This window comes from Micromonospora violae (genome assembly GCF_004217135.1).
GTDB lineage: Bacteria > Actinomycetota > Actinomycetes > Mycobacteriales > Micromonosporaceae > Micromonospora > Micromonospora violae.
The window spans coordinates 3,551,359-4,012,731 of sequence record NZ_SHKK01000001.1 but is presented as its reverse complement, the minus strand read 5'-3'; the positions used below and the strand labels follow the sequence as shown (position 1 = coordinate 4,012,731).

General features: G+C 71.9%; 415 protein-coding genes, 2 tRNA genes, 1 other RNA gene and 3 pseudogenes (2 of these 421 cut by a window edge). 263 read left to right on the top strand and 158 right to left on the bottom strand.

Annotated elements, in window-relative coordinates; translation table 11 throughout:
* Positions 1-1,043, top strand: partial view of a polysaccharide pyruvyl transferase family protein gene (locus EV382_RS17650; protein WP_130403310.1) — the 3' portion only. Its footprint begins 100 nt before the window's first position; only the last 1,043 of its 1,143 coding nucleotides appear in the window; the start codon falls outside the window, past its left edge; the stop codon is at positions 1,041-1,043.
* A gap of 8 nt (positions 1,044-1,051) precedes the next feature.
* On the opposite strand, the gene EV382_RS17645 is transcribed toward EV382_RS17650, so the two are convergent.
* Positions 1,052-1,258, bottom strand: coding sequence for a hypothetical protein (locus EV382_RS17645; protein ID WP_030330229.1), 207 nt, complete (start codon positions 1,256-1,258; stop codon positions 1,052-1,054).
* 82 nt (positions 1,259-1,340) lie between these two features.
* On the opposite strand from EV382_RS17645, the gene EV382_RS17640 reads away from it, so the two are divergent.
* From EV382_RS17640 to EV382_RS17630, 3 genes are all read left to right on the top strand, one after another.
* Entirely contained in the window at positions 1,341-1,859 is a 519-nt protein-coding gene (locus EV382_RS17640) for a DinB family protein (protein ID WP_130403308.1), read from the top strand.
* 554 nt (positions 1,860-2,413) lie between these two features.
* Entirely contained in the window at positions 2,414-5,809 is a 3,396-nt protein-coding gene (locus tag EV382_RS17635; RefSeq protein ID WP_425271991.1) for an SNF2-related protein, read from the top strand.
* A complete protein-coding gene (locus EV382_RS17630) occupies positions 5,806-6,723 on the top strand; it encodes an SWIM zinc finger family protein (RefSeq protein ID WP_130403306.1) in 918 nt (305 codons plus the stop codon). Before EV382_RS17635 ends, EV382_RS17630 begins: the two co-directional genes overlap by 4 nt.
* 25 nt (positions 6,724-6,748) lie before the next feature.
* On the opposite strand, the gene EV382_RS17625 is transcribed toward EV382_RS17630, so the two are convergent.
* On the bottom strand, positions 6,749-7,006 hold the full coding sequence (locus EV382_RS17625) for a DUF3040 domain-containing protein (RefSeq protein ID WP_130403304.1): 258 nt from the start codon (positions 7,004-7,006) through the stop codon (positions 6,749-6,751).
* Between the two features lie 430 nt (positions 7,007-7,436).
* Between EV382_RS17625 and EV382_RS17620 the strand changes: the two genes are divergently transcribed.
* Genes EV382_RS17620 through EV382_RS17600 form a run of 5 tightly spaced genes read left to right on the top strand, consistent with a single transcriptional unit; the run spans position 7,437 to position 13,700 of the window.
* Entirely contained in the window at positions 7,437-9,533 is a 2,097-nt protein-coding gene (locus EV382_RS17620; RefSeq protein WP_130403302.1) for a DUF1800 family protein, read from the top strand.
* Between the two features lie 8 nt (positions 9,534-9,541).
* Positions 9,542-10,924, top strand: coding sequence for a DUF1501 domain-containing protein (locus tag EV382_RS17615; RefSeq protein ID WP_130403300.1), 1,383 nt, complete (start codon positions 9,542-9,544; stop codon positions 10,922-10,924).
* On the top strand, positions 10,921-12,336 hold the full coding sequence (locus tag EV382_RS17610; RefSeq protein WP_130403298.1) for a ferredoxin reductase family protein: 1,416 nt from the start codon (positions 10,921-10,923) through the stop codon (positions 12,334-12,336). Before EV382_RS17615 ends, EV382_RS17610 begins: the two co-directional genes overlap by 4 nt.
* Positions 12,337-12,349: 13 nt before the next feature.
* Complete coding sequence (locus tag EV382_RS17605; protein WP_130403296.1) at positions 12,350-12,928, top strand: FMN-binding protein; 579 nt, start codon at positions 12,350-12,352, stop codon at positions 12,926-12,928.
* Positions 12,929-12,977: 49 nt separating this feature from the next.
* A complete protein-coding gene (locus EV382_RS17600) occupies positions 12,978-13,700 on the top strand; it encodes an FAD:protein FMN transferase (protein ID WP_130408950.1) in 723 nt (240 codons plus the stop codon).
* A 263-nt stretch (positions 13,701-13,963) separates the two neighbouring features.
* On the opposite strand, the gene EV382_RS17590 is transcribed toward EV382_RS17600, so the two are convergent.
* Positions 13,964-14,635, bottom strand: coding sequence for a bifunctional DNA primase/polymerase (locus EV382_RS17590; protein WP_130408948.1), 672 nt, complete (start codon positions 14,633-14,635; stop codon positions 13,964-13,966).
* Positions 14,636-14,883: 248 nt separating this feature from the next.
* Between EV382_RS17590 and EV382_RS17585 the strand changes: the two genes are divergently transcribed.
* From EV382_RS17585 to mctP, 7 genes are all read left to right on the top strand, one after another.
* On the top strand, positions 14,884-16,113 hold the full coding sequence (locus tag EV382_RS17585; RefSeq protein WP_130403292.1) for a helix-turn-helix domain-containing protein: 1,230 nt from the start codon (positions 14,884-14,886) through the stop codon (positions 16,111-16,113).
* 16 nt (positions 16,114-16,129) lie between these two features.
* Positions 16,130-16,702: a flavoprotein gene (locus tag EV382_RS17580; protein ID WP_130403290.1), complete on the top strand. Its 573-nt coding sequence runs from the start codon at positions 16,130-16,132 to the stop codon at positions 16,700-16,702.
* A gap of 118 nt (positions 16,703-16,820) precedes the next feature.
* Positions 16,821-17,657 carry a Nif3-like dinuclear metal center hexameric protein gene (locus tag EV382_RS17575; protein WP_208758631.1) on the top strand — a complete coding sequence of 279 codons (837 nt, stop codon included), beginning with the start codon at positions 16,821-16,823 and terminating at the stop codon, positions 17,655-17,657.
* A complete protein-coding gene (locus EV382_RS17570; protein WP_130403286.1) occupies positions 17,647-18,384 on the top strand; it encodes a zinc ribbon domain-containing protein in 738 nt (245 codons plus the stop codon). Before EV382_RS17575 ends, EV382_RS17570 begins: the two co-directional genes overlap by 11 nt.
* Positions 18,385-18,387: 3 nt before the next feature.
* Positions 18,388-19,560 carry a bifunctional RNase H/acid phosphatase gene (locus EV382_RS17565; protein WP_130403284.1) on the top strand — a complete coding sequence of 391 codons (1,173 nt, stop codon included), beginning with the start codon at positions 18,388-18,390 and terminating at the stop codon, positions 19,558-19,560.
* Between the two features lie 161 nt (positions 19,561-19,721).
* Positions 19,722-19,964, top strand: coding sequence for a DUF3311 domain-containing protein (locus tag EV382_RS17560; protein ID WP_130403282.1), 243 nt, complete (start codon positions 19,722-19,724; stop codon positions 19,962-19,964).
* The gene (gene mctP, locus EV382_RS17555) at positions 19,964-21,613 is read left to right on the top strand and encodes a monocarboxylate uptake permease MctP (protein ID WP_130403280.1); all 1,650 of its coding nucleotides are present in this window, start codon (positions 19,964-19,966) and stop codon (positions 21,611-21,613) included. The genes EV382_RS17560 and mctP overlap by 1 nt, the downstream gene beginning before the upstream one ends.
* A 110-nt stretch (positions 21,614-21,723) precedes the next feature.
* Here mctP and EV382_RS17550 read toward each other — a convergent pair whose 3' ends face one another.
* Positions 21,724-22,260, bottom strand: coding sequence for a TetR/AcrR family transcriptional regulator (locus tag EV382_RS17550; protein ID WP_130403278.1), 537 nt, complete (start codon positions 22,258-22,260; stop codon positions 21,724-21,726).
* A gap of 87 nt (positions 22,261-22,347) precedes the next feature.
* Between EV382_RS17550 and EV382_RS17545 the strand changes: the two genes are divergently transcribed.
* The gene (locus EV382_RS17545) at positions 22,348-23,238 is read left to right on the top strand and encodes an NmrA/HSCARG family protein (protein ID WP_130403276.1); all 891 of its coding nucleotides are present in this window, start codon (positions 22,348-22,350) and stop codon (positions 23,236-23,238) included.
* 49 nt (positions 23,239-23,287) lie between these two features.
* Here the strand turns inward: EV382_RS17545 and EV382_RS17540 are convergent, their stop codons facing one another.
* A complete protein-coding gene (locus EV382_RS17540; RefSeq protein ID WP_130403274.1) occupies positions 23,288-23,752 on the bottom strand; it encodes a MarR family winged helix-turn-helix transcriptional regulator in 465 nt (154 codons plus the stop codon).
* Positions 23,753-23,806: 54 nt separating this feature from the next.
* Here EV382_RS17540 and EV382_RS17535 point away from each other — a divergent pair, with 54 nt between their 5' ends.
* Positions 23,807-25,030 carry an MFS transporter gene (locus tag EV382_RS17535; RefSeq protein WP_130403272.1) on the top strand — a complete coding sequence of 408 codons (1,224 nt, stop codon included), beginning with the start codon at positions 23,807-23,809 and terminating at the stop codon, positions 25,028-25,030.
* A 13-nt stretch (positions 25,031-25,043) separates the two neighbouring features.
* Here EV382_RS17535 and EV382_RS17530 read toward each other — a convergent pair whose 3' ends face one another.
* The gene (locus EV382_RS17530; protein WP_130403270.1) at positions 25,044-25,805 is read right to left on the bottom strand and encodes a sulfite exporter TauE/SafE family protein; all 762 of its coding nucleotides are present in this window, start codon (positions 25,803-25,805) and stop codon (positions 25,044-25,046) included.
* A 127-nt stretch (positions 25,806-25,932) separates the two neighbouring features.
* Between EV382_RS17530 and rnpB the strand changes: the two genes are divergently transcribed.
* The 4 genes and pseudogenes from rnpB (at position 25,933) to EV382_RS17505 (ending at position 28,145) form a co-directional block, all read left to right on the top strand.
* Positions 25,933-26,349, top strand: an RNA gene (rnpB, locus tag EV382_RS17525) — RNase P RNA component class A.
* Positions 26,350-26,956: 607 nt separating this feature from the next.
* Complete coding sequence (locus EV382_RS17515; RefSeq protein WP_244236739.1) at positions 26,957-27,172, top strand: hypothetical protein; 216 nt, start codon at positions 26,957-26,959, stop codon at positions 27,170-27,172.
* A gap of 120 nt (positions 27,173-27,292) precedes the next feature.
* Positions 27,293-27,462 (top strand): annotated as a pseudogene (locus tag EV382_RS34085) (site-specific integrase); the annotation flags it as partial.
* 32 nt (positions 27,463-27,494) lie between these two features.
* A complete protein-coding gene (locus EV382_RS17505) occupies positions 27,495-28,145 on the top strand; it encodes a hypothetical protein (protein ID WP_208758439.1) in 651 nt (216 codons plus the stop codon).
* Between the two features lie 111 nt (positions 28,146-28,256).
* Here EV382_RS17505 and EV382_RS17500 read toward each other — a convergent pair whose 3' ends face one another.
* Both EV382_RS17500 and EV382_RS32800 read right to left on the bottom strand, forming a co-directional pair.
* The gene (locus tag EV382_RS17500; RefSeq protein ID WP_244236738.1) at positions 28,257-28,646 is read right to left on the bottom strand and encodes a hypothetical protein; all 390 of its coding nucleotides are present in this window, start codon (positions 28,644-28,646) and stop codon (positions 28,257-28,259) included.
* Positions 28,643-28,789, bottom strand: coding sequence for a hypothetical protein (locus tag EV382_RS32800; RefSeq protein ID WP_165435814.1), 147 nt, complete (start codon positions 28,787-28,789; stop codon positions 28,643-28,645). The genes EV382_RS17500 and EV382_RS32800 overlap by 4 nt, the downstream gene beginning before the upstream one ends.
* Before the next feature lie 84 nt (positions 28,790-28,873).
* Between EV382_RS32800 and EV382_RS17495 the strand changes: the two genes are divergently transcribed.
* Positions 28,874-29,245, top strand: a complete 372-nt coding sequence (locus EV382_RS17495; protein ID WP_130403266.1) for a VOC family protein — start codon at positions 28,874-28,876, stop codon at positions 29,243-29,245.
* Between the two features lie 136 nt (positions 29,246-29,381).
* On the opposite strand, the gene EV382_RS17490 is transcribed toward EV382_RS17495, so the two are convergent.
* Positions 29,382-29,933 carry a hypothetical protein gene (locus EV382_RS17490; protein ID WP_130403264.1) on the bottom strand — a complete coding sequence of 184 codons (552 nt, stop codon included), beginning with the start codon at positions 29,931-29,933 and terminating at the stop codon, positions 29,382-29,384.
* A gap of 277 nt (positions 29,934-30,210) precedes the next feature.
* Here EV382_RS17490 and EV382_RS32795 point away from each other — a divergent pair, with 277 nt between their 5' ends.
* From EV382_RS32795 to EV382_RS32785, 4 genes are all read left to right on the top strand, one after another.
* The gene (locus tag EV382_RS32795) at positions 30,211-30,366 is read left to right on the top strand and encodes a hypothetical protein (protein WP_165435813.1); all 156 of its coding nucleotides are present in this window, start codon (positions 30,211-30,213) and stop codon (positions 30,364-30,366) included.
* A 19-nt stretch (positions 30,367-30,385) separates the two neighbouring features.
* A complete protein-coding gene (locus EV382_RS32790) occupies positions 30,386-30,562 on the top strand; it encodes a hypothetical protein (protein ID WP_165435812.1) in 177 nt (58 codons plus the stop codon).
* 222 nt (positions 30,563-30,784) lie between these two features.
* Positions 30,785-31,804 (top strand): mechanosensitive ion channel family protein, encoded by a 1,020-nt coding sequence (locus EV382_RS17485; protein WP_130403262.1) that lies wholly within the window; start codon positions 30,785-30,787, stop codon positions 31,802-31,804.
* Between the two features lie 114 nt (positions 31,805-31,918).
* The gene (locus EV382_RS32785) at positions 31,919-32,824 is read left to right on the top strand and encodes a hypothetical protein (protein WP_165435811.1); all 906 of its coding nucleotides are present in this window, start codon (positions 31,919-31,921) and stop codon (positions 32,822-32,824) included.
* Positions 32,825-33,087: 263 nt separating this feature from the next.
* On the opposite strand, the gene EV382_RS17475 is transcribed toward EV382_RS32785, so the two are convergent.
* Together EV382_RS17475 and EV382_RS17470 are read right to left on the bottom strand one after the other, a co-directional pair.
* Positions 33,088-33,279 carry a DUF397 domain-containing protein gene (locus tag EV382_RS17475; protein WP_130403258.1) on the bottom strand — a complete coding sequence of 64 codons (192 nt, stop codon included), beginning with the start codon at positions 33,277-33,279 and terminating at the stop codon, positions 33,088-33,090.
* Entirely contained in the window at positions 33,266-34,072 is an 807-nt protein-coding gene (locus EV382_RS17470) for a helix-turn-helix domain-containing protein (protein WP_130403256.1), read from the bottom strand. Before EV382_RS17470 ends, EV382_RS17475 begins: the two co-directional genes overlap by 14 nt.
* Positions 34,073-34,402: 330 nt before the next feature.
* Here EV382_RS17470 and EV382_RS17465 point away from each other — a divergent pair, with 330 nt between their 5' ends.
* A complete protein-coding gene (locus tag EV382_RS17465) occupies positions 34,403-34,663 on the top strand; it encodes a hypothetical protein (RefSeq protein ID WP_425271907.1) in 261 nt (86 codons plus the stop codon).
* A gap of 149 nt (positions 34,664-34,812) precedes the next feature.
* Here EV382_RS17465 and EV382_RS17460 read toward each other — a convergent pair whose 3' ends face one another.
* Complete coding sequence (locus EV382_RS17460) at positions 34,813-37,608, bottom strand: TIM-barrel domain-containing protein (RefSeq protein WP_130403254.1); 2,796 nt, start codon at positions 37,606-37,608, stop codon at positions 34,813-34,815.
* A gap of 374 nt (positions 37,609-37,982) precedes the next feature.
* Here EV382_RS17460 and EV382_RS17455 point away from each other — a divergent pair, with 374 nt between their 5' ends.
* Entirely contained in the window at positions 37,983-38,324 is a 342-nt protein-coding gene (locus EV382_RS17455) for a YciI family protein (RefSeq protein WP_130403252.1), read from the top strand.
* Entirely contained in the window at positions 38,321-39,517 is a 1,197-nt protein-coding gene (locus EV382_RS17450) for an RNA polymerase sigma factor (RefSeq protein WP_130403250.1), read from the top strand. Before EV382_RS17455 ends, EV382_RS17450 begins: the two co-directional genes overlap by 4 nt.
* Before the next feature lie 415 nt (positions 39,518-39,932).
* Here the strand turns inward: EV382_RS17450 and EV382_RS17445 are convergent, their stop codons facing one another.
* From EV382_RS17445 to EV382_RS17430, 4 genes are all read right to left on the bottom strand, one after another.
* Complete coding sequence (locus EV382_RS17445) at positions 39,933-40,181, bottom strand: hypothetical protein (protein WP_130403248.1); 249 nt, start codon at positions 40,179-40,181, stop codon at positions 39,933-39,935.
* A gap of 74 nt (positions 40,182-40,255) precedes the next feature.
* Positions 40,256-41,374, bottom strand: a complete 1,119-nt coding sequence (locus EV382_RS33535) for a hypothetical protein (protein WP_244236737.1) — start codon at positions 41,372-41,374, stop codon at positions 40,256-40,258.
* Between the two features lie 642 nt (positions 41,375-42,016).
* Entirely contained in the window at positions 42,017-42,943 is a 927-nt protein-coding gene (locus EV382_RS17435) for an expansin EXLX1 family cellulose-binding protein (protein ID WP_130403246.1), read from the bottom strand.
* A 55-nt stretch (positions 42,944-42,998) separates the two neighbouring features.
* Entirely contained in the window at positions 42,999-43,601 is a 603-nt protein-coding gene (locus EV382_RS17430) for a TetR/AcrR family transcriptional regulator (protein WP_130403244.1), read from the bottom strand.
* A gap of 123 nt (positions 43,602-43,724) precedes the next feature.
* Between EV382_RS17430 and EV382_RS17425 the strand changes: the two genes are divergently transcribed.
* The 3 genes from EV382_RS17425 to EV382_RS17415 all read left to right on the top strand — a co-directional run bounded on the left by EV382_RS17425 (position 43,725) and on the right by EV382_RS17415 (position 46,877).
* Positions 43,725-44,573: an SDR family oxidoreductase gene (locus tag EV382_RS17425; RefSeq protein WP_425271906.1), complete on the top strand. Its 849-nt coding sequence runs from the start codon at positions 43,725-43,727 to the stop codon at positions 44,571-44,573.
* A gap of 135 nt (positions 44,574-44,708) precedes the next feature.
* Positions 44,709-45,935, top strand: a complete 1,227-nt coding sequence (locus tag EV382_RS17420; protein ID WP_130403240.1) for an epoxide hydrolase family protein — start codon at positions 44,709-44,711, stop codon at positions 45,933-45,935.
* Positions 45,936-46,877 carry a redoxin domain-containing protein gene (locus tag EV382_RS17415; protein WP_130403238.1) on the top strand — a complete coding sequence of 314 codons (942 nt, stop codon included), beginning with the start codon at positions 45,936-45,938 and terminating at the stop codon, positions 46,875-46,877.
* Here EV382_RS17415 and EV382_RS17410 read toward each other — a convergent pair.
* Positions 46,864-47,763, bottom strand: coding sequence for a transglutaminase domain-containing protein (locus EV382_RS17410; RefSeq protein WP_130403236.1), 900 nt, complete (start codon positions 47,761-47,763; stop codon positions 46,864-46,866). The two genes, EV382_RS17415 and EV382_RS17410, sit on opposite strands and share 14 nt — an antisense overlap.
* 66 nt (positions 47,764-47,829) lie before the next feature.
* On the opposite strand from EV382_RS17410, the gene EV382_RS17405 reads away from it, so the two are divergent.
* Positions 47,830-48,417, top strand: coding sequence for a GNAT family N-acetyltransferase (locus tag EV382_RS17405; RefSeq protein WP_208758438.1), 588 nt, complete (start codon positions 47,830-47,832; stop codon positions 48,415-48,417).
* 100 nt (positions 48,418-48,517) lie between these two features.
* Here the strand turns inward: EV382_RS17405 and EV382_RS17400 are convergent, their stop codons facing one another.
* The gene (locus EV382_RS17400; protein WP_130399851.1) at positions 48,518-49,543 is read right to left on the bottom strand and encodes an IS30 family transposase; all 1,026 of its coding nucleotides are present in this window, start codon (positions 49,541-49,543) and stop codon (positions 48,518-48,520) included.
* 124 nt (positions 49,544-49,667) lie between these two features.
* Between EV382_RS17400 and EV382_RS17395 the strand changes: the two genes are divergently transcribed.
* The 3 genes from EV382_RS17395 to EV382_RS17385 are packed head-to-tail and all read left to right on the top strand — an operon-like array spanning position 49,668 to position 51,992.
* Positions 49,668-50,000 carry a PadR family transcriptional regulator gene (locus tag EV382_RS17395; protein WP_130403232.1) on the top strand — a complete coding sequence of 111 codons (333 nt, stop codon included), beginning with the start codon at positions 49,668-49,670 and terminating at the stop codon, positions 49,998-50,000.
* Complete coding sequence (locus EV382_RS33145; RefSeq protein WP_208758437.1) at positions 49,961-51,004, top strand: hypothetical protein; 1,044 nt, start codon at positions 49,961-49,963, stop codon at positions 51,002-51,004. Before EV382_RS17395 ends, EV382_RS33145 begins: the two co-directional genes overlap by 40 nt.
* Positions 51,005-51,035: 31 nt before the next feature.
* Entirely contained in the window at positions 51,036-51,992 is a 957-nt protein-coding gene (locus EV382_RS17385) for a hypothetical protein (protein WP_244236736.1), read from the top strand.
* Positions 51,993-51,996: 4 nt separating this feature from the next.
* Here EV382_RS17385 and EV382_RS17380 read toward each other — a convergent pair whose 3' ends face one another.
* Together EV382_RS17380 and EV382_RS17375 are read right to left on the bottom strand one after the other, a co-directional pair.
* Positions 51,997-52,494 (bottom strand): NUDIX hydrolase, encoded by a 498-nt coding sequence (locus tag EV382_RS17380; RefSeq protein ID WP_130403230.1) that lies wholly within the window; start codon positions 52,492-52,494, stop codon positions 51,997-51,999.
* A gap of 47 nt (positions 52,495-52,541) precedes the next feature.
* Positions 52,542-52,934 carry a hypothetical protein gene (locus EV382_RS17375; RefSeq protein WP_130403228.1) on the bottom strand — a complete coding sequence of 131 codons (393 nt, stop codon included), beginning with the start codon at positions 52,932-52,934 and terminating at the stop codon, positions 52,542-52,544.
* A 297-nt stretch (positions 52,935-53,231) separates the two neighbouring features.
* Here EV382_RS17375 and EV382_RS17370 point away from each other — a divergent pair, with 297 nt between their 5' ends.
* The 4 genes from EV382_RS17370 (at position 53,232) to npdG (ending at position 56,682) form a co-directional block, all read left to right on the top strand.
* Positions 53,232-53,435, top strand: a complete 204-nt coding sequence (locus EV382_RS17370) for a hypothetical protein (RefSeq protein ID WP_130403226.1) — start codon at positions 53,232-53,234, stop codon at positions 53,433-53,435.
* Positions 53,436-53,514: 79 nt separating this feature from the next.
* A complete protein-coding gene (locus EV382_RS17365) occupies positions 53,515-54,372 on the top strand; it encodes a histone (RefSeq protein ID WP_244236735.1) in 858 nt (285 codons plus the stop codon).
* Positions 54,373-54,452: 80 nt separating this feature from the next.
* Positions 54,453-55,883 (top strand): RNB domain-containing ribonuclease, encoded by a 1,431-nt coding sequence (locus EV382_RS17360; RefSeq protein ID WP_130403224.1) that lies wholly within the window; start codon positions 54,453-54,455, stop codon positions 55,881-55,883.
* A 100-nt stretch (positions 55,884-55,983) separates the two neighbouring features.
* Entirely contained in the window at positions 55,984-56,682 is a 699-nt protein-coding gene (gene npdG / locus EV382_RS17355) for an NADPH-dependent F420 reductase (RefSeq protein ID WP_130403222.1), read from the top strand.
* A gap of 55 nt (positions 56,683-56,737) precedes the next feature.
* Here npdG and panB read toward each other — a convergent pair whose 3' ends face one another.
* Complete coding sequence (panB, locus tag EV382_RS17350) at positions 56,738-57,583, bottom strand: 3-methyl-2-oxobutanoate hydroxymethyltransferase (RefSeq protein ID WP_130403220.1); 846 nt, start codon at positions 57,581-57,583, stop codon at positions 56,738-56,740.
* Between the two features lie 190 nt (positions 57,584-57,773).
* Positions 57,774-59,531, bottom strand: a complete 1,758-nt coding sequence (locus tag EV382_RS17345) for an NAD+ synthase (RefSeq protein ID WP_130403219.1) — start codon at positions 59,529-59,531, stop codon at positions 57,774-57,776.
* A gap of 307 nt (positions 59,532-59,838) precedes the next feature.
* Between EV382_RS17345 and glnA (EV382_RS17340) the strand changes: the two genes are divergently transcribed.
* A complete protein-coding gene (gene glnA, locus EV382_RS17340) occupies positions 59,839-61,188 on the top strand; it encodes a type I glutamate--ammonia ligase (protein ID WP_130403217.1) in 1,350 nt (449 codons plus the stop codon).
* A gap of 89 nt (positions 61,189-61,277) precedes the next feature.
* Entirely contained in the window at positions 61,278-61,703 is a 426-nt protein-coding gene (locus tag EV382_RS17335; protein WP_130403215.1) for a DUF350 domain-containing protein, read from the top strand.
* Positions 61,704-61,823: 120 nt separating this feature from the next.
* Here the strand turns inward: EV382_RS17335 and EV382_RS17330 are convergent, their stop codons facing one another.
* The 3 genes from EV382_RS17330 to EV382_RS17320 all read right to left on the bottom strand — a co-directional run bounded on the left by EV382_RS17330 (position 61,824) and on the right by EV382_RS17320 (position 63,789).
* Complete coding sequence (locus tag EV382_RS17330) at positions 61,824-62,201, bottom strand: VOC family protein (RefSeq protein ID WP_130403213.1); 378 nt, start codon at positions 62,199-62,201, stop codon at positions 61,824-61,826.
* A gap of 158 nt (positions 62,202-62,359) precedes the next feature.
* A complete protein-coding gene (locus EV382_RS17325; protein WP_130403211.1) occupies positions 62,360-63,052 on the bottom strand; it encodes a helix-turn-helix transcriptional regulator in 693 nt (230 codons plus the stop codon).
* Positions 63,053-63,318: 266 nt separating this feature from the next.
* Positions 63,319-63,789 (bottom strand): hypothetical protein, encoded by a 471-nt coding sequence (locus tag EV382_RS17320; RefSeq protein WP_130408935.1) that lies wholly within the window; start codon positions 63,787-63,789, stop codon positions 63,319-63,321.
* A gap of 182 nt (positions 63,790-63,971) precedes the next feature.
* Between EV382_RS17320 and EV382_RS17315 the strand changes: the two genes are divergently transcribed.
* Positions 63,972-64,850, top strand: coding sequence for a Vgb family protein (locus EV382_RS17315; RefSeq protein WP_130403209.1), 879 nt, complete (start codon positions 63,972-63,974; stop codon positions 64,848-64,850).
* 172 nt (positions 64,851-65,022) lie between these two features.
* Here EV382_RS17315 and EV382_RS17305 read toward each other — a convergent pair whose 3' ends face one another.
* Positions 65,023-65,958 carry a S66 peptidase family protein gene (locus tag EV382_RS17305; protein ID WP_130403207.1) on the bottom strand — a complete coding sequence of 312 codons (936 nt, stop codon included), beginning with the start codon at positions 65,956-65,958 and terminating at the stop codon, positions 65,023-65,025.
* Positions 65,959-66,148: 190 nt separating this feature from the next.
* On the opposite strand from EV382_RS17305, the gene EV382_RS17300 reads away from it, so the two are divergent.
* From EV382_RS17300 to mptB (EV382_RS17280), 5 genes are read left to right on the top strand one after another with little or no spacing between them, the layout of a single operon-like run.
* On the top strand, positions 66,149-66,916 hold the full coding sequence (locus tag EV382_RS17300; protein ID WP_130403205.1) for a type 1 glutamine amidotransferase: 768 nt from the start codon (positions 66,149-66,151) through the stop codon (positions 66,914-66,916).
* Positions 66,916-69,963, top strand: coding sequence for a bifunctional [glutamine synthetase] adenylyltransferase/[glutamine synthetase]-adenylyl-L-tyrosine phosphorylase (locus EV382_RS17295; protein ID WP_130403203.1), 3,048 nt, complete (start codon positions 66,916-66,918; stop codon positions 69,961-69,963). The genes EV382_RS17300 and EV382_RS17295 overlap by 1 nt, the downstream gene beginning before the upstream one ends.
* Positions 69,956-71,581, top strand: coding sequence for a hypothetical protein (locus EV382_RS17290; protein ID WP_244236734.1), 1,626 nt, complete (start codon positions 69,956-69,958; stop codon positions 71,579-71,581). The genes EV382_RS17295 and EV382_RS17290 overlap by 8 nt, the downstream gene beginning before the upstream one ends.
* A 47-nt stretch (positions 71,582-71,628) precedes the next feature.
* Complete coding sequence (mptB, locus tag EV382_RS17285; protein WP_208758436.1) at positions 71,629-73,029, top strand: polyprenol phosphomannose-dependent alpha 1,6 mannosyltransferase MptB; 1,401 nt, start codon at positions 71,629-71,631, stop codon at positions 73,027-73,029.
* A gap of 14 nt (positions 73,030-73,043) precedes the next feature.
* Positions 73,044-74,477: a polyprenol phosphomannose-dependent alpha 1,6 mannosyltransferase MptB gene (gene mptB / locus EV382_RS17280; RefSeq protein ID WP_244236733.1), complete on the top strand. Its 1,434-nt coding sequence runs from the start codon at positions 73,044-73,046 to the stop codon at positions 74,475-74,477.
* Between the two features lie 1,091 nt (positions 74,478-75,568).
* Here mptB (EV382_RS17280) and EV382_RS17270 read toward each other — a convergent pair.
* Complete coding sequence (locus EV382_RS17270; protein WP_130403197.1) at positions 75,569-78,163, bottom strand: DEAD/DEAH box helicase; 2,595 nt, start codon at positions 78,161-78,163, stop codon at positions 75,569-75,571.
* 7 nt (positions 78,164-78,170) lie between these two features.
* The gene (locus tag EV382_RS17265; protein ID WP_130403195.1) at positions 78,171-80,288 is read right to left on the bottom strand and encodes a site-specific DNA-methyltransferase; all 2,118 of its coding nucleotides are present in this window, start codon (positions 80,286-80,288) and stop codon (positions 78,171-78,173) included.
* A gap of 264 nt (positions 80,289-80,552) precedes the next feature.
* Between EV382_RS17265 and EV382_RS34080 the strand changes: the two genes are divergently transcribed.
* Positions 80,553-80,816, top strand: coding sequence for a helix-turn-helix transcriptional regulator (locus EV382_RS34080; protein ID WP_482805589.1), 264 nt, complete (start codon positions 80,553-80,555; stop codon positions 80,814-80,816).
* Here the strand turns inward: EV382_RS34080 and EV382_RS17260 are convergent.
* The gene (locus EV382_RS17260; RefSeq protein ID WP_244236732.1) at positions 80,813-82,066 is read right to left on the bottom strand and encodes an NsdA family TPR-like regulatory protein; all 1,254 of its coding nucleotides are present in this window, start codon (positions 82,064-82,066) and stop codon (positions 80,813-80,815) included. The two genes, EV382_RS34080 and EV382_RS17260, sit on opposite strands and share 4 nt — an antisense overlap.
* 221 nt (positions 82,067-82,287) lie before the next feature.
* Here EV382_RS17260 and EV382_RS17255 point away from each other — a divergent pair, with 221 nt between their 5' ends.
* From EV382_RS17255 to EV382_RS17210, 10 genes are all read left to right on the top strand, one after another.
* The gene (locus tag EV382_RS17255; protein ID WP_130403193.1) at positions 82,288-83,136 is read left to right on the top strand and encodes a hypothetical protein; all 849 of its coding nucleotides are present in this window, start codon (positions 82,288-82,290) and stop codon (positions 83,134-83,136) included.
* A gap of 67 nt (positions 83,137-83,203) precedes the next feature.
* On the top strand, positions 83,204-83,668 hold the full coding sequence (locus EV382_RS17250; protein WP_208758629.1) for a single-stranded DNA-binding protein: 465 nt from the start codon (positions 83,204-83,206) through the stop codon (positions 83,666-83,668).
* A gap of 13 nt (positions 83,669-83,681) precedes the next feature.
* The gene (locus tag EV382_RS17245; RefSeq protein ID WP_244236731.1) at positions 83,682-84,518 is read left to right on the top strand and encodes an FtsK/SpoIIIE domain-containing protein; all 837 of its coding nucleotides are present in this window, start codon (positions 83,682-83,684) and stop codon (positions 84,516-84,518) included.
* Positions 84,515-84,847 carry a hypothetical protein gene (locus EV382_RS17240; RefSeq protein WP_244236730.1) on the top strand — a complete coding sequence of 111 codons (333 nt, stop codon included), beginning with the start codon at positions 84,515-84,517 and terminating at the stop codon, positions 84,845-84,847. Before EV382_RS17245 ends, EV382_RS17240 begins: the two co-directional genes overlap by 4 nt.
* A 91-nt stretch (positions 84,848-84,938) precedes the next feature.
* Positions 84,939-85,355, top strand: a complete 417-nt coding sequence (locus EV382_RS17235) for a DUF6197 family protein (RefSeq protein WP_130403189.1) — start codon at positions 84,939-84,941, stop codon at positions 85,353-85,355.
* A complete protein-coding gene (locus tag EV382_RS33980) occupies positions 85,352-86,032 on the top strand; it encodes a hypothetical protein (protein ID WP_425271905.1) in 681 nt (226 codons plus the stop codon). The genes EV382_RS17235 and EV382_RS33980 overlap by 4 nt, the downstream gene beginning before the upstream one ends.
* The gene (locus EV382_RS17225) at positions 86,029-87,087 is read left to right on the top strand and encodes a hypothetical protein (protein WP_130403187.1); all 1,059 of its coding nucleotides are present in this window, start codon (positions 86,029-86,031) and stop codon (positions 87,085-87,087) included. The genes EV382_RS33980 and EV382_RS17225 overlap by 4 nt, the downstream gene beginning before the upstream one ends.
* Positions 87,084-88,652 (top strand): replication initiator, encoded by a 1,569-nt coding sequence (locus tag EV382_RS17220; protein WP_165435809.1) that lies wholly within the window; start codon positions 87,084-87,086, stop codon positions 88,650-88,652. The genes EV382_RS17225 and EV382_RS17220 overlap by 4 nt, the downstream gene beginning before the upstream one ends.
* Before the next feature lie 82 nt (positions 88,653-88,734).
* The gene (locus EV382_RS17215) at positions 88,735-88,932 is read left to right on the top strand and encodes a helix-turn-helix domain-containing protein (RefSeq protein WP_130403185.1); all 198 of its coding nucleotides are present in this window, start codon (positions 88,735-88,737) and stop codon (positions 88,930-88,932) included.
* 3 nt (positions 88,933-88,935) lie between these two features.
* Complete coding sequence (locus tag EV382_RS17210; RefSeq protein ID WP_130403183.1) at positions 88,936-90,141, top strand: tyrosine-type recombinase/integrase; 1,206 nt, start codon at positions 88,936-88,938, stop codon at positions 90,139-90,141.
* Positions 90,142-90,222: 81 nt separating this feature from the next.
* Here the strand turns inward: EV382_RS17210 and glnA (EV382_RS17205) are convergent, their stop codons facing one another.
* The gene (glnA, locus tag EV382_RS17205) at positions 90,223-91,647 is read right to left on the bottom strand and encodes a type I glutamate--ammonia ligase (protein WP_130403181.1); all 1,425 of its coding nucleotides are present in this window, start codon (positions 91,645-91,647) and stop codon (positions 90,223-90,225) included.
* 263 nt (positions 91,648-91,910) lie between these two features.
* Here glnA (EV382_RS17205) and EV382_RS17200 point away from each other — a divergent pair, with 263 nt between their 5' ends.
* Positions 91,911-92,309, top strand: coding sequence for an RDD family protein (locus tag EV382_RS17200; protein WP_279636483.1), 399 nt, complete (start codon positions 91,911-91,913; stop codon positions 92,307-92,309).
* Positions 92,310-92,736: 427 nt separating this feature from the next.
* On the opposite strand, the gene EV382_RS17195 is transcribed toward EV382_RS17200, so the two are convergent.
* Positions 92,737-93,423, bottom strand: coding sequence for a DUF4191 domain-containing protein (locus tag EV382_RS17195; protein ID WP_130403179.1), 687 nt, complete (start codon positions 93,421-93,423; stop codon positions 92,737-92,739).
* Positions 93,424-93,631: 208 nt separating this feature from the next.
* Here EV382_RS17195 and EV382_RS32775 point away from each other — a divergent pair, with 208 nt between their 5' ends.
* Together EV382_RS32775 and EV382_RS33825 are read left to right on the top strand one after the other, a co-directional pair.
* Complete coding sequence (locus EV382_RS32775) at positions 93,632-93,802, top strand: hypothetical protein (RefSeq protein ID WP_165435808.1); 171 nt, start codon at positions 93,632-93,634, stop codon at positions 93,800-93,802.
* A complete protein-coding gene (locus tag EV382_RS33825) occupies positions 93,799-96,960 on the top strand; it encodes a helix-turn-helix transcriptional regulator (RefSeq protein ID WP_279636482.1) in 3,162 nt (1,053 codons plus the stop codon). The genes EV382_RS32775 and EV382_RS33825 overlap by 4 nt, the downstream gene beginning before the upstream one ends.
* Before the next feature lie 66 nt (positions 96,961-97,026).
* Here the strand turns inward: EV382_RS33825 and EV382_RS17185 are convergent, their stop codons facing one another.
* The gene (locus EV382_RS17185) at positions 97,027-98,676 is read right to left on the bottom strand and encodes a hypothetical protein (RefSeq protein WP_130403176.1); all 1,650 of its coding nucleotides are present in this window, start codon (positions 98,674-98,676) and stop codon (positions 97,027-97,029) included.
* 53 nt (positions 98,677-98,729) lie between these two features.
* Positions 98,730-99,725 (bottom strand): lipoyl synthase, encoded by a 996-nt coding sequence (lipA, locus tag EV382_RS17180; RefSeq protein WP_130403174.1) that lies wholly within the window; start codon positions 99,723-99,725, stop codon positions 98,730-98,732.
* Between the two features lie 443 nt (positions 99,726-100,168).
* On the opposite strand from lipA, the gene aspS reads away from it, so the two are divergent.
* Positions 100,169-101,455, top strand: coding sequence for an aspartate--tRNA(Asn) ligase (gene aspS, locus EV382_RS17175; RefSeq protein WP_130403172.1), 1,287 nt, complete (start codon positions 100,169-100,171; stop codon positions 101,453-101,455).
* Positions 101,456-101,504: 49 nt separating this feature from the next.
* Here the strand turns inward: aspS and EV382_RS17170 are convergent, their stop codons facing one another.
* The 4 genes from EV382_RS17170 to EV382_RS17155 form a co-directional block, all read right to left on the bottom strand.
* Positions 101,505-101,897 carry a VOC family protein gene (locus tag EV382_RS17170; RefSeq protein WP_130403170.1) on the bottom strand — a complete coding sequence of 131 codons (393 nt, stop codon included), beginning with the start codon at positions 101,895-101,897 and terminating at the stop codon, positions 101,505-101,507.
* A gap of 48 nt (positions 101,898-101,945) precedes the next feature.
* A complete protein-coding gene (lipB, locus tag EV382_RS17165) occupies positions 101,946-102,587 on the bottom strand; it encodes a lipoyl(octanoyl) transferase LipB (protein ID WP_130403168.1) in 642 nt (213 codons plus the stop codon).
* Between the two features lie 131 nt (positions 102,588-102,718).
* Complete coding sequence (locus tag EV382_RS17160) at positions 102,719-103,996, bottom strand: TolB family protein (RefSeq protein ID WP_130403166.1); 1,278 nt, start codon at positions 103,994-103,996, stop codon at positions 102,719-102,721.
* Between the two features lie 84 nt (positions 103,997-104,080).
* A complete protein-coding gene (locus tag EV382_RS17155; protein WP_130403164.1) occupies positions 104,081-105,913 on the bottom strand; it encodes a DUF6311 domain-containing protein in 1,833 nt (610 codons plus the stop codon).
* 192 nt (positions 105,914-106,105) lie between these two features.
* On the opposite strand from EV382_RS17155, the gene EV382_RS17150 reads away from it, so the two are divergent.
* Entirely contained in the window at positions 106,106-107,341 is a 1,236-nt protein-coding gene (locus tag EV382_RS17150) for an extracellular catalytic domain type 1 short-chain-length polyhydroxyalkanoate depolymerase (protein ID WP_130403162.1), read from the top strand.
* Between the two features lie 113 nt (positions 107,342-107,454).
* Here the strand turns inward: EV382_RS17150 and EV382_RS17145 are convergent, their stop codons facing one another.
* The 3 genes from EV382_RS17145 to EV382_RS17135 form a co-directional block, all read right to left on the bottom strand.
* Positions 107,455-108,369 (bottom strand): LLM class flavin-dependent oxidoreductase, encoded by a 915-nt coding sequence (locus EV382_RS17145; RefSeq protein ID WP_130403160.1) that lies wholly within the window; start codon positions 108,367-108,369, stop codon positions 107,455-107,457.
* A 167-nt stretch (positions 108,370-108,536) separates the two neighbouring features.
* Positions 108,537-109,436: a TIGR01777 family oxidoreductase gene (locus tag EV382_RS17140; protein ID WP_130403158.1), complete on the bottom strand. Its 900-nt coding sequence runs from the start codon at positions 109,434-109,436 to the stop codon at positions 108,537-108,539.
* 46 nt (positions 109,437-109,482) lie between these two features.
* Positions 109,483-110,472, bottom strand: a complete 990-nt coding sequence (locus tag EV382_RS17135; protein ID WP_130403156.1) for an aldo/keto reductase — start codon at positions 110,470-110,472, stop codon at positions 109,483-109,485.
* 55 nt (positions 110,473-110,527) lie between these two features.
* Between EV382_RS17135 and EV382_RS17130 the strand changes: the two genes are divergently transcribed.
* Positions 110,528-110,938 (top strand): MerR family transcriptional regulator, encoded by a 411-nt coding sequence (locus EV382_RS17130; protein ID WP_130403154.1) that lies wholly within the window; start codon positions 110,528-110,530, stop codon positions 110,936-110,938.
* Positions 110,939-110,961: 23 nt separating this feature from the next.
* Here the strand turns inward: EV382_RS17130 and EV382_RS17125 are convergent, their stop codons facing one another.
* On the bottom strand, positions 110,962-111,798 hold the full coding sequence (locus tag EV382_RS17125; RefSeq protein ID WP_208758435.1) for a helix-turn-helix transcriptional regulator: 837 nt from the start codon (positions 111,796-111,798) through the stop codon (positions 110,962-110,964).
* Here EV382_RS17125 and EV382_RS17120 point away from each other — a divergent pair.
* Positions 111,725-113,116 (top strand): MFS transporter, encoded by a 1,392-nt coding sequence (locus EV382_RS17120; RefSeq protein ID WP_341870164.1) that lies wholly within the window; start codon positions 111,725-111,727, stop codon positions 113,114-113,116. The genes EV382_RS17125 and EV382_RS17120 overlap by 74 nt on opposite strands.
* A gap of 97 nt (positions 113,117-113,213) precedes the next feature.
* On the opposite strand, the gene EV382_RS17115 is transcribed toward EV382_RS17120, so the two are convergent.
* Both EV382_RS17115 and EV382_RS17110 read right to left on the bottom strand, forming a co-directional pair.
* On the bottom strand, positions 113,214-113,711 hold the full coding sequence (locus tag EV382_RS17115; protein ID WP_244236729.1) for a hemerythrin domain-containing protein: 498 nt from the start codon (positions 113,709-113,711) through the stop codon (positions 113,214-113,216).
* Positions 113,712-113,812: 101 nt separating this feature from the next.
* Complete coding sequence (locus EV382_RS17110) at positions 113,813-115,150, bottom strand: low temperature requirement protein A (protein ID WP_130403150.1); 1,338 nt, start codon at positions 115,148-115,150, stop codon at positions 113,813-113,815.
* A gap of 154 nt (positions 115,151-115,304) precedes the next feature.
* Here EV382_RS17110 and EV382_RS17105 point away from each other — a divergent pair, with 154 nt between their 5' ends.
* A complete protein-coding gene (locus EV382_RS17105) occupies positions 115,305-116,240 on the top strand; it encodes an SDR family NAD(P)-dependent oxidoreductase (RefSeq protein ID WP_130403148.1) in 936 nt (311 codons plus the stop codon).
* A gap of 62 nt (positions 116,241-116,302) precedes the next feature.
* Here the strand turns inward: EV382_RS17105 and sucB are convergent, their stop codons facing one another.
* Complete coding sequence (gene sucB / locus EV382_RS17100; protein ID WP_130403146.1) at positions 116,303-118,141, bottom strand: 2-oxoglutarate dehydrogenase, E2 component, dihydrolipoamide succinyltransferase; 1,839 nt, start codon at positions 118,139-118,141, stop codon at positions 116,303-116,305.
* A 65-nt stretch (positions 118,142-118,206) separates the two neighbouring features.
* Positions 118,207-119,637, bottom strand: a complete 1,431-nt coding sequence (lpdA, locus tag EV382_RS17095; RefSeq protein WP_208758433.1) for a dihydrolipoyl dehydrogenase — start codon at positions 119,635-119,637, stop codon at positions 118,207-118,209.
* Positions 119,638-119,777: 140 nt separating this feature from the next.
* Between lpdA and EV382_RS17090 the strand changes: the two genes are divergently transcribed.
* Positions 119,778-120,107, top strand: a complete 330-nt coding sequence (locus EV382_RS17090; RefSeq protein WP_130403141.1) for a hypothetical protein — start codon at positions 119,778-119,780, stop codon at positions 120,105-120,107.
* A gap of 54 nt (positions 120,108-120,161) precedes the next feature.
* Here the strand turns inward: EV382_RS17090 and EV382_RS17085 are convergent, their stop codons facing one another.
* Positions 120,162-121,736, bottom strand: coding sequence for a leucyl aminopeptidase (locus EV382_RS17085; protein WP_130403139.1), 1,575 nt, complete (start codon positions 121,734-121,736; stop codon positions 120,162-120,164).
* A 162-nt stretch (positions 121,737-121,898) separates the two neighbouring features.
* Here EV382_RS17085 and gcvT point away from each other — a divergent pair, with 162 nt between their 5' ends.
* Positions 121,899-123,029 carry a glycine cleavage system aminomethyltransferase GcvT gene (gcvT, locus tag EV382_RS17080; RefSeq protein ID WP_130403137.1) on the top strand — a complete coding sequence of 377 codons (1,131 nt, stop codon included), beginning with the start codon at positions 121,899-121,901 and terminating at the stop codon, positions 123,027-123,029.
* A gap of 151 nt (positions 123,030-123,180) precedes the next feature.
* On the opposite strand, the gene EV382_RS17075 is transcribed toward gcvT, so the two are convergent.
* The 4 genes from EV382_RS17075 to EV382_RS17060 all read right to left on the bottom strand — a co-directional run bounded on the left by EV382_RS17075 (position 123,181) and on the right by EV382_RS17060 (position 129,121).
* The gene (locus EV382_RS17075) at positions 123,181-124,479 is read right to left on the bottom strand and encodes a DUF2314 domain-containing protein (protein ID WP_130403135.1); all 1,299 of its coding nucleotides are present in this window, start codon (positions 124,477-124,479) and stop codon (positions 123,181-123,183) included.
* A gap of 67 nt (positions 124,480-124,546) precedes the next feature.
* Entirely contained in the window at positions 124,547-125,320 is a 774-nt protein-coding gene (locus EV382_RS17070; RefSeq protein WP_130403133.1) for an adenosylcobinamide-GDP ribazoletransferase, read from the bottom strand.
* A complete protein-coding gene (locus EV382_RS17065; RefSeq protein WP_130403131.1) occupies positions 125,310-127,229 on the bottom strand; it encodes a bifunctional adenosylcobinamide kinase/adenosylcobinamide-phosphate guanylyltransferase in 1,920 nt (639 codons plus the stop codon). Before EV382_RS17065 ends, EV382_RS17070 begins: the two co-directional genes overlap by 11 nt.
* A gap of 59 nt (positions 127,230-127,288) precedes the next feature.
* Entirely contained in the window at positions 127,289-129,121 is a 1,833-nt protein-coding gene (locus EV382_RS17060) for a serine/threonine-protein kinase (protein ID WP_130403129.1), read from the bottom strand.
* Between the two features lie 147 nt (positions 129,122-129,268).
* On the opposite strand from EV382_RS17060, the gene EV382_RS17055 reads away from it, so the two are divergent.
* Both EV382_RS17055 and EV382_RS17050 read left to right on the top strand, forming a co-directional pair.
* Positions 129,269-129,469: a hypothetical protein gene (locus EV382_RS17055; protein WP_030337978.1), complete on the top strand. Its 201-nt coding sequence runs from the start codon at positions 129,269-129,271 to the stop codon at positions 129,467-129,469.
* The gene (locus EV382_RS17050) at positions 129,469-130,266 is read left to right on the top strand and encodes a site-2 protease family protein (RefSeq protein WP_130403127.1); all 798 of its coding nucleotides are present in this window, start codon (positions 129,469-129,471) and stop codon (positions 130,264-130,266) included. Before EV382_RS17055 ends, EV382_RS17050 begins: the two co-directional genes overlap by 1 nt.
* Before the next feature lie 87 nt (positions 130,267-130,353).
* On the opposite strand, the gene EV382_RS17045 is transcribed toward EV382_RS17050, so the two are convergent.
* From EV382_RS17045 to nadA, 6 genes are all read right to left on the bottom strand, one after another.
* Positions 130,354-131,352: an aldo/keto reductase family protein gene (locus EV382_RS17045; protein ID WP_130403125.1), complete on the bottom strand. Its 999-nt coding sequence runs from the start codon at positions 131,350-131,352 to the stop codon at positions 130,354-130,356.
* 44 nt (positions 131,353-131,396) lie between these two features.
* The gene (locus tag EV382_RS33820) at positions 131,397-136,244 is read right to left on the bottom strand and encodes a tetratricopeptide repeat protein (RefSeq protein WP_279636481.1); all 4,848 of its coding nucleotides are present in this window, start codon (positions 136,242-136,244) and stop codon (positions 131,397-131,399) included.
* Positions 136,245-136,628: 384 nt separating this feature from the next.
* Positions 136,629-137,189: a helix-turn-helix domain-containing protein gene (locus tag EV382_RS17035; protein WP_130403123.1), complete on the bottom strand. Its 561-nt coding sequence runs from the start codon at positions 137,187-137,189 to the stop codon at positions 136,629-136,631.
* Between the two features lie 151 nt (positions 137,190-137,340).
* Entirely contained in the window at positions 137,341-137,934 is a 594-nt protein-coding gene (locus EV382_RS17030) for a DUF3043 domain-containing protein (protein WP_130403121.1), read from the bottom strand.
* Positions 137,935-138,019: 85 nt separating this feature from the next.
* Entirely contained in the window at positions 138,020-139,375 is a 1,356-nt protein-coding gene (murA, locus tag EV382_RS17025) for a UDP-N-acetylglucosamine 1-carboxyvinyltransferase (protein WP_030337972.1), read from the bottom strand.
* Positions 139,376-139,587: 212 nt separating this feature from the next.
* On the bottom strand, positions 139,588-140,763 hold the full coding sequence (gene nadA / locus EV382_RS17020; protein ID WP_130403119.1) for a quinolinate synthase NadA: 1,176 nt from the start codon (positions 140,761-140,763) through the stop codon (positions 139,588-139,590).
* Positions 140,764-140,830: 67 nt separating this feature from the next.
* Between nadA and EV382_RS17015 the strand changes: the two genes are divergently transcribed.
* The 3 genes from EV382_RS17015 to EV382_RS17005 all read left to right on the top strand — a co-directional run bounded on the left by EV382_RS17015 (position 140,831) and on the right by EV382_RS17005 (position 143,697).
* Positions 140,831-141,970 (top strand): glycerate kinase family protein, encoded by a 1,140-nt coding sequence (locus EV382_RS17015; RefSeq protein ID WP_130408911.1) that lies wholly within the window; start codon positions 140,831-140,833, stop codon positions 141,968-141,970.
* A gap of 181 nt (positions 141,971-142,151) precedes the next feature.
* Positions 142,152-142,520, top strand: a complete 369-nt coding sequence (gene erpA / locus EV382_RS17010; RefSeq protein WP_007463211.1) for an iron-sulfur cluster insertion protein ErpA — start codon at positions 142,152-142,154, stop codon at positions 142,518-142,520.
* Between the two features lie 199 nt (positions 142,521-142,719).
* On the top strand, positions 142,720-143,697 hold the full coding sequence (locus tag EV382_RS17005; protein WP_130403117.1) for a carbohydrate kinase family protein: 978 nt from the start codon (positions 142,720-142,722) through the stop codon (positions 143,695-143,697).
* A 204-nt stretch (positions 143,698-143,901) separates the two neighbouring features.
* Here the strand turns inward: EV382_RS17005 and EV382_RS17000 are convergent, their stop codons facing one another.
* Together EV382_RS17000 and EV382_RS16995 are read right to left on the bottom strand one after the other, a co-directional pair.
* Positions 143,902-144,135: a sulfurtransferase TusA family protein gene (locus tag EV382_RS17000; protein WP_130403115.1), complete on the bottom strand. Its 234-nt coding sequence runs from the start codon at positions 144,133-144,135 to the stop codon at positions 143,902-143,904.
* Positions 144,132-145,283, bottom strand: a complete 1,152-nt coding sequence (locus EV382_RS16995; RefSeq protein ID WP_130403113.1) for a cysteine desulfurase family protein — start codon at positions 145,281-145,283, stop codon at positions 144,132-144,134. Before EV382_RS16995 ends, EV382_RS17000 begins: the two co-directional genes overlap by 4 nt.
* A 230-nt stretch (positions 145,284-145,513) precedes the next feature.
* Here EV382_RS16995 and ctaC point away from each other — a divergent pair, with 230 nt between their 5' ends.
* Together ctaC and EV382_RS16985 are read left to right on the top strand one after the other, a co-directional pair.
* Entirely contained in the window at positions 145,514-146,485 is a 972-nt protein-coding gene (gene ctaC, locus EV382_RS16990; protein WP_130403111.1) for an aa3-type cytochrome oxidase subunit II, read from the top strand.
* A 9-nt stretch (positions 146,486-146,494) separates the two neighbouring features.
* Complete coding sequence (locus EV382_RS16985) at positions 146,495-146,920, top strand: cytochrome c oxidase subunit 4 (RefSeq protein WP_130403109.1); 426 nt, start codon at positions 146,495-146,497, stop codon at positions 146,918-146,920.
* 107 nt (positions 146,921-147,027) lie between these two features.
* Here the strand turns inward: EV382_RS16985 and EV382_RS16980 are convergent, their stop codons facing one another.
* From EV382_RS16980 to EV382_RS16965, 4 genes are all read right to left on the bottom strand, one after another.
* Positions 147,028-147,231 carry a hypothetical protein gene (locus EV382_RS16980; RefSeq protein WP_130403107.1) on the bottom strand — a complete coding sequence of 68 codons (204 nt, stop codon included), beginning with the start codon at positions 147,229-147,231 and terminating at the stop codon, positions 147,028-147,030.
* 301 nt (positions 147,232-147,532) lie between these two features.
* Positions 147,533-148,591, bottom strand: a complete 1,059-nt coding sequence (trpD, locus tag EV382_RS16975; RefSeq protein WP_130403105.1) for an anthranilate phosphoribosyltransferase — start codon at positions 148,589-148,591, stop codon at positions 147,533-147,535.
* Between the two features lie 90 nt (positions 148,592-148,681).
* On the bottom strand, positions 148,682-149,077 hold the full coding sequence (locus tag EV382_RS16970; RefSeq protein WP_088988339.1) for a response regulator: 396 nt from the start codon (positions 149,075-149,077) through the stop codon (positions 148,682-148,684).
* A gap of 187 nt (positions 149,078-149,264) precedes the next feature.
* Complete coding sequence (locus EV382_RS16965) at positions 149,265-150,185, bottom strand: cytochrome c oxidase assembly protein (protein ID WP_425271904.1); 921 nt, start codon at positions 150,183-150,185, stop codon at positions 149,265-149,267.
* Between the two features lie 108 nt (positions 150,186-150,293).
* Here EV382_RS16965 and ctaE point away from each other — a divergent pair, with 108 nt between their 5' ends.
* The 5 genes from ctaE (at position 150,294) to EV382_RS16940 (ending at position 155,469) form a co-directional block, all read left to right on the top strand.
* Positions 150,294-150,893 (top strand): aa3-type cytochrome oxidase subunit III, encoded by a 600-nt coding sequence (ctaE, locus tag EV382_RS16960; RefSeq protein WP_130403103.1) that lies wholly within the window; start codon positions 150,294-150,296, stop codon positions 150,891-150,893.
* 70 nt (positions 150,894-150,963) lie between these two features.
* The gene (qcrC, locus tag EV382_RS16955; RefSeq protein WP_124772806.1) at positions 150,964-151,800 is read left to right on the top strand and encodes a cytochrome bc1 complex diheme cytochrome c subunit; all 837 of its coding nucleotides are present in this window, start codon (positions 150,964-150,966) and stop codon (positions 151,798-151,800) included.
* A gap of 64 nt (positions 151,801-151,864) precedes the next feature.
* Positions 151,865-152,953, top strand: coding sequence for a cytochrome bc1 complex Rieske iron-sulfur subunit (qcrA, locus tag EV382_RS16950; RefSeq protein WP_130403101.1), 1,089 nt, complete (start codon positions 151,865-151,867; stop codon positions 152,951-152,953).
* Complete coding sequence (gene qcrB, locus EV382_RS16945; protein ID WP_130403099.1) at positions 152,950-154,581, top strand: cytochrome bc1 complex cytochrome b subunit; 1,632 nt, start codon at positions 152,950-152,952, stop codon at positions 154,579-154,581. The genes qcrA and qcrB overlap by 4 nt, the downstream gene beginning before the upstream one ends.
* Before the next feature lie 192 nt (positions 154,582-154,773).
* On the top strand, positions 154,774-155,469 hold the full coding sequence (locus EV382_RS16940; protein WP_130403097.1) for a DUF4142 domain-containing protein: 696 nt from the start codon (positions 154,774-154,776) through the stop codon (positions 155,467-155,469).
* Between the two features lie 60 nt (positions 155,470-155,529).
* Here EV382_RS16940 and EV382_RS16935 read toward each other — a convergent pair whose 3' ends face one another.
* The 5 genes from EV382_RS16935 to EV382_RS16915 all read right to left on the bottom strand — a co-directional run bounded on the left by EV382_RS16935 (position 155,530) and on the right by EV382_RS16915 (position 161,027).
* Positions 155,530-155,817, bottom strand: coding sequence for an Lrp/AsnC family transcriptional regulator (locus tag EV382_RS16935; protein ID WP_124772802.1), 288 nt, complete (start codon positions 155,815-155,817; stop codon positions 155,530-155,532).
* Between the two features lie 80 nt (positions 155,818-155,897).
* Positions 155,898-156,752 carry a nucleotidyltransferase family protein gene (locus EV382_RS16930; protein ID WP_130408907.1) on the bottom strand — a complete coding sequence of 285 codons (855 nt, stop codon included), beginning with the start codon at positions 156,750-156,752 and terminating at the stop codon, positions 155,898-155,900.
* Between the two features lie 2 nt (positions 156,753-156,754).
* The gene (locus tag EV382_RS16925; RefSeq protein ID WP_130403095.1) at positions 156,755-157,297 is read right to left on the bottom strand and encodes an NUDIX hydrolase; all 543 of its coding nucleotides are present in this window, start codon (positions 157,295-157,297) and stop codon (positions 156,755-156,757) included.
* A gap of 53 nt (positions 157,298-157,350) precedes the next feature.
* The gene (locus EV382_RS16920; RefSeq protein WP_130408905.1) at positions 157,351-159,144 is read right to left on the bottom strand and encodes a RelA/SpoT family protein; all 1,794 of its coding nucleotides are present in this window, start codon (positions 159,142-159,144) and stop codon (positions 157,351-157,353) included.
* 128 nt (positions 159,145-159,272) lie between these two features.
* Entirely contained in the window at positions 159,273-161,027 is a 1,755-nt protein-coding gene (locus EV382_RS16915) for a DEDD exonuclease domain-containing protein (RefSeq protein ID WP_130403093.1), read from the bottom strand.
* A 127-nt stretch (positions 161,028-161,154) separates the two neighbouring features.
* On the opposite strand from EV382_RS16915, the gene EV382_RS16910 reads away from it, so the two are divergent.
* The 4 genes from EV382_RS16910 (at position 161,155) to EV382_RS16895 (ending at position 165,834) form a co-directional block, all read left to right on the top strand.
* Entirely contained in the window at positions 161,155-162,606 is a 1,452-nt protein-coding gene (locus EV382_RS16910) for an NYN domain-containing protein (protein ID WP_130403091.1), read from the top strand.
* Between the two features lie 408 nt (positions 162,607-163,014).
* Complete coding sequence (locus tag EV382_RS16905; protein WP_130403089.1) at positions 163,015-163,233, top strand: hypothetical protein; 219 nt, start codon at positions 163,015-163,017, stop codon at positions 163,231-163,233.
* Positions 163,234-163,453: 220 nt separating this feature from the next.
* Positions 163,454-164,713, top strand: coding sequence for a M48 family metalloprotease (locus EV382_RS16900; protein ID WP_130403087.1), 1,260 nt, complete (start codon positions 163,454-163,456; stop codon positions 164,711-164,713).
* Positions 164,710-165,834 (top strand): glycosyltransferase family 4 protein, encoded by a 1,125-nt coding sequence (locus EV382_RS16895; protein WP_130403085.1) that lies wholly within the window; start codon positions 164,710-164,712, stop codon positions 165,832-165,834. Before EV382_RS16900 ends, EV382_RS16895 begins: the two co-directional genes overlap by 4 nt.
* Before the next feature lie 126 nt (positions 165,835-165,960).
* On the opposite strand, the gene EV382_RS16890 is transcribed toward EV382_RS16895, so the two are convergent.
* Positions 165,961-166,887 (bottom strand): endonuclease/exonuclease/phosphatase family protein, encoded by a 927-nt coding sequence (locus tag EV382_RS16890; protein WP_244236728.1) that lies wholly within the window; start codon positions 166,885-166,887, stop codon positions 165,961-165,963.
* A gap of 165 nt (positions 166,888-167,052) precedes the next feature.
* On the opposite strand from EV382_RS16890, the gene EV382_RS16885 reads away from it, so the two are divergent.
* The 7 genes from EV382_RS16885 to EV382_RS16855 all read left to right on the top strand — a co-directional run bounded on the left by EV382_RS16885 (position 167,053) and on the right by EV382_RS16855 (position 175,381).
* Positions 167,053-167,125: transfer RNA gene (locus tag EV382_RS16885), tRNA-Gly, on the top strand.
* A gap of 179 nt (positions 167,126-167,304) precedes the next feature.
* Positions 167,305-168,654 carry an SDR family NAD(P)-dependent oxidoreductase gene (locus tag EV382_RS16880; protein ID WP_244236727.1) on the top strand — a complete coding sequence of 450 codons (1,350 nt, stop codon included), beginning with the start codon at positions 167,305-167,307 and terminating at the stop codon, positions 168,652-168,654.
* Positions 168,651-170,357, top strand: a complete 1,707-nt coding sequence (locus EV382_RS16875; protein ID WP_130403083.1) for an ankyrin repeat domain-containing protein — start codon at positions 168,651-168,653, stop codon at positions 170,355-170,357. Before EV382_RS16880 ends, EV382_RS16875 begins: the two co-directional genes overlap by 4 nt.
* Positions 170,358-170,365: 8 nt before the next feature.
* Positions 170,366-171,502 (top strand): leucine-rich repeat domain-containing protein, encoded by a 1,137-nt coding sequence (locus tag EV382_RS16870; RefSeq protein ID WP_130403081.1) that lies wholly within the window; start codon positions 170,366-170,368, stop codon positions 171,500-171,502.
* Positions 171,499-173,031 carry a hypothetical protein gene (locus tag EV382_RS16865; protein ID WP_130403079.1) on the top strand — a complete coding sequence of 511 codons (1,533 nt, stop codon included), beginning with the start codon at positions 171,499-171,501 and terminating at the stop codon, positions 173,029-173,031. The genes EV382_RS16870 and EV382_RS16865 overlap by 4 nt, the downstream gene beginning before the upstream one ends.
* A complete protein-coding gene (locus EV382_RS16860) occupies positions 173,028-174,197 on the top strand; it encodes an AAA family ATPase (protein WP_130403077.1) in 1,170 nt (389 codons plus the stop codon). The genes EV382_RS16865 and EV382_RS16860 overlap by 4 nt, the downstream gene beginning before the upstream one ends.
* Complete coding sequence (locus EV382_RS16855) at positions 174,197-175,381, top strand: vWA domain-containing protein (RefSeq protein ID WP_130403075.1); 1,185 nt, start codon at positions 174,197-174,199, stop codon at positions 175,379-175,381. Before EV382_RS16860 ends, EV382_RS16855 begins: the two co-directional genes overlap by 1 nt.
* A 4-nt stretch (positions 175,382-175,385) precedes the next feature.
* Here the strand turns inward: EV382_RS16855 and EV382_RS16850 are convergent, their stop codons facing one another.
* The 7 genes from EV382_RS16850 to EV382_RS16820 all read right to left on the bottom strand — a co-directional run bounded on the left by EV382_RS16850 (position 175,386) and on the right by EV382_RS16820 (position 183,868).
* Positions 175,386-176,054, bottom strand: a complete 669-nt coding sequence (locus EV382_RS16850) for a lysophospholipid acyltransferase family protein (RefSeq protein ID WP_130403073.1) — start codon at positions 176,052-176,054, stop codon at positions 175,386-175,388.
* A gap of 20 nt (positions 176,055-176,074) precedes the next feature.
* Positions 176,075-176,659 carry a TetR/AcrR family transcriptional regulator gene (locus tag EV382_RS16845; RefSeq protein WP_130403071.1) on the bottom strand — a complete coding sequence of 195 codons (585 nt, stop codon included), beginning with the start codon at positions 176,657-176,659 and terminating at the stop codon, positions 176,075-176,077.
* Positions 176,660-176,934: 275 nt separating this feature from the next.
* Positions 176,935-178,593, bottom strand: a complete 1,659-nt coding sequence (locus tag EV382_RS16840; RefSeq protein WP_244236958.1) for a putative bifunctional diguanylate cyclase/phosphodiesterase — start codon at positions 178,591-178,593, stop codon at positions 176,935-176,937.
* A gap of 79 nt (positions 178,594-178,672) precedes the next feature.
* Positions 178,673-179,482, bottom strand: coding sequence for an SAM-dependent methyltransferase (locus EV382_RS16835; RefSeq protein WP_130403069.1), 810 nt, complete (start codon positions 179,480-179,482; stop codon positions 178,673-178,675).
* 189 nt (positions 179,483-179,671) lie between these two features.
* Complete coding sequence (locus EV382_RS16830) at positions 179,672-180,340, bottom strand: response regulator transcription factor (RefSeq protein ID WP_030337723.1); 669 nt, start codon at positions 180,338-180,340, stop codon at positions 179,672-179,674.
* Between the two features lie 7 nt (positions 180,341-180,347).
* Positions 180,348-182,039: a sensor histidine kinase gene (locus EV382_RS16825; RefSeq protein WP_130403067.1), complete on the bottom strand. Its 1,692-nt coding sequence runs from the start codon at positions 182,037-182,039 to the stop codon at positions 180,348-180,350.
* Positions 182,040-182,053: 14 nt separating this feature from the next.
* Positions 182,054-183,868 (bottom strand): AMP-dependent synthetase/ligase, encoded by a 1,815-nt coding sequence (locus EV382_RS16820; protein ID WP_130403065.1) that lies wholly within the window; start codon positions 183,866-183,868, stop codon positions 182,054-182,056.
* A 180-nt stretch (positions 183,869-184,048) separates the two neighbouring features.
* On the opposite strand from EV382_RS16820, the gene EV382_RS16815 reads away from it, so the two are divergent.
* From EV382_RS16815 to EV382_RS16790, 6 genes are all read left to right on the top strand, one after another.
* Positions 184,049-184,504 (top strand): SRPBCC family protein, encoded by a 456-nt coding sequence (locus tag EV382_RS16815; RefSeq protein ID WP_130403063.1) that lies wholly within the window; start codon positions 184,049-184,051, stop codon positions 184,502-184,504.
* Positions 184,505-184,535: 31 nt separating this feature from the next.
* On the top strand, positions 184,536-185,240 hold the full coding sequence (locus EV382_RS16810) for a hypothetical protein (protein ID WP_130403061.1): 705 nt from the start codon (positions 184,536-184,538) through the stop codon (positions 185,238-185,240).
* 77 nt (positions 185,241-185,317) lie between these two features.
* Positions 185,318-186,265, top strand: coding sequence for an ROK family glucokinase (locus EV382_RS16805; RefSeq protein WP_130403059.1), 948 nt, complete (start codon positions 185,318-185,320; stop codon positions 186,263-186,265).
* Positions 186,266-186,276: 11 nt separating this feature from the next.
* On the top strand, positions 186,277-186,969 hold the full coding sequence (locus EV382_RS16800) for an endonuclease/exonuclease/phosphatase family protein (protein ID WP_130403057.1): 693 nt from the start codon (positions 186,277-186,279) through the stop codon (positions 186,967-186,969).
* Between the two features lie 117 nt (positions 186,970-187,086).
* Positions 187,087-188,493, top strand: coding sequence for a flavin-containing monooxygenase (locus tag EV382_RS16795; protein ID WP_130403055.1), 1,407 nt, complete (start codon positions 187,087-187,089; stop codon positions 188,491-188,493).
* A 20-nt stretch (positions 188,494-188,513) separates the two neighbouring features.
* On the top strand, positions 188,514-189,308 hold the full coding sequence (locus EV382_RS16790; RefSeq protein ID WP_130408897.1) for an alpha/beta hydrolase: 795 nt from the start codon (positions 188,514-188,516) through the stop codon (positions 189,306-189,308).
* Positions 189,309-189,340: 32 nt separating this feature from the next.
* Here the strand turns inward: EV382_RS16790 and EV382_RS16785 are convergent, their stop codons facing one another.
* Both EV382_RS16785 and EV382_RS16780 read right to left on the bottom strand, forming a co-directional pair.
* Positions 189,341-190,834, bottom strand: coding sequence for an alpha,alpha-trehalose-phosphate synthase (UDP-forming) (locus EV382_RS16785; RefSeq protein WP_244236726.1), 1,494 nt, complete (start codon positions 190,832-190,834; stop codon positions 189,341-189,343).
* Between the two features lie 158 nt (positions 190,835-190,992).
* A complete protein-coding gene (locus EV382_RS16780; RefSeq protein WP_130403051.1) occupies positions 190,993-191,847 on the bottom strand; it encodes a DUF308 domain-containing protein in 855 nt (284 codons plus the stop codon).
* A gap of 279 nt (positions 191,848-192,126) precedes the next feature.
* Here EV382_RS16780 and EV382_RS16775 point away from each other — a divergent pair, with 279 nt between their 5' ends.
* Together EV382_RS16775 and EV382_RS16770 are read left to right on the top strand one after the other, a co-directional pair.
* Positions 192,127-192,435, top strand: coding sequence for a hypothetical protein (locus tag EV382_RS16775; RefSeq protein ID WP_130403049.1), 309 nt, complete (start codon positions 192,127-192,129; stop codon positions 192,433-192,435).
* Between the two features lie 137 nt (positions 192,436-192,572).
* Positions 192,573-193,265: a lysophospholipid acyltransferase family protein gene (locus tag EV382_RS16770; protein ID WP_130403047.1), complete on the top strand. Its 693-nt coding sequence runs from the start codon at positions 192,573-192,575 to the stop codon at positions 193,263-193,265.
* 41 nt (positions 193,266-193,306) lie between these two features.
* Here EV382_RS16770 and EV382_RS16765 read toward each other — a convergent pair whose 3' ends face one another.
* Positions 193,307-196,783, bottom strand: a complete 3,477-nt coding sequence (locus EV382_RS16765; protein WP_130403045.1) for an AAA family ATPase — start codon at positions 196,781-196,783, stop codon at positions 193,307-193,309.
* A gap of 137 nt (positions 196,784-196,920) precedes the next feature.
* Here EV382_RS16765 and EV382_RS16760 point away from each other — a divergent pair, with 137 nt between their 5' ends.
* Positions 196,921-197,178: a hypothetical protein gene (locus EV382_RS16760; RefSeq protein ID WP_130403043.1), complete on the top strand. Its 258-nt coding sequence runs from the start codon at positions 196,921-196,923 to the stop codon at positions 197,176-197,178.
* A gap of 55 nt (positions 197,179-197,233) precedes the next feature.
* Here EV382_RS16760 and EV382_RS16755 read toward each other — a convergent pair whose 3' ends face one another.
* Complete coding sequence (locus tag EV382_RS16755; RefSeq protein ID WP_130403041.1) at positions 197,234-198,454, bottom strand: MFS transporter; 1,221 nt, start codon at positions 198,452-198,454, stop codon at positions 197,234-197,236.
* A 202-nt stretch (positions 198,455-198,656) separates the two neighbouring features.
* Between EV382_RS16755 and EV382_RS32770 the strand changes: the two genes are divergently transcribed.
* A complete protein-coding gene (locus tag EV382_RS32770) occupies positions 198,657-198,824 on the top strand; it encodes a hypothetical protein (protein ID WP_165435807.1) in 168 nt (55 codons plus the stop codon).
* A gap of 151 nt (positions 198,825-198,975) precedes the next feature.
* Here the strand turns inward: EV382_RS32770 and EV382_RS16750 are convergent, their stop codons facing one another.
* Positions 198,976-199,668 carry a Crp/Fnr family transcriptional regulator gene (locus EV382_RS16750; RefSeq protein ID WP_130403039.1) on the bottom strand — a complete coding sequence of 231 codons (693 nt, stop codon included), beginning with the start codon at positions 199,666-199,668 and terminating at the stop codon, positions 198,976-198,978.
* 264 nt (positions 199,669-199,932) lie between these two features.
* Between EV382_RS16750 and EV382_RS16745 the strand changes: the two genes are divergently transcribed.
* From EV382_RS16745 to EV382_RS16725, 5 genes are all read left to right on the top strand, one after another.
* A complete protein-coding gene (locus tag EV382_RS16745) occupies positions 199,933-200,430 on the top strand; it encodes a polyadenylate-specific 3'-exoribonuclease AS (RefSeq protein ID WP_130408895.1) in 498 nt (165 codons plus the stop codon).
* 76 nt (positions 200,431-200,506) lie between these two features.
* Positions 200,507-201,010 (top strand): pyridoxamine 5'-phosphate oxidase family protein, encoded by a 504-nt coding sequence (locus EV382_RS16740; protein WP_130403037.1) that lies wholly within the window; start codon positions 200,507-200,509, stop codon positions 201,008-201,010.
* Between the two features lie 162 nt (positions 201,011-201,172).
* The gene (locus tag EV382_RS16735; protein ID WP_130408893.1) at positions 201,173-202,201 is read left to right on the top strand and encodes a 6-phosphofructokinase; all 1,029 of its coding nucleotides are present in this window, start codon (positions 201,173-201,175) and stop codon (positions 202,199-202,201) included.
* A 72-nt stretch (positions 202,202-202,273) separates the two neighbouring features.
* Positions 202,274-203,092, top strand: a complete 819-nt coding sequence (gene proC, locus EV382_RS16730; RefSeq protein WP_130403034.1) for a pyrroline-5-carboxylate reductase — start codon at positions 202,274-202,276, stop codon at positions 203,090-203,092.
* Between the two features lie 142 nt (positions 203,093-203,234).
* Positions 203,235-203,585 (top strand): DUF2203 domain-containing protein, encoded by a 351-nt coding sequence (locus EV382_RS16725; RefSeq protein WP_130403032.1) that lies wholly within the window; start codon positions 203,235-203,237, stop codon positions 203,583-203,585.
* A gap of 191 nt (positions 203,586-203,776) precedes the next feature.
* On the opposite strand, the gene EV382_RS16720 is transcribed toward EV382_RS16725, so the two are convergent.
* The 3 genes from EV382_RS16720 to EV382_RS16710 form a co-directional block, all read right to left on the bottom strand.
* Positions 203,777-204,502 (bottom strand): class F sortase, encoded by a 726-nt coding sequence (locus tag EV382_RS16720; RefSeq protein WP_244236725.1) that lies wholly within the window; start codon positions 204,500-204,502, stop codon positions 203,777-203,779.
* A complete protein-coding gene (locus EV382_RS16715; RefSeq protein WP_130403030.1) occupies positions 204,499-205,362 on the bottom strand; it encodes a DUF4397 domain-containing protein in 864 nt (287 codons plus the stop codon). The genes EV382_RS16720 and EV382_RS16715 overlap by 4 nt, the downstream gene beginning before the upstream one ends.
* 147 nt (positions 205,363-205,509) lie before the next feature.
* Entirely contained in the window at positions 205,510-206,175 is a 666-nt protein-coding gene (locus EV382_RS16710) for a class I SAM-dependent methyltransferase (RefSeq protein ID WP_130403028.1), read from the bottom strand.
* Between the two features lie 371 nt (positions 206,176-206,546).
* On the opposite strand from EV382_RS16710, the gene EV382_RS16705 reads away from it, so the two are divergent.
* Positions 206,547-208,157: a glycosyltransferase 87 family protein gene (locus tag EV382_RS16705; protein ID WP_165435806.1), complete on the top strand. Its 1,611-nt coding sequence runs from the start codon at positions 206,547-206,549 to the stop codon at positions 208,155-208,157.
* Between the two features lie 65 nt (positions 208,158-208,222).
* On the opposite strand, the gene EV382_RS16700 is transcribed toward EV382_RS16705, so the two are convergent.
* Both EV382_RS16700 and EV382_RS16695 read right to left on the bottom strand, forming a co-directional pair.
* A complete protein-coding gene (locus tag EV382_RS16700; RefSeq protein ID WP_130403024.1) occupies positions 208,223-208,897 on the bottom strand; it encodes an NADPH-dependent F420 reductase in 675 nt (224 codons plus the stop codon).
* A 246-nt stretch (positions 208,898-209,143) separates the two neighbouring features.
* Positions 209,144-209,638, bottom strand: coding sequence for a glutathione peroxidase (locus EV382_RS16695; protein ID WP_130403022.1), 495 nt, complete (start codon positions 209,636-209,638; stop codon positions 209,144-209,146).
* Between the two features lie 167 nt (positions 209,639-209,805).
* On the opposite strand from EV382_RS16695, the gene EV382_RS16690 reads away from it, so the two are divergent.
* The 4 genes from EV382_RS16690 (at position 209,806) to EV382_RS16675 (ending at position 214,643) form a co-directional block, all read left to right on the top strand.
* Positions 209,806-211,428, top strand: coding sequence for a glycosyl hydrolase family 18 protein (locus EV382_RS16690; protein ID WP_130403020.1), 1,623 nt, complete (start codon positions 209,806-209,808; stop codon positions 211,426-211,428).
* Positions 211,429-211,609: 181 nt separating this feature from the next.
* The gene (locus tag EV382_RS16685; RefSeq protein ID WP_130403018.1) at positions 211,610-212,125 is read left to right on the top strand and encodes a nuclear transport factor 2 family protein; all 516 of its coding nucleotides are present in this window, start codon (positions 211,610-211,612) and stop codon (positions 212,123-212,125) included.
* Positions 212,126-212,212: 87 nt separating this feature from the next.
* Positions 212,213-213,619 (top strand): class II 3-deoxy-7-phosphoheptulonate synthase, encoded by a 1,407-nt coding sequence (locus tag EV382_RS16680; RefSeq protein ID WP_130403016.1) that lies wholly within the window; start codon positions 212,213-212,215, stop codon positions 213,617-213,619.
* Positions 213,612-214,643, top strand: coding sequence for a threonine aldolase family protein (locus tag EV382_RS16675; protein WP_130403014.1), 1,032 nt, complete (start codon positions 213,612-213,614; stop codon positions 214,641-214,643). The genes EV382_RS16680 and EV382_RS16675 overlap by 8 nt, the downstream gene beginning before the upstream one ends.
* Positions 214,644-214,754: 111 nt before the next feature.
* Here the strand turns inward: EV382_RS16675 and EV382_RS16670 are convergent, their stop codons facing one another.
* Positions 214,755-215,624 (bottom strand): deoxyribonuclease IV, encoded by an 870-nt coding sequence (locus tag EV382_RS16670; protein WP_130403012.1) that lies wholly within the window; start codon positions 215,622-215,624, stop codon positions 214,755-214,757.
* Positions 215,624-217,612 (bottom strand): Stk1 family PASTA domain-containing Ser/Thr kinase, encoded by a 1,989-nt coding sequence (gene pknB / locus EV382_RS16665; RefSeq protein ID WP_130403010.1) that lies wholly within the window; start codon positions 217,610-217,612, stop codon positions 215,624-215,626. The genes EV382_RS16670 and pknB overlap by 1 nt, the downstream gene beginning before the upstream one ends.
* Before the next feature lie 33 nt (positions 217,613-217,645).
* Between pknB and EV382_RS32765 the strand changes: the two genes are divergently transcribed.
* Together EV382_RS32765 and EV382_RS16660 are read left to right on the top strand one after the other, a co-directional pair.
* Entirely contained in the window at positions 217,646-217,804 is a 159-nt protein-coding gene (locus tag EV382_RS32765; RefSeq protein ID WP_165435805.1) for a hypothetical protein, read from the top strand.
* The gene (locus EV382_RS16660) at positions 217,801-218,190 is read left to right on the top strand and encodes an Rv2175c family DNA-binding protein (RefSeq protein ID WP_130403008.1); all 390 of its coding nucleotides are present in this window, start codon (positions 217,801-217,803) and stop codon (positions 218,188-218,190) included. Before EV382_RS32765 ends, EV382_RS16660 begins: the two co-directional genes overlap by 4 nt.
* A 133-nt stretch (positions 218,191-218,323) precedes the next feature.
* Here EV382_RS16660 and EV382_RS16655 read toward each other — a convergent pair whose 3' ends face one another.
* Both EV382_RS16655 and EV382_RS16650 read right to left on the bottom strand, forming a co-directional pair.
* Entirely contained in the window at positions 218,324-219,406 is a 1,083-nt protein-coding gene (locus EV382_RS16655; protein WP_130403006.1) for a polyprenyl synthetase family protein, read from the bottom strand.
* A 9-nt stretch (positions 219,407-219,415) separates the two neighbouring features.
* Positions 219,416-219,805 (bottom strand): helix-turn-helix domain-containing protein, encoded by a 390-nt coding sequence (locus EV382_RS16650; protein WP_130403004.1) that lies wholly within the window; start codon positions 219,803-219,805, stop codon positions 219,416-219,418.
* A 246-nt stretch (positions 219,806-220,051) separates the two neighbouring features.
* Here EV382_RS16650 and metF point away from each other — a divergent pair, with 246 nt between their 5' ends.
* Entirely contained in the window at positions 220,052-220,969 is a 918-nt protein-coding gene (metF, locus tag EV382_RS16645) for a methylenetetrahydrofolate reductase [NAD(P)H] (protein WP_130403002.1), read from the top strand.
* Positions 220,970-221,013: 44 nt separating this feature from the next.
* Entirely contained in the window at positions 221,014-221,703 is a 690-nt protein-coding gene (locus EV382_RS16640) for a CDP-alcohol phosphatidyltransferase family protein (protein WP_130403000.1), read from the top strand.
* Between the two features lie 38 nt (positions 221,704-221,741).
* Here EV382_RS16640 and EV382_RS16635 read toward each other — a convergent pair whose 3' ends face one another.
* Genes EV382_RS16635 through EV382_RS16610 form a run of 6 tightly spaced genes read right to left on the bottom strand, consistent with a single transcriptional unit; the run spans position 221,742 to position 227,061 of the window.
* Positions 221,742-223,229, bottom strand: coding sequence for a phytoene desaturase family protein (locus EV382_RS16635; protein ID WP_130402998.1), 1,488 nt, complete (start codon positions 223,227-223,229; stop codon positions 221,742-221,744).
* 11 nt (positions 223,230-223,240) lie between these two features.
* Positions 223,241-224,368 (bottom strand): glycosyltransferase family 2 protein, encoded by a 1,128-nt coding sequence (locus EV382_RS16630; protein ID WP_130402996.1) that lies wholly within the window; start codon positions 224,366-224,368, stop codon positions 223,241-223,243.
* Positions 224,365-225,243 (bottom strand): carotenoid biosynthesis protein, encoded by an 879-nt coding sequence (locus EV382_RS16625; RefSeq protein ID WP_130402994.1) that lies wholly within the window; start codon positions 225,241-225,243, stop codon positions 224,365-224,367. Before EV382_RS16625 ends, EV382_RS16630 begins: the two co-directional genes overlap by 4 nt.
* A complete protein-coding gene (locus EV382_RS16620; RefSeq protein WP_130402992.1) occupies positions 225,240-225,791 on the bottom strand; it encodes a GNAT family N-acetyltransferase in 552 nt (183 codons plus the stop codon). Before EV382_RS16620 ends, EV382_RS16625 begins: the two co-directional genes overlap by 4 nt.
* On the bottom strand, positions 225,788-226,525 hold the full coding sequence (locus tag EV382_RS16615) for a monooxygenase (protein WP_130408889.1): 738 nt from the start codon (positions 226,523-226,525) through the stop codon (positions 225,788-225,790). Before EV382_RS16615 ends, EV382_RS16620 begins: the two co-directional genes overlap by 4 nt.
* Positions 226,526-226,572: 47 nt before the next feature.
* Complete coding sequence (locus tag EV382_RS16610; RefSeq protein WP_130402990.1) at positions 226,573-227,061, bottom strand: YbaK/EbsC family protein; 489 nt, start codon at positions 227,059-227,061, stop codon at positions 226,573-226,575.
* A gap of 444 nt (positions 227,062-227,505) precedes the next feature.
* On the opposite strand from EV382_RS16610, the gene EV382_RS16605 reads away from it, so the two are divergent.
* The 9 genes from EV382_RS16605 (at position 227,506) to EV382_RS16570 (ending at position 238,094) form a co-directional block, all read left to right on the top strand.
* Positions 227,506-227,955: an SAV_6107 family HEPN domain-containing protein gene (locus EV382_RS16605; protein WP_130402988.1), complete on the top strand. Its 450-nt coding sequence runs from the start codon at positions 227,506-227,508 to the stop codon at positions 227,953-227,955.
* A 102-nt stretch (positions 227,956-228,057) separates the two neighbouring features.
* A complete protein-coding gene (locus tag EV382_RS16600) occupies positions 228,058-228,783 on the top strand; it encodes a hypothetical protein (RefSeq protein ID WP_130402986.1) in 726 nt (241 codons plus the stop codon).
* Positions 228,780-230,384 (top strand): DNA polymerase Y family protein, encoded by a 1,605-nt coding sequence (locus EV382_RS16595; RefSeq protein ID WP_130402984.1) that lies wholly within the window; start codon positions 228,780-228,782, stop codon positions 230,382-230,384. Before EV382_RS16600 ends, EV382_RS16595 begins: the two co-directional genes overlap by 4 nt.
* Before the next feature lie 225 nt (positions 230,385-230,609).
* A complete protein-coding gene (locus EV382_RS16590; protein WP_130408887.1) occupies positions 230,610-233,978 on the top strand; it encodes an error-prone DNA polymerase in 3,369 nt (1,122 codons plus the stop codon).
* 93 nt (positions 233,979-234,071) lie between these two features.
* Positions 234,072-234,248 carry a hypothetical protein gene (locus tag EV382_RS32760; protein ID WP_165435804.1) on the top strand — a complete coding sequence of 59 codons (177 nt, stop codon included), beginning with the start codon at positions 234,072-234,074 and terminating at the stop codon, positions 234,246-234,248.
* A 72-nt stretch (positions 234,249-234,320) separates the two neighbouring features.
* Positions 234,321-235,088 carry a methyltransferase domain-containing protein gene (locus tag EV382_RS16585; protein WP_130402982.1) on the top strand — a complete coding sequence of 256 codons (768 nt, stop codon included), beginning with the start codon at positions 234,321-234,323 and terminating at the stop codon, positions 235,086-235,088.
* Complete coding sequence (locus EV382_RS16580) at positions 235,085-236,257, top strand: alkaline phosphatase family protein (protein WP_130402980.1); 1,173 nt, start codon at positions 235,085-235,087, stop codon at positions 236,255-236,257. Before EV382_RS16585 ends, EV382_RS16580 begins: the two co-directional genes overlap by 4 nt.
* Before the next feature lie 62 nt (positions 236,258-236,319).
* Complete coding sequence (locus tag EV382_RS16575) at positions 236,320-237,579, top strand: DNA polymerase IV (protein ID WP_130402978.1); 1,260 nt, start codon at positions 236,320-236,322, stop codon at positions 237,577-237,579.
* Between the two features lie 116 nt (positions 237,580-237,695).
* On the top strand, positions 237,696-238,094 hold the full coding sequence (locus tag EV382_RS16570; RefSeq protein WP_030334542.1) for a DUF3040 domain-containing protein: 399 nt from the start codon (positions 237,696-237,698) through the stop codon (positions 238,092-238,094).
* Between the two features lie 289 nt (positions 238,095-238,383).
* On the opposite strand, the gene EV382_RS16565 is transcribed toward EV382_RS16570, so the two are convergent.
* Genes EV382_RS16565 through EV382_RS16555 form a run of 3 tightly spaced genes read right to left on the bottom strand, consistent with a single transcriptional unit; the run spans position 238,384 to position 243,230 of the window.
* Positions 238,384-240,861: a transglutaminase TgpA family protein gene (locus EV382_RS16565; RefSeq protein ID WP_130402976.1), complete on the bottom strand. Its 2,478-nt coding sequence runs from the start codon at positions 240,859-240,861 to the stop codon at positions 238,384-238,386.
* 16 nt (positions 240,862-240,877) lie between these two features.
* Positions 240,878-242,176 (bottom strand): DUF58 domain-containing protein, encoded by a 1,299-nt coding sequence (locus EV382_RS16560; protein WP_130402974.1) that lies wholly within the window; start codon positions 242,174-242,176, stop codon positions 240,878-240,880.
* Position 242,177: 1 nt separating this feature from the next.
* Positions 242,178-243,230 carry an AAA family ATPase gene (locus tag EV382_RS16555; RefSeq protein ID WP_130402972.1) on the bottom strand — a complete coding sequence of 351 codons (1,053 nt, stop codon included), beginning with the start codon at positions 243,228-243,230 and terminating at the stop codon, positions 242,178-242,180.
* A gap of 403 nt (positions 243,231-243,633) precedes the next feature.
* Here EV382_RS16555 and leuS point away from each other — a divergent pair, with 403 nt between their 5' ends.
* Positions 243,634-246,474, top strand: coding sequence for a leucine--tRNA ligase (gene leuS, locus EV382_RS16550; RefSeq protein WP_130402970.1), 2,841 nt, complete (start codon positions 243,634-243,636; stop codon positions 246,472-246,474).
* Between the two features lie 206 nt (positions 246,475-246,680).
* Here the strand turns inward: leuS and EV382_RS16545 are convergent, their stop codons facing one another.
* From EV382_RS16545 to EV382_RS16535, 3 genes are read right to left on the bottom strand one after another with little or no spacing between them, the layout of a single operon-like run.
* The gene (locus EV382_RS16545; protein ID WP_130402968.1) at positions 246,681-247,367 is read right to left on the bottom strand and encodes a TVP38/TMEM64 family protein; all 687 of its coding nucleotides are present in this window, start codon (positions 247,365-247,367) and stop codon (positions 246,681-246,683) included.
* Complete coding sequence (locus EV382_RS16540; RefSeq protein ID WP_130402966.1) at positions 247,364-248,083, bottom strand: type 1 glutamine amidotransferase; 720 nt, start codon at positions 248,081-248,083, stop codon at positions 247,364-247,366. The genes EV382_RS16545 and EV382_RS16540 overlap by 4 nt, the downstream gene beginning before the upstream one ends.
* Positions 248,073-249,320 (bottom strand): MurT ligase domain-containing protein, encoded by a 1,248-nt coding sequence (locus tag EV382_RS16535; RefSeq protein WP_130408885.1) that lies wholly within the window; start codon positions 249,318-249,320, stop codon positions 248,073-248,075. The genes EV382_RS16540 and EV382_RS16535 overlap by 11 nt, the downstream gene beginning before the upstream one ends.
* A 355-nt stretch (positions 249,321-249,675) precedes the next feature.
* Between EV382_RS16535 and mraZ the strand changes: the two genes are divergently transcribed.
* The 25 genes from mraZ (at position 249,676) to EV382_RS16410 (ending at position 276,329) form a co-directional block, all read left to right on the top strand.
* Positions 249,676-250,107 carry a division/cell wall cluster transcriptional repressor MraZ gene (gene mraZ / locus EV382_RS16530; RefSeq protein ID WP_130402964.1) on the top strand — a complete coding sequence of 144 codons (432 nt, stop codon included), beginning with the start codon at positions 249,676-249,678 and terminating at the stop codon, positions 250,105-250,107.
* Between the two features lie 205 nt (positions 250,108-250,312).
* Positions 250,313-251,353, top strand: coding sequence for a 16S rRNA (cytosine(1402)-N(4))-methyltransferase RsmH (gene rsmH, locus EV382_RS16525; protein ID WP_425271990.1), 1,041 nt, complete (start codon positions 250,313-250,315; stop codon positions 251,351-251,353).
* Positions 251,354-251,413: 60 nt separating this feature from the next.
* Entirely contained in the window at positions 251,414-252,019 is a 606-nt protein-coding gene (gene ftsL / locus EV382_RS16520; protein WP_130402962.1) for a cell division protein FtsL, read from the top strand.
* 3 nt (positions 252,020-252,022) lie between these two features.
* The gene (locus EV382_RS16515; RefSeq protein WP_130402960.1) at positions 252,023-254,227 is read left to right on the top strand and encodes a peptidoglycan D,D-transpeptidase FtsI family protein; all 2,205 of its coding nucleotides are present in this window, start codon (positions 252,023-252,025) and stop codon (positions 254,225-254,227) included.
* Positions 254,228-254,279: 52 nt separating this feature from the next.
* Positions 254,280-255,842, top strand: a complete 1,563-nt coding sequence (locus EV382_RS16510; RefSeq protein ID WP_208758430.1) for a UDP-N-acetylmuramoyl-L-alanyl-D-glutamate--2,6-diaminopimelate ligase — start codon at positions 254,280-254,282, stop codon at positions 255,840-255,842.
* The gene (locus EV382_RS16505; RefSeq protein WP_130402956.1) at positions 255,839-257,290 is read left to right on the top strand and encodes a UDP-N-acetylmuramoyl-tripeptide--D-alanyl-D-alanine ligase; all 1,452 of its coding nucleotides are present in this window, start codon (positions 255,839-255,841) and stop codon (positions 257,288-257,290) included. The genes EV382_RS16510 and EV382_RS16505 overlap by 4 nt, the downstream gene beginning before the upstream one ends.
* Complete coding sequence (mraY, locus tag EV382_RS16500) at positions 257,287-258,411, top strand: phospho-N-acetylmuramoyl-pentapeptide-transferase (RefSeq protein ID WP_130402954.1); 1,125 nt, start codon at positions 257,287-257,289, stop codon at positions 258,409-258,411. Before EV382_RS16505 ends, mraY begins: the two co-directional genes overlap by 4 nt.
* A 220-nt stretch (positions 258,412-258,631) precedes the next feature.
* Positions 258,632-260,083 carry an FtsW/RodA/SpoVE family cell cycle protein gene (locus tag EV382_RS16495; protein WP_130408883.1) on the top strand — a complete coding sequence of 484 codons (1,452 nt, stop codon included), beginning with the start codon at positions 258,632-258,634 and terminating at the stop codon, positions 260,081-260,083.
* Positions 260,083-261,189 (top strand): undecaprenyldiphospho-muramoylpentapeptide beta-N-acetylglucosaminyltransferase, encoded by a 1,107-nt coding sequence (gene murG / locus EV382_RS16490; RefSeq protein ID WP_130402953.1) that lies wholly within the window; start codon positions 260,083-260,085, stop codon positions 261,187-261,189. Before EV382_RS16495 ends, murG begins: the two co-directional genes overlap by 1 nt.
* Positions 261,186-262,751 carry a UDP-N-acetylmuramate--L-alanine ligase gene (murC, locus tag EV382_RS16485; RefSeq protein WP_130402951.1) on the top strand — a complete coding sequence of 522 codons (1,566 nt, stop codon included), beginning with the start codon at positions 261,186-261,188 and terminating at the stop codon, positions 262,749-262,751. Before murG ends, murC begins: the two co-directional genes overlap by 4 nt.
* Positions 262,748-263,566, top strand: coding sequence for a cell division protein FtsQ/DivIB (locus EV382_RS16480; RefSeq protein ID WP_130402949.1), 819 nt, complete (start codon positions 262,748-262,750; stop codon positions 263,564-263,566). Before murC ends, EV382_RS16480 begins: the two co-directional genes overlap by 4 nt.
* Before the next feature lie 245 nt (positions 263,567-263,811).
* Positions 263,812-264,927: a cell division protein FtsZ gene (gene ftsZ / locus EV382_RS16475; protein WP_124778507.1), complete on the top strand. Its 1,116-nt coding sequence runs from the start codon at positions 263,812-263,814 to the stop codon at positions 264,925-264,927.
* Between the two features lie 9 nt (positions 264,928-264,936).
* Positions 264,937-265,680, top strand: coding sequence for a YggS family pyridoxal phosphate-dependent enzyme (locus EV382_RS16470; RefSeq protein ID WP_130402947.1), 744 nt, complete (start codon positions 264,937-264,939; stop codon positions 265,678-265,680).
* A 192-nt stretch (positions 265,681-265,872) separates the two neighbouring features.
* The gene (locus EV382_RS16465) at positions 265,873-266,565 is read left to right on the top strand and encodes a cell division protein SepF (RefSeq protein ID WP_130402945.1); all 693 of its coding nucleotides are present in this window, start codon (positions 265,873-265,875) and stop codon (positions 266,563-266,565) included.
* Between the two features lie 31 nt (positions 266,566-266,596).
* Complete coding sequence (locus EV382_RS16460; protein WP_030334503.1) at positions 266,597-266,902, top strand: YggT family protein; 306 nt, start codon at positions 266,597-266,599, stop codon at positions 266,900-266,902.
* A gap of 44 nt (positions 266,903-266,946) precedes the next feature.
* Positions 266,947-267,756 carry a DivIVA domain-containing protein gene (locus tag EV382_RS16455; protein WP_036411965.1) on the top strand — a complete coding sequence of 270 codons (810 nt, stop codon included), beginning with the start codon at positions 266,947-266,949 and terminating at the stop codon, positions 267,754-267,756.
* Between the two features lie 80 nt (positions 267,757-267,836).
* Complete coding sequence (locus EV382_RS16450; protein WP_130402943.1) at positions 267,837-268,574, top strand: hypothetical protein; 738 nt, start codon at positions 267,837-267,839, stop codon at positions 268,572-268,574.
* A gap of 10 nt (positions 268,575-268,584) precedes the next feature.
* The gene (locus EV382_RS16445; protein ID WP_130402941.1) at positions 268,585-268,890 is read left to right on the top strand and encodes a DUF167 domain-containing protein; all 306 of its coding nucleotides are present in this window, start codon (positions 268,585-268,587) and stop codon (positions 268,888-268,890) included.
* A 22-nt stretch (positions 268,891-268,912) separates the two neighbouring features.
* Complete coding sequence (locus tag EV382_RS16440; RefSeq protein WP_130402939.1) at positions 268,913-270,412, top strand: potassium/proton antiporter; 1,500 nt, start codon at positions 268,913-268,915, stop codon at positions 270,410-270,412.
* Positions 270,413-270,637: 225 nt separating this feature from the next.
* On the top strand, positions 270,638-271,057 hold the full coding sequence (locus tag EV382_RS16435) for a TraR/DksA family transcriptional regulator (RefSeq protein WP_088988421.1): 420 nt from the start codon (positions 270,638-270,640) through the stop codon (positions 271,055-271,057).
* A gap of 64 nt (positions 271,058-271,121) precedes the next feature.
* Positions 271,122-271,736, top strand: a complete 615-nt coding sequence (gene lspA, locus EV382_RS16430) for a signal peptidase II (protein ID WP_130402937.1) — start codon at positions 271,122-271,124, stop codon at positions 271,734-271,736.
* Positions 271,733-272,677, top strand: coding sequence for an RluA family pseudouridine synthase (locus EV382_RS16425; RefSeq protein WP_091407730.1), 945 nt, complete (start codon positions 271,733-271,735; stop codon positions 272,675-272,677). The genes lspA and EV382_RS16425 overlap by 4 nt, the downstream gene beginning before the upstream one ends.
* 42 nt (positions 272,678-272,719) lie before the next feature.
* Positions 272,720-273,751, top strand: coding sequence for a hypothetical protein (locus tag EV382_RS16420; protein ID WP_130402935.1), 1,032 nt, complete (start codon positions 272,720-272,722; stop codon positions 273,749-273,751).
* Positions 273,752-273,825: 74 nt separating this feature from the next.
* Entirely contained in the window at positions 273,826-275,454 is a 1,629-nt protein-coding gene (locus EV382_RS16415) for a MinD/ParA family ATP-binding protein (RefSeq protein ID WP_130402933.1), read from the top strand.
* 56 nt (positions 275,455-275,510) lie between these two features.
* A complete protein-coding gene (locus EV382_RS16410; protein ID WP_130402931.1) occupies positions 275,511-276,329 on the top strand; it encodes a DUF2567 domain-containing protein in 819 nt (272 codons plus the stop codon).
* On the opposite strand, the gene EV382_RS16405 is transcribed toward EV382_RS16410, so the two are convergent.
* The gene (locus EV382_RS16405; protein ID WP_130402929.1) at positions 276,244-276,948 is read right to left on the bottom strand and encodes an LON peptidase substrate-binding domain-containing protein; all 705 of its coding nucleotides are present in this window, start codon (positions 276,946-276,948) and stop codon (positions 276,244-276,246) included. The two genes, EV382_RS16410 and EV382_RS16405, sit on opposite strands and share 86 nt — an antisense overlap.
* 106 nt (positions 276,949-277,054) lie before the next feature.
* On the opposite strand from EV382_RS16405, the gene hisD reads away from it, so the two are divergent.
* The 12 genes from hisD (at position 277,055) to hisF (ending at position 285,321) form a co-directional block, all read left to right on the top strand.
* A complete protein-coding gene (gene hisD, locus EV382_RS16400; RefSeq protein ID WP_130402927.1) occupies positions 277,055-278,377 on the top strand; it encodes a histidinol dehydrogenase in 1,323 nt (440 codons plus the stop codon).
* 35 nt (positions 278,378-278,412) lie between these two features.
* The gene (locus EV382_RS16395; RefSeq protein WP_130408881.1) at positions 278,413-279,501 is read left to right on the top strand and encodes a histidinol-phosphate transaminase; all 1,089 of its coding nucleotides are present in this window, start codon (positions 278,413-278,415) and stop codon (positions 279,499-279,501) included.
* Positions 279,502-279,547: 46 nt separating this feature from the next.
* Positions 279,548-280,159 (top strand): imidazoleglycerol-phosphate dehydratase HisB, encoded by a 612-nt coding sequence (hisB, locus tag EV382_RS16390; protein WP_130402925.1) that lies wholly within the window; start codon positions 279,548-279,550, stop codon positions 280,157-280,159.
* Complete coding sequence (locus tag EV382_RS32755) at positions 280,159-280,329, top strand: hypothetical protein (protein ID WP_165435803.1); 171 nt, start codon at positions 280,159-280,161, stop codon at positions 280,327-280,329. The genes hisB and EV382_RS32755 overlap by 1 nt, the downstream gene beginning before the upstream one ends.
* 13 nt (positions 280,330-280,342) lie before the next feature.
* A complete protein-coding gene (hisH, locus tag EV382_RS16385) occupies positions 280,343-280,975 on the top strand; it encodes an imidazole glycerol phosphate synthase subunit HisH (protein ID WP_130402923.1) in 633 nt (210 codons plus the stop codon).
* A gap of 36 nt (positions 280,976-281,011) precedes the next feature.
* Positions 281,012-281,335 (top strand): hypothetical protein, encoded by a 324-nt coding sequence (locus EV382_RS16380; RefSeq protein WP_130402921.1) that lies wholly within the window; start codon positions 281,012-281,014, stop codon positions 281,333-281,335.
* A gap of 14 nt (positions 281,336-281,349) precedes the next feature.
* The gene (gene priA, locus EV382_RS16375) at positions 281,350-282,075 is read left to right on the top strand and encodes a bifunctional 1-(5-phosphoribosyl)-5-((5-phosphoribosylamino)methylideneamino)imidazole-4-carboxamide isomerase/phosphoribosylanthranilate isomerase PriA (RefSeq protein WP_130402919.1); all 726 of its coding nucleotides are present in this window, start codon (positions 281,350-281,352) and stop codon (positions 282,073-282,075) included.
* Entirely contained in the window at positions 282,072-282,461 is a 390-nt protein-coding gene (locus EV382_RS16370) for a RidA family protein (protein ID WP_130402917.1), read from the top strand. Before priA ends, EV382_RS16370 begins: the two co-directional genes overlap by 4 nt.
* 92 nt (positions 282,462-282,553) lie before the next feature.
* Positions 282,554-283,000, top strand: coding sequence for a MarR family winged helix-turn-helix transcriptional regulator (locus EV382_RS16365; RefSeq protein ID WP_130402915.1), 447 nt, complete (start codon positions 282,554-282,556; stop codon positions 282,998-283,000).
* A 5-nt stretch (positions 283,001-283,005) separates the two neighbouring features.
* The gene (locus EV382_RS16360) at positions 283,006-283,437 is read left to right on the top strand and encodes an organic hydroperoxide resistance protein (protein WP_130408879.1); all 432 of its coding nucleotides are present in this window, start codon (positions 283,006-283,008) and stop codon (positions 283,435-283,437) included.
* Between the two features lie 47 nt (positions 283,438-283,484).
* The gene (locus EV382_RS16355; protein WP_130402913.1) at positions 283,485-284,480 is read left to right on the top strand and encodes an NADP-dependent oxidoreductase; all 996 of its coding nucleotides are present in this window, start codon (positions 283,485-283,487) and stop codon (positions 284,478-284,480) included.
* A gap of 73 nt (positions 284,481-284,553) precedes the next feature.
* Positions 284,554-285,321 carry an imidazole glycerol phosphate synthase subunit HisF gene (hisF, locus tag EV382_RS16350; RefSeq protein ID WP_130402911.1) on the top strand — a complete coding sequence of 256 codons (768 nt, stop codon included), beginning with the start codon at positions 284,554-284,556 and terminating at the stop codon, positions 285,319-285,321.
* A gap of 5 nt (positions 285,322-285,326) precedes the next feature.
* Here hisF and EV382_RS16345 read toward each other — a convergent pair whose 3' ends face one another.
* Positions 285,327-285,788, bottom strand: a complete 462-nt coding sequence (locus EV382_RS16345; protein WP_130402909.1) for a hypothetical protein — start codon at positions 285,786-285,788, stop codon at positions 285,327-285,329.
* Positions 285,789-285,890: 102 nt separating this feature from the next.
* Positions 285,891-286,562 (bottom strand): membrane protein YczE, encoded by a 672-nt coding sequence (gene yczE, locus EV382_RS16340; protein WP_130402907.1) that lies wholly within the window; start codon positions 286,560-286,562, stop codon positions 285,891-285,893.
* 59 nt (positions 286,563-286,621) lie between these two features.
* Here yczE and yczR point away from each other — a divergent pair, with 59 nt between their 5' ends.
* Positions 286,622-288,076, top strand: a complete 1,455-nt coding sequence (yczR, locus tag EV382_RS16335; protein WP_130402905.1) for a MocR-like transcription factor YczR — start codon at positions 286,622-286,624, stop codon at positions 288,074-288,076.
* 57 nt (positions 288,077-288,133) lie between these two features.
* Here yczR and EV382_RS16330 read toward each other — a convergent pair whose 3' ends face one another.
* The 3 genes from EV382_RS16330 to EV382_RS16320 all read right to left on the bottom strand — a co-directional run bounded on the left by EV382_RS16330 (position 288,134) and on the right by EV382_RS16320 (position 291,802).
* Entirely contained in the window at positions 288,134-289,960 is a 1,827-nt protein-coding gene (locus EV382_RS16330) for an AMP-dependent synthetase/ligase (RefSeq protein WP_130402903.1), read from the bottom strand.
* 137 nt (positions 289,961-290,097) lie between these two features.
* Entirely contained in the window at positions 290,098-290,973 is an 876-nt protein-coding gene (locus tag EV382_RS16325; RefSeq protein ID WP_244236724.1) for a terpene synthase family protein, read from the bottom strand.
* Between the two features lie 199 nt (positions 290,974-291,172).
* Positions 291,173-291,802 carry a TIGR03085 family metal-binding protein gene (locus EV382_RS16320; RefSeq protein ID WP_130402899.1) on the bottom strand — a complete coding sequence of 210 codons (630 nt, stop codon included), beginning with the start codon at positions 291,800-291,802 and terminating at the stop codon, positions 291,173-291,175.
* A 172-nt stretch (positions 291,803-291,974) separates the two neighbouring features.
* Here EV382_RS16320 and EV382_RS16315 point away from each other — a divergent pair, with 172 nt between their 5' ends.
* From EV382_RS16315 to EV382_RS16305, 3 genes are all read left to right on the top strand, one after another.
* Entirely contained in the window at positions 291,975-293,858 is a 1,884-nt protein-coding gene (locus tag EV382_RS16315) for an ABC transporter ATP-binding protein (RefSeq protein ID WP_130402897.1), read from the top strand.
* 55 nt (positions 293,859-293,913) lie between these two features.
* Positions 293,914-295,695 (top strand): ABC transporter ATP-binding protein, encoded by a 1,782-nt coding sequence (locus tag EV382_RS16310; protein WP_130402895.1) that lies wholly within the window; start codon positions 293,914-293,916, stop codon positions 295,693-295,695.
* An 85-nt stretch (positions 295,696-295,780) separates the two neighbouring features.
* Positions 295,781-296,530, top strand: a complete 750-nt coding sequence (locus tag EV382_RS16305; RefSeq protein WP_130402893.1) for a DUF2470 domain-containing protein — start codon at positions 295,781-295,783, stop codon at positions 296,528-296,530.
* Between the two features lie 31 nt (positions 296,531-296,561).
* Here the strand turns inward: EV382_RS16305 and EV382_RS16300 are convergent, their stop codons facing one another.
* The 3 genes from EV382_RS16300 to EV382_RS16290 form a co-directional block, all read right to left on the bottom strand.
* Positions 296,562-297,158 carry a TetR/AcrR family transcriptional regulator gene (locus EV382_RS16300; protein WP_130402891.1) on the bottom strand — a complete coding sequence of 199 codons (597 nt, stop codon included), beginning with the start codon at positions 297,156-297,158 and terminating at the stop codon, positions 296,562-296,564.
* A 90-nt stretch (positions 297,159-297,248) separates the two neighbouring features.
* On the bottom strand, positions 297,249-298,004 hold the full coding sequence (locus tag EV382_RS16295; RefSeq protein ID WP_130402889.1) for an ABC transporter permease: 756 nt from the start codon (positions 298,002-298,004) through the stop codon (positions 297,249-297,251).
* On the bottom strand, positions 298,001-298,756 hold the full coding sequence (locus EV382_RS16290) for an ABC transporter ATP-binding protein (RefSeq protein WP_130402887.1): 756 nt from the start codon (positions 298,754-298,756) through the stop codon (positions 298,001-298,003). The genes EV382_RS16295 and EV382_RS16290 overlap by 4 nt, the downstream gene beginning before the upstream one ends.
* Positions 298,757-299,342: 586 nt before the next feature.
* Here EV382_RS16290 and EV382_RS33515 point away from each other — a divergent pair.
* The 4 genes and pseudogenes from EV382_RS33515 to EV382_RS16275 form a co-directional block, all read left to right on the top strand.
* A pseudogene (locus tag EV382_RS33515) lies at positions 299,343-299,621 on the top strand (phosphoribosyl-AMP cyclohydrolase); the annotation flags it as partial.
* 201 nt (positions 299,622-299,822) lie between these two features.
* Positions 299,823-300,248: a phosphoribosyl-AMP cyclohydrolase gene (gene hisI, locus EV382_RS33510; protein WP_130408877.1), complete on the top strand. Its 426-nt coding sequence runs from the start codon at positions 299,823-299,825 to the stop codon at positions 300,246-300,248.
* A 58-nt stretch (positions 300,249-300,306) separates the two neighbouring features.
* A complete protein-coding gene (locus EV382_RS16280) occupies positions 300,307-301,860 on the top strand; it encodes an anthranilate synthase component I (protein ID WP_130402885.1) in 1,554 nt (517 codons plus the stop codon).
* A complete protein-coding gene (locus tag EV382_RS16275; protein ID WP_130402883.1) occupies positions 301,857-302,453 on the top strand; it encodes a Trp biosynthesis-associated membrane protein in 597 nt (198 codons plus the stop codon). The genes EV382_RS16280 and EV382_RS16275 overlap by 4 nt, the downstream gene beginning before the upstream one ends.
* Positions 302,454-302,471: 18 nt before the next feature.
* Here EV382_RS16275 and EV382_RS16270 read toward each other — a convergent pair whose 3' ends face one another.
* Positions 302,472-302,741, bottom strand: a complete 270-nt coding sequence (locus EV382_RS16270; protein WP_130402881.1) for a hypothetical protein — start codon at positions 302,739-302,741, stop codon at positions 302,472-302,474.
* Positions 302,742-303,230: 489 nt separating this feature from the next.
* Between EV382_RS16270 and trpC the strand changes: the two genes are divergently transcribed.
* From trpC to trpA, 3 genes are read left to right on the top strand one after another with little or no spacing between them, the layout of a single operon-like run.
* Positions 303,231-304,034, top strand: a complete 804-nt coding sequence (gene trpC / locus EV382_RS16265) for an indole-3-glycerol phosphate synthase TrpC (RefSeq protein ID WP_030334428.1) — start codon at positions 303,231-303,233, stop codon at positions 304,032-304,034.
* Positions 304,035-304,072: 38 nt separating this feature from the next.
* Complete coding sequence (gene trpB / locus EV382_RS16260) at positions 304,073-305,311, top strand: tryptophan synthase subunit beta (protein WP_130402879.1); 1,239 nt, start codon at positions 304,073-304,075, stop codon at positions 305,309-305,311.
* Between the two features lies 1 nt (position 305,312).
* Positions 305,313-306,116, top strand: a complete 804-nt coding sequence (trpA, locus tag EV382_RS16255; RefSeq protein ID WP_130402877.1) for a tryptophan synthase subunit alpha — start codon at positions 305,313-305,315, stop codon at positions 306,114-306,116.
* Between the two features lie 47 nt (positions 306,117-306,163).
* Here the strand turns inward: trpA and EV382_RS16250 are convergent, their stop codons facing one another.
* The gene (locus EV382_RS16250; protein WP_130402875.1) at positions 306,164-306,748 is read right to left on the bottom strand and encodes an NUDIX hydrolase; all 585 of its coding nucleotides are present in this window, start codon (positions 306,746-306,748) and stop codon (positions 306,164-306,166) included.
* Positions 306,749-306,850: 102 nt separating this feature from the next.
* Here EV382_RS16250 and lgt point away from each other — a divergent pair, with 102 nt between their 5' ends.
* On the top strand, positions 306,851-308,029 hold the full coding sequence (gene lgt, locus EV382_RS16245; protein ID WP_130402873.1) for a prolipoprotein diacylglyceryl transferase: 1,179 nt from the start codon (positions 306,851-306,853) through the stop codon (positions 308,027-308,029).
* Between the two features lie 15 nt (positions 308,030-308,044).
* On the top strand, positions 308,045-309,232 hold the full coding sequence (locus EV382_RS16240; protein WP_130402871.1) for an FAD-dependent oxidoreductase: 1,188 nt from the start codon (positions 308,045-308,047) through the stop codon (positions 309,230-309,232).
* An 18-nt stretch (positions 309,233-309,250) separates the two neighbouring features.
* Here the strand turns inward: EV382_RS16240 and EV382_RS16235 are convergent, their stop codons facing one another.
* Positions 309,251-310,096, bottom strand: a complete 846-nt coding sequence (locus EV382_RS16235; RefSeq protein ID WP_130402869.1) for a GNAT family N-acetyltransferase — start codon at positions 310,094-310,096, stop codon at positions 309,251-309,253.
* Between the two features lie 144 nt (positions 310,097-310,240).
* Between EV382_RS16235 and gltB the strand changes: the two genes are divergently transcribed.
* The 3 genes from gltB to EV382_RS16220 all read left to right on the top strand — a co-directional run bounded on the left by gltB (position 310,241) and on the right by EV382_RS16220 (position 318,048).
* Positions 310,241-314,944 (top strand): glutamate synthase large subunit, encoded by a 4,704-nt coding sequence (gene gltB, locus EV382_RS16230; protein WP_130402867.1) that lies wholly within the window; start codon positions 310,241-310,243, stop codon positions 314,942-314,944.
* Entirely contained in the window at positions 314,937-316,472 is a 1,536-nt protein-coding gene (locus EV382_RS16225) for a glutamate synthase subunit beta (RefSeq protein ID WP_130402865.1), read from the top strand. Before gltB ends, EV382_RS16225 begins: the two co-directional genes overlap by 8 nt.
* A gap of 178 nt (positions 316,473-316,650) precedes the next feature.
* The gene (locus tag EV382_RS16220) at positions 316,651-318,048 is read left to right on the top strand and encodes an MFS transporter (RefSeq protein WP_244236723.1); all 1,398 of its coding nucleotides are present in this window, start codon (positions 316,651-316,653) and stop codon (positions 318,046-318,048) included.
* Positions 318,049-318,103: 55 nt separating this feature from the next.
* Here the strand turns inward: EV382_RS16220 and EV382_RS16215 are convergent, their stop codons facing one another.
* Complete coding sequence (locus tag EV382_RS16215; protein ID WP_130402861.1) at positions 318,104-318,364, bottom strand: hypothetical protein; 261 nt, start codon at positions 318,362-318,364, stop codon at positions 318,104-318,106.
* An 813-nt stretch (positions 318,365-319,177) separates the two neighbouring features.
* Between EV382_RS16215 and EV382_RS16205 the strand changes: the two genes are divergently transcribed.
* Positions 319,178-319,675 (top strand): hypothetical protein, encoded by a 498-nt coding sequence (locus EV382_RS16205; protein WP_130402859.1) that lies wholly within the window; start codon positions 319,178-319,180, stop codon positions 319,673-319,675.
* A 121-nt stretch (positions 319,676-319,796) separates the two neighbouring features.
* On the opposite strand, the gene EV382_RS16200 is transcribed toward EV382_RS16205, so the two are convergent.
* Positions 319,797-321,332 carry a M1 family metallopeptidase gene (locus EV382_RS16200; RefSeq protein ID WP_130402857.1) on the bottom strand — a complete coding sequence of 512 codons (1,536 nt, stop codon included), beginning with the start codon at positions 321,330-321,332 and terminating at the stop codon, positions 319,797-319,799.
* Positions 321,333-321,477: 145 nt separating this feature from the next.
* Here EV382_RS16200 and EV382_RS16195 point away from each other — a divergent pair, with 145 nt between their 5' ends.
* The 4 genes from EV382_RS16195 to EV382_RS16180 all read left to right on the top strand — a co-directional run bounded on the left by EV382_RS16195 (position 321,478) and on the right by EV382_RS16180 (position 328,319).
* A complete protein-coding gene (locus EV382_RS16195; protein ID WP_244236722.1) occupies positions 321,478-324,171 on the top strand; it encodes a type 1 periplasmic-binding domain-containing protein in 2,694 nt (897 codons plus the stop codon).
* A 98-nt stretch (positions 324,172-324,269) separates the two neighbouring features.
* Positions 324,270-326,816: an FtsK/SpoIIIE domain-containing protein gene (locus EV382_RS16190; protein ID WP_130402855.1), complete on the top strand. Its 2,547-nt coding sequence runs from the start codon at positions 324,270-324,272 to the stop codon at positions 326,814-326,816.
* The gene (locus EV382_RS16185; RefSeq protein ID WP_244236721.1) at positions 326,813-327,757 is read left to right on the top strand and encodes a hypothetical protein; all 945 of its coding nucleotides are present in this window, start codon (positions 326,813-326,815) and stop codon (positions 327,755-327,757) included. The genes EV382_RS16190 and EV382_RS16185 overlap by 4 nt, the downstream gene beginning before the upstream one ends.
* Before the next feature lie 298 nt (positions 327,758-328,055).
* The gene (locus EV382_RS16180) at positions 328,056-328,319 is read left to right on the top strand and encodes a DUF6244 family protein (protein ID WP_130402853.1); all 264 of its coding nucleotides are present in this window, start codon (positions 328,056-328,058) and stop codon (positions 328,317-328,319) included.
* Between the two features lie 27 nt (positions 328,320-328,346).
* Here the strand turns inward: EV382_RS16180 and EV382_RS16175 are convergent, their stop codons facing one another.
* The 4 genes from EV382_RS16175 to EV382_RS16160 all read right to left on the bottom strand — a co-directional run bounded on the left by EV382_RS16175 (position 328,347) and on the right by EV382_RS16160 (position 332,024).
* On the bottom strand, positions 328,347-328,757 hold the full coding sequence (locus tag EV382_RS16175; RefSeq protein WP_130402851.1) for a hypothetical protein: 411 nt from the start codon (positions 328,755-328,757) through the stop codon (positions 328,347-328,349).
* A 68-nt stretch (positions 328,758-328,825) separates the two neighbouring features.
* A complete protein-coding gene (locus EV382_RS16170) occupies positions 328,826-329,272 on the bottom strand; it encodes a nitroreductase family deazaflavin-dependent oxidoreductase (RefSeq protein WP_244236720.1) in 447 nt (148 codons plus the stop codon).
* A gap of 201 nt (positions 329,273-329,473) precedes the next feature.
* Positions 329,474-330,460, bottom strand: coding sequence for an SEC-C domain-containing protein (locus EV382_RS16165; protein ID WP_130402847.1), 987 nt, complete (start codon positions 330,458-330,460; stop codon positions 329,474-329,476).
* Positions 330,461-330,557: 97 nt separating this feature from the next.
* On the bottom strand, positions 330,558-332,024 hold the full coding sequence (locus EV382_RS16160; RefSeq protein WP_130402845.1) for an MFS transporter: 1,467 nt from the start codon (positions 332,022-332,024) through the stop codon (positions 330,558-330,560).
* Positions 332,025-332,243: 219 nt separating this feature from the next.
* On the opposite strand from EV382_RS16160, the gene EV382_RS16155 reads away from it, so the two are divergent.
* The 4 genes from EV382_RS16155 (at position 332,244) to EV382_RS16140 (ending at position 336,703) form a co-directional block, all read left to right on the top strand.
* Positions 332,244-332,825: a TetR/AcrR family transcriptional regulator gene (locus EV382_RS16155; RefSeq protein ID WP_208758428.1), complete on the top strand. Its 582-nt coding sequence runs from the start codon at positions 332,244-332,246 to the stop codon at positions 332,823-332,825.
* Between the two features lie 292 nt (positions 332,826-333,117).
* Positions 333,118-333,894, top strand: a complete 777-nt coding sequence (locus EV382_RS16150; protein ID WP_130402841.1) for an esterase/lipase family protein — start codon at positions 333,118-333,120, stop codon at positions 333,892-333,894.
* Positions 333,895-334,067: 173 nt separating this feature from the next.
* Positions 334,068-336,269, top strand: a complete 2,202-nt coding sequence (locus EV382_RS16145; protein WP_165435801.1) for a M48 family metalloprotease — start codon at positions 334,068-334,070, stop codon at positions 336,267-336,269.
* 14 nt (positions 336,270-336,283) lie between these two features.
* On the top strand, positions 336,284-336,703 hold the full coding sequence (locus EV382_RS16140; RefSeq protein WP_130402837.1) for an effector-associated constant component EACC1: 420 nt from the start codon (positions 336,284-336,286) through the stop codon (positions 336,701-336,703).
* A gap of 26 nt (positions 336,704-336,729) precedes the next feature.
* Here the strand turns inward: EV382_RS16140 and EV382_RS16135 are convergent, their stop codons facing one another.
* Positions 336,730-337,602, bottom strand: coding sequence for an aldo/keto reductase (locus EV382_RS16135; protein WP_130402835.1), 873 nt, complete (start codon positions 337,600-337,602; stop codon positions 336,730-336,732).
* A 237-nt stretch (positions 337,603-337,839) separates the two neighbouring features.
* On the opposite strand from EV382_RS16135, the gene EV382_RS16130 reads away from it, so the two are divergent.
* The 4 genes from EV382_RS16130 to EV382_RS16115 all read left to right on the top strand — a co-directional run bounded on the left by EV382_RS16130 (position 337,840) and on the right by EV382_RS16115 (position 342,245).
* The gene (locus EV382_RS16130) at positions 337,840-338,202 is read left to right on the top strand and encodes a YciI family protein (protein WP_130402833.1); all 363 of its coding nucleotides are present in this window, start codon (positions 337,840-337,842) and stop codon (positions 338,200-338,202) included.
* A gap of 131 nt (positions 338,203-338,333) precedes the next feature.
* Complete coding sequence (locus tag EV382_RS16125) at positions 338,334-339,716, top strand: FAD-binding oxidoreductase (protein WP_130402831.1); 1,383 nt, start codon at positions 338,334-338,336, stop codon at positions 339,714-339,716.
* A gap of 199 nt (positions 339,717-339,915) precedes the next feature.
* On the top strand, positions 339,916-341,364 hold the full coding sequence (pyk, locus tag EV382_RS16120; RefSeq protein ID WP_130402829.1) for a pyruvate kinase: 1,449 nt from the start codon (positions 339,916-339,918) through the stop codon (positions 341,362-341,364).
* Positions 341,361-342,245 carry an acyl-CoA thioesterase gene (locus tag EV382_RS16115; protein ID WP_130402827.1) on the top strand — a complete coding sequence of 295 codons (885 nt, stop codon included), beginning with the start codon at positions 341,361-341,363 and terminating at the stop codon, positions 342,243-342,245. Before pyk ends, EV382_RS16115 begins: the two co-directional genes overlap by 4 nt.
* A gap of 45 nt (positions 342,246-342,290) precedes the next feature.
* Here the strand turns inward: EV382_RS16115 and EV382_RS16110 are convergent, their stop codons facing one another.
* On the bottom strand, positions 342,291-342,959 hold the full coding sequence (locus EV382_RS16110; RefSeq protein ID WP_130402825.1) for a YceI family protein: 669 nt from the start codon (positions 342,957-342,959) through the stop codon (positions 342,291-342,293).
* A gap of 266 nt (positions 342,960-343,225) precedes the next feature.
* Between EV382_RS16110 and EV382_RS16105 the strand changes: the two genes are divergently transcribed.
* Positions 343,226-343,690 carry an RrF2 family transcriptional regulator gene (locus EV382_RS16105; RefSeq protein WP_007462839.1) on the top strand — a complete coding sequence of 155 codons (465 nt, stop codon included), beginning with the start codon at positions 343,226-343,228 and terminating at the stop codon, positions 343,688-343,690.
* Positions 343,691-343,832: 142 nt separating this feature from the next.
* Entirely contained in the window at positions 343,833-344,795 is a 963-nt protein-coding gene (locus tag EV382_RS16100; RefSeq protein WP_130402823.1) for a sulfite exporter TauE/SafE family protein, read from the top strand.
* Positions 344,796-344,843: 48 nt separating this feature from the next.
* Here EV382_RS16100 and EV382_RS16095 read toward each other — a convergent pair whose 3' ends face one another.
* Positions 344,844-346,298: a pyridoxal-dependent decarboxylase gene (locus EV382_RS16095; protein WP_244236719.1), complete on the bottom strand. Its 1,455-nt coding sequence runs from the start codon at positions 346,296-346,298 to the stop codon at positions 344,844-344,846.
* 266 nt (positions 346,299-346,564) lie between these two features.
* On the opposite strand from EV382_RS16095, the gene EV382_RS16090 reads away from it, so the two are divergent.
* The gene (locus EV382_RS16090; protein ID WP_130402821.1) at positions 346,565-348,826 is read left to right on the top strand and encodes a rhamnogalacturonan lyase family protein; all 2,262 of its coding nucleotides are present in this window, start codon (positions 346,565-346,567) and stop codon (positions 348,824-348,826) included.
* A 200-nt stretch (positions 348,827-349,026) separates the two neighbouring features.
* Here EV382_RS16090 and EV382_RS16085 read toward each other — a convergent pair whose 3' ends face one another.
* Together EV382_RS16085 and EV382_RS16080 are read right to left on the bottom strand one after the other, a co-directional pair.
* Positions 349,027-350,037, bottom strand: a complete 1,011-nt coding sequence (locus tag EV382_RS16085) for an LLM class flavin-dependent oxidoreductase (protein WP_244236718.1) — start codon at positions 350,035-350,037, stop codon at positions 349,027-349,029.
* Between the two features lie 72 nt (positions 350,038-350,109).
* Complete coding sequence (locus tag EV382_RS16080) at positions 350,110-350,589, bottom strand: Lrp/AsnC family transcriptional regulator (RefSeq protein ID WP_112582687.1); 480 nt, start codon at positions 350,587-350,589, stop codon at positions 350,110-350,112.
* Positions 350,590-350,672: 83 nt separating this feature from the next.
* Here EV382_RS16080 and EV382_RS16075 point away from each other — a divergent pair, with 83 nt between their 5' ends.
* Complete coding sequence (locus EV382_RS16075) at positions 350,673-351,851, top strand: trans-sulfuration enzyme family protein (RefSeq protein ID WP_130402817.1); 1,179 nt, start codon at positions 350,673-350,675, stop codon at positions 351,849-351,851.
* A 4-nt stretch (positions 351,852-351,855) separates the two neighbouring features.
* On the opposite strand, the gene EV382_RS33505 is transcribed toward EV382_RS16075, so the two are convergent.
* Together EV382_RS33505 and EV382_RS16065 are read right to left on the bottom strand one after the other, a co-directional pair.
* The gene (locus EV382_RS33505) at positions 351,856-352,302 is read right to left on the bottom strand and encodes a hypothetical protein (RefSeq protein ID WP_244236717.1); all 447 of its coding nucleotides are present in this window, start codon (positions 352,300-352,302) and stop codon (positions 351,856-351,858) included.
* 335 nt (positions 352,303-352,637) lie between these two features.
* Positions 352,638-352,714: transfer RNA gene (locus EV382_RS16065), tRNA-Leu, on the bottom strand.
* A 105-nt stretch (positions 352,715-352,819) separates the two neighbouring features.
* On the opposite strand from EV382_RS16065, the gene EV382_RS16060 reads away from it, so the two are divergent.
* The 8 genes from EV382_RS16060 to polA all read left to right on the top strand — a co-directional run bounded on the left by EV382_RS16060 (position 352,820) and on the right by polA (position 362,885).
* Entirely contained in the window at positions 352,820-353,443 is a 624-nt protein-coding gene (locus tag EV382_RS16060; RefSeq protein ID WP_130402813.1) for an ANTAR domain-containing response regulator, read from the top strand.
* 66 nt (positions 353,444-353,509) lie between these two features.
* Entirely contained in the window at positions 353,510-354,694 is a 1,185-nt protein-coding gene (locus EV382_RS16055) for a hypothetical protein (RefSeq protein ID WP_130402811.1), read from the top strand.
* A gap of 363 nt (positions 354,695-355,057) precedes the next feature.
* On the top strand, positions 355,058-356,209 hold the full coding sequence (locus EV382_RS16050) for a branched-chain amino acid ABC transporter substrate-binding protein (protein WP_130402809.1): 1,152 nt from the start codon (positions 355,058-355,060) through the stop codon (positions 356,207-356,209).
* Between the two features lie 69 nt (positions 356,210-356,278).
* A complete protein-coding gene (locus EV382_RS16045; RefSeq protein WP_130402807.1) occupies positions 356,279-357,262 on the top strand; it encodes a branched-chain amino acid ABC transporter permease in 984 nt (327 codons plus the stop codon).
* The gene (locus EV382_RS16040; RefSeq protein ID WP_130402805.1) at positions 357,259-358,416 is read left to right on the top strand and encodes a branched-chain amino acid ABC transporter permease; all 1,158 of its coding nucleotides are present in this window, start codon (positions 357,259-357,261) and stop codon (positions 358,414-358,416) included. Before EV382_RS16045 ends, EV382_RS16040 begins: the two co-directional genes overlap by 4 nt.
* On the top strand, positions 358,409-359,350 hold the full coding sequence (locus EV382_RS16035) for an ABC transporter ATP-binding protein (RefSeq protein ID WP_130402803.1): 942 nt from the start codon (positions 358,409-358,411) through the stop codon (positions 359,348-359,350). The genes EV382_RS16040 and EV382_RS16035 overlap by 8 nt, the downstream gene beginning before the upstream one ends.
* Entirely contained in the window at positions 359,337-360,050 is a 714-nt protein-coding gene (locus EV382_RS16030; protein ID WP_130402801.1) for an ABC transporter ATP-binding protein, read from the top strand. Before EV382_RS16035 ends, EV382_RS16030 begins: the two co-directional genes overlap by 14 nt.
* 135 nt (positions 360,051-360,185) lie before the next feature.
* Positions 360,186-362,885: a DNA polymerase I gene (gene polA / locus EV382_RS16025; RefSeq protein ID WP_130402799.1), complete on the top strand. Its 2,700-nt coding sequence runs from the start codon at positions 360,186-360,188 to the stop codon at positions 362,883-362,885.
* A 244-nt stretch (positions 362,886-363,129) separates the two neighbouring features.
* Here polA and EV382_RS16020 read toward each other — a convergent pair.
* The 3 genes and pseudogenes from EV382_RS16020 to EV382_RS16010 form a co-directional block, all read right to left on the bottom strand.
* A pseudogene (locus tag EV382_RS16020) lies at positions 363,130-363,474 on the bottom strand (DUF3140 domain-containing protein); the annotation flags it as partial.
* 36 nt (positions 363,475-363,510) lie between these two features.
* Positions 363,511-364,113, bottom strand: coding sequence for a Uma2 family endonuclease (locus tag EV382_RS16015; protein ID WP_244236716.1), 603 nt, complete (start codon positions 364,111-364,113; stop codon positions 363,511-363,513).
* A 57-nt stretch (positions 364,114-364,170) separates the two neighbouring features.
* A complete protein-coding gene (locus EV382_RS16010) occupies positions 364,171-364,977 on the bottom strand; it encodes a class I SAM-dependent methyltransferase (protein WP_130402795.1) in 807 nt (268 codons plus the stop codon).
* A 381-nt stretch (positions 364,978-365,358) separates the two neighbouring features.
* Here EV382_RS16010 and rpsA point away from each other — a divergent pair, with 381 nt between their 5' ends.
* Both rpsA and coaE read left to right on the top strand, forming a co-directional pair.
* Positions 365,359-366,870, top strand: coding sequence for a 30S ribosomal protein S1 (rpsA, locus tag EV382_RS16005; RefSeq protein ID WP_130402793.1), 1,512 nt, complete (start codon positions 365,359-365,361; stop codon positions 366,868-366,870).
* A 144-nt stretch (positions 366,871-367,014) separates the two neighbouring features.
* Entirely contained in the window at positions 367,015-368,196 is a 1,182-nt protein-coding gene (coaE, locus tag EV382_RS16000; protein WP_130402791.1) for a dephospho-CoA kinase, read from the top strand.
* 2 nt (positions 368,197-368,198) lie between these two features.
* On the opposite strand, the gene EV382_RS15995 is transcribed toward coaE, so the two are convergent.
* Complete coding sequence (locus EV382_RS15995; RefSeq protein ID WP_244236715.1) at positions 368,199-369,779, bottom strand: hypothetical protein; 1,581 nt, start codon at positions 369,777-369,779, stop codon at positions 368,199-368,201.
* A gap of 299 nt (positions 369,780-370,078) precedes the next feature.
* On the opposite strand from EV382_RS15995, the gene uvrB reads away from it, so the two are divergent.
* From uvrB to EV382_RS15975, 4 genes are all read left to right on the top strand, one after another.
* Positions 370,079-372,184 carry an excinuclease ABC subunit UvrB gene (gene uvrB, locus EV382_RS15990; protein ID WP_130402789.1) on the top strand — a complete coding sequence of 702 codons (2,106 nt, stop codon included), beginning with the start codon at positions 370,079-370,081 and terminating at the stop codon, positions 372,182-372,184.
* Between the two features lie 75 nt (positions 372,185-372,259).
* Complete coding sequence (locus tag EV382_RS15985) at positions 372,260-373,078, top strand: AraC family transcriptional regulator (RefSeq protein WP_244236714.1); 819 nt, start codon at positions 372,260-372,262, stop codon at positions 373,076-373,078.
* Positions 373,079-373,196: 118 nt separating this feature from the next.
* The gene (locus EV382_RS15980; protein ID WP_130402787.1) at positions 373,197-373,565 is read left to right on the top strand and encodes a VOC family protein; all 369 of its coding nucleotides are present in this window, start codon (positions 373,197-373,199) and stop codon (positions 373,563-373,565) included.
* A 181-nt stretch (positions 373,566-373,746) separates the two neighbouring features.
* The gene (locus EV382_RS15975) at positions 373,747-374,604 is read left to right on the top strand and encodes a helix-turn-helix domain-containing protein (RefSeq protein ID WP_130402785.1); all 858 of its coding nucleotides are present in this window, start codon (positions 373,747-373,749) and stop codon (positions 374,602-374,604) included.
* Between the two features lie 122 nt (positions 374,605-374,726).
* Here the strand turns inward: EV382_RS15975 and EV382_RS15970 are convergent, their stop codons facing one another.
* A complete protein-coding gene (locus EV382_RS15970) occupies positions 374,727-375,020 on the bottom strand; it encodes an antibiotic biosynthesis monooxygenase family protein (protein WP_130402783.1) in 294 nt (97 codons plus the stop codon).
* Between the two features lie 82 nt (positions 375,021-375,102).
* On the opposite strand from EV382_RS15970, the gene pnuC reads away from it, so the two are divergent.
* The 3 genes from pnuC (at position 375,103) to EV382_RS15955 (ending at position 378,188) form a co-directional block, all read left to right on the top strand.
* The gene (gene pnuC / locus EV382_RS15965; protein ID WP_130402781.1) at positions 375,103-375,759 is read left to right on the top strand and encodes a nicotinamide riboside transporter PnuC; all 657 of its coding nucleotides are present in this window, start codon (positions 375,103-375,105) and stop codon (positions 375,757-375,759) included.
* Positions 375,756-376,877, top strand: a complete 1,122-nt coding sequence (locus EV382_RS15960) for an AAA family ATPase (RefSeq protein ID WP_244236713.1) — start codon at positions 375,756-375,758, stop codon at positions 376,875-376,877. Before pnuC ends, EV382_RS15960 begins: the two co-directional genes overlap by 4 nt.
* Positions 376,878-377,189: 312 nt before the next feature.
* Positions 377,190-378,188 (top strand): TerC family protein, encoded by a 999-nt coding sequence (locus tag EV382_RS15955; protein WP_130402779.1) that lies wholly within the window; start codon positions 377,190-377,192, stop codon positions 378,186-378,188.
* 4 nt (positions 378,189-378,192) lie between these two features.
* Here the strand turns inward: EV382_RS15955 and EV382_RS15950 are convergent, their stop codons facing one another.
* Entirely contained in the window at positions 378,193-379,149 is a 957-nt protein-coding gene (locus EV382_RS15950) for a C40 family peptidase (RefSeq protein WP_130402777.1), read from the bottom strand.
* A 59-nt stretch (positions 379,150-379,208) separates the two neighbouring features.
* Positions 379,209-380,306 (bottom strand): mandelate racemase/muconate lactonizing enzyme family protein, encoded by a 1,098-nt coding sequence (locus EV382_RS15945; RefSeq protein ID WP_130402775.1) that lies wholly within the window; start codon positions 380,304-380,306, stop codon positions 379,209-379,211.
* Between the two features lie 44 nt (positions 380,307-380,350).
* On the opposite strand from EV382_RS15945, the gene EV382_RS15940 reads away from it, so the two are divergent.
* Entirely contained in the window at positions 380,351-381,148 is a 798-nt protein-coding gene (locus EV382_RS15940) for a tyrosine-protein phosphatase (protein WP_130402773.1), read from the top strand.
* 79 nt (positions 381,149-381,227) lie between these two features.
* Here the strand turns inward: EV382_RS15940 and EV382_RS15935 are convergent, their stop codons facing one another.
* Together EV382_RS15935 and typA are read right to left on the bottom strand one after the other, a co-directional pair.
* Positions 381,228-382,076, bottom strand: a complete 849-nt coding sequence (locus tag EV382_RS15935) for a serine hydrolase (RefSeq protein WP_130402771.1) — start codon at positions 382,074-382,076, stop codon at positions 381,228-381,230.
* 112 nt (positions 382,077-382,188) lie between these two features.
* Positions 382,189-384,057, bottom strand: a complete 1,869-nt coding sequence (gene typA / locus EV382_RS15930) for a translational GTPase TypA (RefSeq protein WP_130402769.1) — start codon at positions 384,055-384,057, stop codon at positions 382,189-382,191.
* Positions 384,058-384,190: 133 nt separating this feature from the next.
* Between typA and EV382_RS15925 the strand changes: the two genes are divergently transcribed.
* Positions 384,191-385,609, top strand: a complete 1,419-nt coding sequence (locus tag EV382_RS15925) for a DedA family protein (protein ID WP_130402767.1) — start codon at positions 384,191-384,193, stop codon at positions 385,607-385,609.
* Here the strand turns inward: EV382_RS15925 and EV382_RS15920 are convergent.
* Positions 385,606-387,729: an MMPL family transporter gene (locus EV382_RS15920; protein ID WP_130402765.1), complete on the bottom strand. Its 2,124-nt coding sequence runs from the start codon at positions 387,727-387,729 to the stop codon at positions 385,606-385,608. The genes EV382_RS15925 and EV382_RS15920 overlap by 4 nt on opposite strands.
* A 125-nt stretch (positions 387,730-387,854) precedes the next feature.
* On the opposite strand from EV382_RS15920, the gene EV382_RS15915 reads away from it, so the two are divergent.
* From EV382_RS15915 to EV382_RS15895, 5 genes are all read left to right on the top strand, one after another.
* The gene (locus EV382_RS15915; protein WP_130402763.1) at positions 387,855-388,370 is read left to right on the top strand and encodes a MarR family winged helix-turn-helix transcriptional regulator; all 516 of its coding nucleotides are present in this window, start codon (positions 387,855-387,857) and stop codon (positions 388,368-388,370) included.
* Positions 388,371-388,373: 3 nt separating this feature from the next.
* Complete coding sequence (locus EV382_RS15910) at positions 388,374-390,077, top strand: CocE/NonD family hydrolase (RefSeq protein WP_130402761.1); 1,704 nt, start codon at positions 388,374-388,376, stop codon at positions 390,075-390,077.
* 158 nt (positions 390,078-390,235) lie between these two features.
* Positions 390,236-391,108, top strand: coding sequence for a hypothetical protein (locus EV382_RS15905; RefSeq protein ID WP_130402759.1), 873 nt, complete (start codon positions 390,236-390,238; stop codon positions 391,106-391,108).
* 95 nt (positions 391,109-391,203) lie between these two features.
* Positions 391,204-391,779, top strand: a complete 576-nt coding sequence (locus tag EV382_RS15900) for an ArsR/SmtB family transcription factor (RefSeq protein ID WP_130402757.1) — start codon at positions 391,204-391,206, stop codon at positions 391,777-391,779.
* On the top strand, positions 391,776-393,056 hold the full coding sequence (locus tag EV382_RS15895) for an MFS transporter (protein WP_130402755.1): 1,281 nt from the start codon (positions 391,776-391,778) through the stop codon (positions 393,054-393,056). The genes EV382_RS15900 and EV382_RS15895 overlap by 4 nt, the downstream gene beginning before the upstream one ends.
* A gap of 48 nt (positions 393,057-393,104) precedes the next feature.
* Here EV382_RS15895 and EV382_RS15890 read toward each other — a convergent pair whose 3' ends face one another.
* A complete protein-coding gene (locus EV382_RS15890; protein WP_007072071.1) occupies positions 393,105-393,308 on the bottom strand; it encodes a cold-shock protein in 204 nt (67 codons plus the stop codon).
* A 183-nt stretch (positions 393,309-393,491) separates the two neighbouring features.
* On the opposite strand from EV382_RS15890, the gene EV382_RS15885 reads away from it, so the two are divergent.
* Positions 393,492-394,175, top strand: a complete 684-nt coding sequence (locus tag EV382_RS15885; protein ID WP_425271903.1) for a class I SAM-dependent methyltransferase — start codon at positions 393,492-393,494, stop codon at positions 394,173-394,175.
* 101 nt (positions 394,176-394,276) lie between these two features.
* Positions 394,277-394,885, top strand: coding sequence for a DedA family protein (locus EV382_RS15880; protein WP_130402753.1), 609 nt, complete (start codon positions 394,277-394,279; stop codon positions 394,883-394,885).
* A 237-nt stretch (positions 394,886-395,122) separates the two neighbouring features.
* Here EV382_RS15880 and EV382_RS15875 read toward each other — a convergent pair whose 3' ends face one another.
* Both EV382_RS15875 and EV382_RS15870 read right to left on the bottom strand, forming a co-directional pair.
* Entirely contained in the window at positions 395,123-395,776 is a 654-nt protein-coding gene (locus EV382_RS15875) for an MBL fold metallo-hydrolase (RefSeq protein WP_130402751.1), read from the bottom strand.
* Between the two features lie 7 nt (positions 395,777-395,783).
* Positions 395,784-396,500 carry a maleylpyruvate isomerase family mycothiol-dependent enzyme gene (locus EV382_RS15870; RefSeq protein WP_130402749.1) on the bottom strand — a complete coding sequence of 239 codons (717 nt, stop codon included), beginning with the start codon at positions 396,498-396,500 and terminating at the stop codon, positions 395,784-395,786.
* A 179-nt stretch (positions 396,501-396,679) separates the two neighbouring features.
* Between EV382_RS15870 and rsgA the strand changes: the two genes are divergently transcribed.
* The 5 genes from rsgA to EV382_RS15845 all read left to right on the top strand — a co-directional run bounded on the left by rsgA (position 396,680) and on the right by EV382_RS15845 (position 405,102).
* A complete protein-coding gene (rsgA, locus tag EV382_RS15865; RefSeq protein WP_130402747.1) occupies positions 396,680-397,750 on the top strand; it encodes a ribosome small subunit-dependent GTPase A in 1,071 nt (356 codons plus the stop codon).
* 228 nt (positions 397,751-397,978) lie between these two features.
* Complete coding sequence (uvrA, locus tag EV382_RS15860) at positions 397,979-400,924, top strand: excinuclease ABC subunit UvrA (protein WP_130402745.1); 2,946 nt, start codon at positions 397,979-397,981, stop codon at positions 400,922-400,924.
* 162 nt (positions 400,925-401,086) lie between these two features.
* Positions 401,087-401,569 (top strand): Rieske (2Fe-2S) protein, encoded by a 483-nt coding sequence (locus EV382_RS15855; RefSeq protein ID WP_130402743.1) that lies wholly within the window; start codon positions 401,087-401,089, stop codon positions 401,567-401,569.
* A 168-nt stretch (positions 401,570-401,737) separates the two neighbouring features.
* The gene (gene uvrC, locus EV382_RS15850) at positions 401,738-403,744 is read left to right on the top strand and encodes an excinuclease ABC subunit UvrC (protein ID WP_130402741.1); all 2,007 of its coding nucleotides are present in this window, start codon (positions 401,738-401,740) and stop codon (positions 403,742-403,744) included.
* Between the two features lie 695 nt (positions 403,745-404,439).
* A complete protein-coding gene (locus tag EV382_RS15845; protein WP_130402739.1) occupies positions 404,440-405,102 on the top strand; it encodes a C39 family peptidase in 663 nt (220 codons plus the stop codon).
* 81 nt (positions 405,103-405,183) lie between these two features.
* Here EV382_RS15845 and recQ read toward each other — a convergent pair whose 3' ends face one another.
* On the bottom strand, positions 405,184-407,028 hold the full coding sequence (gene recQ, locus EV382_RS15840) for a DNA helicase RecQ (protein ID WP_130402737.1): 1,845 nt from the start codon (positions 407,026-407,028) through the stop codon (positions 405,184-405,186).
* A gap of 75 nt (positions 407,029-407,103) precedes the next feature.
* Positions 407,104-407,448, bottom strand: coding sequence for a hypothetical protein (locus tag EV382_RS15835; protein ID WP_091403656.1), 345 nt, complete (start codon positions 407,446-407,448; stop codon positions 407,104-407,106).
* 252 nt (positions 407,449-407,700) lie between these two features.
* Between EV382_RS15835 and rapZ the strand changes: the two genes are divergently transcribed.
* The 8 genes from rapZ to EV382_RS15795 all read left to right on the top strand — a co-directional run bounded on the left by rapZ (position 407,701) and on the right by EV382_RS15795 (position 414,800).
* Positions 407,701-408,603 carry an RNase adapter RapZ gene (gene rapZ / locus EV382_RS15830; RefSeq protein WP_130408861.1) on the top strand — a complete coding sequence of 301 codons (903 nt, stop codon included), beginning with the start codon at positions 407,701-407,703 and terminating at the stop codon, positions 408,601-408,603.
* Positions 408,600-409,667, top strand: a complete 1,068-nt coding sequence (locus EV382_RS15825; RefSeq protein WP_130402735.1) for a gluconeogenesis factor YvcK family protein — start codon at positions 408,600-408,602, stop codon at positions 409,665-409,667. Before rapZ ends, EV382_RS15825 begins: the two co-directional genes overlap by 4 nt.
* 54 nt (positions 409,668-409,721) lie before the next feature.
* Positions 409,722-410,702: a DNA-binding protein WhiA gene (whiA, locus tag EV382_RS15820; protein WP_030337350.1), complete on the top strand. Its 981-nt coding sequence runs from the start codon at positions 409,722-409,724 to the stop codon at positions 410,700-410,702.
* A 267-nt stretch (positions 410,703-410,969) separates the two neighbouring features.
* Complete coding sequence (gene gap, locus EV382_RS15815) at positions 410,970-411,974, top strand: type I glyceraldehyde-3-phosphate dehydrogenase (RefSeq protein WP_088988543.1); 1,005 nt, start codon at positions 410,970-410,972, stop codon at positions 411,972-411,974.
* Positions 411,971-413,170: a phosphoglycerate kinase gene (locus EV382_RS15810; protein WP_130402733.1), complete on the top strand. Its 1,200-nt coding sequence runs from the start codon at positions 411,971-411,973 to the stop codon at positions 413,168-413,170. Before gap ends, EV382_RS15810 begins: the two co-directional genes overlap by 4 nt.
* A complete protein-coding gene (tpiA, locus tag EV382_RS15805) occupies positions 413,171-413,962 on the top strand; it encodes a triose-phosphate isomerase (RefSeq protein WP_130402731.1) in 792 nt (263 codons plus the stop codon).
* A 96-nt stretch (positions 413,963-414,058) separates the two neighbouring features.
* Positions 414,059-414,319 (top strand): preprotein translocase subunit SecG, encoded by a 261-nt coding sequence (gene secG / locus EV382_RS15800; RefSeq protein ID WP_130402729.1) that lies wholly within the window; start codon positions 414,059-414,061, stop codon positions 414,317-414,319.
* A 139-nt stretch (positions 414,320-414,458) separates the two neighbouring features.
* Positions 414,459-414,800 carry an RNA polymerase-binding protein RbpA gene (locus tag EV382_RS15795; RefSeq protein WP_130402727.1) on the top strand — a complete coding sequence of 114 codons (342 nt, stop codon included), beginning with the start codon at positions 414,459-414,461 and terminating at the stop codon, positions 414,798-414,800.
* A gap of 10 nt (positions 414,801-414,810) precedes the next feature.
* Here the strand turns inward: EV382_RS15795 and pgl are convergent, their stop codons facing one another.
* The 6 genes from pgl to tkt form a co-directional block, all read right to left on the bottom strand.
* Complete coding sequence (gene pgl / locus EV382_RS15790; protein ID WP_130402725.1) at positions 414,811-415,581, bottom strand: 6-phosphogluconolactonase; 771 nt, start codon at positions 415,579-415,581, stop codon at positions 414,811-414,813.
* A gap of 143 nt (positions 415,582-415,724) precedes the next feature.
* Complete coding sequence (locus EV382_RS15785) at positions 415,725-416,741, bottom strand: glucose-6-phosphate dehydrogenase assembly protein OpcA (protein WP_130402723.1); 1,017 nt, start codon at positions 416,739-416,741, stop codon at positions 415,725-415,727.
* Positions 416,738-418,252 (bottom strand): glucose-6-phosphate dehydrogenase, encoded by a 1,515-nt coding sequence (gene zwf, locus EV382_RS15780; protein ID WP_130402721.1) that lies wholly within the window; start codon positions 418,250-418,252, stop codon positions 416,738-416,740. Before zwf ends, EV382_RS15785 begins: the two co-directional genes overlap by 4 nt.
* 102 nt (positions 418,253-418,354) lie before the next feature.
* Positions 418,355-420,004, bottom strand: coding sequence for a glucose-6-phosphate isomerase (locus EV382_RS15775; RefSeq protein ID WP_130402719.1), 1,650 nt, complete (start codon positions 420,002-420,004; stop codon positions 418,355-418,357).
* Positions 420,005-420,160: 156 nt separating this feature from the next.
* A complete protein-coding gene (gene tal / locus EV382_RS15770; RefSeq protein ID WP_130402717.1) occupies positions 420,161-421,336 on the bottom strand; it encodes a transaldolase in 1,176 nt (391 codons plus the stop codon).
* Between the two features lie 15 nt (positions 421,337-421,351).
* A complete protein-coding gene (tkt, locus tag EV382_RS15765) occupies positions 421,352-423,490 on the bottom strand; it encodes a transketolase (protein ID WP_130402715.1) in 2,139 nt (712 codons plus the stop codon).
* Positions 423,491-423,757: 267 nt separating this feature from the next.
* Here tkt and EV382_RS15760 point away from each other — a divergent pair, with 267 nt between their 5' ends.
* The 3 genes from EV382_RS15760 to EV382_RS15750 all read left to right on the top strand — a co-directional run bounded on the left by EV382_RS15760 (position 423,758) and on the right by EV382_RS15750 (position 426,328).
* Positions 423,758-424,711, top strand: a complete 954-nt coding sequence (locus EV382_RS15760; RefSeq protein WP_130402713.1) for a heme o synthase — start codon at positions 423,758-423,760, stop codon at positions 424,709-424,711.
* 347 nt (positions 424,712-425,058) lie between these two features.
* Entirely contained in the window at positions 425,059-425,394 is a 336-nt protein-coding gene (locus EV382_RS15755) for a hypothetical protein (protein WP_030491570.1), read from the top strand.
* Between the two features lie 13 nt (positions 425,395-425,407).
* Positions 425,408-426,328 carry an ATP-grasp domain-containing protein gene (locus tag EV382_RS15750; protein ID WP_130402711.1) on the top strand — a complete coding sequence of 307 codons (921 nt, stop codon included), beginning with the start codon at positions 425,408-425,410 and terminating at the stop codon, positions 426,326-426,328.
* A gap of 49 nt (positions 426,329-426,377) precedes the next feature.
* Here EV382_RS15750 and EV382_RS15745 read toward each other — a convergent pair whose 3' ends face one another.
* Complete coding sequence (locus EV382_RS15745; protein ID WP_208758427.1) at positions 426,378-427,343, bottom strand: COX15/CtaA family protein; 966 nt, start codon at positions 427,341-427,343, stop codon at positions 426,378-426,380.
* A 98-nt stretch (positions 427,344-427,441) separates the two neighbouring features.
* Here EV382_RS15745 and EV382_RS15740 point away from each other — a divergent pair, with 98 nt between their 5' ends.
* Genes EV382_RS15740 through EV382_RS15705 form a run of 8 tightly spaced genes read left to right on the top strand, consistent with a single transcriptional unit; the run spans position 427,442 to position 434,233 of the window.
* Entirely contained in the window at positions 427,442-428,242 is an 801-nt protein-coding gene (locus tag EV382_RS15740; protein WP_425271902.1) for a helix-turn-helix transcriptional regulator, read from the top strand.
* Entirely contained in the window at positions 428,239-429,669 is a 1,431-nt protein-coding gene (gene sufB / locus EV382_RS15735; protein ID WP_130402707.1) for a Fe-S cluster assembly protein SufB, read from the top strand. The genes EV382_RS15740 and sufB overlap by 4 nt, the downstream gene beginning before the upstream one ends.
* 57 nt (positions 429,670-429,726) lie before the next feature.
* Positions 429,727-430,872, top strand: a complete 1,146-nt coding sequence (gene sufD / locus EV382_RS15730; protein ID WP_130402705.1) for a Fe-S cluster assembly protein SufD — start codon at positions 429,727-429,729, stop codon at positions 430,870-430,872.
* Positions 430,872-431,198 carry a non-heme iron oxygenase ferredoxin subunit gene (locus tag EV382_RS15725; protein ID WP_130402703.1) on the top strand — a complete coding sequence of 109 codons (327 nt, stop codon included), beginning with the start codon at positions 430,872-430,874 and terminating at the stop codon, positions 431,196-431,198. The genes sufD and EV382_RS15725 overlap by 1 nt, the downstream gene beginning before the upstream one ends.
* A complete protein-coding gene (gene sufC / locus EV382_RS15720) occupies positions 431,198-431,971 on the top strand; it encodes a Fe-S cluster assembly ATPase SufC (RefSeq protein ID WP_130402701.1) in 774 nt (257 codons plus the stop codon). The genes EV382_RS15725 and sufC overlap by 1 nt, the downstream gene beginning before the upstream one ends.
* 20 nt (positions 431,972-431,991) lie before the next feature.
* On the top strand, positions 431,992-433,296 hold the full coding sequence (locus EV382_RS15715; RefSeq protein ID WP_130402699.1) for a cysteine desulfurase: 1,305 nt from the start codon (positions 431,992-431,994) through the stop codon (positions 433,294-433,296).
* Positions 433,296-433,769 (top strand): Fe-S cluster assembly sulfur transfer protein SufU, encoded by a 474-nt coding sequence (gene sufU / locus EV382_RS15710; RefSeq protein WP_130402697.1) that lies wholly within the window; start codon positions 433,296-433,298, stop codon positions 433,767-433,769. The genes EV382_RS15715 and sufU overlap by 1 nt, the downstream gene beginning before the upstream one ends.
* Complete coding sequence (locus EV382_RS15705) at positions 433,766-434,233, top strand: metal-sulfur cluster assembly factor (RefSeq protein ID WP_130402695.1); 468 nt, start codon at positions 433,766-433,768, stop codon at positions 434,231-434,233. Before sufU ends, EV382_RS15705 begins: the two co-directional genes overlap by 4 nt.
* A gap of 84 nt (positions 434,234-434,317) precedes the next feature.
* Here the strand turns inward: EV382_RS15705 and EV382_RS15700 are convergent, their stop codons facing one another.
* The gene (locus EV382_RS15700) at positions 434,318-435,058 is read right to left on the bottom strand and encodes a VOC family protein (protein ID WP_130402693.1); all 741 of its coding nucleotides are present in this window, start codon (positions 435,056-435,058) and stop codon (positions 434,318-434,320) included.
* Positions 435,059-435,395: 337 nt separating this feature from the next.
* Here EV382_RS15700 and EV382_RS15695 point away from each other — a divergent pair, with 337 nt between their 5' ends.
* The 3 genes from EV382_RS15695 (at position 435,396) to EV382_RS15685 (ending at position 437,179) form a co-directional block, all read left to right on the top strand.
* Positions 435,396-436,004: a LysE family transporter gene (locus EV382_RS15695; protein ID WP_130408857.1), complete on the top strand. Its 609-nt coding sequence runs from the start codon at positions 435,396-435,398 to the stop codon at positions 436,002-436,004.
* 52 nt (positions 436,005-436,056) lie between these two features.
* Entirely contained in the window at positions 436,057-436,704 is a 648-nt protein-coding gene (locus EV382_RS15690; RefSeq protein ID WP_130402691.1) for an acVLRF1 family peptidyl-tRNA hydrolase, read from the top strand.
* Between the two features lie 94 nt (positions 436,705-436,798).
* Complete coding sequence (locus EV382_RS15685; protein ID WP_244236712.1) at positions 436,799-437,179, top strand: YybH family protein; 381 nt, start codon at positions 436,799-436,801, stop codon at positions 437,177-437,179.
* 94 nt (positions 437,180-437,273) lie between these two features.
* On the opposite strand, the gene ypfJ is transcribed toward EV382_RS15685, so the two are convergent.
* Positions 437,274-438,194, bottom strand: coding sequence for a KPN_02809 family neutral zinc metallopeptidase (gene ypfJ / locus EV382_RS15680; protein ID WP_130402689.1), 921 nt, complete (start codon positions 438,192-438,194; stop codon positions 437,274-437,276).
* A gap of 262 nt (positions 438,195-438,456) precedes the next feature.
* On the opposite strand from ypfJ, the gene EV382_RS15675 reads away from it, so the two are divergent.
* Positions 438,457-440,061 (top strand): ABC-F family ATP-binding cassette domain-containing protein, encoded by a 1,605-nt coding sequence (locus EV382_RS15675; protein ID WP_030337302.1) that lies wholly within the window; start codon positions 438,457-438,459, stop codon positions 440,059-440,061.
* A gap of 40 nt (positions 440,062-440,101) precedes the next feature.
* Here the strand turns inward: EV382_RS15675 and EV382_RS15670 are convergent, their stop codons facing one another.
* Positions 440,102-440,701: a cadmium resistance transporter gene (locus EV382_RS15670; protein WP_130402687.1), complete on the bottom strand. Its 600-nt coding sequence runs from the start codon at positions 440,699-440,701 to the stop codon at positions 440,102-440,104.
* A gap of 216 nt (positions 440,702-440,917) precedes the next feature.
* Here EV382_RS15670 and EV382_RS15665 point away from each other — a divergent pair, with 216 nt between their 5' ends.
* The 5 genes from EV382_RS15665 (at position 440,918) to EV382_RS15645 (ending at position 447,995) form a co-directional block, all read left to right on the top strand.
* The gene (locus tag EV382_RS15665; protein ID WP_007462679.1) at positions 440,918-441,145 is read left to right on the top strand and encodes a helix-turn-helix domain-containing protein; all 228 of its coding nucleotides are present in this window, start codon (positions 440,918-440,920) and stop codon (positions 441,143-441,145) included.
* A 46-nt stretch (positions 441,146-441,191) separates the two neighbouring features.
* On the top strand, positions 441,192-441,959 hold the full coding sequence (locus EV382_RS15660; RefSeq protein WP_130402685.1) for an enoyl-CoA hydratase/isomerase family protein: 768 nt from the start codon (positions 441,192-441,194) through the stop codon (positions 441,957-441,959).
* 114 nt (positions 441,960-442,073) lie between these two features.
* Positions 442,074-444,050, top strand: coding sequence for an ABC transporter ATP-binding protein (locus EV382_RS15655; protein ID WP_208758623.1), 1,977 nt, complete (start codon positions 442,074-442,076; stop codon positions 444,048-444,050).
* A 70-nt stretch (positions 444,051-444,120) separates the two neighbouring features.
* Positions 444,121-445,455: an SWIM zinc finger family protein gene (locus tag EV382_RS15650; RefSeq protein ID WP_130402682.1), complete on the top strand. Its 1,335-nt coding sequence runs from the start codon at positions 444,121-444,123 to the stop codon at positions 445,453-445,455.
* Entirely contained in the window at positions 445,452-447,995 is a 2,544-nt protein-coding gene (locus EV382_RS15645; protein WP_130402680.1) for a hypothetical protein, read from the top strand. The genes EV382_RS15650 and EV382_RS15645 overlap by 4 nt, the downstream gene beginning before the upstream one ends.
* Positions 447,996-448,057: 62 nt before the next feature.
* Here the strand turns inward: EV382_RS15645 and mug are convergent, their stop codons facing one another.
* The 6 genes from mug to EV382_RS15615 all read right to left on the bottom strand — a co-directional run bounded on the left by mug (position 448,058) and on the right by EV382_RS15615 (position 452,349).
* Positions 448,058-448,675 carry a G/U mismatch-specific DNA glycosylase gene (gene mug / locus EV382_RS15640; RefSeq protein ID WP_425271901.1) on the bottom strand — a complete coding sequence of 206 codons (618 nt, stop codon included), beginning with the start codon at positions 448,673-448,675 and terminating at the stop codon, positions 448,058-448,060.
* A complete protein-coding gene (locus EV382_RS15635) occupies positions 448,672-449,433 on the bottom strand; it encodes an SDR family oxidoreductase (protein ID WP_130402676.1) in 762 nt (253 codons plus the stop codon). Before EV382_RS15635 ends, mug begins: the two co-directional genes overlap by 4 nt.
* Positions 449,418-449,957 carry an SCO6045 C-terminal-like domain-containing protein gene (locus EV382_RS15630; RefSeq protein WP_244236711.1) on the bottom strand — a complete coding sequence of 180 codons (540 nt, stop codon included), beginning with the start codon at positions 449,955-449,957 and terminating at the stop codon, positions 449,418-449,420. The genes EV382_RS15635 and EV382_RS15630 overlap by 16 nt, the downstream gene beginning before the upstream one ends.
* Positions 449,954-450,772, bottom strand: a complete 819-nt coding sequence (locus EV382_RS15625; RefSeq protein ID WP_130402674.1) for an MbnB/TglH/ChrH family RiPP precursor modification enzyme — start codon at positions 450,770-450,772, stop codon at positions 449,954-449,956. The genes EV382_RS15630 and EV382_RS15625 overlap by 4 nt, the downstream gene beginning before the upstream one ends.
* The gene (locus tag EV382_RS15620) at positions 450,769-451,695 is read right to left on the bottom strand and encodes a TIGR04222 domain-containing membrane protein (protein WP_130402672.1); all 927 of its coding nucleotides are present in this window, start codon (positions 451,693-451,695) and stop codon (positions 450,769-450,771) included. Before EV382_RS15620 ends, EV382_RS15625 begins: the two co-directional genes overlap by 4 nt.
* Before the next feature lie 81 nt (positions 451,696-451,776).
* Entirely contained in the window at positions 451,777-452,349 is a 573-nt protein-coding gene (locus tag EV382_RS15615; RefSeq protein ID WP_091403732.1) for a TetR/AcrR family transcriptional regulator, read from the bottom strand.
* Between the two features lie 77 nt (positions 452,350-452,426).
* Between EV382_RS15615 and EV382_RS15610 the strand changes: the two genes are divergently transcribed.
* The 3 genes from EV382_RS15610 to EV382_RS15600 all read left to right on the top strand — a co-directional run bounded on the left by EV382_RS15610 (position 452,427) and on the right by EV382_RS15600 (position 455,128).
* Positions 452,427-453,287: a carbon-nitrogen hydrolase family protein gene (locus tag EV382_RS15610; protein WP_130402670.1), complete on the top strand. Its 861-nt coding sequence runs from the start codon at positions 452,427-452,429 to the stop codon at positions 453,285-453,287.
* Between the two features lie 65 nt (positions 453,288-453,352).
* Entirely contained in the window at positions 453,353-453,997 is a 645-nt protein-coding gene (locus tag EV382_RS15605) for an HAD family hydrolase (protein ID WP_130402668.1), read from the top strand.
* A gap of 198 nt (positions 453,998-454,195) precedes the next feature.
* Complete coding sequence (locus tag EV382_RS15600; RefSeq protein ID WP_130402666.1) at positions 454,196-455,128, top strand: serine protein kinase RIO; 933 nt, start codon at positions 454,196-454,198, stop codon at positions 455,126-455,128.
* A gap of 43 nt (positions 455,129-455,171) precedes the next feature.
* Here the strand turns inward: EV382_RS15600 and EV382_RS15595 are convergent, their stop codons facing one another.
* Positions 455,172-455,420, bottom strand: a complete 249-nt coding sequence (locus tag EV382_RS15595) for a DUF2630 family protein (protein ID WP_130402664.1) — start codon at positions 455,418-455,420, stop codon at positions 455,172-455,174.
* 298 nt (positions 455,421-455,718) lie between these two features.
* Here EV382_RS15595 and EV382_RS15590 point away from each other — a divergent pair, with 298 nt between their 5' ends.
* From EV382_RS15590 to EV382_RS15575, 4 genes are all read left to right on the top strand, one after another.
* Positions 455,719-457,056 (top strand): cytochrome P450, encoded by a 1,338-nt coding sequence (locus EV382_RS15590; protein ID WP_208758622.1) that lies wholly within the window; start codon positions 455,719-455,721, stop codon positions 457,054-457,056.
* Positions 457,053-457,970 (top strand): terpene synthase family protein, encoded by a 918-nt coding sequence (locus EV382_RS15585; protein ID WP_130402660.1) that lies wholly within the window; start codon positions 457,053-457,055, stop codon positions 457,968-457,970. Before EV382_RS15590 ends, EV382_RS15585 begins: the two co-directional genes overlap by 4 nt.
* Positions 457,963-459,576, top strand: coding sequence for a prenyltransferase/squalene oxidase repeat-containing protein (locus tag EV382_RS15580; protein WP_130402658.1), 1,614 nt, complete (start codon positions 457,963-457,965; stop codon positions 459,574-459,576). The genes EV382_RS15585 and EV382_RS15580 overlap by 8 nt, the downstream gene beginning before the upstream one ends.
* Positions 459,577-459,700: 124 nt before the next feature.
* Positions 459,701-461,373 carry the 5' portion of a nitrate- and nitrite sensing domain-containing protein gene (locus EV382_RS15575; RefSeq protein ID WP_130402656.1) on the top strand. It continues 880 nt past the right edge of the window, so the window shows 1,673 of its 2,553 coding nt (coding positions 1-1,673); it begins with the start codon at positions 459,701-459,703; the stop codon falls past the right edge of the window.

Below are 461,373 nucleotides of genomic sequence, written 5' to 3'. Positions count from 1 at the left end.
GGACGCAGGAACCAAACGCCCGGATCATCGTCTTCTCCCGGAACCCGGAGCACACCCGGGCAGCGCATCCGGACGTCGAAGCGGTGCCGTGGGAGGGCGTGAGCCGTACCGACTCGGCCCTGGTCCTGGCCCAGCTCGACCTGCTCATCCTGGGTGGAGGCGGCATCCTGTACGACCGGGAGGCCCGCCGTTACCTGCGGGTGGTCCGGGTCGCCCAGGAGCGAGGCCTGCCGCTGATCACGTACGCGGTGGGGGTCGGGCCACTCAGCGACGGGGTGGACACCGGCATGGTCCGGGAGACGCTCTCCAGCGCCACCCAGGTGACCGTCCGGGACCAGGAGTCGCGGATGGTGTTGGAGGAAGCAGGCCTGCTCAACCCGATCACCGTCACCGCGGACCCGGCGTTCCTCCTGGAACCGGAGGAGTTCCCGGCCCACCTGCTGGCCGAGGAGGGGGTGCCGGTCGGCAAGCGGCTGGTCGGGATCAGCGTGCGGGAGCCGGGCCGGGCCGCCGAACGCCTCGACGTGGATGGGTACCACCGGCTGCTGGCCCAGATCGGTGACTTCCTGGTGCACCGGATCGACGCGTACGTGCTGTTCGTGCCGATGGAGCGCGACGACATCCGGCACGCCCACGGGGTGCTGTCGCACATGGTCGCCGCCGAGCGCGGTCGAATCCTGCACGGCACCTACTCTCCGCAGCAGGTGCTGGGGCTGATGCGCCACTTCGACCTGGTCGTCGGCATGCGCCTGCACTTCCTGATCTTCGCGGCGATGGTCGGTACGCCGTTCCTGCCCCTGCCGTACGCCGGCAAGGTCTTCGACCTGGCCCAACGGCTCGGGGTGCCGGCGCTACGCGGCGTGGAGCGGGAGGTCGAGGGGCCGCTGCTGGCCGAGGTCGACCGACTCTGGGACGAGCGGGACCAGCGTGCCGAGGCCACCGCGCGACGGGTGGCGGAGGCGTGCGATCAGGCGCGGGGCACCTCGGAGGTCACCCGGGGTGTGTTGGAGAGCCTGCGCAGCCAGCACCTCACCCGCGTCTGAGCGGGCGGTCACACCGCCGGCCCGGTCCACCGGTAACGCCACTCGCGGGCGTCCTCGCGGAAGTTCTCCAACTCGTAGATCTGCGCGTCGGCCAGCCCACCGGAGCCGAGGTGATGGTGGGTCAGCGGCGGACGACCGTTGCTGTCCAGTTCGACGGTGATGGTCTGCCCGTCCGCCGTGCCGCCGACGAGAGGGATCTGCACGGATGAAGCCATGCGCCCATCCTGCCCGTCGTAGCGCCTGCCCGCAGCGGATAGCGGGGCAGCGGGGGACCCCTCCCGTGGCTAGGGTCGGTGGATGGAGCAGACGATCGATCCCACGCTCGGTCCGGTGCTCGCCCGCACCGGCGACGAGCGCGCCGTCCTGACCTCATTCCTCGACTTTCACCGGAACGTGTTGCTGCGCAAACTGCGCGACCTCTCCGACGCCGACGCCCGCCGCCGGCTGGTGCCCTCGGCGACCACGCTCGCCGGGCTGATCAAGCACCTGACCATGGTCGAACGGAACTGGTTCCCGACCCTGTTGGCTCCCGAGCCCGGCGACGTCTACCTGACCTCGGAGGAGGACGCGGTCGCCAGCTTCACACTCGGCGAGCAGGAGACCATCGTCGGGCTCGTCGACGCGTACGAGCGGGCCTGCGCCCGATCCCGGGCGGTCGCCGCGAGCCTCGACCTCGACCACGTGGTGCCGCACCCGCAGCTCGGCGAGGTGTCGCTGCGGTGGATTCTGGTGCACATGATCGAGGAGACGGCCCGGCACGCGGGCCACGCCGACATCCTGCGCGAGCTGACCGACGGCGAGTGCGGCGCGGTCTGAGGCACCGAGTCGCTGCCGTCTCTGCCGTCTCTGCCGTCTCTGCCGTCTCTGCTGGCCCTGCCGGCCCTGCCGGCCCTGCCGTCTCTGCCGTCCCTGCCGTCCCTGCCGTCCCTGCCCTGCTGGCCGAAGCCGCCGCTGGACGTGACCGCTCAACCGCCCGCTCCACCGCCCGCCCGCTCCACCGCCCGCTCCACCGCCCGCCCGCTCAACGGCACGGCCGTCGATCATGCATTTGTGGTGCCCGGTTTTGCGGCCTTTCTCCCTTTGGTCCTTCATGATCCACTCGGGTTTCAGGAAGTCGGCCGGTTACTGGGCCTGGGATACCGCGACTTCAAGGAACGCGAGTGGATCAACCCTCGTCCGAGGCGTCCGAAGCGTCCGGCGCGCCGGGTTGGCCGGGGCGGCCGGGGCCACCGGGGCGGCCGGGGCCACCGGGGCGTCCGGGGCGACCGGGGCGTCCGGTGGGGTAGCAGCGGTGGCGCCGGTCGGTGGGGCGCGTGGTCGCTCAGCGGGAGCCGCCTATCCTGGTCGCGGGCGACGACGAGGGGGAGCAGGTGCTGGTCATCCACGGGCTGTGGTTGCCCTGCGCCAGCCCGACCGGTGCCAGCTCGACCGGCGGCCTCGCCGTTTGGGCCGAGGACAGCGCCGCGCCGATCCCCGCTCCGCGTCCGGGCCGCCCGGCCCGGGAGCGCCCGCACCCCTTCGCCGCCGGGCACAGCGATCTGGCCGCCGTCCTCGCCGAGGCCGCCGAGCCGACCCGGCCTGACACGGCGCTGCTCACCCTGCCGACCCTGGCGGGCGCGCCGACCGACTCACCCGAGCTGATCCGGACCACCGTCGCACCTGCGGCCCGCGGCCGGCTCACCCTGGCCAGGTGGCGGGTCCCCACCCTGGTGTACGCCCCGGACGACGCCCTGTCGCTGCTCCACGCCCTGGACGACATCCCGGCGGTACCCGGGGCCACCCTGCGGCACTTCGCCGAGCTGGCCGACTTCGCCGCCGACCTGGTGACCCGGGGGCGGGTCCTCCCCGGCATACGCACGAGGATGGGCGACCAGCCGCCCGGCGCTGGCGTGACGGTGGGAGATCAGTCACCCGGCACCGGCGCGACGATGAGGTCCGGCGCTGCCGAGCAGGTGCCCACGCAGGCGGTCTGGCGTTCGTTGCTGACCGGCACCGACGCCGCCTGGGCGCGATCGCTGGCGCTGGCCCTGCCACCCGCCGCCCGCGCGGCCATGCCGCCCACTGCCGCCGCCCTGCCGCCGTCCACCGTGAGCGCCGTCGGGCCGCCTACCGTGAGCGCCGTCGGGCCGCCTACCGTGAGCGCCGTCGGGCCGCCTACCGTGAGCGCCGTCGGGCCGCCCACCGTGAGCGCCGCCGGGCCGTCCGCCGGGAGTGCTGCCGCCGACACTGCGGCGACCGTTGGTGCGGGCGGGCCCGAGCTGACCGCCGCCGCGCTGGTCGCGGACGCGCTCGACGCGTTGACCGACGCCGCCGCGCGGGCCGCGCTGGCGAACACCACGCTGGCCCGGGGGGTGCGCCCGGGTGGTCCGGCGCCGGCTTGGTTGGCCGCGCTCGCCGGCCCGCAACGCGACTTCACCATCGACCCGGCCGGGCTGGCCACCCTCACCTCCGAACTGGACGCGTGGCAGCGCGACGCGGCCGGTGGCCCGGTGCGGGCCAGTTTCCGCCTGGTGGAACCGGCTCCCGACGAGGTCACCGAACCGATCCTGGCCACCCGGGCGGTGCCCGCCGACAGCGCGCCACCACCGGTGGACTCGACCGGCGGCGGGCGCTGGCGGCTGGAGTTCGGGTTGCAGGCCGCGGACGAGCCCGGCCTGCACGTCGACGCGGGGGAGATCTGGCGGGCCCCGCAGGCGCTCGGTGGGCTGGCAGGCCGGACGACCAGCCCGCAGGAGACCCTCCTCGCCGAGCTGGGCCGGGCCAGCCGGCTCTGGCCGGACCTGGACGCCGCCCTGCGTACCGCAGCCCCGGAGGCGATGGAACTCGACGTCGAGGGGGCGCACCGGTTCCTCAGCGAGGGCGCTCCGGTGCTGCACGCGGCCGGTTTCGGGGTGCTGCTGCCGTCCTGGTGGCAGCGCCCGTCGGCGCGCCTGGGCGCCCGGTTGCGGGCGCGTAGCCGCACCGCGCCGGGCACGGTGGGTGGCACCGAGGGTGGTGTCGGTCTGGACGCCCTGGTCGATTACCGGTGGGAGATCGCGCTCGGCGACCAGCCGTTGTCCGCCGAGGAGTTGGCGGCGCTGGCCGAGATGAAGACCCCATTGGTACGCCTGCGTGGCCGGTGGGTGGAGCTGGACCCGGGGCGGCTCGCGGCCGGGTTGCGCCTGCTCCGCTCCGCGGGCGAGTTGACCGTCGCCGACCTGCTCCGCCTCGGGTTGGCCGACGGCGACGCCACCGGCGCGCTGCCGGTGCTGGAGGTGACCGCCGACGGGGCGCTGGGTGACCTGCTCGCCGGCGCGGTCGAACGGCGGCTCACCCCGCTGGACCCACCGCCGAGCTTCCAGGGGACGCTGCGGCCGTACCAGCAGCGTGGGCTGGCCTGGCTGGCCTTCCTGCGCTCACTCGGCTTGGGCGGTGTGCTCGCCGACGACATGGGGCTGGGCAAGACGGTGCAACTGCTCGCGCTGCTCGCCGGGGACCCGCCGGAGGCCGGACCGACCCTGCTGGTCTGTCCGATGTCGCTGGTCGGCAACTGGCAGCGGGAGGCGGCGCGGTTCACCCCGACGTTGCGGGTGCACGTACACCATGGTGCCGAGCGGGCCCGGGGGGCGGAGTTCACCGCGGCCGCGCACGGCGCGGACCTGGTCCTGACCACCTACTCGGTGGCGGCCCGCGACGCCGCCGACCTGGCCGGCATCGACTGGCACCGGGTGGTGGTGGACGAGGCGCAGGCAATCAAGAACGCGTCGACCCGGCAGGCCGAGGCGGTGCGCGCGCTGCCCGCCCGGCAGCGGGTGGCGGTGACCGGTACGCCGGTGGAGAACCGCCTCGCCGACCTCTGGTCGATCATGCAGTTCGCCAACCCGGGCCTGCTCGGGCCGGCCGCGACGTTCCGCAAGCGGTTCGCCGAGCCGATCGAGCGCAACGGCGACGCCGAGGCCGCCGAGCGGCTACGCCGGATCACCGGCCCGTTCGTGCTGCGCAGACTCAAGACCGACTCGTCGATCATCTCCGACCTGCCCGAGAAGCTGGAGATGGAGGTGCTCTGCAACCTCACCGCCGAGCAGGCCGCGCTGTACCGGGTGGTGGTCGACGACATGCTCGCCCGGATCGAGACCAGCGACGGCATCGAACGGCGCGGCCTGGTGCTGGCCACCATGACCCGACTCAAGCAGGTCTGCAACCACCCCGCCCAGTTGCTGCGCGACGGTTCGCCGTTGGAGGGCCGCTCCGGCAAACTGGCCCGGCTCACCGAGATCCTGGAGGAGGTGCTGGCGGCGGGGGAGAAGGCGCTGCTCTTCACCCAGTACGCCGAGTTCGGTGCGATGCTGCGCGGTCACCTCTCGGCGCGGTTCGGCCGGGAGGTGCTGTTCCTGCACGGTGGCCTCGGCAAAGCCGAGCGGGACGCCCTGGTGCAGCGCTTCCAGTCGGCGGAGGGTCCACCGCTGTTCGTCCTGTCCCTCAAGGCCGGCGGCACCGGGCTGACCCTGACCGCCGCGAACCACGTGGTGCATGTGGACCGGTGGTGGAACCCGGCGGTCGAGGACCAGGCCACCGACCGGGCGTTCCGGATCGGGCAGCGCCGACGGGTGCAGGTCCGCAAGTTCGTCTGTGCCGGCACGGTCGAGGAGAAGGTGGCCGCGTTGATCGCCGACAAGCGCAGCCTCGCCGAGCGGGTGGTCGGCACCGGCGAACAGTGGATCACCGAGTTGTCCACCGGCCAGTTGCGGGACCTGTTCGCCCTGGAGGCCGGGGCGGTGGTGGAGTGAGCGAGCGGAGCACCGACCGGTTCGCCGACTACGGGCGTCCCCGCCGGGTCGACGGGGGCCTGCGGGCGCGCAGCGCCCGGGGCGCGATCGGCCGGTCCTGGTGGTCGCGGCGTTTCCTGGAGGTGCTGGAGTCGTTCGCGCTCGGCACCCGGTTGACCCGGGGCCGTTCGTACGCGCGGGCCGGTCAGGTGCTCACGCTCGACATCGCACCCGGACGGGTCAGCGCGGTGGTGCAGGGTTCCCGGCCGAAGCCGTACCAGGTGTCGATCGCGCTGAAACCGTTCCCGGCCGCGCTCTGGTCCCGGATCGAGAACGAGCTGGCCGGGCAGGCGTTCTTCAGCGCCCGGCTGCTCGCCGGGGACCTCCCCGACGAGTTGGAGGAGCTGTTCGCCGCCGCCGGCGCGCCGCTCTTCCCGACCGCCGTGGACGAGTTGACCCAGCGCTGCAACTGCCCCGACTTCGCGGTGCCGTGCAAACACCTCGCCGCGACGTTCTACCTGCTGGCCGAGGCGTTCGACGCGGACCCGTTCGAGCTGCTGCACTGGCGTGGTCGGTCCCGCGCGGAGTTGCTCGACGCACTGCGCGCCCGGCGGGCCGCCGCCACCGGCGTCACCCCGACGACCGAGCCGGTCGATGTGCCGTCCGAACCGGACGGTGTGCCGTCGACAGTGGACGTCGGCGCGCCGGTCGGTGCCGCCCGCGCGCTGATCGGGCTTTCGGCGACGCCGTTGGCGGAGGCGGCGGACCGGTTCTGGTCCGCGCCGGTGCCGCTGCCGGATCGGCCGCCCCGACTGGTGACCGGCACCGACCTGCTGCTGCGCCAGCTCGGCGCGCCGGCCCCGGCCATCGGTGGGCCGGGACTGCTCGAACGGTTGCGTCGCGCGTACCGGGCGTTCGGCCCGGCCGACCGGTGAGCGGTGCCGTCGAGCGGTTGAGCGGTCACGTCCAGCGGCGGCGGAACCGCCACATGACGGCGGCGTTGGCCACCAGGACCACCGCGCAGATCGCGCCGGTCAGTCGACCGGCGAACACGGCTATCGCCGGCAGCGACGCCCACAGCACGATGGTCAACAACATCAGGTAGCGGCCCCTGCGGGCCCGGACCCGGTGGTCCAGCTTCTTGAAGAAGGCCGGGTCACTTTCCCGGAGCTGACGGGTGATCTGGTCGAATCTGCGCTGATCCTCTTTGCTGAGCATGGCGCTGCCTTCCCCTCACGCGTCCAGCGGTTCGGCGGCATACCCGCTGCGGTGGCGGCTCACGCTCGCCCGGTGCTGCTACTTTTCCTCCACGCGAGCGCGTCTCAGGTCCGGCTTACCCGGGCCTTAAGTTTGTCTTTGGTGGTGAACGACGCCGAAAGTGTCGGCTACGGCGCCAAGGTCCGATCCGTGCGCGGCTGCCGCACGTACCCCCTGCTGGGAAGGTCTGCGGGCGGCTACGCCCTGCGGCCCGCCGCCGAGGTCGTACTGAGCGGTGTCTTAAGTGCCCTCACGGGGGTGATCCGGCTGCCTTGAAGGGCCCTGAGGCCTTAGTTACTTTGCCGTAGCAACCCCCTCAGGCAACAGTCGCCGCACCTGCCGCACCTGCCGGTAGCAGCTCTCGGCGCTCAGCAGAAATCGGGATTGGTACATGGCCGACCAGAATGTGCCACCACGTCGACCGCGGGACGACCGCGGTTGGGACGGACGCCAGCACCACAGCGCCGACGGCTACGGCGACCCCACCGCGCCCGCGCCCTACGGCTACGACTCGCCCCACCCCCACCAGGGCGGCTACCCCGCGCAGGGCGACCCGCGTGAGCAGTACGCCGACGGGTACGCGCACGCCGGGCAGCCCGGTCCCGCGCCGCGCGGTCCACAGTGGGTCGGCCCGGAGGGCCTGGGCCGCCCGACCCCGGCGCGCCCGGCCGGCACCGGCCTGCCCGCCCTCGACGATGACGACGAGCCCGGTGGCAAGGTTGGTCGACGGAAGGCGATGGTGGCCCTCGGCGGCACCGCCGCCGTCGTCGCCGGTGGCGCGGCGCTCGCCATGACCCCGCAGCTGCGGGGCCTCTTCGGCGGCGAGGCGGCCGCCGGCGACGCGACCGGCAGCACGGTGACCGACGGCACCGCGGCGCGGCCCAGCGGCCAGCAGCCCAGCACGGTGCGTACCTACACCGAGCAGAACGAGAGCTACATGGGCTCCCGCGCCGGTGCGGCGCTGAAGAAGAACGCGCCGGCCGGCGGGCGTACCTACTCCGGCCCGGCCGCGGCCGCGGCGGCGACCAAGGTGACCGTGAAGACGGTGCTGGCCAAGGACCCGATCCTGCACCTGGCCCGGCGCGCCACCTTCGGCGTGACGCCCGCGCTGCTCGCCGACATCAAGCGCGAGGGCATGGACGCCTGGATCCGCGCCCAACTGGACCCGGACAAGCTGGAGCCGAGCAAGGGTGAGCTGAAGCTCGCCGAGCTGCCGACCCAGAAGCTCTCCACGCAGCAGCTGCGCGACCAGCGGGACAAGCTCAACGACCAGGGCGCCCAGCCGGAGCGGGAGATGGTCGACGCCACCATCGCCCGGCAGATCTGGTCCAAGCGCCAGCTCTTCGAGGTGATGGTCGACTTCTGGAACGACTTCCTGCACGTCGCCGCGGACTTCGACGGCGGCGAGGTGTACCGCAACTCGTTCGACCAGGACGTCGTGCGCAAGCACGCCCTGGGCAGCTACCCGGAGATGCTGGTCGCCGCGAACAAGCACCCGGCGCTGCTGATCTACCTGAACCAGAAGGACTCCCGCAAGGACGCGATCAACGAGAACCTCGCCCGGGAGAACCTTGAGCTCTACTCGGTCGGTGTCGACGGCGGCTACAAGGAGCCGGACGTCCGGCAGGCCGCCATGCTCCAGACCGGCCGTGGCGTCCAGGACGGCAAGTACGTCTTCCGCCCCGAGCAGCACTACGTCGGCAAGGTGAAGATCCTCGGCTTCACCCACGCGAACAACTCGGCCGACCCGAAGAAGGCCGAAGCGGCGATCGACGCGTACATCACCTACATCGCGACGCACCCGTCGACCGCGAAGTACGTGGCGCAGAGCCTGGCCACCCGGTTCGTCTCGGACACCCCGCCGAAGTCCCTGGTGGACCGGCTGGCCAAGACGTACACGACCAACAAGGGCATGATCAAGCCGGTCCTGATGACGCTCTTCTGCTCCTCGGAGTTCTGGGCCGGGGTGGGCCAGAAGGTGCGCCGGCCGATGGAGTACCTGGTCGCCACGTACCGCACCCTGGGCGTCTCACCGGACGCGTCGCCGAAGCACAACAACGGCGACAGCAAGCGCACCCCGTACGCCCGGGGGCTGCGCCAGATCCACGACAAGATGCGCGAGCTGGGCCACTACCCGATGGGTCAGCCCACCCCGGACGGCTACCCGGACGTCTACGTCGCCTGGACCTCGGCCGGCACCATGGTCAACGGCTGGAACGAGGCGGGTGAGATCCTCGCCGGTTACCGCACCACCTTCACCTACACCCCGCCGGAGAAGCTGGTGGCCAAGCCACCGGCGACGGCCGGGGCGTACGTGGACGCGCTCTCCCTGCGGCTGGTGGGCCAGAAGTTGAGCACGCGGGAGAGGAACCTCATCCTCGGCGTGGCCGGTGTGGCGGCGACCGCCAAGGTCGACGCCACGTTCAACGGGGCCATCACCGCCGTCGCGCGGGCGATCCTCGCTTCCCCCCAGCACCACCTCCGGTGAGGCACCCGATGGAGAAGACTGTGGACAACTCTTTCCCCCTGCACCCCGAATGCCCCGACGTGCGGCGGCTGGCCGACAACCCGGCCGAGGCGCTGCTGCGTGCCGAGGCGGACATCGTCGCCGCCGAGAACGCGGCCGAGTTCGACAGGTACCGCACCCTGGAGAACCTGGAGGAGGCGCAGCAGGACGGTCGGGGCGTGACCCGGCGGACCTTCGTCGCCGGTGCCGCCGCCACCGCCACCGCGCTGGCCACCGCCCAGTTCGTCACCACCTCGGCGTCGTTCGCGGCGACCAAGACCGGCACCCTGATCCACGTCTTCCTCTACGGCGGGCTGGACGGGCTGAGCCTCGTCGCTCCGGACAACGACGCGGTGCTCAGCAAGGCCCGGCCCGACCTGCTGCTCGGCAACGACTCGCTGGCCCTGAGCCGCGGTTTCAAGCTGACCGGCGCGTTCAAGCCGTTGGAGAAGTGGCTCACGGCCGGCCAGCTGGGCTTCATCCCGGCCGTCTCCGACGAGCGGTTGTCGCGCAGCCACTTCCAGGCCGCGGACGCCTGCAACCTGGGCGGGCTGCCGAACGAGACCGGCGGCCGGGGTTGGCTCGACGGTCTGGTCGACAACCTGGGCAAGGGCACGGCGTTCCGCAGCGTCGGCGTCGGCAGCACCCTGCCCCGCTCGCTGGTCGGCAACAACGGCGCGCTCTCGCTGAACAGCGTCGGTTCGCTGCGGCTCAACGGTGACCAGCGGTTCCGGGCTGCCACCGAGAAGGCCATCAAGGGGCTCTTCACCGGGATCAACCACCCGGTCGAGGAGGCCGTGCAGGAGGGCATGGGCGCGCTGGCCACCGCCCAGAAGCTCGCCGCCAAGCCGTACCAGCCCGCCGAGGGCGTCACGTACGAGGGCGTGGGGCGGGCCTTCCAACAACTCGCCCAGCTGATCAAGGGCGGGGCCAACGTGCGGGTCGCCACCGTCGGTATGGGCGGCTACGACACCCACGAGAACCAGGGCACCCGTGAGGGCGGCCAGCTGTACCGCCGGCTGAACGAGCTGGCCAAGGCGATGGCCGCCTTCTTCACCGACCTCGGCCCACAGGCCGCCGACGTGACGATCATGGTGTCCAGCGAGTTCGGCCGCCGGGTCCGCTCCAACACCGGCGGCACCGACCACGGGCACGGCGGCGTGGTCACCCTGCTCTCCGGCAAGAAGCTGGCCGGTTCGCTGCTCGGCACCTGGAACGGCCTGGACAAGCTGGACTCCGGTGACGTGCCGGAGTACAACAACATGTTCAACGTCTACGGTGCGGTGGCGCAGGGCCGGTTCGGCCTCACCAACGCGGAGGTCGACAAGATCTTCCCCCGCCAGAAGTACGCCCCGATGAAGCTGTACGCGTGACGTACTCGCACACCCACGCCACCGGCCGTCGTACCGGGACCTCGTCCCGGCACGGCGGCCGGTCGGCTGCACCCGTACCGCAGATCCCGGCCCGGCGCGGGCCCGGCGGCCGACGGCTGCTGGGCGTGCTGCTCCTGGTCGGCCTGCTCGCCAGCGTGCTGCCGTGGTGGTTGGGCACCCCCGCCGGATCGCTGCGGACCACCGCGGCCACCGTCACCGCGGCCGGCCGCATCACCGGCCTGATCGCCGGCTACCTGCTGCTCGTGCAGGTGCTGATGATGAGCCGACTGCCGGTGCTGGAACGGTGGATCGGCGGCGAGCACACGGCCCGCTGGCACCGGGACATCGGCGCCACCCTGCTGGTCGCCGTGCTGGCGCACATGTCGCTGATCCTCCTCGGCTACGCCGACCTGCGCAACCAGTCGATCCTCGCCGAGGTCGGCACGTTGCTCGGCGACTACGAGGACATGGTGTCGGCGTTCGTCGCCACCGGCATCATGGTGCTGGTCGGTTTCACCAGCATCCGGGCGATCCGCCGGGCGTTGCCGTACGAGCTGTGGCACCTGTTGCACCTGTCCAGCTATCTGGTCCTGCTGCTCGGCTACGGCCACCAGTTCACCCACGGCGCGCAGCTGTACAAGCCCGGCCCGGTGCGCACCGGCTGGATCGCGCTCTACCTGCTGGTGGTCGCCGCCCTGCTCTGGGGCCGCGTGATCGCGCCGCTGGCGTTCAACCTGCGCTACCGGCTGCGGGTCGCCGACGTGGTCGCCGAGAGCACCGACACCATCTCCATCTACCTCACCGGGGAGCGGCTCGGCCGGCTGGCGATGCTCGGCGGCCAGCACTTCCGTTGGCGGTTCCTCACCCGGGGCTGCTGGTGGCAGTCGCACCCGTTCTCCGTCTCCGCCGCCGCCAACGGCCGCTGGTTGCGGATCACCGTCAAGGTCGTCGGCACCCACACCGCCGACCTGCGTGACCTGGACCCGGGCACCCGGGTGTGGGCCGCAGGCCCGTCGGGCACCTTCACCGCCGCGCACCGGCTCCGCGAACGGGCGCTGCTGATCGCCGGTGGCAGCGGCATCACGCCGATCCGGGCCATGCTGGAGGAGCTGCCGCCGGGCGCCGCGCTGATCTACCGGGCCCGCACACCGGCCGAGGTGCTGCTCAGCCGTGAGTTGGACTGGCTGGCCCAGGAGCGCGACACCTCCGTCTGGTACGTCATCGGCTCCCGCGACGACCCCGGCCCCCGTCAGGTGTTGAGCCCGGACGGGCTGCGTCGACTGGTGCCCGACGTGGCCCGGCGCGACGTCTACCTGTGCGGGCCGCCCGGGTTGGTGGAACAGTCGGTGCGGGCGCTGCGCCGGGCCGGCGTGCCCCGACGGCAGATCCACCTGGCCACGTTCGAGCTGTAGGAAGGGCATCCCCATGCGTCGCGCATTGTTCGCGATCACCGGCCTGGCCGCCAGCACCACCGCGCTGGTGGTGTTCAAGGGTTCGCCGGGCGCCACCCCGGTCGCCCAGAACCTGCCGACCGCCCAGCCGGTCAACCCCACCCCGCAGGGGGTCGAGCCGATCGCCGACCCGTCGGGCGAGGCGCCGGAGCCGTCGGCGACCGCCGACGCGCCCACGTCACCCAAGCCGACCAGGAGCGCCGCCCGACCGTCCGGCACCCGCACCACCACGAAGGCCGCACCCCGGACCACCACCAAGGCACCCCAGCCGACCACCCGCCGGGTCACCGGCAAGGGCTTCGACAACGAGTACGGGTACGTGCAGGTGCAGATCGTCGTCTCCGGTAGCCGGATCGTCGAGGCCGTCGCGCTGTCGCTGCCCAGCGGGGGTGAATCCGACATCCACAGCGGCGACGTCCGCGACCGCTACGACGGCAGCGGCGGCGAGGTGGTGCAGAAGCAGAACGCGAACCTCAACACCGTCTCCGGGGCCACCGAGACCAGCAACTCCTACAAGCAGTCGCTGCGGTCCGCCATCGAGCAGGCGTTCTGACGTGCGGGCCACGCTGACCCGACCCGGGCTGTGCCGGGTCGAACAGATCATGGGTACGGCCATCACCCTGGACCTCGCCGACGATCTGCCACCGGCGACCCTGCGCGGATTGGCGGACGAGGTCTTCGCCTGGATGCACGAGGTGGACGCCCGGTTCAGCACCTACCGGCCGGACAGCGAGGTGTGCCGCTTCGACCGGGGTGAGGTGCTGCTCTCCGAAGCGTCCACGGACCTGCGGTTCGTCTTGGAGACCTGCGCCGACCTGTGGGGCGCCACCGACGGGTTCTTCGACGCGTACGCCACCGGTGGTTTCGACCCGTCCGGCTTCGTCAAAGGCTGGGCTGCCCAGGTCGCCTCGGACCGCCTCGTCGCCGCCGGAGCCGTCAACCACTGTGTGAACGCCGGCGGCGACGTGCGGGTGCGGGGCCTGTCACCGTCGGGGGAGCCGTGGCGGATCGGCATCAGACACCCGTGGGACGCGATGGCGGCCTGCCTGGTGCTCACCGGAACCGACCTGGCCGTGGCCACGTCCGGCGTGTACGAGCGGGGTCGGCACGTGTTGGACCCCCGTCGGGGCGCGCCGGCCAGTGGGTTGCGCTCGGTGACCGTGGTCGGTGCCGACCTCGGGGTGGCCGACGCGTACGCCACCGCCGCCCTGGCCATGGGCACCCCCGGTCTCAACTGGCTCTCCCGCCTGGACGACCACACCCACGCGGTGATCACCGACAACGCCCGGCAGTACCACTCCGTCGACCTTCCCCTGGCCGACTAGCGAATCGGGCGGTGGGTGCCGGCCGGGCGGGAGCCGGTGGGGCGGGGGCGGCCGGGGCGGGAGCCGGACGGCCGGGTGCCGGCCCAGCGGGGCCGTGGGTGGCTGCGCCGGGGCGGTTCGGTGCCGCCGGGGTGAGGCGCTCTGTCGTTGCTGGACATCGTTCCCCCGTTCGTGGCGCGCGTTCGCGCTCTTCCCCTGTCAACGAGGACCGGCGTCCCGGCGACGCTGTCCGGCACCGGATCGAATCGTTGCTCGGGTCGGTGTCACATCCCTCGCCGGGGCAGCGGCAGGTGACCGGGGAGCAGGTCGTGGGCGAGGTTCACCCCGGCGGCGCGCAGCGCCCCGATCAACGTGTTCTGCACGAGGTACGAATCCGGCAGCTGCCAGCGCGCCTGCTCCGGTGCGACCGCCCACCGGACGGTGCCCTCCGGCAGCCGGGTGGGCGGTGCGGGGATCCACGAGCCCGGCCCGTGCCGGACCACGTGGAAGCAGTGCTCCAACTCGGGTCGGAGCGGGTCGCCGGGGCGGACCAGGAACATCCACCGCCCAGTGGGTGTGACCAGCACCGGCCCGCGTACGCCGGTGCCGGCCGGGTGGATCTGGACCGCGTCGAGCACGTGCCGGCCGAGGTGGGCGGGCACCTCCAGCACGTCGAACGCCCGGCCGGTGGGCAGCAGCACCCCGTGCGGTCGGCTCCGCCACCAGGTCGCCACCCGGGCCGGGTCGGCGCTGGCGGCCAGTTCCCAGTTTTCCAGAGCGGGATGGCATCCCACGGTGGGACAGCCGGCCCGGCCGCAGACGAAGCGGCTGCGGGCCAGACAGGCGCCCGGCGTCACCTCCCAGCCGTGGATGGCGTACCGGATGGCGACCCGGCGCAGCCGGACCCGTTCCAGCGGCGACAGTTCGGCGACGCGCGGTCCGACATTCCCCCACATGTATGCCAACTCCTCTCGTCGGTCCCGGCGTTCGCCAGGTCGCATGTCGAGCACCGTCACTGCCGTAACCCACGATCGTTGAGGTTGACGAACGGCCCGTGCAACTTGCACGAAAACTACGAGGACTAGCTGTACGGCTGACGTACAGCCTGTGCGACCAGCGAAAATCTGAATGCGAACGGCAGTCGCCGCACCCGCGGGCATCGCCCCGACTCGATCGATCGTCGGTGGCAGGGGAGGATGGGGAGATGGACGAGCTACCCATAGGACGGCGAGTGGCCTACTGGCGGGGGCGTCGCAAGATGTCCCAGCAGGTCTTCGCGGACCGGCTGGGCAAGTCCAAGAGCTGGGTGGACAAGGTCGAACGCGGCGTCCGCCGGTTGGACAAGTTCTCCGTTCTCTACGAGATCGCCGACATCCTCCAGATGGACGTGCAGCTGCTGCTGGGCAAGGACCCGGAGCGGCGCGCCGACGCCCTCAACTGCATCGACCAGATCGAGGTGCAGGAGATCCGGGCGGCGCTGGAACGCTACGACTCGATGAGCGCGTACTTCGACGCGGCACCGTTCCCGCCGCCGATGGACGACATGCGCAAGGCCGTCAACCACGCCTGGCTCACCTACCAGTACGGCCGCTACGGGATGCTCACCCGGGCACTGCCCAAGCTGCTGCGTGACGCCCAGGCCGCCGACGCCGCGTACGGCGGTGACCAGGCCGCCGAGGCGGCCCACCTGCTCGGGCAGGTCTACCAGATCGCCTCCTCGGTGCTGCGCAAGCTCGGCGAGTGCGAGCTCGCCTGGTTGGCGGCCGACCGGTCGATGGCGGTGGCCCAGCGGGCCGACGACCCGCTGCTGGCGGGGATCGCCACCACCCGGGTGTGCAACGCCCTGGTCGCGATGGGGCGGGCCCGTCCCGCGTTGGAGCTGAACGTCCAGATCGCCAACCGGCTGGCACCGGGTGGGAGCAACACGGTCTCCCCGGCCCGTCTGTCCGTCTACGGGATGCTGCTGCTCCAGGGCGCGATGGCCGCGTCCCGCATCGGCGACCAGGCCAGCGTCGACGATCTGATCAACTGCGCGCAGGAGGCCGCCAACCTGCTCGGTGGCGACCACAACCACTACTGGACGTCGTTCGGCCCGACGAACGTCGAACTGCACCGGGCCGCCGCTGCGGTGGAGCTGGGCGACGGGGGGCGCGCCGTGGAGGTGCACCAGCTGCGCATTGCGGAGCCTGCCTTCAACGCGCTGCTGCCCGAGCGCCGCGCCCACCACCTGCTCGACATCGCCCGCGGGTACGCCCAGATCGGTGATGTGGCGAACGCCGGCGAGATGTTGCTGCTCGGTGATCGGCTCGCCCCGTCCGAGATCCGCTGCCGGCCGATCGCGCACGAGGTGATGTCCGACATCCTCCGTCGCACACGTGGTGCGCCGCCTTCTCCGGTAGCGGAGTTGGCTGAGCACATGGGAGTAGGGGTATGAGCGCGGAGCCGGTCTGATGGCCGGTGCGACGCGCAACAGCGGGCACCGCGAGGTGCTCTACGTCATCGCCTGCGGTTCGCCGCTGGCACGGCACGTCGGTCGTCTGGTCGACCTCGCCCAACAGGACGGTTGGGACGTCTGCGTGGTCGCCACGCCGGACGGCGCGAAGTTCGTCGACCAGTCGGCCCTGATTCGGCAGACCGGCCACCCGGTGCGTACGCAGTACAAGAATCCCGGTGACCCGGACGTGCTGCCACCCGCCGACGCCATGATCGTCTGCCCGGCCACCGTCAACACGGTCAACAAGTGGGCGGCCGGGATCACCGACACGCTGGCGCTCGGGTTGCTGGTCGAGGCCCAGGGCAAGGGCGTCCCCATCGTGGCGGTGCCGTACACCAACGCGGCGATGGCCTGCCACCCGGCGTTTCGGGCCGGGGTGGCCCGGCTGGCCGAGTGGGGTGTCACGGTGCTCTTCGGCGACGATGTGATCGCTCTGCACCCGCCCGGAACGGGGGAGCAGCACCTGCACGCCTTCCCCTGGGCGATGCCGTTGGCCGCGCTGCAAACCGTCTCCTGGAGCGCCGCCTAGCGCCCCCGGCACATCTTCCGTCCGACGTGACCGGGCCGGGTGTCACCGCTCGGCGGCCTCCACGCCGGTAAGCTGGCCCGCCGTGAGCACAAGCGGACCCGCCCCCACGGTGAGCGACGTGGTGGCCAAGCTGGAACGGCGCTTCCCGCCGGTCTGGGCGGAGGAGTGGGACCGGGTGGGCCTGGTGCTCGGCGAGCCGACCGCCCCGGTCCGCCGGGTCCTCTGCGTGGTCGACGTGGTGCCCGAGACGGTCGACGAGGCGCTGGCCGCCGACGCCGACATGATCGTCGCGCATCACCCGCTGCTGCTGCGCGGGGTGTCGTCGGTCGCCGCGACGACCGTCAAGGGCCGGATGATCCACCAGTTGATCCGGGCCGGGGTGGCGCTCTACGCGGCGCACACCAACGCCGACGTGGCCTCCCCGGGCGTCTCCGACGCCCTCGCCGCCCGCTTCGGGCTCACCAGTCTGCGCCCGTTGCAGCGGCCCGCGCCCGGCTCGCCCGCCCACGGCGACGACCGGGGTTTCGGCCGCGTCGGCGAGCTGCCTGAGCCGATGACCCTCGCCGACCTGACCCGGCACGCCGCCGCGGTGCTCCCCGTCACGTCCTGGGGAGTTCGCGCGGCGGGGGATCCCGGGCGTATGGTTCGTACCCTCGCCGTCAGCGGCGGGTCGGGGGACAGCTTCCTCGGCGCCGCGACCGCCGCCGGGGTGGACGCGTTCCTCACCGCCGACCTGCGGCACCACCCGGCCAGCGAGCACCTCGCCGCCGACGGTCCCGCTCTGATCGACGCCGCCCACTGGGCGACCGAACGACCGTGGCTGGACGACCTGGCCGCCTTCCTCCGGGAAGCGCTGGACGTCGAGACGCTGGTGTCCGACCTGGACACCGACCCGTGGACCGTGCACGCCGCCGCACCCGTTGTGGACGACAAGGAGCCCGACCGTGAAGGCTGACCCTCAGGTGCAGCGCCGCCTGCTCGACCTCCAGGCGATCGACACCAACCTCGCCCAGCTCGCCCACCGTCGGCGCTCGCTGCCCGAGCGGGCCGAGCTGGAGGCGCTGGCCCGGGAGCTGTCGTCGATGGAGGACGAGCGGGTTCGCGCCCAGGTGGCGGTCGACGACCTGGACCGGGACATCGCCCGGTTGGAGAAGGACGTCGAGCAGGTCCGGGCCCGCAAGGAGAAGGACGAGAACCGGCTGGCCGCCGGCACCGGTCCCGCCCGGGAGCTGGAGGCGCTCCAGCATGAGCTGGTCTCGCTGAAGCGCCGCCAGGGCGACCTGGAGGACGCCGAGCTGGAGCTGATGGAGCAGCGGGAGACCGCGCAGGGCGTCCTGGACGGCGTGGAGCAGCGGCTGGCCGAGACCCGGGACAAGCGGGCCGCGACCGAGCAGCGCCGCGACGACGCGTTGGCCGAGATCGCCAAGGAGGAGGAGTTCAAGCGGGGCGCCCGTCAGCCGCTCGCCGCCGACCTCCCGAGCGACCTGGTCAACCTCTACGACAAGATCCGCGAGGACACCGGGCTGGGTGCCGCGTTGCTGACCGCGGGCCGCTGCGGCGGGTGTCGCCTGGAGCTGTCCGGTGCCGACCTGGCCCGGATCCGCAAGGCCGCCCCCGACGACGTGGTCCGCTGCGAGGACTGCCGGCGGATCATGGTCCGCACCAACGAGTCGGGCCTGTAGGTCGTGGCGCCGCGGGTGGTCTCCGTCGAGGCCGACGGTGGGTCCCGGGGCAACCCCGGCCCCGCCGGTTACGGCGCGGTGGTGCGTGACCCGGAGACCGGCGAGGTGCTCGCCGAGCGCTCCGAGTCGCTCGGCACGGCCACCAACAACGTCGCCGAGTACCAGGGCCTGATCGCCGGGTTGACCGCCGCCGCCGAGTTGGGCGCGGCCGAGGTGGATGTCCGGATGGACTCCAAGCTGGTGGTCGAGCAGATGTGCGGCCGCTGGCAGATCAAGCACCCCGGCCTGCGGCCGCTCGCCGCCCAGGCCGCCGCGCTGGTGGGCCGGTTCACCGCGGTCCGGTTCAGCTGGATCCCGCGCGAGCAGAACCGGCACGCCGACGCCCTCGCCAACGCCGCCATGGACGCCGCCGCCGGCCGTCCCGCGACGACGGCAGCGGCCACCGGCCGTCCCGCGACGACAGCGGCCACCGGCCAGCCCTCGGCGACGGCCGCGACCGGCAGCGACCCGGCGACCGCGCCGGCCTCCTGGGAGCCACGGCCGACCTTCACCGCCACCCGACTGATCCTGGTCCGGCACGGCGAGACCCCGTACACCGAGCAGCGGCGCTACTCCGGGCGCGGCGATGTGCCGCTCTCCGAGCGCGGCCGGGCCCAGGTCCGGGCCACCGCCGCCCGGGTGGCCGAGCTGGCCCCGTCCGTCGCCGCCGTGATCAGCTCACCGTTGTCCCGGTGTACGGCCACCGCGGCGTCGATCGCCGGGGCGCTCGGCGACGTGCCGGTCCGCACCGAGGACGACCTGATCGAGTGCGACTTCGGTCAGTGGGAGGGGCGCACCTTCGCCGAGGTACGCGAGCAGTGGCCGGGGGAGATGGACGCCTGGCTCGCCTCACCCCGGATCGCGCCGCCGGGTGGGGAGTCGTTCACCCACGTCGCCGAACGCGCGCACCGCGTCATCGCCGGGCTGCTCACCGCGTACCCCGGTGAGACCGTGGTGGTCGTCTCGCACGTCTCGCCGATCAAGCTGATGCTGCGCGACGCCCTCGCGGCCGGCGACGGCTTCCTGCACCGGCTCTTCCTGGACGCGGCCGGCATCTCGGTGCTCGACATGTGGCCCGACGGCGGCGTGGCCGTGCGGACGGTCAACGACACCGCCCACCTCTCCACCATCGACTGAAACCCCCGCACCCCGTCCGTCAGGCCGGTCGGTCGCGCCGTTCGGCGCAGCCGGCCGGCCGTTCGGCGCAGCACCCTCCGGGCGGGTCAGGTGACCGCCGTCACAGAGTCGTAGCCTCCGGCCGTTACAGCGAATGCCTGAACTAACCGGAGGTGTGTCAGATGGCTGCACCGGAACCGGAGGCGCCGACCACGGCGCCGGCCAGGGCGAAGGACCACAGCCCCTGGAACTGGTTGCTCTTCATCCCGATCGTGGTGCCGCTGATCCCGGCCTTCTTCAATGGCGACTCGCCTCGGGTCTTCGGCTTCCCCCGCTTCTACTGGCTGCAACTGGCCTTCATCCTGCTCGGCGTCGGCACCACCACGTTGGTCTACCAGATGACAAAGAAGCGGGGAGGTTCCTGATGTGGCGTGACCATCTCACCGAGATCATCGTCTTCACGTTCCTCTTCCTGCTGGTGAGCGCGATGGGCTTCGTGGCCGCCCGGTGGCGGGCACCGAAGGACATGGCGCACCTGGACGAGTGGGGGTTGGGCGGGCGCAGCTTCGGCGGCTGGATCACCTGGTTCCTGGTCGGTGGTGACCTCTACACCGCGTACACCTTCGTGGCGGTGCCGGCGTTGATGTTCGGTGCCGGCGCGGCCGGGTTCTTCGCCGTGCCGTACACCATCGTCATCTACCCGCTGGTCTTCCTGGTGTTGGTGCGGCTCTGGTCGGTGTCGCACCGGCACGGATTCGTCACGCCGGCGGACTTCGTCCGCAACCGGTTCGACTCGCCGGTGCTGGCGCTGCTGATCGCGATCACCGGCATCGTCGCCACCATGCCGTACATCGCGTTGCAGCTGGTCGGCATCGAGGCGGTGCTCAAGACGATGGGCGTCACCGGCGAGAACGCGCTGGCCCGGCACCTGCCGATCATCATCGCGTTCGCCATCCTGGCCGCCTACACGTACCAGTCCGGGTTGCGCGCGCCGGCGCTGATCGCGTTCGTCAAGGACAGCCTGATCTACATCGTGATCCTGGTGGCGATCGTCTACCTGCCGTACAAGTTGGGTGGCTGGGGTGACATCTTCGCCGCCGCGGACGCGAAGTTCGACGCCTCGCCCAATCCGAACGACGGCATCCTGCTCAACGGCAACAACCAGCTTCAGTACGTGACGCTGGCGTTCGGCTCGGCGTTGGCGCTCTTCCTCTACCCGCACAGCATCACCGGTGTGCTGGCCAGCAAGAACCGCGACGTGATCAAGCGGAACATGTCGGCGCTGCCCGCGTACAGCCTGCTGCTCGGGTTGATCGCCCTGCTCGGCTACATGGCCATCGCGGCCGGTGTGAAGCCGCTGCCGGGCGCGTCGGCCGGCAGCGTGGACAACAACACCGTCGTGCCGTTGCTGTTCGACCAGCAGTTCCCGGACTGGTTCGCCGGTGTCGCGTACGCGGCGATCGGCATCGGCGCGCTGGTGCCCGCGGCGATCATGTCGATCGCGGCGGCGAACCTGTTCACCCGCAACATCTACAAGGAGTACCTGAAGCGGGACGCCTCCCCGGCCCAGGAGGCGAACGTCTCGAAGATCACCTCGCTGGTGGTGAAGGTCGGCGCGGTGGCCTGCATCGTCTTCCTCGACCCGCAGTTCTCCATCGACCTCCAGCTGATCGGTGGCGTGATCATCCTGCAGACGCTGCCGGCGGTGGCGCTGGGTCTCTACACCCGCTGGTTCCACCGCACCGGCCTGATCGTCGGCTGGGCGATCGGCATGGGGTTGGGCATGTGGATGCTCTACCAGGTGGCCAGCCCGACCCGGAAGCACTTCGGCGGCTCGGCGTTCCCGCTGTCGGAGTTCGGGTTCGACACCACCAAGACGATCTACGTCGGCATCGTGGCGGTGGCGGTGAACCTGGCCGTGGCGGCGCTGGTGACGCTGGCGCTGCGGGCCGCGAAGGTCGAGGAGGGCGTCGACGGCACCGAGCCGGACGACTACTTCGCCGACGAGGGCGACCCCCGCGTCACCCCCGGCACCGAGCGCGACGCCGACTCCGCCCGCGAACCAGTCGCCTAACCCCGGGGGCCCCTTCCGCGTCGATCATGGAGTTGTGGTGCCTGATTGACGACTGTTTACGGCAGTCGTCCCCCACCACAACTCCATGATCGACGAGGGGCCGGTTCGCGTCAGTCCGCTGACCCGATGCCCTGGAGGGCGAGGGTCAGGAGTTGGGCCGCTTTGGCCTCGCCTATCGGTTGCGCCGCTAGTGAGATGCCGTTGGCGAGGATGATCAGGTCGGCCATGGTGATGTCGGGCCGTACCGAACCTTCGTCGATGGCTCGGCGGAGCAGTGGTTCACCGGCGGCGACGAGTATCGCGCCGCAGGCCTCGGACTCCTCAGCGGGCTCGTTCAGGAGCGATTCCGCGAGGCCGCGGGTCGTCGTGGCGTAGGCGGTGACCTCGTGCAGCCAGGTCGTCAGCGCGTCGAGGGCGTCTCTCTCGGCGAGCAGATCTCCGGCGCGCCCTGCCAGGTTGCGGATGCAGCCGCGAAAGACCGCTTGGAGCAGCGACCACCGGGTGGGGAAGCGCCGGTGCAGGGTAGCCGAGCCCACCCCGGCGGATCGGGCGATCTCCTCCAGTGAGGCGTACGCGCCGTCGCGGGCGATCGCCTCGGAGGCTGCCGTGACGATGAGGTCGTAGTTGCGTTGTGCGTCCGCTCTCATGACCCGCCTTGCAGAAGTGGGGTGGCCCACCGTATCGTAGCCGACGAAAAGTGGGGGGCCACCCCACTTATTTCGTGGGGAGGCATCATGGCTGTTCTCGTCATCGGCGCGACGGGCAAGCAGGGCGGGGCCACGGCCCGAGCCCTGCTCGACCGTGGTGTCCCGGTTCGCGCCCTGGTCCGTGATCCCGGCACCGCCGCCGCCCAGGCTCTGCGGGATCGGGGTGCCGAACTGGTCAAGGGCGACCTGGACGACGCCGACTCGCTGCTCGCCGCGGCGGAGGGGATGGACGGCCTCTTCTCCATCCCGTATCCGGACGTGACGAACATGCAGGGCGACGCCGAGGTGACCCGTGGCCGCAACGTCATCGAGGCGGCGCGCCGGGCCGGCGTGTCACACGTCGTGCACAGCAGCGTCTCGGGTGCCGGCGACTTCCACCGCAACCAGCCCGGATGGGCCGAGGGTCGGTGGGACACGCATTACTGGGAGAGCAAGGCGGCCATCGACGAGATGGTGCGCTCCGGTGGCTTCGCGCACTGGACCATCCTGAAGCCCTCGACCTTCATGGAGAACCTCCTCGGCTGGTCCTACCTCTTCGGTGACTGGTCCAGCGGCACGATCATCACCGGCTTCGCCGCGGACACGCGGATGCCGTGGATCGCGGTCGACGACATCGGCGAAGCGGCGGCGGTCGCGTTCACCAACCCGGGGAAGTTCGACGGCCTGGACGTCGAACTCGCCGGCGATCTGCTCACCATGACCGAGGTCGCGGCGATCCTGAGTGAGGTCACCGGCCGGGCGGTCACCGCTCCCGTGCTCACCCCGCAGGAGGCCGTCGAGCGCGGCCTGCTGCCCGCCATGGTCAAGACGGTCGAGCAGATCAACGAGAACGGGAGCCCGGCCCGTCCGGAGATGGCCCACGCTCTCGGCCTGTCCACCACCGACTTCCGCACGTGGGCGCGGCGGACGTTCTCCTGAGGCGCGGCCGGGTCGGGTGCGGGTCGGGCCGACCGCGGCGGGTTGGCGGTCAGGGGCGGGGGCGGTTGCGGTTTACCAGGGCCTGGTTGAGGCGGGTCAGTAGCCGGGCCAGGGTTTCCCGGTCATCGGTGGTCCAGTCGGCCAGCATGTCGCCGTAGAGCCGGGTGCGGGCGGCCTGCACGGCGGCCATCCGCTGTAGGCCGGCCGGGGTGGGGGAGATGACCGTGCCGCGGCCGTCGGAGGGGTCCGGCGTACGGGTGATCAGTCCGTCGCGCTGGAGCGCGGACACCTGTCGGGTGACTGTCGAACCGTCCAGGTTGAGCCGGGCGGCGAGCGCCGAGACGTTCTGCGGGCCGGCGTCGGCCAGGTGACGCAGGATGACGTACGCCGCCCGGTCCAGCACCCGGTGCTCGGCGGTGCCGGTGGCCCGCCGGGTGGCCTCACCGAAGCGCATCAGCAGGGCCACCTCGGTCTCGATCCGGCCGAGGGTGGTCTCGTCGTGGTCCTCGCTCATAGCTGTATGATACAGAATAAGTACCTGTAGCATACAGCTAATTGAGGAGTCGGAGTGGACCGGCGTTCCGAACCGAACCGCAGTGCCATCTACGCCACCACCCTGGTGGCCTTCCTCGCCATCGCCGGCATCGCCGTCGTCGACCCGATCCTGCCCGCCATCGGCGACGCCATCGGCGTCACCGCCTGGCAGGTCGAGCTGCTGTTCACCGCGTACATCGCGGTCATGGCCGTCGGCATGATCCCGGCGACCCTCGCCAGCGGCCGGTTCGGCTTCAAGCCGGTGCTCATCACCGGCGTCTCCGTGGTCGGCGTCGCCGCGATCCTCGCCTCGTTCAGCGACACCATCGTGCAGCTCTCCGTGCTGCGCGGCGTCTGGGGCCTGGGCAACGCGATGTTCTTCGCCACCGCCATGGTGGTGCTGGTCAACCTGGCCGTCGACCGGGAATGGGTGGTGGGCCTCTTCGAGACCGCCCTGGGCCTCGGCTTCGCCGTCGGACCACTGATCGGCGGCCTGCTCGGCGAGATCAGCTGGCGGCTGCCGTTCTTCGTCTGCGGCGTCTTCATGGTCCTCGCCCTCGCCGTGGCCTCCCGCAAACTGCGCGAACCCACCAACCGGCAGGCCCCGGTACGCGTCGGCCAGATCTTCGCCACCTACCGCCGCCCGGCGTTCATCGCCCTCTGCGCGGTCACCGCCGCCTACAACTTCGTGTTCTTCGTGGTGCTCGGCTACACCCCGCTCTTCCTCAAGCTGGACATCATCCCGCTGGGGCTCGCGTTCACCGGCTGGGGTCTCGGCCTGGCCACCGGCATCCTGGTGATCGGCCACCGGCTGGCCCACCGCATCGGCGCGGTGCAGACCGTCGGCGTGGCCATCGCCGGGCTGCTGGTCTGCATGGTCCTCTTCGCCACCTCCACCAGCACCGCCGAAGCGATCATCGTGCTGGTGCTCGCCGGACTCTGCATGGGAATGGCCAACGCCAACCTCACCGACCTGGCACTCGGCCTCGGCTCCAGCGACCGGCGCGTCGCCACCGGCGCGTTCAATCTGGTCCGCTGGGGCGCCGCCGCACCAGCGCCGATCATCTCCGGCAAGCTCGCCGAACACTCGCTGGCCCTGCCGTTCTGGGTCGGCTTCGGGGTGCTCGCCGTCGGCGTGCTCGTCTACCTGGCCTTCGCGCACGTGATGGCCGCCGGCTACGGCGAGCGGGTCCTCTGGTCCCGCTGGAACCGCGCCGCCGCCGACACCGAACACGAACCCGTCGGCGAAACCTACTGACCGCCAGGCGGGCTCAGTTCAGGGCGCGCCACAGCAGGTAGAGGCCGATCGTCGTACCGAACACCACGATCACCGTCTTGAGCACCACCGATGGCAGCCGACGGACCAGCCGGGCGCCCGCGTACCCCCCAATCAGGGTGGCCGGCGCGACCACCGCGACCGCCGCCCAGTTCAGCGGGCCGAACAGGGCGAACACCACCAGCGTCGTGCACCCCACCACCGCGGAGAGCAGATTCTTGATTGCGCTCACCCGGGCCAGGGTCGCGTCCAACACCAGGGCCAGCCCGGCCACCAGCATCACCCCGAGCGCCGCACCGAAGTACCCGCCGTACACCGCCCCCAGCGCGACCATCGTCTGCACCGCGACCGTCCGCTGGCGTGGCGACATATCCCGGGGGTGCCCGACCAGCCGGCGCAGCGGATCCTGAAAGGCCAGGACCGCGGTCGCCCCGAGGACCAGAAACGGTACGACCAGCTCGAACGCGCGGGCCGGGGTCGCCAACAGCAGCAACGCCCCGAGAATCGTGCCGACGATGGTGGTGGGCACCAGCGTGGCCAGCGCCCGGGGGCGTGGCAGGTCCTGCCGGCTGCCTGCCACGCTGGCCAGATAGCCAGGGAACACGGCGACGGAATTGCTGACATTCGCCGGCACCGGAGGCAACCCGACCGCGATCATCGCCGGAAAAGTGATCAGCGAACCGCCACCGGCCACCGCGTTGACCGTGCCAGCGGCGAGACCGGCGGCGAGCAGCAGCGCGGCGTGGGAGAGATCCATAGCCCCACGAGGCTAGCCGTCGCCTCGCGAGGAGGATTCGCCGGACCGCTCATGAGCTGCGCGATCTTGCCCAGGCGGGGCGGCAATACCGGCGGGGCGTCCGTCGTTAGGATGAAAGCGCGACGGACGAGTCGACCGGGCGGCCGCGTCGGCGGGCTTCGGCCCGCCGCCGAGGAACGTCCGGACTCCACAGGGCAGGGTGGTTGTTAACGGCAACCCGGGGCGACCCGCGGGACAGTGCCACAGAAAACAGACCGCCGACCCCAACGGGGACGGTAAGGGTGAAACGGTGGGGTAAGAGCCCACCAGCACCCCGGGTGACCGGGGTGGCTCGGTAAACCCCACCCGGAGCAAGGCCAAGCAAGGGCCGTCACCGCAAGATGACGACCCGGCGCAGACGCTTGAGGGCTGCCCGCCCGATGTCTGCGGGTAGGCCGCTAGAGCCTGTCGGCAACGGCAGGCCGAGATGGATGGCCGCCGCCGGCGCAAACCCCTTGTGGGTACGCGTCGCGCACAGAATCCGGCGTACAGGTCGACTCGTCCGTCGCCCGACAGCTCAGAGACCTGATCAAGGCTCGGAGCTGGTTCTATGTCTGGGCGTCGATGGTCGTTCTTGGTCAACTTTGGCCGGCGTTTGACGCCCTGGAGACGCCCTGAGCGCCGGCTCGCAGTGGCTCGGTGCTGCCGTATCTAGGAGAGCTTCGGACACTCCTCGGGAGCTTGCCTGCCGGGGCGCTTTCCACGCGGGCGACTTCGGCTTCCGGGATCTTCGCCACGAGGATCTCGAATCGGCCGGGGGCTGGGGACGGCCATGCGGTCACCGAAACCTCGCGGAGTTCCTCGGGGGACGCGTCGACCAGGACACCGAAGAGGTAGTGCCCGTTCTCCACGCTGAAGGCGTCCGCCCATAGGTTGATGAGGGCGCCGCTTCTGAGCTCGATGACCCAGTGGGATGGCGGGCCGGCGGATATCGCATGGCGTGTCAGCGTACTGGCGGCAGTGAGAACGGCGCCCACGACAGGTCGGTGGCAAGCCAGTCCCGGGGTTGGACTGGCGCGGCAGCCGGAAGCCCCGACCCCGCGACCAGGCCGACCCGCTGGCTTCCGTAGCGGCCTTCGTGGTCCCATCCGTGGATGGGGTGGGACGAGTGCTTGCCGGAGCTGCTGGCGCACCTGGGGGAGATGGGTCTGGTCGGGCTTGTCAAGATTGACGGGGAACGGGAGCACAAGCCCTGGACCGTGGTGATCTCGGGCGAGGGGCTTGATGGTGCGTCGATCAGAGTCGACGGCAACAGCCTTGACTACTGCCTGCGCCATGCGATCGCCGCGCTTCGTGAGCACTTCCCGGGCGAACTGGCTCTGGACTGAGGTCCGACCCTGGGCGGTGTCCCGGCGGCTGTCGGTGGCTTACCGCCCCGGCGCCGTAGGCGGCCGGGGCGGCTTGCCGCCGGCCGGGCTTGCCGCCCCGCACCGCGCGGAGCGCGGTGCCTTGATGCGGGGGAGAGCATCAAGGCACTTGCGTCGTACTCGGCCACGCCGACCCGGGGTTCACCCTCCGGGTCTACACGCACCTGATGCCGGCCAGTGAGGAGCGGACACGCAACGCGATCGACAGCTTGTTTCGGCCTGCGGCTGACGATTCGGATCCGCGCCCGTGACAGTGCCGCACCTGAACGTCAGACTCGTCCGCGTGGAATTCGTCGAGTTGGGCGCGGTCGCTGCCCCATCTGGTGTCCTGGTTCTCGCCATGGTTGGGCACCTCGACGACATCTGGCCGAGCATCGGGGAACGGCTTTCCGATCGTGCGGCGGCGGTTGCCGCCACCGGTGGTGGCCATATCCACGAATGGCTGTTCGAGGCGATTGCCGTACCTGTCGACACCGACCGTCGCCTTCCCGTGCTGGCGGCCACCCAGCCGTCGCCGTTCTTCGGCGAGACCGTCATCACGATGCTTGAGGTTCGTCTGGGCGGAGAAAGCGCCAACCGGTTGCTCGGCGACCTACCGGCCGACCGGTGCGGCATGGTCCTAGGCGACGCTGTCGCGCTCGATTCGTGGGTCGGCCTGTCCACGGAGCCGCCTACTGACTACGACAACTTCCGTCGGTCTGCCGCGAACCATCCGCTGCACGTCGGCCCGGTCGAGGTCGGTGGCTGCTCCGTCCTCGGCATCGGTTGGAACGAGGGTGATCACTCGATGCGCCATCGGGGAGAGCGGGCGGCGGGTCACGTCTACCCGGTGACGATCACCAATGGCCACTCGTCCGGGGCCGTTCTGCGGTGGGATGTCGACCCCGCCAAGGTTCGACCTGAGGCGGCGATCGGGCGACGTGATCCTTTCTGACGCCCTGACGACGCCCTGACGCCCTGGAGGCGCCCTGAGTGCCGGCTCAGCAAGCCTCGTGCCGGCTTGGCCGTTGCGCCAACGTGCGGGGGTGATCCGCCCATGGGCGAACTACAACTCGTGCCACTCTCCTGCCCGACGAAGATCACCCGTGCGGACGAACTCTTCGACAACCTGCCAGGCGCGGGCGAGGTTGAGAACGAAGTCCGCGGTGAAGTCGACCAGGTCGTCCAGCACCACTACTGCCGCATCTGCTTCCGCAGGCTCATTGGCGGCCAGGAGGGAAATGGAGGCCTCGTCCGTCATCAGATGGACGACCGCCGCAGAACCCGCGAACCCGAGCGTCAGCACAGGGAACACGGTGCTGCCCTGTACTTCGAGGTAGCCGCGCCCCTGGGCACGCAGTTCGTCGAACCGCTCGATGAGGCCGGCGACGTCCGACCGCTCCACCGGAGCGAACTTCCCTGACGTCGGAGACGTGGCGCTCCACGAAATGGTCACCGGGCAACCTCCTCGACGACCACGAGGGTACGGCTGCGGAGCGCGATCAGATTGGGTGTCTCCTGACGTGCCTCATCCCGGTGACCGGGTGACCCGGTGGCAAGCCAGTCCTGTAGGTGCCGCATGACTGGTACGACCGTCACCCCGCCGACCGTGGGGAGATCCCGGTTTCCCAGGACCGGCATATGTGGGACACGCATGTGGGACAGAGGTCGTAGGGTGCCACTGTGACCGAGTTCCGCCCGGTGAGGCTGGTGGCCATCTCGCTGGACTGTCCCGACCCGCAGCGGCTTGCCGACTTCTACCGGGCACTGCTTGGAGGCCGCCAGTTGTGGGCGAAGGAGTCCAGCGTCGGGATCGAGGTGCACGGGGCTGTGCTGGTAGCACAACACGTCGCCCGTTACGTCCCCCCAGTCTGGCCGGGAACGGCGATCGTGCACCTCGACTTCACCGCCGACGATCTCCGGATGGCTGAGGAGCGGGCGGTAGCGCTCGGGGCCGCGCTGCCGGAGCAGCCCGACCCTCGGTGGCGAGTGCTGCTCGATCCGGCCGGCCATCCGTTCTGCCTGACACCGTTCACACCGGACTCGGTGGCCTGACCGCTGATCCGCCACTTTGCTGCCCGCGCCCGCGCCCGCGCCCGCGCCCGCGCCCGCGGCCCACGCCGGCAGGGGATTGTCTTGATACCGGCGCAGTGGACGCCATGCTGGTGATGCCGGAAGTCGGTGCAGGTGATCAACCCATCTTCACGATGTAGCCCTCGTCTGCGCACGCCGTCTGCAACCCGGACACGTGTGTGCCCATTGGGCCCAGCAACGCCAACGCCCCACCGTTCTCACCGTCCGGCATCTGATCCACCTGCCAGGCGATGTCCATCAACGCCGTCCCATGCTCGCGGATCTTGTCGTACCGGGAGTCTTCGAAAATCTTGCGGGCTTCCCGATACTCGGCCTCGGTCATCTTGTCGTCGTCACCGGACGTCTTGGCGCTGCCATCGATGTTCTTGTCCTCGGCCATCGCCCTGCACGCGGCGATTCCCGAGTCCTCCTTGATGAACCGGTCGTACGCGGCCCACCCGCCAACACCGATGATGAGCACGGCGATGACCGCGGCACCGGCGACGATCAGCGGTGTGTGGCTCGGCTTAACCGGCGGTGTTGGTGTCTCCTGCCCGGGGTGCCCGTGCGTGTCGGCGGGCGGGTTGGGCCACTGCTGCGGCGCCGGGTAGGCGGGCGGGGCCTGCGGGTACGGCTGGGCGGCTTGCTGCTGCGGGTACTGGTCGGTCACGGTGTGCTCCCCACGTTGTGATCAACCGTTGATGCTGGTCGGCGCGGGTGCGGTGGGACGACGGTCTGTCGGGTTGGTGACTGCGGGTGTGGCTGGTCAGGGGATGCGACGTCGGCCCTTCACCGCCGCCGGGCCGTACTTTGGCTGACAACCGAGCCGCCCCGCACTCCCCGCATGGCCAGCGAATAGCCCTGGGGCGCGGGGATGGTCACTAACCGTCGTCAGTTTGTGACGTGGTTGGGGTCGCAGATTGACTCGGCGCTGCGACCTTCGGGGCATGACCGTTCAGGTGCTGATGAAGGCGCGGCGGATCATTGCTGTGCCGGTCGTTGCGATGGTCGTGCTGGCCGGGACGACGGTACGCCGTGCCGCGAGCCGCGACCTCGCCGACCGTGGTACGTCTGGAGGGGTTCCCACCCGATCCGGCCCCTGACCCGAACGCGGTCTTCCGGATGTACGGAGTCGCCAGTGACAGCAGCTTCACCTCGCGTTCGATGACCTTCCGGCTCGCTGAGGTGGAAAGTCTGCGGCCCGGATCGGTGCTGATCACCGACATCGTGGACGGCGGCGAGGAGCAGCGGAGTGTGGCCATCGAGGAGTTCGCGAGCCTCGGAAGGGACGCATGCTGACCCGCGCTGGTGGGCTGATCCCTCTGGACCGCGTCTGCGCCCTGTCTCCCGGTGATCGTGAAGAAAGGACGAGGGCGCGTGTCGGCCACCGGACGTCGGTCACGGCCGGTTGGCATTCCGGATATCCGCCGCCTGCCGCCGGGTCTGATGGCACCCTGAACCCGGGGAGTGCGGTCGCGAACCCGGGAGAGGCGGCATCGGGATCACGGTGAACGGTTTCTGATGCGTACCGTGTTGATCGTGTTGATCGTGTTGGCCGTGCTGGCGGCGGCCGTGGTCGTGGACCTGGCCTCCGGCGTGCTGGTTCGCCGGGTGGCCCGTGGCCGCTACAAGTGGCTGTTGGAGCCGCTGCGGCTCGCCTGTCGCCGCCCGGCAGCCACGGTCCTGCTGGTCGGGGCGCTGTACTACGCGCTGCCGCCCGGACTGGCCGGGTGGCCGCGTCATCTGCGGCACGCCATTCTGCTGGTCCTGATCGCCGTCGGTGCGTGGTTGGTGGTCAGGGCACTGCACGTCGCCGAAGCGGTCGCGTTCAGCCGGCTGCCGGGCGACTTGGCCACGAGCCGGCGGGTCCGGCGGGCCAGGACCCAGATCCGTCCGGTGCGGCGGCTCACCGTGGCTGTTGTCACGGTCCTCGCGATCGGTCTGATCCTGATCACCTTCCGGCCGGTACGCCTCTTCGGCATCTCGATTCTGACCTCGGCCGGGGTGGTCGGCGCGGTGATCGGCCTCTCCGCCCGAACCGCGCTCGGTAACGCGTTCGCCGGCATCCAGGTCGCCTTCGCCGACGGCCTACACGTCGGCGATGTGCTGGTGGTGGACGGCGAATGGGGCCGGGTCGAGGAGGTGAAGCTGACCAACGTGGTGATCCGGCTCTGGGACGAACGGATACTCATCCTGCCGACCACGTACTTCACCGAGCGGCCGTTTCAGAACTGGACCCGCGACGAGTCGCGGGTGATCGGCAAGATCCAGATTCATGTCGACCACACCGCGGACCTGAACGACCTGCGCCAGGAGGCGCGCCGACTGGTCGAGTCCTCACCGCTGTGGGATCGAGACCGGTGGGTGCTCCAGATGGTCGACGCCACCCCACAGACCGTGGTCATCCAGGTGCAGGCCTCGGCCGCCGACGGCGCCAGCGCCTGGGACCTGCGCTGCGACCTGCGCGAGGGACTGATCCGCTACCTACGCGACCAGCACCCCCAGTGGCTACCCCGCACCCGCAGCCAGTACCAGCCCTGAGCTGCGGGTGCCGACCTGGCGCGGGAAGCCGCCACGGACCTCGCTGACCGGCTCCGCAATCGGGTCCGGGAGGTCGACTGGGCGGTACGTTTGCAGGTGGCGCGGCTCGTTGACGTGCCGGCCGACCTCGGCCAGCTCATCGAGGCTGCCCGGCGCCGGATGCTGGCCGAGGGCTGGAGTCTGGTCCTCTGCGTGACGGACCTGCCGTTGGAGACCGCGCGGCGGCCCGTGGTCGCGCACGCCAGCCCCACCCATGGCGTCGCGGTCCTTTCCATGCCCGCGCTCGGCCCTGTCGCCGTGGCCCGGCGGATGGCCGAGGCCGGGGACCGGCTCGTCGCGGCACTGCTCGGCGATACCGACGCGGTCGACGACCCGGTACGGACCGGCCCGCGCCGTCGGCGCCTGACCATCGGACGGCGAGCCCGGGAACTCGGCGCGGGCGTGAACCCCCAGGCATCCGGCATCGCGCTGCTGGCCGGGGTGATCGGCGGCAACCTGCGGTTGCTGCTCGGCATGCTCCGGGCCAACCGGCCGTGGCGGCTGGCCGTCCGGCTCTCTCGCGGCGATGCTCGGTCGCTACAGGTCCTGACGCAACCCAGATTCGCCCTGCCAGCGTGTCCACACGACGGGCTCCCCACTCGGGGCCGGCCAGACCTGCACGCGCAGCCGCTCCATCGTCTGCGGGGCCTCGTCGGAGTCGATCCCCAAGCGCTCCGCCTCGGCGAGGTTGCTGCTCGCTGCCCGGACACGAACGGGCCCCACCGGCACCTGGATCCTCACGGCATCCGGCTCGTAGTCGGTGCAACCCATGACCACGAGGAGGCCCGACCGAACCTGCATGCTCCCCTCGACCACATGGTCGTAGTCGGTGAAGTCGTCGGCGGGCGGGGCGTCCAACACGTCGACTCGCACCGCCACCGTGACATTTACCGACGTCCCGATGGCTATCGCGTCGTCGACCACGGCCAGGCGGTCGACAACCGCCTGATCGGTCCACGCCCCACTCAGATCGCCCGTTGACCCCTCATCGCTCAGGTGGATCTGGTGGTAGTCCGCGAACAGTTCCACGTCCAACGAATCCACGCTCGCTCCTTCACGGATTCATCTGTGACGGACTATCAGACCGGGTCTGCGATCCGTCGACTACGAGGGGAGCGGCCCCGGCGAGAGCTTTGACCGTCACCGTGGGTGTCGGAAGGACGCATGCTGACCAGCGCTGATGGGCTGATCCGCCCGGACCGGCTCGGCACTTGCCTACCGGCCATTGGGTCAGCGCGCGGTGGTTATGACCGCTCGGTGATCTGAGCGACGAACGCCCGCCAGGCCGCCGGACCGAAGGTCAGGGCCGGGCCGGCAGGGTCCTTGCTGTCCCGCACGCCGACGACGCCGGGCAGGTTGTCAGCGACCTCGACGCAGTTGCCTCCGGACGAGCCGCTACGCCGGGACTTGCGCCAGATGGCGTTAGTGAGATCCATGATGGCTGTGCACTTCCTTCATCAGCTCGTTGGACTGTCGGCGCGGGAGTGCTTCGTTCCTCACGTTCTCCCACCTCGTCTGAAGAGTATGTAGTTCATCTTCGTTATCGACCACGATCCCGCCCAGCTGATTTTCGAGGTGCCCGACCCAGGACCCGTCGCCGGCCCGGGCCAGTGCGAATGGCCCGGACAGCCCGATGTGCAGACCGACACCGGCTGGGATCACGTGGATGTGGACGTGGGGCAGCTCGGCGACGGTGATGAGGTGGGCGACCTGCTCGGCCATGATGCCGGCGTGCTCGTCACCGGCCCGGCGAAGCGTGGACTCATCAAGCACGGCCACCACCTGCGGTGGCGTGTCACCGGTCAGGATCTTGTGTCGGCTCATCCGAGCGCTGACCTGTTGGTCGACCTCCGTGGCGGACATGAGGTCGTTCAAGCGCATCACGACGTGGGCGTAATTCTCGGTCTGGAGTAGGCCCGGAATCAGTAGTGGCTCGAACAGACGAAGCTGTCGCGCGCCGCGCTCGGCGTCCAGCCACGGCAGAAACCACGACGGCGCGCCGAGTTTCACCACCAGGCGTCCGAACAACCCGTCGTTGTTGAAGGCCCGGTCAGCGCCCTTGATGAAGTCGATCGTCAGTGCCCGGGTGCCGCTCTCCACGGCGCTGACGTGCGAGGCGCTGAAACCCGCTGCTCGGCCGAACGACTCCTGCGTCATCCCGGACGCTCCGCGAGCGCGGCGGATCTCGCTCACGATGAAGTCCGCGAGAGGACTCGGCGCGTCAGCCATACAACGCTCCTCAAATCGGAGATCGACTACCCGAGGTGCCCCACGTCGCGGCCCTGTTAGGCCAGGTCACCCCGGATGCCGTGAGCACCTTCCGAGCGTAGTGGCCTACACAGCAGAGTGTCACCAGGCGGCGCGGCTGGCAGGCCCACGAGATCTGACGGTCGCGTTCGTAGCGGGGCCGCTCCCGACGGGCGAGCACTCACGGGAGCGGCCCTTCCCAACGGCACCAAAGGGGGAGACCGTGCCCGACGACAAACCCGAAAAGCACAATTCAAAACCGGCAAGCCTGCCGTACGCGAGCTGCGCTGTCGCGTACCCATGGGGGTTGCGGTGATCGGGAAGATGACGGCCGGCGACGTGGTCTGCCTGACCGCCGCGGCGAGCGTGCAGTTCCTGCGCCCGATCTTCGCGCGCGTCATCCGCGAGTTGCCCGATCGGCACACGTACCACGGGTGGGTGTGGATTGAGGGTTACCAGCTGAACGCGGCGGGCGACGCGGTGGCGCGGCGCGAGTTGTACGTGCTGCGTGCGGGCGTGCGGTTGCAGGCCCTGCCGGTCAAAAGGCGGCGACGCCCGGTGCGGGTCGGATGACCGCGCGTCCTCGCCCGCACCTGCCGATGCGCCCGGCGCGGCTGTTGAGCGGCCTGCGCCCGCTGTGCCGATCCGCACCCCGGCCGAGGGCTGGGCCACCCGGCCGGGGTGCGGATCTGTGGAAGCCAGCCCCGCAGGGCCGGCGGCCGTCAGTGCTTCTTGAACACCGGCATGGTGTCCAGCGTGGTGGTGATGTTCTGCGTGGTGCCGCCCTGGTACGTCTTCCCGGTGAAGATGTCGGTCCAGGTGTTGCCCGGCGGGAACCACACCGACGTGGTGGCGGTGGTGCCGGGCGTCGTCACGGGTGCCACCAGGTAGTCCGGGCCGTAGAGGTACTGGGAACCGGCGGTGGCGTACGCGGCCTGCTCATTCGGGTACGCCAGGTACATCGACCGGACGATGGGCGTACCCGTGCGGGTGGCCTCCTTGGCGGCGGCGTAGGTGTATGGCTGCAGTTCCTTGCGCAGGTTCAGGAACTTCTTGGCCGACGCGTTCGCCTCCGGGCCGTACTGCCAGGGCAGCCGGTCGCTGTGGTTGGAGTGCAGCCGGTCGATCGGTTGGAACGTGCCGAACTGCACCCACCGGGCGTAGAGGTCGTCGGGCAGCTTCGTGCTGCCCGGCTCGGTGCCCGGCTCCTGCAGGCCGCCGGTGTGCCCGCCGATGTCGTGGCTGACCGCGGCCAGCCCGGTCGCTGCGGACTCGCCCGGCGTGTAGCCGACCTCCATCTGAAGGGTCGACCAGTCGGAGGTGGTGTCGCCGGTGAAGTGCAGCGTGGTGCGCTTGTCGGCCCACGGTCCGGTCGCCACCGGGGTCGGGCTGCCGTAGCCGCCGGCCTGCAACGATCCGTACGCCCGGGAGAACGCGAAGCCGGTCTTGTCGGCGTACTGCTGGTTGATCCAGGCGTCCCCGGTCACCCCGGCGAGCGACGACTTCGTGTTGTCGCAGCACCAGTCCAGCCACCACAGGTCCGGGCCCTTGCTGCCCTTGGGCAGCATCTCGTCGTGCAGCTGCAGGTATGCCTTGAGCTGGTCCGGGTCACCGAAGTCGAACGTGTAGCAGTCCGGGCCGCCGTTGCAGCCGACGCGTTGCAGCTTGCCCTTCGCGGTGGCCTGCGCCTTGGCGAACTTCGGGTCCGAGCCGAGGATGCTCGGGTGGATGTTGATGCCGGTGTGCAGGCCCTGCTTCTTGGCCCACTGGAAGAACGCCTTCGGGTCGGGGATCCGGGTGGGGTCGATGCTCCAGCCGTTCCACTTGTCCGGGGACTTGACGTCGGTGTCGAGGACGAGCACGTCCAGTGGCATGCCCTCGGTCTTGGCCCGGGCGACCAGGTTCTGGAACTCGGTGGCGGTGCGGTCGTAGTACTCGGAGTACCACACCCCGTACGCCCACTCGGGCAGCAGCTTCGTCGGCCCGGTCAGGGTCGACAGGTCCTGCAAGGCGCGGGTGAAGTCCTGCCCGTACGCGAAGACGTAGCCGTCCTGTTCGGGGGCGGGCCGGGGCTTGGTGTTGCTCAGGGCCGAGGCCGAGTCGTCGAGCAGGTACCAGCCGTCCTGGTAGAGCAGGCCCGGGGCGGTGAGCGCGGCACCGGTCACGCCGTCCAGGCCCCGGCGGTAGCCGCCGAGCGGCGCGTGCGGGGCAAGCAGCGGGGAGTCCTTGCCCGTGACGGCGACCGTGTCGATGTTGACGTTGCAGCTGGCGTCCGTGGGGCAGCCCAGGCTCACCGTGTTGGTGCCACGGTCGAGGTGGACCGGAACGGAGACGGTGTTCCAGTAGTCCCACCCGCTGGTCGGCGGAAGGGTCGCCGTGACCGGCGCCGCCGTCCCGGCCGTGACCGACATGGTGCGCGCCTGGCTCGGCTGGGCGCCGGCCTGGCCGTTGGCGTACCGGATCTGCACCTGGTAGTCACCTGCGGCCGGAACATCCGTCACGGTGAGCGCGACAGCGGACGTGGTGCTCTCCAGGCCGGCCAGGAATCCCGTACCGGAGGCGCCGTTGTGGTCGTTCGCGGGCTTCGCGCCACCGGTGAGCGCGCCGGTTTCGGCCTCACCCAGCGTGCCGAACCGCAGTGACTGCGGCTGGGGTGCGGCCGGCGCCGGGTACGCGTCACCCGGGTTGACCACCGCGAGGCTGTCGATGTTCACGTTGCCGGAGTCGTTGGGGCCCCGCACGACGCTGATCTCGTGGCGGCCCGCGGCGAGGTCGACCGGCACGTCGGCCAGCGCCCAGGTGTCCCAGTTCGCGGTGGGCGGCAGCGTCAGCGTGTGGCCGGCGACGCCGTCGACCTGCACCGTCAGGGTGCGGGCCACGTTCTGCCCGTCGCCGCCGGTGCTGTTGGCGTAGCGAACGGTGAGCTGCTTCGTGCCGGCTTCCGGCGCGTCGAGCGCAAAGGTGACCGAGTCGCCGGACGAGGCGAAACCGGCAGCGAAGCCGCGCCCGGTGTGTCCCTGGTGGTCGGTGGCCACGCCGGGACCGTTCAGCTGTAGCGCCTCGGCCTCGCAGAGCGCGCCGAACGTGCAGGCCGGCGCGGTGTGGCCGGCCCAGGGCTGGCCCTGAACGAGCTGCTTGCCGGCCTTGAGCTGCACGGTCAGGTTGTCGGCGGTGAACGCCCCCGAGCCGACCTGATAACGCAGCGTCATCGCGCCGGTGTCGATGGTGAGCCAGCCGTTCTCGACGTGCTGGGTGAAACGCGTACGGGGGAAGTCGTCGCGCCCGATGGCGTTGAAGGTGGCGGCGTCGGTGAACGTGCCGTCCTTCTGGTACTCGGTGCGGATCAGGGTCGGGGACAGCACCTCGAAACGTGCGTTGCCCGACCGAACGGCCCCGTCTTTCGCCTTGTCGCGGCCGGCCTGGGCCGGCGCGGACGGAGCGAGCGCCAGCCCCGTGACGAGAATGCCGAGTGTGGCGGCGGCGGTCGCACGGCGGCGCGGTGAGTGCCGATAGAGCAAGATGCGCTCCTCGTCTCATATGGAGGAAATGAGTCGATGACAACGCTGTCACTCGCCGGAAACACCTGTCAACGGGCCTTGGAGGGTGTCCCTTCTCTCTTTCGTCGGCGGCCGTACTCGTCCGGCAGTCGGCGACGAGCACGGGTCGCAGTGGGGTGAGGAAGGCGTCGCGGTCCGTGGTCGGACTGTGGCATGGTGCGGTCGTGGGTGAGACGGGGCGCCGCGCTGGTGTCGATGGCCACTGCGTCGCTCACGGTCGTTGACACGTACCCGGAACCAGGTTCGGCTGGTTGTCGGATCGGGACCCTCGCTGGTCGTCTGGTTGGTGAAGGCGCATCACCCGCCTCGTGCCGTAGACCGTTGTTGGAGGAACGATGAAGTACGTGCTGATGTTCGTCGACTCGCCACAGTTCGCCGCCGACCTGGCCGCCATGGATGAGCCCGAACGGAACCGGGCCTACGCCCGCGTGCAGCAGTGGTTCGCCGACCACCACGACAAGGTCACTCATCACGCCTACCTGATGCCACCGGACACCGCCACCACCCTGCGGCTGGACCGAGGCGAGCCGCTGGTGTCCGATGGTCCGTTCGTGGAAGGCAAAGAGGTTGTCAGCGGCTACGCCGAAATCGAGGTGGCCAACCTTGACGAGGCGCTGCGGGTCGCCAGCTCCTGGCCAGCCTGCCCGGTGGTGGAGATTCGCCCCATCGCCGGATGAGCCAACCGACGTACGCCGAGCTGGCTCGCGTGGTCCGCGATCACGCGGGCCGGCTCGCCGCGTCCCTGGTGCATCTGGTTGGTGATTTCAGCGCCGCCGAGGATCTCGTCCAGGACGCCATCGAGGCCGCGCTGACGCACTGGCCGGTCGAGGGGATCCCTGACCGGCCGGATGCCTGGATGTACACGGTGGCCCGTCGTCGAGGTCTGGATCAGATTCGCCGCGAGCAGCGCCACCGACGGAAGCTGGCGCTGGTGGCGTGGCCGGCCGAGCCGCCACCGGAGGACCGACTTCGGCTGATCTTCACCTGCTGCCATCCGGCTCTGCCCCGTGCCGCCCAGGTCGCCCTCACGTTGCGGGTGGTGTGCGGTCTGACCACCGAGCAGATCGCCCGAGCGTTCCTCGTCCCGGAGGGAACCGTCGGGCAGCGCATCACCCGGGCCAAACGAAAAATCAGCGACGCGGCCATCCCGTACCGGATCCCGTCGGCGGACGAACTCGGCTCCCGGCTCAGCGAGGTCCTTGCCGTGATCTATCTGCTTTACAACGAGGGGTACCTGTCCACGGTCGGCGACCAGGTCCAATCCCGCGACCTGGCCGACGACGCCGAGTTCCTCGCCGCTCTGCTGCACCAACTCATGCCCACCGAACCGGAGGTCGCCGGCCTGCTCGCGCTCATCCGGCTGCACCGAGCCCGGACCAGCGCCCGCTTCGACCGGGACAATGAGATCGTCCAGCTCCAGCACCAGGACCGATCCCTCTGGGACCACCGGGCCATCGCCGCCGCCGGTCGGCTGATCGCCCAGGCGGCAGCGCGGAGACGACCAGGCCCGTACCAACTTCAAGCCGCCATCGTCGCCTGTCATGCCGAGGCAGCCAGCTGGGAGGAGACCGACTGGACCCAGATCACCGTGCTCTACGACCTGCTGCTGCGCCTGGCCCCATCACCGGTCACCCGGCTGCACCGGGCGATCGCGCTGCGCTACGTCAGCGGATCGTCAGTCGCGCTCGCGGACATCGACGTCCTGGCCGGTGAACTGGACGGCTACCACCTGTTCCATGCCACCCGAGCCGAACTGTTCCGCGACCTCGGCGACGCCACCCAGGCACGCACCGCCGACGAACGGGCCCTCGCCCTCGCCACCAACCCGGCCGAACGCTCCCTCCTGCGCCACCGCCTCACCTGGGGTTGAACGGGCGAGACAAGGCGTACTGGAGTCCGAGAGCAGGTCGAAGTAGCCGAGCACGTCGTCCTGTGTGGGCATCGCTCACTGTGCCGTCATCCCAGCATCGACTCCTCCGGTCACGCGTTCGAGGCACCGCAGGCAGGGTTATCCCGCCGCTGGGACAAGGTCGCGATGACTGGGCGGCGCAGCGCAGCGAGTTGTTCGGCGTCATCGTGCTGGTCGTGTCCCTGGTGACGATCGGGCACCGTCACCTCCACAATCCGGGCCACGGTTGACCGCTGCCGGGACCTGGCCGACAGGACAGAGACGATCAACGGCGCGGACCTGTTAATCAGTCTTGACTGCCAGGACCTCAACCGGCCCGGAGAGGACGCCCCCTTCCGCCCTGTTGCCCGGGTGCGCTGTCGCGCCGCACCGAGGATCAACTCCGGTCCGGCCGACCGGACCGCACCCGAGACCACCTGCGCAGCAGAGCCGCGCCGACGAACAATCCGCCGGCCGCGAGAAAAAGCCAGCCGGATTTGAGTTGCCCATCCCCGGGATTCGCCGGCTTATCGCCGTCGACGACCTCATTGAGAAAGGCGATCACCCCGGTGACTGCGGCGACCAAGGCGAGGAGGGTGGCAAGGATGCCGAAAAAGGCAATGACACCGTCTGTCCATCGACGCATAAATCCACTTCCCGCGAACAGTGGTTTGGTCGGCCACCAGGTGACCGACCAAACCAGTTGCTAGGCGAAACCCGTCAGCAGTTGGTGAGTTCCCAGTCCATCGGCAGCAGATACTCTATCACGTAGTATTCGTCCATCGATGCCCGGAAGAGGTTGAGCGGCCCGAGGCTGGGTGCGTCAAGTTGGCCGGACCCGTAGTCGATCTGAGCGGTGGCTGCGGCACCGAAGACGGGGTTCGACGTAGCCGAGGTCGTCGTCCTGGCCGAGAACTTGTAGGTGTGGGCCGGGGTGGAGTCGACGTTGAACACGTAATAGTTGCCGTCCTCGAGACCGTGCCAGTAGTAGTGGATCAATTCACTGGTTCCGTCCCCCTTGCTGGTCTGAATGTCCCACAGGGTCTGCATGAAGGGCGTGGCGTCCCGAGACCACCCGAACTGGATCAGCTGTCGCGTGCTCGCCTGTGAGGAACTGAACGTGAACGGCGAGATGGTCGTCTCGACGTAGTGCCCGCCCTGGAAGAAGGGATTGACGTATGCATTCATCTGGGAGGGCTGCGGCCAGTCGATCGGTACCGTGATGTTCAGGTCCATGGCGATGTTCGCCGAGGACGTGTGCGGGCTCTGGAAGAGCCCGTCCTGCGCGTCGAACGCCTGCGCGTAGCCCCACAGGGTGTCGTAGGCCTTCGCCATCGCGTACTGGCTGCCGCTTGCCGGCGGCGGAGGTGTTGCGCTCACCGAGTTCGGGTAGTAAGCGCAGTAATAGTGGTTGAAGTCGTCCGCCGGGCCGTTGGAACGGTCTGCCCCGGTCGCGTTTGTGGACTTCTGGGCCTTCGGCGCGGGGGCCTTGCTGCTGAACTGCAGTCTCGAACCGAGGGATTGGACATTGAGTTCCGCCGTAGTGAATCCACGACCCTTGCTCGCAAGCGGCTCGGCCAGTTTCGCCGTCGCCGGAACGTCCTTGAGGTCGAGCGGCTTTGGGACGTCCCCGTCGACGCCCGCACCCGGCCGATAGTCGCCATAGGCGGGAGCCTGATCCGCCGCAGCGTTGGTGACCGGTGCCACAGCCGCCAACAATCCACCGAAGACAACGAAGGTGAGCGCCCTCCGGAATCCCCTGTTTCGCCACCTCGCGCTCCGGACCGAATGCATTCCGGATTTCCGCTGTTCGCCTCGGTTGCGATGGAACGCTTTCATGCACTCTCCTGTCCATCAGACATGGGAGGTGTGGCACACGCGTTGTCGCGTAGCCCGCATGCCCCCGCTTTCCGACGACGACAGTAGCGACGAACGTCTAACTCCGGTACCCCGGCGTTGCCAATGCACTGACTGTCTGTAAGGAGCGCGCCGACCCGCGACCACGACGGACAGGATTAGCTTTCGGAAAGGACCCCGCAGGCGATGATAGCGATTGTGGCGACATCTACCGGTCCGGGGGACGGGTGTGTGACCACCGCATTTCGACCCAGAGAGTAGTCGCCGGACTGCACCATATGAAAAGAGTAATGACGCACCACGGGCTTGATCATGGCGCTCCGGGACGCATGCGGGAGAGCACGCACCACCGCGTAGCGGGCCGTCGGCCACCCCTTGATCATCGCCGCCACCTGCCTGTTCGGCGTGCGGATCTTCTACGCGCTGTACCGCGTATTGCGGCTGTTTGGGCGCTGTTCGCTGTCGCCGCGCGCATGTTCCGCTGAAGGCCGTTCCCGGCAGAGCGGCTTCGCTGATCTTGATGCCGGCTCCGGTGTCAGGTGACGGCGTGACGTGAACTCGGCGGAGCACAGCAGCGGCTCCAGCCTCAGGAACTCGACCACCTAGTCAGCCGGGGGCGGGAGGTCAGCAGCGGGGAGCGGCCAGCGGGGCGCCACCGGCGAGCGCTTCGACTGGCGCCGTCGGCGTTACCGACTCGGTCGGCGTCGGCGACGGCGACGCGGTAGCGCTCGGTAGGGCCGGGGCCGAGGGTGAGCTGCTGGGCATGGGGGCGGGGCTGACCAGGGAAACCGTGCTGCGTTGCACCTGCTTGGTGACCATCCGGATGCTGGCGGCGGTGGCCTGGCGTCCGTACACGTCGGTGACCTTGATGGTGTACGGCCCGGGGCCGAGCCCGCCCTCGACGGTCCAGTAGTTGTCGCTCTGCCGGGCGGCCTTGCGGAAGCCGCCGCTGGTCCCCTTCGCCTCGACCGAGCGGAGTGGGTTGCCGTGGTTGCCGACCTGCACCGCGAACCAGTATTTCGAGGCGCCGCCCTTGATCCGGAAGGTGAGCCCGCCGTCGAGTGGCGGGTTCACCACCGCCCGGTACGTCACGGACGCGATGCCCTGTGACCGGTCGGCGATCTTCGTGAACGCCTCGGTGGAGAGGTCGATCTTGTTGGGTCCGCAGCCGCCGCACTGGTCCATGACCATCACCCGGACCTTGCCCTTGGGGCCGCTCACCTCCAGGTAGCTGCCGCAGGCCGCCGATCCGGAGTACTGGGATGCGCCGAGGGCCACGTAGAGCCGATCCGCCGGGGGACCGGGGAAGGAGCAGTTGCCGCCGGAGCGGCCCGCGTCGTAGAAGCTGGCCTTTCCCTTGTGGACGGCGTTGCCCGTCGGCGGCGCGGCGCAGGCCGGGGTGGCACCGCCGCGGACGGCGAGGGTGATGCCGAGGACGGCGGCCAGGGTGGTAACCCCGACGCCGGCCAACCAGTGCCGGGCCCGCCGACTCAACCGGGGCGTGCTGCTCGCCGGGGTGTCGTTGTCGGGGGCCGCGCCTGGTGCCGTCACGGCGCCTGATGTTGCCGCAGCACCTTGCGGCAGCGCAAAGCCGTCCCGCGGATTGTCACTCGCCGGATCGGCGGGGACGCAGTCCGTTGAGGGCGGTGCTGACGACGAGGTCGGCGTACTCGGCGGTGAGCGGCCCGCTGCGGTGCAGCCATCGGTTGAGAATGGGCCCCCAGATCATGTCCACCGCCACGTCGAGGTCGACGTCCTCGGCGAGCTGGCCGGCCCGCTGGGCGCTGCGTAGGCGTTGCCGCTTGGCCTCCCGTAACGGCCCGTCCAACCGTTGGGCGTACGCGGCCGCCAGCTCGGGATCGAGCGCGATCTCGGTGGCCAGCGCGCGCATCGGTTGCTCGTACCGGGGGTCGTTCATCTCCTCGACGGTGGCGCGCAGCACCAGGGTCAGGTCCGTCGCCAGGTCGCCGGTGTCCGGCAGCGTCGGCGGCCCGCCCTCGGCAGCCTCGCTGAGCAGGAGGAAGGCGTCGAAGATGACCGCGCCCTTCGACGGCCACCAGCGGTAGATGGTCTGTTTGCCGACGCCGGCCCGCGCGGCGATGCCCTCGATGCTGAGCTTCGCGTACCCGACGTCCTGAAGCAGGTCGAAGGCCGCGGTGAGGATGGCGCGCCGCGACGTCTCGTTCCGGCGGGCCGTGTTGGGCGTCATGGGACGCCACGATAGCAGCACGAGACGAACCGTCTCGTCTTGACGGCGGCGACGACACGCCCTACTGTTCACCGCATCGGCGAGACGAACCGTCTCGTCTCGCAATGACTGAGGGAGAACACCTTGCGTACTGCCGCCCCACGTACCTGGTTCATCACCGGCGCCAGCCGTGGCCTGGGCCGGGCCTTCGCCGACGCCGCGCTCGACCGGGGTGACCGGGTGGTCGCCGCGGCCCGGACCATCGCCCAGGCCGACTTCGACGAGAAGCACGCCGATCGTCTGCTGGCTCTGACCCTCGACGTGACCGACCGGGCGGCGGTCATCGCCGCCGTGAACACCGCCGTCGAGCACTTCGGCCGGCTCGACATCGTCGTCAACAACGCCGGAACCCTGTCCATGGGCATGATCGAAGAGTTCACCGAGGCTGAAGCCCGAGCCCAGTTCGAGGTCAACCTCTTCGGCGCGCTCTGGGTCAGTCAGGCCGTGCTGCCGCACCTGCGCGCCCAACGGTCCGGACACATCGTGCAGGTCTCCAGCATCGCCGCGCTCGGCGGCTTTCCGAGCACCGGCCTGTACAGCGCGAGCAAGTTCGCCCTGGAAGGCATGAGCGAGGCGCTGGCGATGGAGGCCGCCGCCTTCGACATCACGGTCAGCATGGTGCAGCCGGGTGGGTACTGGACCGACCTCTACACCAGCGTGCGCGCCACCACCCCGATGGACGCCTACGCGCCGCTGCGCGCCGAGCTGGAGCGGCAGTGGGCGGACGGTTCAATCGACAGCGAACCCCGGCTGGCCGCCGAGGCGCTGCTGCGCCTGGTCGACAGCGACGACCCGCCGCTGCGACTCCTGCTCGGGAGCATGGTGTACGACCTGGCGTTCGACATCGCCCGCCAGCGGATGGACACCTGGGCGGCCTGGGAGCAGGTCAGTCGCGCCGCCGAACACGCCGTCGCCGCCCCCGGAACGCACTGAGCGCCGTATCGCCACGGGCCTCGGCTGCGGCGCTCTAGGCTCCGAGATATGGCGGCGGCGTGCCCATTCTGAAATGGCGCACAGGCCCACGATTTCTCCTCGCGAGGCGCAAACCTAGACGGAGAGGAACCACGCATGGCTGTCAAAACCAAGACCCGTCCGGGCACCACGGAGATTCGGCCGTTCTCGGTCGACATTCCGCAGGCCGACCTCGATGACCTGAAGAGGCGCATCAAGGCCACCCGCTGGCCGGACAAGGAAACGGTGGACGACCAGTCGCAGGGCGTGCCACTCGCGACGATTCAGGCCGTCGCCCGCTATTGGGAAAAGGAGTACGACTGGCGCAAGGTCGAGGCGCGGCTGAACTCCGTACCGCAGTTCCTGACCACCATCGACGGGGTGGGCATCCACTTCATCCACGTGCGCTCCAAGCACGAGGACGCGCTGCCGCTCATCGTCACCCACGGGTGGCCCGGGTCGATCATCGAACAAATGAAGATCATCGAGCCGTTGACCGACCCCACCGCGCACGGCGGGAGCGCCTCCGACGCCTTCCACCTGGTGATCCCGTCGCTGCCCGGGCACGGCTTCTCCGGCAAGCCGACCGCGTCAGGCTGGAACCCGCAGAAAATCGCGACCGCCTGGACCGAACTGATGAAGCGCCTCGGCTACGACCGGTTCGTCGCGCAGGGCGGCGACTGGGGCGCCGTCGTCGTGGACCAGATGGGCCTCCAGGCACCCCCGGAACTGCTCGCCATCCACACCAACATGCCCGGCGCGATCCCACCCGAGATCGACCTGTTGTTCCAAGGCGACACCACCGGCGCGAACAACGCCATGGGCTCACTGCCATCCGGTCTGTCCACCGACGAGATGCGTGCCGCCGAGGAAGCCAACTACGTCTGGAAGCACGTCGCGTACGCCCTCATGATGGCGACGCGTCCGCAGACGCTGACCGGGTTGGCGGATTCCCCGGTCGGTCTGGCGTCCTTCCTGCTCGACCACGACGCGAAGAGCCTGGCCCTGATCGCGCAGGTCTTCGACGGGGCGAAAGCGGGCCTGACGCGCGACGACATCCTGGACAACATCTCGCTCTACTGGCTGACGAACACCGCGGTCTCCGCGGCCCGGCTGTACGCGGAGAACAAGCTGTCGTTCTTCGCCGCCAAGGGCGTGAACATCCCGGTCGCGGTGAGCGTCTTCCCTGACGAGCTCTACGAGGCGCCGCAGAGCTGGGCCGAGCAGGCATACTCCAACCTCATCTACTACAACAAGCTCGACGTGGGCGGGCACTTCGCGGCCTGGGAACAGCCGAAGATCTTCTCCGAAGAGCTTCGCACCGCCTTCCGGTCGCTGCGCTAGATGGCCGTGCACCTGCCCCCGCTGAACGGGGCGGCCGAGTGGCTCAACACCGAGCCACTCGGCCCCGCCGACCTGGGCGGGCGCGTCGTCCTGGTGAACTTCTGGACGCTGACCTGCATCAACTGGCTGCGTCAGGAGCCGTACGTGCGGGCCTGGTCGCAGGCCTACCGCGACGACGGGCTGGTCGTCATCGGGGTGCACACGCCCGAGTTCGGATTCGAGCACGACCTCGAGTGGGTGCGGCGGGCGGTCGCGGCCCGGTCCATCGACTACCCGGTGGCGGTCGACAACGACTACGCGATCTGGCGCGCCTTCGACAACCACTACTGGCCGGCGCTCTACTTCATCGACACCGACGGCGTCATCCGCGACGACCACTTCGGGGAGGGACAGTACGAGCAGTCCGAACGGGTGCTGCAACAACTGCTCGGCGTCGAGCGGGACCCCGTACCCGTGCACGGCCTCGGCCCGGAGGCCGAGGCCGACTGGAACAACCTGCGCACACCCGAGACGTACCTCGGTTTCAGTCGCGGCGAACACTTCGCCTCGCCGAACGGCCCGGCGCTCGACGAACGCCGCGCCTACCACGTGCCGGCGAACCTGGGCCTCAACCAGTGGGCGCTGGCGGGGGAGTGGACGATCGGGTCGGAGAACGTCGTATTGGGTCAGGCCGGCGGCGGTATCGCGTTCCGGTTCCACGCCCGTGACGCGCACCTCGTGCTGGCCCCCGGGGCGGCCCAGTCGATCCCGTTCCGGGTGCTGCTCGACGGCGCGCCACCCGGCCCGTCACACGGCGTCGACGTCGACGAGAACGGCAACGGCGTCCTGCGGGACGGCCGGCTCTACCAGCTGGTCCGCCAGGATGGCGCGGTCGGTGAGCGGACTCTGGAGATCACCTTCGACGTGCCCGGCGTCGAGGCGTACGCCTTCACCTTCGGCTGACCCGCAGATCGACAGTGCTGACGGTCGGGGAGACCGGTGAGAAGCTGCGGACCTGAGCGCCCGGACGCAGCCGGTTGTCGGTCGCGTACCGGTCGGCGAGCGCCTTCTCCGCGGCCTCGTCGCCGCTGTCGGCTGCGAGCAGCAGAGCGGCGATCTCGTCGGCGAGCGTGAGGTCGGCGGTCGTCAGGTGGTCGGTCGCGAGGTCGTCGGTCATCGCGCCGAAGCTGTCCCACAGCAGCAGCTCGTCCTTCTGCCGATGGGCCAGCTCGTGCAGCACGTAGTTGTGGATGAACCACGCGCCGCGGATCGGCAACTCCGGGCTGACGCCGTAGACGTCGGGGTCGATCGCCCCTGCCCGGTACGCCGACCACACCCGCGCCGCCGAGTCGAAGAGCCCCGCCGTCGGGTCGATGTCGTACCCGTCGAACCCCCAGTCGGCGGCCGGGTCGAGCTCCGGGTCGGCCCAGACCCAGCGGTGACCGTTCCAGTACTCGACCAGCACGTGATCGTGGTGCCAGCCGGGGGTGAAGTAGGAGGCGAAGCCGACCCGGCTGCGGCTGGGAATGCGGTGCTGACGGAGGATCGCGATTGACAGCAGGGTGTGGTCCCGGCAGCAGCCGGCCACCCGTTCGGCGGCCGGACGTGCGCTCGTGAGGGCCAGCGGGAATCGGGACTGGTCGGTGTCGAGGATGCGGTCCACCCAGCGGTGATTTACCTCCTCCAGCCGGTCGTCGGGCAGCTCCACGCCGCCGGCCCGGTAGTGGACGATCACGTTGCGGACGGTCGCCGCCACGGTGGGGATGTCGGTCGCCACGGCGTCGAGGAGCCCACCGTGCCGGCCGGGGGCGCTGTAGGGGGAGTGGCTCCGGTAGTCATCGAGGTCCATGGCAGCAGTCTCCGGCCCGCCACCGTGTCAGGGTCAAGGCGCATTTTCCGGATAGTGTCGACTGCTGTGACAACGCCTGAGATCACCATCGCCACCCCAGCCGACCGGGATGCGGTGGTCGGCTCGCTGGTCGCCGCGTTCGTCAAGGATCCCGTCCTGCGGTACCTGTTCCCCGACGAGGAGACCTACCCGCGCCACGCCGCCGCGTTCTTCGGGCACCTCTTCGACAAGCGGGTCCACCGCTCGTCGATCTGGACGATCGGTGGGGGCGCGTCCGTGGCCATCTGGGAGCCGCCGGCCGACCCGTCGGCTGACCCGCCGGCCGCCGCGCACGGGTCGCCGGAGAAAGCTCCTTACCCCGCTGACGTGCTGGCCCGCGTGCAGGGCTACGACGAGGCCGTGCACGCCGCCCTGCCGACGTACCCGTTCTGGTACCTCGGCGTCCTCGGCACCCACCCGGACCGCGCCGGACGCGGTTGGGGTCGGGCCGTCATGCGGGCCGGGCTGGATCGTGCCGCCGCCGACGGTCTGCCGGCGATCCTGGAGACCAGCAACCCGGGCAACGTCGAGCTGTACCGCCGGGCCGGCTGGGAGGTGGTGGGCATCCTGTCGGAGCCCGTACCCACCTGGATCATGCAACAACCGACCCGCTAGGACGTCACGGTCCGCGTACAACCCAGCGAAGCGCCGTCGCCGCGTCCCGGTCGAGCGCCCACCGTCGAGATCTTGGACAGTTTCCGTTACGAGGGCGGGCTCAACCGGTGGTTGCAACACCGAGTAGCTGGGTCATCTTCTCACCTGGGGTGGCCCAGCCCAGGGTCATGCGGGGGCGGTCGTTGAGTTCGTCGGCGACGTGGTCGAGGCCGGCCTGGTCGATGGTGGTGAAGTCGAATTGGCCCTTGGGGAAGTACTGGCGCAGCAGCCCGTTGGTGTTCTCGTTGCTGCCGCGTTGCCAGGGGCTGTGGGGGTCGCAGAAGTAGACCGGGCAGTCGGTGGCGATGGTGAAGTCACGGTGGCGGGCCATCTCGACGCCCTGGTCCCAGGTCAGCGAGGCCCTCAACCGTTGTGGGAGCCAGGTCATCGCGGTGGCCAGCTGGGACACGACGTGTTCGGAGACCTTGCCCTCGGGCAGCCCGACCAGGATCACGAACCGGGTAGCGCGTTCCACCAACGTGGCGATCGCGGAACCACCGCGCCCACCCCGACGGACCCCTTCGAGCAGGTCACCCTCCCAATGCCCCGGCACCGCCCGGTCAGCGACCTCGGCTGGCCGGTCAGCGATGCGCAGGTTCACCCAGGGCCTAGCTGAACGCACCGCCCCGGCGCTCGCCGGCCGGCGGCGGCGGGCGGCCCGACCCGATCGCAACGCCATCTGCCGCGTCAAGTCCGCACGCAGATTGCCCCGCGCCTGCAGGTAGATCGCCTGGTAAATCGTCTCGTGCGACACCCACATCTCCGGCGTGTCCGGGAACTGCGTCCGCAGCCGGGCACTGATCTGCTGCGGCGAACGACGTCGTCGCAGCATATCCAGCACCACCTGACGCAACGGCCCGTCAACAGCCAACCGCGGCACCCGCCCGGACCGGTTATGCCGCAGAAACGACGCCCACTGCGCCATCAACGGCTGATACCGCTGCCCATAGCGCTCGAACCGACCCACCTCCCGCGAGATCGTCGACACCGACCGCCCCAACCTTCGCGCGATCGACCGCAACGACTCACCCGCAGCCCGACCCAACCCAATCTGCTCCCGCTCCAGCGGGCTCAACCTCGACGCCATAACCACCCCAACGACAATCACCGAAGGGTGTTGCAACCACCGGTTGAGCCCGCCGAGCTAACGGAAACTGTCCAAGATCTCGGCGTTTCCCCACCCCTATGTAGAGTTCCGATACAGTGGTTGGATGCGGATCACGATTCCGGTCGCGAAGGTGCTCGCGGCGTTGCTCGCCGAGCCCGACGAGCAGCACTACGGGCTGGATCTGATGCGGGTGACCGGCCTGCCCAGCGGCACCCTCTACCCGGTGTTGCACCGGTTGAGTGGGGCCGGCTGGTTGGCCGCCGACTGGGAGACGATCGACCCGGTCGCGGCCGGTCGGCCGGCCCGGCGCTACTACCGGCTGACCGCCGAAGGTGTGGCGCAGGCCAGGCGGGCCCTCGCCGAGCTGCGGGCCGCGATCCCCGACGGTCGTCCGTCGTGGGGCGGCAGCGAGCCCACCGGGGCACCGGCGTGGTGACCCGTCGGGCCGCCGAGCTGTTGCTGAAGTTGGCCGCGCGCCGCTGGCCGGCCGAGGTCCGCGACGACCTGCGCCGCGAATGGGCCGCTGAGCTGCACGTGCTCGCCGAGAGTGGGCGCTGGACGACGATGGTCGGCTTTGCGGCGAGCCTCGCCGTCAGCCGCGCCGGCACCCCGCTCGTCGATCGCAGCATGCTGCGTGGTCGAGCCGGCCGCACAGTCGCCGCACTGCTGCTGTCCCCGATCGCCTGCGTCGGGATCGTGGCCGCCGGCGCGATGGCGATGTTCCCGATCTACAACTGGTTGATGTTCCGGGCAAGTTGGGCGGAGCGGGCGCAGAAGCCGATCTGGACGACGATCGTCATCGTGCTGGCGGTCCTGCTGGCCGTGTTCGCTGCCCGCTGGGCCCGGCACACCGCCCTCGCCGGTCCGCTGCGCATAACGCTCGGCGTGGTCATCCCCGTCGGCGCGGCCGTCATCCTGTTCGTGCGCATCACCAGTCCCGAGAGCCTGGCCGGCGCCGTACCCGGTCTGCTGCTCTGGTTGGCCGGCCTGACCCTCGCCCTGTGGGCCGCGGCGAGCCTCGCCGTCCGGGGGCGCGTCCGCATCGCCTGGTGGGTGGGTGTCCTCGGCGCGCTCGTCGCCGCGGACCTCGCGGTGATCCTCGCCGTCGTCGACACGTACCCGGGTGGAATCGGCGCTGGGCCGGTGATCGAGGCACGGGAGCGCGTCGACCCGATCTCCGCACCGCTGTGGCTCTTCGCCTGCTGGACGGACTGGAACTTCGGCCTGCCCCGGCCGATCCAGTGGGAGATCTTCCTGATCACCAACCGGGTGCTGGCGGAACCCATGCTCTACCTGGCCTGCATGCCGTATGCGCTCGCCTACACCATCCGGGCGGCCCGCTCCGCGCCCGCCGCTCTGGTGGCGACCAGCAGCGCCACGGGCTGGACGTACCCGCCGAGCGGAAAGCCCCACCCGGGCACGCGAACGGCGAACGGGTGAGGACAACGCGAGCAACCACCGGAGCGCCGACATGGTGACCCGCCGGATCGCCGAGCTGCTGCTGGGGCTGGCCGCCCGGCGCTGGCCGGCCGAGGTCCGCGACGACCTGCGCCGCGAATGGGCCGCTGAGCTGCACGTGCTCGCCGAGAGCGGGCGCTGGACGACGATGGTCGGCTTCGCCGCGAGCCTCGCCGTCAGCCGGGCCGGCGCCCCGCTCCTCGACCGCAGCATGATGCATCGGCGGGCCCGCCGTACCGCCGCCGCTCTGCTCCTGGCCCCGCTCGCCTGCGCCGGGATCGTGGTCGTCAGCGCGCTGGCCATGACTCAGGTCTACAACTGGCTGTCGATGCGGGTGAGCTGGTCGACCGGGGCGCAGTTGCCGCTCTGGTCGACGCTGATCCTCGGCTTCGCGGTGCTGTTGGCGAGGTACACGTCCCGGTCGGCCCGGCACACCGCACTGCAGGGCCCACTGCGCATCGCGCTCGGCGTGGTGCTCCCCGTCGGTGTGGCCGCACTCGGGCTCATGTCCGTCCTCAACGGCAGTGTTGTCGGCAGCTTCGTACCCGGTCTGCTGCTCTGGTTGGCCGGCCTGACGCTGGCCCTCTGGGCTGCGGCGAGCCTCGCCGCCCGGGGCCGGGTCGGCGTCGCCTGGACGGTGGGCCTCGTCGGCGCGCTCGCCGCCGCCGACCTGGCCGTGATTCTCTTCGTGATCCAGACCATTCCGGGGCCTGGCGCCGTCGCGGCCGACGCGATGACATCGGACAGCGTCGACCGGATCTCCGCGCCGTTGTGGCTCTTCGCCTGCTGGACCGACTGGAACTTCGGCCTACCCCGCCCCACGTCGTGGGAGATCTTCCTGATCACCGACCAGTTGTTGCTGGAGCCGATGTTCTACCTGGCCTGCATGCCGTACGCGCTCGGGTACACCATCCGGGCGGCCCGCTCCGCGCCCGCCGCGCCGGTCACCCTCGCGCCGACCCCGGTGTGAAACCTCAGTCGGGTACGTCGTCCCAGGTCGTACCCGGCTCCAGGTAACCGGTCAGCTGCTTCTCGCGCAGCGCGTACGCGATGACGAGCAGGGCGTGCTTGTCCAGCGCGGGCAGCCGGTCCAACGGGAACCACCGCACGGCCAGCGACTCGTCGTCGTTGACCCGGGCGGTGCCGGCCACCACCCGGCACAGGAACCCCAGGTTCAGGTAATCGCAGCGGTCGCCGTTCGGGTAGGTGTGCGGATGCGTCACGGCGCTGGACATCCGCACCGGCGCGACGTCCAGACCCGTCTCCTCGCGCACCTCGCGGACCAGCGCGGTGGCCGGCTGCTCGCCCGGCTCGACGAAACCGCTGATCACCGACCAGCGCCCGTCGTCGGCGCGCTGGCCGAGCAACAGCTCCCCGGCGTCGTTGCGGATCACCGCGCTGACGCTCGGCAGCCAGAGCAGGTCGTGGCCGACGTGCTTGCGCATCCGCACGATGTAGTCCGGTATCGCCATTCGATGATCATAAACCGTGCGACCCTGCCGAACTGCGGTCGCGCGGGTCAGCGGACGATCCGCACCACCTGTTCGGCGCGGGCTTCTTCGCAGTTTGCGCCCGGGCAGGCGTAGGCCACCATCAGCAGCAGTGCCTCGCCGGTGTGGAACGGCGCACCGGCGACATCGGCCGGAATCAGCGTGGACAATGGTTGCGACTGGCCGGTGCAGGTCCAGATCCGGTACTGCGGCACGGACCCGTTGGCGATGCGGTTCCCCGCGGCCTGGGTGATCGTGCCGCGCAGCTCCCCGGAGGAGCCCTCGTCGCAGGTCACCACGACGTCCAGGCGCACACCGGCTCCTTTGGCGACCAGGGTCACCGACGTGACCTTGAGCGTGGGGGCGGCGGCGGCAGCTGGTGCCGCTCCGACGAGCACGAGCAGCGGCAGAACGAGGGCCATGATCATGGCAGGCAAGCGGCGTGTGCGTGGCATCGCGGGGCTCCGTCTCCGGTGGCCCGCCCAGGGTGGACGGAGGATGACCGCCTCCCATCATCGAGCCCTGTCACTGGGGCGGTCAATTCCCGGGGGGTTCGCCGGTGAACCCGGGCGCAGCAGAACTCCTGTTCTGAAAACTCTCGAACTCGCCTTCTTTTGCTGTTTCGGCCCGAAGCCCGGAATGCGTATCTACTGTGGAGATCGTCGGCGACTTGTGCGATCCGGTGGCGGCCGGCCGGTTCGCGGTGCACAGTGATTCCCATGAGCGACAGCGGACGTGGTGGGCAGTTCTACTGGTGCACCCGGCATCACCGGGTCGAGACGGACGCCAACGTGTGTCCGGCGAAGCACGTTCTCGGCCCGTACGACTCGGCGGCCGACGCGGAGAACGCCCTGCAACGAGTGCAGGAGCGAAACGAGGCGTGGGATGCCGAGGACGCTCGTTGGGCCGGGGAGGACAGATAGGCGGCGCGGGACGGCCCGCGCCGAGGCATTTCGTGCTCCGCGACGCACGCGAGAGCACGCCCCCGAGGAGGGAACCACGATGGCCGAAGCACAGCAGGCCACCAAGCGCCCGGCCGCCCGACGCACCACCGCGAAGAAGACCGCCGCGGCGGAGCGGAACACGGCGGCGAGCCGGACCACCCCCGTGCGCAAGTCCACCACGGGTGCCGCGAAGGCACCGGCCCGCAAGGCCGCCGGCGGGGCGGGCCGCGCCCCGGCCAGGAAGACCACCACGGCGGCGAAGAAGGCCCCCGCGAAGAAGGCCACCACCAAGGCCACCGCCACGACCACCGCCGCGGCCAAGAAGGCCCCCGCGAAGACCTCGACCGCCACCCGCAAGACGACCGCCACCGCCAAGCGGGCCCCGGCGTCCACGGCGCGTAAGACCACCGCCGCCGCGAAGAAGACGACCGGTACGGCGAAGAAGACGGTGAGCGCGGCGAAGAAGACCACCGCCTCGGCGGCGAAGAAGACCACCGCCGCCGCGAAGGCCCCGGCGCGTAAGACCACGACCGCGGCGAAGGCCCCGGCGCGCAAGGTCGCGACCAAGGCGTCCGCCGCCACGAAGACAGCCGCCACCAAGGCAGCCGCCAAGAAGACAGCCGCCAAGAAGACGGCGGCGAAGAAGACGGCTGCGGCGAAGAAGACGGCGTCCACCCGGCCCAGCGGTGGTGCCCGCAAGGCACCCGCCAAGAAGGCCCCGGCCGCGAAGGTGACGGGCACCTCGTCGACCACCGCCCGCAAGGCGGCGGCGAAGAAGGCCCCGGCGAAGAAGACCGTCGCGGCGAAGGCGCCGGCCCGCAAGGTGACCGCCCGTAAGTCGCCGGCCCGCCCGGTCGCCGCACGAGCCACCGCCCCCAGGGGTGCCCGCAGCGCCGCCCGGAAGGCGACCGGCTGAGCGCCGCCCACCCCTCGCCGGGCGGATTTCTCGGCCGGTCACCGGAAGCGGATCACCCGTGACGCTGTCAGGATTGACCCGTGGTCATCCGACGCGTCCTCGCGCCCCGCATCGACTTCGGCGCCTTGCGCCGCGAGCTCGGCCTGCCCGAGGAGTTCCCGGCCGACGCCCAGCGTGAAGCGGACGAGGCGGCTGCGGCACCGCCGCAGCCGCCCGTCGACCGCACCGACATACCGTTCGTCACCGTCGACCCCGCCACCTCGCGGGACCTCGACCAGGCGATGCACCTCGCCCGCCGCCCAGGCGGCGGCTACCGGGTGCGGTACGCGATCGCCGACGTCGCCGAGCACGTCACCCCCGGCGGGGCGCTGGAGGCGGAGACCTGGCGGCGGGGGCAGACCATCTATCTGCCCGACGGGAACGTGCCGCTGCACCCGCGCACCCTCAGTGAGGGCGCCGCCAGCCTGCTGCCCGACGACGACCGGGCCGCCGTGCTCTGGACCATCGACCTGGACGCCGACGGCGGCACCGTGGCCGTCGAGCTGGAACGCGCCCTCGTCCGCAGCCGCGCCAAACTCGACTACGCCGGGGTGCAGGCGGCCGCCGAGTCCGGGCGGCTACCCGACCCGATCGCGCTCCTGCCGGAGATCGGCGACCGACTGACCGCACGTGGGTTGCGTCGCGGGGCCATCAACCTGCCGCTGCCCGAGCAGGATCTGGAGCCCGACGGTGAGGGCTGGCAGCTGGTGCTGCGCGCGCCGGTGCCGATGGAGGAGCACAACGCGCAGATCTCCCTGCTGACCGGGATGGCCGCCGCCGACATCATGCTGGCCGGCCGGGTCGGCCTGCTGCGGACGATGCCCGCCCCGAAGCCGGAGGCGGTGCAGCGGCTCCGGGCCGCCGCCGCGCCGCTGGGCGTGCACTGGCCGGACGACGTGGGCCCGGGGCAGGTCATCGCCGGCCTGGACGCCGCCCAGCCGCGCGCCGCCGCGTTCATCGACCAGGCGGCCGAGCTGATGCGCGGGGCCGCGTACACCGCCTTCGACGGGGAGCTGCCGGAGCGGCCGGAACATGGCGGCGTGGCGGCCGCGTACGCCCACGTGACGGCGCCGCTGCGGCGACTGGCCGACCGGTACGCCACCGAGGTCTGCCTGGCCCTGCACGCGGGTCAGCCGGTGCCCGACTGGGCCCGCGCCGCGCTGCCCCGGCTGCCCGAGGTGATGGCGAGCACCGACCGGACCGCCTCGGCCGCTGCCCGTGGCGCCGTCGAGTTGGCGGAGGCGGCGGTGCTGGAGCACCGGGTGGGGGAGACCTTCGACGCGGCCGTCCTCGACGTGGACGCCCCGCCCAACGGCAAGTCCCGGCCCCGACCGCCCGGTGGCACCGTCGCGCTGGACGCGCCGCCGGTGCGCGCCCGCTGCCTCGGCCAACTGCCGCTGGGCGAACGGGTCCGGGTCCGTCTGGTCACCGCCGACCCGGCAGCCCGTACCGTCCTGTTCGAACTGGCCTGACCAGGCTGCCGGTGCCCGCAGGCGCGGTCGCGCACGGCAGCGGGGATTGTCACAGCGCCGAGCGCTGCTGACGGACCGGGCGGTTTGCGAGGATGAGGCCATGGCATACGACGCGAGCACGCTGCCCGACGTGTCCGGGCTGACGGTCGGCATCATCGGCGGCACCGGCGACCAGGGGCGGGGCCTCGCCTACCGGTTCGCGCGGGCCGGCCAGACGGTGCTGATCGGGTCCCGGTCGGCTGAGCGGGCCGCCGAGTCCGCCGCCGAGATCGCCGCCCTGCCCGGCGTGCCGGCCAGCGGCAGCGTCACCGGTGCGGCAAACGACGAGGTGGCCCGCCGCAGCGACGTGGTGATCATCGCGGTGCCGTGGGACGGGCACGCCGCCACCGTCGCCGCCCTCGCCGAGCCGCTCGCCGGCCGGATCGTCGTCGACTGCGTCAACCCGCTCGGCTTCGACAAGCAGGGCCCGTACGCGCTGACCGTGCCCGAAGGCAGCGCCGTGCAGCAGGCCGCGGCGTTGTTGCCGGATTCCCGGGTCTGCGCGGCGTTCAACCATGTCAGCGCTCCGCTGTTGGCCGACCCCGAGGTCGACCGGATCGACCTGGACGTGCTGATCTGCACCGAGGACCGCGAACTGGTCGGCATCGTCGGCGCGCTCGCCGCCCGGATCCCCGGTATGCGGGGCATCTACGCCGGCCGGTTGCGCAACGCCCACCAGATCGAGGCGTTCACCGCCAACCTGATCGCCATCAACAAGCGCTACAAGGCGCACGCCGGCATCCGCGTCACCGACCTCTGACCCTTGCTGTCGGGGTGTCCCAGAGTGTCGCCAGGGACACCCCGACCTCGCAGCCCTAGAAGGTGTGCTCGGCGGTGGGGAACTCGCCGCCGCGCACCTCGTCGGCGAACCGGCGGGTGGCGTCGGTGAGGGCGCCAGCCAGGTCCGCGTACCGCTTGACGAAGCGGGGGGCCTTGCCGGTCCGCAGCCCGGCCATGTCCTGCCAGACCAGCACCTGCGCGTCGGTGTCCGGGCCCGCGCCGATGCCCACCGTGGGGATCGGCAGCTCGTGGGTGATCCGCTTGGCCACCTCGCCGGGCACCATCTCCAGCACCACCGCGAACGCGCCCGCCTCCGCCACCGCGTGGGCGTCGGCAAGCACCTCGTCGGCGGCGTCGCCCCGGCCCTGCACGCGGTAACCGCCCAGGGTGTGCTCGCTCTGCGGGGTGAAACCGATGTGCGCCATCACCGGAATGCCGGCCCCGACGATCGCGGCGATCTGCGCGGCGTTGCGGCGGCCACCCTCCAGCTTCACCGCGTGACAGCCGCCCTCCTTCATGAACCGGACGGCGGTCCGCAGCGCCTGGGCCGGACCCTCCTCGTACGAGCCGAACGGCAGGTCACCGACGATCAGCGACTGCCGGGTCGCCCGCACCACGGCCCGTACCAGCGGAAGCAACTCGTCGACGGTGATCGGCAGGGTCGTCTCGTAGCCGAACACGTTGTTGGCGGCCGAGTCGCCGACCAGCAGCACCGGAACACCGGCCTGGTCGAAGATCGACGCCGTGTACTGGTCGTACGAGGTGAGCATCGGCCAGCGCTCGCCGCGCTCCTTGGCGGCCATCAGGTCGCGGGTGCGGACCCGTCGGGTGGCCGGGCCGCCGTACAACGCGGTCACCTCGTTCGGAGTGGACTCCACCATCTCTGTCTCCCTTCCTCGAGGCCGCCTGCGCGGTCCCCGGGTTCCGTCGCGATCGTCGCACCGTGCGACGGGGTGACGGCAGGGCCCAGTGCAAGATGTCACTTAGCGAAAAGCCGCCGCCGGCAGCCGCGAGAGCACCGCGCGGCGGCGCCGGGCCACGCCACCGACCCGGCACCCCCAGGTGTACGCCTCAGCCGTGCTCGCGCCACCGGTTGGTGATCGGCAGCCGGCGGTCCCGACCGAACGCCTTCATGGAGATCTTCGTGCCCGGGGCCGACTGCCGTCGCTTGTACTCGGCGGTATCCACCAGCCGCAGCACCTTGTCCACCACCGCCGGGTCGTGACCGGACTCGATCAGCCCGTCGCGGCCGAGGTCGCCGTCCACGTAGCCGATCAGGATCGGGTCCAGGACGTCGTAGTCGGGCAGGGTGTCGCTGTCGAGCTGACCCGGGCTCAGCTCGGCGCTCGGCGGCTTGCCGATCGAGTTCTCCGGGATCGGGGCGGTCTCACCGCGCCGGGCCGCGTCCCTGTTGCGCCACTTCGCGAGCCGCCAGATCAGCGTCTTCCAGACGTCCTTGACCGGGTTGAAGCCGCCCACCGAGTCGCCGTACAGGGTGGAGTAGCCGACCGCCAGCTCACTCTTGTTGCCGGTGGTCAACACCAGGTGGCCCTCCTGGTTCGACAACGCCATCAGGATCACGCCCCGGACCCGGGCCTGGAGGTTCTCCACGGCCACGCCGGACAGCGACAGGTTGGCCAGGAAACCGTCGACCATCGGCTGGATCGGTTCGACCCGGTAGTCCAGGCCGGTGCGCTTGGCCAGGTCGGCGGCGTCCTCCCGGGAGTGCTCCGAGGAGTGCTGGCTGGGCAGCGACACCCCGACCACCCGGTCCGGCCCGAGCGCGTCGACGGCGAGCGCCGCCACCACCGCCGAGTCGATGCCACCGGAGAGACCGAGCACCACCGACGGGAACCGGTTCTTGTTGACGTAGTCGCGCAGGCCCAACACCAGCGCCTGCCACACCTCCGCCTCGTCGGCCACCGGCTCGATCAGCCCGCCGGTGGCGGCCGGGCCGGCCGGCGCGGGCGGAATGCCGTCCAGCACGTGGTGCACGACCCGCATGCCGTCCGCCACCGTCTCGGTGCCCGGCGCGGTGGCGGCGGCCGGCAGCTCGACGTCGTGCACGAGCAGGTGCTCGACGAACTGCGGGGCCCGGGTGAGCAGCTCACCGTCGGCGCTCACGATCATCGAGTCGCCCTCGAAGACCAGCTCGTCCTGACCGCCGGTCATGTTGACGTACGCGATGGCGGCACCCGCCTCGGCGGCCCGGCGGCGGACCAGCGGCAGCCGGATGTCGTCCTTGTTCAGCTCGTACGGCGACCCGTTGATGTTGACGACCAGGCCGACGCCGGCCTGTCGGGCGGCGGCGAACGGACCGCCGGCCTGCCACAGGTCCTCGCAGATGGTCAGCGCCACGTCCACGCCGCCGATCCGCACCACTGTCAACGCGTCACCGGGAACGAAGTACCGGTCCTCGTCGAAGACCCCGTAGTTGGGCAGGTGGTGCTTGAAGTAGCGGGCGGCCACCGTGCCCCGGTGCAGCAGCGCGGCGGCGTTGCGGGCACCACGGCCCGGCTCGGCGTCCCCACTGACCTGCGGCGGCCCGTCGGCGTCCAGGTAACCGACCACGACCGGCAACTCGCCGAGACCATCGGCGGCCAGGTCGGCGGCGAGCCGCTCCACGGCGGCCCGGGACGCGGCGACGAAGGAGCGCCGGAAGACCAGGTCCTCGACCGGGTACCCGGTCAGCATCATCTCCGGGAAGAGCACCAGCTGGGCACCGGCGTCGGCGGCCTGGCGGGTCCAACTGCGGACCAGGTCGGCGTTGCCGGCGAGGTCGCCGACGCTCGGATTGACCTGGGAAAGGGCGAGACGCAGGGTGGGCATGTCTTCATCTTGCCCCAGGCTCCGCGCGACATTCCGTACCCTCGGACGAGATTGCCGCCACCTCCCGCGACGGGCGCGGGCCAGGCCGCGGCGGCAGGAGCTCGGCCGTCACGGCGGCAGGATCGGCGGACGGTGGACCGGGCGGGCACCCCGACGGCCCGGGCCCGCGCTCGCCGGGCGGGACACGAGGGGACGGCCGGCGGCAGTTCGCGTAACGTCTGCGTAACCAGGCCCGGGAACACTGGGCGATCAGGTCGGGTGCAGCCCGGCCAAGGCAGACAGAAGAGTGTCGCGAGGGGTTGGGGAAGTGGACCGTCAGCAGGAGTTCGTCCTCCGCACGCTGGAAGAGCGGGACATCCGGTTCGTCCGGCTGTGGTTCACCGACGTTCTGGGCACGCTCAAGAGCGTTTCGGTGGCGCCCGCCGAGCTGGAGGCGGCGTTCGAGGAGGGCATCGGCTTCGACGGCTCGGCGATCGAAGGCTTCGCCCGGGTCTTCGAATCGGACATGGTGGCCATGCCCGACCCGACCACCTTCCAGGTCTTCCCCTTCGAGGGCGGGGTCAGCGGCGAGAGCGCCCGGATGTTCTGCGACATCCTGCTGCCCGACGGCAGCCCGTCCTGGGCCGACCCCCGGCACGTGCTGCGCCGCGCGCTGTCCAAGGCGGCCGAGAAGGGCTTCACCTTCTACACCCACCCCGAGATCGAGTTCTTCCTGCTGGAGAACGGCCCGCAGGACGGCTCGGTGCCCACCCCGGTCGACACCGGCGGCTACTTCGAGCACACCACCCACGCCGTGGCTCGGGACTTCCGCCGCCAGGGCGTGCTGGCGCTGGAACGGATCGGCATCTCCGTGGAGTTCAGCCACCACGAGGTCGCGCCCGGCCAGCAGGAAATCGACCTGCGGTACGCCGACGCGCTGACCACCGCCGACAACATCATGACCTTCCGGCACGTGGTCAAGGAGGTCGCGCTCTCCACCGGTGTGCAGGCCAGCTTCATGCCGAAGCCGTTCACCGACCAGCCGGGCAGCGGGATGCACACCCACCTGTCGCTGTTCGAGGGGGAGCGCAACGCCTTCCACGACGGCGGCGACCCGATGAAGCTGTCCAAGGTGGCGAAGTCCTTCATCGCCGGCCTGCTGGTGCACGCCCGGGAATACACGGCGGTCACCAACCAGTGGGTCAACTCGTACAAGCGGCTCTTCCCGCAGCACCTGCCCGACCGCATCACCGAGAGCCCCGCGTACGTCTGCTGGGGTCACCTGAACCGGTCCGCGCTGGTCCGGGTTCCCGCGTACGGCAAGCCCAACTCGGCCCGGGTCGAGGTCCGCTCACTGGACTCGGCGACCAACCCGTACCTCGCCTTCGCGGTGCTGCTCGGCGCCGGCCTGAAGGGCATCGAGGAAGGCTACGAGCTGCCCCCGGGCGCCGAGGACGACGTCTGGTCGCTGACCAGCGCGGAGCGGCGCGCCATGGGCTACGAAGCGCTGCCGGAGAACCTCGCCGAGGCGATCGACGTGATGGCCGGCTCCGAACTGGTCGCGGAAGTGCTCGGCGAGCACGTCTTCGACTTCTTCCTGCGCAACAAGCGGGCCGAGTGGGAGCAGTACCGCCGCGAGGTCACCCCGTACGAGCGGCAGCGCTACCTGGCGCTGTAGACACTGGGGCTGACGCGATTGCGCGCTGCCGCTATCGTCTCGATCACCGCGCCGGTACCCCTCCGGGCGGAGAGTCGGGAGGCAAGTCGGTGCTGGAGGATCTGCTCAGCGGTGCCTGGCAGAGCGTCGTGTTCGGGATCGTCGGCGTCGGGCTCATGGCCGCCGGGTTCGGGCTCGTTGACCTGCTCACCCCAGGTCGGCTACGAGACCTGATCTGGATCGAGCGCAACGCCAACGCGGGGTTGCTGCTCGCCGCCAACCAGCTCGGCATCGCTGGGATCGTCTTCACCGCGATCCTGACCAGCTACAGCGACTTCGGAAAGGGGCTCGCCTCCACCGTGGTCTTCGGGCTGGTCGGGTTGGCGATCATGGCGCTGGCCTTCGTGGTGCTCGACCTGCTCACCCCCGGCAAGCTCGGCGAGGTCATCTGCTCGCCCGAGCCGCACCCGGCCGCCCGGGTCAGCGCCGCCACCCACTTCGGGGCCGCGCTGATCGTCTGCGCCTGCATCGCCTGAGGCGTTCTGGCCGCGGCGGCGGGCCGTGGTCCGGGCTGCCGGGCGTTGATCGACTCGGTTTTCCTGAAGTCGCGGTGTCCGACGCGCTCGGACACCGCGACTTTCTGAAACGCGAGTCGATCAGCGGGGCGGGGGCGTGAATACACCCAGGTGATTGCCGGCCGGGTCGAGCAGGTGGGCCAACCGGAGACCGCTCGGTGCCGTACGCGCCGGCACCAGCACCCGGCCTCCGGCCGCTTCGGCCCGTCGGCAGGTCTCGGCCACGTCGGCGACCTCGGCGTAGAACACCGCGTAGTTCGGCGACGTTCCGTCGGTCGCCCGGATGGCCCCGCCGATCCCGGTGTCGCCCCCAGCGCCGGTCACGCGGTAGGACCCGCCGTTGGTCGAGCCCTGCTCCTCGAAGGTCCAGCCGAACAGCTCTCCGTAGAACCGCTCCGCATCCTCGGGCCGGTCGGTGCCGATCTCGAACCAGGTGATGGGCGTCGTGGACCTGGACATCTACTGCCTCCAGTATTTTCGCGCCGGCCGTTCGGCCGTCGTCTGGAGCAGTTTCGGCGCCGTCCGCGACAGCGTCCTGTCGGTGTTTCCGGATCACCTGGCCGAGTTTTCACCGACGATGAGGCCCACCCCGCGCCGCCGTGTGGCTCAGAGCAGCATCAGACCAGGCTCAGCGGGCGGACCCGTTCGTGCGGGATGTCGAGGTCCGTCGGGTGGAACTCCCGGAGCACCACGTCGGGCAGCGTCCACACACTCAGGATCCGGTCGGTACGGAAGCACCGCAGCTCGTCGCGGAGACGGCACCAGGCCACCAGGTACCAGTGCCGGGTGTTGCCGAGGTAGCCGAGTGGCTCGACGTCACGGATCGAGTCGGCGTCCGTGCGGTCGGCGTACCGGATGCGCAGCACCCGCCGCGCGGCGACCGCGTCGGCGACGATGGCCGGGACGGGCGTGGCCGGCCCGTCGCCGATCAGGTGCACCCGGCCGGCGAGGCGGTGTGCCTCGGCGGCGTCGGCGGCCGGCAGCACCGCCACCAGCTTGCGCAGCGCGGTGGCGGCCGGCCCGGCGAACGGCGAGCCGGCGAGCCGGTGCAGCGCCACGGCCATCGCCACCGCCTCGGCGGCGGTCAGGTTCACCGGCGGGAGAGTCCGGGTGCGGTCCAGGACGTAGCCGCCGGTGCGCCCCGGCTCAGCCCAGATCGGCACCCCGGCCTCCTGCAACGCGCCGAGGTCCCGTTCGATGGTCCGGCTGCTCACCTCGAAGCGTGCGGCCAACCACCGGGCGCTGCGCGGCCGTGGTGACACCGCCCGCAGCTCCTCGACCAGCGCGTAGAGGCGGTCCGTGCGGTTCATACCCGGCACGCTACGGCCGGGGTACGACGCCCCCGGCCGAACGCCGACAGACGCGAGCGCCGGGCCGGCCGAATCGAGTGCGACTGGCCCAGGCGGCCGAATCGAGTGCGACTGGGCCCAGGCGGCCGAACCGGGCTCGACAAGCCCGGTCCGGCAGGGCGACCCCGAGCCGGGCGGGCCTTGGCCCGGCAGGGCGGACCGGGGGCCGGGGGCGTGTTACGGCCGGCCCCCGGTCTGGCAGTGCCTGCCGGGCCGGGTCCGGCGGCTTACTTGCCGGGCGTACCGGCGCCGTGGTGGCCCGGACCGCCGTGGCCGAAGGGGCCGGGGAAGACGCCGGCCTCGACGGCCTTGGTGATGGCGTCGGCCTGCTCCTGGGTGAGCTTGCCGTCCTTGACCGCCTGGTCCAGGCGCTGCTTGAGCGCGGCCTGCCGCTCCTCGGCGGACGGCCGTTGGGCGCGGTCGGACAGCCGGTGCGCGCGGTCGGTCGGCCGGTGCTGCTCGCGGACCTTCTCCAGTGCGGCGGTCACCTTGTCGGTGGGCACGCCCAGCTCCTTGGCGAGCGCCTCGGCGAACTCGCCCTGCCGGTCGGCCTTCGCGCCGGGCGCCGGGGCGGTGCTGGCGTTCGGCGTCGGGGTGTCGGCGGCGAACGCGAGCGTCGGGGCCGCGATCCCGACGCCGAGGACGCCGACGGTGGCCAGACCGGCCAGCAGGTGCTTCCGACGGATGGTGCGGGACATGCTGTCCTCCAGAGGTTCGGTCATCCTGCGCTGTCATCACCGAGGGTGACCGGGCAGTCTGGGCGGAAGCCGTGGTGATCCTGTCAGCGAGCTGACAATCCTGGCCGGCGGGCGAAATGGGTTGTGTCAGCACTGGCGGAGCGGTCAGGGTGGATGATCAACCGACGGAAGGACACCACGGAATGACCGTCGAAATTCGGGAGATTCCACTCGTCGAGCCGGAGGCGGGGCCGTACGGCATCACGCCCGGCCCGGACGGCGCGTTGTGGCTGACGCTGGCCCAGACCGGCGGGATCGCCCGGCTCTCGCCCGACGGCGCGGTCCGGACCTACCCGCTGGATGCCGCGGGTGGTCGCCCGTTGATCATCACGGCTGGGCCGGACGGGGCGCTCTGGTTCACCCGCTCCGGGGACGACCAGATCGGCCGGATCAGTGTCGACGGCGAGCAGCGCAGCTTCGCCCTGCCGGCCGGAACCGGGCCGTGCGGCATAGCGGCCGGGCCGGATGGCGCGCTCTGGTACGCCGGGATGACCTCGGACACGATCGGCCGGCTGGGGACCGACGGTTCCCTCAGCGAGTTCCCGCTGCCGGTGACCGGCGGATTCGCCTCGATGATCACTGCTGGCGCGGATCAGGCGCTCTGGTTCACCCTCAACCAGGCGAACGCGATCGGCCGGATCGACCTCGACGGCGGGGTGAAGCTGTACCCGTTGCCCACCGGGCAGGCGGGCCCGGTCGGCATCGCCCTCGGCGACGACGGCGTCATCTGGTTCGTGGAGATCGCCGCCGGTCAGCTCGGGCGGATCTCTCCGGATGGCGAGATCGTCGAAATCCCGTTGCCGGACCGGGCGGCCCGCCCGCACGCGATCGTGGCCGATCCGGACGGCGGCGCGTGGTTCACCGAGTGGGGCGCCAACCGGATCGGCCGCATCGATCCCACGGGACGGATCGAGGGCCACGCCCTACCCACCCCCAACGCCGAACCGCACGGCATCACCCGTACCCCAACCGGCATCTGGGCCGCCCTGGAAATAGGAGCAGTAGCCCACCTAACCCCCTAACCGGCCCCCACCCCCACCCCCACCCCCACCCCACCCCCACCCCCACCCCCACCCCCACCCCACCCCTGGTTGATCAAGAGGTTTGCGTCAGGATCCGCCCCAGACCTGACGCAAACCTCTTGATCACCGGGCGGGGGGAGGGGGCGGGAGCAGGGGAAGGGGTTGGGAGGGGTTATCGGACTGCGGGAAGTGTGGTGAGGGTTGCGGTGATGGTGTCGAGGGTGGTTGTCGTGCCGACCGGGATGGTCAGTTGGTTGGGGCCGTGGCCGATCGGGAGGCCGCCGAGGACCGGTACGCCCAGGTCGCCGAGGCGTTCGGTGAGGACGTCGACGATCGTGGTGTCCCAGCCGTCGCCGCAGTCGGTGAACTGACCGACCGCCACCCCGGCCAGTCCGTCCAGCGCGCCGGCCCGACGCAGGTGGGTGAGCATCCGGTCGACCTTGTACGGGGGCTCCTGCACGTCCTCGATCAACAGCACCGCGCCGGTGAGGTCGGGCAGGTCCGGTGTGCCGATCGACGCGGCGATCATGCACAGGTTGCCGCCGAGCAGGGTGCCGGTGGCGCGGCCGGGGACGCGTACCCCGAAGGTCTCCTCGGTGGGGACCGCGGTGATCGACACCGGTTCGGTCGTCATCAGCGCCGCGTGGAGGGATTCGGCGGAGCGCAGCGGTGTCCGCTCGTCGCGCCAGGCCGCCCCCGGGCCGTGCACCCCGGCCAGGCGGGCACCCCGCCAGAGTGCGAACTGCAAGGCGGTGATGTCCGAGAATCCGGCCACCACCTTCGGGTCACGGCGCACGGCGGCCATGTCGATGGCGTCCACGATCCGTTGGGCGCCGTAGCCACCACGGGTGCAGATCACCCCGCGGATCGCCGGGTCGGCGAAGGCGGCGTTCAGGTCGGCGGCGCGCAGGTCGTCGGTGCCGGCGAGGTAGCCGTGGCGGGCGTACGCGTTCGGCGCCGGCACCGGGCGCAGGCCCCAACCAGTGAGCAACTCCATGCCCCGGGCCACCCGCTCCGGCGAGGTCGGCCCGGACGGTGACACCAACAGCACCGTGTCACCCGGGCGCAGCACGGGCGGGCGGACGACAGTGGTGTCCTCGCTGATCACAACCGCAGAGCCTAACGACCCCGCACGGCCGGGACCCCCGCACGGCCGGGACCCCGGCGCGGGCGGCGGCAGGCTCCGGCACGGGGACCGGCGGTGCAGATCGGGGGATTCGTCGAGATCAGCGGCACCGGCGTGCGCGCGGCCCGTGCCGGGGCGTGGCGTGGCGCGGCGTACCGGCTAGCCTCGACGGGTGGCAACCGCGCTGGTGATCGAGAACGACCCGACGGACGACGCGCGCCGGCTGGGCGAGTGGCTGACCGAGGCTGGGCTGGAGCTGTGGGTGGTGCGCCCGCACGCCGGCGACGAACTCCCCGCCGACCTGGAGGGGTACGCGGCGCTGGTGGTGCTCGGCGGCGAGCAGCAGGCGTACCCGTTGTCGGACGGCTCGCCCGGCGCGCCCTGGTTCCCGGCGGTGGAGGGCCTGCTGCGCAAGGCGGTCCGGTACCGGGTGCCGACCCTGGCGGTCTGCCTGGGCGCGCAACTGCTCGCCACCGCGCACGCCGGGTTGGTGGAGCGCAGCCCGTCCGGCCCGGAGATCGGCCCCGGCGTGGTCGGTCGACGCGACGCCGCCGAGGGCGACCCGTTGTTCCGGTACGTGCCGTTGATCCCGGACGTGCTCCAGTGGCACTCCGACGAGATCACCGAGCTGCCCCGGGGCGCGACCCTGCTGGCGGCGTCCACCCGCTACCCGCATCAGGCGTTCCGCCTGGGTGACCGGGCCTGGGGGTTGCAGTTCCACATCGAGTGCGACGCCGCGATGATCGCCGACTGGGCCACCGACTCGACCCAGCTCGCCGAGCTGGGCTACGACCCGGAGCTGGTGGTCGCGGCCTGCGCGTCGGTGCTGGCCGACGTCGAGGAGGTCTGGCAACCGTTCGCCGCACGGTTCGCCGCGCTGGCCCTCGGCGAGTTGGACGACAGCACGACGCGGCGCGGCCTGCCGCTGCTCGGGCACTGATGAGCCGGCCGGCCAGGGCACCGGGGCGGCTCGCCCGGTACGGCTTCGGCGTCGCCGAAGGCGACGGCGGCGCGCGCGCCGCGGACCTGCTCGGCCCGGAGGGGCTGCGGCTGTGGCAGCCGGTCGAGCAGGAACCGGTCGACGAGGTCGCCGCGGAGCTGCTGGCCGCGCTGTCCCGGGCCGCCGACCCGGACCTGGCGCTACGCCAGTTGCACCGCATCGTGGAAGCCGACAGCCGGACCACCAACGGCAGCGCCAGCGACCGCGACACCGACGGCAGCGCCGGATCGCCGCTGCTCGCGGAATTGCACACCGACCCCGGGCTGCGGCGGCGGCTGATCGCGGTGCTCGGCGCGTCGGCGGCGCTCGGCGATCATCTGGTGGCCCACCCCGAGCACTACCGGGCGCTGCGGACCGCCCCGGACGGGGTCGCCCCGAACGCCGAGGGGCGGCTGGAGCCGACCGACGGCGGCAACCCGGTGGCGGCGCTGCGGACCGCGTACCGGTTGGCGTTGTTGCGGATCGCGGCGGCCGACCTGACCGGTGGGCGCGGCCTGGAGCAGACCATGGCCGCGCTCTCGGCGCTGGCCGACGCGACGCTGTCCGCGGCGTACGAGATCGCGGTCGGCGAGTTGGCGGAGGGGACCGGGCGGCCCCGGCTGGCGGTCGTGGCGATGGGCAAGTGCGGTGGCGGCGAGCTGAACTACGTCTCCGACGTGGACGTCATCTTCGTCGCCGCCGAGGACGACGACCTGCCCGCGGCGACCCTGGTGGCGACCCGACTGATCCACATCTGCGGGCTGGTGGCCTGGCCGGTGGACGCCGCGCTGCGCCCCGAGGGGAGCCGGGGCCCGCTGGTGCGGACCCTCGCCAGCCACCTGGCCTACTACCGGCGGTGGGCGCGCACCTGGGAGTTCCAGGCGCTGCTCAAGGCCCGCCCGGCCGCCGGTGACCTGCCGCTGGCCCAGGAGTGGATCGACCAGCTCGCGCCGCTGGTCTGGCGGGCGGCCGAGCGGCCCGAGGCCGTCGAGGACGTCCGCGCCATGCGCCGGCGGATCATCGACCACATCCCGCCGAAGGAGCTGGAGCGCGAGATCAAGCGTGGTCCCGGCGGGCTGCGCGACATCGAGTTCGCCGTTCAGTTGCTGCAACTCGTGCACGGTCGCGGCGACGAGACGCTGCGCCCGCCCGGCACCATCCCGGCGCTGCGTGCGCTCGTCGCCGGCGGCTACGTCGGGCGCGCCGACGGTGAGGCCCTGCTGCGCGGCTACCGCTTCCTGCGCACCGTCGAGCACCGGCTGCAACTTCAGGGCCTGCGTCGGACGCACACGGTGCCCGCCGAGCCGGGCGCGCTGCGCTGGCTCGCCGCCGCGTTGGATTTCACGGCCGCGCCGGGGCGCAGCGCCGTGGAGAGCTTCCGGGCCGAGTGGGTCACCCACGCCACCGAGGTACGCCGACTGCACGCCAAACTGCTCTACCGGCCGCTGTTGGAGTCGGTGGCCCGGGTCCCGGCCGACGGGTTGCGCCTCACCCCGGAGGCGGCCCGGAACCGACTGGAGATCCTCGGCTTCGCCGACCCGGCCGGGGCGTTGCGCCACCTCCAGGCGCTCACCGGCGGGCTGAGTCGTACGGCGGCCATCCAGCGCACGTTGCTGCCGGTGCTGCTCAGCGAGTTCGCCGACGCGCCGGAGCCGGACCGGGGTCTGCTCAACTACCGGAAGGTCTCCGACAAGCTGGGCAGCACCCCCTGGTATCTGCGGCTGCTGCGCGACGGCGGCCCGGTGGCCCGTCGGCTGGCCCGGGTCCTCGCCCTGTCCCGGTACGTCGCCGACCTGCTCGCCCGCGACCCGGAGGCGCTGCGGCTGCTGGCCGAGGAGAACGAGCTGGCCCCACGCTCGCCCGAGGTGCTGCGGGAGGGGTTCCTGGCGGCGGCGGCCCGGCACACCGACCCGGTCGAGGCGACCAGCGCGGTGCGCGCGCTGCGACGTCGGGAACTGGTCCGGGTGGCCTGCGCCGACGTGCTCTGCCGGGCGGGCGCGCTCGCGCCCAGCCCCACCCGGCCGGACGGCGCGAACCGGCCGGCCCCCGGGCTGTCCGACATCACCGCGGTCGGTACGGCCCTCGCCGACGTCACCGACGCCACCCTGGCCGCCGCGCTGCGGGCCGCCCAGGCCAGCCAGCCCGCGCCGGAAGGGCTGCGGTTCGCGGTGATCGGCATGGGCCGCCTCGGCGGGTACGAGTCGAACTACCTCTCCGACGCCGACGTGCTCTTCGTCTACGACCCGCCGCCGGGCAGCAGTGAGAGCGCCGCCAGCGCCGCCGCCCACGCCATCGCCGAGGAGCTGCGCCGACTGCTCGGCGTACCGGCCCCCGACCCGCCGCTGGGTGTCGACGCCGACCTGCGGCCCGAAGGCCGCCAGGGTCCGCTGGTCCGCAGCCTCGCCGCGTACGCGGCGTACTACGCCCGCTGGTCGCGGGTGTGGGAGGCGCAGGCCCTGCTGCGCGCCCGGTTCGTCTGCGGTGACGCCGACCTGGGCGCCGAGTTCGAGGCGATGATCGAGCCGGTGCGCTACCCGGTCGACGGGTTGACCCGCGAGCAGGTCGTCGAGATCCGGCGGATCAAGGCCCGGGTGGAGAATGAGCGGCTGCCCCGGGGCGCCGACCCGGCCACCCACACCAAACTGGGACGCGGTGGGCTCGCCGACGTGGAATGGGCGGTGCAACTCGTCCAGCTGCGGCACGCCGGGGCGATCCCGGAGCTGCGCGGCACGCGTACCCTCGATGCCCTCGCGGCGGCCGAGCGGGCCGGCCTGATCGACCCGGCGGACGCCGCGGAGATGGCCGCCGGCTGGTCCCTGGCCGCGCAGGTCCGCAACGCGTTGATGCTGGTCCGGGGTCGCGCCGGCGACCAGCTGCCCCGGCACGGGGTGGAGTTGGCCGGGGTGGTCCGGCTGCTCGGCCGCGACGACCCGGGGGAGTTCCTCGACGAGTACCTGCGCACCGGCCGTCGCTCCCGTGCCGCGGCCGAACGGGTCCTCGATGCCTGACGCGTCGCCGCGCCCGACCGGGTGGCGCTTCGCGGGCACCGGCTGGGCGGCGGCGACCGGGGTCGCGGTGCTGCTCGCCGTCGCCTTCCTCCTCGCACCGCCGATGGGCACCGACCTCGCCGCCCAGGTGGCCCGCGCCGGGTTCACCGAGCGGTACGGGGCCGCGCCGGTCGACTTCGGCTGGTACGGCGGCGTCAACCAGTACGGCTACAGCCTCTTCACGGCCCGGTTGGGCGCGCTGATCGGGGTGCGTCCGCTGGGGGCGGTGGCCGCCGTGGTCGGCGCGGCAGCGCTGGGTTGGCTGTTCACCCGCAATCGGGCCCGCCGGCCGCTGCTGGCCGGCGTCCTCGGCGCGGTGGTGCTGGTCGGCAACCTGGCGAGCGGTCGGATCACCTTCGCGGTCGGGTTGGCGTTCGGGCTGCTGGCGCTCTGCGCGGTCAGCGCGGAACACCCACCACGCTGGCTCCGGTTGACGCTCGCCGCCGGCTGCGCCGCCCTGGCCACGGCGGCCAGCCCGGTCGCCGGCCTGTTCACCGGGCTGGCTGGCGCGGCGTTGCTGCTGGCCGCCCTGCGTACCGGTGACGGGCCGGGCCGCCCGCTGATCGGTGGTTGGCGAGCCGAGCGACCACTGGCCGAGGGGTTCGTCCTGGCGGTGGCGCCCGCCGTCACCCTCGCCCCGATCGCGTTCGTCTTCGGCAACGGCGGCACCCAGCCGTACTCGGCCGAGTCGATGCGCATCAACGTCGCGCTCGCAGTGCTGGTGGCGGTCGTGCTGCCGCGTCGCCGCCGGGTGCTACGCATCGGCGCGGCGCTGACCGTGCTGCTCCTGGTCGGGGCGTACTACCTGCCCAGCCCGATCGGGTCCAACGCGCTCCGACTGCCGATGCTGTTCGCACTGCCCGTGCTGGCCGGTTACGCCGCGATGCCGGGGCCGTGGCTGGCCGGGCTGCTCGCGGCGACCGTCTGGTGGCAGTCGCCGGTGATGGTGAGCGACGTGACCCGGGCCGGGGCCCCGGAGAGCGCCGAGGGTTTCTATCAACCACTCGTCGCCGAACTCGACCGGCGGCAACCGGCCGGGCGGGTCGAGGTGGTGCCGCTGCGCGACCACTGGGAGTCGGCGTACCTGCCGCCGACCGTGCCCCTGGCCCGGGGTTGGGAACGCCAGGTCGACAGCGACCGCAACGCGCTGTTCTACGACGGCAGCCTGAGCGCCCAGACGTACGAACGGTGGTTGCGGCACGAGGCGGTGACCTACGTGGTGCTCGCCCCGGACGCACCGGCCGACAGGTGGGGCCGCGACGAGGCGGCGCTGATCCGCGGCGGCCTGCCGTACCTGCGGGAGGTCTGGCGGGACCCGACCTGGCGGATGTACGCCGTGGTCGATCCGACCCCGCTGGTCGGTGCACCGGGTCACCTCGTCGCCGCCGAGCGCGGCGCGGTCCGGCTGACCGCCACCCCCGGGGACGTGCCGGTTCGGGTGCGCTGGTCGCGCTGGCTCTCGCTGAGCGGCCCGGACGGCTGCCTGCGACCAGGCGCGGACGGGTGGACCGAGGTGCGGGTCCGCGCCGCCGGGAACTACTCGATCTCCAGCGGGCTGCGTCCGCAGCGGCACTGCTGACGGTGCTGCCGTCAGCGCGGAAGCCGGGTGCTGGCAGCATGTCCGGCGTGCCTTCCCACCTCGCGCGCTGGACCGGCCTGGCCGGCTCGATGCTGCTCGCGCTCACCGCGTTCCTCGGCGGCGCGTTCCCCAGCGGACCCCTGCGCAGCACCCCGGTCAGCATCTGGCAGGGGCCCAACGGTCCGCTGATCCTCGCCGCCTGGGTGGTCGGCACCGGCCTGATGGCGTACGCCTGGTGGGCGCTGCGCGACGGGGGACCCTCGACGCGGTGGGCCCTGGTCACCGTGGGGCTCTGGTTGCTGCCGCTGCTGATCGCACCGCCCTTCGGCAGTCGGGACGTGTACGCGTACGCCTGCCAGGGCGCCAGTTTCGTCGGCGGCATCAGCCCCTACGAGCAGGGCGTCTCCGCGCTGCCGTGCCCCTGGCTGGACTCGGTCTCGGTCATCTGGCGCGACACCCCGGCGCCGTACGGGCCGCTGTTCGTGCTCATCGCGGGCGCCGTGGTGAAGGCCACCGGTTCGCTGACCGCCAGCATCGTGGTGTTCCGCGCGCTGTCGCTGCTCGGCGTGGTCCTCACCGCATGGGCCCTCCCGGTGCTGGCCCGTCGGGCCGGTGTGCCGGCGAAGCGGGCGGTGTGGCTGGCGCTGGGCTGCCCACTGGTCGCCGCGCATCTCATCGGTGGCCCCCACAACGACGTGCTGATGCTCGCCGCGCTGGTCGGTGGGCTGGCCGTGGTGGCGTCGCACCGGGGCCGGCGCGCGATGCTGCTGGTCGGCGGGTTGCTCCTCGGAGTCGCAGTTTCGATCAAGGTGACCGCCGTGGTGGTGGTGCCGTTCGCCGCGCTGGCCGCCACCGCAGGGCCGTACCGGATCCGTACGCTGATCCGCGACGGCGGGTGGGTGGTCGGTGGCGCGGTCGCCGCCGTGGTCGCCGTGACCGTCGCCGGTGGGCTGGACTTCGGTTGGGTCGGCGGGCTGTCCCAGGGCGGTGCCGCCATCGCCTGGACATCACCGCCGACCGCCGTCGGGCAGACCATCGGGTACCTCGCGGCCCCGTTCGGCGGTCACGTCGACGCGCTGCCGGCGACCCGCGGGATCGCCGTGGTCCTCCTGGCCGTCCTGCTCGTCTGGCTCTGGTGGCGCGCCCGCACCCGTGACCCGCTCTACTACGCCGGCCTGGCGCTGGCCCTCACCGTCGCGCTCGCCCCCGTCGTACACCCCTGGTACTGGACCTGGCCGTTGTTCGTGCTCGCGGCCACCGCCCAGCGGACCAGATGGTTCGTCGTGGTCGCCCTGGTCGCGTCGTTCCTGGTACTGCCCGACGGCACCGGGCTGCCCCGGTACACCAAGACGGTCGGGGCGCCGCTGATGACGCTGTTGGTGATCGTGGTGGTCATCTGGTTGGTACGGTCGGCTCGGGCGGCCCGTCAGCCGGTCGCCGCCGACTGAGGGAAGGTGCGCCGGTGACCGCTCCCGGCGTGCGTTTCTCCCGGTACGCCGGCCTGGCCGGCGCGGTCCTGCTCGCCGTGGCCGGGTACCTCGGCGGGGCGCTACCCGACGCCCCGTTCGGCGCGACACCCGCGTCGATCTGGCGAGCCCCGCACGGCCCGGCCACCCTGACCTGCTGGCTGATCGGCACCGTACTGCTGGTCGGGGCGTGGTGGTCACTGCGCGAGGGCGCGCCGTCGACCCGATGGGCGTACGTCACCGCCGGGCTGTGGGCACTACCGCTGCTGGTCGCGCCGCCGCTGGGCAGCCGGGACGTCTACTCGTACGCCTGCCAGGGCTGGACGTACGCGCACGGCGTCGACCCGTACGCCGTGGGGGTGGCGGCGGCGGGCTGCCCCTGGGTGGACACGGTGGCCCCGATCTGGCGGGACACCCCGACGCCGTACGGGCCGGTCTTCGTCCTGCTCGCGGCCCTCGCCGTCGGCCTCGGTGGTGGGCTCACCGGCACGATCGTGGCGCTGCGGGTGATCGCCGTGGCCGGGCTGCTGCTGGCCGCGTTCTGCCTGCCCCCTCTGGCGCGGGCGGCCGGGGTGCCGGCCCGGCGGGCGGCCTGGTTGGCGCTGGCCGGCCCGCTGGTCGGCGTGCACCTGGTGGCCGGCGCGCACAACGACGCCGTGATGCTGGGCCTGCTGCTGGGTGGGTTGCTGGTCGTGGTCCGTCGACCGGGCCGGCCGACGGCGTTGCTGCTGGCCGGGGTGCTGCTCGGACTGGCGGTCACAGTGAAGGCCACGGCCGTGGTGGTGGTGCCGTTCGCCGTACTGGCCGGGGTGCCGGGCCGGTACACCGTGCCGGCGTTGCTGCGTGCCGGCGGCTGGTTGGTCGGCGGGTCACTCGCCGCGCTGCTGGTCACCTCGGCGGTGTCCGGGCTCGGGTTCGGCTGGGTGGGCGGGCTCGCCCACAGTGGCGACTCGGAGCAGTGGACGTCACCACCCACCGCCGTGGGCTTCGTGGTCGACTACGCCGGCGCGCTGATCGGCCGGGACCCGCAGGCGGTGCCGGTGCTCCGGGCGGTCGCGCTGGTGCTGCTCGTCGCAGTGCTGGTGGTGCTCTGGTGGCGGACGCTGCGCGACCTGTTCGACGTCCGCCCGCCCGAGCGGCCCCGGGTGGCGTTGCACGGCGCGGCGTTGGCGCTGGTCGCCGTCGTCGTCCTGTCCCCGGTCTTCCACCCCTGGTACGCGACCTGGCCGCTGGCACTGCTCGCGCTCACCGGCACCGGTACGACCTGGTTCGTGCTGCCCGCCGCCGCGGCAGCCTTCCTCGTCCTGCCCGACGGCACCAACCTGGCCCGCTTCACCAAGGCCCCCGGCGCCCTGGCCATGACCGCCCTGCTCGTGGCCCTCCTCCTGCGAGCACGCCTCCTGCGAGCCGCCCGCCGCCAACCTCGTTGATCATGAGGTTGGCGGGTGACAATCCGGACGGAACCCCCGGTCAACCTCATGATCATCGTGCCGGGTGGGGGTGGGGGTGGGGGTGGGGGTGTAAACGCGGACCGGGCCGGCCCCGCGATGAGCGGAGCCGGCCCGGCCGGTGTTAAAGCGACTGCTCAGCAGTCGTAGTACATGGCGAACTAACCGCGCATGTCGGCTGACCTGGGGGAGTGGCGTCGTTCAAGCGGCTGAGCAGGTCGTACGCCATATATCAACTTCCATCGTTATCCACTGTTTCCAGGCGGCATCTGTACCCCTCGTGTACCTAACGATCATGGGGTGGGGTTACGTACGAGCGGTTCCGATGGTGACCGGTGCGGCATCCCGTCGCGCAGGCTCCGCCCTGCCGGGCCGCGCCGACCTGGTCCAGGTGGAGCGCCCCACTGGACGAACGACCTGGACCAGGTCGGCGCGGTCTGGTGGCCTCTGGTGCGCGACGGGTCCCCGGTCGCGGCCGAGGCATCCCAGAGTCGCCGAGGGTCCGGGGCGAGTAGCCCCGGCCGCCGGAGGCCATCTCCGGGTCGTAGGGCCGGAGGCCCTACCCGCCGGAGGCATCATTCCGCCCGGCCTCCTCGAACCGTGGCGGCAGCGGCCAAACGGGGGTGAACGCATCGTCTTGCCGGCCCGGTCCCAGCGCTCGGCTGAGATTGACGTACACCGGTCCGTAGGACGTCTCCAGTCGCCAGTTGTCCCACTGGTCCAGGTCGTGCTCAGCAAACCGCGCCAACAGGCGGAACATGGTTGCCACTTCGGAATCGGCGAGGGGGCCTCCTGGGTGTTCTTCCATCTCGGCAGAGTGCCATCGGCGGGCTGATAGCACCAAGCCGAAGCCCGCGTCTGCTGTACCTCGGTGGACGCGGGCTTCGTCGTGCCTGCCGGAGTTCGCGTGCCGCCGGGGTCGCCGCGCCGGTAGCGAAGCGGCAAGGCGCGGCGTGCCCCGAGTGGCACGCAGCGGCCCGCAGGGCCGCCTTGAAGACGTATGGAAAGTTCTCACCGACGAATCCAAGCGGAATCCAAGCGGATCCAAGCGGAACCGTTGGAGCGCACGGACATCAGTAGTTGGCGGCATTGCGGGACTCGTAGAGCATCTCCGGGCTGTCGGCCGTATCGACGGCTAGACGTACCGACTCGTCCTTCAAGTCCAGCACTCTGAGTTGGTTGCCGACCTTGTTGATCGCTTCGATGCGGTGGAACTCGTCTCCGAACTCGGCCGCGAAGGCGGCGAGCCCGCGGAGTTTTGGCAGCGCGTCCCCGAGGTAGTCAGAGTGCGGATCGACGATGCTCGCCTTGACTCCGTTTGGTGTCAGACTGAAGAACACGAAGTCCGGCCGCATGCTCCGCCATGTTCCCTTACGGTCTTTGTAGGCAACCCCCAGAGATTCCTGCGATGCCCGTTGCGGGTTGCGGTACCAGGCGATTACCCCTGGTCGGCCCAGCTCCTTGTCGATCACGTCCAGTTCCCAGGAGTTGAAGACTGGGCGCCCCACGGGGTACTGGCCTGCCGAGTCTGAAAGCAGGTGCAAGGGCTGGGTCGGCATGGGGCGCGCGTTGCCCTCCTCGTCCCGCGTCTGCGTCTCCACCATGGCGCTCCTGGGGCGCGTAATCGAGAGTCGTTGCGGCTCGATAGACATGGCGCGAATGTCGTTGTATACGGCCTGCCGCTCGTCGGTCAGGTTCTTAACGGCCACGCGATACTCGTCGAACCACTTCGCCGCCAGCTTGTCGGCCTCGCGGTCGAGATCCTCGCGGACTTCGGGCACGAGCGCCAGTGCAGCAACTTTCACGTGTGCGTCGCGTAGCCCGTCATCGTCAGTGTCGGGATCGTCGGGACCCGCCAAATGATCGACGTACGTACCGGCGAGGTCGGGGGACAAAACACGTCCAGCCGCCCGGAAGGCGTCCCGGATGGCCCTGTCGTCTGCCGTCTCGGCGAATGCCGAGTAGACGGGGGCTTCTGCACCAGCACTACCTGTGATCGTCTCTCCCCGCACGGTCCAGATCTCGGCCACAGCCTCGGCCAACTTGTCCTTGTAACGAACCGAAAGCCCGTCCAGAACATCGTGCATCACGGAGTGCGCTTCCTTGCCTGCCTCCGGTCGCAGCCCATCAGCGGCAAGCGCGTGTGCCAAGGCGGTGAGTCGCTTCACCGGCTTGGTCCCCCTCTTTGGAAGGGACTGTGATGGTAGCCCCTCGAGAACCTCCCAGACCTCCTCAGGAATCGCGGGATTTGGGGTCATCTCCTGAGGATCAATCAGGACTCGTCGACCTCCAGTGGACTCAGGGAATTCCTCCAGCGTCCCAAGCAGGATCTTCACAACGTTCGTGGCGGTCCTGCGATCGAAGAAGGGCAAGATGCATTCAACGCTGTTGAGCTTCTCGCTTCCAGGTATCCGGCGTGCAAGAGGAGTACGCACCATCCGCCCAAGAAGCTGGGTGATGTGGGTTGCGTCCTTCGCAGGCCGGAAGGACACCAGGACCTCGGCCCGGGGGCAGTCCCAACCGGTTGAGATCGCATCCTTGGCGATCAGTACCCGCACATGCTTCGCGTCTTGTACTCGCTCTGGGGCGATGTAAGGCACGTGGTACATGCCCCATTGCTGCGGTGAGTGATCCCCAAGGACGTGGGCAACCGAGTCTGGCCGCAGGTCGGGCCAATTAGCGAAGATGGTGTCAAGTGCTCGGGCAAGCATGTCCGAGGCAGGGGTGTTAGGGGACTGTAGCACCATGAGCGGAATCACGGCGTCGGCATCACTTTGCTCTTCTGCGTAGGCCGCCCAAGCCTTGGTCGACTCCACAATCTTCCGGGTTGCGCGGGACAGAAGAACACTGTCGAACGCTCCCGACTCGGCCGGAATGTCCAGGACGATGTCGTCCTTCAGTAGCCCCGATTCCTGTACTCGCTCAGGGTCAACAAGAACCTTTGGTAGGGCGATGCGAGAGGCGGACACCTCAGCAGCCTTCATCGCATCCTCGAACCGTTGAACGGTCGCGGAGATACCCCAGACAACAGGCATGGCAGGCACATCGCCCTGCCCGTTGATCAGTCGCTTGACAATGGTCGGCTTGTCGGCAGACTGATTGCCCATGCCTCGATGGGCCTCGTCAAGGACCATGTAAAGGGTCAGGTTCGGATCCTTGATCGTATTCGCGAGCGTTCCCCAGATCGTGTACTCCTGCCGATCAGGAAGCGAGCTGGCGCGGACAAGTTCAATCTGATTATCATCTTGCGCGGATTCGTGACCACGAGTGAGCAGAGAGGACTTGGTGAGCTTGTGTGTGTTCAGGAAGTAGATCTTGCCGGCCGAAAGCTTCGGGTGTTTGAACGGGTGTTGGATTACGACCGTATCGGACTCAAGCTTTTCCGAAGCCGCTTCCAGCCGAATGCGCGTCTGCTCGTTCAATGAGGGGTCGTCCGAAAACCAGAGAACGACAGCGGTCCGGTCAGGCTCGAAGTCGAGCGAGTCGTTGCCGTAGAAGAGCGCCTCGATCGCTGCCGCGGCCATCACGGTTTTCCCCGCGCCGGTTGTCGCGGTTAGTGCGAACTGAGACGGGTCGCCATAGTCGCGGTAAATATTGCGGGCCTTGGCAAGGTTAGTGAGCACGTCACCGACCGCGTCGGCCTGGTAGTCCTTCAGCGTGTACCGCATGCTGGCTTCACTCCCTGCCCGAGTTGACTTCGAAGTTGCGTAGGTACGACTCGTACAGCCGGATCGGCTCCACTCGGCCTGGCAGTTCGGCGCAGACCATCTGAAAGCGCCGATCGTCTTCGGTCACGATGAACGCGGTTCGCACCGACTCGGTCTCTCGGATACGTGCGAGGAATGCCGCTGCTTGGTCCAAGTCCTCCAGCACGCCGTAGGTTTCTGCCACATCCCAACCGTCCACCAATTTCTCGATACGCCGTCCTCGTGAACCGGCGCGCATCCAGAGCAGGGGTGCGACCGCATCAAACGCTCGATGTCGAGCAACTCGCCACGGTGTCTCGTAGGTGAGCGTGAAGAACTCGACGTTCTCGTCGAATCCCTCGGCCATGGGGAACTCGTCGATGAACTTGTAGTCACCCTTCACGGGCTCGCCGTCAGGCGTCTCACCGGTCACTGCCGCCCTGATGCGAGGCTTAGTGATGTAGTCGCAGATGCCATGAATTTCCCAGTCGGCATCACCGGGGCGCAGACCTTTCTGGCGCAGGTTGGCCTGCTCGTTCTCCGCTACCTCATTGTTGGTTACAATAATTGATTGTCTGGAACCGCCATCCTGGCGATTCAACCGAAACACCGCATGCGCTGTCGTTCCAGAGCCTGCAAAGAAGTCGAGCACCAGAGCGGATGGCTTATCGGCTAAGAAGTGGCGAAGGCAGTCTTCGACGGCATAGACCGCCTTCGGGAATGGGAAACGGCGACCGGGTATCAGGCTCTTGAGGACCTCGGTTCCGTAACGCTGAGCGTCGTGTGACGGCTTATTCCATGCGGTTGTAGGCATGACCAACCGGCCCGTGACGTAGCACGCAATGACTGAACCGTCCTCGGCTCGACCCGTGACTTCGACGTTTCCCGCTTCGATGTCGTTGATGATTCCGCCTGTTAGATACGAGATCGCATATTCTTGCGGGGCGTTCGCTGTGCGGCGGCCAGCTCGTAGGTACCCCTGCTCAAGGCGCTTGCGCGCGGGGTCTGGAGTGAGCCCCCAGTTCATCTCCGTTCCATCGGGACGAACGGGGAAGACTGACACGCAGCCCGGCATTGGCGGCGCTTTCTCGCGTGGCATATCATGAGGAAGCGGTTCGCCAATCGCCGAGATAAACCCAGTTGATCGGTCAACGTAGATCGGGAAGAATTGTGACCTACCCCCCTTTGCGGTACCCCGCCTCGATGCGATGTCACTGCGCCGAAGTGTGTCCCAGGTGACAGGCCGCCGCTCTTCGTTGCGCTGGTCTGGCAGCACCCTCGACGAGCCGAGTCGGACAAAAAAGATGTACTCATCCGTACGAGAGAACTCAGCAGCGCGTCCCGCCCCAGCAGGGTTGATCACGGAGGAGACCATCTGGATATTGCCCTCAGGGAAAGTCTGTTCGAGTAGCAATCCCAGTCGCAGGTACTCTTTCTCATCGATCGTCACGATCAACACCGACTCGTCCGGGTTCAGCAACTCCTTGGCGAGCAGCAGTCGCCGCTCCATGAAAGCGAGCCACTTCGAGTGGCGGTACAGATCTTCCCCGTCGACGTAATCGTTGTTGTACTTCCAGTCCCTTGCGCCTGAGTTGTACGGCGGGTCGATGTAGATTGCGTCGACCTTGCCCCGGTGGGTGTAGAGCAGCGTGTGAAGTGCGTGGTAGTTCTCGGCGTTGATGACCGTATGGAAAGGCTTGTCGCCGCCTCGCTCGACCCGCCCAGTCGACTCGAGACCCGGGTAGATGGGATCTCGAAACTCCGCGACGACCACCAGGTCCTCGATCGGTGCCGCCCGGGTCACGCTGTTCACGGAACCGATCAGCGCAAGCTGGGCGACGCGTGCGCTGCACACAGTGTCGATGCTGGTAACCCGCCAGAGGTGGTGATCGCCACGCGTCGTCGTGCCACGGGGTGCCAGTACTTGTACCTTGTCACCCTTGCGCACTGGGCGTGCAGGGAGCTGGACCGCCTCGGGTCGGTGACGCTCGAAGTTGAGACCGAAAACGCGCCGCTCGGACAAGACGTGAAACTCAGCCTCCAGCTCTGCACCAAGCGCCGGATCCTTTGCCTTGGCCTGCCGAATCAGATCTGTCAGTCGTGACATGCGCGCTCGCGCTCCTCCCCGTACGGGACCAGTTCGTCCCCGTAGCGCTCGAGAGTCTATGGAGCCGGTCCGGCTTAGGGAACCGAGCGTACGGCCGGGCGGTCAGCTTTGGGGAACGGCCCGACGTACCTACGTTGCTTGACCGGAGCAGGTCCCTTGGGCCTCGGAAGCCCTCACGTCGTCGTCGCGGCAACCACTACGGCGGCGAGCGCGCAAAGTACTGGTTCCGGTGCGTAGGTGCGTTGATCGGCCAACGCAGGCAGAATGGCGGACGTGACGAACCCTGATCCGGACGCCGAGTGGTGGACGACCTCGGATGTCGCCGCCTACCTCGGGGTGCGGGTCGGAACGGTGGCGACGTACCGGAAACGGGGGCAGATGCCTGCGCCCGATCTGACCCTTGGGCGAACTCACGTGTGGCGGCCGGCGCACATCGTCAGTTGGCATGAGGCGCGACCGCGACCCGGTGTTGGCGGCAGGTCGCGTGCTGAGGTTCAACCGCACTCGGGCGACGAAGCTGAACGCTAGGCGGTCTGTGCCGCCTTGATCGCCCGCAGCTCGTCCGCGAAGTCCCGCGTCTCTGGCGCGTCCGGGTATTGCTTCGCCAGCACTGACGACAGGTCCGTGGCCACCATGGCGAGCGACGGCAGCGACCGGCGGTTGCCACTGAGCGCTTGGCGGCCGAGGTCGACGGCGCGGTCCAAGTCGCCTGCTCGTGCTGCCACCACACCAAGGGTGATCTGCGCTTCCGCCACCCGCATCGGCTTGCGCACGATGCCGCTGCTGTCCGTGGATGAGCGGATCACCTCGTCCGCGTAGACCTCGGCGAGCCCGTTCTCCCCGACGATCCGGTAGCAGTCCATCGCGTAGAAGTCGAACTTGGCCGGGTCGACCACGAAATGGTGATCCAGGTTCTCGGGGTAAGGCAGCCCTTCAAGGATGCGGCGGCCCTGGTCCAGAGCAAGCTCAACTTGACGCCGGTCTCCCATTCGCGCCCACGCCTTCGCACGTTGAGCGGCCAGTTGAACTGCCACGCTCTGGTGCGGCGCGGCTGCCTCGCCTGCTTCGGCGGCGGCAACCACGCCGCGAAAGTCACCTGCGGTCAGCGCGTACCACGCCCGCATCTCCTGCGCCCAGCCGACGACGTTCATGTCCCCGGATTCTTCCCCGAGCTGCAACGCAGCTTTGCGGGTCGCCTCGGCTTCGGTGCGCCGACCCATGTCGTACTCGACGCAACCCACCAGGAGGGCCACTGTTCCCGCCAGGGTCAGCAGCTCCCGGTGCTGGGCGAGCGTGAGGCGAGCGTCGAGCAGGGCCGTCATGCGTCGAAGCCACGCATGTCCCTCGACGCGTAGGTCGGCCGAGTCGGCGTAGGGGTACTCGCTGCACAGCCTGTCGGCGGTGATCCTCAGCCCTTCGAGGGTCGCTTGGGATACGTCCGACGCGCGCATGCGGGTCACGATTTCGAGGGTGTCTAGGCCGGTGCCGGCCATCAGGGTCTTGTCGACGTCATCGCGGCCACGTGGGAAGAAGGCAGCGGTGACCGTGCCGAACGTAGCCGCGATGAGGCCCTTGTAGAAGTCGTCCGGCTCGGCGTTACCCGCCTCCCAGCGCTTCCAGTTGCGGAGCAGGCTGCCGTTCGACGGCAGCTCGGACGAGGCGTGCGCCCGGAGGGCTTCAACCGCCTCGGCTTGCGACCACCCTCGGGCGGCCCGTTCGTTTCGGATGCGCCGAGCCCACAGAGGCCGGCTCTCGCCCGCGCTGCCCGTGTCTCCCATGAGCCCAGTATGGCCCCGCTAGGGGGGTGACAGGGAAGGGGACAGCGGCCTGACCCCGCAGTGACACCTGTCGTTGGCTGAGTAGCTGAGCGATCGTCATATCTGCAAGTTCCGTTGCTCGAAGATCACTTGCCCGCTGGGCTGGCGATCAACGGCGCGGTGTCGTAGCGTCCAGATTACTAACTCGGTTAGTAATTCGGACCACCGAGGGGAGTCGAAGCATGGCCGGAAGGATGTTCGGGGAGCGCCCGGTGGGCGCGGTGACGCTGGTGGAGACGCCGGTGTCGCGGTCGTACGCGCAGAAGGCTCGGGTGGCGTTCCTCGTCGTGGCGGCGTCGGTCGCTCTGGTGGTGGCCGCTACCGCGTCGGTGGCACTGCCGCTGGTGCTCGCGGTGGTGGTCGGTTTGTTGTCCGGCGGCGTGTGCGGCCTGGTGGTCGCGTGCGTGGTCCGGGTGTGGCCGGCGCTGCGGGTGCTGTGGTGGTGGGCGTTGGAGATAGTCGCTGCGGTCACGGTGTTCGTGGGCATGGCGTACCTGTCTCGGGCGACGCATCCGGCGGTGCCGCTGGTGCTCCTGGTCCTGGTGCTGGGCGTGGTTTTCGGCGTCGGCCGGGTCCGTCGGCGGGTGTCGGCGTGGGTGTGGTGCGTGGTGGTGCGGCACCGGCTGCGGCTGTGCTTCGCGGAGTTCATCCGCTCTGCGTCGCGGCTGCACCCGGGTCGGTTGCCGCTGATCTTGTGGGCGCGGCCGACGCCGGCCGGTGAGCGGGTGTGGGTGTGGCTGCGGCCGGGCCTGGACCTGACGGATCTGGACGGCAAGGCGGACAAGCTCGCGGTGGCCTGCTGGGCGGGGGAGGCGCGGATGGTCCGCGCGTCGGCCCGGCATGCCGCATTGGTGCGGGTGGACATCACCCGTCGTGACCCGCTGACCGGCCTGGTGGCGTCGCCGCTGTCGGCCTGGGTGGCGTGGATGCGCGACGAGGACGCCCCGGTGTCACCGGCTATGCCGCCGCTGGGCCTGGACCTGCTCGACGTGCCGGAGCCGGCACCGGAGCAGCGCAACCCGCGCCGCTGAACCAAGACTCACACGCCCTGACCGGGGTGTGTGCGGTGACCGCCAACAGGGCGGTTCACCTCCAACAATCTCGAAGGAGATCGCAATGGCAAACGACACGACCGTGACGGTGGTCGGCAACCTGACCGCCGACCCGGAACTGCGGTTCACCCCGGCCGGGGTGGCGCTGGTGAAGTTCACCGTGGCGTCCACGCCTCGGGTGTTCGACCGGGCCTCGGGTGAGTACCGCGATGGTGACCCGTTGTTCCTGACCTGCACCGCGTGGCGGGACCTGGCCGAGCACATCGCCGAGTCCCTGGCCAAGGGCACCCGCGTGGTGGTGGCCGGTCGGCTGCGGCTGTCGCGGTGGGAGAACGAGGAGGGCGAGAAGCGCTCTGCGTACGGCCTGGACGTCGACGAGGTCGGCCCGTCGCTGCGGTTCGCCACCGCGTCGGTGAAGAAGATGACCCGCACCCGCAACGGGGACGGGTTCACTCCGGAGACGCCGGCGGACGACCCGTGGTCGACCGCCGCACCGGCGTCGGCGGCCTGAGCGGAGGTCGCTGATGTCGACGCTGACCGCCTCCGCCGTACCGGGTGGCATGCCCGCCGAGCCCGTGTCGATCTTCGACCCGGTGCATGTCGGGGTGGACGAGTTCGGCCACCCGGTGCGGGTCCCGCTGATCTACCGCAACCTGTTGATCGGCGGGGAACCGGGCGGCGGTAAGTCGACCCTGCTCAACCTGATCGTGGCTCACGCCGCTCTCTCGCCCGACTGCCGGCTGTGCCTGCTCGATGGCAAGCAGGTCGAGTTGGGTCAGTGGAAGAGCTGCGCCGACGTGTTCGTCGGCCCGGACATCACGCATGCCCTGGCCACGCTGCGACGGATGCAGATTGTGATGGACAACCGGTACGCCTACCTGGAAGTGGCGGGCCGCCGGAAGACCCAACGCGATGACGTGTTCAGCCCGATCCTCGTCGCCCTTGATGAGATCGCCTACTTCTCGGCCACCGTCGGGGACAAGAAGACCCGGGAGGACTTCGCGGGTCTGCTGCGGGACCTGGTAGCCCGAGGTAGGGCTGTCGGCATCATCGTCGTGGCGGCGACGCAACGCCCCTCGTCCGACATCATCCCGACGAGCCTGCGGGACCTGTTCGCCTGGCGGTGCGCGTTCCGGTGCACCACCAACGTGTCCTCGGACATCGTCCTGGGGCACGGATGGGCGGACCGTGGCTGGTCGTCGAACACGATCAGCCCGACCAACCCCGGGGTGGGCTTGCTCATCGCCGAGGGCGGCACCCCGCAACTGATCAAAGCCGCGTACCTCGATGACGCGGCCTGCGCTCGCATCGCCATCCACGCCGCCCGCATGCGGGCCAACCGTGGGGAGCGTGCGGCATGAGTATCCGTATCCGACCCCGGTCAGCCACGTCGCCAACCTGGCCGACCGCTACCGATGACCGCCTGTTGCACCCGGACTGGTGCGCCCGAGGGCACGCCTGCGGCCTGGGCGAGCACCGGGCACAGCCGGTGACCCTGCGGGTTCCCGGTCGCGGTGTGGTGGTTCTGACCCGGGTGCTGGCCGCCGACGGCCGTCAGCACGCCGAGATCCGCACCCGCGTCAGCCTCGCACCGGGCGACACGAACGCCCGGGCGCACCTGATGCGGATCGTCACCGAGTTCGACGCGGCCCTGCGGCGGATGGTCCGCCCTCAGCGCCGAACGCCATAAGAACGGGCCGGCAGCACCGGGATCAGCCCTAGGAAAGCACCCCGGACGCCGCCGACCCGCCCCATCAACAGCCCAGAGAGGAGCTGCCGCGATGCACGCTACCCAAAACACGGTCGCCGAGCAGGTGACCACCCCGGCCCGCACGCTGCGGGACGCCGCCCTGTACCTGTCCCGCCACGGCTGGACGCAGGGCGCCTACTACGACGCCACGTCGGGGTCGTTCACGCCCCCGGCCTGCACGGTCGGCGCGGTCGGCATGGTCTGCTACGGCGGACCTGTCGACGCCCCGGCGCAGATGTTCGACGCCCCGGAGTTCGCCGATTTCGAGGCGGCGTTGACCTACCTGGACTGGTACTTGGCCTGCCGGTTCTCCAACGGCCAGTACCACGACGGGCTCGACAACGCCTACGACTTCAACGACGCCAAGGGCCAGACCGCCGACGCTGTCATCGCCGTTCTCAACGCGGCTGCCGACGCCTGGGACCGCACCAACGGTGGTGCGGCATGAACAAGAACACCGTCAAGCCCGGCTTGACGCGCACCCGCACCACGCGCGCCAAGCGGTCGGTGGAAACCACCGAGTTCGACGCGTTCGTACGGCGCATCCTGCGGGCGTACGCCCGTCGGGTCGCTGCCGGCGACATCGAGGCACTGCGGTCGCTCGCGGTGCTGTCCACCGACGTGGACGCCATGACCCGGCTCGCTGTCACCGGCCTGCGTCAGCCTCCGTACCGGTACTCCTGGGCGGAGATCGCCGACCGGCTGGGCGTGTCCCGGCAGGCGGTGCAGATGCGCTACGGCGACCGCGCCGACCGGATCGCCCTGGACGAGCGGCTCATCCGCGCCGGCCTCGGCGTCACGGTGGCGACCCTCGCCCAGGTGTTCGCCGATCACCACCCCGGTAGCCCGGCACGATCACTGTGTCCGGGCTGCGGCTTCCGCTACCCCGACGGGGTGACGGACTGCCCGACCAACGCCACGGTTCGCCCGCTGCTGTACCGGCGGCGCGGCGAGGACACGCAGGCGCTCAACGTGCTGACGCCTGACCAGCTCGCCGACCTGCACAACCTCAAGACCGCCCGGACCAACCGGACGGCCACCCGCAGGGCGGCCCAACCCACGCCGCTGCCTCCCGCCGAGGAACCGACCTTGTTCGGCCTCACTAACGGGAGGGCCACGGCATGACCACCAACCCGACCAACCTTCGACCGGCGGCCGGTGAGCCCCGGTTGGCGTCGATCGCCTCGTGGGCGGTGCTGGCCGCGTCGTTCGGCCTGTCCGCCTCCACCTGGATCGCGCTTGCCGAACTCGCCGGCTTCACCGCCCGCATCACAGTCCCCGGCACCTCGGTCAGCCTCGCCCTGGCCTGGCTGATGCCCATCGCGGTCGACGGCTACGTGGTCGTCGCCCTGGTGCTGTGGATGGCTCCCGTGCCCGCACGGGTCGCCGCGTTCGCCAAGAAGAACACCTACGGTGCTGCCGGCATCGGCATCGCCGCCCAATCGGCGTACCACCTGCTGCAAACCAACGCCAACACGAACGAAACCTGGCGCGTGGCGATGGCCGCGATCGTCGGCGCACTGCCGCCGGCCGTCGCCGGCCTGGCCGTGCACATGCGCGCCCTGATCCGCCGGGAAAGCGGCCGAACCCTGACCGCTGCCACTGGCATCGCACCAACGTCCCCGGCACCCGCCGAGACGCCCACCTCAACCGTCACCGTTCCCGCCGTCCCGGCACTGACGCCGGTCCGGCCCGAGCTGCCCATCGTTCCCGCTATCGAACCCGCCGAACCGGCACCGACGCCGGCTCAGCACGAGATCCCGACGCCGGCCCAGGTCGCCACCCGGGTCACCGCACCGCGACCGGCCCCGGCCCCGGAACCGGCGACGCCCCGGCCCGATGCGACTGCCCGCCCCGCCCGTCCCCGTCCGAGCAAGCCCGATGCCACCCCGGCACCGACGTTGGCACCGTCCACCACCGACACTCCTGTCACCGCGTCTGACGCTGCCCAACTTCCGCCGCCGATCGTGGCCCCGGACCTGCTCGCCCGAGCGACCCGCGTCGCGAAGCAGTACCGCACCGAGCACGGCACGCCGATCACCCCGGGCCAACTGGCCGTCCGCCTCAAGGTGACCTCGGATGAGGCCACGCAAGCCCTCGCGGTCCTGGACCTCGACCCCAACACCAGCAACCGACCCGTCCAGCCCGCCAACGGACGCCCCGTGAAGGCGACCCGTTGACCGTCTCGACGCTGACCGTCGTACCCGAAGCTTCCGCTTCGGGTACGGCCCCGTGCGCCGAGCCGACCGCCCCACCCTGGTACGCCACCTCCTCCGACATCCGGCTCCAAGCCGCCGCCCGGCTCACCCAACCCGACCTCGCCGAATGGCTGCGCCACGTCCGCCCGGCCGCCGGCTGCACCCGCCCGATCCGCCTGGTCGGCACCATGGCCACCGTCGAGGCCGCCACAGGCCGCCTCCTGTCAGAGCGGTCAACGGCCGACATGCCCGACGGCGTCATCTACAAGCCGTGCGGCAACCGCCGCGCCGCCGTCTGCCCGACCTGCTCCAAGCTCTACCAACGCGACGCCTACCAGGTCGTGCGCGCCGGCCTCGTCGGCGGCAAGGGCGTACCGGAGCAGGTCGCCCACCACCCGGCGGTGTTCCCCACCTTCACCGCCCCGTCCTTCGGCGAGGTGCACACCCGCTACGTCAAGCGGCACACCTGCACCCGCCGCAGCTCGTGCGACTGCCGGCCCGAGCCGTGCCACGCCCGCCGGGAGTCGACCGTGTGCGTGCACGGGGTGCGGCTGGTCTGCTTCGCCCGCCACGAGGAGACGGACGCCCGGTTGGGCACGCCGCTGTGCCTGGACTGCTACGACCACGACGCCCAAGCGGTCTGGAACTTGTCCGCCGGGGAGCTGTGGCGGCGCACCACCATCGCGATCAACCGCTACATGCACCGGCTGGCCACCGCACGCGGCATCCCCGACATCCCCGTGACCTCACCGCGTACCGGTAAGACCCGGTGGGTTTCCCCGGTGCGGCTGTCGTTCGGCAAGGCCGCCGAGATGCAACGACGCGGCGTCGTGCACTTCCACGCCATCATCCGCCTCGACGGCCGCGACGCGGGCGACCCGGACGCCATCGTGCCGGCCCCGCCGCAGCTCGACGCGGCCGATCTGGTGGCCGCCGTCGACCACGCCGCCGCCACCGTCGGCTTCACCACCGCCGATCACCCCGCCCACCCCGGCGGCTGGCCGATCGCCTGGGGCGAGCAGGTGCTGACCAAGGTGATCACCGTGGCCGGGCGGGGTGAGGTGACCGACGCCCAGGTGGCCGCGTACCTGGCCAAGTACGCGACCAAGTCAACCGAGGTGACCGGCCACGCCTCCAACCGGCTCACCGGCGACACCATCGACATCTACGCCGACCCGGTAGGCACCCACACCGAACGCCTGGTCGACGCGTGCTGGATGCTCGGCACGCCGCGCGACTGGCGGCGGCTGCGCCGCTGGGCGCACATGCTCGGCTTCGGCGGCCACTTCCTCACTAAGTCCCGCCGCTACTCGATCACCTTCGCCCTACTGCGCAACCAACGCATCGTGTTCCGCCGTGCCCAGAGCAGCGGACCACAGCAAGCCGCGGCCGGCACCGAGCCGACGACGCTGGTGGTCAACTTCCTGCAATTCGTGGGCGCCGGCTGGCACACCACCGCTGACGCGATGCTCGCCAACGCCTCCGCCGCAATGGCCCGAGAGCACCAGGACGCGGCACGCGAGTACCTACAGACCCTCGTCGCCTGACGCGCGATCCAGCGTCAAGCCCACCTTGACACCGAATCGGCCGACCGTCGGCCGTCGCACTCGTGGAATGGAGCACGGACCGATGAGCACACAGAGGCAGCCAAGCGCTGTCGACCGGCTGTGGACGGTGGAGGATGTCTCGGCCTTCCTTGGCGTTCCCGTCGGCACGCTGTACCAGTGGCGGCATCGCCGTTTCGGGCCACCGGCGGCCAAGGTCGGACGGCACCTGAGGTACGACCCGCAGGACGTGCGGTCCTGGGTCGCGGAGCAGGCGGCGTAGGACATGCCTGTCGATGACCTGTGGTACCTGAACGGGCGGGCGGCTGACGGCTCGCGGCTGCCGTCGAAACGGCACGGGCGGGGCAAGCGGTGGCGGGTCCGCTGGACGGACAACCTCGGCGAGACGCGTACGCAGATGTTCGAGCGGAAGGTGGATGCCGACCGCCACGACGCCAACGTGCGCGCCGACCTGAGCCGGGGCCAGTACATCGATGACCGGGCGGGCCGCATCACCGTCGCGGCCCTCGCCTCGCTGTGGCGGGACGCCCAGCTCCACACCGACAGCACAACGGTCCGAGTGGAGCACGCTGTCCGGCTCCACGTGCTGCCGGGGCTGGGCGCGCAGCAGATCAAGGATGTCCGCCCGAGCCACATCCAGGGATGGGTACGGGACCGGTCGACGGTCCTCGCTCCTACCACGCTCCGGGTGGTCTACACCTACCTCAGTTCGATGTTCGCCATGGCCGTCCGGGACCGGCTGATCTCGGCCAGCCCGTGCGACAAGGGCATCCGGCTTCCGCCGATCAGCCGGGGGAGCAGGGTCCTTCCCACGGCGCAGCAGGTGCACGACCTGGCGCATCTGCTGCCGGCCCGGCTGGCCGCCACGGTCTACCTCGCGGCCGGTTGCGGCCTGCGCATGGGCGAGATCCTGGGCCTGGAGGTGGACGACATCGACTTCGACGCACGGGAGGTGCGCGTCCGCCGCCAACTCAAGGTGCTCAAGGGTCGTCAGCCGTTCCTCGGTCCGGTCAAGACGAGCACCAGCGCCCGCACCGTCGAGCTACCCGATGTCGTGTCGGTGGCACTGCGTCAGCACCTGGCCGACAGGTGCGGCGCGGTCGAAGTCGACGACGATACGGACCGCCGTCGGCCGGTCCGCCGGGCCGCACACCTGCTGTTCCGGGGTGTCAGTGGCGAGCCGGTCAACGCGGCGACCTTCTCCCGAACGTGGGCGAATGCTCGGGAAGCGGTCGGCCTGCCGGCGCGGTGGGGGATACACGGACTGCGGCACTACTACGCGACGGTGCTGATCCACGCGGGCGCATCGGTGAAGACGGTCCAGCTCGCGCTTGGGCACAGCACGCCGACCGTCACGCTCAACACCTACGTCCACGAGTGGCCGGACGTGCTCGACCGGACCCGGCTGCTCATCGACGGCGCGCTCGGTCAACGCGGAACGGCGGCCATGCCGGCTGTGAGCCGAGCATGACCGCCGTCCGTGAGGTTGTACCCAACCTGTACCCAAGATCAGTAGTGATCCTGTTGGTGCAGGTCAGAGCCTTGATCAGGCTCAGCAGTCGTAGTACATGGCGAACTCGTGCGGGGTCGGGCGCAGGCGCACCGGGTCGACCTCGTTGGCGCGCTTCCAGTCGATCCAGGTGGAGATCAGGTCCGGGGTGAAGACGCCACCGTCGAGCAGGTAGTCGTGGTCGGCCTCCAGCGAGTCGAGCACGGCCGGCAGCGAGCCCGGCACCTGCTTGACGTCGCCCCACTCCTCCGGCGGGAGGTCGTAGAGGTCCTTGTCGATCGGCGTCGGCGGCTCGATCTTGCTCTTGATGCCGTCCAGGCCGGCCATCATCATGGCCGAGAAGGCCAGGTAGACGTTGGCCGACGGGTCCGGGACGCGGAACTCGACGCGCTTGGCCTTCGGGTTCGCGCCGGTCACCGGGATGCGGGTGCAGGCGGACCGGTTGCGCTGCGAGTAGACCAGGTTGACCGGCGCCTCGAAGCCCGGCACCAGGCGGCGGTACGAGTTGACCGTCGGGTTGGTGAAGGCCAGCAGCGACGGCGCGTGGTGCAGCAGACCACCGATGTACCAGCGGGCCGTGTCGGACAGGCCCGCGTAGCCGGTCTCGTCGTAGAACAGCGGCTCACCGTTGAGCCAGAGGCTCTGGTGGGTGTGCATGCCGGAGCCGTTGTCGCCGAAGAGCGGCTTGGGCATGAACGTCGCGGTCTTGCCGTTGGCCCAGGCCTCGTTCTTCACGATGTACTTGAAGAGCTGGAGCTGGTCACCGGCGTGCAGCAGCGTCGAGAACTTGTAGTTGATCTCGGACTGGCCGGCGGTGCCCACCTCGTGGTGCGAACGCTCCACGGTGAAACCGGTGTCGACGAGGCGACGCACGATCGAGTCACGCAGGTCGGCGTAGTGGTCGACCGGCGGCACCGGGAAGTAGCCACCCTTGTACGCGGTCTTGTAGCCGCGGTTGCCGCCCGGCTCTTCGCGGCCGGTGTTCCACGCGCCCTCGACCGAGTCGATGTAGTAGAACGACTGGTGCGCCGAGGTCTCGTGGCGGATCGAGTCGAAGATGTAGAACTCCGCCTCGGCGCCGAAGTAGGCGGTGTCGGCGATGCCGCTCGCCGCCAGGTACGCCTCGGCCTTCTTCGCGACGTTGCGCGGGTCGCGGGTGTAGGCCTCGCGGGTGAACGGATCGTGGATGAAGAAGTTGAGCGCGAGAGTCTTCTGCGCGCGGAAGGGGTCGATGAACGCGGTGGCGACGTCCGGGAGCAGGAGCATGTCCGACTCGTGGATCGCCTGGAAACCGCGGATCGACGAGCCGTCGAACGCGAGGCCGTCGGTGAAGAGGTCGTCGTTGACGGACTCGACCGGCAGGTTGAAGTGCTGCATCACGCCGGGCAGGTCACAGAAACGAACGTCGACGAACTTCACGTCCTCGTTCTTGAGGTATCGCAGCAGTTCCTCGGGATTGGCGAACACACATCCTCCTGGCACGTCCACGGGGTGGCTAGGCTTCTGGCGACGCTAGGGCCGGGGGGTTGCCCGGCCGTGTCTCCGTTGTTTCTGCCGTGTTACGTCCCTCGTGGTGAGCCAGCGACGCCCCTGTCCGCGCCTCCGACCCGCCAGGAACGTCGTACCGACTGTGCCAGTGTAATGACATCTGATGCCTTTGGCCTGAATCGGCACACCGTGCAGGCGGCACGCGGCAGGACCTCCTCCCGGCGCGGATACCCTTGACCGCTGTGACCAATCCGCACCTCCCGGCAGCGCCGGCCACCGACCCCACCTTCGCCGCTCCGAGCCTCGGTAAACGGTTCGGCGCGCTGATCATCGACTGGGTGCTGTGCCTGCTGGTGTCCAACTTCTTCGCCGACCCGGTCCGCGACGGCTGGGCGCCGGTGCTGGTGCTGGTCCTGGAGTACGGCATCTTCCTCGGCCTGTTCGCCCAGACGCCGGGCATGTACATCACCAAGATCCGCTGTGTGAACTGGCACGACGGTGGCCGGATCGGCGTGCTCCGGGGCCTGATCCGTGGCCTGCTGCTGGCCCTCGTCGTTCCCGCACTGATCATGGACGAGCACCGGCGCGGCCTGCACGACCGGCTCGCCGACTCGGTCATCGTCGACGCACCCCGCGGCTGAGCCAACCCCCGTCAAGGCCGCCGGGCCCCGGCTCCGGGATCGCGCTCGATCCAGGCTGTAGCGGCACCCGCGCCGCTCGTGCACTTTCGGGGTGCCGAAAGCGTGGAATGCAAGATCGCGGCCGAGTCGGGTCGATCATGGAGTTGTGGTGCCTGGTTTGGTGCCTAACGGGGGCTTTGTCACCCACCACAACTCCATGATCGACGAGGTGGGCCGGGCGGGGTGGGCCGGGCGGGCTGGGCCGGGCGGGCGAGGCGGGGCCGGGCGGGCTGGGCCGAGGCGCGAGGGTCGGGCGGCCTGCGGGAACGGGCGGCAGGCGCGCCGGGGTGGGCCCCTGAACGTGTACGTGAAGGAGTTGGACCTGTACGGGTGTACGCGAAAGAGCCGGACCCGTGCGGGCCCGGCTCTTTCGCGTACACCTGAGGGGTCAGCGGCCCCGCGACTGGCGGAAGGCGCCTGGCGGCCGCATGTTCTTCGGGATCGCGCCCTTGGGCATCTGCGGCCGGGCGGTGAGCGCCTTGAGTCGCTTGTCCAGCGAGTTGACGTCCTTGCCGGAGAGGGCGCGGGGCAGGCGCAGCAGCGTCGTGCGCAGCTTGCGGATCGGCAGCTCGCCCTCCTCCTGCCCGATCACGTAGTCGTGCAGGGGAGCGGAGCCGATCACCTTGGACAGCCGCCGCTTCTCCTGGCCGAGCAGGCCGCGCACCCGCTGCGGGTTGCCCTCGGCCAGCAGGATCACGCCCGGGCGGCCGATCACCAGGTGAACCATGTCCATCTGGGTGGTCGAGCTGACCGCCGGGGTCACCCGCCAGTCACCGCGCATGTTCTCCATGATCTGTGCCGCCGCGCCGGGTTGCCCCTCGGCGGCGTTCATCATCGCCTTGTTGGACCGCAGGTTGAGCACGATCAGCACCGCGAGCAGGATGAACAGGATGCCCAGCGGCAGCCAGATCCAGCCCCAGAAGATCACCGCGACCACGGTGAGCGCGAGTGGGATCAGCACCGCCGCGGCGACCAGCGGCGCGAACCACCGGTCCTGCTTGGCGGTGAACTGGAACACCATCCCGATCTGCTTCAGCCGCTGGCCGAACGAGACCTTCTCCTGGGGCTTTGCCATGCCGCAGAGTCTAGTGGTCGCCGCCGGCCCGGTTGATCCGCGTCCGGGGTGCCGGGGCAGCTGAGTACCTTACGTCGCCGTACGCGTCCGGACCGGCCAGGTAAGGAGGCGGTGAGCCGGGAAGATGAGGCGGCATGCCCATGCCCGGGTGGGGCCTTCGCGCGCAGAGTCAGCAGCAGAAGACGATGACGCCACGAAGGAGCCCGACATGTTCGGCAACGACGTAGATTTCCTGCTCACCCTGCACCGCACCCACGCCGCCGAGCTGCGCGCCGAGGCGGCTGCGGACCGGCTCGCCCGGTCAGTGTCGCGTCCGGCCGGCCGCGGTTGGTTGGGCCGGCGCCGGCAGCCCGGTCGCACCGGCGACGCCCGCCGGTGAGCGCGCCCAGCGCGGCCGGCACGGCCACGACGCCCAGCGCGGCCGGCACGGCCACGACGCCCAGCGCGGCCGGCACGGCCACGACGCCCAGCGCGGCCGGCACGGCCACGACGCCCAGCGCGGCCGGCACGGCCACGACGCCCAGAACGGCCGGCACGGCCACGACGCCCGCCGTACCGGCCGTGCGATCCGATCCGGCCCCGCCACCCGGCCACCGGCCGACCGGCGGGGTCGGCACGGCGCGCCACCGTGGCATGCTCGACCACGTGACCGTACGCGCCGCCAGCTCCGTCCTCGTCGGGCGGCACCGCGAGACCGCAGCACTGCGCGACGCGCTGGGCCGAGCGCGTGCCGGGGAACCGGCCACGGTGCTCGTCGGCGGCGAGGCCGGCGTGGGTAAGACCCGCCTGCTGGAGGAGTTCGCCGGCTGGGCCACCGACGGCGCGGCGCGGGTGCTCGTCGGCCAGTGCCTGGAGCTGGGCGAGGCGGGTCTGCCGTTCGCCCCGTTCGCCGCCGCGTTGCGCGCGGTGCTCCGCGCCGACGGCCCGGAGGTCTTCGCCGGGTACGAGGCGGAGTTCGCTCCGCTCCTGCCGGAGCTGGGCCGCACGTCCGCGACGCTGGCCGCACCGGGTGCCGTCGCGCTCAGCGACGCCCCGCGCGGCTACCTGTTCGACCTGGTCGCCGAGTTGTTCCAGCGGCTGGCCGACGCCCGCCCGCTGGTCCTGATCATCGAGGACCTGCACTGGGCCGACCGCTCCACCCGCGACCTCATCGGGTTCCTCGTCCGGGCGGCGCGGCCGGGCCGGCTCCTGCTGGTGTGCAGCTACCGCACGGACGAGTTGCAGCGCGGGCACCCGCTGCGCCCGTTCCTCGCCGAGCTGGATCGGGCCCGGGGTGTGCAGCGGGTCGAGCTGGGCCGCCTGGACCGCGACGACACCGGTGCGATCCTCGCCGACCTGCTCGGCGCCGAGCCGCTCGCCCGCGCCGTCGACGACGTCTACGACCGCACCCAGGGCAACCCCTTCTTCATCGAGGAGTTGGCCGTCGCAGGTGACCCGATCGGCTGCGCGGCGCTCCCCGAGACGCTGCGGGACCTGCTGCTGGCCCGGGTGGACCGACTCCCCGAGCCGACCCAGCGGGTGCTGCGGATCGCGGCCGCCGGCGGCACCCGATTCGCCCACGACCTGCTCGCCGAGGTCGCCGGGCTGCCCGAGGCCGAGCTGGAGGACGCGTTGCGCGCCGCCGTCGCCGCCCAGTTGGTGGTGGCCGATCGGGACGGTGACTACGAGTTCCGGCACGCGCTGGTCCGCGAGGCGGTGCACGACGAGTTGCTGCCCGGTGAGCACGCCCGGCTGCACGCCCGCTTCGCCGCCGCCATCGAGGCCCAATCGCACCTCGTACCCGCCGGCCGGGCCCCCGCCGAGATCGCCCACCACTGGTACGCCGCACACGACCACCCGCGCGCCCTCGTCGCCGCACGGGCCGCAGCCTGCGCCGCCGCCGACCGGTACGCGTACGCCGAGCAGCGCCGACTGTTGGAGCGGGCGTTGGAGTTGTGGGAGCTGGTGCCGGACGCCGCCGACCTGCTCGGCATGGACCACCTGGAGTTGCTGGAACAGACCCTGGACGCCGCGATCACCGCCGGGGACTTCAGCCGGGCCATCACCCTGACCCGGGCCGGGCTGGCCGAGGTGGACGCCGACGCCGCGCCGCTGCGCGCCGCCCGCCTGCTGGACCAGCGGGGTCGACTGATGGCCCTGCTCGGCAAGAGCGACGGCAGCCGGGAGTTGGATGAGGCGTACCGGTTGGCGGCCGGTGGCCCGTCCGGTGTGGAGCGGGTCCGGCTGCTCGCCGACATCGCCACCCACCTGGTCAAGATCGACCCGCAGAAGGCGGCCCGGGTGGCAGCCGAGGCCGCTACCGACGCCGAGGCGCTCGGCGAGAAGGTGGCCCTGCTCTCGACGCGGATCGCGCTGCTCTGCCACGGCGAGCGGGACCTGACCGGAGGGCTGGTCGAGCTGGGCCAGGCGGCCGCCGCGGCCCGTGCGGCGGGGGACGCGCAGACCTTGGTGCTCGCCCTGGTGTTCGAGTCGGACATGCTCTGCGAGTTGGGCCGCTACGCCGAGTCCGCGCAGTCCGCCGAGGCCGGCGCGGCCGAGGCGCGACGGGTGGGGATCAGCCGCTCCACCGGGGCGTACCTGCTCTCCAACCGGGCCGAGGCGCTCATCGCGCTGGGCCGGTGGGACGAGGCCGAGGCGGTCTGCGCGGAGGCCGCCCGGATCGACCTGTCCGGTGTCACCGGGCTGCACTGGCTCCAGCTGGGCGCCGGGCTGCGGCTGGCCCGCGCCCATCCGGGCGCCGGCGAGCTGGTCGACCGGGCGCTCACCTTCCTCAACCGGCCGTACCTGTGGCCGAACCACCGCCTGCCCCTGCACGAGCTGGCGATCGAGGCGGCGCTGGCCGCGGACGACAAAATCGAGGCGGTACGGGCGGCCCGCGTCGCGGTGGCCGACGAGAGCCTGCCGCAGCTGCCCCGGGAGGGTTGGCCGGTGCTCAGCGCCGCCGCGCGTACCGCGACCCGGGTCGGTGACCGGGAGTTGGCGGCCGCCGTCGCGGCGCTCGCCACCGACCTGCCGGCGCGGCACCCGGCGGCCCGGGCACACGCCGCCCAGGTCACCGCGCTGCTCGCGGTCGGCGACCAGGCGCTGCCGGCGTGGCGCAAGGCGGTCGAGGCGTGGCGAACCGACGGGCAGCCCTACCCGCTGGGCCGGGCGCTGCTGGCGTTGGCCGAGACGACCGCCGCCGCCGGAGAACGCGAGGAGACGGCGGCGGCGCTCACCGAGGCCACCGAGATCGGCCGGCGGCTGGGCGCGACGCCGCTGGTCGAGGCGGCTGCCACCCTGGCGCGGCGGGTCGGCCTGCGCGGTACGGGCGGGGGCGGCACGGACCTGCTGACCGCCCGGGAGCGGGAGGTGCTGCGGCTGGTCGCCGAGGGGCACAGCAACAGCCGGATCGCCGAGCGGTTGTTCATCTCTCCGAAGACGGCAAGCGTGCACGTCTCCCGGATCATCGCGAAGCTGGGCGTGACCAACCGGGTGGAGGCCGCCGCCCTGGCCCACCGCCTCGGCCTGCTCACCGAGGCCACCGCGCCACACTGAGCCGTGCCGTGCCGTGCCGTGCCGCGCTGAGCCGTGCCGCGCTGACGCTTGTCGAGCCCGGTGAGGTCAACGCGGCAGGTAGATGCGCCAGCCCTCGATGGTGACCAGGTCGAGGCTGCCCGGCACGGCCCGCTGCCGGTCGTCGAGCACCTGCGCCAGCGGCGAACCGGCCGGCGCGACCCAGGCCGGTGCCGCCGCACGGTCCACCTCCCGGCGGTACGCGGGGTAGCGGTCGAACCCGGGGCGCAGGGTGTCGTCAACGACCGCGCAGACCACCTGCTCCGCGCTGGCGAAGGTGAGCCGGTTGCAGGTCCAGTAGCCGGCGCGTACCTGCCGTACGCCGAGATGCCGCAGGGTGCTTACCAACTCGGTGTGCCGGGCCTCGGCGGCCCGGGTCGCCGGGGCGGTCTGCGCCGCCTGCCAGGTGGCGTGGGCGGCGGTGCCCAGCGTGGCGGCGAGCACCAGCACCGCGACCGACCGGACCAGCGTCGAGGAGACCCCGCGCCGGTTGGTCACCGCCGGACCCAGCCCGTGCCGGGCCACCGCCCACACCGGCCAGAGCAGCGCCGGCAGGGAGAGGAGCAGGCAGGACAGGTAGCGGGAACTCTCCACCGGGGTGAGCCCGGCGGAACTGCTCACGGTGTACGCGCCGAGAGTGGCCACCGCGGCCAGCGCCAGCGCCAGCCGGACGGCCGCCGCCACCCGAGGCGACACCGCGCCGGGTCCCACAACGGTCTGGTCAGGGTCGGAGGTGCGCACCGTCCGCCACGCGGTGACGACGACGATGGCCAGCAGCAGCGGCAGGGCGAACGCCCACCACAGCTGCCAGGTGGCGCACCGGCCGGGAGCGCAGAAGCCCAGGCCCAGCCCGGGGCCGAGCACCAGGCCGCCGTGCAGCCGGTCCGGCCAGCCGGCGCTGGCGTTCGCGCCGCTGGCCGCGAGCACGGCGTGCAGCGGGTTCCGCCCGGTCAGCAGACTGTGCAGCAGCAGCGGGGCGGCCCCCAGCACGGCGGCTGCGCTGAGCAGGGCTCCGGCGGCACCCCACAGCTCCCGGCGGCAGAACCCGACGAGGACCGCCCCGGTCGCCACGACGTACGGCAGGACGAGCGGGTCGACCCAGACCATCAGCCCGGCCAGCAACCCCCACGTCGTCCAACGCGCCAACCGCCAGCCCGGTCGGCCGGTGGCCAGATCCACGGCGAGTACGGCCAGCGCCGCCGCGGCCGCGTTCATCTCGGGGTAGCCGCCGCCGGCGATCAACTGGTTCTTGACGACCCGGTCGGAACCGAGGGCCAGGAGCGCGACGACCAGCAGCCCGAACCACCGGTCCCCGGTCAGCCGCAGCGTCAACCGCCAGGTCAGCAGCAGGAACAGCGCGTACAGGGCCAGTGTGGGCACCCGCAGACCGAGCAGCGACGGCCCACCCGCCAGGGCGAACACCGGCGCGGCCAGGTACGCCTCCAGCGTGCCCATGTACTGCTGGCCGTAGAACCAGACCGGGAAGTCCTGCCCCTGGGCGATGTGCAGCGCGGCCAGCCCCATGGTGGCCTCGTCGCTGTTCGTCGGCGGCGCGGCGTGCAGCAACAGCCAGAGCCGGTAACCCACCCCGGCGAGCACGGTCAGCCCGGTGAGCCAACCGACCAGGCCGAGGTGCACACCGGGCCGCGGACGCGGTTGATCCGCGTCGCGCGGCTGCTGGCGTACCCCGGCGGTCATCACACGATCATGACACCCGGGCGCCGCGCGGTCCGCGCGGCGCTGTCGGCGGGTCAGTTGGCGGCGGCGACCGAGGCGGCGGCGCGGGCGTCGATGGCCTGCTGGTAGAGCCGACCGGCCCGGTACGACGAACGCACCAGCGGCCCGCTCATCACCCCGGCGAAGCCGATCTCCTCGGCCTCCTCGCGCAGCTCCACGAACTCCTCCGGCTTGACCCAGCGGGTCACCGGGTGGTGCCGGGGCGAGGGGCGCAGGTACTGCGTGATGGTGATCAGCTCACAGCCGGCCTCGTGCAGGTCGCGCAGCGCCTGCGAGACCTCGGCCCGCTCCTCGCCCATGCCCAGGATGAGGTTGCTCTTGGTGACCAGGCCGTCGGCGCGGGCCTGCCGGATCACGTCCAGGGAGCGGTCGTAGCGGAACGCCGGGCGGATGCGCTTGAAGATGCGCGGCACGGTCTCCACGTTGTGGGCCAGCACCTCGGGGCGGGAGCCGAAGACCTCGGCCAACTGCTCGGGGACGGCGTTGAAGTCCGGGATCAGCAACTCGACGCCGCAGCCGGGCTGCAGGGCGTGGATCTGCCGGACGGTCTCGGCGTACAGCCACGCGCCGCCGTCGGGCAGGTCGTCGCGGGCGACACCGGTGATGGTGGCGTAGCGCAGCCCCATCGAGACCACCGACTCGGCGACCCGACGCGGCTCGTCGGCGTCGAACTCGGCCGGCTTACCGGTGTCGATCTGGCAGAAGTCGCAGCGCCGGGTGCACTGATCACCGCCGATGAGGAAGGTGGCCTCCCGGTCTTCCCAACACTCGTAGATGTTGGGGCAGCCGGCCTCCTGGCAGACGGTGTGCAACCCTTCGCGCGAGACGAGCCCGCGCAGCTGGGTGTACTCCGGACCCATCTTGGCCTTGACCTTGATCCATGGCGGTTTGCGCTCGATCGGCGTCTCGGCGTTACGCGCCTCAATTCGCAGCAGACGCCGCCCCTCGGGGGCCGCCGTTGCGGTGCGCGCTGCCTGGCCGGTCGTCGGCGCGGAGTGCTCGATCGTCACGAAAACGAGCCTACGCCGGACGGCAGGTGTCTATGTGCGTCGGGCGACCGGCGTCACGCCTCAGACCTTGTGACGCCGGACACCGGCCTGTCGAAAATGGGCGTCACACGAGCGGGTTTCGGGTGCTACGGTCACCGCCAACAGCGATGACGGAGCCAAGTAGCGCCCGACCCGCCAGTGCAGAGAGCCGCCGGTGCTGAGAGGCGGTCTGGTGCCGGCGCGCGAAGACCCTCCCGAGCTGCGGGCAGAACGGCGAAACGCCCAGTAGAGCCCGCCCGGCTGGCCCCGGTCATCAGGCGACGAACGAGGTCCCCGCCACGGCGGGGGCGAAGGTGTGGTGGCACCGCGAGGTTCCCGCTCGCCCACACCTCCCTGGGGCTGATGCGACGCTTCGCCGCCCCGGGGCGGCGACAGCGTGGCGATCGACCGAGGAGCAACCCGCCATGCAACGAACCCTGTCCCACCAACTGCCCGCCAGAATCGGCGCGACCGTGCGGATCGCCGGCTGGGTACACCGCCGTCGACTGCTCAAGTCGGTGGCCTTCCTGATCGTGCGCGACGCCGCCGGCCTGGCCCAGGTGGTTGTCACCGACCCGGCCGTCCGCGCCGAGCTGGAGAAACTCACCGAGGAGACGGTCATCGAGGTCACCGCGACGGTCACCGCGAACGACACGGCGCCCGCCGGGGTCGAGCTGACCGACCCGACGGTACGTCCACTCGGGCCGCCCGCCGTGCCACCACCGTTCGACCTGTACCGGCCGGCGCTCACCGCGAGCCTGCCCACCCAACTCGACCACGCGCCCACCGCGCTGCGGCACCCCACCCGGTCAGCCGCGCTGCGGATCTCGGCGGCCGCGGTGGCGGGGTTCCGGACCGCGCTGGACGCCCACGATTTCGTGGAGATCCACACGCCGAAGGTGGTCAGCTCCAGCACCGAGAGCGGGGCGAACGTGTTCGCGCTGGACTGGTTCGGTCGGCCCGCGTACCTGGCCCAGTCCCCACAGTTCTACAAGCAGCTGATGGTCGGCGTCTTCGAACGCGTCTACGAGGTGGGGCCCGTCTTCCGGGCCGAGCCGCACGACACCGTCCGGCACCTCGCGCAGTACACGTCGCTCGACGCGGAGCTGGGGTTCATCGCCGACCACCGGGACGTGATGGGCGTGCTGCGCGACACCGTGGCCGGGATGCTGGACGCGGTGAGCGGGCGGGCCGCAGCGGCCCTGGCGACGCTCGGCGTCACACCACCGCGGGTGCCGGCGGAGATCCCGGCCGTGCACTTCACCGAGGCGCTGACGATCGTCGGTGCGCCCGCCGACGAGCCGGACCTCGCGCCCGCCCACGAACGGGCGCTGGGCGAGTGGGCCCGGCGCGAACACGGCTCGGACTTCCTCTTCGTCACCGGCTACCCGATGGCGAAGCGGCCCTTCTACACCCACCCGGACCCGGCGCGGCCCGCGTACTCCAACGGTTTTGACCTGCTCTTTCGTGGTCTGGAGCTGGTCACCGGCGGGCAGCGGCTGCACCGGCACGCCGACTACCTGGCGGCGTTGGCGGCCCGGGGCGAGCCGGTCGAGCCGTACGCCGGTTACCTGGACGCCTTCCGGCACGGCATGCCGCCGCACGGTGGCTTCGCCATCGGCCTGGAACGGTTCGTGGCCCGGCTGGTCGGCGCGGCCAACATCCGCGAGGTCACCGCGTTCCCGCGGGACCTGCACCGGCTGACGCCGTAGGTGGGCACCCTGCCGGCCCACTCGATCGTGGAGTGGGCCGGCGGGGGGCTCAGGCGGGGCCGAGCAGGTCCCAGAGGTTGCCGGCGACGTCGCGGAAGACGGCGACCCGGCCGTACGGCTCGGTGCGCGGCGGTTTGACGAACTCGACGCTGTTCTCGACCATCCGCCGGTAGGTGGCGTCGAAGTCGTCGACCTGGAGGAAGAACCCGACGCGGCCGTGGGTCTGGTCGCCCACCGCAGCTTCCTGCCGCTCGCCGTCGGCGCGGGCCAGCAGCAGGCCGGTGCCGCCGCCCGGTGGACGGACCACCACCCAGCGCTTCGGCCGTCCGTCGTTGGTCAGCGACGGGGTGTCCTCGGCCAACTCGAAGCCGAGCACGCCGGTGAAGAAGGCGATGGCGGGGTCGTACTCGGTGACGACGACGGTGACGAGATCAATCTGCACCGACCGAGGGTAGGCCGACCGTCGGTCACCCCGACGCGCGGTCGGGTCTCAGACCGTGACGAGGGTGGAGAGGCGGCGCTCGACCACCGGCAGCACATCGGCCACGCTGATCGGGCGGCCCAGCTCGGCGGTGAGCGAGGTGACGCCCGCGTCCCGGATGCCGCAGGGCACGATCCGGTCGAAGTACGTCAGGTCGCAGTCGCAGTTGATCGAGAAGCCGTGCAGGGTGACGCCCCGCGCCACCCGGATGCCGATGGCGGCCACCTTGCGGGCCGGCCCCCGGTCGTCCTCCGGCACCCACACCCCGCTGCGCCCCTCGACCCGGCCGGCGGTCAGCCCGAACTCGGCGCACACGTCGATGAGCAGCTCTTCGGTCCGGCGCACGTAGGCGACCACGTCCACCGGGTCGGGCAGGCGCAGGATCGGATAGCCGACGAGCTGCCCCGGCCCATGCCAGGTGATCTTGCCGCCGCGGTCCACGTCGACGACGGGGGTGCCGTCCATCGGGCGGTCCCACGGTTCGGTGCGCTTGCCCGCGGTGTAGACGCTCGGGTGCTCCAGCAGCAGCACGGTGTCGCCACTCTCGCCGGCCACGACCGACTCGTGCAGACGCCGCTGCTCGTCCCAGGCGGCCTGGTAGTCGAGCAGGCCGGCACGAACGGCCGTGAGGCCGGGGGTCATCGTTGTCACGACATCCAGCCTAGACCCGCTATCGGCGATCTTCCCTGGTGAGCCGCCTCACCGGGGAAGATCACCACCACTGCTGCCGTCGCAGCTGCTGGGCTGCGGCCAGTTGGGTGTCCGCGCCTGGCCGCTCGACGTCACACCGGAGCCGCGTCGGTCGCACCATGGCGGCGACGTCGGCGGCGGACGACGAGGACGACGGCGAGCAGCGCCGGCACGGCCAACGCCAGGTAGAGCCAGAGCGGGGCGGCGAACGGTGACGGCCGGGGCTCCGGACCACCGAAAGCGGCCCGGGTCAGCAGCTCGCCCGGCACCGCCAGGTCGGTCGACCCGACCGGTCCGGTCACCAGCACCTCTCGGGTGCCGCCGGGCGACAGCGCGGCGAGGACGGCCCGCCGGTCGGTGTCCTGCTCCGTCCCGCTCACCTCCTGCACCACCGGGTCGTCGCCGCGCCAGCCGACGATCTCGCTGGTCGAGGCGGCGACCGGCAGCGGCTGGCCGACGGCGTGACCGGAGGCGGCGTCCAGGAACTCGATCCGCCAGGTGCGTGCCGCCGTCTGCTCCGGCGTGCAGCCGAGGCCGGCGCAACCGTCGAACGCGAGCAGCGCGAGCCGGCTGCCGTCCGGGTGCCAGGCGGCCGGGCCGGCCAGTATCCGCCGCTCACCCAGGTCGACCTGCCAGCGAAGGCTGCCGCCGGCCGGGTCGACGACCACCAGCCGCTGCCGTTCGGCGACCGACGCGGCCACATCCGGTGGACCAGCCACCGCCACCAGGTCACCGGCGGGGGACCAGGCCGCCGCGTGGTGGGCGGCGAAGGTGCCGGCCGCGACCACCTGCTCGGTGCCCTGGTACGGGTCGACGACGAGCAGGTCGTCGGGCTTCTCCGGGTCGTTGAGCTGCTGATTGTCCGGCCCGAAGCTGATCACCGGATCGTCGTTGCTGCGAGTGCCGAGCACCCGCCGCCCGTCCGGCGACCAGGCGAACGGGTCCAGCCCCGGCTTCATGGTGCGGCGCTGCCGGCCGGTGGTGAGGTCCAACAACTCGCCGGACTGCGGCCGCAGGTAGTGCCGCCCGTCGGGGGAGAGCAGCCCGTGCCCCTCGGCGATGCGGATCGGGATCAGCCGGTACGCGCCGTCCCGGGCGACCAGCACGCCTGTCGACTCGAAATAGCGGGTGCGGTCGGTGAAGAACACCAGCGCCGCCGGGCCGGCCGGGCGTTGCCCCACGGTGGCCTGCCACAGCCACGGATCGTGCACCTGGCGTGGTACCGCGCCGGCCGTGCTGCCGGCCGAGCGGTCGGTGACGGCGCTGCGCGGGGCGACCGGGCCGTGGGCCGCCGTGGCGGTCGGCGCGCCGAGCACGACGAGCCCCAGCGCGACCCCGGCCACGGCGGCGCGCCCGCCGGTCTTCCTCATCGGACCATTAGAAGCGATGGCGGCCGATCACGATGCCCCGGTCGGTCGCGTCGCGGTCTCGGGCCTGTTCTTGTGACAGAGGCCCTAGCGATCGGCCGGCGGGATCCGCCAGAGCCAGACGTCGTCGACCCGTTGCGGCTCGCCGAACAGGGCCGTGCCGGTGCGCCGCAGCGCCTCCTCGTCGACCTCGAACTTCGCGCCGTGCACCTGGTCGGCGAGCACCACCGTCTCGATGCGCCAGTGCCGCAGGTCCGACTGGACCTCCCGGATCGTTCCGTCGGTGACGATGGGCACCATCCCGGTCCGACCAGCCTGGTCCATCAACGCGCTCAGGGTGCGCGGCACCGGGCCGATCCGGCCCCGCCCGTCCGGCCCGCCGGGGCCGAGGAAGAAGCCGCCCGGGATCGCGAACTCGCCCTGCCGGTGCGACAACGCGTACGCCTGCCACCGCTGGCCGTCCGGGTAGATGTCCACGGTCAGCGGCACCGGGGTCAGCACCCCGTCGGGTGAGACGTAGTCCCGCCAGGTGCCGGAGGTGATGAACTCCGGGATCGGCTCCCGTTCGTCGGTGAGCAGCGGGGTGGGCAGCAGCGGCACCAGGGCCACCGCGAAACCGACCAGCCAGGCCAGCTCCGTGGAGCGGTGCCGGGGCGGCGCGGCGCGCAGCTGGTCGATGACGTACGCCAGCAGCAGCCCGATCACCGGCGCGACCACCAGCGCCAGCCGGGCCGGCAGCGCCGCGTTCACCACCGGCAGTTGTCCCACCACGTCGAACGGCATGGGGAGGTCGGTGCGTCGGCCGTCGATCTTGGCGACCGGCCCGAAGGAGAGCACCGTGAAGATCACCGCGACGGCGCCCAGCGCCCACAGGGTGGCCCGGCGGTGCGCGTCGGCACGCCGCCACAGCGCGACGAAACAGACAACGGTGAGCACCAGCAGCGGGATGCCGAAGAACGAGTTCTCCTCGGTCGGGTTCGGTGCCAGCGACGTGCCCAACCCGGCCTCGCCGGCCAGCGAGCGGCGCGGGAAGGCGGCGAACGCCGCGATGTCCTCGGAGTGGATCACCGGGTCGAAGCCGGTGCCGTGGAACCGTTGCGGCCCGGCGAAGTGCAACCACAACGGGTACGACAGCAGCACACCGGCGACCACGGCGGTCACCCCGAGCCCGCGCAGGAAGGTGGGCAGCGCGGCGCGTGCCTCCACCCGGTTGGCCGGGTGCAGTGCCCAGATGGCGACGAACACCCCCAGCGCCAGTGCGGTGAAGAAGAGCCCTTCGGCGGCGATCGAGAAGGCCACCGCCACCAGTACGCCGAGGATCACCCCGTCGCGCAGCCAGTGCCCGGCGCGACGCAGCGCGAACAGTCGCCAGATCAGCAGCGGCACCAGCCAGCCGGCGGTCCAGTTCAGGTGGGCGTTGGCGTGCGACACCATGCCGGGGGAGTAGGCGATGAACAGGGCGCCGACCCCGGCGGCCAACCGGCTGGGGACCAGGTGCCGGGAGAGCAGCCAGTACCAGGCCAGCGCGGTGGCGAGCAGGTTCAGGGTGAGGATCACCAGAAACGTCGCCGGTGGTCCGATCAGGTACGTGAGCGGGGCGAAGACCACCGCGTACACCGTGACCGTCGTGTTGACCGCGAGGTTGACGCCGTCCGGGACGTTGATCAGGTAGGTGAAGAGCGGGTTGTCGCCGTGGGTGACCGCGTGCCCGCCGAAGGCCAGCAACCACTCGAACAGCGCCTGGTCGCTGGAGTTGACGGTGATGGTGCGGGCGTTCGGGTCCCGCCACAGCCCACTGGTCACCCACACGGCGAGCGCGAGCGCCACCAGCACGACGATCAGGTCGGCCCGGCGGTCCCGGACGGTGCGCGGCGATGACGCGGGTGCGGGCCCGGTGGCCAGCGACGGGGAGGACGGCACGCAGCGGACGTTACCAACCGGACCTGGACGGGCCGGTCAGACCGGCGGTTGTGGTGTGTTCGCCTTCTGGCGTACACAACGCCCGACGTGAATGTGTGAGTGTGCCCCATGTCATAGCGGCGACATCTCGTCGTAACGTCTCGGCAACTCGACCGTGACCCAGTTCACAGTCCGCAGCTCCAGGAGGCCGCCGTGCGCCGCTCCTCGTCCACCCTCACCCGGCTGCTCGGTGCGGTCGCCGGGCTCGCCCTCGCCGTGGCGGGCGCGGTCGCGGTCGCCGCGCCTGCCCAGGCCGCCACCCTCACCCAGGTCACCGGGTTCGGCTCCAACCCCGGCAACCTCGCCATGTACGCCTACCGCCCGGACGGCCTACCGGCCAACTCCCCGGCCGTCGTGCTGCTGCACGGGTGCGCCCAGAACGCCGCCGGTTACTTCGCCAACTCCGGCTGGCAGAAGTACGCCGACCAGTGGAAGTTCGCCCTGATCGTCGCCCAGCAGCCGTCCGGCAACAACGCCAGCTCCTGCTTCAACTTCTTCGAGGCGGGGGACACCACCCGGGGGCAGGGCGAGGCGCTGTCGATCAAGCAGATGGTCGACCACGCCAAGACGAACTTCGCGGTGAACGGCTCCCGCGTCTACGTCAGCGGGCTCTCCGCCGGCGGGGCGATGAGCGCGGTCATGCTGGCCACCTACCCGGACGTCTTCGCCGCCGGGTCGATCATCGCCGGGATCCCGTACCGCTGCGCCACCAGCATGGTCAACGCGTTCAGCTGCATGAACCCGGGCGCGGACAAGACCCCGGCCGCCTGGGGCGACCTGGTGCGGGGCGCGTACTCCGGCTACACCGGCCCGCGCCCCCGGGTGGCGATCTGGCACGGCACCTCGGACACCACTGTCACCCCGCTCAACGGCACCGAGTCCCGCGACCAGTGGACCAACGTACGCGGCGTGTCGCAGACCCCGACCAGCACCTCGTCGCTGCCCGGCAACACCAGCCTGGAGGTGTACGGCAACGACGACGTGCGGCTCTACCGGATCTCCGGGATGGGCCACGGCACCCCGGTCGACCCCGGCTCCGCTGCCGAACAGTGCGGCACCGCAGGGGCGTACTTCCTGGACACCATCTGCTCGACGTACCGGGACGCGCTCTTCTTCGGCCTGAACGGTGGCGGCACCAACCCGACCCCGACCCCGACCGTCACGCCCACGCCGACCCCGACGGCCACCCCGACCCCGACGCCCACCCCGAGCGTGCCGCCGACCTGCGTGACGGCCAGCAACTACGCGCACGTGGTGGCCGGCCGGGCGTACCAGTCCGGCGGCTACGCCTACGCCAACGGCTCGAACCAGCGCATGGGCCTCTACAACACCTTCTACACCAGCACCCTCAAACAAACCGCCCCCAACCACTGGGTAATCGGCTGCTAACCCCCACACCCACCCATTCGCCCCCGCCTGCTTTCGTTGATCAAGAGGTTTGCGTCATCCGGAAGCCGGAATCTGACGCAAACCTCTTGATCAACAGGGCGGTCGGCGCTGGGTCAGGTCAGGCGGGACAGGACCGGCGTCAGCGGGCCCAGCGCGTTGCTGCGGACCACGAACCGGGTCACCCCCCAGCGCCGTTCGTGCTCGGCGACCGCCGTGACGATCTCGTCCACTGTGCCGATCAGCACGAACGGGGTGGCCAGCAGTTCGGCGGCGCTCGTGCCGATGCGCCGGGCCTGCTCCGCGGCGGCAGCCTCCGCGTCGTCGGTGACCACCACCGTCTGCACCAGAGCCTCCAGCGCCGGCGGGTCGGCCCGGCCGGCTGCGCCAGCGGCAACGCAGGCCAGTTGCGCCTCGATCTGGTCGGCCCGCCAGCGCGCCTCATGCTGGTGGCCGTCGGCGAGGGTACGTCCGAACCCGGTCAGCCCGACCACGTCGGCGTGCGCGCCCGCCCAGCGCAGCAGCGTCGAGTTCGCCGTACCCATCGTCAGCGGAATCCGGTCCTGCACCGGCCGGGGTTCGCGCAGCACCGCCTCGCGCATCGTCAGCTCGGCCGAGTCGACGGTGACCGAGGCACCGTCGAGCAGGGCGCGGACCGCCTCGGCGACGGCCACGCAACGGCGGACCCGGCCGGCCACGTCGGGGCGTTCCCGGCCCACCGCGCGCCACTCCGCCGGGGTGTGACCGGCGCCGACACCGAGCCGGGCCCGTCCGCCGGAGATCAGATCGAGGGTGGCCACGTCGACCGCGAGCAGCATCGGCTCCCGTACGCCGAGGTTCGACACGTACGAGCCGAGGCCGATCGTCGACGTGAACGGGGCGGCGGCGGCCAGCGCCACGAACGGTGACGTCACGTCGCCGGGGTGGTCGGCGGCGAGCAGAGCGTCGAAGCCGACGGCCTCGGCTCGACGGGCCAGCTCGGCCCAGCTCGCCGCGTCGGTCGGGGTGGCCTGGAGGGAGAAAATCGCCATCGGTCCAGCTTGGGCCCATGCCGGCCCACCGACCGCAGATTTCTGCCGAGGGCCGAACCAGCCGGGGTGGGGCGAGACCCCCTGCCCCTGTTGATCAAGAGGTTTGCGTCATCCGGAAGCCGGAATCTGACGCAAACCTCTTGATCAACGCCAATGGTGGCGGGGGGTTAGGGGGTTAGGGCTGCTGTTAGGGCTTGGGGGAGGGTGGGGTGCTGGTAGGGGTAGGCGGCTCTGGTGAGGACTCCGGGGAGGACTCTGGTGCTGGTGAGGGCCTCGTGGGAGAAGCCGCCGAGGGCCACCTTGAGCGCCAGCGCCGGGATCGGGATGATCGCCGGCCGGTGCAGTTGCCGGGCCAGCTCGCGGGTGAACTCGGCGTTGGTCACCGGGTTCGGCCCCACCACGTTGACCGGTCCGGCGATGTCGTCGCGGTCGAGCAGGAAGCGGGTGGCGTCCAGCCAGTCGACCATCGAGATCCACGGCAGCCACTGCCGGCCGCTGCCCAGCCGGCCGGCGATGCCCAGCTTGAACGGCAGCAGCTGCGGCTTGAGCAGACCACCGTCGCGGTGCAGCGGCAGGCCGGTACGTAGCCGGACCACGCGTACCCCGGCGTCCTCGGCCGGCCGGGTCGCGGCCTCCCAGACCCGGCAGACGTCGGCCAGGAAGCCCTCTCCGGCCGGCGCGTCCTCCTCGACCGCCCGGTCGCCGGTGTTGCCGTACCAGCCCACGGCCGACGAGTTGAGGAGCACCCGGGGCCGGTCCGAGGCGGGGAGCCCGGCGATGGTGGTCGCCAACGTGGTGGTGGTGTCCACCCGGCTGGTGCGGATCAACCGGCGGTAGTCGTCGTTCCAGCGCTTGTCGCCGACGCCCGCGCCGGCCAGGTTGACCACGGCGTCGGCCTCGGCGACCACGGCCGGGTCGAGCTGGCTGGCGGCCGGGTCCCACCGCCGCTCCTGCGGCCCGCCTGGCAGCCGGCGGACCAGCCGGGTGACGTCGTGCCCGTCGCTGACGAGCAGGTCGGCCAGCCGGGTGCCAAGGAAGCCGGACGCGCCGGCCAGGAGGATCCGCATACCCCCATCTTCGTCCAAACCTCCGCCACCGGAGGCACCCCAGGGGTCAGGCGGAGCGTAGGTCGGCCAGGAGCCGCTCCACCTCGGCGTACGCCTCGGGGCTCAGCGGCCCGAGTGCCAGGGTGGCCAGGTTCTCCTCGGCCTGGGCCACCGTGCGCAGGCCAGGGATCGGGACGGTACGCGGGCTGCGCGCCAGCAGCCAGCCGAGCGCCCCCTGCGCGAGCGTCCGACCGTCGGCGGTGAGCGCCGCGCGGACCTGGTCGACCCGGGCCGCCCAGTGTGGCGTTGGCCGGCCGTCGGTGAACCACTCCAGCCACTCCGGTGCCCGTCCACGTACGTCGTCCGCTCCGACCGCCCGGGTCGATCCGGTGAGCAGCCCCATCGCCAACGGCCCACGGTTGAGGCTGGCCAGGTCGTGTTTGTCGCAGACCGCCAGCACCGCCGCGTTGTCGCGCAGCACCGACTCGTCGTGCTGGATCGCGGCGCAGTGCGGGCCGGCGGCCGCGAATGCCTCCGCCGAGGCCGGGTCGTCGGTGCTCCAGCCGTACGCCCGGATCTTGCCCTGGTCGACCAGGGCCTCCAGGGTGTCGACCAGATCGAGCGCGGCGGGCACCGGCAGCGCGTTGATGTGCAGTTGGTAGATGTCGACGTGGTCGGTGCCGAGCCGGCGGAGCGAGTCGTCGAGGCTGCGTACCGCGAAGGCCGGGCTGGTGTCGGTGCCCAGCGCCCGCCGGGTGGTCTCGTCGCTGACGTTGCCGAACTTGGTGGCGATCACCACGTCGTCCCGTCGGCCGGCCAGGGCCTGCCCGAGGATCCGTTCGCTGTGCCCCGCGCCGTAGTTGCTGGCCGTGTCGAACAGGGTCACCCCGAGGTCGAGCGCGCGGTGGATGGTGCGGATGGACTCGGCGTCGTCCACCTCACCCCAGCCGAACGGCTGCCCGTCGTCACCCCAGAGCGGGCCGCCGATGGCCCAGCATCCCATTCCGATCGCGCTCACCGTGATGCCGCTGCGTCCCAACGTCCGTGTCGTCGTCATGGTCGCCAGCTTCCAACCTGGAGCGCGCTCCAGGTCAAGCACTACCATCTCGCGAATGAGCGGTTACGCCCCCTCGGAGGCCGCCCGCCGCAGCGGCTTCAGTCTGGACACTCTGCGGTACTACGAGAAGATCGGCCTGCTGGCGGACGTGGAACGGACCGCGGGTGGGCAGCGGGTCTTCACCGACGACGACCTCGGCTGGCTGGAGCTGTTCCGGTGCCTGCGTGACACCGGGATGCCGATCGCGCAGATGCGCCGCTACGCGCAACTGGCCCGCGACGGCGAGCACACCACCGACGAGCGGCACGAACTGCTGTGCCACCACGCGGCGCGGGTCGAGGAGCAGATGGATCTGCTCCAGCGCCAGTACGACCACCTCCGGGAGAAGATCCGCTTCTACGAGCGGCTGCCCGGCCCGGTGCCGGAGGTGGAGGAGACCGGGACAGCCGCCCGTTCCGTCGCCTAGACGTACAGAACTGGCTCCCGGTCTCAGCCCGCTGCGTCTGCTTCGTCGCCTGCGGCGAGCCGCCCCAGGCCCGAAGCGTCGCTGGGTGTGGCAGGCAGGAAGACCACCAGGTGCTGAGTGGGGTTCTCGACCACAGCGAGTTTCGTGTAGTTCAGGTCGATACGACCTGCTCGTGGATGATGGAATCGCTTGGTCGCTGAAGCGAATGCCTGAATGGGATGTTCGGACCAGATGGCGACGAACGCAGGGCTGGCCTCGTTGAGCGCACTGATGAGGGCGCCGATCCGGGGGTCGTCGGGATAACGGCCGGCGGAGGCACGGAACTGGCCGACTATCTGCCTGGCCTCGCGCTGCCAGTCGACAACCAGAGTCCGCATCGCAGACCGGGTGAACAACAGCCAGAGGCTGTTGCGTTCCTCCTCGGGAAGGCCGTCCAGGCCCCCGACGAGGCATTCATAGGCCCGGTTGTAGGCGAGTACGTCCCAGCACGAGTCGATCACGTAGGCGGGGTTGGGTTGGAGGGCGGTGACCAATTGACAGAGGGTGGGATTGACGCTCCTCCGCGGTGGGGCCTCGTCGGGCACTGCGGTCTCCGCGAGGGTGAACAGATGCCGCCGTTCCGCGGCGGTGAGGTGCAGGGTGCGCGCCAGGCTCTCCAGAACCTGGCGGCTGACGCTGATGTCCCTGGCCTGCTCAAGCCAGGTGTACCAGGTGACACTGACGCCCGACAGCTGGGCCACTTCCTCGCGCCGCAGCCCGGGGGTGCGACGACGGGGCCCGCGCACGATGCCGACCTCCTCGGGAGCAAGCGCCTCCCGGCGTGACCGGAGAAACCCGGCGAGAAGTTCGCGTTGCGTCACGGCTCCCATACAAGTGCCCGCCTTCGCTGCTCGTCCTGGTGGCACTCATACCAGCATAACTGCGCACCTGTACCAGGTTAAGGCGCGCACACATGCTGAGCACATGACCACATCACATGGCAGCCACGTCGCCGCTGCCCACACCTCGGGCACCACCAAGAAGCCCAGGTGGGGTCGCCCGGTCGCAGTCCTTGCGGTCGGGTCGTTCGCGATGGGCACCGACTCGTTCGTACTGGCGGGCATCCTGCCGCAGATCTCGCACGGCCTGAGCGTTTCGGCTGGCGCGGCCGGCCAGGTCATCACCACGTTCGCGCTGGTCTACGGCCTGACCGCTCCACTGCTGGCCGCCTTCACCGCGCGGCTGCCGCGCAAGCCGTTAATGGCCTGCGCCCTGACCTTGTTCATCCTGGCCAATCTCGCCTCGGCGATCGCCCCGACGCTGGCGCTGCTGCTCACGGCGCGGATCGCGGCCGGACTCGGTGCAGCCCTGTTCACGCCCAACGCATCGGCCGCCGCGGCAGCGCTCGCCGGACCGCTCCGGCGTGGCCAGGCGCTCGCGGTGATCTTGGGTGGGTTGACCGTCGGAACGGTACTCGGCGTCCCCGTCGGCACCGCGATCGGCCAGCAGGTGTCGTGGCGGGCGAGCCTGGTGTTCGTCGCCGCCACCGGCGTGGTCGCGCTTGTCGGGTTGATGGCCACGCTGCCACGGCTACCCATGCCCCCCACGGTGCCACTGGCCGCGCGGTTCGGGGTCATGGCCCGGGGCCGTGTGCTGACCATCGTCGCGTTCATGATGTTGGCCAGCGCCTCCAGCATCATGGTCTATACCTACATCGCCGAGGTACTCGGCCAGACCGCACATACCACCGGTGCCGCCCTGGCGGTGGCGCTACTGGTCTGGGGTGTCGGCGGTGTGGTGGGTTCGTTCGGCAGCGGATGGCTGGCCGACCGCTGGGGAGCCGAACCGACACTCTGGCTTGCCAGCGCCATGCTCGCGCTCACGCTAGCGGCCTTCCCCATCACGTACTCCACAGCCATGGCCACGGTGGTCATGGCTCTGAACGGGGCTGCTGCCTGGGCCGTGGCCACACCCAACAACCACCGCCTCACCGCACTGGCACCGGACCTGGCCAGCGTCGTCATCTCCTTCAACTCCTCCGCGCTCTACCTGGGGCAGGCACTCGGAGCAGGGCTCGGCGGCCTGCTTCTCACGCATGGCGCCGGCGCACGGCTGCTGTGCCTCGCCGCAGCCGCGCTCGCGGTGCTCGCCTGCGCGCTCCATCTGCTGATCGGTCGGCCCGCTCCGGCACCGGCTTGACCCACGACAGCCGGGTTCGCCGAAGATGCGTACAGAATCCGGCAGCCTTCCCGCAGGCTCTCGGACCTGAAGGGGCCGCCCACCAGGGCGGAAGGGACTAGACGGGAGACCGGTCAGCCGGCGGCGCGGTCACCCCGAGCAGGTCCTCGGCTGTCCCGGGTCGACCGGTGAGCGCGTTCAGTGCGGCGACCAGCCGCTTCTCCTCGTAGCGGAAGTGCGACGCCAGCAGGGCGGCCAAGCCGGCCAACTCGGCGCGCACCTGGGCGACGGGCACGGGGGCGTCGCCGCCCAGCAGTGCCTCGATCCGTTCCAGGATCCCCGCCACCACCTCGTGATCGGTGATCAGATTCTCGATGACGGGGCGTAGCTCGGGGGCTTCCTCGGCGAGCAGTCGGAACGCGCCCGCGTCCTCGCCGGTGTGGTGTCGGCCGAGCGCGGCGCAGAAGGTCAGGCAGTGCGCCCGCAGGTCCCGGGAGGGGCGGGCGTCGAGGTCGGTCTGTAGCCGGGCCAGTTCCGCGCTGAGCCAGAGGTGAATCTCGATCATCTGATTGCCGACGGCGGCGAGCCGGCCGGCCGGTGAACCGGTTGGGTGCACGTTCGTCCCATGCTGTCCCCGCGCCTCCATGCCCACGGCGGCCTTCGTGCCGGGTGCACCGCGACGCTGCGCAGGAGTCTAGCCCGGCGGAACCGCCGCGGTCACGGCGTGGTCGGCTCGTCGGTCTCCGGGACGTCGTGCCAGCGCGCACGCCAGGCTGCCTCGTGGGCCTCGTGGGTGGTCCGCTCCTGGAAGACGGCCGCCCGCAGGGCGTGCCGGGATTGCGACAACACCAGCACCTCCACAGCCACCAGGCCGACACAGATCACGGTTGCGAGGGTGAGCGCGCCCAACGCCGGCAGGTGCTGACCGATCGGGAGGGCCACCGTGAGCGCCACGATGACGCCGATGCGGGTCCACGTCACGGTGTGCAGCGTGCGCAGCTGGAACAGCAGGTTGACGGCGAAGTAGCAGATCAGCCCGCCGAAGAGCATCGGCACGGCCGGTCCCTCGACCTGCTCGGCGATCCCACCGGCCGGGTCAGTGATCTTGTGCAGGATCTCCTCGTTGCCGATCGAGAAGAGGATCACCCCGGCGATCATCAGCAGGTAGAGGTACGCGTACGCGTCGCGGGCCATCGCCACCCGGGGGCCACCCTCCGCCGCGTGCAGGGCGATCCGGGCAGCCGGGGCGATGAAGTCGAAGTGCGCCCACCAGAGGGCGGCGGTGACCACGATGCCGAGCGCAGCGGCCGCCACCGCCGGCCAGGTGACCGGCTTGCCGAGCAGGTTGCCGCCCACCCCGGTCGAGATGATCGATTCGCCCAGCGCGATGATCAGGATGAGGTCGTAGCGCTCCGTCCAGTGCTCGGCGCTGGTCACCCCCCAGCCCCAGGTCCCGACGATGAAGCCGGTGGCGTACTGGACCACCACCACGGTGATCCACAGCCCGTCGCGGACCATGGCGGCCTGGTCGGGGTTGGTGATCTGCGCTGGGATCAGCGCGGCGGCCAGCAGCAGCACGATGCTGACCGCCAGCTCCGGGGCGAACCGACGCAGCTGCCGCCGCTCCTGCGGGCTGTCCCGCACCACATGCTGATAAAGGATCATGTGTACGGCCCGGACCACGACGTAGCTGATGGCCACCAGCATCGGGCCGGCGGCGCTCCCCTTCGGATCGCTGAACGCCTGCGGCAGCGCCAGCGCGAACGCGAACAGGGCGACCATCGCGATCACCATGAGCACCGGGACGTAACCCTCGCCGAGCCGGACCCGGGTGGCGACCAGGCTGTGCACCACCCAGATCCACCAGAGCACGGCGAGCACCAGGGCGGCGTGCAGCAGCTGCCGACCGGTGATGTTCGCGGCGGTGGCCCGGGTGATGATGAAGAACGAGAAGACGAAGACCAGGTCGAAGAAGACCTCGAACTTGTCCACCCGGGCGCCGGGAGCGATCGGGACAGCCGGTCCCAGCCGTCCACTCCGCCGGTAGCCGCCCACGCCCCAACTCTGGCAGCGTCCGGGCTGGTCGGAGGCCCGAACGGCGATGGCGACGGCGCGCGGCGTTACCTCTGGCCCGGGTCGGGGAAACACCCCGCACCACGGCCGCACGCAGCGGGCCGGCCGGTCCGCCCCAACCGGACAAGGATGGATAATGACGACGAGCAACCCGATCAGCACTCCGTTCGCCCATCACTCCACGGCGATGGACGTGATCAAGGGCGTGGACCTTGTCGGGCGACGGGCGGTCGTCACCGGCGGATCCTCCGGGATCGGTGTGGAGACCGCCCGGGCCCTGGCCAGCGCCGGCGCGGCGGTCACCCTCGCGGTCCGCAACCCCGACGCCGGGCAGCAGGCCGCCAACGACATCACCGGCACCACCGGAAACGACCGCGTCCTCGTCGCCCCACTCGACCTCGCCGACCAGGGCTCGGTCGCCGACTTCGTGGCCAACTGGGACGGCCCGCTGCACATCCTGGTCAACAACGCCGGGATCATGGCCGCGCCCCTGTCCCGGACCCCGCAGGGCTGGGAGATGCAGTTCGCCACCAACCACCTGGGGCACTTCGCGCTCGCCAACGGACTCCGCCCGGCCCTCGCGGCCGGGGACGGGGCCCGGATCGTCTCGGTCAGCTCCGCCGCCCACCTGCGCTCACCGGTGGTCTTCGACGACATCCAGTACGACCAACGGGAGTACGACCCGTGGCAGGCGTACGGGCAGTCGAAGACGGCCAACGTGCTCTTCGCCGTGGAGGCGACCCGGCGCTGGGCCGACGACGGCATCCTCAGCAACTCGCTGATGCCCGGCGCGATCCAGACCAACCTCCAGCGCTACGTCAGCGAGGAGGAGCTGAACCGGGTGCGGGCGGGCAACGCGGCGGCCTGGAAGACCGTCGAGCAGGGTGCCGCCACCTCGGTGCTGGTCGCCGCGTCGCCCCTGCTCGACGGCGTGGGCGGGCGCTACTTCGAGGACTGTCAGCAGGCTGCCCCCGCCCAGCCGGGTGGGCGGACCGGAGTGGCCGACTACGCGCTGGACCCGGAGGCCGCCGAGCGGCTCTGGCAGGTCTCGACAGCACTGCTCAAGGGCTGAGCAGCACAACGCAAAGGACGCCCCGGTCGACGACCGGGGCGCCCTTTCGGCGTTCAGGTGGATCAGGCCAGGCCCAGCTCCGACTCGAAGTTGCCGCCCTCCAGCCGCTCCTTGACAGCGGTCAGGAAGCGGGCCGCGTCGGCACCGTCGATCAGGCGGTGGTCGTACGACATGGCCAGGTAGACCATCGACCGGACCGCGATGACCTCGCCCAGGTCCGGGTCGTTGACCACGACCGGACGCTTCACCACGGCGCCCGTGCCGAGCATCGCCGACTGCGGCGACGGCACGATCGGCGTGTCGAAGAGCGCGCCCCGGCTGCCCGTGTTGGTCAGCGTGAAGGTCGCGCCGGCCATCTCGTCCGGGGTGATCTTGTTGTTCCGGGTGCGCTCGGCCAGGTCGGCGATCCGCTTGGCGATGCCGCCCATGTTGAGGTCACCGGCGTTGTGGATGACCGGCACGAGCAGCCCGCGCTCGGTGTCCACGGCGATGCCGAGGTGCTCGGCGGCCGGGTAGGTGATCGTGCCACCCTCCAGGTCCATGCTGGCCTGGATGATCGGGTGGGTCTGGAGCGCCTCGATGGCGGCGAGGGCGAAGAACGGCAGGAAGGACAGCTTCACGCCGTGCTTGGCCAGGAACGAGTCCTTGGCCTGGGCCCGCAGCTTGGCGACCTTGGTGACGTCGACCTCGACGACAGTGGTCAGCTGCGCCGTCTCGTGCAGCGACTGCTGCATGCGCTTGGCGATCGTCGCCCGGATCCGCGGCAGCTTCTCCGTGGTGCCCCGCTTGGCGCTGGGCTGCGGCTTGGCGGCCGCCTGCGGCTTGGCGGCCGACGGTGCGGCGGCCGGCTGTGCCGCCGGAGCCGGCGCGGCCTTGGCGGCCTTGGCCTTCTCGGCCGCGTCGAGGACGTCCTGCTTGCGGATCCGACCACCCACCCCGGTGCCGTTCAGCGCGGCCAGGTCCACGCCGTGCTCACTGGCGAGCTTGCGCACCAGCGGAGTCACGTACCCGGCGGCCTCCTCGCCGGCACCCGGCGCCGGCGCGGACGGGCGCGGCGGCGTCGAGGTGGCAGCGGCCGGCTGCGCGGCCTGCTCGGTCCTGGCCGGCTGCGCCGAGCTCTCGGTCTCCGCGGCGGGCTCGTTGTACGACATGCCGGGGGTCGGCTCCTCGACCTTCGGCTCCGGCTCGGCCTTCGGCGCCGGCTTGGCCTCCGCCTTCGGCTCGGGCTTCGGCTCCGGCTTGGCCTGGGCGGGGGCTCCGCCGGCGGCACCGATGATCGCCAGGTCGGCGCCGACCGCAGCGGTCTCGTCCTCGGCGACCTTGATCTCCAGCACCGTGCCGGCGACCGGCGACGGGATCTCGGTGTCCACCTTGTCGGTGGAGACCTCCAGCAGCGGCTCGTCGACCTCGATGGTCTCGCCGACCTGCTTGAGCCAGCGGGTGACAGTACCCTCGGTGACGCTCTCGCCCAGGGCCGGCATCTTCACCGGGGTGCCCTCGCCCGACGAGGCGGCGGCCGGAGCCGGCGCCTCGGACGGGGCCTCGTCCTGGGCCACCTGGTCCGCGGTGCCCTCGGCGGCGGCCGTCGGCTCGGCGGCCGGCTCGACAGCCTCGGCCGGAGCCTGCTCCTGCCCGGCGGCCTCGCCACCACCGGTCGACTCGCCCTCACCGGCGATGACGGCCAGCTCGCTGCCGACCTCGGCGGTCTCGTCCTCGCCGACCACGATCCGGCTCAGCACGCCCGCAGCGGGCGACGGGATCTCGGTGTCGACCTTGTCGGTCGAGACCTCGAGCAGGGGCTCGTCAACCTCGACCGTGTCGCCCTCCTGCTTGAGCCAGCGAGTGACGGTGCCCTCGGTGACGCTCTCGCCGAGCCGAGGCATGGTGACCGATACCGGCATTTTCTCCAGACTCCTTCATTCCCTGGTGGGATCTTCGCCCGTCGCCGGACGCCGCGGTTTGATTGTCAGGCGTGCGCGTGCAGCGGCTTGCCGGCGAGGGCCAGGTGCGCCTCGCCCAGGGCCTCGTTCTGGGTCGGGTGGGCGTGCACGAGCTGGGCGACCTCGGCGGGGTACGCCTCCCAGTTGTAGATGAGCTGCGCCTCACCGATCAGCTCACCGACCCGGGCGCCGACCATGTGGACGCCGACCACCGGGCCGTCGTTGACCCGGACCAGCTTCACGAAGCCGGTGGTCTTCAGGATCTGGCTCTTGCCGTTGCCGCCGAGCGGGTAGTTGTACGACTGGATCTTGTCGGCGCCGTACTGCTCCTTGGCCTTCGCCTCGGTCAGGCCGACCGACGCCAGCTCCGGGTCACAGTAGGTGACGCGCGGGATGCCGACCTCGTCGATCACGGCCGGGGTCTGCCCGGCGATCTCCTCGGCCACGAAGATGCCCTGCTGGAAGCCCCGGTGGGCGAGCTGGAGGCCGGGCACGATGTCGCCGACCGCGTAGACGTTCGGCACGCTGGTGCGCAGCCGCTCGTCGGTCAGCACGTAGCCGCGGTCCATCTTGACGCCCTGCTGCTCGTACCCGAGGTCGGCGGTGTTCGGGCCGCGACCGACGGCGACCAGCAGCAGCTCGGCCTCGACGGTCTCGCCGCCCTGGATGGTGAGCTTGACGCCGCTCTCGGTCTTCTCGACCTTCTCGAACGGCTTGCCGACCTTGAAGTTGATCTTCCGCTTGCGGAAGGCCCGCTCCAGCGCCTTCGACGACTCCTCGTCCTCGGCGGCGACCAGCCGGGGCAGTGCCTCGACGATCGTCACGTCCACACCGAAGGACTTCCACACACTGGCGAACTCGACGCCGATCACGCCGCCACCGAGCACGATCACCGACGACGGCACCCGGTCCATGACGAGCGCGTGGTCGCTGGTGATGATCCGCTCGCCGTCGACCTCGAGGCCGGGCAGGCTCTTCGCGTACGAGCCGGAGGCCAGGACGATGTTGCGGCCGGTGTAGCGCTTGCCGTCAACCTCGACCACGTTCTTGCCGACCAGCTTGCCGTGGCCCTCGACGATGGTGATCGACTTGTTGCCCTTCAGCATGCCCTGCAGGCCCTTGTACAGGCGGGCGATCACGCCGTCCTTGTACGAGTTGACCCCGGCCATGTCGATGCCGATCAGCTCGGCCTTCACGCCGAACTGCTCCGACTCGCGGGCCTGGTCGGCGATCTCCGCCGCGTGCAGCAGGGCCTTCGTCGGGATGCAACCGTTGTGCAGGCAGGTCCCGCCGAGCTTGCCCTTCTCCACCAGCGCGACCTTCAGGCCCAGCTGGACGGCGCGCAGCGCGGTCGCGTAGCCGCCGCTGCCACCTCCGAGAATGACAATGTCGAAGGTCGCTTCGTTCGGCTCGCTCACGTCCAACTCCCAGGTCGCGTCGCTGCATCGGGGGGTCACGGGGATGTAACACAGACACACCCCACCTCGGTCATCTTGTCACCACTGGGCACAGGGTGCGTACTGAGGTGCCCAACGACACGTCATCGACACGTACCCTTGGCACCGTTGTCGATGACGGACCGTGGGGGAGAGATCCGGTGGGGTTGTTCCGGCGCCGCAAACAGGCGGCTGTGCCGAGCCATGACCGTCCCGCCGATCGTGGCGATCTGGACCATCTGGAGAACTTCGTCCGGAGTCGGCGTGGCGTCGAGGCGTACATCGAGCCCCGCACCACCGTGACGGAGACCACGGTCATCCTGATCGCCGACGACGGAGAGTGGACCCGCCGGCGCATCGACGGCCCGGACGGGGCCCGACGCTTCGCGCACCGGATGGGCATCCCGGTGTACGACGTGCGGCTGATGGGCTACCCGCAGCGGATGCGCGACTTCAACGAGCGCCGCAAACGTCGCCCCGAGCGGTACTGACACACGCGAAGGGGCCCCCGGTCTCGACCGGAGGCCCCTTCGCCGTCAGTTCCGTCAGCCGTTGGTGGCGACATCCTCGACGAGCTGCACCAGCGTGCGGACCGGGACACCGGTGCCGCCCTTGGTCCAGTAGCCGGTCGGCTCACCCGAGTGGTAACCCGGCCCGGCGATGTCGATGTGCGCCCAGGCCACGTCGTCGGTCACGAACTCGCGCAGGAACACGCCGCCCTGCAGCATGTGACCGGCCCGGTCCATCCCGGCGTTGACCTGCGAGATGTCCGCCACATCCGACTCCATGCCCTTACGGACGTCGTCCGGCAGCGGCATCGGCCAGGCCGGCTCGCCGACCGCGTCGCCGATGACCTTCACCCGGTCGCACAGCTCCGGGGTGCCCATCACGCCGGCCACCCGCTTGCCCAGCGCGACGACCTGGCCGCCGGTCAGGGTGGAGGTCTCGAACAGGTAGTCGGTGCCGTCCGCACAGGCACGGGCGATGGCGTCGCCCAGGATCATCCGGCCCTCGGCGTCGGTGTTGAGCACCTCGACCCGCTTGCCGTTGAACATGGTGATCACGTCACCCGGCCGGTAGCTGGTGCCCGACGGCATGTTCTCCGCCATCGGCAGGTACGCGCTGACCGCCACCGCCGGCTTCAGCGCGGCGATCGCCAGCATGGCCGCGCCCACCGCCGCGGCGCCCGCCATGTCGGACTTCATCTCCCACATGCCCTGCGCCGGCTTGATCGAGATACCGCCGGTGTCGAAGGTGATGCCCTTGCCGACCAGCGCGACCCGCTTGCCGTTGCCGCCGTCCTGCGGGGTGTAGGTCAGCTTCACCAGCCGCGGCGGGGCCTCCGAGCCCTGCCCGACCGCGACGATGCCGCCGTACCCGCCAGCGGCCAGCGCCGCCTCGTCCAGCACCTCGACGCCGAGGCCCGCCTCGCGCGCCGCGCTGGCGACCGCGTCGGCGAACGACGGCGGACGCAGCTCGTTCGGCGCGGTGTTCACCCAGTCCCGGCTGCGTCGGACCGCACCCGCCACCGCCTGCGCCCGGACGACCTCGGCCTGTGCGCCCGCGTCGTTGGCGTCCGGCACCGCGATGAGCACCTCGGCCACCGGCTCCCGCCGGGTCGGCTGGGGCCGGGTCTTGTAACCGGCGAACCGGTACCCACCCAGCAGCGCGCCCTCGGCGACCGCGCGCAACTCCGCCGACGCGTCCGCGTCATCCGGCAACGGCAGTGCCAGCGCGACCTTGGGCGCGCCCGCCAGGGCCCGGATCGCCGCACCGGCGGCCCGGCGCAGCGTCTCCGGGGCCGGAGCGGCACCCGACGGCTCCGGGCCGAGCCCGACCGCGGTGACCAGCGGGGCGGTGACGGTGCCCAGGGTGGCCAGCTTGATGACCTCACCCGGTCCGCCGGTCGCACCGAGCAGCGCGAGGGTTTCGGTCAGCTTGCCGTCGAACGCGGCCGCGATGCTCTCCGCGCCGCTGGCCAGCAGCAGGGTGCCGGCGAGGCCGCTGGTGGCGCCCTGCTCTCCGGTCTGGCTGTGCACGCCGATCACGATCGCGTCGACGGCGAGCTCGGCCGGGTCGGTGTCGACCAGGCTCAGGTTGGTGATGCGGGGTGAAGTCACTGAAGCTACTCCGGGCGGGCCGGGCCGGTCGCGGCGTCGCGTACCAGCGGTGAAGGTCTCCGGCGGAACCTACCCGCCGGACGTCATGGCTGTCCCGCCGACGGCGCCAACGGGCTCCCGCCGATGCTAACCAGCGACGTTACCCCCGGTAAGTTGCCACCCATGACCGACGTGACCTCCGACGCTGCCGCCACCCGGCTGCGTCGTTCCCCGCTGCACGAGCGGCACATCGCCGCCGGAGCCAAGTTCGCCCCCTTCGGGGGCTGGGAGATGCCGCTGGAGTACGCCGGCGGCGGAGTGCTCAAGGAGCACACCGCGGTGCGTACGGCGGTCGGGGTCTTCGACGTGTCGCACCTGGGCAAGGCCCGGGTGAGTGGCCCCGGCGCGGCCGACTTCGTCAACTCCTGCCTCAGCAACGACCTGGGCCGGATCGGCCCGGGCCGGGCGCAGTACACGCTCTGCTGCGACGACGCCACCGGCGGCGTGGTGGACGACATCATCGCCTACCTCTACGCCGACGACCACGTCTTCCTCATCCCGAACGCGGCGAACACCGCCGAGGTGGTGCGCCGGTTGCGCGCCGCCGCGCCCGCGCAGGTGACCGTCACCGACGAGCACGAGGCGTACGCGGTGCTGGCCGTGCAGGGGCCCCGCTCGGCCGAGCTGCTGGCCGCCCTGGACCTGCCCACCGAGCACGACTACATGAGCTTCTCCGCCGCGAACCTGGCCGGGGTGGAGCTGACCGTCTGCCGTACCGGCTACACGGGCGAGTTGGGCTACGAGCTGGTGGTGCCGGCGGAGCACGCGGTGGCCGTCTGGGACGCGCTCTTCACCGTCGGCGCGACGTTCGGCCTGCGGGCCTGCGGGTTGGCCGCCCGGGACACGCTGCGTACCGAGATGGGCTACCCGCTGCACGGGCAGGACCTGTCGCTGGACATCACCCCGGTGCAGGCCCGCTCCGGCTGGGCGGTCGGTTGGGACAAGCCGGCCTTCTGGGGCCGCGACGCGTTGCTGGCCGAGAAGGCCGCCGGCCCTCGCCGTACGCTGCGCGGCCTGGTGGCGGTCGACCGGGCCATCCCACGGCCCGGCATGACCCTGCACGTGGGCGACGTCCAGGTCGGCACGGTGACCAGCGGCACCTTCAGCCCGACGCGCAAGCAGGGCATCGCCCTGGCCCTGCTGAACACCGACGCCAACCTCGCCGACGGCGCCGAAGTCGAGATCGACATCCGAGGCCGCCGAGCCCCCCTAACCCTAACCAAACCCCCCTTCGTAACCCCCTCAGTGAAGTAACCCCCAACCCACCCCCCAGCCCCCCCACCCCCCGGCCCCCCGGAGTTGATCATGAGGTTGACCGGACTCTGGGAGATCAAACCGCCCGCTAACCCCATGATCAACCGGGGCTGGAGTGGGTGGGGACGGGGAGGGTGGGGTGGGGTGGGGGTTAGGGGGTTTTGGGGGTGGGGGGTTCGCCTGAGTCCAGGACTGCTTGGGTCCAGCCGCCCTCGATGACGCCTGTCGCGTCCAGGACGGCCCAGTCGACCACGTCGGACGTCTCCACCACCACGGGGGAGCCGATCCGGACGCTCTCGTCGGTGTTGGCGTCGCTGGCGCTCACGCCGACGATGCGTTCCGGGGCCTCCCATGAGGTGACGCCCGCCCAGACGTACTCCGGGCCGTCGTCTCCGGGTAGCCCGTATTTCACCACCAGCTGCGACTCGGTGGGGAGTTGACCGGCGACGAAGCGAGCCCGCGCATCACCCAGCGCGGCCCGGGCGGTGGCGACGGCACGGCTCATCGCGTCACTGGAGCGGGCGTAGCGCACGTCCGGCTGGATCCCGGAGAACAGGGTCGCGCAGGCGGCGGCGTAGTAGCGCCCGTCCGGGCCGGGGTGACCGGCTGGCGGGCGCAGGCTGAGGAACGAGTCGGCGTCCGGGTCGGTCGCCGGGTCCAGTTCGAGGCGCAGCAGCACCGGGGCGGTGGCGCCGTGCTGCTCCGGATTGCCGTACGCCACCGCGATGTCGTGCCCGGTGACGGTGGCCAGCACCGGCAGTTGCACGAACGCCGGCACCTCCTCGCCGGTGAGCCCGTCGGTCCAGTCGCGCAGCAGCCGGCGGGCCGCCCCGGTCATCACCGCACCCCAGGCGCGGGTGAGGTGGTCGGGCACCCCCTGGGTCTGCAACTCCAGCAGGCCGAAGCGGCGTAGCCCCTTGGTGGTGAACCACAGGCCCTCGGTGTCCGAGGAGTACGGCACCAGCACCCAGTCGACGAGTCGGATGCGGCCCTGCTCGTCGGGGAGGGAGCGCAGCGCGGTCGCCGGGTCGAGGAACTGCAGACCGAAGACGTCCACGACGTCGCTGTCGACGGATTCGGCCACGGCGGCGGCGACCGCCCGGGCGGCCCACTCGTGTGCGGGTGGCCAGCCGGGCCGGTACTCGGCCTGTACGACCACCAGATGTGTCGCCGCCGCCAGCCGGGCCAGCTGCTCCTGGGTGGCGCCGAACGCGGTGAGCAGGTCCGGTGGCAGTTCGGGGAACTCGGCGATCGGGCGGGTGTCGACGCTCATCAGCGGGCTGTCGAGCATCTGCCGGGCCAGCCCGTGCACCGGCTCGGCCAGTCGACCGGTCAGGGCCGCCACCGCGGTCTTCGCACTGACCTTCGGTAGCCCTGCCATCGGCACCAGGTAGGTCGCGCTGAGCGACTCCGGCACCGGTACGGGCAGGAAGTCGTCAGTGATGAGCATGGTGGGATCCCCCGGTGGCCGTGCCGGTGTTGTCGAGCCGAACGCTACCCGGCCCGCCGCGCCCGGTTCAGCCGGACAGCACCAGACCCAGGTAGACCAGCGTGGTGACCACTTCCACAGTCGCGCCGAGGACGTCGCCGGTGATCCCGCCGAGCCGGCGTACCACGTGGGTGAGCAGCGGTAGCGCGACGGCGATCGCGGCGACGACGGCGAGTGGCCCCTGCCATGGGCGGCCCGGCACCGCGGGCACCGCCAGCAGCACGACGGCGACCGCGCCGGCGGCGAGGGCCACCGGGCCGACAGTGCCGGCGACCAGCGCGCCCAGCCCGTCGGGCCGGGCGGCCGGGACCCCCCGCCGGCAGGCCACCGTGACACCGAACCGTCCGGCCGCGGTCGCCGCCACGACCGCCGCGAGACACGCCGGCCAGGACCGGCCCGCCAGGTCGGCGAGCGCCGCCGCCTGCACCAGCAGTACGACCACCAGGGCGACCACCCCGAACGGGCCGACGTCCGGCTTCTTCATGATCTCCAGGGCGGCCGGGCCCCGCCGGTACGACCCGAGCGCGTCCACGGTGTCGGCCAGCCCGTCCAGGTGCAGCCCGCGGGTGAGCAGCGCGGCGACGCCGACTGTCACACCGGCCGCCACCAGCGGGGGAGCGAGCGCACCGGCGAGCAGCAGCACCCCGGCCAGCAGGGCACCGAGCAGCGCGCCGACCACCGGGGCGAGGGCCATCGCAGTGCCGGCGACCGGACGATCGATGCGTCCGGCCCGCACCGGCAGCGTGGTGAACGTGGTGACCGCCAGCCGGGCTCCCGCGAGGAGCCGTCGCTCAGCCGGCACGCCAGCCCGACGCCGGCTGCTCGTCCACCTCGGTGCTGGCCGGGCCCGGCCCGGCCGGCTCCGGCTCGGCGAAGTCCGGCTCGGGCTCACCGAGCTCCGGGTCGGCGTAGCTCGGGTCGGTGGACTCCGGCTCGTCGACGGCCGCCGGGTCGGTCTCGTCCCCACCGCCCAGTGACGGGTGCACCGGCAGCGCGGCGGACAGCGCCAGCACCGAGCGCAGCAGCGGCAGCGCGACCAGCGCGTTCGCGCCCTCGCCGAGATCCAGTCGCAGGTCGAGCAGCGGGGTGAGACCCAGCACGTCGGCGGCGAGCCGCACGGCCGGGTGCCCACCGTGGTCGGCCAGCAGACACCAGTGCCGGGCCTGCCCGGCCAGGTCCCGGCTCACCATGCCGGCGGCCAGCCCGACCGGCCCGTCGAGCAGCACCGGCACCCGGCGGGCGGTGGCGCCGAGCAGCACGCCGGTGGCCACGGCGATGTCGCCGCCGCCCAACTCGGCGAGGATGTCCTTGGCCCCGCGCGACGAGCGTCGGGTGCGGTGCAGCGCGTCGCGGACCGCCGCGCAGCGGACCATCCAGGCCGCGTCGTCGATCTCGCCGGACTCGGTGATCACCCGGCCCAGCACGGCGGGCGGCTCCGCGCCCGCGGTCGCCGCGAGCACCGCCGCGGCCGCCGCCTCGGTGCCGGCGCCGCACGCCCCGAGCACCAGCAGCTCAACGCCGGCGTCGGCGGCCTGCTCCGCCAACCGCCAGCCGTACCGCAGCGCGGACTCCACCTGCTCCGGCGTGAGGGCCGGCTGGCCCTCGATCGGCGCGGAGGCCGGAGCGTCCACCACCTGGAGGCTGGCACCACTCTCGGCGGCCAACCGTGCCAACGCGCCCCGACCGGCGCGGGCCTGCGCGGCGCGGCGCGCCGACTCGCCGGCGACCGTGCCGGCTGCCGCCCCGCCGGCGTGGTCGCCGTGCAGCAGCAGCACCCGCACCGAACCCCAGGCGGTGGGGGTGGAGGTGCCCTGGGTGGCGGCGGCGAAGCCCACCACCCGGTCCAGCACGCCCAACCCGGCACCCGGTACGTCCAGTGTGGCCAGCCGGTCCACCGCCTGCGGGCCGGCGTACTCGTCGGGCATCGGCAGCTCCATGCCGGGCTGGATGACCAGCCCGGTGGCCACCATCGGCAGCGCCATGGTCGGTGCGGCCCACGGGTTGCCCGACTCCGGGGCCGGGGTGGCCGCGGGGGTGTGGGTCAGCACGTCAGGCAGCTGCACCTCGGGGGTCGGCTCGGCGTCGGCCAGGCTCGCCACCACCGGTGCGGTAGCGGTGGCGCGGGCGGCCGGTCCGGTCGCGGTGGCGCTGGCGGTCGCGGTGGCGGCCGGCTTCAGCCAGACCGGCTGACCGGCGACGACCAGCACCACCGCGTCGCAGGCGTCGGCGACCGCGCGGTTGGCCGCGCCCAGCGCGTCGGTGAACGCCCGGCCCAGCGGCGTGGTCGGCACCAGCGACAACCCCACCTCGGGGCTCACCAGCACCACCCGGGCGGCACAACCGCGGATCGCCTCGGCCAGCTCGGCGATCGTCGCCACGTCGTCGGCGGGCTGGTGGTCAGGGTCGAGCAGCACCGTCACCCAGCCGCCCAGGTCGTCGACGAGCAACGTCTCGGTGGGCTCGGCGGAGGCGAGCACGTCGGCCAGCCGGCGCGGGTCCGCGGCGGTCTCCTCGGTGGTCCAGCTGCCCGGCCGCCGGGCGCGGTGCGCCGCCAGCCGGGTCGCCCACTCGGTGTCCTCCGGGTCGCCCTCGGGCGCGGTGGCGACGTAGCGGACCACCGGCGCGTCGGTGACCAGGGACTCGGCGAACTCGGACTTGCCGGACCGGATACCGCCGAGCACCAGGACCGTGTTCCACCCGTCTACGGACATGCCCGTACCTTAAGGCCGCCCGGGGTTGTGGTGCGTGCCGGCCCGGCGCTCACGGTCGTTCAGTCGCAGTGCTCGAACGTGCTGCCGTAACTGACTCCGCCGGTGGAGCCGCCCCACTTGACGCACGTCCCGGCGGCGTTGGCCTTGACCGGCCCGGCGTAGTAGTCGAAGGACCCGCTGTCGGTGCTGCGCGCCCGACCCTGCACCTCCAGGTACGCCGAGGCCGCCGTCTTCGTGCCGACCGCGGTGTCCTTGAGGGTGACGACGCAGTTGGCGCCGGTGCCCGCGTGGTACAGCAGGTAGACCCGGCCCTTGCGCTGCCCGTCACCACTGGTCAGCGTCGCCGAGTCGATCACCTGGTAGCCGCTGCCGCACGCCTGCGCGGCCGTGTACGGGTTGGGCCGGCTCGACGGGGTACGGGTGGGCGTCGGTCGGCTGCTGGCCGTACCGGTCGGTGTGTCGCCCGGCGTCGTGCCGCGGGTGGGGTCGCTGCTGGTCGTCGCGCCGGCAGGGGAGCCGGTCGGGTCGGCTGTCGCGGTCCGGGTGACGCCCGGCGTTGCGCTGGGCGGCTCGGCGGCGGTCGTGCCCGCGGGCGGCAGCGCGCCGTCGGTGGCCGCCGTCGACTCGCCGGCCAGCACGGGTGGCTGGTCGGTCGAACTCGGTCCCGCTTGCGGTCGCAGCGCCACCACGGCCACCGTGACGACCAGCGCGACGAGGACGACCGCGCCGGCGCCGAGCAGCAGCGGACGCAGTCGGCCCGCCGGCCCGCTCTGGAGCGTGTCCTCCCGGGTCGGCCTCGGCTCGGTCGTCGGTTCGGCCGCGACGTTCGCCGGCGGGCGCGGAGCGGCGGGCCCCGCCGACACCGACCCGGCGGGCGGCGTGGCCGGGACCGGCGGCGCGGGGACCGGCCTGGCGGGCGGCGGCACCGCGACCGGCGGCACCGCGACCGGCGTCGCGGGGACGGGCGTGGCGGGGACGGGCGTGGCGGGGACCGGCCCGGCGGACGGGGTGGGCGCGGCCAACGCCCACGGCGGGCGGGCCGAGACCGGGATGCTCGCCAGGGTCGAGTCACGGGCATCGGCGGCGGCAGCGGCCAACTCGGCGGCGCTGCCGAAACGCTCCTCCGGGCGCTTCGCCAGCGCCCGGGCCACCACGGCGGCGACCGCCGGCGGAGTGTCCGCCGGCAGCGCCGCCGGGTCCTCCTGGGCGTGCCGCAGCGCCACCGCGAGCGGGTTGTCACCGTGGAAGGGCGGCTGCCCGGCAAGACAGAAGTACGCCACCGCGCCGAGCGCGTAGATGTCGGTGGCGGCCGAGACCGGCTGCCCGGTGGCCTGCTCCGGGGACATGTACGAGGCGGTGCCGAGCACCATGTTCGCGGCGGTGAGCCCGGCCATGTCGCGGGAGCGGGCGATGCCGAAGTCGACCAGCACCACCCGGCCGTCGGCGGTGAGCAGCAGGTTGCCCGGCTTCACGTCCCGGTGCACGATGCCGGCGCGGTGGGCGGTGTGCAGCGCGTCCGCGGCCTGGGCCAGCACCGACATGGTGGTGGCCGGATCCAGCCGGCCCACCGCGCGCACCCGGGCGGACAACGGCTCGCCCTCGACGTACTCCATCACCAGGTAGTCGACCCGGCTGCCGTCGTCGAGCGCGGCCTGCCCCACGTCGTGCACCGGGACCACGCCCGGGTGCCGCAGCGCGGCCAACATCCGCGCCTCGGCCCGGAACCGGGCGGTGAACTCCGGGTCGGCGACCAGCGACGGCAGCAGCACCTTCACCGCGACCTCGCGTTCCAGCAGCACGTCCGTGCCACGCCAGACCGCGCCCATCCCACCCGTCGCCACCCGCTCGCCCAGCCGGTACCGTTCGCCGAGCAGCACTCCCCGTGTCAACACCGGGCCACCGTACCGGCCGAGGGCAATCGGGTTGATGCACCCCGGGGGAGGCGTCCGCCGGGGCGAGCGAGCGCCGTTGCGCGCCGGGCCGACTACGCTGGCGAGGGTTCGTCCCACGGGGACTTCAGCGGCGAGGGGAGACGCGGCATGGCGTGGAGCTGGCGGTACGAGGGCACGGACGGCCAGACGGTCGAGGGACCGGCGGAGTCGTTCGGGAGCCAGGCCGACGCCGAATCCTGGATCGGTCAGACCTGGCGGGAGCTCGCGGCGTCCGGCGTCACCTCGGTCGCGCTCGTGGAGGACGACCGGGTGGAGTACCGGATGAGTCTGCTGCCCACGGCCGAGTGATGGCCTACGACCGGCCGGGCGGCGACGGGCTGGTCCTCGGCGTTCCCAAGGCGGCGTTCCGGCCCAGCCCGGTCTTCCTCGGCCTGGTCGCGCTGTTCGCGGTCAGCGGGGTGTTGACCTGGAACGGGTACGGCAGCGTCCGGTTCACCGTCTTCCTCTTCGTGGTGTCGGGCTGGCTGGTGTCGCTCTGCCTGCACGAGTACGCCCACGCGGTGGTGGCCTACCGGGCCGGTGACCGGGACATCGCCCATCGCGGCTACCTGACGCTCAACCCGTTCAAGTACACCCACCCGTTGCTGTCGATCGTGCTGCCGGTGGTGGTGGTGCTGCTCGGCGGCATCGGCCTGCCGGGCGGCGCGGTCTGGGTGGACCGGCACTCCATCCCGGGTCGACTGCGGCACACCCTGGTCAGCCTCGCCGGCCCGGCCACCAACGTGGTGTTCACGGTGGTGCTGGTGGCGGCGGTGCGGTTGGGCACCCAGTCGGGTGGTCCCGTGGAGTTCTGGGCCGGGGTGGCGTTGCTCGCCTTCCTCCAGCTCACCGCCAGTGTGCTGAACCTGCTGCCGGTGCCCGGCCTGGACGGCGGCAACATGATCCAGCCGTGGCTCAACCCGCAGTGGCGCAAGATGTACGACCTGTTCGCGCCGTACGGCTTCATCCTGCTCTTCGCGCTGCTGTGGAACCCGCGCATCGGCGGCTGGTTCTTCGACGCGGTCTTCGCGGTCGGTGACCTGCTCGGTCTGCCCTCGTGGCTCTACGCCACCGGCCTGGATCTGGTCCGCTTCTGGCAGGGCTGAGCTGACCACACCGGCCTGGAGACGGGCTGAGCTGACCACACCGGCCCGGTCGGCGCGAATCGTCGCGCTGACCGGGCCGGAGCTGTGTCAGGGACGCTGCGCGGGGGACTCGGTCTTCGCCGGGTCCCGCTCGACGATCGGGTCGATGATGGCGTCGATCGCCTTGAGCAGGTCGGCGTCGAGCTTCACGCCGGCCGCCTTCACGTTGTCGTGCACCTGCTCCGGGCGGGACGCACCGATGATCGCCGACGAGACGTTCGGGTTCTGCAGCACCCACGCCACGGCGAGCTGGGCCATGCTGAGCCCGGCCTGCTCGGCGAGGGGCTTGAGCTGCTGGACCCGGGTCAGCACGTCGTCGTTCATGAACCGGGAGATGAAGCCCGCGCCCGACTTCTCGTCGGTGGCGCGGGAACCGGCCGGCGGCGGCTGGCCCGGCAGGTACTTGCCGGAGAGCACGCCCTGCGCCATCGGCGACCAGACGATCTGCCCGATGCCCAGCTCCTCGCTGGCCGGCACGACCTCGGCCTCGATGACCCGCCAGAGCATCGAGTACTGCGGCTGGTTGGAGACCAGCGGGATGTGCAGCTCCCGGGCGAGCGGGTGGGCGGCGCGCAGCTGGGCGGCGGTCCACTCGGAGACGCCGATGTAGTGCGCCTTGCCGGAGTGGACGACGTCGGCGAACGCCTCCATCGTCTCCTCCAGCGGGGTGGCGCCGTCGTAGCGGTGGGCCTGGTAGAGGTCCACGTAGTCGGTGCGCAGCCGGCGCAGCGAGCCGTTGATCGACTCCATGATGTGCTTGCGGGACAGGCCACGGTCGTTGCGGCCGGGGCCGGTCGGCCAGTAGACCTTGGTGAAGATCTCCAGGCCCTCACGGCGCTCGTTCTGCAACGCCCGGCCGAGCACGTCCTCGGCTCGGGTGCCGGCGTACACGTCGGCGGTGTCGAAGGTGGTGATCCCCGCGTCCAGAGCGGCCCGGACGCAGGCGAACGCGGCGTCCTCTTCGACCTGCGAACCGTGGGTGATCCAGTTGCCGTACGAGATCTCGCTGACCATCAGGCCGGAGCGGCCCAGGTGTCGGAATTCCATGTACCGACCCTAGCTCTAGTGGATCACCAGTGGCGACCGGTGGCTCAGAGTATCGGGTTGGCGTCGATGAGTAGCCGGTCGATCTCCTCCAGCACCTCGGCGCGATCGCGGTGCACCGGGTCGATGAGCGGCAGACCGCGCCGGTCCAGCGCACCCCACCGCCCGTTGCCGCCCTCGATCAGGAACGCCACCGGGTGGATGACCAGCATCGGGTGTGTCGGCGGGACCAGCACGGTGCCGGTGCGGTCCACTACGCCCCGCCGACCCGCCACGTCGACCACGGCGAGCCCTTCGTCGGTGAAACCGTCGACCTGCTGGCCGTCGGCCAACTCGGTGACGAAACCGTGGTAGCGGGTGGGCACGACGATCCGGCCGGTCCGGTCGACCGCCCCCCACCCCTCACGCCGTACCGCGGCCAGCCCACGCCGGAACGGTCGTACCTCGGCGAAGTTGGGCGCGACCTGCACCGCGCCGGTCGCGTCGATCGCCGTCCACCCGCCCTCGCCGACCACCCAGGCCAGGCCGTCGCTGAACGGACGGGCGGTCCGGAATGACGGCGGGATCACCGTCGTACCCAGCAGGTTGATCAGCGACCAGCGGTCGGTGTCCGGTCGGCGCACCCAGGCCAACCCGTCGTGGAACGGCTGCGCCTCGGCGTACCGGGCGGGGATGACCAGGTCGCCGTCCTGGCTGGTGTAACCCCACAGCGGCCCGTCCCGCTCCGGCAACGGGGGCCGGTCCCGGTCGAGCACCTCGTCCCGACTCCGGGGGTACGGCCCGAAGCCGCCCGCCTCGGCCCGGACGGTGACCGCGTCGAGGGCCACCCGGATCCGGTCCAACAGTTCGGCGTCGCCAGCGCCGCGTAGGTCGAGTGCCTTCTCGAAGTGTGCGCAGGCCTCCATGAGCCGTCCCTGGTCGTAACACGACCGGCCGGCGTGCTCGTGCAGCGCGGCCCGCAACCGGTCGGGCAGTTCGACCGAGTTGGCCTGGGCGAAGAGTTGGTCCGCCTCGGCGAAGTCGCCGCGCCAACGCAGCACGTGGGCCAGCCGGGCCTGGGCCAACGCGGTCCGGCGCAGCTCGCCGGTGGCTTCGGCGTAGGTGAGGGCGAGTCGCCCGTCGGCCAGCGCGTCGTCCAGGTCGCCGAGGATCCGCGAGGCGACCGCCCGCAGGCTGAGCAGTCGGGCCCGGGTGCGGTTGTCGACCGCCGAACCCAACTTCTCGGTCAGTCGTCGCCGGATGGCCCGCAGGTCGTCCGGCTCCGTCAGATCCTCTCGCAGGGTGACGGGGTCCAACCGCCAGCGGTACGCGGCCAGCACCTGCTCCGGGTCACCCGGGTCGGCCAGCGACGGGCGGGCCACCGGCGGCGGTGCGTCGGGTGGCGCGGACACCGGCACGTTCTCCCGGTCGGTCCTCGGCCCAGGTACGACCGGGGCGGGTGCCCCGGACGTCGGCACCACCGACGCCGGTGGCCCGGAGACCGGTGCCGTGGCGGGCGGTGGTGTCGGGCCTGGCGGCGCGGAGACGGGCACTGCGGACACTGGTGGTGCGGAGACGGGCGTCGGTGGCGCGGACACGGGTGCTGCGGCTGGTGGTGCGGACACGGGCGCTGGTGGCGCAGACACGGGTGCTGCGGCTGGTGGCGCGGACACGGGCGCTGGTGGCGCGGAGACCGGTGCCGCGGAGTACGGCTGCGCCGGGGCTGGCGGAGCAGAGATGGGCGCTGCGGCCGTGGCGGGCGGTGCGGAGACGGGCGCTGGTGGCGCGGAGACGGGCGCTGGTGGCGCGGAGACCGGTGCTGCGGTTGGCGCCGCCAACGGCGGTGCGGAGATGGGTGGGTTCGGCTCGTCCGACGACATGACCGACAGGGCGGCATCGCCCGGCCCTTCGTCGACCCGCGAGCCCTGCGGCAGGCCCGTGCCCGTCTCGTCGGCCGGCTCGTCGGGTGGCGCGAGGTCGTCCGTCGGGTCGTGCTCGACCGGCTCGGCGTCCTCGACGAGGGAAGCGGTCGAGGGCTGCGGGTCGACCTCGACCTCGGCGCGGCGGTCGGGTGCGGCCGGCTGGTCGGGCATCGCGCCGACAGGTACGCCGGAGACGGGCTGGTCGCCGTCCACGTGTCCGGTGTCGACGACGGGCCGCGGGTCGTCGTCCAGGTCGTCGACCGGGAGCCAGGACGCACCGGAGACCGGGTGCGTGGGCGGCGCGGAGACGGGGTGCGTGGGCGGCGCGGAGATCGGGTGCGTCGGCGGCGCGGAGACGGGGTGCGTGGGCGGCGCGGAGACCGGGGCGAAGGCGTCGGCCGGTGTCGGCGCGCTGGCGTGCTCGTCGGCCACGTCGGGGTGGGTGACGGCCGTCGACGTCTCCACGGCCGGTGTGTCGGAGAGGTCGGGGTCGCCGGCCGTCGACTCGCCGTCGGTCGGGTCGAACGACAGGTGTTCCGGTGCCGGCTCGCCCGGGTCGGACTCGGCGGGCTGAGCGGGGCTGAACCACGCCTCCGGCCCGCGGGTGCCCGGAACGTCGTCCGGCTCGTGAACGGCCGCCAACGGCTCTTCCGCGGCCGGTGGGGGTACGTAGCGGCGCGGCGTACCGGGGGCTGGCGGGAGCGCCGGCGCGACGTCCTCGGCCGGCGGCTGGACGGACGCGGGCGTCGGAGCCGCCGGAGCAGCGGGGGTCGGGTCGGCCGGGGGTGCGGCGGGGCGGGTTGCCGGTGGCCCTGACGCCTGCCAGGTGGGCGGCGGGGCCACCGGCGGACGCGCGTCCATCGTCGGCACCGGCCGCTCCGGCGGGTACGGGCGCTGCGGCGCGCCCGGACGGTCCGGTGTGGCTGGTCGGTCGGCGGGGTACTGCCGCTCCACAGTGGGCGGGCGGTCCGGGGAGACCGGGCGGCGGTCGGTGGGTGGGGTGCCGGTCAGCGGGCCGGCGGCCGGACGGCCGTCCGGGCCTGGTTCCTCGCCGCGCCGCTGGCCCGCCGGGTGGTTTCCGGGGCCGGTGTAACGCGGCGGCGGGGTGGGGCGTGAAGCGGACGCTGGTGGCGGTTCGGCCAGCGGCCGCCGTCCCGATCCGGGCGGGGCATCCGAGCGCTCGTCGGCGCCGGGCGGGTCCACCGGCGCGGGCAGGTACTCCAGCCGCAGGCGCGCGGCGGGTGGTCCCGAGACGGGCCGGTCGGAGGCCGGCGAGACCGGGGCGGCCGACACCGGTCGGTCCCGACCAGGGGCGGCGGGTGGGACGGCCGCCGGTGACACCGGCCGTTCCGGGGTGGCCGGGGAGACCGGGGCGGCGGACACCGGCCGGTCCCGGCCGGGATGGACCGGGGTGGCGGGGGAGACCGGGGCGGCGGACACCGGCCGGTCCCGACCGGGATGGACCGGGGTGGCGGGGGAGACTGGTCGATCCCGACCGGGGGAGACGGGTGCCGGCGACACCGGTCGCTCCGGGGAGAGCGGTGGGACCGGCATGGCACGGCCGGCCGCGGGCGGGGCCGTCGCGGCTGGGCGTACCTGTCGTTCGTCGTACCGAGTCGGGGTGGCCGGCGGGCGCTCGGGCCGGGCCGCCGGCCGCGGCGCGCTGCCCGGCTCGGCCCCGCGGTACGGGTCCGTGGTGCGGTACGGGTCCGTGGTGCGGTGTGGGTCGGGGACGCGGTGTGGGTCGGTGCGGTGGCCTGGCTCCCGGGTGCGGTCCGGCGTACGGTCCTGGCGCACCGGGCCCGGCGGTGGCCAGGGCAGAGAGCCGTCCGACCGGTGGCCCGGCTGCGGCCGGGGCTGGCGGTACGCGTCCTCACGAGGCGCGTCCTCGCGGTACCCGTTCTCGCGGTACGCGTCCGGGCGGGCCTGCTCGCGAGGCCGCCGATCCGGGTACGCCTCGGCGCGGGCCGCCGCCTCACGGGGCTGCTGCCAGTGCGGGTCGGTGTCGGGTCGACGCCGGTCGTCGTCGAGGCGGGGCTGGTCGGGCAGGTCCGCGTCGGGGCGCCGCCCACGTCCACTGTTGGGTGCGGGGGCCGCGCCGATCCCCTCATCCGCGCGGTAGCGCTGCTCCGGGCGACGCAGGTCGTCGGCGGCCCGGTCCGGGTACCCGTCGGCGCGGTATCGCGCGCGGTCGTCCACGGGTGCCCACGGGTCGGTCCCGTCGGTGACCCGGCCGTCGTGCTCGCGGGCGGGTCGGACGCCGTACCCGTCGGCGGGGTGTCGTTCGTAACCGGCGGCCGGTCGTTCCGGTGTGCCGCGCCGCCGTGGCGCGTCGTCCGGCTCGGCCACCCAACCCGGCTCGGGCCGGGGCGCGGGGGAGACCGGTGGCGTACCCCGGTAACCCCGATCCCGCTCGGTGGGCTCCGGCCGGGGACGGCGGCTGTCGTACCGCTCGGGGGTGGGCTGGTCCCGGTGCCAGGCGGCTTCCCGGGCGGGTGCCCGCTCGTCGGCGGGGCGTCGGTCGGACCAGGCGGTGCGTCGGTCCGGCTCGGAGGAGCGGCGTTCGTCGCGGCGGGGTGGCTCGGGCAGCGGACGACGGTAGGGCTCGTGGTCGTAGTGGCGGGAGTCGACGCTGTCGGGTCGGCCGTAGGTCGGCGGGTCCGCCGAGCGCTCGTCGCCTCGGGGCCGGCCGTAGAGCGGTGTGTCGCCTGGCTCGTCGTCCACCCAGGACCGGCCGGGGGGCGTCTGTTCCGCCGGTGGTTCGTCGGACCACGACCGGCCGAGGTAGGTGCCGTCCGGGCGGGTGGGTGCGAGCGAGGGCACCTCGGCGCGACCGGTCGCGGTCGCCCGACCGCGCGGTGGCGGCTGCTGTGGCATGCCGATGTCGCCGGGGTAGCGCTGGCCGGGGAACTGGGGGTGCCACTCGGTGGTCGGTTCGACCACCCAGGACGGTTCGTTCGGGTCTGGCCACCGGTCGGTGTAGCGGCCGTTCATCGGTCGAGCCCGTCGCCACACCCGGCCGCCGGGCCGATTCTCGCCGGGGGTGAGCTGTCCGTAGTCGCTCTCGGGTGACCGCTGGGCGTCCGGTCGCCGCCTGCCACGCCCCGGTGGCCGGCTCGCGTCCGCTCGCTCACGCGTTGTCACCTCGTTGCAAATTGTCGCGCTGGGGCCGCATGTGCCGGTCAGATCGCCCGCTCGGGCAGGCTGTGGCTGCGGATGGAGGGTAACGGCGCGGGCTCGCTCACCGCCACTGTGGTGCAGGCCACCGGCGCAAACGTTATCCCATTGGTTTCGGACATTTGGTCCTATAAGCGAATCTGGTCACCGACGATACCGTACCCGGCGGCCAACCGGCCCCGGCGGGATCGGCGCGCTCGTTCAGGGATGCTCCATGATGAGGACGGCGAACGTGCCGGCAGCGAGCGCCTCGTAACAGTGCGGGGTGTCGCCGGGGAACGTGGCGTAGTCGCCGGGGTCGAGTTCGACCGGCGCCGCCTCAGGCCCCACCCGCAGTCGGCCGGCAGCGACCACCACGTGCTCGACGCTGCCGGGGGTGTGTCCCTGTCCGGCTCGGACCGCCCCCGGTTCCATCCTGATCAGATAGACGTCCCGACGCAGGTGCGCGCTGCCGGCGCTGAGCAGCGTCCCGTTGAAGTCGGCCTGCTCGGAGCGGACGCGGGGCCCGTCCCCGGCCCGGATGACCCGTACGCCGTCGTCGGCGGGCTCCATCAGCCGGCTGAGCGGCACGCCGAGTGCGTCGCCCAGCGCCCAGAGCGTCTCCACACTCGGGTTGCCGGTGCCCGACTCCAGGTGGGAGAGGGTGGACTCGGCCACCCCCGCCCGGTGGGCCAGCTCGGTCAGCGAGACGCCGACCCGTTCCCGCTCCCGGCGCAGGGCGGCGGCGATGGTGGCCAGCGGGGCAGCCGGTTCCGAGGGCATGCCTTCGCTCCAGTGGGTCAAACGTTCGGCGACCCGTTCAGCATGCTGACCACACCGCACGATCCGCGCAGTTACGCCGAAACTGCTGCCGCAGAGATGTCTGAGGCAGCAGTTTCTTCTGTGTCGCGCGGGTGCGGGTCGCCCCGGTGGGTCAGACCTTGTCGCCCAGGTTGACCTGGGGCGCCGGAGCGCGCATGCGCCGGAAGGTGATCGACCGCATGACCGCGTAGAGGAAGAGCGAGCCCATCCGCTGGTCGGTCTTCGGGAAACGCTCCCGGACCAGCTTGCTGATCTTGCGGCAGATCAGCACCGAGTCGACGACCACGCCCAGCGCCAGCGCGCCCCAGAGCACGTTGGAGATCAACCGGACCAACGGCGGCATGGCCGCGTTCGACCCGATCAGCACGATCAGCGCGCCACCGAAGAACCAGGTGCCGACGGTACGCCGGGAGTCGACCACGTTACGGGCCAGCAGTCGCTCCGGGCCACGGTCGCGGGGGCCACCCTCGCGGCGGAACTCCGACGCGGCCTCGGCGCGCAGTCGGCGGCGACGCTCCCGCTCCTCCTCCTTGGTGAGGGGGCGGCTGGGGCCGGCCGGGCGGCGACCGACGGTCGGCCGCTTGGGCGTCTCCCGACCCTTGGCCGGGGTGTAACCCCGGGGACGCTCAGCGGTCTCCTCAGGGGTCACCGAGGTGACGGCCTCGTCGACGAGGTCGGTGGACTTGCGGCGAAAGAGCGACGGCACGCGGCAAGGGTAGCCAACGGTCCGCGCCCGGTGCACATCGCGGTGCACCGGGCGGCTGGAGTGTCGTAGCGGAACGTATGCGAGATTACGGACGCTCGGCGTGCGCGCCCAGGTCGGCGAGCTTCGCCTCGAAGTCCTCGTAGCCCCGGTTGATCAGGTCCACGCCGTACACCCGGGAGGTGCCCTCGGCGGCGAGCGCCGCGATCAGGTGGCTGAACCCGGCCCGCAGATCCGGGATGACCAGGTCGGCGGCGTGCAGCTTGCTCGGCCCGGCGATCACCGCGGAGTGCTTGAAGTTGCGCCGGCCGAAGCGGCACGGGGTGCCGCCGAGGCAGTCCCGGTAGACCTGGATGTTGGCGCCCATCGAGTTGAGCGCCTCGGTGTAGCCCAGCCGCTGCTCGTAGACCGTCTCGTGGACGATCGACAGGCCGCGAGCCTGGGTCAGCGCCACGACCAGCGGCTGCTGCCAGTCGGTCATGAAGCCGGGGTGCACGTCGGTCTCCAGCGCCACCGCGTTCAGCTCACCACCCGGGTGCCAGAAGCGGATGCCACCCTCCTGGCCGGGGTCGCCCAGCTTCGGTGCGCGGGCGTCGGTGACCTCGTACTCGCCGCCGACCGAGCGGAAGATGTTCAGGAAGGTCATCATGTCGGCCTGCTGCGCGCCCAGCACCTCGACGTGACCACGGGTCGCCAGCGCGGCGGCCGCCCAGCTCGCCGCCTCGATCCGGTCCGGGATCGGGCGGTGGGTGTAGCCGTGGAGCTTGGGCACGCCCTGAATCTCGATCACCCGGTCGGTGTGGACCTTGATGATCGCGCCCATCTTCTGCAGGATGCAGATCAGGTCGATGATCTCCGGCTCCACCGCGGCGTTACGCAGCTCGGTGACGCCCTCGGCCATCACGGCGGTCAGCAGCACCTGCTCGGTGGCGCCGACGCTCGGGTACGGCAGGGCGAACTTGGTGCCGTGCAGCCCGTTCGGCGCGGACAGGTGCAACCCCTCCGGCCGCTTGTCGACCGTGGCGCCGAACTCGCGCAGCGCCTGGAGGTGGAAGTCGATCGGGCGCGGACCGATGTGGCAGCCGCCCAGATCCGGGATGAACGCGTGCCCGAGGCGGTGCAGCAGCGGGCCGCAGAACAGGATCGGGATCCGGCTGGAACCGGCGTGCACGTTGATCTGGTCGGTGCTGGCGCTCTCCACGTTCGCCGGGTCGAAGACGAGCTCGCCGTCCTCGGTGCCGTCGGTGACCTTGACGCCGTGCAGGCCGAGTAGACCTCGAACCACCTCGACGTCGCGGATCTTCGGCACGTCGAACAATCGGCTCGGGCTGTCGCCGAGCAGCGCGGCGACCATCGCCTTCGATACCAGGTTCTTCGCGCCGCGCACGCGGATCCGCCCTTCGAGCGGAGTGCCTCCGTGCACAACCAGGACGTCGTCGGTCAACGCAACCTCCAGCGCGTCGGTGCTGCCGTGTTGATGGTGGGGCGCCTGAACGTTGTCGCTACCCCGGATGCGGCCATATCGAAACGGCCCGCGTGTGTCGTCGCTTGGGCAGCATAGCCCTCGGTGACGAAAAAGGACTCGGTCACATCGGCGTGTGCGGCATTAATCGGTGATCCGGCACTTTTGCGTACCAAGAGCGCTACAGATCGTGATCAGGCGCCGGGCAGCGCGAGCATCTGGTCCAGCGCGACCCGGGCGTGGTGCGCGGTGTCGGCATCCACCGTGATCTGGTTGACCACCCGGCCCGCCACCAGCTCCTCCAGGGCCCAGACCAGGTGCGGCAGATCGATCCGGTTCATCGTCGAGCAGTAGCAGACGGCCTTGTCCAGGAACATGATCTGCTTGTCCGGGTGCGCGAGCGCGAGCCGGCGGACCAGGTTCAGCTCGGTGCCGAGCGCCCACGCCGAGCCGGCCGGAGCCGCCTCGATCGTCTTGATGATGTACTCGGTGGACCCGACGTGGTCGGCGGCCGTGACCACCTCGTGCCGGCACTCCGGGTGCACCAGGACGTTGACCCCGGGCACCCGCTCCCGTACGTCGTTGACGCTGTCGAGCGTGAACCGGCCGTGCACCGAGCAGTGCCCCCGCCAGAGGATCATCTTGGCGTCGCGCAGTTGCTCCGGGGTGAGCCCGCCGCCCGGCTTGTGCGGGTCGTAGAGCACGCAGTCGTCCAGCGACAGGCCCATCTCCAACACCGCGGTGTTGCGGCCCAGATGCTGATCGGGCAGGAAGAGCACCTTCGACCCCTGCTCGAAGGCCCAGTCCAGGGCGCGCTTGGCGTTGGACGAGGTGCAGACCACGCCACCGTTGCGGCCCACGAAACCCTTGATGTCGGCCGAGGAGTTCATGTACGTCACCGGCACGGTCTCGCCGGCGATGCCCAATTCGGTCAACGTGTCCCAGGCGGCCTCAACCTGGCCCAGAACCGCCATGTCCGCCATCGAGCAACCCGCCGCGAGGTCAGGCAGGATCACCCGCTGGGTGTCGGTGGTGAGGATGTCGGCGCTCTCGGCCATGAAGTGCACGCCGCAGAAGACGATGTACTCCGCGTCCGGGCGGGCCGCGGCCTCCCGGGCCAGCTTGAACGAGTCGCCGGTCACATCCGCGAACTGGATCACCTCGTCGCGCTGGTAGTGGTGCCCCAGCACGAAGACCTTGCTGCCCAGCTTCGCCTTCGCGGCGGTGGCGCGGGCCACCAGATCCGGATCGCTGGGCGCCGGCAGGTCGCCCGGACACTCGACGCCGCGCTCGGTGTCGGGGTCGCTGCCCCGGCCGAGCAGCAGCAGAGCCGTCGCCGTGTTGGAGGGTTCCACCCAGGTCGAAGTCACGTAGCCATGGTCCCACAGCCCGAGCGCGACGCAGCTTCGCTCGGTGTGGGCTGCCACACTGCTCGGCATGCGCGTGCTGCTCTGCCCGGACAAGTTCGCCGGCACCCTGTCCGCACCGGAGGTGGCCGCCGCGGTCGCCGACGGTTGGCGCACCGTCACGGACGGAGATGATCTGCTGATCCGGCCGCTCGCCGACGGTGGGCCGGGCTTCGTGGAGGTGCTCGCCGAAGCCCTCGGCGGCCGGCGGGTGCCGGTGTCGACGGTCGATCCGCTGGGCCGGCCGGCGGCCGGTGAGATCCTGCTCACCACGGACGGCGCGACCGCATACCTGGAGAGCGCGCAGGCGTGTGGCCTGCACCTGCTCACCGTGGCCGAACGTGATCCGAAGACCACCACCTCGTACGGGCTGGGTCTGCTGGTGGCCGCCGCGGTGGAGAGCGGCGCCCGCACGGTGGTGATCGGTCTGGGCGGCTCCGGCACCAACGACGCCGGCGCCGGAATGCTCGCCGCGCTGGGCGTGACCCCGCTCGACCAGGGCGGCGCCGCGCTCCCGTACGGCGGGGCGGCGCTCGCCGCGGTCGACGCGCTGGACGGCGCGCCCCGGCTGCGCGGCGTCCGGCTGGTCGCGGCCACCGACGTGGACAACCCCCTGCTCGGCCTGCACGGGGCGAGCAACGTGTTCGGCCCGCAGAAGGGCGCCGACCGCGCCGACGTGCTGCTGCTCGACGCGGCCCTGGAGCGTTTCGCGGCGGTGCTGGAACGGGACCTGGCCGGCTGCCCGGCGGGACTCGGCGCGCTGCCCGGAGGCGGGGCCGCCGGTGGCATCGGCGCGGCGCTGCTCGCCCTGGGTGGTGGCTGCGAGTCGGGGATCGGCCTGGTCACCCGGGCCACCCGACTCGACGCGGCACTGGACACCGCCGACCTCGTGATCACCGGTGAGGGATCGTTCGACCACCAGTCGCTGCGCGGCAAGGTCGTCGCCGGGGTGGCCGGTGCGGCCCGCGACCGGGGCGTCCCCTGCGTGGTGGTGGCCGGGCAGGTGAGCACCGGTCGGCGGGAGGCCGCCTCGGCCGGGGTGACCGACGCGTACAGCCTGGTTGAGCACTTCGGTGGGGAGCCGGGCGGCGGGCTCGACGCCGCGCTGAGCCGGCCCGCGGAGGGGCTGCACGAGCTGGGCGCCCGGCTGGCCCGGCAGTGGAGCCGCTGAGCGTCGCGGCCGCCCGTCCGCCCGCCGTGGTGCGGGGCCGACCTGCGGCGGGGGTCACGCCACGCGGGTGAGCCCGGCCGGGGCGGCGTACGATCGGTTGAGGACCACAACCGGGAATCACTGGACGGCGCGCGGCGTTGGCCAGTGCGTCCGGACCCAAACCGCGCAGGGAGACTTCCACGTGACCACGCCAGCGCAGACCGAGTCGACCGAGGCCCAGGCCCCTACTTCCGTCGTCCTCACCGACGTCGCGGCGCAGAAGGTCAAGGCCCTGATCGAGCAGGAGGGCCGCGACGACCTGCGGCTCCGCGTCGCCGTGCAGCCGGGCGGCTGCTCCGGCCTGCGGTACCAGCTCTTCTTCGACGAGCGTTCGCTCGACGGTGACGTCGTGACCGACTTCGGTGGCGTCGAGGTCGTCGTCGACCGGATGAGCGCCCCGTACCTGTCCGGCGCGACGATCGACTTCGCCGACCGGATCGACGCCCAGGGCTTCACCATCGACAACCCGAACGCGGGCAACTCCTGCGCCTGCGGTGACTCGTTCAACTGAGTCACACCACACGCACCAGCGACGATGGGGCCGTTCTCCGGGACGGCCCCATCGTCGTACCGGTCGGGGGTCGCGCCGGCCTGGGAGCGGTCCCGGAGGGGCCGTGGCGGGCTGGTTGCCGTAGTCCGACCGAGCGGTGACCATCGGGTTGCCGTGCCGGTAGGCTGACCGCGCCCCGCTCCCGACCCCGAGGGTTGTCATGAAGATCGCTGTCACCGGCTCGATCGCCACCGATCACCTGATGAGCTTCCCCGGTCGCTTCGCCGACCAGCTCATCGCCGATCAGCTGCACAAGGTGTCCCTCTCCTTCCTGGTCGACGACCTGGTGCTCCGCCGCGGCGGCGTGGCGGCGAACATCTCCTTCGGGATGGGTCAGCTCGGGCTGCGCCCGGTCCTGCTCGGCGCGGTCGGCGCCGACTTCGCCGACTACCGCTCCTGGCTGGAGCGCCACGGCGTGGACTGCGACTCGGTGCACGTCAGCGAGGTGGCGCACACCGCCCGCTTCGTCTGCACCACCGATACCGACATGTGCCAGATCGCGTCGTTCTACGCCGGTGCGATGAGCGAGGCCCGCAACATCGAGCTGGCCCCGGTCGCCGAGCGGCTCGGCGGTCTGGACCTGGTGCTCGTCGGCGCCAACGACCCCGAGGCGATGCTGCGCCACTCGGCCGAGTGCCGCAGCCGGGGGTACGCCTTCGCCGCCGACCCGTCCCAGCAGCTCGCCCGGATGGGCGGCGAGGACGTGGTGGCGTTGATCGAGGGCGCCGAGTACCTGATGACCAACGACTACGAGAAGTCGCTGCTGCAGAGCAAGGCGCAGCTGAGCGACGACCAACTCCTGGACCTCGTCAAGGTGCGGGTCACCACGCTGGGCAAGCACGGTGTGGAGATCGCCGGGCGCGGCATCGACCCGATCCACGTACCGATCGCCCGGGAGATCCGGGCGGTCGACCCGACCGGCGTCGGCGACGGCTTCCGGGCCGGCTTCTTCACCGCGCTCTCCTGGGGCCTCGGCTTGGAACGCGCCGCCCAGGTCGGCTCGCTGCTGGCCACGCTGGTCCTGGAGACCGTCGGCACCCAGGAGTACGACGTCCGCCGCGACCTGTTCGTGAAGCGGCTGGCCGAGTCCTACGGCGACACCGCAGCAGAAGAAGTCCGCCCCCACCTCCTCCCGTAACCCCCCGCCCCGCCCGCCCCGCGTCGTCCCGCCGCGCCCCGCCTCTGCTCGCGTCGATCATGGAGTTGTGGTGGCCGAATGGTCGCCGTGTGCGGCTTTTGTCCCCCACCACAACTCCATGATCGACGCGGACGGGGCGGGGGCGACGCGGACGGGGGCGTGGGGTTCGGGGGCGCGAGGGCCGAGGGTGGGGCCGGGGTGGGGTTAGTGGGTTCGGCGGATGTCGTAGGCGGGGCCGTCCGGGCCGTTGACCGAGCCGAGGAACTCCTGGCCGCGCATCCGGCACCAGGCGGGAATGTCGACCGCCGCCGCCGGGTCGTCGGCCAGCACCCGGACCACCGTGCCGACCGGCACCTCGGGCATCCGACGCGCCGCCGCGATCACCGGCAGCGGGCAGCGTTGCCCCCGGCAGTCGATCACCTCGTCCGGCATTGTCACAGCCCCACCACCCCGGCCTCGGCGCGCAGCCCCGCGACGATCCCCGGCAACTCGGTCAGGAACCGCTCCACGTCCGCCTCGGTCGTCTCCCGGTGCAGGCTGACCCGCACGTTGCCGTGCGAGAGCACCCCCATCGCCTCCAGCACGTGCGACGGACGCAGCGTGGACGAGGTGCACGACGAGCCGGACGACACGGCGAAGCCCCGCCGGTCCAGGGCGTGCAGCAGCGCTTCCCCGTCGACGTACAGGCAGGAGAAGGTGACCAGGTGGGGGAGCCGGAGCACCGGGTCGCCGACCACCTCCACGTCCGGTACCTCCGCCGCGACCCGGGCCCGGACCCGGTCCACCAGGGCGGCCAGCCGGGTCGCCTCGGCTGCCGCGTCGGCCGCCGCCGCCCGCAGGCTCGCCGCCGCCGCCACGACCGCCGGCAAATTCACCACCCCTGGGGTACGCCGGCTCTCCCGCTCGTCGGCCGGCCAGGGTGACTCCCAGCGGGTGCCCTTGCGGACCGCCAGCACCCCCACCCCGGGTGGCCCGCCCCACTTGTGGGCGCTCGCCGTGAGTACCGACCAGCCGGCCGGCAGCGGCACCCGGCCCACCGACTGCGCCGCGTCCACGTAGAGCGGCACCCCCACGTCGGCGCAGACGGCCGCCGCCTCGGCAACCGGCTGCACAGTACCCACCTCGTGACTGGCGGTGATCAACGCGGCCAGCGCGACCCCCGGGGACCGAACAGCTGTCGACCAGGCGGACAGGTCCAGCCGGCCCAACCGGTCCACCGGCACCACGGTGGCGGTCCCGCCCGCGCCGACATGCCGCTCCGCCGCGTGCAACACCGCCGAATGCTCGATCGCCGAGTGCACCAGCGTCGACCCGACCCGACGCCGGCCCGTCAGGCCGCCGAGCACCGCGCCGTGGGCTGCGGCCGTACCGCTGGGGGTGAAGGACACCTCATCGGCGCGGACGCCGAGCGTCACGGCGGTGGCCTCGCGGGCGGCGTCGAGCAGTTGCCGGGCCCTGCGGGCCTGCGTGTACAGCTTGCCCGGGTCGGCCCAGCCGTCGTCGAGCGCGGCCAACAGCGCCTGCCGCGCGACCGGATGCATCGGCGCGGCGGTCGCCGCGTCCAGGTAGACCGGGGATGCGCTCACAGACCTGCCTTCGTTCGCGGCTGCGGGGCTCGCAACCCCGGCTCACTCCTCGCGCTCACAGACCAACACGCTATCGCGGCGGTATGGCTGGGAACCCCCCGATGGGGGGCGGACAGTGACCCCACCACGGTCGAGTCCGTCATGGTCGAGTAATCTGCGACCGTCGGTGACGCCTTTGCCGCCGGTGCTGAGGAAAGACGCACCGCGGCGCGCTAGGGAGGCAGGACCAGGTGGTCGCAAGGAGTTCGGAGGTACGGCCGTCGGCCGTACGGCACAGCGCTTCCCCAGGGGTTGGTGGACGCCGGGGGCGCGGTGCTGGTCGCCTGGCCGGGCTCGGTCTCGGTGGCGTGGCGTTGCTGGTTCTGCTCACGGGCTGTGACGTGGGTCAGGCCTTTGACGGCTTCGGCTGGCCGCAGGGCGGCATCTCGGCGGAGTCCAAGCGGATGTACGACCTGTGGATCGCCTCCTGCATCGCCGCGCTCGCGGTCGGTGTCTTCGTGTGGGGCCTGATCTTCTGGTGTGTCGTGCGCTACCGCAAGCGTGGCAACGCGCTGCCGGTGCAGACCCGCTACAACATGCCGATGGAGTTCCTCTACACCATCGCGCCGATCCTGATCGTCTCCGTGCTCTTCTACTACACGGCGATCGTGCAGACCGACGTCGACAAGTTGTCGAAGAACCCGGACGTCACGGTCGAGGTCGTCGCGTTCAAGTGGAACTGGCAGTTCAACTACCGCGACGGTCAGGGCCCGGAGGCCCGCACCACCGCGTCGACGCTCGGCACCAGCGAGGTCATCCCGGTGCTGGTGCTGCCGACCAACCGGTCCATCCGGTTCGAGGAGACCAGCCGCGACGTCATCCACTCGTTCTGGGTGCCGGAGCTGCTCTTCAAGCGGGACGTCATGCCGGGCAAGATCCGCAACGTGTTCGAGGTCTCCAGCCTCGATGCCGAGGGTGCCTACGTCGGGCGCTGCGCCGAGCTGTGCGGCAGCTACCACGCGTTCATGAACTTCGAGCTGCGGGTGGTGTCGCCGGAGAAGTACGACCAGTTCCTGGCGGCCAAGCAGAGCGGCAAGTCCACCCAGGACGCGCTGTCCGCGATCGGTGAGGAGCCGTACGCGGAGACCACGCGGCCGTTCGACACCCGGCGGACGCAGGACAACTTCAACCCGGACAAAGTTCCGGCCCGCACCGGAAGCTGAGGCAGCGGCATGAAGACCGAGTGGCGTATCTTCCTGATCATCGCCGGGTTCCTCTTCGGTGCCACGATTCTCTACGGCGCCTGGACGAACGGGGAGTCGGGCGGCGTCGAGTGGGTCGGCACCGTGGCCCTGCTGCTGTCGTTCCTGCTCTGCTCGATGTGCGGTGGCTTCTTCTGGTTCGTCTCCCGCCGTATCGACCTGCGCCCGGAAGACCGTGCGGACGCCGAGATCGCCGACGGCGCTGGTGAGGTCGGCTTCTTCAGCCCGGGCAGCTACTGGCCGTTCGGTCTGGCGCTGGCCGCCGCGATCGCCGCGCTCGGCATGGTGTTCTGGCAGTACTGGCTGATCGGCGCCGGCCTGGTGGCCGTTGTCTTCGCCGCCTGCGGTCTCCTGTTCGAGTACTACAGCGGCACCCGGCGTACCGCCGAGCACTGACCCACACCCGGTCGCCAACGCGACCGACCCCGCACGACGAAGGCCCGTTCCCCGGTGGGGGAGCGGGCCTTCGGTCATGCTTGACCCCGGTCGAGCGGCGCTGGCGCTCAGGCGGCGCGGCGGTGGGTGGGCTGGCGGTGGCGGACGGGCAGCCGGGTGACCGGGAAGGCGATCGCGCCGATGACCACGGCGGCGCCGCAGTCGGTGCAGATCAGTTCTGGACAGTCGGTGCCGTGGCCGTCGACGCAGGGCGGGGCCTCGAACAGCGCCACGCCCTCGCAGACGTCGCAGTAGAGCTCGCGGTGCGACACGGGCGTCTCCTCTCGATCACCAGGCCGGCCCGCCCGGATGCGACAGCGACGCACCGACGGCGGCAGAGAACTACTCAGCTGTAGTTTCCCAGACGGGTCCGACAAATCCCCGCGCACCGTCGCCCACTCGTCGGTCATCAGGTGTGATCCACTCGACTTCCTTGAAATCGGGGTGTCCGGGCTGCCGGGACACCGCGGATTGCAGGAACCCGAGTCGATCACGCCCTGGAGTCCGCCCGCAGAGGGCACGGACGGGTCAGACGCTGACGGGTCAGACGCCGATGGGTCAGGCGCCGACGGGTCAGGCGGTGGCGGGTTGGGCGGTGGCGGTCTCGATCCAGCGGTCCAGAGTCGCGGCGGCCGCGCCGGAGTCGATGGCCTCGGCCGCGCGGGCCAGGCCGGCGCGCAGCGCCTCGGTCAGGTCGCCGTCCAGCGGGCCCTGGGTGGCCAGCGCCGCCGCCGCGTTGACCAGCACCGCGTCCCGGACCGGACCCGTCTCACCGGCCAGCAGCCGGCGGGCCACACCCGCGTTGTACGCGGCGTCACCGCCGCGCAGGTCCGCCAGGGTGGCCCGGGGTACCCCCAGGTCCGCCGCGTCCAGCACGGCCTCTCGTACGGTGCCGCCCTGGGCCGCCCAGACCCGGGTCGGGGCGGCGGTGGTGAACTCGTCCAGCCCGTCCTCGCCGCGCATCACGATCGCCGAGTCGCCACGGGCCGCGAACACGCTGGCCATCACCGGGGCCATCCGGAGGTCGAAGCAGCCGACCGCGCCGGCCCGGGGGCGGGCCGGGTTGGTCAGCGGGCCGAGGAAGTTGAAGAAGGTGGGCACGCCCACCTCACGGCGGACCGGGCCGGCGTGTCGCATCCCGGGGTGGAACCGGGCCGCGAAGCAGAACCCGATGCCGGCCTCCTCGACACAGCGGGCGACCTGCTCGGGGCCGAGATCCAGCGGGACGCCGAGGAACTCCAGCAGGTCGGCGGTGCCACACAGGGAGGACGCCGCCCGGTTGCCGTGCTTGACGACACGGACGCCCGCGCCGGCGACCACCAGCGCCGTCATGGTGGAGATGTTGACCGTGTGGGCGAGGTCACCGCCGGTGCCGACCACGTCGAGCGCGGTGCGGCGCAGCTCCTCGGGGAGGACCACCGGGACCGCGCGACCCAGCATCGCCTCCACCAGGCCGGCCACCTCGGCGGGGGTCTCCCCCTTGCCGCGCAGCGCCACGGCGAACGCGGCGATCTGCGCGGCGGTCGCCGAGCCGGTCATGATCTCGTCCATCGCCCAGGCCGTGTCGGCGGTGGAGAGTTCGTCACCGCGCAGCAGCGCGTTGAGCAGGTGCGGCCAGGTCCGATCGCCCATGGCGGGCCTCCCGAGCATGCGAAGTGCGGGTGGGCTGGAACCGGCGCCGAGGAGATCCGGCGCCGTGGGGTGCCGGAGGAGCGTGGGACGTCAGGCGGGTGCGTGCGTCCGCAGCAACTCGGCCACCGTGCCGCCGGTGGTCACCGGGTCGAGCGGGTGCACCAGCGTCGCGTCGACCTCGGCGTACGCGGCGAGCCATCGGTCGGCGGCGCGGGCGATCACCAGGCAGGTCGGGGGAGCGTCGTCCCGGTCGTCCTTGATCTGCCGGGCGATGCCGATGCCGCCGCCCGGGCTCGCCTCACCGTCGAGCAGCAGCAGGTCGATCTCGTAGTCGTCGACCAGCCGGATGGTCTCCGCGTAGGTCGACGCGTCGACGAACTCGATCTGCAGACCGGGCGCGGGCCGGGTGCCGACGGCCAGCCGCATCCGGTCACGGACCTGCGGGTCGTCGCTGTAGAGCAAGACGGTGCAAAGACGATCGCTCATGCCGGCACTCCGCTTCGCTCCGTGCCGTCATGAGGCACCATCGCACTGAGTCCGATGATTCGTTCGCTGCGCTCACTCATGCCGGCACTCCGCTTCCACCTCGTAGCTGCCCGCAGATCGTACCGGTCGGCGTGACGTAGCCGACATCCCGCCCGGCGTTCGCGTCGGGGCGTACCGTCCGGGCAGCTCAGGCGGGCGCGGCGTCGGCGGCGCGTTCGCGGGCCTCCTGGCGGTCCAGCTCGCGGTCCACCCGGCGGGCCTCCCGCTCGGACTGCTTGACCCACTGCACGACCAGCACCGCGAGCATGGTCACACTGACGAATTCGCCACCGGCCCAGAGGATGCCCCCGGCGACCACCTGGTCCTGCCAGGGGTCGACCCACCCGAGGTTGAGCGACGGGTACCAGTCGCCGCCGAAGAGCGTGCTGCTCTGCATGATGGTGAGGCCGAGCACGGTGTGGAACGGCACGGAGAGCAGCATCAGCAGCGCGCGGGCCGGGTACGGCCAGCGGCCGGGCAGCGGGTCGAGGCCGAGCAGCGGCCAGAAGAACACGCAGCCGGTCATGATGAAGTGCGCGTGCACCAGCTCGTGCGCCCAGGCGTGTTCCAGGGTGTAGCGGTACAGGTCACTGAAGTACAGCACGAACGGGTTGACCACGAAGATGGCGAACGCCACCAGCGGGAAGCTGTAGACCCGGGCGACGCGGCTGTGCACGATCGCGAGCAGGCGTTTGCGCGGCCGGACCGGCAGGGTCCGCAGGGCCAGGGTCATCGGCGCGCCCAGCGCCAGGAAGATCGGCGCCACCATGGACAGCACCATGTGCTGGATCATGTGCACGGACAGCAGCGCGGTGTCGTACGCGTGCAGGCCGCTGACCGTGACGAGCGCGATGCCGCCCAGGCCGGGGCCGAGGAAGAAGACGGTACGGATGATCGGCCAGCGGTCGCCCCGCAGACGCAGCCGGTACACCCCGTAGAGGTACAGGCCGGCGGCGAGCACCAGGCCGAGGGCCAGCCAGCTGTCCAGCCGGGTCTCGGTCAGCACCGTGCCGACGGTGAACGGCGGCGGGGCCGAGGTGGCGGCGAGGATCGGATCGACGTGCAGCACGCTTTTCAGGCTAGGCCAGGCGAACCGGACCCTGACGCTGGGGCCACGGAAGGCGCAGGTTTGCCACCCCGCTGATCGCCGGCCCCGGTCAGGGGCAATAATGACGGCGTGACTGCGGCCCCAGCCATTGACAAGAGCCGGATCCACTCTCTGACCCGACCGAACATGGTCAGCGTCGGGACGATCGTGTGGCTCTCCAGCGAACTCATGTTCTTCGCGGCGCTGTTCGCGATGTACTTCTCCATCCGCGCGGCTGCGCCGGAGCAGTGGGAGAAGCACACCGAAGCGCTGAACATCCCGTACGCGACCACCTTCACGGTGATCCTGGTGCTGTCCTCGGTGACGTGCCAGCTCGGCGTCTTCGCGGCGGAGAAGGGTGACGTGCACGCGCTGCGGCGCTGGTTCACCGTCACCTTCGTGATGGGCCTGATCTTCGTCCTCGGTCAGCTGAACGAGTACCGGCACCTGGTCGCGGACGGCGTCAAGATCAACGGAGACGGGTACGGGTCGGTCTTCTACCTGACCACCGGCTTCCACGGCCTGCACGTGACCGGTGGTCTGATCGCCTTCATCATCTTCATGGTCCGTACGACCATGGGCCGGTTCACTCCGGCGCAGGCGACGTCGGCGATCGTCGTGTCGTACTACTGGCACTTCGTCGACGTCGTGTGGATCGGGCTGTACGCCATGATCTACTGGCTCCAGTGATCTTGCGCGTCACATTCCGCGCTGCTGCTCCGTCCCCTGAGACAGGTCCAACCGGTTAAGGACACCGCTCATGACTTCTGACAACGACCGCCGACGCGGTCTGCTCGCGCGGTTGCGTGAGCGGCCCGCCGCGCGCAGCAGGGGCCGCCGCCGGCTGGGCGCCGCGGTCCGGCTGATCGCCGCGCTGATGCTCGCCGGCGGCGCATACACCGTCTTCGCCCCGGGCGCCCAGGCGCAGGACAACCCGCAGCTGACCGGCGCCGCCGCCGAGGGCAAGGCGCTGTTCGACGTGAGCTGCGTGACCTGCCACGGCCGCAACGCCCAGGGCGTCGAGGGCCGCGGGCCGAGCCTGATCGGCGTCGGCGCGGCATCGGTCGAGTTCCAGGTCAGCTCCGGCCGGATGCCGCTGGCCCGCCAGGAGGCCCAGGCGCACCGCAAGCCCCCGGTCTTCACCGACGAGCAGACCCGTCAGCTGGCCCAGTACATCCAGGAGCTCGGCGGCGGCCCGGTCGTCCCCGAGGGCGACGACCTCCGCGAGGACGGCAACGTCGCGGCCGGCGGTGAGCTGTTCCGGATCAACTGCTCGCAGTGCCACGCCTTCGGTGGCGGCGGCGGCGCGCTCTCCTCGGGCAAGTTCGCCCCGAGCCTGCACCCGGCGACCGACCGCCAGATCTACGCGGCGATGTTGAGCGGCCCGCAGAACATGCCGGTGTTCGGCGACAACCAGCTCCGCCCGGAGCAGAAGGCCGACATCATCGCCTACATCCAGGAGACGCTGAAGCACGACCAGGACCCGGGTGGGTTCAACCTCGGGCGGTACGGCCCGTCCACCGAGGGCCTGGCGATCTTCCTGGTTGGCATCGTGGCGCTCGTCTTCGCTAGCCTGTGGATTGCGGGTAAGTCGTGACCGAGCAGGCCATCCGATTCAGTGCTGTGGTGCCGCTCGGCGCCACCCGTAGCGAGGTGACGGCATGAGCACCCACACCGAGCACCAGGCCCCGCAGGGCCGGGAGCCGCTCGACGTGAACGACCCCAAGCTGACCCGGTTCGACATCGTTCGTGAGGGCGCGCGTCGGGACGACATCGAGATCGTCCACTACGAGCCGCAGGTGCAACCGGGCACCAAGGCGGAGCGTCGGCTGACCCGGGTGGTCGCCGGCTTCTTCCTGATCACCGGCCTGGCCGCGACCGCCTTCATGGTCATCTACATCGCGTGGCCGTGGGAGTACGAGGCGGGCCGCGGCGGCGACAAGTTCTACACCCCGCTGCTCGGCCTGACCCTCGGCGTGGCGCTGCTCGCCGTCGGCTTCGGCATCCTGACCTGGGGCAAGAAGTTGCTGCCCAAGGAGGTCTCGATCCAGGACCGGCACGAGGGCCAGGTGGACGAGGAAGGCCGCACGATCACCGGCCAGACGATGCTCTACATGGCCGACGAGCTGGGAGTGAAGCGTCGCCCCCTGCTCGGCATCTCGCTGCTGGCCGGTCTCGCACCGGTCGCCGCGGTCGCCGCGGCGCCGCTGGTCGGCGGTCTGATCTCGCAGCCGCACAAGAACAACCAGATGTTCACCACCGGGTTCGCCACCGCCGAGGGCGGCCAGCGGATCCGCCTGGTCCGCGAGGACGGCCGGCCGATCCGCCCGGCGGACATCAGCACCGGTGGGCAGCTGACCGTCTTCCCCGGCATCGAGCACGGCGTGAGCAACAAGCACGCCGACTCGCCGACGCTGTTGATCCACCTCCGCGACTCGGACGCGCAGGAGTCGCGCCGGGCCAACGAGCGGATCGGCCACGGCGACTACATGTGGGGCAACTACGCGGCGTTCTCCAAGATCTGCACGCATGCGGGATGCCCGGCCAGCCTGTTCGAGCAGCAGACCAACCGGCTGCTCTGCCCGTGCCACCAGTCCCAGTTCCTGATCACCGACAACGCCCGGCCCGTCTTCGGCCCCGCCAGCCGGCGGCTGCCGCAGCTGCCGATCGAGGTGGACTCCGAGGGCTTCTTCGTGGCGAAGTCCGACTACACCGAGACCGTCGGGCCTGATTTCTGGGAGCGGCCATGAAGCGTCGAAAGTTTGACCTTGCGGCGACGCCGGGCAAGGCCGCGGTGGGAGTGGACGACCGCTTCGCGGTGGCCACCCCGCTGCGCAAGCTGCTGAACAAGGTCTTCCCGGACCACTGGTCCTTCCTGCTCGGCGAGATCGCGCTGTTCTCGTTCATCGTCCTGCTGCTGACCGGTGTGTTCCTCACCTTCTTCTTCGAGCCGGCGATGACCGAGGTGGTCTACAACGGCAGCTACGCGCCGTTGCAGGGCACGCCGATGTCCGCCGCGTACGCCTCCAGCCTGGACATCTCGTTCGACGTCCGGGGCGGTCTGGTGATGCGGCAGATGCACCACTGGGCGGCGCTGCTGTTCATGGCCGCGATCGTCGTGCACATGCTGCGGGTCTTCTTCACCGGTGCCTTCCGCAAGCCGCGCGAGACCAACTGGATCATCGGTTCGCTGTTGTTCTGGGTCGGCTTCCTGGCCGGCTTCACCGGCTACTCGCTGCCGGACGACGGCCTGTCCGGCACCGGCCTGCGGATCGCCTCGGCGATCATGCTGTCCATCCCGGTGATCGGGTCCTGGGTCACCTCGTCGATCTTCGGCGGCGAGTTCCCGGGCACGATCATCATCAGCCGGTTCTTCATCGCCCACGTGCTGCTCATCCCGGGCCTGCTGGTCGCGCTGATCAGCGTGCACCTGGGCCTGGTCTTCAAGCAGAAGCACACCCAGTGGCCCGGCCCCGGCCGGACCAACAACAACGTGGTCGGCGAGCGGATGTTCCCGCGGTACGCGTTGAAGCAGGGCGGCTTCTTCATGGTCGTCTTCGGCGTCATCGCGCTGATGGGCGGTCTGTTCCAGATCAACCCGATCTGGCTGTTCGGCCCGTACGAGGCGTGGGTGGTCTCGGCCGCCAGCCAGCCCGACTGGTACGTCATGTTCCTCGACGGGTCGACCCGACTCATGCCGGCCTGGGAGATCAACATCCCGCTCGGCGACGGGTACGTCATCCCGCCGCTGTTCTGGCCGACGGTCGTGCTGCCCGGCATCCTGGTGGGTCTGTCGACGATGTACCCGTTCCTGGAGGCCCGGCAGCGTAAGGACTACCGGAGCCACAACCTGCTCGAGCGTCCCCGGGACGCGCCCGCCCGGACCGCTGTCGGCGCCATGGCCGTCGCGTTCTACGTCGTGCTGACGCTCTCCGGCGCCAACGACGTCATCGCGGACAAGTTCCAGATCAGCCTGAACGCGATGACCTGGGCGGGCCGGATCGGCCTGCTGGTGCTCCCGCCGCTGGCGTACTACGTCACCTACCGGCTCTGCCTGGGTCTGCAACAGCACGACCGGGAGGTGCTCGCGCACGGCGTGGAGACCGGCATCATCCGGCGGCTGCCGGACGGCCGGTTCGTCGAGGTGCACCAGCCGCTCAGCGCGTCGAACGGGCACGCGGACGGCCACGGCCAGCTGGACTACGTCGGCTGGGTCGTGCCGAAGAAGATGAACCGGCTCGGGGCCCTCGGCCCGGCCATCCGGGGCTTCTTCTACCCGATCGAGAAGCCGGTCGAGGCACCGGTCTCGCCGGGGCACCCGCCGGTCGAGGCCCGACCCGAGCGCGAGGAGATCAGCAGCGGCGAGAGCCGTCGCTGACCGCCCAACAGCACCGAAACGGGGCGCCCGCCGGATTCCGGCGGGCGCCCCGTCGTATCCGCACCCCGGCCGTATCTGGCCAGGAGTCGGACGGGCGCGGTGGGACCGGTCGACCCCGCGCGACGGGCGATCGCAGGAATAACCCCGGTGAGCCGGGTATCCGTGCGGTCCAACGTCTCAAGGGGGGGAAGCATGTTGGGTATCAAACGCCTCGGCCTGTTGGCCGCGCTGGTACTGGTCGGCGTCGCGCCGGCTGCGGCCGCGCAGGCCGCGGCACAGCCGTCGACGCAGGACACCCAGTACCTGCAGGCGGTACACCAGGTCAACCTGTTCGAGATCACCGCTGGTGACCTGGCTCAGCAGAAGGGCAAGGACCAGGGGGTCAAGGACCTGGGCGCGATGCTGAAGACCGACCACACCCAGCTGGACCAGACGGTGCAGCAGACCGCGTCCCAGCTCGGGGTGGAACTGCCGAACGAGCCCAGCGCCGATCAGCAGGCGGTCATCGACAAGCTGAACAACGCCAGCGGCGCGGAGTTCGACCGGCTCTGGGTGACCAGTGAGCTGGCCGGCCACGTCCAGGCCATCCAGGCCACCCAGACGGAGATCTCGCAGGGCTCCGAGCCGTCGGTGGTCCAGTTGGCGCAGACGGCGCTTCCGACGCTGCAGACGCACTACGACGAGTTGGTGGCGCTCGCCAACAAGCTGGGCATCCCGGTTCCGCAGACCAGCGCCAGCGGCACGCCCAGCCCGGGCGGCACCGGCACTGAGTCGCCGGCCCCGGGTGGCACCGGCACCGAGTCGCCGGCTCCGGGTGGCACCACCGAGTCCCCGGAACCGGGCGGCGGCACCACTACCACCGAGGTACCGGCTCCCAGCGAGAGCTGACGTAGCCACAGCAGACGGCCGGTCCACCCACGCGGTGGGCCGGCCGCCGTGCGTGGCGGGTCAGTCGGCGCTGGCCAGACCGATCGCGAACGTCTCCTCCAGGTCGTGCTGGGAGTACGCCCGGAAGGCGATGTGCGACTCGGTGTTGAGCACGCCCGGGACCTTGGAGATGCTGCCCGCGATGACCTGGGCGATCTGGTCGAACTCGCGGACCCGGACGATGGCGATGAGGTCGACGTGCCCGGCCACCGAGTAGACCTCGCTGACACCGGGAAGGTTGGCCAGGTTCTCCGCCACCTCGGGGATCGCATCGGTGGCGCAGTCGATCAGCACGATCGCGGTGATCACGGGGCAATTCTCCGTTCGTTGGCGTCGTCGCCCATGCTAGATGTTTTCCGCCCAGGCGAGGCCAGCAGTGCTGGTGCCGGTCAGTCGACCGGCACCGTCAGCGTGCTCCCGGCCCGGATCGCGTCGCGTAGCCGCTCGCCGTGGTGCACTGTCGCGCCCGGCCACACCACCGTGCGGGACACCTCGCCGTCCACCCGCGCGCCCGCGCCGACGACCGACTCCATGCAGTGGCCGGTGACCGTGGCGGACGGGTCGACGAGCGTGCCGCCGGCCGCGGCGTGCAGGTTGGCCGCCAGGTAGTCGGCCGGGGTGCCGGTGTCGAAGAACGTGCCCCGATAGGGCACCACCGTCAGGGCGCCCGCCGCCTCGGCCGGCCGCCACACGGCGCGCACCAGGTCGGAGAAGACGACCGGCAGGTCCCGGACGAGCCGCCAGGGCAGCAGCGAGAAGCCGGTGAAGCAGTGCCCGGCGAAGGTGCCCGGCGCCGCCGGGTCCGCGGCGGGCTGGCCGAGCAGGCGTACGGTGTGCCCGTCCCAGCCGTCGAGCAGGGCGGCCACGTCCGGGCCCGGCGCGGCAGCCGGGTCGGCGAGGTACGCGTCGGCGTTGCCGACCAGCACCGGCCGCCCGTCGATCCAGTCCCGCAGGTTCGCCACCCCGCCCGCGGTACCCAGCGGGTCGCCCGGCTCCACGGACAGGTGCGCCCGGTCACCGACGTGCGCCACCACCTGGTCACCGAGGTAGCAGGCGTTCACCGCGACCCGGTCGGGACCGGTCACGCCCAGACCGGCCAGCCGCGCCAACGCCCGGTCCAGCAGGGGCACGTTGCCCACCGGGCAGAGCGCCTTGGGCACCCGTTCGGTGAGCGGGCGCAGCCGGGTGCCCTCGCCGGCGGCGAGCACCACCGCGCACAGCTGCGCCGGGACGGCGGCCGCCATGGTCACGGGGTGTCGTCGGGCACCGGTGGCGGGAACTGCCCGGCCAGCGGCCCGATGTCGTAGTAGGCGAGCAGCCGGGCCGTCGGCCAGGTCAGCTTCGGCAGGTCGTCCAGGGGGTGCCAGGCGGCCTCGAAGACCTCCGCGCCGTCGACGGCCAGCTCGGTGCTGGACGCCGGCACCTCGGTCTCGAAGACCATGTCCACCCAGCCCTTGGCGTGCACGATCGCGTTCGGCACCGCCGGGCGCAGCCGCGACGGTGGAAGCCGGATGCCGGACTCCTCGAACAGCTCCCGGGCCGCGCCCACCACCGGGGCCTCGCCCCGGTCGAGCAGACCGGCGGGGAGGGACCAACCCTTGCCGGGCGGCTGGCGCAGCATGAGCAACCGACCCGCGCCCGTCGCCTCGGCGTCTCGGACCAGGGTCACCGCGCCGACGATGTACTTGGGCACGGCCAGCCGGACCAGGCGTCGGCGCACCGGCAACGGCAGCCGGTAGAAGGCCTGGTAGAAGATGGCCCGACCGGTGGCACGGGAGCGGGGGATCATGACTCCAGGCTAGTGGTCACGAATGTCCTTCGGACGCCCTGGGGCCCGTCGGGTCACTGTCGATGGTCGACCAGGTCGATGAGCTGGCGGACCACGGTGTCCGGTTCGATCACCCGGTCGAAGACCGCGACCAGCAGGGTCTCCAGGTCGGGGTAGCCCAGCTCCTCGGAGAGGCGCAACAGCGGCAGGTCACTGGCGAGGCCCCGGTTGTGCTGGCGCAGCGCGAGCCCGATGGTGGCCCGACCGAGGCGCACCTTGTCGCTGATCGTGATGCCCGGCTCGGTGTGCTCGGCGAACCAGCGGTTGATCTGCATCTGCGCGTGCGGCGACTTGACGAACGTCAGCCACTCCCGGCGGGGGCCGCGCGGCGCCACACCGGCCTCGAAGCCGTTGTCGCCGTCGTTCTCGGTGAAGATCTCCACCACGTCGCCCTCGTCCAGCTCCGAACTGAGCGGGGCCAGCCGACCGTTGATGCGTGCGGCGAGGCAGTGGTCGCCCCGGTCGTTGCCCAGCTCGTACGCGAGGTCGACAGGTGTGGCGCCGGCCGGCAGCACGATCTGCCGCCCGTCGGCGAAGACCTGGATCTGCCCCTCGGCGAGGTCGCAGCGCAGCGACTCGTAGAACTGTGCCGGGTCGGCGGCGTCCGGCTCCCAGTCGAGCACCCGGCGGAGCCAGTCCAACTGTTCGGCTCGGGCCGCGGCGCTGCCGCTGCCCGAGCGGGGGAACCGGAAGTCGGCGGCGATGCCGTACTCGGCCGAGCGGTGCATCTCCTCGGTGCGGATCAGCACCTCCACCGTCCGGTCCTGAGGGCCGCAGACGCTGGTGTGCAGCGACCGGTAGAGGTTGTTCTTCGGTGAGGCGATGAAGTCCTTGAAACGGCCGGGAACCGGTCGCCAGGTGCCGTGGATCGCGCCCAGCGCGGCGTAACAGTCGGTGGCCGGGCCGTCGACCACCACCACAATGCGGGGCAGATCGTACGGGGCGGTGTGGCCGCCGGCGATGGTGTCCTTCCAGATCGAGTAGAGGTGCCGGGGGCGGGGGCTCACCTCGGCGTCGACCCGACTGCGGCGCAGGGCCACCCGGGCCCGGTTGACCACCGAGTCGAGGTAGGCGTCCCAGCCCGGCCGGTCGTGCACGTGCCGGGCCAGCCGGGCGTGCTCGTCGGGCTCGAGGTGCAGCAGCACCACGTCGTCCAGCTCGCGTTTGAGGGTCTGGATGCCCAGCCGGTCGCAGAGCGGAACCAGCACCTCCTGGGTCTTGCGGGCGATCCGTTCCCGCGACGACGCGGAACGCACCCCGAGGGTGCGCATGTTGTGCAGCCGGTCGGCCAGCTTGATGATCAGCACCCGGACGTCCTTGGCGGCCGCCACGATCATCTTGCGGATCGTCTCCGCCTCGGCGGCCTTGCCGTAGAAGGCCTTGTCGAACTTGGTCACCCCGTCGACCAGGTGGGCCACCTCACCGCCGAAGTCCTCGGAGAGTGCCTGGAGGGTGTAGCGGGTGTCCTCCACGGTGTCGTGCAGCAGCGCCGCGACCAGGGTGGTGGTGTCCATCCCCAGCTCGGCGCAGATCTGCGCCACCGCGAGGGGATGGGTGATGTACGGTTCCCCACTCTTGCGGAACTGCCCGCGGTGCATGTTCTCCGCGATCGTGTAGGCCCGGCGCAGCACCGCGGGGTCGGTGCCGGCGTGGATGCCCCGGTGGGTGCGGACCAGTTGGGTGACCGGGTCGGAGTCGGTGGTGGGCCAGCTGAGCAGCGACCGCAGCCGGCGGGCGAGCGGCAGCTCACCCGGCTGCGTCGGCAGGGCGCCCCCCAGGGCGGCGCCGCGTCCGGCGTCGACGTCCACGAGGGACACCTCCTCACCCCGGCTCCGCATCGCCGGAGACCGGCGGCGGGGAGCAGGCCCACGAATCGGGCAGGACTGCACTTCTCTAACAGCCTAAGCGAGTCGACGTAGTCCGATCGGTCAGTTGGTCATGAGCGTTCGGTCGAGAGTTGGTGGGACGCGCCGCTCTCGGCCTTCGCCAGCAGGTCACGGAACCGACCCGCGCCACTCGCCGGGGATGACCAACCGGAGGACATCTCCACGAGTCGGGTCTCCGGTCGTTCCAACCAGGACAATATCCGCTCGGACTCCTCGGCGGTGGCGGCCGGCACCGGACCGTGCCCGCCCGACACCGTCTCCGCGGTGGCCCGGATCGTGGTCAACGTGGGCCGTGGATGCACGCCCGGCGGGGACACCCCCGCCCCGGCCAGCCGGCCGTGCCGGATCAGCGCCAACTCCCAGCCGCCCCCGGCGGCCGGCCGCGCCGCGGCCAGCTCGACGATCCCGGTCAGCGCGGCCAGCCGCTGCATCCGCACGGTGGCCCGCAGCACCGCGGCCAGCCGGGACCGCACCACGGCGGCCTCCTCGTAGCGCTGGTCGCGGGAGAGCACGTCGATCCGCGCGAGGAGCGCGTCGACCACCGGCTGGGGGTCGCTGGTCGTCGCGCTGCGGAAGGGCGCGGCGGCGCTGTCGTCGTACTCCTCGGGGGTGATCTTGTGTTCGCAGGGTGCCGGGCAGCGACCCAGCTCGGCCAGCGCGCAGGCCGGCGTGACGGTGCGCAGCGAGAGCCGGTGCGTGCACTGGCGCAGCGGCACCGCGTCGTGGAAACCGGCGGCGGCCAGCTCGGCGGCCCGCCGGGAGGTGAACGGCCCGAGGTACGCGGTGTCGGTGGGGGAGAGGTCGCGGACGATCGACAACCGAGGGTACGGACCGTCGGTCAGCTTGAGCCAGACCATCCGTTCCGGGTATTTGGACCGGCGGTTGTACGGCGGGGCGTGTGCGGCGATCAACCGCAGCTCGCGGACCTCCGCCTCCAACGAGTGGGCGCACTCCACCGCCTCGACCCGCTCGGCCGCGCCCAACATCTCGGAGATCCGGGCGCGCTTCTCGCCGGCGGTGAAGTAGCTGCGCACCCGGGTGGCGATGTCGACCGAGGTGCCCACGTAGAGCGGTCGGTCGTCGGCGGCCCGGAAGATGTAGACCCCGGGGACCTTGGGCAGCCCGTCGGCCAGGTGCCGCTTACGGCGCTGGGTGGGGGTGACCGCGCGGGCGAACTCGATGGCGTCGCCGACCGTGTCCACCCGGTGCCCGCCGAGCCGACCGATCAGCCCGTGCAGCACGTCGACGGTGGCCTTCGCGTCGTCCAGCGCCCGGTGGGTGGGCTGGGTGGCGGTGCGGAAGTAGGCGGCCAGGGTGCCGAGCTTGCGGTTGGGCACCTCGTCGCGGGTCAGCACCCGACGGGCGAGCGCCGCAGTGTCCAGCACCCGGGGGTTGGGCCAGCGGTAGCCGTGCTTCGCGCAGGCGGCCTTGAGGAAGCCCACGTCGTACGGGGCGTTGTGGGCCACCAGCACCGCGTCGTCGATGAACTCCAGGAAGCTCGGCAGCACCTGCTCGATCGGTGGCGCCGGCACCAGCATGGCCTGGGTGATGCCGGTCAGCACGGTGATGAAGGGTGGGATCGGCTGGCCCGGGTTGACCAGGGTCGCCAGCACCCCCAACTGCTCGCCGCCGCGCACCTTGACCGCGCCGATCTCGGTGATGCCGCCGCCGTCCGGTGCGCCGCCGGTGGTCTCCAGGTCGACCACCACGAACGTCGTGGCGTAGAGCGGCAGCGCCGGGTCCACCCCGCCCACCGCCGGGTCGAGACCGGCCAGTGACTCCTGGACGTACTCCGCCTGTGCCATCGGCGGCACGCTAGCGTCCCGGTCCGACACTCCCGTCGCAGCCGTCCCACCAGTCACCATGGGGCTAGGATGAGAGATCGGCTCACTCACCGGGCGGTGGGCCCGGTCGCGGTGGGAGACTTGCCACATGCCCCTCACCGAGCCGTACGACGACCACCTCCCGCAGGAGGATCCGGTCGCGCGCGACGGTGCTGCGGGCAATTCGGACGACAACGTAGTCAGCCCCCCACCGGGCGCAGCGGACCCGACAACGGGCGACGGCCCCGGCGCCGAGCCGGAGCCGACCCTCCCCGAGCCGGTCCGCCAGCGGATCGTCACGCTGACCGCGGCGGTGCTGCCCACCCTCCCCACCGACGAGGTCCCGGTGCCGTTGCGCCGGGTGGCCAAGTTCGCGCCCAACCGACGTGCCCGGCTCGGTGCGCCGGTCATTGCCGCCCAGCTCACCGCCGACCCGCTGTTCCGGCAGCGGGTCACCGCGCGGGTCCTGGCCGACGCCGGTGACCTCGGCGCGGCCGTGGTCGAGGGCACCGCGCCGGCCGCCGCCGACCCGGTCGAGGTGGCCGCACTGGCCTACCTGGCCCGGCCCCGCGGCTGGCGGGAGCTGATCGACACCAGCGGAGCGGCCGTCCGCGCCGAGGCGGACAGCGCCGTCGTCGCCGAGCTGGTCCGGGAGGCCGAGCAGCGGGCCACCCGAGCCGAGCACGACCGGGCGGTGGCTCGGGTCGAGGCCGAGAAGCTCCGTGACGAGCTGGCCCGCGTCCGTGAGGAGCTGGGCCAGCTCCGCGAGGAGTCGCGGCAGATGGCCCGCACCCTGCGGGAGACGCAGGCCCGCGAGCGGAAGGCCACCGAGCTGCTGGCCACCGAGCGCGGCCGGGCCGCCCGCGCCAGCGCCGACGTGGACGCCGAACTCCGTCGCGCCCGCGCCCGGCTGGCGGAGGCGGAGGCCGCCGCCGGGGTCGCCCGGGCCAGCGCCAAGGAGGCGCGCTCGGTCGACGACGCCCGGCTCTGGCTGTTGCTGGAGACCATCGGCCAGGCCGCCGTCGGGCTGCGCCGGGAGCTGGCGCTCGACCCGGTGGACAAGCTCCCCGCCGACTTCGTCGCCGACGCGTTCGCCGAGCAGCCGGGCGCTGCCCCGGTCGGCCCGGCCGCCCGCGCCCGCGACACCGACGACCCGGCCCGCCTCGATCAACTGCTCGCCCTGCCCCGGGCGCACCTGGTGGTGGACGGCTACAACGTCACCAAGCGCGGCTTCGGCGAGATGTCCCTGGAGCAGCAGCGCAAGCGTCTGATCACCGGGCTGGGCGGGATCGCCGCGCAGACCGGTGACGAGGTCACCGTGGTCTTCGACGGCGCCGAGCGGATGCACGGGCTGCCGCCCGCGCCGCGCGGTGTACGGGTGCTCTTCTCCCGCAAGGGCGAGACCGCCGACGAGCTGATCCGGCGGCTGGTCCGCGCCGAGCCGGCGGGCCGGCCGGTGGTCGTGGTCTCGTCCGACCGCGAGGTCGCCGACGGGGTACGCCGACACGGCGCGTACCCGCTGGGCGCGGACTCCCTGCTGCGGCGGCTCGCCCGTTCCTGACCGGGGTTGCGCGTGGCCGGGCCTGGGCGTGGCCGGGCCTGGGCGTGGCCGGGCCTGCGCGTGGCCGGGCCTGCGCGTGGCCGGGCCTGCGCGTGGCCGGGCCTGCGCGTGGCCGGGCCTGCGCGTGGCCGGGCCTGGGCGTGGCCGGGCCTGCGCGAGGTCCGGGTGGGGTGGGGTGCGCGCGGCACGGCTGCCGCGAGAGGCAAGATCGACACGGATTTCTTGAAGTCGGGGTGTCCGGTCGGGCGGGATAGCCCGATTTCATGGAATCGGAGTGGATCTAGCCCTCCAACGCCCGGTCGGGCGGGGTTTCTGTCGTACCCGGTGGTTAGCGTCGATGTGACCGACGGTGCTCGGTCGACGACGACTGGGCGTCGACCGGGCACCGCGAGCCGATCAGGAGGGGTCATGCTCATCGACTGCGACGGGTGCGCGAAGCGGGCCGAGGGCTGTTCCGGCTGTCCGCTGACCGCTCTGTTCGACGAGACGTCCCCGGCGGCCGGGCTGGTCGCCGCCGAGGTCGAGGCCATCGAGGTGTTCGCCCGGGCCGGCTTCGACGTGGAGGTGCTGGCCGCGCCCCCGCGACCCGGCACGGCACGTCGCCGCGCCACCCGGCGGGTCGCCTGAGGCGCGACACCGTGCCCGGAGGTGGGCTTTTCGCGGGCCATAGGATGGGCGGTCACAGCGGGAGGAGCGGCGCGATGAGCGGAGTACGACGGAACGACGGCGGGCTCGGCCGCGCTGCGTCCGACGGTGCTGTGTTCGGCGGTGCCGTGTCCGGCCGCGCTGCATTCGGCCGTGCTGGGGTCGACGGTGTCGGGCGTGCGGCGAGGCCGGCGGTGGCCCGGTGACCACACGTGGTTGGGCGTTGGTGACCCTGGCCGCGCTGACTGTCGCGCTGGTCGTGCTGGCCGCGCTGCTCATCCCGTGGCATCGGCCGCCGGCGCCCCGGGCCGACCAGCTCGCGGCACTGCGTGACCTGCCGGCCGAGCAGGTGGCCAAGGGTCGGGAGTTCCGGGCCGCGCTGCGCCCCGGCGGTTATGCCGCGCTCGCTGTCGGGCTGCTGATCGCCCTCGCGCTCGGGTTGACCCCGCTGGGCAGTCGCCTGGTCGAGCTGGTGGGTCGGCCGTTCGGTGGGCACTGGGCCGCGCAGGCGGTGCTCGGCGGGCTGGCCGTGGTGCTCGTCGCCGACCTGGTGACGCTCCCGTTCGCCGCCTGGCGGCAGAGCGTGCTCACCCGCTACGGGTTGAGCACCAACGGCTGGAGTGGCTGGGCGGTCGACCTGCTCAAGTCGTACGCGGTCAGCGCGGTGATCGGCGCGGTGGCGCTGTTCGGCTTCTACGCGGTCATCCGGCTCGCGCCGCGCTGGTGGTGGGCGTTCGGTGCCGCCGGCGCGGCCCTGCTGGTGGTGCTGCTGTCGTTCGTGTTGCCGGTGCTGGTGGAGCCCGTGTTCAACCGGTTCACCCCGATGGAGCAGGGCCCGTTGCGTACCGAGCTGATGAGTATGGCCGCCCGTGACGGGGTGCCGGTGCGCGACGTGCTGGTCGCCGACGCCTCCCGCCGCACCAGGGCGGTCAACGCGTACGTCTCCGGTCTCGGGCCGACCCGGCGGGTGGTCGTCTACGACACGCTGCTGCGGGAGGCGACCCCGGCCGAGGTGACCGCCGTCGTGGCGCACGAGTTGGGGCACGCGAAGGACTCCGACGTGGCGGCCGGCACGCTGACCGGGGCGTTGGGTGCCGCCGCAGCCGTCGTGGCGCTCTACCTGCTCGGGTCGTGGGGGCCGCTGCTGCGGCTGGCCGGGGTCGACTCGGTGGCCCATCCGCGCGCGTTTCCGCTGCTGGTCGCCCTGGTCACGGTGGCCGGCCTGGTCGCCGCGCCGGTGCAGGCGCTGATGTCCCGACGGGTGGAGGCGCGGGCCGACGCGCACGCTCTGGCGCTCACCAACGACCCGGAGTCCTTCGAGTCGATGCAGCGTCGGCTCGGCTCGGTCAACCTCGGCGATCCCGACCCGCCCCGCTGGGAATACCTCTACTCGGCCTCGCATCCGTCCACCGTGGAGCGGATGGCCGCTGCCCGCGCGTACGCCCGGGAGGCCGGTCGATGAGCCGCACCCTGCTGATCACCAACGACTTCCCGCCCCGCCCGGGCGGCATCCAGTCCTTCGTGCACAACCTCGCGCTCCGTCAACCGGCCGGTTCGGTGGTGGTCTACGCGTCGAGCTGGCGCGATGCCGCGAAGTTCGACGCCGACCAGCCGTTCGAGGTGATCCGGGAACGCACCCGGGTGCTGTTGCCGACCCCGTTGATCGCCCGCCGGGCGGCCCGGCTGGCTCGCGCGTACGACTGCGACACGGTGTGGTTCGGGGCGGCCGCCCCATTGGGGCTGCTCGCGGCCGGCCTGCGGCGGCGGGCCGGCATCCGCCGAGTGGTGGCGCAGACCCACGGCCACGAGGTCGGTTGGGCGGCGGTGCCGGCCGCCCGGCCGGCGCTGCGGCGCATCGGTCGGGGTGTGGACGTGACCACCTATCTCGGCGAGTACACCCGTAGCCGGTTGGCCCGGGTGTTGGACGGGGTGACCGAGCTGCGCCAGTTGGCGCCCGGGGTCGACGTGGACACCTACCACCCGACTGTGGACGGTGGTCAGGTTCGGGCCCGGCTCGGGTTGACCGACCGGCCGGTGGTTGTCTGTGTGTCCCGGCTGGTGCCGCGCAAGGGTCAGGACATGTTGATCCGGGCACTGCCGGAGATCCGCCGCCGGGTGCCCGACGCGGCGCTGCTGATCGTCGGCGGCGGGCCGTACCGGGCGACCCTGGAGAAGCTGGCGCGGCAGACCGGCGTGGAACGGGACGTGGTGTTCACCGGCTCGGTGCCGTCGGCCGAGTTGCCGGCGCACTACGCGGCCGGTGACGTCTACGCGATGCCGTGCCGCACCCGCAACCGCGGTCTCGACGTCGAGGGGCTGGGCATCGTCTACCTGGAGGCCTCCGCCACCGGCCTGCCGGTGGTGGCCGGTGACTCTGGGGGCGCACCGGACGCGGTCCGCGAGGGGGAGACCGGCTACGTCGTACGCGGCCGGGACGTCGCCCAGCTCGCCGATCGGGTCGCCCGGCTGCTCGCCGACCGGGATCTGGCCCGCCAACTGGGTGCGGCCGGTCGGGCGTGGGTGGAGCGGGAGTGGCGCTGGGAGGCGCAGGCGCAACGGATGGCGGCGCTGCTCGCCGGCTGACGGCTACCTGAAGGCAGTAGCCCCCGACTCCATGCGGGACACGAGGGGTCTCGTCGTGCAACGGGGGGCCCCTCGTCGCCGTGGACGAGGCCCCCCCGTTAGAGGCCATGACTGCGATCTGATGGATCAGGACGCTACCGTCACGGTCACCGATCCGATGACGATTCGGTGATCGGAGCAGGCGCCACCGCAGCTGTTGGAGATGCTCAGCGAGTCGCCGTCATAGGCACCGACGATCTTGTCTTCCCGTACGAAAATCAGATCGATCTTCTTGCCCGGCCCGCAGGGACCGGGAGGGGTCCCGTCGTCCTGGCTGTTCTCGCCGTATCCGACGCAGCGCGAATCACGATCGTCGAGCTCACGGTGGGCACCGACATTGTCGGGGTTGTTCACCGTGTTCACCGACGGCGCGTACCACTTGTCCAGACGGTTGTAGCTGGGCTGGGCGTTGAAGTCGCCCGCAATGATCACGGTGTCGCCGTTGGCGTTGAACGCGTCCACGTGGGCGCGGACTGCGTCGAGTTGCTGCTGGTTGATCTGGCTTCCCCCGATGACCTCGCTCGACGTGGTGATGTGGGTCGTGCAGAACCGGAGGTGTGGCCGGGCCTCAAGTGGGGCGCACAACAACTTGCGCTTCTCCACCCGGCCGTCGTCGGGCAACAGGATGCGGTTGGCCGTGCCCATCGGGGCCTTGCTGAAGAGGGCGATACCGGACTTCTCTCCGCCGCAGCCGGTGTCGTTGGTGCTCTCGAACCGCGAGTAGTTTTCCTCGTCCTCGCCCCAGTCGGACGCCCGGAGGTTCGCCTGGATCGCCTTGTACTGCCCCCAGCACAGCTCATTGAGGGCGGCAAGATGGGAGGACCGGTTGCGGATCGAATTCGAGATCACGTCAATGAGACCGTTGCTGGTCGAGCCGCGGTGCATCGTCCAGCCCGCCACATTCCAGGTCCATACGTTGTAGCTGACGTTGGCGGCTGCCGAACTGACACCGGCGCTCGCCAGCAGAACAGTGAGAACGGTCGCGGCCACCAGGCCGCCCTTCCAAATACGCACGTTTACCCCCGTATCGACGTGAGAATATGTATCTTAACGGCGTCTCCGGCTCCTATGTGGACCCCCACGGCTCGGGCGGGAAAACTCGCGTTTCGGGCCGCAGCCGGCTGCTCACCGACCGGGGCCTGGCCCGTTCACCGTTCTCCGCCTAAACTGCCCTGCGGGCGGGCCGTAGCGCAGAGGTCGACGCATCTCCATGCCATGGAGGGGGACGCCGGTTCGAATCCGGCCGGCCTGCCCGCTGGGCGCGGGGGGACGGGCCGCCGACGAACACGGACGGGTGATCTTTGTCGGTGTGATCGGCTAGGCTGCCGCGTGGCGAGGCCGTAGCGCAGTGGTCGACGCGCCTTAACCGCAAGCTGGAGGACGCCGGTTCGAATCCGGTCGGTCTCGCCCCACATCCAACAGGGAGGCAGGGTGTCCGTCGGGCGGGATGAGCTGGCGGCCTGTCTGGCCATGCTGGCCCGCCTCGACGACCCCGACCTCGACGAGGAAACGCGCCAGGTGGTGGAACGGGCGGTCACCATGGCCGCTCGTGGCGTGAAGAAGCGGGCCAAGGCCCGCCGGCTGACCGCGACCAGGGTGGCCGACGGCGCGGTCCTGGCCGCGGCCACCCGGTTCCACACCGAGATCCCGGATCCGGCCCCACCAACGGCCGGTGGCGAGGTCCGCAGCGGCAGTGTAGGCACGCTGCGGCAGGGCCGCCGCTGCTACGTCTGCAAGGCCGCCTACCGCGAGGTCGACGCCGATTACCACCGCATGTGTCTGTCGTGCGCCGACGACAGCCGGGTCCACCGGCATGCTCGCTGCGATCTCACCGGTCGGACGGCCGTGGTCACCGGGGGCCGGGTCAAGATCGGTTTCCACACCGCGCTGAAACTGCTCCGCGACGGTGCACGGGTCATTGTCACCACCCGCTTCCCGCGCGACGCCGCTCGCCGGTTCGCCGCGGTGCAAGACGCCGCCGACTGGGCTGACCGGCTCTACGTGCACGGCCTCGACCTGCTCGACCTGCCCGCGACCGTGGACTTCGTGGCGCTGGTCGGCCGCCGGTTCGCCGGGCTGGACATCCTGGTCAACAACGCCGCCCAGACGCTGTGGCGACCACCGGCCTACCACCGGGAGGTACGGGAGGCGGAGGCGACACCCCTGGTCGGGCCGGGCGCCCGAATCGCCGTGGGTGTCGCGCCTGCCCGGCCCGAGCTGTCCGGGCTGCCGGCGCCGCTGGAGGCGTACTTCCCGGCGGGGCGGGTGGACGAGACGGGGCAGCCGCTCGACCTGCGGGACGTCAATTCCTGGGTGCTGCGGGACGCGGAGGTCAGCCCGCACGAGTGGCTGCAGGTTCATGTGGTCAACGCCTTCGCGCCGTTCCTGCTCACCTCACGGCTGCGCCCGCTGATGGAGGCCAGTCCGCACCCCCAACGCCATGTCGTGCAGGTGTCCGCGATGGAGGGCAGTTACTCGCGAGCCGGCAAGACCGTTCGCCACCCGCACACCAACATGGCCAAGGCCTCGCTCAACATGCTGGTCCGCACGGTTGCCGCCGATTACCTGCGCAGCGGGATCTACATGAACAGCGTGGACACCGGCTGGGTCACCGACGAGCGCCCGCACCCGAGCAAGGCCCGCCAGCGTGCGCGCGGCTTCCGTCCACCGCTGGACGTGATCGACGGGGCCGCCCGCGTCTACGACCCGGTGGTACGAGGGGTCAACGGCGCTCCGGTCAGCGGCCAGTTCCTCAAGGACTACCGGAGTGTGCCGTGGTGACCGAGCCGACGCCGGTGGGTCGGCCCGTCCTCCCTGAGCTTCCCGTCTGGCAGCGGGTTCGCCGGTTTGCCGTGCCGCCGGTGATGATCGAGGCGTGCGCTGCGGCCCGTGCGGACGGGGACTGGCGGGCCGGCTGTGCGGCCGGGCGGATCGACGTCGAGGTCGACCTCGCCGAGGTACGCCGTAACCACGGTGCCCGGCAGGCTGAGTTGATTGAGGCGGATCTGGTCGCGCTCGCGCCGGACCTGCTGCGCTGGCACCTGCCCCGGACTCTCGGCGGTCGGACGAGCCTCGCCACCGGTAAACGTTGGCTGCTGTCCACCAGGGAGGGCCGCATCGGCGACGATGACGCCATCCTGGTGGTGCGGGTGCCCTGGACGGTGGACGGCTCGCAGCGGTTGCGACTGGAGGTGCACTCCGCCAGGACCCCGCAACCCGACTGGCCGGACCTGTCGCCGGTGTTCTGGAGCGTCGACCACGTCGGCGGGCTTCGCGCGGCGTACGGGGGCACGCCGGAGCGGTTGCCGGGCTTCGAGGTGGACGGGTCGGTGCGGCCGTTCGAGGCGTACCCGATGCGGGTTGAACCGGCGGATCTGGCGACCCGGGCGGAGGTCTTCGATCGGCTGATCGCCGCCGGCGACCCGGTTGCTGCCTGGGCGGCGGCCGACGTGGACCTCGACCTGACTCCGCCGCGAGGCGACCGTCCGGCCTTCGACAGCATGACGACAGGGCTCGCGATCCCGGCAGGGTTCGGCGTCGAGATGCAGCGGCTGCACGACCGCTACGGCGTCGAGCAGACGCTGATCCGCGACGGCTGGTGGATGATCGCCGAGGTGCATCGCCGCGATTCATCCGGCGTCGCGGCGCGGCTCGTCAGCTCCCGCCGCGAGCCCGACAACACCATCGAACTCGCCGGGCCGATCCACACCCGGCCGGTCGACCTGGACCTGGTCCGGCACGGTCTGCTCACCCCGGCGGAGGTGCATCCGTTGGTTCGTGCCGTGCTGTTTCCCGGTGCCGGGGTCGGCCCGCTGCGTGACGATGTCGACGTGGTGCGTGAGGTGTCGGTGCGGTGTCGGGGTGAGTGGCACACGGTGCGGCATGGTGACGGCCGGCTCGATGCGTTGTCGCACCCGCCGGAGGAGGTGCGCCGTGAGCAGCTGTTGGGCGGTCTGGGTGGGCAGGTCGCCGGCTGTCTGACCGCGGTGGCGGCTTGGCGCGGGTCGGCGGGTCGGCTGCCCCGGCCTTTGCGGGAGCTACGTCGTGAGGTGTTGCTCCGCATCCAGCATGGTGGTTCGGCCGCGTTGGCGGCGCTGCTGGACGCCGGACTCGATCCCCGGATGGGCGACGGTCGGGGCGGCACCCTGCTGCACCACGCGCGGTCCCTCGACGACCCCACGCTGGTCCATCGCCTGCTGGACGGCGGCGTTCCGATCGGGGCCCAGGACCGGCTCGGGCGTACCGCTTTGCACGTCGCGGTCAGCGCCGGAGGCACCCCGGAGCTGGTCCGGACGCTCCTCACGGCCGGAGCTGACCCACACCTGCCCGACGTGAGGGAGTACAGCGCCGCCGACATGGCCGACTACAAGTCCTTCATGTACAACGCGGACGAGGACTTCTACGACGACCACCGTGGGATACCCGAGATCCTTCAGCTGATCGAGGAGTGGATCGACCGAAGCCAGCCGGCGCCGTCGTGTTGAGGACCGTGGTGACCGAGCCGACGCCGGTGCGCTGCCCGATCATCGCCGACCCCACCGCCGGGCTCGCCGACCCGTCCGACTTCGACCCGCTGCTGGGCCGCCTGGCCATACCCACTGAGGTCGTCGACGCCGAGATGTTCCCACGCGGGACGGTCCGCGCGGACGGCCGACTTGACCTGTGCAAGCAGGGCGTCGGTCCGACGCAGACGTCCCGGATCCTGGCGGCGGCGGTCGACTCGCCGCTGGTCCGGCATCTCCTGCTCGGCACCAACGCCCTCGGCGGCACCGGTGCCGTGGCAGTGGCCAACGCGCTACGCCCCGGCCACCGGCTGCACACCCTCTACCTGGGGTGCAACCTCATCGACGCCGCCGGCGTGGGTGCCCTCGCCGACCGACTGGCGGTCGACGACCAGGTCCGGGCGCTCTGGCTCAAGCGCAACCCGGTCGGCGACGACGGTGTGCGGCGGCTCGCCGAGGCGCTGCGGGTCAACACCACCGTGCGTACGCTCGACCTGGTCAACGTGGGGATGAGCGTCCGTGGGCTGACCGCACTGGCCGAGGCGCTGGCCGACCGGCCGGTGCCCGTGCAGCGGCTGTTCCTCGGCGGCAACGGCTTCGACCTGGCGGCGGTGCCCGCGCTCGGCACACTGGTCCACGCCGCCGGGGTGCGCGAGCTCTACCTGGCCGCCAATCACCTCGGCGACGATGGAGTCACCGCGCTGGCCGCGCTCGCCGACGGGGTGCCGATGACCCTCGGCCTCGGCGGCAACGGCGTCACCCCGGTCGGGGTCGCCGCGCTGGCCCGCCACCTGGCCGGATGGGAGGCGCTCGACCTGGCCCGACCGCCGTCCGAGCGGGCTCTCGGCGCGCGGGGCAATGTGGTCGGCGACGGGGGTGCGGAAGCCCTCGCCGACGCGCTACCGCCGGCTCGGTTACGGCGGCTCGACGTGCGGCGTACGGAGATCGGCGGTCGCGGTGCGCGGCGGCTCGTCGCGGCCATCGAGGGCCACCCGACGCTGTGCTACCTCGGCATCAACGGTGGGGTACCGCGCAAGCAGCGCCGGCGGGCCGCGGACCTGCTCGCCGAGCGGCCCGTTCCCGCGCCGCACGAGGACGTCCAGGCGATTGCGAGCATCTACCGGTGAGTCAGCCCGTCCTCCCCGAGCTCTCCATCTGGCAGCGGGTTCGCCGGTTTGCCGTGCCGCCGGTGATGATCGAGGCGTGCGCTGCGGCCCGTGCGGACGGGGACTGGCGGGCCGGCTGTGCGGCCGGGCGGATCGACGTCGAGGTCGACCTAGCCGAGGTACGCCGTAACCACGGTGCCCGGCAGGCTGAGTTGATTGAGGCGGATCTGGTCGCGCTCGCGCCGGACCTGCTGCGCTGGCACCTGCCCCGGATTCTCGGCGGTCGGACGAGCCTCGCCACCCATCAGGAGTGGCTCCTGTCCACCCGGGAGGGCCGTCTCGGCGAGGATGACGTCATCCTGGTGGTGAGCGTGCCGCGCACGGTGGACGGCTCCCAGCGGTTGCAGCTGAAGGTGCGCCCCGCCCTGACCGTGGGACCCGACCGACGGGACCTGCCACCGACGTTCTGGAGCGCCGATCACGTCGGCGGGCTCCGCGCGGCGTACGGCGGTACGCCGGAGCGGTTGCCGGGCTTCGAGGTGGACGGGTCGGTGCGGCCGTTCGAGGCGTACCCGATGCGGGTTGAACCGGCGGATCTGGCGACCCGGGCGGAGGTCTTCGATCGGCTGATCGCCGCCGGCGACCCGGTCGCTGCCTGGGCGGCAGCCGGGGTGGACCTCGACCCGACCCGGCCGCAGGGCTACCGTCCGGACCCCGAGAGCATGACGACGGGGCTGACGGTCCCCATCGGGCTCGGCGTCGAGATGCAGCGGCTGCACGACCGCTACGGCGTCGATCGGGTGGCGGTGCGCAAACGCTGGCGGTCGATCGCCGAGGTGGGCCGCCGCGAGTCGCACGGCGTCGCGGCGCGGCTCATCGGCTCCGGTGTCGAGCACTCTGACCTCAGGTCACTCGCCGATCCGGTCCATACCCGGCCGGTCGACCTGGACCTGGTCCGGCACGGTCTGCTCACCCCGGCGGAGGTGCATCCGTTGGTTCGTGCCGTGCTGTTTCCCGGTGCCGGGGCCGGCCCGCTGCGTGACGATATCGACGTGGTGCGTGAGGTGTCGGTGCGGTGTCGGGGTGAGTGGCACACGGTGCGGCATGGTGACGGCCGGCTCGATGCGTTGTCGCACCCGCCGGAGGAGGTGCGCCGTGAGCAGCTGTTGGGCGGTCTGGGTGGGCAGGTCGCCGGCTGTCTGACCGCGGTGGCGGCTTGGCGCGGGTCGGCGGGTCGGCTGCCCCGGCCTTTGCGGGAGCTACGTCGTGAGGTGTTGCTCCGCATCCAGCATGGTGGTTCGGCCGCGTTGGCGGCGCTGCTGGACGCCGGACTCGATCCCCGGATGGGCGACGGTCGGGGCGGCACCCTGCTGCACCACGCGCGGTCCCTCGACGACCCCACGCTGGTCCATCGCCTGCTGGACAGCGGCGAACTGGCCGACCACAAGGCCGAGATGTACGACGACGAAGACGAGGACGACGAGAACGACCACGATCATCGCGGGCCACTCGAAATCCGCCAGGTGGTCGAGGAGTGGATCAACCGATGAACACCGCGCTCGCCGGCGCCGACGCACTGGTCGCCGCCACCCGGGCCTGGCGCTCCGAACCGGTGCGCGACCCGAAGGTGGAGGCGCTCGCCCTCGCGGTGGCAGCCAACCTGCCGGTGCTGCTCTGGGGTGAGCCGGGGATCGGCAAGTCAGCCACCCTGCAACAACTCGCCGACCGGCTCGACACCCCGCTCGAGACCGTCATCGCCAGCGTGCACGAGCCCTCCGACTTCTCCGGGCTGCCGATCGTCGGCGACTCACCCGCCACCGATGGTGTGCCGATGGCACCACCAGACTGGGCGGTCCGGCTGGCCCGGGGCGGCAGCGGGCTGCTCTTCTTCGACGAGCTCTCCTCCGCGCCGCCGGCCGTGCAGGCGGCGCTGCTGCGGGTGGTGCTGGAACGCCGGGTCGGCAGCCTGGACCTGCCGCTCGCAGTACGGATCGTCGCGGCGGCGAACCCGCCCACCAGCGCCGCGGACGGCTGGCATCTCGCGCCGCCACTGGCGAACCGCTTTGTCCACCTGCACTGGACGCACGACCCGCGTACCGTTGCCCGGGGCCTCGCCGGCACCTGGCCGGCGGTGACCGTGCCAACTGTCGAACCGGCACGGGCCGCCTCGGCCCTGGCCCGCGCGCGCGGTGCCGTCGCCGGATTCCTCACCGCCCGGCCGGGGCTGACCCACCACCTTCCCAGCGACCCCGAGGCCCGAGGTGGCGCCTGGCCGTCGCCGCGCACCTGGGAGATGGCGCTGCGGCTGCTCACCTTCCACCACTGCTGTGGCACCAGCCGCGAGGCCCTGTCGCTGGCTCTGGTCGGTGCGGTCGGCGACGGTGCTGGTCTGGAGTTCGTCACCTACCTCGACAATCTCGACCTACCGGACCCGGAGCGGGTGCTGGCCGATCCCGACGCGTTCGTTCTCCCCGAGCGGGGCGACCGGCAGCTCGCCTTCCTCACGGCGGTGATATCGGCGGTTCAGGGGCGCGTCGACCAGCGGCGTTGGGCGGCGGCCTGGGTGGTGCTGGAGAAGGCGGTGCAGGCCGGCGTCCCGGACGTGGCGGCCCGCGCGGCGATGGACCTCGCCGCGCTACGCCAACCGTCCTGGCCGGTGCCCGCGGCGATCGACGCGTTCGCCGACGTGCTGCACCTGTCCGGGCGCCTGACCTGATGGCCGGCGGCCTGGACCGGACGAAGCTGCTCGCAGCCCGCTTCCGGGCCGCGCACGACCGGCCCTACCTGGCCTCGGCGCTGTACAGCGTCACCGTCGTCGAGTCCCGGAGCGTTCCGACGATGGGAGTCGACCGCCGCTGGCGCTGCTACGTCAATCCTGACTTCGTGGCCGGGCTGACGGTGCCGCAGCTCGCCGCGGTGTGGATCCACGAGGTCGCCCACCTGCTCCGCGACCACCACGGCCGGGCCGATCGGCTCTCCACCGAGCACGGCCGGGACCACCACCGGGTGAACGTCGCGCAGGACTGCGAGATCAACGACGATCTGCTCGCGGACCGCCTGCCGCTGCCGCCGGGCCGGTTGGAACCGCAGACGTACGGCATGCCGGCCGGGCTGCTCTTCGAGCGCTACCTGACCCTGCTGCCTCCGGAGGTCGGCGGTGACGACTGCGGTTCGGGCGCGCACGGGGTGGACCGGCCGTGGGAGGTCGGTGACGGCGGCGGCGAGGGAATCAGCGAGGTGGAGGCGGGGACGATCCGGCGGGACACCAGCCAGCAGATCCGGCAGGCGTCCCGATCCCGGGGCAGCGTGCCAGCGGGCTGGCGGCGTTGGGCGGACACGATCCTGGAGCCCACCGTCGACTGGCGGCGGGCGTTGACCGGCGCGGTCCGTGAGGCCGCGGCCTGGGCCAGTGGCGTGGTCGACTACACCTACCAACGGCCGTCCCGGCGCTCCCCGGCCTTACGCGGGGTGGTGCTGCCCCGGCTGCGGCGACCGCTACCCCGGGTGGCGATCGTCGTGGACACCTCGGGCTCGATGTCCGACGGCCGGCTCGCCGCAGCCCTCGCCGAGGTGAGTGGGGTGCTCAAAGCGGTCGGCATCGGCGGCAACCGGGTCACCGTGCTCTCCTGCGACGCCGCCGTGCAGGTGGTGCGCGCCGTGCACACCGTCGGCGCGGTGCGGCTCGCCGGCGGCGGTGGCACCGACCTGCGGGTGGGGGTCGACGAGGCGTTGCGACACCGGCCGCACATCATCGTCGTGCTCACCGACGGGTACACACCCTGGCCCGCGACGCCACCGGAGTCCGTCCGGCTGATCGCGGGGCTGATCGGGGCGGAGGCGCCGCCGCCACCGGAGTGGATCGCCACGGTACGCATCGACGACGTGGCGTACGCCCACTGATCGGTCAGGCGGCCGGCGAGCGCGGCGGGGCGTAGCGTGGCACGTACTCCTGGCCGGTGAGCTGCTGGATCGCCGCCATCACCTCGTCGGTGATCGCCCGGATGTCGCGGGGCCCGGTGATCCGGTCGGCGACCGGGATCGGCGGGCCGAACCGCAGGGTGACCGGGTGTCGGCGGGGCAGCCGCGCGTCGACCGGCAGCACCTCGGCGGTGCCGAGCACACCGACCGGGATGATCGGCACCTCGGCGTCGCGGGCCAGTCGGGTCATCCCGACGCGGCCCCGGTAGAGCCGCCCGTCCGGGGAACGGGTGCCCTCGGGGTACACGGCGACCAGACCACCCGCGCGCAGCACCGGCACGGCGGCGTCGAGGGCGCGCAGGGCGGCCCGGCCGTCGGCGCGGTCGACCCGGATGGCACCCATGCCGTTGACGATCTGCCGGTTGAGCCAGCCGCCGGGACCGCGCCCGGTGAAGTACTCGGCCTTGGCCCAGAAGGTGACGTGCCGAGGGGTCGCGCTGGCCAGGAACAGCTCGTCGGCGACGGAGAGGTGGTTGCCGGCGAGGATCGCGCCGCCGTGTCGGGGTAGGTGCTCCAGTCCTTCGACGCGTGGTCGCCAGGCCAGCCGCAGCGTGGTGCCGACGGTCAGCTTCATGAGGTCGTACAGCAGGGGCACGGGTCCTCCGGGGATCGGGTTCAGGCGGGGGTGGGGCCGAGGTGGGCGTCCAGCGCGGTGCGCAGCAGGGCGTCGTCGTCGGTGGCTCCGGTGGCCAGCGGCAGGCTGCCCCAGGCCCAGAGCTGGGCGATGCCGTGCAGGTTGGCCCAGAGCGCCCCGGCCAGCACCGTCGCCGGTGCGTCGGTGGGCCGGCGCACCTGGGCCACCAGGTCGGCCAGCACGGCGAAGAGCGGCAGGCTCGTCTCGCGCAGCCGCAGCCGGCCGCTGTCCAGCAGGTCGTGGCGGAACATCAGCTCGAACATGCCGCGGTGGGCCGCCGCGAAGTCGAGGTACGTCCGGGCCAGTGCGGTCAATCGGGTACGCGGGTCCGCGTCGACGTCGCGCATCGTCTGCTCGACCCGGGCGGTGAGGTCGGCGAAGCCCTCCCGGGCGATGGCCGAGAGCAGGTCGACGTGGGTGGGGAAGTAGCGGCGCGGCGCGCCGTGGGAGACCCCGGCGCGGCGGGCGATCTCCCGCAGGGACACCGCCGACTGGCCCTCGCGCAGCACCAGGTCCACCCCGGCGGCCACCAGCCGTGCCCGCAACCCCGTCTCGTCCGCGTCCATAGACACTGTCTACCAGGCGGTGTAGACGCTGTCTACCTCGGCGGTGGATTGGCTCAAGCAGGCGTGTCTCGGTGACCTGCCGACGCCTTTCCGGGATCAGGCTGATGTCTGTGAGTCATCGAGATGACTCACAGACATCAGCCTCAACGGAGTATCCGGCCCCGCGCTGTCCGCTCGACCCCACAGCTGCTCCACTGCGGGTTTTCGTGACGTCGGGGTGAGCCGCAGTTGGGGGAGTGGGCGGGAAACGGTTGGGGCGTGGGCGGGCCGGTGGGTCAGCGGATGCGGGCCAGGATGCGATCGGCCGGGGCGGGACGGCCGAAGTGCCAGCCCTGGGCGGCGTCGCAGCCGATCGCGCGGAGCCGCTCGGCCTGCCCGGCCGTCTCCACCCCTTCGGCGGTCACGGTCAGGTCCAGCGCGTGCGCCAACGAGACCAGCGAAGCGAGGATCCGTTCGTCGGTGCGGCCGACGGCGGGCGACCGCAGGCCGGCCACGAACTCACCGGCCACCTTCAACTCGGTCACCGGCAGGTCCCGCAGGTACGCCAGATTGCTGTAACCGGTGCCGAAGTCGTCGATGGCGATGCGTACCCCGAGGTCGGCCAGGACCCGCAGGGCGCGTACCGGCTCCTTGGCGGTGCTCATCATCGTGCTCTCGGTGATCTCGAGTTGGAGTCGCTCCGGCGGCAGGCCGGTCTGCCGCAGCAGCGCACGAACCTCCTGCACCAGACCGGGTCGGTGGACCTGCCGTACCGCCAGGTTGACGCTGACGAACGGCGCGGCGGCACCCCCGGCCGACCACGCCTCGGCCTCGCGGCACGCCTCGGCCAGCACCCACCCGCCCAACTGGACGATCAGGCCGGTCTCCTCGGCCAACCCGATGAAGCTGTCCGGGCGCAGCACCCCCAACTCGGGGTGCCGCCAGCGGACCAGCGCCTCCACGCCGACCAGGCTGCCGTCGCGCAGTGAGGTCAGCGGCTGGTAGTCGAGGTAGAACTCGCCCCGCTCCAACGCCGCCGGAATGGCCGCGGAGAGCGCGTAGCGGGCCAGCTCACGTTGGTTGCGCTCGGCGTCGTAGAGCGCCCAGCGCGCCCCGCCGGCGGACTTCGCCCAGTGCAGGGTGCTGTCGGCGGCCCGCATCAGGTCCGTCGGGTTGGCCCCGGCGACCTGGCGTTCGACGATGCCGACGCTCGCCGAGATCTGCAGCTCGTGCCCGTCGACCAGCGCCGGTGTGCGGACCGCGGCGAGCGCGGTCTCGGCCACCGCGACCATGTCGTCGGTGCCGGCCGTCCGTTCCACCAGGATGACGAACTCGTCGCCGCCGAGCCGGGCCACCAGGTGCTCGCCAATGGCCTTGCGCAGCCGCTCGGCCACCGTGACCAGCAGCAGGTCACCGATCTGGTGCCCCAGGGTGTCGTTGACGACCTTGAAGCGGTCCAGGTCAAGGAAGCACACCCCGACCCGTTGCGCGCCCCGGCCCGGCTCGTTGAGCGCGGCGGTGAGCCGTTCGGTGAACAGCGTCCGGTTGGGCAGGCCGGTGAGCGGGTCGTGGGTGGCCTGATGCCGGAACCGGGCCTCGCTGGCGCGCAGCGCCCGCTCGGCCTGGTTGCGGGCCCGCATCGCGGCGCGGCGGATCGACTCCTGCTCGTCGAGCGTCCGGTCGCGCAACGCGCGGGCGTAACCGGTCGCCACGGCCGCCAACAGCCGGGCCATCCGGTCCTCGACGTCCTCGGCCACCAACCCCAGGTCGCGGATCAACCGGAGCTGGATGACCTCGACGGTTCGACCCAGGCCCTCGGCGGAGGCGATGTGCGCGGCGACCAACTCGGCGCCCACCCGGTGCCCGGCACGCAGGTCGAACGGCTCGGTGACCAGGGCGGTGGCCAGGTGTCCGGTGAGTCGGTCCAGCAGGGACTCCAACTGGGCCTGGGTCATCGGGAGGTAGCTGGTGCCGGAGACCGCCTTCGCCCAGGCCCGCGCGAACGTGCCCGGGTGGGAGGGCACCCCGGGCGGCTCAGCCACCGAGCCGCCCGACACCGCCCATGAAGACCGCGCGCTCGGCGTCCTCAGCGCTCTCCGGAGTGTCCGGTCGCCACTGGGGCACCCAGACCACGCCGGGGTCGAGCAGCTCGAACCCGTCGAAGAGCGCGGTCAGCTCGGCGCGGCTGCGTATCCACAACGGGCTGTCGGTACGCCGGTAGACCCGCTCCGCCTCGGCGCGTTCGTCCTCACTGCGCCCGTCGTCGCTGGCCTGGGACAGCACCAGGTAACTGCCGGGCGCCAACGCGTCCCGGAGCGTGCGCAGCAGCTCCGCCGGTCGGTCGTCATCGGAGACGAAGTGCAGGACGGCCACCACCATCACGGCCACCGGTTGGCTCAGATCGAGCACCTTGCGGACGTCCGGATGTGCCAGGATCGCCTCCGGCCGGCGCAGGTCCTCCTGCACCACTGTGGCCTGCTCGTTGCCGGCGAGGATCTCGCGGCTGTGTGCCACCGCCACCGGGTCGACGTCCACATAGACCACTCGTGACCGAGGGTCGAGCTGCTGGGCGATCTCGTGCACGTTGCCCACGGTCGGAATGCCCGAGCCGATGTCCAGGTACTGCCGGATCCCGGCCTCGGCGAGGTGGTGCACGGCCCGGCGCAGGAACGCCCGGTTGGCCTGGGCCATCAGCGGCGCCTCGGGCACCGCGGCGACCATCGCCTGCGCTGCGGCCCGGTCAGCGGCGAAGTTGTGCGAGCCACCGAGGTAGTAGTCGTACATCCGCGCGACGCTCGGGCGCTCGATGTCGATGGTGTCGGGTGCCCATTCCGGCCGCTGCATGCGTTCACCCCTCGAGTCCGCGACGCGAGCGTCGTCGCCCGCGCGGGTATTGTCCACCCGCCACGCACGCCAGACCATAGCGCGCCGGAGGTTGCCCGTCGATGTCGGTCGATGCGCGACGGCCCGCGCCGGGGAGAGGCTGGCGCGGACCGTCGGTCGCGGCGTCCCGCTCGACGAGCGGAAGGCAGGTCAGAACTTCGGCGCGTCCGGTGCCTCGAGCAGGCCGAGCCGCAACGCGGTCATCAGGGCCTGAGCCCGGTTGGCCGCGCCGAGCTTCTCGTAGAGCTTGGAGATGTGCGTCTTCGCCGTGGACTCGCTGACGAACAGCTGCTTGGCGATGCCCGCCACGCTCATTCCGTCGGCGAGCAGCCGCAGCACCTGCCCCTCGCGGGGAGACAACTGCGGGCCGGACGGGGCGAGCCGGCGCTTCATCGCCTCGGCCAGGTCGGCCGCGGTGAAGGCGCTGGGAGAGGAGGCGGCGTGCCGTGCGGCGGCCACCACCTCGTCGGCCGGGGCGGTCTTCGGCACGAAGGCGCTCGCGCCGGCCTCCAACGCGCCGAAGAGCTGGTCATCGCCGGCATACATGGTCAACACCACGATGCCCATCGACGCGCTCGACTTGCGCAAGGCGCGGGTGGCCTCCAGGCCGCTGCCGTCGGGCAGCCGCAGATCCATGATCACCACGTCCGGCTGCAAGGCGCCGGCCTGGCGTACGCCCTCCGCCGCCGTGGCCGCCTCACCGACGACCTCGAACTGGCGGTCACGCTCGAAGGCGTGCCGCAGGCCCTTGCGAATCAGGTCATGATCGTCGACAAGGAGGACCTTGGTACGGGTTGCCGGTATCGGACTTGTGGTCATCCTCGGGTTACTCCCCTTCTGGTGCTGCGCTGCCGCGCACGTTATCGCGCCGGGCCGAGGTGCCGAGAACCACCGCCACGGTCGTGCCGCTGGGTTGCCGCGGCCTGATCTCCAACCGGCCCCGGATACGTTCCGCCCTCTCGGCCATGATCGCAAGACCGTACCGCCCGTCCGGGCGCTGGTCAGCCATCCCCTGACCGTCATCCGACACTTCTATTTGCGCGTACGGGGGGTCAACTTCACACGTGACCCACAAATTGGACGCCCCGGCGTGCTTGCGCGCGTTGGTCACCGCCTCCTGGGCGATGCGCAGCAACTCGGCCTCCGTGGCGGCCGGCAGCCGGGCGGTCGACTCGTCCAGCGAGAGGTGCACCCGCAGCCCGCCGGACGCGCCGACGGTGCGCGCGTACTCCGCGATCGCCGCGGCCAACCCACCCTGCCGGTCCACCTCGCTGCGCAGCTCGAAGAGGCTCAGCCGCAGCTCCTGGATCACCCGGGTCACCTCGCCGCGCAGCGTACGCAGGGCCTCGGCGGTCTCGTCGGCGTCGTCGAAGACGGTGGCCAGGGCGTTGTCGATGCCGTAGCCGACCATCACCAGTTCCTGTGCCACCCCGTCGTGGATCTCCCGGGCCAGCCGCTGTCGCTCCTCGTTGGTCGCCAGCGAGCGCACCTCGTCGAAGAGCAGCGCCGCCTCCAGCCGCAGCGCGGCCGGGCGGGTCAGCCCGGTCACCCGGGCCACCACCGGCGGCGGGTACGCGTGCGTGGCGTCGGCCTCCAGCACCACCAGCCCCACCGTGCGTACCCCGGCGACCAGCGGAACGATCAGCGCGGACACCTCGCCGCCGCGGTGCGAGCGGGACTGCGACCGGGCGGCGGTGGTGGCCTGCTGGGTGGCCCAGGCGTCGGCGATCGCCGAGTCCGCGTCCAGCGTCGTCTCCCAGTCCACCCGGTCGACGCCGGCCTGGGCGAGCACCACGAGCCGACCGCCGCCGCTGGCCGACAGCACCGCCCCCCGGTCGGCGCGGGCCACCGTGCGCAGCTCCTCCAGCAGGTGCTCGGAGATGCCGCCCGGATCCAGGGTCGCCCCGGGCAGTTGCCGGGCCACCGTACGCAGCTGGGTCAGCAGTCGGGTGGCCTCGGCGTACGGCTGGGGTTTGCCCTCACCGCGGACCGCCATCACCTGGTGCAGCGTGCCGGCGGCGTAGAGCCCCAGCGCCGCCAGGATCAGCCACTGCGCGCAGACCGCGAGGTAACCCGGCTGGGCGAGTTGTGCCCCGCCCTCGACCTGGGTCGACGCGCCGCTGACCAGCAGGGTGACGGCGGTGACCACGAGCAGCGCGGCGCCCTCGGCGAAGCGGCGGCGCAGCGCGGTGACGGTCACCGGGACCGCCAGGTAGGGCAGCACCGCCGACGCGCCCAGACCGTCGACGGTGCCGCCGATGGACGCCTCCGCGGCGACCTGGCTCGCGGCCAGCCCCAGCACCACCACCTCGGCCACCCGGCTCAGCGGGCCGACCAGCCGGTGCTGCGGTGCCAGCAGCGACGGCAGCCCGGCCACCGCCAGCAGCGCGATCCACCACAGCTGGGTGACGTCGCGGGTGGCGAACAGGGTCAGGATGGCGATCAGCGCCAGCATCACCAGGCGGGCGGCCGCGGCGAGGGGATGCGGGTGCGGTGCGGTGGCTGTTGATGCGGGCACGTGACGGATGGTAGTCAGCTTCGGTAGATATCGGCGATCTCCGCCGCGTACGTCTTGTGGACAACCTGGCGCTTGACCTTGAGCGACGGGGTCAGCTCGCCGGTCGCCTCGGTGAAGTCGCGGGGCAGGACCCGGAACACCTTGATCGCTTCGGCCTTCGACACCGCCTGGTTCGCGGTGTCGATCGCGGTCTGGATCTCCTTGCGGAGGCCCTCGTGCTCGCGCAGCTGCTCGACGGTGGTGTCGAGCGGCATCCCGGCGCTCTCCAGCCAGGTCGGCAGCGCCTCCTCGTCGACGGTGACCAACGCCGCGATGAACGGCTTGGCGTCGCCGACCACGACACACTGGCTGATCAACGGGTGCGCCCGGACCAGGTCCTCCAGCACCGCCGGGGCGACGTTCTTGCCACCGGCGGTGACGATCAGCTCCTTCTTGCGGCCGGTGATGCTCAGGTAGCCGTCGGAGTCGAGCTGGCCCAGGTCGCCGGTGCGGAACCAGCCGTCGGCGGTGATCGTCTCGGCCGTCGCGGTCTCGTTGCGCCAGTAGCCCTGGAAGATCAGCTCGCCGGAGATCAGAATCTCGCCGTCGTCCTCGATCCGCACGGTCACGCCGGGCAGCGGACGGCCGACGGTGCCGATCCGGGTGCCGGTGGGCAGGTTCGCCGCAGCGGCGGGCGAGGTCTCGGTGAGGCCGTAGCCCTCCAGGACCGTCACGCCGACACCCCGGAAGAAGTGACCGAGCCGGGCGCCCAGCGGCGCGCCGCCGGAGATCGCGTCCCGGCACCGTCCGCCGAGCGCGGCGCGCAGCTTGCGGTAGACCAGCCGGTCGAAGACGGCGTGCTGGGCGCGCAGCGCCAGGCCCGGCCCGCCCGGGGTCTCCAGGGCCTCGCTGTACGCGATGGCGACCTGCTCGGCGCGGGCGAAGATGCCGCCCTTGCCGTCCGCCTCGGCCTTCTGCTTGGCGGCGTTGTAGACCTTCTCGAACACCCGGGGTACGGAGAGCACGAAGGTCGGCCGGAACGCCTGTAGCTCGGCGACCAGGTTCCTGGTGTCGGCGCAGTGCGCCATGGTGGCCCGTGCCTGCACGACGCCGATCTGGATGAGCCGGGCGAAGGCGTGTGCCAGTGGGAGGAAGAGCAGGGTGCTCGCACCGGCGTTGAACAGGTTCGGCAGCACCGGCACCGCGTTGGCGATGTCGGCGTACATGTTGCGGTGGGTGAGCACGCAACCCTTGGGTCGGCCGGTGGTGCCGCTGGTGTAGATGATCGTGGCGAGGTCGCCGGCGCGGACGGCCTTGCGCCGCCGCTCAACCTCGGCCAGCTCGACCGTCGCGCCGGTGGTGACCAGGTGCTCGACCCCGCCGCGGTCGATCTGCCAGACCTGGCCCAGCTCGGGCAGGCGGTCCCGGACACCGGCGATCAGCGCGGCGTGCGCCTCGGTCTCGACCACGACGGCGACGGCGTTGGAGTCCTCGAGGATCCACGCGGCCTGTTCGGCGCTGGACGTCTCGTAGATCGGCACGGTCACCGCGCCGACGGCCCAGATGGCGTAGTCCAGCAGCGTCCACTCGTAGCGGGTGCGGCTCATCAGCCCGACCCGGACACCTGGCTCGATGCCGGCGGCGATCAGCCCGCGGGCGACGGCGGCCACCTCGTCGCGGAACTGGAGGCAGGTCACCTCGGTCCAGGCGGTGAGGGTGCCGTCGGCGCTCGGGGCGGGGCGGGCGAACTGGACGGCGTCGGGCGCGACCTCGGCGTTGTCCCAGACCGGATCGGTGAGGTTGGCCGCGTCGCCAACGGTGACGATCGGCGGGACGGAGAACTCGCGCACTTGCACTCCTTCGTGCTGGCACTGGCCGGGCAGGCCGCCGCCGTGGGCGTCGGCTGTGTCGAAACCTACCCGGTGAGCAAGGGCACTCTGTTAACGCCCAGCGTTGTCCGGGGGTGCTGGGCGCGGGCGTGGCTGGGGCGGCGCGGCGTGCGCGCGGTGCCCGCCGGGTAGCCTCCCCCCATGGCGGACTCCTCCACCCAGTCGATCATCATCGGCGCCGCACCGGATCAGGTGACGGCGGTCATCTGCGACTTCGCGCGCTACCCCGAGTGGACCGACGCGGTGCGCCGCGTCGAGGTCGTCGAGGAGTACGAGGACGGCTACGCCAGTCAGGTGCGGTTCACCATCGACGCCGGGGTGATGGCCGACGAGTACGTGCTCGAGTACGAGTACGCCGAGGATCTGTCCCGGATCGAGTGGCACCTGGTCGCCCCGTCGAAGATGCAGAAGGCCCAGCGTGGGTCGTACGACCTGGTCGGTAACCCGGACGGCAGCACCACGGTGACCTACACGCTGGAGGTCGACCTGTCGGTCGGCATGCTCGGGATGTTTCGGCGCAAAGCCGAAAAGATGATCATGGACACCGCGTTGAAGCAGCTCAAGCGCCGGGTAGAAGCAACCGGTGCGGCGCAGTGACCGGTCCGGTGGCACGGTAGAGGAGCCGACGGTGGGCGGAACGGATCCGGGTTCGGCCCGGGAAGAGGCGGAGCGGCTGGTGGCCACCCTGCTGGCGGGGGCGAGACTGGCCTCCGCCGGCTCGGCGAGCGGCGCGTTCGGCTCGCTGGGCGGGATGTTGTCCGGTGTCCTCGGTCACAGCGGGGGCCCGGACGAACGTGCTGGCGGCGGTGGTGCTTTCGCCACCGGTTCGGCCGAATGCTGCGTCTGCCCGGTCTGTCGCGGCATCGCCGCGTTGCGGGACCCGAGTCCGGAATTCGCCGAACGTCTCGCGACCGGCGCCGGTGACTTCGCCGCAGGGGTCGCCAGCCTGCTCCGCGCGTTCTCCCCGGCGGAAACGTCCGCGACGAACCCCGCCGAGCCGGCCACCGCACCGACCGCCCCGCCCTCGCCGGCACCCACCCCGAGCACCGACGACCTGCTCCCCGAGCCACCTCCGAGCGCCCCGTCCACCGGGGCCGGCGACGACCACGTGTGGCGCGATGCCACCCGCACCGGGCATGATTCTCAGCCGGCGCCGGAGCGGGATGTCTGGTCGGTCGCCACCCGGACGGCGAACCCACTCGCCCCGGCCGCCGCACCACCCGTCGACGAGGCCGGGGCGGCGACCGTACCGGCACCGACCACCCGTCCCGTGGTGCCCGCCTCGCGGGTGCCCGATGACGCCAGCGCGGAAGCATCGGGCGACGGCGCCTGAGCGCGGGACATTTCCGACCCGGACCGGCACTGGGCCGGGCCATGGGCCGGACAGCACAGCAGAGGGGGGCGGCAGCGGTGACGCTGACCATCGGAGTCGACGTCGGTGGCACGAAGGTGGCCGGCGGTGTCGTGGACGACACCGGCACGGTCCTCGTGCAGGCCCGACGGGACACTCCCGCCGATGACGTCGCCAAGACCCGCGACGTCATCATCGAGTTGGTCGGCGAGTTGGTCGCCGGGCGGAGCATCGAGGCCGTCGGCATCGGCGCGGCCGGGTGGATCGACGCCGGCCGGTCGACCGTGCTCTTCGCCCCCAACCTGGCCTGGCGGGACGAACCGCTGCGCGAGTACGTCAGCGAGGCCGTCGGTCTGCCGGTGATCGTGGAGAACGACGGGAACGTCGCGGCGTGGGCCGAGTTCCGCTACGGCGCGGCCCGCGACGCCGACGACTCGATGATCATGTTCACCATCGGCACCGGGGTGGGCGGCGGCATCGTCCTCGGCGGTGAGCTGATGCGCGGCGCGCACGGCATCGCCGCGGAGCTGGGCCACATGCTGGCCGTGCCGGACGGGCACCAGTGCGGCTGCGGCCGGCTGGGCTGCATCGAGCAGTACGCCAGCGGCAGCGCCCTGGTCCGGTTCGCGCGGGCCGGCGCCCGGCAGGAGCCCAACCGGGCCGCCGCACTGCTGGAACTGGCCGGCGGTGAGGCCGAGGCGATCACCGGCCCGATGGTGACCGCCGCCGCGCAGGGCGGCGACCCGGTCTCCGCCGAGGCGTTCGCCCAGATCGGCCGGTGGCTGGGCACCAGCCTCGCCGACATGGCCCAGATCCTCGACCCGCAGACCCTGGTCGTCGGCGGCGGGGTGATCGACGCCGGTGACCTGCTGCTCGGCCCCACCCGCCGCTCGTACCTCGACGCGCTCGCCCAGCGCGGTCGCCTGCCGGTGGCCGAGGTGCTCCCGGCCCAGCTGGGCAACAGCGCCGGGGTGATCGGTGCCGCCGACCTGGCCCGCCGGCTCTGAGGCGGTCGGCGATGGGCGTGCCGCTGCGCGTGGTGTCGTACAACATCCACAGCCAGCGCGACGACACCGCCGCGCTGGCGGCGGTGGTCCGGGCCGCGACGCCGGACGTGGTGATCGTCCAGGAGGGGCCGCGCCGGTTCCGGTGGCGGCAGAAGTCCGCCACGTTGGCCGAGTCGTTCGGCCTGGTGGTGGCCGCCGGCGGGCTGCCCGCCCTGGGTAACCTGCTGCTGACCAGTCTGCGGGTCCAGGTGCTGGGCACCCACTGCCAGCGCTTCCCGCTGACCCCGGGCCGGCACCTGCGCGGTGCCGCGTACGCCGACTGCCGGGTCGGCGACGCCCGCTTCACCCTCGCCGGCTCGCACCTGTCCACCGATCCGGCTGAGCGGCCCGCCCAGGCCGCCGAGTTCAAGCGTGGCCTGGCCGCGGCGACCAGCCCGGTGCTGGCCGGGGCGGACCTCAACGAGGGTCCGGGCGGGCCCGCCTGGGCCACCGTGTCGCACGGGTTGACCGACGCCGCGGTGGCGGCCGACCGGGCCGAGCGGCTCACCTACTCGTGCGCCGACCCCCGCCGACGCATCGACGCGGTCTTCGTCGACCCACGGATCACGGTGGTCGACTACGACGTGGTGGACACCCCGCAGACCCGCCGGGCCAGCGACCACTTCCCGGTCCTGGTCGACCTGCTCCTGCCCACCGCCGGCTGACCTGCGGCGCCGGCTCGACCGTCGGCGCGTCCGCTTCGGGACTGGACATCCGGCCCGGTTGTGGAGAGGATTTCGCGGCGACCGGCACGCCTGCCGTACCAAAAGGAGATGCCCCCGGTGCCCACCTCCACCGACCACGGCCGGCCCGACCCGGAGGCGACCTCGCCCGCGGCGCACGGCGACGGCCGCCCGGTCTCCGACCGGGGCGACACGGTCTGCGTCATCGGGGCCGGGGCCAGTGGCCTGACGGCCATCAAGAATCTGCGCGAGCACGGCTTCGGCGTGGACTGCTACGAGCGGGAGACCGGCGTCGGCGGCGCCTGGAACTGGCGGCACGACCGCAGCCCGGTGTACGCCAGCACCCACCTGATCTCGTCGAAGCCGTTCACCCAGTTCCCCGACTTCCCGATGCCGGACTCCTGGCCGGACTACCCGCACCACGCTCAGGTGCTGTCGTACTTCGAGCGGTACGCCGACCACTTCGACCTGCGCTCGCACATCTGGTTCGGCACCGAGGTGATCCGGGTCGAGCCCGCCGAGGGGGAGCGGTGGGACGTCACCACCCGCTCCACCGGCGGGTACGGCCCCGAGCGCACCGCCCGGTACGCCGCCGTGGTGATCGCCAACGGCCACAACTGGTCACCGAAGCTGCCCCGCTACGAGGGCCTGGAGGAGTTCCGCGGCGAGATCATGCACGCCTCGTCGTACAAGGACCCCGCCCAGTTGCGCGGCAAGCGGGTGCTGGTGGTCGGCGCCGGCAACACCGGGTGCGACATCGCCGTCGAGGCCGCCCAGCAGGCGTCGCGCTGCTGGCACTCCACCCGGCGCGGCTACTGGTACGCGCCGAAGTACGTGCTCGGTCGCCCCGCCGACCAGGTCAACGACACCCTGTTGGCGCTGCGGGTGCCGCTGCGGATGCGGCAGTGGCTCTACCACTGGACGCTGCGGCTGACCGTCGGCGACCTGACCCGCTTCGGTCTGCCCAAGCCCGACCACCGGGTGTACGAGACGCACCCGATCGCGAACAGTCAGCTCGTCTACTACGTGGGCCACGGCGGGATCGGCCCGGTGCCGGACATCGCCCGGTTCCACCCGTACGCCGTGGAGTTGACCGACGGCCGCGAGATCGACCCCGAGGTGGTCATCTTCGCCACCGGTTACCTGCCGCGCTTCGAGTTCCTCGACGCGTCGGTGTTCGCCGACAGCGCGGGCGCGGGTCGGCCCACGCTGTGGCTCAACGCGTTCACCCCGGGGCATCCGACGTTGGCGGTCGCCGGCCTGCTGCAACCGGACTCCGGGCTGTTCACCCTGTCGCACTGGCAGACGGTGCTCTTCGCCCGACTGCTGCGGGCCCGTCGGGACCGGCCGGACCGGGCGGCGGCGTTCGCGAAGCGGGTGCGGGACCGGGCCGGGGAGCGGTACTCCGGGCCGGTGAAGGACAGCAGCCGGCACTGGTTCGAGGTCGGGCACGCCGACTACCTGCGCGCCATCCAACGCGCCCTGATCGAACTGGAGGGCAAGTGAGCGCGGATCAGGTGCGGATCATGCGGGGGCGGGAGTGGTCCCGCCCGGTCCGGCCGGCCCGGCGGGAGGTGCTCAGCGCGATCCCCGAGCTGGAGGAGGGGCGTCCGCCGCTGCTCTTCGTTCCCGGGTTCGGGCACGGCGCGTGGGCGTTCGCCGAGCACTGGTTGGGGCACGCGGCGTCGCGGGGTTTCCCGGCGTACGCGTTGAGCCTGCGCGGGCACGGGGCCAGTGAGCCGGCGCCGGAGGCGACGCTGCGGGCGTACGCCCATGATGTGGTCCAGGTGGCCGCGAGCCTGCCCCGGCAGGCGGTGCTGGTGGGGCACGGCGCTGGTGCCCTGGTGGTGGCCCACGCGTTGGCCCGCTACCCGGCGCGCAGTGCGGTGCTGGTGGCGCCGGTCTTCGGCGGCTGGAAGGTGTTGGGCACGGCGTTGCGTCGTAACCCGGCAGGAACGTTGCCGGCGGTGTTCGGTGGGCCGTTGCGGCTCAGCCGGGGGCAGCTGTTCAGCCGCGAGGTGCCCGATGAGGAGGCCCGGCGGTACGTCGGGCGCCTCGGCCGGGCGGGTCGGCGGGCGCAGTGGTCGCTGCTGGGTGAGCCGGAGGCCGAGCCGGCGGTGGGTGCGCCCCCGGTGCTGGTGCTGGGCAGCCCGGACGACCGGGTGGTGCCGGCGTCGACGTTGACCCGGGTGGCCCGTCGGTACGGGTCGGCGCCGTTGCTCTTTCCGGGGATGGGCCACGATCTGATGTTGGATGCGCGGTGGGCGGAGCCGATCGACGCGATCCTGGACTGGTTGGAGAAGGAGCCCACGGCGCACTGAGCGTCAGATACTCAGCGCCACGCCGCTGGCGGTCAGCTGCCGGCCTGGTGCACGGCCGGACCGGTCGGGGTGGCCGGCCGGGGCACCCGAGCCGCGCCGTCGGTGCCGGTGTCGGGGCTGGTCAGCCGGCTGATCAGCGCGCCGCCCTCGTCCAGGGCGCGGAGGTAGGAGCGGGCCCAGGCCCGGATGTCGTGCTGGTGCAGGTGGGCGCGCATGGCCTGCATCCGCTGGGTGGTGTCGGCCGGGGTGGCCCGCAGCGCCGCCCGCAGGCCCTGCTTGAGCCCCTCCAGGTCGTGCGGGTTGACCAGGTACGCCTGGGACAGCTCGGCGGCGGTGCCGGCGAACTCGCTGAGCAGCAGCGCGCCCGTGTCGTCGACCCGTGCGGCCACGTACTCCTTGGCGACGAGGTTCATCCCGTCGCGCAACGGGGTCACCGCCATCACGTCGGCGACCCGGTAGAGCGCGGCCAGCTCGGCGCGGTCGAAGGGCTGGGTGAGGTAGTGGATCGCCGGCTCGCCGACCCGCCCGAATTCGCCGTTGATCCGGCCGACCTCGCGTTCGATGCGCTCGCGCAGGATCTGGTACTGGCCGACGCGTTCCCGGCTCGGCATGGCGACCTGCACCAGCACCGTGTCGCGGACCTTGACGTCGCCGCTGGCGAGCAACTCGCTGTACGCCTTGAGGCGCTGCTCGATGCCCTTGGTGTAGTCCATCCGGTCCACGCTGAGGACGACCTGCCGGGGGTCGCCGAGGTCCTGACGGAGCCGGTGGGCCCGGGCGGCCACGTCCGGGCGGCCGGCGAGCGCGGCCATCTCGGCGGTGTCGATGGAGACCGGGAACGCGCCGATGCGGACGACCCGGTCGTCGATGCCGATCCGCCGGTCGGTGGCCGGCAGCTCCAGCACCCGCGTCACCAACTGGGCGAAGTTGTGCGCCGCCTGCACCCGCTGGAAGCCGACCAGGTCGGCGCCGAGCATGCCGCGCAGCAGTTCGGCCCGGCGGGGCAGTTGCATGAAAAGCTCCGGCGGCGGGAACGGCACGTGCAGGAAGAACCCGATGCGCAGGTCCGGTCGGAGCGCGCGCAGCTGACCGGGGACCAGTTGCAGGTGGTAATCCTGCACCCAGACCACCGCGCCCGGCTCGGCCACCTCGGCGGTCGCCTCGGCGAAGCGCTGGTTGACCCGCTGGTACGCCTCCCACCAGCGGCGGTGGTGCTGTGGCTGTTCCACCGAGTCGTGGTAGAGCGGCCAGAGGGTGGCGTTGGCGAACCCCTCGTAGTGGTCGCGCAGGTCTTCCGGGCTGAGCGCGACGGTGTGCATCCGTACGCCGTCGACGTCCGGCAGGGAGGGGGCCGGCCCGGTGCCGCCGGCCCAGCCGACCCAGGTCGCCGGGGTGTGCCGCAAAAGCGGGTGCAGTGCGCTGACCAGCCCGCCCGGGCTGCGCCGCCACTCGCAGGCCCCGTCGGGCGCCTGATTGTCGTCGATGGGGAGGCGGTTGGCCACCACCACGAGAGAACTCTGTCGCATCTCGGGCATTCCGATCAGCAGAGGGCTGACCGCCGCGAGCAAGGAAAAACCGGTCAGTCAGCGGGGCAAGTGACGTACAGCGGTATTCCTACTGACAGTAAGTTACACCACTGTTACGCCCCTGGCGGGGCGCTGCTGTCCCGGGATGCGGGCCGGCCTCAGACGACGGCGCCGTTGTCCGGGTCGTCGTCGTCCTCGTCGCCGGGGCGTAGCCGCCAGATCAGCGTGACGAAACCGGCCAGGATACCGGTGAACCCGAACAGCGTGACCGCCGAGCGGTCGATCGGCAGCAGCCACGGGAAGAGGAACAGCACGAACCCGACGACCACCCCGAGCACGCCGATCACCGCGTACTTGCTGAACCGCGGCAGCGGAGGTGGCGGCGGCGGGTGGTAACCCTCGTCGTCCTCGTCGTCGGGCAGGTCGGCGCCGAAGGTGTCCAACCCGTCCAGCAGCGAGGGCTCGTCCGGCCGGGCGCCGCGGCCCACGGAGATCCCGGAGATGTCCGTCGCGGACGGTAGCCGGCGGACGTCGGTGGCGGTCGGACCGGGCTCGTCGGTGCCGGAGCGGGTCAGCGGCCCGGCGGTGGGCTCGTCCCGTGCGTCCCGGTCGTCCACGTCCTCCGAGGCGGGCCACGGGTGGTCACCGGGCGCGGAGGTGGTGTGGAAGCCGGCCACGATCCGTGCCCACTCGGCGTCGATGTCCGGTTCGTCGCGCGGCGGCGGCTGCTGTTCCGGAGTGGTCTCGTCGGCGAGCTGGGTCAGGTAGTCCCGGGCGGTGGTCAGGTGCGAGCGGTCGACGTAGAGCCGGTCGACCGGCCGGGCCGGCACGGTGGTGGTGCGGGTGACCGGGTTGAGGTCGGCGGAGGGCTGGAGGTAGGCGGCTATCCCACCGGCGGCCAGCACGTCGAGCAGGTGCTCACCGACGCGCGGATCGACGTCGCCGACGACGGCGTACTCGTTCGCGTCGAGCCCGTTGTCCCGCCGTCCCCGGCGGGCCCCACCCGCTGACACCCGGACATCCCCCTTAACGCGCCTTCCGGCGCGGCCACCTCTGCCCCTCGGCGTCCGTCCGCACGCCGTGCTCTGAATCGTGACACGTCAGGGCATGGTTCCGGGAGTGCGTTGTGTCGCGTCTTCCAAAGTCACGGCTGCTGCCGCAGGTCGCGGCGGGGCTCCTTTGTCCGTTCTTGCGCGACACGTGCGATCTCGGTGATCGTTGGCAGCGGGGCGACGCGACACGCCGAGCGGCGCTCCGAGGACCTGCCAACGATCGAGAGCGAAGGGGCCCCGGTGGCGGATGGTGAGTACGAGGAGGTGGACATGCCGCCGCAGTTCCAGAGCGTCGCCGATCGCCACCACCTCGAATACCGGCAGACGCCACCCGGGATCGCGCTCTACCTGGGCCTGGGCTCGACCCTCCTGGGGGTCCTGTTCAGCGTGGGCCCGGTGCAGCCCGGCGACCGTACCCTCGGCTTCCTGATGCTGGGCGGTGGCGCGGTGCTCCTGGTCGCCTCCCGGGTGCTGCACCGACGCATGCGCAGACGGGACGAGGAGCGGTACCGCGAATACCTACAGTGGAAGAAGGGGCGCTGCGAGTAGCCACGTTGGTGCGCCTGTGGGCGGGGGTCGATGCGTCGGCTGCGGGTTCCGTCCGTTGTGGTGAGAGCGCTCGCTTCGTAGGCTCGTCGGCGACGACGGCTGGCGCTGTCGCGGGCCCACCACGGGAAAGGACGCCGGTGCTCTACTGGCTGCTGAAGTACGTCATTCTCGGTCCGCTGCTCAAGCTGATCTTCCGCCCGCAGGTGGAGGGCCTGCGCAACGTGCCGGCGACCGGCCCGGTGATCCTGGCGAGCAACCATCTCTCGTTCTTCGACTCGATCTTCATTCCGTTGATCGTCTCGCGGAGGGTCACCTTCGTCGCCAAGGCGGAGTACTTCATCGGTAAGGGGATCAAGGGTCGGTTGATGAAGATGTTCTTCGTCGGTACCGGCACGATCCCCGTGGACCGCTCCGGCGGTCAGGCCGCCCGCGCCGCCCTGGACACCCAGTTGCGGGTCCTGCGCGCGCAGGGAGTGGCCGGCATCTACCCCGAGGGCACCCGCTCCCCGGACGGGCGGCTCTACCGGGGCAAGACCGGGGTGGCCCGGCTGGCCCTGGAGAGCGGCGCGGTGGTGGTGCCGGTCGCGATGCTCAACGCCGACGAACTCCAGCCGCCCGGCAGGCTCCTCCCGCGGATCGGCCAGGTGCGGGTCCGCTTCGGCGCGCCCCTGAATTTCTCCCGCTACGCCGGGCTGGCCGGCGACCGGTTCGTCGAGCGCGCGGTCACCGACGAGGTCATGTACGAGTTGATGGAACTCTCCGGCCGGGAGTACGTCGACATCTACGCCCAGAAGCTCAAGCAGCCCGTGCCCGCGCCGCTGGCCGCCTGACCACCCACGACCCGGTTCGGCGGTCAGGGCAGGTGAAGCGGTCAGGGCAGGCGGAGCAGGGTCGGGGCGTGGTGACGGGTCGCGAAGTCGTGCAGGCGGGCGCGGGTCGCCGCGGCGGCGGGTGGGTCGGTCTCGGCCAGCGGGCCGACCGCCAGCGCCAGCGTGATGACCTCGTCGGTCACGTCGGTCATCCGGGCGTAGCTGGCCGCCGCCGAGCGCAGCAGGGCCGCCGCGGTTGGGGCGTCCCCGGCGTGCCGGGCCAGCGTGGCGTCGGCGACCTGACCGGCGGCGTCAGCCCACGGGGTCATCCGGGGCGCCCGGTCGAGCATCTGCCGGACCAGCCGCGCCGCGTCCGTGCCGAGCACCCCCGCGACGTGCCCGACGGCCGGCACCCACTCCGCGAACGGAATCATCCGGGTACGTCGCCAGTCCTCGTCCAGTTCGGTGAGCAGCGCCATCGCCTCGTCGCGGCGGCCCTGCACCGCCCGGCACAGGGCGGCGTGCGCCAGCGTGGAGCGCAGCACCCGGTGGAATCCGCTGCGCCGCGCCGCGACCAACGCCCGCTCGACCAGATCGCCACCCGTGCCAGCCGGCCCGGCAGTTCCGTCGGGCTCCGCAGCGCCGGCCAGCCCGCGCATCCACCCCGAGACCGCCACGATGTGCAGATCCCACTCCGCGGTCGGCCGGCGGGTCGACTCCGCCGCCATCGCCAGCGCCGCCGTCCAGTCACCCGCGTAGTACGACCGGGCCCACTGGTCGGCGAAGCTGGTGGCCAGGCTGTGCTCGCCGCCGAGGTCCAGGGTGAGTTGCTCGTCGACCAACCGGGCTGAGCCGGCCAGGTCGCCCTCCTCCTGCAACGCCCAGGCCAGGTTCTGCACCGCCCGGCGTCGGCTGGTCAGCCGCTCCACCCGGCAGTGCTCGGTCACCTCCGCCAGCTCCGGGAACGCCGCGGCGGAGCCGGCCAGGTAGCGCGCCACGGCCAGGGTGATCCGCGCGTTGGCCTGGACCTCGCGCAGCTGGAGCCGCTCGGCGAGGGACGCTGCCGCCCGCGCCGCAGTGCACGCCGGCTCGGTCTCCGCGTTCAGCATGTGCACCCGGGCCAGCTCCAGCAGGGCGCTCGCCTTCTCCTGACTGTCCGGTAGGTCGTTGTAGATGCCGATCGCCTGGTCCAGGTAGTGCAGGGTCTCCGACCGGTCGGCCCGACTCCACGCGGCGGTGGCGAGCAGCGTCCACGCGCGCGCCGCCCCCGTCCGGTCGCCGCTCGCGGTGAGCCGCTCGGCCAGCTGGGTGAGGGTGTCCGTGCCCCCGGCCACCAGGAAGGCGTCCCCGTCCCGATAGAACGCGAGCTCGGCGTCGAACAGTTCCAACGCCGGGTCCGGCCCGACGTCGAGCGCCAGTGCCCGGCCGACCAGCGCGGCGGCGGTGTCCAGCGCGTGCAGCTCGTACGCCCGGCGGGCCGCCCGGTGCAGCGCGGCCCGCGCCGCCGGGGCGTAGGGGGCGGTGTCCAGCCCGACGGTCCGGGCGATCTCGTGTGCCGCCCAGCGGTGGTTGGCCAGCACCTCGGCCAGGTCGTGCTGCCGGCCGTCGGCGAGCTGAGCCATCCAGTCCGCGGTGCGTTGGTGGCGCAGCACCCGCTCGGCCCGGGGCAGCCGCTGGTAGCAGACGTCGCGCACCAGGATGTGCCGGAACCGGTACTCGGACTGGCCGGGCATCGTCGAGGTGCTCTGCTCGTACACCAGGTCGCGGCGTTGCAGGCGGTCCAACGCGCGCTCCACCCACTCGACCGGTCGCCCCAGCGCCATCGCCACCGGCGCGGCCCAGAACACCACGCCGACCACCGCCGCGGCCTGGAGCACCGCCCGGTCGGCCGGGTCCAGCAGGTCGAGCCGGTTGGCGATGACCGCCTGCACCGTGCGGGGCATCTCCGCGCCACCGTCGAGGTCCGGGCGGGTGGCCGAATTGGCCGCGTCGAGCAGGCCGCCGTCCAGCAGCATCCGGGCGTACTCCTGGGCGTAGAGCGGGTTGCCGTCGGCGAACTCGATCAGCGGGGTACGCGAGGTGGTGGGCAACGTCGACTGACCGAGGAGCAGCGAGTAGAGCGTGTCGATGTCGGTGTCGTGCATCGGTGGCACCGAGATGGACATCGCGCCACTGATCGTGCCGGTCCAGGCCGGGTGCCGTTCCCGCAGCTCCGGCCGGGCGGTCGCGACGACCAGCAGCGGTACGCCGCGCGCTGTCGCGCCCAACTGCTCGACGAAGGCGAGCATCGCCTGGTCCGCCCAGTGCATGTCCTCGAAGGCCAGCACGGTCGGGCCGGTGGCCGCCAGGGCGAGCAGGAACCGCCGCCAGGCGGCCTCGGTCTCGCCGGGGGTGAGTCGCTCACCGGGTACGCCGATCAGCGGCCCGAGCGCCTCGGCCAGCCGGATCGCGTGCGGGTCGGCGAGCTCCGCCAGACGGGTGCGCAGCCGCTCGCGCAGCGCGCCCGGGTCGTCGACCTCCGGCACGCCCACCCAGGTCTTCACGATGTCCGACAGGGCGGCCCAGGTGACGTTCTCGCCGAACGGCGGGCACTGCCCGACGAGCCAGGTGATCGGTGGGCCGGGCAGGCTGCCGGCGTGCCGGGCCAGCTCGCGCAGCAGCCGGCTCTTGCCCACGCCCGCCGGGCCGAACACCGTCACCAACTGGGAGGTCCGCTCGGTCACCATCCGGTGCAGCGCGTTGACCAGCAGGCCACGCTCGTGCTCCCGGTCCACCATCGGGGTCAGCTCGGCACCGCGCGGGTCGCGGTGTGGGCGCACCTGGACGGCCAGCCAGATCCGGCTCACCGCGGAGCGGCCGCGCAGGGTGACCGGCGGTTGGTCGGCGTACTCCATCTCGTGTCGGGTGGCCGACCAGGTGCTCTCGTCGACGACGACTCCGCCCGACGGGGCGAACGCCTGCAGACGGGACGCGGTGTTGACCACATCTCCGGTCACGAAGGCCTGCCCACCGTCGCGGGTGGCGGAGAGGTCGACCAGGGCCTCGCCGGTCGCGATGCCGACCCGGAAGCCGAGCGGCGGCTGCGGACCGGCCGGCTGGCGGGCCAGGCTCCGCTGTAGCTCCAGACCGGCGCGGACACACCGCAACGCGTCGTTGTCGGTGGCCACCGGCGCGCCGAACAGCGCCATCGCCGCGTCACCGATGTACTTCTCGACCACCCCGCCGTACTGGTGCACGATCCGGCGCACCGTGGCGAAGTACGTCTGCTGCAGGCTGCGGGCCTGCTCCGGGTCGGCCCGCTCCGCGTACCTGGTGAAGTCCACGATGTCGACGAAGAGCACGCTGACCTGACGCCGGTCCTCCTGCACCACGACGACGTGGTCCCGCAGCGGTTGGCCGCAGCTGGTGCAGAAGTTGACCTCGGTGCTGTTGGTGTGCCCGCAGTGCGCACAGTTGATCCCGAGCGGCTGGCCGCACCCGCCGCAGAAGCGGTCGTCCGGCCCGGCCGCACGGGCGCAGTGTCCACACTTGAGGTCGATGGTCAGCTCCGTGGGCGAAAGAGGTCAGTATCGCGTCCGGCCTGCCCAGTCGGGTACCCGACGTGCGGGCGGGCAACGTCATCGATCGGTCGGGGTTAGTGTTCCGTACCAGGAAGTTTCATGTCAGGGAGAGTGTCGTGCAGGTACGACTGTCCGCCTCGTGGACCGATCCGGGTGGCACGCTGTGGGCGCCGGGCGACACGGTCGACGTCGATGCGGTCACTCTCGCCGAACTGGAGGAGCAGGGCATGGTGGAAGAGCCTGAGGGTCAGTCGGGCGGGTCGGGGGAGACCACGACCACCTCGTCGAGCACGTCCACGGCCGGTAAGCCGACCGACCCGAAGAAGATCGGTCCGGGGCCGGGTGCGCCGCCGGCCGACAGCACGGAGAACTGATCGTCGGAGTGCGGCCGGCGGGCCACCGGTCCGCCGGCCGCACTCATCGGCAGCCTCACCCGTTGACCGCCGCGAACCTGCCCGGCGCCGGCAGCCGTAGCCCCAGGGCCCGGGTGAGCAGGGGAGCGACGATTGCCAGGGTGGCCAGCACACCCAACCCCGAGATGATCAGCACCCATCGTGGCCCGACCACCGCCAGCAGCGGTGCGCCGACGGCGTAGGCGAGGGCCTCCGCCGCGTACGGGAACATGTAGACGGTGCCGAACACCACGCCGAGCCGGTCGGCCGGCACGTTCTGCTGGATGAGGGTGTCGGCGGCGACGTTGTGCCAGCCCGCGCCGACACCGGCCACCGCCTGACCGGCGATGGCGAGCGCGATCACCGGGCTGAGGCCGGTGACCAGCGTTCCGGCACCGAGCGCGAGCAAGGCGCCGTAGAGGACCAGGTCCAAACGGATGCGTACGCCGGTTCTCGCCAGGCACAGGGGGCCGAGCACCATGCCGACGCCGTAGGCGGTGCCCAGCAGGCCGATCGTGACCTCGGTGGCGCCCAGTTCGGCGCGTCCGAGGGGGACGATGGCGAGGTTGTCGAGCGCGGCGAACGCCACCATCACCAGGAACCCGACCGAGACCGCGCGGACGACGCTGTGCCCCCGGACCACTCGCAGCCCTGCGCGCAGCACCGTGTGCAGTGGCTCGGGCCGGCGCGTGGCCCCGGTCGCGGAAAGCGTCCGGACTCCGCCGATCAGCAGCGCGGAGAGCACGAAGGTCGCCGCGTCCACCAGCAGCGTGGCGGTCAGCCCGATGCTCGCCAGCAGGAGGCCGCCGACGGCCGGTCCGGCGGCGATCCCGATGTTGACACCCGTGGCGAGTTGCGCGTTCGCCGCCGGCAGTTGCTCGCGTTCGACCAGGCGGGGGAGCAGGCTCCGACCGGCGGGAGTGAACGCGGTGGCGGCCGTGGTGGCCGCGGTGATCAGCGCCAACAGGACGGGCAGGGGTGGCGCGAGCAGCGCGACGGCGAGGTAGATCAACGCCTGGGCGGAGTCACAACCGATCATCAGTCGACGCTGGTCGAATCGGTCGGCCAGGGCGCCGAGTAACGGCCCGAACAGCCGGGGCACCGTCGACGCCAGCAGCAGCAGAGCGACCGCGCCGCCGCCGTGCCGGTCGTAGACCGCGATCAGCAGCGCTGTCCGGGCCAGCTGGTCGCCGACGTACGACACCAGGCGTGCCGACCAGTAACGACGAAATGCGACATTGCCGCGGAGTAATGACATGACCGGTGGCTCCTCACTGCTGCGGGTATGTCGGCACGGGCCCTGGAACAGGGGTCGGCGCGGCAACCTTGTCAGCGCGGTGTGGCGGCCAACAACCGCCCTTCAGCCAGTGATTCATGTCGATTTGTCCTATTTTGTCCCACCCCTCCACGTCGTAGCGTCCTCGGCAAGACAGACACGATCCATCGACCAGGGAGACGACATGGCAACCACGACAACGACCACCACGACCGCGAGCGGCTGGGCCGGGCCGGGCATCTGGGCTGGGCCGGGATTCTGGGCGGGACCGGGCTTCTGGGTGGGTCCCGGCTACCAGTCGGACGCGGCCCGCTGGCTCGGCCCGACCCGTTGGATCGGCCCGACCCGCTGAGCACGACGCGCTGAACCGCGAGAACGGTGACGCCGGCTGCCACTGGCAGCCGGCGCAGCCGTGCGTACGGATGGGAGGGTTGGCCGACGACGGCCGACGGGCGTCCCGATCGGACCCCCGAGGGGCGACGAAGCTGGGGCAGGCCGGACGGTCAGCGGTCGTTCATGCCGGCGCGGCGGCGTAGCGCGGCCACATCCGTCACCACGATCCGGCGGCCCTCGGTCCGCAGCCAGCCACGGCTCGCGAACGAGCCGATCGCCTGGTTGACGCTCTGCCGGGAACCACCGGCCATCTCGGCCAGTTGGCTCTGATTGAGCTCGATCGTGATCATCGGCGCCTGGCTCTCGCCGGCCAACCGGACCAGCGTCTTGGCCACCCGACCGGGCAGGTCGAGGAAGACGTGGTCGGCGTTCTGCTCGGTGAGCCGGCGGATCAGACCGCCCAGCGAGCGCATCACCGCGTCCAGGATGCGCGGGTTGGAGTGCACCAACTCCATGAACGCTCCCCGCGAGAGCGCGAGCGCCGCGCAGTCCTCGATGGCCTCCGCCGAGGCGGACCGGGTGGACGCGTCGAGCAGGGAGACCTCACCGAGCACGTCCGGTGGACGGATAACCGACAGCACGGCCCGCTCGCCGGTGGGTGCGGTGCGAAACACGGCCACCGCGCCACGGCGCAGCACGATCAGCGACTCGCCGGGGTCGTTCTCCACGAAGAGCAACTGCCCCTTGCGGTAGGTACGCGGAACGGCGGCAGCGATGACACGCTGCCGCACCTCGGGTTCCAACCCGGCGAACATCTCGACACCCGTGAGCGCGTCACCCGGCTCTGGCAGGCGAACATCCACGGCCCAACCCCTCCCCATGGACCACAACTCGCTCACCGGGCGAACCTGATGGGCCCCGACTAGGTGAACTGACACCAATTCGGCGTCCGGCAGCGGTACACATCAGATCATGACGGTCCGGTCGCTTGCTGTACACCCCTCGAAGCACTTCCGTGACCGTCACGAGCTGTGACGCGTCGTTCACGAGGTGTCGCCACGGCGAGGTTCACCTCGGGGTGGGCCCCGCCGGGCGGGGCCGGTCGGCGGTGGGCGAAGATGCCCGGAATGGTCTACCGCTACTTCTACGACTGCGAGTTCATCGAGGACGGCACGACCGTCGACCTCGTCTCGATCGGTGTCGTCGACGAGTACGGCCGCGAGTTCTACGCGGTCTCCACCGAGTTCGACGACTCCCGCGCCGTGCCCTGGGTCCGACGCAACGTGCTGGACAAGCTGCCCTCCCCGGCGGATCGGGCCTGGCGCTCCCGTGAGCGCATCCGTGACGACCTGTACGACTTCCTTATCGAGCCGATCCGGGACCGGCCGGGGGAGCAGTTGGAACTGTGGGCCTGGTTCGCCGCGTACGACCACGTGGTGCTCGCCCAGCTCTGGGGTGCGATGCCGGCGCTGCCCCGCGAGATTCCCCGCTACACCAAGGAACTGCGGCAACTCTGGGACGACCGGGGTAGGCCGACCCTGCCGGACGCGGACTCGGCCCGGCACGACGCCCTGGTCGACGCGCGGCACAACCTGGCCCGCTGGCGGGCGATGACCGCCCGGTGAGTGGAGCCACGCCACCGCAGGTTTGACCGGTTCTGTCCCGGGCACGGTTCGACCAGCCGAGCCGAGGGAGATTGCCATGAGCGACCAGCCGACCAGCGCCGCGCAGGCACGCGCCCGGGTCACCGAGTTGGCCCGGACGGCGCGGATCTGCATGCTCACCACGACCGCTCTGGACGGGCGGCAGGTGAGTCGACCCATGGGGCTGCAGGAGGCCGAGTTCGACGGCGACCTGTGGTTCTTCGCCCACGCCGACTCGGCCAAGGTCCGCCAGATCCGGGTGAACCCGGAGGTCAACGTCGCCTTCTCCGACCAGCGGCACAACGCGTGGGTGTCGATCTCCGGCACCGCCACCGAGGGGTTCGACCGGGACCGCGCCGAGCAGCTGTGGAACCCGCTGCTCACGGCGTGGTTCCCCGAGGGGCTGGACACCCCCGGCCTCAGGTTGATCAAGGTGCACACCAGTTCCGCCGAGTACTGGGACTCGCCGAGCAGCACCGTGGTGAACCTGTTCGGTTACGCGAAGGCGGCGGTCACCGGCCGGCCGCCGAAGGCCGGCGAGAACCACGAGGTGACCTACTGACCGGGGGCGGGTGGCCGGGGCGCGCTGTCGCCGTACCGGCGGGCCGACTACAGTGCGCAGTGACGGCCCGCCCCGGGCCGGCAACGGCGCCGATGGTCTGACCTGACACATACCCTGGGGCATTTCGGGCTTTACCTGATGCTCCAGGAGGATGAGCGGATCATGCGTATCGGCGTGCTCACCGGCGGCGGCGACTGCCCCGGTCTCAACGCGGTCATCCGGGCGGTGGTCCGCAAGGGCGTCGCCACTTACGGTCACGAGTTCGTGGGCTTCCGGGATGGCTGGAAGGGCCCGCTGGAGGGTCTGTCCCGTCCGCTGGGGATCGCCGACGTCCGCGGCATCCTGCCCCGCGGCGGCACCATCCTCGGCTCGTCCCGGACCAACCCGTTCAAGATCGAGAACGGCGTCGAGCGGATCAAGGACAACCTCGCCGCCCAGGGCGTGGACGCGCTGATCGCGATCGGCGGCGAGGACACCCTCGGCGTGGCCACCAAGCTGCACGAGCTGGGCGTCAACGTCGTCGGCGTGCCGAAGACGATCGACAACGACCTCGGCGCCACCGACTACACCTTCGGCTTCGACACCGCGGTCAACATCGCGATGGAGGCCATCGACCGGCTGCACACCACCGCGGAGAGCCACCACCGCACCCTGGTCGTCGAGGTGATGGGCCGGCACGCCGGCTGGATCGCCCTGCACGCCGGCCTCGCCGGCGGCGCCAACGTGATCCTGCTGCCCGAGCGTCAGTTCGACGTCGACCAGGTGGCCGGCTACGTCGAGAAGCGCTTCCAGCACCAGTACGCGCCGATCGTCGTGGTCGCCGAGGGCGCCCAGCCGCTCGACGGCCAGATGGTCCTCGCCAACCAGGAGCTCGACTCGTTCGGCCACGTCCGCCTCGGCGGCATCGGCCAGTGGCTCGCCGAGCAGCTGGAGGCCAAGACCGGCAAGGAGGCCCGCACCGTGGTGCTGGGCCACATCCAGCGCGGTGGCACCCCGACCGCCTTCGACCGGGTCCTCGCCACCCGCCTGGGCCTGCAGGCCATCGACGCCGTCAACGACGGCGACTGGGGCAAGATGGTCGCGATGCAGAGCACCGACATCGTCCGGGTGCCCCTCGCCGAGGCCACCCGCGAGCTGAAGACCGTGCCGCTGGAGCGGTACGCCGAGGCCGAGGTCTTCTTCGGTAGCTGATCGATCGTCGGTGGCGCGGCGGGCCTGCGGGTCCGCCGCGCCACGACCCGATGCGAGGGGGTACGGGCCGACATGTCAGCCGGAGTGCACACGGTCGCGGTGATCGGCGCGGGCAAGATCGGTGAGCTGATGCTCTCCGGGCTGCTGCGCTCAGGGTGGCCGGTGGACCGGCTGCTGGCCACCGCCCGCCGGCCCGCTCGCGCCGAGGAGTTGACCGCCCGCTACGGCGTACGGGTGGTCGACAACCTGACCGCGGTGGACGAGGCAGCGGTGCTCGCGGTCTCGGTGAAGCCGCAGGACGCTGCCGCCCTGCTCGACGAGATCGGCCCCAAGGTGCCGGCCGACAAACTCGTCATCTCGCTCTGCGCCGGTCTGCCCACCAGCTTCTTCAACCGCCGGTTGCCCGACGGCACCCCGGTGGTGCGGGTGATGACCAACACCCCGGCGCTGGTCGACGAGGCGATGACCGCGATCTCCGCCGGCGCGTACGCCACCGGGGCACACCTGACGTTGGCCGAGGAGATGTTCAAGCCGCTCGGCCAGACGATCCGCGTGCCCGAGTCGCAGCAGGACGCGGTCACCGCGCTCTCCGGCTCCGGCCCGGCCTACTTCTACCTGCTGGTCGAAGCCATGATCGACGCGGGAATCCTGCTCGGGCTGCCCCGCCAGGTGGCGCACGAGTTGATCGTGCAGACCGCGATCGGGTCGGCAGTGATGCTGCGCGACTCCGGCGAGCACCCGGTCAAGCTGCGCGAGGCGGTCACCTCGCCGGCCGGCACCACCATCTCCGCGATCCGTGAGCTGGAGAAGCACGGCGTACGCGCGGCGCTGCTCGCCGCGCTGGAAGCCGCCCGGGACCGCGCCCGCGAGCTGGCAGCCCAGGCGGACTGAGCGTTCCGGCGCGCTGCGCTGAGGCGTTCCGGGCGCGTTGCGCCGACTTAGTTCCGAGCGCGTCGCGCTGAAGCGTTCGGGGCGCGTTGCGCTGAGGCGTTCGGGGCATGTCGCGCGGGGGTGCGTGCCGCATACTGGCCCGGTGTTCACACTCGCCCAGGCCCGGCACCTGGTGGCCACTCTGCAGCCGCGCATCGACGAGCTGATCCGGGTTCGGGCCGACCTGGCCGAGCTGCGCGTCGACCTGGCCGACCACGGCGTGAGCGCCCTCGGCGGGCTGGCCGAGGTGAAGGCGCTGGAGGCTGGGCTGCACGCCGTCGTCGACGAGCTGCACCAGCACAACATCCAGGTCAAGGGCATCGCGCCGGTGCTGCTCGACTTCCCTGGCGAGCGGGCCGGCCGCGCCGTGCTCTGGTGCTGGTTGGAGGGCGACTCCGACGTGCGCTGGTACCACCGGGCCGAGTGCGGCTTCGCCGGCCGCCGCCCCGTCTGACCCGCAGCCCTCCCGCGCGCCGCCCGTGGTCTCGCGCCGCCAGTGGTCTCGCGCACTCTCGTGCGCGCTCACCCCTTGATCGACTCGGGTTCATGAAAGGCGCGGTATCCAAGGGCGCGGGACACCCCGATTTCCGTGAAACCGAGTCGATCAAGGGGTGTGAAGCCGAGTGAATCAAGGAGATCGCGGGCTCAGCCTGCCGCGGACGACGGCAGGACCGGGTCGGAGGCCTCGGTCACCGCGAACACCACCACGTTGTCGACGTAGTGCCCCCGCCGCCGGTCGAAGTCGCCCCCGCAGGTGACCAGGCGCAGCTCCGCCCCGGGGGTCGGCCCGTAGACCACGGCCGTCGGAAACCGATCCTTGCGGGTACGCAGCGACCCGGTCACCCGGAACGACAACCGCTGCCCGCCGCGCCACACCTCCACCAGGTCGCCGGGCCGTAGCTCACCGAGCCGGGCGAAGACCGCCGGGCCGCGTCGTGAGTCCAGATGCCCGGCGAAGACGGCCGGGCCGGTGTCGCCGGGGGACGGGCCACCGCCGTACCAGCCAACGGTGTCGAAGTCGCCCGGCGGGATCAGCGTCCCGGCGCGGTCCAGACCCAGCACGGTGAGCGGTGAGTCGACGCCGATGCGCGGTACGCGTACCCGCGTGGGTGGACCGTGTGGCGTGGGCGCGGCGGCCACCGACGGGCAGTCGTCGCCGCAGCCGGGGTGCCAGCTCGCCACCGGTGGTGGCGGGCCGGTGGCGAGCAACCCGCCCCCGGGGCCGGCGGCCAGCCCGACCCCGGGGCCGGCGGCCAGCCCGACCCCGGTGCCGGCGGCCAGGCAGACCGCCGCGCCGGCCGCGACCAGCGCGGCCAGCGGTACCCGGCGGTCGCGGTGCCGCCGGATCGACGGGCCCGGTCCGGTGCTCACCAGGTGGTGCGCCGCCGACGCCAGAGCAGCAGGGCCACCGCGCCGGCCGCCGCGGCCAGACCGCCGACCACCAGGGGGTACGCGTCGAGCCCGGCCCCGGCGATGCCACCAGCACCGGTGTCCACCCCGCCGGCCGGGACGACGGTGCCGCCCTCGGCGTCGCGGCGCAGCTCGGCGGTGAGCCCGCCCTGCCGTGCGTCGAGCACCAGCAGCGAGTAGACCGCGCCGCCGGTGAGCCGCACCTCGGCGTCGGCGCTCGGGCCACCGGCACCCGTCAGCTTCAGCCGCCAACTGCCCGGCTCGACCTGCTGGTAGTCGGTCGTGGTGGCGAACTGCACCCCGTTGGCGATCATCGGGCCGTCGGCGGCGGCCACGTCGAGCACCGGGGTCCGCACCGACGCCTGCACGACCCGCACCTTGGCGCGGCCGTTGGTGGGGGCGCTGAGATCGTCGGTGAGCACCCGCAGGCCAAGGTCGGCGTGCCGACCGACACCGGCCACCGTGAAGGCGTCGCCGCTGGTCACCGCGACCTCGGTGGTGAGCACCGGGGGATCGCTGGCGGGCGCGCCGGCCTCCCGCATGGCCACCGCGTACCGGCCCGGAGCGAGTTCGAGGTAGTCGGAGACCACGCCGTAACCGACCCCCGGGAAGACCTGCGGTTTCGCCGAGCCGGGCGCGGCCAGGTAGACGTCCACCGCCGGGGTGTCCGGGGAGAGGTGAGCGAGCCGGACGTACCCGACGGTGTCCGCGCCGGGCGCGGCGGTGGCCGGAACCGGAAAGGCGGCGGCGAGGGCGGCGGTGAGCAGGAGTACGCCGGAGCCGGCCAGCAGCCGGCGGGGCGCGGTACGGAGCGTGTGCATGTCGCCTCCGGAAGCACGTTCGGTGAGCGGGCGGCAACCCAGAGACACAGGGTCCCGTGAACAGGACTGCGGCGCAAGTTGCCACAGCGGGTGTTTCTTGGTGCCGTCCCGGCTGTGCTGTCTCCTGCTGTCGGCGGGCGACGCCCGCTACCGGACGGCGAGGAAGCCGAACAGGTCGGGCACGCCACCCGGTCCGGCCTCGACCACCCGGACCAGCCGGAGGCCGGCGGCCACTGTCGCGGTGAGCAGATCGGCGAGCGGCACGTGCCAGGCGCCGACCCGCGCCCGGACGCCCTGCGTGTTCCAGCTGTCGAAGCTCAGCGCCCGTTCGGCGTAGCGCTCGTCGACGACCACGCGCGGATGCTGACTCCAGTCGGCGAACGCGCCAACGAAACACGGGTGCACGCCCACGTGCACGAACCGCCCGCCGGGGCGCAGCACCCGGGCCACCTCGCGCAGCACGGCCGGATAGTCGGGCAGGTCGGTGCTGGCCAGCACGCACATCGCCGCCGGCAGCGACGCGTCGCCGACCGGTAGGGCGATCGCGTCGCCCCTGGCCACCGGCAGGCGGCCGTTCGCGTGCCGCAGCTGCCCACCGGACAGGTCCACGCCCACCGGCGTCCAACCCAGACCCGCCGGGACCGAGGCGTGCGCACCGGTGCCGCAGCAGATGTCGAGACAGGGCCCCTCGCCCGTGCCGAGCAGGTCCGCCACCGTCGCGTGCACCCGCCGGAGATAGTCGCCGCCGCCCGAGATGAAGCCCTCGTACCAGTCCGCGTGCGCGTCGTACGCGGCGCTCCTCGTCGCCCCCATTCGCTGAGGCTACGAACCGACACCGAAGCCGCGACACCCGTTCTTCCGAGGGCAGAACCTGGGGCTGGCCGGTCGTTTGCGTGCGCTCACCAGTGGTTAATGAACCGCAATGACGGCGGTTGTCGATGCGGACGGCATCCGATACCGGCGCTCCCGTAGTCGGGTGCTGGCCCGGGTGGCCTGCGCGGGAGTGGTGGTTCTGCCGGCCTTCGCGTTGCTCTGCGTTGCGTTCGGCAAGCCCTGGTACGACCCGCTTCCGCACGGGCCGATACTTCTGCTGGCGGCGGTCCGCTTCCCCTTGCAGCTGCGGCGTCAGGGCGGGCTGTCGCTACGGGCCGTCGCGGACCATCGTCGTCACCTATTCTCGGTCGATGCGGGATCGCCAGGTGGCGCTGGCGTGGGCGGCCTTCGTCGTCGTCGCGCTGGTGTCCTGTGTGCTCGTTCTGCGCCGTCCGGATCGCCTCTCCGACCTGCACATCTACTACGGCGCGCTGTCCGACCTGCACGCCGGTCGGCCGTTGTACGGCTTCGAGGCGGCCAACGGCGGTCCGTTCACCTATCCGCCGTTCGCCGCGCTCGTGCTGGGGCCGATCACCGCCGTGCCGGAGGGCATCCTGCAGGGAATCTGGCTGGTGGCGACGTGCGCGGCGGTCGTCGCCATCGCCGGGACGGTCGGTGTCGCGCTGACCACCCGGCAGCCCCGGCGACCGCTCGTGATGGCGGTGGCGGCCACGGTGCTGATGCTCTCCGCACCGGTGCAGAGCAATCTGCGCTTCGGCCAGGTCAGCATCTTCATCGTGCTGATGGCCCTGCTCGACGGGGTGGGCCTGGTCCCGCCCCGGCTGCGCGGGGTGCTGGTCGGGGTCGCCTCGGCGATCAAGCTGACCCCGTTGCTGTTCGTCGTCTACTTCCTCGCCACCGGCCGCTACCGCGACGCGGGCCGCGCCGTGGCGACATTCCTGGCCTGCGCGGGGCTCGCCGGGATCGTGCTGCCCGGCGAGAGTTGGACATACTGGACCGAGGCGGTCCGGCAGACCTCACGGATCGGCAATCTGGCGTCACTGGGTAACCAGTCCGTGCACGGCATGCTGCTACGCGTCGGCGTGGACGAGGCGGCGTTGCCAGTGCTCTGGGCCACCCTGGTGGCGTTCGTCTGCGTGGCGGCCCTGCTGCGGGCGCGACAGTTGACGCGACAGGGCCGCGGCGGGCACGCGGCGGTGCTCGTCGGCTGCGCCACCGTCGCCGCGTCCCCGGTGTCCTGGACCCACCACCAGGTGTGGCCGGTGCTCGCGGCGATGCTGCTGATCGGCGCGTCCGGCATCACCCAGCGGGTGGCCGGGGGAGCGCTGCTGGCCGCCATGGTCGTCTCGTTGGGCGCGGTGCTCAGCCCGGTGTCGACGCGGCCGGGGGTGCAGTTCCTCTTCGAGAACGCCCGCGCGATCGGGGTGCTCCTGCTGTGCCTGGTCGGCTTCGGTGGCGTCGCGGTCGCCGCCGCCCGAACGCACCGGCGACCGGCGGGCCGACGGGGCTGGTTGCGGGTGGGCGTGACGGCCACCGTGGCTGTCGCGTTCTTCGCGGTACAACCGTTGCCCGCCGGTGCCGACCCGACCTTCAAGGCGTACGCCCTCGACGACGTGGTCAACCCGCGATACTTCTTCGTCTGCCGGGGCCCGGTCGAGTGCGCCGCCTACGGCACGGACGCGCCGGTCACCTTCGGCACCCGGGCCGAGAGGACCAAGGTGCGGGTCAACGGGGTGGTCTCCCCGCAGGTGACCAGGCTGGAGTACTTCTCCGCCCCGGGTGGGCCGCCCCGGGTCATTCCGCTGCTCGACGCGTACCCGGGGAGCCGGACGTTCTCGTTCCGCTCGGCCAGCATGGCGCAGGGCCGGCTCGTCGCGTACGACGCGGACGGGCGGCCGATCGCCAGCTACGACGACGAACTCGCCGCCGCCCTCCGCGGTGGGCGGGAGGCCGGCCGTTAGGCGGCTCGCCGCCGCCCTCCGCGCGAGGACCAGGTAGTCGGTCGCGGGAGGGCGGCGGCGGTTGGTCAGCGGGTGGCGGCGGCCAGGGCGGAACGCAGCTTCGCGGCGTCGCCGGTGGCCGGGTGCTCCCAGTCGGTCGGGCTGGCGGAGTAGAGCGTGCCGTACGCCGGGGTGTCCGGCTGGTAGCGCCACCCCTCGGCCAGCGGGCCGACATCCACCGCGTCGTAGCCGATCCGGTCGAGGAAGGTGGTCACCTCGGCCTTCGCGGCGGCGTCGTCACCGGCGATCGCGAGGGCGCTGCGGTCGGCCGCACCGGATGGTCGGGGGAGCGCGGCCAGGCCCTTGAAGTAGATGTTGTTGAAGACCTTGACCACCCGCGAGTTTGGCAGGTGCCGCTGGAGCAGCTCGCTGCTGGTGATCTCGCCCGAGTCCAGCTCGGGGAAGGCGCCGTCGCGCTGCGGGTAGTAGTTGTTGGTGTCGATGACGACCTTGCCGGCCAGCGGTTCGACGGGCACCGCCCGGTACGCCTTCAGCGGCACACTGACCACCACCAGGTCACCGACCTGCGCCGCGTCCTGCGTGGTGCCGGCGCTGGCGTGCTCGCCCAGGGTCTCGACCAGGTCGGTGAGGGTTTCCGGGCCTCGCGAGTTGCTCAGCACCACGTCGTAGCCGGCGTCGACGGCCAGCCGGGCCACGGTCCCGCCGATGTTGCCACTGCCGATCAGTCCCACAGTTGTCATGTTCGTTCCCAACTTCGTCCACCCACGACGAATTCCCGACCAGCTTGGTGGGTTATTCCGGTCACCCGCCTCCTGCGCCACCCCTGCCCAACGTACTGCCCGCGCTGCGCACCCGACGGCGGCTCGAACGTGTTGATCAAGAGGTTTGCGTCAGCACCGGGCCCGATGCTGACGCAAACCTCTTGATCAAGGCAGGTGGGGGCAGCGTGGGTGGCGGTGGGGTGGGTGGCGGCAACGCGGGTGGGGTCAGGCTGGGGTCGGGAGGGTTTTCTCGATGGCCGCGCGCAGGTCGCTGGAGTCGGGCTCGACCGTGGGGGCGAACCGGGCGGCGACCGAGCCGTCCGGGGCCACCAGGAACTTCTCGAAGTTCCAGCGCACATCACCGGTGTGCCCGTCGGCGTCCGGGGTGTCCACGAGCGCGGCGTAGAGCGGGTGCCGGTCGGGGCCGTTGACGTCGACCTTCTCGGTCAGCGGGAAGGTGACCCCGTAGTTGACCTGGCAGAAGTCACTGATCTCGGCGGCGCTGCCCGGCTCCTGCCCGGCGAACTGGTTGCACGGGACGCCGAGCACCACCAGGCCCCGGTCGGCGTAGGAGTCGGCGAGCGTCTGGAGGCCGGCGTACTGGGGGGTGAGGCCGCAGCGGGAGGCCACGTTGACGACCAGCATCGCCTTGCCGCGGTGGCGGGCCAGGTCGGCGGGGCCGCCGTTGAGGGCGTCGATCGGGATGTCGAAGACGGTCATGGGCCGAGGCTACGCGCCGGCCGGGCGTCGACCGGGGGTGGGCGTGGCGTACGCACTCCGTGCACCAGGAGAAATCGAAACATGCACATCTTGACGAACTGATGACGCCGTGAGTACGGTCTCACCATCTCTTTTGGAAGGTTTCCTAACAGTTCGGGAGACGCCTCATGAAAAGATCGCTCCGCCGGGCCCTCTGGGCCGGTGCCGTGGTCGCCCTGACCGTCGCAGCGGTGCCGGTCACCACCGCGTTCGGCGCCGGCACGGTCACCACCACCTTCACCAAGGCGCAGGACTGGGGGACCGGTCACGAGGCGAAGGTGACCGTCACCAACGGTTCCAGCGCCACGGTCGCCACCTGGCGCATCGAGTTCGACCTGCCGTCGGGCACCACCATCACCAGCGCGTGGGACGCCGACGTCACCAGCAGCGGCAGCCACTACGTCGCGGTCAAGAAGAGCTGGGCCGGCAGCCTCGCCCCCGGCGCCTCGTTCAGTTGGGGCTACAACGGCAGCGGCGCCTACAAGGCACCGCTGAACTGCACCATCAACGGTGTCGCGTGCGGCGGCGGGACGACTCCGCCGACCACGACTCCGCCGACGACCACCCCACCGACGACGACCCCGCCCACCACACCACCCACCACGCCGCCGCCGACCACCAACCCGCCGAACCCGGGCGGCAAGAAGATCGTCGGCTACTTCGCCGAGTGGGGCGTCTACGGGCGCAACTACCACGTCAAGAACATCCAGACCAGCGGCTCGGCCGCCAAGCTGACCCACATCCTGTACGCCTTCGGCAACACCACCGGCGGCCGTTGCGCCATCGGTGACAGCTACGCCGACTACGAGAAGGCGTACACCGCGGCGGAGAGCGTGGACGGCGTCGCCGACACGTGGGACCAGCCGCTACGCGGCAGCTTCAACCAACTGCGCAAGCTCAAGCAACTCAACCCGCACCTCAAGGTGATCTGGTCGTTCGGTGGCTGGACCTGGTCCGGCGGCTTCACCCAGGCCGCGCAGAACCCGGCCGCGTTCGCCGAGAGCTGCTACAACCTGGTCGAGGACCCGCGCTGGGCGGACGTCTTCGACGGCATCGACGTCGACTGGGAGTACCCCAACGCCTGCGGTCTGAGCTGTGACACCAGCGGCCCGAACGCGTTCAAGAACGTGATCAGCGCGTTGCGGTCGAGGTTCGGGTCCAGCGCCCTGGTCACCGCCGCCATCACCGCGGACGGCAGCAACGGCGGCAAGATCGACGCCACCGACTACGCCGGGGCGATCGGCAACCTCAACTGGCTGATGCCCATGACCTACGACTACTTCGGCGCCTTCGCCGCCCAGGGTCCGACGGCACCGCACTCCCCGCTCACCTCGTACACCGGCATCCCACAGCAGGGCTTCAACTCCGACGCGGCGATCCAGAAGCTCAAGAGCAAGGGCATCCCGGCCAACAAGCTGCTGCTCGGCATCGGCTTCTACGGTCGCGGGTGGACCGGTGTCACCCAGGCCGCTCCGGGCGGCAGCGCCACCGGCGCGGCACCCGGCACCTACGAGGCGGGCATCGAGGACTACAAGGTCCTCAAGAACACCTGCCCGGCCACCGGCACCGTCGGCGGCACCGCGTACGCCAAGTGCGGCAGCAACTGGTGGAGCTACGACACCCCGTCGACCATCAACGGCAAGATGACGTACGCGAACAACCAGGGCCTCGGTGGCGCGTTCTTCTGGGAGCTCTCCGGTGACACGAGCAACGGCGAACTCATCGGCGCCATCAAGGGCGGTCTCGGCTGAGCCGACGGCCGACGCACCACCCACACGGCGGGGAGGGGCCCGCACCGTCCCTTCCCGCCCGTGACGCAGCGGCCCGGTCGACGTCCGACGTCGACCGGGCCGCCGCCGTTGGGTTCAGTCAGCTCGATGTGGCAGACTCGCGGCTCGGCACGTTTCGATCTCACCGTCGACGGAGGTGATCATGCGCCCGACCCATCGCACGCTGGCGGCGACCGCCGCCGGGCTGGTGTTGCTGCCGGTCGCCCTGGTCGGTTGCGGGATCGGTGGTGGGGGCGAGAAAGAGTCGGCCACCGGGCCGGCCCGAGCCCCCGCCGAGGAGGCCACCGCCCGCTCCCGTGAGCGGGTGCAGGCGTACCTCGACGCCATGGCGGCCAAGGATGTCGCCGCCGGGCGCAGCCAGCTCTGCGCGCTGCTGCACGACGGCTTCGACCTGGGTGCCACCGGCCCCAACGGTGACTTCGCCGACCACTTCAAGGTCCCCGAGGCGACCATCACCGACATCCGGCCCGGTCCGCTCGGGCAGCAGGTCAGCGTCTCGGTCTCGGTCGCGGTCGGCAAGCGCACCGTCACCCGGCCGTTGGTCTTCACCGTCACCAGGGACGGAAGCGACTGGTGCATCGCCGGGGAAGCGCCGGGCGCCGGCTCGACCGCCAGCCCGAGGCCGAACGATGCGGTCGTCCCCTCGCCCGCATCCTGACCAGCGCCCGGCGGATTGATCTCCCATCTGCCGGAACCATCCCCCTCGCCGCCCGGGCATCCCGGCCGTCGCCGTACGCTTTCTGTCATGCGCCATGAGTGGCACCAGCTGAGCCATCCCGGGGTGGGCAGCCCCGGCCTGCAGACCAGCCGACCGACCGTCGACTCCGCCGAGGACGCCGCGCTCGGCCTGGACCGATGGCGGGAGCTGCCCCGCGAGCAGATCCCGCCGTGGTCCGACCCGGCCGCCGTGGCCGAGGTCTGCAAGGTTCTCGACACCGTGCCCTCGGTCGTCGCGCCCTACGAGGTCGACCAGCTGCGGCAGAAGCTCGCCCTGGTCTGCGAGGGCAAGGCGTTCCTGTTGCAGGGCGGCGACTGCGCCGAGACGTTCGCGGACAACACCGAGAGTCACCTGCTGGCCAACGCCCGCACCCTGCTCCAGATGGCGATCGTGCTCACGTACGGCGCGTCGCTGCCGGTGGTCAAGGTCGCCCGGGTCGCCGGGCAGTACACCAAGCCCCGCTCGCTGCCGACTGACGCTCGCGGGCTACCCGCGTACCGTGGCGACATGATCAACTCGCTGGAGGCCGACCCGGCCGCCCGGGTCGCCGACCCGCAGCGCATGATCCGCGCGTACGCCAACTCGGCGGCGGCCATGAACATGCTCCGGGCGTACCTCGCTGGCGGGCTCGCCGACCTGCACGCCGTGCACGACTGGAACAAGGGCTTCGTGAAGAACTCCCCGGCGGGGGAGCGCTACGAGGCGATCGCCCGGGAGATCGACCGGGCGCTGGCCTTCATCCGGGCCTGCGGCATGACCGACGACGAGGCGCTGCGCACCGTCACGCTCTACTGCTCCCACGAGGCCCTCGCCCTGGAGTACGACCGGGCGCTCACCCGGGTCTCCGACCGTCGGGCGTACGGGCTCTCCGGGCACTTCCTCTGGATCGGTGAGCGCACCCGGCAGATCACCGGCGCGCACATCGACTTCATCTCCCGCATCGCCAACCCGATCGGGGTGAAGCTCGGCCCGACCACCTCCCCCGACGAGGCGATCGAGCTGTGCGAGAAGCTCAACCCGGACAACATCCCCGGCCGACTCACCCTGATCAGCCGGATGGGCAACCACCGCGTACGCGACGCCCTGCCGCCGATCGTCGCCAAAGTCACCGCCGCGGGGGCCAAGGTGGTCTGGCAGTGCGACCCGATGCACGGCAACACGCACGAGTCGTCCAACGGCTACAAGACCCGGCACTTCGACCGCATCGTCGACGAGGTGCTGGGCTACTTCGAGGTGCACCGGGGCCTCGACACCCACCCCGGTGGCCTGCACGTCGAGTTGACCGGCGAGGACGTCACCGAATGCCTCGGCGGCGCCCAGGGCATCGAGGATCTCGACCTGCCCGACCGGTACGAAACCGCCTGCGACCCGCGACTGAACACTCAGCAGTCGCTGGAGTTGGCCTTCCTGGTAGCGGAGATGTTGCGTGGCTGATCTTGTTGACCTGCGGTCCGACACGGTGACCCGGCCGACCGCCGGGATGCGGGAGGCGATGGCCAGCGCCGAGGTCGGTGACGACGTCTACGGCGAGGATCCGAGCGTCAACGCCCTCGAAGCCGAGGTCGCCGCCCTGTTCGGGCACGAGGCGGCGCTGTTCGCCCCGAGTGGGTCCATGGCCAATCAGATCGCTCTGCAACTGCTGGTGTCACCCGGCGACGAGTTGCTCTGTGACGCCGACGCGCACGTGGTCACGTACGAGATCGGTGCCGCGGCCGCGTACGGCGGGATCTCCTCGCGGACCTGGCCGGCGGTGGGCGCGGACATCGACCCGGAGATGGTGGCCGGGATGATCCGGCCGGACGGCTACTTCGCCGTCCCCACCCGCGCGATCGCCGTCGAGCAGACCCACAATCGCGGTGGCGGCGGGGTGATTCCGTTGGCCACCCTGCGGGATCTGCGCGGGGTCGCCGACGAGGCGGGCGTCGCACTGCACTGCGACGGCGCCCGGATCTGGCACGCGCACGTCGCCGACCAGGTGCCGCTGATCGAGTACGGTCGGCTCTTCGACACGCTGTCGGTGTGCCTCTCCAAGGGGCTCGGCGCGCCGGTCGGTTCGGTGGTGGTGGGCAGCGCTGACAAGATCGAACGGGCCCGGGTGATCCGTAAGCGGATGGGCGGTGGCATGCGCCAGGCCGGCATTCTCGCCGCCGCCGGCCGGTACGCGCTCGCCCAGCACATCGACCGGTTGGCCGACGACCACGCGAAGGCGGCCCGGCTCGCCGAGGCGGTCGCGCCGTTCGGCGTGTTGGCCACCACGGTTCGCACCAATCTGGTCGCGCTGGACCTCACCAAGCACACCCTGGACGCACGGGCCCTGGCCGCCGCGGCGCGGGCCGAGGGCGTACTGATCTCGGTGCTCGGCCCCCGCACCGCCCGCCTGGTCACCCACCTGGGCGTCAGCGACGCGGACATCGACCGCGCCGTCGCAGCCCTACCCCGCATCCTGGCCAACGCCTGACCCCCACCCACCTCGGTGATCAAAAGGTTTGCGTCAGGTTCCGGCCTGCGGGTGACGCAAACCTCTTGATCAACCTGGTGGGGTTCCCGGTGGGGTCTGGTGGGGTTCCGGTCAGGGGTGGGACAGGCGGGTGAGGGTGCTGATGTCGGCGGCGTGGCCGATGTGCTTCTCGCTGGGGGTCTCCACGACGATCGGGACGCCGGCGGTTGCCGGGTGGGCCATCAGCTCGGCGAAGGCCGGCTCGCCGATGGTGCCCTTGCCGATGTTCTCGTGCCGATCCCGGGTGGAACCGCACAGATCCTTCGAGTCGTTGGCGTGGATCAGCCGCAGCCGGTCCGCACCGACCGTGGCCACCAGGGTGTCCAGGGTCGCCGTCATGCCGCCCTCCGCCGCCAGGTCGTGGCCGGCCGCCCAGGCGTGGCAGGTGTCGAAGCAGACTCCGAGCATGGGGTGCCCGTCCACCGCGTCCAGGTAGGGCCCCAGCTGCTCCACCCGGGAGGCGAGGGACCGGCCTCCGCCCGCGCTCGGCTCGACCAGCAACATCGGCCCGCCAGCGTCGGCGGCCCAGTCGAGCAGCGGCAGCAACGCCTGGCGGACCTGCCGCATCGCCGCCTCGGCGTGCCCCTCGTCCACCGAACTGCCCGCGTGGAACACCACCCCCCGCGCGCCGATAGCCACGCCCCGACGTAGCGCGTGCGCCAGCGTCTGGGTCGACTTCTCGACTGTGGCCGGGGTGGGCGAGCCGAGGTTGACCAGCAGCGCGGCGTGGATGAACGCGGGAATGCCCCGCTCGGCGCAACCGTCGCGGAACAGGGCGTCCTGCCCGGGGTCGCCGGGGGGCAGTGCCCAGCCCCGCGAGTTGGAGACGTAGACCTGCACCACCCGCGCGCCGGTCGCGTCGACGTACGGCAGGGCGGCCTTCGCCAGCCCACCCGAGGTCGGAGTGTGCGCGCCCACCGGACGCGTGGAGACCGCCGGCATCAGAAGCACGTCAGGATGACCGGGGTGCCCGGAGCCACCTGCGAGTTCTCGCCCGGAAGCTGGACCCGGACCACGGCGTTCGGGTTGACCGCCACCGTCACCGGGAAGCCCTGGCTCTCCAACGCCTGCTTGGCCTGCTGGCACGGCAGGTCGATCATCCGCGGCATGACGATCAGCGGTGGCCCCTTGCTGACGTCCAGCTTGACCTGGGCGCCCTTCTCCACGCCGGCGCCATCGGCCGGGCTCTGGCCGAGGATCTCGTCCTTCGGCTTGTCGGAGTCCTTGTAGGTCTCCACCAGTTCCAGATTGAGCTGGGCCAGGGTCGTCCGGGCCTCGGTCAGGCTCTTGCCGACCAGGTTCGGCACCGTCACCGGCGCCCTGCCCCGGCTCAGAATGAGGGTGATCTTCGTGCCTGGTTTGACCTCGGCGCCCACCTTGGGGGAGCTGTCCAGCACGACCCCGGCCGGCAGGGTGTCGTCGTAGCGGGCGGTGCCCTTGGCCACCACCAGCTTCGCGTTGAGCAGGTCCGCCTCGGCGAGCTCGAACTCCTTGCCGATCACGTCCGGTACGGGGAAGCGCTCCGGGCCGAGGGAGAGGGTCAGGGTGATCGTGCCACCCTTGACGATCTTGGCGGCGGACGCCGGGCTCTGCCCCAGCACGCTGTCCTTCGGGGCCTTCTCGTCGAAACGCGGCTGAGCGTACTTGAGGACGAGCCCAGCACGGTCGGCCCGCGCCTGCGCCTCGGCCTTGCTCAGGCTCACCAGCTGCGGGGCGTCCGTGTAGCGGCCGACACCGAACCACCAGCCGCCGATCGCGGCCACCAGGCCCAGCGTCACCACCACAGCCGCCACGGCCAGTCGGCCACTGGGGTTGCTCAGCACCGTGCCGCGCAGTGCGGCGAGCCGCGCGCCCAGGCCCTCCGCCGGCTCCGGGGCGGCCCGACGCCGGCCCGGAGCCTGGCTGCTGGCCCCCTCGGGCAGTCGTGCCCACGCCGGGCGGTGGGGCGGCTGGACCGTCGAGACCATCATGGTCGGCTGGGAGAGCGACGGCTCGCCGCTGACCGGGCGGAGCACGGCGGTGTGGCTGTTGGCGTCGCCCAGCCGATCCCGGGCGACCTGCACCTCGGCCAACAATGCGCCGGCGTCGGCGGGTCGCGCGCCGGGATCACGCCGAGTGGCCCGCTGAACCAGGGTGTCGAGGACCGACGGCAGGCCCGGCACCAGCGTCGAGGGGGCCGGCACATCGCGGTCGACGTGCTGCCAGGCGACGTCCACCGGGCGGTCCCCGTCGTACGGCACGCGGCCGGTGAGCATCTCGAACAGCACGATGCCGGCCGAGTAGACGTCGGTGCGCGGGTCGGCGCGGCCCTCGGTGACGAGCTCCGGGGCGACGTACGCCACGGTGGCCATCAGCTGGTTGCCCTGCTCCTCGTCGGCGCTCGCCTCGACCGCCCGGGCCAGCCCGAAGTCGGCCACCTTCACGACGCTGTCGACCAGGTTGGCGACGCCGCCGGTGGGCGCCTCCGCGACCAGCACGTTCTCCGGTTTGACGTCGCGGTGCACGAGACCGGCCCGGTGCGCGGCGGCGATCGCGGCGAGCATCTGCTCGGTGATGGCCAACGCCTCGTCCGGGTTGAGTCGGCGTCGCTCGGCCAGCACGTCGCGCAGCGTGCGACCGCGGACGTACTCCATCACCAGGTACGGCAGGCCGGCGTGCGTGCCCTGGTCGTAGACCGCCACCACGTTCGGGTGGGTCAGCCGGGCGATGGTCTTCGCCTCGTCGGTGAACCGCGCCACGAAGTTGGCGATCCGGGCCCGTGCCTCACTTGCCTGGGTCGGGTGAATGATCTTGACAGCGACGGTGCGCTCAAGGCGCTCGTCGGTGGCGGTGTACACGGTCGCCATGCCACCACGGGCCACGCGACCGCGAATGCGGTAGCGCCCGTCGATCAGCGAGCCCAGCAACGTGTCGGCGACCTGAGTGTCCATCGGCAGGCAGTCTATGCGTCCAGGGGGCGAAGGATGAACAGGATGCTACAGCCGTACGCCGAACTGGTCCGTCCGGCCGCGCTCTGCGCCCCATTTTTGCTGGTCAGCGGCGATCGGGGCAGCGGGCGGTGCGGGGTCGACCGGGGTGCCGGTGGCTCGTCGCGGCGGCGGCGTGGCAGGGTGGTCGGGTGACCGAACCCGTACCCGACCAGGCCGCGCCCGGCCTGGAGCTCGCCGGCCCCACCGACCCGGCCGGCTGGTTGACCCTGCCCGACGTCGCCGAACGCCTCGACGTGTCGATCAGCAAGGTGCACCAGATGATCCGTGACCGGGAGTTGTTGGCCGTCCGCCGCGATGGCGTCCGCCGGATCCCCGCGGACCTGGTTGCCAACCAGACCGTGCTCAAGCACCTGCCCGGCGTGCTCAACCTGCTCTCCGACAACGGCTACGACGACGAGGCCATCCTGCGCTGGCTCTACGAGCCGGACGACACCCTCCCCGGTGCCACCGCCGCCGCCGCCCTCTCCGGCGACCAGGCCCGCGAGGTAAAGCGCCGAGCCCAAGCCCAAGCCTTCTAAACCCACCCACCCCACCCTCTTGCCCGCATTGATCATGAGGTTAGCGGCGCGACACGCCGAGGCGAAGGTCGCTAACCCCATGATCAACGCCGCGAGGCGGGGGGAGGGGGGAGGGTGGGGCGGGGGAGGGGGGTTAGTCGGCTCGGCGGGTTGCGGCTATGGCCAGGTCGACCAGGGCTTGGCGGGCCTCGGTGTCGAGGTCGACGGCGGTCAGCGCGGCCAGGGCGGCGTCGGTGAGGGTGACGATCCGCTGCTCGGTGCGGGCCAGCGCCCCACTTCCCGAGATCACCTCGCGGAGCTGGGCTACCCCCTGCTCGTCCAGGTTCGGGTCGCCGAGTCGGCCGAGCAGCAGCTCACGGCCCGCGTCGTCGGTGGCCTCCACGGCCGCCGCCACCAGATAGGTGCGCTTGCCCTCGCGCAGATCGTCCCCGGCCGGTTTGCCGGTCAGCGTCGGGTCGCCGAAGACCCCGAGCACGTCGTCGCGGAGTTGGAACGCCTCGCCCAGCGGCAGCCCGTACGCCGAGTAGGCCGTCCGTACGTCCTCCGGCGCGTCGGCCAGCGCGGCGCCGAGCAGCATCGGACGCTCGACGGTGTACTTCGCGGACTTGTACCGGGCGACCTTGCTGGCCCGTTCCATCGAGGTGTCGCCGGTGACCTGCGTCAACACGTCGAGATACTGCCCGACGGTCACCTCGGTGCGCATCTCGTCGAAGACCGGCCGGGCCCGGGCCAACGACCACAGATCCAGGCCCGCGGAGTGCAGCAGCTCGTCGGACCAGACCAGGCAGAGGTCACCGAGCAGGATGGCCGCGGCGTCGCCGAAACCGTCCGGGTCGCCACCCCAACCGGCCTCCCGGTGCCGGGTGGCGAACCGTCGGTGTACCGCAGGCTCACCGCGACGGGTGTCGGAGCGGTCCATCAGGTCGTCGTGGATCAGGGCGCTGGCCTGGACGAACTCCAGCGCGGCGAGGGCGGTGAGCACCTGGTCGCCGTCCACCCCGCCGGCCCCCCGGAACCCCCAGTACGCGAACGCCGGACGTAGCCGCTTGCCGCCACCGAGCACGAACGCCTCGATCGCCTCGGCCACCGGACCCAGCGCGTCGTCCACGGCGGCGAGCCGGACCCGTTGGCCGGCGAGGAACTCGGTGAGCGCCTTGTCGACGCGCTGCCGCAGGTCGGCGCGGTCGACGGGGGACACGGGAGCAGCGTGGGTCACGCTCCGACGCTAGCCGGTCGTCGTGACTCGTGCTCCACCGCCACGCGTTGTCCCGCCGGTGCGGCCGGGACCCGTTCGCCCCGCCGGTCGCGCGCGGGCCACCGGTGCGTGGCCCGGCCCGGCGGCGCGCGTCGAGCCGGCCCGTCGGGTGGCCGCGGCCGCGTCGGCGAGCACCACCAGCGGTACGTCCAGGACGACGGCGAGCCAGCCGAGCCAGAACCCGCCCGGCACGCGACGCTGCCGTTCCCACCGGGAAATCTCGTGCCGACTCAACGTCGGCACCCCGGCCACGGCACACAGCTCGGTGGCGGCTCGCTGCTGGCTCCAGCCACGGGCCAGTCGGCACCGGGCCAGCAGCGGCCCGAGCTGCGTGGGGCGCGGCGATGCGGGCGGGATCATGGGTCCTCCTGGCGGGCGTCGGCACGGTGACGACCCATCCGCCGACCGGACGGGACCGGCGTCACCGCTCGGTTGCTGACCCCCGCACGGGACCTGAGGGCCACCCCCGCCGCCCCTCCCGCACCGCCTCTTCCTACCTCGGAGGTACGACGTCTTTCCGCCCGGCGGGTCGGCCGGGCCGGGCGGCACCGGCCGCTGGGTGGGAAGGGCCTGGGTCCTGGTGCCGTCGACCGCTAGAGTCGGGTCGTGGCGCTCGGTCTTCCCTCGACACTCCCCAATCCGCAGCCGGCGATCGGGGAGCTCATCCGTGAGCACCAACCGACCTTCTCGTTCGAGTTCTTCCCACCCAAGACTCCGGCGGGAGAGCAGCTGCTCTGGCAGGCGATCCGCGAGCTGGAGTCCCTGCGCCCGTCGTTCGTGTCGATCACGTACGGCGCCGGCGGCTCGACCCGGGACACCACCGTGGCGGTGACCGAGCGGATCGCCACCGAAACCACCCTGCTGCCGATGGCCCACCTGACCGCGGTCAACCATTCCGTCGCCGAGCTGCGGCACGTGGTCGGCCGGCTCGCCGGGGTGGGCGTGCGCAATGTGCTGGCCGTTCGTGGCGACCCCCCGGGCAACCCGGGCGGTGAGTGGATCCGTCACCCCGAGGGCGTCGACTACGCCGAGGACCTGGTCCGTCTGGTGCGCGACGCCGGCGACTTCAGCGTCGGCGTGGCGGCCTTCCCGTACAAGCACCCCCGCTCGCCCGACGTGGCCAGCGACACCGCCCAGTTCGTCCGCAAGTGTCGGGCCGGCGCGGAGTTCGCGGTCACGCAGATGTTCTTCGACGCCGACGACTACCTGCGACTACGTGACCGGGTGGCCGCTGCCGGCTGTGACACCCCGATCCTGGCCGGGGTGATGCCGGTGACCCAGATCGGCACCATCGAACGGTCCGTGCAGCTGTCCGGTGCGCCGTTCCCGCCGGCGTTGGCGGCCCGTTTCGAACGCGTCGCCGACGACCCGGAGGCCGTCCGCCGGCTCGGCATCGAGCAGGCCAGCGAAATGTGCCGTCGCCTGCTGGACGAGGGCGTGCCGGGAATCCACTTCATCACCCTCAACCGGTCCACCGCGACCCGCGAGGTCTGGCAGAACCTGAAGGCCGGCGCCCGCGTGTGAACGCTGCGCCTGCGACACCTGTTGCCCGGCACGACGGTTGATCCGTGGTGGGCACACAGCTGAACTGGGATCAGTACGCCACGGCGTGGGCGCGGTTGCACGGCGGGTTCGACCCTCGGGTCGCGGCACCGGTGGTGCGCGCCTGGCTGCGGTTCGCGTACCACGTCGGGTACGTGCTGGGTCGGCTGCGGGTCAGCCCCACCGCGGTCACCGTGGCTGGGGTGCTGCTCTGCTTCTGCGTACCGTTGCTGGTGGGCCGGTCGGGGGATGGGCTGTTCCTCGGCGCGCTGTTCGTGCTGCTCGCCGCCGTGGCGGACAGCGTGGACGGTGCGGTGGCGGTCGCCACCGGCCGCACCACCCGGCTCGGCTACGTCTACGACTCGGTCGCCGATCGGCTCGGTGAGGTGGCGTGGCTGCTGGCGTTCTGGCTGGTGGGCGCGCCGGGTGGGCTGGTCGTCGCGGGTGGCGCGCTGTCCTGGTTGCACGAGTACGTGCGCGCGCGGGCGGTCGCCGCGGGCATGCGGGAGATCGGCGCGGTGACCGTGGGCGAACGCCCCACCCGGGTCTCGGTGGCGCTGGCCGGCTTGCTGGTCGCCGGGCTGGCCGGGTTGATCGAGCCGGACCTGGCCGCCGGCACCATCACCATGGCGACCTCGGTCTGGGTGCTGCTGGCCGCCTTCGGCCTGGGCCAACTGCTCTCCAGCATCCGTCGCGCCCTCCTCGACGCCGGCTGAGGGGCCGAGCCAGGCCGGCTCGACGCCGGCTGAGCGGTCTACCAGGCGGGGCCGATCTCGTCGGCGACGATCTGCGCGGAGAGGGTCACCATCGGCAATCCGCCGCCCGGGTGGGTGGAGCCACCCACCAACCAGAGTCCGTTCGCCGGGCCCCGATTGGCCGGGCGGAGCAGCCCACCGGCGGTGCCGTAGATCGAGCCACCGGGGGCGCCGGTCGCCACACCCAGGTCGGCGGGGGTGCGGATCTCGTGGAACAGCAGCCGGTCGCGTACGTCCACGCCGCGCCGCGCCAGCACGTCCAGGATCCGGTCGGCGTACGCGTCGGCCAGCCCCGGACGTCGCCAGTCGACCGCGCCCGCCGCGGTGCCGTGGCGGGGTGCGTTGACCAGCACGAACCACGCCTCGTGTCCGGCTGGGCGGACCATCGGGTCGTCGGCCACGGTGACGAACACCGCCGGGTCGGCCGCCGGTCGGGCCCGTACGCCGCGCCCGGGGTCACCGAAGACCGCGTCGAACTCGGCGTCGTAGTCGTCGGGGAAGAAGACGTTGTGGTGGGCCAACCCGGTGTTGCCGGCGACGCCGAGCAGCAGCACGAAGCCGGCGAGGCTGCGGTCGGTCAGCCCGGCCAGCCGGCGCGGGTGCGGCAGCAGGTCACGGTAGACGGTGAGTGCGTCCACGTTGGCCACCACCACGTCGGCGGGCACCGGGGCGGTGACGCCGGCGAGGCGTACCCCGTGCACCCGGCCGCCGGTGGCGTCGATCCGGGTGACCGTGGCGTCGGTCTGCACGACCACCCCGAGGTCCAGGCAGCGCGTCAGCAGCGCGTCGGCGAGCGTGCCCAGCCCGCCGCGCAGGTACCAGCCGCCGAAGGCCAACTCGGCGTAGGGGACCGCGACCAGCGCCGCCGGTGCCCGACGTGGGTCGGCGCCGGTGTAGGTGGCGTACCGGTCCAGCAGCATCCGCAGCCGTGGGTCGGACAGGTGCCGGCGGCCCAGGCCGCGCAGACTGCGGCCCGGGGCGATGGCGGCCAGGTCGCCGACGCGCCAGGCCAGTGCCGCGAGGTCGCGGGGGGAGTCGACGGTACGGCGCAGGATGTCCCGCGAGGACGCCTGCCACACCCGCGCCGCCCGCCGCCACAGCCGCTGCCAGTCGGCTGCCGCCCGGTCACCGAGGGCGGCCCCGATCCGGGCGGTGAACTCCACCGGGTCGGCGCACGAGTCCAGGGTCGGGCCACCGCCGGGAAAGACGTGCCGGACGATCGGGTCCAGCGGCACCAGGTCCAGGTATTCGTCGAGCTTCGCCCCGGTCGCCTCGAACAGGTCGTGGAAGACCTCGGGCAGGGTGAGCAGACTCGGCCCGGTGTCGAAGTGGAACGACCCGGCCGGGGTGTCGTGCGTGTACCGGCCGAGCTTGCCGCCGACCGTGTCGGCCCGCTCGAAGACGGTCACCTGGTGCCCGGTAGCGGCCAGCCGGGCGGCGGTGGCGAGGCCACCCACCCCGGCGCCGACGACCACGATCCGCGCCATGCCGCGTCCTCCTAGCTGACCAGGCGGCCCCGCCAGGTCAGGCGGCGTCGCTTTCGCAGATGGTACGACCGCAGGGTCAGCCAACCGAGGACCACGACCGACACGGGGTGTGCGAGCGCGTCGGGCCACCACCGGCCGCCGGTCGCGCGGGCGGTGAGCACCCGCCCGAGCACCCCGAGCAGGTAGCCGGTCAGGCCGACGGCGGCCACCCACGGCGCGCCCACCGCCGTACCCGCGAGCGCGATCAGCGGTGGGGCGGTGTAGAGCAGCAGCAGCGCCGCGACCACGGCCGCCGCCGCGCCCGGGTGGCCGAACGACGCCCAGAGCGACTTCGAGTACCCGTCGCGCAGTTGCGGCCAGTCGTCGTACATCCGGCAGGTGGCCAGCCGGGAGCCGTCGGCCAGGGCGATCCGCCCACCGGCCCGCTTGACCGCCCGGGCCAGCTCGACGTCCTCCAGGATCTTGTCGGCGACCGCGGCGTGCCCGCCGGCGGCGGTGTAGCCGGCCCGGTCCACCACCAGGAACTGCCCGCCCGCCGCGGCCAGCGACGGCCGCGGCGAGCGCTCCATCGCACGCAGCGGCAGGAAGGTCAGCCAGAGCCACTGCAACAGCGGCTGCACCAACCGGTCGGCCGCCGTCGCCACCACGATCCGGGGGTACGGCGACAGCAGCGTCACCCGGGCGGCGCGTAACTCGGTGACGGCCGCGGCCACGGCCTGCGGGGCGAGCACCACGTCGGCGTCGACGAAGACCAGCGCGGTGGCGTCCGGGTCGGCCCGGGTGGCCAGCTGCCAGCAGGCGTGCGGCTTGCCCAGCCAGCCCGGCGGTGGGGCGACCCCGGTGAGCAGCGTGACCCGGGGGTCGTCGTCGGCCACCGCGCGGACCACGTCGGCGGTGCCGTCGGTGGACCCGTCGTCGAGGACCACGACGCGTAGCCCGGGTACGCCGCGCTGGGCGAGCAGGGCGCGCAGGCAGGGCGTGACCCGGGTGGCTTCGTCGCGCAGCGGCAGCAGCACGGTGACCGGTTCGTCGACGTCGTCGGGCCGGTCGGTGGGCCGACGCAGCCACCGGGTGGCGTTGAGCCAGGTGTGCCCGGTCAACGCGGCGACGGCGATCAGCAGGGCGAGCAGGACGGTCATCGGGTCGCGTCGACGCCGGGCCGGTGTGGCTGGTGGCTCACCGGCCGCAGGTGGCGGTTGTGCCGGGCGCGGAGCAGGGTCACCGCCAGGGGTACGGCGGTCACCGACATGCCGGCGGCGCCCCAGAGCGCGGAGGCGGGCAGGTCGAGGAAGACGGCGTGGGCCAGGATGCTGGAGAAGTACGTCCACAGGTAGAGCGCGACCATGGGGTGGTCCCGCCGACCGGTGCGCTCGGCGGCCGGCCCGGCCAGTGGGCGCAGCGCGCTCATCAGCAGCACCGCGAAGAGCAGCCAGCCCAGGTAGTTGCTGACCGGGATGCCGGCCAGGCCGGGCAGGGCCGGGGTGGCGTCACGCCAGACCCAGTAGCCCTCGGCCACCATCTGCGGGTCGAGGAAGAGGTCCCAGGCGGCCAACCCCACGGTGGCCAGCGCGATCCGCCCCATCCATCGGCCCACCGTCGACGCGCTGCCGTCGGCTGTCCGCCCGTTGCCGTCGGCCGGCGCGGCGTCGCCGCCGGTCAGTCGGACCGCCGCCAGCCAGGCCGGCCAGGCCATCCAGGTCCAGGCCAGCGGAATGATCAGTGGTACGCCGGCCAGCTTGGGACCCAGCTCTCCGGAGTAGTCGTAGCTGCCGAACGGCACTCCGGTGGCCACTCCGATAGCCTCGATCGCGAACCCGCCGCCGGTGGCCACCGCGACCAGCGCCGCCGCCACCCGTGGGCCTCGGCTGAGCAGCGCGTGGCCGACGGAGAGCAGCCAGCCGAGGACGACGGTGGCCACGGTGAGCCCGGCCCGGGTGGCGCCGGTGGTGAGTGGGTAGCAGATCTGGGCGAGCACCAGGACGGCGAGCAGCGTCCAGGAGATCCGCCGGGTCATGACGTCGGTGGCTCGAGCGGCAGATCCCGACCGAGCACACCGAACGGCCGCTCGTCGCCGGGGAAGTGGAAGTTGCGCAGCACGTCGACGAAGCCGAACCGCCGGTACAACCGCCAGGCCCGCGAGGTCTGCTCGTCGGCCTCCGGGGTGGACAGCAGCGTGGTGTCGCCCTCGGCCATGCCGAGCAGCGCGCGCAGCTGACCGGTGCCCAGGCCGTGCCCCTGCGCCGGTGGCCGGACGTGCAGCTCGACCACCTCGAAGCAGTGGGGGAGCCAGCGCGTGCGGGTCGGGGCGTCCAGCGCGCGGTGCACCTGGTCGTGCCACCACTGACCGGAGGCGCCCAGGTAGCCGTAACCGAAGCCGGCGAGGTGACCCTCGCTGGTCAGGCTGGCGACCGCCCGGAAACCCGGCCGGCGAACGTGGGTGGCGATGTAACCGCGCCGGGCCTCCAGCAGGTCGGTGCGGTATCCCATCGCCTCGCCGTAGACGGCCACCACGTCGTCCAGCCGCCGAACGAGATCGTCCGGCGTCCAGCGCACCAACCTCATGCCCGTCCACCCTTCACCGTTTCCGGGCCGCCGTCGGCGACCCACCCGAGCACCGACCGGTCGCCGACCACGTCGCGCACCTCGAACCGGGCGAACAGTTCCTCGGCGTACCAGCCCGCGGTGGGGGTTCGCATGATCGCCGCCCGATGCTCCGGGTGACGGTACGCGAACGCCACCAGGTCCGTCGGGTCGCGCCACACGCTCACCGTGCCCTGCCAGCCCAACGGTGCCTCGCCGATCCCGAACCGGGCCAGCAGCCCGGGCGCGTCGCGCAGGGCGGCGGCCACCGGCGGGATCGCCCGCCAGAAGGTGGCGGCCCGGCGGGCTCGCAGCCGAGCCCGGGTCAGTGCCAGCACCGGGCCGGTGACCCGGCCGCCCGACGGGTCGCCGAACGGCCGCTGGCCGGACCACTCGCCCCGGCTGGTCAACGGGCGCAGGTCGATCCGGGCCCGGGCCTGGGCGATGCGCGCCCAGGCCCGACCGACCGGCGAGTCGTCGAAATCGGCGGCCGCGGCGGGGGAGTCCCAGGCGGTCAGCGCCGCCCACCGGGTCAGGTCGGCGTCCCCTGGCCCGAAGTCGGTGCCGGTCCCGGTGCCCAGCAGCTTGCCGAACCGGGCGCCCGGGAGGGCACGCAACCGGCGTGGATCCAGCGCCATCCGGGTCAGGGCCCGGGGCAGCGCGCCGCGGGAGGTCCGCCACACGTGCAGCGTGACCAGTTCCGGCGCCGGGCTCACGCCTCCGTCTGACGGCGGCGCTGGCGCGTCGGTGCTGGTCCGCTCGCTCACGCCACCTCGGCGGGGGTGCCGGTGGTGACCCGCAGCAGCTCGGCGTAGGTGGTCGGGAAGACCGCCTGGGGTACGCCCCCCGCGGCCCAGATCTCCGGGTACGCCGCCAGCGCCGTGTCCACCAGGGTGCGTAGTGGGTGCGGGTGCCCGAGTGGGGCGACTCCGCCGATCGGCTGCCCGGTGTGGGCCCGGACGAACTCCGGGGTGGCCCGGCGCAGGTGGGTGACGCCGATCGATGCCGCCAGGCCGGCGGTGTCGACCCGGTGCGCGCCGGAGGTGAGGACGAGCAGCGGCGTGTCGTCCGCGTCGAAGATCAGGGAGTTGGCGATCTGGCCGACCTCGACGTCGAGCGCCTCGGCGGCCGCCGCAGCGGTGTGCACCGCGTCGGGCAGCAGACGGACCGTGCTGGGCTCACCGGCGCCGTCGAGCGTGCCGGCGGCGGTGAGCGCGTCCTGCACCGCTCGTACGTTCGGGTGTGGCTGCATGTCGTCATTCTCCCCGGTTTTTCCGGTGGGGGTTCACCCGGCCGGCACGCTCAGCGCGTCACACGTTGCATTTTCGTCGGAGGGGAGGTGTACTGTCAGCAGCAGTTAGAACGAGTGTTCGATTGCCTCGAACGTTCGTTCCAACCAGCCGGAGCGCGACGTTTCGCGGCGTCACCTCCGGCCGGTGCGGCTCCGCGGGCCGCACCTGGGTTTCCGGGCAGTCGCGAGCCTGGTCCCAACAGGCAGGAGCGTCGCCCGCCGCCCACGACCCCCGGGCGGCGGGCGACGCACCCGCCGGTCCGCCGGCCGGGTGTGGTGTGGGGAAGCATCCACACCCGGCCGGCCACACCCGGTGCGTCTTCCTCCGCACCACCCGACCTCGGCGTCTCGTCGGCGGCACCAGCCGCCACAGTGACGTCTCGGCCACGTGGAGGAGAGACATCCATGCCGACCAACCCGGCTCAGGCACCGACGGTGCCGGCGCACGTGCTGCCGCACCGCACCCCCGCCCAGCTCCTCACGTTGGCCCGCCGTGGGCTGGTCGAGGCCGACCAGACCCGACCTGACGGCCTGCGTTACGCGGCCGCCCACCTGGCCGCTCTGCGCGCGGCGGCGGCCCTGCTCGCCGCCCGGGCCCGACCCGCGCCGAGTCGTCGCAACCGGATCACCAGCGTCTGGGTCCTGCTCTGCGCCGTCGCTCCGGAGCTCGACGAGTGGTCCCGGTTCTTCGCCGCGGGGGCCGGCAAGCGCGCCGCCGCCGAGGCCGGCATTCCCCGGGTGGTCAGCGCCCGGGAGGCCGACGATCTGCTCCGCGCTGCCGAACAGTTCGTCACGGTGGTGGAGACCGCGCTCGGCGTGGCCCACCAACCGGCCCTGGACGGCCTCGCCGCCTGATCCCGCCGTGCCACCGGCCGCCCCGCGGGGGGAGCCGGGCGGCCGGTGGCACGGCGTGCCGGTCCTGATCTGATCCACAGCAACGACGGGGGAGTTGGTCCAATGGCGGGCCGCATGGTGGTCGGTTCCGCCGCGCTGGCCGATCTGGTGCGCCCGGCGAGCGCACCCGACCCGGTCGGTGGCCACCGGGTGCTGCCGGTGGTGCCCGAGCTGACCGGTCTGCTACCCAACCGGGGCCTGCGGCGGGGCAGCACCATCGCTGTCGCCGCCGGCCAGCCCCGCCGCAGCGGCGGCACCTCGCTGATGCTGGCCCTGCTCGCCGAGGCGTCCCGGGCCGGCTCGTGGTGCGCCGTGGTCGGGGTGCCGACATTCGGCGCGGGCGCCGCCGCTGAGCTGGGCATCGCCCTGGACCGGCTGGCCCTGGTGCCGAATCCCGGCCCCGAGTGGGCCACCGTGGTCGCCGCGCTGATCGACGGGGTGGACGTCGTGGTCACCACCGTGCCGGCGACGGTCTCCGCCTCGGTCGCGACCCGGTTGGCCGCCCGGGCCCGGCAGCGCGGCAGCGTGCTCGTCCCGTACGGGCGGTGGGACGGCGCGGACGTGACGCTGCAGGTGGTCCGTGGGGTCTGGGAGGGGCTCGGGCGGGGCCGGGGGCGGTTGCGTCGCCGGGAGATCACCGTCTCGGCGCGCGGGCGCGGAGCGGCCGCCCGACCCAAGGAGATCAAGGTCTGGCTCCCGGGCGACGAGCTGACCCGGGTGATCCCTCGTACGCTGCCGTCGCCCGTGGGCCGGTCGGCCGCGCCACTCGCCCTGGTCGGTCGAGAGTGACCGGCACACCGGCACGGACTCTGCTGCTGTGGTGCCCGGACTGGCCGGTGCTCGCCGCCGAGATCGTCGACGGGGTGCCGGCGACCGGCCCGGTCGCCGTGCTGCACGCCAACCGGGTGGTCGCCTGCTCCGAGCGGGCCCGCGCCGAGGGGGTGCGTCGAGGGCTGCGCAAGCGGGAGGCGCAGGGTCGCTGCCCACAGCTCACCGTCGTGGAGTACGACCCGGGCCGGGACGCCCGGGCGTTCGAGCCGGTGGTGGCCGCGGTGGAGGAGTTGGTCGCCGGCGTCGAGGTGGTCCGTCCGGGCGCCTGCGCGGTGGCCGCCCGGGGGCCGGGCCGTTACCTCGGCGGCGAGGAGGCGGCCGCCGAGCGGATCATCGAGCACGTGGCCCAGTCGTGCCTGGTGGAGAGCCAGGTCGGCATCGCCGACGGGGTGTTCGCGGCCGGGTTGGCCGCTCGGGCTGGCCGGGTGGTGGCACCGGGCGGGACACCGGAGTTCCTGGCCGGGTTGCCGGTCGAGGCGCTCGGCCGGTCGGCGTTGGCCGACCTGCTGCGCCGGTTGGGGGTACGAACCCTCGGCGACTTCGCCGCCCTGCCGGCCGGCGACGTGTTGGCCCGGTTCGGGTTCGACGGCGCGTTGGCCCATCGACTGGCCGCCGGGCGGGACCACCGCCCACTCGCCGTCCGGCAGCCGCCGGCCGACCTGACGGTGACGGCGGAGCACGACGAGCCGATCGACCGGGTCGACGCGGCGGCGTTCGTGGCCCGGGCGCTGGCCGAGCAACTGCACGAGCGGCTGGCCGGGCACGGGCTGGCCTGCACCCGGCTGGGCATCGAGGCGGTCACCGAGCACGGGCAGGAGCTGCACCGGGTGTGGCGGCACGACGGCCTGCTCACCGCGGCGGCCATCGCCGACCGGGTGCGCTGGCAGCTCGACGGGTGGCTCTCCGGCAGCAACGGCCGTGCCGGTGCCCGACCGACGCGACCGACGGCCGGCATCATCCGGTTGCGCCTGATCCCGGACGGGGTGATCGCCCAGGCCGGTCTACAGGCCGGCCTCTGGGGGGAGACCGGCGAGGAGCGGGAGCGCGCGCACCGGGCGTTGAGCCGGGTGCAGGGCATCCTCGGGCCGGAAGCGGTGGTCACCGCGGTGCTCGGTGGTGGGCGCTCCCCGGCCGATCAGGTGCGACTGGTGCCGTGGGGCGACGAACGCCTCCCCGCCCGGCCCGGCCCGCCGGCTGGCGCCGATCCGGCCACCGGCCGAGGTGAGGGCGCTCCGCCGTGGCCGGGCCGGCTGCCGGCCCCCGCGCCGGCGGTGGTGCTGCCCAGCCCGCTCGCGGCGACGGTGCACGACGCCGCTGGCGAGCCGGTGGTGATCAGCGCTCGGTTGGCGGTGAGCGCCGCGCCCGCCCGACTGGTGGTCGGCACCGGTCAGCCAGCGGAGATCGTGGGCTGGGCCGGCCCGTGGCCGGTGGACGAGCGCTGGTGGGCGCCGGCCGAGGCCCGCCGCCGGGCCCGGTTCCAGGTCAGCCTGGCCGACGGTGCTGCCCTGCTGCTGGCCGTGGAGTCGGGGCAGTGGTTGGTGGAGGCGATCTATGACTGAGTCAGGTCGATCCCTGCCCGGCGTCGGCTGGCTCCGCGCTGGCCGGGGAGCAGATGTCCTGATGAGCGTGATGACTCACAGACATCTTGATGCCTGTGAGTCATCACGCTCATCGCACCTCCCGCCGTCGGCGGGGCGACCGCCGTCGTGTTCGTCGTCGACCCGGTCGCCCAGCGTCCCTCGGCCGAGCAGTACCGGGCCGAGCAGCACGGCCGGAGCGGCCGGATGAGCTTTCACAACCCGAAGATGCCCTGGTCGGAGCTGGAACGCGTGCTCTCCGGCCGGGCCGGCGACAAGCGGGGGAGCCGGGGTGAGCGGCACCTGCACGTGGTGGACCCGCTCGCCGTGGACGCCGACGGCGGTGACTCCCCGGCCTGGAGCCGCCGCCGCGAGCAGTACCAGCCGCCGGAGCTGACCCGCCCCGACGGCGTGGTGCCCTACGCGGAGCTGCACGCGCACACCAACTTCAGCTTCCTCGACGGCGCCAGTCACCCGGAGGAGATGGCGGAGGAGGCGGCCCGGCTGGGGCTCACCGCGCTCGCCGTCACCGACCACGACGGCTTCTACGGGGTGGTCCGCTTCGCCGAGGCGGCTCGTACGCTGGGTCTGCCGACGATCTTCGGTGCGGAGCTGTCCCTCGGCCTGCCCGGTCCGCAGAACGGCGAGCCTGACCCGCACGGCGCGCACCTGTTGGTGCTCGCGCACGGCCACGAGGGGTACGCCCGGCTGGCTACCACCATCGCCCGGGCTCAGCTACGCGGCGGGGAGAAGGGCCGCCCGGAGTACGGGGACCTGGAGGAGGTCGCCGCCGAGCTGCGTGACCATGTGCTGGTGCTGACCGGCTGCCGCAAGGGGCACGTGCCGGGGGCGCTGCTCACCGAGGGGGTGGACGCGGCGGCCCGCGAGTTGGATCGGCTGACCACGCTCTTCGGCGCGGAGACGGTGGCGGTGGAGCTGACCGACCATGGTCATCCCGTGGACGCCGACCGCAACGACGCGCTCGCCGACCTGGCCGCCGCGGCCGGGTTGCCGACGGTGGCCAGCAACAACGTGCATTACGCCAGCCCTGGGCGGCGTCGGCTGGCCACCACCGTCGCCGCGGTCCGGGCCCGCCGCAGCCTGGACGAGATCGACGGGTGGTTGCCCGCGGCGGCCACCGCCCACCTGCGCAGCGGCGCGGAGATGGCGGCCCGGTTCGCCGCGTACCCGGGTGCGGTGGCGCGGGCCGCCGAGTTCGGCGCCGAGCTGGCCTTCGACCTTCAGCTCGTCGCGCCGCAGCTACCGGCGTACCCGGTGCCGCCGGGGCACACCGAGATGAGCTGGCTGCGGAAGCTGACCGCTGACGGGGCACACGAGCGCTACGGGCCACCGCAGGCGCACCCGGCGGCGTACGCGCAACTCGACCACGAACTGAACATGATCGAGGAGCTGGGTTTCCCCGGTTACTTCCTGGTGGTCTACGACATCGTCACGTTCTGCCGTGACCAGGACATCTACTGCCAGGGTCGGGGTTCGGCGGCGAACTCGGCGGTCTGTTACGCGTTGCGGATCACCAATGTGGACGCGGTCCGGCACCAACTGCTCTTCGAGCGGTTCCTCGCCCCGGAACGGGACGGCCCACCCGACATCGACGTGGACATCGAGTCCGACCGCCGGGAGGAGGTGATCCAGCACGTCTACACCCGCTACGGCCGGGAGCACGCCGCCCAGGTCGCCAACGTCATCTCCTACCGGCCCCGGTCGGCCGTGCGGGACGTGGCCAAGGCCTTCGGCTACTCGCCGGGGCAGCAGGACGCCTGGAGCAAGCAGATCGATAGGTGGGGCTCGGTCGCCACGGTCGATGTGGAGAACATCCCCGAGCAGGTGGTGGCGTACGCCAACGAGTTGCAGACGTTCCCGCGGCACCTGGGCATCCACTCCGGTGGCATGGTGATCTGCGACCGGCCGGTGATCGAGGTTTGCCCGGTGGAGTGGGGGCGGATGCCCGGACGCAGCGTCCTGCAGTGGGACAAGGACGACTGCGCCGCGGTGGGCCTGGTCAAGTTCGACCTGCTCGGCCTGGGCATGCTCTCCGCCCTGCACTACGGCTACGACATGATCGGGTCCCGGCTCGACCTGGGCGACATGACCCTGGACGACCCGGAGGTCTACGACATGCTCTGCCGGGCCGACTCGGTCGGGGTGTTTCAGGTGGAGAGCCGGGCCCAGATGGCCACCCTGCCCCGGCTCAAGCCCCGCGAGTTCTACGACCTGGTGATCGAGGTGGCGCTGATCCGGCCCGGCCCGATCCAGGGCGGGTCGGTGCACCCGTTCATCCGGCGCAAGAACGGCCAGGAGCCGGTGACCTTCGCGCATCCGCTGATGCGCAACGCGCTGGAGAAGACCCTGGGTGTGCCGCTGTTTCAGGAGCAGCTGATGCAGCTCGCCATCGACCTGGCCGGCTTCGACGCGGCCGAGGCCGACCAGCTGCGCCGGGCGATGGGCGCCAAACGGTCGGTGGAGCGGATGACCCGGATCGCCGACCGGCTCTACGCCGGGATGGCCGAGCGGGGCATCACCGGTGAGCTGGCCGACGACGTCTACCGCAAGCTCACCGCGTTCGCCAGCTACGGCTTCCCGGAGAGCCACGCGATGAGCTTCGCCTACCTGGTCTATGCCAGCTCCTGGCTCAAGCGTTACCACCCGGCGCCGTTCCTGGCCGCGTTGCTCAACGCCCAGCCGATGGGTTTCTACTCGCCGCAGACCCTGGTCGACGACGCCCGCCGGCACGGGGTGGAGGTCCGTCGTCCGGACATCAACGCCAGTGGGGCGTTGGCGGTGTTGGAGTCCACCCCGGAGACCCGGTGGGGCAGCGGGCCGGGGGAGCCACCACACGCCTGGGGGCTGGGCGGCCCCGCCGTCCGGCTCGGCCTGTCCAGCGTGCGGACCCTCGGGGCCGAGGTGGCCGAACGGATCGAGGCCGAACGGGTCGCCGGTGGGCCGTACCGGGACATGCCGGATCTGGCCCGGCGGCTCGGTCTCACCGCCGCGCAGTTGGAGGCGTTGGCCACCGCGGACGCCTTCGCCTGTTTCGGGCTGACCCGACGGCAGGCGCTGTGGGCCGCCGGGGCGGCGGCCCAGGACCGGCCGGGTCGGCTGCCGGGCACAGTGACCGGCGCGGCGGCGCCCACGCTGCCCGGAATGGAGGCGGTGGACCGGCTGGTCGCCGACGTGTGGGCCACCGGGTTGTCGCCGGAGAGCCATCCGGCCCGGTTCATCCGGGGTCAGCTCGACGTGCTCGGCGCGGTGCCGATCGCCCGGCTCGGCCGGGTGGAGCCGGGGCAACGGATCCGGGTCGGTGGCATCGTCACCCACCGGCAACGCCCGGCGACCGCGGGCGGGGTCACCTTCCTCAACCTGGAGGACGAGACGGGGATGCTCAACGTCACCTGTTCGCCGGGTCTGTGGCAGCGCTACCGGCGGGTGGCGCGGACCAGCGCCGCGCTGGTGGTCCGGGGGCGGTTGCAGCGGCACGAGGGGGTGACCAATCTGGTCGCCGACCGACTGGACGCCATCGAGCCGCCGGTGAGTCCCGCCTCCCGTGACTTCCGCTGATTCAGTGATCCACATTACGGTTTCCCGAGCCGTCGAGCGGGAGACTCGTCCCGAGCGGGCAGAGCGGCCCGTGATCCGTGAGGGGGAACGACAGTGACGGGAAATCACGCGTACACAGGTGGAATCGCCAACGCCCGGCGGACCCGACTGGGCACCGGCTGGGTGCCGGCGCACCTCGCCGACCCCCGCGAGTACGAGGTGACCAACGGTCCGGTGGCCAACGAGCGCCGGTCCCGCGCGGAGGACGAGGCCGAGGGCACCGAGGCCTGACCGGAGCCCGCGCCACGCACCGATGGGCGTGTGGTGGGCACCCACCACACGCCCGCACCATCACCGGGCCGGGTGACTAGGCTCGACCGGGTGGAGCAGACCCGAGGCCGGTTCGCCGAGCCGCCGCTGACACCCCGCACCGCCGTGATCTGGTCGGTGCTGCGCGCCGAACTGGACCGGCGCGGCGACGCCGAGCTCACCGTGCTGGACGTGGGCGGCGGCACCGGCGGTTTCGCCGTCCCACTGGCCCGCGCCGGGCATCGGGTCACCGTCGTCGACGCCAGCCCCGACGCGCTCGCCGCGCTCACCCGCCGCGCCGCCGAGGCCGGGGTGCCCGACCGGATCGCCGCCGTGCAGGGCGACGGTGACGCCCTCGCCGGGCTGGTCGAGCCGGCCGGCGTCGACCTGGTGCTCTGCCACGCCGTGCTGGAGGTCGTCGACGACCCGACGCCGGTGGTGGCCGCGTTGGCCACCGCGCTGCGCCCGGGCGGCGCGGCGAGTGTGCTGGTGGCCGGCCGGGCCGCCGCCGTGCTGGGCCGGGCGATGAACGGGCACCTGGACGTCGCGACCACACTGGCCGCCGATCCGGCCGGCACCGCGGGGCCGCGCGACACACTGCGCCGACGCTACGACGCCGCCGGCGCCGCCGCGCTGCTCGGCGCCGCCGGGCTCGTGGTCGAGGAGATCCACGGGGTACGCGTGCTGGCCGACCTGCTGCCGGCCGCGGTCGCCGACGGGCAGCCCGCCGCCCTGGTCGAGCTGGAACGTGCGCTGGCCGCCCAACCGCCGTACCGGGACCTGGCCGCCCAGCTGCACCTGTTCGCCCGCCGGCCGGCATGATCGCCGAGGCCGGTGGCGTGCCGGCGCCGCTGGAGATCCTCGGGCCGCAGCACGGCGGCGGCCGGCTCGCCGACGTGCTGCCCAGCGCGCTGGCCGTGCTGGGGGTGCCCGGCGCGGCCGACCCGCTCGGGTTGGTGCCCTCGTTGGCCGGGGTACGCCGGATCGCCGTGCTGCTCGTCGACGGGCTCGGCTGGTACCAGCTGCCGACCGCGGCACCGTACGCGCCGACGCTCGCCGGGCTCGCCGCGACGGTGGCCCGCCCGCTCATCGCCGGTTTCCCGTCCACCACCCCGACCAGCCTGGTGTCGCTGGGCACCGGTGTCGCGCCGGGCGCGCACGGGGTGCTCGGCTTCACCGTGCGGGTGCCCGGCACCGATCGGGTGCTCACCCATACGGACTGGGCCGCCGATCCGTCGCCGCTGCACTGGCAGCCGGTGCCCACCCAGTTGGAGCGGGCCCGCGCCGCCGGGGTGACGACGACAGTCGTGAGTCGGCCGGAGTTCGGCGGCAGCGGGTTGACAGTCGCCGCCAACCGGGGTGGCGACTTCCGGGGCGCCGCCGGTGGGGACGCGGTGGCCGCTGCCATGCTGGCCGCGCTGGCCACCGGCCCCGGGCCGACCCTGGTCTCCGGTTACCACGCCGACCTGGACCGCTACGGCCACGTCTACGGCGTCGACTCGGAGCCCTGGCGGGTCGCCGCCGCCGAGGTGGACGCCCTGGTCGCCCGGCTGCTCGACGGGCTGCCCCCGGACGCGGCGCTGCTGGTCACCGCCGACCACGGGCAGCTCGACATCCCCGCCGCGCACCGCTTCGACCTGGACACCGACCCGCGGCTGCGGGCCGGCGTGCGGCTGGTGGCCGGCGAGGCCCGGGTGCGTTACCTGCACGCCGAGCCCGGCGCGGTCGACGACGTGCGGGCCGCCTGGTCCGAGGTGCTGGGCGGTGCGGCCCGGGTACGCACCCGCGCCGAGATGGTGGCCGCCGGCTGGTTCGGGCCGGTGCCCGAGGAGCACCTGGGCCGGATCGGCGACGTGGTGGTGACCTGCAACGACACGTACGCGGTCATGGCCAGTCGCACCGAGCGGCCGATGGCGTCGAAGTTGGTGGCCTACCACGGGTCGGACACCGCCGCCGAGCTGACCGTGCCGCTGCTGGCCATCCGGGGCTGACCCGGGGCGGGTTCGGCCCACTGGCCGCTGGTGGTGTCGTACCCCCGGGTTAACCTGCCGGGATGGGCCGCAGTCAGTCGTTGCCCCGGGGCGACGATCCGCGCTTCGGGCCGGACGCCGACGACTCCGCCAGCCCGATCCTGCACGTCGACATGGACGCCTTCTTCGCCGCGGTCGAGGTGCGCCGCCGCCCCGAGCTGCGTGGCCGGCCGGTGGTGGTCGGCGGCGTCGGCCCGCGCGGGGTGGTCAGCTCGGCCAGTTACGAGGCCCGCCGATACGGCGTACGCAGCGCCATGCCGACCAGTCAGGCCCGGGCCCGCTGCCCCCACGCGGTCTACCTGCCACCGGATTTCCCCGCCTACACGGCCGCCTCCCGCGCGGTCATGCAGATCTTCCGGGACGTCACGCCGCTGGTCGAGCCGCTCTCCCTCGACGAGGCGTTCCTCGACGTGACCGGCGCCCGTCGGCTCTTCGGCTCCCCGGCCACCATCGCCCGGCTGATCCGTCGCCGGGTCGCCGACGAACAGGCGTTGACCTGCTCGGTCGGGGTGGCGCCGACCAAGTTCGTGGCGAAGCTGGGTTCCACCCGGGCCAAACCGGACGGCCTGCTGGTCGTGCCCCCGGGGCAGGTGCTCGACTTCCTGCACCCGTTGCCGGTGAACGCCCTGTGGGGAGTGGGTGAGCGCGCCGCCGAGGCGCTGCGCCGGTTCGGTCTGGCCACCGTCGGCGACCTCGCCGAGGCGCCGGTGGGCATGCTGCGCCGAGCCGTCGGCGCCGCCTCGGCGGCGCACCTGCACGAGTTGGCCTGGGGGCGCGACCCGCGCGGGGTCAGCCCCGAGCACGTCGACAAGTCGATCGGCGCCGAGGTGACCTTCGACGTGGACGTGGCCGACCCGGTGGAGATCCGCCGGGCGTTGCTCGCGCTCAGCGCGAAGGTGGGCGTCCGGTTGCGCGGCTCCGGGCAGGTCGGGCGCACCGTCTCGCTCAAGGTCCGACTGGCCGACTTCCGCACCGTCAGTCGATCTCGCACCCTCGACGTGCCCACCGACACCGCCCGCGAGATGTTCGACACGGTCTGGGCGCTCTACACCGCCTTGGACCCGGGCGAGCGGATCCGACTCGTCGGTGTCCGGGTGGAGGGGCTCGCCCCGGCGCAGGGCGCTCCCCGGCAACTCACCCTCGGCGCGCCGGAGCGTGGCTGGCGCGAGGCGGAAGCTGCCGCGGACGCCGCGGCTGCCCGTTTCGGGCGGTCCGTCATAGGTCCGGCCAGTCTGATGGGCGACCGTGATCCCCGTCGAAACGAAAATCCACCCCGCCCATAGGTCGTCCCGCTTTCCGACGCGCGACCCCCCTCGTAGACTTGCGGGTAAGCAGCCGGTTGGCTGCCACGGTCTGTCGGCCCGAGTGGGCCTGACCAACGTGACCGGGGAGGAGTGCCGTGCCGCTCTCGGAGCACGAGCAGCGGCTGTTCGAGCAGATCGAGCGGTCGCTTGCCGAGGACCCCAAATTCGCCTCGGCCGTGCGCGCCAGCGATCCGCGCTTCCATGCGCGGCGTCGCCTGCTCGTCGCCGCCGGCGTCATCATCGCTGGCTTGGCTCTACTGGTCTATGGCGCGGTGATCAAGACTCCACCACTGGCGGTGGCGGGCTTCGTCGTCATGCTGGCGTCGGCCGCGTTCGCGGTGCAGTCGCACCGGCGGGCGCAGTCACCCGACCTGCACGTGGTGGGCGGCACGACGAGTCGTCGTCGTCCGCGCGGTGGCCGATCTGGTCGCCGGTCGTCGATCCTGGACCGGATGGAGGACAGGTGGCGGCAGCGCCCGGAGGGGCACCGCTGAGCCGGTCCCGCCGCTGAGGCGGACCGTACGTCGCGACGAGCGGTCGCCGGGGACAGGCCCCGGCGACATCCGTCGTATCCGCGTGCCCTCCTTCGCCGCCCACTCTCCACCTGATCGTGCACGATCCTGCCTGTCGTGGGGTCGTGAGGTCGTGAGGTCGTGGGGTCGTGGGGTCGTGGCGTCGTGGCGTCGTGGGCGAGGGGAACCCTTGCGCCACTCATGATCACTGACGTGCGGCCATCAAGTGATCATGAGTGGCGAGGTGGGTCTCGGTCAGCGAGCCGCTCGGTCAGCGAGCCGCTCGGTCGGCCAGCAGCCGTCGAGGGCTCCACCGCAGCAGCCGGTACCGGGCCCGCGCGGTGAGCGCCACCATGCGGCCGGACCTGTCCGCCAGGCCGGTCCGCCACCGCAGCAGCACCGAGGGCGGCAACAGGGCGGCGAGCAGGCGGGTCCGCCGGTCTGCCCGCGCGGCGAGCACCCCGCGGACCGTGCGCAGCGCCGGCAGCAACGGCTCACCGGTCAGCGGATCCCGCGCGTAACGGGCCCGCTCCTCCGCCTGGCCGAGCAGCCGCGCCGACCCCACCGCCGCAGGGTCGTCGTCGAGGGCGTCCCGGACGAGCCGGTCCGCGGTCGCCCGGGGCGTCTCGGTCGGATCGACCGGGAGCCGGAAGTCCACCAGTGTGTCCAGCAATTCCGCCCAGGCGGCGTGCGCGTCCGCGCGGGCCTGGTTGGCGTCCGCGCCGAGCACCACCACCGGCCGCGTCCCCGGCTCGCTGTCGCCGTCGACCCGGGCCGACGCCATCGTCCCGCTCACCGCTCGGCCACCCCGTCGGCGGCGGAGAGCCACCCGGCGCAGAGCGGGTACGGCGAGCAACGCCAGCAGGGCCACCAGGCCCGCCGCCCACCAGGGCCAGACCGGTGGCTGCTCGTTCGGCGTCGTCCCACCGAGCGACAGCCCGTTGTCGGTGTCGCGGTCGGCGTTGTCCGGGCCGGCCGGCCCGGCCGAGGCATCCGGATCCGACGGGGTGTTCGCGACGCCGGTGTCCGGGTTCGACGGCTCCGGCGCGTCAGTGTCCGGCGCCCAGGCCGACCGCGTGGAGCCGGGCACCCCGTACGCCGGGGTGGCGTCGAACGGCACCCAACCGGCCCCGTCGAAGTAGACCTCGGTCCAGGCGTGCAGGTTGAGGTTGGTCAGCGTGAAGGTGTCACCGTCGCGCTTGCTGCCGTTGGTGAACCCGAACGCCACCCGGGCCGGAATGCCGGCGGCGCGAACCAGCCAGGCCATCGCGGCGGCGTACTGCTGGCAGTAACCGACCTTGTTGGTCAGGAAGTTGACGATGTCCTGACCGCTGCTGCCGCTCTCGGTGCTCAACCGGTAGCTGAACCCGTTGTCCGCCGAGAAGTGCCGGTAGATCGCCAACACCTTGTCGTAGTCCGTGCGCTTGCCCTGGATCAGCTCCGTGACCAACGCCTCCACCTCGGGCACCACCCCGGGGGTGGCGGTGAGCTGTCGGCGTAGGGGGTGCTCGGCCGGCAGTGTCCGCGCGGCCCGCAACGCCTCCGGGGTGAAGGTCGAGCGGACGTAGTCGAAGGAGTACTTCCGACCCCGGGAGTTCTCCCGGTTGGAGAAGACGACCTGCTGGTTGGTGTCGTAGAGCCAGTTGTCGCTGAGGTCGTCGGTGCGGGTCGGCTCGGCGTACACCGGCATCAGCGACATGCTCAGGCTCTTGGTGACCTCGACGGTCGCCTGGTAGGTGGTCTGCCGCACACCTTGGCCGGCGCGGTCGGCCGGGTTCGGCAGGCCCTCGTTGACCGACCGGCCACTCGGGTTGCGTGCCTGGAAACCATTGGGGCGTAGCTCGTCGGCGACCGCGTAGCGCAGGTAGAACGGGTTCGGCTCGGACGTCTTCACCTTGACCAGGTCGGCCACCTGGGACTGGTTGAGCTGGCCGGCGAGCGAGGCGAACAGGTCGATCCGACCCGAGTTGCCGCCCGAGCCGTTCCCGTTGCCCATGCCGTTGCCCGGCCCTCGGCTGAGGGAGTCGAGCAGCCCGCCGGTCATGCCGGGCACCGCCAGCGGCAGCGCCACCGCCAGGGCCACCCCGACCGCCGCGAGCCGGCGGCCGGCGGACGCCAGCGGCGAGGCCTCCCACACGTCTATGTCGCGGCCGTCACCGGTGAACCGGCGGCCGAAGCGGCGTACCCGGTCGACGTTGTCGGTGACCAGCAGCCAGAGGTAACCGGCGGCGCCCACCACGAACGGCACCGCGGGGACGCTGTCCACGTAGACGGCGACCGGCACCGAGTAGATGGCGAGCATCGGCAGCCCTGCCAGCGCGGGCCGGCGCATCCCCACGGCCAGTACGTCCACCAGCACGGCGACCGCGCCGACGCCGAGCACGGCGATGAACAGCAGCGGGTTCGTGTCCGGGACCTCGACGCCGTACGAGCGCATGTCCTGCATGGAACCGCCGAGCAGCTCACCGAAGTACGCGAGCGTGCCCGGGGTGGGCAGAATCGCGAACAGCTCGTCGCCGCTGGGGAACAGCCAGGTCAGGGCGAGCATCAGGCCGGCCAGCATGCCCAGGACCTGACCCCACAGCGGGGCCCGGACGAGTCGGGTCAACGCGGCCGCCCCGGCCACCACGGCGACCGCGATGATCGACTCGATCAGCCACGTCCAGCTTCGGAAGATGGCCGACAGCGGCGCGGAGGCCAGCAGCGTGGCCACGGCCGCCACCACGCCGATGTTCCGACTGCTGATCATGAGGGGAGCCTTCCGTTCATCGGACACCGCCGGCGACGGTCTCGGCCAGCGCGGCCCGCAGGGCGAACCCCTGGGCGCCCCGGCCGGCCTGCGGCCACAACGCCGGTAGGCGGCCGCCGTGGTCGACGCCGACCACCCGCCAGCCGCTCTGCAACATGGCGAGGACGGCGGCGGCGTGGGCGTGCTCCGCCTCGGCCCGGGCCTTCTCCGGCAGGCTGAGCCAGGTGGAGCTGTTCAGGAGGAAGCCGACGCAGGTGGCGCCGTTGCCCCGCAGCCCGGCCAGCAGCTCCGCCTCGGCCACGCTCACCGTGCCGAACAGGCCGATGATCAGGCCGCCGTCGGAACGTTGGCGGACCCGCTGCACCAGGTCGGTGATCTCGGCCCGCTGATCCAGTCGTACCTCGGCGAGGTGGTCGAGCAACGCCCCGTCGCCGCCGGCCTCCGAGGCGTCCACATCTGCCCCCGAGCCGGTGACCAGGCGCAACTTGTAGCCGGCCTGACGCAGGTGGACGGCGATGCTCGCGGCGGCCGAGACCGACCACTCGAAACTGGCCGTCGGCCCCTCGCCCCGGTGGCCGTACGCCCGGGTGTCCAGGACGACGGTGGCCCGGCTCTCCCACGGTTGCTCCTCACGGCGCACCATCAGCTCGCCGGTGCGGGCCGTGGACTTCCAGTGCACCCGGCGCAGGTCGTCGCCGCGCCGGTACTCCCGCGTCGCCGCGTCGTCCTCACCGTGCACCGCCACCGAGCGGGCCCGGCTGTCGCCGCTGCCCGCGTACTCCCCGGGGAGCCGGACCGACGGCAGCGGGGTGACCTGCGGGATGACCGTCAGGTGGTCGGTGGTGGGGAAGGACCGGGTGAGTTCGCAGAGACCGAACGGGTCGGTCATCCGGACGACCAGCGGGCCCACGTCGTAGCGGCCCCGCACGTCGGCCCGGACGGTGTACGCCACGGAGCTGGCCTGGTGCGCACCGAGCCGTTCCAACACCACCCGGGGTCGGCTGCCCAGCGCGTAGGGCAGCCGGTCTTCCAGGAGCAGGGTGCCGGTCGGCAACCGGGAGAGGTTCTGCAGGCGCAGCACCACCCGGGAGTTGGCCCCGACCGGAACCCGGTGCGGGTCCAGTGAACGGTTGCAGGCCAGCTTGTAGCGGCTCCGCCCGACGTAGGTGGCGGCCAACAGCGGCAGGATGGCCAACAGCACGGCCACCCGGAGCAGGTCCTTCTCGCCGAGGATGCCGGCCGAGATGGCGGCCGCGACCGCGGCGGCGAGGAAGGACCGCCCGCGGGTGGTCAGCCCGCGTAGCCCGGCACGCACGTCATGGCCTCCGCGGCTCGTAAGGCGCGCGGCCGTTGCCGGTGGCGGGCCGGGTGTCGTACGGGTTGCGCTGCCGGTCGTGTGGCAGCGGCAGGCGGTGCACCAGCTCGGAGACGATCGCGTCGGTGGTGCGTCGGGCGAGCTGCGCGTCGGCGGTCGGGATGATCCGGTGCGCCAGCACCGGCACCGCCAGCACCTGCAGGTCGTCGGGGAGGACGTAGTCGCGGCCCTCCAGGGCGGCGACCGCCCGGGCGGTGCGCAGCAGTTGCAGGGTCGCCCGGGGGGACGCGCCGAGCCGCAGGTCGGGGGCCTCGCGGGTGGCGGTGACCAGGTCGATCGCGTACTGCTTGACCGCGTCCGCGACGTGCACCTGCCGGACGGTGGCGATCAACTGCCGGACGATGGCCGCGTCGGAGACCGGGCGCAGCTCGTGCAGCGGGTCGGTGGCACCGTGCCCGTCGAGCATCGCCAGCTCGGCGTGGGAGTCCGGGTAACCCATCGCGATGCGGGCGGTGAACCGGTCGCGCTGCGCCTCCGGCAGCGGGTACGTCCCCTCCATCTCGATCGGGTTCTGGGTGGCGATCACCATGAACGGGGTCTGTAGCTGGTACGTCACCCCGTCGACGGTGACCTGCCGTTCCTCCATGCACTCCAGCAACGCCGACTGGGTCTTCGGTGAGGCCCGGTTGATCTCGTCGCCGACCACCAGGTTGGCGAACACGGCACCGGGGCGGAACTCGAAGTCGTGCGTCTCCTGGTTGTAGACGCTGACCCCGGTGACGTCGCTGGGCAGCAGGTCGGGGGTGAACTGGATGCGCCGCACGGTGCAGTCGATGGACCGCGCGAGGGCCTTGGCAAGCTTGGTCTTGCCGACGCCGGGGACGTCTTCGATCAGGAGGTGACCCTCGGCGAGCAGGACGGCCAGGGCGAGCCGCACGGTGGCGGTCTTACCCTCGATGACCTGCTCGATGTTGGCCACGATGGCTTCGCTGGCGGCGCGGAACTCGTCGTGCGGCAACAGGCCGCCCACCTCGTCCCAGGTCTGTTGTGTCACGGGCCTCCTCCTCGTCGCCGTCACGGCAGCTCCGTACAGAGCACCCGGACCCGCCGTTGGGTTCGCGACGCCGAGCCTCGTTTGCCGCAGGAATCTCACTGGTCTATCAGGCTAACCATGTTTGTCGTTATCGCCGACCCCCGCAGGTAGTCCGTCGCTTACGCACCGATATTCGCCAACCTGGGGGAAGGGATTCGACCCGCCCCGGCGGCCGGCAGGACGAACCGTGGGCGAGGTACACTGCGGGGCATGGCCGGAGTCTTCCTGCTTCTTACCGGGCCGTGCTGATGCGCTGAACGCAGCGACAGCACGGCGGCCCCTCCTGCGCGAGGGGCTTTTTTGTGCCCGCCGCCGGCCCGGCCCGGTGGTGCCGAGACGAAGCGAAGCGAAGCGAGGAGAGACGATGAGCGAGGCAGCCGCACCGGCGGGCGACATTCCCCCGTTCCGGTACACCGCGGCCCTGGCCGACGAGATCGAGATTCGTTGGCAGGACACCTGGGCGCGCGAAGGCACCTTCCACGCACCGAACCCGACCGGCCCGTTGGCCGACCCGACCCACCCGCGCTCCGGCGCCGAGAAGCTGTACGTGCTGGACATGTTCCCGTACCCCTCCGGGGCGGGCCTGCACGTCGGCCACCCGCTGGGCTACATCGGCACCGACTGCTACGCCCGCTACCAGCGGATGGCCGGCCGCAACGTGCTGCACGCGATGGGCTTCGACGCGTTCGGCCTGCCGGCCGAGCAGTACGCGGTGCAGACCGGCACCCACCCCCGGACGACCACTGTCGCGAACATCGAGCGGTACAAGGCGCAGCTGCGCCGGCTGGGGCTGGCCCACGACGAGCGCCGCTCGGTGGCGACCATCGACACCGACTTCTACCGCTGGACCCAGTGGATCTTCCTGCAGATCTTCAACTCCTGGTACGACCGTGACGCCGCGAAGGCCCGTCCGATCGCCGAGCTGATCGCCGAGTTCGAGGGCGGTAACCGGCCCACCCCGGACGGCCGGGCCTGGGCCGAGCTGAGCGTCGCCGAGCGCCGCCAGATCATCGACGATCACCGCCTGGCGTACGTCTCGCAGGCGCCGGTGAACTGGTGCCCGGGGCTGGGCACCGTGCTGGCCAACGAGGAGGTCACCGCCGACGGCCGCTCGGAGCGGGGCAACTTCCCGGTCTTCAAGCGCAACCTGAAGCAGTGGATGATGCGGATCACCGCGTACGGTGACCGGCTGCTGGACGACCTGGACAGCCTGGACTGGCCCGAGCCGATCAAGCTGATGCAGCGCAACTGGATCGGCCGCTCCACCGGCGCCCACATCGACTTCCCGACCACCGCAGCGCCGGTGCGGGTCTTCACGACCCGCCCGGACACCGTCTTCGGCGCCACCTACATGGTGCTGGCCCCCGAGCACGAGCTGGTCGACACGCTGGCGCCGGCCGCCTGGCCGGACGGGACAAGGGAAGCCTGGACCGGCGGGCACGCCAGCCCCCGGGAGGCCGTCGAGGCGTACCGCAAGGCGGCAGCCGCCAAGACCGACGTCGAGCGGCAGGCCGACACCAAGGAGAAGACCGGCGTCTTCATCGGCGCGTACGCCACGAACCCGGTCACCGGTGGGCAGATCCCGATCTTCATCGCCGACTACGTGCTGGCCGGCTACGGCACCGGCGCGATCATGGCGGTGCCGGCGCAGGACGAGCGGGACTGGGCGTTCGCCGAGGTCTTCGAGCTGCCCATCGTCCGTACCGTGCAGCCGGCGGAGGGCTTCGACGGCAAGGCGTACACCGGGGACGGCCCGGCGATCAACAGCGCCGCGCCCGAGCGCGGCCTGGACCTGAACGGCCTGGGGGTAGCCGACGCGAAGGCGGCGATCATCGCCTGGCTGGAGGCGAACGGGCACGGCACCGGCGCGGTGACCTACCGGCTGCGTGACTGGCTGTTCTCCCGGCAGCGTTACTGGGGCGAGCCGTTCCCGATCGTCTACGACGAGACCGGCGCGGCCATCGCCCTGCCGGAGGAGATGCTGCCGGTCGAGCTGCCGGAGGTGGACGACTTCTCGCCGAAGACGTTCGACGCCGACGACGCCGACAGCAACCCGGAGACCCCGCTGTCGCGGCGGCGCGACTGGGTCGAGGTCGAGTTGGACCTGGGTGACGGGCCGAAGCGCTACACCCGGGAAACCAACGTGATGCCGCAGTGGGCCGGCTCCTGCTGGTACGAGCTGCGCTACCTGGACCCGACCAACAGCGGGCGGTTCGTCGACGCGGAGAACGAGCGGTACTGGATGGGCCCGCGCGGCGACGGTGACTGCGGGGGTACCGACCTGTACGTCGGTGGCGCCGAGCACGCCGTGCTGCACCTGCTGTACGCGCGGTTCTGGCACAAGGTGCTGTTCGATCTGGGGCACGTGTCGTCGTTCGAGCCGTTCCGCAAGCTGTTCAACCAGGGCATGATCCAGGCGTACGCGTACACCGACTCGCGCGGCAGCTACGTGCAGGCCGAGGAGGTCTTCGAGCGCGACGGCGCGTACTACCTGGGCGACCTGGAGGTCAACCGCGAGTACGGCAAGATGGGCAAGTCGCTGAAGAACGTGGTGACCCCCGACGAGATGTGCGCCGCCTACGGCGCGGACACCTTCCGGGTGTACGAGATGTCGATGGGCCCGCTGGAGGTGTCCCGCCCCTGGGAGACCCGGGCGGTGGTCGGCTCGTACCGGTTCCTGCAGCGGGTCTGGCGGGCCGTCGTCGACGAGCAGACCGGTGCCCTGCGGGTCACCGAGGACCCGGCCGACGAGGCGACCCGCAGGCTGCTGCACAAGGTGATCGACGGGGTCCGTGGCGACATGGACGGCATCCGGTTCAACACCGCGATCGCCAAGCTGATCCAGCTGACCAACGGGCTGACCGGGCTGTCGGCGACGCCCCGCGAGGTGGCCGAGCCGCTGGTGCTGATGGTGGCGCCGTTCGCCCCGCACCTGGCCGAGGAGCTGTGGCGCAAGCTGGGCCACGACACCTCGCTGACGTACGCGGACTTCCCGACCGCCGACCCGGCGCTGCTGGTGGCCGAGACGGTGACCTACCCGGTGCAGGTCAACGGCAAGGTCCGGGGCCGCATCGAGGTCTCCGCCGACGCCTCCGAGGAGAGCGTGCGCGCGGCGGCCCTGGACGCGGTGGCCGCGAGCCTGGGCGGCAAGGAACCCCGCAAGGTCATCGTGGTCAAGGGACGGATGGTCTCGGTCGTCGCCTGACACCGGCACCCGGTCCGCGTCGGCCCGGTCCGCGTCGGCCCCGTCCGCGTCGGCCCCGTCCGCGTCGGCCCCGTCCGCGTCGATCATGGAGTTGTGGTGCCTGGATCATCCCATAACGGGCGATTGATCCCCCACCACAACTCCATGATCGACCCAGCGGCAGCGGCAGCGGCAGCGGCAGGGCGGGGGCGGTTGGGGCGGGGCGGTCAGGTCTGCATGGTGCGGCGGCGGCGGCGTTCGGCTCGCCACCACTGGTGGATGAGCACCAGGCTGGCGATCAGGCCGAGGCTGGCCGGGGCGGCGGCGTACCAGTTGACGTGGCCGGGGGAGCTGACCGCCGCACCGATCGCCGCGTACCCGAAGGCGGTCGGCGCGGACGCGAGCACGCTGCCGGCCAGGAACGGTGCCATTCGTGCGCCGGTCGTGCCGTAGCCGTAGCTGACCAGCCCGAAACCGGCGATCGGGAGCAGCCTGACGGTGACCACGCCGAGCACGCTCTGCCGGGCGAACCAGCCGTCGAGGCGGGCCAGCCGACCGCGGACCCGCTCGGCGACGAACTCCCGACCGAGGAACCGGCCGACGGTGAACCCGATCGTCGCGGCCACCAGCGCGGCGCCCAGGGCGTACGCGGCACCCTCCAGCGGGCCGAAGATCGCACCTGCGGCGAGCGTGATGAAGGTCCGGGGCACCAGGGCGACCAGCAGCAGCGCGCCGCCGAGGATCGCCGCCACCGGGGCGAGGTCGCCCAGCCGGTCGGCGACCAGCGGCAGCTGCGCCGGATCCGGTCGGGGCACCAGGAGCAGCAGTAACCCGCACCCACCGATCAGCAGGACGAGCAGGGCGAACCGGGCGGCCGGCGGCTGCCGGAGCAGCCGCCGGACAGCACGGATCATGCCCGGGCGGCGGCCACTGCGGAGCGGCGTTCGTTGCGGAGCCGGTCCGACCAGGTGTCATCCAACGGCGGGAGCTGGTGTGCCCCGGTGGCCCAGCGCAGCAGCAGGTCGGCCAGGGCCGGGTTGCGCGCCAACGCCGGCCCGTGCGAATAGGTGCCCAGCAGCTTGCCGCGCCACGCGCCCTCGGTGGTGCCGTCGTTGCCCACCCCGGCGGTGACGCGGGCGAGCGGGGAGACCTCCGGACCGAGGTGGGTGCGACCGCCGTGGTTCTCGAAACCGGTCAGCGGGGGCAGGCCCAGCCGAGGGTCGATCTCACCGGCCAGCTCGCCCACGGCCCGTCTGTCGGCCCGGTCGGACTGCAGGTCGAGCAGCTCCAGCCCTCGGCACTGCACGCCCTTGGCGAAGAACGAGGTGCCGAGCAGTTGGTAGCCGGCGCAGACGCCGAACACGACCGAGCCCTGGGCGACCGCGCGGTGCAGACCGCCGTCAGCCAGCAGCCGCTGCGCGCCGAGCGCCTGCGGGCCGTCCTCGCCGCCACCGACCAGGTAGATGTCGGCGGTCGCGGGTAGCCGCTCGTCGGAGCGGACCTCCAGCACCTCGACCGGCATCCCGCGCTGGCGGGCCCGACGGGCGAGGATCAGGGCGTTGCCCCGGTCTCCGTAGGTGGAGAGCAGGTCGGGGTAGATCCAGACGATGCGCAGACTCTCAGATGACACGGTCCAACTCCGCTCGGATGTCCTGGAACGCGGTGTAGTTCGCGATGACCTCCAGCCGCCCGGGTGGGACTGACCGGAGCGCGTCGTCGAACGTGCGGACGTGCTGGAACGGCACGTCGTTGACGTCCAGTCGGACGGCCAGGTCGTACGCCCGGTCACCGGTGATCAACACCTGCCGGCCACGGAGCGGGGCGAAGTCGACGTCGTAGAGCCAGGAGGTGTCCAGACCGTCGGGGTCGCGCGCGTTGATGGAGAGCAGGGTCGGCGCGTCGTCGGCCATGTCGAACGCCTCCAGCCAACTGGCCGGGTTCTTGGCCAGCAGCAGCCGGATGTTGCGCCCGTCCTTGTCGACCTGCGCGTAGCGGCCGGCCACCGAGGTGACGATGCCGAGGCGGGACACCGCGTCGACCGGGCGGACACCGAACTCGGCGGCCACCGCCAGCGCGGTCGCCGCGTTGCCGAGGTTGACCTTGCCGGGTAGTTGGAGGGAGACCTTGTGCCACGCGCCGGTGGGGTCGAGCACGCCCTCGTCCTCGACGACCCACTGCGGCTCCGGTCGGCGCAACGGGCAGCCGGTGCACCACCACTGCTCGCCGGAGCGCTGGATGGTGGAGCCGCACTCCGGGCAGACCCAGGAGTCGTCGTGCCAGCGCTGGCCGGCGCTGAACCACGTCACGTGCGGCGGGTGGATGCCCCGGGCGGGGTCACCCGGCGGGGTGGCGGCCCACACCACCAGGGGGTCGTCGGCGTTGGCCACCACCCGCACATCGGTGTGGCGGACCAGTGCCGCGCGCCAGAGCTGCGCCATCATGGCGACCTCTTTGGCACGGTCGAGCTGGTCGCGGGAGAGGTTCAGCAGCGCGACCACGTGCGGCTCGGTCGCCTCCAGCACCTGGGCCAGGTAGTGCTCGTCGACCTCCAGCACCGCGTACGGGGTGCTGCCGGCCTTGGCCAGCGCCGAGGTGTGGCCGCTGGGCATGTTGGCGCCGAAGGAGTTGGTGGCGACCCGGCCGAGCACGCCGACCGCCGCGGAGGTCAGCCGGGTGGTGGTGGTCTTGCCGTTGGTGCCGGAGACGAGCGCGATCGCGCGCCCGGCCGACAGGTGGGCCAGCAGGTCCGGGTCGATCTTCAGGCCGATCCACCCGCCGATCACCGAACCGTCGCCACGGCCGGCCGCCCGGGAGAGCGCTGCGGCGGTCCGTGACACGGAGCTGGCCACCTTGGCCCGTAGGGGCATTTTCGCGTCCGTCACGCGAGCGAGGTTACCGGACCGCCGGGCCCACCAGATCGCCGCCGACGGTGAACCGTTCGGCCGTGATGGCTGCGCGGGCGGCCGGGTCGGCGTCCCCCGTACGGAGTCGATCTATGTCGGAAAGCGGACCACGCCGAGGGGGCCCCGTAGCCCTCCACCCCGCTCCACCCCTTGTGACGTGCGGTTTTGCCCCCCGGTCAGGCGCGCCACGCGGGCGATTCTGGTTGCAGGTGGAGGGAAGTGGAGTAGAGTGGGGGCCAATGGTGAGGCCGGGAGGGCTCACCGGCCCGGGGGGTCAGCGGCGCCGCGAACGCCGCTCAAGGGCGAGGGGGTTGGGCCGATGTTTCTCGGCACCCACACTCCACGCCTGGACGAAAAGGGCCGGTTGATCCTTCCGGCCAAGTTTCGAGATGAGCTGGCGGGGGGTGTCGTGATCACCAAAGGGCAGGAGCGCTGTCTCTACGTCTTCCCAACCCCTGAGTTCCAGCGAATCGCGGAGCAGTTGCGCGCGCAGCCGATGACACACAAGGCGGCCCGGGCCTACAGCCGGGTCTTCTTCGCCAGCGCGCACGACGAGGTTCCGGACAAGCAGGGTCGGGTGACCATTCCGGCCCACCTGCGGGCCTATGCCGCACTGGACCGCGAGCTGGTGGTGATCGGCGCGAGCACGCGGGTGGAGATCTGGGACAAGGTCGCCTGGGAGACCTACCTCGCCGAGAGCGAAGACGACTTCGCCGACATCGAGGAGGGGGTGCTGCCCGGCGGTCTGTAGGGCGGAACGGCGCCCGACGTACTGCGAGATCTCCAGCCGCTTTCGAGTTCCTGGCATCACTTCCCCGGTGCCAGGCGCACGATCCAGTCATCGGGCGACGGTTCGGTGTCAGGCGGGAGCGGATGGGGATCTGGCGGTACGACGGCAGCGCCGTCCGACGACAGGCGCACGAGAAGAACGGACGTTTCAACCAGTGGGGGTCAACATGGGGGAGTTGCGCGGCACGCACGTGCCGGTGCTGCTTGAGCGGTGTCTCGAGCTGCTGGCCCCCGCGCTGGGTCGAGGCGGCCGGACGGTCTACGTCGACGCGACGCTCGGCCTGGCCGGGCACGCGGAGGCGGTGCTCGAGGCGCATCCGGAGACGGTCCTGATCGGGCTCGACCGGGACACCGAGGCGCTCGCCCACGCGCGGGTCCGACTGGCCCGGTTCGCCGATCGGGTGCATCTGGAGCACGCCGTCTACGACGAGTTGCCGGACGTACTGGACCGGCTGGGTTATCCGGGCATCGACGGCATCCTCTTCGATCTGGGTGTTTCGTCGTTGCAGTTGGACGCGCCCGACCGCGGGTTCGCCTACGCCCAGGACGCGCCGCTGGACATGCGGATGGACCAGACCCGTGGGGTGACCGCCGAAGAGGTGGTCAACACGTACACGCATCCGGACCTGGCTCGGGTGCTGCGGGTCTACGGCGAGGAGAAGTTCGCCGGCCGGATCGCCTCGGCGATCATCCGGCAGCGGGAGCGGGCCCGGATCACCTCGTCCGCGCTCCTGGCGGAGCTGATTCGGGACTCCATTCCGGCACCAGCCCGACGAACGGGCGGACATCCGGCGAAGAGAACGTTTCAGGCTTTACGGATCGAGGTAAACAGAGAACTGGCAGCGCTGGAGACGGCGCTGCCGTCCGCACTCGACGCACTGACCGTGGGCGGTCGCATGGTGGTGCTGTCCTACCACTCGCTGGAGGACAGGATCACCAAGGCGGCCCTCGCGGACCGGGTCCGCAGTAAGGGCCCGATTGACCTCCCGGTCGAGCTTCCCGGGTCCGGTCCGACGTTCCGGCTACTCAGTCGGGGCGCGGAACTGCCCGGGGAGGCGGAGGTCGCCGCGAATCCGCGGGCCGCCTCGGTGCGGCTGCGGGCCGCGGAGCGACTCGACCCGAACGCGACAGAGCAGGGGCGGACCGACCGCGAACGGTCTCGCCGACGGGTGAAGGGAATGCACCAGCCGGGCACCGGGTCCGCCTGATCCGTGGGGGGTCAGCGGCACCGGGACGGCTATGAGGGACGGATGTTGAGGGGGAGGGACATGAGCATTGACAAGCGCGACCGCCGGGACGTGACCGGCGGCGGGCAGCGCGCACCGCGATCGGGGGGCCGGATCGCGGCAGAGCGGGCTCCGCGCCTCGGAAACGGTACGCCACGCATCGATCGAGTGAACCGGCAGGGGGAGACTCGCGCCCGGGGGGCGCGCGAGTTCCCGACTCAGGGCACCGCTGCGCTGCGGCCGGTCGAGAAGGCCGGCAGTGCGCCTGCCGCCCGCCCGCCCCGGCTGCGGGTGGCCCCGCCGCCGCCGATGTCGGTGCCGCGCGCGCCGTTCGCGGCGCTGATCGTGGTGCTGGTGGTCGGTGGGGTGCTGGGCATCCTGGCGGTCAACACCAAGATCAATGAGAACGCGTTCCGGCTCGAGCGGTTGCAGCAGCAGCAGGCTCGACTGGACCTGGAGAAGCAGCAACTGGACAAGCAGATCGCCGACGCCGAGGCGCCGGGCAGTCTGACGGCGAAGGCGCGGCAGTTGGGCCTGGTCGACGCGGGCGAGCCGGGTTACATCCGGCTGCCGGACGGCAAGACCCTTGAGGTGCCGCAGCCGTCGAGCGACCGGCCGTCGGTGACGAGCCAGGGTGCGGGAGGCTGACCGGTGCCACCAAGGTCGGACGAGCCGCGCCGGGACCCTACGGGGTCCCGGCGCGGTTCTGCACGTGACGCCGGCCCCGCCGATGGTGAGCCGCGCACCGGCGAGCCGGGTATCGGGGGGATCTCCGGCGCGCGGGCGTACACCCCGAGGGGTCGAACGGTCCGCGAGGAGCGCGGCACGCCGGCGCGCGGCCAGGGCGAGCAGCGGCGTACGCCGCGCAGCACCCGCTCCGGTGACCCGTTCCGGCCGGCGTTGCAGGTGCTCGACGGCGGCCGGGCCGCCGCCCGGGCCGGCCGCCGGGACGCTCCGGCCGCCGGACGCGGTGCGGTGGTGCGCACCGTCGCGCCGCGTACCCCCCGGAACCCGGGCGGGGACGAGCCGCCGCCGCGTCGCCGGACCACGCCGCGCGCGCCGCGGCGCGCCGACCGCCCGGCGGCCCGCCGGCCGTCGCGCAAACCACGACGCCCGCCGAAGCTGGCCGACTCGCGGCTGCGGCTGCGGCTGGGCACCGTGCTCGCGCTGGCCCTGTTCGCCGTCATCGGGATCCGGCTGATCTTCCTCCAGGCGGTCGACGCTCCGGCGTACGCCGGGGGCGGCATCGCCGACCGACTCCGCACCGTTGAGCTGCCGGCGCCGCGCGGCGCGATCTACGACAGCACCGGCGCGCCGCTGGTCCGCAGTGTCGAGGCGCGGTACGTGTACGCCGACCCGACCGAGGTGAAGGACCCGCCCGGTGTCGCCAAGGCGCTCTCCCCGCTGCTCGGCATCCCGGTGTCGAAGCTGGTCGAGCTGATGAAGCCCCGCAAGTTGGAGAACGGCAAGGAGTCCACCTTCGCCTACCTGGCGCGGGGGGTGGAGATCCCGACCGCGAAGCGGGTGCAGGCGCTGGAGCTGCCCGGCATCGGGGTGCACCGCGACGAGCGCCGTGAGGTGCCCGGCGGTGACCTGGCCGCCAACCTGATCGGCTTCACCAGCCAGGACATGGACGGGTTGGAGGGGCTGGAGGCCCGCTTCGACGACGTGCTCGCCGGTCAGGACGGCAAGCGGGTGTACGAGGCCGGCCTCGGTGACCTCGCCGCGCCGATCCCGGGCGGTTACAGCCGGACCACGCCCGCCAAGCCGGGCAGCTCGCTGGCCCTCACCATCGTCCGTGACCTCCAGTTCCGCGCCCAGCAGATCCTCAGCGCGGGCATGGCCAAGGCGCCCGGCGGCACCGGCGCAGCCGTGATCATGGAGATTCCCTCCGGCGCGGTGCTGGCCCAGGCCAGCAACCCCACCTACAACGCGGCGCAGCCGATCCCCAGCGACCCGGTGGCCCGGGAGGACGCCGCGACCAGCTTCGTGATCGACCCGGGCTCGGTGCACAAGGCGATCACCTATGGCGCGGCGCTGCAGGAGGGGGTGATCACCCCGGACACCACGTTCCCCGTCGCCAACGCCATCAAGATGGGCGATACCTGGTTCGCCGACACCCATCCGGCCAACGGCAAGCGGATGAGCGTGCCGGGGATGCTCGCCTACTCGTCGAACGTCGGCACCATCACGATCGCCGAGAAGCTCGGCCGGGACCGGTTGATCGACTACCAGAAGCGGTTCGGGCTGGGTAAGCCCACCGGCGAGGGGATGCCCGGGGAAGCCAGCGGGCGACTGTTGCCGGCCGACGAGTGGAGCGGATCGTCGCGTGGGTCGGTGCCGATCGGGCACAGCGTCGACGCCACCCCGCTGCAGATGGCCGCCGCGTACGCCGCCATCGCCAACAACGGCACCTACGTGCAGCCGCACCTGGTCAAGGAGGTGATCGGCCCGGACGGCAAGCGCACCCCCGCGCCGGCCCCGGTGACCCGGTCGGTGCTCAGCCCGCAGAACGCGGCGGCGCTGCGCACCATGCTGGAGGCGGTCACCACCGTCGACCGCGCCACCGGCCTGGCCGCCGCGGTCCCCAGCTACCGGGTCGCCGGCAAGACCGGCACCGGGTGGCGGCTGGTGAACGGCAAGAAGCAGCCCGGCGAGGTGTCCTCGTTCATCGGGATGGCGCCGGCGGAGAACCCCCGGTACGTGATCGCGGTCTTCGTGTACGACCCCGACTCCGGGGGTGCGGCGATCGCCGGGCCGGCGTTCCGCGACATGATGCAGTTCACTCTGCGTCACTACCGGGTGCCGCCGTCCGTCGACGGATCCGCGCCCAAGTTCGTGGTCTATCCGCGCTGAGCAGCGATGGCGGGACATCATCGGTGAGTGCCGACGAACCACCGGGGCGGCTGTGCGGCCGGAACCGGACGACCGGGTAGGGTCTGACGCCGTGCCCGGCAATCCACGTCCACATACCGTGACCGGAATCCGGCTCGGTGATCTCGCCGTCCGGCTCGCCGTCGACCTCCCGGCGGACGCCGCCGCGGTGGTCGTCACCGGGGTCACCCACGCCAGCCAGGAGGTCCGCTCCGGCGACCTGTACGCGGCGTTGCCCGGTGCCCGTCGGCACGGCGCGGAGTTCGCCGCCGGGGCCGCCGAGGCGGGTGCCGTGGCCCTGTTGACCGACCCGGCCGGCGCGGAGCTGGCGGCCCAGACCGGTCTGCCCGCCCTGGTGGTGCCCGACCCGCGCGCCGTGCTCGGTGAGCTGGCCTCGGCGGTGTACGGCGACCCGACCGCCGACCTCACCGTGATCGGGGTGACCGGCACCGCGGGTAAGACGTCCACCGCGTACCTGATCGAGTCGGGGCTGCGGGCCGCGGGTCACACCACCGGGCTGGTCGGCACGGTGGAGACCCGGCTCGGCGAGCTGGTGATCGACAGTGTGCGTACCACCCCCGAGGCGACGGACCTGCACGCCATGCTGGCCACCGCCCGCGAGCGGGGGGTCACCGCCGTGGTCATGGAGGTCTCCAGCCACGCGCTGGCCATGGGCCGGGTGGGTGGGGTGCGGTTCGCCGTCGGGGGCTACACCAACTTCGGCTCCGACCACCTGGACTTCCACGCCGACAGCGACGACTACTTCGCCGCCAAGGCCCAGCTCTTCGACGGGCGCTGCGCGGTCGAGGTGCTCAACCACGACGACCCGGCGTTGAAGTCGCTGCTCAAGCCGACAACTGTCACCTACTCGGCGGCCGGTGACCAGGGCGCGACCTGGTGGGCCGACGGTGTGGGCGGCGAGGGGTACGCCCAGCGGTTCACCGCGCACGGCCCGAACGGCGTGGCCCTGTCCGCCGGTGTCGCGCTGCCCGGTCGGCACAACGTGGCCAACGCGCTGCTGGCCATCGCCACGCTGGTCGGCGCCGGGGTGGACCCGGCGACCGCGGCGGCCGGCGTGGCCGCCTGCGGTGGGGTTCCGGGCCGGCTGGAGTTGGTCGACGTGGCCGCGCCGGTGCGCGGGGTGGTCGACTACGCGCACAAGTCGGACGCGATCGTGGCCGCGCTGGCCGCCCTGCGCGAGCTGAGCGCCGGCCGTCTCATCTGTGTGATCGGCGCCGGTGGAGACCGGGACCGGGGCAAGCGGCCGGTGATGGGCGCCGCCGCGGCGGAGGGAGCCGACGTGGTGCTGGTGACCGACGACAACCCGCGTACCGAGGACCCGGCGGAGATTCGCGCCGAGGTGCTCGCCGGGGCGTACCGGGCCGGTACGGCCGCTCGGATCATCGAGGTGGCGGGCCGCCGGGCCGCGATCGACGAGGCGGTTCGGCTGGCCGAGCCGGGTGACGTGATCGCGCTGCTCGGCAAGGGGCACGAACGCGGCCAGGAGGTGGCGGGCGAGGTGTTTCCGTTCGACGACAGCATCGAGTTGGCCGAGGCGCTGCGGGCCCGCTTCGGGGACCTGGCGGGTCAGCGGTGATCGCGCTGAGCCTGGCCGAGGTGGCCGCGGCGGTCGACGGGCGGCTGGTGGCCGCCGACCCGACCGTCACCGTCACCGGTTCGGTGGAGTTCGACTCGCGCAAGGTGGGGTCCGGTTCGCTGTTCGTGGCCTTTCCGGGGGAGAAGGTCGACGGGCACGACTACGCGCAGACGGCGCTCCAGGCCGGCGCGGTGGCGGTGCTCGGCAGCCGTGAGGTGCCCGGGGTGCCGATGGTGATCGTCGACGACGCCCTGACCGCGATGGGTCGGTTGGCCCGCGCGGCAGTGGACCGGCTGCCCGGGCTCACCGTGATCGGTGTGACCGGTTCGTCCGGCAAGACCACCACGAAGGACCTGATCGGTCAGCTCACCGCCCGGCTCGGGGCCACGGTGGCGCCCCCCGGTTCGTTCAACAACGAGCTGGGGCACCCGTACACCGCCCTGCAGGCCGACCCGGACACCCGCTACCTGGTGATGGAGAAGGGTGCGCGCGGGGTCGGGCACGTGCGGTACCTGTGTGAGCTGGTGCCGCCCCGGATCTCCGTGGTGCTCAACGTCGGCACCTCGCACATCGGTGAGTTCGGCTCGCAGGACACCATCGCCCTGGCCAAGGGGGAGCTGGTGGAGGCGCTGCCGGCGGACGGGCTGGCCGTGTTGAACGCCGACGACCCGCGGGTGGACGCGATGGCGAGCCGCACGCAGGCCCGGGTGGTCCGCTACGGCGAGGCGCCCGACGCCGACGTACGCGCCGAGGACGTCACGCTCGACGAGCGCGGGCACCCGTCGTACACCCTGGTCACCCCGGAGGGGCGCGCGCCGGTGCGGCTCCGACTCGCCGGCCGCCACCAGGTTTCGAACACGCTCGCGGCGGCGGCGGTGGCCCGGGAGTTGGGCATGCCGCTGGACGAGCTGGCCGTGGCCCTGGGCGAGCTGGGGTTGGTGTCGACCCGGCGGATGGACGTCTTCGACCGCCCCGACGGGGTGACCGTGATCGACGACTCGTACAACGCCAACCCGGCCTCGATGGCGGTGGCGGTGCGGGCGCTGGCGAGCATGGGTGCGGGGCGGCGTACCGTCGCGGTGCTCGGTTACATGGCCGAGCTGGGCCCGTTCGAGTACGACGGCCACGCCGAGGTCGGTCAACTCGCGGCCGAGCTGGGTGTCGACCGGCTGCTCGTGGTGGGCGAGCCGGCTGCGCCGATCCACGAAGGCGCGACAGCGGTAGCGAACTGGGGAGGAGAGTCGGTGCTGCTCACCGATCAGGCGGCGGCCGTCGAGGTGCTGCGGGGCGAACTACGACCGGGTGATGTCGTCCTGGTCAAGGGCTCCCGGTACCGGACCTGGGAGGTGGCCGACGCCCTGCGCGCCGACGCCGACGGCGAGTCGGTCCGGAGCGCGAGGAGCGAGCTTGCGAGCCCCGCGGTCGCGACCGAAGGTGGCGCCGAATGAGGGCGGTCATCGTCGCCGTCGGGGTGGCCTTCATCGTCTCGCTCTTCTGCACCCCGATCGCGATCAAGGTGTTCACCCGGCTCAAGGCCGGTCAGCCGATCCGGTCCGACGGCCCGGCCATGCACCAGGGCAAGAAGGGCACGCCCACGATGGGTGGCGTGGTCTTCATCCTGGCCACGGTGATCGCGTACGTGGCCGGACACCTGGCCCTGACCACCCTGCCGGATCAGCAGATCGCGCAGGTGGAGCCGACGATCACGGCGTTGGTGCTGCTGGGGCTGATGGTCTTCTCCGGCGCGGTGGGTTTCCTCGACGACTTCCTCAAGGTGCGCAAGCGCAACAGCGCAGGGCTGAACAAGCGGGGAAAGCTGCTCGGCCAGATCCTGGTCGGCGCGGTCTTCGGCGTGGTCGCGCTGTGGTTCCCGAGCACGATGACGGACGGTACGGGCCGGGCGACCAACACCGAGACGGTGGGCAGCACCACGCTGAGCTTCATCCGGGACATCGACTTCCTGGAGGTCAGCAAGGTCGGCGCGGTGATCATCTTCATCTTCGTGGTGATGGCCGCGACGAACGGCGTCAACCTCACCGACGGCCTGGACGGCCTGGCCACCGGCGCGTCGGTGATGGTGCTCGCCGCGTACGCGCTGATCGCGTTCTGGCAGTACCGGCACTGGTGCGCCGACCCGAGCTACAGCCAGCCGTACTGCTACGAGGTCCGCGACCCGTTGGAGATCGCGCTGATAGCCGGGGCGGCGGCCGGGGCCTGTGTGGGTTTCCTCTGGTGGAACACGTCCCCGGCCCGGATCTTCATGGGCGACACCGGGGCGTTGGGGCTGGGCGGTCTGATCGCCGGCATGGCGATGTCCACCCGCACGATCCTGCTGCTGCCGATCATCGGCGGGCTCTTCGTGATCATCACGATGTCGGTGGTCATCCAGATCATCTCCTTCAAGACCACCGGTAAACGGGTGTTCCGGATGTCTCCGCTCCAGCACCACTTCGAGCTGGCCGGCTGGAGCGAGGTCAACATCGTGGTGCGCTTCTGGATCATTGCCGGCATCGGCGTGGCCATCGCCCTGGGCCTGTTCTACAGCGAGTTCCTCGCCAACATGACCTGATCGGCGGGGCCGACACGCCCGAGAGGGCGTTCTGGGGGTGTCGGGCGTGTTTAGCGGTGATGATGTCGGGGTGGGGGAGGACATCGGCACTGAGGGCAGGGCTGGCGGACGCACCCGGCGATCGCCGGGCGCGTCGGGGCGTACCGCGGAGGCGGTCGCGCCAGCGGACGACGCCCGGGGGCCGGAACCGGGTGCGGTGCCGCGTGAGGCGGAGCCGGCGGTGCCCGCGCCGCTGCGCGGGTTCGACGCGGCCGGCGGGCTCGCCGCGCTGCGCGGCCTGCTGGACCGGCCGCTGACTTCCTACTATCTGCTGCTGTCCTGCGCCGGTCTGCTGCTGCTGATCGGGTTGACCATGGTCTTCTCGGCGACCAGCGTGAAGGACTACGCCGAGGACGGCGACGCCTCGGCGTCGGTGACCAAGCAGGCCATCTTCGCGGTGATCGGCATTGGCGCGTTCTGGGTCTGTCAGCGCCTGCCGGCGAGCACGTACCGCTCACTGGGCCGGCCGTTGCTGTTCGCCTCGATCGCCCTCCTGGTGGTGCTCAACCTGCTGGTCGCGTACGCCCGGCTGACCCACCAGCTGTCGGCCGGTTTCGGGCCGGTCGAGGCGCGACTGAACTGGCTGTTCGTCGGCGGCATCCAGCTCCAGCCCTCCGAGTTGGCCAAGTTCGCGATGGTGCTCTGGGGTGCGCACCTCGTCGCCCGCAAGGGCGCTGCGCTGGGCTGGTGGCGGGAGCTGGCCACCCCGCTGTTCCCGGTGGTGGGCCTGCTCTTCGTCCTGGTCGGTTACAACGACACGGGCACGATGCTCTGTCTGCTGGCCCTGGTCGTGGGTCTGCTCTGGGCCGCCGGGGTGCGGATGCGCGTCTTCGGCGCCCTGGCCACGGCCGGGCTGGTCGGGATCGGCCTGCTCGTGGCGGTGGCCTCACTGGGCGCCGGCTCCGGTGAGCGCGGCGAGGAGAACTACCGCTTCGCCCGGCTGGCCATGTTCTTCAACCCGCCGGACCCGGAGACCTGCAAGCTCGACGGCTGCCTCCAGTTCTACCAGGGGCGGCTGGCCATTGAGCACGGCGGCTGGTTCGGGGTCGGGCTGGGCAAGGGCAGCCTGAAGTGGGACTGGCTCCCCGAGGCGCACAACGACTTCATCTTCGCGATCATCGCCGAGGAGTTGGGCGTGATCGGGTGCGTGGTGGTGCTCAGCCTGTTCGCGGTCCTCGCGTACACCGGGTTCCGGATCGCCCGGCGGGTCGACGACCCGTTCCGTCGACTCGCCGCCACCGCCGTCACCACCTGGCTGGTCAGCCAGGCCGTGATCAACATCGGTGGGGTGGTCGGGCTGCTGCCGATCACCGGCCTGCCGCTGCCGTTCATCTCCGACGGCGGAAGTGCCCTGGTGGTGACGTTGGCCGGCATCGGCATGCTGGCGTCCTTCGCCCGCGCCGAACCCGATGCGGCCAGAGCACTGCATGCCCGTCCGCCGGCCCGGTGGGTCCGACTAGTCTGGGCCCCGTTGCCGCCGCTTCCCGGCCGGCGTCGCCGACCGGCGACGCCGCCCGCTGGCCGAGGGTCCGTGCCCCGGTCCCGTGAGCGGCGTCATGACGACCAGGCCGCGCCGCGCGGGGTCCGACAGGACCGTAGCCGCAGGGGCACGGCGAGCGAGAGGAGACGCTGATGGGTCCGCTGCGTTCGGTGGTGCTCGCGGGAGGTGGCACCGGGGGGCACGTCTACCCGCTGCTCGCCTTCGCCGACTGCCTGCGCCGACACGACCCGGGCGTCCGGATCACCTGCCTCGGCACACCCCGGGGCATGGAGAACGACCTGATCCCGCCGCAGGGCTACGACCTACGGCAGATCCCGGCCTACCAGCTGCCCCGGTCGGTCAACATGAACCTGGTCCGCACCCCGGGCCGGATGTGGACCGCGGCGCGCGCCGCGGGCAAGGTGATCGACGAGGTACGCGCCGACGTGGTCGTCGGCTTCGGCGGGTACGTCGCGGTGCCGGCCTACCTGGCCGCGTGGCGACGTGAGCTGCCCATGGTGATCCACGAGGTGAACGTGCCGCCGGGTGTGGCCAACCGGCTGGGCATGAAGTTCACCAAGAACGTCGCCGTCGGCTTCCCGAACCAGCCCAGCCAGGCCGAGTCGCTGCGGGACGCCACAGTGGTCGGGGTGCCGCTGCGCCGCGCCATCACCGGCCTGGACCGGTACGCGCTGCGCAACGCCGCCCGCGCCCACTTCGGGCTCCGCCCGGACCTGCCGGTGCTCTTCGTGTCCGGCGGGTCGTCCGGCGCCCGTTCGATCAACCTGGCGGTCTCCGGTGCGGCCAAGGAGTTGGCCCGCAACGGCGTGCAGGTGCTGCACGTGATGGGCGCCCGCAACGAGCCGGTGCCGATCCCGACCGACCTGCCGGTGCCGTACGTGACGCTGCCGTACCTGTCCGAGATGGAGCTGGGCTACGCCGCCGCGGACCTGATGCTGGCCCGGGGCGGGGCGATGACCGTCGCCGAGGTGGCCGCGATCGGGCTGCCCACGATCTACGTGCCGTACCCGCACAGCAACCAGGAGCAGCGGCGCAACGCGCTGCCCGTGGTGGAGGCCGGCGGCGGGCTGCTGGTCGACGACGCGGAGCTCACCCCGGACTGGCTGGAGCGCACCGTCATCCCGCTCATCCGCGACCCGCAGCGCCTGTACTCGATGGGCGCCGCCGCCGGGGCGTACGGCCGGCGCGACGGCGACGAGGCGCTGCGCTCCTTCGTGCTGGCGGCGGTGGCCCGATGACCGCGCAGTTCACCCCGGCCGGCACGCTCACCGCCGAGGACCTGGGCGCCGTCCACCTGATCGGGGTGGGTGGGGTGGGCATGCTCGGCGTGGCCCGACTGCTGCTCACCCGCGGCATCCGGGTGTCCGGCAGCGACCTGCGGGAGTGGCCGTCGCTGGCCGGTCTGCGGGCGCTCGGCGGCACCATCCACCTCAGCCACGAGGCGAGCAACCTCGACGGGGTGGACACGGTCGTGTATTCGTCGGCCATTCCGCAGGACCACCTGGAGTTGGTCGAGGCGCGGCGGCGCGGCCTGCGGGTGCTGCACCGTTCGGAGGCCCTCGCGGCGGCGATGACCGGCCGTCGGGCGGTGGCGGTCGCCGGTACGCACGGCAAGACCACCACCACCTCGATGGTGACGATGGTTCTCCAGCAGGCCGGTGTGGACCCGTCCTTCGTGATCGGTGGCGAGATCTCCGAGGTCGGCTCGGGCGCCCACCACGGCACCGGCGAGCACTTCGTGGTCGAGGCGGACGAGAGCGACCGCTCGTTCCTCATCTACCGCCCGTACGTCTCGATCATCACGAACGTCGAGGCGGACCACCTGAACACCTACGGCGACTACGCGACGCTGGAGGCGGCGTTCGTGGAGTTCGCCCGCCTCACCGACCCGGACGGGTTCATCATCACCTGCGTGGACGACCCGGGCGGCCGGCGGCTGGCGGAGAGCCTGCGGTCCGAGGGACGGCGGGTGTTCACCTACGGCGAGGCCGCCGACGCCGACCTGCGGTTGACCGAGATGGTCTCCTCCGCCCGCGGGGTGCGCTACCTGGCCGCGATCGACGGCCGGTCGCTGGGCGAGTTCCGGCTGCCGGTGCCGGGACGGCACATGGGGCTGAACAGCGCCGCCGCGGTGCTGGCCGCGTACCTGCTGGAGTTGCCGTTGGAGGCGGCGGAGGCCGCGCTGGCGGTCTTCCCCGGGGTGCGGCGGCGCTTCGAGCGCAAGGGTGTGGCGGACGGCGTGCTGGTCTACGACGAGTACGCGTACCACCCGACGTCGATGACGTTGGCGATGCAGACGCTGCGGGAGGTCGCCGGGGACGGTCGGCTGATCGTCGTCTTCCAGCCGTACCGGCTGTACCGCACTCGCGACAACCAGGCCGAGATCGCCGAGGCGTTGGCCATCGCCGACGAGGTGGTGCTGCTGGAGGTCTTCGGGCCGGGCGAGTTGCGCCAGCCCGGCGAGGGCTCGGCGGCGCTGATCGCGGCGGTGGACCTGCCCGCCGACCGCAAGGTCTTCGTGGAGTCGTGGGAGCAGGCCCCGGTCGAGGTGGCCCGCCGGGCCCGCGCGGGGGACGTGGTCGTCACCATGGGCGCCCCGCCGATCTCGCTGATGGGCGACGAGCTGCTGGCCGCTCTGGGTGAGCGGACGGCCGGCTCGGCACCGACCGCGACCGTCGACCCGGTGGCCACCACCCCGGCGATCGGTGATCCGGTGCCGGGTGGGGCCACGGCGGGCGGCGACGGCGCGGCGCTCGGTGGCACCGCCGTGCCCGGCGGCTCGGCGCCCACGGCCGGATGAGTCCCGGCCCGGCCCGAGGGCGGACCAGCGCCGCCGACGGTGGCGCCCCGCGCCGGGGGCCGGCCCGGCGGTGGCAGCTGGTCCGGGCGGGCCGCGACGCGGTACCGCCGTCGACCCGCCGGTTCATGGCCCGGGCCCGGCAGCGTCGCATGCGGGCCGCGCTGCCGTGGGCGGTGGCCGCCGGGGTGCTCGCCCTGGCCGGGCTGGTCGCCTGGACGGTGCTCGGCACCGGGTTGTTCGGTGTGCGCGAGGTGCGCGTGGAGGGTGCCGACCTGGTCACTCCGGTGCAGGTGCACGACGCGCTCGACATCCCCGACGGGGTGCCGCTGGCCCGGGTGGACCTGGCCGCCGCAGCGCGTCGGGTCGGCGCGTTGCCGGCGGTGCAGCGGGCCACGGTCTCCCGGGACTGGCCCGGCGCGCTGGTGGTACGGGTGACCGAGCGGACCGCGGTGGCGGTGGTGCCGCAGGGCGACGCGTTCGCGCTGATCGACGGCAGCGGGGTGGCGTTCCGGACGGTGGAGCGACGCCCGGCGGGTCTGCCGCAGGTGACGGTGGCCCGTCCGGCCGCTGACGACCCGGGCACCCGGGCCGCGCTGGAGGTGCTCGTCGCGTTGACGCCGCAGCTGCGCGCGGAGTTGGTGGACGTGAACGTGGAGGGGTTGGCCCGGATCAGCCTGCGGTTGCGGGAGGACCGGACGGTGGTCTGGGGCGACGCGACCCGAGGTACGGACAAGGCCCGGGTGGCCACCGCGCTGCTGGACGAGGACACCGACCGGATCGACGTGAGCGCGCCGGATGTGGTGACCTTTCGGTGAATCGGTGAGCGTGCCGGACGTGACCCGTCGCGCTCCGCGCGGCGACACGCCGCCCGGGTCCTTGGCTCATCGGGCGGTGGCGCTTACGTTGCCCCGAAGAGGATCAGTGGTTGACATAACTGTAAGCCTCTAGTAGAGGGTTAGGGTTCACCCCTGACCCTCGCTGGTGCCAGCTGTCGTCGGCCGCTGGGCTGGCCACGCCGTACCCGGTCGGCCGAAGCCAATCTCGAAGGAAAGGACCGGAGATGACACCTCCGCACAACTACCTGGCGGTCATCAAGGTCGTCGGCATCGGGGGTGGCGGCGTCAACGCCGTCAACCGGATGATCGAGGTTGGGCTCAAGGGCGTCGAGTTCATCGCGATCAACACCGATGCCCAGGCGCTGCTGATGAGCGACGCCGACGTCAAGCTCGACGTCGGTCGGGAGCTGACCCGTGGCCTGGGGGCCGGGGCCAACCCGGACGTCGGGAAGAACGCCGCCGAGGACCACCGCGACGAGATCGAGGAGGTACTCAAGGGCGCCGACATGGTCTTCGTGACCTGCGGCGAGGGCGGCGGCACCGGCACCGGCGGCGCGCCCGTGGTCGCCAACATCGCCCGCAAGCTCGGCGCGCTGACCATCGGCGTGGTGACGCGGCCGTTCTCCTTCGAGGGCAAGCGCCGTCAGGTGCAGGCCGAGTCGGGGATAGACGAACTCCGCAACCAGTGCGACACGCTGATCGTGATCCCGAACGACCGGCTGCTGGCCCTGGGCGACCGCAACATCAGCATGATGGACGCGTTCCGCACGGCCGACCAGGTGCTGCTCTCGGGTGTGCAGGGCATCACCGACCTGATCACCACCCCGGGTCTGATCAACCTGGACTTCGCCGACGTCAAGAGCGTGATGAGCGGCGCCGGCAGCGCGTTGATGGGCATCGGCAGCGCCCGCGGCGAGAACCGCGCGGTCGAGGCCGCCGAGGCGGCCATCTCCAGCCCGCTGCTGGAGCAGAGCATGGACGGCGCGCGGGGCGTGCTGCTCTCCATCGCCGGCGGTTCCGACCTGGGCCTGTTCGAGATCAACGACGCCGCCCAGCTGGTCACCGACGCGGCCCACCCGGACGCGAACATCATCTTCGGCGCGGTCATCGACGACGCGCTCGGTGACGAGGTGCGGGTGACGGTCATCGCGGCCGGCTTCGACGGCGGCACGCCCGCGTACAAGGCGGCCGAGCCGACCCGCAAGACCAACACCAACCAGCCGGCACCGCAGAGCACTCCGGTGCCGCCGCCGGCCACCAACCCGGCTCCGGCCCAGTCGCCGCGTCGCGTGCTCTTCGACGACGTGGACGTTCCCGACTTCCTCAAGAACGGGTCCTGAGCACCGCCGATGACCGACAGCTCAGCCACGGTACGACCGGATCGGCGCGCCGAACTCGCGGCCGGTCTGGCGCAGGTTCGGTCCCGAGTCGATGACGCCTGCGCGCAGGCCGGCCGGGACCGCGCCGAGGTCACGATGATCGCGGTGACGAAGACGTACCCGGCCAGCGACGTGATTGCGCTGGCCGAGCTCGGAGTCACCGACATGGGGGAGAACCGCGACCAGGAGGCGGCCGGCAAGGCCGCCGAGGTGGCCGCCGCCGGGGTGCGTCCGCGCTGGCACTTCATCGGCCAGTTGCAGCGCAACAAGGCCCGCTCGGTGGTCCGCTACGCCGACGTGGTGCACTCGGTCGACAGTGTCCGGCTGGCCCGGGCGTTGGCCACCGCGACGGCCGAGAGGCAGGCGCCGCTCGACGCCCTGATCCAGGTGAGCATCGACGGCGACGCGGCCCGGGGCGGAGCACTGCCCGACTCGGCGGATCCGGACGCCGGTCTGGAGCCGGTGGCCGAGGCGGTGGCCGACGCGCCAGGGCTGCGCCTGGTCGGTCTCATGGCGGTCGCTCCGCTGGGCTGGGAGCCGGCCCGGGCGTTCGCCCGACTCGCGGAGGTTGCCGACGCGTTTCGGGCTGTCCATCCGGGAGCCACCGCGCTGTCCGCCGGCATGAGCGGAGATTTCGACATCGCGATCCATTACGGCGCGACACATGTCCGCGTCGGTAGCGCGTTGCTCGGAATGCGTCCCACGCTGCGGTAGCCTGACCGCGAGACAAGCAAATTACATCAGTGTTGTTTCAGGGGCGGGCGTCTCCTAGCCGGGGGTCGTGGCGCGCGACGCGAATCGCGTGCCGGGGGATTGCCGTTCCGGTCCGATGGGCATGGTTGTCCACTCGCGACGGGCGACATGGCACGGGGGCGCGTGCCGCACGGCGGACGGAAGGGCGCGGGGATGGGTGCACTGCGCAAGGCGGGGGTCTGGCTCGGTCTGGTCGAAGAAGACGACGAGCGGGCCTACGACGACGGTGGCTACGACAAGGGTGGCTACCGCGACTCGCGGTACCGGCAGAGCCGGTACGCCGAGGAGTTCGCCGACGACGACGAGGACGACACCGAGGAGCCGCCGGCTCCCCGGCCGCGCGACAGCGGGCGGGGTCGACTCTCCGAGCGGCCGAGCGGGCGGTTGAGCGAGTCCGAGCGCGGTGACGGTGAGCGTCCGGAACGGATCGAGCGGTCCAGCGTACGGTCGATCACCCGGTCGTCCGCGGGCGAGACCTCCGGTGCGCTGACCTACCACACTCGGGACAACCTGGCCCTCGCGCCGCAGGTCACGGCGCGTGAGCGGGCCCTGCCCGAGGAGGAGCAGCGTTACCAGATCACCACGTTGCACCCCACCACCTACCGGGAGGCGCGCACCATCGGTGAGCACTTCCGCGACGGGGTTCCGGTGATCATCAATCTCACCGAGATGGATGAGGCCGATGCCCGCCGTCTGGTTGACTTCGCCGCCGGGCTGGCGTTCGGCCTTCGCGGTACGATCGAGCGCGTGACCAATCGGGTGTTCCTGCTCTCACCGGCTAACGTCCAGGTCACCGCTGAGGACAAAGCCAAGATCGCTGAGGGCGGCTTTTTCAGCTTGAGTTGATTCCCGCCCGACCCGAGGGACGTCGCTGACCGTGTTGTCGATCTTACTGCAAGTGCTGTACCTGATCCTTTATGTCTTCCTGCTCCTTCTTCTGTCCCGGTTCGTGTTGAGCGCCGTCCTGCAGTACGGCCGTCGCTGGCAACCGGGGCGTGGTGCATCGGCAGGATTGGAATCCGTGTGGAGCGTCACTGATCCCCCTCTCAACGCGTTGAGGCGTGTGATCCCTCCGCTGCGAATTGGTACCGTGAGCATCGACCTGGCCTCCCTTGTGCTCCTGGTTATCCTGTTCGTGCTGATGGAGTTCGTGTTAGGGCCGTCGATCAGGGCATCTGCCTGATGACCGACGCGCTTTCGCGGCCGCAACTGACCCGAGGAGTTTCGATGCCGCTGACCCCGGCCGACGTCCACAACGTCGCCTTCAAAAAGCCGCCGATCGGCAAGCGGGGGTATGACGAGGAGGAGGTCGACGCCTTCCTGGATGAGGTCGAGCGCGAGCTCGCCCGTCTCATCGAGGAGAACAACGAGCTGCGCGCCCAGGTGGAGCGCGGCGGCCGTGGCGGTGCCCCCGCGGGCCCCGGCGGCGACGCCCGACTGGCGGCGGAGCTCAACGACGTCAAGGCCCAACTGGACCGGGTGCAGCGCGACAAGTCGGCGGCCGAGCAGGCCGCCCGCGCGATGCAGGCCGAGCTGGAGCAGGTCCGCGCGACCGGCGGCCCGGCCGGCGGCGTCACCGGTGACGGTGAGCAGCAGGCCCTGCGGGTGCTGATGATGGCCCAGCGCACCGCCGACGACCACGTGTCCGACGCCCGCCGCGAGGCCGACCAGCTGCTGTCCGAGGCGCGGAGCAAGGCCGAGGAGGTGACCCGGGAGGCGCGCGCGAAGGCCGACGCCCTGGAGCGGGACGCCCGCCAGCGGCACCAGGAGGCCATGGGCGGCCTGGACGCCAAGCGTACGGCGCTGCAGAAGCACATCGAGGAGCTCAAGCAGTTCGAGCGCGAGTACCGCACCCGGCTCAAGGCCTACCTGGAGAGCCAGCTGCGCGACCTCGATGGTCGTGGCCAGGGCCTGGAGGCCGAGATGACCCGCTCCGAAGCCGGTCGGGTCGCGGGCGGCAACGGGCTTGCCGCGGCGGGTCTCGCCGGTTCGTACGGCGGCGGCGGGCGCTCCGGCGCTCTCGAAGCCGGACGCTGAGCACCGGCCGGCGATCGCTGTCCGCCAATGCTGACGGTCGCCGGCCCCGCCTGGACGGTTCGACGCGGCGGGGGTGAGCCGTGATAGTCGCAAGCTTGCTGCTCATCCTCGTCGCGGTGGTGCTACTGGTGCTCGGCCTGGCCGGTGGCTCCAGCTTCTTGTTGGTCATCTCCATCGCAGCCAGTCTGCTGGCCGCCGTGGCGTTGGTGGTGGGCGCCCGCCAGGCAGCCGCCGCTCGCGCCATGGCGGATCCCGGCCGGCCCGACCGGCGGCACCCCGAGGCGGCACCCCGCACGGCCAGCCAGGCCACGCCGGGTGTCGCGTACGGGCCGCCGCTGGTCGAGCCGGAGGTGCCGGTCCAGCACGTGCCCACGACATTTGGTACCGGCGGCGCCGGGTGGCGGCAACCACCCGCGCCGCCGGTCGACCAGGTGTCGCCGGTCGACGGGGCCACACCGTTCGATCACGCGTCGCCGTCCGTGCGCGCGGCCGATGAGCCGTCCTCGCGGGCCCGGCCCGTCAGCCCGGCGTCGCCGAGCGCGACGTCGACCGACGACGTGTTCGACGGGTCGTCCCCGGTGGACGATGAGCCGGCCGCACAGCAGATCACGGCCGCCGAGGCGGCCCGGGTGGCGCGACTGCCCGACGCTGTCGAGGTCGTGGACGGCCGCCCCCGCTACCACCTCGACAGCTGCCCTCACCTGGTGGGCTGGCAGCCTGAGACGCTGCCGGTCGCCGAGGCCGTGGAGCTCGGCTTCACTCCGTGCGCGCGCTGCGCGCCGGCGACCGCTCTGCTCGCCGACGTCCGGCCGATCTGAAGCGACGTCGGTGCCCGCGCAGGACACGCTCACCGTGGCGGTGCGGGTGAAGCCCGGCGCTTCCCGGGAGCGGGTGGGTGGCCGCTTCGACGGTCCGCACGGTCCCGCCCTCGTGATCGCGGTCCACGCCCCGGCTGTCGACGGTCGGGCCACCGAGGCGGCCCGCCGGGCACTGGCCGGCGCGTTGGGGGTCCGACCGGCCGCGGTGTCGCTGCGTACCGGCGCGGCCAGCCGGGACAAGCTCTTCCTCGTCGAGCGGCCCGCCCCGGAGGTGTCCGAGGTGCTGCGCCGCCTGCGCGACGGATCCACCACGTGAGGACAGCTCAGGCAAGGCAACCGTGACGCCCGGGTTGGACCTCGCGCTGCTGCTCGGTGCGGCCGTGCTGCTGGTCGCGATCGGCGCGGTGCGACTCTCCACCCGCCTCGGCGTGCCCAGCCTCCTGGTGTACCTGGCGTTGGGTGTGGCGATCGGCGAGGGCGGGTTGGGCATCCGTTTCGACGACGTCGAGCTGACCCGTACCCTCGGCTTCTGCGCGCTGATCGTGATCATCGCGGAGGGCGGCCTCACCGCCCGGTGGACCACGCTGCGCCCGGTTCTCGGGCTGGCCTCCGCCCTCTCCACGATCGGGGTGATCGTCAGCATCGTGGTGGTCGGCGTCGCCGTGCACCTGCTGCTCGGGCTGGACTGGCGGTTGGCGCTGCTCTACGGCGCGGTGCTCTCGTCGACCGACGCGGCGGCCGTCTTCGCCACCCTGCGTCGGCTGCGGTTGCCGCCCCGGCTGGTCGCGACGTTGGAGGCCGAGTCGGGGATGAACGACGCCCCGGTGGTGCTACTGGTGGTGCTGTTGTCCCACCGGGGCTTCTCGCATCCGTGGTGGTACGAGGCCGCGCTGGTCTGCTACGAGCTGGGCGTCGGCGCGGCGGTGGGCGTGGGCGTGGGGGTGGCGGGCAGTTGGGCATTGCGCCGGGCGGCGCTGCCCTCCGCCGGGCTCTACCCGATCGCCGCGGTGGGCTTCACCGTGCTGGCGTACGCCGTCGGGACGGTCCTGCACGCCTCGGGTTTCCTCGCCGTCTATGTGGCCGGGGTGTTGCTCGGCAACGCCCGGCTCTCGCACCGGCAGGCGATCCTCGGCTTCGCGGACGGGCTGGCCTGGCTCGCCCAGATCGGGCTGTTCGTGCTGCTCGGGTTGCTGGCCTCGCCGGGCCGGCTGGGCTCGGCCGTGCTGCCCGCGCTGGTGGCCGGGCTGGCTCTGGTGCTGCTGGCCCGACCGCTGTCGGTGGCCGTCTCGGCGTTGCCGTTCCGTGTCGGCCTTCGAGAACAGGCGTTCCTGTCCTGGGCCGGGCTGCGCGGGGCGGTGCCGATCGTGCTCGCCACCATTCCGCTCTCCGAGCGGGTGCCCGGCGCGGAACGGCTCTTCGACGTGGTCTTCGTCCTGGTGGTGATCTTCACGCTGGTGCAGACCGGGACGCTGGGGTCGTTCGCCCGCCGGTTGCGGGTGACCGCTCCGGCCGAGGCCGCGGAGATCCACGTGGAGACCGCGCCGCTGGAGCGGATGCGGGCGGACCTGCTCCAGGTGGAGGTGCCGCCCGGATCGCGACTGGCCGGGGTGCACGTCGACGAGCTGCGTCTCCCGGTGGGCGCGTCGGTGACCCTGGTGCTGCGCGACGGGGTGGGTTTCGTGCCCGCACCGGACACCCGGTTGAAGACCGGCGACAGTCTGTTGATCGTGGCGACCGCCGGGGTGCGGGACGCGGCGGAACGGCGGTTGCGCGCGGTCAGTCGGCGGGGTCGGCTGGCCCGATGGTTTGGTGAGTACGGGGATGAGGCGGTCGATTGATCTGCTAGCGTTCCCTTTGCCCCGGTTAGGTAGGGCTAGGGGCTCTTAGACGGTGCGACGGTGCGGCACGTTGTCGGACGCCTGTACGTTCCGTATTCTTGCCAACCTCCGGAGTGCGCGGCCATCGTCGCCGCGCGCCCCTTTTCGTACATAGGGGACGCCTTGGTCGGCGCCCCCTGACCAGGCGCCGCGGACCGCGCGGTTCCCCGGCCGAGGGAGCGACCCATGGCGAAGCCAGCCGACACCAGGACCGCCGGGCGCAAGCCGGTGGCCAAGGCCACCCGCAGCGCGGCGGAGACCGAGAAGATCCGGGCGGCGCTGGCGGCGCGGCGGGACGAGCTTCGTGCCGAGTACGATCAGACGCTGAGTGAGATCACCGAGCTGCAGCGCGATCGGCTGACCGACTCGGCCGGGGACGACCAGGCCGATACGGGCACCAAGACGCTCGAGCGGGAGCAGGAGATCTCTCTCGCCAACAGCATTCTGGAACGGATCACGCAGGTGGAGCGCGCTCTGGAGCGCCTCGACGAGGGTGGTTACGGCTGGTGCGAGCGGTGCGGCAACCCGATCCCGGTCGAGCGCCTCGCCGCCTTCCCGTCGGCCACCCAGTGTGTGACGTGCAAGCAGCTGGAGGAGCGGCGCTGAGGTCCGTTCCCCGGCGGCGATGAGACGGTGAGCGATCACCGCCGAGACTGTCGATGGGGAGCGCATGACCGCAGCACCGTCCGCCGAACCCGGCCGCACCGACCCGGGCGGCGGCACCCGCCGGCCCCGGGCCGTCGCGATTCTCGCCGGAGTCGCCCTGGTGGCCCTGCTGGCCGACCTGGTCACCAAGCACCTCGCGCTGGCCGCGCTGACCGACCGGGAACCGGTCCGGCTGCTCGGTGGGTTCGTCTACCTGAGCCTGACCCGCAACAGTGGCGCGGCCTGGAGCATCGGCTCGGACCACACCTGGGTCTTCCCGCTGATCACCATCGGTGTGGTCGGCTGGATCGTCTGGATGGCCCTGCGTCTGCGCTCGCTGCCCTGGGCGATCTCCCTCGGCCTGGTGCTGGGTGGAGCGTTGGGCAACCTTGTCGACCGGATCTTCCGGGCGCCATCCCCCTTCCACGGGCACGTGGTCGACATGATCAGCCTGTTCGACCCGTACGGTCAGGTCTGGCCGGTGTTCAACCTGGCGGACAGTTCGCTGGTCTGCGGCGTGCTGCTGGCCGTCCTGTTGGAGTTGACCGGCCGCCAGCGTGACGGCCGACGGGCGGGGCGCGACGGCGACCCGGCCACGACGGACGCCACCCCGGGCGCCGAGCAGCGGGAGCGGGCATGACCTCCGCGTTCGCCGCTGGCGGCGACCACCGTTCCCTTCCGGTCCCGGACGGCCTCGACGGCATGCGTCTGGACCAGGCCGTGTCCCGCCTGTTCGGGCTCTCCCGCACCGCCGCCGCGGCTCTGGTCGACGCCGGGGACGCGCTGGTCGACGGCTCCGCCCGGCCCAACTCGCACAAGGTCAAGGCCGGCTCCTGGCTGGATGTCACGCTGCCCGCCCCGGTCGCGCCGCCGACCGTGGTGCCGCAGGCGGTGCCCGGTCTGCGGGTGGTCTACGCCGACGACGACATCGTGGTGGTCGACAAGCCGGTGGGGGTGGCCGCGCACCCCAGCCCCGGGTGGACCGGGCCGACGGTGATCGGCGCGCTCGCCGCGATCGGGCACCGCATCTCCACCAGCGGCGCCGCCGAGCGGCAGGGCGTGGTGCACCGGCTCGACGTGGGTACCACCGGCATCATGGTGGTGGCCAAGAGCGAGCAGGCTTACACGGCGTTGAAGCGGGCCTTCAAGTACCGCGAGGTCGACAAGGGCTACCACGCGGTGGTGCAGGGTCACCTGGACCCGCTGCGGGGCACCGTCGACGCGCCGATCGACCGGCATCCCACCCACGACTACCGGTGGGCGGTGGTCTCCGGCGGCAAGCCGAGCATCACCCACTACGACACCCTGGAGGCGTTCCCGGCGGCGAGTCTGGTCGACGTCCGGCTGGAGACCGGTCGGACCCACCAGATCCGGGTGCACTTCTCCACCCTGCGGCACCCCTGCGTGGGTGACCTCACCTACGGCGCAGATCCCACCCTCTCGGCCCGTCTCGGTCTGGCCCGACAGTGGCTGCACGCCCGCGAACTGAGCTTTTTGCACCCCCGAACGGGGGACGAGGTCCGGTTCGTCAGCGACTACCCTGACGACCTGGACCGTGCGCTCCAGATCCTGCGTGACTGAGCGGCGACCACCCGACACCGATCCACAGAGGGGATCTCGCCCGTGCGCGCCGGCAACCTGCTGCGGCAGCTGGACCAGCGGCTGTTGCCGCCGCTGACCCGGGTCGTGGCCCGGCTTGCCGACCGGTCGGGGCGGTCCGGTGTGCTCAGCTGGGCCGCCGTGCTCTCCGCAGCGGCGGTGCTGGGCACCGCCGTCTGGGCCGTCGACGACACCCCGGTCGGTGACCGGACGGTCGGCGAGGTGACCCGCGTCGGTGTCGCCGAGGGTGACTCGGTCCCCGGCTACCTGCGGTCGGCCGCGGCCGACCTGGCCGCGCTGCCCACGTCCGCCCCGGCCGCCGAGGGTGGCACGTACGCGCTGGTCACGCTCGACGCGTACCTGCCACCGCAGCGGCTGGCGACGGTGCTCGGCGGCGTCGGGGTCTCGACCGTCTTCGGGCGGGTTCCGCTGCCCGGCCGGCAGACCGAGATCGTCAAGATTCCCGCGCTGCGGGTGCCCGACGACGTGGTCGCCGGGATGGAGCAGGTGGCGGCCCGTAAGGAGACCGAGGCCGCCGACTACCGGGCCAGGGCCGCGGCGGTCGACGGCGACGGGGTGGGCGAGCGGGAGCTGCGGGAGCAGTACGCCAGCGGCGCGGAGGTGGCTGCCGCCGAGGCGGCCGCGTACCGCGCCGGCTGTGCCTGCGTCTACGCGGCGGTGGTTCGGGCGACGCCGGTGGCGCTGCGCGGCGTCGCGGCCCGACCGGATGTGCGAGCGGTCGACCCGGCCCCCGAGGTGTACCGGCTGGACCGCACGGTCTTCACGCCGCCGCTGCCCGAGCAGCACGACGTGGTGCGTCCGCCGGCCGACACCGGGCCGAGCCCGACACCGACCCAGAGCGAGCGGCCCGCGCCAGCGATCAGCGCACCGGCGCCGTCGTCCGCCGTGGGCGAATCGTCGGAACCCGCACCAGCCGTGACGATCCCGTCACTCGAACCGTCCAACCCGGTGCCCACCGAGCCGGTGCCGTCGAGCGTCACCACCTCGCCGGACGCCACCGCCGCTGAGCCGGCATCGTCGCCGTCGTCGTCGTGATCTGCGTCGGCTGGTGTGCGCTCTGAGGTGTGGTCCGAATAGGGTTGGGTTCGTAGCCTGTCAGACGGAGATCGATGGCGCTGGGAGGGCGGGCCGTGGAGGGCAGTGAGACCGGCTGGGGCCGGCCGGCCGAACCAGCGCCGCGGTGGCGCGCGTTGTTGGACCGTGCCCGGTTGGGCGGTCGCGGCGCGGAGCAGGCCGAGCCGGAACGGCGCGGCGATGAGCCGCCGCCGGACCAGCTGCCACGGCGTGCGGCCCCCAACGGTTACGCCGGGCGGGCACCCGCCATCGGGCATCCGGCCGACCTCTCGTACGGCGCGGAGCCTGGTTACCGGGCCGAGGCGACCTACCGGGTCGACCCCGCCTACCGGGCTGAGCCGGCGTACCGCTCCGAGCCGGGCTATCGGGCCGAACCGGACTATCGCGCCGAGCCGGCGTACCGGGCCGAGCCGGACTACCGCGCCGAGCCGGCGTACCGGACCGAGCAGCCGGACTACCGCGCTGAGCCCGGCTACCGGGCCGATCCCGGCTACCGCGCGGAGCCGGGGTACCGGCCCGAGCCGGGTTACCGGGCCGATCCGACGTACCGGGCCGAGCCCGAGCCGCCGTCGCGTGGCCCCGAGCCGGTCCCGTCGCGCTACGCGTTGCTGGACAACGGCTACCGGCCGGGTGACCCGCCGGTGGAGTCGCGGTACGCGCTGCTGGAGACCGGCTACCAGCCGGAGACCGGCTACCCGGCGACCGCGCCACCGCCCCCACCGGTCGCCCCGCCGCCCGTCGCCCCGCCGCCCGTCGCCCCTCCCGTGGCGCCACCACCCGTCCCGGCGGTCGGCTCGGCGGTCGCCGAACGCGCCTACCCGGCCCGGATCGAGTGGCGGCCGCAGACCGTCGACCAGGAGCAGGAGCGCGCCAACGGGGTGCTCCAACGGGACCTGGGCACGCCCCGGGTGCTCGCCTTCGCCAACCCCAAGGGCGGGGTGCACAAGACGACCGCCACGGTGCTCGCCGCGGCCACGGTCGGCAGCGTCCGCGGCAAGGGCGTGCTGGCCTGGGACGACAACGAGCTGCGCGGCACCCTCGGCCTGCGCGCCGGCAGTGCCCGACACGCACGGACGATCCGGCACCTGATCAGCGACCTGGCCCAGATCGAGATCCTGGAGGGCGCGACCCTGCTGGACCGGCTGGACGACTACCTACGGCACGCCTCCGACGGCTCGTACGACGTGCTGGCCGGCGAGGAGAGCCCGCGCTTCGCCCAGCGACTGGACCAGTTCACCGTCCGTCGGGTGCTGGAGCTGCTGCGGCGCACCCACGACGTGGTCTGCGTGGACACCGGCAACAACGTGGAGAGCCCCAACTGGCGCACGGTGATGCAGGCCGCCGACCAGCTGGTGGTGACCACCGTGCCCCGGGAGGACGCGGCGTTCAGCGCGGACTGGATGCTCGACCTGCTGCACGAGGAGGGCATGGGCGAGTTGGCGGACAACGCGATCACCCTCATCTCCTGCCCCACCCCGGGTCGCTCCACCCTCCAGGACGACCTGGAGCGGCACTTCGCCACCCGTACCCGTGGGGTGGCCGTGGTGCCGTACGACCCGGCTCTGGAGACCGGGTCGTCGATCGAGTACCACCAGCTCCAGCCGGAGACCCGGCAGGCGTGGCTGCGGGCGGCGGCGATGATGGTGGAGCCGTTCGCCCGGTGAGCTGGACTGCCACCACCGGAGCCCCGGCCTCCCACCGGGCCTGAGAGGATCATCGGGTGAGCCCGGACAACCCCGACCCTGAGCGGCCCGTCGACGAGCCCGACCAACCATCCCGTACGCCGGGCGCGACACCGCCGCCGGCCGACCTGTCGGCCGCGACACCGCCGGTCGGCCCGGGCCAGCTGCCGGCCTCGACGGCATACCAGAGCGTGCTGGAGCTCCGGTTCGACGAGCCGCGTCGTCCGCTGCGTACCGTGGCGACGGTGCTGGGCGCGGTGCTCGCGTTGGCCGCGCTGGGTGTTCCGCTCGGGCTGCTCTGGGCCGCGCTCGCGCCGGACACCCCGGTGCTCAAGACCGCAGAGGGGGCGATCTACGCCGAGCCGCAGCCGGAGCAGCCGATCGCCGCCGACGGCTGGTTCAGCCTGCTCGGGCTCGCCTTCGGGCTGCTCGTGGCGCTCGTCCTGTGGTTCGTGCTGCGTCGGCGACGCGGCCCGGTCGGGCTGGTCGCCGTGGTGCTCGGCACCCTGCTCGCCGCGCCGGTGGCCTGGCAGGTGGGGCGGCGGATCGGCCTGGCCACCTTCGACCGGTTGCTGGCTACCGCCCCGGCCGGGCAGGCCTTCAGCAAACCCGCCGACCTGCGCGCCGGTGGCGTGGACTGGCTGCTCGGCGTGTTGCCGGTGCCGCACGGCAACCTGCTGCTGCCGGCGTTCGGGGCCGCGGTCATGTACACCCTGCTGGCCGGCTGGTCACGGTGGCCGGGGCTACGCCCGGAGCCCGAGCCGGGGGAGTTCAGTTGGGTGTCGGCGGGGACGCCAGCTCCGCCAGCGGCACCGGAACCGCCCGCACCTGACGCAGCAGAGCCGCCTCGCGGTTGAGCAACCGCAGCTCGGCGCGGAGCCGGGCGGCGGTGTCGTCGATCGCCAGCAGTCGCTGGCGGTCGTCGACGGTGAGCGCCGCGGTCGCGGCCACCAGGTGCGACAGCACCGTCGGGTCCTCCGGCAGCTGCTCGGAGATCTCCTCCGGGTCGGAGCGGATCAGCCCGAGGTACTGCCGGAACACCGCGATCACCCGGGCGGCCAGCAGGTCGGCCACCTCGTCCGGGCCGCCCGGGTCGGGCAGCCACTCGACGTCCGCCGTCAGGTAGGGCTCGGCGCTGTCGTCGACCTCGGCGATCCGGAACCGGCGGCGGCCGACCGTGACGATGTCGAAACCACCATCGGCCAGCTCGGTCACCTGGCGCAGCTCGGCGGTGCAGCCCACCTCGTGCAGCGTGACCTCGCCGGCGCTCGGCGTCGCCCGGCCGCCGGGGCCGGTGGACGCGACCTCCCAGCCGGCCTGGATGGCCACCACGCCGAACTCGCGCGGGGCACCCTCGGGCAGGTCGACCAGGTGTCGGACCAGGGCCCGGTAACGCTCCTCGAAGATGTGCAGCGGCAGCACCAACCCGGGAAAGAGCACCGTTGCGAGCGGGAACACCGGCAGCCGTGCGGTCACATCGTCGAGCCTAACCAATCTCGTCCCCCCGGGCGTGGCCCGGCTCACCGTCCCGGCGTACGGGCGGCTCGGGTGGACGTCGGGCCGGCCGCCTAGACTCGCAAGGGTGCTGAATCGGATCGACCTGCGCGACGGTCTCGGTGACCCGCGCCGTCTGCTGCCCCGTGCCCAGCTCGACGTGTCCGTCGCCGTCGAGCGCATCCGGCCCCTGGTGGAGGCGGTCCGTGAGCATGGGTACCCGGCGATCCGGGAGGCCAGCGCTCGGTTCGACGGCATCTCCCCGGAGGTGCTGCGGGTGCCGGTTGAGGCGATCACCGAGGCGGAGGGCGTGCTCGACCCGGCGGTGCGCGCCGCGCTGCTGGAGTCCATCGCCCGGGCCCGTCGGGTGCACGCCGACCAGCGGCGCACCGACCACACCACCCAGGTGGTGCCCGGCGGCACGGTCACCGAGCGGTGGCTGCCGGTCGACCGGGTCGGCCTCTACGTCCCCGGCGGCCTGGCGATGTACCCGTCGACCGTGGTGATGAACGTGGTGCCCGCCCAGGCGGCCGGGGTGCGCTCGCTGGTGGTGGTCAGCCCGCCCCAGAAGGACAACGGCGGCCTGCCCGATCCCCGGGTGCTCGCCGCCTGCGCGTTGCTCGGCGTCGACGAGGTGTACGCCGTGGGCGGGGCCCAGGCGGTGGCGATGCTGGCGTACGGCGCGGCGGTGGACCCGGCGGGTGAGCTGCGGTGTGACCCCGTCGACCTGATCACCGGCCCCGGCAACATCTGGGTGACCGCCGCCAAGCGGCTGCTGCGCGGTGTGGTCGGCATCGACGCCGAGGCCGGGCCGACCGAGATCGCCATCCTGGCCGACGACACGGCCGACCCGGCACACGTGGCCGCCGACCTGATCAGTCAGGCCGAGCACGACCCGCTCGCCGCGAGCGTGCTGGTCACTCCGTCGGTGGCATTGGTCGAGGCGGTCGAGGCGGAGTTGGCCCGGCAGGTTCCGGCGACCAAGCACGCCGAGCGGGTCACCACGGCGTTGACCGGTGAGCAGAGCGGCGTGGTCCTGGTCGACGATCTCGAGGCGGGGCTGCGGGTGGTCGACGCGTACGCGGCTGAGCACCTGGAGATCCAGACGGTCGACGCCCGGCAGTGGGCGCTGCGGGTCCGCAACGCCGGGGCGATCTTCGTGGGCGCCTGGTCGCCGGTGTCGCTCGGCGACTACTGCGCCGGGTCCAACCACGTGCTGCCCACCGGCGGCTGCGCCCGGCACTCCTCCGGTCTGTCCGTGCAGTCCTTCCTGCGCGGTGTGCACCTCATCGAGTACACGCAGGCGGCGCTGCGTGACGTGGCCCCGCACGTGGTCACCCTGGCAGGAGTGGAGGACCTGCCCGCGCACGGCCAGGCGGTCCAGGCCCGGTTCCCGGGAGGCGCGGCGTGAGCGAGCGTAGCGAGCGAACCAGCTGGCTCAGACCCGTGACCAGCCTGGACGATCTGCCGATCCGGGCCGACCTGCGGGGGCTGTCGCCGTACGGGGCGCCGCAGCTGGACGTGCCGGTGCGGCTCAACACCAACGAGAATTCCCACCCGGTGCCGGAGCCGGTGGTCGAGGCGATCGGCAAGGCGCTCGCGGCCGAGCTGCGTGAGCTGAACCGCTACCCGGACCGGGACGCGGTGGCGCTCCGCGCCGACCTGGCCGACTATCTCGGGCACGGGCTCACCGTCGAGCAGGTGTGGGCGGCCAACGGCTCCAACGAGATCCAGCAGCAGCTGCTCCAGGCGTTCGGTGGGCCGGGGCGCAGCGCGCTCGGTTTCGTTCCGGCGTACTCGATGCACCCGCTGCTGGCCCTCGGCACCGGCACCCGGTGGGTGCCCGCCGAGCGCGGCGTCGACTTCGGGTTGACCGCCGAGGAGGCGGTCGCCCAGGTCCGGGAGCACCAGCCGGACGTGGTTTTCCTCTGCTCGCCGAACAACCCCACCGGCACCGCTCTGGACCCGGCGGTGATCGCCGCCGTGCTCGACGTCGCGCCCGGCATGGTGGTCGTCGACGAGGCGTACGCCGAGTTCGCCAGGCCCGGGACGGTCAGCGCCCTCGCGGTGCTGCCCGGCCACCCGCGGCTGGTGGTCACCCGGACGATGAGCAAGGCGTTCGGCTTCGCCGGCGGGCGGCTGGGTTACCTGGCCGCCGACCCGGCGGTGGTTCAGGCGGTGCAGCTCGTCCGCCTGCCGTACCATCTCTCCGCGCTCACCCAGGCCGCCGCGCGCGCGGCGGTGGCCCACCGCGACGCCCTTCTCGGTACGGTGAGCGCCATCATGGCGCAGCGGGACCGGATCGTGGCGACGCTGCGCGAGCGGGGGTTGCGGGTCGCCGACAGCGACGCCAACTTCGTGCTCTTCGAGGTGGGCGGCGACCAGGCCATCGTCTGGAACGCCCTGCTGGCGCAGGGGGTGCTCGTCCGCGACGTCGGCCTGCCCGGCTGGTTGCGGGTGACCGCCGGCACCGCCGCCGAGACCGACGCCTTCCTTTCCGCAATGGAGACTGTGCGGCGGGAGCGCGAGGAGTGAGCCGGTGTTGCGAGCCCCGCAGTCGCGAACGAAAGGTTGCACAGCAATGAGTCGGACCGCCCGGGTGGAGCGGATCACCAAGGAGACCAAGGTTCTCGTCGAGATCGATCTCGACGGCACCGGCACCGCCGAGATCAGCACCGGCGTCGGCTTCTACGACCACATGCTGCACCAGATCGCCCGGCACGGCGGCTTCGACCTGACCGTGCGCACCGTCGGTGACCTGGAGATCGACGCGCACCACACGATTGAGGACACCGCGCTCGCCCTGGGCGCGGCGTTCGACCAGGCGCTGGGCGACAAGGCCGGCATCCGGCGGTACGGCTCGGCGACCGTGCCGATGGACGAGGTGTTGGTCCGGGCCGCGGTGGACCTCTCCGGTCGGCCGTACGTGGTGCACGACGAGCCGGTGCTCGCCCCCTACATCGGGCCGGTGTACGCGACCAGCATGACCCGGCACATCTGGGAGTCCTTCGGCCAGGCGGCCCGGGTCACGTTGCACGTCGACGTGTTGCGGGCGGCCCGGCCGGGCGGTCACCCGGACGCGCACCACGTGGTGGAGGCGCAGTTCAAGGCGGTCTCCCGCGCGTTGCGCGAGGCCACCTCGATCGATCCGCGGTCCGCCGGGGCGATCCCCAGCACGAAGGGTGCTCTCTGATGGGTGCCGCGTTGCCGACGTTGTTGTTGATCCTGGCCGGGGTGCTGGTGGGTGGCACCTGGTCGCTCTACCGGCAGGGCGCGCCGAAGGCCGCCGTGCTGGTCACCGCTGCGCTCGCGGTGCTGGCCACGGTCGCCGGCGTGCTGCGGCTGCTGCCGGAGAACGGGTGAGCGGGGTGACGACATGAGTGACGTGGTGGTGCTCGACTACGGCTCGGGCAACCTGCGGTCGGCGGAGCGGGCGTTGGCCGCGGCCGGGGCGAGCGTCCGGGTGACCGACGACCTGGCCGCGGCGGCTGCCGCCGATGGTCTGGTGGTGCCGGGTGTGGGCGCGTACGCGGCGTGCATGGCGGGGATCGAGGCGCTGGGTGCCGGCCCGGTGATCGCCGAGCGGGTGGCTGCTGGCCGGCCGGTGCTGGGCATCTGCGTGGGCATGCAGGTGCTCTTCGAGCACGGTGACGAGCACGGCGTGGTGACGAAGGGGCTGGGGCTGCTGCCGGGCGGGGTGACCCGGCTGGCCGCGACCCGGCTGCCGCACATGGGCTGGAACACGGTTCGGGCGCCCCGGGGGTCGGTGCTGTTCGCCGGGTTGCCGGAGCAGAGCCGGTTCTACTTCGTCCACTCGTACGCGATGGGCGACCCGGCGGCGCTGGCGGCTGCCGGTGCCACGGTGACCACCGCCCACCACGACACGGATTTCGTCGCGGCGGTGGAGCGTGGCCCGTTGTCGGCGGCCCAGTTCCACCCGGAGAAGTCCGCCGACACCGGTGCCGCGCTGCTGCGCAACTGGCTGGCCACGTTGCCCAGCGGTGGCTGAGCGTCGTCGCGCGGTGCCCGGCCGGCGGGCGTCGCGGTGAGCCGGGAGCGCGCCCGCCGGCGGGCGGAGCGGGAGGCGGAGCAGGCCCGGGAGCGGGCGGTCCGGCAGCGTCAGGTCGCTCGCCGGCAGCGTCGTCGCGCGGTGCTCCGCCGGTTGACGCCGCAGTTGCGGCGGGGTCGATCCGGGCGGCTGGCCCGGCACTCTCGGGGTGAGCGGGCCGCGATCGTGCTGCTCACCGGTGCGGCGGTGATCCTGATCTGGACACTCGTCGACAACCTGGCGCTGCGTATCGCGCTGATCGTGCTCTTGCTGCTCGTACTGCCGGCGATCGTGGTGATCGCCCTGGACCGTCGTACCTGATCGAGGAGAAGACCGTGAGCCTCACCCTGTTACCCGCCGTGGATGTCGCCGACGGCCGGGCCGTCCGGCTCGTGCAGGGCGCCGTCGGAAGCGAGAGCATCTACGGCGACCCGTTGGACGCGGCGCTGGCCTGGCAGCAGGACGGCGCGGACTGGATCCACCTGGTCGACCTGGACGCGGCGTTCGGTCGGGGCACCAACGCGCACCTGCTCGCGGAGGTGGTGCGTCAACTGGACGTGAAGGTGGAGCTCTCCGGCGGCATCCGTGACGACGAGTCGTTGCGGGCGGCGCTGGGCACCGGGGCGGCCCGGGTGAACATCGGGACGGCCGCGTTGGAGGACCCGGTCTGGTGTGACCGGGTGGTCGCGGAGTACGGCGACCGGGTGGCCATCGGGCTGGACGTGCGGGGTCAGACGCTGTCGGCGCGGGGGTGGACCCGTGACGGCGGTGACCTGTACGAGGTGCTGGAGCGGCTGGACAAGGCGGGCGCGAGCCGGTACGTGGTCACCGACATCACCAAGGACGGCACGATGCGTGGGCCGAACCTGGAACTGCTGCGGGAGGTGTGTGCCCGTACCGACCGGCCGGTGATCGCCTCGGGTGGCGTGTCCACCCTGGACGACCTGCGGGCGTTGGCGACCCTGGAGTCGGTCGGGGTGGAGGGCGTCATCGCCGGTAAGGCGCTCTACGCGGGTGCCTTCACGGTGGCCGAGGCGCTGCGGACGTTGGCCGAGGTGTGACGACGACCCGGCTCTCCTCGGGAGGTCCGTGGGAGCAGCGCTACGGGTATTCCCGGGTGGTTCGGGCCGGTGAGCTGGCCTGGACGGCCGGGTGCACGGCGACGGTGGATGGCCGGGTGGTGCACGTCGGTGATCCCGCCGCGCAGACCGCGCAGGCGCTGCGGATCGGTCTGGCCGCGCTCGCTGAGGTGGGTGCGGAGCCGGGCGACGTGGTCCGGACCAGGATGTACGTGACGGACCGGCGGCACGCCGACGAGGTGGGCCGGGCGCACAACGCGATCTTCGGCGCGGTCCGGCCGGCGGCGACCCTGGTGGTGGTGGCGGGTCTGTTGGACCCGGAGCACCTGGTCGAGGTGGAGTTGGAGGCGTACCTCGGCGATCGCTGAGGTATGCGTCCGGTGGCGCGTTCGGGCGGCCTGCCGGCCGCACCGCGACCAGGTAAGTTGTGCACAACTTAATTGTGGGCTACTGTTCACTGGTGACCGATGACCTGGTGCTGCGCCGGCAGGTGTGCTTCGCGCTCTACGCCGCGTCGCGCGCACTGACCGACGTCTACCGGCCGATCCTCGACGAGGTCGGGCTGACCTACCCGCAGTACCTGGTGCTGCTGGTGCTCTGGGAGCGTCCCGACGACGCCCCCACGGTGTCCGAGTTGGGCACCGAGCTGCAGCTGGACTCCGGCACGCTCTCCCCGCTGCTCAAGCGGCTGGAGGGGGCGGGCCTGGTGGTGCGGCGGCGGTCGGCCCGCGACGAGCGGCGGGTCGAGGTGGGCCTCACCGAGCAGGGCCGGGCGCTGCGCGAGCAGCTCTGCGACGTCCCGATGCGGATCGCGCAGGCCACCGGGCTGGGCCTCGATGAGCTTGTCGCGCTGCGCGACACCCTCCTGCGGGTCACCGACACCATCCACCGACAGAAGGAGCAGTGACCATCATGCAGGTGCTCTACACCGCGTCCGCGACCGCCAGCGGCGACGGCCGGGACGGCCATGTCGAGACCTCCGACGGCACGTTCACGCTCGACCTGGCCGTGCCGAAGGAGATGGGTGGCGCGGGCGGCGCGGCCAACCCCGAGCAGCTCTTCGCCGCCGGCTACGCGGCCTGCTTCCACGGCGCGCTGCGGCTGGTGGCCCGCCGGGCCAAGGCCGACGTGACCGGCTCCGTGGTCGACGCCGAGGTGGGCATCGGCCCGAACGGCAGCGGCGGCTTCGGGCTCACCGTGCAGCTCGTCGTCGACCTGCCCGCCGTGCCCCGCGAGACCGCCGAGCAGCTGGTCGAGCAGGCCCACCAGGTCTGCCCGTACTCCAACGCCACCCGCGGGAACATCGACGTCACGCTGACCGTCCGCGAGACGCTGGCCGCCTGACCGCGCGGCTCCAGGCTCCCATCCGCGCACGAGAGGACGACCACTCCGTGACCAGCAACCGTGAGATCCACCTGGCCAGCCGCCCTGTCGGCTGGCCCACCGAGGACAACTTCCGGCTCGTCGAGACCGACGTCCCGACGCCCGGACCAGGCCAGATCGTGGTCCGCAACCAGTACATGTCCGTCGACCCGTACATGCGCGGACGGATGAACGACGTCAAGTCGTACGTCGCCCCGTACGCGCTCGACGCGCCGCTCGACGGCGCCGCGATCGGCGAGGTGGTGGCCAGCGAGGCGGCGGACATCGCCGTCGGGGCCACCGTCCTGCACGGGCTGGGCTGGCGGGAGTACTCGCTGCTCGACGCCGCCGCGGCCCGCCCGGTCGACCCGAGCATCGCCCCGGTCAGCGCGTACCTCAGCGTGCTGGGCATGACCGGGCTGACCGCGTACGCCGGGCTGCTGGAGGTGGCCGCGATGAAGCCCGGCGAGACGGTCTTCGTCTCGGCGGCGGCCGGCGCGGTGGGCAGCCTGGTCGGCCAGATCGCCAAGCTCAAGGGCGCCGGCCGGGTGATCGGCAGTGCCGGCTCCCCGGCGAAGGTCGAGCGGCTGCGGGCGCTGGGCTTCGATGCCGCCTTCGACTACCACGACGGGATCCGCGAGTCGCTGCGGGCGGCCGCCCCGGACGGCGTCGACGTCTACTTCGACAACGTCGGCGGCGACCACCTGGAGGCGGCGATCTCGGCCATGAACCTGCACGGTCGGGCCGCCATCTGCGGCATGATCGCGCAGTACAACGCCACCGAGCCGCCGGCCGCCCCGCGCAACCTGGCGCTGGTCATCGGCAAGCGGCTCACCCTGCGCGGCTTCCTGGTCAACGATCACCACGACGTGCGGGCGGCGTTCCTCCGCGACGTCGGCGGCTGGCTCCGCGAGGGCACGCTGTCCTACGACGAGACGGTCGTGGACGGCATCGAGAACGCGCCGAGCGCGTTCCTCGGCGTGCTGCGCGGCGACAACCTCGGCAAGATGCTCGTCCGCGTGTGACGCAGACCTCTCTCCCGGCGGTCGACCCGATCGGGTCGACCGCCGGGCCGCGTGCGGACGATAGGCTCGCGGCATGACGGTGGCGGTACGGGTGATCCCCTGTCTGGACGTGGACGCCGGGCGGGTGGTCAAGGGGGTCAACTTCCTCGACCTGCGCGACGCCGGTGACCCGGTGGAGCTGGCCGCCGCGTACGACCGGGCCGGCGCGGACGAGTTGACCTTCCTCGACGTCACCGCGTCCTCCAGCCACCGGGGCACCATGCTCGACGTGGTGCGCCGCACCGCCGAATCGGTGTTCATCCCGCTGACCGTCGGCGGCGGGGTCCGCCAGGTCGCCGACGTGGACACCCTGCTGCGCGCCGGGGCGGACAAGGTCGGCGTGAACACCGCGGCCATCGCCCGCCCGGAGCTGATCGCCGAGATCGCCGACCGGTTCGGCCGGCAGGTCCTCGTGCTCTCCCTCGACGTACGTCGGTCGCCCGACGGGGGCACGCCCAGTGGCTTCGAGGTCACCACGCACGGCGGTCGGCGCGGCACCGGCATCGACGCCGTCTGGTGGGCGCACCGGGGCGCCGAGCTGGGCGCGGGGGAGATCCTGCTCAACTCGATGGACGCCGACGGCACCAAGGCGGGTTTCGACCTGGAGTTGATCGCCGCGGTGCGCGCGGTCGTGGACGTGCCGGTGGTGGCCAGTGGCGGCGCCGGCGAGGTGGCCCACTTCCCACCCGCGATCGACGCCGGCGCGGACGCGGTGCTCGCCGCCAGCGTCTTTCACTTCGGTGAGCTGACCGTCGCCGAGGTCAAGGACGCGCTGCGCCACGGCGGCCACCCGGTGCGCTGAGCCGCTCAGCGCTCGCCTGAGTGCCCCTCCGGCGAGCGGCGCGGGGTGGGGATCGAACGGACCGCGTACTCCTGGACGGCAGCCGCGTGGTCGGCCTCGTCCAGGATCCAGTCGGCACGGCCGGGCGCGTGCCGGCGGGTCAACACACCCTGCACGGTGTCCACCATGGTCGCCACCCCCGCGCGCGGACGGGTACGCCACAGCTGCTCACCCTCGGCGGTGATCCGGAACCAGCCGTCGGCGACGCTGACCAGGCCGGCGCCGACCAGCCGCTGGACGGCGGCCTCCACCTCGTGCCGCTGTGGGATCGCGTGGTTGAGGTGGTCGGCGGTGGAGAGCACGTCGGTCAGACGGACGCCCTCCGGCCGTCGACTTGTCGCCGACCGACGGTGCCGGCCGGCACCGCTCGCGATGACGAGCGACACGAAGATCCAGGCGTCCGTCCAGCGCCAACCGTTCTCCCCCATGCAGAGATGATGACGGCGCGCGTCGCGGAAGGGAACACCCACCCCAGAACCGGTGTGCAGCACCACCACGACGTACCGGTTCGCGGACGGTCGGTGAGGGTTTCAGCCGGCGGGGGTGGCCGGCGCGACGCTGCCCGGCGGGGGCACGGCGCTGTCGGGTGCCGGGGTTTCCGGCACGGCGAACAGCGGAATGAAGAACTGGGCCAACGGACCGATGGCCAGCGCGTACGCGACGGTGCCCACGCCGACCGTGCCGTCGAGCAGCCAGCCCAGCGCCAGCACGGTGACCTCGATGACGGTGCGTACCAGCCGGATGGACCGGCCGGGCCGGCGGGCCACGTACCCGGTCATCAAGCCGTCGCGGGGGCCGGGCCCCAACCGGGCACCGAGGTAGAGAGCGGTGGCGGCGCCGTTGGCGACGATCCCGGTGATCAACATCGCGATCCGAACGCTGAGCGGGCCACCCGCGGGCAGCAGGGCCAGGGTGGCGTCCACAACGAGGCCAATCACCACCACGTTGCTGACCGTGCCGAGGCCGGGTCGCTGCCGCAGTGGGATCCAGAGCAGCAGGACCAGCGCGCCGACGCCGATGGTGACCGTGCCGAAGGAGAGCCCGGTCAGCTTGGCGAGCCCCTGGTGGAACACGTCCCACGGGTCGAGGCCCAGGTGGGAGCGGATCATCAGGGCCATGCTGACGCCGTAGAGCGCGAGCCCGAGGTAGAGCTGGACCAACCGTCGGGCCGGCCGGTGTCGCAGATTGCCAAGCAGTGCCATGCATGCCACCCTAGGTGCCAATCCTCGTCGAGGAAGAAGCCAATATCCGAGGAGTGGCTATGACTGGGCAGGTGCGCGGCGTCCAATTGGCCCGTCTGCTCGGGCAGTGGCACGCCCTGCCGGGTCGCCGACGCAGCCCCGACTACGCCGCCCTGGCCGGCGCGGTGCGCGGGCTGCTCGCCGACGGCCGGCTGCCGCTGGGCGTCCGCCTGCCGGCCGAACGGGAGCTGGCCGAGGCGCTGCGGATCAGCCGGACCACGGTCACCGCCGCCTACCGGCAGCTCCGCGAGACCGGGCACCTGGCCAGCCGTCGCGGCGCCGGCAGCTGGACGATGCTGCCCGGTAACCACCGGGTGGCCAGCACCGGCCTGTGGACCCCGCTGGACGACCGGGAGATGCTCGACCTCGGCGTGGCGGCACTGGCCGCCCCGCCGCAGCTGCTGTCGGCCGCTCGGGCCGCCACCGAGGACCTGCCCCGCTACCTGAGCGGGGCCGGTTACCACCCGACCGGCATCATCGAGCTGCGCGAGGCGGTGGCCGACGCGTACACCGCGCGGGGTCTGCCCACCTCGGCCGACCAGATCATGGTCACCAGCGGCACCCAGCACGCGCTGGATCTGGTGCTGCGGCTCGCCCTGGCCCCGGGCGGCACCGTGCTGGTCGAGTCACCGACCTACCCCAACGCCCTCGCCGCGCTGGCCGGCCGGCGGGCCCGGATCAGCACCCACGGTCTGGCCGCCGACACCGGCTGGGAGCCCGACCTGCTGCTGGGCAGTCTCCGGCAGACCCGGCCCAAGCTGGCCTACCTGATTCCCGAGTTCCAGAACCCGACCGGGCACCTGATGCCCGCCTCGCTGCGTGAGCGCGTGGTGGCCGCGGCCCACGCGGTCGGCACCGACCTCATCATCGACGAGTCCTTCGTGGACCTGTCGATGGACGGCACCGAGCTGCCGCCCCCGGTCGCCACCTACGACCGGCACAGCCGCGTGATCAGCATCGGCGGGATGAGCAAGCCCTACTGGGGTGGTCTGCGTATCGGCTGGGTGCGCGCATCCGCGCCGCAGGTGCAGCGGCTGGCCGCCGTACGGGTCGGAGTCGACATGTCCAGCCCAGTGCTGGACCAACTCGTCGCGGTGCACCTGCTCGCTGACGCCGAGGCCATCGTCGCCGACCGCCGCGTCCAGTTGGCCGTCCAACGTGACGCCCTGCTCGGTGCGCTGGCGCACCGACTGCCGGAGTGGCGGGTCACCGTGCCCCGGGGCGGCGTGACGCTCTGGGCCGAACTGGACGGCCCGGTCTCCAGCGCGTTGGCCCGGGCCGCGGAGGAGGTCGGCGTACGGCTGGCTCCCGGCCCCCGGTTCGGCCTGGACGGCACCCTGGAGCGCTTCCTGCGGTTGCCGTTCACCCTGCCCGAGGCGGACCTGGTGGAGGCCGTCGAGCGGCTCGCGGCGATCCGCTACGACCTGGACCGGGCCGGCCGCCAGCGGTGGCGCGAGCCGGCCGTCATCGCCTGAGCGTGCCCGAACGCCGGTGGCCCCGCACCCGACCGGGTACGGGGCCACGACACCGCGTCAGAGCTCGGCGAGGGTGCCGGCGTACATCTTGTCGATCTCGGCGGCGAAGTTGCTCTCCACACCACGTCGCTTGATCTTCAACGACGGGGTGATCTCGCCGTTCTCGATCGTCAGATCGCGCGGCAGGATGGCCACCTTCTTGATCGTCTCCCAGCGGTTGAGCTTGGCGTTGAGCTGGCCGACGTACTCCTCGACCATCGCCTGGGCCTCCGCCGAGGCGACGATGTCGGAGTAGCTGCGCCCCTCCAGCGGGCCGCCGGCGACCCAGCCCCGGATCGCGTCCGGGTCCAGCGTGACCAGCATCGTGCAGAAGTTGCGGGCCTGCCCGACGACGACCGCCTGCGAGGTGTACGGGCAGATGGCCTTGAACATCCCCTCGATGTGCGACGGCGCGATGTACTTGCCGCCCGAGGTCTTGACCAGATCCTTCTTGCGGTCGGTGATGCGCAGGTAGCCCTGCTCGTCGAGGGTGCCGATGTCACCGGTACGGAAGAAGCCGTCCTCGGTGAACGCGGCGGCGGTCTCCTCCGGCAGGTTGTGGTAGCCGCGCATCACCGGTCGACCGCGTACCAGGATCTCCCCGTCGGTGTCGATGCGGCACTCCAGGTCGCCCATCGCCCGGCCCACCGTGCCGATCCGCAGCCCGGACGGGGGGTTGACGAAGTTGCCGGCGCTGGTCTCGGTCAGGCCGTAGCCCTCGGAGATCGGCAGGTTCGCGGCGGCGAAGAAGGTGGCGATCTCCGGGCTGAGCGGCGCGGCACCGGACACCAGCACCCGCATCCGGCCGCCCAGGCGGGCCTGGAGCTTGCTGAACACCAGCTTCTCGGCCAGCCCGTAGCGCACCTTCAGCCCGGCCGGCACCGGCTGGCCGGCCTGCTCCAGGGTGACCTTCTGCTTGCCGATGCCGACGGCCCAGGCGAAGATCTTCGCCTTCGCGCCGCCGGCGCCCTGCGCGGTGGTCACGGCCTTGTTGTAGACCTTCTCGAACACGCGGGGAGCGCCGCACATCAGCGTCGGACGGATGACCGAGAGCAGGTCGACCAGCTTGTCCACCCGACCGTCGACGTAGGTGGGCAGGCCGACGTGGATGGCGCCGCAGAGCAGGGTCTTGCCGAACGAGTGGGCCAGCGGCAGCCACAGGTACTGGAGGTCGTCGTCGCGCAGCAGCCCGACCTCCGCCTGCGCCACGGCCTCCCAGCACCAGCCGCCGTGCAGCAGCTCGACGCCCTTGGGTTGGCCGGTGGTGCCGGAGGTGTAGATCAGGGTGGCCAGGTGGTCCGGGCCGATGCCGGCCACGAGCATGTCGATCAGATCCGGCTCGGCGGCCAGTGCCTGGGCGCCGCGCTCCTCCAACTCGGCGAGTGTCAGCTGCGCGATCGCGGCGGACGGGTCGACGTCGCCGTCGAGCAGCACCACGTGGGTGAGCGCCGGCAGCGTCGCGCCGGCGATCTTCGCGGCCTGGGCCGGGTTCTCCGCGAACAGCACCTTCGACCCGGAGTCGGCGATGATGTACGTCGCGTCCGCCGCCTCGGTGGTCGGGTAGACGGTGGTGGTCGCGCCGCCGGCGCACATGATGCCGAGGTCGGCGATCACCCACTCCAGCCGGGTGTTGGCGAGGATCGCGACCGGATCCTCCTGGCCGACGCCCAGGCCGTGCAGGCCGGCGGCGACCGCCTTGGCGCGTTGGCCGACCTGCGCCCAGGTCAGCCAGACCGGCCCCGAGTCGTCGGGGTTCGGGGAGGCGAACGCGTGCCGGTCGGGGGTGGCCGCCACGCGCTTGAGGAACATGTCCGGGATGGAGCGGTACGGTACATCGAGAGCCATCGCTGTAGCCGCCTTCGGGGGTGGTGGCGTGACGGTCGTCACGTCATGATGGTTACCGAAGAGTATTGCCTGCGGCCGTGCATCGGCTAGCCCTGGTGATCGTCCGGCCGTCCCATCCCACCGACCGGTACGGTCGATCAGGCGTACCGGGCAGCCACCACTGACCAGTCGTAGGTGGCCCGGACCCAGTTGCGCCGAGCGGCCAGCGCGTCGCGGATGCCGTCGTCGCCGGCGGCCAGCAGCGCCTCCTCCGCCTCCAGGTACGTCGCCAACCCCTGGTTGAACTGGTGCGCCGCGCTGCGCAGCGCGGTCACCTCGTCCGCGTCGCTGCCCTGGGCGATCACCGTCACCAGGTTGTGCGCGTCCGGGTCGGCCCGACTCTCCTTGCCGTAGGAGAAGAGGTCGTTGCACCAGCAGACCAGGTCCACCGTCAGCAGGTCCAGGGCGACCAGCCCCGGGTCGGCGCGCTGGGCTGGCTTCGAGGGTCGCGTCGACGCCAGGTCGGTCAGGGTGAGGCAGGGGTGCACGCCGCCGATGTGCCGGCGCAGTTGGACGTACTCCGCGACCTCGGGTACCCGCCGACGTTGCCGGTTGCCGGCCTCCCACAGCAGCGCCAGCAGGTACTCCCGCATCTGGCTGACGAACCGCAGCAGCAGTGCCGCGTGGTCGTGCAGGCGGGTCCGGCGGCAGAGGTCGTGCAGCGCGTCACCCAGCGGCCCGACGGCGGGCGGTGCGATGTCCGGGTCCCCGCACCGGTCGAGGACGTCGAGCAGGGTGCTGATCGCCGGGCCGAGTCGGCTCGGGTCGGCGCCGAGGCCGTCCTCGTCGCAGGCGTCGTCCATCACGAACAACCAGCTGATCAGGTCGGTGAGCAGCCGCAACCCCTCCACCGAGCCGTCCGGGCAGGCACGGCCGGCCAGCCCGGCGGCGTCGGCCCGTTCCAGCCGGTGCACGCGTTGGCTGGAATCGACCAGCCCGAACGTGCGTGCCCACTCGACGCTTTCGCCCGCCACCTGCTCCGTGGCGCCGTGGCGCCCCGTGGGAAACGGGGGCTCCCGCAGCGCCGAGATCGCGAAACTTCGCACAATGCGCCCCCACTTCGTGCCGCCCGGCGCGGAGCGGCGCGGTGAAGCGTACGGGAGGAGGCATCTGCGTGTTTCGCTGGGTGTGGCGAATCACACAGCTGTTCGGTGACCGATTACGTACACGCAGTCACATTCCCAGCTTGGCGGCTCGCAGCCGCTGAGCCGCCTCCGCCGAGCCGTCCAGCTGGACCCGGGCCACCCGTTGCCGGCCGGAGAAGAACAGCACCAGCTCGGCCGGGGCACCGACCAGGCGCAGCCGTTCACCGCCGCGACCGACGGAGACCTCACCATGGCCGGGCGCCTGCACGTAGAGGTCCGCCGGAAAGCGGCGCAGCGCCAGCCGGGCCATCGGGGTCGCGCGTTTCCAGAGCGCGCCCTGTAGACCGACGGACAGCTCGCGCGGCTGCCACCCGGAGGCGGCCCGGCGGACGTCCTCGTGATGGATGAAGAACTCCATCGTGTTGGCCGCCTCGTCGGTCAACGGGTTGCTGACGGGGCTCCACAGCGGCGGCCGCCGTACCTGCGCCACCAGCTCGGGGTAGGGCCGTGCGGCGAGTCGCCGACGGATCCGCTCGGCGTAGCCGCGCAGCGGCGGCAGCACGATCCCACCCGCCGCGTCCGGACGGCGCTCCCGCAGCACCAGATGCGCGGCGAGGTCACGGGTCGCCCAACCCTCGTTGATCGTCGGGGCGCTCGGCCCGAGGGCCAGCAGGAGATCGGCCAGCGCCTCGCGCTCGGCTCGGGCGTACCGCGGCATGGCCCGATCGTAGGCCCGGTGACCCGGCGGCGCGCGGTAGCGGCCGCCAGCCGGCGTCGGCGACCGGCCGCCGTCCGGTACGTGACGGTCGACATATCCCGTCCGGGTCGGCGGCGCTGGCCCCGACCGGTAAGGATGAGGGAGATAATTGCGGCTTACGGCGGGGGAGAGCGTGGCGAGCAAGACAAGTCGGGACGTTCTCAGTCGAGGGCTGGGGGTCCTGCGGCAGGCGATCCGTGAGCAGCCGAAAATCTTCACGGTCGCGGTCGTCGGCAGCGTGCTCTTCGGCGGGATGATCATCGTCAGCGCCCGGGTCGTCGGGGCGGTCATCGGTGAGGTGGCGCTTCCGGCCATCGAACGCGGCGAGGTGGGCGCCGGCACCCTGGCGCTGGCCGCGGCAGCGTTGTTCGGGATCAGCGTGCTGCGGGTGGCGGGCATCTTCGGACGCCGGCTCGGCGCCGGCTACATGCAGTACCGCCTCCAGGCCGCCTACCGCCGCCGGGTCACCCGGCGGTACCTGGAGCTGCCGCTGTCCTGGCACCACCGCAACTCCACCGGCACCCTGCTGTCCAATGCCAACTCGGACGTGGAGGCGGCCTGGTACCCCATCGCGCCGCTGCCGTTCGCGGTCGGCACGTTGGTGATGCTGGTCGGCGCGATCGTGTCGCTCTTCGCCACCGACTGGGCGCTCGCCCTGGTCGGCCTCGCGGTCTTCCCCGCGCTGTTCGCGCTCAACGTCGTCTACTCCCGCCGGATGGCCCCCCGACAGGCCCGCGCGCAGCGTCTGCGCGCCGAGGTCAGCGGGATCGCCCACGAGAGCTTCGACGGCGCCCTGGTGGTCAAGACGATGGGCCGTGAGGCCCAGGAGACCGCCCGGTTCGCGGGTCGCGCCGGGGAGCTGCGTGACTCACTGATCGCGGTCGGCCGGCTGCGCGGCATCTTCGACCCGCTGCTGGAGACGCTGCCCAGCCTCGGCACCCTCGCCGTCCTGGTGGTCGGGGCGTTCCGGCTGCGCCAGGGCGCGATCAGCGTGACCGAGCTGGTCAGCGTGGCCTTCCTCTTCACCGTGCTGGCCTTTCCGGTGCGGGCCATCGGTTGGGTGCTGGCCGAGCTGCCGCGCAGCGTCGCCGGCTGGGACCGGGTCCGCCGGGTGCTCGACGCCACCGGCGAGATGCCGTACGGGCAGCGGGTGCTCGACCCGGCCGACGCCGGTCCGGCCACCCTCGCCTTCCACGACGTGCACTACTCCTACCCGCCGGCCGAGGCGCACCCGCCCGGCGCGCAGGTCCTCGGCGAGGTCGGCTTCACGGTGCCGTCCGGTCGGACGGTGGCGTTGGTGGGGCCGACCGGCGCCGGCAAGTCCACCATCGCCTCGCTGGCGGTGCGCCTCGTCGACCCGGACTCCGGCACGGTCACCCTGGACGGGGTGGACCTGCGCGAGCTGACCTCCGCGTCGCTGGCCGGCACGGTGGCGCTGGTCGCCCAGGTGCCCTTCATCTTCGACGACACGGTCCGCGCCAACATCGCCCTCGACCGGCCCGGTGTCGACGACGAGGTGGTCTGGGCGGCGCTGCGGCTGGCCGAGGCGGACGGCTTCGTCGCCGCGCTGCCCGACGGGTTGGACACCATGGTCGGTGAGCGGGGCACCTCGCTCTCCGGCGGTCAGCGGCAGCGGCTCACCCTGGCCCGCGCGCTGGCCGGTCGGCCGCGCCTGCTGGTGCTCGACGACGCGACCAGCGCGGTCGATCCTCGAGTGGAGGCGGCCATCCTGGCAGGGCTGCGGTCGTCGACCGCGCAGGCGGGGGTACCGGCCGCGTCGATCCTGGTGGTGGCGTACCGCCGGGCCACCATCGCGCTCGCCGACGAGGTCATCTACGTGGAGCAGGGACGGGTGGTCGCCCGGGGCACCCACAGCGAGTTGTTGGCGACCGTGCCCGGGTACGTCGATCTGGTCACCGCCTACGAGCAGGCCGAGGTCGACCGCGCGCAGGAGAGCACCTACAGCGACGACGTGGCGCCGTTGCCGTCGGGCCTGGAAATCGAGGTGGACCGGTGAGCGCGAGGAGTGCAGCGCAGCGGAGCCCCGCAGTCGCGAACGAAAGGCCGGCACGGTGAGTGTTCAGACCGAAGAGCGGGTTGAGCGGGACGAGACGACCTGGCAGACCCTGCGGCGGGGGCTGGCGCTCTCGCCGGAGCTGCGGATCGGTCTGGCCGGCACGTTGGCGCTGGCGTTGGTCTACATGGTCGGTCGGGTCGCCGTGCCGGTCGCCGTGCAGCAGGGCATCGACCGGGGTCTGGTCGGTGGTCTGGATCTGAACGTGATCTGGACGGTGGTGGCGATCACCGCGGCGATCCTGACGATCACCACGCTCTGCGGCTACCTCATGATGCGCCGGCTGTTCACGGTCAGCGAGACGGCGCTGGCGAACGTCCGGACGCGGGCGTTCCGGCACGTGCACGACCTGTCGATGTTGCACCAGCAGTCGGAGCGGCGGGGGTCGCTGGTCTCGCGGGTGACCAGCGACGTCGACCAGATCACCCAGTTCCTCCAGTGGGGCGGGGTGATCCTGCTGGTCAACCTCGGTCAGCTGGTGGTCACCACGGCCGTCATGCTGGCGTACTCCTGGCAGTTGACGCTGGTGGTGCTGGCCGCGTTCCTGCCGGCGGTGTTCGTCATCCGGCAGTTGCAACGCCGCCTCGGCACGGCGTACGCGGTGGTGCGCCAACGCACCGGGACGCTGCTCGGCGCGATCGGCGAGAGCGTGGTGGGCGCGCCGGTGATCCGGGCGTACGGGATCGCCGGGCGCACCGAGCGGCGGCTGGACGAGGCGATCGACCGGCAGCGTCTGGCGCAGCAGCGGGCGATTCGGATCAGCATCGTGGGCAGTTCGGTCGGGGAGTTGGCGGCGGGGCTGGCGTTGGCCGGTGTGGTGGTGCTCGGCGTGGTGTTGGGGGTGGACGGCACGCTGTCGATCGGCCAGCTGACCGCGTTCCTGTTCCTGGTGACGCTCTTCATCCAGCCGGTGCAGATCGCCACGGAGGTGCTCAACGAGGCGCAGAACGCGATCGCCGGCTGGCGTCGGGTGTTGGACGTGCTGGACGTCGCCCCGGATGTGGCCGACCCGGGTGAGCAGGGGCGGGAGTTGCCGGGCGGGCCGTTGGACATCCGGTTCGCCGGTGTGCGGTTCGCCTATCCGGGTGGTCCGCCGGTGCTGCACGACATCGACCTGGAGATTCCGGCGAAGAGCCGGGTGGCGGTGGTCGGTGAGACCGGCAGCGGCAAGACCACGTTCGCCAAGTTGCTGACGCGTCTGATGGACCCGTCGGCCGGGGCGGTGCTGCTGTCCGGGGTGCCGTTGACGGACGTCCGGTTCGATTCGTTGCGTTCCCGGGTGGTGATGGTGCCGCAGGACGGGTTCCTTTTCGATGCGACGGTGGGGGACAACGTGCGGTTCGCCCGCCCGGAGCTGACCGACGAGCAGCTGAGCACCGCGTTCACCGAGCTGGGCCTGTCGGACTGGTTGGAGGGTCTGCCGGCGGGCCTGGACACCCCGGTCGGGGAGCGCGGCGAGGCGCTCAGCGTCGGTGAGCGCCAGCTTGTCGCGTTGGCCCGCGCGTACGTGGCCGACCCGGATCTGCTGGTGCTCGACGAGGCGACCAGCGCGGTGGACCCGGCGACGGAGGTGCGGTTGCAACGCACGCTGGACGCGGTCACCCGTGGTCGGACCACCCTGGCGATCGCGCACCGGCTCTCCACGGCGCAGGCCGCCGACGAGGTGATCGTGGTGGACCGGGGTCGGGTGGTCCAGCGTGGCCCGCACGACGAGCTGGTGGGCGACGCCGACTCGGTCTACGGCCTGCTCTACGCCTCGTGGCTGGAGCAGACCCGGTGAGGTGTGGTGGTGTGGTGGACGTCGACGGGTGGGTGCTCTAGGCTCCGGGTTAGGTAAGCCTAACCTCTGAAGGAGGTCGCGCCCCATGCGGCCCAACCCCGCCGAGATCGTCCGTACCCTCGTCGCCGGCCGCCTGCCCGGTCTGGTGCATCTGGCCCACCGGCCAGGCCCGCACCACGCCCGGCACGTCACCGACTCGGACGGGCGGGTGCTGCTGCTGGTGCCGGTGGCCAGCCACCTGGCCGCCGCCCTGCAACCGGCGGCCGGGGGCAGCGACGTCGCGGTGGTGCTCGACGTGCTCGACCTGCCGCCCGCCGCCGGCTCGCCCGGCCTGGGGCGGGCCTGGGTGTCCGGCTGGGCGGGCGAGCTGCGCGGCGACGAGGCCCGCCACGCGGCGGTCGACTTCGCCACGGTGGAGCCGACCGGCGACCTGCTCGATGTGGGCACCCGGTTCCGGCTGTTCCGCTTCGAGGTGGTCGAGGTCCGCTGGGAGCGGGCCGGCGTCGTGCGCCGGGTCGACCCGGTGGAGTACGCCGAGGCCGAGCCGGACCCGCTGCACCCGGTCGAGGCTCGCCTGCTCGCCGACCTCGCCGAGTGCCACGGCGCTCAGGTCACGGAGTACCTGCGCCGGCAGCTCGGGTTGACCGAGCAGGCCCCGGACGGACCGCCGCGGGTGGTGCGCATCGACCGCTACGGGCTGGTGGTCGCCCTCGGCCGCCCCGGTGCCCGGCGTCGGGTCCGGCTGGCCTTCCCGGGCCCGGTGGCCGACCCGGCCGAGTTGCCGCGGCTGCTGCCACCGCTGCGCCGCACCGCCGACGCCGGTCCGCCGCGCTGAGCAGGCCGCGCTGCCGGCCGCCGGCGTCGGGTCAGCTCGGCAGCGGGCCGGTGAGGTAGCGCTGGATCGTGGGACCGATCGCGGCCACCAGGGTCTCCAGGTCCGCCGACGCGACCGGCTCCAGGCGTACCACGTGCCGCATCATGGCCAGCCCGATCATCTGGGTGGCCACCAGGGAGCCCCGCAACGGCAGCTCGGCCGGATCGACGTCGAGGTTTTCGAGCACCCGGCGCAGCACCTGGGTGGTGACGAACTCACGCAGCAACCGCGCGGTCCACTCGTTGCTGACCGCCGAGCGCATCAGCGCCACCCCGGCGCTGCCGGCGGGGGAGTCCCAGACGCCGAGGAAGGTGCGCACCAACCGCTCACCGACGGCGTCCCGGTCACCGGCGAGCGCCTTCGGCACGACCTGACCAGGGTCGATCGGGAAGTTCATCGCGGCCAGGAAGAGCTGGTCCTTGCTGCCGAAGTAGTGGTGCACCAGCGCCGGGTCGACCTCCGCCGCGCCGGCGATGGACCGGATCGAGGCGGCGTCGAAGCCACGTTCGGCGAACGCCGTCCGCGCCGCGTCGAGAATCGCCTCCCGGGTGCCCGGTCTGCCGGGTCGCCGGCCGGTTCGCCGCGTCATCGCCGCCCTTCGTTCGTCCGCCTGGACCCGTCGTGAGCCGGCTCGGCCCACGACGGGATCAGTTGCCGCGCTGGTCACCGCTCCTGGCGGTCAACCGCTGCGTCGGCGCAGGGTGGCCGCCGCGAGCACCAGCGCCAGCACCACCGCGCCGAACACCACCGCCACGTCCCGCCACATCCGGCCGGTCGGCTCGGCGTGGGCGCCGACCTCCTGCAACGCCTCGATGGCGTACGACAGGGGGAAGGCGTCACTGAGCGCCTGGAGCCAGCCGGCCATCTGGTCGCGGGCCACGAACAGCCCGCAGAGCAGCAGTTGGGGGATCACCACGACTGGCAGGAACTGTACTGCCTGGAACTCGGTGCGCGCGAAGGCACTGCACAGCAGCCCGAGGGCGACGCCGAGCACGGCGTCGAGCACGGCGATCCCGAGCACCAGCCCGATGCTGCCGGCGGTGTCCAGGTCGAAGACCCAGTACGCCACGGCGGCGGCGACGGCGGCCTGCACGGCGGCTGCCAGCCCGAACGCGATGCCGTACGCGAAGAGCAGATCGAGCTTGCCCAGCGGTGTGGTGAGCAGCCGCTCCAGCGTCCCCGAGGTGCGTTCCCGCAGCATGGCGATGCTGGTCACCAAGAACATGATCACGAAGGGGAAGATGCCGAGCATCACCAGCGCGACCCGGTCGAAGGTCGTCGGCTGACCGGGCGGGGTGGGCTGGTCGGCGTACATGAAGTAGACCAGGGTGAGCAGGACGGCCGGCACCACCACGAGCAGCGCGATGGTCCGCCGGTCGTGCCGGAGCTGCCGCAGGATGCGGCCGGTGGTGGCGGCGAGGATGCGCGGGTTCATGCGGTCTCCCGTTCGGCGGTCGCGTCGGTGCTGCCGGAGGTGGCCTCGCCGGCCCGGATGAGCCGCAGGAACGCCTCGTCGAGGTCGTCCACACCGGCGGCGGCACGGATCGCGGCCGGGCTGTCGTCGGCGATCAACCGCCCCTGGCGGATCAGCAGCAGGCGGTCGCAGCGCGCCGCCTCGTCCATCACGTGGCTGGACACCAGCAGGGTGGTGCCGGCGGCGGCCATCGCGTGGAACCGAGCCCACAGGTCGGCCCGCAGCACGGGGTCCTGACCGACGGTCGGCTCGTCGAGGATGACCAGCTCCGGCTCCCCGACCAGGGCGCACGCCAGGGAGGCTCGGCTGCGTTGACCGCCGGACAGGGTGCCGACCAGTTGACCGGCCGCCTCGGCCAGCCCGACATCGCTGATCGCCCGGTCGGCCTCGGTGCGCCCACGCCCGTGCAGGGCGGCGAAGTAGCGGGCGTTCTCCCGGACGGTCAGGTCGGCGTAGACGCTCGGCGCCTGGGTCAGGTAGCCCACCCGGTGCCGCAGCGCGGGGGTGCCGGCCGGTTGGCCGAGCACGGTGACCGTGCCGCCTTTGACCACCTGCACCCCGACCACCGCGCGCATGAACGTGGTCTTGCCGCTGCCGCTGGGGCCGAGCAGCCCGGTGACCGCGCCGCGCGGAACGCGGCAGCTGATGCCGTCCAGCACCGGTCGCCCACCTCGGTCGACGACCAGGTCCCGCACGGCTATCGCATCGTCCATCGCACACCTCCACAAAAACTCATCACCTGTTGAACTCAACGCTAGGTGAAATGCTGCGTCCAGCGCAACGCGCCAAACCGGCCTCCGTCGCACGGAGCGCGAGAACGGGCAGTAGGCTCCGGACCGGACACGAAGTCCGCCAACGGGCATTGCGTACCGATCGGACGTACGGCACGATGACGCGGTGGGTCACGCTCCGTTACCGGATAGCGGTTTCTTCGAGGATTGGGCCGCGCGGTTGCGGCAGGCCGCCGAGCGGCCGGTGGTCGGCATCCTGTTGCGCGGCAGCCACGCCCGCCGTGCCGCCACCGCGCACAGCGACGTCGACCTCGACGTGCTGGTTGGCGGCGCCCCGTACGCCGCCCGGCGGGCCTACCTGGCCGAGTCCGCAGGCCAGGTCACCCACGTCTCGGTGGCCGCCCGCGACGTCCGGTCCTGGGTGCACCGGCTCGGCGAACCGGCCGACTGGGCGTTCGGGCTGCCGGTCACCGCGCCGGCGCGGCTGCTCTGGGCCGACCCGCAGTGGCGGCCCCGGATCGACCTGCCGGTGCTCTGCCAGCCCGCCGAGCCACCCCGACTCGAAGAGATGATCGCCACGCTGGGTAAGGCCGCCGCCGCCCGCGCGGCCAATGACCGCCTCGGCGTCCGGCTCGCTGTCGCCGACCTGGCGCGGCTCTGCCCCTCAGTGCTGCGCCCGGCCAACCCGTCCGTGCGGGTGCACTCCCGCCGGGAGGCCTTCGCGGCGGCCCTGGAGCTGCCGGTGGCCCCACCCGGCTACCGGGCGGACATGCTGCTCTGCCTCGGGCTGCGTCCGGGCGCCACCGGGCAGCTCTGGGCCGCCGCCGTGCGGCTGGTCGCCGGCACACTGCCGTTGATCCGCCCGTACGCCGAGGAGATCGCGGAGGCGGCCGGAGCGGACCTGGCCGCCGCCCTGGTCGACGGCCGGCTGGATCGCTACGTCGCCCAGCTGGCCCGACCGGCCGGGCCCGCGCCCCGGCCCTCGGCGCCACCACCCGGGCGGGAGCGGTCGGCGGTGCCCGCGCCGCGTGCGGGAGAATTGCTGACTGTGCCCGTACCTGACCCGCCGGTGACCGGCGTCCCCAGCGACCCGAACGAGCAGCCCGCGCCCGCGCGACCGTCCCGGCTCGATCCGGCCATCGCGGCCCAGCTGCGCCGCACCGCCGACGGCTTGGTCGCCGCCGTGGTGCGCGCGCACGACTCCGGTGAGGTGCTGATGGTCGCCTGGATGGACGACGAGGCGTTGCACCGCACCCTCACCACCGGCCGGGCCACCTACTGGTCGCGCAGCCGACGCGAATACTGGGTCAAGGGCGCCACCTCCGGGCATCACCAGTACGTGCGGTCGGTCGCCCTGGACTGCGACGGGGACGCGCTCCTGGTGACCGTGGACCAGGTCGGTGCGGCCTGCCACACCGGCCACCGGACCTGCTTCTTCACCGAGCTGCCCGTCACCACCCCGGAGGCCCGGTGAGCGCGAGGAGTGCAGCGCAGCGGAGCCCCGCAGTCGCGAACGAAAGGCAGGCCCGGTCATGACCGACGGCGCCCTCAACCCGGACCTGGCCACCTTCACCGAGTTGGCCGCCGGCTGGCGGGTGGTGCCGGTCACCCGACGGTTGCTGGCCGACGCGGAGACCCCGGTCGGGGTCTACCGGAAGCTGGCCGGCGGACCGGGCACGTTCCTGTTGGAATCGGCTGAGCAGGGCGTCGGCTCGGCCGGCATGGCCTGGTCGCGGTACTCGTTCATCGGTGTCCGCAGCAGCGCGACCCTGATCGAACGCGACGGTGTGGGGACCTGGCTCGGTCAACCGCCGGCCGGGTTGACGACCGAGGGTGACCCGGTGCGGATGCTGCGGGAGACGGTGGCGGCGCTGGCCGGCCCGGTCGGGGACCCGTCCGACGGTCTGCCGCCGTTGACCGGGGGCATGGTCGGCTACCTCGGCTACGACCTGATCCGGCGCTTCGAGCGGTTGCCGGAGCTGACCGAGGACGACCTGGGCGTCCCGGAGCTGGGCATGATGCTCGCCACCGACCTGGTGGTGCTCGACCACTACGACGGCTCGGCGATCCTGGTCGCCAACGCGGTGCTGCCGCCGGTGGACGCCCCGGACCGCGCCCCGCAGGTCGCCGCCGCCTACCACCACGCGGTGGGTCGGTTGGACGCGATGACCACGGCGCTGTCCCGCCCCATCCCGCCGATGATCTCCACCGTCGAGCGTCCGCCGGCCGGCGACGTGCTCTGCCGTACGCCCGACGGCGGCTATCCGAAGGCGGTGGAGGCGGCCAAGGAGGCGATCCGGGCCGGCGAGTGCTTCCAGATCGTGCTCTCCCAGCGCTTCGAGCGGACGACCCACGCCGACCCGCTGGACGTCTACCGGGTGCTGCGCACCAGCAACCCCAGCCCGTACATGTACCTGCTGCGCTTCGACGGGTTCGACATCGTCGGCTCGTCCCCGGAGGCGCACCTGAAGGTCACCGGGGGCGCGGACGGGCGGCGTCGGGCGTTGCTGCACCCGATCGCCGGCACCCGGCCGCGCGGCGGCACGCCCGCCGCCGACGCCGCGCTCGCCGCCGAGCTGCTCGCCGACCCGAAGGAACGGGCCGAGCACGTGATGCTGGTCGACCTCGGCCGCAACGACCTGGGTCGGGTCTGTCAGCCCGGCAGCGTGGAGGTGCCCGAGTTCGCCACCATCGAGCGGTACAGCCACGTCATGCACATCGTCTCCACCGTCACCGGCACGCTGCGCGACGACCAGACCGCTTTCGACGCGCTGGCCGCGACCTTCCCGGCCGGCACGCTCTCCGGGGCGCCCAAGGTGCGCGCCATGGAGATCATCGAGGAGTTGGAGCCCGTCCGTCGTGGCCTCTACGGCGGCACCGTCGGCTACTTCGGCTTCGGCGGGGACCTGGACATGGCGATCGCCATCCGGACCGCGCTCATGCGCGACGGTCGCGCGTACGTCCAGGCCGGGGCGGGGGTGGTCGCCGACTCGGACCCGGCCGCTGAGGACCAGGAGACGCGGAACAAGGCCGCGGCCGTGCTGGCCGCGATCGCGGCCGCCGAAACCCTCCGGCCAGCGCGATGAGCGTGGGCGGCGGGGAGCGGTCCGGGGTGGGCCGGCGTGCGTTGACGTACGCGGTGCTGCTCTGCCTGGCCGGCGCGGGCCTGGCGTTGTGGGCGGCCACGCGCAGTTGGTCGGTCGAGTTGACGGTGCGTCCGGCGCCGCTGCCGCCGGTGCGCGACACCCGCAGCGGTGCGAGCCTGCTGCCGTGGCTGCCGGCGTTGGCCCTGGTGAGCTTGGCCGGGGGCGGCGCGGTGCTGGCCACCCGGGGCCGCCTGCGTCAGGTGCTCGGTGTGCTGCTCGGCGTGCTCGGTCTGGCCGTGGCGGCCGGCGGCGGGTACGGGTTGGTAGCCGACCTGGGCGGCCCGGTGAGCCGGCAGTGGCCGGCGCTGTGTCTGCTCGGCGGCCTGCTGGCCGCCGCTGGTGGCTGGTGGACGGCAGTGCGGGGCGGGAACTGGCCGGCGATGGGCGCCCGGTACGAACGTCCGGCGCGGACCACTCCGGAGGCGGAGTCGGCGCGGCGTGACCCGGAGGGGCCGCCGACGCCGTTGGCGGGGCGGCGGACCACCGAGGCGTGGGACGCGCTGGACCGCGGCGAGGACCCGACGGCCGACTGACGTGCTGGCCGGCGGCGCTCAGCCGACGGGTTGGCGCTCCCACTGGGCGCGGCTGCTGGCGGCGCGGGCGGCGGTCAACTCGGCGACCAGGCGGTTCAGTTCGGCCCGTTGATCGGCGCGGGCCCGGTCGGCGCAGACCGCCTCCCAGGCGTTGCCCCGTGCCGTCCGCATCCGTCCCTCGCCCACCACGGCCCGTTCCACGGTGTGCACGACTCCGACGGCGAGCGACGCCACCGTCCGTGAGATCGTGGTCAGGCCGATGGTCGGGTGCGGCTCGGAGTTGCTCATGGTCACCTCGCACGAGGAGTTGTGGCGGCCGGGGCAGGCGCGCCATCGAGTCTGCCCGAGGACGATGCTCGCCCGTCGACGTTTCGCCGCGGTGACCGCCCGGTCAACTGTCCCGCCTCGGCCGTGACCAGGGACCGTCCGTTCGGCCTTGAGCTTGCTCACAGAATCGACGGACATCGTTGTCGTCGGGTGCCAAGCGGCGACTGGTGGCATGATCGATGGATCGGCCCGGGTCGGACCGCGGCCACCAGGCTCCGTGTTCCGCGACGGTGGTCGATACCGGAGGTGGCGCTGCGTGACAAACCGTTCACGGCAAGTCGGCCATTATGCCGCAGCCCTTTTCGTGAGCAGCGCCATACCCCCGGGCATTCGTCATCGGTCGGCTGCCCCTAGCATCGGCCCATGACGCCCGGAGAGGGGAGTCCGTTCGTGACTGCTGAGCATGCGCACGCGGAAGGGGACGAGGCCGGCCAGGCAGCGTCCGTCAGCGTGCTCGACGAGATCCTGGCCGGCGTACGTGAAGACGTCGCCCGACGTCAGGAGCAGGTTCCGCTGGAGCGGATCCGTGAACTGGCAGCGGCGGCGCCGCCGCCGATGGACGCCTACGCGGCGCTGCGTAAGCCCGGCGTGGCCGTGATCGCCGAGGTGAAGCGCTCGTCGCCGTCCAAGGGTCGGCTGGCCGAGATCGCCGATCCGGCCGACCTCGCGGTCGACTACGCGGCCGGCGGGGCGCGGGCGATCAGCGTGCTGACCGAGGGGCGCTGGTTCGGCGGTTCGCTGGACGACCTGGCAGCCGTCCGTGCCGCGGTCACCGTGCCGGTGCTGCGCAAGGACTTCGTGGTCTCCAGCTACCAGATCCACGAGGCCCGTGCGCACGGCGCCGACCTGGTGCTGCTGATCGTCGCCGCACTTGAGCAGAACGTGCTGATGGGCCTGCTGGAGCGGATCGAGTCGCTGGGCATGACGGCTCTGGTCGAGGTGCACGACGAGGAAGAGGCCGACCGTGCCCTGGAGGCCGGCGCGCAGGTGATCGGGGTCAACGCCCGTGACCTGCGTACCCTTGAGGTTGACCGGTCGGTGTTCGAGCGGATCGCGCCCGGCCTGCCCAGCAGCGTCGTCAAGATCGCGGAATCCGGCGTGCGCGGCCCGCACGACCTGATCCGGTACGCCTCCGCGGGCGCTGACGCGGTCCTCGTGGGCGAGGGCCTGGTCACCCAGAAGAGCCCTCGCGAGGCGGTCGCCGAGTTGGTCAACGCCGGCAACCACCCGGCGACACCCCGGCCGGTGCGCTGACCCCGCGCCGGTCTGACGTTCCAGCGAGAGGATTCCCGATGAGCGCCGACGCGCTGGCCCCGGTGGCCGGCCCGCAGCCCGACTCCGCCGGCCACTTCGGCCGCTTCGGCGGTCGGTTCGTTCCCGAGGCCCTGGTGGCCGCGCTGGACGAGCTCGACGGGGCGTGGCGTACGGCCATGGCGGACGAGTCCTTCCGGGCCGAGTTCGGCGCGCTGCTGCGCGACTACGCCGGCACGCCGTCGCTGCTCTACGAGGCCCGGCGGTTCTCCGCGAAGGTCGGCGCCCGGGTGCTGCTCAAGCGGGAGGACCTCAACCACACGGGTGCGCACAAGGTGCGCAACGTGCTCGGCCAGGCGCTGCTCACCAAGCGGATGGGCAAGACCCGGGTGATCGCGGAGACCGGTGCCGGCCAGCACGGTGTCGCCACCGCGACCGCCGCCGCCCTGTTCGACCTGGAGTGCGTGGTCTACATGGGCGAGGTCGACACCGAGCGGCAGGCGCTCAACGTGGCCCGGATGCGGATGCTCGGCGCGACAGTCGTTCCGGTCACCAACGGTTCGCGCACCCTCAAGGACGCGATGAACGAGGCGATGCGCGACTGGGTGGCCAACGTCGACGAGACGCACTACCTGATCGGCACCGCCGCCGGCCCGCACCCGTTCCCGGCGATGGTGCGCGACTTCGTCCGGGGCATCGGTGACGAGGCCCGCCAGCAGTGCCTGGACCTCACCGGCGGGCTGCCGGACGCCGTCACCGCCTGCGTCGGTGGCGGCTCCAACGCGCTCGGCATCTTCCACGCGTTCGTGGGCGACGAGGCGGTGCGGTTGTACGGCTTCGAAGCAGGTGGGGACGGGGTGGCCACCGGCCGGCACGCGGCGAGCATCACCGGCGGGTCCGCCGGGGTGCTGCACGGCACCCGCACCTTCGTGTTGCAGGACGCCGACGGGCAGACCCTGGCGTCACACTCGATCTCCGCCGGTCTGGACTACCCGGGTGTCGGCCCGGAGCACGCGTGGCTGCACGACACCGGTCGGGCGAACTACCTGCCGGTCACCGACGACGAGGCGATGGCCGCGTTCGAGCTGCTCTGCCGTACCGAGGGCATCATCCCGGCGATCGAGAGCGCCCACGCGCTCGCCGGCACCGTCGCGCTGGCCCCGAAGCTCGCCGCCGAGCTGGGCCGGGAGCCCACCATCGTGGTCAACCTGTCCGGGCGGGGCGACAAGGACGTGCACACCGCCGGCGACTACTTCGGCATCCTCGACAAGGAGCGGTGAGATGAGCCGGATCGGGGTGGCCTTCGACAAGGCCCGCGCCGACGGACGGGCACTGCTGGTCGGCTGCATGCCGGCCGGGTTCCCGACCGTCGAGGGCAGCATCGCGGCGATGACCGCCATGGTCGAAGCCGGTGTCGACGTCATCGAGGTGGAGATCCCGTACTCCGACCCGGTGATGGACGGTCCGGTGATCCAGAAGGCGAGCGACATCGCCCTGGCCGGCGGCGTCCGCACCGCGGACACGATGCGCATCATCGAGGCGGTGGCGGCCACCGGCGCTCCGGTGGTCACCATGACCTACTGGAACCCGGTCGAGCGGTACGGTGTGGACGTCTTCGCCCGTGACCTCGCCTCGGCCGGCGGCACCGGCCTGATCACCCCGGACCTCATCCCCGACGAGGCCGACGAGTGGCTGGCCGCCTCGGACGCGCACGGGTTGGACCGCACGTTCCTGATCTCGCCGTCGTCCACTGACGCCCGGCTGGCGATGACGGTGCGGCACTGCCGGGGCTTCGTCTACGCGACCGCCGTGATGGGGGTGACCGGTGCGCGGGCGCGTACCTCCGACGCCGCCCCGACGCTGGTGTCGCGGGCCCGCGCGGTGACCGACCTGCCGGTCGGCGTCGGTCTCGGTGTGGGCACCGGCGCGCAGGCCGGCACCGTCGCCGGTTACGCCGACGGGGTGATCGTGGGCAGCGCGTTGATCCGGTGCCTGCTCGACGCGCCCACCGAGGCCGACGGGCTGGCGGCGCTGCGCACGCTCAGCGCCGAACTGGCCGAGGGCGTCCGTAACCCCACCCGCTGACCGCCGCGCCGGGGGCATGCTCGCGGCCCGGGATGCTGTCGAAAGTGTCAGGGCCGCATGGAACTGCCCGCAGCCTCGCCGCGTTGCTCCGGTGGCTGTCCCGCTCCCGGCCGGCCGCCCTGGCCAGCCGCCGGTTGACCCTCCTGAACGGGGAGGGTCGCTGCGGGTGGCGCGGCGGCGGGCCCGCAGGGGACGTCACGGAGCACGCCGGAACGACCGGCGGCCGCGTCGGTGACGGCGGCCCGGGTGAGCGGGGTGACCACCTCGGGCAGCGCGTCGGGGAAGTGCCAGGACAGCCGGCAGCCCGGCGGTGGGTCGGTGGCGGGTCGGACCCCGGCCGCGCGAGCCCGGAACACGTGCACGAGGACGTCCGGCGGCGGCCCGGCGCGCCCGGCCGCCGCCTCGCCCGGCGGGTTGGCCAGGTGGTAGGCGCCGACCAGGTCGATCAGCTCGATGTCCCACCCGGTCTCCGCGCGGATGTCCCGTAGGGCCGCCCGCACCGGGCCCTCCGCCGGGCGCAGCCGCCCGCCGGGCAACGCGTAGCGGCGCGCCCCCCGGCCCTGCTGGCAGAGCAGCACCCGACCGGTGTCGTCGGTGACGACCGCGGCGACCGCCCAGGTGAGCGCGCTCATGGACAAAGAGCCTACGACGGTGCAAACCAGAAGTCACCGGGATGCCCGCACCCGTGGCCCGGGGTGCCGCTGCGGGGGTGTGCAGCGGTAGCGTGTGCACCCGTGACCCTCGCCTCGCTCCCCCCCCAGGCGGCCCTGCCCAGTCCCAGCACCGCGGTCTGGCAGCTCGGGCCGGTGCCGATCCGGGCCTACGCGCTCTGCATCATCGCCGGCATCGTGCTGGCCTGTTGGGTGACGGAGCGCCGGCTGCGGCAGCGCGGCGTCGCGCCCGGCGCGGTGCTCGACATCGCCGTCTGGGCGGTGCCCGCGGGCATCATCGGCGCCCGGATCTACCACGTCGTCACCTCGCCGGAGAAATACTTCGGCGCCGGCGGGGACCCGATGAAGGCGTTCGCCATCTGGGAGGGCGGTCTCGGCATCTGGGGCGCGGTCGCCGGTGGCGCGGTCGGTGCGTGGATCGCGGCCCGACAGCTCGGCATCCCGTTGAGTGTGGTGGCCGACGCGCTGGCCCCCGGGCTGCCGTTGGCCCAGGCGGTCGGCCGGCTCGGCAACTGGTTCAACAACGAGCTGTTCGGTGGCCGGACCACCCTGCCGTGGGGCCTGGAGATCCATCGGATGGACCCGGACAACCCCGGGCACGCGCTCCGCGACGACGCCGGGCAGCCGATCCTCGAACCAGGTCTCTACCAGCCGACCTTCCTCTACGAGTTGCTGTGGAACCTCGGCGTCGTGGCGCTGGTCCTCCTCCTCGACCGCCGGCTCAAGCTGGGCCGGGGCCGGGCGTTCGCGCTCTACGTGATGGGTTACACCGCCGGCCGGTTCTGGATCGAGCTGATGCGCACCGACGAGGCCAACCAGATCCTCGGCGTCCGGCTCAACGTCTGGACCGCCGCCCTGGTCTTCCTCGGCGCCCTGATCTACTTCGTCCGGGTGCGTGGCCCGCGGGACTACCTCATCCCGATCGGCCCGGCGGCGACGACCCCGCCCCCCACGTCCGACCTGTCCCAGGTCGACCTGTCCGCGCGGGAGACCCCCACCCGGGCCGCCGCGCCGGAGGGCTACCGGGTGGTGAGCGAGGAGCAGTACGCCGCCTGGCAGGACACCGGCGTCGTACCGCCGGCCACCGACGACGATTCCCGGCCGGATGACGGCGAGCCGTCCGGCGACGCGGCCGCCGCGGACCTCACGTCGAGCGACGACGAGTCGGCGGACGACCCGTCCACCGCTCGCACCGACCGGGCCGACGCCACCGGCGCGCGTCCCGCCGACCGGGACAGCTGAGCGGGGGCGACACCGATGCGAAGCGCGGTGGTGGTCGGCGCAGGGGTCGGTGGCCTCGCGGTGGCCGGCGCGCTGGCCCGTTCCGGCTGGCAGGTCACCCTGCTGGAACGCGCCGAACGGGTCCGCCCCGAGCCGACCGCCGTGGTGCTCTGGCCCAACGGTGTCCGGGCGTTGCAGGCCCTCGGCCTCGGTGCCGGCCTGGCCGCCATCGCCACCCCGTTGCCGGATGGCGGGGTCCGCCGCCCGGACGGGCAGTGGCTCGTGCAGCCCCGACCCATCCCGGCCGACCGGATGCCGGTGGTGGTGCACCGGGAGGATCTGCACGACGCGCTGATCGCCGGCCTGGGCGACCGGGTCGAACTGCGTACCGGGGTGACCGTGCGCCACGTCCGTGTCGAGCCGGGTGAGCGACCGGGAGTCAGCGACGGGCGGCACACCATCGAGGCCGATCTGGTGGTCGCCGCCGACGGCACGGACAGCGGCATCCGCCGCCAGCTCGCGCCCGAGTCGCGCGTGGTCAGCTCCGGGTGCGCCGCCTGGCGGGCCGTCATCCCCTGGTACCAGGCGCCTCGACTCCCCGACGACCAGCCGCTGGCCGGTGAGATCCTCGGCGCGGGTTACCGGTTCGTGGCCGCGTCGCTGGGCGAGCGCGGCTCCTCGGGCGGGTCCACCCGGGGTGGCATCTACTGGGTGGCCACCGCCGCCGGCGCGCCACGCCCGGAACCACCGGAGACCCAGCTCGCCCTGCTGCGCCGCTGGTACGCGGGCTGGCCCGCCCCGGTCGGCGCGCTGCTCGACGCCACCGACCCGGCTGACCTGGTGCAACAGGAGGTTCGCGAGCTGCGCCCGTTGCCCCGGGCGTACGGCTTTCCGGTCGGGCCCGGCGGGGTGGTGCTGCTCGGCGACGCGGCGCACGCCATGCCGCCGCACCTCGGTCAGGGCGCCTGCCTCGCGTTCGAGGACGCCGCCACGCTCGCGTCGCTGCTGCGGGAGGCCCGGTTGCCGGACGCCGTTCAGGCGTACGACCGGGTGCGCCGCCCCCGGGCCGCGACCGTGGTCCGGCAGACCCGGCGGATGTCGGCGGTGCTCCAGACCCGGGGCCGGTTGGCGCTGCGCGCCCGGGACGCCGCGCTGGGCACGATCAACTCGCGGCTGCTCTCCAGCGCCGCGGCCTCCGCCGCCCAGTGGCGTCCGCCGACCTGACCTCGGTCGCGGGGCAGGTCAGGGGATGAGGGCGGCGGGTTCGGCGATGCAGGCGGTGCCGATGCGGCGGAATCCGACCCGGAGGTAGACCCGCGCGATCTCGTCGCTGCCCGCGGAGAGGAAAACCAACTCGGTGCCGGCCGCCAGCAGTTCCCGGGCCAGGGTGGCGGTGAGCGCGGCGCCCAGCCCGCGTCGTCGGGCGGACGGCAGGGTGGCCACCCCGGCGATCTCCGCGACGTCATCCACCCGCATCGCCATGCCGCTGGCCAGCGCGCCCTCGGTCGGTGTGCCGACCAGCGCGGAGATCCGTCGACCGTCCGCGATGCGGGCGCGCTCCTCGTCGAGCGCGGCCAGTTCGAGTTCGGTGACGGCGGCGTCGCGTTCGGCCGGACCGGCCTCGCCGGGCGCGGTGCCGGGGGCGGCGAAGGACACCGCTGCCACCGCGCGTCGGGCGGCGACATCGGCGGCGAAGTCGGGGGAGTCCGCGCTCAGCACCCGTACCGCCGCGTCGGACAGCGTCGCCGGGTCGGGCAGCGCGCTCGGGTCGAGCACCATCAGCGGTGCCTCCAGCACGTGCAGCCCCGCCGAACGGGCCACCGCCAGCAGTTCAGGGGTCGTCTCGTGCACCCACTCGAAGGCTTCCGGCAGGCCCAGCTTCCGCTGGCGCTCGCGGACCGAGGCCACGTCGGCCAGCGACGGCGGCTCGCTGGCGTCGATCCGGGGGCGGGCGTAGAACGGCCAGCCGGCACCTTCGCGGACGAACAGCACCAGGCTGCCATGCTCCTCAGCAGCGGCGACGTCACGGGGCACCGCGTCGTAGAAGCGTTCCAACCGGTCGAAGACGTTCTTGTGTAGCGGATCCACCGCGCGAGACTACACGTCCCAGCCAGTGGACGGTGTGATCAATCTCAGGTGGTCGTGCGACCCCGGCCCTAACGTAGACTCAATAGACCCACGGGCCGACGTCGTCCCCACCATGATCCAACCTGAGTGACGACAGGAGGCCCGGTGGCTCAGCCGTACGCGGAAACAGCCCAGCCGCATCCGCACAGCCCGCAGGCGTCCCCGACGCCCCACCCCCGTCCGGCCGCCCAGGGCCTCTACGACCCCGCGCAGGAGCACGACGCCTGCGGTGTGGCCTTCGTGGCGGACCTGCACGGCCGACGTTCCCACTCGGTCGTCGCCAACGGGCTCGGCGCGCTCTGTCGACTGGACCACCGAGGCGCTCGTGGCGCGGAGCCGAACACCGGCGACGGCGCCGGCATCATGATCCAGGTGCCCGACGCGTTCCTGCGCGCGGTGACCGGCCTCGCGCTTCCCCCGGCCGGCGAGTACGCCACCGGGCTGGTCTTCCTTCCCGACGACGATGCCGCCGAGGCGCGGGCCCGACGGGTGATCGAGAAGTACGCGCTGGTCGAGGGCGCCGACGTGCTCGGATGGCGGGACGTGCCGATCGACCCGAGTGACCTGGGCGAGACCGCGCTGGCGGCGATGCCCCGGGTCCGGCAGCTCTTCCTGGCCGCGCACCGCCTCACCGACGCGCCGGACGGGCCGGCCGGTTCCCCGCTGCGCGGCATCGATCTGGACCGGGTGGCGTTCTGTCTGCGTAAGCAGGCCGAGCGGGAGACCGCCGAGCGCGGCGTCGCGGCGTACTTCCCGTCGCTGTCCAGCCGCACCATGGTCTACAAGGGCATGCTCACGCCCGACCAGTTGCCGGCGTTCTACCCGGACCTGCGCGACGAGCGGATGGACAGCGCGATCGCGCTGGTGCACTCCCGGTTCTCCACCAACACCTTCCCGTCCTGGCCGCTGGCGCACCCGTACCGGTTCATCGCCCACAACGGAGAGATCAACACGATCCGGGGCAACCGCAACTGGATGCAGGCCCGCGAGGCGCTGCTGCGCTCGCCGAACGTGCCGGGCAACATCCGGCGGGTCTTCCCGGTCTGCACCCCCGCCGCCTCCGACTCGGCGAACTTCGACGAGGTCCTGGAGCTGCTGCACCTGGCCGGGCGGAGCCTGCCGCACGCGGTGCTCATGATGATCCCCGAGGCCTGGGAGAACGACCCGGGGATGGACCCGGCCAAGCGGGCCTTCTACCGCTTCCACGCCAGCCTCATGGAGCCGTGGGACGGTCCGGCGTCGGTGGCCTTCACCGACGGCGAGATCGTCGGCGCGGTGCTGGACCGCAACGGGCTGCGTCCGGGGCGCTGGTGGCAGACCGACGACGGGATCGTGGTGCTCGGCTCCGAGGCGGGCGTCCTCGACCTCGACCCGGCGCACGTGGTCGCGAAGGGGCGGCTCCAGCCGGGCCGGATGTTCCTGGTCGACACCGTCGCCGGGCGGATCGTGCACGACGAGGAGATCAAGTCCGAGTTGGCCGCCGCCCAGCCGTACGGCGAGTGGCTGCACGCCGGGCTGATCGAGCTGAACGACCTGCCGGCCCGTGAGCACACCGTCTACACGCACGACTCGGTGCGCCGCCGGCAGCAGACCTTCGGCTACACCGAGGAGGAGCTGAAGATCCTGCTCGGGCCGATGGCCCGTACCGGCGTCGAGCCGCTCGGCTCGATGGGTACGGACACCCCGATCGCCCCGCTGTCCACCCGGCCGCGGCTGCTCTACGACTACTTCCACCAGCTCTTCGCCCAGGTGACGAACCCGCCGTTGGACGCCATCCGCGAAGAGTTGGTGACCAGCCTGGCGTCGACAATCGGGCCGGAGGGCAACCTGCTCGATCCGGGCGCGGCGAGCTGCCGGCAGATCGTGCTCCCGCACCCGATCATCGACAACGACGAGCTGGCGAAGATCCTCTCCATCGACGAGGACGGTGACCTGCCCGGCTTCAAGGCGGTCCGGGTCTCCGGGCTGTACCGGATCCGGGAGGGTGCCGCCGGGATCAAGGCGCGGCTGACCGAGATCTGCCGGCACGTCTCCGAGGCGATCGAGGACGGCGTGCGCATCCTGGTGCTCTCCGACCGGGACTCCAACGCCGACCTGGCCCCGATCCCGTCGCTGCTGCTCACCGCGGCCGTGCACCAGCACCTGGTACGCGAGCAGACCCGCACCCAGGTGGCGCTGATCGTCGAGTCCGGCGACTGCCGGGAGGTGCACCACGCGGCGGTGCTGATCGGCTACGGCGCGGCGGCGGTGAACCCGTACCTGGCGTTCGAGTCGGTGGAGGACATGATCTCCACGGGCGCGCTCGTCGGGGTGGAACCGGCCGGCGCGGTGCGCAACTACGCCAAGGCGCTCGGCAAGGGCGTCCTGAAGATCATGTCCAAGATGGGCATCTCGACCGTGTCGTCGTACTGCGGGGCGCAGGTCTTCGAGGCGGTCGGCCTGGACAGCCGGCTGGTCGAGCGCTACTTCCGGGGCACCCCGAGCCGCATCGGCGGGGTCGGTCTCGCGGGCGTACACGCCGAGGTGGCCGCCCGGCACGCGCTGGCCTGGCCGCCGGCCGGCACCGTCAGCTCCTCCCGGTTGGAGGTCGGCGGCGAGTACCAGTGGCGGCGCGAGGGTGAGCTGCACCTGTTCAACCCGGAGACGGTCTTCCTGCTCCAGCACGCCACCCGCAGCCGGCAGTACGACGTCTTCCGGCAGTACACGGCGAAGGTCGACGCGCTGGCCGCGCAGGCCGGTTCACTGCGCGGGCTGTTCACCCTGCGTACCGGGGTCCGCCCGGCGGTGCCGATCGAGGAGGTCGAGCCGGCCACCGAGATCGTCAAGCGGTTCGCCACCGGCGCGATGTCGTACGGGTCGATCTCGGCGGAGGCGCACGAGACGCTCGCCATCGCCATGAACCGGCTCGGCGGGAAGTCCAACACCGGCGAGGGCGGCGAGGACGTCGAGCGACTGCACGACCCGGCCCGCCGGTCGGCGGTCAAGCAGATCGCCAGCGGCCGGTTCGGTGTGACCAGCGAATACCTGGTCAACGCCGACGATCTCCAGATCAAGATGGCCCAGGGCGCCAAGCCGGGTGAGGGCGGTCAGCTGCCCGGCAACAAGGTGTGGCCGTGGATCGCCCGGACCCGGCACGCCACCCCCGGGGTGGGTCTGATCTCCCCGCCGCCGCACCACGACATCTACTCCATCGAGGACCTCGCCCAGCTGGTGCACGACCTGAAGTGCGTCAACCCGGCGGCCCGGGTGCACGTCAAGCTGGTCAGCGAGGTCGGTGTCGGCACCGTCGCCGCCGGCGTGGCGAAGCTCAAGGCGGACGTCATCCTGATCTCCGGCCACGACGGCGGCACCGGTGCCTCCCCGATGAACTCGCTCAAGCACGCCGGCACCCCGTGGGAGCTGGGGCTGGCCGAGGCGCAGCAGACGCTGCTGCTCAACAAGCTGCGCGACCGGGTCACCGTGCAGGTCGACGGTCAGCTCAAGACCGGCCGGGACGTGCTGATCGCGGCACTGCTCGGCGCGGAGGAGTTCGGCTTCGCGACCGCGCCGCTGATCGTCGAGGGCTGCGTGATGATGCGGGTCTGCCACCTGGACACCTGCCCGGTCGGCATCGCCACCCAGAACCCGGTGCTGCGGGAACGCTTCACCGGTAAGCCGGAGTTCGTGGAGAACTTCTTCCTCTTCCTCGCCGAGGAGGTCCGGGGTTACCTGGCCGAGTTGGGTTTCCGGTCGATCGAGGAGGCGATCGGGCAGTCCGAGCTGCTCGACGTGGCCCCGGCGGTGTCGCACTGGAAGGCGCACGGGTTGGACCTGGCGCCCGTCCTGCACCTGCCGGAGCTGCCCGCCGACGCGGCGCGACGCGGGGTCCGCGCGCAGGATCACGGCCTGGAGCAGGCACTCGACAACGAGCTGATCGCGTTGGCCCGTCCGGCTCTGACGGACGGGGCGCCGGTGCGGGTCGAGGTCGCGGTGCGCAACGAGCACCGCAGCGTCGGCGCGATGCTCGGCGGTGAGGTGACCCGTCGCTTCGGTGGTGCCGGTCTTCCCGAGGACACCATCGAGTTCGTGCTGCACGGCACGGCGGGGCAGTCGTTCGGCGCGTTCCTGCCGCGCGGGGTGACCCTGCGCCTGCACGGCGACGCCAACGACTACGTGGGCAAGGGGCTCTCCGGTGGGCGGCTCGTCGTCCGTCCGGACGCCGCCGCGCCGTTCCTCGACCCCGACGCCGAGCCGGGGCGGCGCGCCGAGGATCAGATCATCGCCGGCAACACCATCCTGTACGGGGCCACGGCGGGCGAGGTCTTCCTGCGTGGCCGGGTGGGGGAACGGTTCGCGGTGCGCAACTCCGGCGCGATCGCCGTGGTCGAGGGCGTCGGCGACCACGGCTGCGAGTACATGACCGGCGGCACGGTGGTGGTGCTCGGCGCGACCGGCCGGAACTTCGCGGCCGGCATGTCGGGCGGCACGGCGTTCGTGCACCACCTGGACCGCGCCCGGGTCAACCCGGAACTGGTCGACCTGATGCCGCTCGGCGAGCAGGAGCAGGCGCTCCTGCACGAGCTGGTCCAACGGCACGTGGCCGAGACCGGCTCGGCGGTCGCCGAGGAGTTGCTCAAGCGCTGGCCGGAGGCGGTGGCCGAGTTCACCGCTGTGGTACCCCGCGACTACCGCCGGGTGCTGGAGATCATGCGGGCCGCCGAAGCAGCCGGCCGCGACGTCGACGACGCGGTGATGGGCGCGCTGAGCGCACCCGCCGCGGCGGCCCCGCCCGCCCCGCGGGTGGCTGCCCAGGAGGTGGCACGTGCCTGACCCGAACGGTTTTCTGCGCTACGACCGGCGGCTGCCGGCCCGTCGTCCGGTGCCGGTGCGGATCAGCGACTGGCGGGAGGTGTACCCGCCGGCCGGTGAGGAACTGATCCGTGAGCAGGCCACCCGATGCATGGACTGCGGCATCCCGTTCTGCCACGACGGCTGCCCGCTGGGCAACCGCATCCCGGACTGGAACGACCTGGTGCGTACCGGCAACTGGGACGCCGCGGTGGAGTCGCTGCACGCCACCAACAACTTCCCGGAGTTCACCGGCCGGCTCTGCCCGGCGCCCTGCGAGGCGGCCTGCGTGCTCGGCATCTCCGGCGGCCAACCGGTGACCATCAAGCAGGTCGAGGTGGAGATCGCGGACGCGGCCGCGGCGCGGGGGTTCACCCCGCGTCCGGTGCCGGCGCCGTCCGGCCGGTCGGTCGCCGTGGTCGGTTCCGGGCCCGCCGGCCTCGCCGCCGCCCAGCAACTGGCCCGCGCCGGTCACGCGGTGACGGTGTACGAGCGCGACGACGCCATCGGTGGCCTGCTCCGGTACGGCATCCCCGACTTCAAGTTGGAGAAGCGGCACATCGACGCCCGGTTGGCCCAGCTCACCGCCGAGGGGGTGCGCTTCCGCACCGGCGTGAACGTCGGGGTGGACGTCACCGCCGAGCAGTTGCGTGCCGAGCACGACGCGGTGCTGCTGGCCTGCGGGGCGTTGCAGGGCCGGGACACTCCGGAGACCCCGGGGCGGGCGCTTCGGGGCGTACACCAGGCGATGGCGCACCTGGTCGCGGCGAATCGCGCGGTCGCCACCGCGGCCACCGATCAGGCTGGCGTGGTGGCCACCGGCGAGCGCCGGCTGGCGCGGGCGGTGTTGCCCGACGGCAGCCCGATCGACGCGGCCGGCAAGCACGTGGTGATCATCGGTGGCGGTGACACGGCGGCCGACTGTCTCGGTGTCGCCCACCGCCAGGGCGCCGCGGGTGTGCACCAGCTCGACCTGTACCCGCAGCCGCCGCAGGAGCGCGACGAGGCACGGGACCCGTGGCCGACGTGGCCGTGGATCCTGCGCAGCTACCCGGCGCACGAGGAGGGTGGCGAGCGGGTCTTCGCCGTGGCGGTGCAGGAGTTCGTGGACGACGGCACCGGTCAGGTGCGGGCGGTGCGGATCGCCGAGGTGACGGTGGAGAAGCGCGACGGACGTCGGGTCGTCACGGTGGTACCGGGATCGGAACGGGAGCTGCCGGCCGACCTGGTGCTGCTGGCGATCGGCTTCGAGGGCACCGAGCAGCAGCCGCTGCTGGCCCAACTCGGTGTGGCCCGCAACGCTCGGGGTGCCATCGACGCCCGCGACGACTGGCAGACCGATGCGGACGGGGTGTTCGTGGCCGGTGACATGCACCGGGGCGCTTCGCTGATCGTCTGGGCCATCGCCGAGGGGCGGGCGGTGGCGGCCGCCATCCACACCTACCTGGGTGGTGTCGGCGCGTTGCCGGCTCCGGTGGGTCCGGCCGCGCAGGCGCTGGCCGTTCGCTGAGCCGAGGGCGTCCGGCCGGTGCGCGGGTTGCCGCCGCACCGGCCGGACATTCCCGCCGGTGAGTCCACTCACAAATATGGGCAAATAGGTTTAAGCCGGCAAGACTTGTTGGCTGCCGAACCGCCTTGCGATCGGCCGGAATGATCATGCTGCCGATCGCTGGAGGTTCGTCGTGGGCATGGGTGCCACCTTCGCCGCACTGCGCCACCGCAACTACCGGATCTGGGCGCTGGCTGGCTTCGTCTCCGTCATCGGCACCTGGATGCAGGTCCTCGGAGTCAACTGGTACGTGCTGAAGGCGACCGGCTCGGCCACCTCCATGGGCTTCGCCGTGCTGCTCCAGGCGGCACCCACGTTGCTGCTCAGCGTCTGGGGCGGTGTGCTGGCCGACCGCCTGCCGGCCCGCCCGCTGCTGATCACCGCCCAGCTGGCCCACGCGACGCTCGCCGCCGGACTGGCGGCGGTCGCCCTGACCGGGGTCGGCGGCCTGCCGCTGATCTTCGCGATCTCCCTGGCCACCGGTGCCGTCTCGGCGATCGAAGGCCCGGTGATGGGGCGCTGGGTGTCCAGCCTCGTCGACCGGGAGACGCTGGGTAACGCCCTGGCGCTCGGCTCGCTGACCAACTCCGCCGGCCGCATCCTCGGGATGAGCCTCGGCGCGGTGGTGGTCGCCGCCGTCGGCCCCGCCCTGCTGTTCGGCATCAACGCGGCCAGCTTCGCCGCCGTGGTGGTGGCGCTGTTCGCCGTCCGCCCGGGCGTCGTACCCGGCTTCGCGGTGGCGGCCGTCGACCGGACTCGGGACGGTGTCCGCGCCGGGTTCGCCTACCTACGGGGGCAGCCGGTGCTGCTCCTCGCGCTCGCCCTGTCGTTCGTGCTCGGCAGCCTGGGCCGCAACTACCAGGTGACCATGGCGGCGATGAGCGACGGGCCGCTGGACTCCGGCGCCTCCGGGTACGGCTTCCTGTCGACCGTCTTCGCGGTCGGCACGGTGGTGGGTGCGCTCGTCGCGGCCCGTCGGCGCTCCCTGGGGTACCGGACCCTGGTCGTCGCGGGTCTGCTCGCCAGCGGGTTGCAGATCGTCGCCGGCCTCGCGCCGGGCACCTGGAGCTTCGCCGCCGTGATCCTGCCGATCGCCGCCGCCGCGGTGGTCATCGACACCACCGTCGGCACCCGCGCCCAGCTCGACACCGATGCCGCGATGCGCGGCCGGGTGCTCGCCGCCCTGGCGGTCACCGGCTCGGTGTCCGCCGCGGTCGGTGCCCCGCTGCTCGGCTGGCTCGCCGAACACGCCGGACCGCGTCAGACCCTCGTCCTCGCCGGATCCGCCGCGGCGATCGCCACGGCGGCGGCGGCCGTCGCCCTGGACCGGCAGCGCGGCCGCACGGAGACCCTCGCGCTGGTCACACCCCGGCCTCGCCATCCGGTACGCCGAGCGGCGTTCCGGGCCGCCCGCATCGTCCGGCCCGCCGGGGCGGTCTGTGCCATCGCGCCCGCCGACGCCGGGGTGACCCGGTCAGGAGTCACCGTCCGGCTCCGGGAGCTGACCACGGCCGGCCAGGCGGCCCGCCGCGGATAGCGCGTACTGGATCGTTGGCCGGGTGTGTCGTACCGCGGCTCAGTGGAACACCTTCTCAGGCCCGGTGCCGCCACCAGAGGTTCCAGCCGCCCGCGTCGCGCTTCGCGCAGTAGAAGTAGTCGCCGTTGATGATTCCGTTGGGGTTTCCGTAGGTGTACGTGTTCCGGTGCTGCGCCTCGCCCAGGCACAGGTAGTAATCCCAGATGTTCTGACGAATGATGTCGTTGACGTACACCGCTGTCGCGCGGGTGGTAGTGGGCTCGGCAGAGGCTGAACCGGCCGCGCCCGGCAGAACGCCGAAGGCCATCGCTCCCACGAGGAGGGAGGGTGCGACAGCGCGAAGAACTCTCTTCTGGATCGACAAAACTTCTGTCCAATCTGGTCGGTGGTTGACTTGGTTTGGGCTGACGGCCAAGTCGGGCGGCGGTAATCGTCTGTTGTGGTGAGCCGCTGCGGGCTGCTGCCTCTGCGCCTTCCGTTGATCTACCGGCATCCGGTGTATTTGTATCCGACCTGCTCGAACAGCGAAACATGGCACGAATCACCACGGTTTATTTGAACTGACCGCGGTGACGCCAAAGATTTTCCAAGGCTTGGCAAATTGTTTTACATAAAACAGCCACCCGCGGCGGCCCCCGCCCCGCCCCGCCCCCGCCCCGCCACCCCTCCGCCCCGCCAACCCTCCGCCCCACCCCCTCGTCGGTCGATCATGGAGTTGTGGTGGGCGGAAGGTTCGCTCCTGCCCGATTTGTGGGGCACCACAACTGCATGATCGACGCGGCTGGGCGGCGATGGACCGTCCTAGTGCGACAGCAGCGGGTGGTGCCTCTCGCGGATCTTGGGCCAGGGCTTCGGCTCGGTCGGCGGGCGGCTTGTGAGCGGCGCTGGCCACGTCGGGCCGGCCGGGGGTGAACAGCCAGGTGGTGAACAGGTCGTCCAGGTCCAGCCCGGAGATCTGTTCGGCCAGCGCTTGGAACTGCGCGATGGTGCCGTTGTCGTTCTCTCGGGCGGGGTCCGGCTCAGGGAATTGGCGACCGCCGGGCCGGTCGCGAAGCGCTGAGACAGCTGTCACCCTCGGTGGCCCGCTTCCGGGACAGCCCACCATGAAGATCATCGTTACGCTGCGCTGATGGAGATCGAGGAGCGGCTACGGCGTACCCGCCGGTGGCTGTGGATCGTGTTGATCGGGCTCTTCCTCAGCGGTGTCACCGCGTTTCCGCTGGAGATCGAGGTGCGTTGGCTGCTACGCGTACTGGATCCGCTCGCCGACCAACTTCCGGCGCTGGTCGCCTGGATCGAGCGGGTGCACACCGGGCTCGTGACGGCCGGCGAGGACTACCCGTTCCTGCTCTACGGCACCGACTGGCTGGCCTTCGCCCATCTGGTGCTGGCGGTGGCGTTCTGGGGGCCGCTGCGCGACCCGGTGCGCAACGTCTGGGTGGTGCAGGTCGGCATGATCGCCTGCGCGGGCATCGTTCCGTTGGCGCTGATCTGCGGCCCGATCCGGGACATCCCCTGGTTCTGGACGCTCATCGACCTGTCCTTTGCCGTCGGGGCGTTCCCGCCGCTCTGGTTCGCCTACCGCCACATCCGAGCCATAGAAGCAGCAAAACCCCCAACCCCCTAACCCCCGGCCCACCCCCTCGCCGGTCGATCATGGAGTTGTGGTGGGTGGAATGTTCGCTCCTGCCCGATTTGTGGGGCACCACAACTGCATGATCGACGCGGCTGGGCGTCGACAGACGGTCCTAGTGCGACGGCAGTGGGTGGTGCCCCTCGCGGATCTTGGCCCAGGACTTCGGCACGGTCGGCGGGGTGGCCTTGCGAGCGGCGCTGGCCACGTCGGGCCGGCCGGGGGTGAACAGCCAGGTGGTGAACAGGTCGTCCAGATCCAGCCCGGAGATCTGTTCGGCCAGCGCCTGGAACTGCGCGATGGTGCCGTTGCCGTACCGGTGTTCGGCGGCCCAGGCCGGCAGGATCTCGAAGAACGCGTCGTCGCCAACGGCCAACCGCAGCTGGTGCAGGGTCATTGCGCCCCGGTCGTAGACGGCGTTGTCGAAGACCCGAGCGGCGCCCGGGTCACCGGGCAGCACCTGCCAGAACTCGTCGTCGGCCGGGTAGCTGGCGTAGGCGAAGTCGAAGACCTCCTGCGCGGTGCCCTCGCCCTGCTCCTCCGACCACAGCCACTCGGCGTACGAGGCGAAGCCCTCGTTGAGCCAGATGTTGCGCCACTCGGCCACCGAGACCGAGTCGCCGAACCACTGGTGGGCGTTCTCGTGCGCCACCACGTACGTGTTGGCGCCACGTCGCCAGAAGCCTGGCCCGTAAACCGGTCGGGTCTGGGTCTCCAGGGCGAAGCCGATGCCGTCGACCGGCCCGGCCACGCCGCCCTGCGCCTCGAACGGGTACGGCCCGAAGATCCCGCTCGCCCAGTCGACGATCTCGCCGGTCCGCTCGATGCTGGCCCGCGCGGCCGGCCCGAGTGCGCCCAGCGAGGTGCTGTACGCGTTGATCACCGGCTGGCCGCCCGGGGTGGTGTCGGTGACGATGTCGTACTGGCCGATGGCCAGGAAGGCCAGGTACGTGGCCGTGGGGGAGGTGGTGCGCCAGATCCACCGGGTGCGGTTGCCGGCCTCCGCCGCCGGCGGCCTCGGCTGTACGCCGTTGCTGATCACCTCGACGCCGGTGGGCACCGACACCGAGATGTCGTAGGTGGCCTTGTCCAGCGGGTGGTCGTTGCTCGGGAACCACCACCACGCTGACTCCGGCTCGTTGACGGCGAGGGCACCGTCGTCGGTACGCGTCCAGCCGGTGTAACCGCCGACCAGGGCCTCCGACGGGACGCCGGAGTAGCGCACCACGATGGTGAGCTGCTGGCCCCGGGTCACCGTGCGGGCCGGGGTGACCACCAGTTCGTGCACCCCCGCCGTGCTGGTGCTCGCCGCCCAGCCGTTGACCCGGACCGACTCGACGTCGAGCAGGAAGTCCAGATTGAACGTCGAGAGGTCCTGGGTGGCGGTGGCGAGGATGGTGGTGGTGCCGGTGAGCAGGTCGGTGGCCGGTTCGTAGCGCAGCCGGACGTCGTAGTGCTCGACGTCGTAGCCGCCGTTGCCGTAGTCGGGGAAGTAGGTGTCGCCCAGGCCGGGCGCGCCGGGTTGCGGCGCGGCGGAGACGACGGGGCGACCCCAGGCCGTCGGGGCGGCCTGGCCGGGGGTGCCGGCGAGCATGGTGCCGGCGGTGGTGAGGGTCAGGGCGGTGGTGGCCGCCGTGAGGACTCGTCGCACGCTGTGGACTCCCTCCATCGGGTGTTCGCCACGCCAACCTAATCGACAACTGTGAACGTCGCCGGCCCGCCGCACCCGCGCTTGGCCGCCGGCGTCTGGCGGACGTTGCCCCGCGCGGTCACACTGTGTGGATCGGAGGTGACGCGTGCGGCGGTCGGAGGTGCCCCAGCGGGAGTTGATCGGCCAACGGCAGTCAGCCGCCGGTCGGGAGCGGCTGCCGCCCGGCGGGTTGGAGCTGTTCGCGCTGATCGCCCGGCTGCTGCGGCGACCCCGTCGCGGTGACCGCCGGCTGCCGCTGCTGTGGTTGGTCCGCTCCGACAGCGTGGATCTGATGGTGCCGCTGCGCCGATTCCTCGGTCAGGGTCCCCGGCGGCGGGTCCCGCACGCCGTGCTGGACGCCGACGCGCCGCCCGCTGCCGGTGACGTGCCGGCGTTGCTGCGCGAACTGCACCGGCAGCTGTCCCTGGAGGCGTTCGGGGCCGCCCGACTGCGCTTCCGGCACTATCCGCTCGCCGACTGGCTGATGCAGCAGAGCATCAGCGCGGGCATCGACGCCGACGACAGCCGCGCGGCCCTGGTCCGCCGCCTGCGCGACCGCCGGGGCCCGCGGACGCCGGAGGCGTTGCCCTCCGGCGGCGACGCGGTCAGCATCGCCTCGCAGGTGCTGCTCTGGCTGATCCGTCGCGCCGTGCCGGGGGTGGTCTTCCGGGCTGCCGTGTCCGGGCGGGTGCCGGTGCTGGGGCGGCACTACAACTGGTTCATGCGCCAGCAGTACCTGGCGCCCCGGCAGTCGGTCACCTTCCTCGGCTTCGCCGAGCGTCTCACCGCGGGCTGGCGTGACGGGGAGCAACCCGACCAGGTCAACAAGCTGCTGCTGCACGCGTTCCTGGAGGACCTGCGGCAGGCGTACCGGCGTCGACCGTGGCGCCCGTCGGACTGGCGGCGCACCGCGTACCCGGCGCTGCTGCTCGACCACGTCGCCCCCGGCAACGTGGGCGGGGAGCTGGTCCGGCTGCTCGGTGAGGTCCGCACCGAGACTGGCCGCAACGATCCGCTGCTGGTCGTCGCGTCGGGCGGGCAACCCCCACCGGACCTGCCCGAACCGCACCCGCTGACCGAGGCCGACGAGGCGTACGACGAGTGGGCCGAGGCGCTGCCGGAGATGCGCCGGCTGCGCCGCCCGGCCACGTGGCTCGTGGCGTTGCGCCCCGACGAGACCGACACCGGCCCGCCGTCCCGTGGCGGACTGCGGCCCTTCTCCGCTCCCGACCCGCCGTGGTGGTCGCGGCGCTTCCTGCCGGCGGCGCTGTGTCTGGTGCTGGTCGCGACGCTCGGCCTCTGGGCGGCGAGCCGGTGGGGGCCGGGCTGTCACCCCTCGCTCACCGGCCAGGTCTCGGTCGAGGTGGTCGGCAGCGGCGAGTGTGTCGGCTACAGCGACAGCGCCACCCAGGTGTTCAACAACGACCCCGGCCAGGACCGGCTGCGCACCATCCAACGGCGCATCTTCGCGCAGAACCGTGCCGCCGAGGAGGTGTGGCAGCGCAGCGACCGGCGGCGGCCCTTCCTCACCCTGGTCTACCTCGGCACCCTGACCGGCAACCGGACCCGCGCGGACGAGGAGTCGTACGTCTCCGAGCGGGAGGAGCTCGAAGGCATGGCCACCGCGCAGTACGCGCTGCTGAAGGAGTCGGCGGGCGCCGACGGCGCCGCGCTGCTGCGGATCGTGGTGGCCAACGGCGGCCGGCAGATGATCTACGCGGATCGGGCGGTGGCGATGCTGGCCGAACTGGCCCGGGACGACCCCACGGTGCTCGGGGTGGTCGGGCTGGTGGAGAGCCGGACCAGCACCGCCCGCGCGCTGCGCGAGCTGAACCAGGTCGGGCTGCCGGCGCTGGCGCCCACCCTCTCCGCCGACAAGATAGACGCCAACTCCCGCCTGTACCTGCAGATGTCCGCACCGAACAAGGACCAGGTGAAGCTGGTCGACGCGTACGCCAAGCAGGTGCTGAAGGTCAACGAGGCGCACGTCTTCTACACCACCTTGGAGGGCAGTTCGCTCACCGAGGACCTCTACGTGGGCACCCTCGTCGACGGGCTCCGACAACAGTTCGGCCCCCGGATCACCCGCCTCGACGAGTGGCGCACCGGGCGGCGGCTGACCGACGAGTGCGGCTACCCCGGGCTGCTCTTCTACGCCGGTCGATGGTCCGAGTTCGACGGTTTCCTGCGGGCGCTGCGCGAGTGTGGCGGCAACCCGCCCCGACACATCGTCGCCGACGATTCGGCCAACCGTTACATGGCCAACCCGGGGCTGCGCGCCGCCGCGCCCGGCAACGTGCCCGTCACGTACGTGTCGAAGGCGTCGCTGGCCACCTGCGCCGCGCTGCGGGCCGCCCAGGCCCGACGCGACGACGCGCGGGCCAGCTTCCTGTCCTGGATCCAGGCCGACGACCTGCTGGACCCGCCGCGCTGCCGGCCGGGCGCCGAGGAGCAGGTCGGCGAGCGGGTCAGCCTCGCCTACGACGCGGCGATGATGCTGGTGCGCGCCGTGGAGAGTCTCGCCGCCCGGCTGCACCACGCCGACCCCCGGCAACGCTGGAAGCCGGATTCGGTCAACCCGGTGGGCGTGCACGCGGAGGTGCTCCGGCAGAACGCCGGTCAGGGCTACCCGGGGGTGGCCGGATTGGTCCGGTTCACGCCCGACTCGGGGGAGCCGGTCGACAAGCGGCTGGCCCTGATGCGGGTGGAACAGGTACCCGACGTGGCGACCGCGCCGGTGGAGGTGTTCCGCTGCGGGGTGGCCGACGCGTCCGGCCCGGCGGAGTGCGGTCCGGCGTGACCGGCCCGGCGGGACACGTCCTCGCAGGACTGTCCGGGTGCCGCTGACGTCCGTTAGGGTTCCTGGGACCAGGCGGCCGTCGGTGTTGGGGGCAGAGGGTGGGCAGGCTCGCGTCGGCGTACGGGCAGGCGGTCAACTCCCATCGGGCGGCCCGGGCGCATCTGGACGCCGCCCGCACCGTTCTGGGGGCGACGCCGACCGTCACCGCGCCGGGAGGCGTCGATGACCTGGTGGCCCGCCTCGCCCGCGTCGGCGGTGCCCTGGCCACCCCAGCCCCGGGCGTCACGTCGCTGACGGACGAGCCGGCCGCGGTGCGGATCGGCGAGGCGTCCACGTCGGACGGCGGCTTCCCGGTGCTGGTCCCGCTCGGCGGCGGCCACCACCTGGCGCTCGACACCGACGCCCGGGACCCGCAGGTCGCCGGGCTGCTGCGGGCGCTCGTGCTGCGACTGGTCGCCACCGCGCCACCCGGTCAGGTCCGCGTCGCCGGCATCGACACCGCCGCGCTCGGCGCCACCTTCGGCCCGTTGCGCCCCCTGCTCGACGCCGGGGTGCTCGATCCGCCGGCCACCGGCGAGGCCGAGGTGGCCGCGCTGCTGGACGCCGCCGAGCAGCACGCCCGCGCCGCGCAGCACAGTGAGCCCGCCGCCCGCCGCCTCCTGGTGCTGGTCGCTACCGCCGCGCCGCCGCCCCGCGAACTGGCCCGGCTCGCCGCGCTCACCCACGCCGGCCCGGCCGCCGCCGTGTGCGTCCTGCTCGCCGGCCACCCGTCGCGGCTGCCCGGCGAGACCGCCCCGCCGCTGGGCGGCACCACCGCGGTGCGGCTCCACCAGGGGTACGCGCACGTCGGTGACCCACCCGGCACCCCGTTCAGTGCCGACGGCAGCGGGCTCGCCGCACCCGTCCTGCTCGACGGCGACCCGCCGCCCGCCTCGGTACGCGCGCTCGCCGAGCACCTCGGCACCGCCACCCGCCGCGCCGACGCGTTGCCCTTCACCGATCTGCTGCCCGAGCGGCGTTGGGCCGAGTCCGCCGGCAACGGTCTGCGGACGGTGATCGGCCGGGCCGGCGGTGGCGCGGCCTTCGACACCGCGATCACGCTCGCCTTCGACGACGCCACCCCGCACTGGTTGGTCGGCGGGCGCACCGGTGCCGGTAAGACCGTCTTCCTCCTCGACGTCCTCTACGGGCTGGCCGCCCGCTACTCGCCGGCCGAGTTGCAGCTCTATCTGCTCGACTTCAAGGAGGGCGTGAGCTTCACCGAGTTCGTGCCCACCGGTCGGGACCCGTCCTGGCTGCCGCACGCCCGTGCCGTCGGCATCGAATCCGACCGTGAGTACGGTCTCGCAGTGCTGCGCGAGCTGCGCCGGGAGGCGCAGCGTCGGGCCACCGCACTCAAACGCCACGGCGTCACGAAGCTCGCCGACCTGCCCCGTGACAATCCGCTGCCGCGCATCGTCACGGTCATCGACGAGTTCCATGTGTTGCTCGCCGGCAACGACGCGTTGGCCCGCGAGTCCGTGGACCTGTTGGAGGAGTTGGCCCGCAAGGGCCGCTCGTACGGCATCCACCTGGTGCTCGCCAGCCAGAGCATGACCGGCATCGAAGCCCTCTACGGGCGGGCCGAGGCGATCTTCGGGCAGTTCGCGTTGCGGGTGGCGCTGCCCGGTGGCGGTGGGGTGCTCGACCAGCTCAACGACGCCGCGGCGGCCCTGCCGGTCGGCTCGGCCGTGGTCAACACCGCCGCCGGCGCGGTCGGCGCCGACACCGTGCTGCGCTTCCCCGACGCGCACGCCGCCGCCGCGGACCTCGCCGCGTTACGCCACGACCTGTGGCAGGCCCGCCCGCAGGGCTCGCGGGCACCAGCGGTCTTCAAGGGGTACGAAGCCGCGCGCATCGAGGACGACCCCACCTTCGTCGGGTTGCGCCCCGGTGGCCGCCGTCCGATGGCACTGGTCGGCCGGACCGTCGACGTGCACGGCACCACCGCGCTGTTCCTCATGGACACCACCCCCGGCCGGCACCTCGCCGTGGTGGGCACCGCACCGACCGGCGCGGACGTGCTGCGCGCCGCGACGCTCAGCCTGGCCCGCCAGCACACCCCCGGCGACGCCCGGTTCCAGCTGGCCTGCCTGGTCACCGCCGCCGACCCGGTCGCGGACGACACCGAAACGCTGCTGCGGGCCACCGGCCACCCGGTGCAGCGCCTCGACGCGGCCGGGCTGCGCGACCGGATCACCGCGCTGGCCGCCGAGCCCACCGGCCGCGAATACCTGGTGGTGTTCGGCATGGACGCCGCCGCGTCCGTCCTCGGGGCCACCGACCCGGGTACCTTCCGCTCCGGCCTGGACGACCTGCGCACCGTCCTGCGCCAGGGCCCCGGGCACGGGGTGCACCTGCTCGGCTGGTGGCGGGGCCTCCGCCGGCTCGCCGACGATCTCGGCGGCACCCAGAACCGCGACGACATCGCCTGCCTGGTCGCGCTCAACGTGCCCGGGGCCGAGCTGGCCCTGCACCTGGGTACGCACGACCTGACCTACACGCCCCGCCCCGACCGGGCGCTGCTCATCGACCGGCACGACCAGCGCACCCGGCTGATCGTCCCGTTCGTCGGCGACGGGCACGAACCGGACGGGGAGCGGTGACAGTGTCCTTCGAGGAGTACGCGGCGCTGGCCCGACAACTCTCCGAGCAGCACCGCGCCGGGGAGCAACACGCCGCCGCCGAGTCCGCGCGCCGCCGTGACCTGCACGCCGCCGTCGACTACCTCCAGCAGCGGCTGACCGCCCAGGGGCAGCGCCTCGACCAGCTCGGCCGAGCCATCGGCATCGACCAGCCACCCCCTGCTGCTAGCCCGGGGGCCGGGGCGGGACAGGGGACGGGGACGTCGGGTGCGGCCGCCACCTGGCCCGGCCCGCCTCCCGGCCCTGGTTCGGCATCCACCACCGGCCCTGGATCGGCTGCCGGCCCTGGATCGGCGTCCGCTGCGGGCGTTGGCCCGTCCACCGGGCCCGGAACCGGAGACGGCGAACCTGCCGGCGCAGCCGGCACGCCGGGGCGGGCGGGGGTCGGGGCGTATTCCGAGCTGCCGGCGGGGGAGGCGCGGCTGGCGCTGCCGATGGCGGTGAGCCCGGCGGGCGGTGGGGTGCCCGCGCAGCGTGCGGCGGCGGCCGACCCGGCGGTGGAGTTGGAGCTGGCCCGGCGGATGGCCGACGAGGCCGACCGGCACGGGCAGCAGGCGGAACTGCTGGCCCAGCGGCCGGTGCTGCTGCCGACGTGGTCACCGCTGGCCCGCGCGGTGGCCGTCTACGCCGGCTGCGGTGCGGCGGGCGGGGTGCTGATGCTGATGCTGGTGCTCGCCTCCGGGGTCGGCCTGGTCGACGGGTTCACCCTCGGCGCGTGGATCTGCGCGGGGTTGCCGGCGGTGGCGTTCTTCGGGGGGTACCTGGTGCTGGGCCGGTGGGGGCGGCCCGCGATGGTTGCCGGCACCCCGCCGCGTTATCCGCCGCTCGGGTTCCTGATCTGCTTCCTGCTGGTGCCGATGGCCTACTGCTGCTACCTGCTGCTGGTGCGCGGCCTGCGCTGACCCCGGCCCGGATGGCCAGTGGCATGATCCACTCGGCCTTCCGGAAATCGGGGTGTCCGGACCGGTGGGATACCCCGACATCCGGAAACCCGTGTCGATCTTCGGCTCACCCTGCTGGTCTTCGCCGCGGCGGTTCTTCGCCGCGGCGGTCGAGCGGATCGTGGAACCGTTCTCGCGCTGGCTGCCGGGACGGGCCCACACGACGGCCCGGGCGAGTGGTCGCGTTGGGTGCCCCGATCTCGTACGCTCCGATGTGGTCTCCGCGGTGGAGGTGGTGGTCGATCACGGGGAGGTGCGCGTGAGCGCAGCACAGGTCATCGCGAGGTTGGCGGCGGCGTCGCAGAAGCTGGACGAGGCGAAGGCCAAGACCGCAGCGGCGGCACAGGACGCGGCCGAGGCACGGGCACTCGTGGCGGGTGCCCTGGAAGGCGTAGCCGCCGGTCCCCTGGTCGGCATGATCGATTCGTACCGTCAGGCGCTGGCGCGGGCGGCCCAGGGTGGCGACCCGGCCAAGCAGCACGTCCAGGAGACGATCGCCAAGGTCCGAGCGCTGGGAAACTGACCACGGGCGCTGACAGTGCCATCCTGCTCAGCGGGTGATGCGGACCGTCTGTTCGAAGGTCGGGTAGTCGCAGAAGTCCTGGTTGCACAGCTCGAATCCGCCGCTGATCAGCGCGACACCCCGGTTGAGGGCCAGCCCGCCGCCCTCGACCCAGGCTCTTCCGGTCACGGCTTGCGGCTCGCCCGTGCAGCTGTTGAGGGGTGCCCAGCCGCCCGCGTAGGCGACCCGGTTGCCCGAGCGCTGCCGGACGATCAGCTCGGTCGCGCCGGACAGGCCGGCTGGGCAGGTCACGGTGAGGGTGATGTCCACGGCGACGCCGCGTGCGACAAGTGTCGCGGCGGTGACTTCGACGCTGCTTGCCGCGCTCGCTGGCGTTGGCGCGAGCGCGACCGAGAGTGTCAGCCCGATCAGTGCGATGGTGGTGATGATGCGGCGCACGAGGGTCCTCCTTGCCGGAGTGGGTGCTTACCTGCGGTCACCCTAGCCCGGTGCGGCAATTACGGATATCAATCGATCCGTTCGATGACGATGACCGGGATCTCGCGGTCGGTCTGCTTCTCGTAGCGGGCGTACGTCGGGAAGACCTTCGTCATCACCGGCCACAGTCGGACGCGCTCCTCGGCGGTCGCGGTCCGGGCCCGCCCGGTGATCCGCTCTGCTCCGACCTGGATCTCCACCGCCGGGTCGGCGGTCAGGTTCAGGTACCAGGCGGGGTGCTTGGCCGCGCCGCCGTTGGACGCCACCAGCAGGTAGGTGTCACCGTCGCGCCCGTACATCAGGGCCGTGCGGCGTAGCTTGCCCGAGCGGCGTCCGCGGGTGGTGAGCAGCAGCGAGGGTACGCCGTGGAAGGTGCCCCCGTCCGCGCCGTCGGTCTGCACGTACCGCCGGATGTGGCTGGCGACCCAGCCGACCGGGCTGTCCTCGACCGTCTCGTGCTGCTCGTGTGTGGTCACGCCATCGCCTCCATCGTCGAGCCCGGACGGTCGAACGGGGTGTCGATCATACGCGGGGCTTATGCGGTGGCCTGCGCTCAAGAGGGTGCCGGCGGTTGTGGTCGAACGTGATGCCTGTGAGTCATCGTGATGACTCACAGGCATCAGGCTCTCCAGGGACATGGCCTCCCGGGGCCGCAGGGACCGAGCCGGCCGGGGGGATCAGCCGCGCGAGCGCGGCAGGCAGCACTTCTTGTACTTGGCGCCGGAGCCGCACCAGCAGCTGTCGTTGCGGCCGGGCGGCCAGGCGGTCACGCCCGACTCGTCGAGGCTGTCGGCGTACTCGTCGAGGGTTTCCTCGCTGGTGGGGTCGCTGTCGGTGCGTTCGGCGAAGGCCGCCAGGTCGGCGACCGTGCCGACGACCACGCCCAGGTCCGCGCCGCCCATCCCGGAGGCGTCGACGAGGGCGCGTTCGATCTGGGCGCGGTGCTCGTCCCAGGTGGCGGGGTAGCTGTCGACGAGGGTGGGCCAGCGCAGCAGCAGCGCGGTGAATTCCGCCTGCGGCCAGAACAGCAGCGTCGCCGGGCCGTCGTCGAGGGCGTCGAGCGCGTGAGTGCTCGCGGCGCGTAGCCGGTCGGCGAGGTTGTCGTACTCGTCGTGCGGTAGGCCCGCCTCTTCGCGCAGGTCGTGCCGTTGCTGAGCCAGGCCGTAGATCATGGCGGCGGCCTCGTCCTGGGCGTCCTCGGACGCGTGTTGCTGGGTGCGGGTCCGGTCCAGGATGGTGTCGAGTGCCCCGGTGAGCCATTCCACCGCCAGCTCGGCGTGGCCGGATTCGGCCAGTTCGTCGACCAGGTACGTGGCGTCGGGGTCGGTCTCCAACAGCGGGCGCAGGGCGGTCAGCTCGGCCAGGCCCTCGTCGGTCCGGTCGAGGCGCAGCAGCAGGCCGCCGCGCACCGCTCGGGCGTACGCGTTGTCATCCGGCTGTTCGGCGATGGCGCGGCTGGCCAGGGCGAGCGCGTCGGCCAGGTCGCCGGCGTTCTCCAGGATGTCCACGGCGACCAGCAGGGCGTACCCGATGTCGGCGGGGTCCGCGACCCGCCCCTCGTCGACGGCACCCACCAGTTCGGCGACGAGCGCGGCCGGGTCGGGGCTCTTGAGGCCCAGGGAGCCGATCTCTTCGATGCGGTCGGCGGTCAGCAACTCGGACATGGGCGCATCCTGAGGAATGTCGGACGGGGAGCGGTCAGCGTACTCCTGGGCATGGCGCAGCCCGGGCGGCGAACCGCCCGGGCTGCGACACGGATCCTCAGCGGGTCGCTGGCATGGTGGCGAACTCGCCGGCTAGCTCCGACTCGACGATCGTCGCGGTGGACGGCCGGCGACCGGTCGACGGCCGCCGGGCGGACGGGACGGCGAGGGCCGCGAGCGCGGCGGCCAGAGCGATCGCCGTGAGGACGAGAAACCCCATGGTGAAGCCGGCCTCCCGGGGCAGGCCGTTGGCCTGCGGGTGCGCGGTGATCACTCCGCTGACCACGGCGGCGCCGATCGCGCCGCCGATGGTGCGGATGTTGGCGTTCATGCCGGTCGCCACGCCGGTCTGGCTGGCGGGCACGCTGGCGACGATCAGGTTGGCCATCGAGGCGAACGCCAGGCCGATACCGAGGCCGACCAGGCCACCAGCGACGGCGACCTCCCAGCGGGTGTCGTGCAGGGTGGCCAGCATCGCGGCGGCGACCACGTTGAACGCGGCACCGGTGGCGAGCTGCGCCTTGGCGCTGAAGACGGCCTGGAGGCGACCGGCGACGAGGCCGGCGACGAACATCGCCACGAGCATCGGCAGCATGAGCAGACCGGCCTGGCTGATGCTGGCGCCGAAGCCGTAGCCGGCCACGGTCGGGGTCTGCACGAACTGGGGAAGGAACGCGTACACGGAGAACATCGACGCGCCGTAGAGCACGGCGACCAGGTTGGTGGTCCACACGCCGGGCAGGCGCATCATCCGCATGTCGATCAGCGGGTTGCTGGACCGCAGTTCGGTAACCAGCCAACCGACCAGCAGCACCACGGCGAGCGCCAGGAGGCCGAGCACCCGGGTGGAGGTCCAGCCCCAGGCCGCGCCCTGGCTGATCGGCAGCAGCAGCGCCACCAGCCAGCCGGAGAGCAGCACTGTGGCACGCCAGTCGATGCGTCCGGGGGTACGAACCGGTGACTCGGGGATGAACAGGTGGGCCGCGACGGCGGTCAGCCCCACCACGACCATCGGGATCCAGAACAGCCACCGGTAGTCCAGCGCGGTGACGATCGGGCCGGCCAGCACGATGCCCAGGCCACCGCCCGCCGCGACGATCGCGGAGATGGCGGCGACGGCGGAGGAGACCCGCGCGGCCGGGAACTCGTCACGGATGATGCCGAACGAGAGTGGGAAGACGGCGCCACCGATGCCCTGCACGACCCGGGCGACGATGAGGACGCCGATGTTCGGCGCGATGGCGGCCACCAGGCAACCGAGGGCGAGTGCGGCGAGCGAGGCGACCAGCATCCGTTCCTTGCCGATCATGTCGCCGACCCGTCCGAGGATCGGCGTGAAGATCGACGCGGAGAGCAGGTAGGCGGTCAGCACCCAGGTCACGGTGTTCTGGGAGGTGTGCAGGTCCTGCTGGATGGTCGGTAGCACCGGGGTGATCAGCGACTGGAGCATCGCGAAGAACCCGGCGCCGGCCGCGAGCACGGTGAAGGTGAGCCGACGCGAGCTGCGTCGGGAGGTCACTGCCACGAGAGAAGACTCCTGATTACGGTACGGAGGGGAGGTTTCCAACCCGTCGTCTCTGGCGGGTGATTTGTCGGGTCCGGGCGATCGGGGTGGCCAGGCGGCGATCGGGCGGGTCCCGAGGTAAGCTAACCGGAGGCAGGCCTCCGGGATTCCGGAGGGGTGCCTCCACTAAGCTAGCGGAGGGTTGCCTCCGGATGCAACCAGGGTGAGGTGACGCACGTCATGAGCAGCGCGGGGCAGGCGCCCGAGGTCTTCGCCCAGCGGCCCAAGCGGGCCGACGCGCGGCGTAACTACGACGCCCTGATCGCTGCGGCGCGCGAGGCGTTCGCCGAGAACGGGGCCGCCGCCTCCCTGGAGGACGTGGCCCGCCGGGCCGGGGTGGGCATCGGCACGCTCTACCGCAACTTCCCGACCCGCCAGCACCTCTTCGAGGCCGTGTACGTCGAGGAGGTCCGGGCGCTGAGTCGCTCCGCCGAGGACCTGGCCGAGCTGCCACCGTGGGACGCGCTCGTCGCCTGGTTGCACCGGTTCGTCGCGTACGTCGCCACCAAGCGGGCGCTGGCCGAGCAGTTGCTGCGCGACTCCGAGATCTTCCGGACCTGCCGGGCGGAGATCTACGCGGCCGCGGAGCCGCTCGTGCGACGTGCCCAGGCCGCCCGCGTGGTCCGCGACGACATCGACTTCGACGACGTGGTGCGGCTGATCAGTGGCCTCACCATGGCCCAGTTCCCGTCAGTCGAGCAGCGCGACCGGGTGCTCGGCGTGGCCCTGGACGGCCTGCGCCCACCGGCCGCGCCGCGCTGACGACAGCACCCGCTGCGCGCTGCGCCGGATTTCCGTCTCGCGCGGCTCGCCGTCAGGTGCCGGCATCCGCAGGTGCGCGCAGAGCGCGGCCGCGATCGTCGGCCGCTCGGTCGATGTCCGATCTGGAACCCGGCGGTATGACCGTTTACGCCCCCGCCGGAACAACGGGTTACCGGCGCGTAACAAGTCATTGACGTTTCTGAATTGTTGCGGGGATGATCGTCGCACGGTCGACCGGACACCCCCACCCACCTGCCCGGTTCGCCGGGTGCCTCCCCCCGGAGGTGCAGCGATGCTGCTCCGAAAGACCGCCTTCGTCCTGGCCCTCGCCACCGCCGCACTGCTCGCGTCCACCGCCACGGCGGCCGCCGCGCCCGCCGCCGACGCCCCCGGACCGTTCGCCGCGGCCGCGGCCAACCCCGTCATCGTCGTCGGCGGGCTCAGCGGCATCGCCGTCGCCTACGAGCCGATCGCCGCCCGGCTGCGCGCCGACGGCTACCGCACCTTCATTTACCAGCTGCCCGGGCTGGGCCTCGGTGACATCCCCACCTCGGCGCGCGCGTTCGCCACCTACGTCAACCAGGTACGCGCCGCCACCGGCGCGGCCATTGTGGACGTTGTCGCCCACTCCGAAGGGGGACTGGTCAGCCGGTACTACCTCAAGCGGCTCGGCGGCACCGCCATCGTCGGCCGGTACGTCAGCCTGGGCACACCGCAGTACGGCACGTACGTCGCCAACATCGTGGCGTTCCTGGGCCTGGGCACCTGCGCCGGTGTCGTGGCCTGCCAGCAGATGACCATCGGTTCGGCGTTCCTCGCCGACCTCAACGCCGGCGACGACACCCCGGGCGCGGTGCGCTACACCACCATCCGCACCCTGCAGGACGAGTTGGTCCGGCCGACCGGGAACGCCGCCGTCAACGACGGTGCGACGAACGTGCTGATCCAGGCGTACTGCCCGCTGCGGGTGGTGGGGCACCTCGGTCTGGTGCTCGACGGCACGGCGTACACCATCGTGCGCGGCGCCCTGGCCGACGGCCCGGTGCGACCCAACTGCCTCGCGCTCTGACCCGATCCGGCGCGGCGGTTCCGCAGGGGCCGCCGCGCCGCACCCGCGACGGTGAGTGTCGGGTGCGCGACGATTGCGCACAACGGTGTGGCAGACATCAGATGTCCTCGATTAGCCTGCTCCGGCTGTCCAATCCCGACAGTGGACGCCATCCTTCGAGGGGAGCAGCGCTCATGACCGAGCCGCCGACCGTGCCGCCGGAGAACACCCCGCCGACGGTGCCGCAGCTCGACGTCCGGGCCGCCCAACCGCCGTCGGCCGCCACCCCGTCCACTGGCGGGTTCACCGATCGTCCACCGGGCTACCCCAGCGCGCTGGTCTGGCTGCGCGCCGGAATCCTGCGGGACTGGCGCGGTGTGCTCGGCGCGTTCGTCGCCACCTGGTTCTACCTGCCGATCGCCCTGCTCATGGCGTTCTGGGGCGGTCTCGGTTTCGCCGTCATCGGGCTCTTCGCCGGCGGGGCCGGCATCGACGACCAGATGCCCCACGTGCTGCGCGACGCCCCAGTGATCGGCACCCTGGTCGAGGCGTTCCTGACCCGCTCCGGCGGGGTCCTCGGCGGTGTGGCCGGCTTCGTCATCGGCTTCCTGGTCGGCTTCCTCAGCGTGCTGGTGGCACCCTGGCTGGGCGTCGTCGGCGAGCCCTTGGCGCTGCTCAGCGGCCTGATCGGCACGGTCATCGCGGCGGCGCTGATCGGGGTCCTCTACACGCTCTACCGGGTGCTGCTCGAACCGCGCCTGCTGGTCATCTCGGGTGCGCGCCAACCCAGCCGCCGCGAGTACGCGCGGCTGCGCCCCGTGCTCGACGAGTGCGCCCGACGGCTCGGCCTGCCCAGCGTGCCCCGGCTGCTCATGGAGGACGACCCGGTCCTGAGCAACGCCCGCACGTACGCCCGGCACGTGGTGGTCACCACCGCCGTGCTGACCGAACCGGACGACGAGGTGGCGGCGTTGCTCAGCCACGAGCTGGTGCACTGGCGTACCGGGGACGAGATCACCAGTGCCTTCGTCCGGGGTGTGGGCCTGCCGCTGACCCTCGCGCACGCCCTGCCGACCTGGCTGATGCGGACGTTCCCCCACCCGGCCACCAACTTCGTGGTCTTCGTCTTCTTCTGGCCGGTGCTGCTCACCATGCGGTACGTGGTGCTGCCGTTGCACGCCCGCGACGTGCGGGCGGCCGAGTACCGGGCCGACCTCGGCGCGGCGCTCACCGGGCACGTCGACGGGCTGCGGCGCATCCTGGAACGGCGGCTGTCCTTCGAGACCGGCCGCAGCGGCTGGGACGAGGCGGTCTGTGCCACCCACCCGCCGCACGAGCTGCGGCTCGACGCTCTGGAGCGGGCCTCGTGGGCCGCTGCGCCCGCCGGAGTGGGCGCACCCGTGACCGTCGATCGGCTGTTCAACGACCCCGGTCCGGTCGGCAGCCGCCGCACCTGGCTGGTGGTCGGTGCGTTCGTGCTGGCCGGCTGCCTCGGCACCAGCGTGCTCGGCGTGGTGCAGTGGGCGTTCTTCCGCCCCCAGGCGGCGATCGACGGATACTTCTCCGCGCTCGCCGACCGGGACAGCGAGGCCGCGCTCGGCTACCTGACCGACCAGGGCGGCGGCAGGGACACCGCGCTGCTCGCCCAACTCCTGCGGGGCGACGGCTACGAACCACCGACCGACGTCGAGATCAGCTCGGTGGAGCGCGACGGCGACAGCGCCACCGCCACGGTGGCGTACCGGTTGGGTGACGCGCGGCAGACCACCACCCTCAGCCTGCGCCGCGAGGACGAGGCCACCGCCGGGCTGTTCCACGGCTGGCGGGTCAGCGGTGGGCCGACCCCGTTCAACGCCGCGATCGCCGACCCCGGGGTGCGGCTCAACGGGGTCGAGCTGCCGGTCGCCTCGGAGGGCACTCCGCTCGTGCTGTTGCCCGGTCTGTACACCGCGACCGGCCCGTCCAGCGCGCTCAGCGAGACGCCGGGCGCGACGGTGCTGGTCGGCCCGGGGGACAGCGCCGCCACCCTGCAACTGGCGCCGGTGCTCAAGCCAGCGGCGATCGAAGCCGTCGAGGCCCGGGTCCGCGAGTGGTTGGACGAGTGCGCGAAGCAGACGGTCGCCGCGCCGCCCGGCTGCCCGTTCCGCTCCTACAGTGGGTCCGCGCAGAAGGTCACCTGGAAGATCCTGGAGTACCCGAAGCTCGCCCTCGAACTCACCGGCCCGTCCAGCGCCCAGGTCACCACCCCGTACGAGAGTCAGGGCCGGGTGCAGGTCAGCGGCACCACCACCTACTTCGGCACCAGCTCACCGTTCACCGACGAGGACGCGTTCCGGGTAGCGGGCGTCGCCACCGCCGACGGGGACGGCGTCGCCTTCCGCGCCGCCACCAACTGACCAGGAGAGAGACCGTGACCGACACCGCCGCCGCAGCCCGGCTGCCCGTCCGGCTGACCATCAGCCCCCGACAGCGCCAGTCACCGTCGGTCGACCTGCTGACCTGGATCCACCGTCGCCCGGAGTACCGGCCGGTGGTCCGGGCGGCCGGCGGCGGTGGGGGTCGGCCGGGCTTCAGCGACGCGGTGATCATCGCGGTGCTGGCCCAGGGGCTGCTGCCGGGGCTGTTCAACCTGTTGCAGTCCTGGGTCGACCAGCAGCGCACCGAGGCCAGCATCCGGATCCAGGCCGGGGACACCGAGGTGGAGTTGCAGGTGAGCGGGCGGACCGACTCGGCCCGTCTGCTGGCCCAGGCGACCGAGGCGCTACGCGCCGCCCAGGCGACCGAGGCCCTGCCCGCCGCCCGGGAGTCCGGTTCGGACGCCGTCGACTGACCCGACGGCGTCCGGACCGGCGCAGGTCAGCTCGCCTTGGCGATCGCCTCGAACTCGTCGTCGGTGAGCCGCACGTCGGCCGCGCCCACGTTCTCCTCCAGGTGCGCCACCGAGGACGTGCCGGGGATCGGCAGCATCACCGGCGAGCGGCGCAGCAGCCAGGCCAGCGCGAGCTGTGCGGGCGACGCGCCGTGCGCGGTGGAGATGGCGTCCAGTGGGCCACCCGGGCGGGCCAGCTCACCGGTCGCGATCGGGAACCACGGGATGAACGCGAGGTCGTTGCGCTCGCAGTACTCCAGCACGTCCTCGGCGCTGCGGTTGGCGAGGTTGTACAGGTTCTGCACGGACGCGATCGGGGTGATCGCCCGGGACTCCTCGATCTGCGCGACGCTCACCTCGGACAGCCCGATGTGCTGGATCTTGCCTTCCTCCCGCAGCAGAGCCAGCTCACCGAGCTGATCGGCGAGCGGCACCTTCGGGTCGATCCGGTGCAGCTGGTACAGCGGGATGCTGTCCAGGCCGAGGTGGCGCAGGCTCAGTTCGCACTGCTGGCGCAGGTACTCCGGGCGGCCCAGCGGCCGCCAGTCGCCGGGGCCGGAGCGGCTCAGCCCGGCCTTCGTCGCGATCACCAGGTCATCGGCGTACGGGTGCAGAGCCTCCCGGATCAGCAGCTCCGAGACGAACGGCCCGTACGAGTCGGCGGTGTCGATGAACGTCACGCCCAGCTCGACCGCGCGGCGCAGCACGCGTACCGCCTCGGCGGGGTCCTTCGGGTCGCCCCAGACGCCCGGGCCGGTGATCTGCATGGCCCCGTAGCCGAGCCGGTTGACGGTGACGTCACCGCCGATCCGGTACGTGCCGGACGCCTTCGCGGGCTGCTCGCTGATATTTGTCGCCATTGCCCGGATCCCCAATCGTGTCGTCGTGGCGGGCGTGGACAGCGCGGATGAAGCCCAGCCACCACCGGTAGATCATCCCCCGCAACGTCGCCGCTATTCCGCTGGTCGGCCGAGTGTGGGCGCGGACACGCCGTGGCCACGCCGAGCCGAGTTGCCGGGAAGCGCCCGGTACGACCGGGGTGTCCGTGCGACGCTGGCCGGAGCCGGTGCGTTCCGGCGACGGCGGAGGGAGCACCCATGGGAGTGCCGCAGGTCAACTTCGCGCTCGACACGTATGAGTGCATCGTGATCTATCCCGGCGCGGCCGGGCGGGCGCTGCCCGCCGAGACCGTGCAGCGGTTGCAGGCCGAGCACACCGAGCACATGCAGGCGTTGCAGCGAAGCGGCATCATCCTGGTCGCCGGCTCGGTGGACGGGCCGGCACGTGAGCCGGATCCGCCGATCGGCTTCGGGCTGGCCCGCACCGGCAGCGTCGAGAACGTCCGCAGCGTGCTGGAGGCCGACCCGGCGGTGCAGGCCGGGCTCTACCGGGTGGAGGTGCTGACCTTCCTCTGCCCGGCCGGTTCCCTGGAGTTCCCGCTGGTCAAAGCGGGAAACTGAGCCGCCGGCCAGCGATGGCTGTCGTGATGGTGACGGCGCTCGCCCGGCTGCCGGTGCTACGGTCGCGCCCAGCGAGGGCCGCCGCCGGGGCGTACCCGGTGTCGTGGGTCGGCCCCGGTCGAGGAGTCGCCATGATCTCCGCCGCCACCGGTGATGTCGCGTCCGCCACCGCCCGACTGCGTGCCCTGCTCGGCGACCGGCTGCACGAGCCGGGCGATCCCGGCTTCGCCACCTCCACCCGGCTCTGGAACGGCGCGGTGGTGCGCACCCCCGTGCTGGTCGCCCGGTGTCGGGACGCCGCCGAGGTGGCCGAGGCGGTGCGCATCGCCGCCCGGTGTCACCTACCCCTCTCGGTCCGCTCCGGTGGGCACGACTGGGCTGGTCGGGCGCTGCGCGACGGCGCTCTGGTGCTCGACCTGACCGGGTTGCGCGACGTGCGGGTCGACCCGGACGCGGCCACGGTGACCATCGGCGGCGGCGCCACGGTGGCCGAGGTGATCGCCGCGGCCCGCCCGTACGACCTGGTGGTGCCCACCGGCACGGTCGGCGACGTGGGGATGGCCGGGCTCACCCTCGCCGGCGGGTACGGCCCGCTGTGTGGCCGCTTCGGTCTGGCCCTGGACAGTCTGCTCGGCGCGGAGGTGGTTCTCGCCGACGGCCGCCGGGTCACCGCCGACGCCCGGCACGACGCCGAGCTGTACTGGGCGCTGCGCGGCGGCGGTGGGAACCTCGGCATCGTCACCGAGCTGCGCTTGCGCGCGCACCGGCTGCCCGGCGTGCTGGCCGGCATGATCATGTTCGCGCTGTCCGAGGCGCCGGCCGTGCTGCGCGGCTACGGCGCGCTGGTCGCCGAGGCCCCGGATGAGCTGACGGTGATGGCCGGCTTCCTGCCCGGCCCGGCCGGCGAGCCGGTGATCTTCGTCTGCCCGTTCTACAGCGGCCCGGACCTGGACGCCGGGTCGCCGTGGATGGACCGGCTGCGCGCGCTGGGCACCCCGCTGGTCGACCAGATCGGCCCGATGCCGTACGCGGACGCGCTGCGGATGTTCGACGGCGGGATGGTCGACGGCAACCACTACCTGCTGCGAACCCGGTGGCTGCCTGGGCTCACCGACGGCGCGGTGGACGTGCTCGTCGACGCGGCCCGGCAGGTCACCTCGCCGTTCTCCGCGCTGGCCGTGCACCACTTCCACGGCGCGGCGACCCGGGTCCGCACCGCCGACACGGCGTTCGGCCTCCGCGCCGACCACCTGATGGCCGAGATCATCGCGGTGTGGGCGCCCGACGACCAGGCCGGCCCGCACCGCGAGTGGGCCGAGCGGAGCTCGACGGCGCTCGCCGCGCACGCCCTGCCCGGTGGTTACCCCAACCTGCTCGCGCCGGAGGAGACCGACCGGGTCCGGCTCGCCTACGGCCCGAACTGGGCGCGGCTACGTCGGGCCAAGCGCCGTTACGACCCCCGTGACCTGCTCGAAGCGGTGCCCACCCTGCCGCCCTCGGTGGGCCCGGAGTGAGCCGCCGCCGGGAGCACCCCGACAGTGCGCGCCGTCGGAGGCGTACGATTCCCGGCGCGCGGTCGCTGATGCCCGTCGCCACAACGTTCCCGGTGCGGTTCCGCCCGCCGGCCCGACGCGCACCGCGCGTCGTTGGACAACTGTTCCGCTGCCTGCAAGGGGTCGGCCCCGAGTCCGACCTGAAGGAGAGACTAGCCTGATGGGCGTGACACGCCGCGCGAAGATCGTCTGCACTCTTGGTCCCGCCACCTCGTCCCCGGAGCGCATCCGGGGCCTCGTCGAGGCTGGCATGAACGTGGCGAGGCTGAACTTCAGCCACGGCAGCCACGCCGACCACGAGGCGGTCTATCGACTGGTCCGGGAGGCGTCGGCGGCAGCGGGTAAGCCGGTCGCCGTCCTCGCCGACCTGCAAGGCCCCAAGATCCGGCTCGGTAAGTTCGCCGACGGCCCGCACGAGTGGCGCACCGGTGACTCGGTCGTCATCACCGGCGACGACATCATCGGCACCAAGGAGCGCGTCTCCTGCACCTACCGCAAGCTGCCGCAGGAGGTGAAGCCCGGTGACCGGCTGCTGATCGACGACGGTCGGGTCGCCGTCGAGGTCAGCGACGTCACCGGCAACGACATCCGTTGCCTCGTCACCGAGGGTGGCCCGGTCTCCAACAACAAGGGCGTGTCGCTGCCCAACGTGGCGGTCAGCGTGCCCGCCATGTCGGAGAAGGACGCCGAGGACCTGCGGTTCTCCCTGGGTCTCGGCGTCGACATGGTCGCGCTCTCCTTCGTCCGCTCGGCGGAGGACATCAAGCTCGTGCACGGGATCATGGCCGAGGAGGGCGTGTTCCGGCCGGTGCTCGCCAAGGTCGAGAAGCCGGAGGCGGTGGAGCACCTGGAGGCCATCGTGCTGGCCTTCGACGGCGTCATGGTCGCCCGTGGTGACCTCGGCGTCGAGATGCCGCTGGACGAGGTCCCGCTGGTGCAGAAGCGCGCCGTGCAGCTGTGCCGGGAGAACGCCAAGCCCGTCATCGTGGCCACCCAGATGCTCGACTCCATGATCGAGAATTCCCGGCCCACCCGTGCGGAGGCGTCCGACGTCGCCAACGCGGTGCTCGACGGCGCGGACGCGGTGATGCTCTCCGGCGAGACCAGCGTCGGCAAGTACCCGGTGCTCACCGTCAGCACCATGGCCAAGATCGTGACGACCACCGAGGCGGGTTCGATCGGGGTGCCGCGGTTGCAGCACGACCCGCGTACCCACGGTGGCGCCCTGACCGTCGCCGCCTCGTCGATCGCCCGGGCCATCAACGCCAAGGCGCTCGTCGCCTTCTCGCAGACCGGTGACACCGTCCGACGGCTGTCCCGCCTGCACTGCGACCTGCCGCTGCTGGCCTTCACGCCGGTCCCCGAGGTGCGCGACCAGCTCGCCCTCACCTGGGGCGTGGAGACCTTCCTGATGCCGTTCGTGCAGCACACCGACGACATGTTCCGCCAGGTCGACCAGGCGCTGCTCGGCCTCGACCGGGCCAACCCCGGCGACTACGTGGTGATCGTGGCGGGTAGCCCGCCCGGCACCCCCGGCTCGACCAACACGCTGCGCGTGCACCAGCTCGGTTCGCTGGTCGACGCGGCGTCGGCGCGGGCGCTGCAATGAGCGACGGTCGGGTCGCGATCGGCCAGGCGGCGGTAGACCAGCTGCTGGAAGTGCTGGACCTCGACCCGACCGGGGAGATGACCTTCCGGGGGATGAGCCCCCCGGTCGGTCCACAACGGGTGTACGGCGGCCAGGTCGCCGGCCAGGCCCTGGTCGCCGCCGGCCGCACCGTCGACCCGGAGCGGTTCGTGCACTCGCTGCACGGCTACTTCGTCCGCCCCGGCGACCCGGTGGAGCCGATCGCGTACGAGGTGGAGAACATCCGCGACGGCCGGTCCTTCTCGGTCCGCCGCTCGGTCGCCCTCCAGCACGGCAAGCCGATCTTCTTCATGTCGGCGTCGTTCCAGCGGGCCGAGGAGGGTCTGGATCACCAGGCCCCGGCCCCGCTGGACGTACCCCCGCCGCAGGAGGTGCCGACGATGACCGACCGGCTCTCCCGCTACCCGGAACGGCTGGGCATCTGGGGTCAGATCTCGCGACCGATCGACGTGCGCTACGTGGGCGAGCCCGGCTGGGTCCGCCCCGGCGACCGGCCGGCCGACCCGCACCAGCGGGTCTGGATGCGCATCGACGGCAAGTTGCCCGACGACCCGCTGCTGCACGCGTGCGCGCTCACCTACGCCTCGGACCTCACCCTGCTGGACTCGGTGCTCTCCGCCCACGGCGAGGTGTGGGGGCCGGGCGGGTTGGTCGGCGCGAGCCTGGACCACGCGCTCTGGTTCCACCGGCCGTTCCGGGCCGACGAGTGGTTCCTCTACGACTGCCTGAGCCCGTCGGCGTCCGGCGCGCGAGGGCTGGCCACCGGCCGGATGTTCACCACGGACGGCCGGCAGATCGCCAGCGCCGTCCAGGAGGGTCTGCTGCGCCGCGTCGGTGCCTGACGCGGCGACCCGTCCCCGCCAGGCACTGGCGGGGATTGACCGGGGTCAGGCCTGGTGGATGGCTTCCCCAGCGATCTCGATCTGCACCGTCTTGCCGACCAGCACCCCGCCGCTCTCCAGGACCACATTCCAGAGCAGGCCGTAGTCCTCGCGGTTGATGTCGGCCGTCGCGCTGAATCCGAAGATGTTCTGCCCGTACGGATCACGACGGGCGCCACCAAAATTCACCTCCAGGTCGACGGCCCGGGTGATGCCCTTCACGACCAACTCACCGGTGAGCACGAATCGGCCGGCGAAACCGTCGGACTGCGGCGGAACAATGTGACTCCGGCCTCGTCCGCCCAACCGATGGTTGCGCAGACGCGCCCACTGGAATATGGGGTCCTCGTTGCCCTGCCACTTGATGCCGGTGCTTCGATATTCGAGGGTGGGAAAGCGCTCCACATCGAGGAAGTCGGCACTCTTGAGATGGGTGTCCCGGTCGACGCTCCCAGTGGTGATGCTGGCCGACATGATGGTGGCCGTGACCGAGGAGAGCAGCGGATCCTCCGCCACGAAGATCTGCGCCGTGGCCTCGGCGAACTCGCCGCGTACCGGGCTCACCATCATGTGCCGGGAGAGAAAACCGATCCGCTTGTGCGACTGATCGAGAAGATAGGTGCCGGCGACCGGGATGGTCATGCCCTCCCAGGTGCGGGTGGCGATATCGGTCATCGTGATGCCTTCCCCCCGAGCGCGGCCGGGTGTTTATCAATATGTTGCTGGCGGCCGGTCAAACGGCCGGACATTCGTACGCCCGCCCAGCATAGGGACGCTCCGGGTCGGCATTTCGGCCGCCACCATGTCGCGGATCATGGCGTACGTCGCCGGTCTCCAACGGGGGCCCGCACGCGCGCCGGCGGCACCACTTTTGTCGATGCGTGGCCGATCGGCCGAGGGTCGCCCGCCCGCCCGGTTGACCAGCGACTAACCTTGCCGACATGCGCCTATCCGCCCGGGTCGACTATGCCCTCCGTGCGGCCGCCGAGCTTGCCGCGACGGCCAGCGGCCCCGGGCGCGGCCGGCCGGTCACGGCCGACCAGATCGCCCGGGCCCAGGAGATCCCCCCGAAGTTCCTGGAGAGCATCCTGCTCCAGTTGCGCCGGGGCGGCATCGTGCACGCCCAGCGTGGCCCGGAGGGCGGCTACTGGCTGGCCCGCCCCGCCGAGGAGATCTCCCTCGCCGAGGTCATCCGGGTGATCGACGGGCCGCTCGCCCACGTCCGCGGGCAGCGCCCCGAGCAGCTCGGCTACCACGGCCCGGCCCGCGCCCTCCAGGAGGTCTGGATCGCGCTGCGGGCGAGCGAGCGGGAGATCCTGGAGCTGGTCAGCGTCGCCGACGTGGCCGCGGGCACCCTGCCCGCGCGCGTCACGGAGCTGGCCGCCGACCCGCGCGCCTGGATCTGAGCGCTGGCTCGGCCTGACCTGGCCGCTGATCCCGCGCTCCGGCCGCGGCGTCCCATCCACCGATCGGAGGCTTGACCCCGGCTGCCCCGTCCCGCATTGTCGACCAAGTCGATAGGAGATGCCGAAAAGTCAGGGGGCGCTCGTGCGCAAGCTGTTGGTCCTCGCTCTGGTCGGGCTCGTCGCGCAACTGATCGATGGTTCGCTCGGCATGGCATACGGGCTGACCTCGTCCACTCTGCTGCTGCTCGCCGGGGTCGCCCCGGCCGCCGCCTCCGCCTCGGTGCACCTGGCCGAGATCGGCACCACGCTCGCCGCCGGGTTCGCCCACTGGCGGTTCGGCAACGTCGACTGGCGGGTGGTGACCCGCATCGCCCTGCCCGGCGCGATCGGCGCCTTCGCCGGCGCCACAGTGCTCAGCTCGATCTCCACCGAGGCCGCCGCACCGTGGATGGCCGGCATTCTCTTCACCCTCGGCGCGTACCTGCTGGTCCGCTTCGCCCGACCGCTGCGCACCGGCCGGGTCGGCGGACGGCTCCGCGGTCGTTTCCTCGGCCCCCTCGGTCTGGTGGCCGGCTTCGTCGACGCGACCGGCGGCGGCGGGTGGGGCCCGGTGGCCACCCCGGCGCTGCTGGTCTCCGGGCGCATGGAGCCCCGCAAGGTGATCGGCTCCGTGGACACCGCCGAGTTCGTGGTGGCCGGCGCGGCCAGCATCGGTTTCCTGATCGGGTTGGGCACGGAGGGATTCCTGCTGCCCACCGTCGCCGCGCTGCTCGTCGGCGGGCTCATCGCCGCCCCGCTGGCCGCCTGGCTGGTGCGAATCGTGCCCGCCCAACTGCTCGGCGCGGCGGTCGGCGGCGTGATCGTGCTGACCAACGCCCGCACCCTGATCCGCTCCGCCGAACTGGACGGTCCGACCGGTCCCGCCGTGTACGCGCTGCTCGCCGCCGGTTGGCTGACCGCGCTGGTGTTCGCGGTGCGCGCCCTACGCCGTAGCCGCCGCGCCCGCGCCGCCGAGGCCGCGAGCGCTGCGCCCGCTGCCGGCGCGCCCGCCGCCGGCGAGGTCCCGGCCGACCTGGCCGCAACGGGCACGCCGACCCCACGCTGAACCCGCCCCGCCCGCGCGGCCAGCTTGCGCGACAGCGCCGGCCAGCTCTCAGGAACCGGTGCCCTGGGCGGTGGGCAGGGTGGCCGCCGCCTCGCAGAGCACGGCCCAGGCCTCGTCGACGTGCGCCTCCGTGGTCTGTGGTGAGCCGATCGCCAGCCGCAGCGTGTAGCGGCCGGCGACGCGGGTGTGCGTCAGGTGCACCCGTCCGGTGGCGTTCGCCGAGGCCAGCAACGCCGCGTTGGTGTCGTCGTCGGCGCGCAGTCGGAAGCAGACCAGCGAGAACGGGTGCGCTGCGGCCACCTCGAACCGGTCGTCGGCGCGGACCCGATCGGCGAACCGCGCGGCCAGCGCCACCCCGGAGCGGATGTGCGCCCGCAGCCCGTCGGCGCCGTACCAGCGCAGCACGAACCACAGCTTGAGAGACCGGAAGCGCCGGCCCAGCGGCACCTGCCAGTCCCGGTAGTCGATGACCGCGCCGGATTCGGAGGCCGCGTTGCGCAGGAACTCCGGCAGTACGGTCAGCGCCTCGATCAGCTCGGCGCGGTGGGCCACCCAGAACGCGTCGCAGTCGAAGCCGGTGAGCAGCCACTTGTGCGGGTCGAAGCAGTAGGAGTCGGCGTACTCCAGGCCGGCGTGCGACCAGCGCAGCTCGGGGCAGACGGCGGCGGCGCCGGCGTACGCGGCGTCGACGTGCAGCCAGATTCCGTACTCGGCGCAGATGGCCCCGATCTCCGGCAGCGGGTCGACGGCGGTGGTGGAGGTGGTGCCGATGGTCGCCACCACGATGGCCGGCACGTCACCGCTGGCCAGGTCGGCTTCGATCGCGGCCCGCAGCGCGTCCGGCAGCATCGCCTGGGTGTCCGGGTCCACCTCGATCGACCGGACCCCGTCGCTGCCCAGCCCGGCGATCCGTACCGCCTTCTCGATGGAGGAGTGCCCGTGAATGGAGGTGTAGGCGCGGTAGCGCCGGTCGATGCCCGTGTGCCGCCAGCGGCCGCCGCTGGCCCGGTGCAGTGCGGCCAGGGTGGCCACCAGCGTCGCCGAGGAGGCCGAGTCCTGGATGACTCCGCCGCCGGTGCCGGTCGAACGGAACCGCTCTGGCAGGTCCAGCAGATGGGCCAGCCAGTCCATCATCACCGTCTCCAGCTCGGTGCAGGCCGGGCTGGAGGCCCAGAGCATGCCCTGCACGCCGAGACCGGCGCTGACCAGGTCACCGAGCACGCTCGGGCCGGAGGTGTTGCCGGGGAAGTACCCGAAGAAGCCCGGGTGCTGCCAGTGCGTCAGCCCCGGTACGACGATCGAGTCCAGATCGGCGAGGACCGCCTCGACCGGCTCCCCGCCGACGGTGGGGGGTGCGCTGGGCAGGGCGGCGGCCACCGTGCCCGGGGGCGCGGCCGGGGCGACCGGTCGTCGCTCCACCGTCGCCCAGTAGTCGGCGATCCAGTCGACGACGGCGTGGCCGGCGCGGCGGAATTCGGCGGGGTCCATGTGGTGAGCGCTCACCCGCACGAGTCGATCAGGCATTGATCGTCCAGGCAAGACCGGAAAAGGGACGACGGTCATCGATGTTGCGCGCCGGAAAGCGCTTGCCCTACGATCGCGGTGAGTCGGATCCGTGAGTTCCCAGGGCGTTTCACCCCGATCAGATCGCCGTCCGCCGCCGTCGCGGCGAGATCGGTCCACTGTGCTTCCCGGGCAGGCCGGTGGGCCGCGCTTCCCGAGAGGGCCGGTGGCCGCAGCGATCACCACCGGATCCCCGGAGGCAGTGCATGCACCCGTCCAGACATCGGCTGATCCTGCTCGCCGCCACGACGGCGGCCACCGTCGTGGCCGGCACCCTCGGCACGGTCGTCGCCTCGGCCGCCGCCGTCGGCTGCCGGGTCGACTATCAGATCACCAACCAGTGGCAGGGCGGCTTCGGCGCCAACGTCACCGTCACCAACCTCGGCGACCCGGTCAACGGGTGGACTCTCACCTGGTCGTACGCCGCCGGCCAACAGGTCACCCAGGCGTGGAGCGCCACCGTCACCCAGTCCGGTGCCCAGGTCACCGCCCGCAACGTCGACTACAACGCCGCCATCGCCACGAACGGCAGCGCCGGGTTCGGCTTCAACGGTTCGTGGACCGGCAGCAACCCGGTGCCGAGCAGCTTCGCGCTCAACGGCACCACCTGCACCGGCACCCCACCCACCGAGGAGCCGACCACGCCACCCCCGACCACCCCGCCTCCGACCACGCCACCTCCCACCACGCCACCTCCGACGACGCCTCCGCCGGCGACCGGCGCGGTGCAGATGGAGAACCTGGACCGCGGCCTGATCAGCGTCCGCTCCGGCAGCGGCAACCTGGTCTCCTGGCGGCTGCTCGGCACCGAGACCTCCGGGGTGGCGTTCAACCTCTACCGGGGATCCACCAGGGTCAACGCCAACCCGATCACCGGCGCCACCAACTACCTCGACAGCGGCGCGGCGGCCGGCTCCGCGTACACCGTGCGGGCCGTGGTGGGCGGTGCCGAGCAGCCGGCGTCGGCACCGGCGGTGCAGTTCGGCGCGGGCTACCTGGACGTGCCGTTGCAGGTCCCGGCCGGGGGCACCACCCCCAGCGGGGAGAGCTACTCGTACAGCGCCAATGACGCCTCCGTGGGTGACCTCAACGGCGACGGCACCTACGAGATCGTGCTCAAGTGGGACCCGTCCAACGCCAAGGACAACTCCCAGTCCGGCTACACCGGCAACGTCTACGTCGACGCGTACACCCTCACCGGCACCCGGTTGTGGCGCATCGACCTGGGCCGCAACATCCGGGCCGGCGCCCACTACACCCAGTTCCAGGTGTACGACTACGACGGCGACGGCCGCGCCGAGGTGGCCATGAAGACCGCCGACGGCACCCGCTCCGGCACCGGCCAGCTCATCGGCTCGTCGTCGGCGGACTACCGCAACTCCAGCGGCTACGTGCTCTCCGGCCCGGAGTACCTGACCATGTTCAACGGTCAGACCGGTGCCATCGCCTCCACCGTCAGCTACGACCCGCCGCGCGGGACCGTGTCGTCCTGGGGTGACTCGTACGGCAACCGGGTGGACCGGTTCCTCGCCGGCACCGCGTACCTGGACGGGCAGCGCCCCTCGCTGATCATGGCCCGGGGTTACTACACCCGCGCGGTGATCGCCGCCTGGGACTTCCGCAACGGCGCACTCACCAAGCGCTGGACGTTCGACTCGAACTCCTCCGGCAACGGTGCCGCCGCCGGTCAGGGCAACCACCAGCTCTCCGTGGCCGACGTCGACGCCGACGGCCGCCAGGAGATCGTGTACGGGGCCGCCACCATCGACGACAACGGTCGGCTGCTCCACTCGACCGGCAACGGCCACGGCGACGCCATGCACGTCGGTGACCTGGACCCGGGCCGCGCCGGCCTGGAGGTGTTCAAGGTCGACGAGGACGGCAGCAAGCCCAGCTCCTACTTCGCCGACGCCCGCACCGGTCAGGTCCTCTGGTCCACGCCAGCGTCCGGCGACAACGGCCGGGGCGTCTCCGCGGACATCTGGGCGGGCAGCCCCGGCGCGGAGTCGTGGTCCTCAGCGGTCGCCGGACTGGCCAACACCAGAGGGCAGAACGTCGGCCGCAAGCCGTCGTCGGCGAACTTCCTCGCCTGGTGGGACGGCGACCCGGTACGGGAACTGCTCGACGCCACGAAAATCGACAAGTACGGCACCGGCGGCGAGACCCGGCTGCTCGACGGCAGCGGGGTGGCGTCCAACAACGGCACCAAGTCCACGCCGGCGCTCTCCGGCGACATCCTCGGCGACTGGCGCGAGGAGGTGATCTGGCGGACCACCGACAGCCGGGCCCTGCGCATCTACAGCACACCCACCCCGACCAGCACCCGGATCTACACGCTGATGCACGACCCGCAGTATCGGGTGGCGATCGCGTGGCAGAACACCGCCTACAACCAACCGCCGCACCCGGGGTTCTTCATCGGCAACGGAATGGGCACCCCACCCGCGCCGGACATCCACCTACGGTGATTCGACCCCTGGCGGTCCCGAGGAGGGTCGCCTAGGGTGGCAGGCACCGGGCCGCAGCCGCGGAATCCGCTCAGCTCCGGCCCGGTGCGCCACACCGCGGCATTCCCAACCCGTCCCGACCGGGAATGCCGTACCACCACCGGAACCAACATTAGGCACCGTCCGGGTCGGCGGGGTGACGCTGACGTGAAGATCGTGTTTCACGCCCGCTGGCGCAGACCCCCGGCCACCTGCTCGGCGATCAACTCGTACGACCGCACCCGGTCCTGCACGTCGTACACCAGCGTGGTCAACATCAGCTCGTCCGCGCCGGTGCGCTCCACCAGCTCGGTCAGCTGCCGGCGCACCGTCTCCGGCGAGCCCATCGCCTGACCGTCGCGGCGCGCCAGGACGAACTCCCGTTCGATCTCGGAGTACGGGTACGCCGCCGCCTCGTCGGGCGTCGACAGCGGCTCCGGCCGCCCGGAGCGCAGCTTCAGAAACGACAGGGCGCTCGGCCCGGCCAACCATTCGGCCCGCTCGTCGGTCTCCGCGCACACCGCGTTGACGGCCACCATCGCGTACGGCTTGTCCAGCCACTGCGAGGGCCGGAAGTGCTGCCGGTACAGGGCCAACGCCGGCAGGGTGTTCGCCGAGCTGAAGTGGTGCGCGAACGAGAACGGCAGACCGAGCAGACCGGCGAGCTGAGCGCTGAACCCGCTGGAACCCAGCAGCCACACCGCCGGCTGCTCGCCGCGACCCGGGGTGGCGATGATCTGACCGGGCTTCTCCCCGCTGAAGTAGTTCATCAGGTCCGTCAGCTCGCGCGGGAAATGCTCCGCCGACAGGCCCTCCATGGTGCGCCGCAACGCCAGCGCGGTCACCTGGTCGGTGCCCGGCGCCCGGCCGATGCCCAGGTCGATCCGACCGGGGTGCAGCGCCTCCAGGGTGCCGAACTGCTCGGCCACCACCAGCGGCGCGTGGTTGGGCAGCATCACCCCGCCCGACCCGAGACGGATCGTCGACGTGTTCGCCGCCAGATGCGCCAGCAGTACGGCCGGGGCGGAGCTGGCGATCGCCGGCATGTTGTGGTGCTCGGCCACCCAGAACCGGTGGTAGCCCAGCTCCTCGGTGCGGCGGGCCAGCTCGGTGGTGGCCTGTAGGGCCGCGCCGGCGGTGGTGCCCTTGGCGACCGGGGCAAGATCAAGAACAGACAACGGTACGGTGATCACACGGTCAGCCAACCCGTCACCGACCGGCTTTGTTCCAGCATGCGGGTTTTCGTCAGCTACCTCACCCGCCGCTCACCCCATGCCGCGCGCCTGCTCGAAGATCAGGCTGGTCTGCGTGTGCTGCACCACCGGGTCGACCGCCAGGTGGTCCAGCACGAAGTCCCGCAACGCGTCACCGGACGCCGCCCGCACATGCAGCACGTAGTCCTCCGCGCCGGCCACGTGGAACACCGACACCACCCCCGGGAGTCGCACCGAACGGGCCCGGAACGCGTCCACCGCCGCCCGCTCGTGCGCGGTCAACCGCACCGACACCAGCGCCTGCAACGGCAGGCCGAGCGCCGCCGGATCCACCTCGGCGTGAAAACCGCGGATCGCACCGCGCTCGCGCAACGCCCGGGTACGCGTCAGGCACGTCGACGGCGCCACGCCCACCCGCTCGGCGAGGGCGTTGTTCGGCAGCCGGCCATCCGCGGCCAGCTCGGTCAGGATCGCGCGGTCCACCTCGTCCAGGGCCGGATACGGCCGCAGATCATTCGGCTCAGGGGGCATACCGCCATCCTCGCCCGAACCCAGCACGTAAACCAACCCACCGCACAGAATGATCTGCCGATCTGTTGCCTATTCGCAGGTGGATGTTCGACGCTACCGCCATGACAACGATGGACACCCGGGCCGTACACGCCGGTCGCGACGACCTCCGCACCCTCGGCGTGCACGTCCCACCCATCGACCTGTCCACCACCAACCCGCTGCCCTCCGTCGACGACGGCGGCGCCGCGTACGAACACCTCGCCACCGGCGGCACCCTCCCCACCGATGGCACCGCCGTCTACCAACGGCTCTGGAACCCCACCGTCGCCCGCTTCGAAACCGCCCTCGCCGAGATGGAAGGCACCACCCAGGCCGTCGCCTTCGCCAGCGGCATGGCCGCCCTCACCGCCACCCTCCTCGCCGCCACCCGCGACGACCGCCGGCACGTCGTCGCCGTGCGACCCCTCTACGGCGGCACCGACCACGTCCTCGCCACCGGCCTGCTCGGCACCACCGTCACCTGGACGCGCCCCGACGAGGTCGCCGCCGCCATCCGCCCCGACACCGCACTGGTCATCGTCGAGACCCCCGCCAACCCCACCCTCGACCTGGTCGACATCGCCGCCCTCACCGCCGCGGCCGGCGACGTCCCGCTGCTGGTCGACAACACCGTCGCCACCCCCGTCCTGCAACAACCCGCCCGCCACGGCGCCGCCCTCGTCCTGCACAGCGCCACCAAGAGCATCGGCGGGCACGGCGACGTCCTCGCCGGAGTCGTCGCCTGCGACGACACCTGGGCCGCACGCCTACGCCAGGTCCGCGCGGTCACCGGCGCGATCCTGCACCCCCTCGGCGGCTACCTGCTGCACCGCGGCCTGCAAACCCTGCCGCTGCGGGTCCGCGCCCAACAGGCCACCGCCGAGAAACTCGCCGGCTGGCTCACCGCCCACCCCGCCGTACACCGGGTGCACCACCCCTCGGTGCACGACCCCGCGGCGCTGGTCGGGCGGCAGATGGCCGGACCCGGCAGCCTGCTCGCCTTCGAGGTACGCGGCGGCGCGCCCGCCGCGACAACCGTCGCCGGCGCCTGCCGGCTCATCACCCACGCGGTCTCCCTCGGCGGCGTCGACACCCTCATCCAGCACCCCGCCTCACTCACCCACCGGCCGGTCGAGGGCGACGCCAAACCCGCCGCCGCCCTGCTGCGCCTCTCGGTCGGCCTGGAAGACCCCGAGGACCTCCGCGCCGACCTCGCGCACGCCCTCGACACGATCGCCTGACCGGTCAGGACTTCGGGCCGACGTGCCGGTCCAGCGTGGCGACCGCGTCGCGTCGCGCCACCGACAACGAGTTGCGCCGGTTCATCCGCCAGGTGACGCCGAGCAGGTCGAGGCTCCACTGACAGAGCCCCATGATGTCGGCCGACTCGTTGACGAACAGGTAGCGCGGGTAGACGTACACCTTGCCGCGCACGGTCACCCGGTTGGCGAACCGGCAGCCGTCGGAGTGGAACAAGCCACGGAGGAAGTCACCCGGATGCGTCGCGACGATGTCCCGTTGCCAACCAGCGAGGATGATCGGACGCTCGTGTTTCTTGCCGGGACCGTGCTGCGGGAGCAGGCACGGCCAGTGCTTGCCGGAGCTCTGCACGCTGACGCAACCAGGCTGCTGGGCGCGCTGGACCTTCGCCACGAGCACCTGCCGCATGCTGGTGTCGCACGCCTCGATCAAGCCCGGCCACCTACTGCTGCAAGCGATGCGCAGCACCGGCACCCGTGCGGAGGTGACGAGATGCCCGTCGCCCAGGTAGAGACCGAGCAGGTAGAGGTATGCAGACGGATCTGTCTGATTCCTGACCTCGGGCCGGCAGCGAAAGCACCGAAGCTCGCTGACGGACCTTCCCGGCTCGACCTGGTGCTTGCACCAGCCCCTGACCGTCGCGTACGGAAGTCTCAGACGTCTGGCAACCTCGGCGACGGTACTGCCGGCGAGGTGCTGCTGACGCGCACGAACGCGTAATTCAGGTGGATGCACACGACGACTTTGGAACAGCCGTACGACACTTTTGGTGCCCCCGGTGGGATTCGAACCCACACTGTCGGAGGTTTGAGCTCCGCTTCTCTGCCGGTTGGAATACGGGGACGCTTGGCCGAATGCTCTGGTGGCCTCCCATAGGTTACCTACTACGCTGAGGGCGGCGACACCCGGTCGGGTTGGTGTCGGCTTATGACTGGTGGGGGTAGGGCTGGTGGCTGAGATGCCGACGGATGCCGAGCGCAGGCGCGTACTGATCGCCGAGGACGAGGCGCTGATCCGGCTGGACCTCGCCGAGATGCTGGTCGAAGAGGGTTACGAGGTGGTGGGGGAGGCCGGTGACGGTGAGACGGCCGTGCGCCTCGCCGAGGAGTTGAAGCCCGATCTCGTCATCCTCGACATCAAGATGCCGATCATGGATGGGCTGGCCGCCGCCGAGCGCATCGCCGGTGCCCGGATCGCCCCGGTGATCATTCTGACCGCGTTCAGCCAGCGTGATCTGGTGGAGCGGGCGCGGGCGGCGGGCGCGATGGCGTACCTGGTGAAGCCCTTCCAGAAGAGTGACCTGGTCCCGGCGGTGGAGATCGCGCTGTCGCGGTACTCGGAGGTCGCGGCCCTGGAGGCGGAGGTCGCGAGCCTGACCGACCGCCTGGAGATCCGTAAGTCGGTGGAGCGCGCCAAGGGCGCGCTGATGACCACGTACGGGATGACCGAGCCGCAGGCGTTCAAGTGGATCCAGCGCACCGCGATGGACCACCGGATGACCATGAAGGAGGTCGCCGAGCGGATCCTCGCGGAGACCGCCGGTGGCGAGGTGTCGCAGCAACCGACCGTCTGAGCGGTCCCGGTGACAACGGCCAGTTCCGGGGCATCCTGCGTGGTGTGTGGTGGTTAGCATCGACGGGTGTCCGTCCGACGGGTGATCGCGGTGTTCGGCCTCGTCGCGCTGCTGCTCGCGGGGTGCGACGGGCCGGGCGCGCAGAGCGGTGCGGGGTCGACGACCGCCGCCGCGCCGCTGCGGCCGGGTTGGCAGGCGCTGACGTTGCCGGCGCCGCCGGGCGGCCCGGGTCGCCCGCTGGTGCGGGACGCGGCCTCGTGCGCGGGCCGGTGGTTCGTGGTCGGTGGCGTCGTCGACGCCGAGGGTGGCACTCGTCCGGCGGCCTGGACCAGCGTGGATGGTACGACGTGGACGGTGCTGTCGGTGCGTCCGGATTCCTTCTACGGGCGGCAGAATGTGTTCCTGTCGGCGGCCTGCCGCGACGGGCAGGTGGCGCTGATCGGCGCGAAGGTCGGCGGTGCGCACGGCTATCCGCGGGTGAGCACGTGGCGGCAGGTGGCCGACGGCGCGTTGGTCGAGGTGCAGGCGCCGTTCGAGACGTACGGCGGGCCGACGGCGGTGAACGTGTCCCGCCTGGCGGCCGGTCCGCAGGGTTGGTTGATCGTCGGTAACCGGTCGGCGGGTGCCGCGTCCTGGGTGGCGGCACCGGACGCGGCGGAGTTCGCGCTGGTCGAGGGTGCGCCCGAGCTGGCCAGTGACGCGGTGGGGGTGACCTGGGCGTTCGACGCGGTGGCGACGCCGTCGGGGTGGCTGGCGGTCGGTGGTTTGCTGCCGGCGGGCCGGATCGACCGTGACCCGGCGGTGTGGTCGTCACCGGATGGCCGGTCGTGGCGGCGCACGGTGTTGCCCGGCGGTTCGGAGTACGAGGAGTTGCAGCGGGTGGTGCTGGCCGATGGTGTGCCGGTGGCGGTCGGGCTGCGCGGGGGGACGTTCGGCGTGTGGCGGCAGGAGGCCGCGGGTTGGGTCGCCGTCGGGACGTTCGGGCGGCGGGCTGGGGGCGGGGTGCCGGGGGTGGGGTCGCTGGTGTCGTCCGAAGGCAGCCTGTTCGCCGCGGTGACGGATGGGGCGCGGCATTCGGTGTGGGTGTCGACCGACCGTGGTGGGTCGTGGCGGGAGGCGACGATGCCACTGGATGTGCCGGCCGGCGTTGATCGGGACGTGACGCTGGTGGCGGTGGGTGACCGGTGGTGGTTGGCGGCGGACGACGGCACGCGGGCCGGGTTGTGGTGGGCGGCCGGCTCGGGGGCCTGACCGTCGATGTCGCGGTGATGCCTTTTCCCACAGTGTGGTCGGCTGACGTTTCCGCAGGTCAGTCGGCTATTTGACGGGTGTGCGTGGTCCGGCTGGGCGCGGGTGGACTCCGACTGGGCGACGGTTTAAGGACCAACTGGCGGATTCACCTGTTACGGGCATCGACATGATTGCCCACGTCTTCGTAACGGTTTCGCAGACCCCGCCTTCAGGCCTTCCGGGACGGTATGTCGTGTCGGTACGCTCCGCCATCACGAGCCGTAACGCAGGGGGCATCCCTGCGGGGTGGGTGGAATTGCGGTCAGCTGCTGTCGCCGTCACGTCGGGTCAGCCGCGTCCGTATCTCGAGGAGGTCAGGAAGCCGTGAGGCGAAGCTATGTACGGGCGCTGGGTACCGTAGCGCTCGCCGCGACCCTGGTGGTTGCGGCTGGTTGCCAGGATTCCGGTGGCGGCGATGGTGGGACCGCGTCGGGCGACTGCGGTGGCAAGATTGCGATCTTCGGTGCGTTCACGGGTGACAACGCGGGTCTGGTGATCCCGTCGCTCAACGGCGCGAAGCTGGCCGTGAAGCAGTTCAACGCGGCGAACCCGGACTGCAAGGTCACCATGCAGGAGTTCGACACCCAGGGTGACCCTGCGGTGGCGACCCCGTTCGCGAACCAGATCGCGGGGGACAACTCGTTCCTCGGTGTCATCGGTGGTCACTTCTCCGGTGAGTCGGACGCGACGATGCCGATCTACCAGGCTGCCGGCCTGGCGATGGTCAGCCCGTCGGCGACCCGCACGGACCTGACCCAGAAGGGCAACACGTCCTTCTACCGGGTGGTCGGTCACGACGGCACCCAGGCCGGTGCCGTGGCCAGCTACATGAAGTCCCAGAACGCGCAGAAGGTCTTCATGGTCGATGACGCCAGCGCGTACGGCGCGGGCATCACCGAGGAGCTGGGCAAGCAGCTCGGCCCGCTGGTCGTGAACAAGGACAAGATCCAGGAGCGGCAGGCGCAGTTCGACGCCACCATCTCCAAGATCAAGTCCGCGCAGGCCGACTTCGTCTTCTACGGCGGTTACACCCGTGAGGCCGCTCCGCTGGTGAAGCAGATGCGTGCCGCTGGCGTCACCGCCAAGTTCGTGGGCCCGGACGGTCTCTACGACACCGCGTTCCCGAAGGGTGCCTCCGGCGGTGCCGAGGGCGCGATCATCACCTGCCCCTGCCTCCCGGCTGACAAGGCTGGCGGCACCTTCTCGGCTGACTACCAGAAGGAGTACAACATCCCGCCGGGCTCCTACGGTGCGGAGGGCTTCGACGGCGCGCAGATCTACCTGGACGCCTTCAAGGCTGGCAAGAAGACCCGGGCGGACATCCTCGCGTTCGTGAAGTCGTACGACAAGCAGGGTGTGTCGAAGTACATCAAGTTCGACTCCAAGGGTGACGTCGACCCGACCAAGGTCGTCATCTGGGCCTACCAGATCAAGGGCGAGTCCATCGAAGCGCTGCAGGAGCTCAAGCTCAACTGACGCCCCACGCAATGGAATGCGGCCGGGGTGTACCACACCCCGGCCGCATTCGATTCAAGGAGACCCCCGGTGCATTTCGATGAACTGATCGGCCATCTCGGCCAGCACACGGTCGACGGCCTGTCCAAGGGTGCGATCTATGCCCTGATCGCCCTCGGCTACACCCTCGTCTATGGCGTTCTTCGCCTCATCAACTTCGCCCACTCCGAGGTGTTCATGGTCGGTACCTTCGCGGTGCTGATCCTCTGGAACCAGCTCGGGGTCGAAAATAACCCGCCGGTCGGCCAGGCGATCCTGTTCCTGGTGCTCGGACTGGTCGTCGCGGCGGCCGCCTCGGGCGGTACGGCTCTGGCGCTCGAACGGGTCGCGTACCGGCCGTTGCGTCGCAAGAACGCGCCGCCGCTGATCTTCCTGATCACCGCGATCGGTCTGTCGCTGGTGTTCGTGGAGCTCTTCGGGCAGGTGCTGCCCAAGCTGCTCGGTGGTGCGTTGCCGGATGTGTTCGGCCGGCCCCGGCAGATCGTCGGTATGCCGACGATCATTCAGCAGGAAACCCTGTTCACCATCGGCAACACCGCGATCACGAACATCCAGTTGATCGTCTTTGTGGCGGCCGTGGCGATGATGGCCGTGCTGGACTGGTTCATCAACCGCACCCGGTACGGCCGGGGTGTGCGGGCGGTGGCCCAGAACCCGGAGACGGCCGCGCTGATGGGTGTCAACCAGGAGCGCGTGATCATGCTGATCTTCGTGCTCGGTGGCATCATGGCCGGCGCCGCGGCGCTGTTGTGGAGCATGCGGTTCGGGTTCACCCAGAACAGCATCGGCTTCGTGCTCGGCCTGAAGGCGTTCACCGCCGCCGTGCTCGGTGGCATCGGCAACCTGCGCGGCGCGCTGCTGGGTGGTCTCTTCCTCGGCATCGTCGAGGTTTACGGCGCCACGCTCTTCGCGTCCAACTGGGAGGACGTCATCGCCTTCGTGGTGCTGATCGTGGTGCTGATGTTCCGGCCCACCGGCCTGTTGGGTGAGTCGCTCGGGAGGGCCCGCGCATGATCGACAAGATTCGCTCCGCAGACAGCCGCCGGGTCGGCGTGCTGCACGCCATCGGCGACCGCTGGCGGGCGCTGACGAAGTGGCAGCAGGCCCTCGGGCTGGTCGCCTTCGTGGCGATCCTCTATTACCTGCCGTTGCTGGGCATCCCGGGTCTGACCTGGTTGCGTACCGACTCGATCGAGGGTGGTAACAACTGGGCGGGTGTGCTCTTCGTCTGTGCCATCTACGTGCTGGTCGCGATCGGCCTGAACGTGGTGGTCGGTCTCGCCGGCCTGCTCGACCTGGGCTACATCGGCTTCTTCGCCATCGGGGCGTACAGCGTGGCGCTGTTCGGTTCGGTGAACTCGCCGGTGGTGAAGTGGATCCAGCAGGAGTTCAACCTGCCGCCGACCTGGGCGGTGACCTGGGCGATCTGCCTGTTCATCGCGATCGTGCTGACGATGATCTCCGGGGTGCTGCTGGGTTGGCCGACGCTGCGCCTGCGCGGTGACTACCTGGCCATCGTGACGCTGGGCTTCGGCGAGATCATCCGGATCGTGGCCCGTAACGCCACCGGGCTGACCAACGGCCCGGTCGGCATCTCGGCCATCCCCGGCCCGGAGGGCGCGCCGTCGCCGGACAACAAGGTCTTCGGTCTGATCGACGCGAAGCCCTGGTACTGGTTGGCGATCACGTTCGTGCTGATCATGGTGTTCCTGGTCCGTCGGCTGGAGCACAGCCGGGTCGGCCGGGCCTGGTTGGCCGTGCGGGAGGACGAGGACGCCGCCGCGGTGATGGGCGTGTACCCGTTCAAGTTCAAGCTCTGGGCGTTCGCCATCGGTGCGGCGCTCGGTGGCCTGTCGGGCTTCCTGTTCGGCAGCCGGAACGCGTTCATCGACCCGACCCAGTTCAACGCGAACCTGTCCATCCTGTTCGTGGCCATGGTGGTGGTCGGTGGCTCCGGCAACATGATCGGCGTCTCGCTCGGCGCCGTGTTGCTGGCGTACCTGCCCGAGCGGTTCCGTGACTTCGCCGACTACCGCTGGCTGGTGTTCGGTCTGGCCATGGTGCTGGTGATGATCCTGCGTCCGCAGGGCCTGGTCCCGAGCCGGCGGCGTGCCCGCGAGTTGAAGGACCGCGCGGCAGAGGCAGAGGAGGCGCCCGCTCATGTCTGACCAGACCACCAGCACCAGCACGCCGAAGATCCCGACTCAGGCGGGCCCGCGGACGGTCCTGCTCGAAGTCGACGACGTCACGCTCCGCTTCGGCGGCGTGGTCGCCCTCGATAAGATCAATTTCCAGATCTACGAGGGCGAGATTCTCGGCCTCATCGGGCCCAACGGCGCCGGCAAGACCACCAGCTTCAACGTGATGACCGGGGTCTACAAGCCGACGTCCGGTGCGGTCCGGTTCCGCGGCCAGCGGGTGACCGGCCGCAAGCCGCACCAGATCAGCCAGTTGGGCATCTCCCGGACGTTCCAGAACATCCGGCTCTTCCCGGAGATGACGGCGCTCGAGAACGTGATGGTCGGGACCGACTCCCGGCACAAGACGAGCGTGCCCGGGGCGCTGTTCCGGCTCTACCGGGTGCGGCCCAGGCCGGAGGAGTTGCCGAAGGTCACCGCCGCGTCCGGGATCGTCCGGACCTGGCAGCAGGTGCGCCTCTCGGCCGCCAAGATCTTCGGCCTGTCCCGGCACATCCTGGAGGAGCGGGCGGCCGAGAACAAGGCGCTCGAGCTGCTCCGCTTCGTCGGGATCGCCGACCGGGCCAACGACGAGGCGCGCAACCTGCCGTACGGCTACCAGCGTCGGTTGGAGATCGCCCGCGCGTTGGCCACCGAGCCGAAGCTGATCTGCCTGGACGAGCCGGCCGCCGGCTTCAACCCGGCGGAGAAGGAGGAGCTCCTCACCCTGATCCGCAATATCCGTGACATGGGGCTGACCGTCCTGCTCATCGAGCACGACATGCGGCTGGTCATGGGAGTCACCGACCGGATCGTGGTGCTGGAGTTCGGCCGCAAGATCGCCGAGGGTGCGCCCGCGGAGGTCAGCCGCGATCCGAAGGTGATCGCCGCGTACCTGGGGGAGCCCGCCGATGACGCTGCTTGAGATGGAGAACGTGGCCGTCGCGTACGGCCGGATCGAGGCGCTGCACGGGATCAGCCTCACCGTCAACGAGGGTGAGGTGGTGGCCCTGATCGGCGCGAACGGCGCCGGGAAGACCACCACCATGCGGGCCATCTCCGGAACCCGGTCGCTGTCCGGCGGGAAGATCACGTTCAACGGTGAGGACATCAGCAAGCTCCGGGCCGACCTGCGGGTGGTCCGGGGGCTGTGTCAGTCGCCGGAGGGGCGGCAGATCTTCCCGGGTATGACGGTGATGGAGAACCTGGACATGGGGGCGTACACCCGGCGGGACTCCGCCGGCATCGCCGCCGACCTGGACCGGGTGCTGACCCTCTTCCCGCGCCTGGCCGAGCGGCGCAAGCAGGCCGGTGGCACCCTCTCCGGCGGCGAGCAGCAGATGCTCGCGGTCGGTCGGGCGCTGATGAGCCGACCGAAGCTGCTGCTGCTCGACGAGCCGTCGATGGGGTTGGCCCCGCTGGTGATCCGGCAGATCTTCGACATCATCACGGAGATCAACCAGCAGGGCACCACGATCCTGCTGGTGGAGCAGAACGCCCAGCAGGCGTTGTCGCGGGCACACCGCGGCTACGTGCTGGAGACCGGTCGGATCGTGAAGGAGGGGTCCGGTCAGGACCTGCTGCACGATCCGTCGGTCAAGGAGGCGTACCTCGGCGTGGCCTGAGCCACCCGGACGGCGGCCGGTCCTCCCCTCGCGGGGGTGGCCGGCCGCCGGCGTTCGGGGCGGCGGTCGTCTCGACCGCGCGGCACCCCGTGCCGAGGGCCGGGGATGTCGGTGCGACGGACTAGAGTCGCTGCCGTGACAGCTACGACACCGCGCCTTCTTCTCGTCGACGGACACTCCATGGCATACCGGGCGTTCTTCGCCCTGCCGGTGGAGAACTTCTCCACCACGACGGGGCAGCCGACCAACGCGGTGTACGGCTTCACCTCGATGCTGATCAACGTGCTGCGCGACGAGCAGCCCACCCACATCGTGGTGGCCTTCGACGTCTCCCGCCGGTCCTTCCGCACCGACAAGTACGCGGAGTACAAGGCCGGCCGCAGCGAGACCCCGACCGACTTCAAGGGTCAGGTCAGCCTGGTCAAGGAGGTCCTGGCCGCGCTGCAGATCCCGGTGGTCGAGAAAGAGGGCTTCGAGGCCGACGACGTGATCGCCACGCTCGCCTGCCAGGCCCGCGACCAGGGCATGTCGGTGCTGATCAGCAGCGGTGACCGCGACGCGTTCCAGCTGGTCGACGACCAGATCACCGTCCTCTACCCGCGCAAGGGCGTCTCCGACCTGGCCCGGATGGACCCGGCCGCGATCGAGGCGAAGTACGGCGTCGCGCCCCAGCAGTACCGCGACCTCGCCGCGCTGGTCGGCGAGACCAGCGACAACCTGCCCGGCATCCCGGGCGTCGGCCCGAAGACCGCCGCCAAGTGGATCACCACGTACGGCGGGGTGGAGGGCGTGATCGCCCGAGCCGACGAGATCAAGGGCAAGGCCGGCGACAGCCTGCGCGAGCGGCTCGCCGACGTGATCCGCAACTACGAGATCAACCGCCTGATCGCCGACCTGGAGCTGCCGCTGCGCCCGGAGGACACCCGCTGGACGGGCTGGGACCGGGAGGCGGTGCACCAGGTCTTCGACACCCTGGAGTTCCGCATCCTGCGCGACCGGCTCTACCAGTACCTGGAGGCGGTCGAGCCGGAGGCCGAGTCCGGTTTCGACCTCGCTGGCGAGGTGCTCACCGAGCCCGGCGCGTTGGCCGGATGGCTGAGCGCGCACGTCCCGACCGGCACCCCGGTCGGGCTGGCGGTCAAACTCGACACCGGCCCCAACCGCCGGCACACCGCCTCGATCACCGGTCTCGCGCTGGCCACCGCCGGTGGCGCGGCGGCCTGGGTCGACCCGGCGCGGCTCGACCCGACCGACGAGGGCGCCCTGGCCGGCTGGTTGGCCGACGCGCAGCGCCCCAAGGTGCTGCACGACAGCAAGCCGGCCGTGCTGGCCTGCGCGGCGCACGGCTGGCAGCTGACCGGAATCGTCCGCGACACCCAGATCGCCGCGTACCTGGCCCGCCCCGACCAGCGGTCCTACGACCTGACCGACCTGGCGCTGCGCTACCTGCACCGGGAGCTGCGGGTCGACGTCCCGGAGTCCGGCCAGCTCACCCTCGACGGGCTCGGCGACGAAGGGGTGGCCGAGCAGAACCTGATGCTGCAGGCCCGGGCCACGCTCGACCTGGCCGACGCGATCGACGCCGAGCTGTCCCGCGACGGCGAGCAGTCCGCCCGGCTGATGGCCGGCGTGGAGCTGCCGTTGATGCGGGTGCTGGCCACCATGGAGAGCACCGGCATCGCCGCCGACACCGACTACCTGTCCGAGCTGGAGGCCCACTTCGCCGCCGAGGTGAAGGCCGCCGCGCAGGGGGCGTACGAGGCGGTGGGTCGGGAGTTCAACCTCGGCTCACCCAAGCAGTTGCAGGAGATCCTCTTCACCGAGCTGGGTCTGCCGAAGACCAAGAAGATCAAGACGGGTTACACCACCGACGCCGACGCCCTGCAGTGGCTCTACGCGCAGCAGCCGCATGCGGTGTTGGCCCACCTGCTGCGCCACCGGGACGTGGCCAAGCTCAAGTCGACAGTCGACGGGCTGCTCAAGTCGGTCTCCGACGACGGTCGGATCCACACCACCTTCAACCAGACGGTGGCGGCCACCGGTCGGCTCTCCTCCACCGAGCCGAACCTGCAGAACATCCCGATCCGCACCGAGGAGGGCCGTCGCATCCGGCGGGCCTTCGTGGTGGGGGAGGGCTACGAGTGCCTGCTCACCGCCGACTACAGCCAGATCGAGATGCGCATCATGGCGCACCTCAGCTCGGACGACGCGCTGATCGACGCGTTCAACTCCGGCGCGGACTTCCACGCCGCCACCGCCTCGTCGGTCTTCGGGGTGCCACTCGACGAGGTCACCCCCGACCAGCGCCGCAAGATCAAGGCAATGAACTACGGTCTGGCGTACGGGCTCAGCGCCTTCGGCCTGTCCCAGCAGCTCAGCATCAGTACCGAAGAGGCGCGCGGGCTGATGGAGAACTACTTCGCCGGCTTCGGCGGGGTGCGCGACTACCTCCAGCAGGTGGTCGCAAGGGCCCGTCAGGACGGCTACACCTCGACCATCCTGGGTCGCCGGCGTTACCTCCCCGACCTGGTCAGCGACAACCGGCAGCGCCGTGACATCGCCGAGCGGATGGCGCTCAACGCCCCCATCCAGGGTTCCGCCGCCGACATCATCAAGGTGGCCATGCTGCACGTCGACACCGCGCTCGGCGAGGCCGGTCTGCGCTCACGGATGCTGTTGCAGGTGCACGACGAGTTGGTCTTCGAGGTCGCCCCGGGTGAGCGGGAGGCGGTGGAGGCGCTGGTCCGGCGGGAGATGGGCGGGGCGTACCCGCTGTCGGTGCCGCTGGAGGTGTCGGTCGGTCTGGGCCGGGACTGGAACAGCGCTGATCACTGATTTCTGGTTGGTTTCGGTGGGGGGTTTCCGGGGCAGCCCGACCCGCTTCGGGCGGTCAGGCTTGATCCCTGCGCGGGTCGGGCTGCCCCGGAAACCCTGACCCGGTCGATCTGGTCGCGGCCGTCGCCGTGGGGGTGTGATCTGGTCATGCAGGTCGCGGCCGTCGCAGTGAGGGTTGGATCCGGTCATGCTGGTTGCGGCCGACGGCGTGCGGGCGTGATCTGGTTTGGCTCGGTGGTGGTTACTTGAGGGGGTCGTGGCCCCAGTTCATGAGGGACCAGCGCCACTTGGTGTCGCGGACGTTGCCGGAGGGGCGCTGCGCCATGTGCCGGCGTACGTAGCCGACGACCTTGCGCATGTGCTGGTAGTCGCCCTCGGACAGGTCACCGCGTTTGCGGCGGAGCAGGTTGATGATCTTCCGACCGGATTCGTGCCCGACGGACTCGCCACCACCCGTACGACCGCCCTTGTGCCAGCCGACCTGCTTCGACTCGTCGGTCTCCAGCCAGGTGGACAGCTCACCGGGTTTCATGTTCACCGCCTCGGTGAACTCCCGGTAGGTGTCGCGGCCATCGTCGCTTCTGCTCATGGCGCTCGGCTACCCGAGCCGGCCGGGGCGAAACGACTACGGGGTGATCTCCGCGACCGGCAGCTTGATGTCGAACGGCTCGGCCAGCTCGATCACGTCGGCACCGTCGGCGACCAGCTCGTACTGCCGCTCGCCGCCCGGCCCCACCCGGTCGCCGATCCGGTACGCGTAGACGTGCACCGGGTCCTGCTCGATCCGCCAGTAGAACGGGATGCCGGCCGCGGCGTACTCACCGGGTTTCGCGAACCGGTCGATCCGTCGCGTGCCCGGCGAGACGATCTCCACGGCGAGCACCACGTCCGCAGGCCGGAGGACGGACTGGGAGGGAGCCACTCCGGCCCGCCGTAGGAGCACGTCCGGCTGCCGGCTCGTATTGGGACTCAGCCCGACTCCGACGGCCTGCACGACCCGGAGGTCGGCCGGTACGTGTTGCAGCAGCCAGTGCGCCAGCAGCAGTGAGATGTCTTGATGGCCCAGGGTGGGGGAGGGTGTCACCTGGATAACTCCGTCGACGAGTTCGACGCGGGGGGCGTCGTCCGGCAGGGTGAGCAGGTCCTCCAGCGTGTAGTCGGCACGCTGCTGCCGCATCGGATCCGGACACCAGGGGCCAGGTGGTGTCGGGATGGGCTCGGCGCTCATGGAGTCGAGCCTACCGGCGATCGATGGCTACCAGGTCGGACCACGGGTGCGACGCGCTCACCCGGCGGGCTTCTCGGTGACGAAGATGGCGGTGCCGGGGAAGAGTCGTCCGCGCAGTGGGCTCCACTGCCCCCAGATCCCCTCGTGCCCCTCCGGCCACTCCGGCTCCACCAGGTCCAGCAGCCGGAACCCGGCGCCGACCAGCTCGCGGATCCGGTCGCCGAGGGTGCGGTGCTGCTCGACGTAGGTGGCCACGCCGGTCTCGTCCTGCTCCACGTAGGGGGAGCGGTCGAAGTACGAGTGCACCGCGGTCAGGCCGCCCTCGCCCGGGTCGTCGAGGAAGATCCACCGCATCGGGTGGGTCACCGAGAACACCCACCGGCCGCCCGGGCGCAGCACCCGGTGCACTTCGGCGAGCAGCGCCGCCGAGTCGTCCACGAACGGGATCGCGCCGAACGCGGTGCAGGCGACGTCGAACGACCGGTCGGCGAAGGGTAGGGCGAGCGCGTCGGCCTGCACCAGCGGTACGCGTACCCCGGTGCGGTCGGCGGCCTCGGCCGCGTGCCGCAACATGCCGGCGGACAGGTCGAAGGCGACCGGCCGGGCACCCTGGGTGGCGAGCCAGCGGGCGGCGGCCGCGGCGCCGGCGCCCACCTCCAGCACCCGTTGCCCCGACACGTCGCCGAGCAGTCGGGCGTCGGCCTCACGCAGGCCCTCGGGACACCACACGAAGTCCACGTCGCCGAGGAACGCGCCGTGTTCGGCCTGGTAGTCGTCGGCGTCGGTGTCCCACCAGCCGCGGTTGGCGCGCCGGGCCTCGGCGTCACCCACCCGGCGCCGGGTCACCCGGCTGTCGTCATCCACGCGCTCACGCTAGGCCCCACCCGCCTCATTGGGTACGGCGACGCGTCCACGATCTGCGTGACCGGCCGGCGGGACGGCTGGGGCTGCTGTGACGCAGGAGACAGCAGGGGTGGTTTCCGGGCGATTGTTCGGCTTTCGCAGGTCATCGCACGGAGAGAACCCGGGAGGGCTTGCACGCTGTGGTAATGCGCACGGTAGGCTAGACGATGCGCTCGCGGATCGTGTTGCCTCGGCAGGGAGCAGGTGCGCGGTCGACGGAGTCACATCATGATCTCACTAGGCGATCGTTCGGTGTGCCCGGCGACGGATCCGCTGGCGCGAACAGGTCACCGCGACACACCAGCCTGCTGTGACAACCCACCGACCGGAGCAACCGCCCACATGACGAGCAGCATCGAGGCCCCCTCGAGCGCCACCCGGGTCACCCACGACGATCTCGGTTCCGAGGAGGCTTTCCTCGCCGCGATCGACGAGACCATCAAGTACTTCAACGACGGCGACATTGTCGAAGGCACCGTCGTCAAGGTCGATCGGGACGAGGTCCTGCTCGACATCGGCTACAAGACCGAGGGTGTCATCCCCTCTCGGGAGTTGTCGATCAAGCACGACGTGGACCCCGCCGAGGTTGTGACGGTTGGCGACCACATCGAGGCCCTTGTCCTCCAGAAGGAGGACAAGGAGGGTCGTCTGATCCTCTCCAAGAAGCGGGCACAGTACGAGCGGGCCTGGGGCACGATCGAGAAGATCAAGGACGAGGACGGCGTCGTCCGCGGTTCGGTCATCGAGGTGGTCAAGGGCGGCCTCATCCTCGACATCGGGCTGCGCGGCTTCCTGCCCGCGTCCCTGGTCGAGATGCGTCGTGTGCGCGACCTGCAGCCGTACGTCGGGCGGGAGCTCGAGGCCAAGATCATCGAGCTGGACAAGAACCGCAACAACGTGGTCCTGTCCCGCCGGGCCTGGCTGGAGCAGACGCAGTCCGAGGTGCGCACCGAGTTCCTCAACAAGCTGCAGAAGGGCCAGGTCCGCAAGGGCGTCGTGTCCTCGATCGTCAACTTCGGCGCCTTCGTGGACCTGGGCGGCGTCGACGGTCTGGTGCACGTCTCCGAGCTGTCCTGGAAGCACATCGACCACCCGTCCGAGGTCGTCGAGGTGGGCCAGGAGGTCGAGGTCGAGGTCCTGGACGTCGACCTGGACCGCGAGCGGGTCTCGCTGTCGCTGAAGGCGACCCAGGAGGACCCGTGGCGGCAGTTCGCCCGCACCCACGCGATCCAGCAGATCGTTCCGGGTAAGGTCACCAAGCTGGTGCCGTTCGGTGCGTTCGTCCGGGTGGACGACGGCATCGAGGGTCTGGTCCACATCTCCGAGCTGGCCGAGCGCCACGTGGAGATCCCGGAGCAGGTCGTCCAGGTTGGTTCCGAGGTCATGGTCAAGGTCATCGACATCGACCTGGAGCGCCGCCGGATCTCGCTGTCGCTCAAGCAGGCCAACGAGGGCTTCGTCGAGGGCGAGGAGCACTTCGACCCGACCCTCTACGGCATGGCCGCGACGTACGACACCGAGGGCAACTACATCTACCCCGAGGGCTTCGACCCGGAGACGGGCGAGTGGCTCGAGGGGTACGACAAGCAGCGCGAGACCTGGGAGAACCAGTACGCCGAGGCTCGTCAGCGCTGGGAGGCCCACACCAAGCAGGTGCAGACCTCTCGGGCCGCCGACGCCGAGGCTGCCGCCAACCCGACTCCGGCCGTTCCGGCCGCTGGCGGCACCGGTGGCGGTGGCACCACCTCCTCGTCCAGCCCGGCCCCGAGCCGGCAGGCCGAGGAGCCGGCCGGCACCCTGGCCACCGACGAGGCGCTCGCCGCACTGCGGGAGAAGCTCGCCGGCGGTAAGTGACCCGCTGAACGACGACGGGCCCCGTCCCCGCGATCTCCGGATCGTTGGGGGCGGGGCCCTCGCCGTACCCGCCGCACACCGGGGCTGAGCCGCAGGCCCGAGCCGGGTTTGGCGACGGGCTTGTGGATCCGGTTGACTGTCCGGGTGCTGAGGGTGGGGTTGACCGGCGGGATCGGGTCGGGCAAGAGCGCGGTGGCCGCGCGTCTCGTCGAGCGGGGCGCGGTGCTCATCGACGCCGACCGGGTGGCCCGGGAGGTGGTCGCGCAGGGCACGGACGGGCTGGCCGAGGTCGTCGCCGCCTTCTCCGACGCGGTGCTGGACGCCGACGGCGCACTGGACCGTGCCGCGTTGGGTGCGGTGGTGTTCGCCGACGAGACGGCCCGACGTCGGTTGGAGGCGATCACCCACCCCCGGGTCCGGGCCCGCACCGCGGAGCTGGCCGCCGCGGCGGCGCCCGACGCGATCGTCGTCAACGACGTGCCGCTGCTGGTCGAGGTGGGCCTCGCGCCGACGTACCACCTGGTGGTCGTGGTGCAGACGGCCGTGCCGACCCGGCTGGAGCGGCTGGCGCGCGACCGGGGGATGAGTCGCGCGGAGGCCGAGCGGAGGATCGCCGCCCAGGCCGACGACGCCCGCCGCCGGGCGGCCGCGGACGTGGTGCTGACCAACGACGGGACCCTCGCCACGCTGCACGACGCCGTCGACGCGCTCTGGAAACAGCGGCTGGTGCCCTACGAGGACAACCTGCGCCAGCGGCGGGTGGTCCCGCCCCGCCCGGTCGAGGTGGCCGGGGCCGACCCGAGCTGGCCGCAGCAGTACGCGCGGCTGGCCGCCCGGATCCAGCACGCGCTCGGCTCGGCCGCCCTACGGGTCGATCACATCGGTTCGACGGCGGTGCCCGGCCTGGCCGCGCAGAACGTCATCGACGTGCAGGTGGCGGTCTCCAGCCTCGCCGACGCTGACGGGCCGTTGGCCGATCGGCTGGCGAACGCCGGTTTTCCCCGGGTACCGGGGCAGTGGTGGGATGACCCGCGCCCGGCCGGCAGCGGGCGGTGGGAGAAGCGGCTGCACGGCAGCGCGGACCCGGGCCGCCCGGTTCGGCTGCACGTGCGGGTGGCGGACTCGCCGGGTTGGCGCTACGCGCTGCTGGTGCGCGACTACCTGCGTGCCGACCCGGATCAGCGGGCGGCGTACCTGCTGCTCAAGCGCGACCTGGTCGACGCGGCACCGGAGGCCGGCGAGTCCGGCACGGCCCGGAACCCGTGGTTCGACGAGGAGTACCTGCGGGCCGAGCAGTGGGCCGCGCAGACCGACTGGCAGCCCTGAGGTCAGCGGGTACCGGGCCGAGGAGCCGGCGGCCGAGGGGCGGCGGGCCGGGGGTTGGCAGCCAGTCGGGGTACGACGGCGGGTTGAAGATCCAGGTGTGCCCAGGCGCCGGCGTCGGTACGCAACTCGAGCCGGCGCAGGAATCCGTCCCGGTCGATCCAGTAGCGCAGCCGCGCTCGGGCCGGACCCGACTCGATGACGTCCACGGTCCGTCCGGCGGCGACGTCGTCGCGTACCCGCACGGCCGCGCCACGGTGCCCGACCGACCCGGCGGTTACCGCGGCGTCGACCAGCACGCTCAGGTCGTCCTGGCCGGGTCGGGAGACCCTCCAGCCCCCGGACGGGGCCGGCAGCGGCGGCCGGGCCGGGGCCTCCGCGGTGCTCCCGCCGACAGCGACCGCCGGCAGCTCTGTCCGGGCCAGGCCGGCGGCGTCGCGTCGCAGCAGGACCCGACGATCAGGTACGCCGAGGTCGGCGACCGCGAGGTACGCGGTACGCGCGGTCCAGCTCACCCAGCCCGCGCCGCGCAGGTTCGTGTCGGTGCCCGTCGGCGCGGTCAGCGTCACCGTGGCGCCACCCTGGGCGCGGAGCCGGGCCGGCAACCGGTCCAACCGGCGCTGCTCGGCGTCGGTCAGCGCCCGGGGCAGGCCGGGCCGGCCGCCGAGCGCGTCGACCGGTCGTAGGGTTGGCCGGTCCGCCCGGTTGAAGATCATCGTGACCGGGCCGGTGCCGGGTAGCTGGGTCACCAGCTTGTGCAGCCGGGCGTCCTGGTCGAGCCAGTACCGGGTCTGCCCGTCCGGGGCGGGCGTCGCGGCGCTGGGGGCGCCGGACGCCGTGGTGGCGGCCGGCGCGCGGGTAGGCAGGGGTGCCGCTATGACGTCCAGTGGGCCGACCGGCGCGGCCTCCCGGGCGAGCCACCGCGCGCCGTCCGACGGTGCCGTGCGGGTCGCATCGGGGCGGTCGGCGGCGAGATCGAGGAGCAGGTCGAGTACCGGTGCCAGGTGTGCCCCGGGTGCCAGTCGGTGCAGCCGCCAGCGGTCCGCCGGGGGCACCAGCGGTGGTGCGGCGGGAGTGGGCACCGCCGCCGGGTCGGGCCGGATCACCAGCACCCGACCGCTCTTCTGCAGCAGCCCGCGTTCCGCGCCCGCGCCCGGTCCGCCCACGTCGAGGTAGAGCAGCGACCGGGACCAGTCCACCCACCCGACCAGCTCGATGCGGGCCGCGCCGGTGCCGGCCGTGACGCGGACGCCGGCGCGGAGATCGCGCAGGTTGGTGACCCGTACGGCGGCCAGCCGCTCGCCCTCTGCCACGGTCAGCGGCCGGGCCGGCTCGGGCGGTTCGGGCGCCCAGCTCAACAACCCGAGCACCAGCGCCGTCGCGGACGTCACCGCCGTCAGAGCGAGCAACAGCAGCACCGTACGCCGACGGCGGCCGGCCGGGGCCGGGCCGGTGGTGTCGGTGGTGTCCGGGACGTCGTCGCCGTGGGTGGCCTCGCGGGCGCCGGTGGGCCGGCTGGCCGTCGAGGCGCCGCCGGCCGGGCCGGTGCGGGCGGTGTCGGGCGCCGGGGTCGCAGAGGTGTCCACCGAGAGGAAACGGGCGAGGAGGCACCGGGGTGACGAGCAGGGGCGCTCGCGGCGGCCGGTCTGCGCCTCACGCGCGACCACACGGGTGCGCACGCCGGACGCGCCGGGTGCTGCGACCGCAGTGCCGGGGGCGACCGGCCGTGATGACGGCCTGGCCACCGGCCCGGTCGGCCGCCGCGAGCGGCCTACATGAAGAGGGTAGTCCCGGTGACATGGGCCACACAATGGGAATATTGAAGCCGATCACGTACCCGCCGTGACCGCCGTTCCTGTCGGACCTGCGGCGTACCGTTGATGGCATGGCGCTCGACATTCCCCGGCTCGACAGCCGTTTCCAGGTCGTCAGTGAGTTCCAGCCGGCTGGCGACCAACCGACCGCGATCGACGACCTTGAGCGTCGGGTTCGGCGCGGCGACCGCAACAGCGTGCTGCTCGGCGCGACCGGCACCGGCAAGAGCGCCACCACGGCGTGGCTGATCGAGCGGCTGCAACGCCCCACCCTGGTGCTCGCCCCGAACAAGACGCTCTGTGCGCAGTTGGCCAAGGAGTTCAGCGAGCTGCTGCCGCACAACGCCGTCGAATACTTCGTGTCGTACTACGACTACTACCAGCCTGAGGCCTACATCCCGCAGACCGACACCTACATCGAGAAGGATTCCTCGATCAACGAGGAGGTGGAGCGGCTGCGGCATTCGGCGACGATGTCGCTGCTCACCCGCCGCGACGTGATCGTGGTGGCGACCGTCTCGGCGATCTACGGTCTCGGCACCCCGGAGGAATACCTCGACCGGGCGGTGAAGGTGCAGGTCGGCCAGGAGCTCGACCGGGACCAGCTGCTGCGCCGGCTGGTCGATATCCAGTACAGCCGCAACGACATGGCCTTCCAGCGCGGCACCTTCCGGGTCCGCGGCGACACCCTGGAGATCATCCCGGCGTACGAGGAGTTGGCGGTCCGCATCGAGCTCTTCGGCGACGAGGTGGAGAAGCTCTACTACCTCAACCCGTTGACCGGTGACGTGGTCCGCGAGGTCGACCAGCTGGTGATCTTCCCGGCCACGCACTACGCGGCGGGTCCGGAGCGGATGGAACGGGCGATCCGCGACATCGAGGTGGAGTTGGCCGAGCGGCTCGCCGAGCTGGAGCGGCAGGGCAAGCTGCTGGAGGCGCAGCGGCTGCGGATGCGCACCACGTACGACATCGAGATGATGCGGCAGGTGGGCTTCTGCTCCGGCATCGAGAACTACTCGATGCACATGGACGGGCGGTTGCCCGGCAGCCCGCCGCACTGCCTGCTCGACTACTTCCCCGACGACTTCCTCACCGTGGTCGACGAGTCGCACGTGACCATTCCGCAGATCGGCGGCATGTACGAGGGCGACGCGTCGCGCAAGCGGATGCTCATCGACCACGGCTTCCGGCTGCCCAGCGCGGCCGACAACCGGCCGTTGCGCTTCGACGAGTTCCTGGAGCGGGTCGGCCAGATGGTCTTCCTCTCCGCGACGCCCGGCACCTGGGAGATGGAGCAGGCTCAGGGCGAGTTCGTCGAGCAGGTGATCCGACCCACCGGTCTGGTCGACCCGGAGGTCGTGATCAAGCCGACCAAGGGCCAGATCGACGACCTGATGCACGAGATCAAGCTGCGGACCGACCGGGATGAGCGGGTGCTGGTCACCACGCTGACCAAGAAGATGGCCGAGGACCTGTCCGACTACCTGCTGGAGAACGGCATCCGGGTGCGCTACCTGCACTCGGAGGTCGACACGTTGCGCCGGGTGGAGCTGCTGCGTGAGCTGCGCAAGGGCGACTACGACGTGCTCGTCGGCATCAACCTGCTCCGCGAAGGTCTGGACCTGCCCGAGGTGTCGCTGGTGGCGATCCTCGACGCCGACAAGGAGGGCTTCCTGCGCAGCGGCCGGTCGCTGATCCAGACCATCGGGCGGGCCGCCCGTAACGTCTCCGGTCAGGTGCACATGTACGCCGACAAGATCACCCCGTCGATGGCGGCGGCGATCGACGAGACCGACCGGCGTCGGGCCAAGCAGATCGCGCACAACGAGGCGCACGGCATCAGCCCGGAGCCGCTGCGCAAGAAGATCCACGACATCTTGGACGACATCTACCGCGAAGCGGAGGACACGGAGAACTCCCGGGTCGGGGGGGCGGTGCGTCAGCTCTCCCGCGGTAAGGCGCCGGTCAAGGAGACCCGCAGCCGGAGCCGGTCCGCCGCCACCACCTCGCGGGAGGGGATGGCCCGCGCCGACCTCGCCCAGCTCATCCAGGAGCTCAACGACCAGATGTTGGCCGCCGCCCGCGAGCTGCAGTTCGAGTTGGCGGCCCGGATCCGCGACGAGGTCTCCGACCTGAAGAAGGAGCTGCGCGGCATGGACGCCGCCGGCGTGAAGTGACGGCCTTCCCCGGTCGGCCACGCCCAGCGTTCCGCTCGGGTCCGGCCGGCCGGGGCATCCGAAGGGTGGGCCCGGTTGACGGCGGTCGTGCCGATCGGTGAGGTCGTCCTCGGGCTGCCCGACGCCAGCCTGCGGCCGTTCGTCGACCGGTACGTGGGCTACCGGGAACGGGCGGACGTGCCTCTGGTGCGTCGGGAGTCGGCGGGCGTCTTCGTGGTGCTGATCCTGGGCTGGGGCGCGCCGCTGGACGTGACCGACCCGCGCAGCGCGGAGCGCGGCGTCACCGCTGTCGACTCGTTCGTGGCCGGCACCTTCGACAGTTGGTGCACCACCCGCACGCTGGGTGTGGGGGAGGGCGTCGAGTTGCTGCTCGCCCCCCTGACCGCGCGCCGGCTCCTCGGCCTGCCACTGAGCGAGCTGACCAACCGGGCCGTCGGCGTGGGGCAGCTCCCGGGTCGCTGGTTGGACCGGTTGCGCGGCCAGCTCGCCGAGGCCCCCGGCTGGCCGGAGCGGTTCGCCCTGCTCGACCGGGTGCTCGCCGGCCGGCTGGCGGCGTCCCCGCCGGTGGACCCGCGACTCGACTGGGCGTGGCGGTGGCTCGTGACCAGCGGCGGGCGGGGAAGCGTCGGTGTGCTCGCCGACGAGTTGGGCTGGAGCCGGCGGCACCTCGCGTCCCGGTTCCGGCAGGAGGTCGGGTTGCCGCCCAAGATGGCCGCCCGGCTGCTGCGTTTCCAGCAGGCGCACGCCGTGTCGACCCAGTTCGGGGCGACCGGGCGGGCGGTCGACTGGGCCGCGGTGGCGGCGGGCTGCGGTTACTACGACCAGTCCCACCTGATCCGGGACTTCCACCAGTTCGCGGGGGCGACGCCGGCCGCGCTGCTCGCCGCCCGGTGACGACGACCGGTTGACCGGCGGTGGCGATGGCGACCGGTTGACCGGCGGTCGCGATGGCAGCCGGCCGAGGTCACATTCGTCCAATCCGGATCCGCGTCGCCGGCCGCAGAATCGGGTCATGCGAACCATCTATCCGATCTTCCGTTATCCCGATCCCCGGGCCGCGATCGACTGGCTCGGCGCCGCCTTCGGTTTCCGGGTGCACGCCGTGCACGAGGCGCCGGACGGCACGGTCGCGCACGCGGAGCTGATCCTCGACACCGGCATGATCATGTTGGGTGCTCGGGCCGACAGCAGACCTCGCCCGGCCGACGACGACTGGTCGGTCTACGTGGCCGTGGCGGACGTCGACGCGCACTGCGCCCAGGCCCGCGCGGCCGGTGCCGAGATCACCCGGGAGCCGTTCGACACCGACTACGGTTCCCGTGACTACGCCGCCCGCGACCTGGCCGGCAACGTCTGGTCCTTCGGCACCTACCGACCCTGATACCCCGCAGCGCCGGCCGGGAGGCCCGACTGCCCGGCCGGCAACCGCCGCTGACCTGCCACGACGAGGCGTACGACCGGCCCGTCCGGGTGGCGGCACCGAATGCCTCGATTGCGGTGTGCGAGCGAACTATTGCACTGGGTTACCGTCCTGCGTAGTCTCCCTCGGTGGGGAGGCCGGGATGCCGCTGCCAACAAGTCCTGTCATTCGACGTGCACGTCTCGGCGCTGAGCTGCGCCAGCTCCGTCGGCGCGAGTCGCTGACCCTGGAGCAGGTCTGCGACCGGTTGGGTTGGGCCTCGACGTCGAAGCTGTCCCGCATCGAGCTGGGTCAGAGTCGTCCGGACCTCGCCGACGTGCTCGACCTGCTGGACGTCTACAAGGTGCCCACGCCCGCCCGGGAGGCGCTGATCGTCATCGCCCGGGACGCGGCGACCAGTCGCGGCTGGTGGAAGACGCTGGGCGAGATGAGCGAACGGCAGCGCACCTACGCCGAGTTGGAGGCGGGGGCCGCCGACATCGTCGAGTACCAGCCGTCGGTGGTGCCGGGGTTGCTCCAGACGCCCGCGTACGCCCGGGTACTGGTCACGGCCAGCGCCCAGCTCACGCCGGAGGTCGACGTGGAGGCCGAGGTGCGGGCCCGGGCGCTGCGGCAGGAGGTGCTGCGGCGGGCCTACCCGCCGCGCTACACCGCCGTGCTCGCCGAGGCGGTCTGCGACAGGGGTGACCTGCCGGAGGCGGTCTGGCGCGAACAGCTGCGGCATCTGGTCGCCGTGACCGGGCTGTCCCACGTCACGGTGCGGCTGTTGCCCCGCGGGGCGGCCGGTGGCGGGCTGCATCCGCTCACCCCGTACTCCTGTTATGCCTTTCCCGACCCGGCGGACCCGCGCACGGTGATGCTTGAAGCGTTGACCACCGACGTCCGGCTGGCCACCGTGCTCGACGTCGACCGCTATGAGCGGATGACCGAGGCGCTGCTGGCCGCGGCGCTGTCACCGGAGGAGACGGTCACCGTGCTGGCCCGTCGCGTCGGCGAGTGACGGTTGACCGGTGCCGACGGTGACGCGCCCGCGCGGCCACCGGGCCCGGCGCCCCCGAGCCCGTCGGGACCGGCGGCCGGCGCGTGCGACGGCACGATAACCGCGGGGTACGACAGCTTGGCTCAGGCCGGTACGTCGAGGAAGTGTTCGACCACGGGCGGCCCGGCGAAGTGGGGGCCGATCAGCGCCCGCCACTGCTCGAACCGTTCGGTGGCGCGGAAGTTCTGCTCGTGCGCCTCGACCGAGTCCCATTCGACGAGCAGCACGAAGCGGCTCGGTGACTCGATCCCTCGGGTCATTCGCACGGACCGGCAGCCGGTCGCGCCGGCGAGCACCGGGTGACCCTCGGCGTACGCGGCGGCGAACGCGTCCTCGTGTCCGGGTAGTACGTCGATCAGCGCGACTTCAAGCACCATGTCGGACAGCCTGCCACGGCGTTCCGGGCAGTCGGTGTCGAGGGGCCTGTTCCGCCGACGGCGAGGCACCTAGGGTGGCTTCATGATCATTGACTGGCTCACCGGCACCGCGTTCGAGGTGGCCGGTACCGGCACCACCTGGGCGGAGCTGTTGGGGTTCGCGACCGGCGTGCTCAACGTCTGGCTGGTGGCCCGGCAAAAGATCGCCAACTGGCCGATCGGCATCGCCAACGTGCTGCTGCTCATGCTGCTGTTCTGGACCGCCGGGCTGTACGCCGACGCGGGGCTCCAGGTCGTCTACGTCGCGCTGGGCTGCTACGGCTGGTGGCACTGGCTGTTCGGCGGCGAGCGGCGCAGCCGGCTCACGGTGAGCCGCACGGGGCGACGGGAGTGGCTGGCGCTGGCCGCCGCCGGGGCGCTGCTCACCGGCGGGCTCTGGGTGCTGCTGGACCGGGCCACCGACTCGACCGTGCCGCTGCCGGACGCGTTGACCACGGCGTTGTCCCTGCTGGCCACGTACGGGCAGACCCGCAAGCGGGTGGAGAGTTGGTGGCTCTGGATCGCCGCCGACCTCATCTACATCCCGTTGTACGCGTACAAGGGGCTGCACCTGACCGCCGCCCTCTACCTGGTCTTTCTCGCTCTCTGCGTCCTCGGGTTGCGGGCCTGGCGGGCCGACCTGCGCCGGGCTGACCGGTCGAGCGTGGTCCCGCCCGGTCCGGCCCGGGTCACCGCGTGAGCGGCGAGACATCCGGCCGTCCGCCGGCGCCCCGCGCACCGGAGCGCTCGAACGCGGAGTTCGGGCACGGGATGGTGGTGGGCAAGTTCTATCCACCGCACGCCGGGCACCACGCGCTGATCGGGGCCGCCGCGGCCCGGTGCGCCGAGGTGACGGTCGTCGTGGCGCCCTCGCGTCGGGAGTCCATCCCTCTCCCGCTGCGCCTCGACTGGCTGCGGGAGGTGCATGCGGACACGCCGTGGGTCCGGTTCGTCGGCCGGTACGACGACCACCCGGTGGACTACGCCGATCCGGCCGTCTGGGACGCGCACTGCGCGGTGTTCCGCGAGGCGGTCGGGGCGAGGCCGGTGGACGCGGTCTTCTCCTCCGAGGCGTACGGCGCTGAGCTGGCGCGCCGCTTCGATGCCGTACCCGTGTCGGTGGATCTGGATCGGCGGGCCGTGCCGGTGTCCGGGACGGCCGTGCGCGCGGACCCGGCGGGTCACTGGCGGTGGCTGAGCCCGCCGGTGCGGGCGTGGTTCGTCCGGCGGGTGGTGGTGGTCGGGGCCGAGTCGACCGGGACCACGACGATGGCGGCGGCGCTCGCCGGGCACTACGGCACGTCCTGGGTGCCGGAGTACGGCCGGGAGTTGACCGCTCGCAAGCTGGCCCGGTTGCGCGAGCGATCCCGGGAGGCGACCGTCTTCGACGTCACCTGGGACCGGGACGACTTCCGCGCTGTGGTCCGCGAGCAGCAGGCGGCGGAGGACGCGGCAGCCCGGACGAGCGGGCCGTTGCTGCTCTGCGACACCGACGCCCGGGCGACGGCGGTGTGGGAGGAGCGTTACCTGGGCAGCGCGTCGGAGGAGGTGCGGGCGGCGGCTCGCCGGCCGGCACTGTATCTGCTGACGGATCACCGGGAGGTGCCGTTCGACGATGACGGGCTGCGTGACGGTGAGCACCTGCGGGCCTGGATGACCGAGCGGTTCCGGGCCGAGCTGGCGGGGTGCGGGGTCCCGGTGGTGGAGCTGCGAGGTTCGCATGCCGAGCGGTTGGCCCGGGCGGTGCGGGCCTGCGACGACCTGCTCGCCGCGGGCTGGTCGCTCACCGACCCGATCGTCGCACCCGACCCGCACTAGCCTCCTAGGAAACCCTAGGCGGTGTGACGTCCGAGCGGGTGGGCAGCACCACCGGCGGCCCGGGGTGTGATCACGCGCCGTGGTGGGCAACAATGGTCACCGAGGAGGGGAGTATTCCCCCGCAACGGAGTCGTCAGCACGGTCGATCGCCGGAACCACGGCGGCCCGACCCGGCCCCGTAGGTCGTCGCCCCGCTGTGGGGCGACGGCGGAAGAGACCTCCGACAGTCACCAGAGTGAGCGACACGGCACACCGGCCCGCACGGGGGCGTACGGTGTGCCCGACGCCGCGTGTCTGCCGGAGGAATGAACGTTGGACGTGTCCGGATTGGTGTGGGCGGGGACGCTCGTCGCCCTGACTGTGGTCCTGCTCGTCGACCTGTTGATCATCGGTCGGCGCCCGCACGAGCCCAGTGTGCGCGAGTCGAGCCTCTGGGTCGCCTTCTACGTCGGTCTCGCCCTGATCTTCGGCGTGGGGGTCTGGCTGGCCTCCGGGGCCAGCGCGGCCGGCCAGTTCTACACCGGCTGGCTCACCGAGTACAGCCTCTCGGTGGACAACCTGTTCGTCTTCGTGATCATCATGGCCCGCTTCGGGGTGCCTCGGCAGTACCAGCAGAAGGTGCTGCTCGTCGGCATCGTGCTGGCGCTGGTGATGCGGGGCGGGTTCATCGCCGCGGGTGCGGCGCTGATCACGCAGTTCTCCTGGGTTTTCTACATCTTCGGCGCGTTCCTGATCTACACGGCGGTGAACCTGGCCCGGCAGGGCGAGCCGGACGAGGACGAGTTCTCCGAGAACGTGCTGATCCGGTGGAGCCGCAAGGCGCTGCCGATCTCCAAGGACTACGACGGCGCGAAGCTCACCACCCACGCGGCCGGTCGGCGGCTGTTCACCCCGATGCTGATCGTGATGATCGCCATCGGCACCACGGACCTGATCTTCGCACTGGACTCGATCCCGGCGATCTTCGGCATCACCCAGGAGCCGTACCTCGTCTTCACCGCGAACGTCTTCGCGCTGATGGGCCTTCGTCAGCTCTACTTCCTGCTCGGTGGCCTGCTCGACCGGCTGATCTACCTGAGCTACGGCCTGGCCGTCGTGCTCGGCTTCATCGGGGTCAAGTTGGTGCTGGAGGCGTTGGCCGACAACAACCTGCCGTTCATCAACGGTGGCGAGCACGTCGGTTGGGCGCCGCACATCCCGATCTGGCTGTCGCTGCTGGTCATCATCGGCACCCTGGGCGTCGCCACGGCCGCCAGCCTGATCAAGTCCTCCCGGGACCGGCGTCGCGAGTTGGCCGACGCGCGACGCTGACCGGTCACCGGCCGGGTGCGGGCGCGCGCCCGGCCGGTGCGACCCGGTGGGCACCCACCAGGGTTGCCGTCCGGTCGTCCGGCAGCGGCTCCTCGATGACCCGCCGCCGCCGGTAGCAGGCGTGCAGCATCCGGCGCTCGCCATCGTCGCCGGGGGTGGCCGTGACGATGCCGATGTGGTGGATCTTGCGGCCGGGTCGGGCGAAGAAGTAGAGATCGCCGGGGCGTTCCGCGCCCAACGGCAGTGGGGTGGTGGCCACGGCCTGGTCGTCGGCGTCGCGGGGGAGCAGCACCCCGAACCGGCGCCAGGCCAGATGCACCAGCCCCGAGCAGTCGATGCCGTGCGCGGAGAGACCGCCCCAGATGTAGACGACGTCCAGCAGCCGCTGTGCCACCGCGAGCGCCTGCTCGGCGCTCGGCGACGCGGCCGACGCCGAAACCAGGTGGGCGTCGGGTAGCCAGAGCGGCGTGGACCGACCGGGGACGTGCACCGGCCGCCAGCCGTCGTGCGCGGAACCGGCCGGGACGAGGCGGGTGCCGACGACGACGCCAGGCAGGACCACCGGTCCGTTCGGGGCGGCGTGCAGCCCGGTGACCGTGGCGTCCACCACCAGGGCGTCGTCGGTGCTGGTGTGGGTCGGGTCGAGCACCGCCAACTGCTCGGCGGGGAGCCAGCCCGGGTAGCCGCGGGGGTCCAGCTTGGCGGCCGGTTGTTCGACGGCGACGACCCGGGCCCAGCCGTCGGGGCGTAGCTCGCTGACCAGGACCCGTTCGCCGAGCAGGAGTTGGCTCAGCACGCAGTCGCCGACCTGCTGATCGGTGTCGAGGCCGGAGACCCAGGTGGGGATGTCGGCGCCGGCGGTCAGCGCTGGGCGGTCGACCGGGCGGACCGCCTCGGGGGAGGTCCACAGCGTCGCCACGGCGACCCGGATGACGGCCTCGCGGCCCGGTTGCAGCTCCACGTCAACCCCCAGATCGTGCCGGCTGTCCAGCGGAACCCTATGAAAGAAACCGACGAGCATCAACCGCGGGTCTGCACTTTTGCTTCAGTCAGGCCGGAGATGCCCAGGCCAGGGGCATCCGGCAGCACCACGGTCGCCCCGTCGTAGCGAATGCCGCCCTGCACCGGTGACCAGGCCAGCCACCAGGCGGCGTCCAGGTCGGCGACCGCGGTGGTGCCGTACGCGGCGACCAGGCTCGCCGCCGCCCCGATGCCGACCTGGCTCTCCATCATCGAACCGACCACCGTGCCGAGCCCGTGGGCGGTGGCCAGGTCGAGGAGGGTGCGGGCCGGATGCAGCCCACCGCACTTGGCCAGCTTGACGTTGACCAGGTCGGCGGCCCGACGACGGATCACCTCCACCAGGTCGCGGACCCCGAAGACCGCCTCGTCGGCCAGGATCGGCACCGACACCCGGTCGCTGACCCAGGCCAGCCCGTCCAGGTCCCAGCGGGCCACCGGCTGTTCGACCAGCTCCACGTCGAGCCCGGCGTCCTCGATGCCCCGGATCACTCGGACCGCCTCCCGGGGCGTCCAGCCCTGGTTGGCGTCCAGCCGGACCCGGGTGCCGGGGCCGACGGCCGCCCGTACCGCGCGCACCCGGTCCAGGTCGCCGGCCGCGTCGGTGCCAACCTTCACCTTGAGCACGCCGAAGCCGTCGGCCTGCCGCTGCCGTGCCGTGGCCGCCAGATCCACGGCGTCGCCCGCCGCGAGTGTGACGTCCGTCGGCACCCGCAGCCTGGTGCCCCCGAGCAACCGCACCAGGGGTACGCCCAGCCGTCGGGCCGCGAGGTCGTGCAGGGCGACGTCCACCGCCGCCTTCGCGGCCTCGTTGCCGACCACCGCGCGCTGCACCTCGGCGCAGCGGGCCACCAGGTCGTCCGGGTCGCGGCCGATCAGCTGTGGGCCGAGCAGTTCGCGGACGCACGCCTGCGCGCCGGCGACCGACGCGCCGGTGACCTGCCAGACCTGAGGCGCCTCGCCGAAGCCGGATCGGCCGTCGCTGTCGACGATTTCGACCACCAGGGTGTCCACTGTGGTGGTACGGCGCAGTGCGGTGACGAACGGGGTGTGTAAGGGGGCGGAAACCTGGTGGGTGCGTACCGCCGAGATCGTCATGTGGGGCACCCTATACGGAGGTTCACCGTGGGAGGGGAGACCGGATGACCGGGCAGGGCTGGGGGCTGGTGGGTGCACCGAACGCGCGTGACCTGGGTGGGCTCGTGGGCGCGGACGGGCGGCGGGTACGCCTCGGGCAGTTGATCCGCACTCCGGCGTTGGGCCGGTTGACCGACGAGGACCTACCGGTGCTGGCGAAGGTGGGGCCGGCGTGCGTGCTGGATCTGCGCGACGCCACGGAGATCACGGTCGCCCCGCAGGACCGGCTCCCCGGTGAGCCACGGGTGGTGCGCCTGCCGGTGCACGACCCGGCGCACCCGGTCTTCACGTACGTGGCGGCGGTGCTGCTCGGTCACGACCTGGACGCGTACGCGGAGCTGGCCCGGCGGGGCACGGCGGGGGCGATGGCGGCGATCTACCGTTGGTTCGTCACGGGTGAGTCGGCGCGGGTCGGTTTCGCCGAGGCGGTGCGGTTGGCGGCCCAGCCGGAGAACCTGCCGCTGCTCTACCACTGCTCGGCCGGCAAGGACCGCACCGGTTGGCTGACCGTCATCCTGTTGACGGCGCTCGGGGTGGACGAGGCGGCGATCCGCGCCGACTACCTGCGCAACAACGAGATGACCGACAGCCTGCGGGCGGTGATCGTCGAGGCGATGCGTCGGCGCAGTCCCGGGCTGGACGTCGACGCGGTGCTGCCGGTGCTGGAGGTTCGCCCCGAGTACCTCGACGCCGGTTACGCCGAGGTGCGTCGGGTGCACGGCTCGTTCGACGCGTACCTGCGCGACGGGCTGGGGCTCACCGACTCCGACCTCAGGGCACTGCGGGCGCAGCTGCTGGAGTGACCGGTGCACCGGCGCTGGCCGTGACGGTCGGCAGCGGCTTGCTGAGTCGGAGGGCCAGGCCCCTAGTCGGGCGGTGGCGTCAGAGTTGGTGGCGGGCGGCCCAGACCTGCGCCGAGATGTGCGCGAGCAGCAGACAGGCGTCGTCCTCCACCTCGTCGCTGCCGTCCAGGTCGGTGGTGGTGCAGACGGCGATCAGGTACGGCGGGGCGTCGTCGGGCAGGACCACGCCGGCGCCGTGGCGGACGCCGCGGACCCAACCGTTCTTGTGGGCGATGCGGGTGCCCTCGGGGAGGCCGGCGGCGAGGTCGTCGCGGTGCTCCTGGGCGAGCAGGACGTCCAGCATGGTGGTGCAGGCGGCTGGCGAGGCGAGCGGGCCGGGGGTGGTGGCCCCGGTGGCCAACGCGCCGAGCAGGGTGGCCAGGTCGGCGGCGGTGACGGTGTTGGTGATACCGGCGTCGCGGGCGGCGAAGTCCTCGATGCCGCGGCCGGTGACGCTGGTGCGGGCCCCGGCGAGTGCCCAGACCTCGGCGACCGCGGGCAGTCCGACGGTGCCGATGACCAGGTTGGTCGCGAGGTTGCTGGAACGCACGATCATCCGGTCGGCCAGCCAGCGCAGCGACGCGGTGCCGCCGAGGCGGTCCCACACGGCGTCGTCGTTGTCGTAGTGCTGCGCGCAGGCGAAGCGGGGTGCGCCCGGCTGGGCGGAGTCGAAGTCGTTGACGACCGGGACCGGGGCGTCCAGGTCCAGGGCGCCGGCCTCGGCGGCGCGGTGCAGCGCGGCGAGCACCGCCACCTTCATGGTGCTCGCGGCGTAGTGGGCGGCGTGCGGGTGGCGGGTCCAGGTCGGGGGCGCGTCGAGCCGCCCCACGTACGCGGAGACGGTGCCGGGCACCCGGTCCAGGTGGGCGTTGAGATCATCCCAGGTCATGCCGGTGACCGTAGCGGATCACGGGTGGGTGGGTTCGGGTACCCGTGGTGGGAAAGCAGCCGGGCGCGTCGGCCGCAAGCGGCCGACGCGCCCGGTGTCGGGTGCTGGTGGGTCAGTTGGCGTGCTTGCGGCGGGCCGCGGCGCGGCCCCGCTGCTGCTGGTCGAGCACGACCTTGCGGATGCGCACCGCGGTCGGGGTGACCTCGACGCACTCGTCCTCGCGGCAGAACTCCAGCGCCTGCTCCAGGGAGAGCTTGCGCGGCGGGATCAGCTTCTCGGTCTCGTCGGAGGTCGAGGCCCGCATGTTGGTGAGCTTCTTCTCCTTGGTGATGTTGACGTCCATGTCGTCGGAGCGGGAGTTCTCCCCGACGATCATGCCCTCGTACACCTCGGTGGTGGGCTCGACGAAGAGCTGGCCGCGCTCCTGCAGGTTGATCATCGCGAAGGCGGTGACCACGCCGGACCGGTCGGCGACGAGCGAGCCGTTGTTGCGGGTGCGCAGCTCGCCGAACCACGGCTCGTACGACTCGAAGACGTGGTGCAGGATGCCGGTGCCCCGGGTGTCGGTGAGGAACTCGGTGCGGAAGCCGATCAGGCCGCGCGCCGGGACCAGCCACTCCATCCGGATCCAGCCGGTGCCGTGGTTGACCAGCTGCTCCATCCGGCCCTTGCGGGTGGCGAGGAGCTGGGTGATCGCGCCGAGGTACTCCTCGGGGGCGTCGATGGTCAGCCGCTCGACCGGCTCGCAGGTCTTGCCGTCGATCTCCCGGGTGACGACCTGCGGCTTGCCGACGGTCAGCTCGTAGCTCTCCCGGCGCATCTGCTCGACCAGGATGGCCAGCGCCAGCTCACCGCGGCCCTGCACCTCCCAGGCGTCCGGCCGCTCGGTCGGCAGGACCCGCAGCGACACGTTGCCGATCAGTTCCTTGTCGAGGCGGTCCTTGACCATCCGGGCGGTGACCTTGGAGCCCTTGACCTTGCCGACCAGCGGCGAGGTGTTGGTGCCGATGGTCATCGAGATGGCCGGCTCGTCGACGGTGATCAGCGGCAGCGCCACCGGGTTCTCCACGTCGGCGAGGGTCTCACCGATCATGATCTCCGGGATGCCGGCGACGGCGATGATGTCGCCCGGGCCGGCGGTCTCGGCCGGCTTACGCTCCAGGCCCTCGGTCATCAGCATCTCGGAGATGCGGACCCGCTGGGTGCTGCCGTCGGTGCGGCACCAGGCCACCGTCTGGCCCTTGCTGATGGTGCCCTGGCGGACGCGGCACAGCGCCAGCCGGCCGAGGAACGGCGAGGCGTCGAGGTTGGTGACGTGCGCCTGCAGCGGGGCGTCGTCCTCGAAGGCGGGTGCCGGGATGGTGTCCAGCAGGGTGCGGAACAGCGGCTCCAGGGAGGTGCTGTCGTCCGGGACGGAGCCGTCGGCGGGCTGGGTCAGCGAGGCGATGCCGTCGCGGGCGCACGCGTAGACGATCGGGAAGTCGATCTGCTCCTCGTCGGCGTCCAGGTCGAGGAAGAGCTCGTAGGTGTCGTCCACGACCTCCTTGATCCGGGCGTCCGGGCGGTCCACCTTGTTGATCACGAGGATGATCGGCATGCGGGCCCGCAGCGCCTTGCGCAGCACGAAGCGGGTCTGCGGCAGCGGGCCCTCGCTGGCGTCGACGAGCAGCACCACACCGTCGACCATGGTGAGGCCGCGCTCGACCTCGCCGCCGAAGTCGGCGTGGCCGGGGGTGTCGATGATGTTGATGGTGACCGGGTCGGAGCCGTCCGCCGGCAGGTACCGCACGCCGGTGTTCTTGGCCAGGATCGTGATGCCCTTTTCCCGCTCCAGGTCGCCGGAGTCCATCACCCGCTCGGTGTTCTCGCCGCGTGCGCCGTACGCGCCGGCCTGCCGCAACATGGCATCGACCAGGGTGGTCTTGCCGTGGTCGACGTGAGCGATGATGGCGACGTTGCGGAGGTCGGTGCGAAGCTGCATACCCTCTATCCTTCCGCCTGCGCTCGCGCAGGCTGCGTCGGGGTCACCCCCAGGTGCCCCTGATCTATGGTGAAACTGCTGTGCCGGTGGTTCCCCCGGCTGGCATGCTGGCTCCCGTGTCCCGGGGGCCTGAGTGCACGACCTGCTGACCTGGGTGCAGGGTCTGCCCACCGTGTGGATCTACCTGGTCGCCGCGCTGATCGTGGCGGGCGAGACCGCGGTGATCTTCGGCCTGCTCGTGCCGGGTGAGGCTACCCTGCTGCTCGTCGGCTTCCTCACCTACAACGGTACCTTGCGGCTCGGGCCGGCGCTGCTCGCGATGATCGTCGCGGCGGTCCTCGGTGATGGGCTGGCCTTTCGCGCCGGTCGGCGCTACGGCCCTCGGCTGCGCGCCGGGCTGGGGCACCGGGTGGGGCCCGAGCGGTGGGCCCGCGCCGACACCATGCTCGCCCGCCTCGGTGGGCGGGGGGTGTTCGCCGCCCGGTGGGTGGCTTTCGCCCGCACGCTGGTACCCCGGCTGGCCGGCGCGGCGGGCCTGCCGTACCGGCGGTTCTTCCTGTGGAACCTGGCCGGGGTGGTGACCTGGGTGGGCGGCTCGGTGCTGCTCGGTCACCTGGCCGGTGAGTCGTACGACACGGTCTCCCGGCTGCTCGGGCGGGCCTCCGGGGTGGCGTTCCTGCTGCTGGCCGGCCTGGTGGGGGTGGTGCTCGTCGGCCGGTGGCTGGGACGTAACCCGGACCCGGTACGCGCGCTGCTGTCCCGGGCCGGCGCGCTGCCCCCGGTGCGGTGGCTCACCGCCCGCTACGGGGTGCTGTTCTTCCTGGTGGCCATGCGGGTCGGCCCGGCCTGGACGTTGCTGCTCAACCTGGCCGCCGGGCTGCTGTTGCTGTTCGCCGCCGGGTTGGCCATCGCTGGTCTGCTGTCGGTGGCGGTTCGCAACAGTGGGCTGGCCGCGCTGGACGGTGCCATCGCCGGGTGGTTCGCCGCCCGCCGTACCCCGGGCGCCGAAGATGCCACCCTGGTCGTGGTGTCGGTGGTGCGCGGGTCGGTGCTGATCCTGTTGGTGGCGCTGGTAGCGGCGGTGCTGGCGTGGCGCAACCGGCCCTGGCGGGCGGATCTGCTCAGCGTGGTCGGCACGGTGGGCGCGTTCGTGCCGCTGGTGGTGCTGGCCGTGGTGGCCGAGCTGACCGGCCCGAACGGGACCGCCCCGGGCGGCGGTGAGGTGGCCGCGCTCTCGACGCAGAACGCCGTGGTCGCGGCGAGTTTCTGCACTCTGGCCTGGCTGGTGTCGCGCAGCGCCCGCTGGCCGGTGGCCGTGGCCGCCTGGACCGCCGCCGCGGCGGGGGTTTTCGGGATCGGTGGCGCGCGGCTCTACCTGGGGTTGGACACGGCGAGCGGGACCGCCGCGGCGGTGCTGCTCGGGGTGCTCTGGACGGTGGTGTTCATGGTGGCCTGGGCGACCCGGGACCGGGCGGTGGGGGACCGGCAGCCGCCGGTGGATGAGACCGGGCGGCCGTCGCCGGTGGACCGCCGCCCGGTCGAGCCCGGCTAGGGCGTGGTTGCCGGCTCCGGTGCCGTGGGGGTGGCCGCCACCGGATCGCGGGCGATGCGGCCAGGCCACCAGAAGCGGTTTCCGAGCACGAACGCCAACGCCGGCACCAGGACCGTGCGGACCAGCAGGGTGTCGAGGAGCACACCGATGCAGACGATGATGCCGATCTGCGTCAGGGTGATCAGCGGCAGCACGCCGAGCACGGCGAAGACCGCGGCGAGCAGCACCCCGGCGCTGGTGATCACACCGCCGGTGACCCGCAGGGCGGAGAGCATCCCGGCGCTGGTGCCGGCGCTGCGGGCGTCCTCCCGGGCACGGGTGACCAGGAAGATGTTGTAGTCCACGCCGAGCGCCACCAGGAACACGAAGGCGAGCAGCAGCACACCGCTGTCCAGGGCGGGGAAGCCCAGCACGTGGTCGAAGAGCAGCCAGGCCGCGCCGAGGCTGGCGAAGAACGACGCGATCACGGTGAGCACCAGCAGCAGCGGTGCGAGCAGGCCGCGGAGCAGGAGCACGAGCACGGCACCGACCAGCAGCAGGATGATCGGCAGGATGAGTCGCAGGTCACGGTCGTTGGCCTCGTCGGAGTCGTACGTGGCGGCCACCGAGCCACCGACGATCGCCCCGGACGGGGCGTCGGCGCCGGCGGCGGCCGGTGGCGCGGAGCCGGGCACCGCGGCGACCGCCGCGCGCAGCGCCTCGATCGCGCGGTCCGAGGCGGTGGTGCCGGGTTCGGCGTCGAGGACCACGTCGACCTGGGCGACGGCCTCGCCGGCGTCGCCGGGGCGCGCCGAGGCGATGCCGGGCACCGCGGTGGCGGCGTCGGTGACCGCCCGCACCGCCGCCGGGGTGGTGATCACGGCGACGGGTTGAGTGCTGCCGGCGGGGAAGGCCCGCGCGAGGGTCTGCGCCCCGGTCACCGCCTCGGGTTCGGCGCGGAACTGTTCGGTCTCGGACAGGCCGGTGCGGATGCCGAGCCCACCCAGTGCCATGCCGCCGAGCAGCAGGACGGCGAGGATCGCGACCACCACCGGGCGGCGTTGCACCACGGCGCCGAGTCGGCCCCAGAGTCGACCCTCGCGGACCGGACCGCCGACGCGGGGTACGAACGGCCAGAACAGGCCGCGACCGAAGAGCACCAGCACAGCGGGGAGCACGAACAGGGCGGAGAGCATGGCGAAGAGCACACCGGTGGCGCAGGCGACCGCCAGCGCCCGGTTGGTCTCCTGCTCACTGAGCAGCAGGGTGAGGACGCCGAGGACGACGGTGCCGCCACTGGCGAGGATGGGCTCCGCGGTGCGGCGCAGCGCGGCGCGCATCGCCCGGAACCGGTCCTCCTCGCGGCGCAGTTCCTCCCGGTAGCGGGCGATGAGCAGCAACGCGTAGTCGGTGGCGGCGCCGAACACCAGCACGCTGGCGATGCCGGTGACCTGCCCCTGCTGGAGGTGGATGCCGACGCCCGGCACGATGACGTCCACCGCGCGCAGGGTGAGCTGCTCGGTCGCGGCGACCACGAGCAGCGGCACGATCCACAGGAACGGGCTGCGGTAGGTGATCAGCAGGAGCAGCGCGACCACGGCTGCGGTCACCGCGAGCAGGGTGATGTCGGCGCCGTCGAACACCGAGGCGAGGTCGGCGGTGAAGGCCGGGGCGCCGGTCACGTCGGCGGTCAGCCCGTTGGGCAGGTCCGCCAGGGTGGTGCGCAGTTGGGTCACGGTGTCGGTGACCGCCTCCTGCCCACCGCCGTTGTCCAGGGGTACGGCGACGAGGGCCACCGTGCCGTCCGGGGCGACCTGGGCCGGGCTGACCTGCCCGCCCACCGCGAAGCGGCGCAGGTCGTCGGCGCGAGCGCCGATGGTGGCCCGGTCGGCCTCGCTCAGCGCGCCGCCGTCGCCTCGGTTGATCACCACGATGGCCGGCTGCACGTCGCGGGAGGGCAGCTGGTCCTGGAGACGCTGCACCTGGGTCGACTGCCACTGCACGGACAGGCCGGTGGCGGAGACCGGCGCCGGGTTGTCCGGCTGGGGCGTCGCGAAGACGGCCGCGCCGACGACGATCGCGACGGCCACGGTGAGCCAGGCGGCCAGTCGGCCACGCGCGACTCTGGTGAACACAGACATCAGGCTGACCTCATGGTCCTTTGGAAAACGAGTATCTTGATAACCGAGATTATCCAGGGCTGTTCTATGCTGCAACCCGGGGGACCGACGATGGGAAAGAGCGGCGCGAGGTGGCGACACACGGCATGTACCGACGGCGTGACACGCGCCGCGAGCAGCTGGTCGCCGAGATCACCAACAACCTGCGGCGGTACGCGGTGGACGCCCAGCAGGTCGGCCACGCCTTCGCCAACCTGCACGGCCTCAACCCGACCGACCTGCAGGCGTTGATCGCGGTGATGGACGCCGAGCTGCTCGGCGACCCGATCACTCCCGGCCGCCTCGGTGAGCAGCTGAACCTCTCCTCCGGCTCGGTCACCGCCCTGATCGACCGGCTGGAACGGGCCGGGCACATCCGCCGGGACCGGGACACCGTCGACCGGCGCAAGGTGCTGCTGCACTACGCCGACCAGGGCGCCGCCCTGGCCATGGAGTTCTTCCAGCCGTTGGGCGCCCGCACCGACACGGTGATGGCCCGCTTCGATGAGGACGAGCTGGAGGTGGTGCACCGGTTCATGGCGCAGATGAGTGAGTCGGTGCGGGCGCACCGGGACGCCGTGCGCGCCGCCCGGCCCGAGCCCTCCCGTCGCCCGTCGGGCTGACCGGTGCCACACCGGCTCGTCACCCACCTGGCCGGCACCGCGCTGCGCCTGCCACCGGCCCGCTGCGGCTCGGTGCGGGTCACCCGTGACCTGCCGGTGCGGACCCGCGACGGTGTGGTGCTGCGCACCGATCACTACGCCCCGGGCGGGCGCGACGCGCCGACCGTGCTGATCCGTACCCCGTACGGGCGCGGTGGACCACTGCGGCTGCTCGGTCGGCTGCTCGCCGCGCGGGGTCGACACGTGGTGATCCAGTCGTGCCGGGGCACCGGCGGCTCCGGTGGAACGTTCGCCCCGCTGGTGCACGAGCGCGACGATGGCGTGGACACCCTCGACTGGCTGCGCCGTCAGCCCTGGTGGGCCGGACGACTCGGCATGTTCGGGGTCAGCTACCAGGGCTTCACGCAGTGGGCGCTGGCCGCCGACGCCGGCGAGGACCTGCGTGCGATGGTCGCCGTGGTGACCGCGTCGGCCACCCGGGACTCGACGTACGCGGGGGAGTCCTTCGCCCTGGACACCGTGCTGACCTGGGCGGAACTGCTGCACGCGCAGACCGTGCCGTGGCTGGCCCGGCAGTGGGAACTCAAGCGGGGGCAACCCCGGCTGGCCGACGCGCTGCGGCACCTTCCCCTGGCCGACGCCGACCGGGTGGCCACCGGGGTGACCATCCCGTTCTTCCAGGAGTGGCTGCGCCACCACACCCCGCAGGCCGCGTACTGGCGGAGGCGGGTCTTCGCCGACCAGGTCCCGAAGGTGCGGGCGCCGGTGATCATGGTCACGGGTTGGCATGACATCTTCCTGCCCGCCCAGCTCGACGATCACGCCGTGCTGCGCGCCGCCGGAACACCGCCGCGCCTGGTGATCGGCCCGTGGACGCACGGCAGCCCGGGGTTGTTCGTGGCCGCGCTGCGCGAGGGTCTGGCCTGGCTCGACGAGCACCTGCCGACCGCGCCTCGACCAGGCGCACAGGAGCAGCCCGCCCTGCCGCCCGCCCTGCCGCCCGCTCGGCCGCCTGTCCGGCTGTACGTCAGCGGTGCCGGCGGCGGCTGGCGGAACCTGCCGGACTGGCCGCCACCGGCGGTCGAGACCAGCTGGCACCTGCACCCCGGTGGCGAGTTGGCGGCGCGGGACCCGGTCGCGTCGAGCCCGGACAGGTTCCGCTACGACCCCGCCGACCCCACCCCGTCGTTGGGAGGGCCACTGCTGGTCGCCAAGCGGGCCGGTCGGGTGGACAACCGGCCCGTCGAGGCCCGCCCGGACGTGCTGACCTACACCAGCGCCCCGCTGACCGGGCCGGTCGAGGTGATCGGTCCGGTCCGCGCCGAGATCTACGTCCGCAGTGACCTGCCGTACCTGGACGTCTTCGTTCGGCTGTGCGACGTGGACCGTCGGGGTCGCTCGTGGAACGTGTGCGACGGGCTGGTGCGGGTCACGCCCGAACGCTTCCCGGCCGACCGGTACGGGGTGCTGCGGGTGCCGGTGCCGCTCTGGCCGATCGCGTACCGGTTCGCGGGCGGGCACCGCCTGCGGGTGCAGGTCTCCGGTGGCGCCCATCCCCGGTGGGCCCGTAACCCCGGCACCGGGGAACCTCTCGGCGCGGCGGTGACGCTGCGTGCCGGTTGGCGGCAGGTTCTGCATGACCCGGCGTACCCCTCGGCGCTGCGGCTGCCCATCGTCCACTCTGCCCCGCCGCAACCTCCAGTTTGAACAGACCCGTCTTGAGCTGGGCGTTTGCCGGAAAGTCGGGCTATGGTTGAGCCAACGCCCGGCGCCGTGCACCAGTAGACCGGGCTCGTCCGCAGCCCACCACCGCGCACACGGTGTGACGTCGCGCCCGGTCCCCGCCTCTCGGAAAGGGGGACCCCATGACCCGGGCCCCGGCTAATCTTCTGGCCGTCCGAAGCCTGCTCCTCGATCACCTCGACAACGCCCCGGGGCCAGACGACCTGGACCCGGCCGAGGTCGGCATCGTCGGCGACCCCGCCCACCGGGGCGGCTACCACTGCGGATCGGACCGGGTGGTCGCCAATGACTACTCGGTGGTGGAGTCGCCCCGCGACCGGGCCGGGCTGACCCTCGACGCGGCGGCGCTGGACGTCGGCCAGTTCGATGTACGAATCGGTGGTCGGACGAACACCCTGCGCAGCTTTTCGGTCTGGTGCGTGGCGCAGTGCACCGCGAACGCGGCCGACACCCGGGACATTCGGGAGATCATCTACAGCCCCGACGGCACCACGGTGAAGCGGTGGGATCGCCTCGGCAAGCGCACCAGCGGCGACAGCTCACACCGCTGGCACACCCACTTCAGCTTCTTCCGCGACGCCATCAAGGCGGGTCGCGACCAGCGGCCCCTGTTCCGCCGCTACCTCAGTTCCATCGGACTCCTGGAGGACGACATGACCCCCGAAGAACACAACTGGCTGGCGACCGTCCACAAAAACCTCACCAGGTTGGATGGCCGTAACCCGGTCGGGCAGATCTACACCCGGATGGCGATGGGTGAGGATGCCACCGTCGCCAACTACACCCCGGCGCACCCGACCCTGAAATCGATCTCCGCCCAGGTCGCCGCGTTGCAGACGGCGCTGACCGCGCTGTCCAACCGGGACTTCACCGACGAGCCGGCGATCGTCCAGGGCGTGCTGGCCTCGCTGACGCCGGAGAAGATCGCCGCGGCTATTCCACCCACCATGGCCAAGCAGGTCGCCGACGAGCTGGCCCGACGGCTGGCCGCCTGAGCGAGGGGCGGCCGGTGGCCGCCCGGCCGCCCCTCCCTGCCCGACTTTCGCAACAGCTCTTGCGCAATGTTTCTTGCATAAGGCATCCTGTTGCCATGGACAGCCCTCACGTACGCCAGATCACCGACTCCCGGGTGTTGGCCGCCATGTCCCATCCGCTGCGCCGGCGGCTGATGGACGTGCTCAAGGTCCACGGGCCGTCCACCGTCGGGCTGCTCGCCGAGCGCACCGACCAGGCCCCCGCGAACGTCAGTCACCACCTCAAGGTCCTGGCCGCCGCGGACCTGGTCACCGAGGCGCCCGAGCTGGCCCGCGACCGGCGCGAGCGGTGGTGGCGCCTGGTCGCCCGGGGGCTGCGCTGGTCCAACACCGACTTCGAAACCGACCCGGCCTCCCGGGCGGTGGCCGACGCCGCCACCTCGCTCAACCTGGACCGGCACGTGGCCCTGGCCCGGGCCTGGCACGCCGCCGCCGAGACCACCCAGGCCAGTTGGAACGACGCGCCGTTCTCCACCGACCATTGGCTGCACCTCACACCCGAGGAACTGGCCGAGCTGAGCCGCGAGATGATCGACCTCCTCACCCGCTGGGCCGACCGCGACGTGCCCGACGACGACGCCGACCGTCGGCCGGTCTTCGTGTTCGTCCACGGTGTACCGGCCCGACCGTGACCACCGCCACCCGCGACGACCCCACCGACACCCGGCCCACCACAGGGCTGCTGCGACACCGCGACTTCCGGCTGCTCTGGGCCGGTCAAGCGGTCAGCAGCATCGGCAGCAACGTCACCACCGTCGCGCTACCGCTGGTCGCGGTCGCCGTCCTCGACGCCGGCACCTTCCAGGTGGCGGTGCTCGCCGCCGCGACCTGGCTGCCCTGGTTGCTGATCGGCCTGCCAGCCGGCGCGTGGGTCGACCGACTGCCCCGTCGAGCGGTGATGGTGGTCTGCGACCTGCTCTGCGCGGCGGCCTTCCTCAGCGTGCCGCTGGCCGCCCTGCTGGACCGGCTCACCGTCGCGCAGCTGCTGGTGGTCGCCCTCAGCGCGGGCACCGCGCGGGTCTTCTTCGAAACCGCCGACCAGGTCTACCTGCCGGTGCTGCTGCGACCGGGGCAACTCCCCGAGGGCAACGCCAAACTCCAGGCGACCCAGACCGTGAGCTACGTCGTCGGACCCGGGCTCGCCGGCCTGATCGCCCAGCTCATCGGCGCTGTCGCCGCACTGCTCCTGGACGCGCTCACGTTCCTGCTGTCCGCCGGGTTCCTGCTGCGCATCCGCACCCGCGAACCCCGCGTACGCCCGTCGGAGCGGACCCGATCGCTGCGCCAGGACATCACCGAAGGGCTGCGTTTCGTCATCCGGGACCCGTACCTGCGGGTGCTCACGGTCTTCGGCGCGGCCAGCAACATCGGGCTGACCGGCTACCAGGCGGTCCTGGTGGTCTTCCTGACCCGCGACCTGCGCCTCGAACCGGGCCTGGTGGGCGGGCTCGTCGGGGTGATGAGCGTCGGCGGGATCATCGGAGCGCTGCTCGCCACCACCGTGGCCCAGCGCTGCGGCACCGCGCGGGCGCTGCTGATCGCGGCGGCGCTCACCGGCCCGCCCGCGCTGCTCATCCCACTCGCCGCGCCCGGCACCGGACTGACCTGGCCGGCCCTCGGCGGCGTGCTGATCGGCCTGGGGGTGGCCATCGGCAACGTGGTGAAAGGCGCCTTCCGGCAGACGTACACACCGCACCACCTGCTGGGCCGGGTGACAGTGAGCATGCAGCTGCTCAACTACGGCACGATCCCATCGGCAGCCGTGCTGGCCGGTGCGATCGGCGCACATTACGGCGCCCGGACGGCAATTGTCGTGATGACCGCCTGGCTGGCGCTCACCCCGGTGATTCTGCTGGTAGGGCCAATCCGGAGGCGGCGGGACCTGCCCGCCGCCCCGGCGGCGTCTTGAGTGCGCTGCGACGGCGGCCGGACACCGGCCGCCGTCACCGGCACGGAGCTACATCGGGCGGACGTTGTCCGCCTGCGGACCCTTCTGCCCCTGGGTCACCTCGAACTCGACCTTCTGGCCCTCGTTGAGCTCCCGGTAGCCGCTCGTCGCGATGGCGGAGTAGTGGACGAACACGTCCGGCCCTCCACCGTCCTGCTCGATGAAGCCGAAGCCCTTTTCCGAGTTGAACCACTTAACCGTGCCGGTTGCCATGCATCTCTCCCTGTTCAAAGCGGCTGACCCTCGGCCGCTGGCCGATGATCGCCCGTACCTGTTCGACAGTAACGGGCAAAACCCCGATTCGCTGGCCGAAGTGCCGTAGGTCTTCGAGTGAACTCTGCGCGGCGGCATGCGAAACCCACCCCGACCGACCGCCGCTGCGGCATGCTTGCGCCGATGAGGGATGCCGCAGCCCACGCGCTGACCGAGTTGGAACGCGAAATCGACGCGCCCGGCTCCGGTCTGGACCGGCTCCGGTTGATGCCCACCCCGTTCGTCCCCGAGGTGCGGCTGCACCTGGCCGAGGACGCCATCGTCTGGTGGGCCAGAATGGAGGCCGCCGCCGGCCACGCGCTGCCGGCACCGTACTGGGCCTCCGCCTGGGCCGGAGGGCAGGCCCTGGCCCGCCACCTGCTCGACCACCCGGAGTTGGCCCTCGGCCGCCGGGTGCTCGACCTCGCCGCCGGGTCCGGACTGGTGGCCATCGCCGCCGCGCTGGCCGGTGCGGCGGAGGTGACCGCCAACGACATCGACCCGTACGCCGTCGCCGCCGTCACCCTCAACGCGCGGGCCAACCAGGTCGCCGTCGACGCCACCGGGAACGACCTGCTCGACAGCACCGAGGCGACGGCCGACCTGGTGCTCGCCGGAGACGTCTTCTACGACCGCGAGATGGCCGACCGGATGCTGCCCTACCTGCAACGGGTCGCCGCCGCCGGTGCCGACGTGCTGGTCGGCGACCCCGGCCGGGGACACCTACCGACGGACCGGCTGGCCGTGCTGGCCGACTACCCGGTGCCCACCACCGAACCCTCGGTCGACTCGTCGCTACGCCACGTGCAGGTGCTGCGCCCCGCCTGAGACCAAACCCCGACTCAGGGGCGACCCCGAGGCCGATACCAGGGGTCACTGGGGGCTGCGACCCGATGTCCGAAGTGGCGTGGCGGCCATAGCGTCGACGCATGACGCAATGGCTGACCCAGATCGGAGAACTACCGGTTCTGCTGCTGATGGGTGCGCTCGGGCTCGTCATGCTCTTCGACGCCGTACCCCTGCTGGGTGTCCTCATCCCCGGCGACGTCGCGATCCTCGCCGCCGTCGGGGTCGGCCGCCCCACCACCGGGCTGGCCACCTTCACCGCGGTGCTGGTCGGCTGCCTGGCCGGCTGGTCGCTGAGCTTCCTGGTCGGCCGTCGCTACGCCGACCGACTGCGGCACAGTCGCGTCGGCGGCTGGATCGGCGAGACCCGCTGGACAGCGGCGGAGGGAATCCTGCGCCGCGGCGGCGGTCGGATGATGGTCGTCGCCCCGTTCCTGCCCGTCTTCAACGCGCTGCTGCCACTGGCCGCCGGCGGGCTGCGGATGTCGTACCGCCGATTTCTCGGCTGCGCGGCCCTCGGCGCGGCCGCCTGGGCCGGTCTCTACCTCGTCCTGGGCACCGCCTCCCGGTCGGTGGCCGGGCTGCTGCCGGGCCACCCCAGCCCGCTGCTGGTCACCATGGGAGTCGGGCTGGTGCTGGCGGCTGGCGTGCTGCTGGGTTTGCGGCGGCGGTTGTTCGCTGTCGTTGGCTGAGGTTTGGTTTGTTGCGGGGGTCGGGGCCGGGTTGCGGTGGGGGGCGGGGGCCCGCCGCGCCCGGCTCCGGGCGGTCAGGCTTGATCCCTGCGCCGGGCGCGGCGGGCCCCCGCCCCGTCGTGGTCCGGGTCGCGCGGGGCGTGCCGCCGCCCGCCGACGGGGTTGTTGGGCTTGGTGGTGCTTGGTCGACGGTTGGTGATCCGGTTTCGGGGTTGGGTGGGTCGGGGTGGGTGGGGGTTACCAGCCTCGGGCTTTCCACTGGGGGAGGGCGGGGCGTTCTGCGCCCAGGGTGCTGTCCTTGCCGTGGCCCGGGTAGAACCAGGTCTCGTCCGGGAGCCGGTCGAACAGCTTGTGCTCGACGTCGCCGATCAGCGCCGCGAAGCGTTCCGGGTCCTTGTCGGTGTTGCCCACCCCACCGGGGAAGAGACTGTCGCCCGTGAAAAGGTGCGGGGTGCCGGCCGGGTCGCGGTAGAGCAGTGCGATCGAACCCGGGGTGTGCCCCTTGATGTGGATGACCTCCAGCGTGCAGTCGCCGACCGCCACGGTGTCGCCGTCGGCCAGCTGCTCCGCCTCGATCGGCAGCCCCGCCGCGTCATCGGCGTGCACCAGCGCCCGGGCGCCGGTCTTGGCGACGACCTCCTCCAACGCCACCCAGTGATCCATGTGCTGGTGGGTCGTCACCACGGCGGTCAGACCACCGTCACCGATCAGTTCGAGCAGCCGGGGTGCCTCGTTGGCGGCGTCGATCAGCACCTGGTCACCGGTGCCCGTGCAGCGCAGCAGGTAGGCGTTGTTGTCCATCGGGCCCACCGACAGCTTGCTGATGGTCAGCCCGTCCAACTCCCGTACCGCCGGTGCGCCGCCGTTCGTGACGTCTCCGCTGTATGTCATGACGTTTCTAAATCCATTCCGGTGGAGTAGGTAGGGGACCGTCGGGGGTGACGGAGAGCGGGGCGCCGTCGGCGCGGCCGATCAGCCAGGCGGCGAGGTCGGGGGCGGGACCAGCGACGACCGGAGCGCCGACGCGCTCGCCGATTACCACCTCATGCTCGCTGCCGTCGAGGCGGAGCACCATCGACGGCGGCGTCGACGTCATCGCGTGATGGCTTGCCGCCTCGCGCAACAGTCGGTGGGCGAACGTCTTCGACCAGTGCGCAGCCCGGTAGTCGGCGGCCAGGTCGAGGTGGTGCACCTCGATCTCGCGCAGGCGACCCCAGACGAGCAGCGCGGCCGGCCAGGGGCCCTTCCGCGCCTGCACCGTCGCCGCCCAGGCCTCGACCGGCATCGCCGCGACCGCCTCGGCGAACAGGTCGGCCGTACGCCGCAGGTCGTCCAGGTGCGCGGCCGGTGGTCGGCCCGAACCAGCTTCGATGTCCGTCGCGCGGGCCTCCAACGAGGCGTACATCGGCAGCGCCGCCCCGGTGCGGGCCGCGGTGAGCAGGTTGACGAAGCCGTCGGCGTTGCGCGCCAGATGCGCCAGCACGTGGCCGCGCGTCCAGCCCGGCAGCAGCGACGCGGCGGCCAGGTCCGCGGCGTCGAAAGACGCGGCGGTACGGAGTAGTCGGCTGGTGGCCGCGTCCACCTCGCCCATCAGCAGCAGCGGATCCGTGGTCACCCGTCGACCCTAGCGGTCCGCCGGCGCGCCGTCGCCGGGGAAATCGCTTTCGGCGCGTCGGCGCGGGACCTACCGTCAGCGGCAGACGCGGCACCGGGACATCGGACGGAGGTGGTGATCATGCCGGACGTCACGCGCGTGTTCCGCCATCAGCCAGCTTCGACACCGATGAGGATGCCATGACAATCGATTTGACCGCCCTCGGCTGGAACGCCGAGCGGGCGGCGTACGCCGCCCGCCGCGGCGAGCACCAGCCGGGTCGGGTGGCCCGGGTGGACCGGGGGGTCTGCACGGTGCTCACCGCGGTCGGCCCGGTCCGGGCCAGCCTGGGCGGGGCGGTACTGACCGCCGCCGCGCGGGACCCGTCCGCGTTGCCCTGCGCCGGGGACTGGGTGCTGCTCAGCCACTGGCCGGACCGCCGCGTCACCGTGGCGGCGGTGCTGCCGCGGCGGGGCGCGCTGATCCGGCGTACCGCCGGTAAGGACGCCAGCGGCCAGGTGCTGGCCGCCAACCTCGACGCCGCCGCCGTGGTGGAGCCGGTGCACCCCGAGCCGGACGTGGGCCGGATCGAGCGGCTGCTCTCCCTGGCCCACGAGTCCGGTGCCCGGCCGCTGGTCGTGCTGACCAAGGCGGACCTCGCGGCCGACCCGACCGCGCTGGCCCGCCAGTTGGCCGAGGTCGCCCCCGGGGTGCCGGTGCTGCCGGTCAGCGCCGAACAGGGCCTCGGCCTGGACGCGCTGCGCGCCGAGGTAGCGCACGGCCGCACGCTCGGTCTGCTCGGCCCGTCCGGTGCGGGCAAGTCGAGCCTGGTCAACGCCCTCGCCGGGGCGGTGATGATGCCCACCCAGGCGATCCGACGGGTCGACGGCAAGGGTCGGCACACCACCACCTGGCGGGCCCTCGTGCCCATCCCCGGCGGCGGTGCGGTGATCGACACCCCGGGCGTACGGGCGGTCGGCCTGCTGGACGGGGTGGCCGGGCTCGACCAGGCGTTCGCCGATATCGCCGGGCTGGCCGAGGGCTGCCGGTACGCCGACTGCGGTCACGACGGCGAACCCGCCTGCGCGGTCCGGGAGGCGCTGCACACCGGGGAGCTCTCCACCCGTCGGTGGGAGAGCTGGCGGCGGCTGCAAGGAGAGGTGGCCCACGAGAGCCGACGGCGGGAGGCCCGGGTGGCGGCGGAGCGCCGCGGCGGGTGGCGGTCGGCCCGGCGTCGGACGACCCGCCCGCCGACGCCCGGCGGCTACTGACCGGGCGCTGCTGACCGGGTGCTCGTCGACTGATCGGACGCCCGTCGGCGGGGCGTGCGCGGCGGCGCGGCCGACCGCGCTGAGCTGGGGGAATGTGCGGGCGAGGGAAACTGTCGTACCTCGGGGCTAGAGTTGCCGAGGCGCGTTTTCCGCGCCCGCACGACCGCTCAAGACCACCCAGAGCGGGACACATCCTTCGCTTCATCTTCTCCCGGGAGTACACGCACCGTGGCCGACCGACTGATCATCCGTGGCGCGCGCGAGCACAACCTGCGTGACGTCAGTCTCGACCTGCCCCGGGACGCGCTCATCGTGTTCACCGGGCTGTCCGGGTCGGGCAAGTCGAGCCTGGCCTTCGACACGATCTTCGCCGAGGGGCAGCGCCGCTACGTCGAGTCGCTCTCGTCGTACGCCCGGCAGTTCCTCGGTCAGATGGACAAGCCGGACGTCGATTTCATCGAGGGTCTGAGCCCGGCCGTCTCGATCGACCAGAAGTCCACCTCGCGTAACCCGCGGTCGACCGTCGGCACCATCACCGAGGTCTACGACTACCTGCGCCTGCTCTACGCCCGCATCGGTGAGCCGCACTGCCCGGTCTGTGGCGAGCGGATCTCCCGGCAGAGCCCGCAGCAGATCGTCGACCGGGTCCTCGCCATGGCCGAGGGCACCAAGTTCATGGTGCTCGCCCCGGTGGTTCGCGGCCGTAAGGGTGAATATGTCGACCTCTTCGCCGAGTTGCAGGCCAAGGGTTACGCCCGGGCCCGGGTCGACGGTGTGGTGCACCCGCTGACCGAGCCGCCGAAGCTCAAGAAGCAGGAGAAGCACACCATCGAGGTGGTGATCGACCGGCTCACCGTCAAGCCCAGCGCCAAGCAGCGGCTCACCGACTCGGTCGAGGCCGCCCTGGGCCTGTCCAGTGGGCTGGTCCTGCTTGACTTCGTCGATCTTCCCGAGGACGACCCGGACCGCGAGCGCCGCTACTCCGAGCACCTGGCCTGCCCCAACGACCACCCGCTGGCCATCGAGGACCTTGAGCCGCGGGTCTTCTCCTTCAACGCGCCCTACGGCGCCTGCCCGGAGTGCACCGGCCTGGGCACCAAGAAGGAGGTCGACCCGGAGCTGCTGATCCCCGACCCGGAGCGCAGCCTGCGCGAGGGCGCCATCCAGCCCTGGTCCACCGGGCACAACCTGGAATACTTCCTGCGCCTGCTGGAGGCGCTCGGCGAGGCTCAGCACTTCGACATCGACACCCCGTGGCGGGCGTTGCCGGCGCGGGCGCAGAAGACGATCTTGCACGGCTCCGACGATCAGGTGCACGTGCGCTACCGCAACAAGTACGGCCGTGAGCGCTCCTACTACACCGGCTTCGAGGGCGTGGTGCAGTGGATCGAGCGCCGGCACGCCGACACCGAGTCCGAGTGGTCGCGCGACAAGTACGAGGGCTACATGCGCGACGTGCCGTGCGCGGCGTGCGGCGGTGCCCGACTCAAGCCCGAGGTGCTCGCGGTCACCCTGGCCGGCAAGAGCATCGCCGAGGTCTGCAACCTGTCCGTGGGGGAGTGCGCCGACCTGCTCGCCGGCATCGAGCTGACCGACCGGCAGAAGATGATCGCCGAGCGGGTCCTCAAGGAGATCAACGCCAGGCTGCGGTTCCTGCTCGACGTCGGCCTGGACTACCTCTCCCTGGACCGCCCGGCCGGCACGCTCTCCGGCGGTGAGGCCCAGCGCATCCGGCTCGCCACCCAGATCGGCTCCGGTCTGGTGGGCGTGCTCTACGTGCTCGACGAGCCGTCGATCGGGCTGCACCAGCGCGACAACCACCGGCTGATCGAGACCCTGATCCGGCTGCGCGGGCTGGGCAACACACTGATCGTGGTGGAGCACGACGAGGACACCATCCGCACCGCCGACTGGATCGTCGACATCGGTCCCGGCGCGGGTGAGCACGGCGGCAAGATCGTGCACAGCGGCTCGGTGCCGGCGCTGCTGAAGAACAAGGAGTCGATCACCGGGGCGTACCTGTCCGGCCGCCGGTCGATCCCGACGCCGACGGGCCGCCGCCCCCAGGATCCGGCACGGGAGCTGGTGGTGCACGGCGCGCGGGAGCACAACCTGCGCAACCTGACCGTCTCGTTCCCGCTGGGGCAGCTGATCGCGGTCACCGGGGTCAGCGGCTCGGGCAAGTCGACGCTGGTCAACGACATCCTGTACGCGGTGCTGGCCAACCAGATCAACGGCGCCCGGCTGGTGCCCGGCCGGCACACCCGCGTCTCCGGTCTGGAGCACGTGGACAAGGTCGTCGGTGTGGACCAGTCGCCGATCGGTCGGACGCCACGCTCCAACCCGGCTACCTACACCGGTGTCTGGGACCACGTCCGCAAGCTGTTCGCGGAGACCACCGAGGCGAAGGTCCGCGGGTACGGCCCGGGCCGGTTCTCCTTCAACGTCAAGGGTGGTCGCTGCGAGGCGTGCTCGGGTGACGGCACCATCAAGATCGAGATGAACTTCCTCCCTGACGTGTACGTCCCCTGCGAGGTCTGCAAGGGCGCCCGGTACAACCGGGAGACCCTGGAGGTGCACTACAAGGGCAAGACCGTCTCGGACGTGCTGGAGATGCCGATCGAGGAGGCCGCCGAGTTCTTCTCCGCCATCCCGGCCATCCACCGGCACCTGAAGACGCTGGTCGACGTCGGCCTGGGCTACGTCCGCCTCGGGCAGCCCGCGCCGACCCTCTCCGGTGGTGAGGCGCAGCGGGTCAAGCTCGCCTCCGAGCTGCAGAAGCGCTCCACCGGGCGGACGGTCTACGTTCTCGACGAGCCGACCACCGGTCTGCACTTCGAGGACATCCGCAAGCTGCTGATGGTGCTGGAAGGGCTGGTCGACAAGGGCAACACGGTGATCACCATCGAGCACAACCTCGACGTGATCAAGACCGCGGACTGGCTGATCGACATGGGTCCCGAGGGCGGCCACCGGGGCGGCACCGTGCTGGCCACCGGCACCCCGGAGGAGGTCGCCGAGGTGGCCGAGAGCCACACCGGCGAGTTCCTGCGCCAGGTGCTCAAGCTCGACGGTGCGGCCAAGGGCGCCGCTGCCGCCACCACCCGGGCCGCCAAGGCCAACGGCGCGACCAAGGCCCGGGCCAGCCGGAAGGCGACGGCTGCCGCGCGCTGACCTCTGTCTGTGGTTTCTCGGGTGGGGCGGGTCGGTTGACGACCCGCCCCACCCCCATTTGCCGGGTCGGACGAGTGCCGCCGTGAACCATCCGGCACAGTTGCCCGTGTGGAGAAGTGTGTCGGCCATCTACCGGCGCAGCGGGCTAGAGAGAGGCGAGGCATGAGTGACGATCAGGCGTTGACCGGTTCGGGTACGCCGACACGTCGTACCCTGCTCACCGGCGCCGGGGCGGTCGGCGCGGCCGTCGTCCTGGCGGCCTGCGGTAGCGACGACGGTGGTGGCAGCGCCGCACCCACCAGCGGTGGCCCCGCCGTGCCCAGCACCGGAGACGCCGGCGGCGGCGATCGGCAGAATGCCCAGTCGGTGGCCACCACCGCCGACATCCCGGTCGGGGGCGGCAAGGTCCTCACCACCGCCGGGGTGGTCATCACCCAGCCGACGGCCGGCCAGTTCAAGGGCTTCAGCCCGATCTGTACGCACCAGAACTGCCCGGTGACGAACGTCGACGGCGGCACCATCAACTGCACCTGCCACGGCAGCAGGTTCTCGATCGAGGACGGCTCCGTGAAGGCCGGCCCGGCCACCAAGCCGCTGCCGCCGAAGAACATCAAGGTCACCGGCGACCAGATCTCGCTGGCCTGATCCGTAGCGGGGTCGGCGGACCGGGCCGGTCCGCCCCGCCGCGGCAAGGCCGAGCCGCGTTTCCGGAGGTCGGGGTGTCCGTGCCGGGCCGACACCCCGACCTCCGGGACGTGGAGTGGATCACGCGCCCGCGCTGGGCTGTCGGTGCTGCGGACTAGGCTTGGTGGCGTGGCTGACCCCTCGACCTACCGTCCCGCACCCGGCACCATCCCGGAGCTCCCGGGGGTCTACCGCTTCCGCGACGGTACCGGCCGGGTGATCTACGTCGGCAAGGCACGGAACCTGCGCAGCCGACTCAACTCCTACTTCGGTGACGTCTGGAACCTGCACGAGCGCACCCGCCAGATGGTCACCACCGCGGAGTCGGTGGACTGGATCACCGTCGGCACCGAGGTCGAGGCGCTCCAGCAGGAATTCACCTGGATCAAGCAGTACGACCCCCGGTTCAACGTCCGCTACCGCGACGACAAGTCGTACCCCTATCTCGCCGTCACCCTCGACGAGGAGTACCCACGGCTGCAGGTGATGCGCGGTGCCAAGCGCAAGGGCGTGCGCTACTTCGGCCCCTATTCGCACGCCTGGGCCATCCGGGAAACCCTCGACCTGCTGCTGCGGGTGTTCCCCGCCCGGACGTGCTCCGCCGGGGTGTTCAAGCGGGCCGGTCAGGTCGGGCGTCCCTGCCTGCTGGGCTACATCGGTAAGTGCTCGGCGCCGTGCGTCGGCACCGTCTCCGCCGACGAACACCGGGCCATCGTCGACGGGTTCTGCGACTTCATGGCCGGACGCACCGACACCATGGTCCGCAAGATCGAACGCGAGATGACCGAGGCGAGCGAGCAGTTGGAGTTCGAGCGGGCCGCCCGGCTGCGCGACGACGTGGCCGCACTGCGCCGAGCCATGGAGAAGCAGACCGTGGTGCTCGGCGACGGCACCGACGCCGACGTCGTCGCCTTCGCCGACGACCCGCTCGAAGCGGCCGTGCAGGTCTTCCACGTCCGCGACGGCCGGGTCCGTGGCCAGCGCGGCTGGGTGGTGGAGAAGACCGAGGACCTGACCACCGGAGACCTGGTCCACCACTTCTGCACCCAGGTTTACGGCGGCGAGCACGGCGAAGCCGACGTCCCCCGGGAGCTGCTGGTCCCCGAGCTGCCCGCGGATGCCGACGCGCTGGCCGACTGGCTCTCCGACCACCGGGGCAGTCGGGTGTCGCTGCGGGTGCCGCAGCGCGGCGACAAGCGCTCCCTGATGGAGACGGTGGAGCGCAACGCCAAGGACGCGTTGGCCCGGCACAAGCTGAAGCGCTCCGGTGACCTGACCACCCGGGGCAAGGCACTGGACGAGATCAGCGAGGCGCTGGGCATGAGCACCTCGCCGCTGCGCATCGAGTGTTTCGACATCTCCCAGATCCAGGGCACCGACGTGGTGGCCAGCATGGTGGTCTTCGAGGACGGGTTGCCCCGCAAGAGCGAGTACCGGCGGTTCATCGTCCGGGGCGCCACCGACGACCTCTCCGCGATGTCCGAGGTGCTCCGGCGCCGCTTCGCCCGCTACCTGGACGCCAGAGCCGAGACCGGCGAGGTGGGCGTGGAGTCGGCCGACGACGCGGCCACCCCTCCCGATGCGGCCACCGCTCAAGGCGCTGTCGAGCCGCAGGTCGGCGTCCTGATCGATCCGACCACCGGCAGGCCACGCAAATTCGCGTACCCGCCGCAACTGGTGGTCGTCGACGGCGGTGCCCCACAGGTCGCGGCCGCCGCGCAGGCCCTCGCCGACCTGGGCATCGACGACGTGGCCCTGTGCGGGCTGGCCAAGCGGCTGGAGGAGGTGTGGCTCCCCGACGACGAGTTCCCGGTCATCCTTCCGCGCACCTCGGAAGGGCTCTACCTGCTGCAACGGGTGCGTGACGAGGCCCACCGGTTCGCCATCACCTTCCACCGGCAGCGCCGCTCCAAGCGGATGACCGAGTCGGCGCTGGACCACGTACCCGGCCTGGGTGAGGTGCGTCGCAAAGCGCTGCTGCGGCACTTCGGTTCCCTCAAGCGACTCTCGGCCGCGACGGTCGAAGAGATCACCGAGGTGCCGGGGGTGGGCCGGCGCACCGCCGAGGCGATCCTGACCGCCCTGGACAAGGACACGAAGGCCGGCGACGGCCCGGACGCGAAGCCCAGCACCTGATCCCGTGATGTCGGGGTGTCCCGGCGCAACGGCGGGCGTGATCGACTCGGGTTTTCATGATGTCGGGGTGTCCCTGGCATCGGGACCCCGCGTTTTCCTGAAACGCGAGTCGATCACGCCGCTGTGTCCGCCGTGTCGGGTCCGCCAACCACGGCGGGCCGGTGGTTTGTCGGGTTTGAGCGGTCTGTCGCGGTGGTCGGGGCCGGTGAGCCCGTTCGTCGGCCGTGTCGGTTTCGCGCGGCGGGTTCTGCCCCGACTCCTCGGGTTCCACCGCGCGGACGGGCGCAGGTGGGCGTGATCGACTCGGGTTTCAGGATGTCGGGGTGTTGCGGGCAGTGGGATACCGCGTTTTCCTGAAACGCGAGTCGATCATCCCGCGGTGCCCGCGGTGTCGGGTTTGCCAACCACGTCGGGCGGGTGGTTTGTCGGGTTTGGGGGTGGGTGTCGGGTGGTCGGGGCCACCCCGGCGGCGGAATCGCCGGCCGGGTGGGGTCGTTATACCTGGCAGACCACCGTGGCCCCCGGCCCGGTGCGGCAGCCGCCGGGAACACCCGGCCGGCCGCCCCGGTTACACCCCCTGCGACGCCCGAGCAGGTCCCTGCGGATCGCCGGCGTTGCCGTGAACTTCCCCCCGCACGGCCCCGCACCCCCCGGACGTCGTGTGGGCATCCCCCGATGCAGAGGAGCACGCCATCATGCGTACCGATCTGATCCGTAAGACCGCCCTGACCGCTGCTGGTCTCGCGTTCACCGGCGGCGCCATCGCCGGCCCCGTCACCGCCGCCTACGCCGCGTCGGACGCCAAGCCGACCACCCAGACCCAGACCGACCGCAAGGGCGGTCATGGTGAGCGGGAGCTGGGTGTGCGCTACGAAGCCCAGCCGAACTTCTACTACTGCGGCCCCGCCGCGACCCGTAACGCCCTGTCCGTGCAGGGCAAGGACATCAACGTTGACGACATGGCCAAGGAGATGGGCACCACCGAGGCCGGCACCAACTCCATCAACGACATCACCCCCGTACTGAACAAGGAAACCGGCAAGGCCGACGCCTACCACTCCGTCGAGATCAGCTCCCCGGACGCCGACGCGAAGCAGACCGACCAACTGCGCACCGACATCGTCCGCACCGTGGACGACGGGCGGGCCGTGGTCGCGAACATCGCCGGGACCAGCACCGACACCAACGGCGTCAACCACTCCTACGAGGGCGGGCACTACATCAGCGTCGTCGGCTACCACGACAACGGCAACACCGTCACCATCGCCGACTCCGCCGACCCCAACCAGGCCGCCTACCAGATCAGCGTCGAACACCTCGCCGACTGGATCGCCACCCGCGGCTACGCCACCAGCTGACAACCGCACCACCACACACCAACCGAAAGGGCCGGACCCCACCACCGGGGCCCGGCCCTTCGGCATACCCAAAAGGTGTGCTCAGTCGGTGGCGAGGACGGAGAGGATCTGTTCGCCGTACTTGGCGAGTTTGTTCTCGCCGACCCCGCTGACCCGGGACAGGTCGGCCAGTGTGCGGGGCGCGTCGCTGGCGATCTGTCGCAGGGTGGCGTCGTGGAAGATCACGTACGCCGGGACGCCCTGTTCCTTGGCGGTGGTGGCACGCCAGGCGCGCAGCCGCTCGAACAGTGACGCGGCGGCCGGGGTCAGCTCGGCCACGACGGTGGACGAGCCGCGCGGCTTCGATGAGCGGCTCGACGCCGGCTTCTCCGGTTCGCGGCGCATGGTGACCGTGCGCCGGCGACCGAGGACGTCGGCGCTCGCCTCGGTCAGCGCCAGCGTGCCGTAGTCGCCCTCCACGGCGAGGAGCCCTTCGGCGAGCAGTTGCCGGACCACACCCCGCCACTCGGCCTCGCTGAGTTCGGTGCCGATGCCGAAGACGGTCAGGGAGTCGTGACCGTACTGGCCGATTTTGTCGGTCTGCTTGCCGAGCAGGATGTCGATGCAGTGCCCGGCGCCGAAGCGCTGGTTGCGTTCGCGGTCGAGGCGGTAGACGGTGGAGAGCAGCTTCTGGGCGGCGACGGTGCCGTCCCAGGACTCCGGTGGGGTGAGGCAGGTGTCGCAGTTGCCGCAGGCGGTTGTGGTCGTCTCGCCGAAGTATTCGAGCAGTTGGACGCGGCGGCAGCGGACTGTCTCGCAGAGGGCGAGCATCGCGTCCAGGTGGGCGGCCAGGTTGCGGCGGTGGGCGAGGTCACCGTCGGACGTCTCGATCATCTTGCGTTGCTGGACGACGTCCTGCAGCCCGTACGCCAGCCAGGCGGTGGACGGCAGGCCGTCGCGGCCGGCGCGGCCGGTCTCCTGGTAGTAGCCCTCGACGGACTTGGGTAGGTCGAGGTGGGCGACGAACCGGACGTCGGGTTTGTCGATGCCCATGCCGAAGGCGATGGTGGCGACCATGACCAGGCCGTCTTCGCGCAGGAAGCGCTGTTGGTTGGCGGCGCGGGTGCCGGCGTCCAACCCAGCGTGGTACGGCAGGGCGGCGACACCGTTGGCGGTGAGGAACTCGGCGGTCTTGTCGACCGAGGCCCGGGACAGGCAGTAGACGATGCCGGCGTCGCCGGGGTGCTCGTCGCGCAGCAGGGTCAGCAGTTGCTTGCGGGGTTCCCGTTTGGGCACGATCCGGTACTGGATGTTGGGTCGGTCGAAGCTGGCCACGAAGTGGCGGGCGTCGTCGAGCTTGAGCCGGGTGGCGATCTCGGTGCGGGTGGCGCTGGTCGCGGTGGCGGTCAGCGCGATGCGGGGGACCTGCGGCCAGCGTTCGTGCAGCATCGACAGCGCGAGGTAGTCAGGGCGGAAGTCGTGCCCCCACTGGGACACGCAGTGCGCCTCGTCGATCGCGAACAGGGCGATGCGCCCCCGGTCGAGCAGGGCGAGGGTGGACCGGACGCCGAGTGCCTCCGGGGCGAGGTAGAGCAGGTCCAGTTCGCCGGCGACGAAGGCGGCCTCCACCCGCCGCCGGGCGTCCAGGGTCTGGGTGGAGTTGAGGAACCCGGCCCGGACGCCGACGGCGGTGAGGGCGTCGACCTGGTCCTGCATGAGCGCGATCAGCGGGGAGACGACGACGGCGACGCCGTCGCGGACCAGGGCGGGGATCTGGTAACACAGGGACTTGCCGCCACCGGTGGGCATCAACACCAGCGCGTCACCGCCAGCGACCACATGGTCGATCACGTCCTGCTGGAAGCCACGGAACGCGTCGTAGCCGAAGACCCGGCCCAGCACATCCAGGGCGTCGGAGGCGGTACGCAGGTCGGTGGGAGAAGCCATCCGGGGAGTCTACGAGCCGACCCCGACAGCGCCCGTGCGGCGCACCCGGTCCGGGTGCGCCCACGGGTGTGGTGGTCAGCCGGGCTGGCTGGACCGGTTGGCCAGGCCGCGCGGCGGGGCCTTCATTCCGACCACGATGTCGACGATCTCGATGTAGCGGGCCTTGTTGCCCATCCGGAAGGCGGTGGCCGCCGCGTTGATCTCCTCGAGGGTGTCGGCTTCGACCATGGTGACCTGGTCGTACTTGCCGTTCACCCCGGTGCAGACGACGTGGGTGAGCTGCTTGGCGAAGCGGCCCAGGTCGCGGGCGTGCTCGGCGGAGATCTCGTGGATGCCTTCGCGGCCGAGGGCGAAGTACTCGGGGCTGATCCGCATGAACAGGAAGCCAACGTATTTGTTCTTGTCCGCCAGGTCGTGCATCGCGCCTCCCATATGTTGGCCTTGACCTGCGGTGATCGCAATGAGCGTATAGACGATTACTGATCGTCATCAAGCGTGTGCGCTGTCGGGAGGGCGACCGTCGAACGGCCCGTCGGTGCCGCCCGGCCACGGGTGCCCGGCCGCGGGCCGTTGGCGGGATAGAGTCGCTGATTGACCAATCGCGGCCGAGGGTGGCCGCGGCGCCACGGCTTGGGGGTACTGGTGAGCGAGGCGCGCACAGCCGGTGACCGGATTGACGGCACGGCTGCCGATGACGAGCAGTTGGCGGCCGAGTCGGAGACCACCCTGGTGGTGGTCACCGGCGTCTCCGGGGGTGGCCGCAGCACGGTCGCCCGGGCGTTGGAGAACGTCGGCTACTACGTCGTGGACAACCTGCCGCAGGCCTTGATGCTGGACATGGCCGAGCTGGCCTTCAAGGCGGGCGGTGCGGCCCGGCGTACCGCGATGGTGCTGGACGTGCGGTCGCGGGCCTTCTCCACCGATCTGGCCGGGGCGATCCGGGAGCTCAAGGAGCGCGGGTTCTCGCCCCGGGTGGTCTTCGTTGACGCCGACGACGAGGTGCTGATCCGTCGGTTCGAGAGCGTTCGGCGGTCGCACCCGTTGCAGGGGGACGGGCGGCTGGCCGACGGCATCGCCGTGGAGCGCGGCCTCCTGGAGGAGGCGCGCGACCAGGCCGACGTGATCATCGACACCAGCCATCTGAACGTCAACCAGCTCCGACGTCGCATCGAGGAGCTGTTCGGCGGCGAGGACGCCCGTCGGCTGCGGGTGACGGTGCTGTCGTTCGGCTTCAAGTACGGCCTGCCGCCGGACGCCGATTTCGTGCTGGACGCCCGCTTCCTGCCCAACCCGTACTGGGTGCCGGAGCTGCGTGAGCACACCGGGCGGGAGGAGGCGGTCAGCGCGTACGTGCTGGGCCAGGAGGGCGCGGACGCGTTCGTCGCCTCGTACGCCGACCTGGTCAACGCCACCACGGCCGGCTTCGAGCGGGAGGGCAAGCGCTACCTCACGGTCGCCGTGGGCTGCACCGGTGGCAAGCACCGCAGTGTGGCCATCGCCGAGGAGTTGGCCAGCCGACTGCGTCACTCCGGGCTGGCGGCGAACGCCCAGCACCGCGACCTGGGGCGGGAATGACGACCCGGCGGGTGGTCGCGTTCGGCGGCGGGCACGGGCTCTCCGCCTCGTTGCGTGCGCTGCGCCACTGCGCCCCCGAACTCGACCTCGACATCACCGCGGTGGTCACGGTGGGCGACGACGGTGGGTCCAGTGGCCGACTGCGGGCCGAGCGGGGTGGCCTGCCGCCGGGAGATCTGCGCCAGGCGCTGGTGGCGTTGGCCGGGGATCATCCGGCCACCCGGCGCAGCGCCGGGCTGTTCCAGCACCGCTTCGCCGCCGTACCGGTGGGGGTGCCGCGATCCGACGGGGCCGACCTGGGCCCGGCGGCGGGCGACGACCCGGAGCGGGGCGGCGTGCCCGCGCGCGGCACCGACGGGGTGTCGGCCGGCACCGACGGTCTGACCGGGCACGCGGTGGGCAACCTGGTGCTCTGCGGTCTCATGGAGCTGCTCGGCGACCCGGTGGCCGCGCTGGAGCACGCCGGCGCGATGCTCGGCGCGGTCGGGCGGGTGTTGCCGATGTCCCGTCAACCGGTCGGCATCGAGGCGCGGGTACGCGGAGCCGACGCGGCCGCCCCGGACGAGGTGCGCACGGTGCGTGGCCAGCACCAGGTGGCCGTGACCACCGGGCGGGTCGAGTCGCTGCGCCTCACCCCGAGCGCCCCACCGGCCTGCGCCGAGGCCATCGAGGCGATCCGGGCCGCCGACTGGTTGATCTTCGGGCCGGGCAGTTGGTACACGAGTGTGCTTCCACACCTGCTGGTGCCGCAGCTGGCCGACGCGATCGTGTCCAGCTCGGCCCGGCGGCTGGTCACGTTGAACCTCGCCGCGGAGAAGGAGACCCTCGGGCTCTCCGTCGCCGACCACCTCGCGGCGCTGCACTGGTACCTTCCCGAGCTCAAGGTGGATCTCGTGCTCGCCGACGCCAAGGCGGTGGGTGACCCCGAACCGGTCGAACGTGCGGCAGAATCGCTGGGTGCCCGCCTGGTCCTCGCCCCCGTCGCCGTTGTCGACGGGACTCCCCGCCATGATCCGGCTGCCCTGGGCGCCGCGCTGGTGCCTGTCCTGGGCGCCGATCGTTAGACACGTACGTAATCTCCGGCGACACGCCGGAACAGGTCCGTGAGGGGACGCACAATGGCGATGACGGCCGCGGTCAAGGACGAGCTGAGTCGGGTCGACGTGCCCAAGCCCTGCTGCCGGCGGGCGGAGATGGCCGCGCTGCTGCGCTTCGCTGGCGGGCTGCACATCGTCTCCGGCCGCGTGGTGGTGGAGGCTGAACTGGACACCGGGGCGGTGGCCCGGCGGTTGCGCCGGGAGATCGCCGAGGTCTACGGCTACCCCAGCGAGATCCACGTGCTGGCCTCCGGTGGGCTGCGCAAGGGCAGCCACTTCATCGTGCGGGTGGTCAAGGACGGCGAGGCCCTGGCGCGGCAGACCGGCCTGCTCGACGTGCGGGGTCGCCCGGTGCGCGGGCTGCCCCCGCACGTGGTGGCGGCCAACGTCTGCTGCGCGGTCTCCGCGTGGCGGGGCGCGTTCATGGCCCACGGCTCGCTCACCGAGCCGGGCCGCTCCAGCGCGTTGGAGATCACCTGCCCGGGGCCGGAGTCGGCGTTGGCGCTGGTCGGCGCGGCCCGCCGCATCGGCATCACCGCGAAGAACCGTGAGGTGCGTGGGGTGGACCGGGTGGTCGTCAAGGACGGTGACGCGATCGCCGCGCTGCTCACCCGGATTGGCGCGCACTCCAGCGTGCTGGCCTGGGAGGAGCGTCGGGTACGCCGTGAGGTGCGCGCCACGGCCAACCGGCTCGCCAACTTCGACGACGCCAACCTGCGCCGTTCGGCGCGGGCGGCGGTCGCCGCCGCCGCACGGGTCACCCGTGCGCTGGAGATCCTCGCCGACGAGGCGCCCAACCACCTGACCGACGCCGGGCGGCTGCGCCTGGAGCACCGGCAGGCGTCGCTGGAGGAGTTGGGCGCGCTGGCCGACCCCCCGCTGACCAAGGACGCCATCGCGGGGCGGATCCGCCGGCTCCTGGCGTTGGCCGACAAGCGGGCGCGCGACCTTGGCATCCCGGATACGGAAGCAGCCGTCACGCCCGACATGCTCGTGGTCTGATAGGACGGTGGGGCCGCACGGTGCGTCCGGGAGCACGACCCGGCGCAGCGTGGTCTCGCACGCTCGGATAAGGTCGCTGAGTACGGCAAGGGGGCCGACACCGGCACTTCTCGTCGTGCCCACCGCCTCGGGCGGTCAGGTCCTCAGACCGCGCGGCGGGGTGGCCGAGATGAACCGTCGACGGCCGGCTCCAAACGGTCGGCGCACACCATTCCCGCCGGCCCGTTGTCTGAAGCCGGCGGACCAGAACGCGAGGAGATGGGACCTGTGACCATCCGGGTTGGCATCAACGGCTTTGGCCGAATCGGCCGTAACTTCTTCCGGGCAGTGCTGGCGTCTGACGCCGACATCGAGGTCGTGGCGGTCAACGACCTGACCGACAACGGCACGCTCGCCCACCTGCTCAAGTACGACAGCATCCTCGGTCGCCTGCCGTACGAGGTCAAGGCCACCGCCGACGAGATCACCGTCGGTGGCAAGACCATCAAGGCGTACGCCGAGAAGGACCCGTCGAAGCTGCCGTGGGGCGAGGTCGGCGCTGACGTCGTCATCGAGTCGACCGGCTTCTTCACCGACGCCACCAAGGCCAAGGCGCACGTCGACGGCGGGGCCAAGAAGGTCATCATCTCCGCCCCGGCGAAGAACGAGGACGTCACCGTGGTCATGGGTGTCAACCACGACACCTACGACCCGGCGAAGCACACCATCATCTCCAACGCCTCGTGCACCACGAACTGCCTCGCCCCGATGGCGAAGGTCCTGCACGACACGTTCGGCATCCAGCACGGTCTGATGACGACGATCCACGCGTACACCCAGGACCAGAACCTCCAGGACGCGCCGCACTCGGATCTGCGTCGGGCCCGGGCCGCCGCGCTGAACATCGTGCCGACCTCCACCGGCGCCGCCAAGGCGATCGGCCTGGTCCTGCCGGACCTCAAGGGCAAGCTCGACGGCTACGCCCTGCGGGTGCCGATCCCGACCGGCTCGGTCACCGACCTCACCGTCAACGTGGGCCGCGAGACCACCGTGGACGAGGTCAACGCCGCGCTGAAGGCCGCCGCGGACGGCCCGCTCAAGGGCATCCTGGTCTACAACGAGGACCCGATCGTCTCCACCGACATCGTGACCGACCCGGCGTCGTGCATCTTCGACGCGCCGCTGACCAAGGTCGTCGGCAACCAGGTCAAGGTCGTCGGCTGGTACGACAACGAGTGGGGCTACTCCAACCGCCTGGTCGACCTCGTCAAGCTGGTCGGTTCGTCGCTGTGAGCATCCGGACCCTCGACGACCTGCTCGCCGAGGGGGTGTCGGGTCGGCGCGTGCTGGTGCGCGCCGACCTGAACGTCCCGCTCGACAAGCAGACCGGTGCCATCACCGACGACGGCCGCATCCGGGCGGTGCTGCCGACCCTCGGCGCGCTGGTCGAGGCCGGCGCGAAGGTGGTCGTCTGCTCGCACCTGGGCCGCCCGAAGGGCGCTCCGGACCCGCAGTTCAGCCTGAGCCCGGTCGCCGGGCGGCTCGGTGAGCTGCTCGGCGCGCCGGTGCGCTTCGCCACCGACACTGTCGGTGACTCCGCCAGCTCCACCGTGGCCGATCTGGCCGACGGCCAGGTCGCTCTGCTGGAGAACCTGCGCTTCAACGCCGGTGAGACCAGTAAGGACGACGCCGAGCGGGGCGCCTTCGCCGACCAGCTCGCCGCGTTCGGCGACGCGTACGTGGACGACGCGTTCGGTGCCGTGCACCGCAAGCACGCCAGCGTCTTCGACGTGCCGGCCCGGTTGCCGCACGTCGCGGGTCGGCTGGTGCTGCGTGAGGTGGAGGTGCTCTCCAAGCTCACCGGTGCCCCCGAGCGCCCGTACGTGGTGGTGCTCGGTGGGTCGAAGGTGTCCGACAAGCTCGCCGTGATCGAGGCGCTGCTGCCCACTGTCGATCGGCTGCTCATCGGCGGTGGGATGTGCTTCACCTTCCTCAAGGCCCAGGGCCTGGAGGTGGGCACGTCGCTGCTGGAGAAGGACATGGTCGAGACCTGCCGCAACCTGCTGGAGCGGTCCGGCGGCAAGATCATGCTTCCGGTCGACGTGGTGGTGGCTGACGCGTTCGCTCCGGACGCGGCGCACGACACGGTCCGGGTCGACGGCATCCCGAGTCACCGGCTCGGCCTGGATGTCGGCCCGGAGACGGTGGCTGGCTTCAGCGCCGCGCTGTCCCAGGCGAAGACGATCTTCTGGAACGGCCCGATGGGCGTGTTCGAGATGGCGGCCTTCGCGGCCGGCACCCGGGGGATCGCCGAGGCGATCACCAAGGCCGACGCGTTCAGTGTCGTCGGTGGCGGTGACTCCGCGGCTGCGGTCCGTGCCCTGGGCCTGGACGAGTCGTCCTTCGGGCACATCTCCACCGGCGGTGGCGCCTCCCTGGAATACCTCGAGGGCAAGACCCTCCCCGGCATCGCGGCCCTGGAGAACTGAATGTCGAGCACCACCCGCCGGCCGCTGATGGCCGGCAACTGGAAGATGAACCTCAACCACCTTGAGGCCAACCTGCTGGTGCAGAAGCTGGCGGCGAGCCTCACCGAGAAGCAGCTCACGGCCGTCGAGACGGTCGTGCTGCCGCCCTTCACCGACCTGCGCACCGTGCAGACCGCGGTGGACGGGGACAAGCTGCTGATCGGCTACGGCGCGCAGGACATCTCCCCGCACGCGTCCGGCGCGTACACCGGGGACATCTCCGGGCCGATGCTGGCCAAGCTCGGCTGCACCTACGTGGTGGTCGGGCACTCCGAGCGGCGGGCCTACCACCACGAGGACGACACGGTGGTCAACGCCAAGGTCAAGGCGGCGTTGACGCACGGTTTGACGCCGATCCTCTGCGTGGGGGAGGGGCTGGACATCCGCGAGCAGGGCACCCATGTGGCGCACTGCTCCGACCAGCTCGACGGGGGCCTCGCCGGGCTCACCCCGGAGCAGGTGCGGCAGGTCGTGATCGCGTACGAGCCGGTCTGGGCGATCGGCACGGGCAAGACCGCCACCCCGGACGACGCCCAGGAGGTCTGTGGGGCGGTGCGTCAGCGGCTGGCGGAGCGTTTCGACCAGGAGACGGCCGACCAGGTTCGGGTCCTCTACGGCGGCTCGGTCAAGGCGTCCAACATCGCCTCGATCATGGGCCAATCGGACGTGGACGGGGGCCTGGTGGGGGGCGCCAGCCTGGACGCGGAGGAATTCGCGCAGATCTGCCGGTTCCCGGAGCACCTCGCCCGCTGATCGCTCGGTATCCTGGACACCGCCCGTCCGCCGGTCGGTGCCGCCGTGCCCGATCAGACCGGGCGAGGATCGCTACGAGAGGAACTGACCCCAGCCATGCCGATCTGGTTCGCATACACGTTGATCGTGTTGCTGGTCATCACGAGCATTCTGCTCACCCTGCTGATCCTGCTGCACCGCGGCAAGGGTGGCGGTCTGTCGAGCATGTTCGGCGGTGGCGTCAGCTCCAGCCTCGCCGGCTCCTCGGTCGCGGAGAAGAACCTGGACCGCTACACCGTCCTGGTGAGCGTCGTCTGGTTCGCCGCGATCGTCGGGCTCGGGCTCTGGCTGCGCCTCCAAATGAACAGCGGCGTCTGAGCAGGCTCAGTTAGTCGTACAATCTGCGCGCGGTCCGTCACTCGACGGGCCGCGCGCAGGCTTTTCTCCGCTGCACCGCGTCGCCCGCCGCTCACCCCCTCAGACGGCGGGTCCCCTCCGACGACAGGAGCGAGCAGCCGTGCCGAGTGGCAACGTTATCCGGGGAGCCCGAGTCGGGTCCGCACCCATGCGCCCGGACGAACGGCACCAACCCGCCCCCCGACAGGACGTCACCTACTGGTGCCGTAACGACCACCGGGTCGACATCCGGATCAGCGCGGACGTCGAGCCGCCTTCCCTGTGGGACTGCCCCCGCTGCGGGCTGCCCGCCGGCCGGGACGCCCAGAACCCGCCCGGCCGCGTCCGCGCCGAACCGTACAAGAGCCACCTGGCGTACGTGAAGGAGCGGCGCACCGCCGAGGAGGGGGAGGCCCTGTTGAACGAGGCGCTCGCCGCTCTGCGGCGCCGACGCGGCGAGTAGCGGGCCGCGCTCAGCGCAGGCTGCGCAGTCGGGCGGGCACGTCGGCTGCCGCCGCCCGGTCCAGCAGCCAGCGGGTGCGGTCCACGCCGCGTACGCCGGCCGCTGGCAACTGCACCGGCCCGGCGCCGGCCAACGCCATGCCCACCGCGCGGGCCTTGTCGGCGCCGCCGGCCACCAGCCAGACCTCCTCGGCGGTGTTGATCGCCGGCAGGGTGAGGGTGGTCCGCGTCGGCGGCGGCTTGGGGCTGCCCCGCACCGCGCTGACCGGCCGGGTCTCGTAGCCCACCGGGTGCTCGGGGAAGACCGACGCCACGTGGCCGTCCTCGCCGACGCCCAGCATCAGCACGTCGAAGTGCGGCAGCGTGGCGTGCCCGGGCCGGGCGGCGCGGGCCAGCTCCTCCGCGTACGCGGCGGCCGCCGCCTCGGGGTCGTTGCCGGCCGGGCCGTCCGAGGCCGGCATCGCGTGCACCCGGGCCGGGTCCAGGGGCACCACGTCCAGCAGGGCGGCACGGGCCTGGGTCTCGTTGCGGTCCGGATCACCGGCGGGCAGGAACCGCTCGTCGCCCCACCACACGTCGACCCGGGACCAGTCCACCGCGTCGCGGGCCGGCAGCGTCGCCACCGCCCGGTACACGGCTGCGGCGATCCGACCGCCGGTGAGCACCACCGAGGCTTCGCCCCGGTCGGCCTGGGCGTCGAGCAGCTTCACCAGCAGCCGGGCCGCCACGGCCTGCGCCAGCAGGTCGGCGTCGGCGTGCACGGCGACACTCGCCTCACTCATGGTTGCGCCTTCGTTTCCCGACCGCGGGGCGGTCGCTGTCGTGCCCGGGGCGGTTGCCCGAGGTGGTGGGGCGGAAACCCCGGAGATTGCGGGGCAGGGCCGGCGTGTACCGGCCCTGCCCGACGTCGTGGCCCCGGCGGGGCTCAGCCCTCGCCGCTCGTGCTGGCGTGCGCGGTGACCCCGGCCTCGGCGCGCTTCGCGGTGGCCGGATCCTTCCAGACGTGGACCCGCTGCGCGGGGCGCTGGTCCAACCCCCGCAGCCCGACCGTCGCGCCCAGCGCCTCCGCGTACACCTGGTCGGCGTCCAGCCGGCGCAGCTCCTCGGCCAGTTCGTCGCCGAGCGGGCGGCGAACCAGCGGCAGAGCCCGGTCATCCTGGCCGGTACGCCGGAACACGGCCATGCTGTCCTCGCGGGTCAGCGTCAGCTGATCGCCGTTGGCGCAGCTGAGCTGCACCTCCCGCATGCGGGGGACATCGTTGCTGTCCACCCGGCGCGGGGTGATGCCGAGCCGGCTGGACAGCCAACCGGCCATCAGCAGCGCCGTCGGGTCGGTGGGCGGCGCGACGATCGTCGCCTCGGTGACCTGCTCGTTGGTGGTGTCGAACGCCCCGGCGACCAGGGTGCGCCACGGGGTGATCCGGGTCCACGCCAGGTCGGTGTCGCCCGGGGCGTAGTCGCGGGCACGCTGCCGCAGCGCCTCCACCGGGTCGGCGGCCTGGGCGGAGTCGGTGATCCTCCGGTCGGCCACCACCCCGAGGAAGTCGGTGGCGATCTCCGCCGGCGGCTCACCGTGCCACCAGGTGACCACCGGCACGTCGGGAACGAGCAGCGGCATCACGACCGACTCGGCGTGCAGGGCCAACCGGCCGTACATCCGGGTGACCACCGCCTCGCACGGGCCGAGCCGACCACCGACCACGATCTCCGCGTCCAGCCGGTTGCGGTCCCGCTCGATCTCCGAGCGGACCACCACCACCAGCCGGCACGGGTGCGCGGCGGCGGCGATCGTCGCCGCCGCCTCCGCCTCCCGGACCCGCTTCTCGTCCACGACCACGATCAGGGTCAGCGCCATGCCGCTGGCCACCCCGCCGGCGCTGCGCCGCTCGGCGGCGAGCGCCTTGACCACCTCGTTGCCGGTGGTGTCCCACAACCCGATCATGCTCTCCTCCAGGCGCGACCCTCGCGGGCCAGCATCTCGTCGGAGGCCCGCGGGCCCCACTCGCCGGCCCGGTACGGCTCCGGCGTGGTGCCCTCCCAGGCGTGCTCCAGCGGGTCGATCACCTGCCAGCTCTGCTCGACCTCGGCCGCGTCGGGGAACAGGGTGCGATCGCCGATCAGCACGTCCAGGACCAGACGCTCGTACGCCTCAGGGCTGGACTCGGTGAACGCCTCGCCGTACTGGAAGTCCATCGCGATGTCGCGGACCTCCATGGTCGTGCCCGGCACCTTCGAGCCGAACTTGAGCACCACACCCTCGTCCGGCTGCACCCGGATGACCAGCTGGTTGTTGCCCAGCGACTCCATGTCGGCGTCGTTGAACGGCAGGTGCGGCGCCTTCTTGAACATGATGGCGACCTCGGTGACCCGCCGGGGCAGCCGCTTGCCGGCCCGGATGTAGAACGGCACCTCCGCCCAGCGGCGGTTCTGGATGCCCAGCCGCACCGCCACGTACGTCTCGGTGGTGGAGTCGGCGGGGACGTCCTGCTCGTCCAGGTAACCGACCGCGCGTTCGCCGCCGACCCAGCCGGGCAGGTACTGACCGCGGACGGTGTCCCGGGCGACGTCCTTGGGCAGGGTGATGGCCTTGAGGACCTTCAGCTTCTCGGCCCGGATCTCGTCGGCGTCGAAGCTGGTCGGCTCCTCCATCGCGACCAGGGCGAGGAGCTGGAGAAGGTGGTTCTGCAACACGTCACGGGCGGTGCCGACGGTGTCGTAGAAGCCGGCGCGGGTGCCGATGCCGACGTCCTCCGCCATGGTGATCTGCACCGAGTCGACGTACTTGGAGTTCCACAACGGCTCGAACAGGTTGTTGGCGAACCGCAGGGCGAGGATGTTCTGAACCGTCTCCTTGCCCAGGTAGTGGTCGATCCGGAAGACGTCCTCCCGGGTGAACACGTCGTCGACGAGGTCGTTGAGCGCCTTCGCCGACGGCAGGTCGTTGCCGAACGGCTTCTCCACCACGACCCGGCGCCAACCGCCGGACTTGTTGTTGTCGGCCATTCCGGTGCGGGCCAACTGCTTGAGGACGACCGGGAACGCGGCCGGCGGGATGGAGAAGTAGAACGCCGCGTTGCCGGTGATGCCGTGGGTCTGCCGCAGGTCGTCCAACGTCGAGGCGAGGGAGTCGAAGGCGTCGTCGTCGTCGAACGACCCGCCGACGAACTTGATGTTTCCGGCCAGCCGCGCCCACACCTCGTCCCGCCACGGGGTGCGGGCGTGCTTGCGGGCCGCCTCGCAGGCCAACGTCTCGAAGTCGCCGTCACCCCAGTCGCGGCGCGCGAACCCGAGCACCACGAAGCCCGGCGGCAACAGCCCCCGGTTGGCCAGGTCGTAGACCGCGGGGAGCAGCTTCTTGCGGGCCAGGTCGCCGGTCACCCCGAAGATCACCAGAGCGCACGGCTCCGGGATCCGGGGCAACCGGCGGTCCTGCGGGTCGCGCAGCGGGTTCACCGGGCCACCTTCGTTCGCGACTGCGGGGGCTCGCAACCCCGGCTCACTCCTCGCGCTCACCGAGCCGCCTCCTCGCTTCCGCCTCAGTCACGTCGTCCATCCTCACGCCCGTAGATCACCGGCCGCGTCCAGTAGCTGGGCGACACCGGCGGCCCGGTCGGTCAGGTGCAACCGCAGCACCGGCCGGTCCCGACCGGCGAGCGCCTGCCGGTCCCCGGCGGCCTGCGCCGCCTGCAGCTCACCGAAGGTGTACGGCTTGCCCGGCACCTCCAGGTCCTCGGCGACCGCGCCGGTCACCTGGAGGTAGCTGCCGACCTGCGGACCACCCTTGTGGTACTGACCGGTCGAGTGCAGGAACCGTGGACCCCAGCCGAAGGTGACCGGCCGCCCGCCCGCCTGGGCCAGCAACGGTCGCAGCCGGGCCGCGTCGGCGTCGGCGAACCGGTCGAGGTACGCCATCACCGCGAGGTAGCCGTCGTCGCCCAGCCCGTCGAGCAGCCAGCGCAGCACCCCGGCCAGGTCCCCGGGCGCGCCCTGCGGGGCGTACACCTCGATCGCGCCCTCGGTGAACGACGGCGTCTCCGCCGGCAGGCCCGAGGCCAGGATCTTGTTGGTGTTCTCCTTGGACTCGGTGACGTTCGGCTGGTTGAACGGGTCGATGCCGAGCACCACCCCGGCCACCGCGGTGGCGTACTCCCAGGCCAGGAACTGCGCGCCCAGCGGGCCGTTGACGGCCACGTCCGGCGCGCCACCGCCGCCCGGCACGTCACCGGCGGTCAGCGCGCCGCCGTAGCTGACGGTCAGCACGTCCGCGCCGGTGGCACCGGGACTCTGCGGGGACTCCACGACCACCGGAAGGATGCCCACACCGGCCTTGCCGGTCGACTCGGCGATCAACTGCTCGGCCCAGTCGCCGAGCCCGTCGATGCCGGTGCCGTCGGAGACCAGGGCGACCTTGTCCCGGGCCAGCGTGGCCGCGGCACCCAGGGCGGCGCCCAACGCCAGCGCCGGGTTGTTCTGGTCCGCGCCGAGCGAGGTGGCCAGCGCGTCGGCCTGGTCGAGCAGTTCCGCGACCTCGACCCCGGCCAGCGCCGAGGGCACCAGACCGAACGCGGTCAGCGCCGAGTACCGGCCACCGACGTTCGGGTCGGCGAGCACGGTGAACGCGCCCATCTCGGCCGCGGTCGTCTCCAACGGCGAACCCGGGTCGGTGACGATGACGAAGTGCCGGCCGGCCTCCGCCTCGGTCATCCCGGCGTCCAGGAACGCCTGCCAGTAGGCGCGCCGGTGGCTGTCGGTCTCCACCGTCGACCCGGACTTGCTGGCCACCACCACGACGGTGCGCTCCAGCCGGTCACCCAGCGCCGCCCGGACCTGACCCGGGTCGGTGGTGTCCAGCACGGTCAGCGGGCGACCCAGCGTCCGGGTGATCACCTCGGGGGCCAGCGACGAGCCGCCCATGCCGGCGAGCACCACATGGTCCAGGTCGCCCAGCTCGGCGGTCAGCTCGGCCAACTGCACGAGCAGCTCGCGGCTGCGCCGGTGGGTGTCCACCCAGCCCAGCCGGATCTTCGCCTCGGCTTCGGCGTCCGGACCCCACAGGCTCGCGTCCTTGCCGGCCAGCTTGCCCGGGACGCCGGCCTTGATCAGCGCCTCCCGGGTCGAGGCCGGCGCGGCCTTGTCGACCGCGTCGGCGCCGTACACGGAGAGCCCGGCAGCTCCCTCCACCGGCCCCTTGAGCAGATCGCTCATGCCGTCACTCCGCTTCGCTGCGTGCCGTCATGAGGCACCTTCGCACTGAGCTTGCTGATTCGCTCGCTGCGCTCGCTCATGCCGGCACTCCGCTTCGCTGCGTGCCGTCATGAGGCACCTTCGCACTGAGCTTGCTGATTCGCTCGCTGCGCTCGCTCATGCGCCACCGGCCTTCTCGGCGGCCTTGGCGCTGCCCTTGGCCGCCTTGTTCGGAGCGCCCTTGCCCTTGCCGGCGGCGTCCAGAGACTTGCTGACGCCGTCGAGCAGCTCCTGCCAGCTGGCCTCGAACTTCTCCACGCCCTCGCGCTCCAGCGTGGCGATCACGTCGGCCATGTCCACCCCGGCCGACTCCAGGTCCGCGAAGACCTTGCGGGCCGCGTCGTAGGCGCCGGTGACGGTGTCGGGGAGGGTCTCACCGTGATCGGCGTACGCGTGGATGACCGACTCCGGCATCGTGTTGACCGTGCCGGGCGCGATCAGCTGCTCGACGTAGATGACGTCCCGGTAGTCCGGGTTCTTCGTCGAGGTGGACGCCCACAGCGGCCGCTGCGGGTGCGCGCCAGCGGCGGCGAGCGCCTTCCAGCGGTCCGAGGAGAAGACCTCGGTGTAGCGCTCGTACGCCAGCTGCGCGTTGGCGACGGCGGCGCGCCCCTTCAGGGCCTTGGCCTGGTCGGAGCCGACCTTTTCGAGCCTCTTGTCGACCTCGGAGTCGACCCGGGAGACGAAGAACGACGCGACCGACCCGATCGTCGACAGGTCGTGGCCGTTGGCCTTGGCCTGTTCCAGACCGGCGAGGAACGCCTCCATGACCGCCGAGTAGCGGTCCAGACCGAAGATCAGCGTGACGTTGACGCTGATCCCCTCGGCCAGGGTGTCGGTGATCGCCGACAGACCGGCCTCGGTGGCCGGGATCTTGATGAAGAGATTGGGCCGGTCGACGAGCCACCACAGCGCCTTGGCCTCGGCGACCGTCTTGTCCGCGTCGTGCGCGCTGCGCGGGTCCACCTCGATGGAGACCCGGCCGTCGACACCGGCGCTGCCGTCGTACGACGGGCGCATCACGTCGCAGGCCCACCGTACGTCGTACGTGGTGAGCATCCGCACGGCCTCTTCCACGTCCACGCCACGGGTGGCGAGGTCGCGCAGCTGCCAGTTGTACTCGTCGGCGTCGCTCAGCGCCTTCGCGAAGATCGTCGGGTTGGTGGTGACGCCGGCCACGTGCTTCTCGCGGCGCAGCTGGTCCAGCCCGCCGGAGCTCAACCGCACCCGGGAAAGATCGTCGAGCCAGACCGCCACACCCGCGGCGGTGAGCTCATTCAACTTGTCCGTCATGCCATCCACGCTCCCTCAGTTGCCGGTCGTGAAACCGGTGATGTCGCCCACCCGGGCCAGCGAGGCGTGTGCTGCCGCCACGATCCGGTCGGGGGTGAACCCGAACTGCTCGAAGAGCACGGTGTGCGGGGCGCTCGCGCCGTAGTGCTCCAGGCTCACGCTCTCGCCGAGGTCACCGACGATGCCGCGCCAGGACATCGCGATGCCCGCTTCCACGCTCACCCGTGCCTTTACCCCGCGCGGGAGCACCGACTCCCGGTACGCCTCGTCCTGCTCGTGGAACCACTCCTGGCAGGGCATCGAGACGACCCGGGTCGGGGTGCCGTCGGCCTCCAGCCGCTCCCGGGCGGTCAGGCAGAGCTGCACCTCGGAGCCCGTCCCGATGATGATCACCTGAGGCTTGCCGTTGGACGCCTCGGCCAGCACGTAGCCGCCCTTGGCGACGCCGTCCGCGCTGCCCAGCACGTCGCGGTCCAGGGTCGGCAGCGGCTGACGGCTCAGCGCCAGCGCGGTCGGCCGGTCGGTGTGCTCCAGCGCCTGCCGCCAGGCCCAGGCGGTCTCGTTGGCGTCCGCCGGGCGGACCACGTCCAGGCCCGGGATGGCGCGCAGCGCGGTCAGGTGCTCCACCGGCTGGTGGGTCGGGCCGTCCTCGCCGAGGCCGATCGAGTCGTGCGTCCAGACGTAGGTCACCGGCAGCTTCATCAGCGCGGCCAGTCGCACCGACGGACGCATGTAGTCGCTGAAGACCAGGAACGTGCCGCCGTACGGGCGGGTGCCACCGTGCAGGGCGATGCCGTTGAGAATCGCGCCCATGGCGTGCTCACGGATGCCGAAGTGCAGCGTGCGGCCGTACTCGTGACCGGGGAAGTCCTTGGTGGCGTGGGTGGCCGGGATGAACGACGGCTCGCCCTTCATGGTGGTGTTGTTGCTCTCGGCCAGGTCGGCCGAGCCGCCCCACAGCTCCGGGAGCACCGGCGCGAGCGCCTCCAGCACCTTGCCGGACGCGGCCCGGGTGGCCACACCCTTGGCGTCCGCGGGGAAGACCGGCAACGCGTCGGTCCAGCCGTCGGGGAGTACGCGACCAGCCAGCCGCTCGTAGAGCGCGGCGCGCTCCGGGTTGGCCTTCTTCCAGGCGTCGAACGAGGTGGTCCACGCCTGCTGGGCGTCGGAGCCGCGACTCATCACAGTGCGGGCGTGGCTGAGCACGTCCTCGTCGACCTGGAAGGTCTGCTCCGGGTCGAAGTCGAGGATCCGCTTGGTGGCCTTCACCTCGTCGGCGCCGAGCGCCGAGCCGTGGATCTTGCCGGTGTTCTGCTTGTTGGGCGCGGGCCAGCCGATGATGGTGCGCAGCGCGATGAAGGAGGGGCGGCCGGTCTCCGCCTTGGCGGCCAGCAGCGCCGCGTGCAGCGCCTCGGCGTCCTCGTGGTAGTCGCCCTGGTCGGCGTCGCCGCTGCGCCAGTCGACGGTCTGCACGTGCCAGCCGTACGCCTCGTAGCGGGCCGCCACGTCCTCGCTCTTGGCGATCCGGGTGTCGTCCTCGATGGAGATCTCGTTGTCGTCGTAGATCACCGTGAGGTTGCCCAGCTGCTGGTGCCCGGCGAGGGCGCTGGCCTCGTGGCTGATGCCCTCTTCGATGTCACCGTCGGAGACGATGCACCAGATGTCGTGGTCGAAGACGGACGCGCCGAGCTCGGCCTCGGGGTCGAACAGGCCGCGCTCGCGACGGGCCGCCATGGCCATGCCGACCGCGTTGCCCAGGCCCTGCCCGAGCGGGCCGGTGGTGGTCTCCACGCCCGGCGTGTGCCCGTGCTCGGGGTGCCCCGGCGTCTGCGAGCCCCACTGCCGCAGCGACTTCAGGTCGTCCAGGCTCAGCGGGTAACCGGACAGGAACAGCTGGATGTAGAGCGTCAGGCTGGAGTGCCCGGCGGAGAGGACGAACCGGTCACGACCGGGCCAGTTCGGATCGGCCGGGTTGTGCCGCATGACGCGGTTGAAGAGGAGGTACGCCGCGGGCGCGAGGCTCATGGCGGTGCCCGGGTGACCGTTGCCGGATTTCTCTACGGCGTCCATGGCCAGCACGCGGACGGTGTCGACGGCCCGGCGATCGAGGTCGGACCAGTTCAGTGCGGAGTGCTCGGGTCGTTTAACAGCCACGATGGTTGTGCTCCTCGGCAGATGGGCGGAACCCTCACCGATGACCTTATCGAGCGTCCCTAAACGTGCGCCCAGGGATCTGCGCATGGTGTGCGCTACGTGACCATCCGGATGCTCGGTTCAACCCGGTGGTGTGACGCCCCGCACCGTTGTCGGGTCGGCCGGGCAGCCAAAACGACGACGCGTAGTGTGTGGGTCGGTATGCGGACCCGTCGCGGTCCCGGCCGATCCGATCTCCCCGTGCCCGATGCCGGAAGGTGGCAATCCGTGAGCATGATCACCGAGCGCCCCGCGAGCAACCCGGCCGGGCCACACCCGGCGCGGGCGGCCGAGGGCCCGGTGGCCCGGCGGGACGTACGCGCGGTCCTCTCGGCGTACGTGGCCCTCACCAAACCGCGGATCGTCGAGTTGCTGCTGGTCACCACCGTCCCGGCGATGATGCTCGCCGAGGGTGGGCTGCCGTCGCTGTGGCTGATGGCCATCGTGCTGATCGGTGGCTCGCTCGCCGCCGGCGCGGCCAGCGTGCTCAACTGCTACATCGACCGCGACATCGACCAGTTGATGCGGCGGACCAAGCGCCGGCCGCTGCCGGCGCACACCGTGTCGCCGCGCAGCGCGCTGATCTTCGGTCTGGTGCTGGCGGCGGTGTCGGTCGCCCTGATGGCGGCGTTCACCAATCTGCTGGCCGCCGGGCTGACCCTCGCCGCGATCGCCTACTACGACCTCGTCTACACCCTGTGGCTCAAGCGCTCGACCCCGACGAACACCTTCTGGGGCGGCGCCTGCGGGGCGGCGCCGGTGCTGATCGGGTGGGCGGCGGTGACCGGCTCGCTGGCGCCGGCCGCGTGGGGGCTCTTCGCGGTGGTCTTCTTCTGGCAGATGCCGCACTTCTACCCGCTCGCCATGAAGTACAAGGACGACTACGCCCGGGCCGGCATTCCGATGCTGCCGGTGGTGGCCTCCACCCGCCGGGTGAACGCCGAGATCCTGATCTTCGCGTGGCTCACCGTGCTCACCTCCCTGGCCGTCTGGCCGCTGGGGCTCAGCGCGATCTACGGGGTGCCGACCCTGGTGGTGGGTGCCATCTTCGTGGTCGAGGCGCACCGGCTCTGCCGGCGGGCGACGCGCGGCGAGGCGGTCAAGCCGATGCGGCTGTTCCACTGGTCGACGACGTACCTGACGATCGTCTTCGTGGCCGTCGCGCTCGACGCGTTGATCTGACCCGTTCCGTCCGTCCCGGCTGCGGCCGGTCGGCCGCCGGCTCGCGGGCCGCGGCTCTGCCGGGTGCGACCCCATGTCGCTCGTTGCCTGCCGGTGATCTACTGACTAATCATGGACGTGGATGAGTTGTCCCGGTTTAACGTCACATCAGAGTAACTTTCGGCATGAGCCGGATGGGCTCAACTTGGGGTGCTTCGGACGCGATTTGCCCACGTGTTTTGAGCGCAAAAGTCCGCATATAAACGGACAGCAAACCTGTGGTTCTCCTTAAACCTGTAGGTAATTGGCATCACAAAAGGTTCATGGTTCTCGCCCGACAAGGTGCAACTCTGCTTAGGCTTCGCGTCATGGCAGATGGTTCCGATACGACGCTGACGGCCGAGCAGACCGCCGGCGAGCAGGCGCCCCACGGCCTGGTCGCGGGCCTCAAGGCGTTCGCCGCCGGACACGGCGGCGCGAAAGCGGTCATCGAGTACGTCGGCAAGCGTGGCGCACGGATCGTCCTGGTGGGTTCCGACGGTGAGTGGGGCGACCAGTTCGCCGACGACACCGTCACCGCCCGGGAGGCGTGCGCCAAGGCGGGAGTCACCGTCGAGAACGCCTGGGAGCGTGAACTGATGGACCAGATGCGTCCGAGCAACGACCTCTGGCGGTCGATGGCCCGGCGCACGATGGCCCGCTGAATAGACAGCTGAATTGACCACCCACCACCAGTCGACCCGGGGGGAACCCCGGGTCGCTCTCGTCACCTGCGCCGAGCTGGCCGACCTCGACCCGGACGACCGGCTGGTCCTCGCCCCACTCGCCGCCCGCGGCGTCGCCGTCCAGGCCGTCGTCTGGGACGACCCCGACGTCGACTGGTCGTCCTACGACCTGGTCGTGCTCCGCTCACCCTGGGACTACGCGTTACGCCGCGACGAGTTCGTGGCCTGGGCGGCCACCGTCGCGACGCTGGTCAACCCGGCCGACGTGGTCCGCTGGAACACCGACAAGCGCTACCTCGCCGAGTTGAGCGCCGCCGGGGTGCCGACCGTGCCGACGTCGTGGGTCGAGCCGGGGGCGAGCTGGCAGCCGCCCGCCGAGACCGGCGAGTACGTGCTCAAGCCCGCGGTGAGCGCCGGCAGCCAGGACACCGGCCGGTACGACCTGGCCGACCCGGAACACCGGGACCTGGCCGCCGCGCACGTTCGACGGCTCTCCACAGCCGGCCGGGTGACCATGGTCCAGCCGTACCTGCGGGCCGTCGACACCGAGGGCGAGACGGCGCTGCTCTTCCTGGCCGGCCCGGACGGGCTCGCGTTCAGCCACGCGATCCGCAAGGGTCCGATGCTGACCGGGCCGGACCTCGGCCCGGACGGGCTCTACAAGACCGAGGAGATCACCGCCCGCACCGCCCGCCCCGAGCAGTTGGCGGTGGCCGAGCGGACCCTGGCGGCGGTGCCCGGTGGCACCCGACAGTTGCTCTACGCCCGGGTCGACCTGATCCCCGGCCCGGACGGCGAGCCGGTCCTGGTCGAGTTGGAGCTGACCGAGCCGTCGCTCTTCATCGGGTACGCGGACGGTGCCCCCGACCGCCTCGCCACCGCGATCACCACCCACCTGAGCCGCCGCGGCTGACCCGCTTGCCGCCTCGCGCCGCGGTGTGCCGGCGCGGGACGGGCAGCGGTCAGGCGGTGGCCGGCACCGGGGTGGCGGCGTCGGTCGAGGCGGGCTGGGGCGTCGGGGCGACCGGACGGCGTTCCCGGGTGGACCACTGCACCGCCAGGGTGGCCAGCAGCACCAGGCAGGAGCCGAGCATGTGCGCGCCGACCAGGAGCGCCGGCACGTGGGTGAAGTACTGCACGAAGCCGATCAGGCCCTGACTCAACTCCACGGCGACCAGGATGATGGCGGCACGGGTGGCGCGCTGCGCGCCGACGGCGCGGAACGCGAAGATGAGCGCCACCGAGAGGCCGATCAGCAGGAAGACCCCGTCGGCGTGCACCTGGGAGATCGATTCCGGGTCCAGGCCGTTGCGGGCGGCGCCGTGGTCACCGGCGTGCGGGCCGCTGCCGGTGACCCAGGTGCCGATGACCAGCACCGCGACGCTGACGCCGGTGGTGATCCGGGCCAGCGTGCGCAGCGGTTCGGGCACCACGCCCACGACCGGGCCGTCCGGGTCGACGACGCGCCGCCAGAGGGCGTACGCGGCGGCGATCACCGCCATCGAGGCGAGGAAGTGCAGCCCGACCACCCACGGGTTGAGGTTGGTGAGCACGGTGATGCCGCCGACCACGGCCTGGGCGGGAATGCCGAAGAAGACGGCGACGGCGAGCGGCAGCAGCCCGGGCCGGCGGGGCCGGTGCGCCAGGACGGCCAGCAGGGTGGCCAGCGCGATCAGGCCCACGGCGAAGGTCAGCATCCGGTTGCCGAACTCGATCACCCCGTGCCCGCCCATCTCCGACGTCGTGACGTACGACGCGTCGGTGCACCGGGGCCAGGTGGGGCAACCCAGGCCCGAGGCGGTCAAGCGGACGGCCCCGCCGGTGACGACGATGCCCACGTTCGCGATGATCGAGGCGAGCGCGAGGCGGCGCAGCAGGGTGCCGGAGACCGGACGGACGAATCGGTTCACGGCGCAAATCCTACGCACTGTAGTGATCGAGGCTCGTCCGACTCCGCCGGCTCGGTGGTTCGGATCACCGGGGCCCGGGTTTGCGACCTCCCGGGCAATTACGTAACGTTGGCGTTGTGAAAAACGCGGCGGGGCTCTCCGGGCACCAACCGACGGCCGTTCCGGCCCTCGGTGTGCCGGTCTCCGCGCCTGCCGTGGCCACGTCGGCCGGCCTCGCCGGGTCGTCGGCGGCCGAGATCTCCACCCGGGATCGGGTCACCCAGTTGCTGCTGGAGCAGGGTGCGACCACCGCCGCTCAGCTTGGCGCGGCGCTCGGGCTCAGCCCGGCGGCGATTCGTCGGCACCTCGACGCGATGCTCGCGGACGGTGACGTGTACGCCCGCGAGCAGACCGTGCGGGGCAGCCGCGGTCGGGGACGCCCGGCCAAGGTGTTCCTCCTGACCGAGGCCGCCCGGGTTCGCTGTGGCACACACCACTACGACAACATGGCCACCGCCGCGTTGCGGTGGATCGCCCGTAGCGGCGGTCCGGAGGCGGTCGAGGCGTTCGCCACCGAGCAGGTGGCGGCTCTCGAATCCCGCTGTCGGACGGCCATGGAGGACGCCGGCGACGACCCGATGGCCCGAGCCGAGGCACTCGCCGCAGCGCTCACGGCCGAGGGTTACGCTGCCAATGCGACCACGATCGCCTCCGGCGGCCAGCTCTGTCAGCACCACTGCCCGGTGGCGCACGTGGCCGCCGAGTTTCCCCAGCTGTGCGAGGCCGAGACCGCGGTTATCTCCCGTCTGGTCGGCACCCACGTGCAGCGTCTGGCCACCATCGCGCACGGCGACGGGGTGTGCACCACGCACATCCCGACCCAGCCGGCGCGCGCTCAATCCGGTAATCCCGTCACCACTGTGAGGACAGATAGATGACCGAGCAGATCGTCCAGCCCCTGACCCAGGAAGAGCAGCTCGCCGCCCTGGGCCGGTACGAGTACGGCTGGTCCGACCCGGACGCCGCTGGGGCGGTTGCCCAGCGCGGCATCAACGAGGCGGTGGTGCGGGACATCTCGGCGAAGAAGAACGAGCCGGAGTGGATGCTCGACCTGCGGCTGAAGGGCCTGCGGCTGTTTGACCGTAAGCCGATGCCGGCCTGGGGCGCGGACCTCACCGGCATCGACTTCGACAACATCAAGTACTTCGTGCGCTCGACCGAGAAGCAGGCCACCAGCTGGGAGGACCTGCCCGAGGACATCAAGAACACCTACGACCGGCTGGGCATCCCGGAGGCGGAGAAGCAGCGGCTGGTCGCCGGTGTCGCGGCGCAGTACGAGTCCGAGGTCGTCTACCACAAGATCCGTGAGGACCTTGAGGAGCAGGGTGTCCTCTTCCTGGACACCGACACGGCGCTGCGCGAGCACGAGGACGTCTTCAAGGAGTACTTCGGCACGGTGATCCCGGTCGGCGACAACAAGTTCGCCGCCCTGAACACGTCGGTGTGGTCCGGTGGCTCGTTCATCTACGTGCCGAAGGGCGTGCACGTCGAGATCCCGTTGCAGGCCTACTTCCGGATCAACACGGAGAACATGGGCCAGTTCGAGCGGACGCTGATCATCGTCGACGAGGGTGCGTACGTGCACTACGTCGAGGGCTGCACCGCGCCGCTCTACTCCTCCGACTCGCTGCACAGCGCGGTCGTGGAGATCATCGTGAAGAAGAACGCGCGCTGCCGCTACACGACCATCCAGAACTGGTCGAACAACGTCTACAACCTGGTCACCAAGCGCGCCGTCTGCCACGAGGGCGCGACCATGGAGTGGGTCGACGGCAACATCGGCTCCAAGGTGACCATGAAGTACCCGGCGGTCTACATGACCGGCGAGCACGCCAAGGGCGAGGTGCTCTCGGTGGCGATGGCCGGCGAGGGCCAGCACCAGGACGCCGGCGCCAAGATGGTGCACGCCGCGCCGCACACCTCCTCGTCCATCATCTCCAAGTCGATCGCCCGTGGCGGCGGCCGCACCTCGTACCGGGGTCTGGTGCAGGTGCTGGAGGGCTCGCACCACAGCCGGAGCACGGTCAAGTGCGACGCGCTGCTGGTCGACACCATCTCCCGCTCGGACACCTACCCGTACGTCGACATCCGCGAGGACGACGTGTCGATGGGGCACGAGGCGACCGTCTCCAAGATCAGCGACGACCAGCTCTTCTACCTGATGAGCCGGGGCCTGAGCGAGGACGAGGCGATGGCCATGATCGTGCGTGGCTTCATCGAGCCGATCGCCAAGGAACTCCCGATGGAGTACGCCCTGGAGCTCAACCGTCTGATCGAGCTGCAGATGGAGGGCGCGGTCGGCTGACGCCGCCCGCCGGACCGAGCACCTGACACCGTCGTCGTAGAACAGACCAAGGAAGAAATGACTACCCAGGCTTCCGCGCCGCCGCCCAGCACCAAGTCGCAGGCGCTGCGCTCGTACGATGTCGCCGACTTCCCGGCCCTCACCGGCCTGGAGGAGGAGTGGCGCTTCACCCCGCTCAAGCGCCTCCGCGGTCTGACAGGCGAGGTGCCGGCCGCGACCGGCACGGTCCGACACGAGTACGGCGACCTGCCCGAGGGCGTCGCCATCACCCGGGTCGGCCGCGACGACGAGCGGATCGGCAGTGTGCTGACCCCGGTCGACCGGGTCAGCGCGCTGGCCTACGGTGCCGCTGCCGACGCCCTGCTGCTGCGGGTGGCCCCCGACGTGGTGCTCGGCGAGACGGTGCGTCTGCGGGTGATCGGCGAGGGTGTCGAGCAGCCGGCGTTCGGGCACACCTTCGTCGAGGTGGGCCGGTTCGCCGAGGCGACAGTGGTGCTGGAGCACGTCGGGTCGGCCACCCTGGCCGACAACGTCGAGGTCGCCGTGGCCGACGGCGCGAAGCTGACGCTGGTCACGGTCGCCGACTGGGCCGACGACGCGGTCCAGGCCCAGCACCTGAAGATCAAGCTGGGTCGGGACGCCAAGGTCATCCACATCCAGGTGTCCCTGGGCGGCGACCTGGTCCGGCAGTTCACCAGCGTGGAATACACCGGTCGCGGTGGTGAGGCCGAGCTGTACGGGGTCTACTTCGCCGACGCCGGCCAGCACCTGGAGCACCGGCAACTGGTCGACCACAACGTGCCGGACTGCCGCAGCTACGTCGGCTACCGGGGTGCCCTGCAGGGCGAGAGCTCACACACGGTCTGGGTGGGTGACGTGCTCATCCAGGCCGAGGCGACCGGCACCGACACGTACGAGATCAACCGGAACCTGCTGCTCACCGACGGTGCGCGGGCGGACTCCGTACCCAATCTGGAGATCGAGACCGGCGAGATCGCCGGCGCCGGCCACGCCAGCGCGACCGGCCGTTTCGACGACGAGCAGCTGTTCTACCTGATGGCCCGGGGCATTCCGGAGAGCGAGGCCCGCCGGCTGGTGGTCCGTGGCTTCTTCGCCGAGCTGATCAACAAGATTCCGGTGGAGTCGCTGCGCGAGAGCCTCGGCGACGCGATCGAGGCCCGGCTGACCAAGGCCGGCGCCTGATGATCCGCATCTGCTCCACCGAGGACGTGCCGAAGGGCACCGCGATCAGCGCGGACGTCGACGGCACGCCGATCGCCCTGGTGCACGGCGAGGACGGCAACTTCTACGCCGCGTACGACGAGTGCTCGCACGCCGCGGTCGCGCTCTCCGAGGGTGAGGTCGACGGCTGCACGCTCGAGTGCTGGCTGCACGGCTCGCGCTTCGACCTGCGCACCGGTGAGCCCACCGGCCTGCCCGCCACCGAACCCGTCCCCGTCTACCCCGTCGAAGTCCGCGACGGCGACATCTACCTCAGCCTGACGCCGAGTAATGGAGTGACCCGATAATGAGCACCCTGGAGATCCGCGACCTGAAGGTGTCGGTCAAGCTGCCCGAGGGTGAGCTCAAGCCGATCCTGGCCGGCGTCGACCTGACCGTGAAGTCGGGCGAGACCCACGCCATCATGGGCCCGAACGGCTCCGGCAAGTCCACCCTGGCGTACTCGATCGCCGGTCACCCGAAGTACGAGATCACCGGCGGCACGGTGACCCTCGACGGCGAGGACGTGCTGGCCATGACGGTCGACGAGCGCGCCCGCGCCGGCCTCTTCCTGGCCATGCAGTACCCGGTCGAGGTGCCCGGCGTCTCGGTGGCGAACTTCCTGCGGACCGCGAAGACCGCCATCGACGGTGCGGCGCCGAAGCTGCGCACCTGGGGCGGCGAGCTGCGCGGCGCGATGGAGCGCCTCCAGATGGACCCGGCGTTCGCCCAGCGCAACGTCAACGAGGGCTTTTCCGGTGGTGAGAAGAAGCGGCACGAGATCGTCCAGCTGGAGCTGCTCAAGCCCAAGATCGCGATCCTCGACGAGACCGACTCCGGTCTCGACGTGGACGCCCTGCGGGTGGTCAGCGAGGGCGTCAACCGGGTCCGCGACACCGGCGACACCGGCGTGCTGCTGATCACCCACTACACGCGGATCCTGCGCTACATCAAGCCGGACTTCGTGCACGTCTTCGTGGCCGGCCGGATCGTCGAGCAGGGCGGCCCGGAGCTGGCCGACAAGCTTGAGGCCGAGGGCTACGAGCGGTACGCCGCCGGGGCCGGCACGGCCAAGGCCTGAGTGGGAGAGGCGCTGCCGAGATGACCAGCATCGCGATCCCCGAGGGGATGCCGCAGTACGACGACGTGCCGCGTTTCGACGTGGCCCGGGTGCGCGCCGACTTCCCGATCCTCGGTCGGGAGGTCAACGGACACCCGCTGGTCTACCTCGACAGCGCCAACACCTCGCACAAACCCCGCCAGGTGCTCGACGTGCTCGACGAGCACTACGCGCGGCACAACGCCAACGTGTCGCGCTCGGTGCACACCCTGGGCACCGAGGCCACCGAGGCGTACGAGGGGGCGCGGGCGAAGGTCGCCGCGTTCATCAACGCGCCGAGCGTGGACGAGGTGGTGTTCACGAAGAACTCCACCGAGGCGATCAACATCGTGGCGTACGCCTTCTCGAACGCCTCGCTGCGTCCGGATGGCGACAGTCGTTTCCGGCTCGGTCCGGGTGACGAGGTGGTGATCTCCGAGATGGAGCACCACTCGAACATCGTCCCGTGGCAGTTGCTCTGCGAGCGGACCGGCGCGACCCTGCGCTGGTTCCCGGTCACCGACCAGGGTCGGTTGGACGAGTCGGGCCTTCAGGACCTGGTCACCGAACGGACGAAGATCGTCTCGCTGGTGCACACGTCCAACATCCTCGGCACGGTCAACGCGACCTCCCGGATCACCGCCCGGGTCCGCGAGGTGGGCGCGCTGCTGCTGCTGGACTGCTCGCAGTCCGTGCCGCACCTGCCCATCGACGTGGTCGACCTGGACGCCGACTACATCGTCTTCACCGGCCACAAGATGTGCGGCCCGACCGGCATCGGCGTGCTCTGGGGTCGCGGTGAGCTGCTGGCGGCCATGCCGCCGGTGATGGGCGGTGGCTCGATGATCGAGACGGTCACCATGGCCCGTTCGACGTTCGCCGCGCCGCCGGCCCGCTTCGAGGCGGGCACCCCGCCGATCGCCGAGGCGGTCGCGCTCGGTGCGGCGGTCGACTACCTGAGCGGCGTCGGGATGCGGGCCATCCAGTGGCACGAGAAGGAGTTGACGGCGTACGCGCTGGACGCCCTGGGCTCGGTGCCGGACCTGCGGATCTTCGGCCCGAACGTGCCGGTGGGACGGGGCGGCACCATCTCGTTCGCGCTGGGTGACGTGCACCCGCACGACGTGGGCCAGGTGCTCGACTCGCTCGGCGTGCAGGTGCGGGTGGGTCACCACTGTGCCAAGCCGGTGTGCAGCCGGTTCGGTGTCCCGGCCATGACCCGGGCCTCGTTCTACCTCTACACCACCACCGAGGAGATCGACGCTCTGGTGGCCGGTCTGGAGCAGGTGCGGAAGGTGTTCGACTGATGCAGCTCGACCAGCTCTACCAGGAGATCATCCTGGACCACTACAAGCGCCCGCACGGGCGTGGCCTGCGCGACGCCGACGACTCGGGCGACCGGGTCGCGGAGGCGCACCACGTCAACCCCACCTGCGGTGACGAGGTCACCGTCCGGGTGGCCACCGATGGCACCGTGCTGCACGACATCTCGTACGACGGGATGGGCTGCTCGATCAGCCAGGCCTCGGCGAGCGTGCTGCACGAGTTGTTGCGCGGTCGGGGCGCCGGGGAAGCATTCGAGGTGCACGAGGCGTTCGTGGAGTTGATGTCCGGACGTGGCCAGATCACGCCGGACGAAGACGTGCTCGGTGACGGGGTTGCTTTCGCGGGCGTGGCCCGTTACCCCGCCCGGGTCAAGTGCGCGCTGCTGCCGTGGATGGCGTTCAAGGACGCCGCGGCACGCGCCGGTGTGGGCGTGAGCCCGGAGGTGAAGGCATGAGCAGCGAGAACACCGCTACCGCGGCGACCACGCCGGAGGCCGGTGACGCCACCGCGGCGCCGCAGACCGAGGCCGTGACGACCGACGGTGCCGCGACGGCGGGTGCCGGCGACGCCGCCACCCCGGCCGGCGGCGTCAGCAAGGCCATGATCGCCGACATTGAAGAGGCGATGAAGGACGTCGTCGACCCGGAGCTCGGCATCAACGTGGTCGACCTGGGCCTGGTGTACGGCGTGCACGTTGACGACGAGAACGTCGCCACCCTCGACATGACGCTCACCTCGGCGGCCTGCCCGCTGACCGACGTCATCGAGGACCAGACCCGGCAGGCCCTGACCACCGGCCCCGGCGGCGGCCTGGTCAGCGACATCCGGATCAACTGGGTGTGGCTCCCGCCGTGGGGTCCGGACAAGATCACCGACGAGGGTCGGGACCAGCTCCGTTCCCTCGGCTTCAACGTCTGACGCTGTGCACCGTCGAGCGTGGCACCCGCGACCGGGTGCCACGCTCGACGCGTCCACCGGGCTTGCGCGCCGACAGGTCTACGTTCAATCCTGGTTGGGCAGCCAGGGTGTGAGCAGGGTCGGGTCGGCGACGGACAGCGTCACCTGGTCACGCTCCGAGTCGGTCAATGGCAGCGCCCGCAGTCGGGCACCCCAGTCCGGTACGCGTCCGTCCTCGCTCAGCGCGACCGACAGTTCGATCAACGCGGCGAGCGCCAGCGCCTGTTCGACGGGCGGCGCCGCCTCACCGCGCCGGCGCAGCCCGGAGTCGAGCGCCCGGAAGGCGGCCCGGTCGTCGTTCTTGAACTCCCGCAGGATCCGGGCGTTGTCGAGCACCCGGGCCAGCCCTGCCAGTTCCTTCGCGCCGCCATACTCAACATCCGGTTCGTCCCGCTGGATGAAGACGATGATGTTGCCGGACGGATCGGTGATGGTGAAGCGGGTGGCACCCGGCCGCAGACGACCGATCCGGGGCCGCCCCTTGGCGAGCACCTTGCCGTACCCGCGGCGCATCGCCTCGGCGAACGCCGCATGGTACCCGGCGACCGCGTCGACCATCACCAGACAGCCGCCGGTCTTCTCCGCCGCGGGGTCCACCCCGTCCGGCGCGGCGCGGTAGTTCAACTCGAATCCGCTCCACCGGAACGCCAGCCACAGGTACGGCCTGGTCTGCTCCCAGGTCACCGCGAAGCCGAGACCCCGCCAGAATGCCAGGGTCTCCTCCGGTGACGTGCAGTGCAGCAGCGGCACGACGGTCTCGTTGGGTTGGACACCGTTCTCGGTCATCTCACCTCATCGGGGTAGGGGTCGACGCCTGGCCAGTGTTTCCGTCAGCCGGACCGGAGCCTATGCGGAAAACGACAGAATTCCGGCCCGGACCGTGAAGGGCCTGGCGGTTCTCGTCGAGCGCCGGACCTGATCTGGCGCCCGATCCGCTGGCGGCCGGACCCGCCCGAATACGGAGGCGCCGACGGCCGTCCCGGTCCAGAATGGGCACCGTGATCGAGGCGTACCCGATGCAGGTCCCTGTCCGTGCGGCGACTGCCGTGCGTCGACAGCGGCCGGTTCGCGGACGAGCCTCGGCCCGCCACCGACGACCGTGACCGGGGCGTTCCTCGCCGGCATGGTGGCCGGCTACGGCGTCGCCATTCCGGTCGGCGCGATCGCGGTGCTCATCCTGGGGCTCAGTGCCCGTACCTCGTTCCGGGTCGGTGCGGCCGCAGCGCTCGCCGTGGCGACGGCCGACGGGCTGTACGCGGCGGTCGCCGCGCTCGGCGGCGCCGGCCTGGCCGACGTCATCGCACCGGCCGCCGGGCCGCTGCGGATGGTCGCCGCCGTGGTCCTGTTGGGGCTCGCCGGGCACAGCCTCTGGCGGACGTGGTCCGCCCACCGCTCGCAGCGGCCACCGTCGGCACGCACCGGTCAGGGCATGGGCACTCCGGGGCGGGCCTACGTGGCGCTGCTCGGGTTGACCCTGCTGAACCCGACGACGGTGCTCTACTTCGCCGCGTTGGTGATCGGTCGTCGGGACACCGCCGACGCGGCCCCGGGCGCGGCGGCGCTCTTCGTGGCGGGCGTGTTCCTGGCGTCGGCGAGTTGGCAGCTGCTCATCGCCGGTGGTGGCACGGTGGTCGGTCGGGCGCTGAGCAGCCCGCGCGGGCGACTGGTCACCGGCCTGGTGTCCAGCGCGCTGATCGCCGCGCTGGCGGTGGCTGCGCTGCTGCCGGGCTGAGCCGGCACCGCCCGACGGCCCGGCCGGGCCTGTCGTGCCGTACGGTCGGGCGGTGACCAGTCGACCCGCAGCGGGAGGCGGCCGGTGGGTCGAGGTGGACCCGGGCCGCATCGGCCGGTGGGTCGAGGGCTTCGCCGACCGGCACGGCCCGCCCACCACCACGGCACAGGAGTACGGGCTGCTGCTCGCCGCACCCGACGGGTCCACCGCCGAGTTGCACGCCCCACCCGGGTCGCCGGCCAGCGTCGACGTGGCCGGGTTCGTGGCCGCCGCTGGCGCGCCCCGCCGGATCGGTCTGCTGCTGGCCCGCAAGGGCGCGGTGGCGCTCGGGGTGGCCGAGGGCGCCGACCTCGTGGTCTCCAAGGTGGACACCCGGTATGTGCAGGGGCGCACCGCTGCGGGGGGATGGTCGCAGCACCGGTTCGCCCGCCGGCGCGACAACCAGGCGAAGGCGGCGCTGGGCGACGCGGCGGACCTGGCCGTACGCCTGCTGTTGCCGGAGGCGGCGGCGCTCGCCGCGCTGGTCTGCGGTGGTGACCGGCGGGCGGTGGACGGGGTGCTGGCCGACCGGCGGTTGGCCCCGCTCGTGCCGTTGCGGGCGGAGCGGCTGCTCGACGTGCCGGAGCCCCGGCACGCTGTGCTGGTCGCGGCGGTGGGCGCGGCCCGTGCGGTACGGATTCTGGTACGCGACCCCGTCTGAACTCGACGATCCCCGGCGTCGGTGGGGGAGACGGCCGCCACCCGGAATGGGGTTCCCGGGCGTGCCGCCCGGCTGGCGGCCGGAGGATGGGTGCGTGGAGTTTCTGGTTGACATGATGTCCGAGGCGCAGATTCTGCGTACCGTCCTCGACCGGTGGAAATCGGCTGTCGACGCCCACGAGCCCGATCGGGTAGCGGCGTGCTTCACGGACGACGCGATCTTCCAGGGATTGCAGCCGTACGCGGTCGGTCGGGCCGGTGTCGCCGCGTACTACGCCGGGCAGCCGCTGGGTCTGACCGCCGCGTACGAAATTCGGGAGATCCGCCGTCTCGCCGACGACGTTGTCCTTGGTTACCTGGAGGTGGAGTTCGGCTTCACCGACCGGCCGGCCCTGACCGTCAACCTCGGCGTGCTCGTGCGGCGGGTCGACGACGACTGGCTCATCGGTCACTACCAGGTCTCGCGGCTCGCCTGACCCCCGCCCGTCGGCCATCCAGCACGTGGATGGCCGAGGGCTCCGAACGATCGTGGCAGGCTCGCCGACGGGCCTGCCACGATCTCGGAGCGTGTCAGAGCTGGTCGGTGCCGAAGGTGTCGCAGCTGGTCGGGTCGCCGCGGTCGAAGCCCTGCTGGAACCAGCGCTTGCGCTGTTCGGACGTGCCGTGGGTGAACTGGTCAGGGTTGACCCGCCCGCCGGAGCGCTCCTGGATGCTGTCGTCGCCGATCGCCTCGGCGGCCTGTACCGCCTCGCTGATGTCGGTCTGGGTGATGGACGTGAACAGCGGTTCCTGGCCGGTCTTGTCCTTGCTCTCGGTGGCGTGCTTGGCCCACGCGCCGGCGTAGCAGTCGGCCTGCAACTCCAGTCGTACGGAGGCGGAGCCAGGGCCGCTCTGGTCGCCCTGTCCGGCCTTCGCGTTGGTGCCGAGCAGGTTCTGGATGTGGTGTCCGTATTCGTGCGCGAGCACGTACGGCTGGGCGAACTCGCCCTTGGCGCCGAACCGTGACGCCAGCTCGTCGTAGAAGCTCAGGTCGATGTAGACCTGCTTGTCGGCGGGGCAGTAGAACGGGCCGACGCCGGAGTCGGCCTGGCCGCAGCCGGTGCTGACCGCCGCCTGGAAGAAGTTGGTGTCGGTCGGCTCGTACCGTCCCATGCCCAGTTCCGGGTACGCCTTCTGCCAGTAGGCCTGGATGCTGTTGACGTAGAGCACGTTGCGGCAGCGCGCGTCGTCGAGGCGGTCGGGGTTGTCGCGGGAGCACAGCTGTTCCAGGTCGGTGCCCCCGGCTGGCCCACCTCCGTCGCCGTTGGTCATCGCGTTGAGGCCGAACCCGCCGCCGAGCAGGGCGATGAGGACGGCCACCACGATGCCGATGATGCCGCCCCGGCCGCCGCCGCCGGGGATGGGGATGCCGAAGCCGCCGCCCGACCCGCCGCCTCGACCCAGGTCGTTGGCCTGGGAGGTGTCGAGCTCGGCCCGCTCGTTGAGTTCCATGCTGACCCCGATCGCCGTATGCCGGTGAGTGTCTTCTTTGTGTCGGTTCGTCATGTGCGTGCCGGACGGGGTCCGGACAGCCGTTCCGGTACCCGATGATCTTGGTTGGTAATCCGGCGGGCCGTTCGGCGACGCCCGGTACACTTGTCGGGTGCTGCGCTGCGAAGGCTGAACCGCCCCGCGCCGTCGGGCCCCTTGAGCCCGTCGGCGGTTTCGCGTGCCCCGAGTCAGCCTTCCGAACCCCGAGAGCGAGCCCGCAAACATGATCACTGCCACCGGCCTGGAACTGCGTGCCGGTTCCCGGATCCTGCTCTCCGACACCACCCTGCGCGTGCAGCCCGGTGATCGGATCGGCCTGGTCGGTCGCAACGGCGCCGGCAAGACCACCACCCTGAAGGTGCTCGCCGGTGAGGGTCAGCCGTACGGCGGCCAGATCGACCAGCGCAGCGCCATCGGCTACCTGCCACAGGACCCGCGCACCGGCGACCTGGAGGTCACCGGCCGTGACCGGGTGCTCTCCGCCCGCGGGCTGGACGTGCTGATGGCGCAGATGCAGGAGATCGAGGCCCGGCTCGCCGAGGACGCCGACGAGAAGCTGGTCCGTCGGTACGGCGCGCTGGAGGACCAGTTCGCCGCCCTGGGCGGGTACGCGGCCGAGGCCGAGGCCGCGCGGATCTGCGCCAACCTCGGCCTGCCGGACCGGGCGCTCGCGCAGACCATCGGCACCCTCTCCGGTGGTCAGCGCCGCCGCATCGAGCTGGCCCGGATCCTGTTCCGCGACGCGGGCGAGAACGGCGGCGGCATCCTGCTGCTCGACGAGCCCACCAACCACCTCGACGCCGACTCAATCACCTGGTTGCGCGGCTTCCTCGCCAACCACAAGGGCGGGCTGATCGTGATCTCCCACGACGGCGCGCTGCTGGAGTCGGTGGTCAACAAGGTCTGGTTCCTCGACGCCACCCGATCGGTGATCGACGTCTACAACCTGGGCTGGAAGGCATACCTGGAGGCCCGCGAGACCGACGAGCGGCGGCGCCGCCGGGAGCGGGCCAACGCGGAGAAGAAGGCCGGCGCGCTGATGGCGCAGGCCGACAAGATGCGGGCCAAGGCCACCAAGACCGTGGCCGCGCAGAACATGGCCCGCCGCGCCGAGAAGCTGATCTCCGGCCTGGAGGAGGTACGCGTCGCCGACCGGGTGGCCAAGGTGCGTTTCCCCAGCCCCGCGCCGTGCGGCAAGACTCCGCTCACGGCGACCGGCCTCTCCAAGTCGTACGGCTCGCTGGAGATCTTCACCGACGTCAACGTCGCCGTGGACCGGGGTTCCCGGGTGGCCATCCTCGGGCTCAACGGCGCGGGCAAGACGACCCTGCTGCGGATGCTCGGCGGCCTGCTGACGCCGGACACCGGCGAGGTGCACGCCGGGCACGGTCTGCGCCTGGGCTACTACGCCCAGGAGCACGAGACGCTGGACGTGGAGCGGACCGTGCTGGAGAACATGCGCGCCGCCGCCGTCGAGCAGTCCGACACCGACCTACGCAAGATCCTTGGCGCGTTCCTCTTCTCCGGCGACGACGTGAACAAGCCCGCCGGGGTGCTCTCCGGTGGTGAGAAGACCCGGCTGGCCCTGTCCACCCTGGTCTGTTCCGGCGCCAACGTGCTGCTGCTCGACGAGCCGACGAACAACCTCGACCCGGTCAGTCGGGAGCAGGTGCTCGACGCCATCGCCAACTACCCCGGCGCGATCGTCCTGGTCACCCACGACCCGGGTGCCGTGCTGGCGCTCAAGCCGGACCGGGCCATCCTGCTGCCCGACGGTGACGAGGACGCCTGGAGCGACGACCTGCTCGAACTGGTCGAGCTGGCCTGACCGGGAACGGCTGGTCTGACCGGGAACGGCTGGCCGGCTCTCAACCGAGCAGGTCGACCAGCCGACCGAGCACGCCGGAGCTGACCAGGATCACCACCCCGATGCCGACGAAGATCGCCGGTACCAGCCAGTGGCCGGCGCGTTCGACCAGCCGGACCACGCGCCGGTGCCCGCCCAGCCAGGCCCCGGCGGCGCACCACAGGGCGATGAGCAGCACGAAGGTCAGCAGGAACACCGCGCTGTCGGCGACGCCGAGGGCCCGGAAGACGGGTACGTAGACCGCCACGTTGTCGGCGCCGTTGGCGATGGTCACCCCGGCCACGCCGAGCGTTCCGGTGACCACCGTGGGTGCCTCGTCGTCGTCGGAGCTGCTCAGCGCGTGGACCCCCAGCGCGATCGGCAGCAGACCGAGCAGCCCCGTCCACGGGTCCGGCACCGCCAGGAGCCCAGCCGCGATCACCGCGCTCGCCAGCGCGAGCGCGCCGATGCCCAGGTACTGGCCGGCGACGATCTGCCTCGCCCGGGGTCGGCCGGTGCTGCGGGCCGCGACGAAGAACAGCGTCAGGATGACGATGTCGTCGATGTCGGTGGCGGCGAAGACCACCGCCGCTCCCGCCGCCGTGCCGAGCAGATCGATCACGGTTGGAGGCTACGGGTCGCCGGCAGCGACCAGCGCTCGGCGGTGGGCCGTCCGGACGCCGCGCGGGACCCCATCGCCAGGATCACTCTATCGGGAAGCTGACATTGCATAGCGTGTCGGTTGGCGAAGAGTTGATATCTGGCGCATGATCGTTCGAGGCGGTCTAATAGGTGGGACCGTATCCGAACCGCACAGTCTGGGACGTGAGGACACAGCATGGCAGCCACTGGCACAGCCACCAGCACTGAGAAGGGTCGCCGGATCGTCGGAGCCGAGCGTCAGACGCTCGCCAAGGACCTGGTAAAGCGGTACACCTCGGGGGAGAGCATCCGAGCGTTGGCGGCCTCGACCGGCCGTTCCTACGGGTTCATCCACCGAGTGCTCACCGAGTCCGGGGTGCAGCTGCGTCAGCGCGGTGGTGCCCGGCGCCGCAAGAAGGCGTGACCCGCCCCTCAGCGTCGTCCACCAGCGCCGCGCCCCGGGACGTCCGGTGACCGCCGAGGCGACCGGGGTTCGGCTGACTTGCGACGGGCCGGTCGCCACGGTGACGTTGTGCCGGCCCGACGTGCTCAACGCCCAGACGCCAGCGATGTGGCGGGCGATGAGCGATTTCGCCCGTGACCTGCCCGGCGACGTGCGGGTGGTGGTGGTGCGTGGCGAGGGTCGGGCCTTCTCGGCCGGCCTCGATCTCGCGGTGGCGGGTGCCTCCGGCCCGGGGTCGTTCGCGGAGTTGGCCACGCTGTCCGAGCAGGAGTGCGCCGAGCGCATCGCGGAGTTCCAGGCCGGTTTCACCTGGTTGCACCGGCCGGATGTCGTCTCCGTCGCGGCCGTGCAGGGCCACGCGATCGGCGCGGGCTTCCAGCTCGCGCTCGCCTGTGACCTGCGCGTGCTGTCCACGGACGCGAAGCTGTCCATGGCCGAGGTGACCCTTGGTCTGGTGCCCGACCTGGCCGGCACGAAACGCCTCGTCGAGTTGGTTGGCTACGCACGGGCGTTGGAGATCTGCGCGACCGGCCGCCGCCTGGACGCCGCCGAGGCGGACCGGGTCGGGCTGGCCACCCTGGTCGTGCCCCCCGCCGAGCTGGACGGCGCGGTGCGGGACCTGACCGCCGGTCTGCTCTCCGGCGCCCGCGACGCGGTGGTGGAGATCAAGGCGTTGCTCGCCGGTGCCGCGGGGCGGTCGCACGCCGACCAGCAGCGCGCGGAGCGGGAGGCGCAGACCCGGCGGCTTCGCGACCTCGCCGGCAGGGGAGAATAGGTAAGGACCGCACGGGAAGATCCGGGTTACGACCGAGGTTGTCACAGTCGTCGGGAGAATTGACCTGACGGTGCGGTCTGCCCGGCAACCCGGAGGTGAGCGATGTCCAACCCGATGTCCGGCGGCGGCATGGTCGGGTGGAGCATGCTCCGGTCGATGCGCAACCGCGACGAGGTCTCCACCCACCGGCTCCAGCGCGGGGTGGCCCGCCGCATCGTCGCCTTTGCCCAGCCCTACCGGCGCGACATCGTCGTCTTCCTGGCGACCGTGGTGCTGGCCGCCATCATTGGCGTGGCCACGCCGGTGCTCGCCGGTGACGTGATCAATGCGATCAACGAGGGTGGCAGCGAGGCCGGCCGGCTCGTGGTGCGGCTGGCCCTGTTCATCGCCGCCCTGGCGGTCGCCGACGCGCTGCTGTCGCTGGCCCAACGGTGGTATTCCGCCCGCATCGGCGAAGGCATCATCCTCAACCTGCGCACCCGGGTCTACGACCACGTGCAGCGGATGCCGTTGCAGTTTTTCACCCGTACCCAGACGGGCGCCCTGGTCAGCCGGCTCAACAACGACGTGCTCGGCGCCCAGCGGGCGTTCACCTCCACCCTGTCCGGTGTGGTCAGCAACGTCATCCAGCTGGTGCTCACCGCGGCGGTGATGTTCACCCTCTCCTGGCAGATCACCGCGCTCTCGCTGGTGCTGCTGCCGATCTTCATCATTCCGGCGCGCCGGGTCGGTCGGCGGCTGGCCGACATCACCCGCGAGGCGTACAACCTCGACGCCAAGATGAACGCGACCATGACCGAGCGGTTCGGGGTGGCCGGCGCGCTGCTGGTGAAGCTCTTCGGTCAGCCCGAGATCGAGGCCCGCCGGTTCGCCGGCCGGGCCGAGCGGGTCCGCGACATCGGCATCCAGTCGGCTATGTATTCCCGCACCTTCTTCGTGGCGATGCTGCTGGTCGCCTCACTGGCCCAGGCGTTGACCTACGGTCTCGGTGGTTGGCTCGCGGTGACCGGTGGCGTCAGCGCCGGCACGGTGGTGACGCTCGCGCTGCTGCTCACCCGCCTGTACGGGCCGCTCACCGCGCTCTCCAACGTGCGGGTGGACGTGATGAGCGCGCTGGTCTCCTTCGACCGGGTCTTCGAGGTGCTCGACCTCAAGCCGGGCATCGTGGAGAAGCCCGACGCGGTGCCGGTGCCCCGCAACACCGGCCGGGTCGACTTCCGCGACGTGCGGTTCCGCTACCCGAGTGCCGCCGAGATCTCCCTCGCCTCCCTGGAGGAGGTCGCCACGCTCGACCGGACCGTCAACGAGCCGGTGCTCAAGGGGGTCTCGTTCAGCGTCGAGCCAGGGCAGATGGTCGCGCTGGTCGGCCCGTCCGGCGCCGGCAAGTCGACCCTGTCGATGCTCATCTCCCGGATCTACGACGTCACCGACGGGCAGGTGCTCGTCGGCGGGGTGGATGTGCGGGACGCGACCCTGGCCTCGCTGCGGGACGAGATCGGCGTGGTCACTCAGGATTCGCACCTGTTCCACGAGACGATCGCGGAAAACCTTCGCTACGCCAAGCCGGACGCCACCGACGACGAGATCTGGGCCGCGCTGGCCGGGGCGCAGGTGGCCGACCTGGTCCGGTCGCTGCCCGACGGGCTGGACACCACCGTCGGGGAGCGCGGCTACCGGTTCTCCGGTGGCGAGAAGCAGCGCATCGCGATCGCCCGACTCCTGCTCAAGGCCCCGTCGATCGTGATCCTCGACGAGGCGACCGCACACCTGGATTCGGAGAGCGAGGCGGCGGTGCAGCGGGCGCTGTCGGTGGCGCTGGCCGGGCGTACCGCCCTGGTGATCGCACACCGGCTCTCCACCGTGCGCGACGCCGACCAGATTCTCGTCCTCGACGGCGGGCGGATCGTCGAGCGGGGGCGGCACGACGAGTTGGTGGCCGTCGGCGGGCTCTACGCCGAGCTGTACCGAACCCAGTTCGCGGTCGCCGACTCGCCCACCCCGTTCGTCGACGCGACCGGCCCCGAGCCGGTGGTCATGCCGCTGGGCACCTACCGCGCCGACGAGGTGCTGCCGCCCGCCGCCGCCAACTGAGCGACGGGTCGGCTCCGGCCCGCCCGCAGGTCATCGCACGATGTCGGTCGGTTGCTCTACGGTGTGCGCCGTGAACGCCGTTCAGACGTACCGATACCTCCAGCCGTCGGCGCTGCGCGCCGCCGGTCTCGACCTGCAGACCAGTGGCGGCCCGACGGCCAATCCACGGTTCTTCTCCGGGTTCCTCACCACCCCGGCGGCCGCGGCGGCCGGCCTGCTCGCCGTGGCCGAGGTGGCCCGCACCCGCTACCACCAGCCGGCCAGCCCCGCGAGTCTGGATCCGGTGGTCACCGGCAGCCAGGCCCGGCTGCGCTTCGAGTCCTTCTCCGGCTGCTGCGGGGTGTACGCCCGGATGGACGTGGGCCCGGCCGGCTTCGACGGCGAGATCGTCGGGCACGGCACCACAAACGTCGACGTCAACCCGCCACTGCGCGAGGCGCTCGCCCGGGTGGGTGGGATCGAGCCGCTGCACCTGGCCGTCGGCCCGGACGACCTCACCGTCTCCACCATGGACGGCGCGGTGGTGGAGCGGAAGGTCCCGCTGCCGGGTCGCTGGTTGCGGGGCTTCGCGGAGGTGCATGTGCTCACCGCCGGGTTCGAACCACGCGCCGAGATCCCGGCCGCCGAGGCCGCGGCGTTCCTGCGCCGGCTGCCCGGGGCGCGCGACCGCTCGGTGCTCTGGGCGTTACCGGCCGGTCGTACGCTCCGGCTGACCTCCAGGCCGGTGCCGGGTGCCGTCTGTCTGGCCGGGGCGGGGCGGCTCGCGGCGCTGCGCGGGCTGCTGCGGCACGCCCACACCCTCCGGGTGTACGGGCCGGCGGCGCGGGCCGGTTCGCCGGCCCTGCCGAGCGTGTGGGAACTGGACACCGGCTCGCTGCGGTTGTCCCTGACGCTCTCGCCCGAGCCGTACCGGGGGTTCTCCGGTGAGGGGGCCGCGCTGCTCGCGCTCGCCGGCGACGAGGTGATCGACGACGCGGAGCTGGTCGGCGGTCTGCTCTCCTGGGACCCGACGATCGACGTCGCCGCGCTGGCCGACGCCGTCGGGTTGCCCGACGACCGGGTCCGCGCCGCGTTGGCTCAGCTCGGCACCGCCGGACGGGTCGGTTACGACGTCGCCGAGTCCGCGTACTTTCACCGCGTCATGCCCTACGACGCGGGCCGCGCCGAGCGGGACAATCCTCGCCTGATCGGCGCGCGCACGCTCGTGGAGCAGGGCGCGGTCCACCCGGACGGTGCGCACGCCACGGTACGCAGCGGCGACGAGGACTACCGGGTGCGCCGGCTGCCCGACGGCAGCCTCACCTGCTCCTGCCGGTGGTGGGCGAAGCACCGGGGGCAGCGAGGGCCCTGCAAACACGCCCTCGCCGTCTCCATGGTGGCAGCGCCGGCGGAGGTGGGGGTGTGACGGAGATCTTCCGGTGCCTGGCCGTCGGCGACGTCTCCGCCGTCGCCGCGCTGGTGCACCCGCTGGACGAGCCGGCCCGGCGGGCGCTCGGCGACGAGTTGGTCGCCCATGTCCGCAGTCGGCGGGGCAACTGGTGGTCGGGCCGGGAGGCGACCGCCCTGGCGGTGCTGGCGGTGGGCACGTTGAGCACCGCCCCGAAGACGGCGGCCCTGCTCGGCCGGCGGGAGGTCGAGCTGGGCGGCGTGGACCACGCGCCGGTGATCGCGGCGGCCCGCCAGCGCGGGGTGCCCTGGCTGGCCGACGTGGCGTACCGGCTGGCCGAGCGGCTGCCCCGCAGTCGCTCGTGGGATGGTTGGGATTTCGTCGCCGGGCTGCTGGTGGCGGAGCAGGCACCGCCGCCGACCGGGGACGCGTTCGTCGCTGGCTGGGCACACTCGCTGTGGATGGCGCGGTACGAGGGCCGGCCCCGGCCGCTGCTCGACCGGCTGCGCGCCGACCCGTTCCTGGACCCGCTGCTGCCCCGGCTGTTCGAGGTCGACGGGATCGGCCTCGACCTGGTGTTCAACGGCGCCGGGCAGGGGGTGCCCCCGGCGTTGGCCGCGCTGGCGGCGGAGGGACGGATCGACCGGTCGGCGTTGCTGGACGGGGTTCTCGGACGGCTGCTGCGCGGCGACCGGCCGGGCGCGCTGCGTCCGTTCCTCGCCCTGCACGACCTGTTGGCACCCGTACCCGCCGAGGTGGCGGCGCGGTCGAGCGCCTACCTGCGGCTGCTCGCCGACGCGCCGGGGCCGGTGGCGGTCCTGGCCCAGCGGACGCTGCGGGAGGCGGGCGGCGAGCTGGAGCTCGACGCGGTGCTGGACGCCGCGCGGGTCGTCCTGGGTCGGCCGGAGAAGGCGCTGGTGCGGGCGCAGCTGTCCTGGTTGGATCGACTGGCCCGGCAGCATCCCCAGCGGACGGCCGAGATCGCCGAGGTCCTCGCGTCGGGCGTCGTGCAGCCCTCCGGCGACCTGCGCGACCGCGCGCTGGCGCTGGCGCGGCGGCACGGCCATCGGCCGGTCACCACGGCCACCGTGGCGGTGGCCGGCGACGAACTGCCGCCGCCGGTGCCGCCCGCGCCCGCGCCACCGCCGATCACGGACGTGGATGAGCTGGTGGAGGAGGTCGCCGGGCTGCTCGGTCGGCAGTGGCCGACGCCAGCGTTGGAGCGGGTCCTCGACGGGTTGGTCCGGCTGACCACCCGCGACCGGGACCGGCTGGAGGCTGCCCTGCTGCCGGCGCTGCGCCGCGCAGAGATCCGGGGGCACGACGGCATCTGGGCGATGTTCAACCTGCGGGCCCAGGTGAACGGCGTTTTGTTGGCCGCCGCCGCGCCGACGGGAGCTGACCGTCGGCGCGAGCAGTGGTCCCGCATCCTGGGCCAGCGGGCGACCTTTAAGAAGCGGCTCCTGCGCCGCTGGCCGAGCGCCGAGTGGGCCGACCAGTCGGCGCTCACGCGAATCTACTGCGCCCGGCTCGCCGAGATCGGGCAGCGTCTCGACGGCTCGGACGACCCCGGGCTGCTGGCCGCACCGACGTCCGTCACCGGGGCCGTCGAGCCGGTGGCGCTCTACGAACGGCTGGCCGCCTGCGGTGACCGGCCGGTCTGGCGGTGGGATCTCACCCAGGCCCTGCTGCGGCTGCCCGCCGGCGTGGACGACGCCCTGGCGGCCCGCGCTGCGGCGCTCGGCACGCCAGCTGGGGACGACCTGGCTGGCTGGCTGCGCGGCGGCGCCCTACCGGCGCCCGTGCAGGAGGTGGTCACGATCGGTCGGCGCGAGCGCCGCCGCGGGTTCGACTCGGGCTACGACCACCTGCCCGAGCGGCGTACCGTCGTGACCACCACCCCGCCGGACGGCGAGGCGGACCCGCTCGGCCTGCTTACCGTGCCGGTCCGCCCGGTCGGGCAGGGGCCCGCCGACTGGGTCGACCTGTGGCCGGCGCTGCTGCCGGGGCACCGGGGTCTGGTCGCTGCCCGCTTGCTGCCCGACGTCGCGAGCGCCGCACAGGAGGGTGCCGAAGGGTTCGGCGCGCTGCTGCCGCAGCTCGCCGAGTGCACCGGCGTCGGCGGTCCGGCCGTCGACCTGGCCCTGGCGTACGGCTTGTGCGCCCGACACGAGGCGGACCGGGTCGCCGCCCTCGACGCCCTCCTGATGCTGGCGGCAGCCGGTGAGCTGGACGCCCCGGGCGTCGGGGGTCGGTTGGGCGCGTTGGCGGCGGACAACCAGGTGACGCTGGCCCGGGCGGTGACACCGCTGCGGGACGCGGTGGCGGCCGGTGCCCGGCTGAGCGTGTGGCGGCTCCTCGCCGCCGCGCTGCCGCCGTTGCTGACCGGACCGACCTCGCCCCGCGGCACCCCCGACCTGCTCGCTCTGGCCGCCGAGACGGCCAGCGCGACCGGCGTACGCATTGAGCTGCCAGGGCTGGGCGACGTCGTGGCGCGCGGCGGCTCGACCCGGTTGGTGCGGGAGGCCCGCCGGCTCGGCACGGCGCTGGCCGCCTGACCCGCCGGTCGGCGGAGCGCCGCGTCCACCGCGGGCGGCGTTCCGCCGACGGCCGCCGATCGTCAGCTCTCCGCGGGCTGGCGGCGGTCGGGCAGGCCGGTCGCGACCCGCAGCTCGGCGAACGCCAACCCAAGGGTGACCGGGGTGAAGTGCGCGTTCAGGCCGCTCGGGTTGGGTAGCACCCAGAGCCGGGCGTCGGCCAGCGACTCCGGTTGCGGCCCGAAGGCGGCCTTCGGCCGCTGGAAACCGATCCGGTACGCGGTCACCCCCACCACCGCCACCCAGCGCGGCCGGTACCGGGCCACCTTGTCGGTCAGGATCGCCGCGCCGGCGAGCAGTTCGTCGGTGCTCAGCTCGTCCGCGCGGGCGCTGGCCCGGGCCGCCATGTTGGTGATGCCGAGCCCGAGGGCGGGTAGCTCGTCCTGTTCGCTGGGGTGCAGCAGGCGGGGGGTGAAACCGCCCCGGTGCAGGGCGGGCCAGAACCGGTTGCCGGGCCGGGCGAAGTGCCATCCGGTCGCGGCCGACCACAGGCCCGGGTTGATGCCGACGAAGAGCACCGCCAGCCCCGGCGCGAGGACGTCGGGGATGGTCCGGTCGGCGGCAGCCGCCAGGTCCGCCCGCGTCGGCCGGACCGTCCCGGGTGTCACCGTACGGGCATCTCGGGCCGGGCCCGGCGTCACAGCCCGCGCAGCGCGCCACCGTCGACGGGCAGGGTGATCCCGGTGAGGTAGCTGGCGGCGGGGGAGAGCACGAACGCGGCCACCCGGCCGAACTCGGCCGGGTCGCCGACGCGGCGCAGCGGGATGGTGGACTCCGCCTCGGCGCGGGCCCGCTCCGGGTCGCCGGTCGCTCCGAACAGCTCCCGGTTGCGATCGGTCATGATCCGGCCGGGCAGCAGGCCGACCACCCGGACCCCGCGCGGGCCGAAGTCGTCGGCGATGTCCTTGGCGGCCCCGACCAGGCCGGGCCGCAGACCGTTGGAGATGCCGAGACCGGGCACCGGGCCACGGGCCGAGGTGGAGAGCACCAGCCCGATCGCGCCGCCCTCGGGCAGCGCGTTGGCGACCGTGCGGACCGCGCGGATGGTGCCCAGGAAGACGGTCTCGAAGGAGAGCCGCCACTGCTCGTCGGTGACCGCTGCGGCGTTGCCCGGCGGTGGCCCGCCGACCGAGATCAGCGCGCCGTCGAGCCGGCCGAAATGCTCCTGCGCGGCGGCGACGAGCTGCTCCGGGGTCTCCGGGTTGGCCAGGTCGCCGGTCAGCCCGACGGCGTGCTCCGGGCCACCCAGCTGCTCGGCGGCGGCGGCCACGGCATCCGCGTCGCGGGCCGAGAGCACCACCCGCGCGCCGTCGGCGACCAGGCACTGCGCGGTCGCGTAACCCAGGCCGCGGGAGGCGCCGGTGAGGACGTACACGCGGTCGGTCAGTCCGAGATCCATGACTCCGATCTTGCCGCATCCGGTACACGGTCGCCAGCAAGGATGGATTTACGTGGGGCGGGGCGTAGCAGGCGTACCCGGCCGGCGATCTGCACCGCGACGGCGCCGCCGGCGCGGCCCACCGCCGGTGCCCGGCGCGGACGCGGCGCCCGACGCCCGTCGTAGCGCAGGCGTGCCTCCCGGACGGCCAACTCCTCGGCGGCCACCGGGGGGAGCGCCTGCTGGTCGTGCAGGGCACGGGCCAGGTCCCAACCGTCGCGCAGTGATCCGGCGGTGGGTCGCCGGGCGGCCCAGTCGGCGAAGGTCTTCGACCAACCGGCACCGAGGCCGGCGGCGAGCAGTGGCCAGTGTCGGGCCACCTCGCCGGCCCGCTTGCGCAGCAGGGCCGCGCGGGTGGCGGCCAGCGGGCCCGGCGCGAACCCCGCCGGTGGCGTACCCCCGGCGACCAGCGCCGCGACCAGTTCGGCCTGCCGCTCGGCGAGCCCGGCGCGGGGCGCGGACTCGCCGTCGGGTGTGCCCGTCATGTCACGGCCGGGAAGCCCGCGGCGGCGGCCAGGGCGTCCAGTTCGGCGCGGAGTTCGGCGGCCGGCGGGTAGTGGCCGTCGCGTTCCAGCAGCAGCGCCGGCGGTCGCCGCCGGGCGCAGAGCGCGCCGACCAGATCCAGCACCGCCGTCGGCACCGGGTCGGTGTGGGTGTCGTGGTAGTAGCCGGCGTGCTCCGCGCCGCCGGCCACGTGGGCGTACGCGACGCGCTCCAACGGCAGGCGGTCCAGCAACGCGAGCGGGTCGGTGCCCCGGTTGCGGGCGTTGGCGTGCACGTTCGCCACGTCCAGCAGCAACAGGGCCCCGGTCCGGTCGAGGATCTCGGTGAGGAAGTCGGCCTCGTCCAGCTCGTCGTCGGGCCAGTCGACCAACGCGGCGATCGGTTCCAGCGCGATCGGCACCGGAAGCTCGGCCTGTGCCCGTGCCACGTTGGCGCAGACCGCGTCGACGGCTTCCCTGCTGCGCGGCAGCGGCAGCAGGTGGCCGGCCTCCAGGCCGCCGGCCCGGACGAACGCGATGTGCTCGCTGACCAGCGGGGCGTCCAGGCGTTGCGCGACCGCGGCCAGGTGCGCGACCCGGGCTGGGTCGACCGGCTCGGCGCCGCCGAGGGAGAGCCGCACCCCGTGCGGGACGACCGTCACCGCGCGTTCCCGCAGCTGCGTCAGGCCGGGTGGGAGTGGCCCGGAGGCGGGAATCCCCTCGGCCACCACCTCGACGAAGCGCAGGCCGGGCAGTTCGGCCACGAAGCCGGCGATCTCCGGTCGCCAGCCGATGCCGACCCCGGACGGGCCGGTCATCCGCCGCACCCTCCGCCGCCGCACCCGCCGCCACCGCCGCAGGAGCTGCCGCCGTCTCCACCGGAGCTGTCGCCTCCGCCACCGGACGATCCGTCGGAGCCGCCGGACCAACCGCTGCTGGCGGCGGCCTGGCGCTGAATCTCGGCCTGTGCGGCGAAGCCCGGGTCGAGCGCCCAGAGCGCGGCGGTGCCAAAGAGGGCGACGCCCATCGCCGCGCCGGCCGCTCCGTAGGTGGTGTAGGCGGGCGCGGAAGCCGGCGCGAGGTGGGCGTGCGCGCGGCGGACGGAGCGTAGGGCGGCCCGACCGGCGCGGGTGAGCATGGGCGCCCGGCGCAGCAGCAGCGTGATGATCAGCAGCGGAACCAGGGTGAGCAGCAGGTAACCGACCGGCTGATCGTTGAACAGGCCGGAGACCAGTCGGAACACACCGACGCCCAGCAGGACGGCGAGGATCGTGGCCCAGAAGCGGGCCCGGGCGCGCTGTGCGTCGTTGGTGAGCAGCCCCCGCTGCTCCAGGCCGTCGCGGATCTGGTCCAGCGCGATGCGTACGCGCTCGTCGCGCGGCAGGTCGCCGGCGCGGGCGTGCTGGTGCGCGGCCCAGTGGATGGCCTGCTCCAGCGGGGTGAGCCCGGTCGGCGCGGCCCCGGCGGTGGTCAGCCGGCGGTCCGGTCGCACACCGATCGCACGGCTGCCACGCAGCCCGCCGAGTGCGGCGTGTACGGCCAGCTGAGGACCCTCGTTGAGGTAGGCGACCTGCTGCGGCCCGAGTGGGTCGGCGGTCATGGATGCCGTCGATCCGACGGCGAGACGGACCCGGTGGTACGCCGTAATCACCACCACCAGGACGGCCGCCGCGAGGTAGTACCGCAGGAAGGTCGGGCCGGGGATGCCCCAGGTGTCACCGGACGCGGCGTGGACGATCATCGACTGCTCCTGTCACCGGAGGGATCGGCGGCCCCATTGTGGAGCAGCCTCGCCATGGTCGATCGGCCGGTGTCGGGGCGGTCAGTGGCGGCGGACCGCCTCCTCGACCAGATCGAGCACCGGGCCCAGGTCACCGGCGGGTCGGCCCATGGCCAGGTGCAGCACCAGGCCGTCGTAGGCCAGCTCCAGGAACTGGGCCAGCACGTCGATCGGTACGTCCTCGCGGAGCACTCCGGCGTCGCGTTGGCGGGCCAGCCGGTCCCGGGTCGCCTCCGCGATCGCGGCGGACCGTTCGGCCCACCGGCGCGCGAACGCGGGGTCGGTGCGCAGCCGCCGGGAGACCTCCAGTTGGCTGCCCAGCCAGCCGGTGGTGTCCGGGGAGACGGCGCGGGCGAGCAGATCGCGCATCACCTGCACCAGACCGTTGCGGGCCACCGTCTCGACCATGGCCGCGGCGTCGTCCTCGGCGACAGCCAGGAAGAGCGAGTCCTTGTCGCGGAAGTGGTGGAAGATCGCGCCGCGGGACAGGCCGGTGGCCTCTTCGAGGCGGCGGACGGTCGCCCCCTCGTAGCCGAGCCGGGCGAAACACGCCCGGGCCGCGGCGAGGATCTCCTGCCGGCGCGCGTCGAGCTGGTCCTGGCTTACTCTGGGCACAGGTCGATCGTCGCAGGTCCCCTCGTGGCACGCAAACCGTACGTACGGCTTGGGATGCTGCCGACTACCATCGCCCGGTGACCCAGCCCCGCAGCCTGCCCCGCTCCCCGTTGACCGTAGCCACCGTCCAGGCCACCCCCACGCCGGGTGACGTCGCCGGCAACGCGGTCACCGCCGCCGACCTGGTCCGCCAGGCCGGCCAGCGGGGTGCCCGGGTGGCCGTCCTGCCAGAGTTGTTCCTCTGCGCGTACCACCCGCCGGTTCTCGCCGCCGACCCGGCCGGCACGGACGTCGCGGCCGATGCGGACGGGATGGTCGCGGATCCGCGGCTCGACCCGCTGCGCGCCGCCGCCAGCGAGGCCGGCGTCACCGCGCTGGTCGGCGCGGCCGTGCGGCACCCGGACGGCCGTCGGACCATCGCGGCGCTGGTGATCGACCGGGCCGGCGGGGTGCGGGTCGGCTACGACAAGCAGCAGTTGTGGGGGAGCGAGCGGGAGCTGTTCACCCCCGGCGGTCGGGGTGCCACGCTGCTCATCGACGACTGGCGGCTCGGGTTGGGCATCTGCTACGACGGCTGTTTCCCCGAGCATGGCCGGGCCGCCGCCCTCGACGGCGCACACGGCTACCTGTGCCCCAGCGGTTACCTGGCCGGCTCCGAGCACCGCCGGGATCTCTACTACGCCGCGCGGGCCCTGGACAACACGATGTTCGTGGTCTTCGCCAACGCGGTCGGCGGCGTCGACCCGTGGCGGTTCAACGGCGGCGCGGCCATCTACGACCCCGAGGGGCGGGTGCTGGCCCGCGGGGACGACGACGGCACGGCGGTGCTCGTGGCGACGCTGGATCCCGCCGTGCTCGCGGCCACCCGGGCGGCCCACTCGATGCTCGTCGATCGACTGTCGGACCAGGGCGACCCGCGGATGTCGATGGCTGGCTGACCCCGTCGTCAGGTCGATACCCGTCGCATCTGTTGGCGGACACGTCGGTCCCGTAGGGTGCCCGAGTGCCACTGCTCCTGCTGGACCTGGACAACACCCTGCTGGACCGGGCCGGGCCGTTCCGCCGCTGGGGTGAGCGCTTCCTGGGCAGCATCGGCGCGCCCCCCACCGACATCGACTGGCTCGTCTCGATCGACGCTGACGGGCTGACCGACCGCTGGGACCTCGCCGACGCCATCCGGGACCGCTACGAGCTGCGCATCCCCTCGATCGACCTGGTGGAAGAGCTGCACGACGGGGTGGTGGAGCAGACCCGCCTCGACCCGCTGACCGCGTGCGCGCTGCGGATCGCCGACGACGCCGGCTGGGTGCCGGTGGTGGTCTGCAACGGCACCGTACGCGTCGAGGACGCCAAGATCCGCCGGACCGGGCTGGACCAGTACGTGGCGGACTGGGTGATCTCCGAGGAGGCCGGCGTCAGCAAGCCCAACCCGAGAATCTTCGCGCTCGCCGCCCAGCGGGTCCGGATGCCGCTACGGGGGGCGTGGGTGGTCGGCGACAGCCCGGAGGCGGACATCGGCGGCGCCGCGGCGGTGGGGCTGCCCAGCGTCTGGCTGCACCGAGGGCGTACCTGGTCGGACGTCCGGTTCGCGCCGAGCCGAACGGTGGACGGGTTGATCGCCGCGGTCGCCACAGTCCTCGCCCGCTGAGGGTTGTCCGCGCTGGCCGTCGCCGTCGGGTGACGGCTCGGTAATTCGGTTGACCGGCCGCCGTGGCGGTACGAGCATTGTCCGCGCATCGTGCATCCCGGGTGTGTGCCCGGTTGAGGAGAGGGGGTCGGTCATGGCCGTCTTCGCAGGTCGCTTCCAGCCGCCTACCTCAGCCTCGACCAAGGGAACTTCACCACAGTGCGCGATTACGACCTTCCGGCGCTGGAGCGCCGGAGCCGCGGCAAGAGCCGCTTCGACGACGACGAACCGCAGTTTCTGAAGCGCGGGCGGCCCACCGCGCCGCTCGCCGACCCGGACAGCGAGCCCGACCCGGACACCGGTGACCACTGGTCGTCCTGGGACGACGCCGTGCACGGGCCAGAGCCGCATCCGGCCTGGCTGGTCACCGAGTTGGCGGCCAAGGACACCGAGCTGGGTGTGCTGAAGACCGGCAAGGAGGCGGACGTCCACCTGGTCCGCCGGGCGGTGCCCGACACCGACCGGTCCTGCCTGCTCGCGGTGAAACGCTACCGCGATCCCGAGCACCGGTTGTTCCACCGCGATGCCGGCTATCTGGAGGGCCGGAGGGTGCGCCGGTCCCGGGAGAACCGGGCGATGGCCGGCCGGACGGCGTTCGGCCGGCAGATGATCGCCGGGCAGTGGGCCGCCGCCGAGTTCGCCGCCCTGACCCGGCTCTGGGAGATCGGCGCCGGGCACGACCGGATCGCCGTGCCGTACCCGGTGCAGTTGCGGGGCACCGAGTTGATGCTGGAGTTCGTCGGTGACGCCGAGTCGGGGGAGGCGGCGCCCCGACTGGCCCAGCTGCGACCCGACCCGGCCGAGCTGCGTGACCTGTGGGCCCAGCTGGTGGAGGCGCTGCGGGTGCTGGCTCGGGCCGGCTACGCGCACGGCGACCTGTCGCCGTACAACCTGCTGGTGCACCAGGGCCGGCTGGTCGTGATCGACCTGCCGCAGGTGGTCGACGTGGTGGCGAACCCACAGGGGCCGGAGTTCCTGGCCCGCGATGTGCGGGTGGTCGGCACCTGGTTCGCGGCCCGGGGTCTCCCCGCCGACCAGGTCGATCCCGGCGTGTTGACCGGAGAGCTGCTGCGCGAGGCGGGCGTCCGCTGATCGGAGCGGGTCGGGCGGGCACACCGCCCGACCCGCACGCCGGCTACTGCAGGTAGCGCTCCACCTCGGGCTTGGGGCGTTCGCCCTGGGCGTCCGGGTCGCCGTGGGTGTCCCGGGCGGCCCGGCGGCGGCGCAGCAGGTCCCAGCACTGGTCGAGGGACTCTTCCAGGGCGCGCAGTCGCTCGCTGGCCTCGCCCTCGGTGCCCGACTCGTGGGCCTGGGCCTCGGCGCGCAGCTTGTGTTCCTCGTCGACCAGCTCGGTGATCCGGTTCAGGATGGTCTTGTCGTCCATGCCACAGAGCCTGGCACAGGGTGCCGGGCGTCGCCCGGATTCGGGGGTACCGGTGCGTCCGGGATCACCGACCGGCGTCGGTTGGCCGGGTATCGGTGTAGATGGAAATTGCGCCGTACACAAGTCTAGAAGGTGCTCCTCGTTGGTGAGATGCTTCCGTCGGCCCAGAAGGTGAATGTTTTATCAACCCGACCGACCACAGTGGACAGCTGCGGTCGCCGGGACGACGAGGAGACGTGGTTCGATGTCGCAGGTGTTCGAGGCGCGCCCCGCCACCGTCAACAGCGAACCCCGGATGATTCCGTTACGAACCGCGCTGCCCGCGTTGATCCGCGATCCGCTGGGCGCGCTCGTCGACTTCGCGCAGGACGCCGACGGCGAGGTCATCCGGCTCAACCTCGGCTCGTTCCGCCCCTATCTGGTCAGCCACCCTGAGCACCTGCAACGCGTCCTGCGGGACAACGTTGCCAACTACACCCGGGACGGCGACGGACTGCTGTGGCGACCCGTTCGTCGGATCGTCGGCGACGCCATCCTGGTCGCCGAGGGTGCGATCTGGGAGTCCAGCCGAGGCGCCCTGCAACCGTTGTTCACCGCCAAGCGGGCCGAGACGCTCGTCGACAAGATGGCCGAGGCGATCAACGAAGCGGTCGACGAGTGGCTCGAACCGGCCCTCGCCGGTCGCCCGATCGACGGCGGTGCGGAGCTGACCCGGATCGTCCTGCGCACCACCATGCGGGTGCTCTTCGCCGACCGGATCTCGGTCCCCGATGCCCTGCGGATCAGCGCCGCGCTGGACACCCTCACCACCGCGATGCTCCCCCGACTGCTGGTGCCCGCCGTGCCGTACGCGGTGCCGATGCCCGGCGACCGGCGCTTCCGCGAGGCGGTGCGCACCATCGACGCGGTGGTGCTGCCGATCATCCGGGAGGCCCGGGCCCATCCCACCGACGGCGACGACATCATCTCCACGCTCTGCCGGCCGCGTGCCGACGGCAGCGAACCCGACGAGTACGCGATCCGCGGCGACGTGGTCGCGATGTTCTCCACCGCCACCGAGACCACCATCGCGCTGCTCTCCTGGCTCTGGCCGGTGCTGGCGTCCCGACCCGACGTGGCCGAGCGGATGACCGACGAGATCGAACAGGTCGTCGGCGCCGACCGGGTCGGCCGCGAGCACCTGCCCCAGCTGCGCTACGGCCGGATGGTGCTCGACGAGATGCTGCGGCTCTACCCGGCCGGCTGGATGATCCCGCGCACCGCGGTCGGCGACGACGTGCTGGGCGGGGTGCGGATCAAAGCCGGCGGCAGCGTGCTGGTCAGCCCGTACGTGACCCAGCGGATGTCGACGTTCTGGAACGACCCGACGCTCTTCGACCCGGAGCGGTTCGCGCCGGAGCTGCCCCGGCGGCGCTACCGCTACTCCTACTTCCCGTTCGGCGGCGGCCCGCACCAGTGCCTCGGGCAGTACCTGTTCCTGCTGGAGGCCCAGCTCATCGTCAGCACCGTGCTGAGCCGCTACCGTTTCCGGCTGCGCGAACCGGTCGACCTCACCCCTCGGATGGGCGCCTCGCTGCAACCCAAGCAACGGGCCGAGCTCATCCTCACCCCGGTCGAGCGCCTGGCCGCGTCGTGACCGACAGCCCGCGACCGGCGCAGGCCGGCCAGGACGCGGTCGCCGAGCAGGGCCGGGTGTGCGCACTCGCTGTGCGGGGCGTCCGCGACCTCCAGGCTGTCACCGCCGCCCACCCCGAACTGTTCGACGCCGCACCGTTCGACCCGGCGCTGCTCAGCTCGGTGGCCACCACTGTCGCCTTCATCGCGCCCTGGCACACCGCCGCCGAACTGCGGATCACCACCCGTACCGTGCTCTGGGTCTTCGCCGCCGACTGGCAGATCGACTACCTCGCCCGTTCCGTGGACGACGTCCGGCAGGTGGTGACCGACTGCCTGGCAGCGGCCGATGGCGCGACGCCCCCACCGGGGCGGCACCTGGCACGGCTCCTGGCCGACCTGCGCGACGAGCTGACGACCGTGCCGGCGTTCGCCCGGCTGCGCCCGATCTGGCGCGACGAGTTGGCCCGGATGCTCGCTGCCGCCGCTCGGGAGTGGGACTGGAAGAACCTGCCGACCGACCCGACCACCGGGCGCCGCCTGCCGGACCTGGACCGCTACCTGGAGAACGCCGACAACTCCGGCAGCTCCTTCGTCAACAGCACCCACTGGATAGCCACCGGCGACGAGCGGACGCTCGCCCAGTTGACCGACCTGCTGGACGCCGGACGGGGCGTGCAGCGGGTGCTGCGGCTGGTCAACGACCTCGCCACCCAGGGGCGCGACGCCGAGTGGGGTGACCTGAACGCCCTGTCGCTGGTCGACGACCCGGCGCAGGTGCACGACCGGCTGGCCGAGCTGACCGCCCGGTCCCGAGGGGACCTGGCCGCCCTCGCCGAACGGTGCCCCCGCCAGGCGGAGTACCTCAACCGGCAGATCTCCTTCACCGGCGGCTTCTACCAACTGGCGGACTTCTGGGGTGCGCGCGATGAGTGACCGCGCCGTGCGGGTTCTCGTCGACGCGGCGAGCACCGACCCGATCGCCGACGCCGCCCGCGAACTGGTCGCCGGCCTGTGCCTGCGGCCGTGGGGGCAGGTCGCCGCGTCGCTGTACGAGACCGGGCGGTTGGTGGCCGTCGCTCCCTGGCTGACCGGGCACCACCAGCGGATCGCGTTCCTGCTGCGCAGTCAGCGTCCGGACGGGGCGTGGGGCCCACCCGAGGGGTACGCCCTGGTGCCGACGTTGAGCGCCACCGACGCGCTGCTCGCCGCCCTGGCCGACGGTAGGGGCGGGACGGACCTGCTCACGTCGGTGTCCCGTGGCCTCGGCGCGCTCGCCGGCACGCTGCTGGCCGGCGACGCGCGGACGCTGCCGGACACCCCCGCGCTGGACCTCATCGTTCCGGCGCTGGTCGACACGATCAACGACCGGCTCGCGGGGTTGGAGCGGGCCATCGCCGACCGGCTGCCCCGCCCGCCGTTGCCGCTGCCGCCCGGGCTCAACCGGGACCGGCTGCGCGCGGTGCGGTCCGCGGTGGCCGCCGGCGCGGCGCTGCCACCGAAGCTGGCCCACTTCTACGAGATCCTGGACGCGGTCCCCGCCGACGCCGGCCCCACGCTCACCGCGGTCGGCGCCTCACCCGCCGCGACCGCCGCCTGGCTGAGCGCGGCCGGACCCTCCGCCGGCCCCGCCGCGCACGCCTTCCTGCGGGCGTTGATCCGCGACGGGGGCGGCCCGGTGCCCTGCCCGGCACCGATCACGGTCTTCGAGCGGGCGTGGGTGCTCAGCGGCCTGCGTCGCGCCGGAGTCACCATCAACCCGCCGACCTCCGTCCTGGAGAGCCTGACCGCCGCCACCGCCGGCCAGGGCATCGCCACCGGCGACGGCCTGCCGACCGACGCCGACACCACGGCGGTGTCCCTCGACGCGTTGGCCCGGCTCGGGCGTCCGGCGGACCCGGCCAGCCTGTGGGCGTACGAGACGGCCGACGGTTTCTGCACGTGGCCGGGGGAGGACGGCTTCTCGGTCACCACGAACGCCCATGTGCTGGACGCCTTCGGCCAGCACGTGGCCCGGCACCCGGACGCGGACCCGCGCTATCGCCGGGCGGTCGAGCGGCTGAGCCTGGTGTTGACCGGGCGCCAGCGTGCCGACGGCGCCTGGCAGGACCGCTGGCACGCCTCGCCGTACTACGCCACCGTCTGCTGTGTGCAGGCGCTGGCCGAGTTCGGGCGGGGTGCGGCCGCCGCCGAGGCGGTGGACCGGGCTGCCGGCTGGGTGCTGAACAGTCAGCGCGCGGACGGCTCGTGGGGGCGGTGGAGCGGCACCGCCGAGGAGACGGCGTACGCCCTCCAGGTGCTGCTGACGGTGCCGACGACGGTGCCACGGGTCGACGACGCCGTGGCCCGTGGGCACGCCTACCTGCACGAATCCGTCGACCGGGAGCACCCTCCACTGTGGTACGGCAAGGAGCTGTACTGTCCGACAGTGATCGTGCGCGCCGCGGTGCTCGCCGCCTGTCGGTTGACCACCGATCGGGCCTCCGGGGTGGACCGATCGGTGGTGGATTGCGGCTACCAGCTAACAAAAACAACAACTTGAGGGGTTGTGTGGACACTGCTAGCGTACGCAGAGCCTCAGCCCCGGATGCCCCGCTGCGGTGGGACGTCGCCCCCTCTGATCACCCGTTGATGAGCTGAGTCAACGCCCTGCCTGGGACGGTTCAATGCGTTCTCGCGGTACGAGTATCCGCACCAAGGTTGTCGCCCTGCTGCTCTCTCTGGTCGCGCTCTGGATGTTCGCGGCCTGGGTGACCCTGCGCGACGGCTTCAACCTGCTCGGTGTCCAGGTGATCAACAGCAAGGTCTACGCGCCGACCGAGCCGTTGTTGCAGGAGCTCCAGGTGGAGCGGCGGTTGACCCAGGCGTACCTGAGCAACCCCGAGGCCGCGCAGCGGGCGGCGCTCGAAGCCGAGCAGGCCAAGAGCGCGGGGCTGGCCGCCGACTTCGCCGAATCGGTGCGTGACTGGCAGGTCGACGTCGCCGGCAGTTCCGCACTGGACACCCAGCTCGGTCTGACGATCGCCCAGGTCAAGGCGTTGGAGCAGACCCGCGCCGAGGTGCTGGACCGCAAGATCGACCGGGTTGCCGCCGCCGAGGCGTACACGACCGCGATCGAGTCGATCTTCCAGATCTACGACGTGACGGGCAGCCTGGACGACAAGCAGATCGCCGGCGAGGCGGCGGCCCTGATCCAGCTCAACCGGATGAAGGAGCTGATCTCCCAGGAGGACGCGCTGCTCAGCGGGCTCTTCGGCAACGGCCGGATGAGCGGGCCGGAGTACGCCCGCTACGTCAGCCTGGTCGCCGCCGAGCGGTTCCTCGGCGACGAGGTCCGGACCCGCCTCGCCGACGCCGACGAGCGCCGCTTCCAGCAGCTCGTCGAAGGGGAGGAGTTCACCCGACTGCGCGCCGTGCAGGACAGCATCATCCGCGAGGGCCGCCCGTCGACCCAACTGCCGCTCGACGCCGAGCAGTGGCGCGGCACCGTGGAACCCGCGTTGGCCGAGGTCAACGATGTGGTGACCGCCGGCGGCGAGGGCATCGTGGATCGCGCCACCGGCGTCGCCGTGATGGTCGTCGTCCGACTGGTGCTCGCCACCGGTCTGGGCCTGCTCGCCGTCATCGCCTCGGTCGTCATCTCGATCACCACCGCGCGGAACCTGCTGCGCCAGCTGGACCGGCTGCGGGAGGCCGCCTGGCAGCTCGCCGACGAACGGCTGCCCCGGGTGGTGGAGCGGCTCGGGCACGGCGAGGAGGTCGACGTCGCCACCGAGGCGCCCCCGCTGGAGTTCGGCACCGACGAGATCGGCCAGGTCGGCAAGGCGTTCAACGCCGTTCAGGAAACCGCCCTGCGGACCGCCGTCGAGCAGGCCGACCTGCGTCGCAACGTCCGCGAGGTCTTCCTCAGCCTGGCCCGACGCACGCAGGCACTCGTCCACCGGCAGCTCACCCTGCTCGACGCGATGGAACGCCGCGAACACGACGCTGAGGAGTTGGAGGACCTGTTCCGGGTCGACCACCTGGCCACCCGGATGCGGCGCAACGCGGAGAACCTGATCGTGCTCTCCGGCTCCACCCCCGGTCGGGCCTGGCGGCGCAACGTCCCGATGGTCGACGTGGTGCGCGGCGCGGTGGCCGAGGTGGAGGACTACACCCGGGTCAACGTGCTGCCGCTCGGCCCGGTCTCGCTCGCCGGCCGTGCGGTCGGCGACATCATCCACCTGCTGGCCGAGCTGATCGAGAACGGCCTGTCGTTCTCCCCGCCACACACGACGGTCGAGGTCCGCGGCCAGTCGGTCTCCAACGGGTTCGCCATCGAGATCGAGGACCGGGGCCT

Bases quoted from the DNA above. Each gene is read 5' to 3' on its own strand.
- EV382_RS17645 (WP_030330229.1), bottom strand. From the start codon at position 1,258: ATGGCTTCATCCGTGCAGATCCCTCTCGTCGGCGGCACGGCGGACGGG.
- EV382_RS17640 (WP_130403308.1), top strand. From the start codon at position 1,341: ATGGAGCAGACGATCGATCCCACGCTCGGTCCGGTGCTCGCCCGCACC.
- EV382_RS17625 (WP_130403304.1), bottom strand. From the start codon at position 7,006: ATGCTCAGCAAAGAGGATCAGCGCAGATTCGACCAGATCACCCGTCAG.
- EV382_RS17620 (WP_130403302.1), top strand. From the start codon at position 7,437: ATGGCCGACCAGAATGTGCCACCACGTCGACCGCGGGACGACCGCGGT.
- EV382_RS17615 (WP_130403300.1), top strand. From the start codon at position 9,542: ATGGAGAAGACTGTGGACAACTCTTTCCCCCTGCACCCCGAATGCCCC.
- EV382_RS17605 (WP_130403296.1), top strand. From the start codon at position 12,350: ATGCGTCGCGCATTGTTCGCGATCACCGGCCTGGCCGCCAGCACCACC.
- EV382_RS17600 (WP_130408950.1), top strand. From the start codon at position 12,978: ATGGGTACGGCCATCACCCTGGACCTCGCCGACGATCTGCCACCGGCG.
- EV382_RS17590 (WP_130408948.1), bottom strand. From the start codon at position 14,635: ATGTGGGGGAATGTCGGACCGCGCGTCGCCGAACTGTCGCCGCTGGAA.
- EV382_RS17585 (WP_130403292.1), top strand. From the start codon at position 14,884: ATGGACGAGCTACCCATAGGACGGCGAGTGGCCTACTGGCGGGGGCGT.
- EV382_RS17580 (WP_130403290.1), top strand. From the start codon at position 16,130: ATGGCCGGTGCGACGCGCAACAGCGGGCACCGCGAGGTGCTCTACGTC.
- EV382_RS17560 (WP_130403282.1), top strand. From the start codon at position 19,722: ATGGCTGCACCGGAACCGGAGGCGCCGACCACGGCGCCGGCCAGGGCG.
- mctP (WP_130403280.1), top strand. From the start codon at position 19,964: ATGTGGCGTGACCATCTCACCGAGATCATCGTCTTCACGTTCCTCTTC.
- EV382_RS17550 (WP_130403278.1), bottom strand. From the start codon at position 22,260: ATGAGAGCGGACGCACAACGCAACTACGACCTCATCGTCACGGCAGCC.
- EV382_RS17545 (WP_130403276.1), top strand. From the start codon at position 22,348: ATGGCTGTTCTCGTCATCGGCGCGACGGGCAAGCAGGGCGGGGCCACG.
- EV382_RS17540 (WP_130403274.1), bottom strand. From the start codon at position 23,752: ATGAGCGAGGACCACGACGAGACCACCCTCGGCCGGATCGAGACCGAG.
- EV382_RS17530 (WP_130403270.1), bottom strand. From the start codon at position 25,805: ATGGATCTCTCCCACGCCGCGCTGCTGCTCGCCGCCGGTCTCGCCGCT.
- EV382_RS32795 (WP_165435813.1), top strand. From the start codon at position 30,211: ATGACCGTTCAGGTGCTGATGAAGGCGCGGCGGATCATTGCTGTGCCG.
- EV382_RS32790 (WP_165435812.1), top strand. From the start codon at position 30,386: ATGTACGGAGTCGCCAGTGACAGCAGCTTCACCTCGCGTTCGATGACC.
- EV382_RS17485 (WP_130403262.1), top strand. From the start codon at position 30,785: ATGCGTACCGTGTTGATCGTGTTGATCGTGTTGGCCGTGCTGGCGGCG.
- EV382_RS17475 (WP_130403258.1), bottom strand. From the start codon at position 33,279: ATGGATCTCACTAACGCCATCTGGCGCAAGTCCCGGCGTAGCGGCTCG.
- EV382_RS17470 (WP_130403256.1), bottom strand. From the start codon at position 34,072: ATGGCTGACGCGCCGAGTCCTCTCGCGGACTTCATCGTGAGCGAGATC.
- EV382_RS17455 (WP_130403252.1), top strand. From the start codon at position 37,983: ATGAAGTACGTGCTGATGTTCGTCGACTCGCCACAGTTCGCCGCCGAC.
- EV382_RS17450 (WP_130403250.1), top strand. From the start codon at position 38,321: ATGAGCCAACCGACGTACGCCGAGCTGGCTCGCGTGGTCCGCGATCAC.
- EV382_RS17445 (WP_130403248.1), bottom strand. From the start codon at position 40,181: ATGCGTCGATGGACAGACGGTGTCATTGCCTTTTTCGGCATCCTTGCC.
- EV382_RS33535 (WP_244236737.1), bottom strand. From the start codon at position 41,374: ATGAAAGCGTTCCATCGCAACCGAGGCGAACAGCGGAAATCCGGAATG.
- EV382_RS17430 (WP_130403244.1), bottom strand. From the start codon at position 43,601: ATGACGCCCAACACGGCCCGCCGGAACGAGACGTCGCGGCGCGCCATC.
- EV382_RS17420 (WP_130403240.1), top strand. From the start codon at position 44,709: ATGGCTGTCAAAACCAAGACCCGTCCGGGCACCACGGAGATTCGGCCG.
- EV382_RS17415 (WP_130403238.1), top strand. From the start codon at position 45,936: ATGGCCGTGCACCTGCCCCCGCTGAACGGGGCGGCCGAGTGGCTCAAC.
- EV382_RS17410 (WP_130403236.1), bottom strand. From the start codon at position 47,763: ATGGACCTCGATGACTACCGGAGCCACTCCCCCTACAGCGCCCCCGGC.
- EV382_RS17400 (WP_130399851.1), bottom strand. From the start codon at position 49,543: ATGGCGTCGAGGTTGAGCCCGCTGGAGCGGGAGCAGATTGGGTTGGGT.
- EV382_RS17395 (WP_130403232.1), top strand. From the start codon at position 49,668: ATGCGGATCACGATTCCGGTCGCGAAGGTGCTCGCGGCGTTGCTCGCC.
- EV382_RS17385 (WP_244236736.1), top strand. From the start codon at position 51,036: ATGGTGACCCGCCGGATCGCCGAGCTGCTGCTGGGGCTGGCCGCCCGG.
- EV382_RS17380 (WP_130403230.1), bottom strand. From the start codon at position 52,494: ATGGCGATACCGGACTACATCGTGCGGATGCGCAAGCACGTCGGCCAC.
- EV382_RS17375 (WP_130403228.1), bottom strand. From the start codon at position 52,934: ATGGCCCTCGTTCTGCCGCTGCTCGTGCTCGTCGGAGCGGCACCAGCT.
- EV382_RS17370 (WP_130403226.1), top strand. From the start codon at position 53,232: ATGAGCGACAGCGGACGTGGTGGGCAGTTCTACTGGTGCACCCGGCAT.
- EV382_RS17365 (WP_244236735.1), top strand. From the start codon at position 53,515: ATGGCCGAAGCACAGCAGGCCACCAAGCGCCCGGCCGCCCGACGCACC.
- npdG (WP_130403222.1), top strand. From the start codon at position 55,984: ATGGCATACGACGCGAGCACGCTGCCCGACGTGTCCGGGCTGACGGTC.
- panB (WP_130403220.1), bottom strand. From the start codon at position 57,583: ATGGTGGAGTCCACTCCGAACGAGGTGACCGCGTTGTACGGCGGCCCG.
- EV382_RS17345 (WP_130403219.1), bottom strand. From the start codon at position 59,531: ATGCCCACCCTGCGTCTCGCCCTTTCCCAGGTCAATCCGAGCGTCGGC.
- EV382_RS17330 (WP_130403213.1), bottom strand. From the start codon at position 62,201: ATGTCCAGGTCCACGACGCCCATCACCTGGTTCGAGATCGGCACCGAC.
- EV382_RS17325 (WP_130403211.1), bottom strand. From the start codon at position 63,052: ATGAACCGCACGGACCGCCTCTACGCGCTGGTCGAGGAGCTGCGGGCG.
- EV382_RS17320 (WP_130408935.1), bottom strand. From the start codon at position 63,789: ATGTCCCGCACCATCCGTCGGAAGCACCTGCTGGCCGGTCTGGCCACC.
- EV382_RS17315 (WP_130403209.1), top strand. From the start codon at position 63,972: ATGACCGTCGAAATTCGGGAGATTCCACTCGTCGAGCCGGAGGCGGGG.
- EV382_RS17295 (WP_130403203.1), top strand. From the start codon at position 66,916: ATGAGCCGGCCGGCCAGGGCACCGGGGCGGCTCGCCCGGTACGGCTTC.
- EV382_RS17290 (WP_244236734.1), top strand. From the start codon at position 69,956: ATGCCTGACGCGTCGCCGCGCCCGACCGGGTGGCGCTTCGCGGGCACC.
- EV382_RS17270 (WP_130403197.1), bottom strand. From the start codon at position 78,163: ATGCGGTACACGCTGAAGGACTACCAGGCCGACGCGGTCGGTGACGTG.
- EV382_RS17265 (WP_130403195.1), bottom strand. From the start codon at position 80,288: ATGTCACGACTGACAGATCTGATTCGGCAGGCCAAGGCAAAGGATCCG.
- EV382_RS34080 (WP_482805589.1), top strand. From the start codon at position 80,553: ATGGCGGACGTGACGAACCCTGATCCGGACGCCGAGTGGTGGACGACC.
- EV382_RS17260 (WP_244236732.1), bottom strand. From the start codon at position 82,066: ATGGGAGACACGGGCAGCGCGGGCGAGAGCCGGCCTCTGTGGGCTCGG.
- EV382_RS17255 (WP_130403193.1), top strand. From the start codon at position 82,288: ATGGCCGGAAGGATGTTCGGGGAGCGCCCGGTGGGCGCGGTGACGCTG.
- EV382_RS17245 (WP_244236731.1), top strand. From the start codon at position 83,682: ATGTCGACGCTGACCGCCTCCGCCGTACCGGGTGGCATGCCCGCCGAG.
- EV382_RS17240 (WP_244236730.1), top strand. From the start codon at position 84,515: ATGAGTATCCGTATCCGACCCCGGTCAGCCACGTCGCCAACCTGGCCG.
- EV382_RS17235 (WP_130403189.1), top strand. From the start codon at position 84,939: ATGCACGCTACCCAAAACACGGTCGCCGAGCAGGTGACCACCCCGGCC.
- EV382_RS33980 (WP_425271905.1), top strand. From the start codon at position 85,352: ATGAACAAGAACACCGTCAAGCCCGGCTTGACGCGCACCCGCACCACG.
- EV382_RS17225 (WP_130403187.1), top strand. From the start codon at position 86,029: ATGACCACCAACCCGACCAACCTTCGACCGGCGGCCGGTGAGCCCCGG.
- EV382_RS17215 (WP_130403185.1), top strand. From the start codon at position 88,735: ATGAGCACACAGAGGCAGCCAAGCGCTGTCGACCGGCTGTGGACGGTG.
- EV382_RS17210 (WP_130403183.1), top strand. From the start codon at position 88,936: ATGCCTGTCGATGACCTGTGGTACCTGAACGGGCGGGCGGCTGACGGC.
- EV382_RS17195 (WP_130403179.1), bottom strand. From the start codon at position 93,423: ATGGCAAAGCCCCAGGAGAAGGTCTCGTTCGGCCAGCGGCTGAAGCAG.
- EV382_RS32775 (WP_165435808.1), top strand. From the start codon at position 93,632: ATGTTCGGCAACGACGTAGATTTCCTGCTCACCCTGCACCGCACCCAC.
- EV382_RS17185 (WP_130403176.1), bottom strand. From the start codon at position 98,676: ATGACCGCCGGGGTACGCCAGCAGCCGCGCGACGCGGATCAACCGCGT.
- aspS (WP_130403172.1), top strand. From the start codon at position 100,169: ATGCAACGAACCCTGTCCCACCAACTGCCCGCCAGAATCGGCGCGACC.
- EV382_RS17160 (WP_130403166.1), bottom strand. From the start codon at position 103,996: ATGAGGAAGACCGGCGGGCGCGCCGCCGTGGCCGGGGTCGCGCTGGGG.
- EV382_RS17145 (WP_130403160.1), bottom strand. From the start codon at position 108,369: ATGGCGATTTTCTCCCTCCAGGCCACCCCGACCGACGCGGCGAGCTGG.
- EV382_RS17140 (WP_130403158.1), bottom strand. From the start codon at position 109,436: ATGCGGATCCTCCTGGCCGGCGCGTCCGGCTTCCTTGGCACCCGGCTG.
- EV382_RS17135 (WP_130403156.1), bottom strand. From the start codon at position 110,472: ATGACGACGACACGGACGTTGGGACGCAGCGGCATCACGGTGAGCGCG.
- EV382_RS17130 (WP_130403154.1), top strand. From the start codon at position 110,528: ATGAGCGGTTACGCCCCCTCGGAGGCCGCCCGCCGCAGCGGCTTCAGT.
- EV382_RS17120 (WP_341870164.1), top strand. From the start codon at position 111,725: ATGCCGACCTCCTCGGGAGCAAGCGCCTCCCGGCGTGACCGGAGAAAC.
- EV382_RS17105 (WP_130403148.1), top strand. From the start codon at position 115,305: ATGACGACGAGCAACCCGATCAGCACTCCGTTCGCCCATCACTCCACG.
- sucB (WP_130403146.1), bottom strand. From the start codon at position 118,141: ATGCCGGTATCGGTCACCATGCCTCGGCTCGGCGAGAGCGTCACCGAG.
- gcvT (WP_130403137.1), top strand. From the start codon at position 121,899: ATGACCGACGTGACCTCCGACGCTGCCGCCACCCGGCTGCGTCGTTCC.
- EV382_RS17075 (WP_130403135.1), bottom strand. From the start codon at position 124,479: ATGCTCATCACTGACGACTTCCTGCCCGTACCGGTGCCGGAGTCGCTC.
- EV382_RS17065 (WP_130403131.1), bottom strand. From the start codon at position 127,229: ATGTCCGTAGACGGGTGGAACACGGTCCTGGTGCTCGGCGGTATCCGG.
- EV382_RS17055 (WP_030337978.1), top strand. From the start codon at position 129,269: ATGGCGTGGAGCTGGCGGTACGAGGGCACGGACGGCCAGACGGTCGAG.
- EV382_RS17050 (WP_130403127.1), top strand. From the start codon at position 129,469: ATGGCCTACGACCGGCCGGGCGGCGACGGGCTGGTCCTCGGCGTTCCC.
- EV382_RS17045 (WP_130403125.1), bottom strand. From the start codon at position 131,352: ATGGAATTCCGACACCTGGGCCGCTCCGGCCTGATGGTCAGCGAGATC.
- EV382_RS33820 (WP_279636481.1), bottom strand. From the start codon at position 136,244: ATGAACGGCCGCTACACCGACCGGTGGCCAGACCCGAACGAACCGTCC.
- EV382_RS17035 (WP_130403123.1), bottom strand. From the start codon at position 137,189: ATGCCCTCGGAACCGGCTGCCCCGCTGGCCACCATCGCCGCCGCCCTG.
- EV382_RS17015 (WP_130408911.1), top strand. From the start codon at position 140,831: ATGCGCGTGCTGCTCTGCCCGGACAAGTTCGCCGGCACCCTGTCCGCA.
- EV382_RS17005 (WP_130403117.1), top strand. From the start codon at position 142,720: ATGAAGATCGCTGTCACCGGCTCGATCGCCACCGATCACCTGATGAGC.
- EV382_RS16985 (WP_130403109.1), top strand. From the start codon at position 146,495: ATGAAGACCGAGTGGCGTATCTTCCTGATCATCGCCGGGTTCCTCTTC.
- trpD (WP_130403105.1), bottom strand. From the start codon at position 148,591: ATGGGCGATCGGACCTGGCCGCACCTGCTCAACGCGCTGCTGCGCGGT.
- EV382_RS16970 (WP_088988339.1), bottom strand. From the start codon at position 149,077: ATGAGCGATCGTCTTTGCACCGTCTTGCTCTACAGCGACGACCCGCAG.
- qcrC (WP_124772806.1), top strand. From the start codon at position 150,964: ATGACTTCTGACAACGACCGCCGACGCGGTCTGCTCGCGCGGTTGCGT.
- qcrA (WP_130403101.1), top strand. From the start codon at position 151,865: ATGAGCACCCACACCGAGCACCAGGCCCCGCAGGGCCGGGAGCCGCTC.
- qcrB (WP_130403099.1), top strand. From the start codon at position 152,950: ATGAAGCGTCGAAAGTTTGACCTTGCGGCGACGCCGGGCAAGGCCGCG.
- EV382_RS16940 (WP_130403097.1), top strand. From the start codon at position 154,774: ATGTTGGGTATCAAACGCCTCGGCCTGTTGGCCGCGCTGGTACTGGTC.
- EV382_RS16930 (WP_130408907.1), bottom strand. From the start codon at position 156,752: ATGGCGGCCGCCGTCCCGGCGCAGCTGTGCGCGGTGGTGCTCGCCGCC.
- EV382_RS16925 (WP_130403095.1), bottom strand. From the start codon at position 157,297: ATGATCCCCCGCTCCCGTGCCACCGGTCGGGCCATCTTCTACCAGGCC.
- EV382_RS16915 (WP_130403093.1), bottom strand. From the start codon at position 161,027: ATGGCACAGGCGGAGTACGTCCAGGAGTCACTGGCCGGTCTCGACCCG.
- EV382_RS16910 (WP_130403091.1), top strand. From the start codon at position 161,155: ATGCCCCTCACCGAGCCGTACGACGACCACCTCCCGCAGGAGGATCCG.
- EV382_RS16905 (WP_130403089.1), top strand. From the start codon at position 163,015: ATGCTCATCGACTGCGACGGGTGCGCGAAGCGGGCCGAGGGCTGTTCC.
- EV382_RS16895 (WP_130403085.1), top strand. From the start codon at position 164,710: ATGAGCCGCACCCTGCTGATCACCAACGACTTCCCGCCCCGCCCGGGC.
- EV382_RS16860 (WP_130403077.1), top strand. From the start codon at position 173,028: ATGAACACCGCGCTCGCCGGCGCCGACGCACTGGTCGCCGCCACCCGG.
- EV382_RS16855 (WP_130403075.1), top strand. From the start codon at position 174,197: ATGGCCGGCGGCCTGGACCGGACGAAGCTGCTCGCAGCCCGCTTCCGG.
- EV382_RS16845 (WP_130403071.1), bottom strand. From the start codon at position 176,659: ATGGACGCGGACGAGACGGGGTTGCGGGCACGGCTGGTGGCCGCCGGG.
- EV382_RS16840 (WP_244236958.1), bottom strand. From the start codon at position 178,593: ATGACCCAGGCCCAGTTGGAGTCCCTGCTGGACCGACTCACCGGACAC.
- EV382_RS16835 (WP_130403069.1), bottom strand. From the start codon at position 179,482: ATGCAGCGGCCGGAATGGGCACCCGACACCATCGACATCGAGCGCCCG.
- EV382_RS16830 (WP_030337723.1), bottom strand. From the start codon at position 180,340: ATGACCACAAGTCCGATACCGGCAACCCGTACCAAGGTCCTCCTTGTC.
- EV382_RS16815 (WP_130403063.1), top strand. From the start codon at position 184,049: ATGGCGGACTCCTCCACCCAGTCGATCATCATCGGCGCCGCACCGGAT.
- EV382_RS16800 (WP_130403057.1), top strand. From the start codon at position 186,277: ATGGGCGTGCCGCTGCGCGTGGTGTCGTACAACATCCACAGCCAGCGC.
- EV382_RS16790 (WP_130408897.1), top strand. From the start codon at position 188,514: ATGCGGGGGCGGGAGTGGTCCCGCCCGGTCCGGCCGGCCCGGCGGGAG.
- EV382_RS16785 (WP_244236726.1), bottom strand. From the start codon at position 190,834: ATGCGACAGAGTTCTCTCGTGGTGGTGGCCAACCGCCTCCCCATCGAC.
- EV382_RS16755 (WP_130403041.1), bottom strand. From the start codon at position 198,454: ATGTCATTACTCCGCGGCAATGTCGCATTTCGTCGTTACTGGTCGGCA.
- EV382_RS32770 (WP_165435807.1), top strand. From the start codon at position 198,657: ATGGCAACCACGACAACGACCACCACGACCGCGAGCGGCTGGGCCGGG.
- EV382_RS16745 (WP_130408895.1), top strand. From the start codon at position 199,933: ATGGTCTACCGCTACTTCTACGACTGCGAGTTCATCGAGGACGGCACG.
- EV382_RS16740 (WP_130403037.1), top strand. From the start codon at position 200,507: ATGAGCGACCAGCCGACCAGCGCCGCGCAGGCACGCGCCCGGGTCACC.
- EV382_RS16735 (WP_130408893.1), top strand. From the start codon at position 201,173: ATGCGTATCGGCGTGCTCACCGGCGGCGGCGACTGCCCCGGTCTCAAC.
- proC (WP_130403034.1), top strand. From the start codon at position 202,274: ATGTCAGCCGGAGTGCACACGGTCGCGGTGATCGGCGCGGGCAAGATC.
- EV382_RS16715 (WP_130403030.1), bottom strand. From the start codon at position 205,362: ATGCACACGCTCCGTACCGCGCCCCGCCGGCTGCTGGCCGGCTCCGGC.
- EV382_RS16710 (WP_130403028.1), bottom strand. From the start codon at position 206,175: ATGGGGGCGACGAGGAGCGCCGCGTACGACGCGCACGCGGACTGGTAC.
- EV382_RS16705 (WP_165435806.1), top strand. From the start codon at position 206,547: ATGCGGGATCGCCAGGTGGCGCTGGCGTGGGCGGCCTTCGTCGTCGTC.
- EV382_RS16700 (WP_130403024.1), bottom strand. From the start codon at position 208,897: ATGACAACTGTGGGACTGATCGGCAGTGGCAACATCGGCGGGACCGTG.
- EV382_RS16695 (WP_130403022.1), bottom strand. From the start codon at position 209,638: ATGACCGTCTTCGACATCCCGATCGACGCCCTCAACGGCGGCCCCGCC.
- EV382_RS16690 (WP_130403020.1), top strand. From the start codon at position 209,806: ATGAAAAGATCGCTCCGCCGGGCCCTCTGGGCCGGTGCCGTGGTCGCC.
- EV382_RS16685 (WP_130403018.1), top strand. From the start codon at position 211,610: ATGCGCCCGACCCATCGCACGCTGGCGGCGACCGCCGCCGGGCTGGTG.
- EV382_RS16680 (WP_130403016.1), top strand. From the start codon at position 212,213: ATGCGCCATGAGTGGCACCAGCTGAGCCATCCCGGGGTGGGCAGCCCC.
- EV382_RS16670 (WP_130403012.1), bottom strand. From the start codon at position 215,624: ATGCCGGCGGTCTCCACGCGTCCGGTGGGCGCGCACACTCCGACCTCG.
- pknB (WP_130403010.1), bottom strand. From the start codon at position 217,612: ATGGACACTCAGGTCGCCGACACGTTGCTGGGCTCGCTGATCGACGGG.
- EV382_RS32765 (WP_165435805.1), top strand. From the start codon at position 217,646: ATGAACAGGATGCTACAGCCGTACGCCGAACTGGTCCGTCCGGCCGCG.
- EV382_RS16650 (WP_130403004.1), bottom strand. From the start codon at position 219,805: ATGATCCCGCCCGCATCGCCGCGCCCCACGCAGCTCGGGCCGCTGCTG.
- EV382_RS16635 (WP_130402998.1), bottom strand. From the start codon at position 223,229: ATGGCGCGGATCGTGGTCGTCGGCGCCGGGGTGGGTGGCCTCGCCACC.
- EV382_RS16630 (WP_130402996.1), bottom strand. From the start codon at position 224,368: ATGACCGTCCTGCTCGCCCTGCTGATCGCCGTCGCCGCGTTGACCGGG.
- EV382_RS16625 (WP_130402994.1), bottom strand. From the start codon at position 225,243: ATGACCCGGCGGATCTCCTGGACGCTGCTCGCCGTCCTGGTGCTCGCC.
- EV382_RS16620 (WP_130402992.1), bottom strand. From the start codon at position 225,791: ATGAGGTTGGTGCGCTGGACGCCGGACGATCTCGTTCGGCGGCTGGAC.
- EV382_RS16610 (WP_130402990.1), bottom strand. From the start codon at position 227,061: ATGCAGCCACACCCGAACGTACGAGCGGTGCAGGACGCGCTCACCGCC.
- EV382_RS16605 (WP_130402988.1), top strand. From the start codon at position 227,506: ATGCCGACCAACCCGGCTCAGGCACCGACGGTGCCGGCGCACGTGCTG.
- EV382_RS16600 (WP_130402986.1), top strand. From the start codon at position 228,058: ATGGCGGGCCGCATGGTGGTCGGTTCCGCCGCGCTGGCCGATCTGGTG.
- EV382_RS16590 (WP_130408887.1), top strand. From the start codon at position 230,610: ATGAGCTTTCACAACCCGAAGATGCCCTGGTCGGAGCTGGAACGCGTG.
- EV382_RS16580 (WP_130402980.1), top strand. From the start codon at position 235,085: ATGATCGCCGAGGCCGGTGGCGTGCCGGCGCCGCTGGAGATCCTCGGG.
- EV382_RS16575 (WP_130402978.1), top strand. From the start codon at position 236,320: ATGGGCCGCAGTCAGTCGTTGCCCCGGGGCGACGATCCGCGCTTCGGG.
- EV382_RS16565 (WP_130402976.1), bottom strand. From the start codon at position 240,861: ATGATCAGCAGTCGGAACATCGGCGTGGTGGCGGCCGTGGCCACGCTG.
- leuS (WP_130402970.1), top strand. From the start codon at position 243,634: ATGAGCGAGGCAGCCGCACCGGCGGGCGACATTCCCCCGTTCCGGTAC.
- EV382_RS16545 (WP_130402968.1), bottom strand. From the start codon at position 247,367: ATGATCCGTGCTGTCCGGCGGCTGCTCCGGCAGCCGCCGGCCGCCCGG.
- EV382_RS16535 (WP_130408885.1), bottom strand. From the start codon at position 249,320: ATGCCCCTACGGGCCAAGGTGGCCAGCTCCGTGTCACGGACCGCCGCA.
- mraZ (WP_130402964.1), top strand. From the start codon at position 249,676: ATGTTTCTCGGCACCCACACTCCACGCCTGGACGAAAAGGGCCGGTTG.
- rsmH (WP_425271990.1), top strand. From the start codon at position 250,313: ATGGGGGAGTTGCGCGGCACGCACGTGCCGGTGCTGCTTGAGCGGTGT.
- ftsL (WP_130402962.1), top strand. From the start codon at position 251,414: ATGAGCATTGACAAGCGCGACCGCCGGGACGTGACCGGCGGCGGGCAG.
- mraY (WP_130402954.1), top strand. From the start codon at position 257,287: ATGAGGGCGGTCATCGTCGCCGTCGGGGTGGCCTTCATCGTCTCGCTC.
- murG (WP_130402953.1), top strand. From the start codon at position 260,083: ATGGGTCCGCTGCGTTCGGTGGTGCTCGCGGGAGGTGGCACCGGGGGG.
- murC (WP_130402951.1), top strand. From the start codon at position 261,186: ATGACCGCGCAGTTCACCCCGGCCGGCACGCTCACCGCCGAGGACCTG.
- EV382_RS16480 (WP_130402949.1), top strand. From the start codon at position 262,748: ATGAGTCCCGGCCCGGCCCGAGGGCGGACCAGCGCCGCCGACGGTGGC.
- ftsZ (WP_124778507.1), top strand. From the start codon at position 263,812: ATGACACCTCCGCACAACTACCTGGCGGTCATCAAGGTCGTCGGCATC.
- EV382_RS16470 (WP_130402947.1), top strand. From the start codon at position 264,937: ATGACCGACAGCTCAGCCACGGTACGACCGGATCGGCGCGCCGAACTC.
- EV382_RS16465 (WP_130402945.1), top strand. From the start codon at position 265,873: ATGGGTGCACTGCGCAAGGCGGGGGTCTGGCTCGGTCTGGTCGAAGAA.
- EV382_RS16455 (WP_036411965.1), top strand. From the start codon at position 266,947: ATGCCGCTGACCCCGGCCGACGTCCACAACGTCGCCTTCAAAAAGCCG.
- EV382_RS16435 (WP_088988421.1), top strand. From the start codon at position 270,638: ATGGCGAAGCCAGCCGACACCAGGACCGCCGGGCGCAAGCCGGTGGCC.
- lspA (WP_130402937.1), top strand. From the start codon at position 271,122: ATGACCGCAGCACCGTCCGCCGAACCCGGCCGCACCGACCCGGGCGGC.
- EV382_RS16425 (WP_091407730.1), top strand. From the start codon at position 271,733: ATGACCTCCGCGTTCGCCGCTGGCGGCGACCACCGTTCCCTTCCGGTC.
- EV382_RS16415 (WP_130402933.1), top strand. From the start codon at position 273,826: ATGGCGCTGGGAGGGCGGGCCGTGGAGGGCAGTGAGACCGGCTGGGGC.
- hisB (WP_130402925.1), top strand. From the start codon at position 279,548: ATGAGTCGGACCGCCCGGGTGGAGCGGATCACCAAGGAGACCAAGGTT.
- EV382_RS32755 (WP_165435803.1), top strand. From the start codon at position 280,159: ATGGGTGCCGCGTTGCCGACGTTGTTGTTGATCCTGGCCGGGGTGCTG.
- hisH (WP_130402923.1), top strand. From the start codon at position 280,343: ATGAGTGACGTGGTGGTGCTCGACTACGGCTCGGGCAACCTGCGGTCG.
- EV382_RS16360 (WP_130408879.1), top strand. From the start codon at position 283,006: ATGCAGGTGCTCTACACCGCGTCCGCGACCGCCAGCGGCGACGGCCGG.
- hisF (WP_130402911.1), top strand. From the start codon at position 284,554: ATGACGGTGGCGGTACGGGTGATCCCCTGTCTGGACGTGGACGCCGGG.
- EV382_RS16345 (WP_130402909.1), bottom strand. From the start codon at position 285,788: ATGGGGGAGAACGGTTGGCGCTGGACGGACGCCTGGATCTTCGTGTCG.
- yczE (WP_130402907.1), bottom strand. From the start codon at position 286,562: ATGGCACTGCTTGGCAATCTGCGACACCGGCCGGCCCGACGGTTGGTC.
- yczR (WP_130402905.1), top strand. From the start codon at position 286,622: ATGACTGGGCAGGTGCGCGGCGTCCAATTGGCCCGTCTGCTCGGGCAG.
- EV382_RS16330 (WP_130402903.1), bottom strand. From the start codon at position 289,960: ATGGCTCTCGATGTACCGTACCGCTCCATCCCGGACATGTTCCTCAAG.
- EV382_RS16320 (WP_130402899.1), bottom strand. From the start codon at position 291,802: ATGCCGCGGTACGCCCGAGCCGAGCGCGAGGCGCTGGCCGATCTCCTG.
- EV382_RS16305 (WP_130402893.1), top strand. From the start codon at position 295,781: ATGCGGCCCAACCCCGCCGAGATCGTCCGTACCCTCGTCGCCGGCCGC.
- EV382_RS16300 (WP_130402891.1), bottom strand. From the start codon at position 297,158: ATGACGCGGCGAACCGGCCGGCGACCCGGCAGACCGGGCACCCGGGAG.
- EV382_RS16295 (WP_130402889.1), bottom strand. From the start codon at position 298,004: ATGAACCCGCGCATCCTCGCCGCCACCACCGGCCGCATCCTGCGGCAG.
- EV382_RS16290 (WP_130402887.1), bottom strand. From the start codon at position 298,756: ATGGACGATGCGATAGCCGTGCGGGACCTGGTCGTCGACCGAGGTGGG.
- EV382_RS16280 (WP_130402885.1), top strand. From the start codon at position 300,307: ATGACCGACGGCGCCCTCAACCCGGACCTGGCCACCTTCACCGAGTTG.
- EV382_RS16275 (WP_130402883.1), top strand. From the start codon at position 301,857: ATGAGCGTGGGCGGCGGGGAGCGGTCCGGGGTGGGCCGGCGTGCGTTG.
- EV382_RS16270 (WP_130402881.1), bottom strand. From the start codon at position 302,741: ATGAGCAACTCCGAGCCGCACCCGACCATCGGCCTGACCACGATCTCA.
- trpB (WP_130402879.1), top strand. From the start codon at position 304,073: ATGAGCGCCGACGCGCTGGCCCCGGTGGCCGGCCCGCAGCCCGACTCC.
- trpA (WP_130402877.1), top strand. From the start codon at position 305,313: ATGAGCCGGATCGGGGTGGCCTTCGACAAGGCCCGCGCCGACGGACGG.
- EV382_RS16250 (WP_130402875.1), bottom strand. From the start codon at position 306,748: ATGAGCGCGCTCACCTGGGCGGTCGCCGCGGTCGTCACCGACGACACC.
- EV382_RS16240 (WP_130402871.1), top strand. From the start codon at position 308,045: ATGCGAAGCGCGGTGGTGGTCGGCGCAGGGGTCGGTGGCCTCGCGGTG.
- EV382_RS16220 (WP_244236723.1), top strand. From the start codon at position 316,651: ATGGGTGCCACCTTCGCCGCACTGCGCCACCGCAACTACCGGATCTGG.
- EV382_RS16205 (WP_130402859.1), top strand. From the start codon at position 319,178: ATGGAGATCGAGGAGCGGCTACGGCGTACCCGCCGGTGGCTGTGGATC.
- EV382_RS16165 (WP_130402847.1), bottom strand. From the start codon at position 330,460: ATGTCCGAGTTGCTGACCGCCGACCGCATCGAAGAGATCGGCTCCCTG.
- EV382_RS16155 (WP_208758428.1), top strand. From the start codon at position 332,244: ATGAGCAGCGCGGGGCAGGCGCCCGAGGTCTTCGCCCAGCGGCCCAAG.
- EV382_RS16150 (WP_130402841.1), top strand. From the start codon at position 333,118: ATGCTGCTCCGAAAGACCGCCTTCGTCCTGGCCCTCGCCACCGCCGCA.
- EV382_RS16145 (WP_165435801.1), top strand. From the start codon at position 334,068: ATGACCGAGCCGCCGACCGTGCCGCCGGAGAACACCCCGCCGACGGTG.
- EV382_RS16135 (WP_130402835.1), bottom strand. From the start codon at position 337,602: ATGGCGACAAATATCAGCGAGCAGCCCGCGAAGGCGTCCGGCACGTAC.
- EV382_RS16130 (WP_130402833.1), top strand. From the start codon at position 337,840: ATGGGAGTGCCGCAGGTCAACTTCGCGCTCGACACGTATGAGTGCATC.
- EV382_RS16125 (WP_130402831.1), top strand. From the start codon at position 338,334: ATGATCTCCGCCGCCACCGGTGATGTCGCGTCCGCCACCGCCCGACTG.
- pyk (WP_130402829.1), top strand. From the start codon at position 339,916: ATGGGCGTGACACGCCGCGCGAAGATCGTCTGCACTCTTGGTCCCGCC.
- EV382_RS16115 (WP_130402827.1), top strand. From the start codon at position 341,361: ATGAGCGACGGTCGGGTCGCGATCGGCCAGGCGGCGGTAGACCAGCTG.
- EV382_RS16110 (WP_130402825.1), bottom strand. From the start codon at position 342,959: ATGACCGATATCGCCACCCGCACCTGGGAGGGCATGACCATCCCGGTC.
- EV382_RS16105 (WP_007462839.1), top strand. From the start codon at position 343,226: ATGCGCCTATCCGCCCGGGTCGACTATGCCCTCCGTGCGGCCGCCGAG.
- EV382_RS16090 (WP_130402821.1), top strand. From the start codon at position 346,565: ATGCACCCGTCCAGACATCGGCTGATCCTGCTCGCCGCCACGACGGCG.
- EV382_RS16080 (WP_112582687.1), bottom strand. From the start codon at position 350,589: ATGCCCCCTGAGCCGAATGATCTGCGGCCGTATCCGGCCCTGGACGAG.
- EV382_RS16075 (WP_130402817.1), top strand. From the start codon at position 350,673: ATGTTCGACGCTACCGCCATGACAACGATGGACACCCGGGCCGTACAC.
- EV382_RS16040 (WP_130402805.1), top strand. From the start codon at position 357,259: ATGATCGACAAGATTCGCTCCGCAGACAGCCGCCGGGTCGGCGTGCTG.
- EV382_RS16035 (WP_130402803.1), top strand. From the start codon at position 358,409: ATGTCTGACCAGACCACCAGCACCAGCACGCCGAAGATCCCGACTCAG.
- EV382_RS16030 (WP_130402801.1), top strand. From the start codon at position 359,337: ATGACGCTGCTTGAGATGGAGAACGTGGCCGTCGCGTACGGCCGGATC.
- EV382_RS16015 (WP_244236716.1), bottom strand. From the start codon at position 364,113: ATGAGCGCCGAGCCCATCCCGACACCACCTGGCCCCTGGTGTCCGGAT.
- rpsA (WP_130402793.1), top strand. From the start codon at position 365,359: ATGACGAGCAGCATCGAGGCCCCCTCGAGCGCCACCCGGGTCACCCAC.
- uvrB (WP_130402789.1), top strand. From the start codon at position 370,079: ATGGCGCTCGACATTCCCCGGCTCGACAGCCGTTTCCAGGTCGTCAGT.
- EV382_RS15980 (WP_130402787.1), top strand. From the start codon at position 373,197: ATGCGAACCATCTATCCGATCTTCCGTTATCCCGATCCCCGGGCCGCG.
- EV382_RS15975 (WP_130402785.1), top strand. From the start codon at position 373,747: ATGCCGCTGCCAACAAGTCCTGTCATTCGACGTGCACGTCTCGGCGCT.
- EV382_RS15970 (WP_130402783.1), bottom strand. From the start codon at position 375,020: ATGGTGCTTGAAGTCGCGCTGATCGACGTACTACCCGGACACGAGGAC.
- pnuC (WP_130402781.1), top strand. From the start codon at position 375,103: ATGATCATTGACTGGCTCACCGGCACCGCGTTCGAGGTGGCCGGTACC.
- EV382_RS15945 (WP_130402775.1), bottom strand. From the start codon at position 380,306: ATGACGATCTCGGCGGTACGCACCCACCAGGTTTCCGCCCCCTTACAC.
- EV382_RS15940 (WP_130402773.1), top strand. From the start codon at position 380,351: ATGACCGGGCAGGGCTGGGGGCTGGTGGGTGCACCGAACGCGCGTGAC.
- EV382_RS15935 (WP_130402771.1), bottom strand. From the start codon at position 382,076: ATGACCTGGGATGATCTCAACGCCCACCTGGACCGGGTGCCCGGCACC.
- typA (WP_130402769.1), bottom strand. From the start codon at position 384,057: ATGCAGCTTCGCACCGACCTCCGCAACGTCGCCATCATCGCTCACGTC.
- EV382_RS15920 (WP_130402765.1), bottom strand. From the start codon at position 387,729: ATGTCTGTGTTCACCAGAGTCGCGCGTGGCCGACTGGCCGCCTGGCTC.
- EV382_RS15915 (WP_130402763.1), top strand. From the start codon at position 387,855: ATGTACCGACGGCGTGACACGCGCCGCGAGCAGCTGGTCGCCGAGATC.
- EV382_RS15905 (WP_130402759.1), top strand. From the start codon at position 390,236: ATGACCCGGGCCCCGGCTAATCTTCTGGCCGTCCGAAGCCTGCTCCTC.
- EV382_RS15900 (WP_130402757.1), top strand. From the start codon at position 391,204: ATGGACAGCCCTCACGTACGCCAGATCACCGACTCCCGGGTGTTGGCC.
- EV382_RS15890 (WP_007072071.1), bottom strand. From the start codon at position 393,308: ATGGCAACCGGCACGGTTAAGTGGTTCAACTCGGAAAAGGGCTTCGGC.
- EV382_RS15885 (WP_425271903.1), top strand. From the start codon at position 393,492: ATGAGGGATGCCGCAGCCCACGCGCTGACCGAGTTGGAACGCGAAATC.
- EV382_RS15880 (WP_130402753.1), top strand. From the start codon at position 394,277: ATGACGCAATGGCTGACCCAGATCGGAGAACTACCGGTTCTGCTGCTG.
- EV382_RS15875 (WP_130402751.1), bottom strand. From the start codon at position 395,776: ATGACATACAGCGGAGACGTCACGAACGGCGGCGCACCGGCGGTACGG.
- rsgA (WP_130402747.1), top strand. From the start codon at position 396,680: ATGACAATCGATTTGACCGCCCTCGGCTGGAACGCCGAGCGGGCGGCG.
- EV382_RS15855 (WP_130402743.1), top strand. From the start codon at position 401,087: ATGAGTGACGATCAGGCGTTGACCGGTTCGGGTACGCCGACACGTCGT.
- EV382_RS15845 (WP_130402739.1), top strand. From the start codon at position 404,440: ATGCGTACCGATCTGATCCGTAAGACCGCCCTGACCGCTGCTGGTCTC.
- recQ (WP_130402737.1), bottom strand. From the start codon at position 407,028: ATGGCTTCTCCCACCGACCTGCGTACCGCCTCCGACGCCCTGGATGTG.
- EV382_RS15835 (WP_091403656.1), bottom strand. From the start codon at position 407,448: ATGCACGACCTGGCGGACAAGAACAAATACGTTGGCTTCCTGTTCATG.
- EV382_RS15825 (WP_130402735.1), top strand. From the start codon at position 408,600: ATGACGACCCGGCGGGTGGTCGCGTTCGGCGGCGGGCACGGGCTCTCC.
- whiA (WP_030337350.1), top strand. From the start codon at position 409,722: ATGGCGATGACGGCCGCGGTCAAGGACGAGCTGAGTCGGGTCGACGTG.
- tpiA (WP_130402731.1), top strand. From the start codon at position 413,171: ATGTCGAGCACCACCCGCCGGCCGCTGATGGCCGGCAACTGGAAGATG.
- secG (WP_130402729.1), top strand. From the start codon at position 414,059: ATGCCGATCTGGTTCGCATACACGTTGATCGTGTTGCTGGTCATCACG.
- pgl (WP_130402725.1), bottom strand. From the start codon at position 415,581: ATGAGTGAGGCGAGTGTCGCCGTGCACGCCGACGCCGACCTGCTGGCG.
- EV382_RS15785 (WP_130402723.1), bottom strand. From the start codon at position 416,741: ATGATCGGGTTGTGGGACACCACCGGCAACGAGGTGGTCAAGGCGCTC.
- EV382_RS15775 (WP_130402719.1), bottom strand. From the start codon at position 420,004: ATGAGCGATCTGCTCAAGGGGCCGGTGGAGGGAGCTGCCGGGCTCTCC.
- tal (WP_130402717.1), bottom strand. From the start codon at position 421,336: ATGACGGACAAGTTGAATGAGCTCACCGCCGCGGGTGTGGCGGTCTGG.
- EV382_RS15755 (WP_030491570.1), top strand. From the start codon at position 425,059: ATGGCAGATGGTTCCGATACGACGCTGACGGCCGAGCAGACCGCCGGC.
- sufB (WP_130402707.1), top strand. From the start codon at position 428,239: ATGACCGAGCAGATCGTCCAGCCCCTGACCCAGGAAGAGCAGCTCGCC.
- sufD (WP_130402705.1), top strand. From the start codon at position 429,727: ATGACTACCCAGGCTTCCGCGCCGCCGCCCAGCACCAAGTCGCAGGCG.
- EV382_RS15725 (WP_130402703.1), top strand. From the start codon at position 430,872: ATGATCCGCATCTGCTCCACCGAGGACGTGCCGAAGGGCACCGCGATC.
- sufC (WP_130402701.1), top strand. From the start codon at position 431,198: ATGAGCACCCTGGAGATCCGCGACCTGAAGGTGTCGGTCAAGCTGCCC.
- EV382_RS15715 (WP_130402699.1), top strand. From the start codon at position 431,992: ATGACCAGCATCGCGATCCCCGAGGGGATGCCGCAGTACGACGACGTG.
- sufU (WP_130402697.1), top strand. From the start codon at position 433,296: ATGCAGCTCGACCAGCTCTACCAGGAGATCATCCTGGACCACTACAAG.
- EV382_RS15705 (WP_130402695.1), top strand. From the start codon at position 433,766: ATGAGCAGCGAGAACACCGCTACCGCGGCGACCACGCCGGAGGCCGGT.
- EV382_RS15700 (WP_130402693.1), bottom strand. From the start codon at position 435,058: ATGACCGAGAACGGTGTCCAACCCAACGAGACCGTCGTGCCGCTGCTG.
- EV382_RS15695 (WP_130408857.1), top strand. From the start codon at position 435,396: ATGGTGGCCGGCTACGGCGTCGCCATTCCGGTCGGCGCGATCGCGGTG.
- ypfJ (WP_130402689.1), bottom strand. From the start codon at position 438,194: ATGGAACTCAACGAGCGGGCCGAGCTCGACACCTCCCAGGCCAACGAC.
- EV382_RS15675 (WP_030337302.1), top strand. From the start codon at position 438,457: ATGATCACTGCCACCGGCCTGGAACTGCGTGCCGGTTCCCGGATCCTG.
- EV382_RS15665 (WP_007462679.1), top strand. From the start codon at position 440,918: ATGGCAGCCACTGGCACAGCCACCAGCACTGAGAAGGGTCGCCGGATC.
- EV382_RS15655 (WP_208758623.1), top strand. From the start codon at position 442,074: ATGTCCGGCGGCGGCATGGTCGGGTGGAGCATGCTCCGGTCGATGCGC.
- EV382_RS15635 (WP_130402676.1), bottom strand. From the start codon at position 449,433: ATGGATCTCGGACTGACCGACCGCGTGTACGTCCTCACCGGCGCCTCC.
- EV382_RS15630 (WP_244236711.1), bottom strand. From the start codon at position 449,957: ATGACGGGCACACCCGACGGCGAGTCCGCGCCCCGCGCCGGGCTCGCC.
- EV382_RS15625 (WP_130402674.1), bottom strand. From the start codon at position 450,772: ATGACCGGCCCGTCCGGGGTCGGCATCGGCTGGCGACCGGAGATCGCC.
- EV382_RS15620 (WP_130402672.1), bottom strand. From the start codon at position 451,695: ATGATCGTCCACGCCGCGTCCGGTGACACCTGGGGCATCCCCGGCCCG.
- EV382_RS15595 (WP_130402664.1), bottom strand. From the start codon at position 455,420: ATGGACGACAAGACCATCCTGAACCGGATCACCGAGCTGGTCGACGAG.
- EV382_RS15580 (WP_130402658.1), top strand. From the start codon at position 457,963: ATGAGTGACCGCGCCGTGCGGGTTCTCGTCGACGCGGCGAGCACCGAC.